The 459,540-nt window shown below is 72.9% G+C and carries 432 protein-coding genes, 9 tRNA genes and 2 other RNA genes (2 of these 443 running past the window's edge); 322 read left to right on the top strand and 121 right to left on the bottom strand.

Translation table 11 applies throughout. The features are described from left to right. The 9 genes from rpsB to EDF38_RS05255 all read left to right on the top strand — a co-directional run. A protein-coding gene (gene rpsB, locus EDF38_RS05215; protein ID WP_123354284.1) for a 30S ribosomal protein S2 crosses the window boundary here: on the top strand, positions 1-299 show its final stretch. It extends 652 nt beyond the left edge of the window; only the last 299 of its 951 coding nucleotides appear in the window; its start codon lies off the left edge, out of view; it ends in the stop codon at positions 297-299. A gap of 42 nt (positions 300-341) precedes the next feature. Then, complete coding sequence (gene tsf, locus EDF38_RS05220) at positions 342-1,169, top strand: translation elongation factor Ts (protein WP_123354285.1); 828 nt, start codon at positions 342-344, stop codon at positions 1,167-1,169. Positions 1,170-1,325: 156 nt separating this feature from the next. Beyond that, entirely contained in the window at positions 1,326-2,045 is a 720-nt protein-coding gene (gene pyrH / locus EDF38_RS05225) for a UMP kinase (protein ID WP_123354286.1), read from the top strand. A gap of 72 nt (positions 2,046-2,117) precedes the next feature. Beyond that, positions 2,118-2,636 (top strand): ribosome recycling factor, encoded by a 519-nt coding sequence (gene frr / locus EDF38_RS05230; RefSeq protein WP_233572349.1) that lies wholly within the window; start codon positions 2,118-2,120, stop codon positions 2,634-2,636. Further along, positions 2,637-3,635, top strand: coding sequence for a phosphatidate cytidylyltransferase (locus EDF38_RS05235; RefSeq protein ID WP_123354288.1), 999 nt, complete (start codon positions 2,637-2,639; stop codon positions 3,633-3,635). A 16-nt stretch (positions 3,636-3,651) separates the two neighbouring features. Beyond that, a complete protein-coding gene (locus tag EDF38_RS05240) occupies positions 3,652-4,209 on the top strand; it encodes a DivIVA domain-containing protein (protein WP_123355037.1) in 558 nt (185 codons plus the stop codon). Between the two features lie 96 nt (positions 4,210-4,305). After that, positions 4,306-5,082, top strand: coding sequence for a lytic transglycosylase domain-containing protein (locus EDF38_RS05245; protein WP_123354289.1), 777 nt, complete (start codon positions 4,306-4,308; stop codon positions 5,080-5,082). 74 nt (positions 5,083-5,156) lie between these two features. Further along, positions 5,157-5,462 (top strand): hypothetical protein, encoded by a 306-nt coding sequence (locus EDF38_RS05250; RefSeq protein WP_123354290.1) that lies wholly within the window; start codon positions 5,157-5,159, stop codon positions 5,460-5,462. Next, entirely contained in the window at positions 5,459-6,202 is a 744-nt protein-coding gene (locus tag EDF38_RS05255; protein ID WP_233572231.1) for an alpha/beta hydrolase, read from the top strand. The genes EDF38_RS05250 and EDF38_RS05255 overlap by 4 nt, the downstream gene beginning before the upstream one ends. 10 nt (positions 6,203-6,212) lie before the next feature. On the opposite strand, the gene EDF38_RS05260 is transcribed toward EDF38_RS05255, so the two are convergent. Then, a complete protein-coding gene (locus EDF38_RS05260; protein ID WP_123354292.1) occupies positions 6,213-7,271 on the bottom strand; it encodes an AI-2E family transporter in 1,059 nt (352 codons plus the stop codon). A gap of 53 nt (positions 7,272-7,324) precedes the next feature. After that, the gene (locus tag EDF38_RS05265; protein WP_123354293.1) at positions 7,325-9,208 is read right to left on the bottom strand and encodes a hypothetical protein; all 1,884 of its coding nucleotides are present in this window, start codon (positions 9,206-9,208) and stop codon (positions 7,325-7,327) included. A gap of 289 nt (positions 9,209-9,497) precedes the next feature. Here EDF38_RS05265 and EDF38_RS05270 point away from each other — a divergent pair, with 289 nt between their 5' ends. Beyond that, positions 9,498-11,276: a hypothetical protein gene (locus tag EDF38_RS05270; RefSeq protein ID WP_123354294.1), complete on the top strand. Its 1,779-nt coding sequence runs from the start codon at positions 9,498-9,500 to the stop codon at positions 11,274-11,276. Next, entirely contained in the window at positions 11,273-12,259 is a 987-nt protein-coding gene (locus tag EDF38_RS05275; RefSeq protein ID WP_123354295.1) for a tetratricopeptide repeat protein, read from the top strand. Before EDF38_RS05270 ends, EDF38_RS05275 begins: the two co-directional genes overlap by 4 nt. A gap of 93 nt (positions 12,260-12,352) precedes the next feature. Here EDF38_RS05275 and glgB read toward each other — a convergent pair whose 3' ends face one another. From glgB to glgX, 5 genes are all read right to left on the bottom strand, one after another. After that, positions 12,353-14,995 (bottom strand): 1,4-alpha-glucan branching protein GlgB, encoded by a 2,643-nt coding sequence (gene glgB, locus EDF38_RS05280; RefSeq protein WP_233572234.1) that lies wholly within the window; start codon positions 14,993-14,995, stop codon positions 12,353-12,355. Positions 14,996-15,006: 11 nt separating this feature from the next. After that, positions 15,007-17,103, bottom strand: a complete 2,097-nt coding sequence (locus tag EDF38_RS05285) for an alpha-1,4-glucan--maltose-1-phosphate maltosyltransferase (RefSeq protein ID WP_123354296.1) — start codon at positions 17,101-17,103, stop codon at positions 15,007-15,009. 307 nt (positions 17,104-17,410) lie between these two features. After that, positions 17,411-17,722, bottom strand: coding sequence for a DUF1294 domain-containing protein (locus tag EDF38_RS05290; protein ID WP_233572236.1), 312 nt, complete (start codon positions 17,720-17,722; stop codon positions 17,411-17,413). 59 nt (positions 17,723-17,781) lie between these two features. Beyond that, positions 17,782-18,288, bottom strand: coding sequence for a Cys-tRNA(Pro) deacylase (ybaK, locus tag EDF38_RS05295; protein ID WP_123355039.1), 507 nt, complete (start codon positions 18,286-18,288; stop codon positions 17,782-17,784). After that, positions 18,285-20,327: a glycogen debranching protein GlgX gene (glgX, locus tag EDF38_RS05300; RefSeq protein ID WP_123354298.1), complete on the bottom strand. Its 2,043-nt coding sequence runs from the start codon at positions 20,325-20,327 to the stop codon at positions 18,285-18,287. The genes ybaK and glgX overlap by 4 nt, the downstream gene beginning before the upstream one ends. An 86-nt stretch (positions 20,328-20,413) precedes the next feature. Here glgX and EDF38_RS05305 point away from each other — a divergent pair, with 86 nt between their 5' ends. From EDF38_RS05305 to EDF38_RS05350, 10 genes are all read left to right on the top strand, one after another. Beyond that, entirely contained in the window at positions 20,414-21,580 is a 1,167-nt protein-coding gene (locus tag EDF38_RS05305; RefSeq protein ID WP_123354299.1) for a cysteine desulfurase family protein, read from the top strand. A 102-nt stretch (positions 21,581-21,682) separates the two neighbouring features. After that, positions 21,683-22,291, top strand: coding sequence for a hypothetical protein (locus EDF38_RS05310; RefSeq protein ID WP_123354300.1), 609 nt, complete (start codon positions 21,683-21,685; stop codon positions 22,289-22,291). Between the two features lie 204 nt (positions 22,292-22,495). Next, a complete protein-coding gene (locus EDF38_RS05315; RefSeq protein WP_123354301.1) occupies positions 22,496-23,086 on the top strand; it encodes an RNA polymerase sigma factor in 591 nt (196 codons plus the stop codon). Then, a complete protein-coding gene (locus EDF38_RS05320) occupies positions 23,083-23,952 on the top strand; it encodes a hypothetical protein (RefSeq protein WP_123354302.1) in 870 nt (289 codons plus the stop codon). Before EDF38_RS05315 ends, EDF38_RS05320 begins: the two co-directional genes overlap by 4 nt. Before the next feature lie 72 nt (positions 23,953-24,024). Continuing rightward, positions 24,025-25,131 (top strand): peptide chain release factor 2, encoded by a 1,107-nt coding sequence (prfB, locus tag EDF38_RS05325; protein ID WP_123354303.1) that lies wholly within the window; start codon positions 24,025-24,027, stop codon positions 25,129-25,131. Positions 25,132-25,216: 85 nt separating this feature from the next. After that, a complete protein-coding gene (gene ftsE / locus EDF38_RS05330; RefSeq protein WP_123355040.1) occupies positions 25,217-25,960 on the top strand; it encodes a cell division ATP-binding protein FtsE in 744 nt (247 codons plus the stop codon). Continuing rightward, positions 25,957-26,871 (top strand): permease-like cell division protein FtsX, encoded by a 915-nt coding sequence (ftsX, locus tag EDF38_RS05335; protein WP_123354304.1) that lies wholly within the window; start codon positions 25,957-25,959, stop codon positions 26,869-26,871. The genes ftsE and ftsX overlap by 4 nt, the downstream gene beginning before the upstream one ends. A gap of 152 nt (positions 26,872-27,023) precedes the next feature. After that, the gene (smpB, locus tag EDF38_RS05340) at positions 27,024-27,500 is read left to right on the top strand and encodes an SsrA-binding protein SmpB (protein WP_123354305.1); all 477 of its coding nucleotides are present in this window, start codon (positions 27,024-27,026) and stop codon (positions 27,498-27,500) included. 124 nt (positions 27,501-27,624) lie between these two features. Further along, positions 27,625-28,002, top strand: a transfer-messenger RNA (tmRNA) gene (ssrA, locus tag EDF38_RS05345). Positions 28,003-28,115: 113 nt separating this feature from the next. Next, positions 28,116-29,621: an MFS transporter gene (locus tag EDF38_RS05350; RefSeq protein WP_123354306.1), complete on the top strand. Its 1,506-nt coding sequence runs from the start codon at positions 28,116-28,118 to the stop codon at positions 29,619-29,621. Between the two features lie 53 nt (positions 29,622-29,674). Here the strand turns inward: EDF38_RS05350 and EDF38_RS15840 are convergent, their stop codons facing one another. From EDF38_RS15840 to aroA, 4 genes are all read right to left on the bottom strand, one after another. Next, a complete protein-coding gene (locus EDF38_RS15840; RefSeq protein WP_158613317.1) occupies positions 29,675-29,827 on the bottom strand; it encodes a hypothetical protein in 153 nt (50 codons plus the stop codon). A 212-nt stretch (positions 29,828-30,039) separates the two neighbouring features. Beyond that, positions 30,040-30,825 (bottom strand): inositol monophosphatase family protein, encoded by a 786-nt coding sequence (locus EDF38_RS05355; RefSeq protein ID WP_233572350.1) that lies wholly within the window; start codon positions 30,823-30,825, stop codon positions 30,040-30,042. Between the two features lie 144 nt (positions 30,826-30,969). Then, positions 30,970-32,097 carry a ribosome small subunit-dependent GTPase A gene (gene rsgA, locus EDF38_RS05360; protein WP_123354308.1) on the bottom strand — a complete coding sequence of 376 codons (1,128 nt, stop codon included), beginning with the start codon at positions 32,095-32,097 and terminating at the stop codon, positions 30,970-30,972. A 7-nt stretch (positions 32,098-32,104) separates the two neighbouring features. Then, complete coding sequence (gene aroA, locus EDF38_RS05365) at positions 32,105-33,520, bottom strand: 3-phosphoshikimate 1-carboxyvinyltransferase (RefSeq protein ID WP_123354309.1); 1,416 nt, start codon at positions 33,518-33,520, stop codon at positions 32,105-32,107. Between the two features lie 108 nt (positions 33,521-33,628). On the opposite strand from aroA, the gene EDF38_RS05370 reads away from it, so the two are divergent. From EDF38_RS05370 to EDF38_RS05380, 3 genes are all read left to right on the top strand, one after another. Continuing rightward, positions 33,629-34,348: a sigma-70 family RNA polymerase sigma factor gene (locus tag EDF38_RS05370; RefSeq protein ID WP_123354310.1), complete on the top strand. Its 720-nt coding sequence runs from the start codon at positions 33,629-33,631 to the stop codon at positions 34,346-34,348. Beyond that, a complete protein-coding gene (locus EDF38_RS05375) occupies positions 34,345-34,590 on the top strand; it encodes a zf-HC2 domain-containing protein (protein WP_123354311.1) in 246 nt (81 codons plus the stop codon). Before EDF38_RS05370 ends, EDF38_RS05375 begins: the two co-directional genes overlap by 4 nt. 67 nt (positions 34,591-34,657) lie before the next feature. Then, entirely contained in the window at positions 34,658-35,098 is a 441-nt protein-coding gene (locus EDF38_RS05380; RefSeq protein ID WP_123354312.1) for a GNAT family N-acetyltransferase, read from the top strand. A 92-nt stretch (positions 35,099-35,190) separates the two neighbouring features. On the opposite strand, the gene EDF38_RS05385 is transcribed toward EDF38_RS05380, so the two are convergent. Continuing rightward, the gene (locus EDF38_RS05385) at positions 35,191-39,027 is read right to left on the bottom strand and encodes a multifunctional oxoglutarate decarboxylase/oxoglutarate dehydrogenase thiamine pyrophosphate-binding subunit/dihydrolipoyllysine-residue succinyltransferase subunit (RefSeq protein ID WP_123354313.1); all 3,837 of its coding nucleotides are present in this window, start codon (positions 39,025-39,027) and stop codon (positions 35,191-35,193) included. 123 nt (positions 39,028-39,150) lie between these two features. Here EDF38_RS05385 and EDF38_RS05390 point away from each other — a divergent pair, with 123 nt between their 5' ends. The 3 genes from EDF38_RS05390 to EDF38_RS05400 all read left to right on the top strand — a co-directional run bounded on the left by EDF38_RS05390 (position 39,151) and on the right by EDF38_RS05400 (position 43,264). Next, positions 39,151-40,590 carry a GuaB1 family IMP dehydrogenase-related protein gene (locus EDF38_RS05390; protein ID WP_123354314.1) on the top strand — a complete coding sequence of 480 codons (1,440 nt, stop codon included), beginning with the start codon at positions 39,151-39,153 and terminating at the stop codon, positions 40,588-40,590. 152 nt (positions 40,591-40,742) lie between these two features. Further along, complete coding sequence (locus EDF38_RS05395; RefSeq protein WP_123354315.1) at positions 40,743-42,230, top strand: hemolysin family protein; 1,488 nt, start codon at positions 40,743-40,745, stop codon at positions 42,228-42,230. Continuing rightward, positions 42,227-43,264 carry a hemolysin family protein gene (locus EDF38_RS05400; RefSeq protein ID WP_123354316.1) on the top strand — a complete coding sequence of 346 codons (1,038 nt, stop codon included), beginning with the start codon at positions 42,227-42,229 and terminating at the stop codon, positions 43,262-43,264. Before EDF38_RS05395 ends, EDF38_RS05400 begins: the two co-directional genes overlap by 4 nt. An 84-nt stretch (positions 43,265-43,348) precedes the next feature. Here EDF38_RS05400 and EDF38_RS05405 read toward each other — a convergent pair whose 3' ends face one another. Beyond that, a complete protein-coding gene (locus tag EDF38_RS05405) occupies positions 43,349-44,410 on the bottom strand; it encodes an NADH:flavin oxidoreductase/NADH oxidase (RefSeq protein WP_233572351.1) in 1,062 nt (353 codons plus the stop codon). 230 nt (positions 44,411-44,640) lie between these two features. Between EDF38_RS05405 and EDF38_RS05410 the strand changes: the two genes are divergently transcribed. Further along, positions 44,641-45,495, top strand: coding sequence for an ADP/ATP-dependent (S)-NAD(P)H-hydrate dehydratase (locus EDF38_RS05410; protein ID WP_123354318.1), 855 nt, complete (start codon positions 44,641-44,643; stop codon positions 45,493-45,495). Here the strand turns inward: EDF38_RS05410 and EDF38_RS05415 are convergent. Then, a complete protein-coding gene (locus EDF38_RS05415; protein WP_123354319.1) occupies positions 45,492-46,184 on the bottom strand; it encodes a YceI family protein in 693 nt (230 codons plus the stop codon). The two genes, EDF38_RS05410 and EDF38_RS05415, sit on opposite strands and share 4 nt — an antisense overlap. A gap of 414 nt (positions 46,185-46,598) precedes the next feature. On the opposite strand from EDF38_RS05415, the gene chvE reads away from it, so the two are divergent. The 3 genes from chvE to mmsB all read left to right on the top strand — a co-directional run bounded on the left by chvE (position 46,599) and on the right by mmsB (position 50,549). After that, positions 46,599-47,726 (top strand): multiple monosaccharide ABC transporter substrate-binding protein, encoded by a 1,128-nt coding sequence (gene chvE, locus EDF38_RS05420; protein WP_123354320.1) that lies wholly within the window; start codon positions 46,599-46,601, stop codon positions 47,724-47,726. 70 nt (positions 47,727-47,796) lie between these two features. After that, positions 47,797-49,344 carry a multiple monosaccharide ABC transporter ATP-binding protein gene (gene mmsA, locus EDF38_RS05425; RefSeq protein WP_123354321.1) on the top strand — a complete coding sequence of 516 codons (1,548 nt, stop codon included), beginning with the start codon at positions 47,797-47,799 and terminating at the stop codon, positions 49,342-49,344. A gap of 50 nt (positions 49,345-49,394) precedes the next feature. Further along, entirely contained in the window at positions 49,395-50,549 is a 1,155-nt protein-coding gene (gene mmsB / locus EDF38_RS05430; RefSeq protein ID WP_123354322.1) for a multiple monosaccharide ABC transporter permease, read from the top strand. Between the two features lie 89 nt (positions 50,550-50,638). Here the strand turns inward: mmsB and EDF38_RS05435 are convergent, their stop codons facing one another. The 3 genes from EDF38_RS05435 to EDF38_RS05445 form a co-directional block, all read right to left on the bottom strand. Further along, positions 50,639-51,319 carry an amino acid ABC transporter ATP-binding protein gene (locus EDF38_RS05435; RefSeq protein WP_233572352.1) on the bottom strand — a complete coding sequence of 227 codons (681 nt, stop codon included), beginning with the start codon at positions 51,317-51,319 and terminating at the stop codon, positions 50,639-50,641. A gap of 119 nt (positions 51,320-51,438) precedes the next feature. After that, positions 51,439-52,275, bottom strand: coding sequence for an amino acid ABC transporter permease (locus EDF38_RS05440; protein WP_123354324.1), 837 nt, complete (start codon positions 52,273-52,275; stop codon positions 51,439-51,441). Positions 52,276-52,334: 59 nt separating this feature from the next. Beyond that, positions 52,335-53,171, bottom strand: a complete 837-nt coding sequence (locus EDF38_RS05445) for an ABC transporter substrate-binding protein (protein WP_123354325.1) — start codon at positions 53,169-53,171, stop codon at positions 52,335-52,337. 101 nt (positions 53,172-53,272) lie between these two features. Between EDF38_RS05445 and EDF38_RS05450 the strand changes: the two genes are divergently transcribed. The 3 genes from EDF38_RS05450 to EDF38_RS05460 all read left to right on the top strand — a co-directional run bounded on the left by EDF38_RS05450 (position 53,273) and on the right by EDF38_RS05460 (position 56,445). Further along, on the top strand, positions 53,273-54,637 hold the full coding sequence (locus tag EDF38_RS05450; protein WP_199734585.1) for a glycosyltransferase 87 family protein: 1,365 nt from the start codon (positions 53,273-53,275) through the stop codon (positions 54,635-54,637). After that, positions 54,634-54,966, top strand: coding sequence for a thiamine-binding protein (locus EDF38_RS05455; RefSeq protein WP_123354326.1), 333 nt, complete (start codon positions 54,634-54,636; stop codon positions 54,964-54,966). The genes EDF38_RS05450 and EDF38_RS05455 overlap by 4 nt, the downstream gene beginning before the upstream one ends. A gap of 189 nt (positions 54,967-55,155) precedes the next feature. Continuing rightward, complete coding sequence (locus EDF38_RS05460; protein ID WP_199734587.1) at positions 55,156-56,445, top strand: MFS transporter; 1,290 nt, start codon at positions 55,156-55,158, stop codon at positions 56,443-56,445. 136 nt (positions 56,446-56,581) lie between these two features. Here the strand turns inward: EDF38_RS05460 and EDF38_RS05465 are convergent, their stop codons facing one another. The 5 genes from EDF38_RS05465 to EDF38_RS05485 form a co-directional block, all read right to left on the bottom strand. After that, positions 56,582-57,253, bottom strand: a complete 672-nt coding sequence (locus EDF38_RS05465; RefSeq protein WP_123354327.1) for a response regulator transcription factor — start codon at positions 57,251-57,253, stop codon at positions 56,582-56,584. A gap of 60 nt (positions 57,254-57,313) precedes the next feature. Further along, on the bottom strand, positions 57,314-58,573 hold the full coding sequence (locus EDF38_RS05470) for a hypothetical protein (RefSeq protein WP_123354328.1): 1,260 nt from the start codon (positions 58,571-58,573) through the stop codon (positions 57,314-57,316). Further along, on the bottom strand, positions 58,570-59,727 hold the full coding sequence (locus EDF38_RS05475) for a sensor histidine kinase (RefSeq protein WP_123354329.1): 1,158 nt from the start codon (positions 59,725-59,727) through the stop codon (positions 58,570-58,572). The genes EDF38_RS05470 and EDF38_RS05475 overlap by 4 nt, the downstream gene beginning before the upstream one ends. A 115-nt stretch (positions 59,728-59,842) precedes the next feature. Continuing rightward, positions 59,843-61,051, bottom strand: coding sequence for a homoserine O-acetyltransferase (locus tag EDF38_RS05480; RefSeq protein WP_123354330.1), 1,209 nt, complete (start codon positions 61,049-61,051; stop codon positions 59,843-59,845). A 101-nt stretch (positions 61,052-61,152) separates the two neighbouring features. After that, a complete protein-coding gene (locus EDF38_RS05485) occupies positions 61,153-62,481 on the bottom strand; it encodes a bifunctional o-acetylhomoserine/o-acetylserine sulfhydrylase (RefSeq protein WP_123354331.1) in 1,329 nt (442 codons plus the stop codon). A 249-nt stretch (positions 62,482-62,730) separates the two neighbouring features. On the opposite strand from EDF38_RS05485, the gene EDF38_RS05490 reads away from it, so the two are divergent. The 5 genes from EDF38_RS05490 (at position 62,731) to EDF38_RS05510 (ending at position 68,986) form a co-directional block, all read left to right on the top strand. After that, positions 62,731-63,507 (top strand): SDR family oxidoreductase, encoded by a 777-nt coding sequence (locus EDF38_RS05490; RefSeq protein WP_123354332.1) that lies wholly within the window; start codon positions 62,731-62,733, stop codon positions 63,505-63,507. Positions 63,508-64,384: 877 nt separating this feature from the next. After that, positions 64,385-65,293 carry a glycosyltransferase family 2 protein gene (locus EDF38_RS05495; protein WP_123354333.1) on the top strand — a complete coding sequence of 303 codons (909 nt, stop codon included), beginning with the start codon at positions 64,385-64,387 and terminating at the stop codon, positions 65,291-65,293. Further along, entirely contained in the window at positions 65,290-66,318 is a 1,029-nt protein-coding gene (locus EDF38_RS05500; protein ID WP_199734589.1) for a glycosyltransferase family 2 protein, read from the top strand. Before EDF38_RS05495 ends, EDF38_RS05500 begins: the two co-directional genes overlap by 4 nt. After that, positions 66,315-67,682 (top strand): glycosyltransferase family 2 protein, encoded by a 1,368-nt coding sequence (locus tag EDF38_RS05505; protein WP_233572238.1) that lies wholly within the window; start codon positions 66,315-66,317, stop codon positions 67,680-67,682. Before EDF38_RS05500 ends, EDF38_RS05505 begins: the two co-directional genes overlap by 4 nt. After that, positions 67,679-68,986 (top strand): hypothetical protein, encoded by a 1,308-nt coding sequence (locus EDF38_RS05510; RefSeq protein WP_123354334.1) that lies wholly within the window; start codon positions 67,679-67,681, stop codon positions 68,984-68,986. Before EDF38_RS05505 ends, EDF38_RS05510 begins: the two co-directional genes overlap by 4 nt. A gap of 13 nt (positions 68,987-68,999) precedes the next feature. On the opposite strand, the gene EDF38_RS05515 is transcribed toward EDF38_RS05510, so the two are convergent. Continuing rightward, entirely contained in the window at positions 69,000-69,641 is a 642-nt protein-coding gene (locus EDF38_RS05515; protein ID WP_123354335.1) for a hypothetical protein, read from the bottom strand. 106 nt (positions 69,642-69,747) lie between these two features. Between EDF38_RS05515 and EDF38_RS05520 the strand changes: the two genes are divergently transcribed. From EDF38_RS05520 to EDF38_RS05540, 5 genes are read left to right on the top strand one after another with little or no spacing between them, the layout of a single operon-like run. Continuing rightward, complete coding sequence (locus EDF38_RS05520; RefSeq protein WP_123354336.1) at positions 69,748-70,500, top strand: YqjF family protein; 753 nt, start codon at positions 69,748-69,750, stop codon at positions 70,498-70,500. Positions 70,501-70,546: 46 nt separating this feature from the next. Further along, positions 70,547-71,143, top strand: coding sequence for a phosphoribosyltransferase (locus EDF38_RS05525; RefSeq protein ID WP_123354337.1), 597 nt, complete (start codon positions 70,547-70,549; stop codon positions 71,141-71,143). Beyond that, on the top strand, positions 71,140-71,886 hold the full coding sequence (locus tag EDF38_RS05530; RefSeq protein WP_233572246.1) for a Type 1 glutamine amidotransferase-like domain-containing protein: 747 nt from the start codon (positions 71,140-71,142) through the stop codon (positions 71,884-71,886). Before EDF38_RS05525 ends, EDF38_RS05530 begins: the two co-directional genes overlap by 4 nt. Continuing rightward, positions 71,883-72,581, top strand: coding sequence for a uracil-DNA glycosylase (locus tag EDF38_RS05535; protein ID WP_123354338.1), 699 nt, complete (start codon positions 71,883-71,885; stop codon positions 72,579-72,581). Before EDF38_RS05530 ends, EDF38_RS05535 begins: the two co-directional genes overlap by 4 nt. Before the next feature lie 48 nt (positions 72,582-72,629). Beyond that, positions 72,630-73,232 carry a GNAT family N-acetyltransferase gene (locus EDF38_RS05540; protein ID WP_123354339.1) on the top strand — a complete coding sequence of 201 codons (603 nt, stop codon included), beginning with the start codon at positions 72,630-72,632 and terminating at the stop codon, positions 73,230-73,232. Between the two features lie 37 nt (positions 73,233-73,269). On the opposite strand, the gene EDF38_RS15845 is transcribed toward EDF38_RS05540, so the two are convergent. Continuing rightward, positions 73,270-73,812: a TetR/AcrR family transcriptional regulator gene (locus EDF38_RS15845; RefSeq protein WP_158613318.1), complete on the bottom strand. Its 543-nt coding sequence runs from the start codon at positions 73,810-73,812 to the stop codon at positions 73,270-73,272. Between the two features lie 10 nt (positions 73,813-73,822). Further along, positions 73,823-74,161: a multidrug efflux SMR transporter gene (locus tag EDF38_RS05550; protein WP_123354340.1), complete on the bottom strand. Its 339-nt coding sequence runs from the start codon at positions 74,159-74,161 to the stop codon at positions 73,823-73,825. 119 nt (positions 74,162-74,280) lie between these two features. Here EDF38_RS05550 and EDF38_RS05555 point away from each other — a divergent pair, with 119 nt between their 5' ends. Beyond that, positions 74,281-75,714: an amidase gene (locus EDF38_RS05555; protein WP_123354341.1), complete on the top strand. Its 1,434-nt coding sequence runs from the start codon at positions 74,281-74,283 to the stop codon at positions 75,712-75,714. Positions 75,715-75,772: 58 nt separating this feature from the next. On the opposite strand, the gene EDF38_RS05560 is transcribed toward EDF38_RS05555, so the two are convergent. The 5 genes from EDF38_RS05560 to EDF38_RS05580 are packed head-to-tail and all read right to left on the bottom strand — an operon-like array spanning position 75,773 to position 80,712. Beyond that, a complete protein-coding gene (locus EDF38_RS05560; protein WP_370275547.1) occupies positions 75,773-76,600 on the bottom strand; it encodes an ABC transporter ATP-binding protein in 828 nt (275 codons plus the stop codon). Next, the gene (locus EDF38_RS05565; protein WP_123354342.1) at positions 76,597-77,376 is read right to left on the bottom strand and encodes an ABC transporter ATP-binding protein; all 780 of its coding nucleotides are present in this window, start codon (positions 77,374-77,376) and stop codon (positions 76,597-76,599) included. Before EDF38_RS05565 ends, EDF38_RS05560 begins: the two co-directional genes overlap by 4 nt. After that, positions 77,373-78,245, bottom strand: a complete 873-nt coding sequence (locus EDF38_RS05570; RefSeq protein ID WP_370275548.1) for an ABC transporter permease — start codon at positions 78,243-78,245, stop codon at positions 77,373-77,375. The genes EDF38_RS05565 and EDF38_RS05570 overlap by 4 nt, the downstream gene beginning before the upstream one ends. Continuing rightward, entirely contained in the window at positions 78,242-79,195 is a 954-nt protein-coding gene (locus EDF38_RS05575; protein WP_123354343.1) for an ABC transporter permease, read from the bottom strand. Before EDF38_RS05575 ends, EDF38_RS05570 begins: the two co-directional genes overlap by 4 nt. After that, positions 79,192-80,712 carry an ABC transporter substrate-binding protein gene (locus EDF38_RS05580; protein WP_123354344.1) on the bottom strand — a complete coding sequence of 507 codons (1,521 nt, stop codon included), beginning with the start codon at positions 80,710-80,712 and terminating at the stop codon, positions 79,192-79,194. Before EDF38_RS05580 ends, EDF38_RS05575 begins: the two co-directional genes overlap by 4 nt. 286 nt (positions 80,713-80,998) lie before the next feature. Here EDF38_RS05580 and EDF38_RS05585 point away from each other — a divergent pair, with 286 nt between their 5' ends. Together EDF38_RS05585 and EDF38_RS05590 are read left to right on the top strand one after the other, a co-directional pair. Beyond that, the gene (locus EDF38_RS05585) at positions 80,999-81,430 is read left to right on the top strand and encodes an SIP domain-containing protein (protein ID WP_123354345.1); all 432 of its coding nucleotides are present in this window, start codon (positions 80,999-81,001) and stop codon (positions 81,428-81,430) included. Positions 81,431-81,444: 14 nt separating this feature from the next. Then, a complete protein-coding gene (locus tag EDF38_RS05590) occupies positions 81,445-82,401 on the top strand; it encodes a siderophore-interacting protein (protein ID WP_233572248.1) in 957 nt (318 codons plus the stop codon). A gap of 64 nt (positions 82,402-82,465) precedes the next feature. Here EDF38_RS05590 and EDF38_RS05595 read toward each other — a convergent pair whose 3' ends face one another. Genes EDF38_RS05595 through EDF38_RS05605 form a run of 3 tightly spaced genes read right to left on the bottom strand, consistent with a single transcriptional unit; the run spans position 82,466 to position 85,043 of the window. Continuing rightward, complete coding sequence (locus tag EDF38_RS05595; RefSeq protein WP_123354346.1) at positions 82,466-83,287, bottom strand: SDR family NAD(P)-dependent oxidoreductase; 822 nt, start codon at positions 83,285-83,287, stop codon at positions 82,466-82,468. After that, positions 83,284-83,640 (bottom strand): Fe-S oxidoreductase, encoded by a 357-nt coding sequence (locus EDF38_RS05600; protein WP_199734591.1) that lies wholly within the window; start codon positions 83,638-83,640, stop codon positions 83,284-83,286. Before EDF38_RS05600 ends, EDF38_RS05595 begins: the two co-directional genes overlap by 4 nt. Beyond that, positions 83,637-85,043, bottom strand: coding sequence for an NAD(P)/FAD-dependent oxidoreductase (locus EDF38_RS05605; RefSeq protein ID WP_123354347.1), 1,407 nt, complete (start codon positions 85,041-85,043; stop codon positions 83,637-83,639). Before EDF38_RS05605 ends, EDF38_RS05600 begins: the two co-directional genes overlap by 4 nt. 172 nt (positions 85,044-85,215) lie before the next feature. Between EDF38_RS05605 and EDF38_RS05610 the strand changes: the two genes are divergently transcribed. Continuing rightward, on the top strand, positions 85,216-85,386 hold the full coding sequence (locus EDF38_RS05610; protein WP_123354348.1) for a CsbD family protein: 171 nt from the start codon (positions 85,216-85,218) through the stop codon (positions 85,384-85,386). 113 nt (positions 85,387-85,499) lie between these two features. Here EDF38_RS05610 and EDF38_RS05615 read toward each other — a convergent pair whose 3' ends face one another. The 6 genes from EDF38_RS05615 to EDF38_RS05640 all read right to left on the bottom strand — a co-directional run bounded on the left by EDF38_RS05615 (position 85,500) and on the right by EDF38_RS05640 (position 91,489). Next, positions 85,500-86,297 (bottom strand): crotonase/enoyl-CoA hydratase family protein, encoded by a 798-nt coding sequence (locus EDF38_RS05615; RefSeq protein WP_123354349.1) that lies wholly within the window; start codon positions 86,295-86,297, stop codon positions 85,500-85,502. Further along, on the bottom strand, positions 86,294-87,121 hold the full coding sequence (locus EDF38_RS05620; RefSeq protein WP_370275550.1) for an arginase family protein: 828 nt from the start codon (positions 87,119-87,121) through the stop codon (positions 86,294-86,296). Before EDF38_RS05620 ends, EDF38_RS05615 begins: the two co-directional genes overlap by 4 nt. Before the next feature lie 13 nt (positions 87,122-87,134). After that, a complete protein-coding gene (locus EDF38_RS05625) occupies positions 87,135-88,229 on the bottom strand; it encodes a hypothetical protein (RefSeq protein WP_123354351.1) in 1,095 nt (364 codons plus the stop codon). Beyond that, complete coding sequence (locus tag EDF38_RS05630) at positions 88,226-88,948, bottom strand: PspA/IM30 family protein (RefSeq protein ID WP_123354352.1); 723 nt, start codon at positions 88,946-88,948, stop codon at positions 88,226-88,228. Before EDF38_RS05630 ends, EDF38_RS05625 begins: the two co-directional genes overlap by 4 nt. Positions 88,949-89,026: 78 nt before the next feature. Further along, positions 89,027-91,018: a TPM domain-containing protein gene (locus EDF38_RS16040; RefSeq protein ID WP_123354353.1), complete on the bottom strand. Its 1,992-nt coding sequence runs from the start codon at positions 91,016-91,018 to the stop codon at positions 89,027-89,029. 63 nt (positions 91,019-91,081) lie between these two features. Further along, entirely contained in the window at positions 91,082-91,489 is a 408-nt protein-coding gene (locus EDF38_RS05640; protein ID WP_123354354.1) for a hypothetical protein, read from the bottom strand. 105 nt (positions 91,490-91,594) lie between these two features. Here EDF38_RS05640 and EDF38_RS05645 point away from each other — a divergent pair, with 105 nt between their 5' ends. From EDF38_RS05645 to EDF38_RS05655, 3 genes are all read left to right on the top strand, one after another. Next, positions 91,595-92,485 carry a DMT family transporter gene (locus EDF38_RS05645; RefSeq protein ID WP_199734593.1) on the top strand — a complete coding sequence of 297 codons (891 nt, stop codon included), beginning with the start codon at positions 91,595-91,597 and terminating at the stop codon, positions 92,483-92,485. Positions 92,486-92,616: 131 nt separating this feature from the next. Then, positions 92,617-92,832: a hypothetical protein gene (locus EDF38_RS05650; protein ID WP_123354355.1), complete on the top strand. Its 216-nt coding sequence runs from the start codon at positions 92,617-92,619 to the stop codon at positions 92,830-92,832. A gap of 34 nt (positions 92,833-92,866) precedes the next feature. After that, on the top strand, positions 92,867-93,472 hold the full coding sequence (locus EDF38_RS05655; RefSeq protein ID WP_123354356.1) for a recombinase family protein: 606 nt from the start codon (positions 92,867-92,869) through the stop codon (positions 93,470-93,472). 5 nt (positions 93,473-93,477) lie between these two features. Here EDF38_RS05655 and EDF38_RS05660 read toward each other — a convergent pair. Continuing rightward, positions 93,478-93,552, bottom strand: a tRNA-Arg gene (locus EDF38_RS05660). 91 nt (positions 93,553-93,643) lie between these two features. On the opposite strand from EDF38_RS05660, the gene EDF38_RS05665 reads away from it, so the two are divergent. Together EDF38_RS05665 and EDF38_RS05670 are read left to right on the top strand one after the other, a co-directional pair. Continuing rightward, a complete protein-coding gene (locus tag EDF38_RS05665) occupies positions 93,644-94,327 on the top strand; it encodes a pyridoxal 5'-phosphate synthase (RefSeq protein ID WP_158613319.1) in 684 nt (227 codons plus the stop codon). 111 nt (positions 94,328-94,438) lie between these two features. Continuing rightward, positions 94,439-95,224, top strand: coding sequence for a gamma-glutamyl-gamma-aminobutyrate hydrolase family protein (locus EDF38_RS05670; protein WP_123354358.1), 786 nt, complete (start codon positions 94,439-94,441; stop codon positions 95,222-95,224). Between the two features lie 27 nt (positions 95,225-95,251). Here EDF38_RS05670 and EDF38_RS05675 read toward each other — a convergent pair whose 3' ends face one another. Then, positions 95,252-95,878, bottom strand: coding sequence for a hypothetical protein (locus tag EDF38_RS05675; protein WP_123354359.1), 627 nt, complete (start codon positions 95,876-95,878; stop codon positions 95,252-95,254). Positions 95,879-95,963: 85 nt separating this feature from the next. On the opposite strand from EDF38_RS05675, the gene argS reads away from it, so the two are divergent. The 21 genes from argS to EDF38_RS05780 all read left to right on the top strand — a co-directional run bounded on the left by argS (position 95,964) and on the right by EDF38_RS05780 (position 118,222). Beyond that, a complete protein-coding gene (gene argS / locus EDF38_RS05680) occupies positions 95,964-97,625 on the top strand; it encodes an arginine--tRNA ligase (protein WP_123355051.1) in 1,662 nt (553 codons plus the stop codon). Between the two features lie 17 nt (positions 97,626-97,642). Beyond that, positions 97,643-98,440, top strand: a complete 798-nt coding sequence (locus EDF38_RS05685) for a DUF2993 domain-containing protein (protein WP_123354360.1) — start codon at positions 97,643-97,645, stop codon at positions 98,438-98,440. A gap of 95 nt (positions 98,441-98,535) precedes the next feature. Next, entirely contained in the window at positions 98,536-99,957 is a 1,422-nt protein-coding gene (gene lysA, locus EDF38_RS05690; protein WP_123354361.1) for a diaminopimelate decarboxylase, read from the top strand. A gap of 73 nt (positions 99,958-100,030) precedes the next feature. Then, positions 100,031-101,365: a homoserine dehydrogenase gene (locus EDF38_RS05695; protein WP_123354362.1), complete on the top strand. Its 1,335-nt coding sequence runs from the start codon at positions 100,031-100,033 to the stop codon at positions 101,363-101,365. Further along, complete coding sequence (gene thrC, locus EDF38_RS05700) at positions 101,365-102,447, top strand: threonine synthase (RefSeq protein ID WP_123354363.1); 1,083 nt, start codon at positions 101,365-101,367, stop codon at positions 102,445-102,447. Before EDF38_RS05695 ends, thrC begins: the two co-directional genes overlap by 1 nt. Continuing rightward, complete coding sequence (thrB, locus tag EDF38_RS05705; RefSeq protein WP_123354364.1) at positions 102,444-103,397, top strand: homoserine kinase; 954 nt, start codon at positions 102,444-102,446, stop codon at positions 103,395-103,397. The genes thrC and thrB overlap by 4 nt, the downstream gene beginning before the upstream one ends. Before the next feature lie 256 nt (positions 103,398-103,653). Next, positions 103,654-105,918 carry a transcription termination factor Rho gene (gene rho, locus EDF38_RS05710; protein ID WP_123354365.1) on the top strand — a complete coding sequence of 755 codons (2,265 nt, stop codon included), beginning with the start codon at positions 103,654-103,656 and terminating at the stop codon, positions 105,916-105,918. A 2-nt stretch (positions 105,919-105,920) separates the two neighbouring features. Next, a complete protein-coding gene (gene prfA, locus EDF38_RS05715; protein WP_123354366.1) occupies positions 105,921-107,003 on the top strand; it encodes a peptide chain release factor 1 in 1,083 nt (360 codons plus the stop codon). After that, positions 107,000-107,899 (top strand): peptide chain release factor N(5)-glutamine methyltransferase, encoded by a 900-nt coding sequence (prmC, locus tag EDF38_RS05720; protein WP_123354367.1) that lies wholly within the window; start codon positions 107,000-107,002, stop codon positions 107,897-107,899. The genes prfA and prmC overlap by 4 nt, the downstream gene beginning before the upstream one ends. A gap of 38 nt (positions 107,900-107,937) precedes the next feature. Next, positions 107,938-108,615 carry an L-threonylcarbamoyladenylate synthase gene (locus EDF38_RS05725; RefSeq protein ID WP_123354368.1) on the top strand — a complete coding sequence of 226 codons (678 nt, stop codon included), beginning with the start codon at positions 107,938-107,940 and terminating at the stop codon, positions 108,613-108,615. Then, entirely contained in the window at positions 108,612-109,889 is a 1,278-nt protein-coding gene (locus tag EDF38_RS05730) for an MraY family glycosyltransferase (protein ID WP_123354369.1), read from the top strand. The genes EDF38_RS05725 and EDF38_RS05730 overlap by 4 nt, the downstream gene beginning before the upstream one ends. A gap of 5 nt (positions 109,890-109,894) precedes the next feature. Then, on the top strand, positions 109,895-110,320 hold the full coding sequence (locus EDF38_RS05735) for a hypothetical protein (protein WP_123354370.1): 426 nt from the start codon (positions 109,895-109,897) through the stop codon (positions 110,318-110,320). A gap of 240 nt (positions 110,321-110,560) precedes the next feature. Next, entirely contained in the window at positions 110,561-111,367 is an 807-nt protein-coding gene (gene atpB, locus EDF38_RS05740) for a F0F1 ATP synthase subunit A (protein WP_123354371.1), read from the top strand. Positions 111,368-111,423: 56 nt separating this feature from the next. Continuing rightward, on the top strand, positions 111,424-111,657 hold the full coding sequence (atpE, locus tag EDF38_RS05745) for an ATP synthase F0 subunit C (protein ID WP_043594505.1): 234 nt from the start codon (positions 111,424-111,426) through the stop codon (positions 111,655-111,657). Between the two features lie 20 nt (positions 111,658-111,677). Then, complete coding sequence (locus EDF38_RS05750) at positions 111,678-112,238, top strand: F0F1 ATP synthase subunit B (protein ID WP_123354372.1); 561 nt, start codon at positions 111,678-111,680, stop codon at positions 112,236-112,238. Between the two features lie 2 nt (positions 112,239-112,240). Beyond that, positions 112,241-113,035 carry a F0F1 ATP synthase subunit delta gene (locus tag EDF38_RS05755; RefSeq protein ID WP_123354373.1) on the top strand — a complete coding sequence of 265 codons (795 nt, stop codon included), beginning with the start codon at positions 112,241-112,243 and terminating at the stop codon, positions 113,033-113,035. 59 nt (positions 113,036-113,094) lie between these two features. After that, entirely contained in the window at positions 113,095-114,732 is a 1,638-nt protein-coding gene (atpA, locus tag EDF38_RS05760; protein ID WP_123354374.1) for a F0F1 ATP synthase subunit alpha, read from the top strand. Positions 114,733-114,776: 44 nt separating this feature from the next. Beyond that, on the top strand, positions 114,777-115,676 hold the full coding sequence (locus EDF38_RS05765) for a F0F1 ATP synthase subunit gamma (protein WP_123354375.1): 900 nt from the start codon (positions 114,777-114,779) through the stop codon (positions 115,674-115,676). Between the two features lie 39 nt (positions 115,677-115,715). After that, on the top strand, positions 115,716-117,176 hold the full coding sequence (gene atpD, locus EDF38_RS05770) for a F0F1 ATP synthase subunit beta (protein WP_123354376.1): 1,461 nt from the start codon (positions 115,716-115,718) through the stop codon (positions 117,174-117,176). Positions 117,177-117,178: 2 nt separating this feature from the next. Beyond that, positions 117,179-117,439 (top strand): F0F1 ATP synthase subunit epsilon, encoded by a 261-nt coding sequence (locus EDF38_RS05775; RefSeq protein WP_123354377.1) that lies wholly within the window; start codon positions 117,179-117,181, stop codon positions 117,437-117,439. A 24-nt stretch (positions 117,440-117,463) separates the two neighbouring features. Beyond that, positions 117,464-118,222 carry a YaaA family protein gene (locus EDF38_RS05780; protein WP_123354378.1) on the top strand — a complete coding sequence of 253 codons (759 nt, stop codon included), beginning with the start codon at positions 117,464-117,466 and terminating at the stop codon, positions 118,220-118,222. On the opposite strand, the gene EDF38_RS05785 is transcribed toward EDF38_RS05780, so the two are convergent. Beyond that, the gene (locus EDF38_RS05785) at positions 118,223-118,780 is read right to left on the bottom strand and encodes a methylated-DNA--[protein]-cysteine S-methyltransferase (protein ID WP_123354379.1); all 558 of its coding nucleotides are present in this window, start codon (positions 118,778-118,780) and stop codon (positions 118,223-118,225) included. A 215-nt stretch (positions 118,781-118,995) separates the two neighbouring features. On the opposite strand from EDF38_RS05785, the gene EDF38_RS05790 reads away from it, so the two are divergent. From EDF38_RS05790 to EDF38_RS05830, 9 genes are all read left to right on the top strand, one after another. Then, positions 118,996-119,535 carry an FHA domain-containing protein gene (locus EDF38_RS05790; protein ID WP_123354380.1) on the top strand — a complete coding sequence of 180 codons (540 nt, stop codon included), beginning with the start codon at positions 118,996-118,998 and terminating at the stop codon, positions 119,533-119,535. Beyond that, entirely contained in the window at positions 119,532-120,350 is an 819-nt protein-coding gene (locus EDF38_RS05795) for a PP2C family serine/threonine-protein phosphatase (RefSeq protein ID WP_233572251.1), read from the top strand. Before EDF38_RS05790 ends, EDF38_RS05795 begins: the two co-directional genes overlap by 4 nt. 168 nt (positions 120,351-120,518) lie before the next feature. Then, complete coding sequence (locus EDF38_RS05800; protein ID WP_123354381.1) at positions 120,519-121,952, top strand: serine/threonine-protein kinase; 1,434 nt, start codon at positions 120,519-120,521, stop codon at positions 121,950-121,952. Next, the gene (locus tag EDF38_RS05805; RefSeq protein ID WP_123354382.1) at positions 121,949-127,777 is read left to right on the top strand and encodes a fibronectin type III domain-containing protein; all 5,829 of its coding nucleotides are present in this window, start codon (positions 121,949-121,951) and stop codon (positions 127,775-127,777) included. The genes EDF38_RS05800 and EDF38_RS05805 overlap by 4 nt, the downstream gene beginning before the upstream one ends. 19 nt (positions 127,778-127,796) lie before the next feature. Continuing rightward, on the top strand, positions 127,797-128,768 hold the full coding sequence (locus EDF38_RS05810) for a MoxR family ATPase (RefSeq protein ID WP_123354383.1): 972 nt from the start codon (positions 127,797-127,799) through the stop codon (positions 128,766-128,768). A gap of 161 nt (positions 128,769-128,929) precedes the next feature. After that, on the top strand, positions 128,930-130,216 hold the full coding sequence (locus tag EDF38_RS05815; protein ID WP_233572256.1) for a DUF58 domain-containing protein: 1,287 nt from the start codon (positions 128,930-128,932) through the stop codon (positions 130,214-130,216). Then, complete coding sequence (locus EDF38_RS05820) at positions 130,213-132,585, top strand: transglutaminase domain-containing protein (RefSeq protein ID WP_123354384.1); 2,373 nt, start codon at positions 130,213-130,215, stop codon at positions 132,583-132,585. Before EDF38_RS05815 ends, EDF38_RS05820 begins: the two co-directional genes overlap by 4 nt. Before the next feature lie 902 nt (positions 132,586-133,487). Next, complete coding sequence (locus EDF38_RS16185; RefSeq protein WP_233572265.1) at positions 133,488-134,606, top strand: FHA domain-containing protein; 1,119 nt, start codon at positions 133,488-133,490, stop codon at positions 134,604-134,606. Positions 134,607-134,716: 110 nt separating this feature from the next. Beyond that, positions 134,717-135,580 (top strand): hypothetical protein, encoded by an 864-nt coding sequence (locus EDF38_RS05830; RefSeq protein WP_123354385.1) that lies wholly within the window; start codon positions 134,717-134,719, stop codon positions 135,578-135,580. 42 nt (positions 135,581-135,622) lie between these two features. Here the strand turns inward: EDF38_RS05830 and EDF38_RS05835 are convergent, their stop codons facing one another. Then, positions 135,623-136,645, bottom strand: a complete 1,023-nt coding sequence (locus EDF38_RS05835) for an asparaginase (RefSeq protein ID WP_123354386.1) — start codon at positions 136,643-136,645, stop codon at positions 135,623-135,625. A gap of 76 nt (positions 136,646-136,721) precedes the next feature. On the opposite strand from EDF38_RS05835, the gene EDF38_RS05840 reads away from it, so the two are divergent. The 20 genes from EDF38_RS05840 to rbfA all read left to right on the top strand — a co-directional run bounded on the left by EDF38_RS05840 (position 136,722) and on the right by rbfA (position 157,894). Then, positions 136,722-137,198 carry an OsmC family protein gene (locus EDF38_RS05840; RefSeq protein ID WP_233572266.1) on the top strand — a complete coding sequence of 159 codons (477 nt, stop codon included), beginning with the start codon at positions 136,722-136,724 and terminating at the stop codon, positions 137,196-137,198. A gap of 94 nt (positions 137,199-137,292) precedes the next feature. Next, positions 137,293-137,859 carry an FKBP-type peptidyl-prolyl cis-trans isomerase gene (locus EDF38_RS05845; protein WP_123354388.1) on the top strand — a complete coding sequence of 189 codons (567 nt, stop codon included), beginning with the start codon at positions 137,293-137,295 and terminating at the stop codon, positions 137,857-137,859. A gap of 1 nt (position 137,860) precedes the next feature. After that, entirely contained in the window at positions 137,861-138,850 is a 990-nt protein-coding gene (locus EDF38_RS05850; RefSeq protein ID WP_123354389.1) for an FKBP-type peptidyl-prolyl cis-trans isomerase, read from the top strand. A 92-nt stretch (positions 138,851-138,942) separates the two neighbouring features. Continuing rightward, positions 138,943-140,022 (top strand): 1-deoxy-D-xylulose-5-phosphate reductoisomerase, encoded by a 1,080-nt coding sequence (locus EDF38_RS05855; protein ID WP_123354390.1) that lies wholly within the window; start codon positions 138,943-138,945, stop codon positions 140,020-140,022. Between the two features lie 126 nt (positions 140,023-140,148). Continuing rightward, complete coding sequence (locus tag EDF38_RS05860) at positions 140,149-141,480, top strand: RIP metalloprotease (RefSeq protein WP_233572268.1); 1,332 nt, start codon at positions 140,149-140,151, stop codon at positions 141,478-141,480. A gap of 80 nt (positions 141,481-141,560) precedes the next feature. Then, entirely contained in the window at positions 141,561-142,709 is a 1,149-nt protein-coding gene (gene ispG / locus EDF38_RS05865) for a flavodoxin-dependent (E)-4-hydroxy-3-methylbut-2-enyl-diphosphate synthase (RefSeq protein ID WP_199734595.1), read from the top strand. A gap of 223 nt (positions 142,710-142,932) precedes the next feature. After that, positions 142,933-143,865 (top strand): MetQ/NlpA family ABC transporter substrate-binding protein, encoded by a 933-nt coding sequence (locus tag EDF38_RS05870; protein ID WP_123354392.1) that lies wholly within the window; start codon positions 142,933-142,935, stop codon positions 143,863-143,865. A gap of 83 nt (positions 143,866-143,948) precedes the next feature. Continuing rightward, the gene (locus EDF38_RS05875; protein ID WP_123354393.1) at positions 143,949-144,977 is read left to right on the top strand and encodes a methionine ABC transporter ATP-binding protein; all 1,029 of its coding nucleotides are present in this window, start codon (positions 143,949-143,951) and stop codon (positions 144,975-144,977) included. A 1-nt stretch (position 144,978) separates the two neighbouring features. After that, positions 144,979-145,638, top strand: coding sequence for a methionine ABC transporter permease (locus EDF38_RS05880; protein ID WP_123354394.1), 660 nt, complete (start codon positions 144,979-144,981; stop codon positions 145,636-145,638). Between the two features lie 103 nt (positions 145,639-145,741). Then, a complete protein-coding gene (locus EDF38_RS05885) occupies positions 145,742-146,725 on the top strand; it encodes a MoxR family ATPase (protein ID WP_123355056.1) in 984 nt (327 codons plus the stop codon). A gap of 5 nt (positions 146,726-146,730) precedes the next feature. Next, positions 146,731-147,618 (top strand): DUF58 domain-containing protein, encoded by an 888-nt coding sequence (locus EDF38_RS05890; RefSeq protein ID WP_123354395.1) that lies wholly within the window; start codon positions 146,731-146,733, stop codon positions 147,616-147,618. Beyond that, the gene (locus tag EDF38_RS05895; protein WP_123354396.1) at positions 147,605-148,087 is read left to right on the top strand and encodes a hypothetical protein; all 483 of its coding nucleotides are present in this window, start codon (positions 147,605-147,607) and stop codon (positions 148,085-148,087) included. The genes EDF38_RS05890 and EDF38_RS05895 overlap by 14 nt, the downstream gene beginning before the upstream one ends. Next, a complete protein-coding gene (locus EDF38_RS05900; RefSeq protein ID WP_123354397.1) occupies positions 148,078-149,079 on the top strand; it encodes a VWA domain-containing protein in 1,002 nt (333 codons plus the stop codon). The genes EDF38_RS05895 and EDF38_RS05900 overlap by 10 nt, the downstream gene beginning before the upstream one ends. A gap of 14 nt (positions 149,080-149,093) precedes the next feature. Then, the gene (locus EDF38_RS05905) at positions 149,094-150,200 is read left to right on the top strand and encodes a vWA domain-containing protein (protein WP_233572270.1); all 1,107 of its coding nucleotides are present in this window, start codon (positions 149,094-149,096) and stop codon (positions 150,198-150,200) included. After that, the gene (locus EDF38_RS05910; RefSeq protein ID WP_123354398.1) at positions 150,197-151,021 is read left to right on the top strand and encodes a hypothetical protein; all 825 of its coding nucleotides are present in this window, start codon (positions 150,197-150,199) and stop codon (positions 151,019-151,021) included. Before EDF38_RS05905 ends, EDF38_RS05910 begins: the two co-directional genes overlap by 4 nt. 23 nt (positions 151,022-151,044) lie before the next feature. Then, a complete protein-coding gene (locus EDF38_RS05915; protein ID WP_123355058.1) occupies positions 151,045-152,808 on the top strand; it encodes a proline--tRNA ligase in 1,764 nt (587 codons plus the stop codon). A 163-nt stretch (positions 152,809-152,971) separates the two neighbouring features. Next, the gene (nusA, locus tag EDF38_RS05920; protein WP_123354399.1) at positions 152,972-153,958 is read left to right on the top strand and encodes a transcription termination factor NusA; all 987 of its coding nucleotides are present in this window, start codon (positions 152,972-152,974) and stop codon (positions 153,956-153,958) included. A 103-nt stretch (positions 153,959-154,061) separates the two neighbouring features. After that, a complete protein-coding gene (locus tag EDF38_RS05925; protein ID WP_123354400.1) occupies positions 154,062-154,373 on the top strand; it encodes a YlxR family protein in 312 nt (103 codons plus the stop codon). Positions 154,374-154,468: 95 nt separating this feature from the next. Further along, positions 154,469-157,282: a translation initiation factor IF-2 gene (gene infB / locus EDF38_RS05930; protein WP_123354401.1), complete on the top strand. Its 2,814-nt coding sequence runs from the start codon at positions 154,469-154,471 to the stop codon at positions 157,280-157,282. A 102-nt stretch (positions 157,283-157,384) separates the two neighbouring features. Continuing rightward, positions 157,385-157,894, top strand: a complete 510-nt coding sequence (gene rbfA / locus EDF38_RS05935) for a 30S ribosome-binding factor RbfA (RefSeq protein ID WP_123354402.1) — start codon at positions 157,385-157,387, stop codon at positions 157,892-157,894. Positions 157,895-157,937: 43 nt separating this feature from the next. Here the strand turns inward: rbfA and EDF38_RS05940 are convergent, their stop codons facing one another. After that, positions 157,938-158,807 carry an A/G-specific adenine glycosylase gene (locus EDF38_RS05940; protein WP_123354403.1) on the bottom strand — a complete coding sequence of 290 codons (870 nt, stop codon included), beginning with the start codon at positions 158,805-158,807 and terminating at the stop codon, positions 157,938-157,940. An 87-nt stretch (positions 158,808-158,894) separates the two neighbouring features. Here EDF38_RS05940 and EDF38_RS05945 point away from each other — a divergent pair, with 87 nt between their 5' ends. The 10 genes from EDF38_RS05945 to EDF38_RS05995 all read left to right on the top strand — a co-directional run bounded on the left by EDF38_RS05945 (position 158,895) and on the right by EDF38_RS05995 (position 166,930). Then, a complete protein-coding gene (locus EDF38_RS05945; RefSeq protein WP_123354404.1) occupies positions 158,895-159,455 on the top strand; it encodes a hypothetical protein in 561 nt (186 codons plus the stop codon). A 26-nt stretch (positions 159,456-159,481) separates the two neighbouring features. Continuing rightward, the gene (gene truB, locus EDF38_RS05950) at positions 159,482-160,396 is read left to right on the top strand and encodes a tRNA pseudouridine(55) synthase TruB (protein ID WP_123354405.1); all 915 of its coding nucleotides are present in this window, start codon (positions 159,482-159,484) and stop codon (positions 160,394-160,396) included. Beyond that, positions 160,393-160,761: a hypothetical protein gene (locus tag EDF38_RS05955; RefSeq protein ID WP_123354406.1), complete on the top strand. Its 369-nt coding sequence runs from the start codon at positions 160,393-160,395 to the stop codon at positions 160,759-160,761. Before truB ends, EDF38_RS05955 begins: the two co-directional genes overlap by 4 nt. Before the next feature lie 48 nt (positions 160,762-160,809). Next, complete coding sequence (locus tag EDF38_RS05960) at positions 160,810-161,307, top strand: hypothetical protein (RefSeq protein WP_233572274.1); 498 nt, start codon at positions 160,810-160,812, stop codon at positions 161,305-161,307. A gap of 5 nt (positions 161,308-161,312) precedes the next feature. After that, the gene (locus EDF38_RS05965; RefSeq protein ID WP_123354407.1) at positions 161,313-162,257 is read left to right on the top strand and encodes a bifunctional riboflavin kinase/FAD synthetase; all 945 of its coding nucleotides are present in this window, start codon (positions 161,313-161,315) and stop codon (positions 162,255-162,257) included. Between the two features lie 119 nt (positions 162,258-162,376). Further along, positions 162,377-163,930, top strand: coding sequence for an SDR family oxidoreductase (locus EDF38_RS05975; protein ID WP_123354409.1), 1,554 nt, complete (start codon positions 162,377-162,379; stop codon positions 163,928-163,930). Next, complete coding sequence (locus tag EDF38_RS05980; protein WP_123354410.1) at positions 163,927-164,133, top strand: hypothetical protein; 207 nt, start codon at positions 163,927-163,929, stop codon at positions 164,131-164,133. The genes EDF38_RS05975 and EDF38_RS05980 overlap by 4 nt, the downstream gene beginning before the upstream one ends. Before the next feature lie 68 nt (positions 164,134-164,201). Then, on the top strand, positions 164,202-164,786 hold the full coding sequence (locus EDF38_RS05985; RefSeq protein ID WP_123354411.1) for a GDSL-type esterase/lipase family protein: 585 nt from the start codon (positions 164,202-164,204) through the stop codon (positions 164,784-164,786). Positions 164,787-164,824: 38 nt separating this feature from the next. Further along, the gene (locus tag EDF38_RS05990) at positions 164,825-165,166 is read left to right on the top strand and encodes a DUF6804 family protein (RefSeq protein ID WP_123354412.1); all 342 of its coding nucleotides are present in this window, start codon (positions 164,825-164,827) and stop codon (positions 165,164-165,166) included. Between the two features lie 132 nt (positions 165,167-165,298). Then, a complete protein-coding gene (locus EDF38_RS05995; protein WP_123354413.1) occupies positions 165,299-166,930 on the top strand; it encodes a stealth conserved region 3 domain-containing protein in 1,632 nt (543 codons plus the stop codon). Positions 166,931-167,030: 100 nt separating this feature from the next. On the opposite strand, the gene EDF38_RS06000 is transcribed toward EDF38_RS05995, so the two are convergent. Then, positions 167,031-167,528 (bottom strand): NUDIX domain-containing protein, encoded by a 498-nt coding sequence (locus EDF38_RS06000; RefSeq protein WP_123354414.1) that lies wholly within the window; start codon positions 167,526-167,528, stop codon positions 167,031-167,033. Between the two features lie 67 nt (positions 167,529-167,595). On the opposite strand from EDF38_RS06000, the gene EDF38_RS06005 reads away from it, so the two are divergent. Further along, a complete protein-coding gene (locus tag EDF38_RS06005) occupies positions 167,596-168,423 on the top strand; it encodes an oxygenase MpaB family protein (protein WP_123354415.1) in 828 nt (275 codons plus the stop codon). A 155-nt stretch (positions 168,424-168,578) separates the two neighbouring features. Here the strand turns inward: EDF38_RS06005 and EDF38_RS06010 are convergent, their stop codons facing one another. From EDF38_RS06010 to rplU, 4 genes are all read right to left on the bottom strand, one after another. Next, positions 168,579-169,541: a phosphodiesterase gene (locus EDF38_RS06010; protein ID WP_123354416.1), complete on the bottom strand. Its 963-nt coding sequence runs from the start codon at positions 169,539-169,541 to the stop codon at positions 168,579-168,581. Positions 169,542-169,857: 316 nt separating this feature from the next. Further along, positions 169,858-171,033: an alcohol dehydrogenase catalytic domain-containing protein gene (locus tag EDF38_RS06015; protein WP_123354417.1), complete on the bottom strand. Its 1,176-nt coding sequence runs from the start codon at positions 171,031-171,033 to the stop codon at positions 169,858-169,860. Between the two features lie 233 nt (positions 171,034-171,266). Next, positions 171,267-171,536, bottom strand: coding sequence for a 50S ribosomal protein L27 (gene rpmA, locus EDF38_RS06025; RefSeq protein ID WP_123354419.1), 270 nt, complete (start codon positions 171,534-171,536; stop codon positions 171,267-171,269). Positions 171,537-171,551: 15 nt separating this feature from the next. Beyond that, positions 171,552-171,863, bottom strand: coding sequence for a 50S ribosomal protein L21 (gene rplU / locus EDF38_RS06030; protein WP_123354420.1), 312 nt, complete (start codon positions 171,861-171,863; stop codon positions 171,552-171,554). An 86-nt stretch (positions 171,864-171,949) separates the two neighbouring features. Here rplU and EDF38_RS06035 point away from each other — a divergent pair, with 86 nt between their 5' ends. Further along, complete coding sequence (locus EDF38_RS06035) at positions 171,950-172,633, top strand: hypothetical protein (protein ID WP_123354421.1); 684 nt, start codon at positions 171,950-171,952, stop codon at positions 172,631-172,633. Positions 172,634-172,646: 13 nt separating this feature from the next. On the opposite strand, the gene EDF38_RS06040 is transcribed toward EDF38_RS06035, so the two are convergent. The 6 genes from EDF38_RS06040 to EDF38_RS06065 all read right to left on the bottom strand — a co-directional run bounded on the left by EDF38_RS06040 (position 172,647) and on the right by EDF38_RS06065 (position 181,276). Then, entirely contained in the window at positions 172,647-173,111 is a 465-nt protein-coding gene (locus tag EDF38_RS06040) for a DUF779 domain-containing protein (RefSeq protein WP_123354422.1), read from the bottom strand. After that, the gene (locus EDF38_RS06045) at positions 173,111-174,652 is read right to left on the bottom strand and encodes an aldehyde dehydrogenase family protein (protein WP_123354423.1); all 1,542 of its coding nucleotides are present in this window, start codon (positions 174,650-174,652) and stop codon (positions 173,111-173,113) included. Before EDF38_RS06045 ends, EDF38_RS06040 begins: the two co-directional genes overlap by 1 nt. Before the next feature lie 134 nt (positions 174,653-174,786). After that, positions 174,787-176,091, bottom strand: coding sequence for a GAF domain-containing protein (locus tag EDF38_RS06050; protein WP_123354424.1), 1,305 nt, complete (start codon positions 176,089-176,091; stop codon positions 174,787-174,789). 249 nt (positions 176,092-176,340) lie between these two features. Further along, complete coding sequence (locus tag EDF38_RS06055; RefSeq protein WP_233572276.1) at positions 176,341-176,676, bottom strand: TraR/DksA family transcriptional regulator; 336 nt, start codon at positions 176,674-176,676, stop codon at positions 176,341-176,343. After that, the gene (locus tag EDF38_RS06060; RefSeq protein ID WP_123355060.1) at positions 176,673-177,695 is read right to left on the bottom strand and encodes a glutathione S-transferase family protein; all 1,023 of its coding nucleotides are present in this window, start codon (positions 177,693-177,695) and stop codon (positions 176,673-176,675) included. The genes EDF38_RS06055 and EDF38_RS06060 overlap by 4 nt, the downstream gene beginning before the upstream one ends. A gap of 50 nt (positions 177,696-177,745) precedes the next feature. Continuing rightward, positions 177,746-181,276: a DNA polymerase III subunit alpha gene (locus EDF38_RS06065; RefSeq protein ID WP_123354425.1), complete on the bottom strand. Its 3,531-nt coding sequence runs from the start codon at positions 181,274-181,276 to the stop codon at positions 177,746-177,748. Positions 181,277-181,551: 275 nt separating this feature from the next. Here EDF38_RS06065 and EDF38_RS06070 point away from each other — a divergent pair, with 275 nt between their 5' ends. Continuing rightward, the gene (locus tag EDF38_RS06070; protein ID WP_123355061.1) at positions 181,552-182,916 is read left to right on the top strand and encodes a glucose-6-phosphate dehydrogenase; all 1,365 of its coding nucleotides are present in this window, start codon (positions 181,552-181,554) and stop codon (positions 182,914-182,916) included. A 70-nt stretch (positions 182,917-182,986) separates the two neighbouring features. Here EDF38_RS06070 and EDF38_RS06075 read toward each other — a convergent pair whose 3' ends face one another. The 7 genes from EDF38_RS06075 to EDF38_RS06105 all read right to left on the bottom strand — a co-directional run bounded on the left by EDF38_RS06075 (position 182,987) and on the right by EDF38_RS06105 (position 189,670). Next, positions 182,987-184,849, bottom strand: a complete 1,863-nt coding sequence (locus tag EDF38_RS06075) for a glycoside hydrolase family 15 protein (protein WP_370275616.1) — start codon at positions 184,847-184,849, stop codon at positions 182,987-182,989. Then, on the bottom strand, positions 184,846-185,535 hold the full coding sequence (gene pnuC / locus EDF38_RS06080) for a nicotinamide riboside transporter PnuC (RefSeq protein WP_123354427.1): 690 nt from the start codon (positions 185,533-185,535) through the stop codon (positions 184,846-184,848). The genes EDF38_RS06075 and pnuC overlap by 4 nt, the downstream gene beginning before the upstream one ends. A 114-nt stretch (positions 185,536-185,649) precedes the next feature. Next, positions 185,650-185,976, bottom strand: a complete 327-nt coding sequence (locus EDF38_RS06085; RefSeq protein WP_123354428.1) for a DUF6504 family protein — start codon at positions 185,974-185,976, stop codon at positions 185,650-185,652. Between the two features lie 95 nt (positions 185,977-186,071). Then, entirely contained in the window at positions 186,072-187,358 is a 1,287-nt protein-coding gene (locus EDF38_RS06090) for a type II toxin-antitoxin system HipA family toxin (RefSeq protein ID WP_123354429.1), read from the bottom strand. After that, the gene (locus EDF38_RS06095) at positions 187,355-187,807 is read right to left on the bottom strand and encodes a helix-turn-helix domain-containing protein (RefSeq protein WP_123354430.1); all 453 of its coding nucleotides are present in this window, start codon (positions 187,805-187,807) and stop codon (positions 187,355-187,357) included. The genes EDF38_RS06090 and EDF38_RS06095 overlap by 4 nt, the downstream gene beginning before the upstream one ends. Positions 187,808-187,875: 68 nt before the next feature. Further along, the gene (locus tag EDF38_RS06100; protein ID WP_123354431.1) at positions 187,876-188,937 is read right to left on the bottom strand and encodes an App1 family protein; all 1,062 of its coding nucleotides are present in this window, start codon (positions 188,935-188,937) and stop codon (positions 187,876-187,878) included. Between the two features lie 4 nt (positions 188,938-188,941). Beyond that, positions 188,942-189,670: an SOS response-associated peptidase gene (locus EDF38_RS06105; protein ID WP_158613320.1), complete on the bottom strand. Its 729-nt coding sequence runs from the start codon at positions 189,668-189,670 to the stop codon at positions 188,942-188,944. 172 nt (positions 189,671-189,842) lie between these two features. On the opposite strand from EDF38_RS06105, the gene EDF38_RS06110 reads away from it, so the two are divergent. The 9 genes from EDF38_RS06110 to cydC all read left to right on the top strand — a co-directional run bounded on the left by EDF38_RS06110 (position 189,843) and on the right by cydC (position 200,084). After that, a complete protein-coding gene (locus EDF38_RS06110; protein ID WP_233572278.1) occupies positions 189,843-190,490 on the top strand; it encodes a TetR/AcrR family transcriptional regulator in 648 nt (215 codons plus the stop codon). 110 nt (positions 190,491-190,600) lie between these two features. Continuing rightward, entirely contained in the window at positions 190,601-191,488 is an 888-nt protein-coding gene (locus tag EDF38_RS06115) for an ABC transporter ATP-binding protein (protein ID WP_123354433.1), read from the top strand. Continuing rightward, positions 191,485-192,171: an ABC transporter permease gene (locus EDF38_RS06120; RefSeq protein WP_123354434.1), complete on the top strand. Its 687-nt coding sequence runs from the start codon at positions 191,485-191,487 to the stop codon at positions 192,169-192,171. The genes EDF38_RS06115 and EDF38_RS06120 overlap by 4 nt, the downstream gene beginning before the upstream one ends. Continuing rightward, positions 192,168-192,908 carry an ABC transporter permease gene (locus EDF38_RS06125; RefSeq protein WP_123354435.1) on the top strand — a complete coding sequence of 247 codons (741 nt, stop codon included), beginning with the start codon at positions 192,168-192,170 and terminating at the stop codon, positions 192,906-192,908. The genes EDF38_RS06120 and EDF38_RS06125 overlap by 4 nt, the downstream gene beginning before the upstream one ends. Then, a complete protein-coding gene (locus EDF38_RS06130) occupies positions 192,905-193,840 on the top strand; it encodes a glycine betaine ABC transporter substrate-binding protein (protein ID WP_370275564.1) in 936 nt (311 codons plus the stop codon). The genes EDF38_RS06125 and EDF38_RS06130 overlap by 4 nt, the downstream gene beginning before the upstream one ends. Before the next feature lie 289 nt (positions 193,841-194,129). Next, positions 194,130-195,542 (top strand): cytochrome ubiquinol oxidase subunit I, encoded by a 1,413-nt coding sequence (locus EDF38_RS06135; protein WP_123354437.1) that lies wholly within the window; start codon positions 194,130-194,132, stop codon positions 195,540-195,542. Positions 195,543-195,560: 18 nt separating this feature from the next. After that, positions 195,561-196,562: a cytochrome d ubiquinol oxidase subunit II gene (cydB, locus tag EDF38_RS06140; RefSeq protein ID WP_123354438.1), complete on the top strand. Its 1,002-nt coding sequence runs from the start codon at positions 195,561-195,563 to the stop codon at positions 196,560-196,562. 13 nt (positions 196,563-196,575) lie between these two features. Continuing rightward, complete coding sequence (gene cydD / locus EDF38_RS06145) at positions 196,576-198,339, top strand: thiol reductant ABC exporter subunit CydD (protein ID WP_123354439.1); 1,764 nt, start codon at positions 196,576-196,578, stop codon at positions 198,337-198,339. After that, positions 198,336-200,084 carry a thiol reductant ABC exporter subunit CydC gene (gene cydC, locus EDF38_RS06150; RefSeq protein ID WP_123354440.1) on the top strand — a complete coding sequence of 583 codons (1,749 nt, stop codon included), beginning with the start codon at positions 198,336-198,338 and terminating at the stop codon, positions 200,082-200,084. Before cydD ends, cydC begins: the two co-directional genes overlap by 4 nt. On the opposite strand, the gene EDF38_RS06155 is transcribed toward cydC, so the two are convergent. Then, positions 200,081-200,896 (bottom strand): aminotransferase class IV, encoded by an 816-nt coding sequence (locus tag EDF38_RS06155; protein ID WP_123354441.1) that lies wholly within the window; start codon positions 200,894-200,896, stop codon positions 200,081-200,083. The genes cydC and EDF38_RS06155 overlap by 4 nt on opposite strands. Before the next feature lie 11 nt (positions 200,897-200,907). Between EDF38_RS06155 and EDF38_RS06160 the strand changes: the two genes are divergently transcribed. The 5 genes from EDF38_RS06160 to holA all read left to right on the top strand — a co-directional run bounded on the left by EDF38_RS06160 (position 200,908) and on the right by holA (position 209,335). Beyond that, the gene (locus tag EDF38_RS06160; protein WP_123354442.1) at positions 200,908-202,308 is read left to right on the top strand and encodes an anthranilate synthase component I family protein; all 1,401 of its coding nucleotides are present in this window, start codon (positions 200,908-200,910) and stop codon (positions 202,306-202,308) included. A gap of 102 nt (positions 202,309-202,410) precedes the next feature. Then, complete coding sequence (leuS, locus tag EDF38_RS06165; protein WP_123354443.1) at positions 202,411-205,041, top strand: leucine--tRNA ligase; 2,631 nt, start codon at positions 202,411-202,413, stop codon at positions 205,039-205,041. Positions 205,042-205,134: 93 nt separating this feature from the next. Further along, positions 205,135-205,863 (top strand): ComEA family DNA-binding protein, encoded by a 729-nt coding sequence (locus tag EDF38_RS06170; RefSeq protein ID WP_123354444.1) that lies wholly within the window; start codon positions 205,135-205,137, stop codon positions 205,861-205,863. Next, entirely contained in the window at positions 205,860-208,400 is a 2,541-nt protein-coding gene (locus tag EDF38_RS06175; protein ID WP_123354445.1) for a ComEC/Rec2 family competence protein, read from the top strand. The genes EDF38_RS06170 and EDF38_RS06175 overlap by 4 nt, the downstream gene beginning before the upstream one ends. After that, positions 208,301-209,335: a DNA polymerase III subunit delta gene (holA, locus tag EDF38_RS06180; protein WP_123354446.1), complete on the top strand. Its 1,035-nt coding sequence runs from the start codon at positions 208,301-208,303 to the stop codon at positions 209,333-209,335. The genes EDF38_RS06175 and holA overlap by 100 nt, the downstream gene beginning before the upstream one ends. Positions 209,336-209,417: 82 nt before the next feature. On the opposite strand, the gene rpsT is transcribed toward holA, so the two are convergent. Further along, a complete protein-coding gene (rpsT, locus tag EDF38_RS06185; protein ID WP_123354447.1) occupies positions 209,418-209,678 on the bottom strand; it encodes a 30S ribosomal protein S20 in 261 nt (86 codons plus the stop codon). Between the two features lie 282 nt (positions 209,679-209,960). On the opposite strand from rpsT, the gene EDF38_RS06190 reads away from it, so the two are divergent. The 5 genes from EDF38_RS06190 (at position 209,961) to hemW (ending at position 215,552) form a co-directional block, all read left to right on the top strand. Continuing rightward, the gene (locus EDF38_RS06190) at positions 209,961-211,148 is read left to right on the top strand and encodes a pyridoxal phosphate-dependent aminotransferase (RefSeq protein WP_123354448.1); all 1,188 of its coding nucleotides are present in this window, start codon (positions 209,961-209,963) and stop codon (positions 211,146-211,148) included. Between the two features lie 65 nt (positions 211,149-211,213). Then, on the top strand, positions 211,214-211,567 hold the full coding sequence (locus EDF38_RS06195; RefSeq protein ID WP_123354449.1) for a DUF4190 domain-containing protein: 354 nt from the start codon (positions 211,214-211,216) through the stop codon (positions 211,565-211,567). Between the two features lie 112 nt (positions 211,568-211,679). Next, the gene (gene lepA / locus EDF38_RS06200) at positions 211,680-213,530 is read left to right on the top strand and encodes a translation elongation factor 4 (RefSeq protein WP_123354450.1); all 1,851 of its coding nucleotides are present in this window, start codon (positions 211,680-211,682) and stop codon (positions 213,528-213,530) included. Positions 213,531-213,534: 4 nt separating this feature from the next. Further along, positions 213,535-214,323, top strand: coding sequence for a DUF1990 family protein (locus EDF38_RS06205; RefSeq protein ID WP_123354451.1), 789 nt, complete (start codon positions 213,535-213,537; stop codon positions 214,321-214,323). Between the two features lie 2 nt (positions 214,324-214,325). After that, a complete protein-coding gene (hemW, locus tag EDF38_RS06210) occupies positions 214,326-215,552 on the top strand; it encodes a radical SAM family heme chaperone HemW (protein WP_123354452.1) in 1,227 nt (408 codons plus the stop codon). 54 nt (positions 215,553-215,606) lie between these two features. Here the strand turns inward: hemW and EDF38_RS16370 are convergent, their stop codons facing one another. Beyond that, positions 215,607-216,149: a DUF4870 domain-containing protein gene (locus tag EDF38_RS16370; RefSeq protein ID WP_370275567.1), complete on the bottom strand. Its 543-nt coding sequence runs from the start codon at positions 216,147-216,149 to the stop codon at positions 215,607-215,609. Between the two features lie 258 nt (positions 216,150-216,407). Here EDF38_RS16370 and hrcA point away from each other — a divergent pair, with 258 nt between their 5' ends. The 11 genes from hrcA to leuA all read left to right on the top strand — a co-directional run bounded on the left by hrcA (position 216,408) and on the right by leuA (position 227,682). Beyond that, entirely contained in the window at positions 216,408-217,430 is a 1,023-nt protein-coding gene (gene hrcA / locus EDF38_RS06220; RefSeq protein WP_123354453.1) for a heat-inducible transcriptional repressor HrcA, read from the top strand. Between the two features lie 138 nt (positions 217,431-217,568). Further along, complete coding sequence (gene dnaJ, locus EDF38_RS06225; protein ID WP_123354454.1) at positions 217,569-218,684, top strand: molecular chaperone DnaJ; 1,116 nt, start codon at positions 217,569-217,571, stop codon at positions 218,682-218,684. A 2-nt stretch (positions 218,685-218,686) separates the two neighbouring features. Then, complete coding sequence (locus EDF38_RS06230) at positions 218,687-219,448, top strand: 16S rRNA (uracil(1498)-N(3))-methyltransferase (RefSeq protein WP_123354455.1); 762 nt, start codon at positions 218,687-218,689, stop codon at positions 219,446-219,448. A gap of 47 nt (positions 219,449-219,495) precedes the next feature. Next, a complete protein-coding gene (locus tag EDF38_RS06235; protein ID WP_123355065.1) occupies positions 219,496-219,903 on the top strand; it encodes a histidine triad nucleotide-binding protein in 408 nt (135 codons plus the stop codon). Continuing rightward, positions 219,893-220,927 carry a PhoH family protein gene (locus tag EDF38_RS06240; RefSeq protein WP_370275568.1) on the top strand — a complete coding sequence of 345 codons (1,035 nt, stop codon included), beginning with the start codon at positions 219,893-219,895 and terminating at the stop codon, positions 220,925-220,927. The genes EDF38_RS06235 and EDF38_RS06240 overlap by 11 nt, the downstream gene beginning before the upstream one ends. Next, a complete protein-coding gene (ybeY, locus tag EDF38_RS06245) occupies positions 220,924-221,385 on the top strand; it encodes an rRNA maturation RNase YbeY (RefSeq protein ID WP_123354456.1) in 462 nt (153 codons plus the stop codon). Before EDF38_RS06240 ends, ybeY begins: the two co-directional genes overlap by 4 nt. Before the next feature lie 7 nt (positions 221,386-221,392). Continuing rightward, the gene (locus tag EDF38_RS06250) at positions 221,393-222,691 is read left to right on the top strand and encodes a hemolysin family protein (protein WP_199734657.1); all 1,299 of its coding nucleotides are present in this window, start codon (positions 221,393-221,395) and stop codon (positions 222,689-222,691) included. 43 nt (positions 222,692-222,734) lie between these two features. Then, positions 222,735-223,673: a GTPase Era gene (era, locus tag EDF38_RS06255; protein ID WP_123354458.1), complete on the top strand. Its 939-nt coding sequence runs from the start codon at positions 222,735-222,737 to the stop codon at positions 223,671-223,673. Positions 223,674-223,765: 92 nt separating this feature from the next. Next, entirely contained in the window at positions 223,766-225,049 is a 1,284-nt protein-coding gene (locus EDF38_RS06260; RefSeq protein WP_123354459.1) for a sensor histidine kinase, read from the top strand. Beyond that, positions 225,046-225,756 carry a response regulator transcription factor gene (locus EDF38_RS06265; protein ID WP_123354460.1) on the top strand — a complete coding sequence of 237 codons (711 nt, stop codon included), beginning with the start codon at positions 225,046-225,048 and terminating at the stop codon, positions 225,754-225,756. Before EDF38_RS06260 ends, EDF38_RS06265 begins: the two co-directional genes overlap by 4 nt. A 165-nt stretch (positions 225,757-225,921) precedes the next feature. Beyond that, the gene (gene leuA, locus EDF38_RS06270; protein WP_123354461.1) at positions 225,922-227,682 is read left to right on the top strand and encodes a 2-isopropylmalate synthase; all 1,761 of its coding nucleotides are present in this window, start codon (positions 225,922-225,924) and stop codon (positions 227,680-227,682) included. 316 nt (positions 227,683-227,998) lie between these two features. Here the strand turns inward: leuA and EDF38_RS06275 are convergent, their stop codons facing one another. After that, positions 227,999-228,661 carry a trimeric intracellular cation channel family protein gene (locus EDF38_RS06275; RefSeq protein WP_123354462.1) on the bottom strand — a complete coding sequence of 221 codons (663 nt, stop codon included), beginning with the start codon at positions 228,659-228,661 and terminating at the stop codon, positions 227,999-228,001. Between the two features lie 34 nt (positions 228,662-228,695). Between EDF38_RS06275 and recO the strand changes: the two genes are divergently transcribed. Together recO and EDF38_RS06285 are read left to right on the top strand one after the other, a co-directional pair. Then, the gene (gene recO, locus EDF38_RS06280; RefSeq protein ID WP_123354463.1) at positions 228,696-229,538 is read left to right on the top strand and encodes a DNA repair protein RecO; all 843 of its coding nucleotides are present in this window, start codon (positions 228,696-228,698) and stop codon (positions 229,536-229,538) included. Continuing rightward, on the top strand, positions 229,535-230,332 hold the full coding sequence (locus tag EDF38_RS06285) for an isoprenyl transferase (protein ID WP_123354464.1): 798 nt from the start codon (positions 229,535-229,537) through the stop codon (positions 230,330-230,332). Before recO ends, EDF38_RS06285 begins: the two co-directional genes overlap by 4 nt. Before the next feature lie 105 nt (positions 230,333-230,437). Here EDF38_RS06285 and EDF38_RS06290 read toward each other — a convergent pair whose 3' ends face one another. Both EDF38_RS06290 and EDF38_RS06295 read right to left on the bottom strand, forming a co-directional pair. Next, positions 230,438-231,106 (bottom strand): hypothetical protein, encoded by a 669-nt coding sequence (locus EDF38_RS06290; protein ID WP_123354465.1) that lies wholly within the window; start codon positions 231,104-231,106, stop codon positions 230,438-230,440. A 35-nt stretch (positions 231,107-231,141) separates the two neighbouring features. After that, positions 231,142-232,095 (bottom strand): LysR family transcriptional regulator, encoded by a 954-nt coding sequence (locus tag EDF38_RS06295; protein WP_123354466.1) that lies wholly within the window; start codon positions 232,093-232,095, stop codon positions 231,142-231,144. An 81-nt stretch (positions 232,096-232,176) separates the two neighbouring features. On the opposite strand from EDF38_RS06295, the gene EDF38_RS06300 reads away from it, so the two are divergent. The 4 genes from EDF38_RS06300 to EDF38_RS15855 all read left to right on the top strand — a co-directional run bounded on the left by EDF38_RS06300 (position 232,177) and on the right by EDF38_RS15855 (position 236,984). Next, positions 232,177-233,265, top strand: coding sequence for an aminotransferase class V-fold PLP-dependent enzyme (locus EDF38_RS06300; RefSeq protein ID WP_123354467.1), 1,089 nt, complete (start codon positions 232,177-232,179; stop codon positions 233,263-233,265). Between the two features lie 115 nt (positions 233,266-233,380). After that, the gene (locus EDF38_RS06305) at positions 233,381-234,766 is read left to right on the top strand and encodes a glycine--tRNA ligase (RefSeq protein WP_123354468.1); all 1,386 of its coding nucleotides are present in this window, start codon (positions 233,381-233,383) and stop codon (positions 234,764-234,766) included. A gap of 1,346 nt (positions 234,767-236,112) precedes the next feature. Continuing rightward, positions 236,113-236,814 (top strand): DsbA family protein, encoded by a 702-nt coding sequence (locus EDF38_RS06310; protein WP_233572356.1) that lies wholly within the window; start codon positions 236,113-236,115, stop codon positions 236,812-236,814. Beyond that, positions 236,811-236,984, top strand: a complete 174-nt coding sequence (locus EDF38_RS15855) for a hypothetical protein (RefSeq protein ID WP_158613321.1) — start codon at positions 236,811-236,813, stop codon at positions 236,982-236,984. The genes EDF38_RS06310 and EDF38_RS15855 overlap by 4 nt, the downstream gene beginning before the upstream one ends. Positions 236,985-237,051: 67 nt before the next feature. Here EDF38_RS15855 and EDF38_RS06315 read toward each other — a convergent pair whose 3' ends face one another. Beyond that, entirely contained in the window at positions 237,052-237,582 is a 531-nt protein-coding gene (locus tag EDF38_RS06315) for an aminoacyl-tRNA deacylase (RefSeq protein WP_123354469.1), read from the bottom strand. Positions 237,583-237,597: 15 nt separating this feature from the next. Between EDF38_RS06315 and dusB the strand changes: the two genes are divergently transcribed. From dusB to EDF38_RS06410, 19 genes are all read left to right on the top strand, one after another. Then, a complete protein-coding gene (dusB, locus tag EDF38_RS06320; RefSeq protein WP_123354470.1) occupies positions 237,598-238,755 on the top strand; it encodes a tRNA dihydrouridine synthase DusB in 1,158 nt (385 codons plus the stop codon). Positions 238,756-238,915: 160 nt separating this feature from the next. Then, positions 238,916-240,187, top strand: a complete 1,272-nt coding sequence (locus EDF38_RS06325) for a deoxyguanosinetriphosphate triphosphohydrolase (RefSeq protein WP_123354471.1) — start codon at positions 238,916-238,918, stop codon at positions 240,185-240,187. Positions 240,188-240,248: 61 nt separating this feature from the next. Continuing rightward, on the top strand, positions 240,249-242,156 hold the full coding sequence (dnaG, locus tag EDF38_RS06330) for a DNA primase (protein WP_123354472.1): 1,908 nt from the start codon (positions 240,249-240,251) through the stop codon (positions 242,154-242,156). A gap of 225 nt (positions 242,157-242,381) precedes the next feature. Then, complete coding sequence (locus EDF38_RS06335; RefSeq protein WP_123354473.1) at positions 242,382-244,010, top strand: ABC transporter substrate-binding protein; 1,629 nt, start codon at positions 242,382-242,384, stop codon at positions 244,008-244,010. A 251-nt stretch (positions 244,011-244,261) separates the two neighbouring features. Continuing rightward, positions 244,262-245,353: an ABC transporter permease gene (locus EDF38_RS06340; protein ID WP_123354474.1), complete on the top strand. Its 1,092-nt coding sequence runs from the start codon at positions 244,262-244,264 to the stop codon at positions 245,351-245,353. Between the two features lie 2 nt (positions 245,354-245,355). Beyond that, positions 245,356-246,363: an ABC transporter permease gene (locus tag EDF38_RS06345; RefSeq protein ID WP_123354475.1), complete on the top strand. Its 1,008-nt coding sequence runs from the start codon at positions 245,356-245,358 to the stop codon at positions 246,361-246,363. After that, positions 246,360-248,087 carry an ABC transporter ATP-binding protein gene (locus EDF38_RS06350; RefSeq protein WP_123354476.1) on the top strand — a complete coding sequence of 576 codons (1,728 nt, stop codon included), beginning with the start codon at positions 246,360-246,362 and terminating at the stop codon, positions 248,085-248,087. Before EDF38_RS06345 ends, EDF38_RS06350 begins: the two co-directional genes overlap by 4 nt. 2 nt (positions 248,088-248,089) lie before the next feature. Further along, positions 248,090-248,944, top strand: a complete 855-nt coding sequence (locus EDF38_RS06355; RefSeq protein WP_233572279.1) for an ATP-binding cassette domain-containing protein — start codon at positions 248,090-248,092, stop codon at positions 248,942-248,944. Continuing rightward, positions 248,941-249,966, top strand: a complete 1,026-nt coding sequence (locus EDF38_RS06360; RefSeq protein WP_123354477.1) for a D-isomer specific 2-hydroxyacid dehydrogenase family protein — start codon at positions 248,941-248,943, stop codon at positions 249,964-249,966. Before EDF38_RS06355 ends, EDF38_RS06360 begins: the two co-directional genes overlap by 4 nt. Before the next feature lie 136 nt (positions 249,967-250,102). Continuing rightward, a tRNA-Asn gene (locus EDF38_RS06365) sits at positions 250,103-250,175 on the top strand. 466 nt (positions 250,176-250,641) lie between these two features. Further along, positions 250,642-250,848, top strand: coding sequence for a helix-turn-helix transcriptional regulator (locus EDF38_RS06370; protein WP_158613322.1), 207 nt, complete (start codon positions 250,642-250,644; stop codon positions 250,846-250,848). Positions 250,849-250,910: 62 nt separating this feature from the next. Then, complete coding sequence (locus EDF38_RS06375; RefSeq protein ID WP_123354479.1) at positions 250,911-251,360, top strand: hypothetical protein; 450 nt, start codon at positions 250,911-250,913, stop codon at positions 251,358-251,360. Next, a complete protein-coding gene (locus EDF38_RS06380) occupies positions 251,357-251,653 on the top strand; it encodes a hypothetical protein (RefSeq protein WP_123354480.1) in 297 nt (98 codons plus the stop codon). The genes EDF38_RS06375 and EDF38_RS06380 overlap by 4 nt, the downstream gene beginning before the upstream one ends. After that, the gene (locus EDF38_RS06385; protein WP_123354481.1) at positions 251,650-252,198 is read left to right on the top strand and encodes a hypothetical protein; all 549 of its coding nucleotides are present in this window, start codon (positions 251,650-251,652) and stop codon (positions 252,196-252,198) included. The genes EDF38_RS06380 and EDF38_RS06385 overlap by 4 nt, the downstream gene beginning before the upstream one ends. Next, positions 252,195-252,509 carry a hypothetical protein gene (locus EDF38_RS06390; protein ID WP_123354482.1) on the top strand — a complete coding sequence of 105 codons (315 nt, stop codon included), beginning with the start codon at positions 252,195-252,197 and terminating at the stop codon, positions 252,507-252,509. Before EDF38_RS06385 ends, EDF38_RS06390 begins: the two co-directional genes overlap by 4 nt. After that, positions 252,506-253,609 carry a YqaJ viral recombinase family protein gene (locus EDF38_RS06395; RefSeq protein ID WP_123354483.1) on the top strand — a complete coding sequence of 368 codons (1,104 nt, stop codon included), beginning with the start codon at positions 252,506-252,508 and terminating at the stop codon, positions 253,607-253,609. The genes EDF38_RS06390 and EDF38_RS06395 overlap by 4 nt, the downstream gene beginning before the upstream one ends. Next, a complete protein-coding gene (bet, locus tag EDF38_RS06400; protein WP_123354484.1) occupies positions 253,606-254,559 on the top strand; it encodes a phage recombination protein Bet in 954 nt (317 codons plus the stop codon). The genes EDF38_RS06395 and bet overlap by 4 nt, the downstream gene beginning before the upstream one ends. A 120-nt stretch (positions 254,560-254,679) precedes the next feature. Continuing rightward, entirely contained in the window at positions 254,680-255,192 is a 513-nt protein-coding gene (locus EDF38_RS06405) for a hypothetical protein (protein ID WP_123354485.1), read from the top strand. Between the two features lie 9 nt (positions 255,193-255,201). After that, the gene (locus EDF38_RS06410) at positions 255,202-255,876 is read left to right on the top strand and encodes a molecular chaperone DnaJ (RefSeq protein ID WP_123354486.1); all 675 of its coding nucleotides are present in this window, start codon (positions 255,202-255,204) and stop codon (positions 255,874-255,876) included. 5 nt (positions 255,877-255,881) lie between these two features. Here the strand turns inward: EDF38_RS06410 and EDF38_RS15860 are convergent, their stop codons facing one another. Further along, a complete protein-coding gene (locus tag EDF38_RS15860; RefSeq protein ID WP_158613323.1) occupies positions 255,882-256,046 on the bottom strand; it encodes a hypothetical protein in 165 nt (54 codons plus the stop codon). Positions 256,047-256,093: 47 nt separating this feature from the next. Between EDF38_RS15860 and EDF38_RS06415 the strand changes: the two genes are divergently transcribed. Beyond that, positions 256,094-256,528, top strand: coding sequence for a hypothetical protein (locus tag EDF38_RS06415; RefSeq protein ID WP_123354487.1), 435 nt, complete (start codon positions 256,094-256,096; stop codon positions 256,526-256,528). Beyond that, positions 256,521-257,897, top strand: coding sequence for a ParB/RepB/Spo0J family partition protein (locus EDF38_RS06420; protein WP_123354488.1), 1,377 nt, complete (start codon positions 256,521-256,523; stop codon positions 257,895-257,897). The genes EDF38_RS06415 and EDF38_RS06420 overlap by 8 nt, the downstream gene beginning before the upstream one ends. A gap of 5 nt (positions 257,898-257,902) precedes the next feature. On the opposite strand, the gene EDF38_RS06425 is transcribed toward EDF38_RS06420, so the two are convergent. After that, positions 257,903-258,100, bottom strand: coding sequence for a hypothetical protein (locus tag EDF38_RS06425; protein WP_123354489.1), 198 nt, complete (start codon positions 258,098-258,100; stop codon positions 257,903-257,905). Positions 258,101-258,461: 361 nt separating this feature from the next. Here EDF38_RS06425 and EDF38_RS06430 point away from each other — a divergent pair, with 361 nt between their 5' ends. The 10 genes from EDF38_RS06430 to EDF38_RS06475 all read left to right on the top strand — a co-directional run bounded on the left by EDF38_RS06430 (position 258,462) and on the right by EDF38_RS06475 (position 264,090). Then, the gene (locus tag EDF38_RS06430) at positions 258,462-259,304 is read left to right on the top strand and encodes a helix-turn-helix domain-containing protein (RefSeq protein WP_123354490.1); all 843 of its coding nucleotides are present in this window, start codon (positions 258,462-258,464) and stop codon (positions 259,302-259,304) included. Beyond that, positions 259,255-259,605, top strand: a complete 351-nt coding sequence (locus EDF38_RS06435) for a hypothetical protein (RefSeq protein WP_148061454.1) — start codon at positions 259,255-259,257, stop codon at positions 259,603-259,605. The genes EDF38_RS06430 and EDF38_RS06435 overlap by 50 nt, the downstream gene beginning before the upstream one ends. After that, positions 259,598-260,908 carry a replicative DNA helicase gene (locus EDF38_RS06440; RefSeq protein ID WP_123354492.1) on the top strand — a complete coding sequence of 437 codons (1,311 nt, stop codon included), beginning with the start codon at positions 259,598-259,600 and terminating at the stop codon, positions 260,906-260,908. The genes EDF38_RS06435 and EDF38_RS06440 overlap by 8 nt, the downstream gene beginning before the upstream one ends. A 10-nt stretch (positions 260,909-260,918) precedes the next feature. Further along, entirely contained in the window at positions 260,919-261,131 is a 213-nt protein-coding gene (locus tag EDF38_RS06445) for a hypothetical protein (protein WP_123354493.1), read from the top strand. Positions 261,132-261,149: 18 nt separating this feature from the next. Continuing rightward, a complete protein-coding gene (locus EDF38_RS06450) occupies positions 261,150-261,620 on the top strand; it encodes a single-stranded DNA-binding protein (protein ID WP_123354494.1) in 471 nt (156 codons plus the stop codon). Continuing rightward, positions 261,620-261,841, top strand: coding sequence for a hypothetical protein (locus EDF38_RS06455; protein WP_123354495.1), 222 nt, complete (start codon positions 261,620-261,622; stop codon positions 261,839-261,841). The genes EDF38_RS06450 and EDF38_RS06455 overlap by 1 nt, the downstream gene beginning before the upstream one ends. After that, entirely contained in the window at positions 261,838-262,737 is a 900-nt protein-coding gene (locus EDF38_RS06460; protein ID WP_123354496.1) for a helix-turn-helix domain-containing protein, read from the top strand. Before EDF38_RS06455 ends, EDF38_RS06460 begins: the two co-directional genes overlap by 4 nt. A gap of 378 nt (positions 262,738-263,115) precedes the next feature. Continuing rightward, positions 263,116-263,517, top strand: coding sequence for a hypothetical protein (locus EDF38_RS06465; RefSeq protein WP_123354497.1), 402 nt, complete (start codon positions 263,116-263,118; stop codon positions 263,515-263,517). Between the two features lie 17 nt (positions 263,518-263,534). Next, positions 263,535-263,783 carry a hypothetical protein gene (locus EDF38_RS06470; protein WP_123354498.1) on the top strand — a complete coding sequence of 83 codons (249 nt, stop codon included), beginning with the start codon at positions 263,535-263,537 and terminating at the stop codon, positions 263,781-263,783. A gap of 13 nt (positions 263,784-263,796) precedes the next feature. Then, complete coding sequence (locus tag EDF38_RS06475) at positions 263,797-264,090, top strand: hypothetical protein (RefSeq protein WP_123354499.1); 294 nt, start codon at positions 263,797-263,799, stop codon at positions 264,088-264,090. A 544-nt stretch (positions 264,091-264,634) separates the two neighbouring features. Here the strand turns inward: EDF38_RS06475 and EDF38_RS15715 are convergent. Beyond that, positions 264,635-264,988 (bottom strand): hypothetical protein, encoded by a 354-nt coding sequence (locus EDF38_RS15715; protein WP_148061455.1) that lies wholly within the window; start codon positions 264,986-264,988, stop codon positions 264,635-264,637. A gap of 130 nt (positions 264,989-265,118) precedes the next feature. Between EDF38_RS15715 and EDF38_RS16295 the strand changes: the two genes are divergently transcribed. The 24 genes from EDF38_RS16295 (at position 265,119) to EDF38_RS06605 (ending at position 285,578) form a co-directional block, all read left to right on the top strand. Continuing rightward, positions 265,119-265,637, top strand: a complete 519-nt coding sequence (locus EDF38_RS16295) for a DUF4145 domain-containing protein (RefSeq protein ID WP_255409853.1) — start codon at positions 265,119-265,121, stop codon at positions 265,635-265,637. Between the two features lie 117 nt (positions 265,638-265,754). Next, positions 265,755-266,216, top strand: a complete 462-nt coding sequence (locus EDF38_RS06495) for a hypothetical protein (RefSeq protein ID WP_148061456.1) — start codon at positions 265,755-265,757, stop codon at positions 266,214-266,216. Continuing rightward, entirely contained in the window at positions 266,140-267,807 is a 1,668-nt protein-coding gene (locus EDF38_RS06500; protein ID WP_148061457.1) for a terminase, read from the top strand. The genes EDF38_RS06495 and EDF38_RS06500 overlap by 77 nt, the downstream gene beginning before the upstream one ends. Positions 267,808-267,823: 16 nt before the next feature. Next, entirely contained in the window at positions 267,824-269,776 is a 1,953-nt protein-coding gene (locus EDF38_RS16045) for a phage portal protein (protein ID WP_199734597.1), read from the top strand. Between the two features lie 9 nt (positions 269,777-269,785). Then, a complete protein-coding gene (locus tag EDF38_RS06510; protein ID WP_123354505.1) occupies positions 269,786-270,532 on the top strand; it encodes an HK97 family phage prohead protease in 747 nt (248 codons plus the stop codon). A 12-nt stretch (positions 270,533-270,544) separates the two neighbouring features. Continuing rightward, positions 270,545-271,753: a phage major capsid protein gene (locus EDF38_RS06515; RefSeq protein WP_123354506.1), complete on the top strand. Its 1,209-nt coding sequence runs from the start codon at positions 270,545-270,547 to the stop codon at positions 271,751-271,753. A gap of 62 nt (positions 271,754-271,815) precedes the next feature. Continuing rightward, on the top strand, positions 271,816-272,004 hold the full coding sequence (locus EDF38_RS06520; RefSeq protein ID WP_123354507.1) for a hypothetical protein: 189 nt from the start codon (positions 271,816-271,818) through the stop codon (positions 272,002-272,004). 9 nt (positions 272,005-272,013) lie between these two features. Then, positions 272,014-272,568: a hypothetical protein gene (locus EDF38_RS06525; protein ID WP_123354508.1), complete on the top strand. Its 555-nt coding sequence runs from the start codon at positions 272,014-272,016 to the stop codon at positions 272,566-272,568. A 32-nt stretch (positions 272,569-272,600) separates the two neighbouring features. Further along, entirely contained in the window at positions 272,601-272,903 is a 303-nt protein-coding gene (locus EDF38_RS06530; protein WP_148061458.1) for a hypothetical protein, read from the top strand. After that, a complete protein-coding gene (locus tag EDF38_RS06535; protein ID WP_123354510.1) occupies positions 272,903-273,157 on the top strand; it encodes a hypothetical protein in 255 nt (84 codons plus the stop codon). Before EDF38_RS06530 ends, EDF38_RS06535 begins: the two co-directional genes overlap by 1 nt. After that, entirely contained in the window at positions 273,154-273,570 is a 417-nt protein-coding gene (locus tag EDF38_RS06540) for a hypothetical protein (RefSeq protein ID WP_123354511.1), read from the top strand. Before EDF38_RS06535 ends, EDF38_RS06540 begins: the two co-directional genes overlap by 4 nt. 62 nt (positions 273,571-273,632) lie before the next feature. Beyond that, positions 273,633-274,244, top strand: coding sequence for a hypothetical protein (locus EDF38_RS06545; RefSeq protein ID WP_123354512.1), 612 nt, complete (start codon positions 273,633-273,635; stop codon positions 274,242-274,244). Between the two features lie 89 nt (positions 274,245-274,333). Next, positions 274,334-274,633 carry a hypothetical protein gene (locus tag EDF38_RS06550; RefSeq protein ID WP_123354513.1) on the top strand — a complete coding sequence of 100 codons (300 nt, stop codon included), beginning with the start codon at positions 274,334-274,336 and terminating at the stop codon, positions 274,631-274,633. Between the two features lie 35 nt (positions 274,634-274,668). Then, a complete protein-coding gene (locus EDF38_RS06555) occupies positions 274,669-274,995 on the top strand; it encodes a hypothetical protein (protein ID WP_123354514.1) in 327 nt (108 codons plus the stop codon). 15 nt (positions 274,996-275,010) lie between these two features. Further along, the gene (locus EDF38_RS06560; RefSeq protein WP_123354515.1) at positions 275,011-277,638 is read left to right on the top strand and encodes a phage tail tape measure protein; all 2,628 of its coding nucleotides are present in this window, start codon (positions 275,011-275,013) and stop codon (positions 277,636-277,638) included. Between the two features lie 55 nt (positions 277,639-277,693). Next, positions 277,694-279,217 (top strand): hypothetical protein, encoded by a 1,524-nt coding sequence (locus EDF38_RS06565; protein WP_123354516.1) that lies wholly within the window; start codon positions 277,694-277,696, stop codon positions 279,215-279,217. Next, positions 279,217-280,329, top strand: coding sequence for a hypothetical protein (locus EDF38_RS06570; protein ID WP_123354517.1), 1,113 nt, complete (start codon positions 279,217-279,219; stop codon positions 280,327-280,329). The genes EDF38_RS06565 and EDF38_RS06570 overlap by 1 nt, the downstream gene beginning before the upstream one ends. Then, positions 280,326-281,204 (top strand): hypothetical protein, encoded by an 879-nt coding sequence (locus tag EDF38_RS06575; RefSeq protein WP_123354518.1) that lies wholly within the window; start codon positions 280,326-280,328, stop codon positions 281,202-281,204. Before EDF38_RS06570 ends, EDF38_RS06575 begins: the two co-directional genes overlap by 4 nt. A gap of 9 nt (positions 281,205-281,213) precedes the next feature. Continuing rightward, a complete protein-coding gene (locus EDF38_RS06580; protein ID WP_123354519.1) occupies positions 281,214-281,705 on the top strand; it encodes a hypothetical protein in 492 nt (163 codons plus the stop codon). After that, positions 281,702-282,568 carry a hypothetical protein gene (locus EDF38_RS06585; RefSeq protein WP_123354520.1) on the top strand — a complete coding sequence of 289 codons (867 nt, stop codon included), beginning with the start codon at positions 281,702-281,704 and terminating at the stop codon, positions 282,566-282,568. Before EDF38_RS06580 ends, EDF38_RS06585 begins: the two co-directional genes overlap by 4 nt. Next, entirely contained in the window at positions 282,565-283,053 is a 489-nt protein-coding gene (locus tag EDF38_RS06590) for a hypothetical protein (RefSeq protein ID WP_123354521.1), read from the top strand. Before EDF38_RS06585 ends, EDF38_RS06590 begins: the two co-directional genes overlap by 4 nt. 8 nt (positions 283,054-283,061) lie before the next feature. Continuing rightward, a complete protein-coding gene (locus EDF38_RS06595) occupies positions 283,062-283,364 on the top strand; it encodes a hypothetical protein (RefSeq protein WP_148061459.1) in 303 nt (100 codons plus the stop codon). Next, the gene (locus EDF38_RS06600; protein WP_123354523.1) at positions 283,361-283,702 is read left to right on the top strand and encodes a hypothetical protein; all 342 of its coding nucleotides are present in this window, start codon (positions 283,361-283,363) and stop codon (positions 283,700-283,702) included. Before EDF38_RS06595 ends, EDF38_RS06600 begins: the two co-directional genes overlap by 4 nt. Before the next feature lie 112 nt (positions 283,703-283,814). Next, on the top strand, positions 283,815-285,578 hold the full coding sequence (locus EDF38_RS06605) for a hypothetical protein (RefSeq protein WP_123354524.1): 1,764 nt from the start codon (positions 283,815-283,817) through the stop codon (positions 285,576-285,578). A 65-nt stretch (positions 285,579-285,643) separates the two neighbouring features. Here EDF38_RS06605 and EDF38_RS15720 read toward each other — a convergent pair whose 3' ends face one another. Beyond that, on the bottom strand, positions 285,644-286,219 hold the full coding sequence (locus tag EDF38_RS15720; RefSeq protein WP_148061460.1) for a hypothetical protein: 576 nt from the start codon (positions 286,217-286,219) through the stop codon (positions 285,644-285,646). Positions 286,220-286,312: 93 nt separating this feature from the next. Here EDF38_RS15720 and EDF38_RS15870 point away from each other — a divergent pair, with 93 nt between their 5' ends. After that, on the top strand, positions 286,313-286,465 hold the full coding sequence (locus EDF38_RS15870) for a hypothetical protein (protein WP_158613325.1): 153 nt from the start codon (positions 286,313-286,315) through the stop codon (positions 286,463-286,465). Here the strand turns inward: EDF38_RS15870 and EDF38_RS06615 are convergent. From EDF38_RS06615 to def, 4 genes are all read right to left on the bottom strand, one after another. After that, the gene (locus EDF38_RS06615; protein ID WP_148061461.1) at positions 286,462-286,758 is read right to left on the bottom strand and encodes a hypothetical protein; all 297 of its coding nucleotides are present in this window, start codon (positions 286,756-286,758) and stop codon (positions 286,462-286,464) included. The genes EDF38_RS15870 and EDF38_RS06615 overlap by 4 nt on opposite strands. A 98-nt stretch (positions 286,759-286,856) precedes the next feature. Further along, positions 286,857-287,387: an SHOCT domain-containing protein gene (locus tag EDF38_RS06620; protein ID WP_233572280.1), complete on the bottom strand. Its 531-nt coding sequence runs from the start codon at positions 287,385-287,387 to the stop codon at positions 286,857-286,859. Positions 287,388-287,490: 103 nt separating this feature from the next. Then, positions 287,491-288,342, bottom strand: coding sequence for a tyrosine-type recombinase/integrase (locus EDF38_RS06625; RefSeq protein WP_123354528.1), 852 nt, complete (start codon positions 288,340-288,342; stop codon positions 287,491-287,493). Positions 288,343-288,868: 526 nt separating this feature from the next. Continuing rightward, on the bottom strand, positions 288,869-289,435 hold the full coding sequence (gene def, locus EDF38_RS06630) for a peptide deformylase (RefSeq protein WP_123354529.1): 567 nt from the start codon (positions 289,433-289,435) through the stop codon (positions 288,869-288,871). A 40-nt stretch (positions 289,436-289,475) separates the two neighbouring features. Between def and EDF38_RS06635 the strand changes: the two genes are divergently transcribed. The 9 genes from EDF38_RS06635 to EDF38_RS06675 all read left to right on the top strand — a co-directional run bounded on the left by EDF38_RS06635 (position 289,476) and on the right by EDF38_RS06675 (position 297,722). Continuing rightward, entirely contained in the window at positions 289,476-290,390 is a 915-nt protein-coding gene (locus EDF38_RS06635; protein ID WP_123354530.1) for a DMT family transporter, read from the top strand. Between the two features lie 92 nt (positions 290,391-290,482). Beyond that, complete coding sequence (locus EDF38_RS06640) at positions 290,483-291,724, top strand: glycosyltransferase (protein WP_233572281.1); 1,242 nt, start codon at positions 290,483-290,485, stop codon at positions 291,722-291,724. A 38-nt stretch (positions 291,725-291,762) separates the two neighbouring features. After that, positions 291,763-291,836, top strand: a tRNA-Ile gene (locus tag EDF38_RS06645). Positions 291,837-291,905: 69 nt separating this feature from the next. Beyond that, positions 291,906-292,229: a hypothetical protein gene (locus EDF38_RS06650; protein WP_123354531.1), complete on the top strand. Its 324-nt coding sequence runs from the start codon at positions 291,906-291,908 to the stop codon at positions 292,227-292,229. A 288-nt stretch (positions 292,230-292,517) separates the two neighbouring features. Continuing rightward, positions 292,518-293,630: an LLM class flavin-dependent oxidoreductase gene (locus EDF38_RS06655; protein WP_123355069.1), complete on the top strand. Its 1,113-nt coding sequence runs from the start codon at positions 292,518-292,520 to the stop codon at positions 293,628-293,630. Between the two features lie 48 nt (positions 293,631-293,678). Continuing rightward, the gene (locus EDF38_RS06660) at positions 293,679-294,311 is read left to right on the top strand and encodes an FMN reductase (RefSeq protein WP_123354532.1); all 633 of its coding nucleotides are present in this window, start codon (positions 293,679-293,681) and stop codon (positions 294,309-294,311) included. A 112-nt stretch (positions 294,312-294,423) separates the two neighbouring features. Next, positions 294,424-295,254, top strand: a complete 831-nt coding sequence (locus EDF38_RS06665) for a DUF1684 domain-containing protein (RefSeq protein ID WP_123354533.1) — start codon at positions 294,424-294,426, stop codon at positions 295,252-295,254. Positions 295,255-295,371: 117 nt separating this feature from the next. Next, positions 295,372-297,024 carry a bifunctional 3'-5' exonuclease/DNA polymerase gene (locus EDF38_RS06670; protein WP_370275577.1) on the top strand — a complete coding sequence of 551 codons (1,653 nt, stop codon included), beginning with the start codon at positions 295,372-295,374 and terminating at the stop codon, positions 297,022-297,024. A 194-nt stretch (positions 297,025-297,218) separates the two neighbouring features. After that, a complete protein-coding gene (locus EDF38_RS06675; protein ID WP_233572282.1) occupies positions 297,219-297,722 on the top strand; it encodes a DUF3145 domain-containing protein in 504 nt (167 codons plus the stop codon). A 116-nt stretch (positions 297,723-297,838) separates the two neighbouring features. Here EDF38_RS06675 and fabF read toward each other — a convergent pair whose 3' ends face one another. The 6 genes from fabF to aceE form a co-directional block, all read right to left on the bottom strand. Then, on the bottom strand, positions 297,839-299,077 hold the full coding sequence (gene fabF / locus EDF38_RS06680) for a beta-ketoacyl-ACP synthase II (RefSeq protein WP_123354535.1): 1,239 nt from the start codon (positions 299,075-299,077) through the stop codon (positions 297,839-297,841). A gap of 138 nt (positions 299,078-299,215) precedes the next feature. Continuing rightward, complete coding sequence (locus tag EDF38_RS06685; protein WP_056054313.1) at positions 299,216-299,464, bottom strand: acyl carrier protein; 249 nt, start codon at positions 299,462-299,464, stop codon at positions 299,216-299,218. Between the two features lie 107 nt (positions 299,465-299,571). Further along, positions 299,572-300,582 (bottom strand): beta-ketoacyl-ACP synthase III, encoded by a 1,011-nt coding sequence (locus EDF38_RS06690; RefSeq protein ID WP_123354536.1) that lies wholly within the window; start codon positions 300,580-300,582, stop codon positions 299,572-299,574. After that, positions 300,579-301,499, bottom strand: a complete 921-nt coding sequence (locus tag EDF38_RS06695) for an ACP S-malonyltransferase (protein WP_123354537.1) — start codon at positions 301,497-301,499, stop codon at positions 300,579-300,581. The genes EDF38_RS06690 and EDF38_RS06695 overlap by 4 nt, the downstream gene beginning before the upstream one ends. A gap of 194 nt (positions 301,500-301,693) precedes the next feature. Continuing rightward, positions 301,694-302,938 (bottom strand): CdaR family transcriptional regulator, encoded by a 1,245-nt coding sequence (locus tag EDF38_RS06700; protein WP_123354538.1) that lies wholly within the window; start codon positions 302,936-302,938, stop codon positions 301,694-301,696. Between the two features lie 8 nt (positions 302,939-302,946). Beyond that, a complete protein-coding gene (gene aceE / locus EDF38_RS06705; RefSeq protein ID WP_123354539.1) occupies positions 302,947-305,691 on the bottom strand; it encodes a pyruvate dehydrogenase (acetyl-transferring), homodimeric type in 2,745 nt (914 codons plus the stop codon). A gap of 241 nt (positions 305,692-305,932) precedes the next feature. On the opposite strand from aceE, the gene EDF38_RS06710 reads away from it, so the two are divergent. Both EDF38_RS06710 and EDF38_RS06715 read left to right on the top strand, forming a co-directional pair. Continuing rightward, positions 305,933-306,406, top strand: coding sequence for a peroxiredoxin (locus EDF38_RS06710; RefSeq protein WP_123354540.1), 474 nt, complete (start codon positions 305,933-305,935; stop codon positions 306,404-306,406). 77 nt (positions 306,407-306,483) lie between these two features. Beyond that, positions 306,484-306,556: transfer RNA gene (locus EDF38_RS06715), tRNA-Val, on the top strand. A 40-nt stretch (positions 306,557-306,596) separates the two neighbouring features. On the opposite strand, the gene EDF38_RS06720 is transcribed toward EDF38_RS06715, so the two are convergent. Continuing rightward, entirely contained in the window at positions 306,597-307,484 is an 888-nt protein-coding gene (locus tag EDF38_RS06720; protein WP_123354541.1) for a helix-turn-helix transcriptional regulator, read from the bottom strand. A gap of 149 nt (positions 307,485-307,633) precedes the next feature. Here EDF38_RS06720 and EDF38_RS06725 point away from each other — a divergent pair, with 149 nt between their 5' ends. The 4 genes from EDF38_RS06725 (at position 307,634) to EDF38_RS06740 (ending at position 311,926) form a co-directional block, all read left to right on the top strand. Next, positions 307,634-309,220 carry a Na+/H+ antiporter gene (locus EDF38_RS06725; protein ID WP_123354542.1) on the top strand — a complete coding sequence of 529 codons (1,587 nt, stop codon included), beginning with the start codon at positions 307,634-307,636 and terminating at the stop codon, positions 309,218-309,220. 138 nt (positions 309,221-309,358) lie between these two features. Then, the gene (locus EDF38_RS06730) at positions 309,359-310,375 is read left to right on the top strand and encodes an aldo/keto reductase (RefSeq protein WP_123354543.1); all 1,017 of its coding nucleotides are present in this window, start codon (positions 309,359-309,361) and stop codon (positions 310,373-310,375) included. Positions 310,376-310,477: 102 nt separating this feature from the next. Continuing rightward, positions 310,478-310,963, top strand: a complete 486-nt coding sequence (locus EDF38_RS06735) for a DUF4126 family protein (protein WP_123354544.1) — start codon at positions 310,478-310,480, stop codon at positions 310,961-310,963. Between the two features lie 147 nt (positions 310,964-311,110). Next, positions 311,111-311,926 carry an SDR family oxidoreductase gene (locus tag EDF38_RS06740; protein WP_123354545.1) on the top strand — a complete coding sequence of 272 codons (816 nt, stop codon included), beginning with the start codon at positions 311,111-311,113 and terminating at the stop codon, positions 311,924-311,926. Between the two features lie 6 nt (positions 311,927-311,932). Here the strand turns inward: EDF38_RS06740 and EDF38_RS06745 are convergent, their stop codons facing one another. Genes EDF38_RS06745 through EDF38_RS06760 form a run of 4 tightly spaced genes read right to left on the bottom strand, consistent with a single transcriptional unit; the run spans position 311,933 to position 316,258 of the window. After that, the gene (locus EDF38_RS06745; RefSeq protein WP_233572283.1) at positions 311,933-312,820 is read right to left on the bottom strand and encodes a glycosyltransferase family 2 protein; all 888 of its coding nucleotides are present in this window, start codon (positions 312,818-312,820) and stop codon (positions 311,933-311,935) included. Continuing rightward, positions 312,808-313,866 carry a glycosyltransferase gene (locus EDF38_RS06750; RefSeq protein WP_233572284.1) on the bottom strand — a complete coding sequence of 353 codons (1,059 nt, stop codon included), beginning with the start codon at positions 313,864-313,866 and terminating at the stop codon, positions 312,808-312,810. Before EDF38_RS06750 ends, EDF38_RS06745 begins: the two co-directional genes overlap by 13 nt. Beyond that, a complete protein-coding gene (locus EDF38_RS06755) occupies positions 313,863-314,999 on the bottom strand; it encodes a glycosyltransferase (RefSeq protein ID WP_123354547.1) in 1,137 nt (378 codons plus the stop codon). The genes EDF38_RS06750 and EDF38_RS06755 overlap by 4 nt, the downstream gene beginning before the upstream one ends. Next, positions 314,996-316,258, bottom strand: a complete 1,263-nt coding sequence (locus EDF38_RS06760; RefSeq protein WP_123354548.1) for a hypothetical protein — start codon at positions 316,256-316,258, stop codon at positions 314,996-314,998. Before EDF38_RS06760 ends, EDF38_RS06755 begins: the two co-directional genes overlap by 4 nt. A gap of 179 nt (positions 316,259-316,437) precedes the next feature. Between EDF38_RS06760 and EDF38_RS06765 the strand changes: the two genes are divergently transcribed. From EDF38_RS06765 to rnpB, 7 genes are all read left to right on the top strand, one after another. Continuing rightward, the gene (locus EDF38_RS06765) at positions 316,438-317,370 is read left to right on the top strand and encodes a WcbI family polysaccharide biosynthesis putative acetyltransferase (RefSeq protein WP_158613326.1); all 933 of its coding nucleotides are present in this window, start codon (positions 316,438-316,440) and stop codon (positions 317,368-317,370) included. Continuing rightward, positions 317,367-318,374, top strand: coding sequence for a hypothetical protein (locus EDF38_RS06770; protein ID WP_123354549.1), 1,008 nt, complete (start codon positions 317,367-317,369; stop codon positions 318,372-318,374). The genes EDF38_RS06765 and EDF38_RS06770 overlap by 4 nt, the downstream gene beginning before the upstream one ends. Next, a complete protein-coding gene (locus EDF38_RS06775; RefSeq protein WP_123355073.1) occupies positions 318,371-319,717 on the top strand; it encodes a glycosyltransferase family 2 protein in 1,347 nt (448 codons plus the stop codon). Before EDF38_RS06770 ends, EDF38_RS06775 begins: the two co-directional genes overlap by 4 nt. A gap of 80 nt (positions 319,718-319,797) precedes the next feature. Next, the gene (locus EDF38_RS06780) at positions 319,798-321,168 is read left to right on the top strand and encodes a hypothetical protein (protein WP_123354550.1); all 1,371 of its coding nucleotides are present in this window, start codon (positions 319,798-319,800) and stop codon (positions 321,166-321,168) included. 9 nt (positions 321,169-321,177) lie between these two features. Continuing rightward, complete coding sequence (locus EDF38_RS06785) at positions 321,178-321,993, top strand: Nif3-like dinuclear metal center hexameric protein (RefSeq protein WP_123354551.1); 816 nt, start codon at positions 321,178-321,180, stop codon at positions 321,991-321,993. An 85-nt stretch (positions 321,994-322,078) separates the two neighbouring features. Further along, positions 322,079-322,819 (top strand): zinc ribbon domain-containing protein, encoded by a 741-nt coding sequence (locus EDF38_RS06790; protein WP_233572285.1) that lies wholly within the window; start codon positions 322,079-322,081, stop codon positions 322,817-322,819. A gap of 56 nt (positions 322,820-322,875) precedes the next feature. Continuing rightward, positions 322,876-323,259: RNase P RNA component class A (rnpB, locus tag EDF38_RS06795), an RNA gene on the top strand. Positions 323,260-323,367: 108 nt separating this feature from the next. Here the strand turns inward: rnpB and ppgK are convergent. Beyond that, the gene (gene ppgK / locus EDF38_RS06800) at positions 323,368-324,129 is read right to left on the bottom strand and encodes a polyphosphate--glucose phosphotransferase (RefSeq protein WP_123354552.1); all 762 of its coding nucleotides are present in this window, start codon (positions 324,127-324,129) and stop codon (positions 323,368-323,370) included. Positions 324,130-324,199: 70 nt separating this feature from the next. Beyond that, on the bottom strand, positions 324,200-325,063 hold the full coding sequence (gene map, locus EDF38_RS06805) for a type I methionyl aminopeptidase (protein ID WP_123354553.1): 864 nt from the start codon (positions 325,061-325,063) through the stop codon (positions 324,200-324,202). Positions 325,064-325,101: 38 nt separating this feature from the next. Here map and EDF38_RS06810 point away from each other — a divergent pair, with 38 nt between their 5' ends. The 3 genes from EDF38_RS06810 to EDF38_RS06820 all read left to right on the top strand — a co-directional run bounded on the left by EDF38_RS06810 (position 325,102) and on the right by EDF38_RS06820 (position 329,735). After that, positions 325,102-325,275 (top strand): SPOR domain-containing protein, encoded by a 174-nt coding sequence (locus EDF38_RS06810; RefSeq protein ID WP_158613327.1) that lies wholly within the window; start codon positions 325,102-325,104, stop codon positions 325,273-325,275. A gap of 165 nt (positions 325,276-325,440) precedes the next feature. Further along, positions 325,441-326,778, top strand: coding sequence for a glutamine synthetase family protein (locus EDF38_RS06815; RefSeq protein WP_123354555.1), 1,338 nt, complete (start codon positions 325,441-325,443; stop codon positions 326,776-326,778). 11 nt (positions 326,779-326,789) lie between these two features. After that, on the top strand, positions 326,790-329,735 hold the full coding sequence (locus EDF38_RS06820; protein WP_123354556.1) for a bifunctional [glutamine synthetase] adenylyltransferase/[glutamine synthetase]-adenylyl-L-tyrosine phosphorylase: 2,946 nt from the start codon (positions 326,790-326,792) through the stop codon (positions 329,733-329,735). A 75-nt stretch (positions 329,736-329,810) separates the two neighbouring features. On the opposite strand, the gene glnA is transcribed toward EDF38_RS06820, so the two are convergent. After that, positions 329,811-331,235, bottom strand: coding sequence for a type I glutamate--ammonia ligase (gene glnA, locus EDF38_RS06825; protein ID WP_123354557.1), 1,425 nt, complete (start codon positions 331,233-331,235; stop codon positions 329,811-329,813). Between the two features lie 142 nt (positions 331,236-331,377). Between glnA and EDF38_RS06830 the strand changes: the two genes are divergently transcribed. After that, positions 331,378-331,821, top strand: coding sequence for an RDD family protein (locus EDF38_RS06830; protein WP_123354558.1), 444 nt, complete (start codon positions 331,378-331,380; stop codon positions 331,819-331,821). 73 nt (positions 331,822-331,894) lie between these two features. Here the strand turns inward: EDF38_RS06830 and EDF38_RS06835 are convergent, their stop codons facing one another. Further along, entirely contained in the window at positions 331,895-332,611 is a 717-nt protein-coding gene (locus EDF38_RS06835; protein WP_123354559.1) for a DUF4191 domain-containing protein, read from the bottom strand. 123 nt (positions 332,612-332,734) lie between these two features. Between EDF38_RS06835 and EDF38_RS06840 the strand changes: the two genes are divergently transcribed. Then, complete coding sequence (locus EDF38_RS06840; protein WP_123354560.1) at positions 332,735-334,177, top strand: hypothetical protein; 1,443 nt, start codon at positions 332,735-332,737, stop codon at positions 334,175-334,177. A gap of 13 nt (positions 334,178-334,190) precedes the next feature. Here the strand turns inward: EDF38_RS06840 and sucB are convergent, their stop codons facing one another. From sucB to EDF38_RS06855, 3 genes are all read right to left on the bottom strand, one after another. Continuing rightward, a complete protein-coding gene (gene sucB / locus EDF38_RS06845) occupies positions 334,191-335,726 on the bottom strand; it encodes a 2-oxoglutarate dehydrogenase, E2 component, dihydrolipoamide succinyltransferase (RefSeq protein WP_123354561.1) in 1,536 nt (511 codons plus the stop codon). Positions 335,727-335,789: 63 nt separating this feature from the next. Further along, positions 335,790-337,163 carry a dihydrolipoyl dehydrogenase gene (gene lpdA, locus EDF38_RS06850; protein WP_123354562.1) on the bottom strand — a complete coding sequence of 458 codons (1,374 nt, stop codon included), beginning with the start codon at positions 337,161-337,163 and terminating at the stop codon, positions 335,790-335,792. Between the two features lie 165 nt (positions 337,164-337,328). Beyond that, positions 337,329-338,807, bottom strand: coding sequence for a leucyl aminopeptidase (locus EDF38_RS06855; RefSeq protein ID WP_123354563.1), 1,479 nt, complete (start codon positions 338,805-338,807; stop codon positions 337,329-337,331). Positions 338,808-338,892: 85 nt separating this feature from the next. Here EDF38_RS06855 and EDF38_RS06860 point away from each other — a divergent pair, with 85 nt between their 5' ends. The 5 genes from EDF38_RS06860 to EDF38_RS06880 all read left to right on the top strand — a co-directional run bounded on the left by EDF38_RS06860 (position 338,893) and on the right by EDF38_RS06880 (position 344,765). Further along, the gene (locus EDF38_RS06860; protein WP_123354564.1) at positions 338,893-339,807 is read left to right on the top strand and encodes a proteasome assembly chaperone family protein; all 915 of its coding nucleotides are present in this window, start codon (positions 338,893-338,895) and stop codon (positions 339,805-339,807) included. A gap of 64 nt (positions 339,808-339,871) precedes the next feature. Beyond that, positions 339,872-341,209 carry a nitrate/nitrite transporter gene (locus EDF38_RS06865; RefSeq protein WP_123354565.1) on the top strand — a complete coding sequence of 446 codons (1,338 nt, stop codon included), beginning with the start codon at positions 339,872-339,874 and terminating at the stop codon, positions 341,207-341,209. Positions 341,210-341,483: 274 nt separating this feature from the next. Further along, positions 341,484-342,749, top strand: coding sequence for an RNA polymerase sigma factor (locus tag EDF38_RS06870; RefSeq protein ID WP_123354566.1), 1,266 nt, complete (start codon positions 341,484-341,486; stop codon positions 342,747-342,749). Positions 342,750-342,753: 4 nt separating this feature from the next. After that, a complete protein-coding gene (locus EDF38_RS06875; RefSeq protein WP_123354567.1) occupies positions 342,754-344,013 on the top strand; it encodes a MurT ligase domain-containing protein in 1,260 nt (419 codons plus the stop codon). Then, a complete protein-coding gene (locus tag EDF38_RS06880; protein ID WP_123354568.1) occupies positions 344,010-344,765 on the top strand; it encodes a type 1 glutamine amidotransferase in 756 nt (251 codons plus the stop codon). The genes EDF38_RS06875 and EDF38_RS06880 overlap by 4 nt, the downstream gene beginning before the upstream one ends. Positions 344,766-344,846: 81 nt before the next feature. Here the strand turns inward: EDF38_RS06880 and EDF38_RS06885 are convergent, their stop codons facing one another. Next, complete coding sequence (locus EDF38_RS06885) at positions 344,847-345,074, bottom strand: hypothetical protein (protein WP_123354569.1); 228 nt, start codon at positions 345,072-345,074, stop codon at positions 344,847-344,849. A 225-nt stretch (positions 345,075-345,299) separates the two neighbouring features. Between EDF38_RS06885 and EDF38_RS06890 the strand changes: the two genes are divergently transcribed. After that, entirely contained in the window at positions 345,300-347,396 is a 2,097-nt protein-coding gene (locus EDF38_RS06890) for a type IIA DNA topoisomerase subunit B (RefSeq protein ID WP_123355075.1), read from the top strand. A 126-nt stretch (positions 347,397-347,522) separates the two neighbouring features. Here EDF38_RS06890 and EDF38_RS06895 read toward each other — a convergent pair whose 3' ends face one another. Then, the gene (locus tag EDF38_RS06895) at positions 347,523-350,030 is read right to left on the bottom strand and encodes a DNA topoisomerase (ATP-hydrolyzing) subunit A (protein WP_123354570.1); all 2,508 of its coding nucleotides are present in this window, start codon (positions 350,028-350,030) and stop codon (positions 347,523-347,525) included. A gap of 93 nt (positions 350,031-350,123) precedes the next feature. On the opposite strand from EDF38_RS06895, the gene EDF38_RS06900 reads away from it, so the two are divergent. After that, positions 350,124-351,260: an alkaline phosphatase family protein gene (locus tag EDF38_RS06900; protein ID WP_123354571.1), complete on the top strand. Its 1,137-nt coding sequence runs from the start codon at positions 350,124-350,126 to the stop codon at positions 351,258-351,260. 21 nt (positions 351,261-351,281) lie between these two features. Here the strand turns inward: EDF38_RS06900 and sepH are convergent, their stop codons facing one another. Then, on the bottom strand, positions 351,282-352,457 hold the full coding sequence (gene sepH / locus EDF38_RS06905; RefSeq protein WP_158613328.1) for a septation protein SepH: 1,176 nt from the start codon (positions 352,455-352,457) through the stop codon (positions 351,282-351,284). Between the two features lie 199 nt (positions 352,458-352,656). On the opposite strand from sepH, the gene EDF38_RS06910 reads away from it, so the two are divergent. Further along, complete coding sequence (locus EDF38_RS06910) at positions 352,657-352,947, top strand: DUF4193 domain-containing protein (protein ID WP_123355076.1); 291 nt, start codon at positions 352,657-352,659, stop codon at positions 352,945-352,947. Here the strand turns inward: EDF38_RS06910 and EDF38_RS06915 are convergent. Further along, on the bottom strand, positions 352,922-353,377 hold the full coding sequence (locus tag EDF38_RS06915) for a DUF3093 domain-containing protein (protein ID WP_123354573.1): 456 nt from the start codon (positions 353,375-353,377) through the stop codon (positions 352,922-352,924). The genes EDF38_RS06910 and EDF38_RS06915 overlap by 26 nt on opposite strands. A 38-nt stretch (positions 353,378-353,415) precedes the next feature. Here EDF38_RS06915 and dut point away from each other — a divergent pair, with 38 nt between their 5' ends. The 5 genes from dut (at position 353,416) to dxs (ending at position 360,504) form a co-directional block, all read left to right on the top strand. Beyond that, positions 353,416-353,907 carry a dUTP diphosphatase gene (dut, locus tag EDF38_RS06920; RefSeq protein ID WP_370275583.1) on the top strand — a complete coding sequence of 164 codons (492 nt, stop codon included), beginning with the start codon at positions 353,416-353,418 and terminating at the stop codon, positions 353,905-353,907. Beyond that, a complete protein-coding gene (locus EDF38_RS06925; RefSeq protein WP_123354574.1) occupies positions 353,904-354,626 on the top strand; it encodes a DUF3710 domain-containing protein in 723 nt (240 codons plus the stop codon). Before dut ends, EDF38_RS06925 begins: the two co-directional genes overlap by 4 nt. Positions 354,627-354,651: 25 nt before the next feature. Continuing rightward, the gene (locus EDF38_RS06930) at positions 354,652-355,434 is read left to right on the top strand and encodes a DUF3159 domain-containing protein (protein ID WP_123354575.1); all 783 of its coding nucleotides are present in this window, start codon (positions 354,652-354,654) and stop codon (positions 355,432-355,434) included. A 165-nt stretch (positions 355,435-355,599) separates the two neighbouring features. Beyond that, positions 355,600-358,416 (top strand): aconitate hydratase AcnA, encoded by a 2,817-nt coding sequence (gene acnA / locus EDF38_RS06935; protein WP_123354576.1) that lies wholly within the window; start codon positions 355,600-355,602, stop codon positions 358,414-358,416. Positions 358,417-358,563: 147 nt separating this feature from the next. Continuing rightward, positions 358,564-360,504, top strand: coding sequence for a 1-deoxy-D-xylulose-5-phosphate synthase (gene dxs / locus EDF38_RS06940; protein WP_123354577.1), 1,941 nt, complete (start codon positions 358,564-358,566; stop codon positions 360,502-360,504). Positions 360,505-360,617: 113 nt separating this feature from the next. On the opposite strand, the gene EDF38_RS06945 is transcribed toward dxs, so the two are convergent. The 7 genes from EDF38_RS06945 to EDF38_RS06975 all read right to left on the bottom strand — a co-directional run bounded on the left by EDF38_RS06945 (position 360,618) and on the right by EDF38_RS06975 (position 368,138). After that, positions 360,618-362,744, bottom strand: a complete 2,127-nt coding sequence (locus EDF38_RS06945) for a 3-hydroxyacyl-CoA dehydrogenase NAD-binding domain-containing protein (RefSeq protein WP_123354578.1) — start codon at positions 362,742-362,744, stop codon at positions 360,618-360,620. Then, on the bottom strand, positions 362,741-363,946 hold the full coding sequence (locus EDF38_RS06950; RefSeq protein WP_123354579.1) for a thiolase family protein: 1,206 nt from the start codon (positions 363,944-363,946) through the stop codon (positions 362,741-362,743). The genes EDF38_RS06945 and EDF38_RS06950 overlap by 4 nt, the downstream gene beginning before the upstream one ends. Before the next feature lie 72 nt (positions 363,947-364,018). Next, on the bottom strand, positions 364,019-365,290 hold the full coding sequence (locus EDF38_RS06955; RefSeq protein WP_123354580.1) for an HRDC domain-containing protein: 1,272 nt from the start codon (positions 365,288-365,290) through the stop codon (positions 364,019-364,021). A 35-nt stretch (positions 365,291-365,325) separates the two neighbouring features. Continuing rightward, complete coding sequence (locus tag EDF38_RS06960) at positions 365,326-365,934, bottom strand: DUF3000 domain-containing protein (RefSeq protein ID WP_233572286.1); 609 nt, start codon at positions 365,932-365,934, stop codon at positions 365,326-365,328. Positions 365,935-366,008: 74 nt separating this feature from the next. After that, positions 366,009-366,785 carry a dihydrofolate reductase family protein gene (locus EDF38_RS06965; RefSeq protein ID WP_123354581.1) on the bottom strand — a complete coding sequence of 259 codons (777 nt, stop codon included), beginning with the start codon at positions 366,783-366,785 and terminating at the stop codon, positions 366,009-366,011. Beyond that, positions 366,782-367,234 carry a SufE family protein gene (locus tag EDF38_RS06970; protein WP_123354582.1) on the bottom strand — a complete coding sequence of 151 codons (453 nt, stop codon included), beginning with the start codon at positions 367,232-367,234 and terminating at the stop codon, positions 366,782-366,784. Before EDF38_RS06970 ends, EDF38_RS06965 begins: the two co-directional genes overlap by 4 nt. A 4-nt stretch (positions 367,235-367,238) precedes the next feature. Then, positions 367,239-368,138: a sulfurtransferase gene (locus EDF38_RS06975; protein ID WP_123354583.1), complete on the bottom strand. Its 900-nt coding sequence runs from the start codon at positions 368,136-368,138 to the stop codon at positions 367,239-367,241. Positions 368,139-368,355: 217 nt separating this feature from the next. Between EDF38_RS06975 and zapE the strand changes: the two genes are divergently transcribed. The 3 genes from zapE (at position 368,356) to EDF38_RS06990 (ending at position 371,637) form a co-directional block, all read left to right on the top strand. Beyond that, entirely contained in the window at positions 368,356-369,372 is a 1,017-nt protein-coding gene (gene zapE / locus EDF38_RS06980) for a cell division protein ZapE (RefSeq protein ID WP_123354584.1), read from the top strand. Between the two features lie 247 nt (positions 369,373-369,619). Continuing rightward, positions 369,620-370,909 (top strand): ammonium transporter, encoded by a 1,290-nt coding sequence (locus EDF38_RS06985; protein WP_123355079.1) that lies wholly within the window; start codon positions 369,620-369,622, stop codon positions 370,907-370,909. Between the two features lie 143 nt (positions 370,910-371,052). Then, positions 371,053-371,637 (top strand): hypothetical protein, encoded by a 585-nt coding sequence (locus EDF38_RS06990; RefSeq protein ID WP_123354585.1) that lies wholly within the window; start codon positions 371,053-371,055, stop codon positions 371,635-371,637. Between the two features lie 96 nt (positions 371,638-371,733). On the opposite strand, the gene EDF38_RS06995 is transcribed toward EDF38_RS06990, so the two are convergent. From EDF38_RS06995 to EDF38_RS07005, 3 genes are all read right to left on the bottom strand, one after another. Further along, positions 371,734-371,805 (bottom strand) — tRNA-Val (locus EDF38_RS06995). A gap of 65 nt (positions 371,806-371,870) precedes the next feature. After that, a tRNA-Cys gene (locus EDF38_RS07000) sits at positions 371,871-371,944 on the bottom strand. 66 nt (positions 371,945-372,010) lie between these two features. Beyond that, positions 372,011-372,082: transfer RNA gene (locus EDF38_RS07005), tRNA-Gly, on the bottom strand. Positions 372,083-372,267: 185 nt separating this feature from the next. Here EDF38_RS07005 and EDF38_RS07010 point away from each other — a divergent pair. Together EDF38_RS07010 and EDF38_RS07015 are read left to right on the top strand one after the other, a co-directional pair. Further along, a tRNA-Val gene (locus EDF38_RS07010) sits at positions 372,268-372,340 on the top strand. 111 nt (positions 372,341-372,451) lie between these two features. Further along, positions 372,452-373,093: a TetR/AcrR family transcriptional regulator gene (locus tag EDF38_RS07015; protein ID WP_123354586.1), complete on the top strand. Its 642-nt coding sequence runs from the start codon at positions 372,452-372,454 to the stop codon at positions 373,091-373,093. Here the strand turns inward: EDF38_RS07015 and EDF38_RS07020 are convergent. Next, on the bottom strand, positions 373,090-373,851 hold the full coding sequence (locus EDF38_RS07020; RefSeq protein WP_123354587.1) for an SDR family NAD(P)-dependent oxidoreductase: 762 nt from the start codon (positions 373,849-373,851) through the stop codon (positions 373,090-373,092). The genes EDF38_RS07015 and EDF38_RS07020 overlap by 4 nt on opposite strands. 41 nt (positions 373,852-373,892) lie before the next feature. Then, complete coding sequence (locus tag EDF38_RS07025) at positions 373,893-374,933, bottom strand: LacI family DNA-binding transcriptional regulator (RefSeq protein ID WP_123354588.1); 1,041 nt, start codon at positions 374,931-374,933, stop codon at positions 373,893-373,895. Between the two features lie 140 nt (positions 374,934-375,073). Between EDF38_RS07025 and EDF38_RS07030 the strand changes: the two genes are divergently transcribed. From EDF38_RS07030 to EDF38_RS07065, 8 genes are all read left to right on the top strand, one after another. Further along, complete coding sequence (locus tag EDF38_RS07030; RefSeq protein ID WP_123354589.1) at positions 375,074-376,357, top strand: extracellular solute-binding protein; 1,284 nt, start codon at positions 375,074-375,076, stop codon at positions 376,355-376,357. A gap of 10 nt (positions 376,358-376,367) precedes the next feature. Next, entirely contained in the window at positions 376,368-377,390 is a 1,023-nt protein-coding gene (locus EDF38_RS07035) for a carbohydrate ABC transporter permease (RefSeq protein ID WP_123354590.1), read from the top strand. Then, complete coding sequence (locus EDF38_RS07040) at positions 377,387-378,304, top strand: carbohydrate ABC transporter permease (protein ID WP_370275586.1); 918 nt, start codon at positions 377,387-377,389, stop codon at positions 378,302-378,304. The genes EDF38_RS07035 and EDF38_RS07040 overlap by 4 nt, the downstream gene beginning before the upstream one ends. A 116-nt stretch (positions 378,305-378,420) precedes the next feature. After that, the gene (locus EDF38_RS07045) at positions 378,421-380,688 is read left to right on the top strand and encodes a glycoside hydrolase family 3 N-terminal domain-containing protein (protein ID WP_233572362.1); all 2,268 of its coding nucleotides are present in this window, start codon (positions 378,421-378,423) and stop codon (positions 380,686-380,688) included. A gap of 250 nt (positions 380,689-380,938) precedes the next feature. Next, positions 380,939-382,066, top strand: coding sequence for an ABC transporter substrate-binding protein (locus EDF38_RS07050; protein WP_123354592.1), 1,128 nt, complete (start codon positions 380,939-380,941; stop codon positions 382,064-382,066). Between the two features lie 2 nt (positions 382,067-382,068). Next, positions 382,069-382,986, top strand: a complete 918-nt coding sequence (locus EDF38_RS07055; RefSeq protein ID WP_233572287.1) for an ABC transporter permease subunit — start codon at positions 382,069-382,071, stop codon at positions 382,984-382,986. After that, a complete protein-coding gene (locus EDF38_RS07060) occupies positions 382,983-383,831 on the top strand; it encodes an ABC transporter permease subunit (RefSeq protein WP_233572288.1) in 849 nt (282 codons plus the stop codon). The genes EDF38_RS07055 and EDF38_RS07060 overlap by 4 nt, the downstream gene beginning before the upstream one ends. After that, on the top strand, positions 383,828-384,955 hold the full coding sequence (locus EDF38_RS07065) for an ABC transporter ATP-binding protein (protein ID WP_123354593.1): 1,128 nt from the start codon (positions 383,828-383,830) through the stop codon (positions 384,953-384,955). Before EDF38_RS07060 ends, EDF38_RS07065 begins: the two co-directional genes overlap by 4 nt. Positions 384,956-385,034: 79 nt before the next feature. On the opposite strand, the gene EDF38_RS07070 is transcribed toward EDF38_RS07065, so the two are convergent. Together EDF38_RS07070 and coaBC are read right to left on the bottom strand one after the other, a co-directional pair. Next, a complete protein-coding gene (locus tag EDF38_RS07070) occupies positions 385,035-385,325 on the bottom strand; it encodes a hypothetical protein (protein WP_123354594.1) in 291 nt (96 codons plus the stop codon). Between the two features lie 23 nt (positions 385,326-385,348). Further along, positions 385,349-386,638: a bifunctional phosphopantothenoylcysteine decarboxylase/phosphopantothenate--cysteine ligase CoaBC gene (coaBC, locus tag EDF38_RS07075; RefSeq protein WP_123355083.1), complete on the bottom strand. Its 1,290-nt coding sequence runs from the start codon at positions 386,636-386,638 to the stop codon at positions 385,349-385,351. A gap of 153 nt (positions 386,639-386,791) precedes the next feature. On the opposite strand from coaBC, the gene EDF38_RS07080 reads away from it, so the two are divergent. The 4 genes from EDF38_RS07080 (at position 386,792) to EDF38_RS07095 (ending at position 389,987) form a co-directional block, all read left to right on the top strand. Continuing rightward, positions 386,792-387,556: an NRDE family protein gene (locus tag EDF38_RS07080; RefSeq protein ID WP_158613329.1), complete on the top strand. Its 765-nt coding sequence runs from the start codon at positions 386,792-386,794 to the stop codon at positions 387,554-387,556. A gap of 87 nt (positions 387,557-387,643) precedes the next feature. Next, positions 387,644-388,519 carry an amino acid ABC transporter substrate-binding protein gene (locus EDF38_RS07085; protein ID WP_123354595.1) on the top strand — a complete coding sequence of 292 codons (876 nt, stop codon included), beginning with the start codon at positions 387,644-387,646 and terminating at the stop codon, positions 388,517-388,519. Positions 388,520-388,522: 3 nt separating this feature from the next. Beyond that, positions 388,523-389,188, top strand: coding sequence for an amino acid ABC transporter permease (locus EDF38_RS07090; RefSeq protein ID WP_199734600.1), 666 nt, complete (start codon positions 388,523-388,525; stop codon positions 389,186-389,188). Continuing rightward, on the top strand, positions 389,175-389,987 hold the full coding sequence (locus tag EDF38_RS07095) for an amino acid ABC transporter ATP-binding protein (protein ID WP_123354596.1): 813 nt from the start codon (positions 389,175-389,177) through the stop codon (positions 389,985-389,987). The genes EDF38_RS07090 and EDF38_RS07095 overlap by 14 nt, the downstream gene beginning before the upstream one ends. A gap of 78 nt (positions 389,988-390,065) precedes the next feature. Here EDF38_RS07095 and EDF38_RS16190 read toward each other — a convergent pair whose 3' ends face one another. After that, positions 390,066-390,668, bottom strand: coding sequence for a PLP-dependent transferase (locus EDF38_RS16190; RefSeq protein WP_233572289.1), 603 nt, complete (start codon positions 390,666-390,668; stop codon positions 390,066-390,068). A 26-nt stretch (positions 390,669-390,694) separates the two neighbouring features. Continuing rightward, positions 390,695-391,921: a cobalamin-independent methionine synthase II family protein gene (locus EDF38_RS07110; RefSeq protein WP_123354597.1), complete on the bottom strand. Its 1,227-nt coding sequence runs from the start codon at positions 391,919-391,921 to the stop codon at positions 390,695-390,697. A 160-nt stretch (positions 391,922-392,081) separates the two neighbouring features. Between EDF38_RS07110 and EDF38_RS07115 the strand changes: the two genes are divergently transcribed. The 15 genes from EDF38_RS07115 (at position 392,082) to EDF38_RS07185 (ending at position 407,281) form a co-directional block, all read left to right on the top strand. Further along, a complete protein-coding gene (locus tag EDF38_RS07115; RefSeq protein WP_233572290.1) occupies positions 392,082-393,395 on the top strand; it encodes an aminotransferase class V-fold PLP-dependent enzyme in 1,314 nt (437 codons plus the stop codon). Then, on the top strand, positions 393,392-393,841 hold the full coding sequence (gene sufU, locus EDF38_RS07120) for a Fe-S cluster assembly sulfur transfer protein SufU (RefSeq protein WP_123354598.1): 450 nt from the start codon (positions 393,392-393,394) through the stop codon (positions 393,839-393,841). The genes EDF38_RS07115 and sufU overlap by 4 nt, the downstream gene beginning before the upstream one ends. Positions 393,842-393,990: 149 nt before the next feature. Continuing rightward, the gene (gene thrS, locus EDF38_RS07125; RefSeq protein WP_233572363.1) at positions 393,991-395,901 is read left to right on the top strand and encodes a threonine--tRNA ligase; all 1,911 of its coding nucleotides are present in this window, start codon (positions 393,991-393,993) and stop codon (positions 395,899-395,901) included. 2 nt (positions 395,902-395,903) lie between these two features. Beyond that, positions 395,904-396,539, top strand: coding sequence for an HIT domain-containing protein (locus tag EDF38_RS07130; protein WP_233572291.1), 636 nt, complete (start codon positions 395,904-395,906; stop codon positions 396,537-396,539). 27 nt (positions 396,540-396,566) lie between these two features. Next, positions 396,567-397,487, top strand: a complete 921-nt coding sequence (gene pdxS / locus EDF38_RS07135) for a pyridoxal 5'-phosphate synthase lyase subunit PdxS (protein WP_123354600.1) — start codon at positions 396,567-396,569, stop codon at positions 397,485-397,487. Continuing rightward, positions 397,477-398,100, top strand: a complete 624-nt coding sequence (gene pdxT / locus EDF38_RS07140; protein WP_123354601.1) for a pyridoxal 5'-phosphate synthase glutaminase subunit PdxT — start codon at positions 397,477-397,479, stop codon at positions 398,098-398,100. The genes pdxS and pdxT overlap by 11 nt, the downstream gene beginning before the upstream one ends. Before the next feature lie 62 nt (positions 398,101-398,162). Next, a complete protein-coding gene (locus tag EDF38_RS07145; RefSeq protein ID WP_123354602.1) occupies positions 398,163-398,927 on the top strand; it encodes a YebC/PmpR family DNA-binding transcriptional regulator in 765 nt (254 codons plus the stop codon). 10 nt (positions 398,928-398,937) lie between these two features. Continuing rightward, positions 398,938-399,516: a crossover junction endodeoxyribonuclease RuvC gene (ruvC, locus tag EDF38_RS07150; RefSeq protein WP_123354603.1), complete on the top strand. Its 579-nt coding sequence runs from the start codon at positions 398,938-398,940 to the stop codon at positions 399,514-399,516. Beyond that, positions 399,513-400,127: a Holliday junction branch migration protein RuvA gene (gene ruvA, locus EDF38_RS07155; RefSeq protein ID WP_123354604.1), complete on the top strand. Its 615-nt coding sequence runs from the start codon at positions 399,513-399,515 to the stop codon at positions 400,125-400,127. The genes ruvC and ruvA overlap by 4 nt, the downstream gene beginning before the upstream one ends. Continuing rightward, entirely contained in the window at positions 400,124-401,149 is a 1,026-nt protein-coding gene (gene ruvB, locus EDF38_RS07160) for a Holliday junction branch migration DNA helicase RuvB (protein WP_123354605.1), read from the top strand. Before ruvA ends, ruvB begins: the two co-directional genes overlap by 4 nt. A gap of 79 nt (positions 401,150-401,228) precedes the next feature. Further along, positions 401,229-401,672, top strand: a complete 444-nt coding sequence (yajC, locus tag EDF38_RS07165) for a preprotein translocase subunit YajC (protein WP_123354606.1) — start codon at positions 401,229-401,231, stop codon at positions 401,670-401,672. Positions 401,673-401,769: 97 nt separating this feature from the next. Further along, entirely contained in the window at positions 401,770-403,524 is a 1,755-nt protein-coding gene (gene secD, locus EDF38_RS07170; protein WP_123354607.1) for a protein translocase subunit SecD, read from the top strand. Beyond that, on the top strand, positions 403,524-404,537 hold the full coding sequence (secF, locus tag EDF38_RS07175) for a protein translocase subunit SecF (protein ID WP_123354608.1): 1,014 nt from the start codon (positions 403,524-403,526) through the stop codon (positions 404,535-404,537). Before secD ends, secF begins: the two co-directional genes overlap by 1 nt. Then, positions 404,534-404,893, top strand: coding sequence for a rhodanese-like domain-containing protein (locus EDF38_RS07180; protein WP_123354609.1), 360 nt, complete (start codon positions 404,534-404,536; stop codon positions 404,891-404,893). Before secF ends, EDF38_RS07180 begins: the two co-directional genes overlap by 4 nt. 96 nt (positions 404,894-404,989) lie before the next feature. Further along, positions 404,990-407,281 (top strand): bifunctional (p)ppGpp synthetase/guanosine-3',5'-bis(diphosphate) 3'-pyrophosphohydrolase, encoded by a 2,292-nt coding sequence (locus tag EDF38_RS07185; protein WP_370275591.1) that lies wholly within the window; start codon positions 404,990-404,992, stop codon positions 407,279-407,281. On the opposite strand, the gene EDF38_RS07190 is transcribed toward EDF38_RS07185, so the two are convergent. The 3 genes from EDF38_RS07190 to EDF38_RS07200 all read right to left on the bottom strand — a co-directional run bounded on the left by EDF38_RS07190 (position 407,268) and on the right by EDF38_RS07200 (position 410,096). Next, complete coding sequence (locus EDF38_RS07190) at positions 407,268-407,870, bottom strand: hypothetical protein (RefSeq protein WP_123354610.1); 603 nt, start codon at positions 407,868-407,870, stop codon at positions 407,268-407,270. The two genes, EDF38_RS07185 and EDF38_RS07190, sit on opposite strands and share 14 nt — an antisense overlap. A gap of 92 nt (positions 407,871-407,962) precedes the next feature. Further along, on the bottom strand, positions 407,963-409,201 hold the full coding sequence (locus tag EDF38_RS07195) for a DUF349 domain-containing protein (RefSeq protein WP_199734602.1): 1,239 nt from the start codon (positions 409,199-409,201) through the stop codon (positions 407,963-407,965). A gap of 115 nt (positions 409,202-409,316) precedes the next feature. Further along, positions 409,317-410,096 carry a peptidylprolyl isomerase gene (locus EDF38_RS07200; protein ID WP_199734604.1) on the bottom strand — a complete coding sequence of 260 codons (780 nt, stop codon included), beginning with the start codon at positions 410,094-410,096 and terminating at the stop codon, positions 409,317-409,319. 91 nt (positions 410,097-410,187) lie between these two features. Here EDF38_RS07200 and EDF38_RS07205 point away from each other — a divergent pair, with 91 nt between their 5' ends. The 40 genes from EDF38_RS07205 to EDF38_RS07400 all read left to right on the top strand — a co-directional run bounded on the left by EDF38_RS07205 (position 410,188) and on the right by EDF38_RS07400 (position 455,297). Next, a complete protein-coding gene (locus tag EDF38_RS07205) occupies positions 410,188-411,588 on the top strand; it encodes a replication-associated recombination protein A (RefSeq protein ID WP_123354613.1) in 1,401 nt (466 codons plus the stop codon). A 227-nt stretch (positions 411,589-411,815) separates the two neighbouring features. Beyond that, on the top strand, positions 411,816-412,445 hold the full coding sequence (gene rpsD, locus EDF38_RS07210; protein WP_123354614.1) for a 30S ribosomal protein S4: 630 nt from the start codon (positions 411,816-411,818) through the stop codon (positions 412,443-412,445). 148 nt (positions 412,446-412,593) lie between these two features. After that, the gene (locus EDF38_RS07215; protein WP_123354615.1) at positions 412,594-412,794 is read left to right on the top strand and encodes a hypothetical protein; all 201 of its coding nucleotides are present in this window, start codon (positions 412,594-412,596) and stop codon (positions 412,792-412,794) included. Between the two features lie 65 nt (positions 412,795-412,859). Next, complete coding sequence (gene alaS / locus EDF38_RS07220) at positions 412,860-415,532, top strand: alanine--tRNA ligase (RefSeq protein ID WP_123354616.1); 2,673 nt, start codon at positions 412,860-412,862, stop codon at positions 415,530-415,532. Positions 415,533-415,540: 8 nt separating this feature from the next. Next, positions 415,541-416,050 carry a Holliday junction resolvase RuvX gene (ruvX, locus tag EDF38_RS07225; protein ID WP_123354617.1) on the top strand — a complete coding sequence of 170 codons (510 nt, stop codon included), beginning with the start codon at positions 415,541-415,543 and terminating at the stop codon, positions 416,048-416,050. A gap of 3 nt (positions 416,051-416,053) precedes the next feature. Then, positions 416,054-417,331 (top strand): endolytic transglycosylase MltG, encoded by a 1,278-nt coding sequence (gene mltG / locus EDF38_RS07230; protein WP_123354618.1) that lies wholly within the window; start codon positions 416,054-416,056, stop codon positions 417,329-417,331. A gap of 46 nt (positions 417,332-417,377) precedes the next feature. Continuing rightward, positions 417,378-418,583, top strand: a complete 1,206-nt coding sequence (gene aroC, locus EDF38_RS07235) for a chorismate synthase (protein ID WP_123354619.1) — start codon at positions 417,378-417,380, stop codon at positions 418,581-418,583. After that, a complete protein-coding gene (locus EDF38_RS07240; RefSeq protein ID WP_370275595.1) occupies positions 418,580-419,176 on the top strand; it encodes a shikimate kinase in 597 nt (198 codons plus the stop codon). Before aroC ends, EDF38_RS07240 begins: the two co-directional genes overlap by 4 nt. A gap of 51 nt (positions 419,177-419,227) precedes the next feature. Then, a complete protein-coding gene (gene aroB, locus EDF38_RS07245; RefSeq protein WP_123354620.1) occupies positions 419,228-420,316 on the top strand; it encodes a 3-dehydroquinate synthase in 1,089 nt (362 codons plus the stop codon). An 83-nt stretch (positions 420,317-420,399) separates the two neighbouring features. Beyond that, entirely contained in the window at positions 420,400-420,963 is a 564-nt protein-coding gene (efp, locus tag EDF38_RS07250) for an elongation factor P (protein WP_123354621.1), read from the top strand. Between the two features lie 21 nt (positions 420,964-420,984). Further along, positions 420,985-421,395, top strand: a complete 411-nt coding sequence (gene nusB / locus EDF38_RS07255; RefSeq protein WP_123354622.1) for a transcription antitermination factor NusB — start codon at positions 420,985-420,987, stop codon at positions 421,393-421,395. 95 nt (positions 421,396-421,490) lie between these two features. After that, positions 421,491-422,078, top strand: a complete 588-nt coding sequence (gene pyrR, locus EDF38_RS07260; protein ID WP_123354623.1) for a bifunctional pyr operon transcriptional regulator/uracil phosphoribosyltransferase PyrR — start codon at positions 421,491-421,493, stop codon at positions 422,076-422,078. Then, entirely contained in the window at positions 422,075-423,031 is a 957-nt protein-coding gene (locus tag EDF38_RS07265) for an aspartate carbamoyltransferase catalytic subunit (RefSeq protein ID WP_123354624.1), read from the top strand. The genes pyrR and EDF38_RS07265 overlap by 4 nt, the downstream gene beginning before the upstream one ends. After that, a complete protein-coding gene (locus EDF38_RS07270) occupies positions 423,028-424,419 on the top strand; it encodes a dihydroorotase (RefSeq protein WP_123354625.1) in 1,392 nt (463 codons plus the stop codon). Before EDF38_RS07265 ends, EDF38_RS07270 begins: the two co-directional genes overlap by 4 nt. Beyond that, positions 424,416-424,943: a hypothetical protein gene (locus EDF38_RS07275; RefSeq protein ID WP_123354626.1), complete on the top strand. Its 528-nt coding sequence runs from the start codon at positions 424,416-424,418 to the stop codon at positions 424,941-424,943. The genes EDF38_RS07270 and EDF38_RS07275 overlap by 4 nt, the downstream gene beginning before the upstream one ends. Next, positions 424,936-426,120, top strand: a complete 1,185-nt coding sequence (gene carA, locus EDF38_RS07280) for a glutamine-hydrolyzing carbamoyl-phosphate synthase small subunit (protein ID WP_123354627.1) — start codon at positions 424,936-424,938, stop codon at positions 426,118-426,120. The genes EDF38_RS07275 and carA overlap by 8 nt, the downstream gene beginning before the upstream one ends. Beyond that, a complete protein-coding gene (gene carB / locus EDF38_RS07285) occupies positions 426,120-429,395 on the top strand; it encodes a carbamoyl-phosphate synthase large subunit (protein WP_123354628.1) in 3,276 nt (1,091 codons plus the stop codon). The genes carA and carB overlap by 1 nt, the downstream gene beginning before the upstream one ends. Further along, the gene (pyrF, locus tag EDF38_RS07290; RefSeq protein WP_123354629.1) at positions 429,392-430,258 is read left to right on the top strand and encodes an orotidine-5'-phosphate decarboxylase; all 867 of its coding nucleotides are present in this window, start codon (positions 429,392-429,394) and stop codon (positions 430,256-430,258) included. The genes carB and pyrF overlap by 4 nt, the downstream gene beginning before the upstream one ends. After that, a complete protein-coding gene (gene gmk, locus EDF38_RS07295) occupies positions 430,255-431,139 on the top strand; it encodes a guanylate kinase (RefSeq protein ID WP_123354630.1) in 885 nt (294 codons plus the stop codon). The genes pyrF and gmk overlap by 4 nt, the downstream gene beginning before the upstream one ends. Positions 431,140-431,233: 94 nt before the next feature. After that, positions 431,234-431,500 carry a DNA-directed RNA polymerase subunit omega gene (gene rpoZ, locus EDF38_RS07300; RefSeq protein WP_123354631.1) on the top strand — a complete coding sequence of 89 codons (267 nt, stop codon included), beginning with the start codon at positions 431,234-431,236 and terminating at the stop codon, positions 431,498-431,500. Between the two features lie 112 nt (positions 431,501-431,612). After that, positions 431,613-432,842, top strand: coding sequence for a methionine adenosyltransferase (gene metK / locus EDF38_RS07305; RefSeq protein ID WP_123355089.1), 1,230 nt, complete (start codon positions 431,613-431,615; stop codon positions 432,840-432,842). Between the two features lie 26 nt (positions 432,843-432,868). Then, complete coding sequence (locus EDF38_RS07310) at positions 432,869-434,938, top strand: primosomal protein N' (protein ID WP_233572292.1); 2,070 nt, start codon at positions 432,869-432,871, stop codon at positions 434,936-434,938. A 16-nt stretch (positions 434,939-434,954) separates the two neighbouring features. Next, complete coding sequence (fmt, locus tag EDF38_RS07315; protein ID WP_123354632.1) at positions 434,955-435,953, top strand: methionyl-tRNA formyltransferase; 999 nt, start codon at positions 434,955-434,957, stop codon at positions 435,951-435,953. Further along, the gene (locus tag EDF38_RS07320; RefSeq protein WP_123354633.1) at positions 435,950-437,308 is read left to right on the top strand and encodes an RsmB/NOP family class I SAM-dependent RNA methyltransferase; all 1,359 of its coding nucleotides are present in this window, start codon (positions 435,950-435,952) and stop codon (positions 437,306-437,308) included. Before fmt ends, EDF38_RS07320 begins: the two co-directional genes overlap by 4 nt. A gap of 9 nt (positions 437,309-437,317) precedes the next feature. Continuing rightward, complete coding sequence (rpe, locus tag EDF38_RS07325) at positions 437,318-437,983, top strand: ribulose-phosphate 3-epimerase (RefSeq protein WP_123354634.1); 666 nt, start codon at positions 437,318-437,320, stop codon at positions 437,981-437,983. Continuing rightward, positions 437,980-438,243 carry a phosphoribosyl-ATP diphosphatase gene (locus tag EDF38_RS07330; RefSeq protein WP_123354635.1) on the top strand — a complete coding sequence of 88 codons (264 nt, stop codon included), beginning with the start codon at positions 437,980-437,982 and terminating at the stop codon, positions 438,241-438,243. Before rpe ends, EDF38_RS07330 begins: the two co-directional genes overlap by 4 nt. Positions 438,244-438,334: 91 nt before the next feature. After that, a complete protein-coding gene (hisG, locus tag EDF38_RS07335; protein ID WP_123354636.1) occupies positions 438,335-439,174 on the top strand; it encodes an ATP phosphoribosyltransferase in 840 nt (279 codons plus the stop codon). 1 nt (position 439,175) lies between these two features. Further along, on the top strand, positions 439,176-439,973 hold the full coding sequence (hisF, locus tag EDF38_RS07340) for an imidazole glycerol phosphate synthase subunit HisF (protein ID WP_123354637.1): 798 nt from the start codon (positions 439,176-439,178) through the stop codon (positions 439,971-439,973). Then, entirely contained in the window at positions 439,970-440,419 is a 450-nt protein-coding gene (gene hisI / locus EDF38_RS07345; RefSeq protein ID WP_123354638.1) for a phosphoribosyl-AMP cyclohydrolase, read from the top strand. Before hisF ends, hisI begins: the two co-directional genes overlap by 4 nt. Beyond that, positions 440,412-441,935: an anthranilate synthase component I gene (locus EDF38_RS07350; RefSeq protein ID WP_123355091.1), complete on the top strand. Its 1,524-nt coding sequence runs from the start codon at positions 440,412-440,414 to the stop codon at positions 441,933-441,935. The genes hisI and EDF38_RS07350 overlap by 8 nt, the downstream gene beginning before the upstream one ends. Beyond that, positions 441,935-442,552: a Trp biosynthesis-associated membrane protein gene (locus tag EDF38_RS07355; RefSeq protein ID WP_123354639.1), complete on the top strand. Its 618-nt coding sequence runs from the start codon at positions 441,935-441,937 to the stop codon at positions 442,550-442,552. Before EDF38_RS07350 ends, EDF38_RS07355 begins: the two co-directional genes overlap by 1 nt. Positions 442,553-442,586: 34 nt before the next feature. After that, complete coding sequence (locus tag EDF38_RS07360) at positions 442,587-442,841, top strand: DUF6704 family protein (RefSeq protein WP_123354640.1); 255 nt, start codon at positions 442,587-442,589, stop codon at positions 442,839-442,841. After that, a complete protein-coding gene (gene trpC, locus EDF38_RS07365) occupies positions 442,842-443,615 on the top strand; it encodes an indole-3-glycerol phosphate synthase TrpC (RefSeq protein ID WP_123354641.1) in 774 nt (257 codons plus the stop codon). Continuing rightward, a complete protein-coding gene (gene trpB / locus EDF38_RS07370) occupies positions 443,615-444,823 on the top strand; it encodes a tryptophan synthase subunit beta (protein WP_123354642.1) in 1,209 nt (402 codons plus the stop codon). Before trpC ends, trpB begins: the two co-directional genes overlap by 1 nt. After that, a complete protein-coding gene (trpA, locus tag EDF38_RS07375) occupies positions 444,820-445,638 on the top strand; it encodes a tryptophan synthase subunit alpha (RefSeq protein ID WP_123354643.1) in 819 nt (272 codons plus the stop codon). Before trpB ends, trpA begins: the two co-directional genes overlap by 4 nt. Before the next feature lie 87 nt (positions 445,639-445,725). Then, the gene (gene lgt / locus EDF38_RS07380; RefSeq protein ID WP_370275599.1) at positions 445,726-446,724 is read left to right on the top strand and encodes a prolipoprotein diacylglyceryl transferase; all 999 of its coding nucleotides are present in this window, start codon (positions 445,726-445,728) and stop codon (positions 446,722-446,724) included. Positions 446,725-446,990: 266 nt separating this feature from the next. Beyond that, a complete protein-coding gene (gene gltB / locus EDF38_RS07385) occupies positions 446,991-451,571 on the top strand; it encodes a glutamate synthase large subunit (protein ID WP_123354644.1) in 4,581 nt (1,526 codons plus the stop codon). Then, complete coding sequence (locus EDF38_RS07390; RefSeq protein WP_123354645.1) at positions 451,564-453,021, top strand: glutamate synthase subunit beta; 1,458 nt, start codon at positions 451,564-451,566, stop codon at positions 453,019-453,021. Before gltB ends, EDF38_RS07390 begins: the two co-directional genes overlap by 8 nt. A 73-nt stretch (positions 453,022-453,094) precedes the next feature. Continuing rightward, positions 453,095-454,543, top strand: a complete 1,449-nt coding sequence (gene pyk / locus EDF38_RS07395; RefSeq protein WP_123354646.1) for a pyruvate kinase — start codon at positions 453,095-453,097, stop codon at positions 454,541-454,543. A 112-nt stretch (positions 454,544-454,655) separates the two neighbouring features. Then, positions 454,656-455,297, top strand: a complete 642-nt coding sequence (locus EDF38_RS07400; protein WP_123354647.1) for a hypothetical protein — start codon at positions 454,656-454,658, stop codon at positions 455,295-455,297. 203 nt (positions 455,298-455,500) lie between these two features. On the opposite strand, the gene EDF38_RS07405 is transcribed toward EDF38_RS07400, so the two are convergent. Together EDF38_RS07405 and EDF38_RS07410 are read right to left on the bottom strand one after the other, a co-directional pair. Next, complete coding sequence (locus EDF38_RS07405) at positions 455,501-455,704, bottom strand: cold-shock protein (protein ID WP_056054766.1); 204 nt, start codon at positions 455,702-455,704, stop codon at positions 455,501-455,503. 369 nt (positions 455,705-456,073) lie between these two features. Next, positions 456,074-456,156: transfer RNA gene (locus EDF38_RS07410), tRNA-Leu, on the bottom strand. A gap of 39 nt (positions 456,157-456,195) precedes the next feature. On the opposite strand from EDF38_RS07410, the gene EDF38_RS07415 reads away from it, so the two are divergent. Beyond that, positions 456,196-456,801, top strand: a complete 606-nt coding sequence (locus tag EDF38_RS07415; RefSeq protein ID WP_148061463.1) for an ANTAR domain-containing response regulator — start codon at positions 456,196-456,198, stop codon at positions 456,799-456,801. Positions 456,802-456,905: 104 nt separating this feature from the next. Here the strand turns inward: EDF38_RS07415 and EDF38_RS07420 are convergent, their stop codons facing one another. Next, entirely contained in the window at positions 456,906-457,259 is a 354-nt protein-coding gene (locus EDF38_RS07420) for a PaaI family thioesterase (RefSeq protein WP_233572366.1), read from the bottom strand. A gap of 196 nt (positions 457,260-457,455) precedes the next feature. Between EDF38_RS07420 and polA the strand changes: the two genes are divergently transcribed. Continuing rightward, positions 457,456-459,540, top strand: partial view of a DNA polymerase I gene (gene polA / locus EDF38_RS07425; protein WP_123354650.1) — the 5' portion only. The gene runs 588 nt beyond the window's last position; only the first 2,085 of its 2,673 coding nucleotides appear in the window; the start codon lies at positions 457,456-457,458; its stop codon lies beyond the right edge, outside the window.

The raw sequence follows: 459,540 nt of genomic DNA on the forward strand, positions 1-459,540 counted from the left end.
CCGACGCCGCGGCCGAGGGCCTCGTCCAGCGTCACCAGAAGCCCGAGGACGCCGACCAGCCCGTCGAGCCCCTCGCCGAGTGGGAGGCCGAGCTCCTCGCGCAGAGCGAGGCCGCCGCCGCCGAGGCCCCCGCGACCGAGACCCCCGCGGCCGAGGCCGCCGCCGAGCCGCTCCCCGTCGAGGAGAACGACGCCGACGCGCAGGTCGCCGAGAAGCCCCTGGGCGAGCCGGTCGCCGAGCCCGTCGCCGAGGCCACCGAGGCCACGGCCGCCGAGCCGGCCGACGCCGACGCCAAGTAGTCACTCCTCTCCTCCCTCCGACTCCACGAAAGGAAGTCAGACATGGCAAACTTCACCGCCGCTGACGTGAAGACCCTCCGTGACCGCCTCGGCGCGGGCATGATGGACAGCAAGAACGCGCTCGTCGAGGCCGACGGCGACATCGAGAAGGCCGTGGAGATCCTCCGCGTCAAGGGCCTGAAGGGCGTCGCCAAGCGCGAGGGTCGTCAGACCACCGCCGGGCTCGTGGCCGCGAAGGCCTCCTCGGGCTACGCCACCCTCATCGAGCTCGCCAGCGAGACCGACTTCGTCGCGAAGAACGAGAAGTTCATCGCGCTGGCCGACTCGGTCCTCGAGGCCGTCGCCGCCTCCGGCGCCACCGACGCGGCGTCGGGCAACGCCGCCGCGATCGGCGGCCAGACGGTCGAGGCCTTCGTCAACGACGAGGCCGCGCTCATGGGCGAGAAGGTCGAGCTCCGCTCGGTCAGCCACGTCGAGGGCGACGAGTTCGCGATCTACCTGCACAAGACCTCGAAGGACCTGCCCCCGCAGGTCGGCGTGGTCGTGGGCTACACGGGCTCGGACGCCGAGACGGCACGCTCCATCGCCCAGCACATCGCCTTCGCCGCGCCGACGTACCTGTCGCGCGACGAGGTCCCCGCCGAGGACGTCGCCAAGGAGCGCGCCATCGTCGAGGAGACCGCGAAGAACGAGGGCAAGCCCGAGGCCGCCCTGCCGAAGATCATCGAGGGTCGCCTCACGGGCTTCTTCAAGGAGATCGCCCTGCTCGACCAGGCCTACGCGAAGGACAGCAAGCTGTCGGTCGCCAAGGTCGTCGAGGAGGCCGGCATCACGATCCAGGGCTTCGCCCGGGTCAAGGTCGGCGCCTAGCCAGCCGTCGGACGGGGTCCGGGACGCACGCGTCCCGGACCCCGTTCGTGTGCCCGCCGCCGGTCGGCTCGACCGCCGCGGGCACCACCTCCGGGCGACGGCGCACCGCCGGAACTCGCTAACCTGGCTGCGGCCACGACTCGAGGGAGCACTCGCATGACGACAGAAACGACCGGACGACGACGAGTCCTCCTCAAGCTCTCAGGAGAAGCCTTCGGCGGCGGCCAGCTCGGCGTCGCGCCCGACGTCGTCGGCGCGATCGCGGCCGAGATCGCCGACGCCTCGAAGGACGTCGAGATCGCCGTGGTGGTCGGCGGCGGCAACTTCTTCCGCGGGGCCGAGCTCAGCCAGCTGGGCATGGACCGCGGCCGGGCCGACTACATGGGCATGCTCGGCACCGTGATGAACGCCCTCGCCCTGCAGGACTTCATCGAGAAGGCCGGCGCCGCGACCCGCGTCCAGTCCGCCATCTCGATGACGCAGGTCGCCGAGCCCTACATCCCCCGCCGGGCCGAGCGCCACCTCGAGAAGGGCCGCGTCGTCATCTTCGGCGCGGGCGCCGGCCTGCCCTACTTCTCGACCGACACCGTCTCGGCGCAGCGGGCGCTCGAGATCGGCGCCGACGAGGTCCTCGTGGCCAAGAACGGGGTCGACGGCGTGTACTCGGCCGACCCGCGCCACGACCCCGACGCCGTCAAGCTCGACCGCCTGACCTACCAGGAGGCGCTCGTGAAGGGGCTCAAGGTCGTCGACTCGACGGCCTTCAGCCTCTGCATGGACAACGGCATGCCGATGCACGTCTTCGGCATGGAGGGCGCGGGCAACATCGCGCGCGCCATCCGGGGCGAGCGCATCGGGACCCTCGTCAGCAACTGACGACTAAGCTCGACGACGAACCAAGGGAGCATCGTGACCATCACTGACGTACTGACCGAGACGCGCGACAAGATGGAGAGGGCCCTCGAGTCGGCGAAGACCGACTTCAGCCAGGTCCGGACGGGCCGCATCAACCCGGCCCTGTTCCAGAAGATCCCGGTCGACTACTACGGCACGCCGACGCCGCTGGCGCAGCTGGCGTCGCTGCAGGTGCCGGAGGCGCGCACCATGATCGTGACGCCCTACGACAAGTCCGCCCTGAAGGAGATCGAGAAGGCCATCGCGACCTTCCCGAACCTCGGCGCGAGCCCCACGAACGACGGCACCCTCGTGCGCGTGACGATCCCCGAGCTGACGCAGGAGCGTCGCAAGGAGTTCGTCAAGATCGTGCGCGGCAAGGGCGAGGACGCCAAGGTGCAGATCCGCAACATCCGCCGGTCGTCGAAGACCGACCTCGACGCGCTCAAGACCGAGGTCGGGGACGACGAGGTGGCCCGTGCCGAGAAGGAGCTCGAGGCCGTGACGAAGAGCTACACCGACTCGATCGACGACGCGCTCAAGAAGAAGGAAGCCGAGCTGCTCGAGGTCTAGATGAGCGACGCTCCTGACGGCCCCCGCACCGACGACCCGGCGCCGAACACCAAGTCCACCCTCGGCAGCCGTCGCGCCGACTTCGGCGCGCGGGCCCAGGCGGCGCGGCACGACCTCGAGAGCCAGATCCGTACCCGCCGGGCCCAGCTCGGTGCCCGCAACGAGAAGCTGACAGCCCGGACGGGACGCAACCTCCCCGCGGCGATCGCGGTCGGCGTCGGCCTGGGCGGCGCCGTCCTGCTCAGCCTCATCTTCGAGCCGGCGTTCTTCATGCTCGTCGCGGGGGCCCTGATCGGCTCGCTCTGCTTCGAGCTGACGAGCGCCCTCCGCTTCGCCGGACGCGACGTGCCTCGGCTCCCCAGCGTGCTCGCGGGCCTGGCCATCGTGCCTGCCGCCTTCTACGGCGGTGCCACGGGTCAGTGGATCGCGCTGCTCGTCGGCATCGCGGCGGTCTCGGCCTGGCGGCTCGTCGAGCTGGCCCGCCCGTCGCATCGCAAGCCCGCCTCGGTGGTCCTCCGCGACATCGGCGCGGGAGCGTTCGTCCAGATCTACTGCGCCTTCCTCGGCAGCTTCATGGTGCTGCTCGCGGCCCAGCCGAACGGGGCGGCGTGGACGCTCTCCGCGCTCATCATCGTCATCGCCGTGGACACAGGGGCCTACGCCACGGGCCTCAACTTCGGCAAGCACCCGATGGCGCCCCGCATCAGCCCCAAGAAGACCTGGGAGGGCTTCGCCGGGTCGGTCGCCGCGAGCCTGATCGCGGCCGTGCTGACCTCGTGGCTCATGCTCGACGAACCGTGGTACTTCGGCTTCCTGCTCGGTGGAGTGATCATCGCGACCGCCACGATCGGCGACCTGTCGGAGTCGCTGATCAAGCGAGACCTCGGCATCAAGGACATCAGCACGTGGCTCCCCGGCCACGGCGGCTTCCTCGACCGGCTCGACAGCACGTTGCCGTCGGCCGCGGTCGCCTACGGCCTGTACCTGATCTTCGCCTGACGGGCGATGCGGCATGATGGTCGCCGTGAGCACTCCATTCCCCCTCTCGCCCCAGGGACAGCTCGGCTACGACAGCACCGAGGTCGACGCCTTCCTCGCGCGGGCCCGGTCGGCCTACGCGGCCGCCCCGGGGGAGGGCGGTCTCACCTCCGCCGACATCCGGCGGACGGCCTTCGCCATGACGAAGTCCGGCTACTCGACCGGCCACGTCGACGCGGCCCTCGAGCGCCTGGAGGACGCCTTCGCCGAGCGTGAACGGGAGCGGGCGCGGCGACAGGCAGGCGACGACGAGTGGTACGGCGGCGCGCGTCAGACGGCGGAGGAGATCGTCGCGCGGCTCGACCGACCCGAGGGCCACCGCTTCGACCGCGTCGGCTTCCTCACCGCGGGGTACCACCCGCGCGACGTCGACCGCCTCGTCCGACGACTGCAGGGCTACTTCAGCGACGGGCGGGCGCTCAGCATCGACGACGTTCGGGGCTCGGTCTTCCGCGCCAAGCGGGGCGGGTACCGCGAGGCGCAGGTCGACGTCGTCCTGGACGCCGTCGTCGACGTCATGCTCGCCGTCCGCTGACACCCGGTCCGCCGACCCGGGGCCCAGGACGGGTCGGGCTACACGCCCACGAGACCCTGGCCGTCCCGTGACATGTCCGTTACTCTGGACGGACTCATGGGCAGGCACGCAGCGATCACTCATCCCGTCTCCACTCCTCGAGAGCACCCGGCGGTCGTCGCGCGACCCCGCGCGGTGCACCGGCGCGTCCCGGCGTCGCTCGTCTCGGTGTCCGAGGCCGCGGCTCCCCCGAAGCGGGCGCGACGTCGCCCGGTCGTGCTCCCGATGCTCGGGTTCTGCGCCTCCTTCGCCTTCGTCGGTGCGTCCCTGGTCAACCCGCTCGCGGGTGCCGAGGCCGCCACCACGGGGTCCGTGGCCGCTGCCGTCGTCGCCCCCGGCCAGTCCTTCACCGTCGCCGGCGGCGTCGCGACCACGGCCGACCGCGACTCCTACGGCGTGACCGTCCCGCCGCCGCCCCCGCCGCCCGAGCCCGTCGTCGAAGAGGCGCCCGCCGCCTCCACGGGTACGAGCACGAGCACGGGCACGACCAAGAAGTCGCGCGGCTCCGCGCCCGTGGCCGGCAAGCCCGACCCCGGCAGCGCGAAGGCCGCCGCGGCTGACCTCGTCGCCGCCCGCGGGTGGGGCAGCGAGCAGTACGACTGCCTCGTCTCGCTCTGGAACAAAGAGTCGGGCTGGAACGTCTACGCCGCCAACAGGTCGAGCGGTGCCTACGGCATCCCGCAGGCGCTGCCCGGCAGCAAGATGGCCTCGGCCGGCGCCGACTGGCAGACCAACCCCGCGACGCAGATCACCTGGGGCCTCAACTACATCCAGGGCCGCTACACGACGCCCTGCGGCGCCTGGGCCCACTCGCAGTCCGTCAACTGGTACTGATCGCCCGCTCGCGGCACCAGCGACGCCCCGGCTCCCTCGACGACGGCGACCGGGGCGTTGCTACGCTGGTCGGCATGCCCCGCAGCAACCGACCGCGTCGTCCTCGTGACCGCCCCGGTGCCGCACCCGACGAGCCCGTCGACCTCGGCAGGGCCCTCTTGGGCGGGCTCCGCGTCGAGACCAAGCACGGCCGCGACTACAACGTCCAGTCCGTCGGCGCGACGTCCGCCGTCAAGGAGTACGTCTGCCCCGGCTGCAGCCTCGCCGTGACCCCGTCGACGCCGCACATCGTGGCGTGGCGGGCGGACGGGCTCTTCGGCGAGGCCGACGACCTGGCCGCCCGCCGACACTGGCACACCCACTGCTGGAGGATCTCGTGAGCCTGCCCGTCCCCGATCCTGTGCCGGTCGGCGTCCGCGGGGGAGTCGAGCTGCCCGCCCGACGCACCGACGTCGAGCTCCGCACCGACGACGGCCTCGTCCTCGTCGGCGAGCTGGCGCTGCCGCTCGAGCACGAGCCGGTGGCCACGATCGTGGCGCTGCACCCGCTGCCGACGGCGGGCGGGTTCATGGACTCGCACGTCCTGCGCAAGGCCGCCGCGCGCCTCCCCGCGCTGGCCGACGTCGCCGTGCTGCGCTTCAACTTCCGCGGGGTCTCGTCCCCGCGCGGCCGGTCCGAGGGCACCTTCGGCGAGGGCGTGGCCGAGGCTGCCGACCTGCGCGCGGCCCTCGCCCTCGTCGCCGAGCGCGGACTGCCGCGGCCCTGGCTCGTCGGCTGGTCGTTCGGCACCGAGGTGGCGCTCAAGCACGCCCGTGGGCTCGACGTCGCCGGGCTCGTCCTGCTGTCGCCGCCGCTGCACCGCACCACCGACGCCGAGCTCGCCGCGTGGGGCGACGCCGACGTGCCGGTCGTCGCCGTCGTGCCCGAGCTCGACGACTACCTGAGACCTGAGGAGGCGCGTCGCCGGTTCGCGATCGCCCCTCGCGTCGAGGTCGTGGCCGTCGAGGGCGGCAAGCACCTCTGGGTCGGGGAGAAGCAGACGAGCCAGGTGCTGACCGAGATCGTGCGCCGCGTCGCCCCCGGGGCGCTCCCGCTGTCGACCCGGTGGCCGGTCGCCTGACGGCTCGGGCTCAGCGGGCGTTCTGCCGCGGGACGACGACCTCGCGGATGATGAGCAGCACCGAGGCCGCGACCGGGATGGCGATGAGGGCCCCGAGCACGCCCAGCAGGGTTCCCCCGACGAGGGCGGCGATCACGACGATGACCCCGGGCACCCGGACCGCCCGACGCATGATGCGGGGACTCAGCAGGTAGGCCTCGACCTGCATGTAGACGAGGTACCAGATCGCGGCCGTGATCCAGGTGGAGGGGGAGCCCGGCAGCAGGATCACCTGGGCGAGGACGATGACGGCCGAGCCGCTGATCGTGCCGACCAGGGGGATGATCGACCCGAGGAACGCGATGAAGGCGAACACCGCGGGCTGCTGGGCCCCGATGACGCTGAGGAAGACGAAGCTGAGGATGCCGTTGATCGCGGCCAGCGTGAACTGCCCGATGACGTAGCGGCCGACCGACGTGCTGATCTGCTCCGCGATGTCGGCGAAGCGCACCCGTTGCGAGGCGGGCACGAGCTGGTAGAGGCCCCGCTTGAAGACGGTGAGGGACGACGTGAAGTAGAGCGTGAGGATGAGGACGACGATCGTCGCGAAGACGCCGTTGCCGATCGCCACGCCCACCGCGAGCACCCCGCCGCCGATGGTGAGCACGTTGTCGGGGTTCGCGAGGAAGTCGAGCACCGAGTCGAGGCCCTGCTGCACGTCGAAGACGTTCTGCGGCACGAGCGCCTGCAGGTTGTCCACGAACTCCTGCGTGGTGACGCTCTGCAAGTAGGTCACGAGGTTCGTGATGAGCACGGTCGCCTGGCTGATGATGACCGGCACGATCGCGAACACGACGCCCACCACCGCCCCGAGAACGGCCGCGAAGACGATCACGATGGCCGCGGGACGCGGAACGCGGCGGTTCTCGAGCCACGACACCACCGGGTCGAGCCCCAGGGCGATGAAGATCGCGGCACCGACGTAGGTGAGGATCGTCGACAGCTGGTCGACCGCTCCGCCGATGAGGAGGGCGACCAGCACGCCGAGACCGGCGAGCAGCCCCAGGCGGAAGGGGTTGTGGATCTTCACGGGGGGCGAGCTCCTGTCGACGGACGACGCCGGCTCCGCGCGACGTCGAGTGCCTACTCTGACGTACCGGCGCCCGTTCCGCCCAGCACGCCGCGGAGGTTCTCGAGGTAGTCGGCGACCTCGTCGCGCTCGGCACGGATCGCGGCGAGCCGCTCCTCCGCGTCGCCGACGATGTCGCCGGCCCTCGCCTCGGCCTCGGAGACCAGGTCGCGCGACCGGGTCTCGGCGTCGGTCAGCATCTCGTGCGCCGTCGAGTCGGCCTCGGACCGCACGGTACGGGCGTGGTCGCTCGACGACTTCTCGAGCTCGTCGGCCTCGCGACGGGCCTCGGCGGCCCGCTGACGCGCCTCCTCCAGCTGCTGGCCCGCGTCGTCGAGGTAGCCCTGCGTCTCGGCGACGGCGCCGTGGTGCCGCTGCACGAGCTCGCGCTCAGCGGCGTCGCGCCGGGTGCGCAGCTCGACCTCGAGCGCGCTGCGGGCCGCCTCGAGCTCGCGGGCGAGCTCGGTCACGGCTCGGTCGCGCTCCGCGGCGAGCTGGGCGCGCATCGTCTGGGCCTCGTGGGCGAGACGGACCCGCTGCGACTCCTCGTCGTCGACGAGCTGGGCCTGGCTCTCGGCCACCTCGGCGTCGAGGTCGGCCCGGGCGCTGGTCGTCTCCGCCTCGACCACGGCCCGGGCCTCGGCCGCCTCCCGCTCGAGGCGGTCGCGCTGCTGGTCGACGTCCCGGGCGAGGCGGTCGCGGGTCTCGGTCGTCGTCCGCTCGATCTCTTCCCGCGCGACGGCGGTCGCGAGGTCGACCTCCTCCCGGCGGGCGGCGATCTCCTCGGCCAGGTCGGCCCGCGCCTCCTCGACCTCGCGCTCGAGCCGCGCCCGGTCGGCGGCGATCTCGGCGGCGGCCCGGTCGCGGGCGGTCGACACCTCGACCTCGACCTCGGCCCGGGCGGTGTCGACCTCGCGGCGCAGCTCGACGCGGGTCGTCTCGACCTCGCGGGCGAGCTCGGCCCGGGTGCGGACCACGTCGGCGTCGAGGGCGGCGCGGGTCTCGGCCACGTGGCGCTCGAGGTCGGCGCGGCCGTTGGCGACGTCGGCGTCGAGCTCGGCGCGGCCGGCCTCCACCTCGCGCGCGAGGTCGTCCCGGCGCGCCGCGACCTCGACGTCGAGGTCGGCGCGCGTGGTCTCGTCGAGACGGGCGAGCTCGGAGCGGACGGCCGCGCCCTCGCGGTCGAGGTCGGCCTGCTGCCGCTCGCTGTCGCCGACGAACTGGGCCCGCGCCAGCTCGGTCTCGCGGGCCAGCGCCGCGGCGCCGTCCCTCGCGTCGGCGACCTCGCGCTCGACCTCGGCGCGCAGCTCGGCGGCGGCGCGCTCGGCGTCGCTGCGGACGGCCGCGGCCTCGTGACGGGCGGTCGACACGTTCTCGGCCGACTCGGTCGCGGCGGCGCCCCGCATGGCGGAGGAGTCGCGCTGGGCCTCCTGCAGCAGCGACCGGGCTTCGCCGCGGGCCCGCGCGACCAGGCGGTCGGCCTCGGCGGTCGACTCGGCGACCTGGGCGGAGGCGCGGCCCCGGGCGTCGTCGAGGATCGCGGTCGAGCGCTCCCGGGCGTCGTCGAGGAGCCGACGTGACTCGTCGGTGGACGAGCGGCGGAGCTCCTCCGCGTCGATGTCGGCCTGGCTGACGAGGCGGGTGGCCTGCTCCTCCGCGAGCCGGAGGGTCTTCTCGAGCTTGCTGCCGAGGCCGGCGTAGGTGGGCGTGCCCGCCTCCTCCAGCTCGCGCTGCATCTCCTCGAGGCGCGCGTGCGAGTGCTTCAGCTGGTCGGCGACCTGGGCCCGGTCGGCGTTGGCCTTGATCAGCTCGCGGCGGAGGTCGCTGACGGCCCGGTCGACGTCGTCCTTGCGGTAGCCCCGCAGCTCGGTCCCGAAATCAGCCTCGTCAGCGGCCACTGTGTCTCCTCACGTCGGCGGTGGGCGCTGCGCGACAGCGGCCCGGCGGGACGATGTTAGCGGCACCGGCGGGGGCCCGGCCCGACGACGGCGCGGGCGCCGGGCGAGACCCCCGCGCCGCCCGGCGGCGGGGGAGGAGCGGGGACGAGCGGCTCACAGGCCCGGTCGGTTAGGCTGGGTCGTCTTGAAATCTGCTGCCGTGCCCGGCCTCCCGGCCAGGCCCGCGCGGGCGCGTCCCGATCCGGTCCGTGCCCCCACCCGACCGGGATGGCGGCACGGAGGGAGAAACGTGCGGTTCATCGTCGCAGTGGTCGTCGTGGTGCTCGCGGCCCTCATGGTCGGGCTCGGCTTCGCGCAGCGCACCGTGTTCGCGCCGCCGTCGAGCGTGACGTCGACCGTGTCGACGGAGTCGTCCGACGCGACGGTCACCGTCGTGCCGGCCAGCGCCCTGCACGGCCACGACGGCCGCCAGACCCTGTCGATCTCCGGCGGCGACGAGGCCTTCGCGGCCTACGGCCGGACGTCGGACGTCCTCGGGTGGGTGGGCGACGCCTCCTACAACCAGGTCGGCTTCGACGACGAGACCGACGAGCTGACGTCGCGGGTCGTCGCCGGCGACACGACCGAGGTGCCCTCGCCGGCCGACTCCGACCTCTGGTACGAGCAGTACTCGGGCTCGTCGCTGACCTTCTCGCTCGACGCTCCCGACGACATCTCGCTCGTCGTCGTCTCCGACGGCACGCAGCCCGCGCCGTCCGACATCGCCGTCACCTGGCCGCTCTCGACCTCGACCCCGACGGCCGGCCCCCTCATCGTGGGCGGGCTCGTCGTGCTCGTGATCGGCGTCCTCCTGTACGCATGGGCGATCGCGCACCACCGCCGCACCCGGGGCCCGCGCCGCAGCTCGAGCGACGGCAAGCGGCCGAAGCTGCCCCGACCGCCGCGACGCCGTGCGCTGTCGGCCGGTGCGCCCCCGATGATCGAGTCGCGCCGCCGGGGCGGTCGTCGTCGCCTGGTGGCCGTGGTGCCCGTCGTGCTCGTCGGCTCCCTCGCCCTCGGCGGCTGCACGGCCGACTACTGGCCGAGCTCCGTCGGCGGCACGGGCGCCGGCACCACCGCGACCCCGACGCCGACCGCCACCGACGGCGCCGACGAGACGACCGACCTGCAGCCGCCCGTCGTGACGCAGGCCCAGGCCGAGCGCATCGTCGCGCGCGTCGCCGAGACGGCCTCGGCCGCCGACGCCGCGCTCGACGCCACGGCCGCCGCCACGCGCTTCTCCGGCCCCGCGCTCGAGCAGCGCGACGCCAACTACCAGCTGCGCGCGAAGGACGGCGCGGCCGCCGGCCCCGTGGCGGTCCCCGCCGGGTCGGTCACGCTCACGCTGCCCCAGCAGGCCGACACCTGGCCGCGCACCCTCTTCACCGTCGTGCAGGACGCCGACGCCACCAAGGCGCCGGTCGCCCTCACCCTCGTCCAGCAGACGGCCCGCGACCCCTACCGGGTCGAGTACCTCCAGTCGCTCGAGGCGCAGGCGACCCTGCCGACCGTGGCACCCGCCTCCCTGGGGGCCGCCCGCCTCGCCCCCGACGTGAAGCTGCTCACGCTGCGACCGGACCAGCTGGCGGAGGCGTACGGCGACATCCTGCGGAACGGCGACGAGAGCACGTACGCCGCCCAGTTCCAGGCCGACGGCGACACCCTGCGCGAGAAGATCGGCAAGGCGTACAAGGACGCCAAGCGGGCGGCGCTGCCGACGACCGCCTCCATCGACTACGCGTCGACGCCCGACGGTGCCGAGGCGGTCGCGTTCGCGACGAACGACGCCGGGGCGATCGTGTCGGTCGGCCTCGACGAGGTCGAGACCGTCAAGCCCACCGCGAGCGGTGCCGAGGTGAACCCCGCCGGCGCCGTGAAGACGCTGCTCGGCATCGACAAGTCGACGAAGGGCATCGAGGCCACGTACGGCGTGCAGCTGCTCTTCTCCGTCCCCCCGGTCGGCAGCGACGACGAGATCGTCCTGCTCGGCTTCAGCCAGGCCCTCATCAGCGCGAAGGAGCTGCCATGACCAACCTGCCCCCGGTGCCCGCCGGCCTCCGCGGAGCCGTCGACCTCTCGTCGCTCGTGAACCGCCCCCCGGCGGCCCCCGCGACCGCCCCGGCCGACGGCGCCCCGACCGACTCGGCCGGCGCCCCCGCGACCCCCGGGTCGGTCGCCGTCCCGGCGCTCGTCCTCGACGCGACCGACGCGACGTTCTCGCAGTTCCTCGAGCTGAGCAACACCGTGCCCGTCATCGTCGACCTCTGGGCCGAGTGGTGCGGCCCGTGCAAGCAGCTCTCGCCCGTGCTCGAGAAGCTGGTCGCCGAGCACGCCGGCCGGTTCGTGCTGGCGAAGGTCGACGTCGACGCCAACCCGCAGCTGACCGAGGCCTTCCAGGCGCAGTCGATCCCGGCCGTCGCCGCCGTCATCGGCGGGCGCCCGGTGCAGCTCTTCGTCGGGGCGCTGCCCGAGGCGCAGGTGCGAGACGTCCTCGAGCAGGTGCTCGAGCTCGCCGCGCAGAACGGCGTCACGGGCACGGCCGTCGTCGAGGGCGTCGCCGCCGCGGACGGCGAGGCGGTCGAGCCCGAGCCCGAGCCGCTGCCGCCGCACCACCAGGACGCGTACGACGCGATCGACCGCGGCGACTACGAGGCCGCGATCGCCGCCTACACGACCGCCATCGCACAAGACCCCCGCGACCAGCTCGCCGTGGCGGGCCTGGCGCAGGTGTCGCTGATCGCGCGCCTGCAGGGGGCGAGCCTCGCCGACGTCCGGGCTGCCGCCGCCGCCGCCCCGACCGACCTCGCGGCCCAGCTCGCGGTCGCCGACCTCGACGTCAGCGGCGGTCACGTGGACGACGCCTTCGACCGCGTGCTGACCGTCTTCCCGACCCAGGGCCAGGCCGGGAAGGACCAGGCCCGCGCGCGCCTCCTCGAGTACTTCGAGATCGTGGGGGTGGACGACCCGCGCGTGGCCGCCGCTCGTCGTCGCCTGACGATGCTGCTCTACTAGCGACCACGCACGAAGGCCCCCGCCGATCCGATCGGCGGGGGCCTTCGTGCGCGAGGGCGGGCAGGAGGCGCGCCGCCGGTCACCGGGGAGGCGTCAGCGGCGGAGCTTCAGCCAGAGGACCCCGAGCGGCGGCAGCACGACCTCGGCCGAGGCCGAGCGACCGGCCCAGGGGGAGTCCGTCGCCGTGACGCCGCCCATGTTGCCGACCCCCGACCCGCCGAACTCGGCGGCGTCGCTGTTGAGGATCTCCTCCCAGCGGCCCGCCTCGGGCAGGCCGAGGCGCATGGTCTGCGGCTGGCCCGAGAAGTTGGCGAGCACGGCGACCGAGTCTCCCGAGCCCGACTTGCGGAGGAAGGCCACGACGCTCTGCTCGGCCGCCCCGCCGTCGATCCACTCGAAGCCGTCGGTGTCGAAGTCGTGGGCCCACAGCGCGGGCTCGTCCTTGTAGACGGCGTTGAGGCGGCTGACGAGGTCGAACACCTGCTGGTGCTGCGGACGGTCGAGCACCGACCAGTCGAGCCCGAGCTCCTGGCTCCACTCGGTGGGCTGGCCGAACTCGGAGCCCATGAAGAGCAGCTGCTTGCCGGGGTGGCCCCACATGTACGCGAGGTACGCCCGCAGGTTGGCCCGCTTCTGCCACTCGTCGCCGGGCATCTTCTCGTAGAGGGAGCCCTTGCCGTACACGACCTCGTCGTGGCTGATCGGCAGCATGAAGTTCTCGCTCCAGGCGTAGTGGAACGAGAAGGTGATCTCGCCGTGGTGGTACTGGCGGTAGACGGGGTCCTTCTCGACGTAGTCGAGGGTGTCGTGCATCCAGCCCATGTTCCACTTCAGGCCGAAGCCGAGCCCGCCCTCGCTCGTCGGCCGCGAGACGCCGGGCCAGCTCGTCGACTCCTCGGCGATCATGACGATGCCGGGGTGGCGCTTGTAGGCCGTGGCGTTCGCCTCCTGGAGGAACGAGATCGCCTCGAGGTTCTCGCGGCCGCCGTGCTCGTTGGGCAGCCACTCGCCGTCGTCGCGGCTGTAGTCGAGGTACAGCATCGACGCCACGGCGTCGACGCGGAGGCCGTCGATGTGGAACTCCTCCAGCCAGTACAGCGCGTTCGCCACGAGGAAGTTGCGCACCTGCGAGTCGCCGAAGTTGAAGACGAGCGTGCCCCAGTCGGGCTGCTCGCCGCGGCGGGGGTCGGAGTGCTCGTAGACGCTGCGGCCGTCGAAGTTGCCGAGGGCCCACTCGTCCTTCGGGAAGTGGCCGGGCACCCAGTCCATGATGACGCCGACGCCCGCGCGGTGCAGGCGGTCGATCAGGTAGCGGAGGTCGTCGGGCGACCCGTACGTGCTCTGCGGCGCGTAGTAGCCGGTGACCTGGTAGCCCCAGGAGCCGCCGAAGGGGTGCTGCGAGAGCGGCATGAACTCGACGTGGGTGAAGCCGAGCGCTGTCACGTAGTCGACGAGCTGGTCGGCCATGTCGCGGTAGCCGAGGCCGGGCTTCCACGAGCCGACGTGCAGCTCGTAGACGCTCATCGGCCCGCCGTGCTGGTCGGTCGCCGCGCGGGCGGTCATCCACTCGTCGTCCGACCACCGGTGCTCGGCCTTCGTGATGACGGAGGCGGTGGCCGGCGGCACCTCGGAGCGGCGCGCCATGGGGTCGGCGCGCTCGACCCATGCACCGTCGGGCGTGAGGATCTCGTACTTGTACGTGCCCTCGGTGACGCCGGGCACGAAGAGCTCCCAGATGCCGTTGCCGTCCAGCTTGCGGAGCGCGTGGCGGGGGCCGTACCAGCCGTTCAGCTCGCCGATCAGCCGCACGGCGTGGGCGTGCGGCGCCCAGACGGCGAACGACGTGCCGGTGACGCCCTCGTGCTCGCGGACGTGCGAGCCGAGCATCTTCCAGAGCTGCTCGTGACGGCCCTCGCCGAAGAGGTACAGGTCGAACTCGATGACGGTGGGGGAGAAGCGGTAGGGGTCGTCCTCGACCCAGGGCGCGCCTCCGTCGTACGTCGCCGTGATCTCGTAGGCGCCGAGCGGCTCCGCGGCGACGCCCTGCCAGAGGCCGTGTGCGACGTGCTCGAGCTCGACGACTGCTCCCGACCCGGCGGTCACCGTGACACTCTCCGCGAGTTGGCGCACGACCCGCACGACGGTCACGCCGTCGCGGGTGTGCTCGCCCAGCAGGGCGTGCGGGTGGCCGTGGCGACCCTCGGCGGCCGCGGCCACCTCGGCGTCGTCGAGCGCGGGAGGCGCGGTGCCGGCCTCGAGGTCGCCCACCCGGACGTCGGGCGGGGTCGGGTCCTCGGCGAGGGGTGCGTCGTCCGAGGCGGCGGCCGAGGGCTCGGCGGCCGAGGGCTCGGCGGTCGCGGGCTCGGCGACGGTGGGCTCGGCGACGGTGGGCTCGGCGACGGTGGGCTCGCGGTCCTCGGGCGCCAGGGCGGGCTCGCGGATCGCGGGCGACGGCGGCTGGTCGTCGTCCGAGGCGTCTACGGCCTCAGGCTGCACGACGGGCTCGGGCTCGACGGGAGCAGCGGGCTCCGCGGCCGCCGGCGCGATGAGCTCGTCGAAGGACGGCTCCGCGAGGGCGGGCACCGGCTCCTCGGGGGTGGGGGTCGGGGTCGGTGGGCTCGTCGGCGCGCTCGGGGCGGCGGGTGCGGGTTCGGCGGGTGCGGGCTCGGCGGGCGTCGCCTCGGCGCCGCGACGGGGCTCCTCGGGCGTCGGCGGGTGGCGGTGGAAGATGCTCATCGGGATGCTCCTCAGGGGGCGCGGTTGAGGTCGACGGACAGGACGTGGACGGGCTCCACGAAGGCGTCGAGCCTGACGTAGGCGTCGTCGGACCAGGTCCACGACTGACCGGTGATCAGGTCGCGGACGGTGAACGTGCCCCCGGGGCGGAGGCCGAACTTGGTGACGTCGAGGTGGACGGTCGTCTCGCGCGCCGAGTGGGGGTCGACGTTGGCGACGACGATCAGGGCGTCGGGCCGGCCGCTGCGCGTGTGAAGGCCCGAGATGTACTTCGAGTAGACGAGCACCGCGTCGTCGTCGCTCGAGTGCAGCTCGAGGTTGCGCAGCTGGCGGAGGGCCGGGTGCTGGGCCCGGATGCGGTTGAGCTGCGTGAGGTACGGGGCCAGGGAGGCGTCCGCCTCCTCGGCGGCCGCCCAGTCGCGCGGCTTGAACTCGTACTTCTCGTTGTCGATGTTCTCTTCCGAGCCCGGGCGGGCGACGTCCTCGAAGAGCTCGTAGCCCGAGTACACGCCCCAGGTGGGCGATGCGGTGGCCGCGATCGCCGCGCGCACCTTGTAAGCGGGTCGACCGCCGTACTGGAGGTACGGCGTGAGGATGTCGTGGGTGTTGACGAACAGGTTCGGTCGCAGCCAGCCGCTCGTCTCCTTCGACAGCTCGGTGAGGTACTCCTCGAGCTCCCACTTCTCGTTGCGCCAGGTGAAGTACGTGTACGACTGGTGGAACCCGACCTGGGCGAGCGCCTGCATCATGGCGGGCTTGGTGAACGCCTCCGAGAGGAAGACCACCTCGGGGTTCGTCTGCCGGATCTCGTGCAGCAGCCACTCCCAGAAGCGCACGGGCTTGGTGTGCGGGTTGTCGACGCGGAAGATCGTGACGCCCATCTCGATCCAGTGCCGCACGATGCGCAGCACCTCGCGGCTGACGCCCTCGTAGTCGTCGTCGAAGTTCAGGGGGTAGATGTCCTGGTACTTCTTCGGCGGGTTCTCGGCGTAGGCGATGGTGCCGTCCGGCAGCTGCGTGAACCACTCGGGGTGCTCGGTGACCCAGGGGTGGTCGGGCGAGCACTGCAGGGCGAGGTCGAGCGCCAGCTCGAGGCCGGCGTTGCGGGCCGCGTCGACGAACCACCGGAAGTCGGCGAGGGTGCCGAGGTCGGGGTGGACGGCGTCGTGGCCGCCGTCGGCCGAGCCGATGGCGTAGGGCGACCCCGGGTCGCCGGGGCCCGCGGTCAGCGTGTTGTTGGGCCCCTTGCGGAAGGTCGTGCCGATCGGGTGCACCGGCGGGATGTAGACGACGTCGAAGCCCATGCGCGAGATGGCGGGCAGGCGACGGGCCGCGGTGCGGAACGTGCCGCTCTTCCACGAGCCGTCGGGCTGCTTGCGGGCGCCCTCGCTGCGGGGGAAGAACTCGTACCAGCTGCCCGACCCGGCGCGGCTGCGCTCGACCCGGAGGGTCTCGGCCGGGCTCGGGCTCCGCAGGCTCGCGAGCGGCGACGCCGAGAAGACCGCCGCGAGGCGCGGGTCGGTGGCCACGCGGAGGCGCGCCCCGGGCGTCAGGGAGGCGTTGCCGAGCGCCTTGGCCGCGTCCCGCACGAGCGGGGTGTCGGGGTAGTCGCCGGCGGCGGCCGTGAGCAGGCGGCTGCCGAGCTCGAAGGTCACGTCGACGTCGATCTCGGCGGGGATCTTGATCTCGGCCGTGTGGAGCCAGGTGGCCCAGTCGTCGTTGTAGCCCTCGACGAGCCACGACCAGTCGCCCTCGGCCTCGAGCTGGACCTCCGTGCTCCACCGGTCGGTGCCGGGGACGCCGGGTACCATGCGGTGGCGGGTCACCTCGCCGTCGGGGTCGGTGAGCACGAGGTCGACGCCGATGATGTCGTGCCCCTCGCGGAAGACGGTGGCCGCGAACGGCACCACCTCCCCGGAGTACGCCTTGGTCGGGAAGACCCGGTCGGGGGTGGTCGGGGAGAGCGCCGTGACGGGGATCCGCCCGACTCTGGGTTCGTATGCTGTCGCCACGGAGCCGACGCTACCCGGTATCGGGGGCGGGCGTCCCGGCCTGTCCGGCCCGCGCCTCCCCGGGTCCGTCGCCCCGGCCCCCCGAACTGGGTGCATGCGTCTGCATCGAAAAGTCTTGTCCGCATTGTGGGGGACAGCTACTGTCGTCCTTGTCGAGAAGGCCTGCCCGCCGACCGGATCCTGAACCCCGGTCGAGCCCGGCGCCCTCGACGGCCCCGCACCCCGGGGCAGCACCACGCCGCACGTCCGCGGCGGTCCGTCGACCACCCGACGGCGGCCCCGTGGACGAGCCTGCGGCAGAGCAGCGCGACGCCGCGCGCCCGGTCTCGGCCCGAGCCTGACCGGTCGCCTGCGCGTCCGCCGCCGGAGGGGGCACCCGACCCCCCTCCGGCGGCGTGCTCGGTCAGCGCCCGGGCATGACGACGAGCCAGGCGACGACCGCCGCCACCGCCGTGTTCAGCACGACCGTCAGCACGAACGCGTGACGGAACGACGCCTTCGCCGTCTTGTGCCGGAAGGTGCGCTGCGCCAGCACGGCCCCGGGCCACCCGCCGAGGAGCCCGAGCGTCAGCAGGGCGCGCTCGCTCACGCGCCGCGTCCGACGCCGGGCCGCGCGCTTGTCGAGCGCGTAGACGAGCACGGTCGCGGCGTTGAGCAGCACGAGCGCCGCGACGCCGGCGACGACGACCCAGGCGCTCGTGGAGAGGTCGGGCACGGGGGCGCCTCCGAGGGTCGTGGGCAGGGGAGCGGACGCGGGCAGCGCCCTCGGCACGGTCAGTCGCGCGCGATCGGCAGCAGCCGACCGCCCGTCGCGCGGACGAGGTCGTCGGGGGCGAGCTCGACGTCGAAGCCGCGCCGCCCGCCGCTGACGAACACCGTGGCGAAGGAGGCGGCGCTCGCGTCCACGACGGTCGGCAGCGTCGTCCGCTGCCCCAGCGGGCTGATCCCGCCGACGACGTATCCCGTCCGTCGCTCGGCCACGTCCGGGTCGGCGAGCTGCGCCTTCTTCGCGCCGACGGCCGCGGCGAGGGCCTTGAGGTCGAGGCGGCGGGAGACCGGCACCACGGCGACGACGAGGACGCCGTCGGCCTCCGCGACGAGGGTCTTGAAGACCCGGTCGTCGCTCAGCCCGAGCTCGGCCGCCGCCTCGGCCCCGAAGTTCGTCGCCGTGTCGTGGTGCACGTACGGGTGGGCCGTGAACGGGACGCCTGCGGCGGCGAGCGCGACGGTGGCGGGCGTGCCCGGCCCGGCCGCGCCTCCGGCACCCGTCGACCTCGTCATCGGTCCGGCCACTCCGAGGCCCGGTAGATGATGACGGTCGGCCGCGACAGGAGCACCTCGTCGCCCGGCGCGAGCGTCGTGAGCTGCGCGGAGTCGTCGCTCGTCCAGAGCGGCTCCCAGCGGTCGACGCCGTCCTGGCCGGCGAGGACGACGGGCATCGTCGTCTCGGCGCCGTGGACGACGACGAGCACCGTGTTCTGCTCCTCGTGCTCCGGCGTGGACCGGGCCAGGTACTGCAGGGTGCGCTCGCCGGGGTCGTTCCACTCGTCGGGCGTCATCTCGGCGCCGGAGCCCGAGCACCACGTGATGTCGTTGGCGCTCAGCGTGCAGGCGCCCTCGACCCCGAACCGCGTGGGCCGCAGCGCGGGGTTCTCGGCGCGGATGCGGGTGAGCGCCGTCACGTCGTCGACGAGCGCCTGCTGCCACGGCTGCGTGGTCCAGTCGACCCAGGTGAGCTCGCTGTCGGTGCAGTAGCCGTTGTTGTTGCCGCGCTGCGTGCGGCCGCGCTCGTCGCCCGCCGTCAGCATCGGGACGCCCGACGACGCGAAGAGCGTGCCGAGCAGGTTGCGCATCGACCGTCGCCGGGCGTCGCTGATCCACGGGTTGTCGCTGTGCCCCTCGACGCCGTGGTTGAACGAGCGGTTGTCGTCGGTGCCGTCGCGGTTGCCCTCGCCGTTGCTGAGGTTGTGCTTGCCGTCGTGGGAGACGAGGTCGAGCAGCGTGAAGCCGTCGTGCGCCGTGACGAAGTTGAGGCCGGCCAGCGGTCCGCGCTCGGGGGCGAAGACGTTGCTCGAGCCGCTCAGCTTCGACGCGAAGCTGCCGAGGCCCGAGGGCGGACGGCCTTGCGAGCGGGCGGCGGCGACGTCGGTCAGCCAGAAGTCTCGGGCGCGGTTGCGGAAGCGGTCGTTCCACTCGATCCACCCGTCGGGGAAGGCGCCCGTCTGCCAGCCGCCGAGGCCGACGTCCCACGGCTCGGCGATCATCTTCACGCCCTCGAGCGCGGGGTCCGACACGATGTCGTGCAGCAGCGGGTGGGCGGGGTCGAAGGCGTGGTCGGCACCGCGTCCTAGCGTCGCCGCCAGGTCGAATCGGAAGCCGTCGATCTGCATCTCGCCGGCCCAGTAGCGGAGGCTGTCCATGACCAGGCGGTGCGCCGCGGGGTGGCTCGTGTCGAGCGAGTTGCCGCAGCCCGTGACGTCGACCGGGCGGCCCTCGGCGTCGTGGCGGTAATAGGCCGCCCCGTCGAGGCCTCGGAGGCTCGTGACCGGGCCGTCGGCCTCGCCCTCCTCCGCCGTGTGGTTGTAGACGACGTCGAGGTAGACCTCGATGCCCGCCTCGTGCAGCAGCCGCACCATGCCCTTGAACTCGCGCACCACGGCCGAGGCCCCGGCCAGCTGCGCGTCGCGGCTGGCGTAGGCCGCGTGCGGCGCGAAGAACGAGAGCGTGTTGTAGCCCCAGTAGTTCTCGATGCCCTGCGCCACGAGGCGCTGCTCGTCGACGTGCGCGTGCACCGGCAGCAGCTGCACGGCCGTGACGCCGAGGCCCTTCAGGTAGGCGATCGTCGTGTCGGCGGCGAGACCGGCGTAGGTCCCGCGCAGCTCGTCGGGCACGAAGGGGGCGAGCCGGGTCAGCCCGCGGACGTGCGCCTCGTAGACGACGACCCGGTCGAGCGGGGTGCGCGGCTTCTCGACGCCGCCCCAGTCGAACGACTCGTCGATCACCGTGGCGCGGTGCTCGCCCCGGCCCGTTCGCCCGAGTCCGCGGGCCCACGGGTCGAGCAGCGGCCGGGCGGGGTCGAACGCGGTGCCGGGGGCCGCCTCGCCGTCGGCCCGGATCCAGTAGCGCCGGCCCGGCACGAGCGCGGCGTCCGTGACGCTCCACACGTCGCCCGGTCCGCGGTGCATCGGCAGCACCCGGTCGAAGGGCGCGTCGTCGATGACGAGCTCGAGGCGCGACGCCGACGCAGACCAGACCCGCAGCGTCGGACCCTCGGGGGTCGGGCGGACGCCCAGGTCGGCGAGGGGGTCGGTGTCGGACACGGGACTTACAGTAGATCAGCGGCTCGACGGGCCGCGAACGGGCCGAGGGGCCCGTCGGCGGACCGAGAGGGCAGGAGGCGCGCAGCATGACCGTCTACCTCGACCACGCCGCGACCACGCCGATGCACCCCGCGGCCGTCGCCGCGTACGCCGCCGCCCTCAGCACGGTCGGCAACCCCTCGTCGATCCACTCGGCCGGGCAGGCCGCGCGTCGTTCCCTCGAGGAGGCCCGCGAGCGCGTCGCCGCGAGCCTCGGCTGCGACCCGATCGAGGTCGTCTTCACCTCGGGCGGCACCGAAGCCGTCAACCTCGGGGTCAAGGGCCTCTGGTGGGCGCGGCAGTCCGACCGGCCGCGCCCGCGCCTCCTCGTCCCCGGCGGCGAGCACCACGCGACGGTCGACACCGTCGAGTGGCTCGAGCAGCACGACGGGGCCGTCGTCACGACCGTCCCGCTCGACGCCCTCGGGCGCCTGCGGCTCGACGCCCTGGCCGAGGCGCTCGACGAGCACGACGACGTCGCCCTCGTCAGCCTGCTCTGGGCCAACAACGAGGTCGGCACGCTCCAGCCCGTCGACGAGGTGGTCGCGCTCGCCGCGGCGCACGGGGTCCCGGTGCACTGCGACGCGGTCGCCGCCTACGGCCAGGTGCCGATCGACTTCCGGGCGAGCGGCCTCGCCGCGCTGAGCGTCAGCGCCCACAAGATCGGCGGGCCGATCGGCATCGGCGCGCTCGTCCTGTCGCGCTCGGCCACGGTGGTGCCGCTCATCCACGGCGGCGGGCAGCAGCGCCAGGTGCGGTCGGGTACCCAGGACGCCCCGGCGGCCGTCGCCTTCGCCGTCGCGGCCGAGCAGCCGCACCAGGCGTACGAGCCGCTCCGCGACCGGCTGGTCGAGGGCGTGCTGCGCTCCGTGCCGGGCGCCGTCCTCCGCGGCGACCCCGTCGACCGGCTGCCGGGCAACGCCCACTTCACCTTCCCGGGGTGCGAGGGCGACTCGCTGCTCTTCCTCCTCGACGCCGCCGGGGTGAGCGTGTCGACCGGGTCGGCCTGCCAGGCGGGCATCCCCGAACCCTCGCACGTGCTGCTGGCCATGGGGCTCACCGAGGACGAGGCGAGGGGAGCGCTCCGCATGACGGTCGGCCACACGACGACCGAGGCCGACGTCGACGCCCTCCTCGCCGTCCTGCCCGACGCCGTGCGCCGCGCCGCCCGCGCCGGCTACGCCGACCGGGCGCCCCTGCTCGGCGCACGCTGACCCTCCTCTCGCTGGCCCGGTGACGCCGGTCCCCTCGGCGGCCGGTGACCCGAGGCCGTCGGTCGGCCTCGCCGGGGCGGGGTCCGCGGGCAGACTGGGGCCATGCAGCTCTACTCGGCGTCCGCGCCCGTCCGTGCCCGGCAGATCGCCGGCGACGTCGTCGCCCTCGGGCTCGTCGTCGCCTTCGTCGCCCTCGGCCTCGCCGTCACCGCCTTCGTCGGCGGATTGGCCGAGCTCGGACGACAGATCGAGGAGGCGGGGGCCGGCTTCCAGGGGACGATGGACGACGCCTCCCGGGTGCTCGGGGGCATCCCGCTGCTCGGCGGTGCCGCGTCCGCGCCGTTCGACGGGGCCTCCGGCGCCGGGCAGGCCCTCGTCGACGCGGGTCGGCAGCAGCAGGACGACGTCGCCCGGGCCGCCCTCGTCTCGGGCCTCCTCGTCGGGGGGCTGCCGAGCGTGGTCGTGGCGTGGGCCTGGCTGCGGGGACGGGTCGCGTTCGTGCGCCGCGCCTCCTCGGTCCGGTCGCTCCTGGCGACGCCCGGGGGAGAGGAGCTGCTCGCGCTCCGCGCCCTCACGGGCCGCGACGCGGCCGCCGCGCTCGCCGTGGCACCCGACGCGGTCGCGGCGTGGCGGTCGGGCGAGCCCGCCGTCGTGCGCCGCCTGGCCGACGTCGCGCTCCGGGAGGCCGGCGTGGCGCGGCCCCGCGGCTGAGCCGCACCGCGCGGGCCCGACGCGGGCCGGGCCGCGCGCGCCTCGCGGCCGACGCTCGCGACACGCCCGGGATCCGCGAGAGGGAACCCGGACGGCGCTGCGGACATGTCCGGGTGGGAGATCATCTCCTCGAGGGGGAGGGACGCACGTGGCGGACGACGACACGGCGGGGCCGGACGGGCCCGCCGCACGACGGGGGAGACGATGAACGACGACGACGCCACGCTGTGGGCACGCGCGGGGCAGGGAGACGGCGAGGCGTTCGGCGTCGTCTTCGACCGGCACCGTGACCGGGTGCTCGGCCACGCCCTGAGGCTGACGCGTCATCGGCACGACGCCGAGGACGTCGCCGCGCTCGTCTTCCTCGAGGCGTGGCGCCGACGCGCGGCGGTGCGCGTGGTCGACGGCTCGGTGCTGCCGTGGCTGCTGGTCACGACGGGGCACGTGGCGCAGAACGCGGCGCGCGCCCGGCGTCGTCACGGGCTCGCGCTCGCGAAGCTCCCGGCCCGGCCCGACGTCGACGACCACGCCGACGACGTCGCCGCGAGGCTCGACGCGGTCGACCGCGGCCGTGCCCTGCGCGACGCGGTCGCCGGTCTCGGCCGGCTCGACCGTGAGGTGCTGCTGCTCTGCCTCGTGGAGGAGCTCCCGCTCGCCGAGGCGGCCGTCGCGCTCGGGGTGCCCGTGGGCACCGTCAAGTCGCGGCTCTCCCGGGCCCGTCAGCGGCTGGCCCGCACCACCGGCGACCTCGTCGCCGCCGACACGTCCGTCCCCTCGACCGGAGAGACCCGATGACCGACGACCAGCACGGCCCCGACGCCCGGGCCTCGTTCGACCCCGACCGCGCCGCGGCCCTCCGGCGCGTCCTCTCCGAGACGGCGGCGGAGGAGCCAGCCCGCACGGCGAGGCGTCGTCGTCGCCGCGTCGTCGCCGCCTCGGTCGTCACGGCCGTCGTGGCGGTCGTCACCGTGGGCGGCCTCGCGATCGGACTCGGCGCGACGCCCCCGGGAGGCGACGGACAGGCCGGGCCGGAGCTCCGCCCCACGGGCCGGCCCAGCGCCTCCTCGTCCTCCACGCCGGGCTCGCTCGAGCCCGTCGGGACGCCCACGGCGACCGCCGAGCCGGCGCCGTCGCCCACGGCGAGCCCGACCCCGACGCGACCCGCCTACGACCCCGCCGACCCGTCGACCTGGACCATCGCGAGCGACAGCATCGGCCCCGCGTACCTCGACGCGGTCGAGTCCGAGCAGGTCGGCACCATCTCGGCCTTCGACCGGCGACCCGACGACGTCGACGTCGAGTGCCCGGCGACCTTCTTCTCCCGGCCGGACGGCCTCGGCCTCGTGACCGGGTCGGACGGCGTGACCGACGCGACCACCTACGTCGTGCTGAGCGGCGACCAGCAGCTCGGCGCCGCGGCGCTGGCCGCCCTCTCGCCGACGACGGTGGAGGGCATCGGCCTCGGGTCCGACACCGCGTCCGTCCTCGCGGCCTACCCGCAGGCCCGCAAGACGATGGACGACCCGGCGGTGTACGGCGTGCAGTACGCGGTCGAGGACGGCCAGGGGCGCTACGTCGTCTTCGAGCTCCACGAGGGCGGCTTCGTCGACACGGTGACCGTCAGCCGCTCCGATCGCACGCCCTACGAGTTCTGCGGCTGAGCGGCGCGACCGGGCTGCCGGGCCGTGGGCCACGGCGGCCCGGCACGGCCCGGGCCGGTAAGCTCGGGCACCATGATCGCACTGGACTTCTCTGAGCAGATTGCCGCCCTCCGGGCCACGTTCGAGGACATCCGTGCGGTGATCGGCCAAGAGCGCCTCGTCGCCGAGATCGCCCAGCTCAGCGAGCAGGCCTCGGCCCCCGACCTCTGGGACGACACCGAGAACGCGCAGAAGGTCACGAGCGCGCTCAGCCACCGGCAGTCCGAGCTCGAGAAGCTCGAGACGACGGAGCAGCGCCTCGACGACCTCGAGGTGCTCGTCGAGATGGCCAACGACGGCGACGACCAAGAGAGCGCCGACGAGGCCCAGGTCGAGCTGAAGAGCCTCCAGAAGATGATGGACACGCTCGAGGTGCAGACCCTCCTCGACGGCGAGTACGACCCGCGTCCCGCCGTCATCACCATCCGCGCCGGCGCGGGCGGGGTCGACGCCGCCGACTTCGCCGAGATGCTGCTGCGCATGTACCTCCGCTACGCCGAGAAGCACGGCATGGCCGCCACGGTCATGGACACGAGCTACGCCGAGGAGGCGGGCATCAAGAGCGCCACCTTCGAGATCGACGCGCCCTACGCGTTCGGCACCCTCAGCGTCGAGGCCGGCACGCACCGCCTCGTCCGCATGAGCCCGTTCGGCGCCGCGGGCAAGCGCCAGACGAGCTTCGCCGCCGTCGAGGTCATCCCGCTGATGGAGGAGACCGAGGCGGTCGAGATCCCGGAGAACGACATCCGCGTCGACGTCTTCCGCTCGTCGGGCCCCGGCGGTCAGAGCGTCAACACGACCGACTCGGCCGTCCGCCTCACCCACATCCCCACCGGCACCGTCGTCTCGATGCAGAACGAGAAGAGCCAGATCCAGAACCGGGCCGCGGCGATGCGCGTGCTGCAGTCGCGCCTCCTGCTCCTGCAGAAGGAGGCCGAGAACGCGAAGAAGAAAGAGCTGGCCGGCAACATCACGGCCAGCTGGGGCGACCAGATCCGCAGCTACGTCCTCGCGCCGTACCAGATGGTGAAGGACCTCCGCAGCGAGCACGAGGTGAACAACCCCTCGAACGTCTTCGACGGCGACCTCGACGGGTTCATCTCGGCGGGCATCCGCTGGCGCAAGCGCGACGACGACTGAGCTGCTGTCAGCCGATCCATAGGCACGCCGCCGGGGCGCGTCGCGACCCGGATCGTCCGCGGCCGCGCTTAGGGTGATCCCCGTCATGATCCGATTCGATGAAGTCACCAAGGTGTACGCCGGCAACCCACGACCGGCCCTGAACTCGGTCACCCTCGAGATCCTCAAGGGCGAGTTCGTGTTCCTGGTCGGGGCAAGCGGCTCCGGCAAGTCCAGCTTCCTGCGCCTCGTGCTCAAGGAGGAGAAGCCCTCGACCGGGCAGATCCACGTGCTCGGGCAGAAGCTCGGCACCCTCTCCAGCCGCAAGGTCCCCTACTTCCGTCGCAACCTCGGCGTCGTCTTCCAGGACTTCCGGCTCCTGCCCCAGAAGAGCGTGTTCGACAACGTCGCGTTCAGCCTGCAGGTGATCGGCAAGAGCAAGGGCTTCATCCAGGAGGCCGTGCCCGACGTGCTGAAGATGGTCGGCCTGGTCGGCAAGCAACAGCGCCTGCCGCACGAGCTGTCCGGCGGCGAGCAGCAGCGCGTGGCGATCGCCCGCGCGATCGTCAACAAGCCGTCGATCCTCCTGGCCGACGAGCCCACGGGCAACCTCGACCCGTCGACGAGCGCCGGCATCATGACGCTGCTCGAGCGCATCAACGCGGGCGGCACGACGGTCATCATGGCCACGCACGACGCCGGCATCGTCGACCAGATGCAGCGCCGGGTCATCGAGCTCTCCGGCGGCAACATCCTCCGCGACGAGCGCCACGGCGGCTACCAGACGCAGGCGGTGCCCATCCAGGCGATCGGGGTCGAGGACCTCAGCACGAGGGGAGCGGACGCATGAGGCTCGGACTCGTCCTCAGCGAGGTCGGCAGCGGCCTCCGCCGCAACGCCTCGATGGTCATCTCGGTCGTGCTCGTCACGTTCATCTCCCTGACCTTCGTCGGCACGGCCGCCCTGCTGCAGCTCCAGATCAACCAGATGAAGGGGTACTGGTACGACAAGGCGCAGGTCGCCGTCTACCTCTGCACCGACACCGACACGACGGGCAACTGCACCGGCGCCAAGGCGACGCAGGACCAGATCGACGGCGTGGCCGACCAGCTGAGCAGCGACGTCCTCGCGCCCTTCGTCGACCGCTCGTACTTCGAGACCCAGCAGCAGGCCTACGACCGCTTCACGACGCAGTTCGCCGACAGCCCGGCCACCGAGTTCGTGCAGCCCTCGTACCTGAACGAGACGTTCTGGGTGAACCTCAAGGACCCGACCCAGTCGGACGTCCTCACCGAGAGCCTGTCGAGCCTCGCGGGCGTGCAGAGCGTCGTCGACCAGCGCGGCTACCTCGACCCGATCTTCAACCTGCTTAACGCGGCGAGCTACACGGCGATCGGCATCGCGGTGCTCATGCTGATCGCGGCCGTCCTGCTCATCGCGACGACCATCCGCCTCAGCGCCTTCAGCCGACGGAGGGAGCTCGGCATCATGCGGCTCGTCGGAGCGTCGAACCGCTTCATCCAGACGCCGTTCATCCTCGAGGGGGTGATCGCCGCCCTGCTCGGGTCGGTGCTGGCCGGCGGGGCCCTGTTCGCCATCGTCAACTTCTTCGTCAAGGGCTACCTCGTGACGAACTTCGCCTCCACGCCGTTCATCGGCCTGGGCGAGACGGTGATCGTCGTGCCGTTGGTCGTCGTCATCGGCATCGTCCTGGCGGCGCTCTCCGCGAACGTGGCCATCCGCCGCTACCTCAAGGTGTGAGCACCGGGCGACACCGTCGAGGAGGCGCGGGCAGCGCGCGTCGCGCACCGCGCCTCCCCGGCAGGGTCGCCTCGCCGCGCGGCGGCGCTGTATGCTGAGAGGCTGCCCGCTCGGGCAGCGCATCCACACACCAGGACGACCGGGAGGCACGCGTGGCCAAGGAACGCGGTGAGAAGGTCGTGGCCACCAATCGTCGGGCGCGCCACGACTACACGATCGAGGACACCTACGAGGCGGGCCTCGTGCTGAGCGGCACCGAGGTGAAGTCGCTGCGGCAGGGCCGGGCGTCGCTCGTCGACGGCTACGCCTTCGTCGAGGCGGGGGAGGCATGGCTCGACGCCGTGCACATCCCCGAGTACACCGAGGGCACGTGGAACAACCACGCGCCCCGCCGCAAGCGCAAGCTGCTGCTGCACAAGCAGGAGATCACGAAGATCGGCCAGAAGACGTCCCAGGGCGGCTTCACGATCGTGCCGCTCAAGATCTACTTCACCGACGGCCGGGCCAAGGTCGAGATCGCGGTCGCCAAGGGCAAGCGCGAGTACGACAAGCGCCAGACGCTGCGCGAGCGCACCGCCACGCGCGAGGCCGAGGCCGCCATGTCGGCCCGCAAGCACCTCGGCGAGTGACCGCCGCCGGGGCTGGCCCCGGAGGCCGCCCGCGGTGGACGCCCGTCGCCGTCGGCGCTAGACTGGGAGACCGTGCTGCGAGGCACGGTTGGCAACTCAACAGAGTGTGACATCGGCCCCTCACGGGGATGATCGGTTTCGACATCGCCTGTGTGCGAACGAGAAGCGGGCCGAGGATCCAGGGTTATCTCGTAAACGATCTCTGGAAAACAATAAGTGCCAATAACAAGCGCACTGACTTCGCTCTCGCTGCGTAAGCAGTAGAGCCACATGGAGTCCGTCAGTCTGGTGACCGCCTTCTAACCAGAGCCTGACGTCATCTAGAGGGCTCGCTGCGTGACTACGCCTGAGGGTCACGTGGGACTTGCACTCGGGCTGGGCCCGTCGACCTAGGAGCCAGTAGCGAAGGTCGGGGCCGAGCAGAACGTCTGATCTGGCTACGCCCGTAGAATGCGTGCAATCTCAGCGATGGACGGGGGTTCAATTCCCCCCATCTCCACCACCGGTCGATGTCACACTCCGCGCCACGACGAACGCCCCCGGTCACCGACCGGGGGCGTTCGTCGTCCCGCCCTCGCTGCACGTCGCGCAACGGGTGTATGACGGAAGCATCCCATGACGACGACATCAGACGACTCCGCCGCCCCCGCCACCGGTCCCACCCCGTCGACCGCCGAGACCGACCGCCAGAAGTGGCGGGCCTTCGGCGTCTGCGTCGCGGTCGCCGCCCTCACCATCCTCGACCTGTCGAAGGTCAACGTCGGCCTGCCGAGCATCGAGGCGTCCCTCGGGGCGGGCCCGACGGCCCTGCAGCTCATCGTCGCGGGCTACGCGCTCGCGTTCGGCCTGTCGCTCGTGCCCTCCGGCCGTCTCGGCGACCTCAAGTCGCGCCGCCTCATGTTCGTCGTCGGCCTCAGCGCCTTCACCGTCGCCAGCGTGCTCTGCGCTCTCGCGCCGACCATCGAGCTGCTCGTCGCCGCGCGCATCCTGCAGGGGGTGGCGGCGGGCATCCAGATGCCGCAGGTGCTGGGGCTCGTCCAGCAGCTCTTCCAGGGCAAGGAGCGCGGACGGGCGTTCGGGCTCTTCGGCGCCGTCATCGGCGTCTCGACGGCGTTCGGGCCGACCCTGGGCGGCCTGCTCATCGCCGCCGGCGGCCCGACCGACGGCTGGCGGCTGCTGTTCTGGATGAACGTCCCGCTCGGCGTCCTCGCCATCGTGTTCGCGCTCCGACTGCTGCCGAGGGCGACGACCGCGCCCAGCGGTCACAACGAGCTCGACCTCGTGGGCATCCTGCTGCTCGGGCTGACCATCCTCACGCTGATGCTGCCCTTCGTGCTGACGACGGGGCAGGGCGACGACCCGCTGCGCTGGCTGTTCCTGCTCGGCTTCGTCGGCTTCGGGGCCGCCTTCATCTGGTGGGAGCAGCGCTACAAGGCCCGCGGCAAGTCGCCGGTCGTGCACTTCTCGCTCTTCTCCCTGGCGTCGTACCGGAACGGCACCCTCATCGCGACGGTGTACTTCTGCGCCCTGCCCGCGACCTTCCTGCTGACGACCCTCTACCTGCAGCAGGGGCTCGGCCTCGAGCCCGTGTTCGCCGGCATGGTGACGATCCCGTTCGCCCTCACGTCGGCCGTCGCGGCCTTCTCCGGCGGACGCCTGGTCGAGCGCTACGGCCGCAGCCTGGTCGTGCTCGGGCTCGCCCTCGTCGCGGGCGGCTTCGTGCTGCTGCTGCTCGCCGCGACCCTCACGCCGCAGGAGGTGACGCCCTACGCGATGGGCGTCGGCATGCTCGTGGCGGGGGCCGGAGGCGGCTTCGTCATCTCGCCGAACCAGACCCTGACCCTGGCGGAGGTGCCGGTCGAGATGGGCGGCGTGGCCGGCTCGATGGGACAGGTCGGCCAGCGGGCCGGGACGGCGATCGGCACGGCAGCGGCGGTGTCGACCTTCTACTCGGTCATCGCCGGGGCGGGCTCCGACGCCTCGATCGACGTCTACCACGCGGCCTACCGCAGCGGGTTCCTCGTGACCATCGCCCTGGTGGCGGCGGCGCTCGTGCTGGCCCTGCTCGACCTGCGGGCGCGCAGGCAGGGGCGGGTGGGGGAGGCGGCCAGCGCCTCCTGAGATCCGCGGCACCTCCGCGCGCGAGGGCCGCGGCCGGAGCCTGGCCCGCCGCGTCAGGCGGCGGCGGGGGACTGCGCCGCCGCGGCGACGAGCCACGCGGTGATGTCGACGTGGAGCGTGGGCGGCAGGTCGACGGCGGCCGGGTCGACCCGGCTCGAGGCGACGGTGGCGGCGGCGACGACGGTGGCGGCGGTGACGACGGGCATGGGGGCTCCTTCTCGGTGCTGACGTTGACGGAGCCGCGGCCCGCCGGGCGGCGGGCCGCGAGGCTCCTGGTCAGCCGACCCGCCCTGCGGCGGTGCCCCGTGCGGGGCTCGGCGACGACCTGGGGCCAGTCAAGCCGACGCGGTGTTTCGTCGACATCACCCGCACGGCTCGGTCTGGCGACGCCTCCCTCGGTCGCAGGGATGACATCTGCTCAGCTGCGGGTGCCGTCGCCCGGGGTGGACGAGGGCGCCGCGACGACCCCGAGCACCGCGTCGTGGAGCAGCCCGTTCGTGGCGAGGGCGCTGCCGTGCCACGGGCCGTCGTCGCCGTCGGCGCTCGTGAATCGCCCGCCGGCCTCCTGCACGACCGGGATCACCGCGGCCATGTCGTACGGCTGCAGGTCGAACTCGCCCGCCATGTCGACGGCGCCCTCGGCCACGAGCATGTACGACCAGAAGTCGCCGTAGGCCCGGGTCCGCCAGACCTGCCGCGTGAGGTCGAGCAGCTGGTCGAGCCGCCCGGCCGACATCCAGTAGTCGAGGCCGTTGTAGCTGATCGAGGCGTCGGCGAGGTCGCGGACGCCGCTCACGCGCAGGGGGCCGTCGTGCTCGCTCGAGAAGGCCCCGCCGCCGGTCGTCGCCCACCACCGGCGGCCGAGGGCCGGGGCGCTGACGACGCCCAGCACGGGCACGCCGTCGACGACGAGCGAGATGAGCGTCGCCCAGACCGGCACGCCGCGGAGGAAGTTCGCCGTGCCGTCGATCGGGTCGACGATCCACTGGCGGTGCGAGGCGCCGTCGTCGCCGTACTCCTCGCCGTAGAAGCTGTCGCCCGGCCGGTGCTGCTCGATCCCCGACCGGATCGCCCGCTCGACCGCTCGGTCGGCGTCGGTGACGTGGGTGCGGTCGGGCTTCAGCGACACGTGCAGGTCGGCCGAGCGGTACCGCTCCGTGCTGATCGCGTCGGCCGCGTCGGCGAGCTCGAGCGCCAGCCGCAGGTCGTCGGCCCAGGCCGCTCCGTCGGGCTCCGCGGCGACGGCCGGGGCGGGGGCGGACGAGGAGGCGCGGGTCGGGTCGGTCACCTCGCCAGCGTACCGAGGGCGACCGGCCGGCACCGCGCCTCCCCGGCGGTCCGCCCTCTGCTAGGGCTGCTCGTCGCCCCGGCCGTCGTCGTCGAGCGCGGCCTGGTCGCGACCGCTGACGCCGCCCTTGGAGGCGAGCAGCGTCTGCAGCGACCGCAGGCGCTCGCGTCCGACGTCGCCGAGCTCGCCGGCCTCGACGCGGTCGACGATCTCCCAGTCGTGGGCCTCGGCGAGCGGGATCTCACCGGGCACCGGGTCGACCGCGGGCAGGGCGTGCCGCGCGAACGACCGCAGGATGTTCTCGGGGTCGACGTGGCCGAGCCCGAACGAGCGGACCCCGGGGGTGTCGACGATCCAGCCGCCGCTCGGCACGGCGAACGAGACCGTCGACGACGACGTGTGGCGACCGCGCCCGGTGACCGCGTTGACGACGCCGACCTCGCGGGTCGCGCCGGTGAGCGCGTTGACGAGCGTCGACTTGCCCACGCCGGAGTGCCCGACCGTCACGGTCACGTGGCCGTCGAGCAGCCCGCGCAGCTCGTCGAGCACGGGGGAGGGGGCGCCGTCGGCGTCGGGGTCGAACGACGTCGAGGTCGTCGTCACGATGCGGAGGTCGAGGGGGGCGAAGTGCGCCGCGAAGGGCGCGGGGTCGGCGAGGTCGGTCTTCGTGATGCAGAGGATCGGCTCGACGCCGGCGTCGAAGGCCGCGACCATGTAGCGGTCGACGAGCCGGGGGCGCGGCTCCGGGTCGGCCGCGGCGACGACGATGAGCATCTGGTCGGCGTTCGCGACGATCACGCGCTCGACGGCGTCGCTGTCGTCGGCGCTGCGCCGGAGCAGGGTGGTGCGCTCCTGCACGCGGACGATCCGCGCGAGCGAGCCCTCGGCGCCGCTCGTGTCGCCCACGACGTCGACTCGGTCGCCCGTCACGACGCTCTTCTTGCCGAGCTCACGGGCGCGCGCCGTCGTGATCTCGCGCTCGTCGGCGGTGCCGACGTCCATCAGCACGCCGTAGCGGCCGCGGTCGACGGTCCAGACGACGCCCGTCTCGGCGTTCTCGTACGCCGGGCGCTGCTTCGTGCGGGGCCGGTTGGCCTTGGGGTTCGGGCGCACCCGCACCGAGCTCTCGTCGTACTGCGACCACTCGCCGTCGTCGTCGGGCTCGTCGCCGTCGCTCCACCAGCTCATCGCGGGCCTACAGGAAGCCGAGCAGGTCGATGTCGGCGGGGCGCTGCGACACCCGTCGGCCGAGCAGGTCGTCCCACAGCTCGACGAACTGGGGCAGGGTCTTCGCGGTGACGCCCACGTCGTCGACCTCGACGCCGTCGACCGCGAGGCCGATGATCGCCGCGGCCGTCGCCATGCGGTGGTCCTCGAAGGAGCGCCACTGGCCGGCGTGCAGGGGCGACGGCTCGAGGTGGAGGCCGTCGGGCAGCTCGGTCACCCGTCCGCCCAGGGCGTTGATCTCGGAGGCGAGAGCGGCGAGGCGGTCGGTCTCGTGGCCGCGCAGGTGGCCGATGCCCGAGATCGTGCTGGGCCCCGACGCCAGCGCCGCCAGGGCCACGAGGGCCGGTGCCAGCTCGCCGCCGCGCGAGAGGTCGACGTCGACGCCGGGCAGCGCGCCCCCGCCGACGAGGCCCACGCCGCCGTCGACCGTCAGCACGTCGCCGTCGAGGGAGACCGTGGCGCCCCAGAGCGGCAGCAGCTCGATCAGGTCGGCGCCCACCTGCGTGGTCTCGGCGGGCCAGTGCGCGATCGAGACGGTGCCGCCCGCGACCAGCGCCGCGACGAGGAAGGGCGCGGCGTTCGACAGGTCGGGCTCGATGACGACGTCGCGCCCGGCGATCGGCGTCGGCGGGACCTCCCAGACGCCGGGACGAGGCGACGTGACGGCGACGCCGCGCTGCGCGAGCGCGTCGATCGTCATCTCGACGTGCGGCATGCTCGGCAGCGACTCGCCCGTGTGGGTGAGCGTCAGGCCTCGCGAGAAGCGGGGCGCGGACAGCAGCAGGCCCGACACGAACTGGGACGAGGCGGAGGCGTCGATCTCGACCGCGCCTCCCTCGACCTCGCCCGTGCCGTGCAGGCTGAACGGCAGCGCGCGACGGCCGTCGTCGGAGACGTCGACGCCGAGGGCGCGGAGCGAGTCGACGGTCGTCGCCATCGGGCGGCGGCGGGCCGACTCGTCGCCGTCGAAGGTGACCGGGCCGAGGGCGAGCGCCGCGACCGGCGGCAGGAAGCGCATGACCGTGCCGGCGAGGCCGCAGTCGACGGACGCGCCGCCCTGCAGCTCGCCCGGCGTGATCTCGAGGTCGGGGCCGAACGGCTCGCCCGACTCGACCTCGTCGATCGTCGTGCCGAGCGCGCGCAGCGCCTGCGTCATGAGCGCGGTGTCGCGCGAGTGCAGGGGCGCCCGGAGCCGCGAGGGCCCGGAGGCGAGCGCCGAGAGGACGAGCTCGCGGTTCGTCAGCGACTTCGAGCCGGGCAGCGACAGGGAGGCGCGGAGCGGCCCGGAGGCCCGGGGCGCGACCCAGCCCCCCGCGTCGCCCTCGGGCACGTGGCCGTCGTCGTAGGGGGAGAACTCGGGCCCGGAATACCTGTACACCTGCATCGGTTCACCAGGGTAATGCAGCGACCACCTGGAGGACGCGTGCCCACAGCACTTGCACCGAGACCCGACCTGGGGCACATCACGGTCGCCGAACTAGAATCGGCCGTGATGAGCACCCCCGAGGGCGACGAGCCCACCCCCGCGACGCCCGACGCCGCCAGCGCGAGCGACGCCGTCGGCGACACCGACGCCGTCGACACGACCGACGTCGTCGACGCGACCGACCCCGTCGACGAGCCCGACCTGCGCGACCTCTTCGAGGAGCAGGCGATGCCGTTCATGGACCAGCTCTATGCCGCCGCCATGCGCATGACCCGCAACCCGGCCGACGCGTCCGACCTCGTGCAGGAGACGTTCGTCAAGGCGTTCGCCGCCTTCCGGCAGTTCCAGCAGGGCACGAACCTCAAGGCCTGGCTCTACCGGATCCAGACGAACACCTTCATCAACACGTACCGCAAGAAGCAGCGCGACCCCTACCAGGGCACGCTCGACGAGCTGGAGGACTGGCAGCTGGGCGGCGCCGAGTCGGCGACCCGCGCCTCCGGCTCGACGCGCTCGGCCGAGGCCGAGGCGATCGACCACCTGCCCGACAGCGCCGTGAAGGACGCCCTGCAGAAGGTCCCCGAAGACTTCCGCATGGCCGTCTACTTCGCCGACGTCGAGGGCTTCTCCTACCAGGAGATCGCCGACATCATGAAGACCCCCGTGGGCACGGTCATGAGCCGCCTGCACCGGGGTCGCCGCCTCCTCCGCGAACTCCTCGCCGACTACGCCCGAGACCGCGGCATCGCGGTGCCGGTCGGCACGACCCCGAAGGGCAAGAGATGACCACCGACAGCGCATGCGAGAAGGCCAAGGCCGAGCTCGAGGAGTTCCTGCACGACGAGCTCTGCCGCGAGGACGCGGCCGACATCCGCGCCCACATGGCGACCTGCGCCGACTGCTCCGGCGAGCACGCCGTCGGCCGCGTGCTGACCGACGCCGTCAAGCGCGCCTGCAACGAGACCGCGCCAGAAGACCTGCGCTCGACCGTGCTCGCGCGGCTGCGCGACCTCCAGGCCTCGCACTAGCCCCCACGCGGAGGCGCGGGTCGTCACGAGCGGGCCTCGCGCCTCCCTCCTGCGCTAGCGTCGTCGCATGACCGCCACGGTGGAGGTGCTCGGCACCCCGACGCCCGACGACCTCGACGACCTCGTCCGACTCATCAGCCTCCTCGGGCACACGCTCGACGCCGAGGTGCTCTCCGCCCGGCTCTCCCGGCTCACCGCCGAGGCCGGCCACCAGACCTGGGTCGTCCGCGACGAGGCCGGCCGTGTCGGTGCCGTCGCCGGAGCCCACGTCGTGTGGGCGTACAACGACGACGCGCCGACGGCGCAGCTGCTGCTGCTCGTCGTCGGCGAGGAGCTGCGCCGCGACGGCGTCGGCTCGTACCTGCTCGGCCACTTCGAGCAGTGGGGCCGGGCGCAGGGTGCCCGCGTGCTCAACGCCGTCTCGGCGGCGGCGACCGACTCGGCGCACCGCTTCTACCGCAAGCGCGGGTACCACGAGGCGGGCGTCCGCTACTCCAAGCTCGTCTGACTCCTGACTCCTGACTCCTGACGCCGGACGACGAGGGCCCGGGACCGCCGCAGCGGTCCCGGGCCCTCGTCGTCGCGGGCGGGCGGCGCCGACTAGAGGTCGAGGGCCCCCGAGATCAGCTCGGCCTGCTGCGCCGCGCTCGCCTTCGTCGAGCCGGCTGCGGGGGAGGCCGACGCCGGACGCGACGAGACCGTGATCGGCCGGTCGAGGTGCTTCTGCAGCTCGAGGACGACGAACGGCCAGGCGCCCTGGTTCTCCGGCTCCTCCTGGGCCCAGACCAGCTCGGCGTGCGGGTAGCGCGACAGCACCTCGCGGATGCGCTCGAGCGGCAGCGGGTAGAGCTGCTCGAGCCGCACCAAGGCGATCTCGTCGCCCACGCCGCGCTTCTCGAGCTCGGCCTGCAGGTCGTAGTGGATCTTGCCCGAGTGCAGCACGATGCGCTTCGTCGCCGACGGGTCGGTGACCCGCGTGCAGTCGAGCACCGGCTCGAAGCGGCCCGAGGTGAAGGCGTCGACGCCGCTCGTCGCGCCGCGGAGGCGCAGCATCGCCTTCGGCGTGAAGACGACCAGCGGCCGGCGCGGCCGGGCGTAGGCCTGGCGACGCAGCAGGTGGAAGTACGACGCCGGGGTCGACGGGCGCGCGATCGTCATGTTGTCCTCCGCGCACAGCTGGAGGAAGCGCTCCATGCGAGCCGACGAGTGGTCGGGGCCCTGGCCCTCGTAGCCGTGCGGCAGGAGGAGGACGACGCTCGAGCGCTGGCCCCACTTCTGCTCGGCGCTCGAGATGAACTCGTCGATGACCGTCTGGGCGCCGTTCGCGAAGTCGCCGAACTGCGCCTCCCAGAGGACGAGGGCGTCGGCGCGCTCGACCGAGTAGCCGTACTCGAACGCCATCGCCGCGTACTCGCTGAGGAGCGAGTCGTAGATCCAGAGCATCGCCTGGTCGTCGGTGATGTTCTGGAGCGGCAGCCACTCCTGCCCGTTCTCGCGGTCGTGCAGCACCGAGTGCCGCTGCACGAATGTGCCGCGGCGGCTGTCCTGGCCCGCGAGGCGGACCGGCGTGCCCTCGGTCAGGACCGAGCCCATCGCGAGCAGCTCGCCGAAGGCCCAGTCGATGCCGCCGTTCCGGCTCATGTCGACGCGCTTCTTCAGCAGCTGCGAGAGCTTCGGGTGCACCGAGAAGCCCTCGGGCGGGTTGTCGTGGGCGTCGCCGATGGCATGGATCAGCTCGAGCGGCACCCCGGTCGAGTCGGGCTCGCCCGAGGCGTCGTCGCGCTGCGAGACGGGTCGCTCGAGGTCGTCGACGTCGCCGGCGTCGCCGGTCACGATCGGCATCGAGCCGGTCTGCGCGGCGTGCGTCTCCGCGAACGCCCGCTCGAGGCGGTCCTGGAAGTCGCGGTGCGCCCCGTCGTACTCCTCCTGCGTGATGTCGCCACGGCCGACGAGCGCCTCGGTGTAGAGGGTGCGGACGCTGCGCTTGGCCTCGATGAGGTTGTACATCAGCGGCTGCGTCATCGACGGGTCGTCGCCCTCGTTGTGCCCGCGCCGGCGGTAGCAGACGAGGTCGACGACGACGTCGCGGTGGAACTCCTGGCGGTACGAGAACGCGAGCTCGGCGACGCGGGCGACGGCCTCGGGGTCGTCGCCGTTGACGTGGAAGACCGGGGCCTGGATCGTCTTCGCGACGTCGGTCGAGTAGACCGACGAGCGCGACTCGGTCGGCGGCGTCGTGAAGCCGACCTGGTTGTTGATGACGACGTGGATCGTGCCCCCGACCCGGTAGCCGCGCAGCTGCGACATCTGGAGCGTCTCGACGACGACCCCCTGGCCGGCCATGGCCGCGTCGCCGTGGACGAGGATCGGCAGCGTGCCGAAGACGCCCCTCGGGCCGCGGTCTTGCTTGGCGCGGACGATGCCCTCGAGCACGCCGTCGCCGGCCTCGAGGTGGGACGGGTTCGCCGCGATGTAGACCGGGATGGTCTCGCCGGAGGCGCTCGTGAACTCGCCCTCGGTGCCGAGGTGGTACTTGACGTCGCCCGAGCCCTGCACCGTCCGTGGGTCTTGGGTGCCCTCGAACTCGCGGAAGATCTGCCCGTAGGTCTTGCCGGCGATGTTCGTCAGCACGTTGAGGCGGCCCCGGTGGGCCATGCCGATCGCGACCTCCTCCAGGTCGGCGCGCGCCGCCTCCTGGATGACGGTGTCGAGGAGGGCGATGGCCGACTCGCCGCCCTCGAGGCTGAAGCGCTTCTGGCCGACGTACTTCGTCTGGAGGAAGGTCTCGAAGGCCTCGGCCTCGTTGAGCTTGCCGAGGATGCGCATCTGCTCGTCGTGCGACGGCTTCACGTAGGGCACCTCGACGTGCTGCTGCACCCAGGTGCGCTGCGCAGGATCTTGGATGTGCATGTACTCGACGCCGATCGTGCGGCAGTACGAGTCGCGGAGGATGCCGAGCACGTCGCGGAGGAGTGCCGACGTGCGACCGCCGAGGCCGCCCGTGACGAACTCGCGGTCGAGGTCCCAGAAAGTCAGCCCGTGGCTCTCGATCGCGAGGTCGGGGTGCGTGCGCTGGCGGTACTCGAGCGGGTCGATGTCGGCCATGAGGTGGCCGCGCACCCGGTAGCTGTTGATGAGCTCCTGCACGCGGGCGGTCTTGCCGACGCGCTCGGCGAGGTTGACGTTGATGTCGGGGTGCCAGTGGATCGGCTCGTACGGGATGCGGAGGGCCGCGAAGATGTCCTCGTAGAAGCCGCGCTGCCCCATCAGCAGCTCGGAGACCTTCTTGAGGAACTCGCCCGAGCCGGCGCCCTGGATGACGCGGTGGTCGTAGGTGCTCGTGAGGGTGATCGTCTTGCCGATGCCGAGCTCGACGAGCGTCTTCGCCGACGTGCCCTGGAACTCGGCGGGGTAGTCGAGGGCGCCGGCGCCGATGATCGAGCCGGCCCCGCGCATGAGGCGCGGCACGCTGTGCACGGTGCCGATGCCGCCCGGGTTCGTCAGCGAGATCGTGTTGCCCTGGAAGTCGGCGGCGCCGAGCTTGTTGTCGCGGGCGCGCTTCACCACGTCCTCGTAGGCCGACAGGAAGTCGGCGAAGGTCATCTCGTCGGCCTTCTTGATGCCGGGCACGAGGAGGGCGCGGGTGCCGTCGGGCTTCGGGATGTCGATCGCGAGCCCGAGGTTGACGTGCGCCGGCGTCACGACCGACGGCTTGCCGTCGACCTCGTCGTAGAAGACGTTCTGGCTGGGGAACTCCTTCAGCGCCTGGACCAGGGCCCAGCCGATGAGGTGCGTGAACGAGACCTTGCCGCCGCGGGCACGCTTCAGGTGGTTGTTGATGACGATGCGGTTGTCGATCATCAGCTTGGCCGGGACGCTGCGGACGCTCGTCGCGGTCGGGACGGTGAGGCTCGCGTCCATGTTCGTCGCGAGCGACTTCGCCATGCCGCGGAGGGGGGCGACAGTGGCCTCGGCCTCCGGGACGGGCTGCTCGCCGGCCGAGGGCTTCGCGGCCGGCTTCGCGGGCGACTCGGCGGGGATCGGCTTCGCCGAGGGCTCGACGGAGGTGGTGCGGGCGGCCTTCTTGCCGGCCGGGGCGGCGGGCGCGGGGGCCGGGGCGGCGGGCTCGTTCTCGCCGGGGGCGCCGACGACCTCGTCGGGGACCTGCGCCTGACCGCCCTCGGTCGACGCGCCTCCGGTGCTCGGGGCGGGCTCGGCGGCGTCGGACGTCGGCGCCGACGCGGAGGCCGGAGCGGGGGAGGAGCCAGCCTCGGCGCGGTCGGCGGGCACGTAGGCCTCGAGCACGGGCCACCACGACTCGTCGACGGAGTTCTTGTCGACCACCCACTGCTCGTAGAGCTCGTCGACCAGCCACTCGTTGGCGCCGAACCCCGCCGTCGCGCCCTCGTCCGTCGTACCCGTCACGTGGCTCGTCACAGCCGATCGCCCACTCTCCGTTGATTGTTGATCAGTCCGTGGGCGGCGACGCCCACGAGGCCCCAGCTTAATCGCACCCGGACGACCTCGGCTGGTCGACTCTCAGGGATTACCGTAGGTCGCATGAGGTTCTACGAGACGACGCCGACCCACGACCTGACGTACTCCGACGTGTTCCTCGTCCCGAGCCGGTCGTCGGTGGCGAGCCGCCTCGACGTCTCGCTGGTCCCGGGCGACGGCACGGGCGCGACGATCCCCATCGTCTCGGCGAACATGAACTCGGTCACCGGCCCGCGCCTCGCGGCGACGCTCGCCCGCCGCGGCGGCCTCGGGGTGCTGCCGCAGGACATGCCGCTGCAGCAGCTCGACGCGGCGATCCGCTGGGTGAAGGCGCAGCCGGTCGACTACGACACCCCGTACGCCCTCGACCCGGGCGAGACCGTCGCCGCGGCGCTCACCCGCGTGCCCGCCGTCGAGGGGCACGGCATCGTCCTGCACGACGCCGACGGTGGCTACCTCGGCTGCATCGCCGCGTCGCGGCTGGCCACCGCCCCGCGCGACGCCGTCCTCGGCGACCTGCTCCACGGGGCGCTCACCTCGCTCGACGCCGACGACGTCGAGAGCCCGCGGGCCGCGTTCGACCGGATGGTCGCGGCCGAGATCGACTTCGCGCCGGTGCTCCGCCACGGCCGGGTGATCGGCACCGTCAGCCGCAAGAGCGCGCTGCGCTCGACCCTGTACCAGCCCGCGGTCGACGGCGACGGACGCCTGCGCGTCGCGGCCGCGGTCGGCATCAACGGCGACGTGGCCGAGAAGGCCTCGGCCCTCGCGGCGGCGGGCGTCGACGTGCTCGTGCTCGACACCGCGCACGGCGACCAGGACGCCATGGTCCGGGCCGTCCGCACCGTGTCGGGCCTCGGCCTCGGCCTGCCCCTCGTCGCCGGCAACGTCGTGACCGAGGACGCCGTGCACCACCTCGTCGGCGCGGGCGCCACCATCGTCAAGGTCGGCGTCGGGCCGGGCGCCATGTGCACCACCCGCATGATGACGGCGGTCGGGCGCCCGCAGTTCTCCGCCGTGCTCGAGACGGCGGCCACCGCGCGGGCGCTCGGCGCGCACGTCTGGGCCGACGGCGGGGTGCGGTACCCCCGCGACGTCGCCCTCGCCCTCGCCGCCGGCGCGTCGTCGGTGATGATCGGCTCGTGGTTCGCCGGCACGATCGAGGCGCCCGGCGAGCTCGCGACCGACGAGGCGGGCGCCCTCTACAAGGAGAGCTGGGGCATGGCCTCGACGAAGGCCGTCGAGGGCCGCTTCGGCCGGCTCGACCCGTACGAGCTGGCCCGCAAGACCCTCTTCGCCGAGGGCATCTCGTCGTCGCGCATCTACCTCGACCCGTTGCGGCCGAGCGTCGAGGACCTGCTCGACATGATCACCTCGGGCGTCCGCAGCTCGTTCACCTACGCGGGGGCCCGCAGCCTCCCCGAGTTCGCCGAGCGCGCGCTCGTCGGCGTGCAGTCGGCCGCCGGGTACGAGGAGGGCAAGGCGCTGCCGGTCAGCTGGTAGCGCCGGAGGTGCGGGGAGCGCACCCGGGGCGGGCCGGCCGGTGTGGTGGGGCGCGCCTCCTGACGCTAAGATCGCTCGTCTATGGATGACCCTCCGTCTCAGACGTCCGCGCCCTCCGCCCCCCGCCTCCTCGAGCGGGGTGACCGCCCGCTGTGAACGAGTGGATCCTGCTCGGCATCGGCCTCGTGCTGACGATCGGCACCGGCCTCTTCGTCGCCAGCGAGTTCTCGTTGGTCAACCTCGACCGCAGCGACCTCGAGGCCCGTCAGTCGAAGGGCGAGAAGGGGCTCGCGCCGACGATCGGCGCGCTGCGCATCACGTCGACGCACCTCTCGAGCGCCCAGCTCGGCATCACGCTGACGACGCTGCTCACCGGCTACACCATGGAGCCCGCGATCTCGCGGCTGCTCGAGCCGCCGCTCACCGCGGTCGGCGTCCCCGAGCCGGTCGTGACCGTGGGCGCCCCGATCGTCTCGATCGTCGTCGCGACCCTGCTGTCGATGATCGTCGGCGAGCTCGTCCCGAAGAACTTCGCGCTCGCGCTGCCGCTCCGCACCGCCAAGCTCGTCATCCCGTTCCAGGTCGGCTTCACGACGGTGTTCAAGCCCGCCGTCGCGCTGCTCAACAACACGGCCAACGCGATCCTCCGTGGGATCGGCATCGAGCCGAAGGAGGAGCTCTCGGGCGCCCGCACGGCCGAGGAGCTCTCGTCGCTCGTCCGCCGGTCGGCCTTCGAGGGCAGCCTCGAGGGCGACACGGCCCTGTTGCTCGCCCGCACCCTGGCGTTCAGCGACCACACCGCCTCCGACGTCATGACGCCGCGCCCGCGGCTCTCGACCGTGGCCCGCACCGACTCGGCCGAGACCGTGCTGCAGCTCGCGCGCCGCACCGGGCTGTCGCGCTTCCCCGTGACCGACGACGGCATCGACGACGTCGTGGGCCTCGTGCACGTCAAGCAGGCCGTCTCGGTGCCGCGCGAGAAGCGGGCCGACGTGCCCGTCTCGGCGCTCCAGACCGACGCGGTGCGCGTGCCCGAGACGATGACCCTCGACAACCTGCTCGGCGAGGTGCGCGGCCGTGGGTACCAGATGGCCGTCGTCGTCGACGAGTACGGCGGCACCGCCGGCGTCGTCACCCTGGAGGACCTCATCGAGGAGCTCGTCGGGGAGGTCTCCGACGAGCACGACCGCAGTCGGGTCGACGTCGTGCGCTCGCGCAACTGGCTGACCTTCCCGGGCCTGCTCCGGCCCGACGAGCTGCTCGAGCGCGCGTCGGTCAAGGTGCCCGAGGAGGGCCCCTACGAGACCGTCGGCGGCTGGCTCATGAGCGAGCTCGGCCGCCTGCCGGTCGCGGGCGACGTCGTCGAGACCGAGGACGGCACGTTCCGCGTGGAGCGCCTCGACGGGCGCCGCATCGACCGCATCCGGTTCACCCCGACGCCCGACCCCGTGCCCGGCGAGGGCGACGGGGGAGCCGACGCCGAGGGTGCCCGGGGCGGGACGAGCGACGACGCGACGGACGCGACGGGGTCGACCCGCGCCTCCGGCGGGGCCTCGTCGCAGATCGCCGGGGCCCGCGCGGCCCGGGCACCGCGAGCCCCGCGCGGCGACCGCGCCCGCACGAAGGAGACGAGCCGATGAGCGACTGGCTGGGGATCGTCTGGCTCGTGCTGCTGCTCATGGGCAACGCGTTCTTCGTCGCGGCCGAGTTCGCCGTCATCTCGGCGCGCCGATCGCAGATCGAGCCGCGGGCCGAGGCCGGCAGCCGCGCCGCGAAGACGACCCTGTGGGCCATGGAGCACGCGACGATGATGCTCGCGACGACGCAGCTCGGCATCACCATCTGCTCGCTGCTGATCCTCAACGTGTCGGAGCCCTCGATCCACCACCTGCTCGAGGGGCCGCTCGGCCTCACCGGGCTGAGCGAGGAGCTCGTCAGCGTCGTCGGCTTCGTCATCACGCTCGTGCTCGTGTCGTTCCTGCACGTCGTGTTCGGCGAGATGGTGCCGAAGAACATCTCGTTCTCGCTGCCCGACCGCGCGGCGCTGCTGCTCGCCCCGCCGCTCGTGGCCGTGGCCCGCGTCTTCCACGTCGTGGTCGTCGCGCTGAACTGGTCGGCCAACGCCGTGCTGCGGGCGTTCGGCGTCGAGCCGAAGGACGAGGCGGCCAGCGCCTACACCGTCGACGAGGTCGCGACGATCGTGGCCCAGTCGCGGCGGGAGGGCACCCTCACCGACGCCAGCGGCACGGTGCAGGCGGCGTTCGAGTTCACCGAGAAGACGGTCGACGACGTCGCCGTGCCGATGAGCGGGCTCGTGACGCTGCCCGAGGACGCGACCCCGCACGACGTCGAGCGGGCCGTCGCCCAGCACGGCTTCTCGCGCTACGTGCTCGTCGACGACGGGGGCGACCCCACGGGGTACCTGCACCTCAAGGACGTCATCGACCTCGACGAGGACGAGTTCGGCGACCCGGTGCCGCCGAAGCGCATCCGCCAGCTGATCTCGATCTACCAGGGCACCGAGCTCGAGGACGCCCTCGCGACGATGCGCCGGAGCGGCGTGCACGTCGCCCGCTCGTTCGACGAGCGGGGCGCCACGCGGGGCGTGCTCTTCCTCGAGGACATCCTCGAGGAGCTGATCGGCGAGGTGCAGGACGCCACGAGGCGCGCGTAGGGCGAGCGTCGGGACGGTGCGACGGGGGACATCGGAGGCGCGGGCGGTCCTGCGGGACCGGGCCCGCGCCTCCGGCGCTCTCTCCTAGGCGGTGCGGAAGGGCGCGCGCTGGTACTGCGCCGGCACGTAGTCGAGCTCGACCCCGAGCTCGGCGGCCGCCCGCAGCGGGAAGTGCGGGTCGCGGAGGAACTCGCGCGCCATGAGCACGACGTCGGCGCGGCCCTCGGCCACGACCTCCTCGGCCTGGCGTGCCGAGACGATGAGGCCCACGGCGCCGGTGTCGACCTCGGCGGTCTCGCGGACGTGCTGGGCGAACGGCACCTGGTAGCCGAGGCCGACGGGGATGGTCACCCCGGCGACGAGCCCGCCGGTCGAGATGTCGAACAGGTCGGCGCCGGCGTCGCGAGACCACCCGGCGACGGTCGCGGTCTCGTGCTCGTCCCAGCCGCCCTCGGCCCAGTCGGTCGCCGAGAAGCGGACGAGCAGCGGCAGCTCGTCGCCGACCTCGGCCCGCACGGCGCGGACCACGTCGACGAGGAGGCGCGCGCGGTTCTCGAGGGAGCCGCCGTACTCGTCGGTGCGCTCGTTGCTGAGCGGCGAGAGGAACTGGTGCAGCAGGTAGCCGTGGGCGGCGTGCAGCTCGATCAGCCCGAAGCCGGCCTCGACCGAGCGGCGCGCGGCGGCGCGGAACGCCTCGACGACGCCGACGACGTCGTCGCGGCTCATCTCGCGGGGGACGGCGTAGCCCTCGAAGGCGACGGCGGACGGGGCGACGGTGGGCCAGCCTCCGTCGGCCTCGGGGACGGAGCCCTGCTCGTCGCTCCACGGGCGGAAGGTCGAGGCCTTGCGGCCGGCGTGGGCCAGCTGGACGCCGGGCACGGAGCCCTGGCTGCGGACGAACGCCGTCACGGGACGGAGGGCCTCGACCTGGGCGTCGTCCCAGAGCCCGAGGTCCTGCGGCGAGATGCGGCCCTCGGGCACGACGGCCGTGGCCTCGGCGATGACGGCGCCGGCGCCGCCCCGCGCGAGCGCGCCGAGGTGCACGAGGTGCCAGTCGGTGGCCACGCCGTCCTGCGCCTCGACCGAGTACTGGCACATCGGCGCGACCCAGAGGCGGTTGCGGAAGTCGGTGCCGCGGAGGGTGATCGGGTCGAAGAGGTGCGCGGTGGCGACGGCGCCGCCCTCGGGGGCGTCGTCGGGGGTGGCGGTGCTGGTGCTGGTGCTGAGGGTCACGGGTGGTGCGCCTTCCGGTCGGTCTCGGGGGACGGTGTGGTCTCCCTCGGGGCGAACGCGGAGGGCGGCCGGGATGTTCCGCCCTGCGTGGTCCTCGGCGTCGGCTGCGGCGAGGGCCGCGGCGCCGGTCTAGCGTCGGAGGGGTGACCGACAGCAGCCGCCCCCGCCCCGCCTCCGACGACTTCACGGACTGGACCGCGTCCGACGCCGCGGCGTGGATCGCCGTGCCCGCCGAGGACGACGACAAGTACAGCCGCGGCGTGCTCGGCGTCGTGACCGGCTCGTCGTCGTACCCGGGCGCCGCCGTGCTGGGCGTCGAGGCGGCCCTCCACACGGGCGTCGGCATGCTGCGCTACCTCGGGCCCACGCGCGCCGCCGACTTCGTGCTGCACCGGCGGCCGGAGGCCGTCACGAGCGCCGGGCGCGTGCAGGCCTGGCTGCTCGGCTCGGGCGTCGACCCCGATCACCTCGACGACGAGACCCGCGACGGCTTCGAGACGGCCGTGGCCTCGGGCCTCCCGCTCGTGCTGGACGCCGGTGCCCTCGGCCTCCGCGAGCGGGCGACGGGTCCGGTCGTGCTGACCCCGCACCTCCGCGAGCTGGCCCGGGCGACGGGCCGCTCGCTCGAGGAGGTCACGGCCGACCCGGCCGGCGCCGCCGTCCGCACCGCGGAGCGCTGGGGCTGCACCGTGCTCGTCAAGGGCCACCGGACGCTCGTCGCCGGGCCGGACGGCACGCGGCTCGCCGCCTCGTCGGCTCCGTCGTGGCTCGCCACCGCCGGGGCCGGCGACGCGCTCGGCGGCGTGCTCGGTGCCCTGGTCGCGACGCACTCGGAGGCGGCCCTGCACGAGGCCGGCACGCTGGCCCGCCTCGCGGCGACCGCCGCCGTCGTGCACGGCCTCGCCGCCGAGCGGGCGAGCGGCGGCGGGCCGCTCACCGTGCTCGGGCTGGTCGACGCGGTCCCGGCGACGATCGCCGGGCTGCTGCGCGGAGCCTAGGAGGCGGGGGTCGCGGCGACGAGGAACTCGACGCTGCCCTGGTCCTCGACCTGGACGAAGCCGAAGCTCGGGGCGTCGACGCCGTAGTCGGAGAACGTGATCGGGATCGAGCCGCTGACCTGCACGCCGTCGCCGGAGAGCGCCGCCTGGAGCTCGACGGTCACGCTCTGCGTGACGCCGTGCATCGTGAGGTCTCCCGTCGCCTCGACGGTCTCGACCTCGCCGTCCGCGGGGACGGCGGCGTCGATCGGGGAGGTGAGCTCGAAGGTCGCGGTCGGGTAGGTCGACGCCTCCATGGCGTCGTCCCTGAAGTACCCGTCGCGGTTCGCGCTGTCGGTGGCGATGCTGGCGACGTCGACGTCGATCGTGGCGGCCGAGATGGTCGACCCGTCGACCGTGATGGTGCCGGTGACCTGCTCGGTCGTGCCGACGACCGTGACGTCGGTGCCGTTCAGCACCTCGTCGACGCGGTACCCGGCGCTGCTGCCGTCGCCGATCGTCCAGTCGCCCGAGGCCTGGCTCGCGTCGACCGTGGTGGCGCCGGGCGTCACGGCGACGGTGGGGGCCGCCGCGGGCTCGCCCACCACGACGTCCCGGTAGAACGCCGGCCCGGCGACGGCGGCGGTCACGCCGAGCCCCACGACGACGGCGGCGCTCACGCCGAGGACGATGCCGGTCTTCTTCTTCATGCGGGTCTGTCTCCTGGGGTCGGCTCGGGTGGTGCTCGGGCTGGGTCGGCACGGGAGGCGGCGCCTCCCAGGATGATGACGCGTCACCCTAGGCGCGTCCTGGGAAGGTGCAGGCCCGGCACGGGAGCGTCGTCGTCGTGGCCCCGCCTCGGCCCCGTCACGGCGACACGAAGACGAGGTTCATTCATCTCGATTCGGTAACGACCGCCCCGGCTCCTGGTGCGGCCGGGGACGCGGCTATATGTTCCGAGAGCCAACAAATAGCCGACGCAGTCTCGTCGGCCTCGAGCACTACAGCGAAGTACAGCTCGATCTGGACCGGTTCGACGACGAACCAGGGCCACGTCCCTCCCCGCACCCGAGGGGAGGCGCGACCCCGTCGCCCGGGCAGATCCCATCGGAAGGATCCGCACCATGACCACAGCACGAAAGATCTCCGTCGCGGCCCTGACGCTCGGCCTCGTCGCCGGCCTCGCGGCCTGCGCCCCGGCCGGCTCGTCCGGGGGCGGCTCCGACGGCGACGCCGCCGGCGCCGACTGCAACGTCGGCATCAGCATGCCCACGCGCAGCCTCGAACGCTGGATCAACGACGGCGAGGGGCTCAAGGAGAAGCTCGAGGGCGACGACTGCACCGTCGACCTCCAGTACGCCGACAACAAGACCGACCAGCAGATCAGCCAGATCCAGAACCAGGTGGCCGGAGGCGCGAAGATCCTCGTCGTCGCCGCCATCGACGGGCAGACCCTCGGCCCGGTGCTCGAGGACGCGGCGTCGCAGGACGTCACCGTCATCGCGTACGACCGTCTCATCAACGGCACGGAGGCGGTGGACTACTACGCGACGTTCGACAACTACAAGGTCGGCCAGCTGCAGGGCGAGTACATCGAGGAGCAGCTCGGCCTCGCCGACGGCGAGAAGGGCCCCTTCACCCTGGAGCCCTTCGCCGGCAGCCCCGACGACAACAACGCCGGCTTCTTCTTCGCCGGTGCGTGGGACGTCCTGCAGCCCTACGTCGAGAGCGGCGTGCTGACCGTGCCGAGCGGCAAGGCGCCGGCCGACGACGACGGCTGGAAGGCCATCGGCATCCTCGGCTGGGGCTCGGACGACGCCCAGGCCGAGATGGACAACCGGCTGCAGTCGTTCTACACGGGCGGCGACACGGTCGACGTCGTGCTCTCGCCGAACGACAGCCTCGCGCTCGGCATCGAGGCGAGCCTCGACGCGGCGGGCTACCAGGCGGGCACCGACTGGCCGATCATCACCGGCCAGGACGCCGACGTCGCGAACGTCAAGGCGATCCTCGCCGACCAGCAGTCGATGACGGTCTGGAAGGACACCCGCGAGCTCGGCACCCAGGTCGAGGCCATGATCACGGCCATCGTGGCGGGCGACGAGCCCGAGACCAACGACACCGACACGTACGACAACGGCGTCAAGGTCGTCCCGGCGTACCTGCTCGACCCGGTGGTCGTGACGAAGGACGACGTGCAGGGGACCCTCGTGGACTCCGGCTTCGTCGACGCCTCCGACGTCGGTCTCTGAGCCCACGACCCCGCGGCCGGCGGCGACCCTCGGGTCGCCGCCGGCTCCCCGACCCGGAACGGAGGACCACATGGACGACGTCATCCTGCAGATGACCGACATCGTCAAGGAGTTCAGCGGCGTCCGCGCCCTCGACGGCGTCTCGGTGAGCGTGCGCCGCGGCGAGGTGCACGCGATCTGCGGCGAGAACGGGGCCGGCAAGTCGACCCTGATGAAGGTGCTCTCGGGCGTCTACCCGCACGGCAGCTTCGGCGGCGTCATCGAGCTCGACGGCGAGCCCGTGCGCTACGCGTCGATCAACGACAGCGAGCGGGACGGCGTGGTGATCATCCACCAGGAGCTCGCGCTCAGCCCGTTCCTCTCGATCGCCGAGAACATCTTCCTCGGCAACGAGGTGCAGCGCGGCGGCGTCATCGACTGGAACCGCACCAACCTCGAGGCCGCGGCCCTGCTGCGGCGCGTGGGGCTGGCGGAGAGCCCGGTCACCAAGGTGCTCGAGCTCGGCGTCGGCAAGCAGCAGCTCGTCGAGATCGCCAAGGCGCTCTCGAAGGAGGTGACGCTGCTCATCCTCGACGAGCCCACCGCCGCGCTCAACGACGACGACTCGGCGCACCTGCTCGGGCTCATCGACCAGCTGCGCGAGCAAGGCATCACGTCGATCATCATCAGCCACAAGCTCGGCGAGATCCGCGCCATCGCCGACACGGTGACCGTCATCCGCGACGGCAAGACCATCGAGGCGTTCCCCGTCGACGACACCCCCGAGATCGAGACGCGCATCATCCGCGCCATGGTCGGGCGACCGCTCGACAGCCAGTTCCCGCCGCGGGTGCCCGACATCGGCGCCGAGAAGCTGCGCGTCGAGGACTGGACCGTGCACCACCCGGTCGACGCCGACCGCGTCGTCGTCGACCACGCCTCGTTCACGGTGCGGGCCGGCGAGATCGTCGGCTTCGCGGGCCTCATGGGCGCCGGGCGCACCGAGCTGGCCATGAGCATCTTCGGCCGGTCGTACGGCAGCGACATCTCGGGCCGGGTCTACAAGGACGGCGTCGAGATCCAGACCCGCACGGTCGGGGAGGCGATCCGCAACGGCATCGCCTACGTCACCGAGGACCGCAAGCGCTACGGACTCAACCTCATCGGCAGCATCACCGTCAACGTCACGGCCGCGGCGCTCGGCAAGCTCGCGCGGCTCGGCGTGATCGACCGCGCCCGCGAGTACGCCGTGGCGGAGGACTACCGCAAGCAGATGAACATCAAGACGTCGTCGGTCTCGTCCATCGTCGGCACCCTCTCGGGCGGCAACCAGCAGAAGGTCGTCCTCAGCAAGTGGATCTACTCGGGGCCCGACGTGCTCATCCTCGACGAGCCCACCCGGGGCATCGACGTCGGGGCGAAGTACGAGATCTACGGGATCATCGCCGAGATGGCGGCCCAGGGGAAGGCCGTCATCGTCATCTCGAGCGAGCTGCCCGAGCTGATCGGCCTGTCCGACCGCATCTACACCATCGCCGAGGGCCGCCTCACGGCCGAGCTCTCCCGCGCCGACGCCAGCCAGGAAGAGCTGATGCGCCACATGACCGCGACCAGGAACCTAGGAGCAGAAGCCTCGTGACCACCACCGCACCTCCTCGTCCGTCCGCCCCGCCGCCGGCTCCCCAGCCGATGCCGGGCGCCAAGCGGCGGCTCCGCATCGACATGCGGCAGTACGGCATCCTCGCCGCGCTGCTCGTCATCGTGCTGCTGTTCCAGGTGCTGACCGAGGGGCGCCTGCTGTACCCGGGCAACGTCAGCAACCTCATCCAGCAGAACGCCTACGTGCTGATCCTCGCCATCGGCATGGTGATCGTCATCATCGCCGGCCACATCGACCTCTCGGTCGGCTCGGTCGTCGCGACCGTCGGTGCCGTGGCGGCGCTCGCGATGAACGACTGGGGCCTGCCGTGGGGCGCTGCCGTCGCGGTCTCGCTGCTCGTCGGCGCGCTGATCGGCGCGTGGCAGGGCTTCTGGGTGGCGTTCGTCGGCATCCCGGCCTTCATCGTCACCCTGGCCGGCATGCTCGTGTTCCGCGGGGTGGCCCTGGTGCTCCTCACGGGCGGCACGATCAGCGGGCTGCCGAGGGCCTTCAACGCCATCGGCTCGGGCACGCTGCCCACGACCGGTCAGCCCGACCTCTTCACCCTGGGCATCGGCGCCCTCGCCAGCGCGGGCCTCATCGCCCAGCAGCTGCGGGCGCGAGGCAACCTGCGGCGCCTCGAGCTGCCCCGGGAGCGCGCGGTGTCGTTCGTGGTCAAGATCGCGATCGCCGTCGCCGCGATCATGTACCTCTGCTACCTGCTGGCGTACAACCGCGGCACGCCGATCATCCTCGTCATCCTCGCGACGCTCGTGCTGCTCTATTCGTTCCTCCTCACCCGCACCGTCTTCGGTCGCCACGTCTACGCGATGGGCGGCAACCTCTTCGCAGCGATGATGTCGGGCGTCAAGACGAAGTGGGTCAACTTCGCCATCTTCGTCAACATGGGGCTGCTCGCCGGTCTCGCCGGCGTCGTCAGCACGGCCCGCGCCGGCAGCGCCGTCGCGTCGGCCGGCCAGAGCTTCGAGCTCGACGCCATCGCGGCCGTCTTCATCGGCGGCGCGGCGGTGCAGGGCGGCATCGGCACGGTCGTCGGCGCCGTCATCGGCGGCCTCGTCATGGGCGTGCTGAACCAGGGCCTGTCGATCCTCTCGGTCGACGCCGCCTGGCAGCAGGTCATCAAGGGCCTCGTGCTGCTGCTCGCCGTCGCGTTCGACGTCTACAGCAAGCGGCGCCGCCGCTGACGCGGGGGAGGGGGAACGGAGGGGCGTCGTCGGGGGACGGCGCCCCTCCGTCCGTCAGGTGACCCGAGGAGGGCGCGATGCTCGGGAGGTCAGCTCGAGAAGCGCGCCAGGAACTCGCGCGCGCGGTCGGTGCGCGGAGCGGTGAAGAGCTGGGCCGGCGGCCCCTGCTCGGCGACGCGCCCCGCGTCGAGGAAGACGACGCGGTCGGCCACGTCGCGGGCGAAGGCCATCTCGTGCGTCGCCATGAGGATGGTCGTGCCGACCTCCTTGAGGGTGCGCACGAGGTCGAGCACCTCGCCGACGAGCTCGGGGTCGAGCGCGCTCGTGATCTCGTCGAGCAGCAGCACCGCGGGACGGGGCGCGAGGGCGCGGGCGATGGCCACGCGCTGCTGCTGTCCGCCGGAGAGCCGGTCGGGGTAGGCGCCGGCCTTGTCGCCGAGGCCGACCCGGTCGAGCAGCTCGAGCGCCCGCGCCTCGGCCTCGGCCCGCGGTCGGCGGAGCACGTGCCGGCTGGCGAGTGCCACGTTGTCGAGCACCGTCAGGTGCGGGAAGAGGTTGAAGTGCTGGAAGACGACGCCGATGCGGGCCCGCACGGCGTCGACCCGCACGCGCGGGTCGGTGACGTCGAGGCCGTCGAGCACGATGCGGCCGTCGTCGACGGTCTCGAGCAGGTTCACCGTGCGCAGCAGCGTCGACTTCCCCGAGCCGCTCGCCCCGATGAGCGCGACGACCTCGTCGCGGGCCACGTCGAGGTCGACGCCGTCGAGCACCGTCGTGCTGCCGAACGCCTTGCGGACGCCCTCGAGGCGGAGGACGGGGGCGGTCTCGTCGACGGGCCCCGCGCCTCCGGCGGGGACGTCGCGTCGCGGGGTGCGGGGGGCGCGGGCGCTCACACGACGCTCCCCGCCTGCTCGCGACGACGGAGGCGCGCCGACAGCCAGTCGGTCAGCCACAGCGTCGGCAGGGCCAGCAGCACGAACAGCAGCCCGGCGAGCACGTAGGGCGTGAAGTTCGCGGCGCTGGCCGTCTCGATCTGAGCTGCCCGCACGGCGTCGACGGCGCCGAGCACCGAGATCAGCCCGACGTCCTTCTGCATCGAGACGAAGTCGTTCATGAGGGCGGGCGTCACCTTGCGGATCGCCTGCGGGAAGACGACGAGGCGGAGGGTCTTCGCGTGGCTGAGGCCGAGGGAGCGCGCCGCGAGCCGCTGCGACGGATGGACGGCGTCGATGCCGGCCCGCACCACCTCGGACACGTAGGCCGAGTAGGTGAGGACCAGGGCGATGGTGCCCCAGAACTCGGCCGGCAGCCGCGGGATGCCGAGGCCGAGCCCGGGCACGCCGAAGCCGACGAGGTAGAGGACGATGATGAGCGGCAGGCCGCGGAAGAGGTCGGTGTAGCCGCGCACGAGCGCCCGCACCGGGAAGAAGACCGGCCCGCGCAGGGTGCGCAGCGCCGAGAGCGCCGTGCTGACGACGGCGACCCCGAGGGCCGCGACGACGAGCACGCGCACGTTGAGCCAGAGGCCCTCGACGACGCGGGGCCAGGCGGTGACGAGGGACGGGCCGTCGAAGAAGCTGAACCGCACGCGCTGCCAGCCGGGGGTGCTCGTCACGGCCCACCAGGCGAGGGCCGCGAAGACGACCGTGCTGACGACGGCGATCGCCACCGAGCGTGCCGACTGCCGCCGGCGGAAGGCACGGCGGCCGAGCTCGAGGTCGCTCACCGGGGCGCCCGTCGGGTGGCCGCCGGCGGGGCCCGGGCCGGCGACGACGGGGGAGGCGGCTACGAGAGCTCCGGCAGGTCGTAGTCGGCGAGCCACTGCTGCTGCAGGTCGGCGAGGGTGCCGTCGGCCTGCAGGGCGTCGACCGCGGCCGTCACGTCGGCGGTGAGGTCGCTGCCGAGCGGCAGGACGATGCCGAGCTCGTCGCTGGCCCCGTCGCCGGCGGGCAGCTGCCCGAGCACGACGCCGCCGTCGACGAAGTAGGTGGCCGTGGGCACGTCGAGCACGATCGCGTCGACCTGGCCCGACTCGAGGGCGGCCTTGGCGTCGTCGTTCGAGTTGTAGGCCTGCACGCCGCCGTCGGGGTCGATGGCGGTCTCGGCGGCGGTGAAGCTCGTCGTCGCGCTCTGCGCGCCGATCGCGAGGCCCTTCAGGTCGGCGAGGTCGGCGGCGTCGGCCGCGGCGGTGCCGGGAAGGGTGACGACGGCCTGGCGGGTCTCGTAGTACGGCGACGAGAAGTCGACCGCCTTCGCCCGCTGCTCGGTGATCGAGAACTGCTGCAGGTCGAGGTCGTAGGTCTTCGGGCCCGGCGCGATGGCCTCGTCGAAGGTCGTGCGCACCCAGACGACGTCGTCGGCGTCGACGCCGAGCTGGTCGGCCACGGCGTAGGCGAGCGCCGCCTCGTAGCCCTCGCCCGAGGCGGGGTCGTCGCCCTCGACCCAGGGCGCGTAGGCCGGTTCGCCGGTGGCGACGGTGAGCTTGCCCTCGGTGACGCGGCCGACGCCGGCGGCGTCGCCCCCGTCGCCCGAGCCGCTGCCGGCGGAGCAGGCGGAGAGGAGGCCGACCGCGACGACGGCGGTCGCGACCAGGGTGGCACGGCGGAGGCGGGAGGAGCGCATGGGACGACAGTAGCGGCGGCGGCCGACGCCGGGCGCCCCGGCGACGCCGCGTGACGCGGAGGGGCCAGGCCGGCCGCGTGCGGGACGGCTACCCTGTGCGGATGACCCGCGCCGCGCCTCCCTCGCCCGGGGTCGCCCCGACCCTCGTCGGCGTCGCCTCGCGGGCGGCGGCGCACCCGGCGGTGATGTGGTCGGCGTTCGTCCTCGTGCACCTCTGGCTGGGCCGGGCGAACTTCGTGGGGCCGAGCCAGCCGATGGGCGACGTCGTCAGCGTCTACCGCACCTGGATGCAGCAGGGCGTCGGCGGCGGCGACTGGGTGGGCGTCGACCGGCCGTGGGTGTACCCCCTGCTCGCGGCGGTGCCGATGCTCCTCGCGCGCGTCGGCGGCGCCGACCACTACGGCACGGCCTGGCTCACGATCGTGCTCCTGCTGAACGCCGGGGCGCTGGCCGTGCTGACCGGCTGGGGCCGCCGGAACGTCGCGGCCGGGTGGTGGTGGATCGCCTTCCTCGCCGTGCTCGGGCCCATCGCCCTCGGCCGCATCGACGCGGTCACGGTGCCCTTCGCACTCGTCGGGCTGCTGCTGCTCGGGGCGCGGCCCCTGCTCGCCTCCGCCCTGCTCACGATCGGCGCCTGGATCAAGGTGTGGCCGGCGGCCCTCGTCGTCGCGGCCGTCGTCGCCCTCCGTGGGCGGTCGCGCCGCACGGTCGTCTCCGCCGCCGCCGTGACGACCGCCGCCGTCGTCGCGATCTCGCTCGTGCTCGGCAGCGGGCTGAACGTCGTCGGCTTCGTCGGCCAGCAGGCGGGGCGCGGCCTGCAGGTCGAGTCGCCCGCGGCGACGCCGTGGCTCTGGCGCGCCGCGTCGGGCGTCGTCGGCACCTACGTCTACTACGACCGGCAGATCCTCACCTACCAGGTCGAGGGCGACGGCGTCGGCTTCGCCGCCCGGGCGACGACCGTCGTCATGGCCCTCGTCGTCGCGCTCGTGCTGCTGCTGGGGCTGCGGGCGGTGCGTCTCGGGGCGTCGGCCACGCGCCTCCTCGCGCCCCTGTCGCTCGCCTTCGTCATCGCGCTCGTCGTCACCAACAAGGTGGGGTCGCCCCAGTTCGTCTCGTGGCTCGCCGCCCCGGTGGTACTCGGCCTCGTGCTGTCCCGACGCGGCGGCCCGTCGTTCGTCGTACCGGCCCTGGTCGCCCTCGTCGTCGCGGGGCTGACCCAGGTGGTCTACCCGTGGCGGTACGACGACCTGCTCGCGGCCGACCCGGGCATGGTCGCGCTCATCACCGTGCGGAACGGCGCGGAGGTCGTGCTGCTCGGCGTCGCACTCGTGCAGCTCTGGCGGGTCGGGAGCTCCGCGGGGCGCGGGGCCGACCGGGCCCCGCAGCGGCGAGACGGTCGCGACCGCGGTCGACGTCGCGGAGACCAGGTGCGCGGCGACCGGTCCGCTGCGATCATGGACGCATGATCGTCGCCTTCTCCGTCGCGCCCAGCGGCGACGCCCCCGCCGGCAGCCTCGACCCCGACGCCCGGGGCGACTCGGTCCACGACGCGGTGGCCGCGGCCGTCGCCGTCGTGCGCGCGTCGGGCCTGCCGAACCGCACGTCGTCGATGTTCACCGAGGTCGAGGGCGAGTGGGACGAGGTCATGGACGTCGTCAAGCGCGCGACGGAGGCGGTGGGCGCGTTCGGCAGCCGCGTCTCGCTCGTGCTCAAGGCCGACATCCGCCCCGGACGCACCGGCGAGCTGACCGGAAAGGTCGAGCGGCTCGAGCGGGCCCTCGACGCGCGCGACTGACCGCTCGTCGTGCCCGGGTCGGGGCTGTCGCCCCGGCCGCACGCCCCGTACACTCGACGTCAGGTGTCGTCACGCCGCGGTCTCGAATCGATTCGAGCCGCGCCGGTCAGACGCCCTGATCCCTGCACCGCCCCGCTCGACGGAGAGCCCGGCACCGCCCCTCTCCTCGACCCGCGAAGGCAGCCGCCCGTGATCACCCTCTCTCCCCGCCGCCGCACCGCGGCGCTCATCGCCCTCGCGCTCGGCGGCTTCGGCATCGGCTCGACCGAGTTCGTCGCGATGGGCCTGCTGCCGAACATCGCGAGCGACCTGCTGCCGGGCCTGTACTCGGCGTCGACCGAGGAGGGGATCGCGCGCGCCGGCTGGCTCGTCAGCGCGTACGCCCTCGGCGTCGTCGTCGGCGCCCCGACCATCGCCGCCATGTCGTCGCACCTGCCGAAGAAGAAGCTGTTGATGGGCCTGCTCGCGCTCTTCGTCGTCGGCACCGTGCTCTCGGCCGTGCTGCCCTCGTTCGGCTGGGTGCTCGCCGCCCGCTTCTTCGCGGGCCTGCCGCACGGGGCCTACTTCGGCATCGCGTCGATCGTCGCGGCCACGATCATGGGCCCGGGCAACCGCGGCAAGGGCGTCGCGCTCGTGCTCAGCGGGCTCACCATCGCCAACGTCGTCGGCGTGCCGACCATCACCTGGCTCGGCCAGACGCAGGGCTGGCGCGTCGCCTACCTCGCGGTCGCCGCGATCTTCGCCCTGACCTTCGTCGCGGTCGGCCTCGCCGTCCCGAGGCTCGAGGGCGACTCGTCGGCCTCGATGCGCCGCGAGCTGCGGGCCTTCCGCCAGCCGCAGGTCTGGCTCGTCATGGGCATCGGCGCGATCGGCTTCGGCGGCTTCTTCGCCGTCTACAGCTACATCGCCAACGCCGTCACCGAGGGCGCGGGCCAGTCCGAGGGCGTCGTGCCCTGGGTGCTCGTCACGGTCGGCGTCGGCATGACGATCGGCAACGTGCTCGGCGGTTGGCTGGCCGACCGCGACCTCAAGCTCGCCTTGTTCTTCGGCTTCGGCGGCCTCATCGTCGCCCTGAGCGCCTACGCCCTCACCGTCGACAGCATCGTCGGCATCTTCGCCTGCACCTTCCTCGTCGGGCTGGTCGGCTCGGCGATCGGCCCGTCGGTGCAGTCGCGCCTCATGGAGGTCGCCGGTGAGAGCCAGGTCATCGGCGCCGCCCTCAACCACTCGGCGATGAACCTCGGCAACAGCGCCGGCGCCTACCTCGGCGGCGCCGTCATCGCGGCGGGCTTCGGCTTCGCGGCGCCCGGGTGGGTCGGCGTCGTGCTGGCCGTCGCCGGCGTCGTCCTCACGATCGTGAGCTTCGCCCTCCAGCGCAGCGGCGACCGGCGCCAGGCCGAGGCCTGCGCCGCCGCCGAGGACGCCGACCGCAAGGAGGACACCGACACGGGGTCGCTCTTCGTCGTCGCCGGGCGCTGACGCCGCGCGGCGACGCGGGGGAGCGCGGGAGGCGCGGGGTGCGCCCGGCGCCCACCGCGCCTCCCGCGGTCCGCTCCCGTCACGCACGACGGCCCGGCCCCCTCGCGGGTGCCGGGCCGTCGTGCGTCGCTCGGGGCTAGAAGCTCGTCTGCGTCGGGGTGTCGATGAGGATGCCGTCCTGCAGGGCGCGCTTGCGGAGGGCGACCTTGGTGCCGACGTCGAAGCCCGCGACGCGGTATTTCTCGCGGATGCGCTTGAGGTAGCTCTTCGCGGTCTCTTCGCTGATGCCGAGCTGGTAGGCGACGGCCTTGACGGGCTCGCCGCCGCCGTACAGCGCCATGACGCGACGTTCTTGCGCGGACAGCTTCGGGACGCCGCCGATCTCGGCCGCGTTGAGCGCGAGGTCGAGCTCGGCCGAGATGTACGACTCGCCGCCGGCGGCCGCGCGGATCGCCTCGACGATCATCTCGGCGTCCTCGCTCTTGACGAGGTAGCCGAGGGCGCCCGCGGCCAGGGCCTCGCGGACGACGTTGGGCTCGGAGTAGGTGCTCATGAGCACGGTCTTGACGCCCGTGGTCTTCAGGGTGTTGATCTTCAGCGAGATCGGGATGTTGTCCTTCAGGTCGAGGTCGAGCAGCACGACGTCGACCGGGAACTCCGGGTGGGTGAGCAGCTCGGGCCAGGAGGCGACCGCCGCGACCATCGAGATGTCGCTCGCCGCGCCTCGGATCCACTCGCTCAGCGCTCCGAGGAGCATCTTGTGGTCGTCTACCAGGGCCAGGCGGATGCGATCGTCGGGGTTCGTCACGGGATCCTTCTTTCAGTGGACGTGATGTTCATGCTAGACGCCGACCGACGGCCGTGATGCTCACGACTCGGCCGGGTTGTCGACGATGCAGTGCAGGTGCACCTTGACGCTCTGCTCGTGCGTCGACGCCGTGTACTCGCCGACGCGCTCGAGGGCGTTCCAGGTGGCCGGGGTGACCCGGTTGCGGCGGATGCCGGTGGTCGAGACGACCACCGGCACGTCGACGCTGCGGCCCGCGAGCGAGGTGATCGAGCCCGTGACCGCCGTGACCGGGCCGAGGGTGAGGGTGATCGAGGTGCCCGGCGTGCGGCTCTTGGAGTCGCCGAGCAGCAGCCAGACCGCCTGCAGCAGGCCGTCGCGCTGCGGGGGCGAGAGCAGGCCGGCCAGTGACGACGGGTCGACCAGGGTCACCGAGCGGCCGAGGTACTCCGACTCGGTCACGGCGTGGTGCAGCCAGGTCTCGCGGCGGCCCTCGATGAGGTGGAGGCGCAGCTCGGTCGCGAGGGACGCCGCCTGCGACGCGACCTTGGGCGCGAGGGGCAGCGGCACGTCGCCGCCCGCGACGCCGTCGAGCAGCTTCTCGGCCGCGAGGTCGAGGCGGGCCAGCTCATCGCTCGCGAGCATGCCGACGGCGAACCGGGGCTGCGTCACGTTGCTCTGGACGAGCACGCGGTCGAGCTCGACCTGCACCATGCGGCGGAAGCGTTGCAGCACCGAGGTCGCGACGACGCCCGGCAGGACGGCCAGCGCGACGACGCTCGCCTGCTGGGGGACCGTCGCGGAGGTCAGCGGCGTCGACGCGACGACCATCGCCACGAAGGCCACCAGGAGCAGCGAGGAGGCGACGACCAGCTCACGGGCCGGGCGCAGGGTCACGATCGGCAGCAGGCCGAACCCCGCGGCGACGCTGGCGGTCGCGTAGGCGCCCACGTCGTGGAGCGGCCAGATCGCGATGAAGTCGAGCGCCACGACCAGGGCGAGCACGACGCCGATGGCCGCGAAGACGCGCCCGGTGAGGCGCTCGCCCCGGATCGTCACGAGGGCGGCCGTGCCGACGAAGGCCGCGACGTAGAGCAGCCAGGCGAGCAGGGCCGGCACCACCGACGGGTAGTCGGAGATGTGGCTGAGGAAGAAGATGAGCCCGTACGCGGCCTGCAGCCCGGCGATGACCGCCGCGCCGAAGCCGAGGTAGCCCGTGCCGAGCGTGGCGCCGGCGGCGCGCGCCTGGCGGAGCGACCGTGCCCCGGTGGAGCCGATCGGCAGGCCCCGGGCCGCCCGGCGGCCGCGGACGACGCCGAGGGTGTTCTCGTCGATGCTCACCGGGGCGCCTCCAGGACGACGGTCGTGCCCGCGCCGGGCGAGGAGAAGAGGCGGGCGCTGCCGCCCACCTCGCGGAGGCGGCCGACGACCGACTCCTTGAAGCCGAGCCGCTCCTCCGACACCCCCGTGAGGTCGAAGCCGACGCCGGCGTCGGTCACCATCGCGCGGACCATGTCGTCGTCGTGGATGATCGTCACGTGCGCCTCGGTCACGCCGGCGTGCCGCCGGACGTTCTCGAGGCACTCGGCGAGGGCGAGCAGGAAGGCGTCGAGGACGTGCGTCGGCAGCAGGACCTGCCCCGTGCCGTGCCAGCTCACCTCGAGGCCCATGCGGCCGAAGCGCTGCTTGACGGACTCGAGGGTCTGCCCGAGCGGGGACTCCTCGACCGTCTCGAGCGAGTAGTCGCCGGAGGCCTGCGGCTGCGGGGTGCCGCCGAGGCGGAGGTGCCGCAGCAGTCGCGCGTCCTCGGCGGCCTGCGCCTGCAGGGCCTGGGGCGTCACGCCGAAGCCCGAGTGGGCGAGGAGCGTGAGCGTCGCGAGCACGGTGTCGTGCAGGAGCCGGGCGCCCTGGCGTCGCTGGGCCTCGGTCTCGCTCGCCTGGCGCTCGGCGCGGTGGGCGTTGCCGATGCTGTAGATGCGGCGGGCGGCGAGGGGCACGCTGCGCCCCAGCCACACGCCGGTGAGGAACACGAGCACCCAGCCGAGCGCGGTCGCGGCGACGGGGAAGGTGAAGAACGAGCCGCTCGCGATCGAGACGAGCACGACGGCCACGACGAACGCCACCGCGGCCGTGACGATCCGCAGCCGGCTCGAGGTGAGGACGATGGTGAAGGCGGCGGTGGCCCCGCCGGCGAGGGGGATGACGGCGGTGGCGAGCGAGGGGCTCGTCGGGCCGTCGGCCGGCAGCAGCGCCACGACCGTGGCGGTCATGCCCGTCGCGAGGCCGACCAGCACCCAGACGCGCGAGCCGGTGCGGCCGACGAGCACGAGCGCGACGATCTGGAGCAGCACGAGGGGGACGACCCCGAGCAGGTGCGTCGGCTGCGTGACGCCCGGGTACACGAGCGCGAGCAGGGAGACCGACGCGCACGCGATGCCGAGGGTGCGCGCCGTGCTGCTCAGCAGGCGGTCGCGCTCCTGGGCGAAGATGTCCATGGTGATCCAAGGTGGGCGACGGGTGTCGAACCGTCGTGCCGGGTGGCAGCGACTTCACCATGATTTCACACCGCGCCCCGATGTGGGGGTACTAGGGGGGACGACGCGCCGGACGTCAGGTGTCGAGCAGGCGCCTGAGGTGACCGCCGACCGCGTCGTCCTCGATGAGGAAGCCGTCGTGGCCGTACTCGCTCGCGATCACCGCCGCCTCGCCGTCGTCGATGCCGTTCGGCACGAGGCGCGCGATGGCCCGCTGGTCGGGCACCGGGAAGAGCCGGTCGCTGTCGATGCCGAGCACGAGGGTGCGGGCGGTGACCCTCGCCAGGGCGCTCTCGACGCCGCCCCGGTCGCGGCCGACGTCGTGCGAGTTCATCGCCCCGAGCAGGGTCACGTAGCTGCCGGCGTCGAAGCGTCGCGTGAACTTGTTGCCGTGGAAGTCGAGGTAGCTCTCGACCTGGAAGCGGCCCGGGCCGCCGAGCGGCGAGATGTCGCTCTGCCACCGTCGGCCGAAGCGGGCGTTCAGCTCGTCGGGCGAGCGGTAGTTGAGCAGCGCCATGCGCCGGGCGAGGGCCAGCCCCCGGTACGGGCCGTCGCCGTCGGGCGCGTCGTAGAAGTCGCCGTCGTGCCAGGCCGAGTCCATGCGGATCGCCTCGGTCTGCACCGTGTTGAGGGCGATCTGGTCGGCGCTCGCGAGCGGGGGTGCCGCGATGACGGCCAGCCGCTCGACGCGTTCGGGGTGGGTGACGCCCCACTCGAGCGCGTGCATGCCGCCCATCGACCCGCCGACGACCGCCGCCCAGCGGTCGACGCCGAGGTGGTCGGAGAACGCCGCCTGGGCCGCGACCTGGTCCCGGACGGTCAGGTGCGGGAAGCGCGAGCCCCACTCGACGGCGCCCGGCCCGAACGACGAGGGCCCGGTGCTGCCCTGGCAGCCGCCGAGCATGTTCGGCGCGACGACGAACCAGCGGTCGGTGTCGATCGCGAGGCCGGGGCCGACGACGCCGTTCCACCAGCCGGCCGTCGGGTGCCCGGGCGTCGCCCGGCCCACGACGTGGCTGTCGCCGGTCAGGGCGTGCAGCAGCAGGACGGCGTTGCCGCCGTCGGCGTCGAGCTCGCCCCAGGTCTCGTAGGCGACCCGCACGCGGGGGAGCACCGCCCCGCTCTCGAGCCCGAGCTCGTCGAGCGTCGCGAAGAGGCGGTCGCCGGGGTCGTCGCCGTCGCGCCAGGCGCCCGTGACCGGCGGCCGCCCGAGCATCGCGAGCCGGTTGCGCTCCGAGACGACGCTCGACGGGACGGTGTCCTCGGGTGTGCTCTGCCAGTCCATGTGCTCCCATCCTGGCGCGGACGAGGAGGCGCGGCTCCTCTGTTACGCGGCCCGAGCCTCCCCGTGTGGTCCTGTCCCGCGCCCCGGGGCGCGGGCCTGCCTCACGAGCTGCGGAGCGCCTCCTGCGAGACCGCCCGCGCGGCCGCGAAGCCGGCGTCGAGGTCGGCCTTCAGGTCGTCGACGTTCTCGAGCCCGACCGAGAGCCGGACGAGGCCGGGGGTGACGCCCGTGGTCAGCTGCTGCTCGGGGGTGAGCTGCGAGTGCGTCGTCGACGCCGGGTGGATGACGAGGCTCCGCACGTCGCCGATGTTCGCGAGGTGGCTGAACAGCTGCAGCGAGTCGACGAGGGCCCGACCGGCGTCGACGCCGCCCTTGAGCTCGAACGAGAGCACGGCGCCGACGCCGCGGGGCGCGTACTTGTTCGCGGCGGCGTACCACGGGCTCGTCGGCAGGCCGGCGTACCAGACGGCGGCGACGTCGTCGCGGGCGTCGAGCCACTCCGCGATCTCCTGCGCGTTCTGCACGTGGCGCTCGATGCGGAGGCTCAGCGTCTCGATGCCCTGGATGAGCGAGAAGGCGGTGTCGGCGCCGTTCGACGCCCCGAGGTCGCGCAGCAGCTGCACGCGCGCCTTGATGATGTACGCCAGGGGGTCGCCGACCGCCTGCGTGTAGACGGCCCCGTGGTACGAGGGGTCGGGCTGCGTGAGGCCGGGGAAGCGGTCGGCGTTCTCGCTCCACGCGAAGCGGCCGCCGTCGACGATGAAGCCGCCGATGACCGTGCCGTGCCCGCCGAGGAACTTCGTCGCCGAGTGCACGACGATGTCGGCGCCGTGCTCGAGGGGGCGGATCAGGTAGGGGGTGGCGATGGTGTTGTCGACGATGAGCGGCACGCCGGCCGCGTGGGCCTGCTCGGCGACGAGCTCGATGTCGAGGATGTTGATCTTCGGGTTGCCGACGGTCTCGGCGAAGAACAGCTTCGTGTTCGGCCGCACCGCGCGGCGCCACTCGTCGGCGTCGTCCTGGTTCTCGACGAAGGTGGTCTCGATGCCGAGCTTCGCCAGCGTGTACTTGAAGAGGTTGTAGGTGCCGCCGTAGATCGACGACGACGAGACGATGTGGTCGCCCGCCTCGGCGACGTTGAGCACGGCGAAGGTCGACGCCGCCTGGCCCGAGGCCACGAGCAGGGCGCCGGTGCCCCCCTCGAGCGCGGCGATGCGCTGCTCCACGACGTCGTGGGTGGGGTTCATGATGCGCGAGTAGATGTTGCCGTTCTCGGCGAGGGCGAAGAGGTCCTGGGCGTGCTGCGAGTCGCGGAAGACGTACGAGGTCGTCTTGTAGATGGGTGTGGCCCGGGCGTGCGTGGTCGGGTCGGGTCGTGCCCCGGCGTGGATCTGCTGGGTCTCGAACTTCCAGTCGGGCTGTTCGCTCACGGTCGTCTCCTGCGTCGCTCGGTCGTGCTCGGGTCGGGGCGGCGGCGCCCGGTGCGGGCCCTGCCGGGGGCCACGCTACGGAGCGGGTCGTCCGGCGGCAACGGAGGCGGACTCGCGGCGTAACGCTCCGCGCCCGCCCGGGCCGCGCGACGCCCGCGTCCGGGCCCGGCACCGGGCCCCGCACCGTCGCGGTAGCGTCGACGGGTCGCCGGCGCCGCCGCGACGAGGACGACATCGAGGGAGTGCAGCATGGTGGGACGCGTCGTGGTGACGGGGGCGAGCTCGGGCATCGGGGCCGCGACGGTGCGGCTGTTCCGCGACCGGGGCTGGGACGTCGTCGCGGTCGCGCGGCGCGAGGACCGCCTCCGCGAGCTCGCCGCCCGGACCGGGGCGACCTGGTTCCGCGCCGACGTGACGAGCGACGGCGACGTGGCCGCCTTGCGTGCCCACGTCGAGTCGACGGGCGGCCTGCACGCGCTGGTGAACAACGCGGGCGGCGCGTTCGGGCTCGACACGGTCGAGGCCGGGTCGGTCGACGACTGGCAGCGCATGTTCGACGTCAACGTGCTGGGCACGAAGCGCGTCACGGCGGCGCTCCTGCCGTCGCTGCGCGAGGGAGCCGAGGAGGCGGGCATCGCCGACGTCGTGACGGTCACCTCCATCGCGGGCCACGTCGCGTACGAGAACGGCGGCGGCTACGTCGCGGCGAAGTCCGCCGAGCACGCCCTCGTGGCCGTGCTGCGGCTGGAGCTGGCCGGCGAGCCGATCCGGGTCGTGGAGATCGCGCCCGGGATGGTGCGGACGGACGAGTTCTCGCTGGTCCGCTTCGGCGGCGACCAGGAGCGGGCCGACGCGGTCTACGCGGACGTCGACGGCCCCCTCGTCGCCGAGGACGTCGCGGAGTCGATCGTCCACGCCGTCGGGCTGCCGCGCCACGTCAACCTCGACCTCGTGACGGTCAAGCCCGTGGCGCAGGCCGCGACCTACAAGGTGGCGCGCGGGCCGCTCACCGTGCGGCGCGGCTGAGGGCCGCTCGCGGCCACGGTCGCCCCGACCCACCCGACGACCCCCGAGGCCCCCGCCCGGGGGTCGTCCGGGTTAAGCGGCGGGTGATTCCCGGTCGCCCGTCCTCCTCGTCCGACGGCCCCAGTCCGGGGGGCACGCGACCCCCACGCGGGGGTCGGTGTAACGCAGATGAGGAATTTTCGACCCCCCGACGGGGGTCAGGGTGCGAGGTCGTGTCCCCCCTTCTGCCGACTGACGGGCGTCATCAGATGACAGCCACTCAGCTTCGATCGGGGGACAGGCTCCCGGCCTGCACTCAGCGACGGCCGCGGTCGGTAACGGGTCGATAACGCTTGCACTCGCGCGGCGGACAGAGGGCGCAGTCCGTGCCACGGCGGTAGTGCTCGTGGGCCTCCGGCCCGTGTCCGCACACGCATCGGGGCTGGTCGTCGTGCTCGTCCCGCGCCATGTCGCCCTCCCGGCAGGCCGCCGCTCGGGGCTTCTCGGGCCCCTCGTCGGTGTGCTCGCGATCCTAGCCGGGAGGCCCCCCGGAGCGCTGGCGGAGGGGTTCATGCACGGACGACGGATCTCGGTGAGCCCCGGTTCGGGGGACACGCGATCGGGGGGCAGGGAGGCCTGGAACCGATTGCAGCGCGGGGGGCGGGGGTGACCCGGGGGACCCCCGACCGGGGGTGGGTGAGAGGGCGCCCGCCGCGCCGTCCGGTCCTTGCGCTCAGCCCGGAGAGGCGTACATTCGGTGACACCCGACGGCGACGACAGCGAACCCGAAATCCGCTGCCCCTCGCCCAGCCCGACTCGACGGACCCGAAACCCCCGTGTCGCTGGCTCTCACCCTCACCACGCCCCAGCCAGCTCGCTGACCCCTAGCAAGGACACCATGAACCAGAGCTTCTCCACGCCCGAAAACGTGAAGCCCCGCATCACGATCGTCGTCCCCGCCCGCAACGAGGCGCGGAACCTCGAGATCGTGCTCCCGATGCTGCCGCCCGTGCACGAGGTCATCCTCGTCGACGGACACTCGGTGGACGACACGGTCGAGACGGCCGTCCGCGTCATGCCCGACATCAAGGTCGTCCACCAGACCCGCAAGGGCAAGGGCAACGCCCTGGCCTGCGGCTTCGAGGCCGCCACGGGCGACATCATCGTCATGTTCGACGCCGACGGCTCGGCCGACCCCGCCGAGATCCCCCGCTTCGTCGAGGCGCTGACCGACGGCGCCGACGTCGCCAAGGGCAGCCGCTTCGTCCGCGGCGGCGGCAGCGAGGACATCACGCGCTTCCGCGCCCTCGGCAACTGGGGCCTGAACGCCCTCACGAACCTGCTGCTCGGCACGAAGTACACCGACCTCTGCTACGGCTACAACGCCTTCTGGACCCGCATCGTGCCGAGCCTCGACCTGCTGCCCAGCGACCTGCCGGCCCGTGCCGACGGCCAGATGCACAACGGCGACGGCTTCGAGATCGAGACCATCCTCAACACCCGCATCGCCGCCCTCGGCTACGACATCGTCGAGGTGCCGAGCGTCGAGAAGCTGCGCATCCACGGCGTGAGCAACCTCAACGCCATCTCCGACGGGTTCCGCGTCCTGCGCGTGATCCTGGCCGAGCGCCGCCGCCGCCCCTCGGCGGCCGAGCGCCTCCGTGCCTCGATCCGCCGGTCGGCGGAGCTCTCCGAGGCCGGTCTGACGACGACCACGGCGACGGCCACGCCCGTCCTCGCGTCCGTCTCGAGCACGGGTCCCGAGCTGTCCGACGACGCACGCGGAGCTCGCCAGGACGTCGCGTGAGCCCGAGCTCGCCCTCGGTGAGCGTCGTCGTCTGCGCGTACACCGAGGACCGGTGGGCCGACCTGGAGCAGTCCGTCGAGTCGGTGCGCCGACCTGACGGCTCGACCGAGGTCGTCCTGGTCATCGACTACAACGACGCGCTCCTCGCGCGCTCCCGGGATCGCTGGGACGACGTGCTCGTCATCCCGAACGAGTTCCGCCAGGGTCTCTCCGGCGCCCGCAACACCGGCGTCGCCCGGTCGCGCGGCGACGTCGTCGCCTTCCTCGACGACGACGCCACGGCGGCCGCCGACTGGCTCGACCTGCTGACCATCCAGTTCGCCGACCCGTCCGTGGTCGGCGTCGGCGGCCACGCCACCCCGGTGTGGCCGGAGGGCGGGGGAGAGCTGTACCCGCCCGAGCTGCTCTGGGTGGTGGGCTGCAGCCACCGCGGCCTCCCCACGACGACGAGCGACGTGCGGAACGTCATCGGCTGCTCGATGGCCTTCCGTCGCGAGGCGATCCTGTCGGTCGGCGGCTTCAACCCCGACACCGGCCGGGTCGGCAAGATCCCGCTCGGCTGCGAGGAGACGGAGCTCTGCATCCGCGTCCGCCAGGCCGACCCCACGGCCCGCATCGTGCTCGAGCCCCGGGCCGACGTCCGGCACCACGTGACGCCGGACCGCGTGACGTGGGCGTACCTGCGCCGCCGCGGCTTCTACGAGGGCGTCTCGAAGGCCGCGCTCAGCCGCCAGCTGGGCTCGGGCGACGCCCTGTCGAGCGAGTCGGACTACCTCCGTCGGGTCATCCCCGCGGCGGTCGTCCGCGAACTGCGCGCCACCGGACGAGGAGGCGCCACCCGCGCCGCCGCACTCGTCACGGTGGTCTCCGCCACCGTCCTCGGCTACGCCGTGGGCAGCCTCCGCCGCGCCGCCCTCGCCCCCGTCGACCCGTCGGTCGGACGTGCCCTGCTGAGCCGGGAGCACGAGGCCTCGGCCGACGCCCCCCTCACCGCCACGACCACCAGGACGGAGCACGCCCCGTGAGCGACCTGCACCTGACCCGGCCGATGACGAGCGCGTCCGTCCCCACCTGGGACGGGGCGCTCTGGATCGGCGCCGTCGACCTCGCCGAGCTCTCCGCGCCCGACGTCGACGACGTCGTGCTGCTCGCGGCCGACGGCTACGCCGCGGCCCGCCTGCTCGTGCGCCTCGGACGCCGCGTCCTCGGCTTCGTCGAGGTGCCCGTCGTCGACGGCCGGGTCTCGGTCGACCTGCTCCGGTCGGAGGCCGCGCTGCTCGAGGTGCCGCCGGCCGAGCCGGAGCCGATCGTGCTGCCGTCGGTGTCGGTCGTCCTCTGCACCCGCGACCGTGCCGAGCACCTCCGCGGCGCGCTCCGCTCGGTCCTCGAGCTCGACTACCCGTCGTTCGAGGTCGTCGTGGTGGACAACGCCGCCGCGACCTCCGAGACGCGCGACCTCGTCGCCACCGCGTTCGACGACCCGCGCATCCGCTACGTCGAGCAGCCCGTGCCCGGGCTCTCCAGCGCCCGGAACGCGGGCCTCGCCGCCGCCTCGGGCGACGTCGTCGCCTTCACGGACGACGACGTGGTCGTCGACCCGGGCTGGCTGCACGGGCTCGTCGCCGGCTTCGCCCACGGCGAGGACGTCGCGTGCGTCTCGGGCCTCGTCCCGAGCGGCGAGCTCCGCACCCCGGTGCAGCGCTACTTCGACGACCGGGTCACCTGGTCGCGGAACGTCCGCGCGCGCGTCTTCCGCCTCACGGAGCAGCCCGCCGACCTGCCGATGTTCCCGTTCTCGGTGGGCGCCTTCGGCACGGGCGCGAACTTCGCGCTGCGTCGCCGCGAGGCCCTGCTGCTCGGCGGGTTCGACACCGCCTTCGGCGTCGGCACCCGCACGGGCGGCGGCGAGGACCTCGACGTGTTCACGCGGGTGCTCTTCGCCGGGCACGCGCTCGTCGTCGAGCCGTCCGCCGTCGTCTGGCACCGCCACCGCTCCGACGTCGCGGCCCTGCACGTCCAGGCCACCGGCTACGGGACGGGCCTCGGCGCCTGGCTGACCAAGATCGCGCTCGACCGCCGGACGCGGGGGCTCGCCCTGCGTCGGGCGCCCCGCGCCGTCGCGCACCTCGTGGCGAAGCGCCGCGTGGCGGCGCCGACCGGTCCGGCGACGACCTCGACCGCTCCGCTCGACGAGTCGATCGCGGCCGCCGTGGCCCGGGAGGCGCGGCACGAGCTCGCCAGCGTCGTCCGTGGTCCCCTCCTCTACCTCCGGCAGCGCTGGGACGGGGCGGGCCTCATCGGCCACCGCTCCCGCCCGGCCGCCTCGACGAGCACCGACGTGGTCGTGACGGTCGACGGGCCCGCTCCCGTGGTCGGACGGGCCCGGTGACCGCCGTGGCCCTCGACGTCCGTCGCCCCCTCGTCACGACCGGGACCGGCGAGATCGACCTGCCCGTCGCCTCCCTCGACCGGATGGCCTCCGGCGGGCACATCCTCGGCGTGCTCGGCCCGCTCGAGCTGCCCTCGCGCGATGCCCTGGTCGACGCCATGCACCGCATCGTGGCGAGTCGTCCCGAGTCGCGCGTCGGCCTCGTCGGGGCCGGCGAGGGTCGCTGGCGCTGGTCGCCGGACGAGCTCCGGGGCCTGTGCGAGCGCATGGTGACCGAGATCGGGCCGACCGACGACCTGTCGCCGGCGCGCGTGCTCGAGCACCTCGTCGACCTGATCGACCCCGAGCTGCCGATGCGCGTGATCGTGTCGGGCGACCGCCTGCTGACCATCGCCGACCACGGCGTCGTCGACGGGTTCGTCAACACGCGCCTGCCGCTCGCCCTCGTCGAGGTGGCGCGCGGGGGCGACGTCCCCGACTGGTCGACCGAGACCCCGTCGCGCCGTCCGCTGGCGGCCGCGCTGCTGCAGACGTTCGTCCGACGACCCCGCACCGTGGTCGCCCTGCTGCGGGCGCGCCGTGCCGAGGCCGCCGTCTCGACCTCCCACGTCGCCCCCTCGCTGGAGCAGGTCGCCTGGACCCCGGCGACGACCGCCGCGTGGGGCACCGTCGACAAGGCGGCCACGAAGGCTCTGCAGACCTGGCTCCGCGCCCAGCCGCAGCCGCTCTCGTTCAGCAGCGCGCTGCTGGTGGGCCTGCGCACCGCGCTCGCCCGCGAGGGCGTCCGGCTCTCGCCGGAGAGCGAGATGATCTACGACGTGCGTCGGTGGCTGCCGAGCGACGGCAGGACGACGGGCAACTTCGTCACGGGCCTGCCCGTGACGGGCATCGACGACCTCGTCGCCGTCGACCACAGCATCCGCGAGACGGTGGCCTCGGCCCGGCCGCTGGCCGCGTTGGCGGTCGGTGCCCTCAAGGAGGCGCTCCGCCCGGCCGACCACGCCGCCGTGGCGCGGACGGCCCCGGCGCACGCCCGCGGCCGGGTCGTGCTGAGCAACGTGGGCATCGTCCGCCAGATCGAGAAGCTGCCCTGGGTGCGCGGCGGCCGGCCGACCGAGGTGGCGTACACCGTCCACCCCATCGCCCCGCAGACCCTCGCCGTGCAGGCCGTGGTCCGCGGGGGTCGCCTGCAGGTGACGCTGGGCTTCAACGACAACGCGTTCGACCGGGACGTCGTCGAGCGGGCCGTCGCCCGCTTCGCCGCCGACCCCCTCTCGCTGCTGGACGGCGCCCCCGGCGCCTGAGCCCCCGGGGGAGTCAGCCGGCGGCCGCGGGGCCCTCGACGCCGTCGGCGTCGGGGGCCTCGCGCGTGCGGCCGTCCGGCTCCGCGGGCGCGCCGCCGACGGCCGCGCGGTCCTCCGCGAGTCGTCCGAGGTCGGCCACGAGCCCGCCGATCCGCTCGTCGCGGCCCTCGTCGTAGCCCGGCGCCGCGGCCGCGGCCCAGCCGATCCGGTCGACCACGGTGCTCCCGACGTCGTCCCACGCCCGGGCCCGGGCCGCCGCGACGACCTCGGCGACGAAGTCGTCGTCGCGCGCCGCTCGTGCGAGCAGCCGCGCGAGCTGCTTGTGGGTCGCCTCGCGCATCCGCAGGGCGTCGACGTCCTCGACCCGGTAGTCGAACTGGTGCTGCGACTGCCCGTACGACCGGTGGGTGCGACGGCGCACGGTGCGGAGGCGCCGCATGCCCTCCAGCTGCTCGTCGACCAGGCGGGCGGCCTCCTCCCGGACCGCGCGCGTGGCCGCCTCCTCGTCGAAGGGCAGGTGCTCCTGCAGGGCGCGGCGGATGACCTGGTTCGCGGCCGAGACGACGAGCGAGGCCCGCACGATGAGGAACCCCTCGTCCACCGCCCGCTCGAGCGGGCTCGGGTCCGCGCGGCGCGGCGCGGGGTCGTCGGTCATGCCACTCCTCTCACGCGGCACGCCACGGCGCGCCGCCTCCGAGACTAGCGAGCACGCGCCGTCCCGGCCGGGGCGGACGTGCGGGGGCCGTCCGTACAGTGGCGGCATGTCGCCCCGCCCGCCCGACGTCGTCTCCGCCGACGCGCCCGCCCTGCTCCGCACCCCGTTCATCCGGCAGCGGTGGGGCGGCCTCGCGTTCGCCCACTGGCGCGTCGAACCCGAGCGCGTGGCGCCCCTCCTCCCGCCCGGCACGCGACCCGACGTGCACGACGGCTCGACCTGGGTCGGCCTCATCCCGTTCGAGCTCTCGGGCAGCGCGTTCGGGCCGCTGCCCGCGGTGCCGTGGGCCGGCACCTTCCTCGAGACGAACGTCCGTCTCTACTCCGTCGACGACCTCGGCCGCCGGGGCGTCGTCTTCCGCACCCTCGAGGCGCAGAAGCTGCTGCCCGTGACGGCCGCCCGCGCGGGCCTCGGCCTCCCGTACCGCTGGGCCTCGATGAGCCGCAGACGGTCCGGAGGCGCGGTCGAGTACGCCTCCCGGCGCCACGGCCCCGGAGACCGCCCGTCGTCGCGCCTCGCCGTCCGCCCGCTCGCCGACGAGGTCGTCGCCGACCCGCTCGCCGACTTCCTGACCGGACGATGGGGCATGCACGTGGCCCGCGGCGGCCGGACGCGGTTCTGGCCCAACCACCACCCGCGCTGGCCCCTCCGCCGCGCCTCCCTCGAGCACCTCGACGACGAGCTCGTCGCCTGGTGCGGCCTGCCCGGCGTCACCGACCGCGCACCCGACTCGCTGCTCTGGTCGGACGGCGTCGAGACCGTCTTCGCCCCGCCCGGCGGCCGGTGGGAGAGGCCCTGACGCACCGGCGTCGCGCGCGCACCGGCGGGCCGGTACGGTTGCTGGCATGGTTCCCGCACCCGACGCCCCGACCGACGACGACCGACCGGGCGGGAGCGGGTCGTCCGGCGACGCGTCGACCGGGTCCCCGACGGGTGTCGCCGACGGGCCGTCCGACCGCGAGGTGCTCGGCTGGCTCGAGTTCGGCGAGGCCGCGCGCCACCTCGCGAGCGACGTCGTCGCCGCCGACTTCACCCCCGACGTCGTCGTGGCGGTGGCCCGGGGCGGGCTCGTGCTGGCCGGCACGATCGCCTACGCGCTCGACACGAAGATGTGCGGGTCGATCAACGTCGAGTTCTACACCGGCGTCGACGCCCGGCTGCCCGAGCCCGTGCTGCTGCCGCCGACCCTCGACGCCCCGTCGCTGGCCGGCAAGCGGGTGCTCGTGGTCGACGACGTCTCCGACTCCGGCCGCACCCTCGCGCTCGTGCGCGACCTCCTGGCGGAGGTGGCGGGCGAGGTGCGCACCGTCTGCCTCTACAGCAAGCCGCAGACGATCCTCGAGCCCGACTTCGTCTGGAAGCGCACGGCGCAGTGGATCACCTTCCCGTGGAGCGCCCTGCCGCCCGTGACCCGTGACGCCCGCGTCGGGGCCGCCTCGTGAGCATCCACCTCGTCGGCGGCGGCTGGGCGCCGGGCGACGACGCGGGGCTCTACGACCTCTTCGTCGCCGAGGCCGCCGTCCGCGGCGCCGCCGTCGGCCGCACGGTCCCGCGGGTGGCCGTGCTCGTCGTCGTGGCCGGCGACGTGCCGTCGGAGCAGTTCCGCACCGGCTGGCCGGCGACGATCGCCGCGGGCGGCCGCTGCGACCCGCAGGTGACCGTCGTCGCCGCGGGCGACGCCTTCGACACGCGCGTGCTCAGCGACGTCGACGGCCTCGTCGTCGCGGGCGGCCTCACGCCGGCCTACCTCGACGCGGTCGCGCCGATCGTCGACCAGGTGCGCCTGCTCGTCGGCGACGGCCTGCCCTACCTCGGCTTCTCGGCCGGCGCGATGATCGCGGCCGACACGGCGCTCGTGGGCGGCTGGCTCATCGGCGACGTGCCCGTCTGCCCCGAGGCGGCGGCGGAGGACCTCGACGAGGTGACCCTGGCCGAGGGCCTCGGGCTCGTCGACCTCGCCGTCGACGTGCACGCCGCCCAGTGGGGCACCCTCTCGCGGCTCGTCGCGGCGACCGAGGCCGGCCTGGTGCGCGGCGGCGTGGCCATCGACGAGGGCACGGCGCTCGTCGTCGGCGAGGGCGCGCTGGTCGTGCTCGGCACCGGCAGCGTCTGGCGCGTCGAGGCCCAGCTCGACGACGACGACCTCGTCGTCGGCGTCTCGGTCGGCACGCTCGGCGCCGAGTGACGCCGCACCCGCTGGCCGACCTCGTCCACCCGAGCTGGGCGGAGGCGCTCGAGCCCGTCGCCGCCGACGTCGCGGGCATGGGCGAGTACCTCCGTGCCGAGGTGCGGGCCGGCCGCGGCTACCTGCCCGAGGGCGACCTCGTCCTGCGCGCGTTCACCTACCCGCTCGACGAGGTGCGCGTGCTCATCGTCGGGCAGGACCCGTACCCGACGCCCGGCCACGCGGTGGGGCTCTCGTTCTCGGTCGACCCGCACGTGCGGCCCCTGCCGCGCAGCCTCGCGAACGTGTACCGCGAGCTCTCCGACGACCTCGGCGTCGCGCCCGTCGCCCACGGCGACCTCACCTCGTGGTCGGAGCACGGCGTCATGCTGCTCAACCGCGTGCTCACGGTGAGGCCGGGCGAGGCCGCCTCCCACCGCGGCAAGGGCTGGGAGGCCGTGACGCAGCGCGCGATCGAGGTGCTCGCGGCGCGCGGCGGGCCCCTCGTGGCGATCCTCTGGGGCCGCGACGCCGCCTCCCTGACGAGCGTCCTCGGCGACGTCCCGGCGATCACCTCGGCCCACCCGAGCCCGCTCTCGGCCTCGCGGGGATTCTTCGGCTCCCGGCCGTTCAGCCGGGCCGACGCGCTGCTCGTCGAGCAGGGCGGGCAGCCGGTCGACTGGGCCCTGCCCGCGGAGGCGACCCGCGCCTCCTGACGGGCGGTGCTCCCGCCCCGGCGCGGCCGCGCATGGCAGAGTGGAGCGATGCTCGAGGAGGAATACCAGCCGCGGCGCCGCCTGCCGCGCCGGCTGCTGCCCGCGCCCGTGCCCGAGGCGCCCTTCTCGTTCGCCGTCCGCGACGCGGTCGCCGCCGACCTGCCGTACGTCCGCGAGATCTACGGCCACTACGTCGCGAACTCGACCGTCACGTTCGACGAGGAGCTCGCGCCGATCTCCGAGTGGCGTCGCCGCTTCGGCGTGACGACCAAGCTCGGCATGCCCTTCCTCGTCGCGGTGAACCCGGCCGGCGAGGTGCTCGGCTACGCGACCGCAGGCCCGTGGGGCGGCAAGGCCGCGTACCGCCACACGGTCGAGATCTCCATCTACCTGCGCCCGGCGTCGACGGGCAAGGGGCTCGGACGGGCCCTGCTGGAGGCGCTGGTCGAGTCGTGCCGGGAGGCCGGCATCCGCGAGATGGTCGCCGTGATCGCCGACCGCGCGGCCGACGCGTCGATCCGGCTGCACGCGTCCCTCGGGTTCGTTGAGGTCGGGCGCATGGGCCGCGTGGGGTTCAAGTTCGGCCGCTACCTCGGCACGGTCACGATGCAGAAGTCGCTGCGGAAGCGCCGGGGCCGCGCCTCGTCGTGACCGGCGGCGAGTCCGGAGGCCGGCGGCCGGGGCGGCGTCAGCCGACGATGCGGGCGAGCAGCTTCTCCGTCGCCGCGGCGTCGGCCGGGTCGCCGCGCCAGAGCATGCGGACGATGAGCCCGTCGACGGCGAGCGACGCGACGGGCAGCCGCTCGGCGGGCACTCCGACCCGCACGAGGACGTGGTCGAGCGAGGCGTACCAGGCGTCGGCGTCGGCCCGCAGCGAGGCGTCGCGGGTCGCGGCGAAGAGCAGCTCGTACTGCGCGACGGCCGAGGCGCGCTCCTCGACGGCGTAGCGCACGAGCGTGCGGGCGAGGTCGGCGAGCGTCGGCCGCTCCAGCTCGTCGAGCGAGCGGGCCCACTCGGCGGTCGCGTGGCGCAGGGCGCTCCGCAGCATGTCGTCGCGGCCGGCGAAGTAGTAGGTCGCGCTGGCGAGGGGCACCCCGGCGGCCCGGGCGACGGCACGGTGGCTGACGGCGGCGGGGCCGCCCTCCTCGAGGACGGCCAGGACGCCGGCGAGGAGGGCGCGCCTCCGGTGCTCGCCCTTCGGGGTGCGGGCGGGGCCCGTCGCGGCGGTCACGCGGCGTCCGTCAGGCCGTGGCGTCGTGGCGGCCGCCCAGCTCGAGCATCGTCACGCCGCCGATGACGAGCACGATGCCGCCGAGCTGCAGCAGCGTGAGCGGCTCCTTGAAGACGAGCCAGCTGATCAGCGCGACGAGCACGACGCCGACGCCCGCCCAGACGGCGTAGGCGATGCCGAGCGGCACCCCCCGGCCGAGCGACTGGGCGAGCATGGTGAACGCGAAGACGTAGCCGCCGACGACGACGGCGTAGTGGTACCAGCGGGCGTCGGGCCCGCTCGTGACCTTGAGGAAGCTCGTGGCGACGACCTCGCCGACGATGGCGAGCGCGAGGAACAGGTAACCCATGGGAGGACTCCGAGGCATGCGACGGTCCCGCCGCGCCGGGCGCGTCGGCGGGGGAGCACGAATGGTACGAACGTACCAGAAACGGGGAGGCGCGGCGAGGGCGGCCTAGGCTCGGCCCGGTGTTCGAACTCCACCACCTCACGGCCCACGAGCAGTACGAGTGGCTGCGCCGGGGCGACGTCTCGCCGCGCGAGCTGACCGACCACTACCTCGACCGCGTCGAGCGGCTCGACGGCGGGCCCGAGGGCCTCGGCGCCTTCACCACCGTCACGGCCGACGCCGCCCGGGCCCGCGCCGACGAGCTCGCGGCGCGCGGTCGGAGCGCCGCGCCGCTCTGGGGCCTGCCGCTGGCCGACAAGGACCTGTACGACCGGGCCGGCGTGCCGACCACGTCGGGCTCGCGGCTGACCCGCGGCCGCGTCGCCGAGGCCGACTCCGAGATCGCCGCGGCCCTCACCGAGGCGGGCGCGGTCAGCCTCGGCAAGACGACCACTCCCGAGTACGGGCTGACCGGCTACACCGAGCCGCTCGCCGGGCCCGTGACCCGCAACCCCTGGTCGACCGGGCTCGGGGCCGGCGGCTCGAGCGGGGGAGCGGCGGCGGCGGTCGCGGCGGGCCTGCTGCCCGTCGCGCCGGGCAGCGACGGCGGCGGGTCGATCCGCATCCCCGCGGCCGCCACGGGCCTCGTCGGCCTCAAGCCGTCCCGGGGCCGGGTGCCCTCGCAGTCGGGCCTGGCGAGCCTCGGCGGGCTCTCGGTCGGCGGGCCGATCGCCCGCACGGTCGCCGACGCGGCGATGCTGCTCGACGCGATGGTGTCGCCCGACGGCCGCCCGCCGCGCGACCACCACGCGCTCCGCGCGCCGACGTCGCCCGACGGGGCGTACCTCGGCACGGCCGTCCGGGGCGAGGGGCGGTTCCAGCTCGGGGTGGCGACGACCACCCCATGGGACGACGCGTACGACGTCCGGGTCGACCCGCGCCTCCTCACGGTGCTCGACGACGTCGTGGAGCTGCTCGCGACGAGCGGCCACGGCGTCGAGGAGACGACCGTGCCGCGCGCCGGGTACCCCGCGCTGTTCCGCACGATCTGGCAGGCCGGGGCGGCCGGCGTCCCGGCCGAGACCGACGACGACTTCGCGCTGCTCGAGCCGGGCACGGCGTGGCTCGTGCGGCGCGGGCGCGAGCTCACCGCGCGCGACCTGGGCGCCGCCCTGGCCGGGCTCACGGCCTACGAACGCACCGTGGTCGCGGCGTTCGACCGCTTCGACGCCGTGCTCACGCCCGCCCTCGCGATGCTGCCGCGGCCGCTCGGCTGGCACGACGCCGACGACCCCGAGCGGGCCTTCGAGCAGCAGTGCCTGTACTCGCCGTTCACCTCGTTCGTCAACGTGGCCGGGCTGCCGGCGATCGCCCTGCCGGTGGCCGAGGTCGACGGGCTGCCGGCGGGGGTCCAGCTGGTCGGGCGACCGGGCCGCGAGGACGTGCTGCTGGCGATCGGCGCGCAGCTCGAGCGACGGCTGCGCTGGCAGCGCCGGCACCCGCCGACGTGGTGAGGCCGTGGCCGGGACGCGGACGGCGCCGCGTCCCGGCGCTCGTGCCGCGGCCGTCGGCTCAGTCGATCGTCGGCACCGCGGCGACGAGCGACCGCGTGTAGGGGTGCCGCGGCCGGCGGAGCACGTCGTCGGTCGCCCCCTGCTCGACGATCGAGCCGTCGCGGAGGACGGCCACCCGGTCGGCCAGGTGCTGCACGAGGCCGATGTCGTGCGAGACGAGCAGCAGGCTCAGGCCGAGGTCGTCGCGGAGCTCCTGCAGCAGCCCGAGGATCTGCGCGCGCACCGTGACGTCGAGCGCGCTCATCGGCTCGTCGCCGACGAGCAGCCGCGGCCCGTGCACGACGGCCCGGGCGAGGGCGACCCGCTGTCGCTGGCCGCCGCTGAGCTCATGGGGCCAGCGCTCGGCGTCGCCCCGGGCGAGGCCCACGCGCTCGAGCACGTCGCCGACCATCGCCGGGTGGTCGCCGGGCACGCCGAGGTGCCGGAGCGGCTCGGCCACCGTGTCGCCGACGAGCATGCGGGGGTCGAGCGAGCTGTACGGGTCCTGGAGCACGACGCCGGTCTGCCGACGGAACCAGCGGAGCCCAGCGGCGCGCCCCGGCGCCACGGGCCGCCCGTCGAACGTCACCGAGCCGGCGCTGGGGGAGTCGAGGGCCAGCAGCAGCCGCACGAGCGTCGACTTGCCCGAGCCCGACTCGCCGATCAGCGCCACGCTCTCGCCCGCGCCGACGTCGAGGTCGGCGTCGACGAGGGCGTGCCGCACCGGGCCGGGCTGGAACGGCGACCGCCTCGGCAGGGTGAAGGTGCGCGTGAGGCCGCGACCCCGCAGCAGGGGCTCGGCGCCCCGCTCGCCCGGCTCGTCCGACAGGCCGCCCGGCCCGCTCACGACGCCCGCCACGTGGTCGCCCGGGTCGCCTCGACGAGGCCGCGGGTCACCGGGTGCTCGGGGGCCTGCAGGAGGCGCGCCACCGGCCCCCGCTCGACCACCCGCCCGTGCGAGAGCACGAGCGCGTCGTCGGCGACGCGCGACAGCACCGCCAGGTCGTGGGTCACGAAGAGCAGCGCGGCGCCCCGCTCGTCGACGAGGCGACCGAAGAGGGCGAGCACCTCGGCCTGCGTCGTCACGTCGAGGGCCGTGGTGGGCTCGTCGGCGAGCAGCAGGGCCGGGCGGGTGATGAGCGCCGTCGCGATGACGACGCGCTGCCGCTGGCCGCCGGACAACTGATGCGGCCACCGGTCGACGATCTGCTCGGGCTCGGGCAGCCCGACCTCGGCGGCGGCCTCCACGGCGCGGGCGCGCGCCTCGCGCCGGGAGAGGCCCTCGTGGAGGCGCAGGGGCTCGCTGATCTGCCGGCCGACGGTCATGACCGGGTCGAGCGAGGTGCGCGGGTCCTGGAAGACGGTGCCGACGACGCGGCCGCGCAGGCGGGCCAGCTCGCGGTCGGGCAGGCCCACGAGCTCGCGGCCGTCGAGGCGGATGCTGCCCGTCGCCTCGGCGCCCGCGGGGAGCAGGCCCAGCACGGCGAGCGTGGTCAGCGACTTGCCGCTGCCCGACTCGCCGATGAGGCCGAGCCGCCGCCCCGCGGGCAGCTCGAGGGAGAGGTCGTCGACGACGCGGCGGCCGCCGATCGTGATCGTGAGCCGGTCGATCTCGAGCGTCACGAGGTCACCTCCGGGGTCGGGACGGGCGTGCGGGTGCGCAGCCGCGGGTCGGCGGCGTCGCGGATCACGTCGCCGAGCAGGTTGAGGGCGAGCACCGTGAGGGTGATGGCGAGCCCGGGCCAGACCACGGTCCACGGGTGCACGCCGAGGTAGCGCTGCAGGTCGCTGAGCAGGCGTCCCCACGAGGCCGTCTCGGCGGAGGCCCCGTAGCCGAGGAACGACAGCCCCGCCTCGGCGAGGATCGACGTCGCCATCGCGAGCGACAGCTGCACGACGAGCACCGGCGCGATGTTCGGCAGCAGGTGGCGGCGGAGCACGGCGAGCTGGCCGAGGCCTGCGGCCCGCGCGGCGGTGACGTAGTCCTCGCGGAGCACGCGGCGGATCTCCGCGCGGGAGACGCGCGCGATGGTCACGCCGTAGCCGACGCCGGCCGCGACGACGACGACGGCGAGCGAGCCGCCGAACGCCGCGGCGAGGGCCATCGCGACGAGCAGGGTCGGGAAGGCGACGAGCACGTCGATGAGCACGGCGACCGAGTCGCGCACCCACCGAGCGGTGAGCGAGCCCAGGGCCGCGAGGCCGAGGCCGACGACGAGGGCGACGAGCCCGGCCGACACGGCGACGACGACGGTCGTGCCGGTGGCCGCCATGAGGTAGCTCGCGATGTCGCGGCCGACGGCGTCGGTGCCGGCCCAGTGCGCGGCCGACGGGGGTGCCCACGCCGAGTACGGGTCGGTCGTGAAGGGGTCGAGCGGCGTCCAGACCCGGCTCACGAGGGCGCAGGCGGCGACCAGGCCGAGCCAGGCGACGGCCGCCGCGCCCGCGGGCCGGCGCAGCACGCCGGCCAGGGTGCCCCGTCCGCCGCTCACGAGCCGACCTCGCGGAGGCGCGGGTCGAGCCGTCGGTGGAGGACGTCGACCAGCAGCCCCACGAGCAGCACGATCGCGGTCAACGTCATGAGCTCGCCCTGCACCTTCGTGAGGTCTCGGCGGCCGACGTCGGCGACGAGCATGCGGCCGAGGCCCGGCAGGGAGAAGAGCTGCTCGACGACGACGGCGCCGACGACGAGGCCCGCGACCTGGAGCCCGAGCACGCTGACGATGCTGAGCGCGACGTTCGGCAGCCCGTGGCGGACGAGCGCACGGCTCGTCGTCATGCCCTTGGCGGCCGCGGCGCGGACGTAGTCCTCGTCGAGGGCGCCGACGGCGGCCGAGCGGGTGAAGCGGAAGAGCACGGCGCCCTCGACCAGGCCGATGGTCAGCGCGGGCAGCACGAGCGAGCGGAGCGCCCGGCCGGGGTCGTCCCAGCCGTCGATCGGGAAGCCTTGGGTCGGCAGCCAGCCGAGCGTCACGCCGAAGAGCGCGATGAGCAGCATGCCCGCCCAGACGACCGGCACGGCGGCGAGCACCTGGGCGACGACGCCGAGCGCGACGCCCGAGGCCCGTCGGTGCCGCACCGCGGCGAGCACGCCGAGGGGCACGCCGACGAGCAGCCCGACGACGAGCGACAGCCCGGCGAGGGGCAGCGTCACCCCGAGCTTCTCGGCGACCTCGCCGGCGACGGGGGTGCCGGTCACGAGCGAGTCGCCGAGGTCGAGGCGCAGCAGCCCGCCCGCCCAGTCGAGGTACTGCACGACCAGCGGCCGGTCGAGCCCGAGGGAGGCGCGGATCGCCGCGACCTGCGCCGGGGTGCCGTTCGTGCCCGCGATCGACTGCGCCACGTCCCCCGGCAGGAGGCGCAGGACGCCGAACACGAGGACGCTCGCCACCGCCAGCCCCACCGCGAGGAGGAGCAGGCGGCCGAGCACGAACCGGGTCACTCGGTGGTGGCCAGCTCGGAGAGGTCGAGGCGGGTGCTCGTCGACGAGGTCGGGAAGCCCGTCACGCCGTCGCGGACGGCGGTGAGCGTCGTGGCCGTGTAGAGCCACTCGGCGGGGGCGTCGGCCGAGACGAGGGCCGCCGCCTGCTGCAGCTTCGCGTCCGCGACGGCGGGGTCGGTGGCCGTCAGCGACTCCTGGTAGAGCTGCTGCACCGGCGCGCTGTCGTAGCCCCAGTAGTACGTCGGGTCGGCCCAGTTCGAGAAGTCGTGCGTCTCGGCGTGGTTCACCATGCTGAGCTGGAAGTCGCGGGTGCCGCCGTCGGCCGGCGCCGTGAAGACGTCGTTGAGCCAGGTCGTGAAGTCGACCTGCTCGACGGTGAGGGTGACGCCCACCGCGGCGAGCTGGGTCGTGAGGACGTCCCCGATCGCGGCCGGGTAGAAGTTCGCGTACTCGAGGGTGAGGTCGAGGTCGTCGGCGTGGCCGGCCTCGGCGAGGAGGGCCTTCGCCTCGTCCGGGTCGTAGGCGTCGACCGAGGTGAGGTCGGCGTAGCCGGGGTCGAGGGCGGGGATCGGGCCGCCCTGGTCGACGGCCGAGCCGCCGACGGCCGCGATCAGCGCGTCGTTGTCGATCGCCAGCCTGATCGCGTGGCGGACGCGCTCGTCGGTGAAGGGCGCGACCGCGTTGTTGAAGGCGAGCGTGTACTTGTCGGTGGTCTTGCCCTCCTCGAGCGTGATCCCGTCGACGCCCTCGAGCTGCGACGACAGCGTGGCGTCGACGGCGGTCTGCACGTCGAGGTCGCCCGAGATCGTGGCGTTGACCGCGGCGGAGGGGTCGGTCACGTACCGGAAGACGACGCGCGCGACGCCGGCCGGGTCGCCCCAGTAGTCGTCGGCGCGGGCCAGCTGCAGGTTGTCGCCCTGCGTCCAGCTCGCGAGCGTGTAGGGGCCCGTGCCGTTGGCGGTCGTCGAGAGGTCGTTGGTGGCGGCCTGCTCGAGCACGAGGCCGGCGCGGCCCGTCAGGGCGAAGAGCAGGGCGGAGTCGGGCTGCGAGAGGGTCAGCACGACGGTCTGGTCGTCGGTGGCCTCGATCGTGCGGACGGCCGCGAGGTCGGCGTGCCCCTGGATCGTCTCGTCGTCCTTCGCCTGCTGGAGCGACCACACGACGTCGGCGGCCGTCATGGCGGCCCCGTCGTGGAAGGTCACGCCGTCGGCGAGGGCGAAGGTGTACGTGAGCCCGTCGTCGCTGACCTCGTGCGACGCGGCGAGCACGTCGACGACCTCGTTGTCCTGCGTGCGGCCGACGAGTCCCTGGTAGACGTTGTCGATCAGCACCTGGTCGAGCGCGATGCCGTCGGTGTGGCGGATGTCGAGGTCGCTCGGCTCGAGCACGAGGCCGACGGTGACGGTCGCGTCGGCGGGGTCGACCGGGCCGTCGGACGAGCCGGAGGTGCAGCCGGCCACGAGGGCGACGACGGCCGCGGTGGCGGCGAGGGTGGCGAGCAGGCGGGCAGGGCGCATGTGAGCGGGGCCTTTCGGGGCGGGAGCGGTGACGGGTCGGCGGCGCACGTCGCTCGTCGCGACCGCTGCGCCCCCGGTGCAGGATGTCCTCCGTCGCTGCCGGACGTGGAACGCGGCTGACGCGTCGTCGCTGCCGGACGGTCGCGTCGCCCCTCTGCTCGCAGGTCGCTGCCGGACCTGCGCGCGGGTGCGAATCTACCACCAGGCCGACGGGAGGCTGTGGATCCGTCCCGGGGGCGCCTCCGGGCTGGCGAGATAGGTAAGGCATGCCTATATTGGGGAGGCCATGTTCTTCGACCACCCGAACCCTCCCGTGCCGCACGACGCGATCCGCGTCCTGTTCGCCGGCGACGCCACGTCCGTCCCCGCGATCCGCGAGATGCTCGCCGTGCTGCCCATCTGCGCGCGCGGCCAGGTCTTCGTCGAGGTCGGCTCGTCCGACGAGGTCGTCGAGCTCGCGTCGCCCGGGCGGGTCACCGTCAGCTGGCTCGCGCGCGACCGTCGCAGCGGTGCCCCCGGCAGCGGTCTCTCCTGCGCCCCCGGCGAGGCCCTCGGCCGTGCCGTCCGCGCCTGGCTCGGCGAGATGTACGTCGACCCCGAGGCACTGGCGACGGCCGAGCACCTGATCTGGCTCGGCGGGCCCGAGTCGTTCGCCTACGACCTGCGCCACGACCTGCGGGCCGCCGCCGCGGTCGAGCACGGCGCGTCCGCCGTCTAGGGACGCGCCTCCTCGTGTCGTCCCTCGTCGCGCCGCCGACCGCCGGCGTGCCCGCCCGGCCCGTCGCCGCGAAGCCGGCGCACCGTCCGTATCGTGTGCGCGTCGCGGCCGTCACGCCGCTCAGCCCGTCGTTCGTCCGCCTCACCTTCGCGGGCGACGACCTCGCCGACTTCGGGGCCGACGGCCTCGACCAGCGCATCAAGGTCGTCCTGCCCCTCCCGGGCACGGGCTTCGACACCTTCCCCGGCGGCGACTGGTGGTCGGCCTGGCGGGCGTTGCCCGACCACCAGCGGAACCCGTTCCGCACCTACACGGCCCGTGCGGTGCGCCCCGCCGAGCGCGAGGTCGACGTCGACTTCGTCGTCCACGCCGACGGCGGGCCGGCGGCGGCCTGGCTCGCGACCGTGGCGGCGGGCGACGAGGCGATGCTCGTCGGCCCCGACGCCACGAGCGGCGTCCGGGGCAGCGGCGTCGAGTGGGCGCCCGGCTCGGCCCGCACCGTGATGATCGCCGGCGACGAGACGGCCGCGCCCGCCATCTGCTCGATCGTCGAGCAGCTGCCCGCCGACGCGCGGGGCTGCGTCTTCGTCGAGGTGCCGGGGGAGGCCGACGTGCTGCCCCTCGCCGCCCCGGCCGGCGTCTCCGTGCACTGGCTGCCGCGCGTCGACGCCCACGCCGGGCACGGCGAGCGGCTGCAGCGAGCGGTGCGCGACTGGACGGCCCGCTACGTGACGGCCTGGCACCGCGGCGTCGACGTCACGGACGTCGACGTCGACCACGACCTGCTCTGGGACGTGCCGCAGGGCGAGCCGGGCCGCGGCGCGGCGCTCGAGGGCGACCTCTACGCGTGGCTCGCCGGCGAGGCGGCCGCGATCAAGTCGCTCCGCCGCTTCCTCGTGAGCGAGGTCGGCGTCGACCGCCGTCAGGTCGCCTTCATGGGCTACTGGAGGCTGGGCAGGTCCGAGATGTGACCGACGCCCTCCGCCGACCGACCGGGAGGTCGATCGGCGGAGGGCGTCCGCGTCGGGCCGAGGGTCAGACGGCCGAGGGCAGGCCGACGATCTCGGACGTGCGGTCCCAGAGGGCCTCGGCCAGGTGGTCGTCCTTCGCCTGGGGGATCCGCAGGCCGTCGGGCTTGAGCTGGTCGAAGTACGTCCCGCTCGGCACGCCTACCGTCGTGGGGCCGGCGAGCTGGACGAGGGGCAGCGCCCCGGCCGACGCGCTGATGCCGAAGCTGCCGTTCGAGACGACGTTCGCGAGCCGCCACATCGGCGACGACTGGCCGAAGCCGGTGCGGACGATGCCGGGGTGGAACGAGAACGCCTCGAGGCCGGTGCGCTTCGCCAGCTCCCGGACGAACAGGATCGTCTCGATCTTGCTCGTGCCGTACTGCCGCCAGCCGCCCAGCCACGGCCGCTTCGCCCAGTCGAGGTCGTCGAGCCGCACGTGCCCGAACAGGTTCGCCACGCTGGCCGTCGAGACGACGCGCCCGCCGCTCTCCAGCAGCCGGGGCAGCAGGAGGCGCGTGAGCAGGAACGGGGCCAGGTGGTTCGACTGCAGGATGCGCTCGTGCCCGTCGGCGCTGAGGCTGCGCTCGCTGACGAGCCCGCCCGCGTTGTTGGCCAGGGCGTCGATGCACGGGTAGCGCTCGAGGAGGTCGGCGGCGAGCGTCCGGACGTCGTCGAGCCGGTCGAAGTCGGCGACGAACGACGTGCCCCCGACCTGGTCGGCCACGGCCCGCGTGCGCTCGGCGTTGCGCCCGACGACGGCGATCTCCGCCCCCCGGGCGGCGAGGGCGATCGCCGCCTCCCGGCCGATGCCGGAGCTCGCTCCGGTGATGATCACGGTGCGGGTCATCGATAGCCGCCTTTCTCGAGGCCGGCCTCGATCTCGAACCGGTTGGTCAGCGCGTCGCTGCCGGCCAGGAAGTACAGGGACGGCATCAGCATGCCGTACTTCTGCCACTGACGGACGTGCACCGCCTCGTGCTCGAGCACGCGGGGGCCGTCGTTGTCCCGCGTGAGGTAGACCCGGCCGACGCACGTGCCGCCGCGCTTGAACGCCCAGCGGGGCAGGCCCGAGCAGACGACGAGGTCGCCGACCACCCGGACCCGGCCGACGCTCAGCGGCAGCCCGACGGCGAGGCCGACGGCCGTCGCGAAGGCGCAGCCCAGGCGCGACACGGGGGAGTCGAGGAGGGGGTTCCTCACGGACGGCCGTAGGCGTCGAGCAGGCGCAGCCAGACCTCGCTGACCGTCGGGTACGACGGGACGGCGTGCCAGAGGCGGTCGATCGGCACCTCGCCGACGACCGCGATCGTCGCGGCGTGCAGCAGGTCGCTGACGTCGGGGCCGACGAAGGTCGCGCCCACGATCACGCCCCGTGACTCGTCGACGACGATGCGGGCCTGGCCGGCGTAGTCGTCGGAGTGCAGGGCCGAGCCGGCCACGGCGGCGAGGTCGTAGTCGACCACGCGCACGTCGAGGCCGCGCTTCGCGGCCGCGTCGGCGGTGAGGCCGACGCTCGCGACCTCGGGGTCGGTGAAGGTCACCTGGGGGACGGCGGCGTCGTCCGCGGTCGCGACGTGCGCGCCCCACGGCTCGGTCTTGAGCTCGGTGCCCTTCGCGCGGGCGGCGATGACCTCGCCGGCGGCGCGGGCCTGGTACTTGCCCTGGTGGGTGAGCAGGGCGCGGTGGTTGACGTCGCCGACGCCGTACAGCCAGTCGGTGCCGTGCACGAGCATGGTGTCGTCGACCTGAAGCCAGTCGCCGGGCTCGATGCCGACGTTCTCGAGGCCGAGGTCGGAGGTGCGGGGCACGCGGCCGGTCGCGACGAGGATCTCGTCGGCGATGACGACGGTGCCGTCGTCGAGCGTGACCTCGACCGTGTCGTGCTCGGTGCGGGACACCTGCACCGGGGACGTGCCCTCGCGGACGTCGACGCCCATCTCGCGGAGCGACGCGCCGACGAGCTCGCCCGCGAAGGGCTCCTGGCCGCCCAGCAGCCCGCTGCGGGCCACGAGGGTCACGGCGGCGCCGAGCCGCTGGTAGGCCGTGGCCATCTCCGCCGCGACGACGCCGCCGCCGACGACGACGAGGCTCTGGGGGATCTGCTTCACGCTCGTGGCCTCGCGGCTCGTCCAGGGGCGGGCCTCGGCGAGTCCCGGCACGTCGGGCAGCAGGGCCGCTGAGCCGGTGACGGCGGCGACGGCGTGTCGGGCGGTGTAGACCGTGTCGCCGACCGTGACCTCCTTGACGCCGGTGATCGTGGCGTGGCCGCGGATGAGGTCGATGCCCGTGCCCTCGACCCACTCGACCTGGCTCGAGTCGTCCCAGCCGCTCGTGAACGAGTCGCGACGGCGGAGCACCGCGGCCACGTCGAGCTCGCCCGTGACGGCCTGCGCCGCCCCGTCGACGGACTTCGCCGCCCGGACGACCGCGGGCGAGCGGAGGAGCGCCTTGGAGGGCATGCACGCCCAGTACGAGCACTCCCCGCCGACGAGCTCGGCCTCGATCAGGGCCACCTGGAGGCCGCTGCGGGTCGCGTAGTCGGCGACGTTCTCGCCGACCGCTCCGGCGCCGATCACGATGAGGTCATAGGTCTGTGTCGTCATGGGGGCGACGGTAGACCCGCTGGCTCGACGTGGGCGGGGACTGTCCCCCTCCCGATGCCGTCGAGGACCCTGCGAGCATCCTGTGCGTCCTCTGGAGGCCGCGGGCATCGACCGGGACCGAGGCGTAGCTTCTGGGGCACGGCGCAGGGAGCGCCACGAACTGGAGGTCACCATGGGACTCGACGACAAGATCAAGAACGCCGCTCAGGACATCGCGGGCAAGGCCAAGGAGGCCGTCGGAGACCACAAGGGTGACGACAGCCTCAAGGCCGAGGGTCAGAAGGACCAGTCCGCCGCTTCCGCCAAGAAGGTCGGCGAGGACGTCAAGGACGTCTTCAAGTAGGCCGATCCGCCTCGTTCTTCCGAGCCCGTCTCCCCTCCGGGGGAGGCGGGCTCGTCCGTTCGTCCGGCACGACGGAGCGCCGGGCCCGGCATTCGGGGGCACACGGCCCGGGCTCAGCGCCCGGTGAACTCCGCGGTCGTCCTCGACGCGAACGCCTCGTAGCCCCGACGGGCGTCGTCCGTGGCGAGGAGGCGCACGAGCTCCGGCTGCAGGCGGGACTCCGCGGCGGCGGCGCCCTCGCGCACGGCGAGCCGGGCGTTCGCGAGGGTCGCCTGCACCGCCAGGGGGGCCTGCGCGGCGATGCGGTGCGCGAGCTCGCGGCCGCGGTCGAGGGCGGCCGCCTCGGGGACGACCTCCTGGACGAGCCCGATGCGCCGCGCCTCCTCGGCGTCGAAGAGGTCGCCGGTCAGCATCCAGCGCATGGCGTCGCCCCAGCCGACGCGGCGGGGCAGCCTCGTCGTCGCGCCCCCGAACGGCAGGATCGCCCGACCGACCTCGAGCTGGCCGAAACGGGTGCCCTCGGCGGCGACGACGACGTCGCTCGCGAGGGCGAGCTCCACCCCGAGCGTGAGGCAGGTGCCCTGAACGACGGCGACGACCGGCTTCGACACGCTCGTGCCGTCGACCTGCCAGGGGTGCAGGCCGCCCTCCGGCACGATGTCGAGCCCGTGCTCGCCCACCGCGGGGGCGACGTCGGCGAGGTCGAGCCCGGCGGTGAAGTGGTCGCCGTGCGCGTGCAGCAGGCCCGCCCTCAGCTCGGGGTCGCGGTCGAGCAGCCCGTAGGCGAGCGACAGCTCGCGGAGCATCCGCAGGTCGGCCGCGTTGCGCTTCTCCGGACGGTCGAGGCCGATGAGCAGCACGTGCCCGTCACGCTCGACGCTGACCCGCGGCCGCTCGTCGGACGGGGTCATCGCGACAGGGCCCCGACGAGGCGGAGCACCGTGCCCATGTCGTCGGCGGCGGCTGCGGCGTCGACCGGCGCGAACGAGCAGAGCCCGGCGCCGACGAGCGTGAAGCGCTGCTTGAGGGCGACGATCGTCTCGATCAGCACGGTCGGCTCGAGCCCGAACGGCTGCGGGTCGAGCAGGCCCTCGAGGGTGCCGGGGTCGAGCACGTCGAGGTCGACGTGCAGGTAGACCTCGGTGGCGCCCGTCGCGGCGACGGCGTCGACGACGTCCTGGGGCGAGAGGTCGAGCGACGAGACGGCGGCGACGCCGTGGCTCTCGGCCCACGCGTCCTCGGCCTCGTCGAAGGTGCGCGCGCCGGCGAGTACGACGCGGCCCGCGTCGAGCACGGGAGGCGCGGGGTCGTCCCCCCGGGAGGGGAGGTCGTCGGACGCGCCGCCGAGCAGGGCCCGCAGCACCATGCCGCTGAAGGCGCCGCTCTCGCTGCTGCGCGGGCTGTGCAGGTCGGGGTGCGCGTCGAACCAGACGACCGCGGTCTCCGGGGTGAGGGCGTGCCGCACGGCGGCGAGCTCGACGCCGCAGTCGCCTCCGACGACGAGGGCGGGCGAGTCGTCGGCCGCCAGCTCGAGGGCGACCGCCTCCGCGGTCGCGAGCACGGACGAGAGGCGGTGGATGCGCGTGCCGAGCGAGTCGCCGGCGCCCACCGGCACCTCGACGAGCGTCGTCGCGCTCTGCGGCAGGTCGCCGAGGATCGAGTACGCGCCCTCGGCCAGGCGCATGGCCCTCGGCGACGGAGAGCCCTGCCACTGCGGAACGACGACGAACCTCACGGGCGTCAGTCTGTCACAGCGCCGGGCGGGCGGGGCGGACTCGGCTCACGCGTCCCACGAGCCGTTCGAGGGGGCCGCGGCCGACGAAGCGCTGCCACACGAGGGCGTAGGCGAGCGTCAGCAGCACGGCGGCGACGAGCCAGCCGAGCGGCAGCCCGTACGAGCCGCCCTGGAGGCGGTAGGCCGTGAACAGCGGAGCCGTCAGCAGCAGGTGGGCCGAGTACACGGTCAGCGGCTGCGCACCGGTCGCCGAGAGCGGCCTCAGCACGACGCGGGCGGCCCGCCCGGCGGCGCCGTCCGGGCTCGTCACCAGGAGCAGCAGGCCGATCACCGCCGCCGCGACGCCGCCGCTGCCGACGATCTCCGCGGGCATGCCCTCGTGGTCGGCGGGGTCGAGGGCCGCGAGGTCGCCCCCGCCGGGGAGGAAGCGGGCGCCGTAGCCGACGACCGCGGCGACGACGCCGGCGACGAGCAGCACGAGCTGGGTGCGGCGCCGCCGCAGGTCGCTCCGGGCCGCCACCAGCCCGACGAGCAGGAAGGGCAGCCACACGAGCGCCGGGTACGAGCCCACGAGCAGCGCGTCGGCGGCGAGGCCGGCGGGGCCGGTCAGGGTCGTGCCGCCGAGGTTCGTCACCGGCACGAGGGAGGCGAGCCAGGGCGCGACGACGGTGACCACGGCGGCCGTCGCGAGCAGCACGGGGCGCGTGGCGAACAGCACGAGCAGCACCAGGAGGAACATCACGCCGTAGTAGGGCAGGATCACGAGCACGTAGCCGTTCCAGGCCTGCAGCAGCGTGCCCAGCACGACGAGCAGCACGGCCCGGATGGCGATCGAGCCCACGACGGCGCCCCGTCCGCCCCGCGCGACGGGCCGGGCCCCGCCCGACATGAGGCCGAGCGACACCCCGGCCAGCGTCGCGAAGAGGATGGCCGACCGGCCGTCGAAGAACCGCTCGTCGAGCCCCTCGCGCGGCCACATGTGGGCCGCGAACATCCCCAGCACCGCCAGCCCCCGGGCCACGTCGACGCCGACGAGCCGCGGGGTGCCGTCCCGTCCGGGCGCGCGAGGCGCCGGGGCGAGCCGGGAGGTGCCGGGGACGCTCGTCACGACCCGAGGGCGCCGAGCTTCAGCGCGGCCAGCCGGGCCTCGACCTCGGTCTGCTCGTCGAGGTCGTCGAGGCTCTCGAACTGGGCGTCGAGGCTCGACGCCGCGAGCTCCTGCTGGCCCAGCACGCGCGCCTCCTCGCGACGGATCTTCTCCTCGAAGCGCCCGATCTCGCTCGTCGGGTCCATGACGTCGATGCTGCGGATCGCGTCCGACACCTTCGACTGCGCCTCGGCCGTCTTCGAGCGGGCGATGAGCTCGTTGCGCTTCGCGTTCAGCTGGTCGAGCTTGCCGCGCATCGAGGTCAGGCCCGCCTTGAGCTTGTCGACCACCTCGGTCTGGGAGGCGATCGTCGGCTCGGCGTCCTTCGCCTCCTTCTCGGCCCCGATCTGCTTGCCGAGGGCGACCTTGGCGAGGGCGTCGAACTTGTCGGCGTCGACGGTGTTGCCGCCCGACCGCAGCTGGTCGGCCTTCGCGCTGGCGGCGACCGCCTTGCGCTCCCAGTCGGCGGCGGCGGCGACGTCCTCGGCGTGGTCCTGCTCGAGCAGGCGCAGGTTGCCGATCGTCTGGGCCACGGCGCTCTCGGCCTCGGCGATGCTGTTGGTGTAGTCGCGCACCATCTGGTCGAGCATGAGCGCCGGGTCCTCGGCCTGGTCGAGCAGCGCGTTGACGTTGGCCCGGGTCAGCTGGGCGATGCGACCGAAGATCGACTGCTTGGTCATGAGGTGGTCCTTCCGAGTGGGTGAGATGGTGCGGGTGGGTCGTGCCGGGGGAGCGAGGTCGAGGAGGCGCGGGCCGGGTCAGAAGCGTCCCCCGCCGGAGCTGCGACCGCCGCCGCCGCCCCCGCCGCCGAAGCCGCCTCCTCCGCCGCCGAAGCCTCCTCCTCCGCCGAAGCCGCCTCCTCCGCCGAAGCCGCCGCCGCCGCGGAGGACGCCGCCGAGCAGCATGCCGGTGACGATGCCGCCGAGGTCGGCCCCGGCGGAGCCGCGGCCGCCCCCGCTGAAGGGGCTCTGCTGCTGGTACTGCGAGACCTGGGCGGACGCCTCGCTGGCGGCGACGGCCGCGAGCTGGTTCGCCTGGTGCGCCTCGACGATGGCGGTGTCGGGGTCGGTCGTCGCGACGGCGACCGACCGGGCGAGGTGCCGCTCGGCCTCCGAGAGCCGGGTGCGCGGCTGCGAGCCGACGGCGCCCCGGCGGGTCTCGATGAAGTCGCGCGCCGCGCTGATCTGGCTCCGGGCGGCGGTGAGGGCCTGGTCGAGCGCCGCCTGGGCCCGGCGGCGCTTCTCGGCGCCGTCGCGGACGGCTGCCAGGGCGGCGTCGATGCGCGCGTTCGCCTCGCCCAGCTGGGCCAGCACCCCGAGCGGGTCGTCCGTCGTCGTCTCGGCGAGCGCCACGGCGGCCCGGGCCGAGGCCACCGAGCCGGCCACGTCGACGCCGTCGGGGGCCTGCTCCGACCCGAGCCGCTCGGCGGCGGCGAGGTCGCGACGCAGGTCGTCGGCCTGGGCGGCGATGGTCGTGGTCGCGGTGCGCAGGGCCTCGGCGGACGCGTCGACCGACGAGAGCAGCTGGTCGACCTGGCCGAGCGCCTGGCGTGCCCCCCGCACCGACCGGGCGGCGGTCCCCGCGTCGCCGGCCGCCACCGCGGAGGAGGCCTCGCCGGCCGACCGGTCGGCGTACTCGAGGAGGCGGTCCGCCTGGTCGGCGTTGTCGGTCACCGTGGCGACGGCGTGGGCGGAGTAGGTCGCGGCGAGGCGGGCCAGGGACTCACGCGCGGACGCGACGCGGGTCCGGCGGGCCTCGACCTCGCCGGGCAGCGCCGCCGCGTCGGCGGGCGCCCGCGTCTCGGCCTCGCGGAGGGCCTCGAAGGCGGCGGACTGCTCGTCGAGCGCCGCGTCGGCGCTCTCGCACAGCTCGATGATGCGGGTCGTCCACTCGTGACGCTGCTCGGGCGAGTCGGGCACGGCGTCGTCGAGGCGCTGCTGGAACTCGAAGGCGGCGCGGGCCTGCTCGCGGGCCCGGGCCAGCGCGTCGGCGAACGGCCTCGCCGCATCGTCGCCGAACTGGGCGGCCGCGAAGCCGACCTCCTGCGCGCCCGCGGTGATCTCGTCGTCGAGGGCGACCAGCGCCGCGGCGGCACGCGCCTCGAGCTCGGCACGCCGTGCCTCCTCGGCCATGGTCTGCCGCTGGCGGCGCCGCGACCGGCGGATCATGACGACGACCACCACGACGGCGCCGACGACGACGAGGGCGACGACGACCCAGAGCAGCCACGAGAGGTCGGGGCCCTCCTGATCGGCGGCGATGCCCGACGCGAGGGCGACGGCGGCGCCGGCCCAGTCCGAGTCGCGGAGGGCGGGCTCGACGACGTCGCTCTGCAGCGCCGTCCGCTCGCTCGTCGAGACGGGGCCCGACTCGTCGGTCGACAGGTCGTACAGCCGGTCGTCGACGGCGACCGACAACAGCACGTCGTCGGGCCCGAGCTGGTTGAGGTCGGCGGTGGCCGCGCCCCAGGCACCGTGGTCGGAGGGCATCGAGAACGAGTCGACGTAGACGACGAAGAGGTCGACGCCGTGGTCGGCCGCGAGCCCGTCGAGGCTCTCGACGACCCGTCGCTCGTCGGCCGCCGACAGCACCCCGGCCTGGTCGAGCACGTAGCTGCCCGCGAGGTCGACCGGCGCCTCCGCCCGGGCCGGGGACGCCCCGGCGACCACCGCCGTCAGCGCGCTGGCGGCGACGAGCACCGTGGTCAGGAGGGCTCTCGCCCCTCGGCGGCGGTGGTTCGCGACGTGCACAGCGGATCCCCTCGGTCGGTGGCCCGGAGTCTATCGACGGGGCCCGACGACGGGCCGGGCCGCTCAGCCGACGAAGAGCAGGCCGACCGACGCGACGGCGCACACGGCGCCGACCGAGATGAGCACGACGCCCACGGTTCGCGGCGCGCGGCCGTCGTCGTGCGGAGGGTCGACCCGGGGACGGGTCGGGCGCGCGGGGTCGTAGTGGACGGTCAGCTCCGTCTCGACCGGGGTCTCGATCGCGTAGGCGTCGAACTGCGTCTCGTGCAGCTCGCCGTCGGAGTCCATCCAGCGGGCCACGGCGGCCCGCGCGTAGATCGGCGGCGGGATGACGACGGCCACGGTCTCGCGGAAGCGGGAGGCACGGCGTCGCAGGGCCCACCCGACGAGCAGGAACGGCGTGCCCACGACGAACCCGAACCAGCCGAAGAACTCGACGACGGGCGAGATCAGGGCGAGCGCGTCGGACACCCCCCGATGCTATCGCCCGGACGGCGCGGACCCGCCCGTCGCCGTCGTCGTCCCGCGGCACCGCCGCCCTAGACTCGGAGGCCTCGACCCCGGAGGCCCCGTCCCGTGACCCGATCGCCGCTGGACCGCGTGCCGGCCCCGCTCCTCGCCGTGGCCGCCGTGGTCTCCGTCCAGTTCGGCGCGGCCCTCGCCCGCACGCACTTCGAGGCGGTCGGCCCGCTCGGGGCGGCCGCCCTCCGCCTCGGCCTCGCCGCGCTCGTGCTCCTCGTCGCGTTCCGTCCGCGGGTGCGTCGGTGGAGCCGCCGCACCTGGCTCGGCGTCGTGCTGCTCGGCCTCGCCCTGGCGGGCATGAACTCGTTCATCTACCTCGCCATCGACGTCCTGCCCCTCGGCGTCGCCGTCACGCTCGAGTTCCTCGGGCCGCTCGTGGTCGCCCTCGTCCAGACGCGTCGGTGGACGGACGCCGCCTGGGCCCTGCTCGCCCTCGGGGGCGTCGTCCTCCTCGGGCTCGACTCCAGCGGCGCGACGCCGGTCGTCGGCGTGCTCCTCGCGCTCGCGGCCGGGGCGTTCTGGGCCGGGTACATCGTCGCCAACGCCGACCTCGGCAAGGGCGACGACCCGATGGCCCGGCTCAGCGTCTCGATGGTGGTGGCCGCCGCCGTGGTGGTGCCGCTGGGGGCGGGGGACGCGACGCGGGCCGTCGTGGCCGAGCCGCGCCTCCTGCTGGTCTTCCTGGTGGTGGCGGTGCTCACGTCGGCCCTGCCGTACTCGCTCGAGATGCTCGCGCTCCGCCGCCTGCCGACCCGGGTCTTCGGCGTCCTGTCGAGCCTCGGCCCGGCCGTCGCGGCCCTCGCCGGCCTCGTCGTGCTCAGCCAGGCGCTGGGGGCGCGGGAGCTCGTCGCGCTGGCGCTCGTCACGGCCGCCAGCGTCGGCGTCACGGCCACGTCGGGGCGCCGACGCGGCGGTCGCGCCGCGGTCGAGACGCCGCCCGCCTGAGGCCTCGAGCACCGCCCGCGCCCCGCGCGGACGACCCTGGGGGTCGTGTACCCCGAACACGGGGCCGACCGGGGTACTGTCTCCTCCATCGAGCCCCGGGTCGCGGGGCTCCCTGAGACCGGAGGAACATCATGGGCGCTGTTCTCGAACGCACGTCACGAGCCGAGGTCGTCCCGCTGGGCGACGGCTTCCACCGGGTCTCGACGCCGACCGCCGGCGTGATCGGCTTCGTCCACGAGGTCGGCGGCAGCTTCGAGGTCCTCCGCGGACGGGTCCGCACGGCCACGCGTGCCGAGGGGTCGTACCGCACCCTCGACGTCGCCGTCATCGCGTTGACCTACTCCTGATCCGCACCGTCCCCTGATCGGCGGGTCGACGAGCGTGGCCGTCGTCGGCTACATGCGCATCTCCGAGGACGAGGTCGTCCCCGGGCGCCAGGAGGACGACCTCAACGTCGCCGCCTGCGAGCGGATCTACGTCGACCACGTCACGGGCAGCCGCGGCCGCCGAGAGCAGCTCTCGGCGGCCGTCGACTCGTTGCGGGAGGGCGACGTGTTCGTCGTCACGCGGCTCGACCGGCTCGGCGGCACCGTGGCCGAGGTCGTCGAGCTGATGGCCGAGCTCGACCGCCGCGGCGTGGCGTTCCGGTCGCTCGAGGACGGCATCGACGAGCTCGGTGCCTACGGGCGCTTCTTCTTCCGGGCCGCGGTCTCGCTGGCCGACCACGAACGCACGGTGCAGGCCGAGCCCGCCCGGGCCCTCGAGAAGAGGCGTCAGGAGGCGCGGGCCCGCCGCCGAGGACGCGCCGCCCTCAGCCGCCACCGCCTGCAGATCGCTCGTGACATGCTCGCCGACGACGCACCGCTCGCCGACGTCGCGCGGCACCTCGGCGTGCCGGTGCGGCAGCTGCGGGAGGGGCTCGACGCGGACACGGCGCAGCTCGACGACGACGGGGGCGGTCGATCGGGCCGGGGCCCGAGAGCCTGAGCGAGTGGTGCCCCCAGAAGGATTCGAACCTTCGCCCCTGCCTCCGGAGGGCAGTGCTCTATCCCCTGAGCTATGGGGGCCCGGGACGTCGTCAAGGCTAGCAGCGTTTCGGAGCCGGTCCCGACGCCCCGGCTGCGAGCCGCGAGGCGGCCCGGGGAGCAGGCTGAGGCCATGAGCCCCGACGCCCCCGAGACCGCCGCCGACGCCGTCGCCTCCCTCCGCGACCGCCTGCGCGAGGCCGCTCGCCCCGAGCCCGACGTGTCGCCCCTCGACCCCGAGCGCGTGCCCGACGAGCCGCTCGCGTTGTTCCGGTCGTGGCTCGACGAGGCGATCGACGGCGACGTCGTCCAGCCGCACGCGTTCGTCCTCGCGACCACGTCGACGGCGTCGGGCCCCACCGCCCGCACCGTCCTCCTCAAGGACCTCGACGAGGCGTTCTGGTTCGCCTCGTCGGTCGAGAGCCCGAAGGGCGTCCAGATGACCGAGGACGACCGCGTCGCCCTCACCTTCACCTGGGAGGCGCAGGGCCGCCAGGTGCGCGTGCTCGGCACGGCGTCGGCCGGCCCCCGCGACGTGGCGGAGGCCGACTTCCTCCACCGGCACCCCGACACACGAGCCGCCGCGATCGCCGTGCCGCAGAGCGCGGAGTTCGACCCCGACGAGGCCGACGCCGCGCTCCGTGCCGCGCGCACGCGCCTCGACGCCGATCCCGACCTCGTCCCGGCCGACTGGACGGCGTGGCGGGTCGACCCCGTGTCGGTCGAGTTCTGGCAGGCGTCGACCGGCCGCGACCAGGTGCGCGTCCGGTACGAGCGCGTCGGCGACGACTGGCGGCGCGCCTCCCTCTGGCCCTGACGGCACGTGGCCCCGACGGCTGGGGTCCTGACGGCTCGGCTCGCGGCGGCGCCCGCGTCACACTCCGCAACACGGCTCGCGTCCGTCGACCGTGGTCGGCAGGGTGGAGCCATGTCGTCCGCAGCCCGTCCCGCCCGGTCCGGCGTCGCCCGCGCCGACGGCCTGCGGCTCGCCGTCGTCGAGGTCGTCCGGCACCGCCCCTGGGCCCCGGACTACGACGCGTACGCCCAGACCCTCGTCGGCCGCGTGCTCGAGGTCGCGGCCGAGGCCGGTTGGCAGGCCGGCCGGCACGCGGCCGGCGACCTCGGCACCGAGGCCCTGCTGCGCGCGACCGACCTCGTCGACGCGGTCGTCGTCGTCGGCGGCGAGGACATCGCCCCGCACCGCTACGGGGGAGGCGCGGGGTACCCCGGCGAGGGACGTCACGACGACGTCGCCGACGCCGCGCAGATCGCCCTCGTGCGGCGCGCCGTCGCCCGACGGACCCCGCTGCTCGGCATCTGCCGCGGCCTGCAGGTGGTCAACGTCGCGCTCGGGGGCACCCTCGTGCAGCACCTCCACGACGACGGCGGGCTCCACCGCGGCGCCGGCGCGGTCGACCGCCTCATGGTCGACCACGACGTCGAGCTCGTGGGCGGCACGCGCCTGGCGGCGCTGCTCGGCCCCGGCGTGGCGACGGTGCGGAGCGCGCACCACCAGGCGGTGGGCCGGGTCGGCGACGGCCTGCGGGTGTCGGCCCGCGCCTCCGACGGGTCGGTCGAGGCCCTGGAGCACGCGACGGCGCCGGTGGTCGGCGTGCAGTGGCACCCGGAGGACCGCGGCGCCGAGCGCCGGCAGCTGCCGCTCCTGGTCGGCGGCCTCGCCGCGTCGGCCCGCTCGCTCGTCGTCGCCGCCTGACGCCCGGCGGGCGCCGCCGGGCCGGGGTCAGCCCTCGGGCGTGAGGCCGTCGACGACGGCGGCCACGAGGGGCTCGGCCGCGCCGGGCTCGGGGAACGCCTCCGACTCGGCGACGACCAGGTAGGGGGAAGGCAGCGCCCGGGCGACCCCGACGTCGTCGTGCAGCTCGAAGTAGCCCTCGACGACGTAGGTGGGGACCGAGTTGCTCGACGCCACGAGTCCGTTCGCGATCGAGGTGAGGCTGGCGTCGTCGTACCGCGCGACGCCGACGGTCATGGTCTCGCCGGCGTCGTCGGTCCACGAGCAGAGGGTGCCGTCCGCCTCGGCCACCGGGGCCAGGGCGTCGTCGAGCCCGGACGTCGCCGGCGGGGTCGCGGCGACGAGGCCCGGCCAGATCGACGAGAGCGCGTCGGCGTCGACGAGGTCGCCGCAGTCGAGGTCGACCGGAGTGCTGACCAGGGGAGGCGCGGTGTACCCGGCCCCCGGGGCCGGCGTCCCGCTCGCGGCCGCGCTCGGCGTGCCCGAGGCGGCGTCGCTCGCCGGGGGAGCGTCCTCCGTCGTGCAGCCCGCCAGGAGGCCGAGCGCCAGCCCGGCGGCCGCGGCGGCCGCGGCGGCTCGGCGGACGACGGGCACGCGACGGGGATCGGACGACATGCCCCCATCCTCCCCGGAGCGGGGCGGGAGGTCGACCGGGGCGGAGCGCGTCGGCGTGTCGCGAGGGCCGGTACGATCGATGCTCGTGACTCCCGCCGAACTCTCCGCCTCCCTGCTCGCCGTCGTCGAGGGCGTCCTCGAGCGACGCGGCGCCGCCGACGTGGCCGTGTCGGCCGCCGACGTCGTGCTCGACCGCCCCAAGAACCGCGACCACGGCGACTGGGCCTCGAACGTCGCCATGAAGCTCGCCAAGCGCGCGGGCGTCGCCCCGCGCGAGCTCGCGACCGAGATCGCCGGCGAGCTGGCCGAGGTCGACGGGGTCGCCGACGTCGACGTCGCCGGGCCCGGGTTCATCAACGTGCGCCTCGACGCCGCCGCGGCCGGCCTCCTGGCCCGCACGATCGTCGAGCAGGGCGAGGCGTTCGGCCGCGGCGACTGGTACGAGGGCGTGACGATCGACCTCGAGTTCGTCTCGGCGAACCCCACCGGCCCGATCCACATGGGCGGCGTCCGCTGGGCCGCCGTCGGCGACAGCCTCGCCCGCGTCTTCCAGGCCCAGGGCGCCCTGGTCACCCGCGAGTACTACTTCAACGACCACGGCGGGCAGATCGACCGCTTCTCGCGCAGCCTGCTCGCCCGTGCCCTGGGCGAGGCCACGCCCGAGGACGGCTACGGCGGGCAGTACATCACCGACATCGCCGACCGGGTGATCGCCGCCTCCGACGTCGACCTGCTCGCCCTGCCGCGCGACGAGGCGCAGGAGGCCTTCCGCGCCGCCGGCGTCGACTTCATGTTCGACGACATCAAGACGTCGCTGCACGAGTTCGGGGTCGACTTCGACGTCTACTTCCACGAGAACGCGCTGCACGAGTCACAGGCCGTCGAGCGCGCGGTCGCCCGCCTCCGCGAGCTCGGCCACGTCTACGAGTCCGAGGGCGCGACCTGGCTGCGCACCACGGAGTTCGGCGACGACCGCGACCGCGTCGTCGTCAAGAGCGACGGCGAGGCCGCCTACATCGCCGGCGACCTGGCCTACTACCTCGACAAGCGCGAGCGCGGCTTCGAGCGCAACCTGATCATGCTCGGCGCCGACCACCACGGCTACGTCGGCCGCATGATGGCGATGTGCGCCGCCTTCGGCGACGAGCCGGGCGTCAACCTCGAGATCCTCATCGGCCAGATGGTCAACCTGCTGCGCGACGGCGAGCCCGTGCGCATGTCCAAGCGCAACGGCACGGTCGTCACCATGGAGGACCTCGTCGACGCCGTGGGCATCGACGCCGGGCGCTACGCGCTGGTGCGGAGCCCCGTCAACAGCTCGATCGACATCGACCTCGACCTGTGGACGCGACGCACGAACGACAACCCCGTCTTCTACGTCCAGTACGCGCACGCCCGCACCCGCTCGGTCGCCCGCAACGCCGAGGCCGCCGGCGTGACGCGCGACGCCTTCGACGCGTCGCTGCTGTCGCACCCGACGGAGAGCGCGCTGCTCGGGGCCCTCGCCGAGCTGCCGCGCGTCGTCCGCCAGGCCGCGGAGCTCCGCGAGCCGCACCGGGTCGCGCGCTACGTGGAGGAGCTCGCGGGCACCTACCACCGCTGGTACGACAGCTGCCGCGTCACGCCCCTCGGCGACGAGGAGGTCACCGACCTCCACCGCACGCGCCTGTGGCTGAACGACGCCGCGGGCCAGGTCGTCCGCAACGGCCTCGGCCTGCTCGGCGTAGGCGCCCCCGACCGCATGTGACCTGACAGGATGGCGCGATGACCCGCCCCTCCTCGGCCGAAGAGCCCCACGAGCTCGACGAGCACTTCTTCGACGAGCGCCCGGTCGAGCGCTCCCGGCGCCGAAGCGCCGCCGCGGGCCTCTTCGTGCTCGTCGGCGTGCTGCTCGGCCTCGCCGTCCTCGCGGTGATCGCCGACGTCGTGGTGCGGTCGGTCGTCGAGCAGCGGGCCGCCGCCGAGATCGCGTCGGCGACGGGGGCCGACGACGTCGCCGTCGACGTCCACGGCACCTCCGTGCTCTGGCAGCTGGTCCACGGCTCGATCGACGACGCGACCGTCTCGTCGGGCACGGACGGCGACCCCGTCAGCTTCCGCTTCGACGTCTCGGACGTGCCGACCGACCTCGCGGGCTCCACGGGCGCCGTGACCGGCCAGCTGACCGTCGACGCCGCCACCGTCGACGCCCTGCCCGCGCTCGCCGACCAGGCCGGCTCGCTGGCCTTCGGCGACGACGAGGTGACCTACACGCGCACGTTCGCCGTCCCCCTGGTCGGGGACGTGCCCGTCGACGTGACGGCGACCCCGTCGGTCGCCGACGGCGGGGAGGCGATCGCCTTCGCCCCGACGTCGGCCGCGCTCCCCGACACGAGCCTGAGCCTCGATCTCCGCCCGTTCCTCGGCGACTTCGCGACCTCGGTGTGCGTCGCGGGGTCGATCCCCGAGGGCGTGACGATGACCTCGCTGTCGGTCGCGCCGGAGGGGGCGACCATCGGGCTCGAGTCGGCGGGCCTCCCGCTGTCGTCGTCGGCGCTGGCCGCCACGGGGTCGTGCTCCTGAGGGGACGCCCGGTCGCCGTCCGTGAGCGTCACGACGTCGGCGGCTGTCGGTAGGCTCTGTGTCGTTCCCGCTGCCCCCCACGTTCTGAGGTCCCCGTGTCGCCGAACCCCCTCGCCCCCGACTGGCTGCGTGAGCCCGACGACCTGAACGAGCTCGACGCGTCCGTCTGGTCGCGCACCTCCCGCCGGTCGCCGTCCGGCGAGCTCGTCGTCGGCGGCGTGACGGCCGGGCAGCTCGTGGCCGAGCACGGCAGCCCCCTCTACGTGGTCGACGAGGCCGACGTCCGCGCCCGCGCGGCCGGGGCCGTCGCCGCCTTCACGCGCGAGTTCGGCCGCGTCGGCACGACGGCCAAGGTCTACTACGCCGCCAAGGCCTTCCTCTCGACCGAGGTGGCGCGGTGGGTGACCGAGGCCGGCATGGCCGTCGACGTCTGCACCGGCGGCGAGTTCGCGGTGGCCCGGGCCGCGGGCGTCGACCCGGTCGACATGGGCCTCCACGGCAACAACAAGTCGCTCGCCGAGATCGACCGCACGGTCGCCGCGGGCATCGGGGTGGTCGTCCTCGACAACGCCGCCGAGGTGGGGCGCGTCGCCGACGCCGCCGAGCACCACGGCCGCGTCCAGGCGGTCCGGGTCCGCGTGAACTCGGGTGTCCACGCCTCGACCCACGAGTACCTCGCCACGGCGCGCGAAGACCAGAAGTTCGGCGTGCCGCTGGCCGACACCGCCGACGTCGTCGCGGCGATCCGGGCCCGACCGTCGCTCCGCTTCCTCGGGCTGCACTCGCACATCGGCTCGCAGATCTTCGGCTCCGACGGCTTCGCCGAGGCGGCGCGGCGGCTGCTCGCCGTGCACGCCGAGCTGCTCCGCGACGGCGACGTGCCCGAGCTCAACCTCGGCGGCGGCTTCGGCATCGCCTACACGAGCGCCGACGACGCCCGGCCCCTCGACGAGCTGGCGGCCGCCATGGCCGACATCGTCGCCGCCGAGTGCGAGCGGCTCGGGGTGCCCCTCCCGGTCGTCGCGGTCGAGCCCGGGCGCACGGTCGTCGGGCCCGGCGGCACGACGCTGTACACGGTCGGCACCGTCAAGGACGTCAAGGTCGCGGTCGACGGCGACGCCCCGTCCGGCGCCGACGACCCGTCCGTCGCGGTCCGCCGCTACGTGAGCGTCGACGGGGGCATGAGCGACAACGCCCGCACGGCCCTCTACGCGGCCGACTACTCCGTCGCGCTGGCGAACCGCGCCTCCACGGCGGGCCCCGCGCTCGTGCGGGTCGCGGGCAAGCACTGCGAGAGCGGCGACGTCGTCGTCCTCGCCGACTACCTGCCGTCCGACGTCGTGCCGGGCGACCTCCTCGCCGTGCCCGCCACCGGTGCCTACTGCCACAGCCTGTCGAGCAACTACAACCACGTCGGGCGCCCGCCGGTCGTGGCGGTGCGCGACGGCGCCTCCCGCGTCATCGTCCGCGGCGAGACCGAGGCCGACCTGCTGTCTCGCGACGCCGGCCTCGACTGACCGACCCGCGCCTCCCACGCTCTCCGACGACCTCGGTGCCCGACGACGGCGCACCTCCACAGAACGGAAACCCATGATCGAATACCGCAACGTGAGGGTGGCCCTGCTCGGCGCCGGGTCCGTGGGCTCGCAGGTCGCCCGGCTGCTGCTCGAGCACGGCGACGAGCTGGCCGGCCGCGCGGGCGCCGGGCTCGAGCTGGTGGGCATCGGCGTGCGCGACGTCGACGCGCCGCGTGACGTCGACCTGCCCCGCGAGCTGTTCACGACCGACCTCGAGTCGCTGATCCTCGGCGCCGACATCGTCGTCGAGCTCATGGGCGGCCTCGAGCCCGCGCGCCGGTACGTCCTCCTGGCGCTGCAGTCGGGTGCCGACGTCGTGACGGGCAACAAGGCGCTGCTCGCCAGCCACGGGCCCGAGCTCTTCGAGGCGGCCGAGCAGGTCGGCGCCCAGCTCTACTACGAGGCGGCCGTGGCCGGGGCGATCCCGATCATCCGGCCCCTCCGCGACAGCCTGGCCGGCGACCGCATCGTCCGCATCATGGGCATCGTCAACGGCACGACGAACTTCATCCTCGACCGGATGGACACCGACGGCGAGTCCCTCGAGGCGGCGCTCGCCACGGCGACCGAGCTCGGCTACGCCGAGGCCGACCCGACCGCCGACATCGGCGGCTACGACGCGGCGCAGAAGGCGGCCATCCTCGCGAGCCTCGCCTTCCACACGACCGTGCCCCTCGCCGCCGTCCACCGGGAGGGCATCACCGAGGTGACGCACGAGCAGGTCGTCGCGGCGCGGAAGGCCGGCTACGTCGTCAAGATCCTCGCCATCTGCGAGCGTCTCGTCGACGCCGACGGCGTGGAGGGCGTCTCGGCCCGCGTGTACCCGGCGCTGGTGCCCCTGTCGCACCCGCTCGCCGCGGTGCACGGCGCCAAGAACGCCGTCTTCGTCGAGGCCGAGGCCGCTGGCGACCTCATGTTCTACGGCGCCGGCGCCGGGGGCGTGGAGACCGCGTCCGCGGTCCTCGGCGACCTCGTGTCCGCGGCCCGTCGGCACGTCATCGGCGGCCCCGGCGTCGCCGAGTCGACTCACGCCGACCTGCGCGTGCTGCCCATCGGCGACGTCACGACGCGCTACCAGGTCACGCTCGACGTCGCCGACCAGCCGGGCGTGCTCGCGGAGGTGGCGGGCGTGCTCAGCCAGCACGGCGTCAGCGTCCACAGCGTCGAGCAGAACGCCGACGTCGACCCCGCCGCGTCACACGGCACGGAGGCGGCCGTGCCGACCGCTACCCTGATCATCGGCACCCACCGTGCGCGCGAGTCCGCTCTCGCCGCGACGGTCGTCGCCCTCGGCAACACCCCGGTCGTGAACTCCGTCACGAGCGTCCTGAGAGTCGAAGGAGCCTGATGGCCCACCAGTGGCAGGGTGTCCTGCGCGAGTACGCCGACCGTCTCGACGTCACGGAGGCGACCCCGGTCGTCACCCTCGGCGAGGGCGGCACGCCCCTCATCCCGGCGCCGGCGCTGTCCGCGCGCACGGGCGCGAAGGTCTTCGTCAAGTACGAGGGCATGAACCCGACCGGCTCCTTCAAGGACCGCGGCATGACGATGGCCATCTCCAAGGCGGTCGAGCACGGCGCGAAGGCCGTCATCTGCGCCTCCACGGGCAACACGTCGGCCTCGGCGGCCGCCTACGCGGCCCACGCCGGCATCACCGCCGCGGTGCTCGTCCCCGAGGGCAAGATCGCCATGGGCAAGCTGAGCCAGGCCGTCGCGCACGACGGCCAGCTGCTGCAGATCCAGGGCAACTTCGACGACTGCCTCGACATCGCCCGCGACCTGGCGGCGCACTACCCCGTGCACCTCGTGAACTCGGTCAACAACGACCGCATCGAGGGCCAGAAGACGGCGGCCTTCGAGGTGGTGGACGTCCTCGGCGACGCCCCCGACTTCCACATCGTGCCCGTCGGCAACGCGGGCAACTACACGGCGTACACCCGCGGCTACCGCGAAGACCTCGAGGCCGGTCGCGCGACCCGCCTGCCACGCATGTTCGGGTTCCAGGCCGCCGGCTCGGCGCCCATCGTCGGCGGCGAGGTCGTCAAGCACCCCGAGACCATCGCCAGCGCCATCCGCATCGGCAACCCGGCCTCGTGGCAGCTCGCCCTCGAGGCCCGCGAGCTCACCGACGGCTGGTTCGGCGCCATCACCGACGAGGCCATCCTCGCCGCGCAGAAGATCCTCTCGGCCGAGGTCGGCGTCTTCGTCGAGCCGGCCTCCGCGATCAGCGTCGCCGGCCTGCTCGAGCGCGCCGACGCCGGCGTGATCCCCGCGGGCGCCACGGTCGTGCTGACCGTCACGGGCCACGGCCTGAAGGACCCGCAGTGGGCCCTCCGCAAGGCCGACGGCTCCGAGGTCGAGCCGACCGTGGTCGCGAGCGACACCTCGCGCGTCGCCGAGGTGCTCGGGCTCGTCCCGACGCCTGCATGAGCCTCGGCCCGGCCGTGCGGTCGGTCCTCGTGAAGGTGCCGGCCACCTCGGCCAACCTCGGCCCCGGGTTCGACACCCTCGGCCTCGCCCTGTCCCACTACGACGAGCTCGTCGTCACGGCGACGCAGGGCGAGGGCGTCGAGGTGCACGTCGACGGGGTGGGTGCCGGCGAGGTCCCCACCGACGCGACGAACCTCGTGGTCCGCTCGATCACGGCGGCCTACGAGTCGGTCGGGCAGCCCGTGCCGGGGCTCCGCCTCCGGGCCCGCAACGTCGTCCCGCACGGCCGCGGCCTCGGGTCGTCCGCGGCGGCCATCGTGTCGGGCCTCATGGCGGCGAAGGGCCTCCTCGAGGGCGTCGTCGACTTCTCCGCGAGCGACCTGCTCGCCCTCGCCACGCGCCTCGAGGGCCACCCCGACAACGTCGCGCCCGCCCTCTTCGGCGGCCTGACGATCGCGTGGTCGACCTCCGCCGGCCCGTCGCACAAGCGCCTCCTGGTCCACCGCGGCGTGTCGCCCGTGGTGTTCGTGCCCGAGTCGACCCTCTCGACCAAGCTGGCGCGCAGCCTCCAGCCGGCGTCCGTGCCCCATGAGGACGCCACGTTCAACGTCTCCCGGTCGGCCCTGCTCGTCGCCGCCCTCATCCAGAGCCCCGAGCTGCTGCTCGCGGCGACGGAGGACCGCCTGCACCAGAGCTACCGGGCGAGCGCGATGCCCGAGACCGACATGCTCATCCGGGTGCTCCGCGAGGCCGGCCTCGCGGCCGTCGTCTCCGGTGCCGGGCCCTCGTTGCTCGTGCTCGGCAGCGACCCCGCGCAGCGCCTCCTGGCCGCCGACCTGGTCGCCGAGAACGCCGTCTCGACGTGGCGCCCGTTGATGCTGGCCGTCGACCTGCGGGGTGCTACAGTGGGGCCGCACTCGGTAGACGACCCTGACCACCGGGGCTTCTAGCAGGTCCTCCGCATCGTGGACGACCCGCACGACGCTCTTCGTCGCCGGATCACCCCGAGTCGCACATCCCGTAGTGCACATCTAGCAGCACCCGCTCGCTCTCTGGCGAACGTGTGCCACACCTCCGCGAAGCATCCTGCGCATCCGCGCAGTGCGCCCCGGCGCAGGGCCACGCCGTACGGCAGGCCAGAGGCAGCGAAGTGTGACCAGCTCATCCCCGCGGCTCTCGCGGGGGAGCGGAAGGAACCCCACAACAGTGTCAGACGTCGACATCCGCGCCACCGCGGACACCACCGCCGAACTCAGCGCCATGCGCCTCCCGCAGCTCCAGGCCCTCGCCTCGTCGCTCGGCATCAGCGGACTCTCCAAGCTCCGCAAGGGCGACCTCGTCGCCGCCATCGCCGCCGTGCAGGCCCAGGCCGCCGGGGGCACCGCCGCTCCTGCGGCCGAGGTCGCCCCGATCGCCGAGGAGGCGCCCGCCACCGCCCAGCCGACGCTCGACGTCGAGCCGGCGGAGGCTCCCGAGGCCACCGCCGACGCGCCGGTCGAGGCCACGGCCCCCGCCGAGACCGAGGCGCCCGCCGCGGCTCCGGCCGAGCAGGCTCCCGCGACCCGCGCCCGTCGCGGCTCGCGCCGTGCCTCGTCGGCCGCCGGCGCGCCCGCCCAGCGCGGCGCCGACGCCCACGTCAACGCCGGCGAGACCGGCACCGCGCCGATCGTCGACGGCACCCCCGCGGCCGCCGCCGAGCCCGCCGTCGCCGAGCAGGTCCCCGCGGCCGCCGAGCAGACCCCGGTCGAGCAGGCGCCCGCAGCCGAGCAGGCCCCCGCCGCCGACGAGGCTCCCGCCGCGACCGGCCGCCAGTCGCGCAGCCGCCGCGGATCGCGCCGCGCCTCCGACGCGACGGTCGCCGACGACCGAGCGCAGGACGACGCGCCCGCCGAGACCGCGCCTCCCGCGGTCGTCGAGGCCCCCGGGCAGGGCGACGCGTCCGGGCAGGGCGACGACGAGCAGGGTGCCGACCAGAACGGCGACCAGAACGGCCAGGGCGGCGGACGCCGCAGCCGGAGCCGCAACCGCAAGGGCGGCCAGAACGGCCAGCAGAACCAGAACGGCCAGAACGGCCAGCAGGCGCAGAACGGTCAGCAGGCGCAGAACGGCCAGCAGGGGCAGAACGGCCAGCAGGGCCAGCAGAGCCAGGCCGACCAGCAGCGTGACGAGGTCGCTCGCGACCAGTCCGCCGGCACCGGCCCCCAGCAGGGCGACGACGCCGGCCGTCAGGGCCGCGGCCGTCAGCGCGACCGCAAGCGCGGCCGCAGCGCGCAGGGCGACGACCTCGAGCCCGAGATCACCGAGGACGACGTCCTCATCCCCGTCGCGGGCATCCTCGACGTGCTCGAGAACTACGCCTTCGTCCGCACGACGGGCTACCTGCCCGGCGCCAGCGACGTCTACGTCTCGCTCGGCCAGGTGAAGAAGTACCACCTCCGCAAGGGCGACGCCGTCGTCGGCGCCATCCGCCAGCCCCGCGAGGGCGACCAGGGCCAGGGCCGCCAGAAGTACAACGCGATCGTCCGCATCGACTCCATCAACGGCCAGCCCGTCGAGGAGGCCGCGAAGCGCGTCGAGTTCGCCGCGCTGACGCCCCTCTACCCGCAGGAGCGCCTGCGCCTCGAGACCGAGCCGCAGAAGCTGTCGACCCGCATCATCGACCTCGTGTCGCCGATCGGCAAGGGCCAGCGCGGCCTCATCGTCTCGCCGCCGAAGGCGGGCAAGACGCTCGTCCTCCAGGCGATCGCCAACTCGATCGCGAAGAACAACCCCGAGGTCCACCTCATGGTCGTGCTCGTCGACGAGCGCCCCGAAGAGGTGACCGACATGCAGCGCACCGTCAAGGGCGAGGTCATCGCCTCGACCTTCGACCGCCCCGCGGAAGACCACACCACGGTCGCCGAGCTCGCGATCGAGCGCGCCAAGCGCCTCGTCGAGCTGGGCCACGACGTCGTCGTGCTGCTCGACTCGATCACGCGCCTCGGCCGGGCGTACAACCTCGCGGCGCCCGCCTCGGGCCGCGTGCTCTCGGGTGGCGTCGACTCGTCCGCCCTCTACCCGCCGAAGCGCTTCTTCGGCGCGGCGCGCAACATCGAGAACGGCGGCTCGCTCACCATCCTCGCGACGGCGCTCGTCGAGACCGGCTCGAAGATGGACGAGGTGATCTTCGAGGAGTTCAAGGGCACCGGCAACATGGAGCTCCGCCTCTCGCGTCACCTCGCCGACAAGCGGATCTTCCCGGCCGTCGACGTCAACGCGTCCGGCACCCGCCGGGAGGAGATGCTCCTCAGCCCTGAGGAGGTCAAGATCACCTGGCGCCTCCGCCGGGCCCTCGCCGGCCTCGAGCAGCAGAAGGCGCTCGAGATCGTCCTCGGCAACCTGAAGGAGACGCAGTCGAACGTCGAGTTCCTCGTGCAGATCCAGAAGTCGATGCCGTCGAACGGCCACGACGCTGGCCACGAGAAGCACTGACCGTGTTCGAGTCGGTGGCCGTGCTGCTGGCCGAGCACGACGAGCTGCAGACCCAGCTCAGCGACCCCGCGGTCCACGCGGACGCGGCCCGGGCCAAGAAGATCAACCGTCGCTACGCCGAGCTCAGCCGCATCGTGGCTGCCCACTCGGCGTGGCAGCAGACGGTCGACGACCTCGGTGCCGCGCGTGAGCTCGCCGCCGAGGACCCGGCGTTCGCCGAGGAGGTGCCCGCTCTCGAGCAGGGCCTCGACGAGGCGCAGGAGAAGCTCCGTCGCCTGCTGATCCCGCGCGACCCCGACGACGGACGCGACGTGATCATGGAGATCAAGGGCGGGGAGGGCGGTGCCGAGAGCGCGCTCTTCGCGGCCGACCTCCTGCGCATGTACCTGCACTACGCCGAGTCCAAGGGCTGGAAGAGCGAGATGATCGCCAGCGACGACTCCGACCTCGGCGGCTACAAGAACGTCCAGGTCGCCCTCAAGTCGAACGCGACCGACCCGGCGCAGGGCGTGTGGGCCCACCTCAAGTACGAGGGCGGGGTGCACCGCGTCCAGCGTGTGCCCGCCACCGAGTCGCAGGGCCGCATCCACACGTCGACCACCGGGGTGCTCGTCTTCCCCGAGGTCGACGAGCCGGAGGAGGTCGACATCAACCAGAACGACCTCAAGATCGACGTGTACCGGTCGAGCGGTCCCGGCGGCCAGTCGGTGAACACGACCGACTCCGCGGTGCGCATCACGCACCTCCCGACCGGCATCGTCGTGGCGATGCAGAACGAGAAGAGCCAGCTGCAGAACCGCGAGGCCGGCATGCGCGTCCTGCGCGCCCGCATCCTCGCGCGCCAGCAGGAGGAGCAGGCGGCGATCGCCTCCGACGCGCGGAAGAGCCAGATCCGGGGCATGGATCGGTCGGAGCGCATCCGCACGTACAACTTCCCCGAGAACCGCATCGCCGACCACCGCACGGGCTACAAGGCGTACAACCTCGACGCCGTGATGGACGGGGCCCTCGAGCCGGTCATCGAGTCGTGCATCCAGGCCGACGAAGAGGCGCGCCTCGCCGAGATCGGCGACGCCGCGTCGTGAGCGACGACGTCGAGGCGGCCTTCTCGGAGGTCGGCACGGTCGACGCCGCCCTGCGGGTCGCCTCGGCGGTGCTGGCCTCGGCCGGCGTGCCGACCCCGGGAGTCGACGCCGAGCTGCTCCTGGCCCACGTGACCGGCACGGGCCGCGGCGTGGTCCGGGCGCGTGCCGTCACCGGCTCCGCCCTGCTGCCCGGCCACAAGGAGGCGTTGGTCGCCTCCGTCGTCCGCCGCGCCTCCCGCGAGCCCCTGCAGCACATCACGGGCACGGCCGGGTTCCGGTCGCTCGAGCTGCACGTGGGCCCCGGGGTGTTCGTTCCCCGTCCGGAGACCGAGGGCGTGGCCCAGCTCGCCATCGACGCCCTGCGTGCCGCGCCCGAGGCCGAGCCGATCGCCGTCGACCTCGGCACCGGCAGCGGCGCCCTCGCCCTCGCCCTGGCGACCGAGGTGCCGCGCTCGCGCGTCGTCGCGGTCGAGGTCTCGCCGGATGCCGCCGCCTGGACCCGGCGCAACATCGACGCGGTCGCCGCCACGAACGTGCGGCTCGTCCAGGGCGACATGGCGACCGTGGCGGAGCAGCTGCCGGAGCTCGCGGGCGTCGTCGCGGTCGTCGTCAGCAACCCGCCGTACATCCCGGTGGGCATGGTCCCGCGCGACCCGGAGGTGCGTCTGCACGATCCCGCTACCGCGCTCTACGGGGGAGAGGACGGCCTCGACCTCGTGCGGGCGCTGTCGCTCACGGCCCAAGCCCTGCTGCGCCCCGGGGGCGCGCTCGTCATCGAGCACGGCGAGCTCCAGGGGGCGGCGATCCGCGACCTCCTGCGGGCGGACGGCTGGCGGGCGCCGGCCACGCAGGCCGACCTGACGGGTCGCGACCGGTCGACGACCGCGGTGCGCTGACCCGGTCACCAGGTCGACCGCACTATCATCGTCTCGTCATGGCCTCATTCTTCGACCTCTCCGTCGCCTCCGAGCTGCTCACCGGCATGCGCACCGCGCGCATGGCGATCGGGCGCGGCGAGCTGGTCGTCATGCCGACCGACACCGTGTACGGCGTCGCCGCCGACGCCTTCGACGCGACGGCCGTCCAGCGCCTGCTCGACGCCAAGGGGCGCGGGCGCCAGTCCCCGCCGCCGGTGCTCATCAAGGGGCTCGACACGCTCGCAGCCCTCACCGAGACGGTGCCCGACCTCGTCCGGCCGCTGCTCGACGAGTTCTGGCCCGGGCCCCTCACCGTGATCTTCCGCGCGCAGCCGGGCCTCAGCTGGGACCTCGGCGAGACCCGCGGCACGGTCGCCCTCCGCGTGCCGAGCCACCCGATGGCCCTCGAGCTCCTCGAAGAGACGGGGCCGCTGGCGGTGTCCAGCGCCAACCTCACCGGACGGCCCGCCGCCGAGAGGGCCGACGACGCCCGCGACATGCTCGGCGACGACGTCGCCGTCTACCTCGACGCCGGCGACGTGGGCAGCGGCTACGAGCGCCGCCCCGGGGCCAACACCGGGTCGACGATCGTCGACGCGACGGGGGCGGACGAGGGCGTGCTCCGCATCGTCCGGCACGGCGTCCTCGCCGACTCCGAGATCGTGCGCGTCGTCGGCGGCGACGCCGTCGCGTGAGGTACTACCTGCTGGCGCTGGCCATCTCGGCCGTCGTCAGCTTCGCGTTCTCCCTCGTCGTGTGGCGGGTCGGACTGCGCTTCCGGCTGTACCCGACGATCCGCGAGCGCGACGTCCACGTGCGTCCGACTCCACGGCTCGGGGGAGTGGCGATGTGGGCGGGGGTCGTCGTCGCCCTGCTCTCGGCGTGGTTCGTCTTCCCGCTCATCTCGGGCGTCGACTACTTCCGGCTCGTGTTCGCCGACGCCGGGCCCCCGCTGGCCATCCTGGGCGCGGCGACCATCATCGTCGTCATCGGCGTCGTCGACGACCTGTACGACCTCGACTGGATGACCAAGCTGGCGGGTCAGATCATCGCAGCCGGCGTGCTGGCGTGGCAGGGCGTCCAGCTGGTGTCGCTCCCGATCGGCAGCAGCCTGGCGATCGGCTCGCCGTTCATGTCGCTCATCCTCACCATCCTGGCGGTCGTGCTCGTCATGAACGCGGTCAACTTCATCGACGGCCTCGACGGCCTGGTGGCGGGCGTGACGATCATCGCCAACGGCGTCTTCTTCGTCTACAGCTTCGTCATCTCGCTGACCATCGGTCAGACCGAGTACTTCAACCTCGCCGCCCTGCTCACCGCGGTGCTGATCGGGGCGTGCCTCGGCTTCCTGCCGCTGAACTGGCACCCGGCCCGCCTGTTCATGGGCGACGCCGGGGCCCTGCTGACCGGCCTCCTCATGGCCACCAGCGCGATCTCCGTGACGGGGCAGATCGACCCGGCGACCATCTCCCGCACGGCGCTCCTGCCGGCCTTCATCCCGATCCTGCTGCCGTTCGCGGTGCTGATCGTGCCCCTCCTCGACTTCGGGCTCGCGGTCGTCCGCCGGGTGAGCGCCGGCAAGTCGCCCTTCACGGCCGACCGCAAGCACCTCCACCACCGCCTGCTCGACATGGGGCACTCGCACTTCCAGGCCGTGCTGATCTTCTACGCCTGGACCCTCGTCGTGTCGGTCGGCTGCCTCATGTTCCTGTTCGTCAAGCCCTCCTACCTCGTGGTCGTCTTCCTCGGGGTCGGCCTCGTGGCCTGCGCCGCCCTCACCCTCGCGCCGCTCAGCCGCCGCAAGAAGGTGGAGATCGCCGTCCAGGCCACCCGCCCCGACGACCTGGCCGAGTCCGCGAGCGACCGCTTCGACCCCCTCGACCACGCCGCCGACGCCCTCGACCCCCGCGACACCGACACGGCCAGCACGGCCGTGGTGCCCGAGCTCGCCCCACCGAAAGAAGCCTGACACCGATGAACGCCCGCTCGATCTTCCTCAAGATCCTGACGTACACCGGCCTCCTGGCCCTCGCCATCGCCGTCGTCGGGGGAGGCCTCGGCTACCTCGCCGCCGGCACCGACGGCCTGTGGAGCGCCCTCGTCGGCGTCGGCCTCGCCGTCCTCTTCGCGGGCATCACCGCCGCGAGCATGCTCGTCGCCATCCGCTTCCGGCTGGCGGGATTCTTCGGCATCGTGATGGGGGCGTGGCTGCTCAAGCTCGTCATCTTCATCGTGCTGCTCGTCCTCGTTCGCGACCAGCCGTTCGTCGACGACGTCGTGCTCTTCCTCGCCCTGGTCGTGTCGATCGTCGGCACGCTGGTGATCGACGCGCTGGTCGTCGTGCGGGGCCGTCTCGCGCACGTCAGCGACGCCGTGCTGCCCCCCGCTCCGGTCGACTGAGGCCCCCGTCAGGAGGCGCGGGACGACTCGCCCCTCCCCATCCGGTCCCCGAGGTCGCCGGCATTGCGTGCAGGCCGTGAAATGTGTCCTGCCGATTCGTCGTGACGCTCATTCACTTGATAGAGTCATCCCCGTTCCCCGGCCGCGATTCTCTGCGTTCACGGATGACAACCCCACCAATCGTCGCGACACTTCAGGGTGTTCGCCCCGACACAGGAGATAGCGCTGATAGCGAACGCTGTGAACCTGCTCTCCGCTGCCGATGCCGGCCACGGAGACGGGGGATTCCACGCCCCGACTCTTGACGAGTTCTTCCCTTCCGCCATCTTCTTCGAAGGCACGCCCTTCGAGCTGAACCGCATCATGCTGGTCCGACTCTTCGCGATCGCCGTCATGCTGCTGCTGTTCTGGCTGGCTCTCCGCAAGGGGCGCCTCGTGCCCTCCCGCGGCCAGAGCATCGCCGAGCTGGGCCTCGATTTCGTCCGCATCCAGATCGTCGAGGAGATCCTCGGCGAGAAGCTCGGTCGCAAGTACCTGCCGCTCTTGGCGGCGATGTTCTTCGGCATCTTCGCCATGAACATCACCGGCATCGTGCCGGGCCTCAACATCGCCGGCACCTCGGTCGTGGCGATGCCCCTGCTGCTCGGCGTCGTCGCCTACGTGATGTTCATCTACGCGGGCTTCCGCGAGGTGGGCGGTGCGACGTTCTTCAAGAACGCGCTGTTCCCCGCCGGTGTGCCTTGGTACATGTACATCCTGCTGACGCCGATCGAGTTCATCAACATCTTCATCGTGCGGCCGATCTCGTTGGCTCTCCGACTGCTGCTGAACATGATGGTCGGGCACCTGCTCCTGGTGCTCTGCTTCGCGGCGACGCACTTCTTCTTCTTCAGCATGAGCGGCGGATTCGTCGCGTTCGGTGCGCTCACGCTCATCGGCGGCTTCGTGATGACCATCGTCGAGATGGCCGTCGCCGTGCTGCAGGCCTACGTCTTCACACTCCTCGCCTCGGTCTACATCCAACAGGCTGCGTCGAACGAACACTAAGAACACGACGACGACCGTCGACCGACGGTCATCGCCCAACCGGAAGGAAACACACAGTGGACACCACCACGATCCTCGCTGAGATCAACGGCAACATCGCGACCGTCGGCTACGGCCTCGCTGCGATCGGCCCCGGCATCGGCATCGGCATCGTCGCGGGCAAGACCGTCGAGGCCATGGCCCGCCAGCCCGAGCTCGCCGGCCGTCTCCAGGTCACGATGTTCCTCGGCATCGCCTTCACCGAGCTGCTGGGCTTCATCGGCCTCGCCGCCGGCTTCATCTTCTCCTGATCAGTTAGGACGACACACCGATGATCGAGACGATCCTCGCGGCAGAGGGAGGGGCGCCCGAAGGGGCTGCCGTCTTCTTCCCCGCCGGTTACGACATCCTCTGGTCACTCGTCGTCTTCGTGGTCATCGCTGCGTTCTTCGGGATCTTCGCGATCCCGAGGTTCCGCAAGATCCTCGACGAGCGCGCCGAGCGCATCGAGGGCGGCATCAAGCACGCCGAGGCCGCCCAGGCCGAGGCTGCCCAGGCCCTCGACGAGTACAAGAAGCAGCTGGCCGACGCCCGCGCCGAGGCAGCACGCATCCGTGAGGCCGCGCGCGCCGAGGGTGCCGAGATCCTGGCCGACCTCAAGCAGCAGGCCCAGGCCGAGGCCGACCGCGTCACCGCGAACGCCCACGTGCAGATCGAGGCCGAGCGGGCGGCTGCCGTCGCCTCGCTCCGCGCCGAGGTCGGCTCGCTGGCGATCGACCTCGCCTCCGGCGTCATCGGCGAGTCGCTGAACGACGACGCTCGCGCGTCGGCCGTCGTCGATCGCTTCCTGGCCGACCTCGAGGCCGACCAGAACTCGAAGGCGGGCAACTGACGATGGGTTCCATGACCAGAGAGGCCCTCAGCTCGGCGCGGACGGTGCTCGCCGACCTCGGCGACTCGGCCGACCTGGCCACGGGTGAGCAGCTGCTCGACGCCGGTCGCGTGATCGGCGGGTCCGTCCAGCTGCAGGCCTACTTCGCCGACCCGTCGGTCGAGGTCAGCGTGAAGAAGCAGCTGCTCGACCGCCTGTTCGGCTCGTTCTCCGAGTCGGCCCGAGCCCTGCTCGTGTCGGTCGTGGGCAGCCGCTGGTCGTCTGACCGCGACCTGCTCGCCGGGGTGGAGGAGCTCGGCATCCGCGTCGTCGCCTCCAGCGCCCCGGGCGACAGCAGCATCGAGAACGAGCTCTTCGCGTTCGACGCGGCGGTCCGCTCCGACGCCCAGCTCGAGCTCGCCATCGGCACCAAGCTGAGCGACCCCGAGGCGAAGTCCGGACTCGTCCGTCGACTCCTCGAGGGCAAGGCCAGCGAGCAGACGCTGGCGATCGCGACCCACCTCGTGCGTCAGCCCCGGGGACGACGCATCGGCGAGCTGCTCCGCAGCGCCGCCGAGATCGTCGCCGACCAGTCGCACCAGCTCGTCGCGACGGTCACCGTCGCGAAGCCGCTCGACGAGTCGCACGCGGCCCGCCTCGAGCAGGGTCTCGCCGCGCAGTTCGGGCGTAGCCTCCGCATCAACCAGGTCATCGACCCCGCCGTCATCGGCGGGCTGCGCGTGCAGATCGGTGACGAGGTCATCGACGGGACCGTGGCCACCAAGCTCAGCCTGCTCCGCCTCCAGCTCGCCGGCTAGGCACGCTCCCACACACAGACTCGAGGCCTCCCGAAGCCTCGCTACGAATAGGAATCACAATGGCAGACATCAAGATCAGCCCCGATGAGATTCGCGACGCGCTGAAGGACTTCGTCTCGTCGTACGACCCCTCGAAGGCCTCGACCACCGAGGTCGGCTACGTCACCGACGCCGCCGACGGCATCGCCCACGTCCAGGGCCTCCCCGGCGTCATGGCCAACGAGCTCATCCGCTTCGCGGACGGCACGCAGGGCCTGGCCCAGAACCTCGACGAGGACGAGATCGGCGCCATCGTGCTCGGCGAGTTCTCCGGCATCGAGGAGGGCATGGAGGTCACCCGCACCGGCGAGGTCCTCTCCGTCCCCGTCGGCGACGGCTACCTCGGCCGAGTGGTCGACCCGCTCGGCGCCCCCATCGACGGCCTCGGCGAGATCGCGACGGAGGGTCGTCGTGCCCTCGAGCTCCAGGCTCCCGGCGTCATGCAGCGCAAGTCGGTGCACGAGCCCATGCAGACGGGCATCAAGGCGATCGACGCCATGATCCCGGTCGGCCGTGGTCAGCGACAGCTCATCATCGGCGACCGCCAGACCGGCAAGACCGCGATCGCGATCGACACGATCATCAACCAGAAGGCCAACTGGGAGTCCGGCGACGAGACCAAACAGGTCCGCTGCATCTACGTCGCCATCGGCCAGAAGGGCTCGACGATCGCGTCCGTCAAGGGTGCCCTGGAAGACGCCGGTGCGCTCGAGTACACGACGATCGTCGCCGCCCCGGCCTCCGACCCCGCCGGCTTCAAGTACCTCGCGCCCTACACCGGCTCGGCCATCGGTCAGCACTGGATGTACAGCGGCAAGCACGTCCTCATCATCTTCGACGACCTGTCGAAGCAGGCCGAGGCCTACCGCGCCGTCTCGCTCCTCCTGCGCCGCCCGCCGGGCCGCGAGGCGTACCCCGGCGACGTGTTCTACCTGCACTCGCGCCTGCTCGAGCGTTGCGCCAAGCTGTCCGACGAGCTGGGCGCCGGCTCGATGACGGGCCTGCCCATCATCGAGACCAAGGCCAACGACGTGTCGGCCTACATCCCCACGAACGTGATCTCGATCACCGACGGCCAGATCTTCCTCCAGTCCGACCTCTTCAACGCCAACCAGCGTCCGGCGGTCGACGTCGGCATCTCGGTGTCGCGCGTCGGCGGCGACGCCCAGGTGAAGTCGATCAAGAAGGTCTCCGGCACGCTCAAGCTCGAGCTGGCGCAGTACCGCTCGCTCGAGGCCTTCGCGATGTTCGCGTCCGACCTCGACGCGGCCAGCCGTCGTCAGCTCGCCCGTGGCGCCCGCCTCACCGAGCTCCTGAAGCAGCCGCAGTACTCGCCCTACCCGGTCGAGGACCAGGTCGTCTCGATCTGGGCCGGCACCAACGGCAAGCTCGACGAGGTCCCGGTCTCGGACATCCTCCGCTTCGAGCGCGAGCTGCTCGACTACCTGGCCCGCAACACCTCCGTGCTGTCCGACCTGCGGGAGAAGAACGTGCTCTCCGACGAGATCGTCTCGGCGCTCGACGCCGCGGTCGACTCGTTCAAGCAGGAGTTCCAGACGGGCGAGGGCAAGCCGCTGGCCTCCGTCGGCCGCGAGGAGTTCCGGGCCACCGACGCCGACGACGTCAACCAGGAGAAGATCGTCAAGGCCAAGCGCTGACGCGCCTGCCCGACGATCACGACTGACGAGACAACAGGAGAGTCATGGGAGCCCAACTACGGGTCTACCGACAGAGGATCCGCTCCGCGCAGACGACCAAGAAGGTCACCCGCGCCATGGAGCTCATCTCTGCCTCGCGCATCCAGAAGGCGCAGGCGCGGATGAAGGCCTCGGGGCCGTACTCGCGTGCCATCACGCGGGCGGTGTCGGCCGTGGCGACGTTCTCGGACGTCGACCACATCCTCACCACCGAGCCGGCGACCATCGAGCGGGCGGCGGTCGTGGTCTTCACGTCCGACCGCGGCCTCAACGGCGCCTTCAGCTCGAACACGCTGAAGGAGGCGGAGCAGCTGTCGCAGCTGCTCCGTGACCAGGGCAAGGACGTCGTCTACTACCTCGTGGGACGCAAGGCGCAGAACTACTTCGCCTTCCGCAAACGCGACTCGGAGCAGATCTGGACGGGCAACACCGACCAGCCCGAGTTCGGCACCGCGAAGGAGATCGGCGACGCCGTCGTCGGCAAGTTCCTCACGACCGCGGCCGAGGGCGGCGTGGACGAGATCCACATCGTCTACAACCGATTCGTCAACATGGTCAGCCAGGTGCCCGAGGTGGTGCGCCTGCTGCCCCTCGAGGTGGTCGAGGGCATCGAGGAGCCCGCGGACGACGAGGTGCTCCCGCTGTACGACTTCGAGCCCGACCCGACCGAGGTGCTGGACGCGCTGCTGCCCGTCTACATCGAGAGCCGCATCTTCAACGCGATGCTGCAGTCGGCCGCGTCCGAGCACGCGGCTCGCCAGAAGGCGATGAAGGCGGCGAGCGACAACGCCGACACCCTCATCCGCGACTTCACCCGCCTGGCGAACAACGCCCGGCAGGCCGAGATCACTCAGCAGATCTCCGAGATCGTGGGCGGCGCCGACGCCCTGAGCTCGGCCAAGTAGATCTGCTCATCAGCATCACCATCCGAAGAGAGAGAAGCCATGACTGACACCGCAACCGCGCCGGTCGCGACCGAGTCGGCTCCCGGCGTCGGGCGAGTCGCCCGGGTCACGGGCCCCGTCGTCGACATCGAGTTCCCGCACGACGCCATCCCCGGCGTGTACAACGCCCTGCACACGACGATCACGATCGGCGAGACGACCAGCGAGCTGACGCTCGAGGTCGCGCAGCACCTGGGCGACGACCTCGTCCGGGCCATCGCGCTCAAGCCGACCGACGGCCTGGTCCGCGGCCAGGAGGTCACCGACACCGGTGCGCCCATCTCGGTCCCGGTCGGTGACGTCACCAAGGGCAAGGTCTTCTCCGTCACGGGCGAGATCCTCAACCTCGAGGGCGGCGAGACGGTGGAGATCACCGAGCGCTGGCCGATCCACCGCAAGCCCCCGGCCTTCGACCAGCTGGAGTCGAAGACGCAGCTCTTCGAGACCGGCATCAAGTCGATCGACCTCCTCACCCCCTACGTGCAGGGCGGCAAGATCGGCCTCTTCGGCGGTGCGGGCGTCGGCAAGACGGTCCTCATCCAGGAGATGATCCAGCGCGTCGCGCAGGACCACGGTGGTGTGTCGGTGTTCGCCGGTGTCGGCGAGCGCACCCGCGAGGGCAACGACCTCATCGCCGAGATGGACGAGGCGGGCGTGTTCGACAAGACCGCCCTCGTCTTCGGCCAGATGGACGAGCCGCCGGGGACGCGCCTCCGCGTGGCCCTGTCGGCGCTGACGATGGCGGAGTACTTCCGTGACGTGCAGAAGCAGGACGTCCTGCTCTTCATCGACAACATCTTCCGCTTCACGCAGGCCGGTTCCGAGGTCTCCACGCTGCTCGGCCGCATGCCGTCGGCCGTGGGTTACCAGCCGAACCTCGCCGACGAGATGGGCGTCCTCCAGGAGCGCATCACGTCCACGCGCGGACACTCGATCACCTCGCTGCAGGCGATCTACGTCCCCGCCGACGACTACACCGACCCGGCGCCGGCCACGACCTTCGCCCACCTCGACGCGACGACGGAGCTGTCCCGCGAGATCGCGTCGCAGGGCCTCTACCCCGCGATCGACCCGCTGACCTCGACGAGCCGCATCCTCGATCCCCGTTACCTGGGCGAGGCGCACTACAACACGGCGATCCGCGTCAAGGCGATCCTGCAGAAGAACAAAGAACTGCAGGAGATCATCGCCATCCTCGGCGTCGACGAGCTGTCGGAGGAGGACAAGATCACGGTCTCCCGTGCTCGCCGCATCCAGCAGTTCCTCTCGCAGAACACCTACATGGCGAAGAAGTTCACCGGTGTCGAGGGCTCGACCGTCCCGCTGAAGGACACCATCGAGTCGTTCACGGCGATCGCCGACGGCGAGTTCGACCACGTCGCGACGCAGGCCTTCTTCAACGTCGGGTCCATCTCCGACGTCGAGGAGAAGTGGGCTCAGATCCAGAAGGAGAACGGCTGATCGTGGCTGCTCTCACCGTGAGCGTCGTCTCGGCCGACCAGGAAGTCTGGTCGGGCGAGGCGTCGTCGATCGTCGCCCGCACCGCCGAGGGTGAGATCGGGATCCTCCCCGGTCACGAGCCCATCCTCGCGATCCTGGCCTCGGGCCAGGTCCGCGTCCGCCTCAGCGACGGTTCGACCGTCGAGGCGACGGCGGACGACGGGTTCCTCTCCGTCGAGAACGACACGGTCACCGTCGTGGCCCGCAACGCCCAGCTCGCCTGACCCGTCGTCCTCACCAGATCCACCGTGCTGTTCCTGCTGCCCCCGTCCGAGACCAAGCTCGACGGGGGCAGCGGTGCGTCCGGGCTCGACCTGCCCTCGTGGGCGTTCCCGGAGCTGGCGGCGGTGCGCGGCGACGTGATCTCGCGCCTCCTCACGATGTCGGCGGACGCCGAGGGCTCGATGCGAGCGCTGAAGATCGGGCCGCGGCTCGCGTCGGAGGTCGAGCGCAACCGCGCACTGGCGACCTCGCCGAGCATGCGGGCGCTCGAGCGCTACACCGGGGTGCTCTACGACCCGATCCGCGCGGGCGAACTCGACGAGGCCTCGTGGCGGTGGGCCTCGCGGCACGTCCTGATCCACTCGGCGCTCTTCGGCCCGCTGCGCGCGACCGACCTCATCCCGGCGTACCGGCTCTCGCACGACTCGAGGCTGCCGGGGGCGAGCCTCCGGTCGACCTGGAGCGGCCCCGTGGCGGAGAGCCTCGCGTCCGTGGACGCCTTCGTGGTGGACCTGAGGTCCGAGGGCTACGTCGGGCTCGGTCCGGTCGTCGGGGCTCGGTCGACCTACCTTCGCGTCGTCGCTGACGACGGGGGCCGCCGACGTGCCCTCAACCACTTCAACAAGAAGTCGAAGGGACTGCTGATCGCGGCGTTGCTCCGCGACCAGCCCGAACTCCGCGGGCTCGACGACCTCGTCGCGTGGGGTGCCGACCGGGGCGTCCGGCTGGAGCCCGGCCGGGAGACCCAGCTCGTCTCGGAGAGCCTCTTGTCGACGTCGGCCTGATCACAGCGGCCGCGGTCCCTCCCGGTGGACGATGCCCTCGTGTCGCAGCAGCCACTTCTTGGTCTCGAGGCCAGCCCCGACGCTGTAGCCCGTGACGCCGCCGGTTCGGCCGAGGACCCGGTGGCAGGGCACCAGCAGGGGCAGCGGATTCGCCCTCACCGCGCCTCCCACCGCCCGACCGGCGTGCGGGTTGCCGATGGTGCCGCCCAGCCGCCCGTACGTCGTGGTCTCTCCCCAGGAGACGGCGGCCAGCGCCGACCAGACGGAGCGCTGGAACGGCGTGCCCGTGAGGCGCAGCGGCAGGTCGAACCACCGTCGCTGCCCGAGGAAGTAGTCGGCGATCTGCACCCGCGCCGCCTCCAACAGGGCGTCGGCGCGCTCGGGCTCGCCGTCGTGGGGCAGCGAGCCGTCCCGCTCGACCGTCACGCGCTCGACGGCGAAGGCGCGGCTGACGACCTCGATGCGGCCGACGGGGGAGCGGAGGCGGACGAACCCGACAGGGTCGTCGGGTTCGTCGTGCCCCGGCGGAGGGGGCGGGACCAGGGCCAGTCTCGTCATGGGGCGACGGTAGGAGGCGCCGGGGCGGGCCCGTCAGGAGGCTCGGTGCGCCTGGGGACGACGAAGGCCGAGGCTGAGCTGTGGAGGGACGGGCGCCACGTGACCGGCACCTGCGGCGGGGTCCGACGGCCGATAGCCTCGGACGGGCAGATGGGGGAGCTCGGCTCGTCGACCTGCTCGCCGCACGACCACGTTCCTCGACGGAAGGCCCGCCCATGCACACGGATGCCGAGCAGGGCCGACAGGACGGCCCGCCCCGCCCCGACGACACCGTGCTGGTGGCCGGGCTCCGCGGCGGGCTCGACGACACGGTGCTGCGTCCGCGGCCCGGTGCCGGCATCGGTCGGGCGACCGTCGACGCTGGTCGCACCGCGAGCCGGACGCGGCCCGCGTGGGCCGTGCGCGTCGCGGGAGCGGAGCACGTGCTCGCGGCTCCGCTCGTCGTCGGCCGCCGCCCGTCGGCGCCGCGCGTCGTGGCGGGCGTGCAGCCCGTGCTCGTGGCGGTGGAGTCCCCGGGCGGGCTCGTGTCGTCGTCGCACGTCCGGGTGGAGCAGGTCGGCGACGTCGTCGTCGTGACCGACCTCCGGTCGACGAACGGCACGTCCGTCCGCGCTCCGGGCCGCGTTCCCGTCTCGCTCCGGCAGGGCGAGTCCGTCACGGCCTCGGCAGGCACCATAGTGGACGTCGGCGACGGCGTCCTCCTCGAGATCCTGTCCCACCATCGCGTCCCCTCCCAGGAAGATCACCACTCGTGACAGAGCTCGGCCAGCCGACCACCGACCACCCGATCACGTCCGGCGAGGGCGCCGTCTCGCTCGACTGGGCGGCGGTCACCGACGTCGGGCTCCGGCGGGCGCACAACGAGGACAGCTACCTCGCCTCCGCGCCGCTCTTCGTCGTGGCCGACGGCATGGGCGGGCACACGGCCGGCGACGTGGCGAGCGACGCGGTCGTCCGTCGCATGGGCGAGATCCCGGCGGGGGAGTGGCTCCGACCCCAGGACGTCGAGGAGGCGCTCCGTCGCGCGACGGAGGACATCGCCGTCGCGGCCGAGGGCACCGAGCTCGGCGTCGGCACGACCGTCACGGGCGCCTTCCTGTCGCTCCGGGACGGCGTCCCGGAGTTCACGGTCTTCAACGTCGGCGACTCTCGCGTCTACCTCCACGAGGGAGGCGAGCTGCAGCAGGTCACCGTCGACCACTCCGTCGTCCAGGAGATGGTCGACGCCGGACTCCTCCGGGCCGAGGACGCCGAGGACCACCCCGACAGCAACGTCATCACGCGGGCCGTGGGCTTCGACGTCGACGCGCGGCCCGACTACTGGCGCGTGCCCCTCCGGGCCGGCCAGCGCCTCCTCGTCTGCTCCGACGGGCTCACGAAGGAGCTGCGGCCGGCGCGCATCGCGGAGCTGCTCGAGAGCGTGCCGGGTGCGGCCCGCACCGCCTCCGCCCTCGTCCGCGCGGCCGTCGAAGCGGGTGGCCGGGACAACGTGACGGTCGTCGTCGTCGACGTCCGGGGTACAAGCGCCGAGCCGACCGAGACGACCGGCTCGGGCCCGATCCCCGACTGACAAGGGCTCGGCCGCTCGGTCCTCCCCCGAAGTGGGGTCGTCCGTCGCTCCACAGCGAGGGGAGGACGGGGCACGACGTCGGAGGGGCCCACTTACAATGACTCCGGTCGGCGAGGCGCCGACGCCGGGCCGCGCGAGGGCCGGCCGCGAGGACGTCGGGAGGGCGCCGTGGCACGACGACTGCCGTCAGCGCCTCCCGTGCTGCCCGGGTTCAGCCACGTGCACGTGCTCGGGTCCGGCGGCTTCGCCGACGTGTTCCTGTACGAGCAGAACATGCCGCGACGCCAGGTTGCCGTGAAGGTCATGCTCTCCGAGGTCGTCAACGACCAGGTGCGGCAGATGTTCCAGGCCGAGGCGAACCTCATGGCCCAGCTGAGTGCCCACCCGTCCATCCTCACCGTCTACCAGGCGAGCGTCTCGGCCGACGGTCGCCCGTACCTGGTCATGGAGCTCTGCTCGTCGTCGCTCAGCGAGCGCTATCGTCGCGACCGCATCCCGGTGGCCGACGTCCTCCGCATCGGCGTCAAGATCGGCAGCGCCGTCGAGACCGCCCACCGGCAAGGCGTCCTGCACCGCGACGTCAAGCCCTCGAACATCCTGATGACCGCCTACGGTCACCCGGTCCTGTCCGACTTCGGCATCGCCGCGTCGCTCAGCGAGAGCGAGCCGCAGGAGGTCGTCGGCATGTCGATCCCGTGGTCGGCCCCGGAGGTGCTGCTCGACGAGACCCCGGGCACGGTCGAGTCCGAGGTCTGGTCGCTCGCCGCGACCGTCTACTCGCTGTTGGCGGGCCGCTCGCCGTTCGAGATCCTCGGAAGCGAGAAGAACGGCGCGGCCGACCTCATCGGCCGCATCGACAAGGCCAAGCTCGTCCCGACCGGACGCACCGACGTGCCGCCGACCCTCGAGCGCATCCTCGCGAAGGCGATGTCGCGGAGACCCGAGCAGCGGCAGTCGAGCGTGCTCGAGCTCCTCCGCGAACTGCAGCAGGTCGAGGCCGAGCTGGGCCTCGGCCAGACGCCCATCGAGGTGGCCGTCGACGACTGGGCCCTCGCCACCGTCGCCGACCTGGAGGACCGGACGCGCCTCCGCGGCACGGCCGTCGTCCCGGCCGCACGGCGACGCCGCCGCCGCCGGAGCGAGGTCACGGCGGCGCAGGCCGCGGCCGTCCACGGATCGCAGGTCGGGGCCAGCCGTGGCCTCGTCCGCAGCACCGGCACGCGGCCCGCGGCGCGTCGGCGCGGCATGCTCGCCCTCGTGTGGGGGCTCGTGGCCGCCGGCGTGGTCGTCATCGGCCTCGGCGCGACGGCCACGCTCGTCCTCGTGCGGGCGACGTCGTCGGAGATCCCTCGGGTGGCCGACATCGCCTCGTCGAGCGACGGACGCTCGGTCGTCTTCACCTGGAACGACCCGGGCCTCCGGGCCGGCGACGCCTACGTGATCTCGACCGGCGACGACACGAGCCAGCAGGCCACGAACCGCTTCGTCGTGAGTCGTCCCGACGCCGACGAGCGGTTCTGCATCACGGTGAGCGTCACGCGCGACGGCCGCACCGGCGACCCGAGCGCCCAGAGCTGCGCCGCGCCGGAGGGCGCCGGATGAGCGGGCTGCTCGCCTGGGCGTCCCGACGCCGGTCGGCGGTCGCGACGGGGGTGAGCACGGTCGTCGTCGTGGCCCTCGTGACGACCGTCGCCGTCGTCAGCAGCGGCTACGAGGCGCAGCGCCTCGACCTCGACGACGGCACCGCGTGGGTGGCGAACGGCTCGCGCTCCGCCGTCGGCCGGGTGAACCCCGACGTCGGCGAGCTCAACGCGGCGGTCCGCAGCACGGGCACCGACCTCGCGGTCGTGCAGTCGGGGCAGGAGGTGCTGCTCGTCGACCGCACCGACGCCACGGTCGGGCTCGTCGACCCGGCCACGGCCACCGTCGACGAGACCGTGCCGCTGCCGCCCGAGCAGCCCGAGGTCCTCCTCGCCGGCGACCGCACGGTCGTCGTGTCGGGCGGCACCGGCGAGCTCTGGACCTGGCCCACGACCGACCTCGCGGCCTTCAGCGCGGAGGCCGACGCCGACCTGAGCCTCGGCGCCGACCTGGTCGCCAGCGCCTCGCCCTCCGGCGCGGTCACGACCTTCTCCGCCGAGACGGGCGAGGTCTCGCTCATCGCCGACGCCGCCGACGCGTCGGTCGACTCGACCGTCGACGCCGGCCTCGCCGGGGGCGACGAGCACCAGGTGACGAGCGTGGGGTCGCACTGGGCGGTCCTCGACGTCACGTCCGGCGAGCTCGTCCTGGACGGCGACCCGGTGACCCTGCCGGTCGACGCCTCGGGCGGTGCCCTCCAGCAGGCCACGGACGACGGCGACGCCGTGCTCCTGGCCACCACCGACGGGCTCCTGAGCGTCCCCTTCGACGGGGGTGAGGCCCGGGCCCTCGCGTCGGGCCGGTCGGGAGCCCCGGCCCGCCCGGTCGTCGTCGGCTCGTGCACCTGGGCGGCCTGGTCGGGCGGTTCGGCCTGGAGCGACTGCTCCGGCGCGCGCGGGGGCGTCGTCGAACTGGACGGGGTCCCGGGCAGCGCCGCGCTGGTGCTCGCCGTCAACGGTCGTCAGGTCGTCCTGAACGACCCGGTGGGCGGTCGCAGCTGGGCCCTCCAGGCCGGCGGGCGGCTCGTCGACAACTGGGCCGACCTCCTCGACTCCGAGCGCGAGCGAGAAGAGCAAGAGGACGACTCGACCGACCAGCCCCCCGAGCTCGACCCCGACCAGAAGGCCCCCGTGGCCGTCGACGACGCCGTCGGTGCCCGGCCGGGCCGGGCGAGCACGCTGTCGGTGCTGCTGAACGACTTCGACCCCAACGGGGACCCGCTCGTCGTCGAGCAGGTCTCGCAGCCCGACCCCGCGACGGCACGCGTCGACCTCGTCAACGACCGCCAGCAGCTGTTGCTCACGCTGACGGCGGAGGCGACGGGCACGTTCACCGTCGACTACTCGATCAGCGACGGGCGCGGAGGGTCGGACACGGCGACCGTGACCGTCACGGTGCGGACGGACGCCGAGAACTCGGCCCCGGAGCAGGTGCGGCGGACGAGTGCGTCCGTGACCTCGGCCGGCCGGGTGACCGCCTCCGTGCTCGGGGACTGGGTCGACCCCGACGGCGACGCGTTCTACCTGACGAGCGCGTCCGGGCCTCCCGGGACGTCGTCCAAGCCCTCGGGCGACGTGGTCTACCAGGACGCCGGCGCCGGCGAGACCGACGTCGAGGTGGCCCTCGTCGTGTCCGACGGCCAGGCCGAGGGGCGAGGCTCCCTGTCCGTCACCGTGACGGGCGAGGCGCCCCTGCGAGCGGAGTCGTTCACGGTCGAGGCCTACGCCGGACGGCAGGTCACCGTCCGCCCCCTCGCGTACGCGACCGGCGGCTCCGGGCCGATCCGGCTGAACAGCGTCCCCGCCAAGAACGGGTCGACCGTGACGCCGAGCTACGACGTGGGGACGTTCCGCTTCGTCAGCGACGAGGTCCGGACGCACAACCTCGAGTACACCGTGACCGACGGCGACCAGACCGCCACCGGCGTCGTCCGCGTCGACGTGCTGTCGCCTCCCGACGCGGCGACGCCGCCGGTGACGACGCCCAAGACCATGTTCGTCGAGACGCTGAGCTCGCAGACGCTCGACGTGGTGGCCACCGACGCCGACCCCGCGGGCAACGTGCTCATGATCAGCTCCACCGCGGAGGTGCCCCTCTCGAGCGGCGTCCGGGTCGAGACCCTCGACCAGCGCTACCTGCGGGTCACGCTCACCGCACCGCTCGAGGGGCGGCCCGTGACGGTGCCCTACACCGTCACGAACGGGCTCGCCTCGGCGCAGGGCACGGTCACGGTGGTCGAGATCCCGCGGCGTTCGCAGACCCAGCCGCCGGTGGCGACGGACGACCAGGTCACCGTGCGGGTCGGCGACGCCGTCGACATCGACGTGCTCGCGAACGACGAGCAGCCCGACGGGGACGAGGTCACCCTCGTGCCCGACCTCGTCCAGGACGTCCCCGACGACGGCGGGCTCCTGTTCACCTCGGGCACGCGCCTGCGCTACCTGGCCCCCACGACCCCGGGCAACGTGACGGCGGTCTACGAGGTGGCGGGCCGCGACGGCCAGACGGACTCCGCCCAGGTGAGCATCGCGGTCCGCGAGGCCGACGCGGCGACCAACGCCGCGCCCGTGCCGGAGACGGTCACGGCGCGGGTGGTCGCCGGCGAGACCGTGCAGGTGCGCGTGCCGCTCGACGGCATCGACCCCGACGGCGACAGCGTGACGCTGCTCGGCGTCGGGACGAACCCCGCGAAGGGCAACGTCACGAGCGTCTCGGCCGACGGGTTCGCCTACCAGGCGGCGGCCTACGCCGCCGGGACGGACGAGTTCACCTACACCGTCGTCGACGGGCTCGGGGCCCGGGCGAGCGGCAAGGTCAGGGTGGGCGTCGCAGCCCGGGCCGACGGCACGCGCGGACCGGTGGCCGTGGCCGACGACGTGACGATGCGACCCGGGGGCACCGTCACGGTCCGTGTCCTCGACAACGACAGCGACCCCGACGGCGGCGCCCTGCGGGTGACGTCCGTCCAGGCGGCCGAGGACGGCACCACGGCCGAGGTCGTCGACGACGAGCTCCTCGCCGTCACCCCCCCGAGCGCCGAGGGCACGTACGGGCTCGTCTACACGATCGAGAACCCGCGGGGCGGGACGAGCTCGAGCTTCGTGTCGGTGACGGTCGACGCCGACGCCCCGCCGAACCGGCCCGTCGCCGACGACTCCGTGCTCGACCTCGGCGACATCGCCGGTCGTGAGTCGGTCGACGTCGACGTCCTCGCGAACGTCTTCTTCGCCGACGGGCCCGCGTCGAGCCTGGGCCTGGCCGTCGAGCCGGGCTGGGAGGCCGTGGCGTCCGTGACCGACGGCCGTCGCATCCGCGTGGCCATCGCCGACGCGAGCCAGATCATCCCGTTCGTCGTGACGCATCCCGACGACCCCTCGGTGCAGGCACGGGCGTTCGTCCGCGTCCCGGGCTACGACGACGCCCTGCCGCAGCTCGACCGGCAGGCCCGGCCGGTGAGCGTCGTCAGCGGGGACACCGTCCGAATCGCCCTCGCCGACCACGTCCTCGCCGCGGGGGGCAAGTCGGTCCGCCTCACCGGCTCCGCGTCGGTGCAGGCGACCCACGCGAACGGCGACGACCTCGTGGTCGACCCGACCACGCTGGCCTTCACCTCGGAGGAGCTCTACTTCGGGACGGCGTCGATCTCGTTCGAGGTCACGGACGGCACGTCGGCCGACGACCCCGCCGGCAGGACGGCCACCCTCGTGCTGCCGATCACGGTGACCCCCCGCGAGAACCAGCCGCCGACGTTCAACGGCACCTCCCTCGAGCTCGAGCCGGGAGAGTCGCGCACCCTCGACCTCGTCCGCCTCACCACCTACCCCTACCCCGACGCCGTCGACGAGCTGCGCTACGCGGTCGACGGCGCGTCGGCGCCCGGCTTCACGGCCGAGGTCACCGGCCAGCGGCTGACCGTGTCGGCGGCCACGAGCGCCTCGGCCGGCAGCTCCGCCACGGTGCCCGTGTCGGTGCGGGACTCCGTCAGCCCGGGCCGCGGCGGCGCGGTCCAGCTGACCGTCGCGGCGTCGACCCGGCCCCTGGCGCAGCCCGTGCCCGACACGGCGACCGTCCGGCGTGGCTCGTCCACGACCGTCGACGTGCTGGCGAACGACCAGTCGACCAACCCCTTCCCGGGCCAGCCGCTCCGCGTGGTCGACATCCGCGGGCTCGGCGGTGCCGGCCTGCCCGCCGGGGTGAGCGTCTCGCCGAGCGCCGACAGCCGCACCCTGAGCGTCTCGGTCGCCGCGGGCGCCGCGCCCGGCGACGCGAACCTGCAGTACCGGGTCGCCGACGTCACGGGGGACCCGGGCCGGTACGTCTGGGGCAACGTCACCGTCTCGGTCCAGGACGTCCCGGCGCAGCCGGCCGCACCCGTCCGGACCGGCTCGTCCCTGGGCGGCCAGCTCACCCTGAGCTACGCCGCGCCCCAGGCCAACAACTCCGCCATCACGCGCTTCCGCCTGGTGGGCGTCGGCAGTGCGGGCGCGAGCTACGGTCACGACTGCGGCCGGTCGACCGTGTGCACCCTGACGGACCTCGACCCCGAGCAGACCTACCGCTTCTCCGTGGTCGCGACGAACGGCGTCGGCGACTCGGCGGCCAGCGCCGCGAGCCAGCCCTACAGCGCCGACTTCGTCCCCGCGGCGCCGACGGGCGTCACGGTCACGCCCTCCAGGACCGTCCCCGGCAGCCTCGACGTGACGTGGACGGCGGTGCCGCGCCCGGTGCGCGGGACCGCCGTGACGGGCTACACGGTGGAGGTGAGCGGCGGCGCGTCGCAGGCGACCGGCTCCACGTCGACGACCATCGCCGGCCTGACCCCGGGCAGCTCGTACGACGTGAGCGTGTACGCCCGCAACCGGGCGCAGGTGACGAGCGAGCGCGACTGGAGCCGCAGCGGGGCCGTGCGGGCGACGGCGTTCGGCCAGCCGGGGGCCGTGACGGTCGCGGCCGGCTCTCGACCCGACGGTTCCGTCGAGCTGTCGTGGAGCGACGCCGCGGCGGCCGGCGACGGCACGATGACTTACCGGGTGCGGCGTCTCGACAGCGCACCGGCGGCCGGCTGCACGACGGACGGGAAGGCGATCCCGGCGAACGGACGCACCGCCGTCGACCCCAGCACCGACCGCGGCAGCCGCTACTACTACGCGGTGGACGCCGACAACGGGGTGTTCTGCACGACGAGCAGCACGTCACAGGTCGACGGGCTCCCGGGCCGGGCGACCGGCGCGGTGACGGTGGAGGCCCGGGGCAACGGCCGCTTCGACCTCCGGGTCTCCGCCCTCGGCGTCGCCGGCGACGTCCCCGCCGACTCGTGGCAGGCCCGACTCGGCAGCGGGGCGTGGACGCCCGTCGCCCTCGGCTCCTGGCTCACCTCGCTGGGCGACGCCACGGTGTACGGCACCGACGTCTCGGTGGAGTTCCGGGCCTGCCGCGCCGGCAACTGCTCCGACCTCGTGTCGCCGTCCGTGTCCGCGCGTCCCCTGCAGGCCGTGCCCAGTAGCCTGAGCTGCGTCGCGGCCGGTTCCCTCACGATCGGCACGCCGGCGAACGCGAACCCGGACGACCTCCGGTACTCGTACGCCGTCGAGTACCTGGTCGGGTCGACGTGGCAGGCCGGAGAGGCGGGGTCCGTGCCCGCCGACGCCACGCGGGCCCGGGTCACGACCACCGTCACCTTCTCGGGAACGACCTCCGTCGGGGTCGCAGAGGCGACCTGTACGCGTCCCGCGTCCACACCCGTCCCGACCCCGACCCCGACCCCCACTCCCACGCCGACCCCCTGACGAGAGAGACGACCGACACATGAGCATGAGCCCCGAGCAGGCGACCTGGTTCTCCGACGTCTTCGGGCGCCTCGTGGCGAACGTCGACCAGGTGCTGCTCGGCAAGACCTTCGTCGTGCGGCTGTCGTTCACCGCCCTGCTGAGCGAGGGGCACCTCCTCCTCGAGGACTTCCCGGGCACCGGCAAGACGTCGCTCGCCCGGGCGATCGCGCAGAGCGTCCAGGGCACGAGCAACCGCGTGCAGTTCACCCCCGACCTCCTGCCCGGCGACATCACCGGGGTCAGCATCTACGACCAGAAGAAGGGCGAGTTCGAGTTCCACCGCGGGCCGATCTTCTCGAACATCGTGCTGGCCGACGAGATCAACCGGGCGAGCCCGAAGACGCAGTCGGCGCTGCTCGAGGTCATGGAGGAGGGGCGCGTGACGGTCGACGGCGTGAGCCACGACGTCGGCTCGCCCTTCATGGTGATCGCGACGCAGAACCCGATCGAGCAGGCCGGCACCTATCGGCTCCCCGAGGCACAGCTCGACCGGTTCGTCCTGAAGACGTCGATCGGCTACCCCGACCACGCCGCCACCGTCCGGATCCTCGAAGGATCGGCCACCCGCGTCCACGAGGGCACGCTCGACCCCGTGGTCCAGGCCGCCGTCGTCACCGAGATGGCCCAGCTCGCCCGCACCGTCCACGTCGAGACGTCCATCGTCGACTACGTCGCGCGCCTCGTCGAGGCCTCCCGCACGGCGCAGGAGGTCCGCCTCGGCGTGAGCGTCCGCGGGGCGCTGTCGCTCGTCCGCACCGCCAAGACCTACGCGGCGTCCCTCGGTCGCCACTACGTCACCCCCGACGACGTCAAGGTGCTCGCCGAGCCGGTGCTCGCGCACCGACTCGTGCTCGACCCGGAGGCCGAGTTCGACGGCGTGACGCCGTCGAGCGTCGTGAGCCAGCTGCTCATCGAGACCCCGCCGCCGGCGGAGCGAGCCGCGGGGTGAGCGTCGACCCGGGGGACGGCCCCACCGGGCGGCGCGGCGCCGGCGGACCCGTCGGACCCGGCGGCGTCCGGGGCGGCACCCGGACCCGAGCGGCGGGGCGGACGCGCACGGACCTCGCCGCGACCGGCACCCAGGGCCTGACCAACGCCCGAACCAGGATCGTGGGGGAGCGGACCGGCCCGGTCGCGGACGGCCTCGTGACGCTCGTGCGGGCCGCCCGGGTCGTCCGGTCCGTCGGCCGCCGTGGGGCCTCGGCGATCTCCGGGGTCGTGACGCCCGTCGGCTGGGCATTCCTGGTGCTCGTGCCGGTCGCGCTGGTCGTAGGCCGCCTCCTGGGCTGGACCGAGCTCGCCGTCGTCGGGTACGCGGCGGTCGTCGTCCTCCTCGTGGCTGCCCTCTCGCTCGTGGGCCGGAACGCCTTCGTCGTGACGCTGTCGATCCCGCACGAGCGGGTCACCGTCGGAGAGCCGGCCGTGGGCGAGGTCGTGGTCGTGAACCCGTCCCGTCGGCGCGTGCTCGGCGTCACCGTCGAGATCCCCGTCGGCCGGGGACTCGCGGAGCTCAGCCTGCCGGGGCTCCGGCCGGGCGACCGCGTCTCGGAGCCGTTCACGGTGCCCACGACCCGCCGCGGCGTCGTCCGGGTAGGGCCCGTGCGCACCGTCCGGGGCGACGCCGTCGGACTCGTCCGGCGAGAGCTCGAGTGGACCGGCGTGACGGAGCTGTTCGTCCACCCCCGCACCGTCGGCATCCCCAGCACGAGCGCGGGCCTCCTCCGCGACCTCGAGGGCTCGCCCACCCGCGACCTCGCGCCGAGCGACATCTCCTTCCACGCCCTGCGCGAGTACCTGCCGGGCGACGAACGGCGTGCCATCCACTGGCGGTCGACGGCCAAGACCGGCACGTTCATGGTCCGGCAGTTCGAGGAGAGCCGCCGCAGCCACATCGTCATCGCGCTCAGCCTGTCGAGCGCCGACTTCGGCACCGAGGACGAGTTCGAGCTGGCGGTCGGCGTGACCGGGTCCCTCGGCATCCGGGCCATCCGCGACGCGCGCGAGCTCAGCGTCGTCGTCAGCGGCCTCACGCCCGAGTTCGCCAAGCGCAAGAAGCTCGAGGTCCGGGGCCTCGGCACCCTCTCGCGGAACCGCCTCCTCGACGACCTGGCGCAGGTCGAGCACGACGAGACGGCCCTCCGCGTCACCGACCTCGCGCGGGTGGCCGGCGAGGACGCCTCCGGCGTGTCGGTGGCCTTCCTCGTCGTCGGCTCGGCCGCGACGCTCGGCGAGCTCCGGTCCGCCGCGCTCGGCTTCCCCCTCGGCGTCGAGGCGGTCGCGATCGTCTGCGACCCCGACACCGTCCCGGGCCTGACGCGCTTGTCCGACCTCACGGTGCTCACGGTCGGCAGCCTCGACGACCTGCAGAGATCGCTCGCCCGGGCGGCCGCGTCGTGACCGCCCCCGACGTCGACGCTCGCCGACGGGGCACCGGGCGCCGCGCCTCCGACCGCTCGGGCCGCCTCCGGCCCGCCACCGCCCTCCCGGCCACGGGCCTCTTCGTGCTCTGCCTGGCCGCCGCGCTCCTGCCGGCCTGGCCGATCTACCGCAGCGCCGACGTCGTGGTCATGGCCGGCGTCACGGTGCTCGCGGGCTGCGTCATCGCGCTGGCGGGGGCCGCCCTCCGGCTCTCCAGCCTCGCGGTCCTGGTCCTGACGGTCGTGGCGTACCTCGTGCTCGGGGTCCCGCTGGCGGTGCCGTCCCAGACGACCGCCGGCGTCCTCCCGACCCTCGACGGCCTCGTCGACCTCCTGGCCGGCACGGCCCTCGGCTGGAAGCAGCTCGTGACGATCTCGCTCCCCGTCGGCAGCTACGAGGCCCTGCTCGTGCCGATGTTCGTGCTGCTGCTCGTCGCCTCGGTCGTCGGGCTGTCCGTCGCGCTCCGCTCCCGTCGCGGCGAGCTCGCCCTGCTGGCGCCCGCCGTCGTCCTCCTCGCCGGCATCCTCCTCGGCCCGGCCGAGGCGGTCCGCCCCGTGCTGACGGGGTCGGCGGTGCTGGGGACGACGGTCGCCTGGTTCGTCTGGTGGCGCCTCCGTCGTCGTCGCGTCGCCGTCGACGCCCTCGTCGGTCGGGCCGGGGGCTCCCGGTCCCACGGGCACGGGTCCGTGGCGGTCCGGGCCGTCGTGGGGTCGGCCGCGACGGTCGCCGTCGCGCTGGCCGCGGCGGCCGGGGCGGAGGCGGTGCTCCCGTCGTCGGGGGAGCGCACGGTCGGGCGGACGCTCGTCGAGCAGCCCTTCGACCCCCGCGACGAGGTCAGCCCCCTCACGCGCCTCCGGGTGTACGAGCAGGAGCCCGCCGTCGACGAGACCCTCTTCACGGTGGAGGGCCTCGCGGCCGGGCAGCTCCTCCGGCTGGCGACCCTCGACACCTACGACGGCGTCTCGTTCACGGTCGGCAGCTCCGCGGTCACGAGCGCCTCGGGGTCGTTCGACCGGGTGCCCGCGGTGGTCGACCAGTCCGCGGTCGTCGGGAGCCCGGCGTCGCTGGCCGTGACGGTCGACGGGTACCGGGGCGTCTGGCTGCCGACGGTCGGCCAGCTCGAGGACGTGGCCTTCTCCGGGCCCACCGCCGACGACCGCCGGGCGGCGTTCTTCTACAACGACGTGACCGGGACGGCGGCGGTCGTGGGCGGGCTCTCGGCCGGGGACGCCTACCGCCTCGACGCGGTCCTCCCCGACGCCCCCGCCGACGACGAGCTCGCGAGCCTCACCCCGGGCTCGGCCACCGTGCCCGCGCCGACCGACGTCCCCGACGAGCTCACCGCGGCCCTGGACGCCTGGACGGCCGACGTGCAGGGCCCGGGCGCGCAGCTCGTCGCGGCCCTCGACGCCCTCCGGGCCGAGGGGTACGTCAGCCACGGGGTGTCCGCGGACGAGCCGCGCAGCCGGTCCGGCCACGGCTCCGACCGCCTGGCGCAGCTCTTCACCGACCCGGTCATGGTCGGCGACGCGGAACAGTACGCCGCCGCCGCCGCACTCATGGCCGACCGTCTCGGCTTCCCCTCCCGGGTCGTGATGGGCTTCGTGCCCGAGGCCGCACAGGAGGGGGCGTCCGGCCCCGTCGACGTCACCGGTGCCGACGTCACGGCCCGGATCGAGGTCGACACGGCCGAGCACGGCTGGGTCTCCCTCGACCCGGTGCCCGAGGAGCGCCCCGTCCCCGACGACGTCCCGCAGGACCCGAACCAGGTCTCCCGTCCGCAGTCCGTCGTCCAGCCGCCCCTCGTCGAGCCGCCCGTCCGCGACGAGCAGTCGCCGCCGCGGACGGCCCAGGACGAGTCGGAGGCGCCCCCTGCGTGGATCGGGATCGCCCTCCTCGTCGCGAGGGTCGCCGGGTGGACAGCTCTCGTCGCCGGGCTCGTCAGCGCTCCGCTGCTGACGATCGTCGTCCTCAAGGCCCGTCGTCGTCGACGCCGGCGGCGGGCGCCCGATCCTGTGCAGCGCATCACGGGGGGCTGGCAGGAGTTCGAGGACGCCGTGGTCGACCACGGGGTCGAGACGCCGCCCGCCGCGACGAGGAGCGAGGTCGCGGCGGTCGTCGGCGGGGCGCGCACGGCGGTCCTCGCACGGGTCGCCGACCGCGCCGTCTTCGCCCCCGCCGTCCCCGCGGCGGAGGACGCGGATCGCGTCTGGACGGCCGTGAGCGACATGCGTCGTCAACTCGGGGTGGGCCTGACACGGTGGCAGCGCTTCCGGGCGGCCGTCTCGCTGCGGTCGCTCCGCGGATACCATGGCCGGACGCCGACCGAGCGTGAGAGGACCCCGTGATGCACTGCCCCACCTGCGCGAGCCCGCTGCCCGTCGGCGCCATGTTCTGCGGCGAGTGCGGCCGCGCCGTCACGAGCGCGGACGTCGCCGCGGCGGAGCGCGAGGCGGTGGAGGCGGCCCGGGCGGCCGCGGCCCGTCCCGCCCCGAGCCTCGCGGAGCCCCCCGCCCCGGCTCCCGTCCAGTCCTCGGTCGAGCCCCGCTCCGCCGACCCCGAGCCGGACCCCGAGCCAGACCCCGTCCGTGGACCCGCGTCTGCGGCCGCGGGCGAGGCACCCGCCGCGACGCCTGCGCCTGCGCCGTCCCCGGCGCCCGCATCGGAGCCGGTCGCTCTGCCGACGCCGGAGGGCCGCATCGTCGCGGACGAATCCGGCGAGGCTCCTCGGACGGCGCGCCCCGATGCGCCCGCGTCCCCCGTCGACCCGGACGCGGGCGAGCCGCCTGCCCGCCGCCCGTGGTGGTTCCGCGCCGCCGCCGGGCGGCAGCGCCCGGACGACGACGGTCCGCCGCCCTGGGGCGACGAGGTCGAGCCGCCTCGTCCGCTCGCACCGCTCCGGGTCCCGGCCTCCTCCGGCGAGGCGGCCCCGCGTCCGACGTCCGCGCCCCTCTGGACGGCGTCCTTGGCTCCCGTGCCCGCGCCCGCTGACGCCTCAGGACCCGACGAGTCGTCCGACGCTTCGGGCCAGCCCGAGGGCCAGCCCGAGGGCCAGGGCGTCCCTGTCGCCACGGCGCCCCCGTCGGGCCGTCCGGCCGGGACGCCGCCGCTCGACCGCCCGGCCTCGTCGGCGGGGACGGACGACCCCGCCGTTCCCCGCTCGTCCGCCATCCCGGCGCTCCGCGAGCCGGCGCCCCAGCACGCACCCACGGCCGGAGACACGGCCCCGGTCACGCCCATCAGGCGAGGCGTGGTGGAGTCCCTGGCCGCCGCCGACAGCGACGCGTCCGCCTCGTCGTCGCCCGCCGCTCCCGTCCCCCTCGTCGAGCCCGGTCCGCCGACCGAGCCCGGCGCCCACGAGGGGGAGCGCTGCACCCACTGCGGCTTCCCCCTGCACGAGGACGACATCTTCTGCGGCGAGTGCGGTGCGGTCATCGCGTCCGTCGCGCTCTCCTTCACCGGCCCCATCACCCCCCTGTCGCCCGGGTGGCGACCCGCCGACGTCGTCTCGAGGGGCGGCTCGCCGGTCGTCCGGCCCGAGCCCGTCGGCGACGCTGACCGACCCGCGGCCGACGCTGCCGACAGCCAGGCCGCGGCCGACAGCCAGGCCGACGCCGACAGCCAGGCCGACGCCCGCGGCCACGCGCCGTCCGACGGCCCCGGCCAGCAGCCCGAGGTCCTCCCACCGGCCTCCCTCCGGCCGGCTCCGCTCCCCGCGCCGGCGCCGCCGTCCCCGCGTCCCGGGCGACACCGCGACGTGGCACCCGACGAGCAGGCGGGCGGCCACCTGCCCGAGCCGATCCGCTCCTTCACGCCCCCGGGGTCGGCGCCCCTGTCGCCGGTGACGACGTCGCGCTCACCCGTGGCGCCCCTGGCTCCCACGGGCGCCGCTCAGCCGCCGGTCACGGCCGCCCCGGTCCCGCCCCTGCCCCCCGTCCCGCCGTCGTCGTCCGGCACGCCGTGGCGCCCCGCCCAGCCCGTCACGGGTCCGCCGACCGACGACGACGTCGACGAGACGCGCCTCGTGCGCCGCGCCCCGCTCGCGGCCTCGTTCCTGCTGCAGTTCGGCACCGGCGAGAGCACGACGGTCGACGGGTCCGGGCTGCTCGGGAGGGCGCCGACGCCCCAGCCGGGGGAGCGGTTCGACCAGCTCGTGCGCATCGTCGACCCGGGCAAGTCGGTGTCGAAGACGCACCTCGAGTTCGGCCAGGACGCCGGCGCCTTGTGGATCAGCGACCGCTGGTCGGGCAACGGCACGGTCGTCCGACCTCCCGAGCAGCCCGCCCGTCGGGCCGAGCCCGGCACCCGGGTCCGGGTGGCTCGGGGCACGCGCGTCGAGATCGGCGAGCAGTTCTTCGTCGTGATCTGACCCGGTGACCGGGGCGGGCGAGTCCTCCCCGACCGGACGGGGGCAGGCCCCCTCCACCGCTCGGGCACGGTCGGCCTCGGTCGCCCCACCGGACCTGCTGGGCTGTGGACATGACCGTCCACCTCGCTCCTCCGTCCGCCCGGCGTCCCCCGCGGCGCACCGTCCTCGTCCCGCCGCCTCCGCCGGACGCCTCTCCCCGACGCGTCGACCTCCCGGCGCTCGTCGTGGGTGCCCTCGTCGCCGTGGTCGTCGCCGACCACGGCGGGACGGCGTCGGGGCTGGCGGCCGGGGCGGTGCTGGCCCTGGCCGCGCGCCTCCTCGGCGACCGGGTCGTCGCACCGGTGCGACGCCGGCGGTCCGAGCAGCGACGCGCCGCCGACCTCGCCGCGGTCGAGGACGCCGTGGCCGAGGCGAAGCGCTCAGCCCAGGAGGCGCTCCTCGCGACGTACCCGCCGACCTGCGTCGTCGCCGACCGCGTCCTCCGCCCCGGGGCGCGGGCCGCCGCGCCCCCGACCGGGTGGCTCGTGCTCGGCACCGGGCGCGTCGGCTCCGGCGTCGAGGTCGTGCGGCAGGACGCCCCGGGCAGGGAGCCGGACCGGCGGGGCGTGGCGGACGCGACGACCGAGGCGTGGGGGACGGACGCCGCCCACGTCGTCGACGCCGGGCCGCTCTGCGTCGACCCGGCCGGGGGCGTGGTCGTCGCGGGCCCACGCCGGCCGGCCGAGGCGGTGGTCGCGGGCTACCGCCTGCAGATCGTCGAGGCCGGAGGCGACCCGGGCTGGGCGCGGGCCGAGGCCGCGGACCCCTCGAGGCGTCCCGACCCCGACGACGGGCGCGGGACGGCGACCGCCGCGTGCGTCGTGGAGGTCGACGTCACGGGCCGAGCAGTGGTGACCCGTCGCGACGGCCGGGCCTGCCGGGTGCCGGTGACCGTCACGGCGGCGTCGCGGTTCGTGGCGCCGGACTCCCCGTGACAAGGCGTGCAGGTCGGGCCCCGCGACCGGGCGTGCCGCCGCTCAGCGGGCGCCGAGCAGCGCCGGGCTGAGCTCGATGCCGCCCACGGGCTCGCCGGCGCCGAGGACGCGCTCGAGCGTGGCGTCGACCACGCGCCGCGCCGCGTCGCCGTCGACGGCGCCCTGCTCGACCAGCAGCTGCAGGGCCACGAGGGTGCCGGCGCGGACGTTGCCGTCGAGCACCTTGACGGCCACGCCGACGCCGTCCGTCGTGCCCATGACCATGACGCCCTCGGCGCCGAGCTTGGCGACGACGCCGAGCTCGTCGATCGTCACCGTGTTGGCCCGGCCGGGCCCGTCGATCGCCCAGGCGTCCGCGAGCACCGAGCGCACGAGGTGGCGGGCGGCCGGGTCGGCGTCGGTGGAGTCGCCCCCCGCCGCCGCGACGCGCGAGACCGCGCGGGCGAGGCCGGCCACCGTGGTCGCGAAGACCGGGGCGCCGCAGCCGTCGACGCCGGCGTGGTCGATCACCTCGCCGGTGAACTCGGCGACGGTGTCGCGCACGGCGCGCTGCAGCGGGTGGTCGAGGGTCGTGTAGGTCGTCGGGTCCCAGCCGTTCTCGGCGCAGGCGAGCAGGAACGAGGCGTGCTTGCCCGAGCAGTTCATCGCGAGGCGGCGGCTCGACGCGGCCTCGCGAGCGCTGGCGCGGTCGCCGGGCCAGTCGGGCGGGCAGAGCAGGTCGTCCTCGACCGAGCCCGAGCGCGCGAGCACCTCGCCCGCCAGCGCCACGTGGCGCTCCGTGCCGGCGTGGCTCGCCGTCGCGATGACGGCCTGGGCGCCCGGCAGCTCGACGCCCGAGCGCAGCACCGCGACCGCCTGGAGGGGCTTGAGGCACGACCGCGGGTAGATCGTCGCGGCGGCGTCGCCGACCGACCGGAGCACCGCCCCGTCGCGGTCGACCACGACCGCCGCGCCGAGGTGGCGGCTCTCCGCGAGCCCCGACCGCACGAGCACGGCGAGCTCGACGCTGCCGTCGGCCGTCAGGGGGTGTCGGGGGGAGTGCGGGACGGCGGTGAGGTCGGTCATGATGGGGAGTGTATCGACGCCCCGCGACCCGGCAGCCTCCGCCGGCACCGTCGGCGGCGCGACCCGAGGAGGACCCGTGCTCGACCATCACTACGCCGTCGACCTGACGTGGACGGGCTCCCGCGGCGTCGGGACGACGTCCTACCGCAGCTACGGCCGCGACGTGGTCCTGACCTCCGAGGGCAAGCAGCACGAGATCGCCGGCTCGGCCGACCGCACCTTCCACGGCGACGCCGACCGGTGGAACCCGGAGGAGCTGCTGCTCGCCGCCCTGGCCGAGTGCCACCTGCTCAGCTACCTCCACGTCGCCGCCTCGGCGGGCGTCGTCGTCGTGGCGTACGAGGACGCCGCGGTCGGCAGCATGACGCAGACGAACGACGGCGGCGGCCGGTTCACCTCGGCGACGTTGCGCCCGCGCGTCACCGTGGCCGACGCCGACACGGTCGAGCTGGCGCAGTCGCTGCACGCCGAGGCGAGCCGCAAGTGCTTCATCGCCGCGTCCGTCGCCTTCCCCGTCGGGCACGAGCCGGTCACCGTCGCCGCCGCCGACTGAACCCCGGGCACGACACCGAGGGCACGACCCCCAGGGGCCGCCCGGCGACCGTGCGGCATGATGGTCGTCGACCGTCCCCGACCGAGAGATCCCCATGCGCCGCTCGCTGTCCCTGCTCGCCGTCCCCGCCCTCGTGCTCGCCCTCGCGTCCTGCGCCTCCGACGACACGGCCGGCGCCCCGGCCGAGTCGTCCGCCCCCTCGGCGAGCAGCTCCGCCACGAGCGACGTCCCCCAGCGCGCCACCGGCGCCGACCAGGAGCCCGTCGCGGGCTTCCCGGCCGTCGAGCTCGACGCCGACGGCCGTCCCACCGTCACCATCCCCGACGCCGAGCCGCCGACCGAGACCCAGGTCGAGGTCCTCAAGAAGGGCGACGGCGCCGTGGTCGCCGACGGCGACACCGTCACCGTCCAGTACCAGGGCGTCAACTGGACCACCGGCGAGGTCTTCGACGAGAGCTGGTCGCGAGGAGCCCCGGCCACCTTCGCCACGACCCAGGTCATCACCGGGTTCTCGCAGGGCATGGTCGGCCAGACGGTCGGCTCGCAGACCGTCGTCGTCATCCCCCCGGCCGACGGCTACGGCGAGGCCGGCGCGCCCCAGGCGGGCATCGGCGGCACCGACACCCTCGTCTTCGTCATCGACATCCTCGCCGTCTCCTGACGTGACCTCCTCGGCTCGCGCCCCGCGCCTCCTGACGTCCGTCGGGGCGGTGCTGCTCACGCTCGCGCTCGCCGCCTGCACCGGCGGCGGGTCGACCGAGCCGACCACGACCCCGACGGCCGACGCCTCGACGGCCGCCACGACCTGCCTCGAGCCGGGGGCGGAGTCCGACTCGGTCGACGTCCAGGGCGACGTCGGCACCGCGCCGACGATCACGCTCCCGTCCCCGCTCGGCGCCGAGACGAGCCAGCAGACCGTCGTCACCGAGGGCTCGGGCCCGGCCACCCGCATCGGCGACGTCGTCAAGGTCGCCATCACGGTCTTCGACGCCGCGACGGGAGCGCAGCTGAACTCGGCCGGCTACGAGAGCGGCACGGGCGAGCAGCTGACCATCAGCGCCGACTACTACGTGCCCGGCCTCGAGGACGCCCTGGTCTGCGCGAAGGCCGGGGGGCGCACCGTGACGGTGGCCTCGGCCGCCGACATGCAGCCGAGCACCCAGGGCACCGACGCGCCGAACGCGGCGGCGATCATCGTCGTCGACACCTTCTCGATCGTGCCGACCCGGGCGACGGGCGCCGACCGCGAACCGCAGCCCGGGCTGCCGACGGTCGAGCTCGCCGACGACGGACGACCCACCGTCACGATCCCCGACGCCGACCCGCCCGCCGAGCTCCAGGTCGCGGTGCTGAAGGAGGGAGACGGCGAGGTCGTGCCCGACCCGGCGAACGTCACGGTGCAGTACCAGGGCACGAACTGGCGCACCGGCGAGGTCTTCGACGAAAGCTGGGGCCGCGGCACGCCGACGCCGTTCTCGACCGACCAGGTCGTCAGCGGGTTCGCGACGGCGATGATCGGGCAGAAGGTCGGGTCGCAGGTGCTCGTCGTCATCCCGCCCGCCGAGGGCTACGGCACCGCCGGCCAGCCGAGCGCGGGCATCGAGCCCACCGACACCCTCGTGTTCGTCATCGACATCCTCGCGGTCGCCTGAGCCGAGCCCGGTCCGGCCCGGCCCGGCCCGGCCCGGCCCGGCCTGAGCCCGGCCCGACCCGGTCCCGCCCCGCACGGCCTAGGCTCGAATCCATGCGTCGCGTCACGATCCTCGGCTCCACCGGCTCCATCGGCGTCCAGGCGCTCGACGTCGTGCGGGCGAACCCCGATCTCTTCACGGTGGTCGGCCTCTCGGCCGGCACGAACCGCGAGCTCGTCGAGGCCCAGGCCGCCGAGTTCGGGGTGGAGCACGTCGCCCTCGGCACCGACGAGTCGGTCGCCCTCGTGCGCGACGTCGAGGCCGACGTGGTGCTGAACGGCATCACAGGCAGCGTCGGCCTCGCGCCGACCCTGGCCGTCCTCGACTCGGGCGCCACGCTCGCGCTCGCGAACAAGGAGAGCCTCATCGTCGGGCAGGACCTCGTCACGCAGCGGGCGCGGCCGGGACAGATCGTGCCCGTCGACTCCGAGCACTCCGCCATCGCGCAGGCCCTCCGCGCGGGGACGGAGCGCGAGGTCAGGCGCCTGGTGCTCACCGCCTCCGGCGGGCCGTTCCGCGGTCGCACGCGCGCCGACCTCGTCGACGTGACGCCGCGCGAGGCCCTCGCGCACCCCACCTGGGACATGGGCCTCGTCGTCACGACGAACTCGTCGACGCTCGTCAACAAGGGGCTCGAGGTCATCGAGGCCCACCTCCTCTTCGACGTCGACTACGACCGCATCGACGTGACGGTCCATCCGCAGTCGATCGTCCACTCGATGGTCGAGTTCGTCGACGGGTCGACGATCGCCCAGGCGTCGCCGCCCGACATGCGCCTGCCGATCTCGCTCGGCCTCGCCTGGCCCGACCGCGTCGCGGGCGTGGGCGTCCCGCTCGACTGGACCCGCGCCTCCACCTGGACCTTCGAGCCCCTCGACGCCGAGGCGTTCCCGTCCGTCGACATCGCCAAGCAGGTCGGCCGTGCCGGCGGCACCGTCCCCGCCGTCTTCAACGCCGCGAACGAGCAGGCCGTGCTCGCCTTCCACGAGGGCCGGGTGGGCTACCTCGGCATCCTCGACACCGTGCGCGAGGTGGTCGAGCGGCACGACGCCGCCGAGGCGACGCTCGAGGGCGTGCTCGAGGCCGAGCGCTGGGCGCGGGCCGAGGCCGACGCGCTGCTCTCCGCCGTCTAGCCGCCGCCGCACCCCGACCCGACCGACACCGCACCCCGACGAGGAGGCGCGCCCCCGCCGGCGCTCCCAGCGTCGCCTGGGCTGCGGCGCGGCTCCCGCACGGTCTCGGGCGGCTACCCTTGCCCGGTGGAAACGATCCTGCTGTACGTGCTCGGCATCCTGATCATGGTGATCGGGCTCGGCCTCTCCATCGCGCTGCACGAGATCGGCCACCTCGTGCCGGCCAAGGCGTTCGGCGTGAAGGTCGGTCAGTACATGATCGGCTTCGGCCCGACGGTCTTCTCGCGGCGACGCGGCGAGACCGAGTACGGGCTCAAGGCCCTGCCGCTCGGCGGCTACATTTCGATGTCGGGCATGTACCCGCCCGGCAAGGACGGCACGGCGTCGCGCACGGCGAGCACCGGCTTCTTCCAGACCCTCGTGCAGGACGCCCGGACGGCCAGCGCGGAGACGATCGACGAGGGCGCCGAGGCGCGCACCTTCTACCGCCTGCCCGTGCTCAAGCGCATCGTCATCATGCTCGGCGGGCCGTTCATGAACCTCGTCATCGCCGTCACCCTCTTCGCCGTGCTGCTCTGCGGCTTCGGCACGGCCCAGAACAGCTCGACCGTCGGCTTCGTCAACCAGTGCGTGCTGCCCGCCGGCTCGACGGAGACGAGCTGCCCGGCCGACGCGACCGACTCGCCCGCCTACGCGGCCGGGATGCGCAACGGCGACCGCATCGTGTCGATCGACGGCGTCGCGATGACCGACGGCGACCAGGTGACGAGCGTCCTCCGCGCCTCGCCGGGCGAGGAGCTCGACGTCGTCGTCGAGCGCGCCGGCGCCGAGCTGACCCTCGAGCTGACCCCGACGCTGTCGGAGCGCTACGTCACCGACGACCTCGGCGCGACCGTGACGGGGGCCGACGGCCAGCCCGAGACGCAGCAGGTCGGATTCGTCGGCATCGGCTTCGCGACGGAGAAGGTCCGGCAGCCGGTGACCGCGGTGCTGCCGGCGGTGGGCGACAACATCGTGCACGTCGCGGGCGTCATCGTCACCCTGCCGCAGCGCATGGTGACCGTGGCCCAGGCCGCCTTCAGCGGCGCCGAGCGCGACCCGAACGGGCCCGTCGGCGTCATCGGCGTCGGTCGCCTGGCCGGCGAGTTCGCGAGCCTCGACAGCGTGCCGGTCGTCGACCGTGCCGCGTACCTGCTGAGCCTGCTGGGCAGCCTCAACATCGCCCTGTTCGTCTTCAACCTCGTGCCGCTCATGCCGCTCGACGGCGGGCACGTGGCGGGGGCGCTCATCGAGGCCGTCCGCCGCGGCGTCGCGAAGCTCTTCCGCCGACCCGACCCGGGCCCGGTCGACACCGCCAAGGTCATCCCGCTGACCTTCGTCGTCGTCATCGGCCTCGGCGCGATGAGCCTGCTGCTGGCCTACGCCGACATCGTCAACCCGATCCGGCTGTTCGGCTGAGCTCGTCGGTCGGGCCCTCCGGCCGAGCTGTTCTCCTGAGCGTCACTCGCCGCCCAGCCCCGAGGTTTAGCATGTGACTCGTGCCAGCAGTCAATCTCGGAATGCCGAAGGTCCCCGAAACCCTTGCCCCGCGACGCAAGTCGCGGCAGATCAAGGTCGGCAAGGTCCTCGTCGGAGGAGACGCTCCCGTCAGCGTCCAGTCGATGACCACCACGCCCACGCCGAACATCAACGCCACGCTCCAGCAGATCGCCGAGCTGACCGCGAGCGGGTGCGACATCGTGCGCGTCGCCGTGCCGAGCCGCGACGACGCCGAGGCCCTGCCGATCATCGCCAAGAAGAGCCAGATCCCGGTGATCGCCGACATCCACTTCCAGCCGAACTACGTGTTCCAGGCCATCGACGCCGGCTGCGCGGCCGTCCGGGTGAACCCGGGCAACATCCGCAAGTTCGACGACCAGGTCGGCAAGATCGCCGCGGCGGCGAAGGCCGCCGGGGTCTCGATCCGCATCGGCGTCAACGCCGGGTCGCTCGAGCCGAGCCTGCTCCAGAAGTACGGCAAGGCCACCCCCGAGGCGCTCGTCGAGTCGGCCGTGTGGGAGGCCTCGCTCTTCGAGGAGCACGACTTCCACGACTTCAAGATCTCGGTCAAGCACAACGACCCGATCATCATGGTCAAGGCCTACCGCCAGCTCGCCGAGCGCGGCGACTGGCCGCTGCACCTCGGCGTGACCGAGGCCGGGCCCGAGTTCCAGGGCACGATCAAGTCGGCGACGGCGTTCGGCATCCTGCTCGGCGAGGGCATCGGCGACACGATCCGCGTCAGCCTCTCCGCGCCTCCCGCACAGGAGGTGAAGGTGGGACTGCAGATCCTCCAGTCGCTGAACCTGCGTGAGCGCAAGCTCGAGATCGTCAGCTGCCCGAGCTGCGGCCGCGCCCAGGTCGACGTGTACAAGCTCGCCAACGACGTGACCGACGGGCTGGAGGGCATGACCGTGCCCCTCCGCGTGGCCGTCATGGGCTGCGTCGTGAACGGCCCGGGCGAGGCCCGCGAGGCCGACCTCGGCGTCGCGTCCGGCAACGGCAAAGGCCAGATCTTCGTCAAGGGCGAGGTCATCAAGACCGTCCCCGAGTCCGAGATCGTGCAGACGCTCATCGACGAGGCCAACCGCCTCGCCGCCGAGATGCCCCCGGGCGAGGTCGGCTCGCCCCAGGTGCTCACCGTCTGATCGACGGGGCGACACACCGCGGGAGGCGCGGTGCACGACCGACGTGCACCGCGCCTCCCGCGCGTGTTGCGTCGTGTGACGGCTCCGCGTCGCACGTCGTCGTCGAGTCCGTCACCATGGGGGGACGAGCCGAGCACGCACCCGTCGAGGTGCCGGGCACAGCAGCCGGGCCGGTCTCGTCCCCACCGCCTGCGCCGCCCGCGGCACCACGAGAGGAACAGCCATGTCCGACGCCACCCCCCTGATCGAGGCCCCGAAGCGGCGCCCCGGTCGTCTCGTCGCGATCATCGTCGTGATCGTCGTCGTCCTCGCGGCGATCGGCATCGGCGTCGCCCTCTCGAACCGCGGGGAAGCCGGCGCCGGCACCACGACGGTCAAGATCGGCGTCGTCGGGGCGAGCGACCCGTACTGGAAGACCTTCGTCGACGCGGCCGCCGAGGAGGACATCACGGTCGACCTCGTCGACTACAGCAACTACGAGCAGCCGAACCCCGCCCTCACCGACGGTGAGCTCGACCTCAACCAGTTCCAGCACATCGTGTACCTGGCGCAGTACGACGTCGCGTCGGGCGCCGACCTCGTGCCGATCGGCTCGACCGCCATCTACCCGCTGCCGCTGTACTCGCAGGAGTACACGGAGCCGAGCGACTTCCAGAAGGGCGACACGGTCGCGGTCCCCGACGACGCGAGCAACCTGGCGCGCTCGCTGCTCGTGCTGCAGTCGAACGGCCTCATCGTGCTCAAGGACGGCGGCAGCATCTTCTCCGGCGTCAACGACATCGACGAGGCGAAGTCGACCGTCGAGGTCACGACGATCGCCGCCGACCTGGCCGCCACCTCGCTGCCTGACTTCGCCGGCGCGATCATCAACAACGACTACGCGACGAAGGCCGGTCTCTCGCCCGACGACGTCGTCGCCCAGGACGACCCCAGCGACCCCGCCGCGCTGCCCTACGTCAACGTCTTCGCGGCCCGCGCGGACGACGCCGACAACCCGACGTACCAGAAGCTGGTGGAGATCTACCAGGACACCAAGGCCGTGACCGACGGCGTCGTCGAGAACTCGGGCGACACGGCCGTGACGCTCAAGGTGCCCGTCGCCGACCTCGAGTCGTCGCTCGAGGAGACGAAGGAGCTCGTCGAGCAGAACGGCTGACCCGCCGCTCGACCCCGGCCCGGTCGGTCGCCCCCCCGGGGCGCCGACCGGGCCGTGCCCCGCCCGCACCACCTGGAGGACCAGTGCCCGTCATCACGCTCACCGACGTCGTCAAGACGTACCCGCCCCGCGAGAAGGGCGCCCCGCCCCTGACCGCGGTCGACGGCGTCAGCCTCACGATCGCCGACGGCGAGATCTTCGGCATCATCGGTTACTCGGGTGCCGGCAAGAGCACCCTGGTGCGGCTCATCAACGCGCTCGAGCTCACGACGAGCGGCCGCATCGAGATCGACGGCGAGCCCGTCACGGGCCTGCCCGAGCGGGAGCTCCGCCGCGTGCGGGCCGGCATCGGCATGGTGTTCCAGCAGTTCAACCTGTTCGCCTCGAAGACGGTGTGGGGCAACGTCGAGTTCCCGCTCCGCGCCGCGGGGGTGCCGAAGTCCGAGCACCAGGCGCGCATCAGCGAGCTGCTGCACTTCGTCGGCCTCGCCGACAAGGCGCACGTGCGGCCCGACCAGCTCTCCGGCGGCCAGAAGCAGCGCGTCGGCATCGCCCGCGCCCTGGCGACCTCGCCGCGCATCCTGCTCGCCGACGAGGCGACCAGCGCGCTCGACCCCGAGACCACGCAGGAGGTGCTCGGGCTCCTCCGCCGCGTGAACGCCGAGCTCGGCATCACCATCGTCGTCATCACGCACGAGATGGACGTCATCAAGTCGATCGCCGACCGGGTGGCCGTGATGGACGCCGGCCGCGTCGTCGAGACCGGTCCGACCTTCGAGGTCTTCTCCGCGCCGCGCGAGGCCTCGACCCGCCGCTTCGTGTCGACCGTCGTCAGCGGGGCCCCGGTCGGCGACGACCTCGCCGCGCTCCGTCGTCGGCACGACGGGACCCTCGTCACGGTGCGGGTCTCCGAGGGCGGCGTCGACCAGCGCGACGTGTTCGCCCTGCTCGGCCGGCACGGCCTCTCGTTCGAGATCGTCTACGGCGGCATCGACGAGATCCAGGGCCGCACCTTCGGCACCCTCACCCTGGCCGTCACCGGACCCGACGGGTCGGTGAGGGCGGCGATCGCCGAGCTCGGAGACTCGGCCACCGAGCTGGAGGTGGTCTGACGTGGACTCCCTGATCGAGCTGCAGCCCCTCCTCTGGGAGGCGGCCTACCAGACCGTCTACATCGTCGCGCTGACCCTGCTCTTCGGCGGCGTCGGCGGTCTCCTCCTCGGGCTCGCCCTCTACCTCACCCGAGGCGGGGCGCTCTTCCAGAACCGCGCGGTCTACAGCGTGCTGAACGTGGTCGTGAACGTCTTCCGGCCGATCCCGTTCATCATCTTCCTCGCGGCGGCCCAGCCCCTCGCCCGGCTGCTCATCGGCAGCGGCAGCGGCAACCCGGCCATCATCTTCACGCTGTCGCTCGCCGCGTCGTTCGCGATCTCGCGCATCGTCGAGCAGAACCTGCTGACCGTCCAGCCGGGCGTGATCGAGGCCGCCCGGGCCGCCGGCGCGGGGCCGCTGCGCATCATCGGCAGCGTGATCCTGCCCGAGGCGCTCGGCCCGCTGATCCTCGGCTACACGTTCATCTTCGTGGCCCTCGTCGACATGTCGGCCGTGGCCGGCTACATCGGCGGCGGCGGCCTCGGCAGCTTCGCGCTGCTCTACGGCTACCGGCAGTTCGACCCCGTCGTGACGTGGGCGGCCGTGCTGCTGATCATCGTGCTCGTGCAGCTCGTCCAGTTCCTGGGGAACGCCCTGGCGAGGCGGGCGCTCCGGCGCTGACCCGGGGGGCTGCTCTACAGTGGGCCGGGTGACGGACACCTCGACGACCCCCCAGCCGCCGGCCCAGCCCGCCACGAGCGGCGCCCGAGGCCCGGCCGGCCCGATCGGGGCCGACGAGCTCGAGCGGGCCCAGCAGATCGTGGGCGTGGTCTCGCAGGCCTTCTCGCGCAAGGTGGTGGGGCAGACGGCCCTCCGCGACACCTTGCTCATCGCCCTGATCACCGGCGGTCACGTGCTGCTCGAGAGCGTCCCGGGCCTCGCGAAGACGACCGCGGCCCAGACGTTGTCGCAGGCCGTCCGGGCGAGCTTCACGCGCATCCAGTGCACGCCCGACCTCCTGCCGAGCGACATCACGGGCACCCAGATCTACGACGCGCAGCAGTCGACCTTCGTCACCCAGCTCGGCCCGGTGCACTCGAACTTCGTCCTCCTCGACGAGATCAACCGCTCGAGCGCGAAGACGCAGAGCGCCATGCTCGAGGCCATGCAGGAGCGGCAGACGAGCATCGGCGGCACCGTCTACCCGCTGCCTCGTCCCTTCCTCGTGCTCGCGACGCAGAACCCGATCGAGCAGGAGGGCACGTACCAGCTGCCCGAGGCCCAGCTCGACCGCTTCCTCCTGAAGGAGGTGCTCGACTACCCGAGCCCGGCGGAGGAGGCCGAGATCATCCGCCGCATCGAGGCGGGCGTCTACGACGACGACCGGGCCGACGCGCCGACCGGTGTCTCGCTCGACGACGTCGTCTGGCTGCAAGAGCTCGCGAAGCGCGTCTACATCGACCCCTCGATCGTCACCTACATCGTGCAGCTGGTCTACGTGACCCGCCACCCGCAGCAGTACATCCCCGGCAGCCTCGCCGACTACGTCGAGTTCGGCGCGAGCCCGCGGGCGAGCATCGCCTTCACGCAGGCCGCGCGGGCGCTGGCGCTCCTCCACGGGCGCGACTACGTCATCCCGGAGGACGTCAAGCACCTCCGCCACGGCGTGCTCCGCCACCGCGTCATCCTCGGCTACGAGGCGGTCGCCGACGACATCGCCCCCGAGACGATCATCGACGCCGTGTTCGGTGCCGTGCAGACCCCCTGACGACCGTGCCGAGCCTGCTGCTGCGGGTGCGGACGAAGACGAGCCTCTTCTCGCACCGACGTTCCCTCGACCTCCTCGAGGGCGGGTACGCCTCCGTGCACCACGGCCGCAGCCACGACTTCGACGACCTGCGCGCGTACGTGCCGGGCGACGAGGTCAAGGACATCGACTGGAAGGCCACCGCGCGCCACGGCGAGCCGCTCGTGAAGCGGTACGTGGCCAGCAGGAGGCGCCACCTCGTCCTCGTCGTCGACACCGGTCGCAACATGGCCGCCACCGCGGTCAGCGGCGAGACGAAGGCCGACATCGCCGTCGCCGCGGCCGGGGCCCTCGGCTGGATCGCCACCCAGCACGGCGACGTCGTGTCGTTGGTCACGGGCGACGAGTCGGGCGCCCGCGCCTTCCCGGCCGGGTCGAGCGACGCCCACCTCGAGTCGCTCCTGCGGCGCGTCGACGAACGCGTCTCGCTCGACGCGGCCCGCAGCGACCTGCGCGGGCTGCTCTCCTGGGTGGCGCGCGGCGTCCGGGGCCGGACGATGATGCTCGTCGTCACCGACGACGTCGTCGTCGACGCCGAGACCGAGCGGCTGCTCCGCCGCCTCCGAGCCCAGCACGAGATCGTCTGGCTCACCGTCGGCGACGCCGACCTCATGACCCGCACCGGGCGGGCCGGCGACGTGTACGACGTGCAAGAGCTCTCCGGGCTGCCCGCCGCGCTCCGCGAGGACCCGCGCCTCCGGGCGGAGTTCGACGACGCCTCCGACCGCCGCCGCGGCGACACCGAGCGCCAGCTGCGGTCGCTCGGCATCGCGGCCCACCGCCTCGGCGCGCAGGCCGAGGTCGTCCCCGGGCTGCTCGCCCTGATGGAGAAGCACCGCCGTGCTGGACGATAACGGGTTCTTCGGGCCCTACCAGTACCCGCTCTGGGGGCTGTGGCTCGCGCTCGGCCTCCTCGGCGTCGCGCTCGTCGTCGGCTGGTGCGTCTTCGTCGTGCGGTTCTCGGCCCGGCGCCTCCCGCCGGCCGAGCGCGCCGCGCGTCGCGCCGCCCGCGTCGACCTGCCGTCGCTCCGCGAGAAGTACCTCGACCTGATCGACGAGGTCGACCGCGCATCGGCCGACGGGCGGCTCGACGACCGGGCCGTGCACGCCCGCCTGAGCCTGCTGCTGCGCTTCTTCGTGCACGAGACCGAGGGCGTCGAGACGCACGTGATGACGCTGTCGGACCTCCGCGAGGCCGACCTGCCCTCCCCGCTCACGGGCGCCGTCGAGCAGAACTACCCGCCCGCGTTCCGCCGCGCGCACCCCGGCGACCCCGCCGGCGCCGTCTCGACCGCGCGGGAGGTGGTGCGCTCGTGGGCCTGATCTTCTGGTGGGTGCCGCTGGTCGCCCTCGTCGTCGTGGGCGTCGCAGCGTGGCTGTACCTGCGGTGGCGCCGCCGGGAGCGGGCGCGCCTCCGACGTCTCGGCACCCCGGTCGCGCACAGCGAGCGGCTGACCGGGCTGCCCGTCTACCGTCGGCTGGTCCGGCGCTACCGCGCCCTGCTCGCCGTCGCGCTCGTGGGGGTCGTCGCCCTCTCGGGCATCGGCGTGCTGCTCGCCTCGCGGGTCTCGTCGACCGAGGTCGTCGAGCCGCAGTCGTACAAGCGCGACGTGATCCTGTGCCTCGACGTCTCCGGCTCGATGACCGAGGTCGACGCGCAGATCGTCGACACGTTCGCGCAGCTGGCCCAGGGCCTCGACGGCGAGCGGATCGGCCTGTCGCTCTTCGACAGCTCGTCGGTCACCGCCTTCCCGCTCACCGACGACTACGACTTCGTGACGGAGCAGCTCGAGCAGTACCGTGCCTCCTTCGACTCCGCGGGGGAGGACGGCACCCGCTACTGGTCGGGCACCGACCTCGGGCAGGGCGCGTCGTTGATCGGCGACGGGCTCGCGTCGTGCGTGCTCGGCTTCGACGGCGGCAGCGAGAGCACGCGGCCGAAGTCGGTCGTCCTCGCCACCGACAACTACGTCAACGGCCAGGCGCTGCTGACCCTCCAGGAGGCCGGCGACCTCGCCGCCGAGCGGGACGTGCGCGTGTACGCCCTCAACCCGGCCGACTACTCGACCGACGCCGTCGCCGACGAGGTCGCCGGCGAACTGCGCGACGTGGCCGAGGCGACCGGCGGCGAGTACTACCCGCTCGAGGCCAGCACGACCGTGGCCGACGTCATCGAGCGCATCGACGAGCGCGAGGCCGGCCTGTTCACCGGTGCGCGCCGCCTCGTCGTGACCGACCACCCGCAGGGCCTCGCCGTGGCGGCCCTCCTCGTCGCGCTGGGCAGCTTCGCGCTCCTCTGGCGGGTGCGGCTGTGACCGGGGGTGCGGCTGTGACCGGGGGAGCGGCCGTGGCGACGGCCCTGCCCGACGCGCTCGTGCTGCAGCCGGTGCTGCCGACGTGGCTGCTCGTCGTCGCGGGCATCCTGCTGCTCGGGTTCACGGGCTGGCGGCTCGTCGCCGAGCGCCGGTCGCGTCGCCTCGCCGCGGCGTGGGGTCGGCGGCTCGCGATGGCGGTGCTGCTGCTCGTGATCGCGGTGCGGCCGAGCGTCACCGGGGGCAGCGCCGAGGCGTCGGTCGCGCAGCTCAACGTCTTCTTCGTCGTCGACACGACCTCGAGCATCGCCGCGGAGGACTGGGGCGACGGCCGACCGCGCCTCGAGGGGGTGCGGGCCGACATCGCCGCGGTGACCGAGCAGCTCGCCGGGGCGCGGTTCTCGCTCATCTCGTTCGACAGCACGGCGGTGCTCCGCACGCCCCTGACCGACGACGCCGCCGCGGTGGTGACGGCCGCCGAGGTGATGAACCAGGAGATCACCTACTACTCGAGCGGCAGCTCGATCACCGAGGCGGACGACCTCCTCGTCGAGCGCCTCGCCGCGGCGCGCGAGACCGACCCCGACCGCGCCAACGTCGTCTACTACCTGGGCGACGGCGAGCAGACGGCCGACGAGGCGCCGGGGTCGTTCGCCGACGCCGCGCCCGACGTCGACGGCGGCGGCGTGCTCGGCTACGGCACCGCGGAGGGCGGGCGCATGAAGGTCTTCGACGGCTACGGCGACGACTACAGCGCCGACGAGTACATCCAGGACCGCTCGCAGCCCGGCGAGCCCGACGCGGTCTCGGTGATCGACGAGGAGGCGCTCCGCACGATCGCGACGCAGCTGGGGGTCCCGTACACCCACCGCAGCGCCGACCAGCCGGTCGCCCCGGCCGTCGCCGACGCCCGGGACGGAGCCGTGGCATCGGACGCGACCCGCGCCGAGTCGCTCACCGACCTGTACTGGATCGCCGCGCTGCCCCTCTTCCTGCTGGCGCTGATCGACGTGGCGCTCGTGGCACGCGCGCTCGGCGAGGTGCGTCCGCCGCGGCGAGGCCGTCCCGGCACGCCGGGCGGTCTCCCGCCGGCGCCCACGACCCCGAGGAGGGCGCGACCGTGACCGACACCCTCGCCCCCACGCCCGTCGACCGCCTCGCGGACGCGGCATCGTCCCCGACCGTGGCCGAGTACCGGCGCCGCCTGCGTCGGCGCCTCCTCCTCTGGTCGGCCCCGGTCGTGCTCGTCGTGCTGCTCGTCGCCCTCAAGCTGCTGAGCCTGCCGGTGTTCGCGGGCCTCGCCCAGCAGGCCTACGACGACCGGGCCTACGAGCGAGCCGGCTCCCTGTCGGAGCCCCTCGGCGTCGCGAACCTCGTCGAGCCGTGGGTGCACCACTTCGACCGCGGCACCGCGTACGCGCAGGTCGGGGTGCTCGACGTCGCCCGGCAGGAGTTCGTCACGGCCCTCGACCTCGCGCCCGACGACGCGACGATCTCGTGCGTCATCCGCACCGACCTCGTGCTCACCATCGAGGCGCAGGGCGACGCCGCCCTGCTCGAGCTGCGGTACGCGGACGCGGAGGAGCTGTACCAGCTCGGCCAGCGGACGATCGACGAGGCGCCGGAGGGCTGCTTCGTGCCGTCGGAGGACCCGCAGCAGCCCGACACGTCGCGGCCGCTGGAGGACGCCGACGGCCGTCTCGGCGAGAAGGAGCAGCAGGCGCAGGGCGACCCCGGCGACGGCGACCCGCAGGGCGGCGACGGCCAGGACCCCGGCCAGGGCGGCGGCGACACGGGGGAGGACGACCCCGGGACCGGCTCGGGCGACCCCCTCGACCAGCTGCGCGACCAGGGCGAGCAGAGCCAGCAAGAGCAGCAGCAGGACCAGGACCGCGAGCGGTACTACGACCAGAACCCGGGGGAGTACGACGGCAAGCCCTGGTGACGGTCGGCCCTAAGCTGGGGATCGTGTCCACGCGCCTCTCCCAGCTCTTCGTCCGCACCCTCCGTGAAGACCCCTCCGACGCGGAGGTGACCAGCCACCGGCTGCTCGTCCGTGCCGGCTACATCCGTCGGCAGGCCCCGGGCGTCTTCGCCTGGCTGCCGCTCGGCCTCCGGGTCAAGGCCCGCATCGAGGCGATCGTCCGCGACGAGATGACGGCCGCCGGCGCCCAGGAGGTGCACTTCCCCGCGCTCCTGCCCCGCGAGCCCTACGAGGCGACCGGCCGCTGGACCGAGTACGGCGACGGCATGTTCCGCCTGAAGGACAGGAAGGACGGCGACTACCTCCTCGCTCCCACCCACGAGGAGGCCTTCACGCTCCTCGTCAAGGACCTCTACTCGTCCTACAAGGACCTGCCGCTCACCCTGTTCCAGATCCAGGACAAGTACCGCGACGAGGCGCGTCCCCGGGCCGGCCTCCTGCGCGGCCGCGAGTTCACGATGAAGGACGCCTACTCGTTCGACCACACCGACGCCGGCCTCGACGCGAGCTACCAGCGGCAGCGCGACGCATATGAGCGCATCTTCACGCGCCTCGGCCTCGAGTACGTCATCGTGAAGGCCGACGCGGGCGCCATGGGCGGCTCGCGCAGCGAGGAGTTCCTGCACCCGACGGAGGTCGGCGAAGACACCTTCGTCCGCACCGCCGGCGGCTACGCGGCCAACGTCGAGGCCTTCACGACGATCGTGCCCGAGACCCGTCCGATCGAGGGCCAGCCCGACGCGGTCGCCCTCGAGCCCGCCGACACCCCCACGATCGCGACCCTCGTCGACCAGCTCAACGCCTCGCACCCCCGGGACGACGGCCGCGCCTGGACGGCCGGCGACACGCTGAAGAACGTCGTCGTCGCCCTCACGCACCTCGACGGCACCCGCGAGGTCGTCGTCGTCGGCCTGCCCGGCGACCGCGACGTCGACATGAAGCGCCTCGAGGTCGCCTTCGCCCCGGCCGAGGTCGAGGCCGCCGGCGACGCCGACTTCGCCCGCCACCCCCTCCTCGTCAAGGGCTACCTGGGTCCGCAGGTGCTCGGCTCGGAGTCCGAGTCGGGCCTGCGCTACGTCGTCGACCCGCGCGTCGTCGACGGCTCGGCCTGGGTGACCGGCGCCAACGCCGCCCGCCAGCACGTCTCCGGCCTGGTCGCCGGGCGCGACTTCGTGCCCGACGCCGTCATCGAGGCCGCCCAGGTGCGCGAGGGCGACCCCGCCCCCGACGGCTCGGGCCCCATCGAGACGGCTCGCGGCATGGAGATCGGCCACGTCTTCCAGCTCGGCCGCAAGTACGCCGAGGCGCTCGGCCTCAAGGTGCTCGACGAGAACGGCAAGCAGGTCACCGTCACGATGGGCTCGTACGGCATCGGCGTGACGCGCATCCTCGCCGTGATCGCCGAGGCCAACAACGACGAGAAGGGCCTCGTCTGGCCCGCGATCGTCGCACCCTTCGACGTGCACGTCGTCGCCACCGGCAAGGACCCCGTCGTCTTCGAGGTCGCCGAGGCGCTCACCGCCGAGCTCGAGGCCCACCGCCTCGACGTGCTCTACGACGACCGTCCCAAGGTGTCGCCCGGCGTCAAGTTCGGCGACGCCGAGCTCCTCGGCGTGCCGCAGATCGTCGTCGTCGGCCGCTCGGCCGGCGAGGGCGTCGTCGAGCTCTGGGACCGCCGCACGGGCGAGCGCACGCCCGTGCCCGTCGCCGACGCCGTCGCCGCGCTCACGGGGCCGCGAGCGTCCTGACCGACGGCACCGCGCCTCCTCGTCGCCCCGGACGTCGGGAGGCGCGGTGCCGGTCGTCCGCGCCGCCCGCGTGCGTCGCCGCCCGTGCACTCGGGTACCGTAGGGGGATGCTGTGTGCGCCACCGCGCGCGCAGCCTGCAGATCTGAACAGTGGAGGCCCTCAGTGGACATCGACCTGAGTGTGCTGCGACTCATGGAGCGCGAGCGGGAGATCCCCTTCGACGAGCTCGTGGGCATCATCGAGCAGGCCATCCTCACGGCCTACCTCAAGCACACCAACCAGCCCGAGAGCCGCGTGCCCGCCGCCCGCGTCGAGCTCGACCGCAAGACGGGCCACGTGTCCGTGTACGCCATCGAGCGCGACGACGAAGGCGAGGTCGTCGGCGAGAGCGTCGACAGCCCCAGCGACTTCGGCCGCATCGCCGCCTTCGCGGCGAAGCAGGTGATCAACCAGCGCCTGCGCGACATCGGCGACGACAAGGTGCTCGGCCAGTTCAAGGGGCGCGAGGGCGACATCGTCGCCGGCGTCATCCAGCAGGGGCCGAACCCGCGCATGGTGCACGTCGACCTCGGCACCATCGAGGCCATCCTGCCCCCGGAGGAGCAGGTGCCCGGCGAGTCGTACGCGCACGGCACCCGCATCCGCGTCTACGTCACCGGCGTGAGCAAGGGCACGAAGGGCCCGCAGATCACCGTCTCGCGGACGCACCCCTCGCTCGTCCGCAAGCTCTTCGCGCTCGAGGTGCCCGAGATCGCCAGCGGCGTCGTCGAGATCGTGTCACTCGCCCGCGAGGCCGGCCACCGCACGAAGATCGCCGTCCGCGCGACCGAGCCGGGCGTCAACGCCAAGGGCGCCTGCATCGGCGAGATGGGCGCGCGGGTGCGGGCGGTCCAGACCGAGCTGAACGACGAGAAGATCGACATCGTCGACTACTCGAGCGACCTGCCGGTCTTCGTCGCCAGCGCCCTGTCGCCGGCCAAGGTGTCGTCGTCGTTCGTCATCGACCAGGCGACGAAGGCCGTCCGGGCCCTCGTGCCCGACTACCAGCTGTCGCTGGCCATCGGCAAGGAGGGCCAGAACGCCCGCCTCGCCGCGAAGCTCACGGGCGCGCGGATCGACATCCAGCCCGACTCGATCCTCGAGGACTGAGCCTCGTCGTCGGCCGCGGGCCGACCGCTCATCGTCGCCGGGGGCGTTCGGCACCACGCCGTTCGCCCCCGGCGTCTCCCGTCCCGAGACCCGAGGGGGTAAGGTGGAACCCGTCAGAACGTGCATCGGCAGCCGAGCGCGCGCTCCGCGATCCTCACTCGTGAGGATCGTCGTCCGAGACGGACGCCTGGTGGTCGACGAGACCGCCTCGCTCCCCGGTCGAGGGGCCTGGCTCACGCCTTCACTGGAGGCGTTCGAGTCGGCCGTGAAGCGCAGGGCTTTCCGACGTGCGTTCCGCCTGGGCTCCGACCCCGATCCACAGGAGCTGCGCGACCACCTCGTGGCGCGCGCCGCAGGCACAGCACCACCCACCCCGAGTTCCACCACGACCACTGGCCACGACAGAACAGGCTGACAGGCACATGGACAACTAATGAGCGGCTCGAAATGAGACCCGTCCAGAACTGACGGCTCCTCCCGGATCGGGAAGGGGCCCGAGACAGGAGAACTGTGGCTAAACCACGCGTACACGAGATCGCCAGCGAGCTGGGGATCGACAGCAAGACCGCACTCGAGAAGCTGAAGGAGATGGGCGAGTTCGTCAAGGGACCGTCCTCCAGCATCGAGCCCCCCGTCGTCCGGAAGCTCCGCCAGGCGTTCGCCGGCGCTGCCGCTCCCGCGTCGACGACGGCACCCGCCGCGCCCGCGGCGGCCACCCCCGCCCGTTCGACCTCCGGCAGCAGCGCGCCGAAGCCCGGCGGACCGCGTCCCGCGGCCCCCGCGCCCGCGCCGAAGCCCCCGGTCGCCGAGCAGCCCGTCGTCGAGACGGCTCCGGCCCCCGCGGTCGACGCCGACGGTGAGGCCGTGCCGGCCCCCGTCGCGCCGCTCACCGTCGCCGAGCGCCAGGCCCAGGCCGAGGCGCAGCGTGCGGCCGCGGCCGCGGAGGCCGCCTCGGCCCCCTCGACCGACGACGCCAAGCCCGGCGCCGCCGGCCCGAAGCCCGGCGGCCCGCGCCCCGGTGCTCCGCGCCCCGGCAACAACCCCTTCGCCAGCAACCAGGGCATGGGTCGCCCGAGCGCGCCCCGTCCCGGCGGCTCCGGCGCGGCCAGCAGCATGCCCCGCCCCGGCGGCGCAGCTGGTCCCCGTCCCATGGCTCCTCGTCCCGGCGCCCCGCGTCCGGGCGCACCGCGCCCCGGCGTCGGTGCCGGTCCCCGCCCCAACGGCTTCGGTCAGCGCCCCGCGGGCGCCGGCGGTCGTCCCGGCGGCGCGGGCGGCGGCTTCCAGCGTCCCGGCGGCGGTGCCCCCGGTGCCGCCGGCGGCTTCCAGCGCCCCGGCTTCGGCGGACCCCGTCCTGCGGGCGGCGGCGGTCGCGGTCGCGGCCCCGGCGGCGGCACGGCCGGCGCGTTCGGTCGCGGTGGCGGCAAGAGCAAGGCACGCAAGTCGAAGCGGACGAAGAGGGCCGAGTTCGAGATGCGGTCGGCCCCGTCGCTGGGCGGCGTCAGCGTCCCCCGCGGCGACGGCACCACGATCGTCCGCCTGCGTCGCGGCGCGTCCATCAGCGACTTCGCCGACAAGATCGACGCCAGCCCCGGCAACCTGGTGACCGTCCTCTTCCACCTGGGAGAGATGGCCACCGCCACCGAGTCGCTCGACGAGGCGACCTTCGAGGTCCTCGGCGAGGAGCTGGGCTACCGCATCCTCGTCGTCTCGCCCGAGGACGAGGACAAGGAGCTCCTCGAGGGCTTCGACATCGACCTCGAGCAGGAGCTCGAGGACGAGGACGAGGACGTGCTGCAGATCCGTCCGCCGGTCGTCACGGTCATGGGCCACGTCGACCACGGAAAGACGCGACTGCTCGACTCGATCCGCAACGCGAACGTCGTGGCGGGCGAGGCCGGCGGCATCACGCAGCACATCGGTGCCTACCAGGTCTGGGCGCCCCACGAGGGCGTCGAGCGCGCCATCACCTTCATCGACACCCCGGGCCACGAGGCGTTCACCGCCATGCGTGCTCGTGGTGCCCAGGTGACCGACGTCGCGATCCTCGTGGTCGCGGCCGACGACGGCATCATGCCGCAGACGGTCGAGGCGCTGAACCACGCCCAGGCGGCCAACGTGCCGATCGTGGTAGCGGTCAACAAGATCGACAAGGAAGGCGCGAACCCGGCCAAGGTGCGCCAGCAGCTGACCGAGTACGGCCTCGTCGCCGAGGAGTACGGCGGAGACGTCATGTTCGTCGACGTGTCGGCGCGCGACGGCCTGAACATCGACGCCCTCCTCGAGGCCGTCCTGCTCACCGCCGACGCCGGCCTCGACCTGCGGGCCAACCCCGACAAGGACGCCCGAGGCGTCGCCATCGAGGCGCGCCTCGACAAGGGCCGCGGCGCCGTCGCGACCGTGCTCATCCAGTCGGGCACCCTGCGGGTGGGCGACGCGATCGTCGCGGGAACGGCCTACGGCCGGGTCCGGGCGATGATGGACGAGAACGGCGACACGGTCGATGAGGCCTACCCGAGCCGTCCCGTGCTCGTGCAGGGACTCTCGAGCGTGCCCCGCGCCGGCGACACCTTCCTCGTCACCGAGGAGGACCGCACCGCTCGTCAGATCGCCGAGAAGCGCGAGGCCGTCGAGCGCAACGCGTCGCTGGCCAAGGCCCGCAAGCGCATCTCGCTGGAGGACTTCACCCGTGCCCTCGAGGAGGGCAAGGTCGAGGCGCTCAACATCATCATCAAGGGCGACGTGTCCGGTGCCGTCGAGGCGCTGGAGGAGTCGTTGCTCAAGATCGAGGTGGACGACAGCGTCCAGCTGCGCATCATCCACCGCGGCGTGGGCGCCGTCACCGAGAGCGACGTCAACCTGGCGACCGTCGACAACGCGGTCATCATCGGGTTCAACGTCCGTCCCGACACGAAGGCGCGCGAGCGCGCCGCTCGCGAGGGCGTGGACGTGCGCTTCTACTCGGTCATCTACGCGGCCCTCGAGGACATCGAGAACTCGCTCAAGGGCATGCTCAAGCCCGAGTTCGAGGAGAAGCAGTCCGGTGTCGCCGAGATCCGCGAGATCTTCCGCTCGTCGAAGGTCGGCAACATCGCGGGTGTCATCGTGCGGTCGGGAACGATCACGCGCAACGCCCGGGCCCGTGTCATCCGCGAAGGCGTGGTGGTCGGCGACAACCTCGCCATCGACTCGCTGCGTCGCTTCAAGGACGACGTCACCGAGGTCCGGACGGACTTCGAGGCCGGCATCGGCCTCGGCAAGTTCAACGACATCCAGATCGGCGACGAGATCGAGACCATCGAGATGGTCGAGAAGCCCCGCGTCTGACCTCGTGTCACCCCGCTAGACGAGGCCCCGCCCCGACCCCGGTCGGAGCGGGGCCTCACCCCTCCCGCTCCCACCGGAGCGACCAGCAGAAGGAGCCACGACATGGCTGACCCGCAGCGCGCCCGCAAACTGGCGGACCGCATCCAGGAGATCGTCGCCCGCCGCCTCGACAAGGGCATCAAGAACCCGCGTCTCGGCTTCGTCACCATCACCGACGTCAAGGTGACCGGCGACCTGCAGCACGCCTCGATCTTCTACACCGTCTACGGCACCGACGACGAGCGTCGCGACACCGGCGCCGCCCTGAAGTCGGCGACGGGCATGCTCCGCAGCGAGGTGGGCAAGAACATCACCGCGCGGCTGACGCCGAGCATCGAGTTCATCCTCGACGCCCTGCCCGAGAACGCGGCGTCCATCGACCGCCTCCTGCAGGAGGCGCGTCAGCGCGACCAGGAGAGCCAGACCATGGCCGCCTCGGCCGAGTACGCCGGCGACGAGGACCCGTACGTCAAGCCGCGCGACGAGGACGACGACGACGAGGGCGTCCTCGACGCCGCCGCGCCCGAGGACGAGGGCGACGGCCTCGTCGAGCCCGACGGCTCGACCCGCTGACCCACCGCCCCGACGACGGCGCCGCTCCCGGGCGTCGCCGTCGTCAGCTCGGCAGCTCCCAGCCCTCGTCGGCCGTGCCCGTGACCAACCCGTCGCGGACCAGGCCGGCGAGGGCTCGCTCGCGCTGGGCGGCGTCCGGCCACACCGCCTCGACCTCGTGGGCGCGCACGGGCACGTCGCTGGCGCGCAGCTCGGCCATGATCAGCCCGCGCACCTGACGATCCGACCCCTCGAACCGGGCCTGGGTCCGGAGGCGCGGGCCGACGTGCTCGGGACGCCCCGCCCCGACCCACGCGCACCGGTCGAGCAGGGGGCACACGTCGCAGCGGGGCGAGCGGGCCACGCACACGAGCGCTCCCAGCTCCATCACCCCGGCGCTGACGACCCGCGCCTCCGCCTCGTCCGCCGGCAGCTGCGACTCCATGAGCGGCAGGTCGCGTCGGGCGTTCGGCGCCCACGGCTCGGCGAGGCCCTCGACGGCGCGGGCGAGGACCCGGCGCACGTTCGTGTCGACGACCGGGTGGCGGTGCCCGTGGGCGAAGACGGCGACGGCGCGGGCCGTGTAGTCGCCGACGCCCGGGAGGGCCAGGAGCGACGGGACGTCCTCGGGCACGACGCCGCCGTGGCGTTCCGTGATGGCGACGGCCGCGGCGTGCAGAGCGAGGGCGCGGCGCGGGTAGCCCAGGCGGTCCCAGGCGCGGACGGCCTCGGAGGCGGGGGAGGCCGCGAGGTCCGCGGGCGTCGGCCAGCGCTCGAGCCACTGCTCGAGGCGGGGGACCACCCGCACGACCGGGGTCTGCTGGAGCATGACCTCGCTGACGAGGGTGCCCCAGGCCGTGAAGCCCGGGCGGCGCCACGGCAGGTCGCGGCCGTTCTCGCGGAACCAGGCGGCGACGGCGGGGGCGATGGTCACCGGTCGATCCTACGGTCGGCCCGGGCCGCGCCGGGGCGTCGCCCGCGCTCCCGACCCGCCGTCAGGGGTCCGGCCTATCGTGGCGGCATGACGACACGGTGGGCCCCGGCCAAGAAAGACGTCCTGCGCGAGCTCGCGACGGAGATCCTGCACAACTACTCGCGCGGTCGCGCCTTCGTGGCGGTCGACGGACCCGAGGGCGCCGGGCAGGGCGCGCTGGCCGACGACCTGGCCGACGCCCTGCGCGAGGTCGGGCACCCGGCGTTCCGCGCCTCCCTCGACTCCTTCGCGGTGCCGCGCGAGGGCGGCGCCCTCGACGCGCCGGCCGAGCCCGAGCTCGACGGCGCCCTGTTCCGTCGGGTGCTCATCGAGCCGTTCCGCCTCGGCGGCAGCACCGGGTGGGTGCCCGCCGCGTACGACCGTGCCGCCCGGCGCGCCGTCGAGCCGACCTGGGTGACCGGCCCGGCCGACGCGCTGCTGCTCGTCGACGGCAGCGGCCTCAACGACCCGTCGCTCGCCGGCCTGTGGAACTACAGCGTCTGGGTCACCCGCGACGCGGAGAAGGGCGACCTGCGGGGCCGCGCCACCGCCGTCGTCGACAACGCCGACGCCGAGCACCCGCGCCGCGTGTTCGACGACGCGTGCTGATCCGTGTGGTGCGGTAGCGTCGTCGGGTGAACAGCGGCATCCTCCTCGTCGACAAGCCGCAGGGCATCACCAGCCACGACGTCGTCGCCCGCGTGCGACGGGCGGCCGGCACGCGCAAGGTCGGCCACGCCGGCACGCTCGACCCGCTCGCCACAGGGCTCCTCGTGCTCGGCGTCGACTCGTCGACGCGCCTCCTCACCTTCCTCGTCGGGCTCGACAAGACCTACGAGGCGACGATCCGCCTCGGCGTCGGCACGACGAGCGACGACTCCGACGGCGACGTCGTGCGGGTCGACGACGCCTCCGCCCTCGAGGCCGCCGCGGTCGACGCGGGCATCGCGGACCTGACCGGCGAGATCAGCCAGGTGCCGACCACCGTCAGCGCGATCAAGGTGCGCGGCCGACGCGCCTACGACCTGGCCCGCGAGGGCGTCGAGGTCGAGCTCGCCGCCCGCGCGGTCACGATCTCCGAGTTCGCCGTCACCGACCGCCGGGCCGCCGTGCACGTCGGCGACGACGGCGCCGAGACGCCGGTGCTCGACCTCGACGTCCGCGTCCGCTGCTCGTCGGGCACCTACGTCCGTGCCCTCGCCCGCGACCTCGGCGCCGGGCTCGGCGTCGGCGGGCACCTGACGGCCCTGCGCCGGACGTCGGTGGGTCCCTTCGACGTGTCGCGCGCCTCCGTGCTGGAGGGCATCGACGTCGCCCCGGCCCTGCTGCGGCCGACGGAGGTCGCCGAGATGCTCTTCCCCGTGTGGCGCATGAGCGCCGAGCAGTCCGTCGACCTCGGCCACGGCAAGAAGGTGGCCGTCGACCTCGACGACACGGCCGGGCCGCTGGCGGCCGTGACGCCCGCCGGCGACCTCGCGGGGCTCGTCTCCGTGACCGGGGGCCGGGCCCGGCCCATCGTCAACTTCCCGAGCGACGAGGTGCGCGCATGATCGAGTGGTTCACCTGGGTGCAGGTCGTCGTGGCCTGCGTCGCCGGGCTCGTCTGCCTCGTCGCGGGGTTCTCGGGCAAGCTGCCGAACGACGTCACCGTCGGTGCGGCGGCGCTCGTGCTGCTGCTGCTCGTCGTGCAGCTGGTCGTCGCGATCGTCGCCCCGTTCGCGGGCAACCCGCCGACGGGCAACGTCGTCGAGTTCTACATCTACCTCGTGTCGGCGATCCTCCTGCCGCCGCTCGCCGTCGTCTGGGCGCTCGTCGACCGCACCCGGTGGAGCAACCTCGTGCTGTCGGCGGCCGTCTTCGCCGTCGCGGTGATGGTCTACCGCATGCTGCAGATCTGGACCGTCCAGGTCGCCTGACCGAGCCGCGTCGGCACGAGCGTCGCGGGCGACCTATCCTGGTGGGCGATGGTCACTCAGAAGTCAACGCGCGCGGTCGGCATCGGCCGGGTCCTCATCGCGGTCTACGCCCTCCTCGCCCTCGCCGCCACCGGCCGGTCGGTCTTCCAGATCGCCGAGCAGTTCGACGAGGCGCCGCTCGCGTACTCGCTGAGCGCGCTCTCGGCCGTCGTCTACATCGTGGCGACGATCGCCCTGGTCAAGCGGGGCACCACGTCGTACGCCCTCGCCTGGGCGACCATCTCGTTCGAGCTGATCGGCGTCGTCGTCGTCGGCCTCATGACGGCCCTCGACCCCGAGCTCTTCCCCGACGACACCGTGTGGTCGTTCTTCGGTCGCGGCTACGGCTTCGTGCCCCTCGTGCTGCCCGTGCTCGGCCTGCTGTGGCTGGTGCGCACCCGTCCTGCGGGCGTCGGCCCGGCCCGAGTCGGCCGGGCGGGCGTCGACCCGGCGGGCGTCGACCCGGCGGGCGTCGACTCCTCGTCGCGCGGCGACGCCGACCGGTAGCCGGCGTGCAGTTCTGGCAGGGCCTCGACGAGGTCCCGGGCGACGTGGGGCCGAGCGCGGTCACCATCGGCAAGTTCGACGGCGTGCACGTCGGCCACCGCGCGGTGATCGGGCTGCTCGAGGACGTCGCGGCCGCCGAGTCGCTCGTGCCGACGGTCGTCACCTTCGACCGGCACCCCCTGACGCTCGTCCGCCCGGGCTCGGTGCCGACCTCCCTCGTCTCGAACGCCCAGAAGCGCGAGCTGCTGGAGGAGGCGGGGGTCGCCGCCACCCTCATGCTCCCGTTCGACGACGCCCTCCGCTCGCTCGACCCGGTCGAGTTCGTCGACCGGGTGCTCGTCGACGCCCTCCACGCCCGCGTCGTGTTCGTCGGCGACGACTTCCGGTTCGGCGTGCGGGGCAGCGGCACCGTCGACACCCTGCGCGAGCTCTCGGGGCCGAGGGGGTTCCGCGTGGTCTCGATCGACGACGTGCGTCCCTCGGGCGACCGCCGCGCCTCCTCGACCTGGATCCGCGAGCTGCTCGACGCCGGGCGCGTCCGCGAGGCCGGGGCGCTGCTCGGCCGCGAGCCCGCCGTCCGCGGAGTCGTCGTGCACGGCCAGCAGCGGGGCCGCGAGCTCGGGTTCCCGACGGCCAACCTCGCGCCGCGCAGCGAGGGCTTCGTCCCGGCCGACGGCGTGTACGCCGCGCACGTGCTGGTCGGCGAGACGCTGTACCCGGCCGCCGTCTCGGTGGGCAACAACCCGACCTTCGAGGGCGTGCCCGAGAAGCAGGTCGAGGCCCACCTGCTCGACGTCTCGCTCGACCTCTACGGCCAGGTCGTGACCGTGCACTTCATCGACTGGGTGCGCGGCAACGTCAAGTTCGAGGGGCTCGACGCGTTGATCGAGCACATCCGCGCCGACGTCGTCCGCTGCCGCGAGATCCTCGGCGTGCCCGCGCCCTCCTAGCTCCGCGGCGCGGACGGCCCGGCCCTCGCCGGGCGGGGCCGAAGGGGCCACCCGGAGGCGCGGACCGGCTTCCCCCGCCGGCCCGGCACGGTCCGGGCGCCCGGGCGTAGCGTGGCGTGATGCCCACCGACGCACCTCCCAGCCCCACGCCCGAGAGCCACGCGAACGACGCCGCGGTCGCCGGCAAGCGCGTGCTCGTGACCGGGGCGACCGGCTACATCGGCGGCCGGCTGACGCCCCGCCTCGTCGCGGCCGGGGCCGACGTCCGCGTGCTGGTCCGCACGCCCGACAAGCTCGTCGACGTGCCCTGGGCGCCCGACGTCGACGTCGTGCAGGGCGACCTCACCGACCCCGACAGCGTCCGCCCCGCCATGGAGGGAGTGGACGTCGTCTACTACCTCGCCCACGCGATGGGCGGCCGCGGCGACTTCGAGGCGGCCGAGGCCACGGCGGCCCACACGGTGGCCGACGCCGCACGCGAGGCCGGGGTGGGCCGCATCGTGTACCTCGGCGGGCTGCACCCCGAGGGCGAGCTGTCGAAGCACCTCCGGTCGCGGAAGGACGTCGGCGACATCCTGCTCGCCAGCGGCGTGCCCACCACGGCGCTGCAGGCCGGCGTCGTCATCGGCTCCGGGTCGGCCTCGTTCGAGATGATCCGGCACCTCACCGACGTGCTGCCCTACATGCCGGCGCCGAAGTGGGTGCGCAACCGCATCCAGCCGATCGCCGTCCGCGACGTGCTGCACTACCTCCTCGGCTCGGCGGGGATGCCGGACGACGTCTCCCGCACCTTCGACATCGGCGGCCCCGACGTGCTGCGCTACGGCCAGATGATGAACGGCTACGCCCTCGAGGCGGGCCTCAAGCAGCGGCCGATCGCGTCGCTGCCGGTGTTCACGCCGTGGCTCGCCTCCCAGTGGGTCAACCTCGTCACGCCCGTGCCGCGCGCGCTGGCCGTGCCCATCATCGCCTCGCTGCAGTACGACTGCGTCGTGCACGAGAGCGACATCGACCGGTACGTGCCCGCTCCGCCCGAGGGGCTGCTCCGCTACCGGCAGGCGGTCCGCCTCGCCCTCCAGCGCGAGCAGGACGGCGAGGTCGAGACGAGCTGGCAGGACAGCTCGGTGTCGGGGGCGCCCAGCGACCTGCTGCCGAGCGACCCCGACTGGTCCGGCCACACCGTGTACACCGACGACCGGGAGACGGACTCGTCCGCGCCTCCGGCCGCACTCTGGACCGTCGTCGAGGGCATCGGCGGCGAGAACGGCTGGTACTCGTTCCCCCTCGCCTGGGCCGCCCGCGGCTGGATGGACCGGCTCGTCGGCGGGGTCGGCCTGCAGCGCGGCCGACGCAGCCGCAGCAGCCTCCGGGCCGGCGACGCCCTCGACTGGTGGCGCGTCGAGAAGATCGAGCGCGGCCACCTGCTGCGGCTGCGCGCCGAGATGAAGGTGCCGGGCGGCGCGTGGCTCGAGATGACGGTCACGCCGCGCGACGACGGCGGGTCGCACTACCGGCAGCGGGCCGTGTTCTTCCCGACCGGTCTCGGCGGGCGGCTGTACTGGATCGCGATCCTCCCCTTCCACGGGGTGATCTTCTCGGGCATGCTGCGGCGCATCACGGCGACCGCGGAGCGCGCGGCGGCGGGGGAGCGCACGGCGGGCGGTCCTGCGTGACGGCGACGCGCCTCCTCGTGGCCGTCTCGACGCCGTCCCCGCTCTACCCTGCCGAGGCCGGGGCCTCGTCGCCGGTGCCGCTCTGGCTGGGCGTCGTGCTCGTGGCGCTGGTCGTCTTCTCGTCCGTGGTGGTGCTGCTGCCTCCCGTGCGGCACGCCCTCGACCGGGTCTCGAGCCGCCGGCCCAGGCGCTTCCGCGACTGAGGCGGTAACGTCGCAGGCCAGGGCGCTCCCTCGGGAGGCGTCGATCACCACGCGACAAGGAGGCCACCATGGCGCACGGAGAGAAACTCGTCTTCGTCGGCGACAGCATCACGGAGGGCGGCGACTGGGCCGCCTGGTTCCCCGACGACGAGGTCGTGAACCTCGGGGTCGGCGGCGACACGACCGCCTCGCTCGCCGAGCGCCTCGACCAGGTCGTCGCGGCGCAGCCCGACTCGGTCGTGCTGTTGATCGGCGCGAACGACTTCGGCTCGCGGCGGTCGGTCGAGCAGGTCGTCCGCGGCGTCGAGTCGATCCTGGTGACGATGCGCCGCGAGCTGCCCGGCACCCGGCTGCTGCTGCAGTCGATCCTGCCCCGGGGCGCCGACTACGCGGCCCGCATCCAGGACGCCAACCGGCACCTGCGCCAGTTCTCGGCGACCGTGCGGGCCCAGTGGCTCGACCTCTGGCCGGCCCTCTCCGACGAGTCGGGCGACGCGATCCGGCCCGAGTTCAGCGACGACCAGCTGCACCTCACGCCCGCCGGCTACGACGCCTGGGTGGCCGAGCTGCGACCCGGGCTCGAGCGCCTGCGCGGCGAGCCGCCGATGAGCCGTCCGCTGACGGTCATCACCACCGCCTACGACATCGAGTAGCGACGCTCGGCCTCGTCCCGGGCCGGTAGGCTCGCCGGGTGCCGACGCCCACCGCCCCCGACTTCCTCCGCCCCGCGCTCGCGCCCGGCCTGCTCGGGGCCGTCGTGCTGACGGTGGGAGCGTTCCTGCTCGACTCGTCGCTGTTCACGATCGTGCGGTTCGCCGTCGCCATCCTCGCGCTCATCGTGCTCGTCTTCGCCTGGCGTGGACGCACCTGGTGGGCGCTGCCCCTCCTCGCGGCGATCGCCGTCTGCTGGAACCCCGTGTGGGTGCTTCCGCTCTCGGGGCAGCCCTGGGCCGCGATGCAGTTCGCGGCGGCCGTCGTCTTCGTGGCGGCGGGGGTGCTGATCAAGGTGCCCGCTCCGCGGGACGGCCGCTGACGGTTCTCTGCCGGCGGCCGTCGGTCCGGCGGCCGTCACGGCCCTGGCGGCGTCCGCGTCCGCGGACCGCTAAAATCGAAGCGCATGTGTGCGCAGGGCCTGCCCGAGGTCCGCACGGAAGGTAGAGCCTGAATGGTCACGGAGATCACCGGTACGACAGAGAGTCCTCTGCTGACCCCTCGTCCCCGACCCGGTGGTCTCGACCGTGACGACGTGGTCGTCCGCAAGGGGCAGTTCACGCTGCTCAACGGGCACCTGACGCCCCAGCAGTCGATGATCGAAGACCTGCTCTTCATCCGCCGTGTGCTCGACGAGGCCCAGATCCCCTTCCTGCTCGTGCGGGGCAACGACGTCCGGCCGGTCATCGCCGTCGACGTCGTGCACCGCGACGCCTTCATCGCCGCGATGATCGCCGCCTCTGGCACCGAGCCGTTCTACGCCAAGGCCGGCAAGGGCGACGCCGTCCTCGTCGCCGAGGGCGGGCTCGAGTCGGTCGACGACATGGCCTTCAAGGTCTACCGGCCGCGCGTCGAGCCGATCGGCCGCCTCCGCTACGGCGCCGGCACGGCCGTCCAGGTCGAGTTCTGGGTGCTCACCGACGACGAGGTGCTCGTGCCGGTCGAGAACGCGCTCATGCGCACCGAGCTGCCCCGCGAGGAGGCCGTCGAGACGACGGTCGAGCGCTACGGGCTCGAGTGGCCGACCCTCGAGCACATGTTCGACGACCACGCCACCGACATCACCTTCGAGATCGACATCGTCTTCTCGTGGGTCGACGGCAACTCCGTCGAGTACCAGCGCGCGCGTGCGGCCCAGGCGAAGCGCCACGTGGTGGGCGAGGGCGACGACAGCGTCGCGCGCTTCCGACAGATCGACGAGCTGAAGTACGCGCTCCGCAGCGTGTACATGTTCGCGCCCTGGGTGCGGACGATCTACATCGCCACCGACTCGCCGGTGCCCGAGTGGCTCGGCGAGCACCCGCGCGTGCGGGTCGTGCGCAGCGAGGAGTTCTTCTCCGACCAGTCGTTCCTGCCGACCCACAACTCGCAGGCCGTCGAGTCGCAGCTGCACCACATCGAGGGGCTCAGCGAGCACTTCCTCTACTCGAACGACGACATGTTCTTCGGCCGGCCGGTGGCGCCGTCGATGTTCTTCTCGCCCGGCTCGGTGACGAAGTTCATCGAGGCCGACACCCGCATCGGGCTCGGGCTCAACAACCCCGAGCGCAGCGGGTTCGAGAACGCCGCGCGCGTCAACCGCCGACTGCTGCAGCAGCGCTTCGGCCGGGTCACCACGCGCCACCTCGAGCACACCGCCGCCCCGCTCCGCCGCAGCGTGCTGTTCGAGCTGGAGCACGAGTTCGCCGACGAGTTCACCGCGACCGCCGCCAGCCCCTTCCGCGCGAAGGAGAACATCTCGGTCACGAACTCGCTGTACCACTACTACTCGCTGATGACCGGTCGCGCGATCGTCCAGGAGAACGCCAAGGTGAGCTACGTCGACACGACGATGGCGTCGGGCCTCGCCTCGCTCTCCGACCTGCTCAAGAAGCGCTCGTTCGACTTCTTCTGCCTCAACGACGGCAGCTTCCCCGAGGTCTCCGACGAGGAGCGCACGACGACCGTCACCGAGTTCCTCGAGCGCTACTACCCGTTCGCCGCCCCGTGGGAGAAGGACGAGATCGACCGTCTGGCCCGCGAGTCGGCCGAGCAAGACCGACGGGCGCTCCGCGCCGGGGGCACGCAGGGGTCGCTCGAGAGCTGACGTCGGGGCACGAGGCGGAGGACTCGGGGAGGCGCGGTGTGCGCCTTCCCGTCCCCGCGCCTCCCCGTCGGGGTGCGTCGTCTCTCGGGGCGGACGCTCGTCAGGCGCGCGGCGCACGCCGCGCGACGCCGGCGGCCGTGAACTCGGCCGAGGGGTCGTCGCCGAGGGCGGCGGCGACCCGCGACAGCATGTCGGCGGACATCGGCGGCAGCGCGTCGCGGGCGAACCAGCGGGCCTCGGTGTTCTCGCCGTCGGCCGGGGAGGGGTCGCCCGAGACCCAGTGCATCGCGAAGGTGTGGTCGACGTAGCTCGCCCGGTCGCCGTTGGCGTACTCGATCTCGGGGGTGACGCCGAGGCACGCGAAGCGGACGGGCTCGACGACGACGTCGGCCTCCTCGAGGCACTCCCGCACGGCGGCGTCGGCGGGGTGCTCGCCGGGGTCGACAATGCCGGTGACCGGGGTCCAGGCGCCCGTGTCGGCGCGGCGCACCAGCAACAGCTCGTCGCCGCGGACGACGACCGCCGTCACGCCGGTCAGCCAGAGCGGCGCGTGGCCGATCTTCTCTCGGAGGGACAGGACGAAGTCGGGGACGGCCATGGGGTCGAGCCTAGTCAGGCGGGCTGGCGGCGCGGGGGAGCGGGGTGGTGCGCCGTAGGCTGCTCTCATGCATGGTGACGGGGTCCGGTGGGGGCGGGACGTCCGCACGATCTCGGACATGGCGGGGGAGTCGCTGCTGCTCGGCGGCGGCGGCCGGGCGATCCTGCTGCAGCTCGCCGATCCCGGCGTGGGCCACGGAGTGGCCGAGCACAGCGACTTCGTCGAGCGCCCGCTGGCGCGGCTGCACGGCACCATGACCTATCTCTACGCGATCGTCTTCGGATCGGCGGACGAGGTCGCCTTCGTGCGCGACCTCGTCGACCGGGCGCACGGGCCGGTGCGGAGCGCGGCGGGGGCGCCCGTCTCGTACGACGCCGTCGACCCCGAGCTGCAGCTGTGGGTCGCCGCGACGCTCTACGACTCGGCCATCGACCTCTACGAGCGGGTCCACGGCGCGCTGTCGCCCGCGGCGGCCGAGCGGGTCTACCGCGAGTACGCGCTCGTCGGCACGGCCCTGCAGATGCCGGAGTCGCTCTGGCCGGTCGACCGCGCCGCGTTCAGTGCTTATTGGCGGGCACGGGTCGACGGGCTCGTCGTCGACGACGTGACGCGAGACGTGGCACACCAGCTGCTCCACCCGACGAACGTGCCGTGGGCGCTGCGGGCGGCGATGCCGCTCGCGCGGCTCGTCACGGCGGGGCTGCTGCCCGCGTCGGTGCGCGACGCCTTCCGGCTGCCCTGGTCGCCCACGCGTCGGCGGGTGTTCGACGGCGTGATCGCCGTGTGCCGGGCCGTCGTTCCCCGGTTGCCGGGTCGCGTGCGGCACGTGCTGCGCGACGCCTACCTGCGGCGCCTGCGCGCCTACATGGCGCGCTCCGCCGCGTCCCGCGCCTGACGCCGCCCGCGGCCTGCCTGGCCCCGCCCGGCATCGTCTGCCCGTGTCACGGTCGACAACTCCTGCGGAGGTCCGAGAACGGACTCGGAACGGCGCGGACGTCGCACGTCGGCAGGAGTCGCCGACCGGCGGCGGGGCCGCCGGGCAGCACCGGGTCAGAGCGTGTCGATCGGCCCCGTCAGGGCGAGGTCGCGCTCGATGACCGGCACCGGCGCGGTGTCGGTGCGGCGGTGACGCGGAGCCGCGGGGGCGATGCGGACGCCGGCCAGCGCGAGGCGCTCGGCGGTCCGCTCGGGCGACACGTACTCGCCGACGGGAGCGTACGAGCCGATCGGCACGACCGAGTGCACGACGGTGTCGTCGTAGACGTGCACGAGGTTGTACGACTGCGCGCCGTCGCGACCACGGGTGCCGGGCACGTTGAGGTCCTGCGTGTAGCAGGTGGCCGACGCGACCGAGACGGGCACGCCCGCGAACATCGCCATGGTCGAGTAATGGAGGTGGCCCGCGATGATGCCGCGCACGTCGCTGCCCTCGACGACCTCGGCCAGCGAGGCCTGGTCGCGCAGCTCGACGAGCGTGCTGAGGTCTTGCACGCTCGGCACGGGCGGGTGGTGCAGGGCGAGGATCGTGCCGTCGGGCGCGTCCGTCGCGAGCTCCTCGGCGAGCCAGTCGAGCTGGTCGCTCGTCAGCTCGCCGTGGTGGCTGCCCGGCACCGTCGTGTCGAGCGTGATGACCCGCAGCCCGTTCACGTCGTAGACGAGGTCGACCGGCCGGTCGGAGGGCAGCTGCCCGAAGAGCTCCGAGCGGAAGGCCCCGCGCTCGTCGTGGTTGCCCATCGCCCAGATGACCTGCGCGCCGAGGCGGGCGGCGGCCGGCTCGAGCAGCGCTCGGAGCTTGCGGTACGCCTCCGGCTCGCCCTTGTCGGCCAGGTCGCCCGTGAGGACGATCGCCTCCGGCCGGGCACCCGACGCCTCGATGTCGGCGATGATCTCGGCCAGGCGGGCCGCGCTGTCGACGGCGCCGTAGAGGTCTCGGTCACCTCCGACGAGGTGGGTGTCGCTGAGGTGGAGCAGGAAGTGGTTCGGCCTGGGGTGTTCGGCCGTCCGGAGTTCCATCGTCTTCTCGATCCGTGTCGACGACGCGGGCCTCGGGGGTGGGGCCCACGCTGGTTGTTCGTCACCAGTCCATCATTCGTTGGGTATGAGGACGGTGAACGCCCGTGCGTGTCCCGGTGAACATCGGGTGACCGCAGCCACGTCGCCGCCGCCGGGCCTCGACGATCCTGCCAGCCGCCACGCGGGCACGCCAGGGGCTCGGGCCCGATGACCCGCGAAGACGGGGTCGGGAGCGCACCGGGTGCGCACGTGGGTGCGCACGCGACGAGGACCCGACCGCGGGAGGCGCGGACCGGGTCCTCGAGGACGCCTGCGGCTACGGCTTCAGCACCACCTTGATGCAGCCGTCCTCCTTGTTCTTGAAGAGCTCGTACATCTCCGGCGCGCGGTCGAGGGGCACCGGGTGGGTGGTGAGGTCCTCGGTGCCGAGCGGGTCGGACGGGTCCTCGACGAGGGGGAGCAGGGTCTCGATCCACTCGTGGACGTTGCACTGGCCCATCGTGATGGTGATCTGCTTGTCGAAGAGCGTGAGGAAGGGCGTGGGGTCGGCCGTGCCGCCGTAGACGCCGCTCAGCGAGACGGTGCCGCCGCGGCGGACGATCTCGAACGCGAGGTGCATGGCGCTCAACGAGTCGACGGCCGCCTTCTGCATGAGGGCCTGGCCGACCTTGTCGGGCAGCGCCGCGGCGAACTTCTGCACGAGGCTGACGCCGCCGTGGTCGTGGGCCTCCATGCCGACGGCGTCGACGACGGAGTCGGGGCCGCGGTCGTCGGTCATGCCCTTGACGACGTCGGCGACGTCCTTCGTGAGGTCGAGCACCTCGACGCCGTGGCGCTCGGCCATGGCGCGGCGCTCGGGGACGGGGTCGACGCCGATGACGCGGTAGCCCTTGTGCACGCCGATGCGGGCGGCGAACTGGCCGACGGGGCCGAGCCCGAGCACGACGAGGGTGCCGCCGTCGGGCACGTGGGCGTACTCGACGCCCTGCCACGCGGTGGGGAGGATGTCGCTGAGGAAGAGGTAGCGCTCGTCGGGCAGCGACTTGCCGACCACGATGAGGTTGGCGTCGGCGCGCTGGATGTGCAGCTGCTCGGCCTGGCCGCCGGGCACCTGGCCGTAGAGCTTCGTGTAGCCGTAGAGGGTCGCGCCCGAGCCGTACTCGGTGACCTGGGTGGTCTCGCACTGCGAGAAGAGGCCGCGGTCGCACATGAAGCAGGCCCGGCAGGCGATGACGAAGGGGACGACGACGCGGTCGCCGACGCTGACGCGGCTGACCGCGTCGCCGACGGCGGTGACGACGCCCATGGTCTCGTGCCCGAGCACGTCGCCCTTGTCGAGGTAGGGGTCGAAGACGTCGTACAGGTGCAGGTCGCTGCCGCAGATCGCGGCGGACGTGACCTTGATGACGGCGTCGGTGGGCTCGATGATCCGTGGGTCGGGCACCTCGGTGACGGCGACGTCGGCGATGGACTGGTAAGTGAGTGCCTTCATCCGTCCCTCGTACGCGCCGGCCCTGGCAGCGACGGGCGAGGACGGGGTACAGCGGACGGGGATCGGGTACGCAGTCGGTGGAGGGGCGGGACCGGGTGCGGGCCGACGACCCCGACGACGCCGACCCCGTCCCCGACGCCGCCGACACCGTCCCCGACGACGCCGGGGACGACGAAGGCGGCCGCCCCGAGGGGCGACCGCCTGGGTCTGCTGCCGCGACGCGGCGGCCGGTGCTACGCGTCGACCGCGACCGCGGTGGCGACGATGTTGACGACCTTGCGGCCGCCCTTGGTGCCGAACTCGACGGCGCCGGGGGCGAGGGCGAACAGCGTGTCGTCGCCGCCTCGGCCGACGTTTGCGCCGGGGTGGAAGTGGGTGCCGCGCTGGCGGACGAGGATCTCGCCGGCGAGGACGACCTGGCCGCCGAAGCGCTTCACGCCGAGGCGCTGAGCGTTCGAGTCACGACCGTTGCGGGTGGACGATGCGCCCTTCTTGTGTGCCATGTCTGCTCAGCTCCCTTACTTGGTGGTGATCGAGGTGATCTTGACGCGGGTGAGGTCGGCGCGGAAGCCCATGCGACGCTTGTACCCGGTCTTGTTCTTGTAGTTCTGGATGACGATCTTCGGGCCGCGGAGGTCGCCGAGGACCTCGCCCTCGACGGTGACCTTCGCGAGGTCGTCGCCGGAGAGGATCGTGTCGCCGTCGACGTGCAGGACGGGGACGAACGAGACGGTGTCGGTCGCCGAGGCCTTGAGGCGGTCGACGGTCAGGATCGTCCCGACCTCGACCTTCTCCTGACGGCCGCCGGCACGCACGATTGCGAAAGCCATGGGTACTCCAAAGTGTGGGGGTGTGACGTCCGGACTGCCGGACGACGTCGTGGTGCCCGGTGGGCAACTTGGATAGTCTTTCACAAATGTCACGCCCGATCAAACTTCGTCGCCCTCCGCAGTTCACCGCCGAGATCGTCGCCGACGCACGCGAGCGGCTCCGCGACCTGCTCGACGACCTCGAGTCGATCACCGGCGAGCACGCCGACGACGCGGAGGTGTGGGGCTCCGCCGTCACCACCGCCGGGTGGGAGATCGCGAGCCTCGGCCAGTGGCTGGGGCTCGAGGGCGAGGCGGTGCTGCTGCTGGGGGGCGCCTCCTACCCGGAGATCGCCGAGCACCAGGGCACCAGCGCGTCCGCCGTCTACGGACGGGTGGGTCGCTCGTTGACGCTCGCGCCCTACGCGCACGCCTCCGGGGCCGACGGTGCCGTGACGCGCGTGTCGGCCGAGGGCCTCGACCAGGCCAGGGCCGAGTACGCCGAGGAGGCGCGGAGCGGCCCCGAGGGAGCACCCGCCCCCGAGGGCGGCGGCGACCAGGTCGGCGAGTCCCTCGTCGAGCGGCTGCCCGAGGTGCTGCGCGGCGGGCGGCTCCGGACGACGGAGATCGTCGCGGCGCTGCCCGGCTACCGCCGCAGCAGCGTGCTGTCGACGCTGAGCGTGCTCGCCCGGCAGGGCCGCGTCGTGCGGGTCGGGCACGGCGTGTACGCCCTGCCCGACCCTGACCCCGTCGCCGACCCCGACCGCGACGCCGGCCCCGGCGCGCGGTAGGGGTCGGCGGCCTCTACGCCCCCGTCGGCGCGGCGAGTCCGAAGGCCTCCAGCTCGTCGTCGACGAGCAGCCGCGACCGGATGAGGAAGCGCTTGCCCTCCGGCGACTCCACCGAGAAGCCCGCGCCGCGGCCGGGCACGACGTCGATCGTGAGGTGCGTCCACTTCCAGTACTCGAACTGGCTGCGCGACATGTAGACCTCGATCGGGTCGATCCCGTCGACGTGCAGGTCGCCGAGGTGGACGTCGACGGCGCCCACCCGGAAGAACCCGACGGGGTAGCACATCGGCGACGACCCGTCGCAGCAGCCGCCCGACTGGTGGAACATCAGCGGTCCGTGCTGGGCCGTGAGGACCACGAGGAAGGCGGCGGCCTCCGGGGTGACGTCGACCCGGGACGGCGCGGCGACCGCCTCGGGGGCGCGGGCGGGCGGGGCTCCGCCGACCCGCGCCTCCTCGGCTGCTGTCTCGTGCGGCATCAGAAGAAGCCCATCGGGCCGTCCGCGTAGCTGACGAGGAGGTTCTTCGTCTGCTGGTAGTGGTCGAGCATCATCTTGTGGTTCTCGCGTCCGATGCCGGACTGCTTGTAGCCGCCGAACGCCGCTCCCGCGGGGTACTGGTGGTAGGTGTTCGACCACACTCGGCCCGCCTGGATGTCACGGCCGGCGCGGTAGAGCTGGGTGCCGTTGCGGCTCCAGACCCCGGCGCCGAGGCCGTAGAGGGTGTCGTTGGCGATCTTGATGGCGTCGTCGTAGTCGGAGAAGCTCGTGAGGCTGAGCACCGGGCCGAAGATCTCCTCCTGGAAGATGCGCATCGAGTTCTTGCCCTCGAACACGGTGGGCTGGACGTAGTAGCCGCCGCTGAGGTCGCCCCCGAGGTCGGCCCGCTCGCCGCCGAGGAGGAGCGTCGCGCCCTCCTGCTTGCCGATGTCCATGTAGCTGAGGATCTTCTCGAGCTGGTCGTTCGACGCCTGGGCGCCGATCATCGTGTCCATCGAGAGCGGGTCGCCCTGCTTCACGGCCCGCACGCGGTCGAGGCCGTCGGCGGTGAACTGGTCGTAGATCGACTGCTGCACGAGCGCGCGGGACGGGCACGTGCAGACCTCGCCCGAGTTGAGGTTGAAGAAGGAGAAGCCCTCGAGCGCCTTGTCGTAGAACGCGTCGCGCTCGTCGGCGACGTCGGCGAAGAACACGTTCGGGCTCTTGCCGCCGAGCTCGAGCGTGACGGGGATCAGGTTCTCGCTCGCCATCTGCATGATGAGGCGGCCCGTGGTCGTCTCGCCGGTGAACGCGATCTTGCGGATGTTCGGGTGGCTCGCCAGGGGAGCGCCGGCCTCGACGCCGAAGCCGTTGACGATGTTGAGCACGCCCGCCGGCAGCAGGTGCTTGATCAGGCCCATGAAGACGTGGATCGACGCCGGGGTCTGCTCCGCCGGCTTCAGCACGACGCAGTTGCCGGCGGCGAGGGCGGGTGCGAGCTTCCAGACCGCCATGAGCAGCGGGAAGTTCCAGGGGATGATCTGGCCGACCACGCCCAGCGGCTCGTGGAAGTGGTACGCGACGGTGTCGCCGTCGATCTCGCCGGTCGAGCCCTCCTGGGCGCGGATGGCGCCCGCGAAGTACCGGAAGTGGTCGATGGCCAGCGGCACGTCGGCCGCCATCGACTCGCGGATCGGCTTGCCGTTGTCCCAGGTCTCGGCGACGGCGAGCATCTCGAGATTCGCCTCCATCACGTCGGCGATCTTGTTGAGGATGATCGCGCGCTCGGTGATGGTCGTCCGCTTCCAGGAGTCGAAGGCGCGCCACGCGGCCTCGACGGCCCGGTCGACGTCCTTCGCATCGCCCCGGGCGACCTCGGTGAACGGCTTGCCGTTCACGGGGCTCGGGTTCTCGAAGTACCGCCCGCTCGCGGGGGCGACGTACTCGCCGCCGATGAAGTGGTCGTAGCGGGCCTCGAACTGCACGGCGGCCCCGGGCTGGCCGGGCTGCGCGTAGGTGCTCGGGGGAGTGGTGACGGTCATCGTTCGTCCCTTTCGACGTCGTTGTCGGCGGGGCCCTGCGGGTGGCGGGGACCCGGGCGGCCCGGGGGACCGGGTCGTGCCCGTCACGGTACGGGGCGGGAGGTTGCGGCGTGTTGCGCGGGCGCCGGCGACGGTCAGGCCGGTCGTGCGCCGGCGACGAGTCCGGCCCGCCGGGGCGAGTGCGGCGGCAGCAGGCGCAGCAGGTCGTGGCGGGCGAGGTCGTCGTCGGCGCCCTGCTCCGACGCCACCCACTCGAGCAGCGCGTCGACCGATCCGGAGGCGCGGACGGACTCCCCGAGCCGCTCGCGGAGGTCGTCGCGCAGGTCCACCACGCCCGGGGCCCGGGACGAGGGCAGCACCGGCCCGCGCGCCCGCCTCAGGGCCGACCGGTGCGCACCCCGGTCGAGCTGCTCCACCACGGCGCCGACGTCCGTCGTCGGCGCCTCGGCGAAGCGGTACGGCCGCGACAGCGGCGCGAGGGCGGGGTCGACGGCCTCGAGCACGTGTCGCAGCCGCACCATCTCGGCGCGGAGGGTCGTCGACGACGCCTCCGGCCAGACGGCGGCGCCGAGCTCCGCGGCGGTCCAGCCGGCGGCACGCGACGCCAGGAGCAGCGCGATCTCGGAGTGCCGGGCGCTCAGCACCGTCGTGCCCCGGCTCGTGTGCAGCAGGGCCTCGTCCCGGCCGAGCACGTCGAGGCGGGGGCGGGTCACGACGACCGGCCGCCGGACGGACGCGGCGTCGGCCGGCGCCGCGGGGCCCCGGGCCGACGACGACGGACGGCGGGAGGCGCGGGCCGGACCGGAGCGGGAGGCGAGGCTCCTCGAGAGGGCGAGCTGCGCCTCCATGGCGGCCACCGTCGCGCGCAGCAGCGGCAGGGTCTGGTCGCCCGCGGCCCGGTCGTCGCCCGTGATGTCGACGACTCCGATGACCCGGCCGTCGGCGGGGTCGTGCACGGGGACGGCGGTGCAGCTCCACTCCTGCACGAGGTGGTTGAAGTGCTCCGCCCCGCGGATCTGCACGCCGCGGTCGAGCGCCAGGGCGGTGCCGGGCGCCGAGGTGCCGACCCGGGCCTCGGACCAGCCGGCGCCCGCGACGAAGAGCATCGACTCGGCGCGGCGCCGGGCCTCGTGGTCGCCCTCGACCCAGAGGAGGCGGCCGAGCTCGTCGCCGACCGCGACGAGGAGGCCGCTGCCCTCGGCGTCGTCGACGAGGAGCTTCCGCACGACGGGCAGCAGGAGGGCGAGGGGATGCTCGCGGCGCCACGACTCGAGGTCGTCCTCGGGCAGCTCGAGCCGCGGGAGGCCGTCGGGGTCGAGTCGGCGGCTCAGCGAGCGCTGCCAGGACTCGGCGACGAGGCGGCGGCGGGCGGCCTGCACGTCGGCGGCGCCGCGGGGGGCGCGAGCGGTGCGGGAGGGGACGACGGGTCGTGGGTCCATCGAGCGCCTTCCGTCGTCGGGTGGTCGACGACGAGCGGCGCGCCGGCGTCGTCGCCGTGGTGCGTGCTCAGCGTACGACGTGAGGCAGCCTCGGGGAAGCGCCGTGGCCTGCCCCGTCGTCATCGTCGTCGGTGTCGGCAACTCCGGCGGAGGTGCGACGGGAGGCCGCGTCGGCGCCCCCTGTCGCACGAGAGCAGGAGTTGCCGACCGGGCCGGGCCGGGAGGCGAGGCTCGGGCGTCGTGCGCCGGTCAGGTCGCGCAGTCGATGCAGAGCCGGGCGGTGGGTCGGGCCTCGAGCCGGGCGTCGCCGATGCGGGCGGCGCAGCGCTCGCAGCGGCCGAACGTGCCGTCGGCGAGGCGGCCGAGCGCGGAGGTGGCGTCGGCGGCCCGCTCGAGGGCCGACCGGCGGACGGCGTCGAGCTGCGACCGCTCGTAGGCGATCGTCGACCCCTCGGGGTCGTGCTCGTCGTCGACGTTGGCGCCCTCGCGCGCGGCGGCGACGGCCTCCATGTCGCCGAGGAGGCGCTCGGCGAGGACCAGGGCCTCGTCGCGGGTGCGGCGGAGGCGGTCGCCGGGGTCGATCACGCGACGAGCGGCGGCACCCGCTCGCCCTCGGGCGGCGCCGCCGGGGGAGTGCCGTCGCCGAACGGGCGGCCGCCGAGGCGCTCGCGGCCGTGCTCGGTCAGCCAGCCCGACGGGTCGGGCCCGGCCGGCACGATGCCCGTCGGGTTGATGTCGCTGTGCACGACGTAGTAGTGCGCCTTGATCTGGTCGAAGTCGATCGTGTCGCCGAACCCGGGCGTCTGGAACAGGTCGCGGGCGTAGGCCCAGAGCACCGGCATCTCGCTGAGTTTCGAGCGGTTGCACTTGAAGTGCCCGTGGTAGACGGCGTCGAAGCGGGCGAGCGTCGTGAAGAGGCGGATGTCGGCCTCGGTGATCGTGTCGCCGACGAGGAAGCGCTGGTCGGCGAGGCGCTCCGACAGCTGGTCGAGCCGGTCGAAGAGCGTGCGGTAGGCCCGCTCGTAGCTCTTCTGCGACCCCGCGAACCCGGCACGGTAGACGCCGTTGTTGACGTCGCGGAAGACGACGGCGTTCACCTCGTCGATCTCGGCGCGCAGGTGCTCGGGGTAGAGGTCGGGCGCGCCGTCGCGGTGGTGCTCGGTCCACTCGGTGGCGAAGTCGAGGGTGATCTGCGGGAAGTCGTTCGTGACGACCTTGCCGGTCGGCACGTCGACGATCGCCGGCACGGTGATGCCGCGGGCGTAGTCGGGCGTGCGGGCGAAGAACGCCTCCTGCAGCCGCTCGATGCCGAGCACCGGGTCGCGGCCGTCGGGGTCGAGGTCGAAGGTCCAGCTGCGAGCGTCGTGGGTGGGGCCGGGGAGGCCGAGCGAGATGGCGTCCTCGAGGCCGAGCAGGCGGCGCGAGATGACGGTGCGGTTCGCCCACGGGCAGGCCCGGGCGGCGACGAGGCGGTACCGTCCGGCCTCGACCGGCCAGCCGTCGACGGCGTCGCGCGTGATGCGGTCCTCGATGTAGTTCGTGTCGCGGGTGTACTCCTGGCCGGGCTCGACGTACGTGCCCTTCGCCTGCTGCTCGTCGCTCATGCCCGCCACCCTACGCAGACGCGTCCGTGAGCCGGTCGCCGCGGGCCGGCTCACGCCGACGCGTCCGAGAGGTCGGGCAGCTCGCGCCCCGCCTCGCCGGACCCCGCCGCGGCGCGGTTCGCCTGCCAGTCGCGCCACATCGCCTTGAGGTCCCACGCGGCCTCCGCCTCGAGCGAGATGCCGCGCTCGCCGGTGCGCCGCGTGCGCCCCTGGATCAGCAGCAGCTTCGTGCCGAACAGCAACGGCCCCGACCGCGCCTGCGCCTCCTCGAAGAAGGTCGCGTCGGCGCAGCCGGTGCCGTCGTCGACGCTGATGAAGACGACCCGCTTCCCGCTGCGCATCGGCGGGGTCTGCGTGGCGATGCGGATGCCGGCGACGAGCACGGTCGTGCCGTTCCAGTGGTCGCGGAGGTCGGCCGCCCGCGTCACGCCGAGGTCGTCGAGCATCGGCCGGTAGCTCTCGACGACGTGCTCGCTGACCTCCATCGACAGGATGTCGAGCTCGTCGCTGACCCGGTCGCGCAGGCTCACGTCGGGCGTGCCGACGGGCACCTCGGACGAGTCGTCGACCGTGAAGTCGAGCTGGTTCTGGACGTCGGAGGCGCGGGGCCGGGAGGTGCGCTGCGTCAGCGACCGCACCCGGGCCAGCACGTCGCCGCGGGTGCGGCCCGGCCCCGCGAGCGAGTCGAGCGCCCCCACCTGCGCGAGCCGCTCGACGAGTCGCCGCGACGGCGTCGCCCGCTGCCAGAAGTCGGTGATCGAGTCGTAGGGACGGTTGACGACGATGCGCGCGAGCTCGGAGTCGGTGATCCCGTGGACGTCGGTGAGCGAGAGGCGGATGCCGAGGTCGCCCGGCCGGGTCGGCGCGACGGGGGTCGCCGGCGCGCGCACCCGCTCGACGCGGTAGACGTCGGTGGACGCGTTGACGTCGAGCGGCAGCACGGGCACCCCCATGCGCCGCGCCTCCGTCAGCAGCAGCCGCTTCGGGTACATGCCCGGGTCGTGGGTGAGCACCCCGGCGAGGAACTCCGCCGGGTAGTGCGTCTTCAGCCAGGCAGTCTGGTAGGTGGGCAGGGCGAACGCCGCACCGTGCGCCTTGCAGAAGCCGAACGAGCCGAACCCCTTGAGGACCGCCCAGATCTTGTCGACCTGCGCGTCGGTGAAGCGCCTCCGGCCCTGGGGGTCGACGTTGCCGCGGGTGCGCCGCCGGAACTCGAGCTCGAGCGCGTCGTCGTCGCCCTTGCCCATGTGGCGGCGGATCTCGTCGGCCTCGGCGAGCGTCACCTCCATCGTGGCGGCGAGGATGCGCAGCACGTGCTCGTGGTAGATGACGACGCCGTAGCTGTCGTCGAGGAACGACGCGAAGCTCGGGTGCAGGTAGTCGGGCCGCTGGAAGCCGTGCTTCGTGTCGAGGAAGGGGGCGACCATGTTGCCCTTCATGGGCCCGGGGCGGAAGAGCGAGATGTCGGCGATGAGGTCGCTGTAGCGGTCGGGCTGCATCTTGCCGATCAGCTCGCGCTGCCCCGGGCTCTCGATCTGGAACATGCCGAGGGTGTGCGTGGTGCGGATCGCGGCGAACGTCGGCTCGTCGTCGTGGGGGATCTCGTCGAGCTCGAGACGACCCTCGCGGTTCACGTAGGGCACGTCGACCGGCAGGCCCCCCGCGACCGCGGCGCGCGAGCCGTTGACCCGCTCGATCTCGTCGAGGGCGTAGGCCATCGAGCTCTGCATGCGGACCCCCAGCACGTCGAGCTTCAGCAGGCCGGCGTCGTTCATGTCGTGCTTGTCGAACTGGCTCATCGGCAGGCCCATGCCGCTCGGCTGCACGGGGGTGGTGCTGAGCAGGTCGGAGTCGCCGAGGATCACCCCGCACGGGTGCATCGAGATGTGCCGCGGCAGCCGGTCGAGCCGCTCGGTGAGGTCGACGAGGAGGTCGATCTGCCCGTTCTGGCGCGCGAGGTCGGCGATGGCGCGGAGCTCGGGCTTCTCGGCCATGGCGGTGCGGAGGTCGCGGGCGTTGGAGCGCCACACGTTGTTCGCCACGAGGTCGATCTGCTCGTCGTCGAGGCCGAGCGCCTGCCCGGCGTCGCGGACGGCGCCCCGGCCCCGGTAGGTCGACTGCATCGACATGAGGGTGACGCGGTTGCTGCCGTAGCGGTCGAAGATCGCCCGGTAGATCTCGTGCCGCCGGGCGGACTCGACGTCGATGTCGATGTCGGGCAGCGTCTCGCGCTTGTTGCCGAGGAACCGCTCGAAGAGCAGGTCGTGCTCGACGGGGTCGACGTTCGAGATGCGCAGCAGGTAGGTGACGAGGCTGCCCGCGCCCGAGCCGCGCGCGGCGTTCCGCACCCGCATGTCGCGCATGAGCGCCGACACGTCGGCCACGGTGAGGAAGTAGCTCGCGAAGCCGAAGCCCGTGATGATGCCGAGCTCGTAGCGCATGCGGTCCTCCACGGTGCGGCGGAGGGCCTGGTCGGCGTGGCCGAACCGCTCGGTGACCCCGGCCTCCGCCCGGCGGAAGAGCACCTGGTCGGGGTCGCCGTCGACCCCGATCGCGCTGAGCTCGGGCACCTTGGCCCGTCGCCAGCGCAGGTCGGCGTCGGGGTCGAGGCGGCACCGGTCGGCGAGCCGCTCGGTCGCCGCGAGCATCTCCTCCGCGGCGCGGCGCGACAGCGACGAGGCGTCGGCGACCAGGTGCGCGAGGGCGCGCATCTCGTCTCCGTCTTTCAGGTAGGCCTGCGCGTTCGGCTGCGGGGTGAAGGCCCCGAGCGGCGCGAGGTGCCCGGCCGAGTCGAGCACGTCGGCCGTGACGGCGCCGTCGGGGTCGAGGTAGCGCACCGCGTTCGTCAGCACCGCCGGCACCCCGGCGTGCTCGGCCAGCTCGAGCATGCGTGCCGCGTGCCGCACGCTGCGGCTCTCGCCCGGCTCGGTCAGCTGGCAGACGACCTCGACGACGACCCCGCCCGGCAGCTCGCGGGCCCAGTCGGCCAACGACGCGGCGGCGGCCGCGTGGCGGCCCTCGCGCACCAGGCGGCCCACGTCGGAGTCGGGGCCGAGCAGCACGGTGGCCGACGCCCCCTCGTCGCCCCGGAGGAACGCCCGGAGGCGCGACCGACCGATCGTGGCGGTGCTGTTCGCGCTCCCGCTCACCCGTCTCGTCGCCCGGCCGTGCGCGGCGCTGATGAGCCGGCAGAGCGCCGCCCACCCCGCCCCGGCCTGCCCGTCGCCGGCGCCGTGGGCGAGCACGACGACGCGGTCGACGGGGGGAACGGAGGCGCGGGCTCCGGCGCCTGCCGCACCCGCGCCTCCCGCACGGCCCTCGTCAGCGCCCCCGGCACGGACCCCGCCCTCGCCGCCGTCGGCCCGGTCGTCGGCGCAGCCCAGCTCGACCCCGACGATCGGGTCGATGCCGGCCGCCCGGCAGGCGCCGACGTGGCGGATCGCGCCGTACAGCCCGTCGCGGTCGGTGATCGCGAGGGCGTCGGCCCCCTCGCCCGCGGCTCGATTCACCAGGTCGACGGGCTGCGTCGTGCCGTAGTGGGCGCTGAACGCCGAGGCCACGTGCAGGTGGGTGAAACGCATGGTCGTGCTCCGTGTCGGACCCCCCGGCCGGGTCGGTTCGAACGTGTGTTCGACCAGTGTACGTGCTCGTCGGCGCGCTGCGTCGTCCGCGGGCGGCGAACCTGACGCCGCGGACGGCCCCGGCGCAGTACCGTGGACGAGGCACCGTGGCCGAGACGCTCGCCCGTGCCCCCGTGACGTCGGCCCCCACCGGCCGGAGCGCGCCCGACGTCGACTCCGCAGCCTCCCCCCACCGACCCGGTGACGGTCCCCGCCGCCCTCACGAAAGCCGCACAGTGACAGAAACGACCACCCTCATCATCCTCGGAGCCTCGGGCGACCTCACCGAGCGCCTCCTGCTGCCCGGCCTCGCCAGCCTGCTGAAGAGCGACCGCGGCGTCGACGTCCAGCTCATCGGCACCGGCCGCAGCGAGCGCACCCCCGACGAGTGGGCCGACGTCGTGGCCACGGCGTTCAACGGCGACGCCGGCAGCGACCTCGCCAAGAAGACCATCGCCTCCAGCCGGTACCTGCAGGGCGACCCCACCACGGTCGAGCACCTGAAGGCCCTCTTCGAGGCCTCCGAGGGCACCCCGGTCATGTACTTCGCCCTGCCCCCGGCGATCAGCACCAAGGTGATCCAGGCGCTCGCCGAGATCGACCTGCCCGACGGCCTCCGCCTCGCCCTCGAGAAGCCCTTCGGCTCCGACGAGGAGAGCGCCCGCGAGCTCAACGCCGAGCTGCTGAAGATCGTCCCGGAGGAGCGCATCCACCGCACCGACCACTTCCTCGGCCGCGCCACCGTGCTCAACATGATCGGCCTGCGCTTCGCCAACCGCCTCTTCGAGCCGGTGTGGAACAGCGAGAACATCGAGAAGGTCGAGATCTTCTACGACGAGGTGCTCGGCCTCGAGGGCCGCGCGCAGTACTACGACAAGGCCGGCGCCCTCATCGACATGATCCAGAGCCACCTGCTGCAGGTGCTCGCCGTCATCGCGATGGACGCCCCCTCGAGCATCGACTCGGTCGAGCTCCGCAGCGAGATCGCCCGCGTCCTCCGCGCCACCTGGGTCAAGGGCGGCGACCCCGTCGCCTCCAGCCGCCGCGCGCAGTACACGGCCGGCACCATCGAGGGCAAGGAGATCCCCTCGTACTCCGACGAGGAGGGCGTCGACGCCGAGCGCCAGACAGAGACCCTCGCCGAGGTCGAGTTCGAGGTCAAGACCCGTCGCTGGGCCGGCGTGCCGTTCATCCTGCGCTCCGGCAAGGGCATGACGAAGATCCGCAAGGAGGTGCTCATCACCTTCAAGCCCGTCCCCGCGCTGCCCGAGGGCCTCAACGGCTCGTCGAGCCCCGACACGCTCCGCATCGAGATCAGCCCCGAGACGATGGAGCTCGGCGTGACGACGAACGGCCAGGGCAACCCCTTCGACCTCGAGAAGTCGACCTTCCAGGTCACCCTGGGCAAGCCCGAGCTGACCCCCTACGGCGAGGTGCTCAGCGGCATCTTCCACGACGACCCCACGCTGTCGATCCGCGGCGACGTGGCCGAGCGCTGCTGGGCGATCGTCGCGCCGGTGCTCGAGGCCTGGCACGACGACCGCGTGCCGCTCGACACCTACGCCGCCGGCTCGACCGGCCCGTCGGACTGGCCCGCCTGATCCCGCGTCGCCCGTGACCGACGGAGGCCGTCCCGCTCGTGCGGGGCGGCCTCCGTCGCGTCCGCGACGGTCAGGACGCGGAGGCGCGGGCCGGCTCCGCCTCGCGGCTCGCCTCCCGGGCCCCCGAGATCGCGTCCGCGGCGCGCACCAGCGCGAGGTGCGACAGCGCCTGGGGGGTGTTGCCGACGTGACGGCCGGTGGCGACCTCGACCTCCTCGGAGAGCATGCCGACGTCGTTCGCGTACCCGACGAGGCGGTCCATGAGGGCTGTCGCGTCGTCGAGGCGGCCGGACCGCGCGTACTGCTCCACGAGCCAGAACGAGCAGGTGAGGAAGGGGTTCTCGCCGCCGGCGAGCCCGTCGACGCCCGACTCGGTGCGGTAGCGCAGCAGCAGGCCGTCGTGCAGCAGGTCGTGCTCGATGGCCGCGACGGTGCCGGTCATCCGCGGGTCGTCCGGGGCGACGAAGCCGACCTGCGCCATCTGGAGCAGCGACGCGTCGACCTCGGTCGAGCCGTAGTGCTGGGTGTACGTGCCCCGCGTCGGGTCCCAGCCCTCGCGCTCGATCTCGGCCCGCACCTCGTCGCGCAGCCGGCGCCAGCGCTCGACGGGACCCTCGAGGCCGAACTGCTCGACGCCGGCGACGGCGCGGTCGAGCGCGGCCCACACCATGACGCGGGAGTGCGTGAAGTGCTGCAGCTCGCCGCGGATCTCCCAGATGCCGTTGTCGGGGCGGTCCCAGTTGTCTTCGACGTACTGCATCAGCGCCCGCTGGAGGGGCCACGAGTACTCGCTCTCGGCGACTCCGAGCAGCCGGGCCTCGTGCAGCGCGACCATCACCTCGCCGAAGACGTCGCCCTGGTACTGCGTGAAGGCCGCGTTGCCCACCCGCACGGGCGAGGCGCCCTCGTAGCCGGGCAGCTCGGCGACCTCTCTCTCGAGCAGGAGGCGCTCGCCGGCCAGGCCGTACATGATCTGCACGTCGGCGGGGTCGCCCGCGATGGCGCGCAGCAGCCAGCCGCGCCACTGCTCGGCCTCCTCGGCGAAGCCGTGCAGGATCAGCGCCTGCAGCGTCATCGACGCGTCGCGGAGCCACACGTAGCGGTAGTCCCAGTTGCGCGACCCGCCGAGCTGCTCGGGCAGGCTCGTCGTGGCCGCGGCCACGATGCCGCCCGTGTCCTCGTTGGTCAGGGCCCGCAGGATCAGCAGCGAGCGTCGCACCTCGGCCGACCAGGCGCCCGTGACCTCGCACCGGCTGGCCCAGTCCTGCCACCACGCCGTCGTCTGGGCGAGGCGCTCGTCGACGTCGATCGGGGTCGGGGGCTCGCGGTGCGACGGGTACCACGTGAGGGTCATGTCGACGGTCTCGCCGGCGGCGACGTCGAACCGGGCGGCGTGGGTGTGGTCGGCCGCGGTGAGGTGCGGTCCGCGGACGACGACGGCGTCGGGCCCGGCCGTCGCGACCAGGGCGACGTCGTCGCCGTCGGGCAGTTGGCGCACCCAGGGCAGGGCGGTGGAGTAGCCGAAGCGGATGCGGAGGTCCTCGTGCAGGGTCACGGTGCCCTCGACGCCCGTGACGCGGCGGACCAGGTCGGCCCGGCGGTCGCCGATCGGCATGAGGTCGGTGACCTCGACGACTCCCGTCGACGTCGTCCATCGGGTGACGAGCACGAACGTGTCGTCGAGGTAGCGGCGCGTCGAGGTCGCCTCGGCGTCGACGGGGGCGACCAGCCAGCGGCCGTGGTCGCGGTCGCCGAGCAGGGCGCCGAACATCGAGGCGGAGTCGAAGCGCGGGAAGCAGAGCCAGTCGACGCTGCCGTCCGTGCCGACGAGGCACCCCGTGTGCAGGTCGCCGACCAGGGCGTAGTTCTCGAGGGGGAGGGGCATGCGGTCATCCTGCCAGCGCCGCCCGTGCGCGTGCCCCGCGAGGCTCAGGGGCGCTGGAGCGTCGGGTCCGGCCACCGGGTCTCGACGAGCGGCTTCCGACGACGGGCGCGGGCCCAGACGAAGAAGCCGACCAGGGTGAAGGCGCCGTAGAAGACGTACATGAGGCCGGAGGCGTAGTAGCCGGCGCTGAACAGCAACGGCGTGCCCACGAGGTCGACGGCGACCCAGATCAGCCAGAACTCGACCCAGCCCTTGGCCATGCCGTAGGTGGCGAGCAGCGAGCCCGTGAAGATCCAGGCGTCGGCCCACACGGGCTCGTACGAACCGAGTGCGCGGAAGACCGGCGTGAGGACCGCGGTGCCCCCGACGAGGGCGACGACGAGGAAGACGCGGGCCCTCGCGCCGGCCCAGCGCGGCTCGACGGCCGATCCGGCGTCGCCCCCGCGGGCCTGCCGCCAGCGGTGCCAGCCGTAGACCGAGACGACGATGAACATGACCTGGCGGCCCGCCTGGCCGAGCAGGTTGACCGGGTTCGGGGTCTGGAAGACCGCCCCGAGGAAGACCGTGAAGAGGAGCGCGTTGCCGACGATGCCCACCGGCCACGCCCAGACCTTGCGGCGCATCCCGCCGAGGGCGCTGAGCAGGCCGAAGACGTTGCCGACGATCTCGCGCCAGAGGACGGTCTGGTCGCCGATGACCAGCTGGGCGTCGAAGAGCCATCGGATGGCGGTCATGCGGGCGTTCCTCCTGGGTCGGGCGGACGCCACGCGGCGTCGCGGATCGGCGGGAGGCATCCACCGGTCGTCCGAACGAGTGTGGCACCTCGGGCATTCCCGATCGGTCGCGGCTCAGGCGAAGAGCTGCTGCTCGACCCGGTCGTCGAACACCCCGAGCAGCAGCCAGGTGTCGCCCGCGGGGTCGAGCGCGAGGTCGAAGGTGCCGTCGACCCGGTGCGCGCCGTCGGTGAGCGGCAAGGCGTCGACCCGCCAGACGGGCATCTCGACGAGCCCCTCGCCGGCGCCCCGCGGCGCGCGCTGCGCCGACCGCCACCACTCGCGCCGGGTCATCCACCGCTCGGGCGAGCTCACCACGCCGTAGACGACGCCGCGCCAGACGAAGCGCAGGGGCGCCCCGCCTTCGGTCGTCTCGACCGGCACTTGTTCGTCGACCCTCATCGTGCCTCCTCCACTCGTTCGAAAGTGTGTTCGAACAGAGTGTAGGCAGAGCCCCCGACATCGCGCCGTCCGGGCGCCGGCCGACCCGCGCCGGGTCACCAGCGGGGCAGGTCGTCCTCGACGTGGCGGGCGACGTCGTCCGGCACCCCGGCCTCGTCGGCGTGCCCGCGCCAGCCCTCGACGGCCTCGCGCACCTCGTCGACGACGGCGGCCGCCCCCGGCACGAGGAAGCGGTCGGCGAGGCGCATGACGTCGTCGCGCCGCACGTCGTGGAAGACCCCGTCGACCCCCATCAGGTGCTGGTAGGTCCACCGTCCCTCGGGGTTGTGGGCGTAGGTCAGGTCGTACGCCGGGGCGAGCTCCCACGACGCCCCCGGGGAGCGCAGCAGGAACGAGGCGTTCTTCGTGTGGTCGTCGTTGTTGGCGGCCAGCACGTTGAACACCATGCGGCGGAAGGCCTCCGCGCGGGCCTCCGGCCCGAGCCCGAGACGGTCGACCGTCTCGAGCAGCTGGCCGTAGTCGTGCGCCTGGCGCTGCCGGTAGTCGAGGTGGGCCGTGCCGCAGAGCGTCGTCGTGTGCACCTTGCCGCCCCCGGCGGGCCGGTCGAAGCGGCGCGTCATGAAGTGGGCCCGGCCGCCCTCCTCGAGGAGGCGGCACTCGCTGATCTCGACGCCCGCCGCCCGGGCCATCAGCGAGTAGGCGTACTCCACGCGGCCCGTCGCCGACCCCGAGCCGAGCTCGCGGTCGCCGCCCAGCCCGTCGAGCTTCAGCAGCCAGTGCTCGAACCCCTCGGGCGCGTCGAGCTGGCCCGAGCGCACCTCGCCCGTGCCGGGGTGCCACGCGACGACCGCCTTGGCGCGGGCGCCGCCGGCCGACGTGCCCACCTGGATGAGCGAGCGGATGGCCGACTCGGTCTCGCGGTCGTCCGAGAAGCTCGCGTCGAGCACGCTGCGGGCGCCCTCGACGAGCGCGCTCAGCTCGACGGCGCTCGTGGTCCGCTGCCGGGGGCCGCGCGAGGGGCGGAACTCGAGCGCCCCCATCGCGCGGTCGGCCATGTACGCGAGCCGGTCGAGCGGGGTCGCCGACGCGCGCCGGACGCCCTGGCGCGCCAGCCACGCGTCGATGACGGCGTTGCCGAAGTCGTCGGGCAGCGAGTCGGCGAGGACGGCGGGCAGGCCGTGGAAGGTCTCGCGCGGCAGCTGCGGGAAGACGTGCCGCCGGGTGCGGATCGGCATCGTCAGGGGGGCCAGCTCGACGCCGCGCTCGACCCAGTCGGGGTGGTACTCGAAGACGTGGGCGCCGACGCCCGGGTCGTACGCGACGGCTCCGACGCGCAGGCCCCACGCGCTGACCTCGACCGCCCGGACCGGCACCCAGCTCATCGCGGCCCGGCGCCCTGGCCGTCGTCGGTGACCGGCCCGGGGCCTGGACCGTCGCCGTCGCCCGCGCCCGGACGTCGGGGCCCGCCGCGCTGCGAGGCGTCCCGCACGCCCCGGGCCGTGCGCGAGCCGCGGGCGCGGTAGACGCGCCGCCGCGGCGACGTCGCCGTCGCCCGGAAGAGGTCGAGGGGGCTGACGGTGCTGGTCGGCGTGATCGTGTCGAGCGCGGCCTCGGCGCCCAGCGCCCTGAGGACGCGCACGAGGGTGCGGAGGGTGCTGCCGCGCCCGTTCTCGAGCGACTGCAGCGTGCTGGTCGAGACGTCGGCCAGCCGGGCCAGCGAGATCTGGTCGAGCCCCTCGTCGAGGCGGCGCGCGCGGACCTGCTCGCCGATGCGAGCCTCCCACTCGACGGTGGAGCGTCGGGCCGCGTCGCCGTTCTGCGGATCAGTCATGATCCTCCGATACCTGATCTTCCCGTCATCATAGCGTCGTCAGGCCCCTGTACGGGGAAATCCCTGCATCAGAGGTCGCGCTCCGCGTCGACCGGCACCGCTCCCGACCAGCGCAGCTGGTCCCACAGGCCCGCTCCGTCGGGGGCGGAGACCCACGCCACGTCGCTGCCCTCGGCGTGCTCGGCCCGCGAGCGCCCGCCCGCCAGCACGGCCTCGCTGGGGGACAGCTGCCGGATCGCGACCGCCGCCACGTTCTCGCGGTGGTCACGGAGGAACCGACCGTACAGCTCCTCGTCGTGCTGGCCGTCGTCGCCCACCAGCAGCCAGCGCATCCGCGGGAACTCCTCCGCCAGGCGGTCGAGCGAGGTCTGCTTGTGCAGCCGCCCGCTGCGGAACCAGCGGTCGTGCGTCGGGCCCCAGTCGGTGAGCAGCAGCGGGCCGCTCGGGTACAGGTTGCGCGAGAGGAAGCGCGACAGCGTCGGCGCCACGTTCCAGGCGCCGGTCGACAGGTACACGACCGGGCACGCGCTCGCCGCGGAGTGCAGGCGCTCGTACATGACGGCCATGCCGGGCACGGGCCGGCGGGCGTGCTCGTTCAGGACGAACGTGTTCCACGCGGCGAGGAACGGGCGGGGCAGGGAGGTGACCATGACGGTGTCGTCGATGTCCGACACGATGCCGAACCGCGCCTCCGGGTCGATGACGAGGAGGGGGGCGTCGACGGGCGGCGAGCCCTCGGTGCTCAGCGTGGCGACGTGCCACCCCGGCGACAGGTCGACGTCGATGCGCACGTCGAGCACGCCGCCCCGATCGGTGCTGACGCGGTGGGTGCGCCCGCCGATGGCGACCTCGACGACGGCGCCCTCGACCGGCACGCTGGTGAAGCTGCGCCAGCCGCGGACGTTGAGCCGGTCGGTGCCCTCCAGGCTGCCGGTGCGGGTGAGCAGCACGCGCGAGAGCACGCGCACCCAGCGCGTCGACCCGTAGCCGGTGTAGGGCACGATCGTCGGCAGGAGGCCCCGCTTGCGGGCGCGCTTCTCGCGGAAGCGGTGGATCTGGTTCTCGACGCGGGCGGCCCGGTGCAGCAGCGGCTCGACGGCGGCCGGGGGTGCCTTGCGGGTCTCGGGCATTCCGTCATCCTCCCACGGGGTCGACCAGGCCGGGGTGGTCCACCGACGCGTCGGCGACCTCGGGCGACACCTCGTGCACGAGCAGGCGCCCGGCGGGCTCGTCGACGAGCGACGCGACGCCCTCGAGGAGGTCGGCGTCGCCCTCGGTCTCGGGGTCGAGCCAGTCGTCCATCACGTCGGTGCCGACGAGCATCGGCATGCGCCCGGCGACCTCCGCCGCCGGACCCGAGGAGGCGCGGGTCAGCAGCGTCGTCGACAGCAGCCACCGCGACGGCGAGCCCACGGCCGCCCGAGGGTCGCGCCACCACTCGTAGAGCGCGCCGAGCAGCATGACCTCGTCGTCGGGCAGCCGCACGAGGACGGGGCGACGGCGGCCGTCGGGCAGCAGCTGCTGCTCGTACCAGCCCGTCGCCGGCACGAGTCCCCGCCGCGTCGCGACGGCCTCGGCGAAGGCCGGCTCGTCGGCCGCCGACTCGACCCGGGCCGTGGTCAGGGGCGGGCCGGCCGGGCCCTCCGAGGCGGCGGGCACGAGGCCCCACCGCGCCGACGCCAGACGGCGCACCGGGGGGCCGCCCGCGTCGTCGCCGCGGGGCGCCGCGTCGACGAGGAGCGACACGGCGTTCGTCGGGGCGATATTCCAGGAAGGGTCTGGGAGAGTGTCTCCTGATACATCAACGTCGAACAGGGCCACCAGGTCGCTGGAGGCGCGCGCCATCACGAATCGTCCGCACATGCGTCCATTCTCCCGGCAGCGACCGACAGCGGCCCACATCGGTCGACGGCGCCCCCAGCGGAGCGCCCGGCGCGGACGCGCCTCGACCGCGTCCGCGCCCGTCGCGCCGCGGCGGCCCCGACGTCCAGCACCGCGCCCGGCACCCGCCGCGGCACCGCACTTAGGAGGAACGTTGCTCGTCACCGACGTCAATGAAGCACTGCCCGGGGGATCGTCACTGCTCAGGAACGAGCCGGTCCAGGCTCGGAGCTCTGCGCGCCTCACGGGGCTGCTCGACGCCGCGGCGTCGATCATCGACGAGATCGGCTACGAGCGGCTCACCACCGCCATGGTCGCCGAGCGGGCCGGCGCCTCGATCGGCACCGTCTACCGCTACTTCCCCGACCGCATCGCCGTGGTCGACGCCCTGGCCCTCCGCTGCATGCAGCGGCTGACGGCCCGGGTCGTCGAAGCGGTCTCGCACGACGACGTCACCGACTGGCGCCAGGCGGTCGATCTCGTGGTGGACGCCAAGGTCGAGATGTACCGCACCGAGCCCGGCTTCCGGGCGATCCGCTTCGGCGACGTCCCCGACCTGGGCGCGCCTCAGCAGGCCCCGGTGTCGAGCCCGCTCGCCGACAGCGTCCTCCGGCTGCTCGTCGAGCGCTTCGACGTCGTGGCCGACGAGCGCACCGAGCTCGCCGTGCAGGTCGTCGTCGAGATCGGCAACGGGCTGCTCGCGCGCGCCTTCGTCGCCGGCGGCCGGGGCGACGAGCGCTTCGTGGAAGAGTGCCGCCGCGTCGTCACGAGCTACCTCGAACCGGTGCTCACGGTCGGCTAGCCGCCAGGCGACTCGACGCGTCACGCGACGTGACCCGTCGAGGGGAACTGTGGTTGGGTGAACCTCCTGGCAAGTGTCGATTCGTGCTGCCCACGAGGAATGAGCCACCCATGATCGAGTTCCGCTCGGTGTCCAAGCAGTACCCGGACGGCACTCGCGCCGTCGACGACTTCAGCCTGATCATCCCCTCCCGCAAGACCACGGTGTTCGTCGGGTCCAGCGGCTGCGGCAAGACCACCATCCTCCGCATGATCAACCGCATGGTCGACCCGAGCTCGGGGGTCATCGAGATCGACGGCAAGCCCATCGGCGACCTCGAGCCCGTCGCGCTCCGTCGCAGCATCGGCTACGTCATGCAGAACTCCGGCCTGCTGCCGCACCGCAAGGTCGTCGACAACATCGCGACCGTGCCGGTGCTGAAGGGCGTCGGCAAGAAGGAGGCGCGCGACCGGGCCCTCGAGCTCATGGACACCGTCGGACTCGACCGCTCCCTCGGCCAGCGCTACCCGAGCCAGCTCTCGGGCGGCCAGCAGCAGCGGGTCGGCGTAGCCCGCGGACTCGCCGTCGACCCGAACATCCTCCTCATGGACGAGCCCTTCGGCGCCGTCGACCCGCTCGTCCGCTCCGACCTGCAGCAGGAGCTGATCCGCCTCCAGCGCGAGCTCGACAAGACCGTCGTCTTCGTGACCCACGACATCGACGAGGCCTTCTACCTCGGCGACCAGGTCGTGATCCTCGAGAAGGGCGGCCGGATCGCCCAGCAGGGCAGCCCGGCCGAGATCCTCTCCGACCCCGCGAGCGACTTCGTCGCCGACTTCGTCGGCTCGAAGCGCGGCAAGCGTGCCCTCCACATCCAGCAGACCGCCACCGGCCAGGTCGTCGTCGACGACGACGGCCGGACCACGGGCGTGCTCACCGGGCCGGTCAGGGTCCCCGACGCAGAGGCCGGTGCCGTCGCGGCGCCGGGTGCCCCGGCGCAGGGTGGGCGAGCGTCGTGAACTGGGTCTGGTCGAACGCCGACTACATCTGGGACAAGACGCTGGTGCACCTCGGCCTCAGCGTGCCTCCGATCGTCCTCGCCTTCGTCATCTCGCTGCCCATCGGCTGGCTGGCCTACCGGTACGCCCCGATCCGCGGCGTCGTGCTCACCGTGGCCGGCCTGTTCTACGCCGTTCCGTCGTTCGCCCTGCTGGTCATCCTGCCGGGCATCATCGGCTACCCGATCCGCAGCGACACCAACATCATCGTCGGCCTGACGCTCTACGGCGTCGCGCTCATGGTGCGGTCGGTCGCCGACGGCCTCCAGTCGGTCGAGGCCGACGTGCGGCAGTCCGCGACGGCGATCGGCTACTCGCCGTGGCAGCGGTTCTGGCGGGTCGAGATCCCGCTCGCCGGCCCGGTGCTGCTGGCCGGCCTGCGCGTGGTCGTCGTCAGCACGGTCAGCCTCGTCACGGTAGGCGGCATCCTCGGCATCAACGGCCTCGGCCTGCTGTTCAACGACGGCTTCCAACGCGACATCCTCGCCGAGATCGTCGCCGGCATCGTCATCACCATCGCGATGGCCCTCGTGCTCGACGGCCTGCTCGTGCTGCTCGGGAGGGCCCTCATGCCGTGGACGACCACCCGTTCCGGACGACGCGCCGCCAAGGCGAGCACCCGAGAGGTGGTGGCCGCGCCGTGAACCTCTTCCTCGACGCCTTCGCCTGGATCGGCGACCCGGTCCACCTGACCGGCCCGGACGGCATCCCGACCCGCATCGGAGAGCACCTCGCCTACACGCTGGTCGCCGTCGTCATCGCCTCGGTCATCGCGATCCCGATCGGCTGGCTGATCGGCCACACGGGCAGAGGGCGCAGCTTCGCCGTCGCCGTCACCGGCGGCGCCCGCGCCCTGCCGACCGTGGGCCTCGTGTTCCTCCTCGCGCTGCTCCTCGGCATCGGCATCACCGCGCCGATGATCACCTTCGTCATCCTCGCCGTCCCCTCGGTGCTCGCCGGGGCCTACTCGGGCTTCGAGGCCGTCGACCGGGCGACGGTCGACGCCGCCCGCGCCGTCGGCATGACCGAGTGGCAGATCGTCACGCGCGTCGAGGCGCCCCTCGGCCTGCCGCTGCTCATCGGCGGCATCCGCTCGGCGACGCTCCAGGTCGTGGCCACCGCGACCATCGCCTCCGTCGTGGGGTCGGGCGGCCTCGGCATCTACCTCTTCCGCGGCCTGCGATCGAACGACTACACGCAGATGCTCGCCGGCTCGATCCTCGTGATCCTGCTCGCGGTGCTGCTCGAGATCGTCTTCTCGATCGCCCAGCGACTCGTCGTCCCCGCCGGCGTCACGGCCGGACGACCCACCGACACCCGCGTCACGACCAGACGGTCGTCCGCGGCGAAGGCAACATCCCTCCAGGAAGGAACACAGTGATCAACACAGCGAAGAAAGGCCGGCTCACCGTTCTCGGTGCAGTCGCGATCGGGGCCATGGTGGCCCTGGCAGGGTGCGCGTCGAGCGACCCGCTGAGCGACGGGGGAGACGACTCCTCGGCCGCCTCGTCCGACACGCTCGTCATCGGCTCGCAGCAGTACTACTCGAACGAGATCATCGCCGAGCTGTACGCCCAGGCCCTCGAGGACGGCGGCTACGACGTCCAGCGCGAGTACCAGATCGGCCAGCGGGAGGTCTACCTGCCCGAGCTCGAGTCGGGCGCGATCGACGTCTTCCCCGAGTACACCGGCAACCTCCTGCAGTTCTACGACAAGGAGTCCACGGCCAAGTCGCCGGAGGAGGTGCAGACCGCCCTCGAGGCAGCCCTGCCCGACGGCCTGACCGCCCTCGCCGCCTCCGAGGCGTCCGACCAGGACAGCTACAACGTGACCAAGGAGTTCTCGGAGTCGAACGGCATCACGAGCCTCGCCGACCTCAAGGACTACTCCGGCACGCTCGCCCTCGGCGCCCCGCCCGAGAACGCCGAGCGTCCCTACGGCCCTCCCGGGCTGAAGAGCGTCTACGGCGTCGACGTCACGTCGACCCCGATCGACGACGGCGGCGGACCGCTCACGGTCAAGGCCCTCGTCTCGGGCGACGTCCAGCTCGCCGACATCTACACGGCCAGCCCGCTCATCACCGAGAACGACCTCGTCACCCTCGACGACCCGGAGAACCTGATCCTGCCGCAGAACGTGGTGCCGATCGTCTCCGACAAGGTCGACGACGACGCCCAGGCGATCATCGACGCGGTCGACCAGGCCCTCACGCCGAGCGACCTGCAGGAGCTCAACTCGCGGAGCCAGACGGACAAGGAGTCGTCGGCGACCATCGCCAAGGACTACCTCACGTCGAAGGGGCTCATCGGCTGACCACCGGCCCGCCGCGTCCTCGCGGCAGCTCACGAGGGGTCCGACGCCACGGCATCGGGCCCCTCGTCCGTGTCCGGGGCCGGGCTCCCCGGTGGCGGCGGAGCAGGCGGTCGCGCAACGGGCCGCCGTCTTCCCAGGCAGTCGGCAGCCAGAGGGCAACAAAGCAACACGTGTCGTGAAAATGCCGACCTAGGCTGAGGGGCGTCACGACGGGGTGACGACGATCCGTCCCCCTCCTGGAAGAAGCCATCGTGCCGTCGACCACACCCCGCACACCGCGGAGCGCCGCGTGACCGAGCTGCTCGACCCGCTGCTGCTCTCACGCTGGCAGTTCGGTCTCACGACCATCTACCACTTCCTCTTCGTGCCGCTGACGATCGGCATGGCGTTCACGGTCGCGGTCTTCCAGACCGCCTGGGTGCGCACCGGTCGGGTCCACTACCTGCAGCTCACCCAGTTCTTCGGCAAGATCTTCCTCATCAACTTCGCGATGGGCGTCGTCACCGGCATCGTCCAGGAGTTCCAGTTCGGCATGAACTGGTCCGACTACTCCCGCTTCGTCGGCGACGTGTTCGGGGCGCCCCTCGCGCTCGAGGGCCTGCTGGCGTTCTTCCTCGAGGCGACCTTCATCGGCGTCTGGATCTTCGGCTGGGACAAGGTGCCCGCCAAGCTCCACCTCGCGAGCATCTGGGGCGCGACGGTCGGCAGCGTGCTCTCGGCCTACTTCATCATCGCGGCCAACGCCTTCATGCAGAACCCCGTCGGCTTCGAGATCGACGAGGAGAAGGGCCGTGCGCAGCTGACGGACATCATGGCCGTGCTGACGAACAAGGTCGCCCTCGCGGCCTTCCCGCACACCATCTTCGCCTGCCTCATGGTCTCGGCCGCCGTGATCGTCGCGGTCGCCTGCTGGCACCTCAGCCGCACCCAGCACCTCGAGACCATGCGGCCGGCCCTGCGCTTCGGGCTCGTGCTCATGGTCGTCTCCGGCGGCCTCACCTTCCTCACCGGCGACCAGCTCGGCCTCGCGATGGTCGAGACGCAGCCGACGAAGATGGCCGCGGCCGAGGCGCTCTACACGACGAGCACCGGCGCCGACGCCTCCTTCTCGGTCTTCACGCTGGGCACGCCCGACGGCGTCCACGAGCTCTTCAGCATCCGCGTGCCGTACCTCCTCTCGTTCCTGTCGACGCACACCCTCGACGGCACCGTCGAGGGGATCAACGACCTGCAGGCGCAGTACGTGCAGCTCTACGGCCCGGGCGACTACACCCCGATCATCTGGGTCACGTACTGGTCGTTCCGCTGGATGATGGGCCTCGGCATGGTGGCCGTGCTCGTCTCGACCGTCGGCCTCTGGCTGACCCGCGGCGGCCGCCTGCCCACGAGCCGCTGGGTCTGGCGGGCCGCGATCTGGACCTACCCGCTGCCCCTGCTCGCGATGATCGTCGGCTGGGTCTTCACCGAGATGGGCCGCCAGCCCTGGCTCGTCTTCGGCCTGCTGAAGACCGAGGACGGCGTCTCGCCGAGCGTCACCGGCCTCGAGGTGCTCATCTCGCTCGTGGCCTTCACCGTGATCTACGGATCCCTCGCCGTGGTCGAGTTCCGGCTCATCGTCGCGGCGGCCAAGAAGGGCCCCGCGGGCCCGCCCGAGACCGACGCCGAGACGGGCCTCGTCCGGCACGAGGCCACGGTCTACTGACGGAAGGCGTGCCCTGACATGGATCTGCCCACCCTCTGGTTCGCGGTCGTCGCGTTCTTCTTCGTCGGCTACTTCGTCCTCGACGGCTTCGACTTCGGCGTCGGCATGTCGCTGCCGTTCCTCGGCCGCGACGACACCGACCGCCGCGTGCTCATCAACACGATCGGGCCCGTCTGGGACCTCAACGAGACCTGGGTCATCGTCGCGGGCGCCGTGCTCTTCGCCGCCTTCCCCGAGTGGTACGCGACGATGTTCAGCGGCTTCTACCTCGTCCTGCTCGCGATCCTCCTCGCGCTCATCGCGCGCGGCGTCTCGTTCGAGTACCGCCACCAGCGTCCGGAGGCGCGGTGGAAGCGCCGCTTCGACCTCATGATCACCGTGGGCTCGGCCGTCCCCGCATTCCTCTGGGGCGTCGCCTTCGCCAACGTCGTGCACGGCGTGCCGCTCGACGCGAACCACGACTACGTGGGGACGACGGCCGACCTCTTCGGCCCCTACGCGCTGCTCGGCGGGCTGACGACGCTTCTGCTCTTCTTCACCCACGGCGTCGTGTTCGTCTCGCTCAAGACCGAGGGCGACATCCGCGAGCGGGCCCGGCGCCTCGCGGTCCGCTCGGGCGCGCTCACGATCGTCGTGGCGGCGAGCTTCCTGGCGGCGACCACGCTGGCGTCCGGCACGCCGGCCTCGGCGGCGCTGTCCGTCGGCGCCGCCGCGGCCCTCGTGGCCTCGTTCGTCGCGAACCTCCGAGGTCGCGAGGGCTTCGCCTTCGCCGCGATGGCGGCCACGATCGCCCTGGCCGTGGCGAGCCTCTTCGCCGCGCTGTTCCCGGGCGTCATGCCGGCCAGCAACGACCCCGCGAACAGCCTGACGATCGTGAACGCGTCGAGCTCGACCTACACGCTGACCGTGATGAGCTGGGTCGCCCTGGTCTTCGTGCCCCTGATCGTCGGCTACCAGGCGTTCACGTACTGGGTCTTCCGCAAGCGCGTGAGCCGGGCGTCCATCCCGGCCGCGCACTAAGGGAGGCGACCTCGTGGGACCGGTCGACCCGCGCCTCCTGCGGTACGCCTCCGCCGCGCGCGGGTTCCTCGTGCTGGGGGCGCTGCTCGGGCTCGTGCAGACGGCGGCCGTCGTCGGCGTCGCGTGGTCGGCGACGCAGGCCGTCGTCGCCGTCGTCGACGGGCGCGCGGCGGACGACCTCGGAGCCGCGCTCGTCGGGCTCGCCGTCGCGGTCGTCGTCCGCTCGGCGGCGTCGTGGGCGCTCGAGGCCGTCGCCGTCCGCACCTCGGCGGTCGTCAAGAGCCAGCTCCGCCGCCGGGTGCTGCGCGCCGTCGCCGGTCGGGGCGCCGACCGGGTGGCCCGCCACGGCTCGGCCCGGCTCGCCACGCTCGTCGGCCCCGGGCTCGACGCCCTCGACGCGTGGTTCGCGCGCTACCTGCCGCAGCTGCTGCTGACCGCCCTCGCCACGCCGCTCGTGGTCGTCGTGATGTGGCGGTCGGACTGGCTCTCGGCCGTGATCGTCGTCGTCACGCTGCCGCTGATCCCCGTGTTCATGGTGCTGATCGGCCTGTCGACGCGCGCCGCTCAGGACCGTCAGTGGGACCGCCTCCAGTCGCTCGCGTCGTCGTTCCTCGACGCCGTGGGCGGCCTGTCGACCCTCAAGGCGTTCGGGCGGGAGGGCCGGCAGGTCGCCCGCATCGGCCGCCTCACCGACGAGCACCGCGTCGAGACGATGCGGGTGCTGCGCGTCTCGTTCCTCAGCGGGTTCGCGCTCGAGCTGGCCGCCTCCCTGTCGGTCGCGCTCGTGGCGGTGTCGATCGGCGTCCGGCTGATCGACGGGTCGCTGCTGCTGCCGGTCGGGCTCTTCGTGCTGCTGCTCGCCCCCGAGGCGTACCTGCCGCTGCGCCAGGTCGGGGCCGCCTTCCACGCCGCCTCCGACGGGGTGGCCGCGGCCGACGGCGTGTTCGCGGTGCTCGACGACGACGCGGCGTCCGACGACGGGCGTCCCGGCGCGGGGGGCCCCCGACGAGGCGCGGTGCCGTCCGCCCCGACCGCCTCCGTCGCCGGGGCGCCCGCGTCCGTCGCCGCGGGGCCTGCGTCCGTCGCGGCCGACGACGTTCTCGTCGTCGACCGGGTCGCGGTCTCGCGGGACGGCGTGCCGGTCCTCGCGCCGATCTCGTTCCGGGCCCCGGTCGGGGAGGTGACGGCCCTCGTCGGGCCGAGCGGCGCCGGCAAGACGACCGTGCTCGCCGCGGTCCGCGGCGCGGTGGCCTCCTCGGGCCGTGTCGCCTGGCGCGACGCGGGCCGGGCCCCGGTGCTCGGCGACGTCGCGTGGTCGGGGCAGGCACCCGGCCTCGTCGCGGGCACGGTGGCCGAGAACGTCGCGCTCGGCGACGTCGTCGACGCGGGCGCGGTCGGCGCGGCCCTCGGGCTCGCGGGAGCGCCCGAGCTCGACCCGGGCACGTCGCTCGGGGCGTCGGGCAGCGGGCTCTCGGGCGGCCAGGCGCAGCGGGTCGCGCTGGCCCGGGCGCTGTACCGGGCCGAGCGGCGCGGGGCTCGCCTCCTGCTCGTCGACGAGCCGTCGTCGGCCCTCGACCCGGTGACCGAGGCGGCGCTCGTCGCCGGGCTGCGCGAGGTCGCCGCGCGCGGCGTCGCGGTCGTCGTCGTGACGCACCGGGCGGCCGTGCGCGACGCCGCCGACCGGGTCGTCGTCGTCGAGCCCGCGTCGTCGGGCGTCACCGACGTCACCGGTGCCGCCTCCGTCGCAGCGGCCTCCGCCCCGGGAGGCGTCCGATGAGCCGCACCCTGCTCCGGACGGCGCAGCCCTCGGCCCGTCGGTCGGCGCCCGGCCTCGCCGCGGGGACCCTCGGCGCCCTGAGCGCCGTCCTGCTGCTCGGCGCGTCGGCGTACCTCGTCGCCCGTGCGGCCGAGCAGCCGCCCATCCTGTACCTCACCATGGTCATGGTCGGCGTGCGCGCCGCGGCCCTCGCCCGCGCGGCCTCCCGCTACCTCGAGCGGACGTGGAGCCACGACGCGTCGTTCCGACAGCTCGCGGTCGTCCGCACGGAGCTCTACCGCCGCCTCACGCGCGTCGCGCCGGCCGGGCTCGGCCGCACCGACCGCGGAGACCTCCTCTCCCGCCTCGTCAGCGACGTCGACGCCCTGCAGGACCTCCCGCTGCGGGTCACCCAGCCGCTCGTGGCCGCGGGCGTGGCGGCCGTCGCGTCGGTCGCGGGCGTGGCGCTCGTGTCGCCGGCGGCCGCGGGGGTGCTCGCGGCGGGCCTGCTGGTCGCGATGGTCGGCGGGGGAGCGCTGGCCGACCTCCTCGCCCGGCGCGGCGAACGCGCCCTCGCCGACCGGCGCGGCCGGCTCTCGGGCGCGGTGCTCGACACCGTGGCCTCGCTCGACGTGCTCGTCGCGTTCGAGGCGCTCGACGGGCAGCTCGAACGGGTCTCGCGGCTCGACGACGACGTCCGCCGCACCGAGCGCCGGACCGCGACGACGGCCGGCCTCGTCGCCGCCGCGGTGTCGCTCGTCTCCGGCGCGACCGTGCTCGTGACGGTGCTCGTCGCGGCGCCGGGGGTCGAGCTCGGCTCGCTGAGCGGCCCGCAGTTCGCCCTCGTCGCCCTCCTGCCGATCGCCGTGCTCGAGGTCGTCGGCGCCGTGCCGACGGCGGTCGTCGCGGGGAGGCGCGTGCGGGCCAGCGGGGACCGCGTCGAGCAGGTCGTCCCGGCCGTCGCGCCGGAGGGCGTCGTCGTCGACGAGCTCGAGGAGGAGGGGGAGGGCGGGGGCCGCGACGACCGTGCCGAGGGCTGCGAGACCGAGGCCGCGCCTCCGGCCGTCGTCGCCCCGGGCGAGGTCGTCCTCCGCCTGGAGGGAGTCTCCGCCCGCTGGCCGGGCGCCGTCGTGGACGCCCTCCGCGACGTCGACCTCGAGGTGCGGTCGGGCGACCGGGTCGTCGTGGAGGGGCCGAGCGGGGCCGGCAAGAGCACGCTCGCGTCGGTGCTGGTGCGGTTCCTGGACCACCGTGCTGGTCGCTACGAGGTCGGGGGAGTCGACGACTCGCGCCTCACGTCGGCCGCCGTACGACGCGCCGTGGGGCTCATCGAGCAGGCGCCGTACCTGTTCGACGAGTCGATCCGGCAGAACCTGCTCTTCGCCCGCGACACCGCGTCCGACGCCGATCTCGAGGCCGTGCTCGAGCGCGTCGGGCTCGGCGCGTGGGTCGCCGGGCGTGGCGGCCTCGACGCGCGCGTCGGCGAGCGCGGCGCCCTCGTCTCGGGCGGTCAGGCACAGCGCCTCTCGCTCGCGCGGGCGCTGCTGCGGGGCTTCCCCGTGCTCGTGCTCGACGAGCCCACGGCGGGGCTCGACGCCGACCTGGCCGAGCGGCTCGTCGCCGACGTCCTGACCGCGGCCCGCGAGGACGGCACGACCGTCGTGCTCGTCTCGCACGTGGCCGTGCCGGCCGACCTCGTCACCCGGCGGCTGCGCGTCGAGGACGGCCGCGTGGTCGAGGCGACCGGGGGGCTCGGAACGGCCTAGGCGGGCGGGGCGGGCAGGGGCCGGCGGAGGGCGTCGAGCCGTCGCTGCCAGGTCGCCCGCCGCCCGGGCTGCTCGGCCGTGGTGGGCCCGTCGACCCACGACGTCGCGATGCGGACGCCGTGCAGGGCGCTGAGCGACCAGATCTCGAAGCCGTCGAGCGAGGCCGGCGTGGCCCGCTCGTGCAGGACGTCGACGCCGAGCACGGCGGCGAGCGTGAGCACGGTCCGGGCGGTGACGCCGGGGAGGCGGGGGAGGTCCTCCGCGGGCATGCAGAGGGCGTCGCCTCGCCACCAGAGCACCGAGCTCCAGGCCCCCTCGACCACGAGGCCGTCGGCGTCGACGATGACGGCCTCGTCCGCGCCGAGGGGGGCGACCGAGCGGCGCAGCCCGCCCAGCGCCTCCAGGTCGGGGCCCTTGACGAGCGGGCGCGTGCGCGGGTCGTGGTCGGCGGTCGCGAGCACGACCGAGCGGTGCTGCTCGGGGGCGGGCCGGAGCGCCAGGCGGAGCTCGGGCCCGCCCGCGGTCCCGGCCCGGAGCTCGACGCGCGGGAACCACTCGCCCTCCCGAGGCAGGGCCTCCACCGCGGCGTCCCAGAACGCGGCGACGTCGAGCCCGGGGTCGTCGTCGTCGGCGTCGCCGACCGAGCCGACGAACCGGTCGCGGTGCACGTCGAGCGCGCGCACCGTGCCGTCGACGACGAGCCACGAGTCGGCCACGAGCAGGGCACCGGCCCCGGCCTCCCCGGCCGGCTCGAGCACGCCGCCGCGCCAGGCGAGCTCGACGGGGCGCGGGGGGCTGCTCTCGGGGCTCATACACTCAGGCTATGCGCCCCGAGGTCGTCCGCCGTGCCCTCCCGTGGCGCGACCCCGAGGCCGTCGTGGCCGCCCTCGCCGCGTCGGGCGACGTCGTCTGGACCGACGCGGGCGTCGACGCCGCGGCGGGCCGCTCGCTCGTGCTCTGGGGCCCCGCCGCCACGGCGTCGGCCCACGACGGCGACCTGGGCGGGCTCTGGGCGCTCGTCCGCGACGACCTCGACGAGCCGCGCCCCGGCACCGACCCGCTCGGCTGGGCCGGCTGGCTCGGCTACGAGTTCGGCACGTGGCTGCTCGACCGCGACGGGACCGTGGGGCCGGGGCGGGGGAGCCCGCCGCCCCTGGGCGCGACCGGCGCGCCCGACGCGTCCGCGCCTCCCGACCTCGCCCTCCTCCGCGCCGACCGCGCCCTCGCGTTCGACCACGGCCGCGGCACCGTCGAGGCGGTCGCGCTCGGGCACGACGACTGGCCGGCCGAGGTCGCCGCGACCTGGGACTCGATCGAGCCCCTCGACCCGCCCGGACCGCCGGAGGCGCCCCCCGGCCCCGACGCCGTGCACCGACGGCACTCCGACGCCGAGTACCTCGCGCTCGTCGAGCGGTGTCGCGCGGCCATCGCGGCGGGCGACGCCTACGTGCTGTGCCTGACGACGTCGGTGCGGGTCGACGCCCCCGTGGACGCGTTCGCCGCGTACCGACGCCTGCGTCGGGCGTCGCCCGCGCCGCACGCGTCGTTCGTCCGGATCGGCGGGACGGCGGTCGTCGGGGCGTCGCCCGAGTCCTTCCTCGAGGTCGGGGCCGACGGGCGCGTCTCCTCCTCGCCGATCAAGGGCACGCGGCCCCGCGCGGCCGAACCCGCCGTCGACGCCCGCCTCGCCCGCGAGCTCGGCGAGAGCGAGAAGGAGCGCGCCGAGAACGTCATGATCGTCGACCTCGTCCGCAACGACCTGGCGCGCGTCGCCGAGGTGGGCAGCGTCGTCGTCACCGAGCTGCTCGAGGTGCACGGCTACCGGCAGGTGCACCAGCTCGTCAGCACGGTCGAGGCCCGCCTGGCGCCGGGGCTGCGGGCCGTCGACGCCGTCGAGGCGGCCTTCCCGGCCGGGTCGATGACGGGGGCGCCGAAGCGCGCGGCGGTCGGCCTGCTCGCGAGGTGGGAGGGGGCGCGGCGGGGCGTCTACTCGGGGGCCGTCGGCCGGCTCGGGCTCGACGGCGGCGCGTCGCTCGCCATGGCGATCCGGTCGGTCGTCGTGCACAACGTGGGCCTCGACGGGGTCGGGTCGTCCGCCACCGTCGGGGTGGGCGGGGGCGTCACCTCGTCGTCGGTGCCCCGCGACGAGCTCGCGGAGGCCGGGTGGAAGGCGGCCGCCCTGCTGCGGGTGCTCGGAGCGTCGCCGGGCCGCGCCTCCTGGTGACCTCGGGGCGGTGCCGGGCAGGGCCGGTCGTTCGCTACCCTGGACGACGGGTCGCCCTGCGCCGCACCTCGTCGTGCCCTCGGCCGGTCCCGTCCCCCTGTGATGAATGAGAGTCCCGTGGCACACGAGCACGACACTTCCCCGGCCGCCGAGCAGGCGCCGAACCCCGAGCACGCCGGGCGCGACGCCGCCGAGCGCGAGTACGACGTCGCGCGCCTGCAGCGCAAGTGGCAGCAGGTGTGGGAGGAGAAGAAGCCCTTCGCCGTCGACCCCGACGACAAGCGGCCGCGGAAGTACGTCCTCGACATGTTCCCGTACCCGTCGGGGGACCTGCACATGGGCCACGCCGAGGGCTACGCGCTCGGCGACGTCATCGCGCGCTACTGGCGCCAGCAGGGCTTCAACGTGCTGCACCCGATCGGCTGGGACAGCTTCGGCCTGCCCGCCGAGAACGCCGCGATCAAGCGCGGCGTCGACCCCCGCGAGTGGACCTACGCGAACATCGAGCAGCAGAAGCAGAGCATGAAGCTCTACGCGCCCTCGTTCGACTGGGACCGCGTGCTGCACACGAGCGACCCCGAGTACTACAAGTGGAACCAGTGGCTGTTCCTCAAGATGTACGAGAAGGGCCTCGCCTACCGCAAGGACAGCTGGGTCAACTGGGACCCGGTCGACCAGACCGTCCTCGCGAACGAGCAGGTGCTCGCCGACGGCACGTCCGAGCGCTCGGGCGCCGTCGTCGTCAAGAAGAAGCTGACGCAGTGGTACTTCGCGATCACCGAGTACGCCGACCGCCTGCTCGACGACCTCAACCAGCTCGAGGGTCGCTGGCCGACCAAGGTGCTGAACATGCAGCGCAACTGGATCGGCCGGTCGGTCGGCGCCGACGTGCACTTCGAGATCGAGGGCCGCGACGAGCGCGTCACGGTCTTCACGACGCGCCCCGACACCCTCTACGGCGCGACCTTCATGGTCGTCGCCCCCGACAGCGACCTCGCCGCCGAGCTGGTGGCCGAGGCGACCGACGACGTGCGCGAGGCCTTCGCCGACTACCTCGTGCAGGTGCAGAAGTCGACCGAGATCGAGCGCCAGACGGCCGACCGGCCGAAGACCGGCGTGCCGCTCGGCCGCGTCGCGGTCAACCCGCTGACCGGGGCGCCGATGCCCGTCTGGGCCGCCGACTACGTGCTGGCCGACTACGGCCACGGCGCCGTCATGGCCGTGCCGGCCCACGACCAGCGCGACCTCGACTTCGCCCGGAAGTTCGACCTGCCGGTGCGCGTCGTGGTCGACACCAACGCGCCCGTGACGGGCGTCATCCCCAAGCTCGAGCTCGACGAGGGCGGCCAGGCGATCCTGCCGGAGGACCTGCCCGAGCTCGACCCTGCGAAGACCGGCGTCGCGCTGACCGGCGAGGGCCGCCTGATGAACAGCGGCCCGTTGACCGGGCTGAGCAAGTCGAACGCCATCAAGCGCGTCGTCGAGCTGCTCGAGGAGAAGGGCGCCGGCAAGGCGGCGAAGACGTACCGCCTGCGCGACTGGCTCATCTCCCGCCAGCGGTTCTGGGGCACGCCGATCCCGATCGTGCACGCCGCCGACGGCACCGAGGTGCCCGTGCCCGAGAGCGAGCTGCCGGTGCTCCTGCCGCCGACCGAGGGCCTCGACCTCAAGCCCAAGGGCAGCTCGCCGCTCGGTGCGGCCACCGACTGGGTCACCGTGCCGAACCCGCTCGACGGCACGCCCGCGAAGCGCGACGCCGACACGATGGACACGTTCGTCGACAGCTCGTGGTACTTCCTGCGCTTCCTCAGCCCGGGCGACTCCGAGAAGGCCTTCGACCCGGCCGTCGTCAACCGCTGGGCGCCGGTCGACCAGTACGTCGGAGGCGTCGAGCACGCGATCCTCCACCTGCTCTACGCGCGCTTCATCACGAAGGTGCTCTTCGACCTCGGCTACCTCGACTTCACCGAGCCCTTCAGCGCCCTGCTCAACCAGGGCATGGTGCTGCAGGACGGCGCCAAGATGAGCAAGAGCAAGGGCAACCTCGTCACCCTGTCGGAGGAGGTCGACCGCCACGGCGTCGACGCGATCCGGCTGACGATGGCCTTCGCGGGCCCGCCCGAGGACGACATCGACTGGGCCGACGTCTCGCCGGCCGGCTCGGCGAAGTTCCTGGCGCGCGCGTTCCGGCTGGCGACCGACGTCGACAGCGCGACCGACGTCGTCTGGGCCGAGGGCGACCAGGCCCTCCGCCGCCAGACGCACCGGTTCCTCGCCGAGGCGCCCGGCCTGACCGAGGCGTTCAAGTTCAACGTCGTCGTCGCCCGGCTCATGGAGCTCGTCAACGCCGTCCGCAAGACGATCGACAGCGGGGCCGGCGCCGCCGACCCGGCCGTCCGCGAGGCGACGGAGACCGTGGCCCTGGCCCTGTCGCTCTTCGCGCCCTACACGGCGTCGGAGATGTGGGAGAAGCTCGGCTACGACGGCGTCGGCGTCGCCACGCACGGCTGGCGGAAGGCCGACTCGACGCTGCTCGTCGAGACGAGCGTCACGGCCGTCGTCCAGGTCAACGGCAAGGTGCGCGACCGGCTCGAGGTCTCGCCCAAGATCAGCCCGGACGAGCTCGAGGCCCTCGCGCGCGCCTCGGCGGCCGTGCAGCGCGCCGTCGGCGAGAAGGAGGTCGTGAACGTCATCGTCCGCGCCCCTCGCCTCGTCAACATCGCGGTGAAGTAGCCGGTCCTCCCCGGCAGACGACGGCCGCCCTGGTCTCCCCAGGGCGGCCGTCGTCGTCCGTGGCCGTCCGCCCGACGCGCCTACCGTCTCGGCATGGTCGTCTCCTTCCGTGCCGCGCCCGACCCCGCGGCGCCTCGCGGGCCCCGCTGGCGCGTCGGCCTCGGCGCGGTCGTGGTGCTCGTGCTGGCCCTGCTCGCCGTCACGGTGGCCGTCTCGGCGGTCGCCGGCGGTGGAGGCGCGGGCGAGACCGCGATCACCTCGCCGCCCGGCCCGGTCGCGTCCGGCACCGCGGGGCCCGGGGCTTCGGCCGCCCCCGGCGCGGCCGGCGGCGCGGCAGGCGCCGCGTCCGCCGGGCCGGTGTTCGTGCACGTCTACGGACAGGTCGCACGGCCGGGTCTCTACGAGCTGCCCGCCGGCTCGCGGGTCGTCGACGTGGTCGCGGCCGCCGGAGGGTTCACGCCCGAAGCGGAGCAGGCGGCGGTCAACCTCGCCCGTCCGGTCGTCGACGGCGAACAGCTCGGGGTGCCGGCGGTGGGAGAGATCGGGCCGGGTGCGTCGGGGGCCGGGGGCGCTCTCGGCGCCGCGGGCAGCGGGGGCGTACCCGGCACGTCGGGCGGTGCCGGGGCCGGCGGTCTCGTCGACCTGAACCGCGCCGACGACGCGACCCTGCAGACCTTGCCGGGCGTCGGGCCCGCGACCGCCGCGGCGATCCTCGAGTGGCGCGCGGCGAACGGGTCGTTCCGCTCGGTCGACGACCTCCTCGGGGTGCCCGGCATCGGCGAGAAGACGCTCGAGAAGCTCCGGGCCCTGGTGACGGTGTGAGGCCGCCCGCCGCGATCGACGTCCGTCTCGCCGTGCCCGTCGCGGTGGGCTGGCTGGCCCTCGTGCTCGCCCTGCCCGAGCCGGCCGCCCTCGGCCGGACGGCCCTCGTCGCCGGTGTCGTCGCCGTCGCCGCGCTGGGCGGCGGTGCCGTCCTCGCCCGCCGACGAGGCACGACGCGGCCGTCGAGCGCGTCGGCGCCCGTGGCCGCCGCCGCCGTGGTCGGGCTCACCGCGGCCGTCGTGGCCCTGCTCACGGCCGGTGCCGCGGCCCGGCACGACGCCCGGTGGCCGCCCGAGCTCGCTGCGCTCGAGGGCCGCGTCGCCGTCGTCACGGGCACGGCGTCCGAGCGCATGACGGGCGGCACGACCGCGGCAGAGCTGGTCCTCGAGGAGGCGCGGGTCGGCGACGACCTGGTCTGGCAGGGCTCCTCCACGATGCTGCTGCTCGGGCCCCGGCCGGCCGACGGCCGCGTGGTCGAGATCGACCAGCACCTCACGGCCCGGGTCTCGGTGCTGCCGGTCGACCACGGGGCGGACGTCGCCTTCGTCGGGGCGGTGAGGGGCGAGGTCGAGCCGGGCGCGCCTCCGGAGGGCCTCGCGGAGGCGGCGAACGCCGTGCGCGGCTCGTTCCGCGAGGTGACCGCGACGCTGCCGGGCGACGGGGGAGCCCTGCTGCCCGGGCTCACGCTGGGCGACACGACCGCGGTGCCCGACGACCTGCGCGAGGCCATGGCCACGGCCAGCCTGACGCACCTGACGGCCGTGTCGGGCTCGAACTGCGCCGTGCTCGTGGCGCTCACCATGATCGTCGGCGGCCTGCTGCGGGTGCCGCGGCTCGCACGGCTCGGCGCGGCCGTCGGCGTGCTGCTCGCCTTCCTCGTGCTGGTGACGCCCGACGCGAGCATCCTCCGGGCGACCGTGATGGCCCTCGTCGTCCTGGCGCACCTCGGCGCCGCCCGACCGGTGTCCGGGCTGCCGGTGGTGGCGGTCGCCGTGCTCGGGCTGCTCGTGGCCGACCCGTGGCTCGCGCGCGACGTCGGCTTCGCGTTGTCGGTGCTCGCGACGACCGGGCTCGTCGTGCTCGCCGGGCCCCTGGCGACGCTCCTCGGGCGCGTGCTGCCCGCGCCCCTCGCGCTGGTGCTCGCCGTGCCCGTCGCGGCGCAGCTCGCCTGCCAGCCCGTCCTGCTCCTGCTCGAGCCCAGCATCCCCGTGCACGGCGTCACGGCCAACGTCCTCGCCGAGCCGGCCGCGCCGCTCGCCACCGTCGGCGGGCTCGTCGTCTGCGCGACGGCCGGGTGGGCGCCGGGGGTCGCCCTGGCGGTCGCCCGGGTCGCCTGGGTCCCGGCGACCTGGGTCGGGGCAGTCGCCCGGTCCGTCGAGACCTGGCCGCTCGCACGTCTGCCCTGGCCCGACGCCCCGGCCGCCGCGGCGGCTCTCGTGCTCGTCACGGCCGTGGCGGCGGGCGCGGTCCTCGGCACGCGCGGCGGGCGTGCCCGGGCGGTGCTCGGCGCGACCTCGGGCCTTCTGGTGCTGACGCTCCTCGCGGTCGTCGCCGGGGCGCGGACGGGCGAGCGCGCCGCGGTGCCCGACGGGTGGACCGTCGCTCAGTGCGACGTCGGCCAGGGCGACGCCGTGCTCGTGCGGAGCGCCGGGGCGACGGCGCTCGTCGACGTCGGGGACGACGCCGAGGCCCTCGCCGGGTGCCTCCGGCGCTTCGCCGTCCCGCACGTCGACCTCCTGGTGCTGACGCACTTCGACGCCGATCACGTCGGGGCCGTCGACGTGGTGGCCGCCGACGTCGACCGCGTGGTCGTCGGGCCGGTGGGGCGCCCCGCCGACGCCGACGTCGTGGAGCGCCTCCGCCGGGCGGGAGCGAAGGTGCTGGAGGCCTCCGCGGGCGTCGGCGGCGTGCTGGGCGACCTCTCGTGGACGGCGCTCTGGCCGCCCCCCGCCTCGGACCGCGGCGCGGCGGTCGAGCCCGGCAACGACGCGAGCGTGGTGACGGCCTGGCAGCCGCGGGTCGGGTGCGCGACGGGCTGCGTGTCGCTCCTCGACCTCGGCGACCTCGGCGAGGCCGCCCAACGGCGACTGCTGGCCGCGGGCGGCGTCCCGACCGGCGTGGACGTCGTCAAGGTGTCCCACCACGGCTCGGCCGACCAGCTCGACGCTCTCTACGAGGCCGCCCGCCCCCGCGTCGGCCTCGTCGGCGTCGGCGCCGACAACACGTACGGCCACCCGACCGAGGACGCCCTGGGGCTGCTCGACGGGCTCGGCACGGAGGTGGTGCGCACCGACCACGACGGCGACGCGGCCGTGCGGCTCGACGACGAGGGGATGCACGTCTGGCGCGAGCGCCTGCCCGCGGCCGCCGGAGCGTCGGCGGCCTCGGCTACCCTGGTCCCGGCCGCTCTCCGGGCGGCCGCACCCGGAGGAGGACCATGGCGGCGCGCGCGACCGGCAAGACGGCCAAGAAGGCGACCGTCAGCATCGACCAGGTCGCCTGGCACCAGATCCGCCCCGCCCCCGTCGTGCTCGTGAGCGGCCCCGAGCAGTTCCTCGCCGACCGGGCCGTCCGTCAGCTCCGCGACCAGCTCGCGGCGGAAGACCCGAGCATCGAGGTGAACGACCTCGACGCGGGCCAGTACCAGCCCGGCGAACTCGTCAGCCTCGCGAGCCCCTCGCTCTTCGCCGAGCCGCGGCTCATCCGCGTCGCGTCGGTGGAGAAGTGCACCGACGCGTTCCTCTCCGAGACCCTGCGCTACCTCGAGTCGCCGGCCGACGACACCTACGTCGTCCTCCGGCACGGCGGGGGAGTGCGCGGCAAGAAGCTCCTCGACGCCCTGCGTTCCGGCACGGGCGGCGGCATCGAGGTCGTCTGTGCCGAGCTCAAGAAAGACACCGAGAAGTACGACTTCGCCGCCGCCGAGTTCTCGGCCGAGCGGCGCCGCGTCACGAGCGGTGCCCTGCGCGCCCTCGTCACGGCCTTCAACGACGACCTCGCCGAGCTGGCCAGCGCCTGCCAGCAGCTCATCTCCGACGCCGCGGAGGAGGTGACCGAGGTCACCGTCGAGAAGTACTACTCGGGCCGCGTCGAGACGAACGCCTTCAAGGTCGCCGACATGGCCATCGCCGGCCGCCAGGGCGAGGCCCTCGTGCTGCTGCGGCACGCCCTCTCGACCGGGGCCGACCCGGTGCCCGTGGTCGCCGCCTTCGCCGTGAAGGTGCGCACGATGGCGAAGGTGCAGGGGGCGTACGGCCCCGCGGCGCAGCTCGCCTCGCGCTTCGGCATGGCGCCGTGGCAGGTCGAGCGTGCGCAGCGCGACGTGCGCGGCTGGAGCGAGGAGGGACTCGGGCGGTGCATCGAGCTGCTCGCCGAGACCGACGCGGCCGTCAAGGGCGCCGAGCGCGACGCGGTCTACGCCCTCGAGCGCATGGTCACCGCCGTCGCGACCCGCGGCCAGCTCGCCCGCTGACCGCACGACGAAGGCCCCGTCTCCGAGGAGACGGGGCCTTCGTCGACGGCCGGGCCGAGGCCCGAGCCGAGGGGGTCGGTGCCTAGAGGGCGCCGACCTGCTTCGCGATGGCCGACTTGCGGTTCGCGGCCTGGTTCTTGTGGATGACGCCCTTGCTGGCGGCCTTGTCGAGCTTCTTCGAGGCGAGGGCCAGCGACGTGGTCGCCTTGTCCTTGTCGCCGGAGACGACGGCCTCGCGGGCGGCGCGGATCGCGGTCTTGAGCTCGCTCTTGACGGCCTTGTTGCGGTCCTGGGCCTTCTTGTTGGTGCCGATGCGCTTGATCTGCGACTTGATGTTTGCCACGTTCGCTACTTTCTGGGTTCTCTGTCTGGACGATTGTGTGCCCGACCGCTCGGCACCCGGGGGTGCGTCAGGTCGTCTCGGCACTGCGCCAGCCGACAGGACGACTCTCGTCGACCCGGACTGCCGCCGGTGCTGCCACCGGAGCGGCTCTTCGGCTGGGTTCGCGATCCGCCACTGCAGACGTCCCGCGCAAGCCAACAGGCAACGTTACCAGGCGAGGCTCCCATCCTCAACGATCCGAGCCTCCCCGGGGCGGCGTGTCGTGCGTAGTACCGTGCCGTCATGCCCTCGCTCGCCCCGCACATCGCCTCCGTGCCCGCCTCCGGCATCCGCCGCGTCTTCGAGATCGCGGCCCGGCTCGAGGACGTCGCCATGCTCGTGATCGGCGAGCCCGACGTGCCGGTGCCCCACCACGTCGCCGAGGCCGCGCGCCAGGCCTGGTCGGACGACCTCACGAACTACACGCCCAACGGGGGCATCCCGGCCCTCCGCCAGGCGATCGTCGAGAAGCTGGCACGGGAGAACGACGTCCACGTCGACGTCGAGCGCGTCTGGGTGACGGTGGGCGCGACGCAGGCCCTGCACCAGACGATGGGGCTCCTCCTCGGCGCCGGCGACGAGGTGCTCGTGCCCGACCCCGGCTACACGACCTTCTCCATGAACGCGCGCATGCTCGACGCGGTGCCCGTCACCTACACGCTGTCGCCGCGGCGGGCGTTCCGTCCCGACCTCGCCGAGCTCGAGCGCCTCGTCGGGCCGCGCACCCGGGCGATCATCGTCAACTCGCCGTCGAACCCCCTCGGCACGGTCTGGCCGCGGGAGGTGCTGCAGGAGGTGCTCGACTTCGCCGCCCGCCACGACCTCTGGGTCATCAGCGACGAGGTCTACGAGTACTTCACCTACGGCACCCCGCACGTGAGCATCGCCTCCCTCGACGTCGACGACCGCGTCTTCAGCGTCTTCTCGCTGAGCAAGACCTACGCCATGACGGGCGTCCGCGTCGGCTACCTCGTCACGCCCCCGGGCCTGTCCGACACGATGCGCACGGTGCAGGAGGCCGCGATCAGCTGCGTCGCCGAGCCCGACCAGCACGCCGCCCTCGCCGCGATCACGGGCGACCACGGGCCGGTGTCGGAGGCCCGCGAGCACTACCGCACGAACCTGCGGCTGGCCACGCGCCTCCTCGACGAGCGGGGCATCGGGTACCTCGACCCCGAGGGCGCCTTCTACCTCTGGATCGACGTCTCTCACGCCTCCCAGGGCGACGTCGCGGGCTGGGCCGAGGCGCTCCTCCTCGAGCACCGCGTCGCGGTCGCGCCGGGCAGCGCCTTCGGCCGCGCCGGCGAGGGCTGGATCCGCATCTGCCTCGCGGCGGCGCCCGAGGTGCTGACGCGGGGGCTGGGCGCGCTGCCCGCGCCGGGCGACGTGACCGCGCCGCCGCCCCGCGCCTCCGTCGTGTCGTCCGACTGACCCCCCGGCAGATGCGGGGGGCAGCCCCCTTCAGGAGGCGCGGTGCCGGTTCCTAGGCTCGGTCCATGACCACTCACCAGACCTCCGCCACCGCTCCCGCCGACCCGTACGCCGCCTCCGCGCCGTACGGAAGCCCGACCCCGTCGGCCGTCCCGGCCCGCGAGTCGAGCCCCCTCAGCCTGGCCAGCCTCGTCGTCGGGCTCGTCTCCGTCGCCGCCGGGTTCACCCTCGTCGTCCCGATCGTCGGGCTCGTCCTCGGCGTCATGGGGCGTCGACGCGAACCGGCCGGGCGCACCCTGTCGACGGTCGGCATCGTCGCGAACGCCGTCATGCTCGTCGGCTCGGCCCTCGTGCTGCTCGCCGGGCTGGCGTTCGCGGTGCCGTTCGGCGTCGCGGGGCTGCTCGGGCACTGGAGCTGAGGTCGGGGCGGGGGGCCGACGTCGGGCCGGGCGGCAGCGCCGACCCGGCCCTGCCTCGGCCCCGGGCGTGGGAGAATGGCCGCACCCCCGCCCGTCACCCCCAGAGGACCGTGTGAGCCCCCTAGCCTCCCGAGCACTCGAGCCCGCCGCCACCGCGCCCGAGCAGCTCCGCAATTTCTGCATCATCGCGCACATCGACCACGGCAAGTCGACGCTCGCCGACCGCATGCTCGGCATCACGGGCGTCGTCGAGAGCCGGGCCATGCGGGCGCAGTACCTCGACCGCATGGACATCGAGCGCGAGCGCGGCATCACGATCAAGAGCCAGGCGGTCCGCATGCCGTGGGAGCGCGACGGCAAGACCTTCGCGCTCAACATGATCGACACCCCCGGGCACGTCGACTTCAGCTACGAGGTCTCCCGCTCGCTCGCCGCCTGCGAGGGCGCGATCCTGCTCGTCGACGCCGCGCAGGGCATCGAGGCGCAGACCCTCGCGAACCTCTACCTCGCCCTCGAGAACGACCTCGAGATCATCCCGGTGCTCAACAAGATCGACCTGCCGGCCGCCGACCCCGACAAGTACGCGGCCGAGCTCGCGGGCCTGATCGGCGGCGACCCGGCCGACGTCCTCCGCGTCAGCGGCAAGACCGGCATGGGCGTCGAAGAGCTGCTCGACCGCGTCGTCGACCGCATCCCGTCGCCGGTGGGCGACGTCGGGGCGGCCCCGCGCGCGATGATCTTCGACTCGGTCTACGACAGCTACCGCGGCGTCGTCACGTACATCCGCATGATCGACGGCACGCTGCACCCCCGCGAGAAGGTCCAGATGATGTCGACGAAGTCGACGCACGAGATCCTCGAGATCGGCGTCTCCTCGCCCGAGCCGGTGCCGAGCAAGGGCCTGTCGGTCGGCGAGGTGGGCTACCTCATCACCGGCGTGAAGGACGTCCGCCAGTCGAAGGTCGGCGACACCGTCACCACCGCGGCGAAGCCCGCGACCGAGGCCCTGCCGGGCTACACCGAGCCGCTGCCGATGGTCTACTCGGGCCTCTACCCGATCGACGGCAGCGACTACCCCGACCTCCGCGAGGCGCTCGACAAGCTCAAGCTCTCCGACGCGGCGCTCGTCTACGAGCCCGAGACGTCGGTCGCCCTGGGCTTCGGCTTCCGCTGCGGCTTCCTGGGGCTGCTGCACCTCGAGATCATCACCGAGCGCCTCGAGCGCGAGTTCGGCCTCGACCTCATCACGACGGCGCCGAGCGTCGTCTACGAGGTCACGACCGACGACAAGAAGACCGTCACGGTCACCAACCCGAGCGAGTTCCCCGGCGGCAAGATCGCCAGCGTGAGCGAGCCCATGGTCAAGGCGGCGATCCTCGCCCCGAAGGACTACGTCGGCGTCATCATGGAGCTCTGCCAGCAGCGCCGCGGCAACCTCCTCGGCATGGACTACCTCGGCGAGGACCGCGTCGAGATCCGCTACGCGATGCCGCTCGGAGAGATCGTCTTCGACTTCTTCGACAGCCTCAAGTCGAAGACCGCCGGCTACGCGAGCCTCGACTACGAGCCCGTCGGCGACCAGGAGGCCGACCTGGTCAAGGTCGACATCCTGCTCCAGGGCGAGCAGGTCGACGCGTTCAGCGCCATCGTGCACCGCGACAAGGCGTACGCGTACGGCGTGCTCATGACCGGGCGCCTCCGCGAGCTCATCCCGCGTCAGCAGTTCGAGGTGCCCATCCAGGCCGCCATCGGCGCCCGCATCATCGCCCGCGAGAGCATCCGCGCCATGCGCAAGGACGTCCTCGCCAAGTGCTACGGCGGCGACATCAGCCGCAAGCGCAAGCTGCTCGAGAAGCAGAAGGAGGGCAAGAAGCGCATGAAGACCATCGGTCGCGTCGAGGTCCCCCAGGAGGCGTTCATCGCCGCGCTGTCGGGCGACGTCGAGAAGAAGGACAAGAAGTAGCCCCATGCGCCGCTCCACGCACCGAGAGACCCGCACCAGCTACGGCGAGGTCGGCGCCACCCAGGCCCCCGACCTGATGCAGTACCCGCCGGCCGGCTTCACGCCGGCCGAGTACCGCACCCGGGTGGGGCACGGCGACGCGCGGTTCGAGGCGGCCTGGATCGCCACCATGACCTGGCAGATCCAGGAGCGCAGCGGCATCTCCGTCCGTGTCGACGACGTGCCGCCCGCCGGCGAGAGCGACTACCGGCCGGTGACGTTCGACGAGTCGGGCGAGCCCGTCGACGCGGCGCACTGGGACGCCCGGCCCGACGAGTCGCGCTACGCGCCCGACGGGACGGCCTTCCTCACGGCCGGCACCACGGCGACCCTCACGATGGAGGCGTACGGCCGTCGCGTCGAGGCGCCGGTCCGCGTCGTCTACGTCATCGACGAGCCGAAGCGGAAGGGCTTCGCCTACGGCACGCTCGACGGCCACCCCGTCAGCGGCGAGGAGAGCTGGGTCGTCGACCAGACCGAGGACGGCTCGGTGTGGCTCACGATCCGCGTCTTCTCGAAGCCCAGCAGCGCCAAGTGGCGCCTGGTCGCGCCGATGATGAAGCGGATGCAGACCCAGTACACGAAGCGCTACCTCCGGGCGCTGAGCCTCAACGAGACGCCCGGCGCCGACACGGCCGAGGAGGCCGGGGCGGACGAGGTCGACCTCGACGCCGCCGCGTCGGCGGCGGCCGACGACGAGGAGTCGCGGCGGCACGGACCGGACGAGGTCCGCGACGTGCGACCGGAGCACTGACGGTGCCGGGAGCCCTCCCGATCGCCGACCCGGCGCCCGCCGACGGCGCCCTGCCGACGTCCGTCGTCGAGGGCGTCGCCGGTCGCGACCTCGGCGTCTACCTGCACGTGCCGTTCTGCCGGGTGCGCTGCGGCTACTGCGACTTCAACACCTACACGGGCGACGAGCTCCGGGGTGCCCGCCGTGACGACTACGCGTCGCAGGCCGTGGCCGAGGTGGCCCTGGCCCAGGGCGTCCTCCGCGACGCGGGCCTGCCCGAGCGAGCCGTGTCGACCGTCTTCTTCGGCGGCGGCACCCCGACGATGCTGCCCGTCGGCGACCTGACGTCGATGCTGCACGCCGTCGTCGACGCCTGGGGCCTCGAGCCGGGCGCCGAGGTCACGACCGAGGCCAACCCCGACAGCGTCGACGCCGAGTACCTCCGGTCGCTCGCCGCCGCGGGCTTCACCCGCGTGAGCTTCGGCATGCAGTCGGCCGTGCCGAGCGTGCTCGCGACCCTCGAGCGGACGCACGACCCCGAGAGGATCCCGCTCGTCGTCGCCTGGGCGCGCGACGCGGGCCTCGACGTCAGCCTCGACCTCATCTACGGCACCCCGGGCGAGACCCTGGACGACTGGCGGCGCTCCCTCGACGTCGCGCTCGAGCAGGAGCCCGACCACCTCTCCGCCTACTCGCTGATCGTCGAGGACGGCACGAAGCTGGCCCGCCAGATCCGCCGCGGCGAGGTGGCACAGCCCGACGACGACACCGCGGCCGACATGTACGAGCTGGCCGACGAGCGCCTGGCCGACGCCGGCTACGACTGGTACGAGGTCAGCAACTGGTCGCGCGGCGTCGAGCACCGCTCCCGCCACAACCTCTCGTACTGGCGCGGCCACGACTGGTGGGGCGTCGGGCCGGGCGCCCACAGCCACGTCGGAGGCGTGCGGTGGTGGAACGTCAAGCACCCGGCCGCCTACGGCCAGCGGATCGTCGCGGGGGAGTCGCCCGGTGCCGGCCGCGAGACCCTCGACGCCGAGACCCGCCGCGTCGAGCGCGTGCTGCTCGCCGTCCGCACGCGGGAGGGCCTGCCGGTCGCCGACCTCGACCCCGAGGGCGCCCGCGAGGTGGCCGGGCTGATCGCGGACGGCTGGATCGAGGGCCGCGACGCGATCGCCGGGTCGATCGTCCTGACGCGGACGGGCCGGCTGATGGCCGACGCCGTCGTCCGCCGACTGCTGCCTGCATGACGCGAGGCGCGCCTCCTGGTCGGAGACGCGCCTCGCGCGGTGGTGGACCGTCGGCTACTGCTTGATGAACTCGATCGTCAGCGGGTACTTGTAGTACTCGCCCTTGTTGGCTGCGACCGCGGCGAGGATCGAGAAGACGACGACCACGATGCCGACGGCGGCGCTGACGAGGTAGCCGACCAGGACGACCCAGAGGATCGCCCCGATGACGCCGGCGATGCCCATCGTGATCTGGAAGTTCAGGGCCACGCGGGTGTGCTCGCGGATGAACGGGCCGCGGTCCTTGAGCACGAGGTAGCCGATCAGCGGCGCGAGGAAGCCGAACAGGATGCCGCCGAGGTGGATGAGGGTCGACCAGAGCTTCTCGTCCTCGGGGCGCATCGGCTGCACGGGCTGCTGGTAGCCGTAGCCCGGCTGGGGCTGCTGCGGCTGGCCGTGCTGGCCCTGCTGGGGCTGGCCGTACGCGGGCTGGCCCTGCTGGGGCTGGCCGTACGCGGGCTGGCCCTGCTGGGGCTGGCCGTAGGGGGGCTGCCCGGGCTGGCCCTGGCCGTCCTTGGCGTACGGGTCGTGCGGCTGCGAGGGAGGGGTGTCGGTCATGTCGTGCTCACCATTCGTCGTCGGTCGGTCTCGGGGACGCCTGCCGCGCCTCCTCGTCGCCGGTCGCGTCCGGGGAGCGACCGGACCGCCTGGTCCGGCGAGCGTCGTGCCGAGCCTAGGGCAGCGGGGTGCGTCGCGAGTAGGCCGCGCGGCGGAGGTGACGTAGCATTGGCAGTCTGGCACGGCGAGTGCCAGCAGGCCCGGGGAGACGCAGGCGGCGTCCGCCCCGCGGTGGTCCGTGCGAGGAGGAGGTGCGCCGTGGTCTCGGAACGAGGTCTCGAGGTGCTCCGCGTCATCGTGCACGACTACGTGGCGTCGCGGGAGCCCGTGGGCTCCCGGTCGATCGTCGAGCGGCACCAGTTCGGCGTCTCGGCGGCGACGATCCGCAACGACATGGCCCTCCTCGAGGAGGAGGAGCTGATCACGGCGCCGCACACGTCGAGCGGCCGCGTGCCGACCGACAAGGGCTACCGGCTCTTCGTCAACCAGCTCGCCGACCTGCGACCGCTCACCGCCGCGCAGCGGCAGGCCATCGAGACCTTCCTCGGCGACTCGGCCGACCTCGACGAGGTGCTCACGCGCACCGTGCGACTGCTCAGCCAGCTGACGAACCAGGTGGCGCTCGTCCAGTACCCCTCCTTCTCGCGGGCCCGGGTGCGGCACGTCGAGCTCGTCAGCCTCGGCGACCGTCGCGTGATGACGGTCCTCATCACCGATACCGGGCAGGTCGAGCAGCGCGTCGTCGACCTGCCGACGCCGGTCGACGAGGCGTTCCTCGGCGAGCTCCGCAGCTCGGTCAACGGGCTCGTCGGCGGGGCCGCCCTGAGCGACGCCGCGGCGGCCCTCGCCGAGCTGCCCGCGCGCTTCCGGCCCGACCTCGCGCCGGTGGTCGGCCCCGTGGCGGCCAGCCTCGTCGAGCAGGTGGCGAGCGGGCGGCAGGAGCGTCTCGTCATGGCCGGCGCCGCGAACCTCGTCCGCACCGAGGACGACTTCAGCGGCAGCCTGTTCCCCGTCCTCGAGGCCATCGAGGAACAGGTCACGCTGCTCCGCCTCTTCGGCGAGATGCAGCTCGACGCCGTCGACGTCGCGGCGAGCATCGGACGCGAGAACGCCTCCTTCGGCCTCTCGCAGACCTCCGTGCTCGCGAGCGGCTACACCTCGTCGGGCAGCGAGGTCGCCCGGCTCGGCGTGCTCGGCCCGATGCGCATGGACTACTCGACGAACATGGCGGCCGTGCGGGCCGTGGCGAGGTACCTCTCGACCCTGCTCGCCGAGCGGTGAGCCCCGACCGGCTGCGCCCGCCCCCGGGCGCGCCCCGGCCCGGCGACGTCGCCGCGCCGCCCCCCTGACCAGACCGACACACGACAGCCCTGCGACCGACGCGGGGCACGGACACCACCAAGAGGCAGACGAGAACCAGTGGCTGATCATTACGACGTGCTCGGGGTCGACCGTCAGGCGACCCCCGACGAGATCAAGAAGGCGTACCGCAGGCTCGCGCGCGAGCTGCACCCCGACGTGAACCCCAGCCCGGAGGCGTCCGAGCGGTTCAAGGACGTCACGCACGCCTACGACGTGCTGAGCGACCCGCAGCAACGCGAGCGCTACGACCTCGGCCCGCAGGCCGGGTTCGGCGGCGGCGGGGGAGGCGCCGCGGGCTTCGGCGACATCTTCGACGCGTTCTTCGGCGGCGGGGGAGGCGGAGGGCAGCGCCAGGGCCCCCGGTCGCGTCGCGAGCGCGGCCAGGACGCGCTGCTGCGCCTCGAGATCGACCTCGACGACGTCGTGTTCGGCACGCAGCGCGACATCGAGGTCGACACGGCCGTCCTCTGCGAGACCTGCAACGGCTCGTGCTGCGCGCCCGGCACGTCGCCCCAGACCTGCGACATCTGCCACGGGTCGGGCCAGATCCAGCGCACCGTCCGCTCGCTGCTCGGCAACGTCATGACGTCGAGCCCGTGCGGCACCTGCCGCGGCTACGGCACGGTCATCCCGAACCCGTGCCCCACCTGCCAGGGCCAGGGCCGGGTCCGCGCCCGCCGCACCATCCCGATCGACATCCCCGCGGGCGTCGACACGGGCCTCCGCCTCCAGCTGCCCGGCCAGGGCGAGGTCGGCCAGGCCGGCGGCCCCAACGGCGACCTCTACCTCGAGGTGAAGGTGCGCCACCACGACGTCTACAGCCGCAACGGCGACGACCTCCTCGCGACGCTCGAGGTGCAGATGGCCGACGCCGTGCTCGGCACCGAGACGACCCTCGAGGGGCTCGACGGGTCGGTCGAGCTCGAGATCAAGCCCGGCACCCAGAGCGCCGACGTCATCACGATCCGCGACCGCGGCGTCACGAAGCTCCGCGGCACGGGCCGGGGCGACCTCAAGATCGGCGTCCAGGTCGTCACGCCGACGAAGCTGAGCCACAAGGAGCGCGAGCTGATGGAGAAGTTCGCGGCCGGCCGCAAGGGCCAGGCGCCCGAGCTGTCGCAGTTCCAGCAGGGCCTCTTCGGCAAGCTGCGCGACCGGTTCCTCAACTTCTGATCGTGGCGCACTTCTACCTGGTCGAGCAGCTCGCCGACACCGCCGTCGGGGCGTCGGTGGTCGTCAGCGGGCCCGAGGCACGGCACGCCGTGACCGTCAGCCGGGTGCGGGTCGGAGACGACCTCACCGTGGGAGACGGGCGCGGGCTCGTCGTGCGCGGCGAGGTCGCCGAGGCCTCCGGCGACCGCCTGGTGCTGGTCGTCGGACAGGTGACCACGCACGAGCGCCCCGCGACCCGGCTCGTGCTCGCGCAGGCGCTCGCCAAGGGCGACCGCGACGAGCTCGCGGTCCAGGCCGCGACGGAGCTCGGCGTCGACGAGGTCGTGCCCTGGGCGGCGGCCCGCAGCATCTCGCGCTGGGAGGGGCCGAAGGTCGCCAAGGGCCTCGCCCGCTGGCGCGCCGTCACGCGGGAGGCCACGAAGCAGTCGGTGCGGCCGTTCGCCCCCGAGGTGGTCGAGCTGTCGACGACGAAGCAGCTCGCGGCGCGGGCCGCCGCGGGCGACCGCGTGCTGGTGCTCGAGCCGACCGCCGCGGCGGCGCTGTCGGACGTCGACCTGTCGCCGGCCGGGGCGACGACCGCGGGAGGCGCCCCCTCCGTCGTCACGGTCGTGGTCGGCCCCGAGGGCGGCGTCTCGCCCGCCGAGCTCGCGCTCCTCTCGGAGGCGGGCGCGACGCCGGTGCGCCTCGGCGACTCGGTGCTGCGGACGTCGACGGCCGGTCCTGCGGCCCTGGCGGTCCTCAGCGTCCGGCTCGGACGCTGGTAGCGGACGGGGCGGGGCCGATGTCGGTGCCCGCCGGTAGCATGGTCGGCATGTCCGCCCCCGACACCACGGCCGCCGAGCCGTCCGTCTTCAGCCGCATCGTGGCGCGCGAGATCCCCGCCGACATCGTCTTCGAGAGCGACGCGGTCATCGCGTTCCGCGACGTCGAGCCCCAGGCGCCCGTGCACCTCCTCGTCGTCCCCAAGACCGAGCGGTGGCGCGACGTCGCCGAGCTCGCGGCAGGCGATCCCGCCCTCCTGGCGGAGGTCGTCGCGACGGCCCGCCGCCTCGCCGGCGACCCCTCCGTCTTCCGCACCGCCGACGGCACGCCCGTCGTCACGGGCGACGGCGAGTTCCGCCTCGTCTTCAACACCGGCCCCTCCGTGGGCCAGACCGTGTTCCACGTCCACGCGCACGTCATGGGCGGACTCCTCCAGGAAGGCTCCCTTGCCCACTAGCGACACCCGGCCCACCGGCCCCCGGCCCGCCGACGGCGAGACCGTCCGCGTCGACCTCACCGTCGACGGCGTGGCCATGGTCCAGCTGCTCGGCCCGCAAGACCGCCTGCTCCGAGCCGTCGAGAAGCAGTACCCCGACGTCCGCGTGCTCGTGCGCGGCAACGAGGTCGCCCTCGAGGGCCCTGTCGCCTCGGTGCAGCGTGCCCGCGGTCTCGTCGACGAGCTCGTCACCATGGTGCGCGGCGGCCACGACCTCGCACCGTCCGAGGTCGAGACGTCGGCGCGGCTGATCGACTCCGGCCAGGCCGCTCCCTCCGACGTCTTCGGGCAGCCGATCGTCGGCAGCCGCGGCAAGTCCGTCCGCGCGAAGACCCTCGGCCAGCGCGAGTACGTCGAGGCGATCGACGCCCACACGATCACGTTCGGCATCGGCCCCGCCGGCACGGGCAAGACCTACCTGGCCATGGCCAAGGCCGTCCAGGCGCTCCAGCGTCGCGAGGTGCAGCGCATCATCCTCACGAGGCCCGCCGTCGAGGCCGGCGAGCGGCTCGGCTTCCTGCCCGGCACGCTCACCGACAAGATCGACCCTTACCTGCGGCCCCTCTACGACGCCCTCAACGAGATGATGGACCCAGAACTCGTCCCGAAGCTCCTGGCCGCCGGCACCGTCGAGGTGGCCCCCCTCGCGTACATGCGCGGTCGCACCCTCAACGACGCCTTCGTGGTCCTCGACGAGGCGCAGAACACGACGCCGGAGCAGATGAAGATGTTCCTCACCCGCCTCGGCTTCGGCTCGAAGATGGTCGTCACGGGAGACGTGACGCAGATCGACCTTCCGACGGGCGCCAGCGGCCTGCAGCTCGTGACGCGCGTGCTCGACGGCATCGACGACATCCACTTCGCCCGGCTCACGAGCGACGACGTCGTCCGCCACACCCTCGTCGGCCGCATCGTCGACGCCTACACGACCTACGACGCCGAACGGCAGGCCCAGCGCTTCGCCCGTCAGGAGGAGGCGCGATGAGCATCGAGGTCGCCAACGAGTCCGGCGTCGAGGTCGACGAGATCGCCCTCCAGCGGCTCGCGACGTTCGCCCTCGACCAGATGCACGTGCACCCCGAGGCCGAGCTCGCCATCGTGCTCGTCGACGAGGCCGCGATGGAGCAGCTGCACGTGCAGTGGATGGACGAGCCCGGCCCGACCGACGTGCTGAGCTTCCCCATGGACGAGCTCCGACCCGGCACCGAGGACGACCCGACGCCCGCCGGGCTGCTCGGCGACATCGTCGTCTGCCCCCAGGTCGCCGTGAGCCAGGCCGCCACGGCGGGGCACACGCCGCTCGACGAGATGCTCCTGCTCACGTGCCACGGCATCCTGCACCTCCTGGGCTTCGACCACGCCGAGCCCGACGACGAGCGCGAGATGTTCGGCCTGCAGCGCGAGATCCTGGCCGCGTTCGCGGCCGCCGACGAGACCCGGTGACCTCGTGATGGTCACCGTGTTCGTCATCGTGGCCGTCGTGCTCGTGGTCCTCGGCGGCCTGCTCGCCGCGGTCGACGCCGCGCTCGGCGTCCTCAGCCGCGGCGACCTCCACGAAGAGGCCGACGCGTCGCCCCGTGCCCGCCGGGCGTTGCTCGCGATCGCCGACGACGTCGGCGCGCACGTCAACGCCGTCAACTTCATGCGCATCGTCGCCGAGACCTCGGCCGCCGTGCTCGTCTCGCTGGCGTTCGCGACCGCCGTCGAGCGCTGGTGGGTGGCCCTCCTCCTCTCGGCCCTGATCATGACGGTCGTGTCCTTCGTGCTCGTGGGCTCGAGCCCTCGCAGCGTCGGCCGCGAGCACGCCCGACAGCTCGTGGTCGTGACCGCGGGGCTCGTGCGCGCCGTCCGGGTCGTCCTCGGCCCCCTGGCCGACGCCCTCGTCGCGCTCGGCAACCGCGTCACGCCGGGCCGGCCGCGCAGCGCGTCGTTCTCGTCGGAGGAGCAGCTGCTCAGCATGGTCGACGAGGCCACCGAGCTCGACGTGCTCGAAGAGGACGACCGCGAGCTGATCCACTCGATCTTCGAGTTCAGCGACACCGTCATCCGCGAGGTGATGATCCCGCGCACCGACATGGTCACCATCGAGTCCACCGCGACGGTCGGGGCGGCGATGAGCCTCTTCCTCGGTCGTGGCGTCTCGCGCGTGCCGGTCGTCGGCCGCGACAACGACGACGTCCTCGGCGTCATCTACCTGCGCGACCTCGCCCGGCGGCTCCACGAGCACGCCGGCGACGACAGCGCGCCCGTCACCCAGCTCGCCCGGCCCGCGGTCTTCGTGCCCGAGTCGAAGAAGGCCGACGACGCGCTGCGCCAGATGCAGCTCGACAAGAACCACCTCGCCATGGTCGTCGACGAGTACGGCGGCATCGCCGGCCTGGTCACCCTCGAAGACCTCATCGAGGAGCTCGTCGGCGACATCAGCGACGAGTACGACCGCACGGTCGCCGCCCACCGCGAGATCTCGGACGGCGTGTTCCGCGTGAGCGCGCGCCTGCCCGTCGACGAGCTCGGCGACCTCTTCGGGCTCGAGCTCGACGACGACGACGTCGACTCGGTCGGCGGCCTCCTGACCAAGCACCTGGGCCGGCTGCCGGAGAAGGGCTCGACCGTCACCGTGTCGGGCCTCGTGCTGACGGCCGACCGCACCGAGGGGCGCCGCCACGACCTGCAGACGGTCCTCGTGCAGCGCGACCCCGAGCTCGCGTCGGCCCAGGCGGCCTTCGCCGAGACCGACCGCGACCACTGACCACCGCCGCCCCCGGGGCGACGACCACGACGAGAGAAGCACCATGACGACCACCGGCGACGACGACCGCACCTCCTCCGCGCCTCCCGCGGGCTCCAGCTACCGGGCGGGCTTCGTCTCGTTCGTGGGGCGGCCGAACGTCGGCAAGTCGACGCTGACGAACGCGCTCGTCGGCGAGAAGGTGGCCATCACGTCGTCGAAGCCGCAGACGACGCGTCGCGCGATCCGCGGCATCGTGCACTCGGCGGCCGGCCAGCTCGTGCTCGTCGACACGCCCGGCATGCATCGTCCGCGCACGCTGCTCGGCGAACGGCTGAACGACGTCGTGCAGACGACCCTCGGCGACGTCGACGTCATCGGGTTCTGCGTGCCGGCCGACGAGAAGATCGGACCGGGCGACAAGTTCATCAACGAGCAGCTCGACGCGTTCCCCCGCGCGAAGAAGGTCGCGATCGTCACGAAGACCGACACGACCTCGCGGCCCGCGGTCGCCGAGCAGCTGCTCGCGGTGAGCCGGCTGCGCGACTGGGAGGCGATCATCCCGCTCTCGGCCGTCGGCGACGTGCAGCTCGACGTGCTCGCCACCGAGCTGCTCAAGCTCATGCCGCTGTCGCAGCCCCTCTACCCGGCCGACGCCGTGACGGAGGAGCTGCTGCAGGACCGGGTCTCGGAGTTCGTCCGCGAGGCCGCCCTCGAGGGCGTGCAGGACGAGCTGCCCCACTCGTTGGCCGTCACCATCGACGACATGATCGAGCGCGACGACAAAGACCTGCTCGAGATCTACGCGAACCTCTTCGTCGAGCGCGACAGCCAGAAGGCCATCGTCATCGGCAAGGGCGGCTCGCGGCTGCGCGAGGTCGGCGAGCGGGCCCGGGCCCAGATCGAGCCGCTCGTCGGCAAGCAGGTCTTCCTGTCGATCCGGGTCAAGGTGGCGAAGGACTGGCAGCGCGACCCGAAGCTGCTGGGCCGACTCGGCTTCTGACGGTCCCTCCCCAGGATGATCCCCGTCCGCCGGAGGTCGTCGGGTCGGCGTCCGGGAGGCGCCCGCGTCGCGCAGGGCCCTACGGTGGTGCGATGAGCTTCCGCCGACTCGCGCCGTACCAGGTCGTCGTCGACCTCGCGGCCGCGGGGCTCCTGGGCCTCGTGGCGGTCGCTTTCGGCGACGGCGGCGGGGCTGCGTCCCTCGTCGTGCTCGGCATGATGGCGGCCCTCGCCCTCCGGCGTGCGGCGCCGGGCCTCGCGCTCACGGTCGCGTGGGTCGTCGCCGTCGGCGAGATGCTGGCCCTCGTGTCGCCGGGCGTCAGCAACCTCGCGGTCTGCGTGGTCCTCTACACGGTCGCCGCCTACGGCTCCGACGTCGCGAAGTGGTGCGGCCTGGCGTCCGTCGTGGTGGGCGCCGCCGTCGGCACGTTCTACGTCTCGACGGTGCAGACGACCCTCTTCGGCATCGACTACAACATCTACAGCCTCCAAGACCTCGTGCGGATCGCCCTCCAGCTGGGAATCACGTTCCTCGGGTTCCTCGCGCTCCTCGGCCTGCCGTGGGCCGCGGGGCTCCTGGCCCGGACGCGGTCGTCGGCGCGGCTGAGCCGCGAGGCCCAGCTCGTCGCCGAGCGAGAGACGGCCCGTGCCGAGAACGAGGTCGCGCGGGTCGAGCGCGAGGCCGCGCGCGCCGAGCGCGACATCGCCGTCGAGCAAGAGCGCAACCGCATCGCGCGCGACATGCACGACGTCGTCGCCCACTCGCTCGCGGTCGTCATCGCCCAGGCCGACGGCGCCCGCTACGCCGCCCGTGCCGACCCGGCCACGGTCGACAGCGCGCTCGTGACGATCGCGTCCACGGCGCGGGAGGCCCTCGGCGACGTGCGGGTGCTCCTCGGCCAGCTCCGCCACAGCCAGGGGGAGGCGCCCCAGCCGGCCCTGGGCGATCTCGACCGCCTGCTCGACCAGATGCGCGCCTCCGGCCTGGACGTCGTCCGCCGAGAGCAGGGCGTCGTCCAGCAGCTCGGCACCAACCGGCAGCTCGCCGTCTTCCGCATCGTGCAGGAGTCGCTGACGAACGTGCTCCGCCACGGGGCGGCGGGCCAGCCCGTCGACCTCCTCTTCGACTGGCAGTACGACGCCCTCCACGTCGTGGTGACGAACATCGTCCGACCGCCGACCGAGCCGCTCGACGTGCGGGTCGCCGCGGAGCTCGGCGGCTCCGACCGGCGCGGCGGCCACGGGCTCGACGGCATGCGCGAACGCGCCACGCTCGCCGGCGGCTCGCTCACCACCCAGAACGCCGACGGCCGCTTCGTGGTCCACGCGATCGTCCCCACCCTCGCCCTCACCCAAGAAGTAGGCATACGCCGATGACCGACGCACCCTCGTACACCCCGCCGACCCGGCCGGCCCCCGCAGCCGTCCGCGTCGCCCTCGTCGACGACCAGGCCCTCTTCCGGGCCGGCATCAAGATGCTCGTCGGGTCCCAGCCCGACCTCGAGTTCGTCGGCGAGGCCAGCAACGGCGAGGAGGGCGTCGCCATGGTCGCCGAGACGCGCCCCGACGTGGTCCTGATGGACATCCGCATGCCGGTCATGGACGGCATCGCCGCGACGACCGCCGTGCTGCAGCAAGCCGAGGCCGCGGCCCGGAAGCCGCCGCGCATCATCGTCCTCACGACCTTCGACCTCGACGAGGCCGCGACGCGCGCGATCCGCGGCGGGGCCAGCGGCTTCGTGCTCAAGGACGCCGACCCCGAGTTCCTCCTCGCGGCCATCCGCACGGTGCACGCGGGCAACGCCGTCATCGCGGCCTCGGCGACGCGCGAGCTGTTCGAGCACTTCGACGCCCGCCGGTCGAGGGCCGCCGCCGTCCCCGAGGCGTTCGGCACCCTCACCTCGCGCGAGCGCGACATCTTCGACCTCGCGGCCCGCGGTCTCAGCAACGCCGAGATCGCCGGCCGGGAGTACCTCAGCGAAGCGACCGTCAAGACGCACATCAGCCGCGTGCTGTCGAAGCTGTCCCTCCGCGACCGTGTCCAGCTCGTGGTCTACGCCTACGAGCACGGGCTCGCCGACTGACGCACCCGGCTCGGGCGGGGTGCTAGCCTCGACGCGTGCTGTGCGGTCTGCTCCTCCTTAGCTGCCGCGACGAGTCCTGACCCAGGCCCCCCCTCGTCGCGGAGTCCGTCGTCGGCCGACACCCCCACCGCGAGCTGCCCCGCCGGGCAGAGGAGACCTGAGACCATGAAGAACGCACAGAAGCCGTCGGCGATGCCGATCCACAAGTACCGCCCGTTCCACGAGCAGATCGTCGTCGACCTGCCCGACCGCACGTGGCCGTCGAAGCGCATCACGGAGGCGCCCCGCTGGTGTGCCGTCGACCTCCGCGACGGCAACCAGGCGCTCATCGACCCGATGAGCCCCGAGCGCAAGCGCATCATGTTCGACCTGCTCGTCGGCATGGGCTACAAAGAGATCGAGGTCGGGTTCCCGAGCGCCTCGCAGACCGACTTCGACTTCGTCCGCAGCCTCATCGACGAGGGCGCCATCCCCGACGACGTCACCATCCAGGTGCTGACCCAGGCCCGCGAGCACCTCATCGCCCGCACCTACGAGTCGATCGCGGGGGCGAAGCAGGCCATCGTCCACCTCTACAACTCGACGAGCGTCCTGCAGCGCGAGGTGGTCTTCCGCACCGACCGGCAGGGCATCGTCGACATCGCCCTCGAGGGGGTGCGCCTCTGCCGCCGGTACGAGGCCACCATCCCCGAGACGCAGGTCTTCTACGAGTACTCGCCCGAGAGCTACACGGGGACCGAGCTCGACTTCGCCCTCGAGATCTGCGACCGGGTCGTCGAGGCCTTCTACGCGACGCCGGAACGCCCGGTGATCCTGAACCTGCCCGCCACCGTCGAGATGGCGACCCCGAACGTCTACGCCGACTCGATCGAGTGGATGCACCGTCACCTCGCCCGCCGCGACAGCGTCGTGCTGTCGCTGCACCCGCACAACGACCGCGGCACCGGCATCGCCGCCGCCGAGCTGGGCTACCTCGCCGGGGCCGACCGCATCGAGGGGTGCCTGTTCGGCAACGGCGAGCGCACCGGCAACGTCGACCTCGTCGCGCTGGGCATCAACCTCTTCACGCAGGGCATCGACCCGCAGATCGACTTCAGCGACCTCGACATGGTCAAGCGCACCGCCGAGCACTGCAACCAGCTGCCCGTCCACGAGCGCAGCCCCTGGGCCGGCGACCTCGTCTACACGGCGTTCTCCGGCTCGCACCAGGACGCCATCAAGAAGGGCTTCGAGGCCATGGCGGCCACGGCCGCGTCGCGCGGCGTCGCCGTCGACGACCTCGAGTGGGCGGTGCCGTACCTGCCCGTCGACCCGAAAGACCTGGGTCGCAGCTACGAGGCCGTCATCCGCGTCAACTCGCAGTCGGGCAAGGGCGGCGTCGCGTACCTGCTGAAGGCCGACCACGCCATCGACCTGCCGCGCAAGCTCCAGATCGAGTTCAGCGGGGTCGTGCAGTCGCGCACCGACGTCGAGGGCGGCGAGATGACGAGCGCGCACATCTGGTCGATCTTCCGCGACGAGTACCTGCCGGCCGACGACGCCGCCGAGAAGTGGGGCCGCTTCGAGCTGACCCGCACGAGCACGTCGAGCGACATGAGCGGCGAGACGCACCTCGACGTCGAGCTGCGCGTCGGGGACGACCGTGAGACCACGACCGGCACGGGCACGGGCCCGATCGCCGCGTTCCTCGCCGTCCTGGCGGCGCACGGCGTCGAGGTCAAGCTCTACGACTTCGTCGAGCACACCCTCAGCGCGAGCGGGGACGCGCAGGCCGCCGCGTACGTCGACCTCGACGTCGACGGCACGCGCCTGTGGGGCGTCGGCATCGACGCCGACAGCTCGACGGCGTCCCTCCGCGCGATCGTGTCGGCCGTCAACCGCGCCATCCGGCAGCAGGCTCCCGACCGGGAGCTCGCCGCCGTCTGACGCCCCGGCCGGGGCCGCTCGGTCTCCGGTCGGCGGGCCCCGGTCACTGACCACCCCCGGCCGGGCCGCCCGGCCATCGGCCGATCGGCGCCGCCCGTCGACCACACCCGGCCGGTCGGCAACTCCTGCTCGAGTGCGACCTCCGCGCCGGGACGCGTCTGCGGTCGCACGAACGCAGGAGTTGCCGACGTCGCAGTGCCGTGGTCGGGGCAGGGGCCGGGCGGCAGCGGGGCAGGGGCCGGGCGCCAGCGGGGCCGGGCGGCAGCGGGGCCGGGCGGCAGCGGGCCGCGACCGAGGCTGGGCCGCGGGCGCAGCGTCAGCGGGGCCGCCGCCAGCGCGGCAGCCGACTGAGGGCGCGCTGCTCCGGCAGCGTCCACCCGAAGCGCACCGCCAGCAGCCGCACGACGAGGGTGACCGACGTGCCGACGACCGCCGCGACGGCGACCGGCGTGCCGAACGAGGCGAGCACGACGAGCACGACGGTGCCCGAGGCCGCCGCGATGGCATAGAGCGACCCGACGTGCATCATCGCGATCGTGAGGTTCATGAGCAGGTCGCGGAGCACCGACCCGCCGACGGCCGAGATCACCCCGACGAACACGGCCGGGATCTCGGGGATGCCGAGCGACAGCGCCTTCGTCGACCCGATGGCCCCGAAGAGCCCGATGGTGAGGGCGTCGAGCACGGTGATGAGCCCGGCCAGACGATGGAAGACCCGCTGCAGCGCCATGCCCGCCAGGGCCGCGCCGACGGCGACGACGAGGTACCAGTTGTCGCTCATCATCCGCGGCACCTGTCCGAGCAGCACGTCGCGGAGGATGCCCCCGCCGAGCCCGGTCGCGATGCCGATGATGGCGACGCCGAGCAGGTCGAGCCGGCGGTCCTTGAACTCCGACGCGAACATCGCCCCCTGCAGGCTGCCGACGCCGACGGCCAGGAGATCGGCCCAGAGGGGGATGGCGAGGGCCGTGGCGTGCATCCGACGTTTGTACCACGCGTGGGATGCTGGGGGAGTGCCTGTCTACCGCGACGAATGCGTCGTCCTCCGCACCCACAAGCTGGGCGAGGCCGACCGCATCCTCACGATGCTCAGCCGCGAGCACGGCAAGATCCGGGCCGTCGCGAAGGGCGTCCGCCGCACCGGCTCGAAGTTCGGCGCGCGGCTCGAGCCGATGATGGTCGCCGACCTCCAGCTCTACGAGGGCCGGTCCCTCGACATCGTGCAGCAGGCCGAGTCCCTCGGCTCCTACGGGGCCATGATCGCCTCCGACTACGCCAGCTACACGGCGGGCAGCGTCATGGTCGAGACCGCCGACAAGCTCACCGACGCGGAGGCCGGCCTGCAGCAGTACCTCCTCCTCGTCGGGGCGCTCCGGTCCCTGTCCCGCCGCGAGCACGACCCGCAGCTGACGCTCGACTCGTACCTGCTCCGTGCCCTGAGCGTCGCCGGCTGGTCGCCCAGCTTCGGGGACTGCGCGGTGACGGGTGCACCCGGGCCGCACTCGGCCTTCGTCGTCCAGCTGGGCGGGGTGGTGGCCGACTCGCACGCGCCTCCGGGAGCCCCGCGCCTGGCCCCGCAGACGCTCGGCCTGCTCGCGGCCCTGCTGACCGGAGACTGGCCGACCGCCGAGGCCGCCGACGAGAGCACCCGCAACCAGGCCAGCGGCGTGGTCGCCGCCTACACGCAGTGGCACCTCGAGCGCGGGCTGCGCTCCATGCAGCACCTCGACCGCGAGCCGGGCCGCCCGTTCCGCGTGCCGGGGACCCCGTCGCCCGAGGCGCTCGCCCAGGCCGGGGAGGCGCGCCCCGCCACCCGAGGCGCGCACCCCGCCGCCCCCACCGGAGGAACCCCGTGAAGAAGACCCACCGCGACGCGGTCGACTACCGCCCCCTCGACTGGACGGGCCTCTACCCGCCCGAGCTGCCCGCCGCCGCCGTGCCCGAGCACGTCGCCATCGTCATGGACGGCAACGGCCGCTGGGCCAACGGCCGCGGCCTCACCCGCGTCGAGGGCCACAAGGCGGGCGAGGCGAGCCTCCTCGACGTGGTCGCGGGGGCCGTGCAGCTCGGCGTGAAGCACCTCAGCGTCTACGCGTTCTCGACCGAGAACTGGAAGCGCTCGCCCGACGAGGTGCGCTTCCTCATGGGCTTCAACCGCGACGTGCTGCACCGCCGTCGAGACCAGCTGAACGCCTGGGGCGTGCGCGTCCGCTGGGCCGGCCGCAAGCCGCGCCTCTGGGGCTCCGTCATCAAGGAGCTGCAGTTCGCCGAGGAGCTGACCCGCGACAACGACGTCCTCACCCTCACCATGTGCGTCAACTACGGCGGCCGCACCGAGATCGCCGACGCGGTGCGCGCCATCGCCGACGACGTCGCCGCGGGCCGCCTCAAGCCCTCGGGCGTCAGCGAGAAGCTCATCCAGAAGCACCTCTACGCGCCCGACCTGCCCGACGTCGACCTCTTCGTCCGAAGCTCGGGAGAGCAGCGCACGAGCAACTTCATGCTCTGGCAGTCGGCCTACGCCGAGATGGTCTTCCTCGACCGGCTCTGGCCCGACTTCACCCGTGAGGACCTCTGGCAGGCCGTCACGACCTACGCCCGCCGCACCCGGCGCTTCGGCGGCGCCGTCGACGCGCCCACCCCGGGCTGACCCGGCGACGACCGACCCCACGCCCCGAGGAGGCGCGGGCCGCCACGACCCCGGCGGTCCCGTCGCCGAGGCTCCGCCCCCTCCCGCGCCGCGGGGCCCGCCGCGTCAGAACTGGACGTTCGCCCCGAGGAAGATCCTCTCGGCCGGCCAGAGGAACTGCAGCGTCAACGGTCCGTCGGAGGCCCGGTGGAACCACGCGTTGCCGAACACGGCCTGCTCGCCGGGCAGCAGGTACCAGGTGGCCTCGTCGGCCGGGAAGCTCGACTCGAGCGACGTCGAGTACCCGAGCCCGGTCAGCAGGTCGCGGCCGGCGAAGACGTCCTGCGTCGCGAGGGCGTTGCCGTACGACGAGTAGTCGGCGCTGAGGTCGGTGAGGTCCAGTCGTCGCTGCGACGCGTTCGAGAGCACGTAGGCGGTGGCCTCCACGCTCGTGCCGGCGGGGTACGGGTCGGTGCCGTCGGGACGGGCGTAGATCGAGGGCGCCGTCGTCGTGATCTGCCCCACGCTGTAGACGTAGATGGTCAGGTCTTTGTAGTTGACCTGGTTGAGCAACGTGCCGCCCGGCACGAGCGCATCCGGAGACGTGCCGAGGCCGCCGGCGTCGGGACCGCCCGTCACCTGCGGCTGCGGGACGGCCGTCGAGCCTCCGCTCGCCGACGACCCGGGGTCGGACCCGTCGGCCGGCTGCAGGGTGCTCAGGTCGGGGAAGCACGCGGTCAACGCGAACAGGCCGGCCGCCGCGAGGGCGACGGACGCGAGGAGTCTTCTGCGCACGGGGCGGGGCACCTTCCGGGAGTGGTCCGGTCAGCCTAGCCCGCGCCTCCGACGCTCACGGGGGAGAGGCCGTGCCGGTCGGCGTCGACGGCGGCGACCGCGTCGGTCAGCACGCGCACGCTCGGCACCCGCGCCGCGCCGCGCCGGTGCACCACGCCGATGACCCGCGACAGCGCGGCCGGCAGCGGCACGAGCCGCACCCCCGGCGGCACCGCCGCGGCCTGCAGCGACAGCTGCGGCAGCAGGGCCACGCCGAGCCCGGCCGCGACGAGGCCGACGACGGCCAGGGCGTTGTCGGTCTCGAGCACGACGTCGGGCCGGAAGCCCGCACCGGTGCACGTCGCGAGCAGGTGGCCTCGGCACCGGGGACAGCCGCCGATCCAACGCTCGTCGGCCAGCGTCGCGAAGTCGTCGCCCGGCCCGAACGCGTGGTCGTCGGGCACGACGAGCAGCGTCGGGTCGACGAAGAGCGCCCGCTCGCGGAGCGCCGGGCCGGGCGCCTCGGCGTCGGCCGAGAGCTCCTGTCCCGCGTGGCGGAAGGTGAGCGCCGCGTCGGCCGAGCCGTCGCGCACGAGCCGCAGCGCCTCCGGGGGCTCGACCTCGACGTAGTCGACGCGCAGCCCGGGATGGCCGGCCCGGACGGCCGACAGCACCGCCGGCACGATCGTCGAGGAGGCGCTCGGGAAGCCGGCCAGGCGCACCCGCCCCGACGTCGCCCCGCCCAGGTGGTCGAGCTCCTGCCGCGCGGCGTCGAGGGCGGCCTGCACGTGCACGGCGTGCTCGGCGAGGCGTCGACCGGCCTCCGTGAGGGCGACCCCGCGGCCCGACCGCAGCACGAGCGGATGGCCGACCCGCGCCTCCGCCCGGCGGAGGTGCTGGCTGACCGCGGGCTGGCTGTAGCCGAGCAGGGCGGCCGCGGCCGTGATCGTGCCCGTGTCGGCGACGGCGCGCACGACGCGGAGGGTCAGCAGGTCGACGTCGTCGGTCATGCCGCGACCATAACGCAGCGTTATGGGTCCGAGGCGACATCGGTGGTTGTCCGTCGGTCGCGGCGGCAGCACGCTGGGGTGATGACGTCGACCACGAGCCCCCTCGTCGCCCCTCCCGCCGGACGGCTGAGGGTCGCCGACCTCGCCGACGAGTTCCCGCGCGGCACGGGCTACCTCGCCGCCTGCACCATGGGCCTGCCGATGCGCCGCACGCTCGAGGCGCAGGTCGACGACCTCGAGCGGTGGCGCACCGGATCGCGCTCTCCCGTCGACTACGGAGCCCTCGTCGAGGAGGCGCGGGCCGCCTACGCGCGCCTGGTCGCCGTCCCGACGTCCCACGTCGCGATCGCGGCGCAGACGTCGGCGATGGTCGCGGTGGTCGCGGCCGCCGTGCCGGACGGGGCCGAGGTGCTCTGCGTCGACGGCGACTTCAGCTCGATGGTGTTCCCGTTCGTCGTCCAGGCCCACCGCGGCGTGACCGTGCGGAGCGTGCCCCTGGCCCGGCTCGCCGAGAGCGTCGGGCCGAGCACGTGGGTCGTGGCCTGGTCGGCGGTGCAGTCGGCGACGGGCGCGGTCGCCGACGAGGCCGCCGTGCTGGCCGCCGCGGCCCGGCACGGCGCCCTCACCCTCTGCGACACGACCCAGGCGGCGGGCGTGCTGCCGGTCGACGCGTCTCGCTCGGACGTCACGGTCTGCCACGCCTACAAGTGGCTCTGCTCGCCGCGCGGCGCTGCCTTCATGACCCTGTCCGACCGTGCCCGCGCCCTGCTCCGCCCCGTGCAGGCCGGCTGGTACGCGGGCGACTCGGTCTGGGCCTCCTGCTACGGGCCCGCCATGGAGCTCGCCCCCGACGCGCGGGCCTTCGACGTCAGCCCCGCCTGGCAGGCCTGGGCCGGCGCCCTGCCCGCGCTCGAGGCGTTCGCCGCGCTCGACATGGGGGAGGCGTGGAGCCACGCCACGACGCTCGGCGACGACCTCTGTCGCCGACTCGGCCTCCCCGAGCAGCACCAGGCCGTGGTCACCTGGCCCGACGCCTCGGGCGCCGACGCGGCGGCGCTGACCGCCGCGGGGCTCACGGTCTCGGGCCGCGCGGGCCGGGTGCGGGTGGCCTTCCACCTCTGGAACGACGAGGCCGACGTGGCCGCGGCGGGGGACGCGCTGGGACGCTGACCGACGGCGGCGCCGGGGACGGGCCGCGCCTCCCGCGGTGGCTCGGCGGCTAGAGTCGTCGGGTACCTCGACCGACCGGGCACCCAGCTCGGCCCGACCCTCTGGAGCATCACACGTGGCAGCACCCAACCGTCTCGATTCCGTCATCGCCCTGGCCAAGCGCCGAGGCTTCGTCTTCCAGTCGGGAGAGATCTACGGCGGATCGCGGTCGGCGTGGGACTACGGGCCCCTCGGCGTCGCGCTGAAGGAGAACATCAAGCGCCAGTGGTGGCAGACCATGGTGCAGGGCCGCGACGACGTCGTCGGGCTCGACTCGGCCGTCATCCTCCCGCGCCAGGTGTGGGAGGCCTCCGGGCACGTCGAGGTCTTCAGCGACCCGCTCGTCGAGTCGCTGCACACGCACAAGCGCTACCGCGCCGACCACCTGCTCGAGGCGTACGAGGCCAAGCACGGCCACCCGCCCGAGAACGGCCTGGCCGACGTGCGCGACCCCGACACCGGCCAGCCCGGCTCGTGGACCGAGCCGCAGAACTTCTCGGGCCTGCTGAAGACCTTCCTCGGGCCGGTCGACAACGAGCAGGGCATGGCGTATCTCCGCCCCGAGACGGCGCAGGGCATCTTCACGAACTTCGACAACGTCCTGCAGTCGTCGCGCATCAAGCCGCCGTTCGGCATCGGCCAGATCGGCAAGAGCTTCCGCAACGAGATCACGCCCGGCAACTTCATCTTCCGCACGCGGGAGTTCGAGCAGATGGAGATGGAGTTCTTCGTCGAGCCCGGCAGCGACGAAGAGTGGCACCAGTACTGGATCGACGCGCGCTACCAGTGGTACGTCGACCTCGGCATCGACCCCGAGAACCTGCGCCTCTACGAGCACGCGGCCGAGAAGCTCTCGCACTACTCGAAGCGCACCGTCGACATCGAGTACCGGTTCCGCTTCGCGGGCGGCGAGTTCGGCGAGCTCGAGGGCATCGCCAACCGCACCGACTACGACCTCAAGACCCACGCCGCCGCCTCCGGCAAGGACCTGTCGTACTTCGACCAGGCCAAGAACGAGCGGTGGACCCCGTACGTCATCGAGCCCGCGGCCGGCCTCACCCGCTCGCTGATGGCCTTCCTCGTCGACGCGTACACCGAGGACGAGGCGCCGAACGCGAAGGGCGGCGTCGACAAGCGCACGGTGCTGAAGCTCGACCGTCGCCTCGCGCCCATCAAGGTCGCGGTGCTGCCGCTGAGCCGCAACGAGCAGCTGTCGCCGATGGCGCGCGGGCTCGCGGCGGACCTCCGCAAGTACTGGAACATCGACTTCGACGACGCCGGCGCCATCGGTCGCCGGTACCGACGCCAGGACGAGATCGGCACGCCGTTCTGCGTCACCGTCGACTTCGACTCGCTCGAGGACGACGCCGTGACCGTTCGCGAGCGCGACACGATGGCGCAGGAGCGCATGCCGCTCGCGGCGCTGCGCGGGTACCTGGCCGAGCAGCTGCTCGGCGCGTAGCGGCACCGGAGGCGCGGAGGCGCGGAGGGCGCGGGCGGAGGCTCGCGCCTTCCGCCGTGCCCGGCGCCGCCCCTCGCCGGCTCGAGGCCGCCGGCCCGCCGCCGCCGGCCCGGCCGCCGGCCCCGCCGCGGGGACCCCGGCCGGTGTCGGCAGGGGGGCTGGCCGCCGGCGTCGGCAACTCCTGCGGACGTGCGACGCGGCGGCCCTGCGGGCCCTGGCGTCGCCGCCCCGCAGGAGTTGCCGACGCCGGCAGTCCCGGGCGCGCGCGTCCTCCCCAGGGCGACGGCCGCGGCGACTCTCCCCGTCCGCCCGCCGAGGGCCCGCGGCGCGGGTCCCGGCTCCGGCACGGTGTGGGGATGACGAGCATCGACGACCTGGTGGCCGCGGCCGGCGGCCTGCTCCACAAACGTGCCCTGGTGGCCCACGGCGCCACCGACCGGCACCTGACGGCCGCCGTCCGCGGCGGCGGGGTGTCCCGCCCGCGACGGGGGTGGTACTCCACCTGGCCGCCGACCGATCCGCGACACGTCGCCGTGGCGGTCGGCGGTCGCCTCACGGGCGCGTCGGCGCTGGCGCAGCGCGGGGCGTGGTCGTGGCGCGAGCCGGGCCTCGTCGTGTCCGTCCCTAGGACGGCGTCCCGTCTGCGGCGACGCCGTGGGGTGCGCGTCGTGTGGGACGGTCCCGAGGTGAGCGAGCGCGGCGGCGTCTGGTCCGTCGACGTGCGCGACGCGCTGGCGCGCGCCGTGGTCGAGGCGGCCTCGTTCGAGGACGCGGTGGTCCTCGCCGACTGGGCCCGCGCCTCCGGCGTGGTCCACGACGACGACGACGCCCGGGCGGTGCTCGGGCGTCACCGCCGCGACGCCGCGACGCTCGCCGAGTGGGCCGACGGCGGGTGCGACAGCATCATCGAGAGCGCGGCGGGCACCCGCCTGCGCCTCGCCGGCCGCAGGATCCGGCGACAGGTCGTCGTCGGTCCGCGCGGCGAGCGCGTCGACATGGTGGTGGACGGCGTCGTCGGCCTCGAGACGGACGGCCGGCAGTTCCACGCCGACCGGTTCGAGCGCGACCGGCGGAAGGACGCCCTCGTCGCGATCCACGGGCTCGCTCCCTTCCGGGCCAGCTACCTCGCCGTCCGCGACCGATGGGAGGAGACGGAGTCGGCCGTGGACGCGCTCGTGCGGACCCGTCGACGAGGCGTCCGGACCGCTCGCGGCACCGACCCCACGCCCCGGCGACCCCGGGGGAGGAGGGGCGCCCGCTCGTGGCACTTCGGGCCGCGACGCCGGCCCCGATCCCGGCTCGGGGTCGGCGGGAATGCGGGGGCGTCCCGCCGACTTCTCCCCACCGTGACCGCCTCGACTCCCGTCCCCGTCCCCTCCGCGACCCCCGATGCCGTGAAGATCGACGTCTGGAGCGACATCGCCTGTCCGTGGTGCTTCATCGGCAAGCGCAAGTTCGAGGCGGCTGCCGCGCAGTTCGACGGTGCCGTCGAGGTCGAGTACCACTCGTTCGAGCTCGCGCCCGAGACCCCCGTCGACTTCGACGGCGACGAGGTCGACTTCCTCTCCGGGCACAAGGGCCTGCAGGCCGACCAGGTCGCGGGCATGCTCGCCTCCGTGGCCGAGATCGCCGCCCGGGTCGGCCTCGACTACGACTTCGGCGCCCTGCGCCACACGAACACCGTCAAGGCCCACGAGCTCCTGCACCACGCGAAGTCGCTCGGCCGCCAGCTCGAGATGACGGAGCGGCTCTTCGCCGCCTACTTCGAGGAGGGGCGCCACGTCGGGCGCGTCGACGACCTCGCCGACCTGGCCGCGGAGATCGGACTCGACCGCGACGACGCCCTCGGCGCCCTGGAGAGCGGACGGCACCTCGCCGCCGTGCGGGACGATCAGGCGCGGGCGCAGTCGCTCGGCATCACGGGCGTGCCGTTCTTCGTCCTCGACGGCAAGTACGGCATATCGGGTGCGCAGGCGCCGGAGGCGTTCCTCCAGGCCCTGGAGCAGGTGGCCGCCGAGCGCGCGACCGCCACCGAGAGCGCCCGATGACGACCCCGTTCGTCATGCTGGGCGCCGCCGACGCGGTGGCCTGCGAGGGTGACGCCTGCCTCCTGCCGTCGAGGTCGGAGGACGTCGGCCAACAGGGCGCGCCGCCGCTGCCGACGCGTCCCGCCGCCTCGGCCCTCGTCGTCGCCGCCCTCGACGGCGGCGACCTCTGATCGTCGGCCCCTCGGTCAGCGGCACGACGGTCGACGACGAGTCGGGGCGACCCGGGGGATGCGCGACTCAGTCCGTGATGTCCGCCACCGTCGCCGAGTACGCGGCCACCAGGGCGTCCGCGTCGACGAACAGGCTGCGGCCGTGGGCCCCCGCGCCGAGCGCGACCCGACGACCGACGATGCGCTCGTCGGCCACGACCGGCCACGCGGTGCTGCTGCCGACCGGGGTGATCGTGCCCCGCTCGAAGCCCGTCGCGGCCAGGGCGACGTCGGGGGAGGGCATCGACAGCTTGTTGACCCCGACGACCGAGCGGAGCTTCGACCACGAGATCGACCTGCCGCCCGGAACGAGGGCGAACAGGAACGTGCCGTCGTGTCGCTTCACGACCAGGCTCTTCACCAGCGACCCTGGGTCGACGCCCAGCAACGCCGCGGCCTCCTCGAGAGAGCCCGCCTCGGGACGTTCCACCACCTCCACGTCGAGGCCCCGGGAGGCGGCGTCCCGCAGGACGCGGGCGGTCCCGTCCTCCCCAGGCGTGTCCTGTCCCTCGGCCGTCCCCAGGCCCACGGCCTCGTCTGTCGTCTCGTCGTCACCCATGGGAGAATCGTAGGGATGTCTACCACCACCATGCCCACCCGTGGCCTCTCGATCGGACCGATCGACGTGGCCTCTCCCGTCGTGCTCGCCCCGATGGCGGGCATCACGAACACGGCCTACCGGCGCCTCTGCCGCGAGTACGGCGCCGGGCTCTACGTCAGCGAGATGATCACGAGCCGTGCCCTCGTCGAGCGCACGCCCGAGTCGATGCGCCTCATCACGCACCATGCGAGCGAGACGCCGCGCAGCATCCAGCTCTACGGGGTCGAGCCCAACACCGTCGCCGAGGCGGTCACCATGCTCGTCGCGGAGGACCGCGCCGACCACATCGACCTCAACTTCGGCTGCCCCGTCCCCAAGGTCACCCGTCGGGGCGGCGGTTCGGCCCTGCCGTGGAAGATCGGGCTCTTCCGCGACATCGTCGAGCGTGCCGTCCGGGCGGCCGGCGACGTCCCGGTGACGGTGAAGATGCGCAAGGGCATCGACGGCGACCACTTGACCTACCTCGAGGCGGGTCGCGCCGCCGAGGGCGCAGGCGTCGCCAGTGTCGCCCTGCACGCCCGCACGGCGTCGGAGTTCTATTCCGGGCACGCCGACTGGTCCGCCATCGAGACGCTGAAGCAGACCGTCACGAGCGTGCCGGTGCTCGGCAACGGCGACATCTGGTCGGCGGCCGACGCGCTCCGCATGGTCGACGAGACCGGCTGCGACGGCGTCGTCGTGGGCCGGGGCTGCCTGGGGCGCCCCTGGCTCTTCGGCGACCTCGCGGCCGCCTTCCGGGGCGAGGAGCTCAAGGCCGAGCCCACCCTCGGCGAGGTGGCCACGGCGTTCCGTCGCCACGCCGAGCTGCTCGTCGAGTTCTACGACGGCGACGAGCCGCACGCCTGCCGCGACATCCGCAAGCACGTCGCGTGGTACTTCAAGGGCTACCCCGTCGGAGGCGACGTCCGGGCCAGCCTCGCGGCGGTCGAGTCCCTCCAGATGATGGACGACCTGCTGGCCACGCTCGACTGGGCCCAGCCCTACCCGGGTGAGGCGGCCGAGGGGCCCCGCGGGCGGGCCGGCAGCCCGAAGAAGCCCTCGCTGCCCGACCGCTGGCTCGAGAGCCGTGACCTCGACGAGGCCTTCAAGGCCGAGCTGGCCGCCGCCGAGCTGCACCACAGCGGCGGATGACGGCCCGGCGCGACCTGACGGCACCTCGCCCCGATGGGGCCGGCCGCCCTCGCGAGCACGGACGCCACGACGGCGCCCGTCGCCACGACGGCCTGCCCCGCCCGGACCGCGCCCACCGCGCCCGGACCGTCCCAGCCCTGCCCCGACCGAGAGGTGACCGGTGACCACTGCGTCCGTCCACGGCGCGAGCGTCGAGTACGCTCCCGCCGACTCCGAGCGCTGGCTGCCCGAGCAGCACTCGAACCGGCGCAGCGACTTCGCCCGTGACCGGGCGCGCCTGCTGCACTCGAGCGCACTCCGGCGCCTCGCGGCCAAGACGCAGGTGCTGAGCCCCACGGCCGGGCTCGACTTCGCCCGCAACCGGCTCACCCACTCGCTCGAAGTGGCCCAGGTGGGCCGCGAGCTGGCGACGAGCCTCGGTCTCGACCCGGACGTCGTCGACACGGCCTGCCTCGCCCACGACCTCGGCCACCCGCCCTTCGGCCACAACGGCGAGAAGGCGCTGAACGAGTGGTCCGCCGACATCGGCGGCTTCGAGGGCAACGCGCAGACCCTGCGGCTGCTCACCCGCATCGAGCCCAAGGTCATCGACGCCACCGGGCGCAGCTTCGGGCTGAACCTGACCCGGGCGAGCCTCGACGCGAGCTGCAAGTACCCGTGGCCCGCGGCACAGGGCGTGCCCGACCCCGGCGGGCGCATGAAGTTCGGCTTCTACGACGACGACACGGCGGCGTTCGAGTGGCTCCGGGCGGGGGCGCCGCGCCGACGTCGGTGCATCGAGGCCCAGGTCATGGACCTCAGCGACGACATCGCGTACTCCGTGCACGACTTCGAGGACGCGGTCGTCAGCGGCTACGTCGACGTGTCGAGCCTCGGCTCGGCCGACGGCCGCGACGACCTCGTCTCCGCCATGCACGCGTGGGTGGGCGGCGAGCTGAGTCGCGACGAGCTCGTCGAGGCGTTCGACCGACTCCGTCGGCAGCCCTTCTGGGTCCGGTCGTACGACGGCGGCCGTCTCGACCAGGCCCGGCTCAAGAACCTGACGAGCCAGCTGATCGGTCGGTTCGCCGGCTCGGCGACGCAGTCGACGCGTGAGTCGTACGCCGAGCAGTCCCTCATCCGCTTCAGCGCGAGCATGGTCGTCGACCCCGACGTCATCGGCGAGATCGCGGTGCTCAAGGGCATCACGGCGGCGTTCGTGATGACGCAGGGCGCCCGCCAGCCGATCTACGAGCGGCAGCGCGACGTCCTCACCACCCTGGCGGAGGCGCTCTGGTCGCACGGCGACTCCGAGCTCGACGCCGGCTTCGCGGCCGACTGGGCCTCCGCCCCCGACGACGCCGCCCGCCGACGCGTCGTCGTCGACCAGGTCGCCTCGCTCACCGACCAGAGCGCCGTCGCCTGGCACGACCGCCTCGTCGGGCGACCGTGAGCCCGACGTCCCCGACCCCGGCGCCCCGCCCCGTGTCGGCGGCCCGACCTAGGATCGTCCCGTGCCCGGCCTGATCAAGAGGAACGACATCGACGAGGTGCGCTCGCGCACCAACATCGTCGACATCGTCTCGGACCACGTGACGCTCAAGGGCGCGGGCGTCGGCTCGATGAAGGGGCTCTGCCCGTTCCACGACGAGCGCAGCCCGAGCTTCCACGTCCGGCCGCAGGTGGGGCGCTACCACTGCTTCGGCTGCGGAGAGGACGGCGACGTCTTCAGCTTCGTGCAGAAGGTCGACCACACGACTTTCCAGGAGGCCGTCGAGCGGCTCGCCGCGCGCATCGGGTTCGACCTCCACTACGAGGACGGCGGTCAGGCCAGCGACCACGGCAACCGGGCCCGCCTCATCGCCGCGAACGAGGCCGCGCGCGAGTTCTTCACGGAGCACCTGACGGCGGCCGACGCCGAGCCCGCGCGCCGGTTCCTCGGCGAGCGTGGCTTCGACCCCGCGGCCGCCGGCCGCTTCGGCGTCGGCTTCGCGCCGAAGTCGTTCGACGCGTTGCGCTCGCACCTCAAGGGCCTCCGCTTCACCGACGAGGAGCTCGTGACGGCGGGCCTCCTGAGCCAGGGCGACCGCAGCCCCTACGACCGGTTCCGGGGCCGGCTCGTCTGGCCGATCCGCGACGTGACCGGCTCGACCATCGGCTTCGGCGCCCGACGCCTCCTCGACGACGACAAGGGCCCCAAGTACCTGAACACCCCCGAGACCCCGATCTACCACAAGTCGCAGGTGCTCTACGGGCTCGACCTCGCCCGGCGCGAGATCTCCAAGGGCAAGCAGGTCGTCATCGTCGAGGGCTACACCGACGTCATGGCCTGCCACCTGGCGGGCGTCACGACGGCCGTCGCCACGTGCGGCACGTCGTTCGGCGTCGACCACATCAAGCTGCTGCGGCCGATGCTGGGCGACGTCGGGGGAGCCGACACCTCGGCCGGCGGCCAGGTCGTCTTCACCTTCGACCCGGACGAGGCAGGCCAGCGGGCGGCGTCGCGCGCCTTCGCCGAGGAGGGCCGCTTCTCGGCACAGACCTTCGTCGCGGTCGCGCCCGACGGCCTCGATCCGTGCGACCTCCGCCTCAACCGGGGCGACGACGCGGTGCGGCGCCTCCTCGACACGAAGCGTCCGATGTTCGAGTTCATGATCCGACGCGTCCTCGACGCCCACGACCTCGAGACGGTCGAGGGGCGGGTCGCGGCCCTGCGCTCGTCGGCGCCGGTCGTCGCGGGCATCCGCGACCGGTCGACGACCCAGGGCTACGTGCGGCAGCTCGCCGGCTGGCTGGGACTCGACCCCTCCGAGGTGGCGACGAGCGTCGACGAGGCACGCCGCGCCTCCGGCGCTGCCGCTGCCCTCGAGCGTGCCCAGCCGAAGAGCGTCACCGACGGCCGGCAGTCCATCACGAGCCTGCCGCCGCTCCCGGAGGAGCCCGCGGGGCCGAGCCTGCTGACCATGGCCGCCGACCTCACGACGCGCACCGAGCGCGACGCGCTGATGGCGATGATCCAGCAGCCCGCGGCGGTCGGCTTCGAGCTGATCCAGCGCGCGGTCCGGGCTCGCCTCGAGAACCCGTCGTTCGCCGTCGTCCGCGACGCGGTGGGCGCGAGCCTCGACCACTTCGGCCAGGCCGACTGGCTCGACGTCGTGCTCGACCAGACGCCGCCCCCGTTCGACGGGCTCGCCAAGGAGCTCGCCGTGGCGCCCATGCCCGAGCGGCCGGGTCGCGAGATCACCACCTACTGCCGCGGCATCGTCGTGTCGATCGTCGAGCGCGACCTCATCCGCGAGAAGTCGGAGCTCATGGGCCAGTCGTTCCGCACCGACATGAAGGCCGAGCCAGAGAAGTGGCGCGAGATCCAGGTGCGCCTCGCCGCCCTGGAGGCCGAGCGACGGACCGTCACCGCCGAGTGAGCGAGCCCATGGCAGGCCGTCGCCTGCACCCCGTGCAGAGGCGACCACGTGGCAAGGGTTCATTGCGGGCCTGTAAACATTCGCGCCTCGGCACCGCCCGGAGCCCGGCCATGTGTTACCAATGATCACTCCCTCAGTCAGCGGCGCCCCGGAGCCACGTCCACAGCAGCGTCCGGTGCCATGCCGACGGGGAGCTCCCGCACACAGAGAAAGAGGCAACCGGACATGACATCCGACTCCAAGCTCGTCTCGCGGCGCGTCCTCGCCGTGATGGGCGGCGCCGCCGCCACCGCACTGGTCCTGGCCGGCTGCGCCTCGGGCGGCGACGCCGCCGACGACGCGCTCAACGGCATCTCGGTCGGCACGACCGACGTGATCACGTCGCTCGACCCCGCCGGCTCGTACGACAACGGCTCGTTCGCCGTCCAGAACCAGGTCTTCGGCTTCCTGATGAACTCGCCCTACGGCAGCCCCGACGTCGAGCCCGACCTCGCCGAGTCGGCCGAGTTCACCGACCCGACGACCTACACGGTCACGCTCAAGGACGGCCTCACCTTCGCGAACGGCAACGAGCTCACCTCGAGCGACGTCAAGTTCACGTTCGACCGCCAGCTGGCGATCGCCGACGACAACGGCCCCTCGTCGCTGCTCGCGAACCTCGCCAGCACCGAGGCGCCCGACGACAAGACCGTCGTCTTCACGCTGAAGGGCGCCGACCAGACCTGGCCGCAGATCCTCTCGAGCCCCGCGGGCCCGATCGTCGACGAGGACGTCTTCTCGGCCGACAGCCTCACCGCCCCCGACGACATCGTCTCGGGCAACGCCTTCTCCGGCCAGTACTCGATCACCGACTACAAAGAGAACGAGGCGATCCAGTACGAGGCGAACGACGCCTACGACGGCGTGCTCGGCGCCCCCGTCACCTCGTCGGTCACGGCCACGTACTACACGGAGGAGACCGACCTCAAGCTCGCCGTGCAGGAGGGCGACGTCGACGTCGCGAACCGCAGCCTGAGCCCGACCGACCTCGCCGACCTCGCGACCGACGACTCGCTCACGGTGCACGACGGCCCCGGCGGCGAGATCCGCTACATGGTCTTCAACCTCAACACGCAGCCCTACGGCGCGACGCAGTCCGACGCCGACCCGGCCAAGGCCCTCGCGGTCCGCCAGGCGATCGCCGACACGGTCGACCGCGCGGCCCTCGCGAAGGAGGTCTACAACGACACCTACACGCCCCTCTACTCGGTCGTCCCCGACGGCCTGACCGGCGCCACCGAGCCCCTCAAGGGCCTCTACGGCGACGGCGACGGCGGGCCCGACGTCGACAAGGCCACGCAGACCCTCTCCGGCGCCGGCGTCTCGACGCCCGTCGCGATCGACCTGCAGTACAGCCCCGACCACTACGGCGCCTCGAGCGACGAGGAGTACGCGCTGATCAAGACCCAGCTCGAGGCCACGGGCCTCTTCACGGTCAACCTGCAGTCGACCCTGTGGGACACCTACTCGAGCGAGCGCCGCGAGGACGCCTACCCCGTGTACCAGCTGGGCTGGTTCCCCGACTTCTCGGACGCCGACAACTACCTGTCGCCGTTCTTCGTGAAGGACAACTTCGTGGGCAACCACTACGACGACGCCGAGGTGCAGGGCCTGCTCACGCAGGAGATCGCCGAGTCCGACGAGGCCGCGCGCACCGACCTCATCGGCCAGATCCAGGACGCCGTCGCGGCCGACCTGCCGACGCTGCCGCTGCTGCAGGGCACGCAGGTCGTCGTCTCGGCGGCCGACGTGACGGGCGTCGACGACACGCTCGACGCGTCGTTCAAGTTCCGCTACGGCGCGCTCGGCCGCTGACCTGACCGGGTCGGCGACGAGCCGACCCGAGCAGCGACGCACGGCGCGACACGCGAGGGGGTGTCCGGCCCACGGGCCGGGCACCCCCTCCGCGCGGCGGAGACACGAGGAGGCGCGACCCGCCCACCCGGGGCCGGGCACCGCCCAGCCCGCCCGCCCCGCCGCACGCCGGCACCACCCCGCACGACGCACCACCCCGCACCACGCACCACCTGAACAGCACCACACCGCACCAGGAAAGGCACACCGACGTGACAGTGCTCATCGGGGACCCGACGGCCCCCGCGACGCCCCCACCCACCACGGCCAAGCGACGATCCGGCGGCGGCCTCGGCCGCTACCTCGTGGTGCGGGCGCTGCTCATCATCCCGACCGTGTTCATCCTGGTCACCCTCGTCTTCTTCCTCATGCGGGTCGTCGGCAACCCGATCACCGCCAGCGTCGGCGGCCGGCTCACCGAGGCCCAGCTGCAGGAGCGCCTCCACGCCGCCGGCTACGACCGGCCGATCATCGTGCAGTACCTCGAGTACCTCGGGCAGGTGGTGCGCCTGGACTTCGGCACCACCGCGACCGACAACCGCCAGATCAGCGACATCATCGTCACGTACGGCGCGGCGACGGTCGAGCTCGTCTTCTACGCGCTGATCGTCGCCCTCGTGATCGGCATCCCGCTCGGCATGCTCGCCGCCTACGTGCGCGACCGCTGGCCCGACGCGGTGCTGCGCATCCTCGCGATCTTCGCCTACGCCACGCCCGTCTTCTTCGCGGGCCTGCTGCTCAAGCTGACCTTCTCGGTCTGGCTCGGCTGGCTGCCCCTGAGCGGCCGCGCCGACACGCGGGTCGGCATCGCGCTCGGGCGCATCGACAGCCCGACCGGCATCTACATCATCGACGCGCTCCGCATCGGCAACGCGACGATCATCACGAACGTCCTCAGCCACGCGGTGCTGCCGGCCCTGACTCTCGGGCTCCTCACCGCGGGCATCTTCCTGCGGCTGGTGCGCACGAACGTGATCGGCACGCTCGGCTCCGAGTACGTCGACGCCGCCCGCTCGCGCGGCGTGTCCGAGTTCCGCCTCGTCCGGGCGCACGCCCTCAAGCCGGCGCTCATCCCGATCATCACGGTGATGGGTCTCCAGATCGCCATGCTGCTCGGCGGCTCGGTCCTCACCGAGACGACCTTCGGCTGGCGCGGCCTCGGCTTCCAGCTGCAGCAGTACCTCTCCGCGCGCGACTTCGTCGCCGTGCAGGGCATCGTGGCCGTCCTGGCCGTGATCGTCGCCGTCACGAACTTCCTGGTGGACGTCATCGCCGCCCTGATCGACCCGCGAGTGAGGTACTGACCATGAGCACGACCACCACCGGGGTCCTCGCCGACCGCCGGGAGCCGCTCTGGAAGCGCCTCCCCGTCGTCGCCCACGTCCGCCGCGCCGTCGGCCTCCAGCGCGGCATGCTCGTCGCCGGGCTCGTCATCTGCGGCGTCTTCCTCCTCCTCGCGGCCCTCGCGCCGCTCATCGCCCCCTACGGCTTCGGCCAGCTGAGCGACGCCGACGGCACCTTCCCGCGCCAGGCCGCGCCGAGCGCCGAGCACCTCTGGGGCACGACGGTCGGCGGCTACGACGTCTTCAGCCGGGTCGTCTGGGGCACCCGCACGGCGATCGCCGTGGTCGTCGTCGCCGTGGTGCTGTCGATCACGATCGGCGTCGTGCTCGGCCTCGTCTCCGGCTACCTCGGCGGCTGGCTCGACCGGGTGCTCGTCGTGATCGCCGACGCGGTCTACGCCTTCCCGTCGCTGCTGCTCGCCATCGTCATCTCGATCGTGATCAGCGGCGGCCAGTCGAGCCTCACCGGCGGCATCCTGTCGGCGGGCATCTCGATCACGGTCGTCTACGTGCCGCAGTACTTCCGGGTCGTCCGCGCCGAGGCCGTCCGGCTCAAGGCCGAGGCCTTCGTCGAGTCGGCCAAGGTGGTCGGCAGCAGCACCCCGCGCATCATGTTCAAGCACGTGCTCCGCAACGCCACGCGCAGCCTCCCGCTCGTGCTGACGCTGAACGCCTCCGAGGCGATCCTGACGCTCGCCGCCCTGGGCTTCCTCGGCTTCGGCATCGGGCCGACCGCCGCGGCCGAGTGGGGCTACGACCTCAACCGGGCGCTCAGCGACACGGCGAGCGGCATCTGGTGGACGGGCGTCTTCCCCGGCACGGCCATCGTGCTCATGGTGCTCGGCATCACCCTCGTGGGCGAGAGCCTCAACGACCTGGCCGACCCGCGCCTCCGGACCCGCCGTCGGGCCAGGCGCACGCAGAAGGGCGCGGCCGCGACGCCCGCCGAGACCACGGAGGTCCGCGCATGAGCGACCCGCAGCAGCCCGCCCGCCACGCCACGCACGACCTGCCCCGCGACCGTCGCGACGTCGCGGTCGGCATCGAGGACCTCGAGGTGACGTTCGCCACCGACGGCGGCGACGTCCGTGCCGTGCAGGGCGTCACGCTCGACGTCCGCGCAGGGGAGGTGCTCGCCATCGTGGGCGAGTCCGGCAGCGGCAAGTCGGTGACCGCCAAGACCATCCTGGGCCTCCTGCCCGAGACGGCCGTCGCCTCCGGCGCCGTGCTCCTCAGCGGGCAGAACGTGCTCGAGATCGGCCCGGCGGCCGTCCGCCGCCTCCGCGGCACCGACGTCGCGATGGTCTTCCAGGAGCCCTCGACGGCCCTCAACCCCGTCTACACGGTCGGCTGGCAGATCGCCGAGGGCCTCCGGGCCCACGGCAAGGTCGGACGCAAGGAGGCGCGGGCCCGGTCGATCGACATCCTCCGTCGCGTGGGCATCCCCGATCCCGAGAGCCGCGTCGACTACTACCCGCACCAGTTCTCGGGCGGGCAGAAGCAGCGCGTGGTCATCGCGATGGCGCTCGTGCTGAACCCGTCGGTGATCGTCGCCGACGAGCCGACGACCGCCCTCGACGTCACGGTGCAGGCCGAGATCCTCGACCTGCTGCGCGACCTCCGCGACGAGTTCGGCACCGCCATCGTGCTCATCACGCACAACATGGGCGTCGTGGCCGACCTCGCCGACCGCGTGGCCGTCATGTACCTCGGCAAGGTCGTCGAGCAGGCCACCTCGGCCGAGCTCTTCGCGAGCCCGCAGGACGACTACACCAAGCGCCTCCTCGCGTCGGTGCCGAAGCTCGAGCCGCGCGGCGCCCAGGTGCAGGCGGCCGAGGCCGACCGCGACGTCGTGGTGCGCGCGACGGGCCTCGAGATCGAGTACCCGGGCCGGCTCGGCCGGGGCGGCTTCCGGGCCGTCAAGGGCGTCGACTTCTCGATCGCCCGCGGCGAGGTGCTCGGCCTCGTCGGCGAGAGCGGGTCGGGCAAGACCACGATCGGCCGCGCGATCGCCGGCCTCACCAAGGTCACGGGCGGCTCGCTCGAGGTGCTCGGCGTCGAGATGAACGGCGTCCACGAGCGCGACTTCAAGGCCAAGCGGGCCGAGGTCGGCTTCGTCTTCCAGGACCCCGCCTCGAGCTTCAACCCGCTGCTGACGATCGCCGAGTGCGTCGCCGAGCCGCTCATCGTGCACGGCCGGGCGCAGAACGCCCGCGGTGCCCGGCGCCGCGTCGACGAGCTGCTCGAGGCCGTGCAGCTGCCGAAGGCCTTCGGCGACCGCTACCCGCACGAGCTGAGCGGCGGCCAGCGCCAGCGGGCGAGCCTCGCCCGGTCGCTCGCCCTCGAGCCGGCCCTCCTCATCGCCGACGAGCCCACGAGCGCGCTCGACGTGTCGGTGCAGGCCAAGGTGCTCGAGCTGTTCCGCGAGCTGCAGTCCGACCTCGGCTTCGCCGCGTTGTTCATCAGCCACGACCTCGCCGTCGTCAACATGCTGGCCGACCGCATCGGCGTGCTCTACCACGGCGACATGGTCGAGATGGGCCCGAACGACCAGGTGCTCGGCGCCCCCGAGCACGTCTACACGCAGCGCCTGCTGGCCTCGCTGCCCGTGCCCGACCCCGCCGAGCAGGCCGCGAGGCGCACCCGGCTGGCCGAGCTCGACCGGGCCGCCGCGCGCGCCGACGGGGCCGCCTGACCGTGGCGGCCCTCGACCTCGACATGGCGTCGCCGGTGACGACCAGCGACCTGTCGCTCGAGTACCCGGCGCACTCCGGCCACGCCGCGCTCCGGGCCGTCGACGGGGTGACCCTGTCGGTCGCCCCCGGCGAGATCGTCGCCGTGCTCGGCGAGAGCGGCTCGGGCAAGTCCACGCTCGCGCAGGCCCTCGCCGGCCTCGTCGGCCGCGGCCGGACGCCCGAGGGGCGACCGCGGATCGTCGGGGGCACCGTCAGCGTGTTCGGCCAGGACATGGCCCGCTCGTCGATCCGCCGACGCGACCGTCTCTCGTCGATCGTCGGCTACCTCGCCCAGGACGACGGCGAGGCCCTCAGCCCCGACCTCACCGTGGGCGAGGCCATCGCCGAGCCGATCTACCTCCGCGACCGCCGCTTCGACCGGCGTGAGGCCGGGCGCGTGACGGCGGCCCTCGTCGACGCGGTGCACCTGCCGCTCAGCACGATGCTCAAGCAGACCTGGGAGCTGAGCTCCGGGCAGCGGCAGCGCGTGGCCCTGGCGCGGTCCCTGGTGCTCGAGCCGCGCCTCCTCGTGGCCGACGAGCCGGCGCGCGGCGTCGACGTCCTCGTGCGGCAGGCCGTGCTCGACGTCATCCGCAACCTGCACGCCGACCGGCAGTTCTCGGCGGTCGTCGTGACGTCGTCGGTGGCCGAGGCCCGGGCCATCACCGACCGCGTCGCCGTGATGCGCGGCGGGCGCCTGGTGGGCCACGGCAACGTCGACGAGGTGCTCCGCGACGGCCTCGACCCGTACGTCAAGGTGCTCTCGTCGACCTCGCCGATCGACATCATCACCCCCGAGGAACGCGGCGACGCATGACCGCCCCCGGCGAGCAGCGAGCCGCAGGAGGCGCGCGCGGGCACCGCGCGGTCGTCCCCGACGCACCCGGTCGCGTCCCGCACGCCGCGCCCGAGGCGGGGCCGGTCAGCGTCGCGCCCCGGCCCTCGCCGGTCTTCGTGGCGGCCGTCGAGCAGGCGGGCGGCACCGTCGTGCCCCTCGGCGACGAGACCCGCGGGCTCGTCTGGCTGTCGTACTCCGACCCGGCCGGGCTCGAGGCGGCCCTGGCGGCGCACCCGCGCATCTCGTGGGTGCAGCTGCCCTACGCGGGGGTCGACGCCTTCGCGGACGTGCTCGCCCGGCACGCCGGCTCCGTCACGCCCCTCTGGACGAGCGCCAAGGGCGCCTTCGCCGAGCCCGTCGCCGAGCACGCGCTCATGCTGACGCTGTCGCTGCTGCGGGTCGTGCCCTCCCGGGTGCAGGCCACGTCGTGGCAGCGCGAGCAACGCGGCATCTCGCTCTACGGGCGGGACGTCGTGATCGTCGGCGCCGGGGGCATCGCCCTCGAGCTGATGCGCCTGCTCGAGCCCTTCGAGGTGAGCGTCACCATCGTGCGGCGCGGCGACGCGCCGGTCGTCGGCGCCGCCCGCACCGTGACCGCCGACCGGCTCGACGAGGTGCTGCCCACGGCCGACGTCGTCGTCCTCGCCGCGGCGTCGACGCCCGAGACGGCGCGGCTGCTCGACGCGCGTCGCCTGGCCCTGCTGCGCCCGAGCGCCGTGCTCGTCAACGTCGCCCGGGGCGACCTCGTCGACACGGAGGCGCTGGTCGAGGCCCTGCGCCACGAGCGCCTCTGGGGCGCCGGCCTCGACGTCACGGCGCCCGAGCCGCTGCCGGACGGCCACCCGCTGTGGGGCGACCCCCGGGTGCTGATCACGCCGCACCAGGCCGACACGCCGGAGATGACGGCGCCGCTGCTGGCGGAGCGCATCCGCCACAACGTGCGGGCGTTCCTCGGCGACGGTGCCTTCGTCGGGGTCGTCGACCCCGCCCGCGGGTACTGACCACCCACTGTCCTGGCGAGCCCGCGAGACCGTGGCGGGCCCGCCACGCCGCGGCGGTGACGTGGTTCATCCCGGGCGCGATTGTTTGCTACAGTTGTGTCCGCTGTCGAAGACCCCGGTCGGAGGCAGTTGCCATTCCTCGATAGCTCAATTGGCAGAGCAGCCGGCTGTTAACCGGCAGGTTGTTGGTTCGAGTCCAACTCGGGGAGCGAAGGCCCAGCGGCTCCACCCGCTGGGCCTTTTTGCGTCTCCGGGTCGAAGGGCGCGATGACCGACGGGATGAAGTGCGACATGGGGACGCGCAGCAGGTAGGAGAGCACGGCGAGGTCGTCGGTGCTGAACGCCAGGCGCGCGTTGAGGCGCTCGTACCAGTAGCGCTGCGAGCGGCCGACTCGCTGGGGGAGTGAGTTGCTCGTCAGGCCCTGACGGGCGAGCTCGGCTCGGACCTCAGCGGCAATCATCTCGCGGCCGCTCTCTGCGCGGACCGGCATGGGGATCACGTTCATGCGCTGACCGTATCACCTATGCCGAATGAAATGCCCGCTCATCCGCATAGATTCACGCGTTTGGGGGGTAAATCATCCGACAAGCGGATGATCCATGCTTGCAGTTATCCGCTGAGCGTCTAACACTGTCCCCATGACGGATAACGCAGCACGGCGAGTAGGCCGAAACGTGAAGGCAGAGCTCGCCCGCAACGGGCTGACCCAGGGGGAGCTGGCCGATCGCCTGCGTCTCACGCAGCCCGCGGTGTCGCGGCGTCTCAGCGGCGATGTGCCGTTCAACGTCAACGAGCTCGCGGTGGTTTCGCGAGTCGTCGGCGTCCCCCTCTCCCGGCTCGTCGCGGGGTCCGAGCGTCCGCTCGTCCCCGTCCCCGCCTAGCCACTTCGCACGCCTTCCGCGGATCCGACCCGCGGCCGGCCATCACTTCTAAGGGCATCCCCATGGCACGCATCAAGAGCACAACGCGCCCGAAAACTGGGCGTCTGCACCGGTTCGTCGAGCGCTTCATCATCGCTGACGGCCCCGACGACACCTCCTACCTGGACCGCGCCGACGGTCTTCAGGTGGGACCGCCGTACCCGCGCCGGGCGCTGTCGAAGCGCAGCGCCGAGCAGTGGGTCGACACCCACAACCCGTACATCGACGGGATCCTCGAGGCCGAGCTCTGGGAGCGCGCCTTCTGGTTCTCCCAGGAGGCGGCACGGGAGCGTCGCTCGTCGTCGTCGGCGCTGGTCGCCGTGTGGGTGGCTGCAGCCCTTATCGCGGGTATCGCTCGACTGTTCGTCGGGATCACGAGCGGGGACGGGCTGCTGATGCTCGTCTACCTGTTCGGCGGCCTCGCGGTCTGGCAGCTGTGGTGGGACTCGCTCGCCGATCGGCGCACGAAGTGAGCAGCGAAGCGCCCCTGGCCCCCTTCTCTGACGTGGACGCGTCGAGCCTCGAGCACCTCGAGTTCCGCCCGTCGTGCACGGCCAGCGTCGACAAGGTCGAGTGCGGCAAGGACGCGTCGTTCTCGATGCGGTGTCGTCACTGCGCCACGACAACGCTGCTCTGCGCGGAGCACGTCGCGGAGGTATACCGGCGGGCCCGGAACAGCCCCCGGGTCGGGTGCACGACCTGTCGGGTGTACGCCGCCGAGCTCCGTGACGTCGTCGACATCGTGCCGCTCGGGTTCCGACTGTGATCGTCGTCGGCATCGACCCGTCGCTCTCGTGCACGGGCATCGTCACCGCCGACGACTGGGGCGGCATCGTCACCGGGCGGGCTAAGACGCAGACCCCGCCGACACAGACACTCCGGGCCCGCCGGCGCCGGACCCGGACGGCCCTCGCGCGGATCCTCGACCAGCTCCCGCAGCGCGTCGACCTGTTCGTCGTCGAGGCTCCCTCGCCGCGATCGCAGTTCGGCAGCCACAACGACCGCGTCGGCCTCTACTGGCTGCTCGTCGACCAGCTTCTCGCCCGGGCCGACGTCGCCGAGGTCCTCCCGAAGACCCGCGCGAAGTACGCGACCGGCAACGGCAACGCCGACAAGGCAGCCGTGAAGACCGCGATGCGCGCCGCCTTCCCCCACGTGCCCGTCCCCGACGACAACGTCGCGGACGCCCTGGCCCTCGCCCTCATGGGCCTGCGCCACCTCGGCTCGCCGCTCGACGGCGAGCTCACGCCGAAGCACCTCGACGCCATGGACGCCCCGTCCTGGCCCACCCCTGAAGGAGCAACAGCATGACCGTCCAGATGAACAGCGGGAAGATCCCCGACACCGCGAACGGCCTCGTCGACCTCGAGCGCGAGCTGCTCGACTTCACCGACGCCGATCGGGTGACGGCGATCGTCACGATCAAGGTCACGAAGAAGACGCACGACATGGAGTCGGGCGAGGACTACCCGGTCGTGAAGATGACGCACATCGAGCCGATCCGGTCGCCGGACGCGCTGGCGCAGGTGCTCGAGCTGCAGCAGTCGGCGTACCAGGTGCGCACCGGCGAGACGGCTCTCGACCTCCCCACGGTCGATGACGACGAGGCGGCCGACGCGTGAACGACCTCATCGACGTCTACAACGACCTGATGGCCCGTGCCGGGGCCTCCGACAAGGACCGCGACCTGTGGCTCGCCGAGCGCCGCACCGGCCTGACCGCGACCGAGATCCGCGACCTCTACCTCCGCAAGACGACCGTGCAGCAGCTCGTCGACCTGAAGCTCGGCCGCCGCGTCGACTCGTTCGGCGGCAACCAGTACACGGCGTGGGGCAACACCCGCGAGCCCGTCCTCGCCGACGTCGTGCAGTCCATCTACCCGCTCGTGCAGCCCGAGTCGCGGGTCTTCCACGCGGCCGACGACTCGCGCCGCCTGGCGTCGCCCGACGGTGCCGGCATCGTCCGCGGTGAGCTCGTCGTCGTCGAGATCAAGACGGGGAAGGACGACATCCGTGTCGGCACCCCGGCGTACATCGCGAAGGGCTATGGCATCCAGCAGCAGTGGTCGATGCGCGTCACCGGCGCCCGCCGCTCGCTGTACGTGTCGGAGCAGCACGACAGCGACTGGCAGGACCGCGGCGGCGCCTACCCCGAGCCGACGCCCATGGGCCTCGTGCCCGTCATGGAGTGGGTCGAGTTCGACGAGGCCCTCGTGCGTGAGCTCGACGTCATCGCGACGGGCTTCCTCGTCGCGCTCGACGCGGCCGTGCACGGCGAGGGCGTGGCGTACGACGACGACCTCGACACGCTCGCGGTCAACCTCCTGCGGTTCCGCGAGGAGGAGGCGTCGGCGAAGAAGGCGAAGGAGTCGACGTGGAAGCAGCTGCAGACGTCACTCCGAGAGCAGCACGACGAGCTGTCGCAGGAGTCGCCGCTCGCACGGATCACGTGGCGTGCGGCCGGCACGGCTGACGTCGTCGGCGAGCCGATCGTGACGGTCGACGAGGCGTCGCTGCGAGCCGACCACCCTGACGTCGCTCGCGAGTTCGACGAGGCGAACGCTGCAGTCGAGGCCGCCCTGAACCGTGCGCACAGCGCCGAGGGGGCCTTCCGCGAGCTGGCAGAGAAGTACAGCACCACCACGCCGGGCGAGACGCACCAGGTGTCCACGAAGGAGTCGCTCACGGTCACGGCCGTGAAGCAGAAGGAGATGAAGGCATGACCGGCACCGTGGTGGCGCTCCCGGCGACGGGCGACAGCTCGCAGTGGACCGAGACGGAGAAGGCGCTCGTCGAGGCGGCCGGCCTCGTGTCCGGCCCGGCGAACAACAGGCAGCTGGCCCCGCGACCCGTCGTCGAGGCGTTCCTCCTCCACGCGCGCCGCACCGGGCTCGACCCGATCGCTCGGCAGATCTACTGCATCGAGCGGAAGGGGCGCTGGGGCACGCAGGTGTCGATCGACGGCGCCCGCCTCGTCGCGGAGCGCACGAAGGAGTACCGCGGGCAGACCCCGACGCAGTGGACGAACGACGGCGTGACGTGGGTCGACGTCTGGCTCGACTCGAAGCCGCCGAAGGCAGCCCGGGTCGGCGTCTACCGCGAGGGGTTCGTCGAGCCGCTGGTCGCCGTGGCGACGATGGACGCCTACAACGCGGGCGGCCCGATGTGGACGAAGATGCCGGCGCTCATGCTCGGCAAGTGCGCGGAGATGTTGGCGCTGCGGAAGGCGTTCCCGCAGGACCTCTCGGGCCTGTACTCGACCGAGGAGATGGACCAGGCGGGGCAGCCGAAGCAGGCCGCGCAGGTGCCCGCGCAGCCCCAGCTCGTCGAGGTGGAGCCGTCCGGTCGCGACTGGGTGGCGGAGGCGCGCACGAAGGCCACGACGGCCGAGATCAACGCCCTCTGGGGCGAGGTCCCCGGCCACGAGCGCTCGGCCGAGCTGCTCGCGTCGCTGCGTGCCGTTGGCATGGCGCTCGCGCAGCAGGCCGCGGCCGAGCCGCCGTCGCCCGAACCCGAGAAGCCGTGGGCCGCTCAGGGCGCGCCGGCGGGTGCGGAGTGGGTGGCCGCGACGATCCCGCAGGACGAGGAGGTGCGCCCGGGCGAGGAGGAGACTCCGCCGCTCGAGGGCATGGAGCCCGAGGCGCCGGTGACGGGTGGCGACGACCGTGGCTGAGTTCCGGTGCCGATACTGCGGCGTCAAGTTCGTCACCCGACGCGACCGCTGCGAACACATCGAGCTCTTCTGTGATGACGCACCAATCGAAGAGACCGCCTTCGGCGAGGACGACTTCTGATGGGCGTCGACGGGGCCACCGGCGAGGTCATCGAGGGAGGCGGCCTCGACCCCCGGGTCGCTGACGTGCTCCGCTCGGTCGGCATCCACCACCCCTCGAAAGACGACGTCCTGCACGTGGCCCTCGTCGACGCCGTCTGGCGGACCCTCGGCAGCTCGTACGGCGCGCAGCTCGTCGCGATGCGGTTCGAGGTCGCGCAGGCCCTCCGGCTCGCCGGTGAGGACTACGCGAGGGCGAAGCACCAGACCGAGCGGATCCTCGCTCGCGAGACGGTGCGGCTCGTCGGTGGCGACGCGAAGGTCAGCCGGGCCCTGGCTCAGCAGATGGCCGAGGCGTCCGACGAGTACGACACGGCCCGGCTCAACGAGCTGGTGCAGGAGAAGCGGGAGCAGTGGCTGCGGAAGCTGCTCGACACCTTCGCCGCGGCGATGGACAACCACCGCACGGACCGCGCGGACGACCGCGCGGCTTCCCGATTCGGAGCCTCGGGCCATGTGTCCGAGGAGAGGTAGGAGACGCTCATGGCCGAGTGGCCGAGCAACATGAAGACGGGCCCGATCCGGGAGTGGCCCGGGGCGCTGACCCCGTCGGCCGCACGCAAATTTGCCCCGTTCAAGACGAACGAGATCGACTCATACCGGCGCCGGTCGACGCCGCTGAGCTCGACTCTCGAGCTGCTCGACCGCGAGCTGCGGATGATCGACGGCCGCGATGTCGAGCTGCTCGTCGCGATCGCCCCCGAGCAGTTCCGGCTCGACGGGCAGCCGCGGGCGCAGGCGAAGGCCGAGCACCCCGGAGTGATCCTGTCGCTGCGGTCGCGGCACGGGCAGCTGTCGTACCCGTGCGACACGTTCACGACCTGGCAGGACAACCTGCGGGCGATCGCCCTCGCGCTCGAGGCGCTGCGGAAGGTCGACCGCTACGGCGTCACGTCCCACGGCGAGCAGTACCGCGGCTTCCTCGCGATAGAGAGCGCCCGGGAGGCCGGCCCCGCGATGTCGACGGCGGCGCAGGCTCAAGCATGGATTGAGGCGCTCGTCGCCCCGCACTCCGATGTCCCCATGGCCGAGCACACCCTCACCTGGACGGTCCGGCGCGCCAAGAGTCTGACGCACCCCGACCGGGGCGGCTCGGCGGCGGACTTCAACCTCGTCACGCGCGCCGAGCTGATCCTGCGCCAAGCAGGTGCCCTGTGAGCGTCTCAGTCCGAGGTGGCCTTCAAGGTGCCGTTCTCCTCGAGGTCTTTCAGAGCACCAGCCAGGTCCGCGATAGCTGCGGCGAGGTACTGGATGTCCTGGCTTCTGGAGACGTTGCGGGCGTTGCCGGCGTTGTTGATGGCGCTGTTCAGCTTGCTGCGTGCGGACATGGTGTTCCCCTTCGTGTCGAAGCGCTCAACGTACTGGGGGCGCCCGCGTGAGCGCCATTGACCGTCTCACCGATGACTTCCCCCACGGGACCCCGGACGGCTATGACCGCGGGTGCCGCGGCCGCATCTGCCCATCCACCCCGTCGTGTCTGGCAGCGCGCGTCCGCTTCCAGGGCGACTACGCCTACCGCCGCGAGGTGCTCGCAGCGCGTGCCGAGGCCGCGAAGCCGAAGCCGCGTCGGGGGATGCCTCCGCGCCGGATCTTCACCGCCGAGCACGTCGCGGCGCTACGGGACCTGAACGAGCAGGGGTGGTCCGACAACCGGATCGCGAAACACCTCGGCTTTAGCAACAGCAACGTGTCGCGACGTCGTGACGAGATGGGCCTGCCGGCGAACTTCACCGGCCGCCCGAGGAAGAACAGCCACACCCCTGACCGCGAAGGCCGCGAGCAGGCACACGAAGGAGAGAGTCATGTCTGAGTCCATCGAGCGAGTCGACCCGTCGACGCTCATCATCGCCGCGAACGTCCGCACCGAGACCAAGATCTCGAAGGAGTTCGTCGCGAGCATCAAGCAACACGGCGTGAAGGTACCGATCACCGTGCAGCGCATCGACGAGGGCCTGGCCGTCATCGACGGGCAGCGGCGCACCCTGGCAGCCGTCGACGCCGGCCTGGCCGACGTCCCCGTGTTCGTCGTCGAGCCGCTGTCGGACGAGAAGGACCGCATCGTCGACCAGCTGATCGTCAACGACCAGCGGGAGAGCCTCGGCGCTGTGGAGACGGCGGCCGCGGTGAAGCAGCTCGAGCTGTTCGGCATGACGGCCACGGCGATCGCCCGGAAGACCGGTTACAAGCGCGAGCACGTGAACACGGCGCTGGCAGTCGGGTCGAGCGAGGCCGCGTCGACGGCCTTGCGTGAGCACCAGGTGTCCTTCGATGACGCGGCGATCATCGCAGAGTTCGAGGGCGACGCGGAAGCGCAGAGCGAGCTCGTCCAGTACGCCGCGAGCGGGTACAACCTGCGGCACTCCGCGCAGCAGTGGCGCGACAAGCGGGCGCAGGAGGCGCTCGAGGCGACCATCGAGGCGATGGAGGGCGTCACCCTGATCGGGACGCCGTCGTACGACCAGGCCGACCCGAAATCCGTGCACAGCCTCTACCTCGACGAGGCCAGGCGCGACTCCCTCAACGAGGTCGAGCACGAGCGCCTCGTGGAGCTCGCCGGCGACGGGCTGTGCGCCTACGTCCAGTCGATGGGCTGGTCGTCGGAGGGGCAGAAGTTCGAGGTGCGCTACGCCATCAAGGGCTGGAAGGAGCGCGGGCTGTTCGGCTACGAGTACGGCTCGACGAAGCCGACCACCCCGGAGGAGGTCGAGGCCTTGAAGCAGCAGCGGCGCCTCGACCGCCAGACGACGAAGGACTGGGCGTCGGCCACGACCGTCCGCATCGCCTGGCTGGCGGAGCTCGCGCAGCGCAAGACCATGCCGAAGGGCTGGGAGCTCGAGGTCGCACGTCACGTCGTCAGCACGGCCTCGACGAACTTTTCTCCGAATCAGTGGGCCGCGGTCGCCGCGATCCTGCAGGTCCCCGAGGGCACGAGCGCCTACTCGCGACGGGATGACGTGTCGGCCTGGCTCGAGCAGCACCCGGCACGGGCACCGCACGCCGCCGTAGCGATCGCCTTCGGCGCCATCGAGGGCCGCCAGGACTTCGACCGCAAGGGCTGGCAGGCGCACGACGCTGCCGACCGCATCCGCCGCTACCTGCTGACGCTGCACGGCTGGGGTTACCTGCTCAGCGAGGTCGAGGCGCGCGTTGCCGGCGCCGAGCATGCCGCGGCCGCGTGACAGCGTCAGCGAATGGCGACGCCCTTCTCAGAGGGAACATCCTCGTCGTGCACCAGGGCATCAACAACGTTCGCCAACGACCCGACCAGCGCCGCGAGGGTAGCTATGTCGTCGGACGTGTACTTGTGGCCGGAATCGTTCAAGGTCCGAAGCGTGTCTTGAATACCGCTCATGGCCTCGGGCAAGTTCTTCGCTGCAGTCATGTCCGCACCTTACTGAGGCGTGCGGAGTGACCGCCATCCCGGCCGTAGTCATCGACGCGGTCAGGCGGAGATCGCACGGAACTTGCGAGGGCTGCGGCGTTCGTGAGGCCACAGAGATGCATCACCGCCAGTTCCGTAGCCGCGGGGGGCAGCACTCGGTGGCCAACCTGCTGCACCTCTGCGGGTGGGGCAACCACACCGGGTGTCACGGGATCGCCCACAGCCAGGCCGGTCACGACAAGGGGTGGTCGGTCCAGTCCTGGGCCGTACCCACTGCAATACCGATCCAGCACGCCGCGCACGGCCTCGTCCTCCTGGACGACGTCGGCCGGTGGGCACCAGCACAGAAGGAGGCAGGACCATGGGCGTTCGCAGAGTAGAGCTGCCGTTCGAGGGCCACTTCACCCAGATCCCGAACGCATGGCTAAGGGACCAGCGCCTCTCGCGCCGGGCCCGCGGACTTCTCGGCGAGATCATGACGCACCGCGTCGGATGGCACGTCACGATCAGCAGCCTGCAGAAGGCCGGCAACGAGGGGCGCGACGCGATCCGGACGGCGCTGCTTGAGCTGCGGGAGGCGGGCTACCTGAAGCTCGCGCAGACCCGCGGCGACGGCGGCCGGTTCAACGAGGTCGAGTACGAGCTCTGCGCTCCCGCCATCACCGCTGACGGATTTTCCGACACCGGTGGATTCACCGCTGTCGGCTCAGCCGACGTCGGTTCACCCGACGTCGGTGAATCCGACACTAAGAAGACCATCTACTCAGAAGACCATCTGAAAGAACACGACACCCCCCTACCCCCTGCGGGGGTGAGCCGGGGCGAGGTGGTCGTGAGCGGGGCTGGGTCGTTCGAGTCCTTCTACGAGGCGTACCCGCGGCACACGGGCCGGGCGGCGGCCGAGAGGGCGTTCGCGAAGGCGCTACGGGTCGCGCCGGCCGAGCGGATCGTCGCCGGTGCCCGCCGGTTCGCGGCCGACCCGAACCTGCCGCCCCGCGAGGAGGCGCGGTTCATTCCGCACCCGGCGACCTGGCTCAACGCAGGCCGGTGGGATGACGACGCGCTGCCGGCGCGCGGCGGGGGGCGTGGTCAGGAGAAGCAACAGCAGTCGATCGAGCTCGTCAGGAGCTACCAGCAGCGAGAGGAGCAGGAGCATGAAGAAGTCAGAGCTGGCGATCGTCCTCGCCTGGGTCTCGTCCGTTGACGGGCGACTCATCAACGAGATGACCGTCGAGGCGTGGCACGAGATCATCGGGAGCTACCCGGCGGCCGAGGTGCGGCAGGCGGTCGTGGACCACTACCGCGAGGTGTCGCGGAACGTGTTCCCGGCCGACGTCGTGAAGCGTCTGCAGGTCGACCCGGATCTGGGGCAGTTGCCGAACGCGACCGCCGAGCTGCTCGACGCGCAGAAGGCCGCCTGGTGCAGGGATCACGGCGTGACGGTGGCCGAGTTCGACGAACACCAGCACGACCTCGAATGGGTCACGGCGGTGTCTCGTGGCTGACGCCGTCCAGGAGCGGGGCCCGCAGCACGACGTCGGCGCCGAGCAGTACGTCGTCGGGTCGCTGATGCTGTCCCCGAAGGCGATCTGGGAGGTCCTCGACAGCCTCGTGCCGGCCGACTTCTACCTCCCGAAGCACGAGGTCATCGTGACCGCGGCCGCGCGCCTCGCGCACCAGAACCAGCCGATCGACGTCATCACCCTGATGGACGAGCTCGGCCGGGCTGGCGAGCTCGAGAAGGCGGGCGGCGCCGAGTACCTCCACGTGCTCCACAGCGCACCGAGCACCGCGGCGAACGTCGGCTACTACGTCGACATTGTGAAGGACCGGGCGCTCCGCCGCCGCCTGCAGGACGCCGGCATGCGCGTCGCGCAGATGGGGCAGTCCACCGAGGGAGACGCGTTCGAGCTCGCCGACATCGCCCGGGCCGAGATCGAGGGAGTCGCCGCCGGCGCCCGCGTCGACGTGCACGCCGTCGGGTCGACGATCGACGCGCTGATCGACCGACTCGATAAGAGCCCCGAGTACGTGCCGACGCCGTGGCCGTCGCTCGACAAGCTGATCGGCGGGCTCGCGGCCGGGAACCTCATCATCGTCGGCGCCCGCCCCGGTGAGGGGAAGACGATCGTCGGCTTGCAGTGCGCGACGCGCCTCGCTCACGAGGGCTTAGTCGCGTTCATCAGCCTCGAGATGGGCGAGGACGAGCTGCAGATCCGCCTCATCGCGCAGTACGGCGAGGTGCACATGAAGAGCCTGCGGAACCGGAACCTGAACAAGGAGCAGTGGGGCCGCGTCGCGGTCGCTCGGCAGCGGTTCCAGGAGGCGCCGATCTACATCGGCGACGACATCTCGACCCTGACGCAGATCCGGTCGTTCGTGCGATCGGTCGCGCGGAAGGGGAAGCTCGCGGGCGTCGTCATCGACTACCTGCAGCTCATCGAGGGCGGCGGCAAGGAGAACCGGCAGCAGGACGTCGCGGAGTTCAGCCGCGGCCTCAAGAAGATGGCGAAGCAGCTGCAGGTGCCCGTCATCGCCCTGTCGCAGCTCTCCCGGCCGCCGGCGCAGCGTGCGTCGCGGACGCCGCTGCTGACGGACCTGCGGGAGTCGGGCGCGATCGAGCAGGACGCCGATGTCGTGCTGCTTCTGTCGTACGACCGCGCGAAGAAGCCGGGCGACCTCGAGGTCGTCGTGGCGAAGAACCGGCACGGCGAGATGGGGACGGTCGTCCTCGACTGGCAGGGCCAGTTCGCACGGCTGCGAGACAAGAGCTGGGACCCGTTCGGGTCGACCCAGCTGGACATCTGAGGAGGACGAGATGGCGATCACCAGGACGCGCGAGGTCACCGTGGCCGACGCGTGGGCAGACGACGAGGACGGCGTGACGCTCGAGGCCGGCGACGGCCGGGCGACCCTCACGGTCGACGAGGCGCACGCCTTCGGGCAGCAGATCATCCAGGCCGCGTTCGAGGCGGCACAGACCATCCGGGAGCGCAACGCGCGCACCGGCGACGACACCACGGCTCTCTGAGCCAGGAAGCAGGACACCATGAGCAACCCGAACATCACCATCAATGGCCGGCTGTCGAAGGACCCCGAGGGTCGCACGGCGAACGGCAAGAGCGTGGCCGAGATCACGGTCCCGCAGCAGCGGTCCCGCAAGGTGGACGGCGGCGGGTACGAGAACGTGGGCGGCACGTCGTGGATCACGGCCACCTTCTGGGAAGGCGACGCGGACGCGGTCATGGCGTCGCTCGCGAAGGGCAGCGAGGTCATCGTGACCGGCCAGCTCGCGACGCAGGAGTACCGGACCCGGGAGGGAGAGCAGCGGACGAAGCTCGTGATCGAGTTCCCGAAGGTGGCCCTTGTGCTGAAGTCCGGGCAGGCGCCCTCGGGCGGCGGGCAGCGTCAAGGCGTGGCGGCGCCGCAGGAGCCTTGGGCGAGCGCACCGCCCGCCGCGGACGCGTGGGCGGCGCCGAGCACCGGCGGCGCGACCTACAACGACGAGACGCCGTTCTGATGGACGGCGACAAGGTGCAGGCCACCTACCACGACGGCACGTACGACCCGCTGCCGGGCTCGACCCCGGTGCCTGAGAAGACCCTCGACCGGGCGAAGCTGCTCGCCCACCTCGCCACGAAGGCAGGACACAAGAACCTGCTGATCCACTCCGTCGTCTCGGGCCTCATCACGGCCGTGAAGCGCGGCGATTTCGACACCACCGAGGAGGCCCGGCGATGACCGAGCTCGATACCATGACCACCCCCACCGACGAGGACCTGCTGCAGCTCGCCGCCGCCCGGGCCCGCCGGCGCCTGCTCGAGGCGCCCGCCCTCGTCGGCTACGTCCGCGCCCTCATGGTCCCCGGCCTCGGGGGCGCCCAGGACGGCATGCCCCGCGCTGCGTCGAAGACAGCACCGCTGCCCATGCGGGCCGACGCCGTCGACGACACCGACGACATCTTCGCCCGCCTCACGTACTGGGTGAACTACTGGTCGACGGCCTACAAGGTCGCCCCGCCGTCCGCGGTGCTCGTGCACTGGGCCCGCGACGGCGAGGCCGCCGGCTTCCGAGCCGAGACGACCCCGGCCGGCGCCCAGGCGCTCCTGACGCAGGTCACGACGTGGCTGCTCATCCGGCACGACCTCATCGCCCTGCACGCCGATGGCCCGGTGTTCTTCGACGACGTCAACGAGATGCTGCGCTCCCTGTGGGCGAAGTACCCGACCGCCCCGCGTGCCGCCCGCGGTGTCCTCGACCGTGCCTGCCCGGTCTGTGACAGGTTCGCCTTCGGCGCGCACTGGCCCGACGACGCCGACGTGGACGGGTTCGAGCTGTCGTGCTCGTTCTGCGGGCACAGCCAGCCCGCGGCCGACTTCATCCGCGCCGGCCGCGTCCGCGAGCTCATGCACGAGCTGCGCGAGGAGCACGCCGATCCGCGATCTGAGTGGTGGACCAAGCGGCAGGCGATGCTCGAGCTTGACCTGGGCAAGAGCACGCTGAACCGGTACATCGCCGACGGCGACCTGCAGACGTACACGGTGCAGGGCACGGTCTACGTCAACACCGAGGACCTGCTCACCCTGTGGCGCGCGAAGCGCACCTCGACGAAGGAAACCCGGGCGGTCGGGGCATGAACGGCCGCATCCTGCGGGGCGACGGCTGGGCACTCACGAGTCCAGAGGGCCCGCACGGGCGCGGGTGCGACGCCTTGCTGTCCCACGAGTTCGCGCCAATCTGCGACTGCGGGCTCGTCGAACTCGTCTGGACCGACACGCCGCCAGGCGCGTAGTTGCAGGCCTGGGCCGATCTGAGTTAGCCTGGCGCCAGCGAACCCGACCGCCCGAGCCCTTACCGGCCGGGCGGTTTGGCGTTAACGCAGCTCTCCCCGGGCCCCTCGGGTCGAGAGCCGGGTGCTGATCCTCCTGGGTGTCGGACCATCACGGATCATCTGCGCGGCCGGGCGCCCTTCGGGTGGACGCCCGGCCGCGTCACGTCACCTCGGGGGAGGACGCATGCGCCGCGAAATCGTCAGCACCGTGAGCACCGCCATGAAGGCCGCGGTCGCTCGCGCACAGTCCACGGCAGACAACGCCCGCCAGATGGTCCTGAACCGCGACAAGGTCCTCGCTGACCTCGACGCGGACACGGCGACCCTGGGCGACGCGATCGCCGCGGCGGGTACCGAGCACGCCTCGATGCGCGAGGAGTGGGAGACCGCCGACCAGGCCTTTACGGATCGCCTCGACGGCATCCAGCTCACGCCGGGGCCTCGGGGGAACGACGGCAGCCCGGGCCGCGACGGATCACCTGGCCGCGATGGTGCCGCAGGCAGGACGGTGTGCCGGGCAAGGATGGCGCGCCCGGGAAGGACGGCGCCCCTGGCGCGGCCGCCACCGCAGCGAGCGTCGGGATAAGCAGCGGCACCGCAGCGATGACCGGGACGCTCCTCGCCGGCGCCACCACCGACGTCATCGTGACCCTCAGCACACCGTTCGGGACGGCCGCGTACGCCGCGACCGCGACGATCATCGGCGGCACCGGCCTCCTCGGGAAGCTCGTCGTGCAGGGCATCGTCGGCCAGACCTCCACCACCGTCACCGTGCGGGTGCAGAACACGGGCCTCGCCGGCCTCGCCAGCACCGGCGCCACCATCTCCGTCGTCGCAGTCCGCCTCACCTGACAGGAGCAGCAGCATGGCCGACCACGTCCTCGCCGCACCCAACAAGGGCCTCTACGAGATCGACCTCCCCGCCGAAACGATCGTCACCGTCGAGGTCGAGCCCGCCGGCTCCGAACCCGTCACCGACGTCGAGGTCCTCGTGCACGACGCCGACACCCCGGTGTACGTCCGCAACGGCACCGCCGTCGACGTGCAGGACCCGCAGGCGTACCTCGTCCCACCCGGCACCTCAGCCGCGTACGTCCCCGCCACGACGATCGCGCTCATCTGCGCGTCGGACTCGCGGGTGTCACTGATCCGCCGCTGACCAGACTTCGGTGCGCACCACCCACACACACGCCCACCGGCGATGCGCTCCCGCTCCACCGTCTGACACCCGGTCCTGCGGACGCGCGCACCGCACACCCTGCCTGCCGGGGTGAGTGCGCACCGAATCCACTTCGAGCGGGACCGTCAACGGTCCTCGTGTGTATTCCGCCGAAGGACGCCCACGACGCCGAGTTCACCGGCCAGGCGCACCTGCGGTCCCGCTCGTCGCACCACCAGGGAGGCACGATGCCCCGTGTAGCCGGCCGCCGTCACCGCGAGATGCGAGACGAAGAGAAGGCCCGCTGGTCCCAGGAGAACCGCCCCTGCTGCATCTGCGGCATGGCGACCATCGACTGGGACGCTCCCGCTAACGAACCCGACGCGTTCGAGCTCGAGCACCCTCTGCCGGTGAAGACGCACCCGCACCTCGAGTTCGAGCCGTCGAACAGAAAGCCCTCTCACCACCGGTGCAACCGCGCCAAGGGGGCGGGGCCCAGCATGCCGACCATCGGGACCACGTCCGAGACGTGGTGACTAAAGAGCTAGATGCCGCTCGCGTCCACGGGAATGACAATGCGCTTCGTCAACACGAACGACAGCAGCACCTCGTCCCCGAAAGGCTGCAGCGAGTGCGAGACGATCTCGAACCCACTGTTCAAGACCAGGATCAAGTCCGGGTTGCTCGCATAGTTCACGTCTGCCACGTGGACTCCACCGAGCGTGTCGGGCATCACCGCCTCGGCAGGTATACGCCACGCGACAACTCGAACCTCAGCACCAATGTCAGTCATGAACTCAACGTAACCTTCACCACCGACAACCGCGCGACAACGACCGCGCTCTGACGACTTGACCCGGCAGAACGATACGGTCTCGCCTGGCATGATTCCTGACATGCCGACTCGCCTCTGCCCATACTGCAACGCCATTGCCGACCTAGCCCCCGGCTGGTCGACATCAGAGTTCGCTGGCTACGCCTCGGGTGGAGGCGGCAGGCGCTACCTCGTCCGCATGGCTTGCATATGCATGAACTGCCGCCATCTGAGCATTGCAGTGCTCGAGCACTCCAGCGTCGACGCCCCGGCGGGAACAGCAGCACACACCCTCCGTCGAATCCTGGAGCAAGAGCGGGTGACCAGCTGGACACCACTGGCCGCGTCAGCCCCAGACTTCGACAGAGTCCCCGAACACGTGGCACGCTGCGCTCAGCAGGCCCACGTGAGTCACCAAGTCGGTGCCGAAATCGCCAGCATCTTGATGACCCGCACCACCATCGAGGCCACAGCCAAGAGCAAGGGACTTACCAGCGGCAACTTGTACTCCAAGATCGAAGCTATGGCAGAGCAAGGCATCATCCGGCGCGACGCACTTAACGTCGCACACGCCATCCGGCACCTCGGCAACGACATGGCACACGGCGACGTAGAAGACCCACCCACACCCGAAGACGCCAGCGACGCCCTCAAGCTCATGGACCTCATCCTCAGCGAGGTCTACCAAGCCACCAGCCTCGCCGACGAGATCCTCAAACGCCGCAACGGGTAGGGGCGGTCACATCGCCAGCCACCACCACCCAGGACCATTCGCCGGGAGTGATCTTCCCCACCCACGGGTGCGCACACGCGAACGTCGTGTTCGCGTTCGCAGCACGAGGAGGTCGTGATGGCTCAGACGCCGGAACAGCGACGGGCCGCTGCGCGTGAGCGGATGCGGAAGAAGCGGGAGCAGGAGCGGGGGCAGCGTGCTGCTGCCACCCCAGCGCCCGCGAACGCGGCGAACGTGCCCGAGGCGCGTCCGATGCGCGAGGCCGTCGACAACGCGAACGCTGCCGCTCGGTGGCTGACGCTGTCGGACGAGGCGTCGAAGGAGCAGGCGCGGCAGCTCGCGGATGACGTGGACGCGTCGAACGCTGTCGGCGATCGGGCGGCTGCCCGTGCTGCGCACCGTGCCCTGTCGCGCGTGCTGAACGACCTCGGCGCGACACCTTCCGTGCGGCTGCAGCGCGAGCTGCGGTCCCGGCGACTGATCGAGGAGAAGGGCGGCGGCGATGACGGACACGCTGCGGCCACCGGCACGACAGGCGTCGTCACGCAGTTCGAGCGGCCAGCGCGCCGCGCGAGATAAGCGCTACGGGTCGGTCACGCCTCGGCTGTTCACGCCGCCGCTGCGGGAGCTGACGCCGGAGACGTCGCTGGGCTTCGAGGTGATCGAGTTCGCGGACTGGGCACGGAACCGGCTCGAGGAGCTGGACGCAACCCGCGCGGTCGGCGACGACATCGACTACTTGGGGATGATGCCGCGGCTGCTCGAGTGGCAGCGGTGGCTCCTGATCCACGCGCTCGAGCTGCTGCCGGGCGAGCAGTCGGTGCCGCGGTTCCGCACGGTGCTGCTGCTCGTGGCCCGGCAGAACGGCAAGAGCACGGTGCTGACGGTACTGATCCTGTGGCGCCTGTTCCAGGACCGGGCGCGCATGGTCCTCGAGACTCATGCCTCGCTCGAGCACGCGCGCATGGCGTGGCAGGAAGCCGTCGACATCGCGGAGGCGATCCCCGAGCTGGCCGACGAGATCGCGCAGAACCTCGCGGGCGGCAAGGGGTCGCAGCTGCTGAAGCTTGACGGCGGCGAGCAGTTCAAGATCGCGTCCGCGAACCGTCGCGGCGGCCGCGGGTTCCGCGGTGACCTCGTCATCTTCGACGAGCTCCGCGAGCACCAGGACACCCGAGCGTGGTCGGCGACGTCGAAGACGACTCTGGCCCGGCGCCGCGCGCAGGTCTGGGGCGTCTCGAACGCCGGCGACACGCTCTCGGTCGTGCTGCGCCACCTGCGGAAGGTGGCCCTCGCGGCCATCACGGGCGAGGCTGTCGAAGGCATCCCCGAGGGAGAGGTCGACTCGAGCGCTACCGGTCTGTTCGAGTGGTCGGCCGGCGAAGTCGACGGTGCCCCTCGTGGCATCTGGGACCGCGACGGCTGGGTCGAGGCGAACCCGTCCATGGGGCACACCGAGCTCGACGAGCGCGCGATCGCCGCAGCGGCTGCCGAGGACACAGAGCAGGACTTCCGCACCGAGGTGCTGTGCCAGTTCGTGACCAGTACCGCCACGGGCCCGTTCCCAACGGGCGGCTGGGAGGCCACCCGGGCGGAGCGCGTCGTGCGCGACACCGACCGGCTGGCAACGTACTGCGTCGACACGTCGTGGAACCGGCAGATGACGCACATCGCGCTGGCGTTCTACGACGTCGAGGGGCGTGCTCGCGTGGAGATCGCGGCGTCCCGCGCCGGCACCGAGTGGGTCATCCCGTGGCTGATGTCCCCGCAGCGCAAGATCGAGCCGGAGTTCGTGACACTGCAGGCGAAAGGCGCACCAGTCGGTTCGCTCGTGGCCGAGTTCGAGCGTGCCGGCATCGCGTTCACCGACTGGGGCGGCCCTGACCTCGGGCGCGCCTCCGGCGTGATGTTCGACATGATCCGCCAGGCCGTGGACCCGGAACTGCCCCAGGTGGTCTTCACACACGGCAACCAGCCAGTGCTGGACGTCGCTGCCACGTCGGCCGTCGTCAAGACGTTCGGCGACGGCTGGGGCATCGACCGGCAGAAGTCACCCGAGGACGCCGCACCGCTGGTCGCTGCGCTCGGTGCGCTGTGGCTGCTCAACACCAACCCGGAGCCACGCGGCTCCGCGTACGACGACGAGGACGCGAGCGTGCTCGTGTTCTAGAACGCTGGGAGGCGCCGTGGGACTGCTGGACTTCATCCGCGGCGTGAGCAACGAGATCCGCCCGAACGTGCCGGTCGAGTACATCAACCACCTGACGAGCTCGGTCCTGAACCGGACGCCGGAGGACATGTGGCGGACGCAGCCCGCGCTGCGGTCGGTCGTGTCCTTCCGGGCGCGGAACGTCGCGCAGCTCGGCCTGCACACGTTCCAGCGCGACGGTGAGAGCCGCGAGCGGGTCCGGGACAACCCGGTGGCGCAGCTGCTCCGCCGTCCGAACGCGCACCAGACGACATACGAACTCGTGTACGACCTCGTCGCGATGCTCGACCTCTACGACCGTGCGTACTGGGCGCTCGGCCCCGACGACGACGCGCCCTCGGGCTGGTCGATCCGCTCGGTGCCGGCACCGTGGGTGGTCGGCAAGGCGGGCGGGGACTTCTGGGGACCGGCCGAGTGGATCATCGCGCCCCCCGGCGAGGCTCAGTTCCGAGTCCCGGCGTCGGCGCTCATCTCGTTCATCGGCTGGTCGCCCCTCTCGAGCACCAAGGGCACCCCGCCGATTGACGCGCTGAAGCAGACGCTCGCCGAGCAGATCAGCGCGCAGGAGTTCCGGCTGCAGATGTGGAAGCGCGGCGGCCGCGTCGGCACGTACCTGACCCGCCCGGCTACGGCGCCGGCGTGGGACAAGACCGCTCGCGAGCGATTCCGTGACTCGTTCGCGCAGTACACGGCCAGCGGCGCCAAGGCCGGCGGGACGCCTCTACTCGAGGACGGCATCGAGATGAAGCGCGTGGGCTTCACGGCCCGCGAGGAGGAGTACATCGAGTCGGCGAAGCTCGCCATCTCGACGGTCGCTTCGGTCTACCACGTGAACCCGACCATGATCGGGCAGCTCGACAACGCCAACTTCGCGAACGTCCGCGAGTTCCGTCGCATGCTCTACACAGAGACGCTCGGCCCCCTCATCGCGCAGATCGAGGACCGGCTGAACGCGTTCTTGGTGCCGCAGCTGACGGACGACGATGGGGTCTACGTCGAGTTCAACATCGGCGAGAAGCTGCAGGGCTCGTTCGAGGAGCAGGCCGCGGTGCTGTCGACCTCGACGGGGTCCCCGTGGATGACGCGGAACGAGGCCCGGTCGCGGAACAACCTCCCGGCGATCGAGGGTGGCGACGAGCTCGTGACGCCTCTGAACGTCCTCATCGGCGGGCAGGCGTCGCCGCAGGATGGCGGCACACCGATCGGCACCCTCGCGGCCCTGGCCGAGCTGGTGCAGCGGCGCGCACCGCACACCGTGCGTGTGAATGCCGACGAGCAGCCCCCGGACGAGGACGACGTCGCCGACCTGGGCGAGACGTTCTCGGCGTTCTTCAAGCGGCAGCGACGGGTCGTCCTCTCGGCTCTCGGCGCTAAGGCCCCCGAGTGGTGGGACGAGGACCGATGGAACGAGGAGCTGGCCGACGACTTGCTCGGCAACTCCACGGCCCTCACCAGGACCGTGGGGCGGCGCACGCTGCGCAGCGCGGGGTTGGACCCCGACGCCTACGACACGGAGCGCACGCGCGCGTACCTCGCCGCAGTGGCGGCGTCGACGGCGCGCGGGGTGAACCGGGCGACGAAGGCGCAGCTCGACGCAGCACTCGACGCTGACGAACCGCAGGACGCCCTGCGGAACGTCTTCGACGTGTCGGAGGACGCGCGCTCGGCCGAGGCGGGCCAGACCCTGGCGACGGGGCTGGCCGCGTTCGCTGCGGTCGAGTCCGTGAAGCAGGTGGCGCCCGAGAAGGCGACGAAGACGTGGATCGTCACGTCGGCGGATCCGCGGGCGTCGCACGCGTCACTGAACGGCGAGACGGTCGGCATCGACGACACGTTCTCGAACGGGGCCAAGTGGCCGGGCGACGCGACGGCCCTCGACGTCGACGACATCGCGGGCTGCCAGTGCGCGGTCGAGATCAACCTGCCGTAGGAGGCGACCATGACCACGAAGATCAAGACGACCACGCCGGCCCTGCGCATGAAGGCAGGGCCGGAGGACGGGCTCGAGGAGGGCCAGTTCATGGTCTACCCCTCGACGTTCACCCGGACGCCGGACTCGTACGGCGACGTCGTCGCACCGGGCGCGTTCCTGCAGACCATCGAGGAGTGGAAGGCCTCGGGCCACACCCTGCCGGGACTCTTCGGGCACCGGCTCGACGACCCCGACTTCTACGTCGCGGGCGCGCTCGACATGGGTGAGGACGAGCACGGCTGGTGGGTGAAGGGCGAGTTCGACCTCGAGTCGCCGAAGGGCCCGCAGGTGTACCGCCTCGTGAAGGGCGGCCGGCTGAACCAGCTGTCCTTCGCGTTCGACGTCCTCGAGGAGGGCGTCGTCGACCTCGGTGACGGGGAGACGGCCAACGAGCTGCGCCGCCTGAAGGTCTACGAGTTCTCGTTCGTGCCGATCGGCGCGAACCAGGACACCAGCATCGTCGCGGTCAAGGCGGTCACCGACCAGCTGACCGCCGACGTGAAGGAAGGACGCGTGCTCGCGTCCAAGCACATCGACTCCCTGCGCGCCGCGCAGGAGGCAATCGGGGCCGTCATCACGGCGGCCCTCGGAACCGATGACGACAGCAAGGCCAGCGACGCCAAGGCCAAGGACGAGGAGCTCGCGAGAGCCAAGTCCGAGGAGCTGCAGCGCTCGACCGCGGAGCTGCGATCCATCGAACTGTCCCTCATCTAGGAAGGAGCCCACATGGGTCTCAAGGAACAGCTCGCCGCGGCCCGCAAGGACGCGAGCGAGTTCATCGCCCGGCTCAAGGCCGACGGCCACGAGGTCACCGACGCCGAGCTCGCCGAGGCGCGCACGAAGTCGGACCTCGTCAACGAGCTCGCCGCGAAGGTCGAGCGTCAGGACGCCCTGAAGGGCTTCAGCACCGTGACGGCCGTCGACGAGACGCCCGAGTCGAAGGCGCCCGCCCGCACCCTGGGCGAGCACTTCGCCAAGGCCGTCGGCGACACGCTCCGCGTCGCGCGCGGCCAGAAGGGCTTCTCGGTGTCCGCACCGGAGTTCAAGGCCGCCACCGACGCGCAGTCGATCCCCGCCGTCGTCGCCCCGGCGCTGACGACGATCGACACGAACATCGTCATCGGCACGCGCCGCCGCCTCACGGTCGCGGATCTCCTCGGCTCGGAGACGATCAGCGGCAACGCGCTGACGTACTTCGTCGAGGGTGCGCTCGAGGGCGACTTCGCCACGGTCGCCGAGCTCGGCAAGAAGCCGCAGTTGCACTTCGGTGACCCGACCCCCGTCACGGAGGCGCTCGCGAAGATCGCCGGGTTCCTCAAGGAGTCCGACGAGATCCTCGAGGACGTCCCGTGGCTCATCTCGGCCATCAACAACCGGCTGCTGTACCAGCTCGGCCTCGTCGAGGAGAACCAGCTCCTCTCGGGCACGGGCACGGGCGGCAACATCCGCGGCCTGCTCAACCGGTCGGGCGTGCAGGTCGTCGCCTCGGCGAACCGCACGGACAACGCGGACGCGCTGTTCCGGGCGATCACCGCGGTCGGCCTGAACGGCGGCATCGAGGCGGACGGCCTGGTCATCAACCCGGCCGACTACCAGACGCTCCGTCTGGCGAAGGACGCCAACAACCAGTACTACGGCGGCGGCTTCTTCGCCGGCGAGTACGGGCAGGGCGGCATCGTCCAGCAGCCGCCCGTCTGGGGCCTCCGCACTGTCGTGACCCCGGCGATCGCCGCCGGCACCGCGCTGGTCGGTGCCTACGGCCAGGCCGCGTCCGTCATCCGCAAGGGCGGCGTCCGCGTCGAGACGACCAACTCGGACGTCGACGACTTCGAGTACAACCGCGTGACGGTCCGTGCGGAGGAGCGCCTCGCTCTCGCCGTGCGCCGCCCCGCCGGCTTCGCGAAGGTCACGTTCTCGTCGGTCGCCCCGGCGTGATCCCCGGGCGGGGCTGGCCTTCGGGCTGGCCCCGCCTCCACCTCTGACCGAAGGGAGTCCTGATGGGGCTCAAGGAGTACCGCCACAACGGCGGCACGTACCAGTTCGACACCGACCAGGTGCCGAAGGGGGCCGTCCTCGTCGACGACGCTCTCGCCGCCGAACTCGCGCAGCTCGAGGCCGAGCACAACGCGCAGACGAAGCAGCAGCCGGCGCCGCGAAACAAGGCCCGCGCGGCCGACACGAAGTAGGAGGCCACCGTGGCAGAGCTCGACTCGTTCGCGAAGCCCGAGGACATGGAGGAACGCACCGAGGGGGCCATCCCCGCGACGCGCCCGTTCCTCGACACAGCTCTCGCCGCGGCCTCCCGCGCTATCCGCGACTACTGCGGCTGGCACATCGCCCCTGTCGCCGAGCAGGTGCAGTACGTCGGCGGACGCGACGCCGTGTTCCTCCCCACCCGGAGGATCGCGGCGCTCGTGTCCGTCGTCAACGACGGCACCACGCTCGACACGGGGGCGCTCGACTTCGACGAGGACACCGGTCAGGTGTTCGGCCACCGCTGGTCGACGCGACGCCGCGGCCTCGTCATCACCTATCGGCACGGCCTCGACGAGGTCCCGTCCTTCATCCAGGACCTGACTCTGCAGATCGCCGCCCGCGCCCTCGGGTCGCCGCTCGGCGTCATCCGCGAGCAGTCCCTCGCGTCGTCGATCACGTGGACGGCCACCGCGGCCGGCGTCGCAGGCGGCACTGTGCTGATGCAGCACGAGCAGGAAGCCCTCGCGGCGTACCGGGTCGGGTGGCACTTGTGAGGGCGTCCTTCGCCCGGCTCACCATCGTCCGGTTGCGCTACCCGAAGCGTGTCGACCGGGGGACCGAGGTCACCGACTACACCGCGGTGCCCGACGAGCTCGACATCAAGCGGTGCTGGTACGAACCGACGTCGTCCGTGGAGGACACGGACGCTCGCAGCGCGGTCCTCACGGGCTACACGGTTGACGCCCCGTCGGGCGCGGACATCGTCGCGTCGGATCACGTCCGCATCGCCGGTGTGGAGCACGAGGTCGACGGTCAGCCGCTCGACATCCCGTCCCCGACCGGCGTCCTCGACTCCGTCCGCCTGACGACCAAACGCTGGGAGGGCTGATGCCGAGCAAGGTCCGCATCGAGATCACCCCGGGCGCCATCCAGGAGATCCTGAAGTCGGCCGAGGTGCAGGCTGACCTCCGGGACCGTGCTGAGCGCATCGCGTCCGCGGCAGGCAGCAGCGAGGACTACGAGGTCGACACCCGCGTCGGTCGCACTCGCGCCCGAGCATCCGTCCGCACAGCCTCGTTCGAGGCCATGCGCGACGAGGCTGAGAACCGCACGCTGACCCGAGCGCTGGATGCCGGCCGGTGAGCGCGGAGCTGATCCTCGCCCCCGACCCAGTAGAGGTCGTCGTGGCCGAACTGGCCCGCGTGCTGCCGACCGTCGACGGCTACACCAAGGCAGTAGCAGGTGGCTACGTTCCCTCACCCCGGCCCGCGCTATTCGTGCGCGTGCGCTCGGTGGGCGGCGCGCAGGACGACGTCGCCCACCTGACGCCCACTGTCACCGTCGAGGCGTACGCGTCGAGCGACGGTGCCGCCGCCAGGCTCGGGTGGGTCTGCCACGCGATCATGCTCGCCGCGGGCCGCAACCTCAGCGTGGGCGGCCACCCCTGCAGCAGCGTCGGAGTCTTCTCCCTGCCGCAGGACCTCCCTGATCCGACAACGGACCAGTCACGATCCACCGCGACGTACGCGGTGTCGCTCCGCGGCGTCGTCGCGTAGCACCCACCACACCCATGGCCGCCCCGGGCGGTCTTCCTGCTGCCCGGAAAGGGGCTCACACCATGGTCAACAACGCCTCACGCGTCATCAACGGCAAGCCGGTCGCGGCCGGCGGAGTCGCCGTCGGCCCCCTCGGCACGCCGCTGCCCGAGACCGCCATCGCCGTCCTCGACGAGGCGCTCATCCGCGCCGGCTACATCAGCGAGGGCGGCGTCACGAAGTCCGAGTCCCGCGACGTCAACGAGCTGAAGGACTGGGGCGGCATCACCGTCAAGAAGTCGACCACCGGCTTCGCGGTGACCCTCGCCTTCCAGTTCCTCGAGTACCTCAACCCCGTCGGCGCCCGCGCCGTCTACGGCGACAGCGCGGTCACGGTCACCGCCGCCACCGCCGAGCACGGCGAGCAGATGAAGGTCGCCGTCTCCGGGCAGGAGGCACCGCACCTGTCCTGGTGCTTCGACATGGCCGACGGCGACGCGCACCTCAAGGTCAACGTCCCCGACGGGCAGATCACGGAGACGGGCGACACCCCGTACTCGAACAGCGACGGGGCCGTGCGCGACGTCACCCTCTCCGCCTACCCGGACGAGTTCGGGGTGCTCATTTACGAGCTCACCGACGACGGCCGCAAGACCCCCGTCGTCACCACGGCGGACATCACGCCCGGCGCGTAGCCGGACCAGATCAGTGGGCCGGGAAGACGGGACTCCTCCCGGCCCACTGTCACCCCCACCGGAGTCCCGACACCAGAAGGAGTCCCACCATGGTCTACGAAGTCCCCGCGTCGAAGGCGTCGGTCGATCAGAACGTGTTCACGTTCAAGATCCCCGGCGACCGCCGCACCCACAAGGTCCCCAAGCTGCGGTTCATCAAGCCCTCGCTGATGCGAGAGATGGACGCGCAGGCCAACCGCATCGACCGCGTCTACGCCCTCCTCGAGCACTACGTGCCCGGCGTCGTCGACAAGTTCGAGTCCCTCGACCAGCTCGAGGCCCTGTACGAGAACTGGGCCAAGGAGTCGGGCGTCAGCGTGGGGGAATCCTCGGCCTCCTCCGAGTCCTAGACGCTCACGAGGAGGCCATCCGCTACGACCTCTTCTTGGCCGGGCGATCCCTCGACGATCTGGGATCGCCCGGGTTCTCGTGGCTCGACCTCCGGGCACTGCTCGTCTGGGCTCCCGCGAGCTCCGCCTACGCCCGATCCAACCTCGGCGCCGAGATCGCCTCCTGGGCCGACGTGCAGACGCATCTCCTCGCGTCCGTCGTCGACCTGCTCGCTGGCGCCAATTGGCAGCGCGCGGGCAAGAAGGGCGGCTCGAAGCCCAAGCCGTTGAAGCGCCCGGGCGGCGAGGTCAAGGTCGGCGGCGGCACCGTGATGGAGCTCGACGAGCTCGACAAGTTCCTGGGGTGGTCGCCCCGTCGATGAGGAAGGCGGTGGCGCGTGCCTACCGAACTCGCCACCGCCTACATCTCCCTGGTGCCCTCCATGAAGGGGGCCCAGGGGGAGATCGCCAAGGCACTCGTCCCGGACGCACAGTCCGCCGGCGACGCCGCGGGACGCGAGTCCGGTGGACGCTTCAGCAGCGCCTTCAAGGGCGCGCTCGGTGGCGCGGCGATTGGTGCCGCCCTCGTCGGCAGCTTCGCGGGCCTGTACGCCGTCGGCAGCATCTTCGACGACGTCACCGACACCATCCGTGTCGGCACCGGCGCCCAGGGCGAAGCGCTCGAGGGGCTCTCCGACGTCGCGAAGGACGTCGCGACCTCCGTCCCCGCGAGCTTCGAGGACGCAGGCTCCGCGGTCGCCGACCTCAACACCCGCCTCGGCCTCTCCGGCGACACCCTCAAGACCGTCGCCTCTCAGTACCTCGAAGCCGGCCGCATCCTCGGCACCGAGGTCGACATCAACGCGACCACGGCCGCGTTCTCCGCCTTCGGTATCGAGGGCGAAGCGGTCTCCGGCGCCATGGACGAACTGTTCCAGGTGTCGCAGGCGACCGGCGTCGGCATCAACGAGCTCGCCTCGTCGGTGCAGAAGAACGCACCCGCCGTCCAGAACCTCGGCTTCTCGTTCTCCGAGACAGCAGCACTCGCGGGCTCCCTCGACAAGGCCGGTCTGAACACCGGCCAGGTCATGGGGTCCCTGTCGAAGTCCCTCGTTACCCTCGCGAAGGACGGCCAGGAGCCGCAGGCCGCCTTCGAGGGCGTCATCACCCAGCTCGAAGGGTTCATCGACGCAGGCGACACGGCCGGCGCGATCGACCTCGCCGGGAAGGTCTTCGGCACGAAGGGCGCCAGCCAGCTCGTCGGCGCCATCCAGTCCGGAACCCTCGCTCTCGATGACCTCGTGGGCGCTGCTGGACTCTCGGGCGACACCATCCTCGGTGTCGCGGCCGAGACAGCCGACTTCGCCGAGTCCTGGACCCTCGTCAAGAACAACGCCCTGTCAGCCATCGAGCCGCTCTCCACCGCGGTGTTCAACCTCGCCGGCAACGCCATGGGCGCGGTCGCCACGAAGGCGCAGGAACTCGCCCCGGTCATCTCCGCCGGCCTCACGACCGGTCTCGCCGCGGTGGGGCCGCTCCTGTCCGGTCTTGGCTCGACGCTCGGGCCGCTCATCGGGACCGCGGTGTCGCTGTGGCAGGCGTTCTCCCCACTGTCGCTCATCTTCCAGGTCATCCAGCCGTTGCTACCGACTCTCCTCGGGGCGTTCGCGCAGCTGGCAACGACCCTCGGCGGTGCCCTCACGACCGTCCTGCAGTCGCTGCTGTCCGCTCTCGCACCCGTGGTCACAGTTCTGTCGGCGAACCTCACCACTGTCCTCGCGACGCTGCTACCCGTCATCCTGCAGCTCGCCGGCACCCTGGCTGGTGTCTTCGCTGGGGCCCTGACAACGCTGGCCCCACAGATCGGGCTGCTCGCGGCCACGGTAGGCAGCGTCCTCACGACGGTCCTCGCCGCGCTCGGGCCGGTCCTCGGCCTGGTCGCAGGCCTGCTCGTCTCGGTGCTCGGTGCCGTCATGCCACTGATCCCCGTCATCATCAGCCTCGTCGCGGCGATCCTGCCGCTCGTCGCTCAGCTCATCGGGGCACTCGCCCCGGTGCTGGTGTCCTTGGTGCCGCTGTTCGCCGCGATCATCCAGGCGATCGCGCCGCTCATCACGACGATCATCGGCGTGCTGGTCCCGGTCATCCAGGCCCTGCTCCCGGTCATCACGACGGTCTTCGGCGTGATCGTCAGCATCATCACCGCAGCGATGCAGGTCGTGCAGGGGATCATCCAGGTCGTCACCGGGATCATCACCGGCAACTGGTCGCAGGTGTGGACCGGGCTCGGCAACATCGTCGCCGGCGCGTGGAACCTCATCAAGTCGATCGTGTCGGGCGCCCTCAGCATCCTCGGTGCCGTCATCGGCGCCGCGCTGAACGGCATCCGGTCGATCTTCTCCGGCGTGTGGAACGGGCTCGTCGGCTTGGTCCGCGGGGCCTGGTCCGGCATCACCGGGGCGATCAGCGCCGGCGTCAGCTCCGCGGTCGGGTTCGTGTCCGGACTGCCCCGACAGATCCTCGGGGCACTCGGTGGTCTCGCGGGACTGCTGCTCGGTGTGGGCCGCGACATGATGAACGGCTTCATCGAGGGGGTGAAGGCCACCGCGGGACGCATCCGCGACGCCGTGCTGGGGCCCATCAAGGATTCGGTCGACGCCGTGAAGAACTTCCTCGGCATCCACTCCCCGTCGCGCCTCATGCGCGGCCTCGGTCGCAATACCGGTGAGGGCTACGAGGGCGGCGTCCTCGACTCCGTTCCTGGTGTCAGGTCGGCGTTCGACTCCATGGTCGAGGTCCCCGACGCCGCGGCGTTCGCACCCCGAGTCGGTGCGGGCGCCTATCTCGCCGGCCTCCGCGGCCCGTCAGCGGCGGAAGGGGCTGGCGTGCTGCCCTCGGAGATCGCCCTGTACGACGCCGACGGCAGCATCCTCACGAAGGCGCGCGTCATCTCGAAGACCGAGGTCAAGGCCGCGGCCCGTGACACGGGGACGCGCCTCTCCGCGGGTCGTCAGCGCATCCAGTGATGCAGAGGGGCCGGGCTCAGCCTGGCTCCTCTGCTCGTCTTGAAAGGACCGGCAGATGCTGACCAACTACGTGCCCGACCCTCTCGCCATCGGGCCGCAGTTGCTGCTGCAGGGGAGCGGCGCCACCGTCGAGCGGGTCAAGGACTCCCAGCTCGCGGCCCGCGGCCGCTCCTACAGCGTCCACAGCACGACCGGCGAGGACGGTGCGGCGCGGCTCCCCGCCGCGTGGCGCGCCCCCGCCGCCGCAGGGCAGCCTTGGGCTGCGGCCGGCATGTTCCGCTTCGACCCCACCGTGGTCGCCTCGCAGACGATCCGGCTCATCATCGAGTTCCTCAACGCGCAGGGCACGGTCATCGGTACTGAGTCCGCGGGCATGGTCTACGACCTCTCCGCGGGGTTCTACGAGACGGCACCCGGGTCAGGGTTGTTCGTCGTCGGGCACGCCGAGATGGGCCCCGACCGGTCGTACCCGGCGGACCTGTTCCAACAGACCAGCGACACCATCTACGAGCTGACAACCTCTGACGCTGACCCGGTGCCCCCGCCCGGCCCCATCCAGGTGTTCGGGACCGCGCCGGAAGGCACAGCCTCCGTCAACGTCGCGGTCACCGGGACCGCGTTCTTCGTCACTCAGCTGATCCTCGTCGCGGCGACGCCAGCGACCATGCCGAACTTCTTCACCGGCGCGTCCGGGCCCTACAACGCCTGGACCGGCCCGGCCAACGCATCGACGTCGCTGTACTACCAGACGTCACCGCAGCTCGTCCCGAAGGTCGACAGGTCTCCCGTGGAACGAGTGGAGATGACCTTCCGGGAGGTGCTGCCCGGCGCTACCTACGTCAACGTGTGGCGGGTGGCAGACGGCCGCACCATGGAGGTGCGAGGTGGCCTCCGCCGGTACGCCGTCGGCGGGTTCCCGCTCATCGACTACGAGGCTCCGTTCGGGGTGCCCATCACGTACCGGGCGGAGATGTTCACCGACGACACCATGACGGTGTCGATGGGCTTCACGGAGACCGCTGTGACGGTCCTCGACGCGAAGCAGCCTTGCGTGCACCAGCCCCTCAATCCGGCGGTGGCTGTGTGGCCCCGCGCTATGGCTGGCACGGCCGCGGACGTCGTCCGCCGGACACCGGGCGAGCTCGTCTACGTCGAGGGTGCCGAGGTCGGGACCTGGCTCGGGCAGCAACGCCGAGGAGCGGAGGGCGTCGACTTCAACCTGCTGACGGAGAGCATCGCCGACGCCGACCTCTTCCAGTCCGTCCTCGGCCGGTACGGGGAGTCCTCCGGCGCAGTGGTGTGCATCCGCATCCCGCCGCCCATGCGCATCCCACGGACCTTCTTCGGGACGATCGACGAGCTCCACGAGGTCGCCTTCGATGTCGCCCGCGACGGCGGCGCGGTCATGTTCACCTTCACGGCGAACGAGGCCCGCCCGCCGGCTCCGGGTCTGGTCCCTGCTCTCCTCCGCCGCGACGACGTCGATGCCGCCTACCCGACCCGGGCTGAGCGCGCTTCGGCGTACCTCACGCGCCTCGACCGCGATCGCGACTTCACCCTCGCGGGATTGGCTGGCTGATGCGCGTCCACTCCGACCAGCTCCTCGAGGTGCTCGAGTACTCCTTCGAGCGACGATGGCTGGCGGATCTGTACTACGACGGGGAGAGGAAGGTCGCCGACCTCCCCATCATCGATCCGAAGTTCGACGATGACGGTGGCGCCCTAGTCCAGTCGACCGGGTCCGTCACCGTCATCTACCAGGGCGACTTCGCGGACTCGCTCTCCCCGACGACGGTCAGCGATCTGCTCGCACCGGCCGGCGCCGAGCTCGCCGTCTACTGCATCGTGTCAGCGGGCGACTTCACCGAGCGCGTCGAGATGGGCTGGTACCGCATCGTCGAGACGCCGTCCGCGAAGGACTTCACCGCGAAGTACGGCAGCCGGCGCATCACCCTCGGCTCTCGGGTCGAGCTCACCCTGCAGGATCGGTTCCACCGGGTGCAGCGGGACCGGTTCGATGTTCCTGGGTCGCCGGCGAAGCTGACGTCGGTGTTCGCGGAGGTCGCGAAGCAGACGCAGTTGCAGCTGACGAAGATGGTCCCCGACAAGCCGATCCCGCGCTCGATCGCCTTCGAGGAGGACCGGCTCGAGTACGTCTACGACCTCGTCGCAGTGCTCGGTGCCGTCCCCTACATGCGGCCGGACGGATCGCTCGGTCAGCGGACCATCACGTGGCCCGCCCCTGGCCCAGTGCTCCGCGGCGGGAACGGGGGGAGCCTCATCAGTCTCGCCCGGTCGCTGTCGTCGGAAGCGGTCTACAACAGGGTCGCGTTCCGCAGCACAGCGGGTGACCAGACCTCGATCGTCGCCACGGCCGAGATCACCCAGGGCCCTCTTCGGGTGCGGAACGCGGACGGGTCGCCCTCGCCGGCGGGCCGCGTCACCTACTACGCCTCGAGCGAGTTCGTCACCTCTCGCACGCAGGCGCAGGCGTACGTCAACGACCTGTTGCCACGGGTGTCCACCATGCAGGCACTCGAGGTGCCCGTCGTCGAGAAGTTCAACCCCCTGCGCGAGGTCGGTGACGTCGTGCCCATCGAGCACCCCACCGGGGACCTGCTGGGCCGCGTGCGCACGATCAGCCGAGACTCCGGCGCTACCCAGGCCCTGACGTTGGAGGTGAACCCGTGACGACCGACGTCGAGCAGCTCGAGTCGCTCCTCGGGGACAAGTCCCGGGTCGGGATGTACGCAGGCGCATTCGTTTCCTACGAGGACAAGGCCGCCACCGTGGACCTCGAGGGGAGCCGGCTCCTTGGGATCAAGTCCGCGACACCGTACCTGCCCGCGGTCGGCGAGCAGGTGTGGGTCCAGTTCATCGACGGAGTTCCATGGCTGCTCGGCCCGACCGTCATCCCGCCGGGCGACGGCACGATCGTCACCGTCAGCAGTGAGTCCGCAGTCGTCGAGACCGACATCGGTCGGATCACGGCGACCTACACGGCAGGGCAGGCGCTGTCCTCCGGACAGAACGTGAAGCTGTACTGGCAGGGCGGCCCACACGTGATCGGCCCGCTCGCTACAACCCCGCCGCCCAAGCCGACTCCGGACCCGCCGGCCCCGTCACCCTCGAGCCGCCACGTCGACGTCTTCACGGCCGTCGACGCTGGCTCCTGGTCAGGGGCTTACGGCTGGCGTCAGGCGCAGGTGTGGGCGTCCGACAGCCTCCTCGGCGCCTGGTTCTACGGCTCGAAGATCCGCGACACACTCGCCGACGCCGCGGTCGAGAAGATCGAGATCTGGTCGACCCTGACGCAGATCCGCGGCAACCCGCCCGTCTTCGCCACCCACCCCCACGCCGGCAAGCCCACGGGCGCTCCCGCCCTGTCCTCGTCAACGGCCACCCCCGTCGCATCCGGTAGGTGGGTGCAGCTCCCACTGTCCTTCGGCCAGTTCCTCGCCAGCAACGTCGGCGGCATCGGGCTGAACCACGGCGGCTACAACAAGTTCCGCTCGCTCGCTGAGGACCCGCAGTCGGGTGCTCTGCGCATCACCTCGATCTACTAAGGAGTCCCGATGGCTGCAGACAGCTACGGCCCCAAGGGCGAGCCCCAGTTCGCCGGTTCTGGCGCCTCGGCCGACGCCGAAGACCTCACTCTCCTCGGCGAGTTCGCCGCCGACGTCGGCAACAACCGTGTCGGCACGACCGCCGAGCGCGACGCCGCCACAGCGGCCGGTGAGGCGTACGACGGTCTCACCTGGTGGGACACCACCCTCCGACGCCGCTTCCAGCGCGTTGGCACGTCGTGGCGTCCCGCCGGAGCGCTGATGGACGGAGACCTTCGCGAGGGCACCACCGCCGCGAACGGCGTCGTCGGTGTCGGGCACAGCCTCGGCGCGGTCCCTCGTGCCGTCCTCATCACCGGGACCGGCCGCGGTGCCGTGCCTGGCGAGCTGACCTACATCGTGACCGCGAAGACCGAGCTGATCTTCAACGTGAACGTCTACCGGAACGGCAGCCCGTTCGCCAACAACCCCGTCGGGTTCCACTGGCTGGCCCTCGCATGAGCACCGTGCTCGACCTGATCGTCATCCCCAACACGGCCGACGTCATCACGAACGGTCGGCAGCTCATCTCACGGGCCCTGCTGCCCGGGTTCCTCGCCGCGTCCGCCGCGTTCCGAGCTGAGACCGGCCGGCCCGTGTACGTCGCTGAGGGGTACCGGTCAGACGAGGAGCAGCGGCGCATCTTCGTCGAGCGCTACTACGTCGTCGACCGGCGCACGAGCGTCCTCTACGAGGGCAAGTACTGGGCGAAGCACCCCGGAGTGCCGGTAGCCGCCATCCCCGGCAGCACCGCGGCGAAGCACAGGCTCGGCGAGGCGCTCGACCTCTGGTCCGGCATCGACTCGTCCTTCACTTCACGCGAGCACCTCATCTGGGTGCGCGTCGCGAAGCCGCACGGCTGGGACAACACCGGGCGCAGCTTCGGCGAGCCCTGGCACCAGCAGGGCACCCCCGGTCTCTCACCCGCGTCCTCGGGCGCCGTCGTCATCGACATCCCCATCGAGTCCGAGGAGGACGACATGTTCAAACCGCAGCTGTCCCGCAACACCAAGACGAAGCGAGTCGCCTTCTTCTTCCCCGACCGCGTCGTCGAGACCGAGAGCGAGGAGCAGATCTACCGGCTCGGTCGCGGCTGGAACGTCCTCAAGGCTGGACAGGCATGGACTGACGTCGTGAACGACATCGACGACGCCGAGTACAACGCCACCGTGACCGAGATCAACGCGAGCCGCACGAAGACCCGCGGCGAGTACGTGAAGGCCATCGCTCAGGGCGTGTGGGACCACGTCGTCGCCGGGTGGAACGGCAAGCAGAGCGCCCGCAACCGCCTCGCCGGCATCGACGAGAAGGCCGGCAAGCGATGATCGCGACCGACCCGAAGCTGAACGACCGGAGGCTGCGGTGGGAGCGCACGATCTGGGTCATCGACATGGTCGCCTACGCCGTCATGGCCGTGAACGGCGCCTCCGCGCTCTGGTTCACCTCGCCATTCGTGCAGGAGGAGATCCGGCTCCCCGCCGTCATCGTCGTGTGGGGCGTGCTCATGCTCGCGGGCGGCGCCGGCGGCTTCTTCGGCCGCCTCTTCGGGCTCTGGGCGGTCGAGGTCATCCTCAACGTCTCCGCCTGGTCCGGGGCCGTCTGCTACGCGATCATCATCTTCTCCGCGGTCACCTCGGGATCCTCGCTCGTAATCCTCGGCATGGTCGTGCTCGCGTTCCTGTTCATGTTCCGCCGCTACTGCGAGCTGCAGATCTTCACCAGCGAGCCCGGGCTCACCACGTTCACCGAGAAGGTGCGGTCCCTGCTCCGCCGCCGCACGGGGTACGTCGTCCGCCGCAACCACTACTAGGGGGCTCCGTGGTGGACACCACCCTGCTCGTCGCCCTCGGAGGCGGCGCCGGTATCTCCCTCATGCTCCGCGAGATCATCTCGGTCCTCGCGACCGTCCGCTCCGGTGTCAGCGCCCGGGAGGGAAAGCGGCGGACCGACATCGTGCAGCAGCGCGACGAGGCAATTCTCCGTGCCGACGCCGAGGCGGCGAAGCGCCGCAACATCCAGGAGTACGCCGCGCGACTGCGTGTGCAGCTCATCGAGAACGGCCTCGAGCCGGGCGACCCGCCCGTCATCGAGCGCACCACACCCACCCAGGAGGAAGCATGACCACCGCCCCGCAGCACCTCGCCGCCGTCGACGAGCGACCGTCCCTTGCCCAGCTCGGTACCCAGATCGCCAACCCGGTCCGCGCGACCGTCCGCACCGTCGTGCAGTTCCTGATCGGCGCCGTGCCCGTCCTGAACATCGCGGCCGGCATCGTCCTCAGCACACTGCAGCAGCAGAGCGACTTCGTCGTCCCCTCCTGGGCCTTCGTGGCGCTGAACGGCATCCTCGTCGCGACCGCGCTGCTCATCGCTTTCGTCACGCGGCTCATGGCAGCCCCGGCAGTCAACGCCTGGATCACGCTCTACGTCCCCTGGCTGGCGCCCCTGAAGCGGTCGTGAGCCCGTGTTCTGGCTCCTCGTCATCGCCGTCCTGATCCTCGCGTACAGCCCCACGCTCGACTCCCTCGACTGACCCAGCCGCCTGCGGGCGGCTCTCGTGAAAGGCCCCCGCATGGCGAACTTCCCTGTGCCCACTTTCGACCCGACCACGGGCCGACTCCCCGACGTCGTGCACGACGCGCTCGGCCGCGACTTCTCGAAGCACATGGTCGTCAACGTGTACGACTACGGCGCCATCGACGTCAGCGCATACGACGTCAGCACCCGCGAGAAGCTCGACGCGGTGCCGTCCTCGCAGTTCGCTCTCGACCTCGCGATCGCGGCGGCCGAGAAGCTGGCCTCGACGAGTGCTGAGACGCGCGTGTGGATCCAGATCCCGTACGGCGCCGTTCGGGGCTCCATCTGGATCAAGACGCCGTACGTCTGCGTCATGGGTCCGGGAGCCCTCGTCGCGGGCTCCGGCACCGAGGGCGAGGTGTTGGTCTCGTCGAGCCTCGACAAGGCGCTCGTCCGATTCCACACCTTCATCCGCGACCTGACGTGCAAGCCGCTGAACGCGGCGCTGTTCCGTGGCACGTGCGCCGTGCGCGTCCGTGGTGCTGCCTTCGTCCACGTCCAGGGCATCCGCGTCCGCGACCTCCCCGTCGGCGTCCTGTTCGAGACGTGGGAGAACCTCGCCGGCCAACAGAACAAGAACATCACGATCGGCGGCATCCCGAACGAGTTCGTCAACGTCGACTACGCGGTCAAGACGAACCACCGAACGGGCACCACGTGGGACGCCACGGCGGACTCGTGGTTCTTCGGCAACATCGTCCGGAACGCCTACATCAGCCACGGCTACATCGAGGGAGCTGACGGGTTCCACGCGTTCAAGAACGCGTTCTTCTCCGTCGGACGGGACTCGCCCGACACGTTCCACAAGGCCATGAAGTCGCACGGCTGGTACTACGGCCCCCGGACAGCCTTCGGGTTCTTCGACGACAACGAAGTGTTCGAGACCGGATACTCCGGCGTCTACCTCGACCGGTGCGCCAGCGTCCAGGTCCGCGGCAACAACTTCGGCTGGTGTGGCCAGATCAAGCAAACGCCGACGGTTCTGATCAACACCACAGCGGCGTTCCTCACCGGAGCGCACCTCGTCGACGGCAACACGATGGACCTCTGCACCGGGCCCGGGATCGGGATCATCGGGGACGGCAACGCGGGGAACATCCTCATCCCCGGGTCGAACAACATTCGTCTGATGGGCGACGAGCAGCGCAACGTCTACCGCGGCGACCAGTTCGGCAACGGGCCGCTGAAGACGAACGACCTCGCCCAGATCTACGTCGCGCCCACCGTGGTCGGGCTGCCCCAGGTGACGCACACGTGGAAGCCGCGAGGCAGCCGCAAGAGCGTCATCGACATGAAGGGCATGTACTCGAGCGCCCGTCGGACCCCGTGGCCGGACCACACCGAGACGATCACGAACCATACGCGCGACTTCACGGTCGGGCAGGGGCAGACGCTGTGCAACCTGGCGTCGACGACCGACCCGGTGTCGGCGACGACCTACGTGGGCATCGTGGAGGTGATCGCGAAGAACACGGACGGCTCCTACGTCGGACGGTACGAGTTCACGGTGGCGTCGAACGGCACGAACAAGACCGTCGCGAACCTCCGGACCGCTGGCTCCGTCTCGTCGATCGCGGACGGCCGGACGCCTGCGTTCGTCTTCTCGATCCCGCAGGCGGGCCTGCTGACGGCCACGGCTCAAGGCAACACCGCCGGCAAGTTCGAGTTCACCGTCAAGGCAATGGGTCTTGTCCAGGCCAGCTACACGGCTGCGGAGTTTGCCCTCCTCCCGCTCGTAGAGACCCCATCCGGCACCTGACAGACCGCAGCACCAACAAGGCCCCCTGCCCCTCTTGCGAGGCGGCAGGGGGCCTTATCGTGCGTTCAGATCTCCGTCTCCTCCGCGAACCGGAAAACGTAGTCGGGTGTCGAGTCCAGAGAGAAATATTCGTAGACATACGTTCTGCGCCACCGGACATCGCCCTGATCGCTCGAATACTCGAGAACGACGTGATGTGGTCGCGAAGGCAGCGGGTCCACCCTCCGCCCCATCAGAATCGGGTCAGTCCACACGGCGCCTCCGGAGCCTCTCGGTGCGCCTGTGAGGTTTGCTGCCTCCTTCTTCGAGGGCCGGCCGTCCCCGCGGTCGTATGTAAGGGACACTCGCCGAGCCGTGTTTTCGGACAGGTTTCGGATCACAAATTTTTGCTGGTCGGCGTCGGCGACGTAGTCCACTTCCAGGTCTGGCTTGGTGATGAGCCCGAGAGCTCGGCTGCTCTCTCGCGCTGTTGATGCGCTGTCACGCGCGGCGAGACCGGCGTAGAGCGCTGCCACTGCACTTGCTGCGGCGGCAACACCGTTTGCGTCTAACCCGGCGACTGCCAACACCGCGTAGAGCGCAGCGATGACAGCCACGATGACGGCAGCCGGGATGATGTTTTTCAGGCGAAAGCGAGGCATTGTTCGACCGTACCTTTAGCTGACGGTGACTCAGATCGGAGAGGCTGGTCGGGTAATCTGCCCGATGGGGAAAGGTTGACGATTAACTAGCGGGTGGAACATTCATCGACGTCCGCAGGTGTTCCGTACCCGGCCAGGGTCTCGCCCCTGGCCATCGGCGACATCATCCTCCGCTTCGACGGGGCGCACCTGGCCAACGCCGCCTCCGCATCGTTCGGCCCGCTGCGCGCCGGGCGGCTGCTCTAGCTCGAACGGCGGTCGACCCACCAGCGCAAGCATTCGACCGGGTCGCCGCGAGTGCAGAACCGGTCGTCGCTGTTGCGCGGGTCGTAGGCGACCCAGCCGTCGTGCGGGTACCACGAGACGCTGTACCAGCCGGGCAACCCCGGCCTGTCTGACCTGATGTGGAACGAGTGCGGCCGCTCCACGCGCGCCTCCGCCTGCAGCGTGTAGATGCCGACCCGGCGCCGCTCGGTGAGGTTCGCCCCGCGCTCTTCCATCTGACGATCCCAGGACCGCTTATCGGGTTGCACTGCCATGGCGGCACCGTAGGTCCCGCCCCCGACATCGGCCCGCGGCACGAAAAAGCCCCACCTGGCCTTCCCGGTCGGGTGGGGCTTTCTCATCGTCTAAGGGTTTACATGCGGGCGAGGATCTCGGCCTTCTTCGTGTCGAACTCATCCTGCGTGAGGATGCCTCCCTGGCGCAGCCCTTCGAGCTGCTGCAGCTGCGCCCCGAGGTCGACGGGCGCCGGGGCAGGTGCGGGAGCGGCGGCCGGTGCGGCAGGCGTGGACACGGGAGTCGTTGCGGCGACGGGGCCGCCCAGCATGAGCTGCTGCAGGAGCGCCTTCACGTTCGCAGCCTCGGCGTGCGAGACGCGGAAGTCGATCGTGTTGCCCGTCGTGATGACCGACACCACCGTGTTCCGGAAGCCGTCGCGGGCGGTCGTGACGCTGCTGATGCTGCGGATCGGGATCATTTCCGTCCCCGCTCGTCCGTTCTGAACCCCTGTGGCGAAGAGGCTCATACCTCCGGTGGCTAGGCCAGCCATGATCTTTCCTCCGGAGACGCCGCGGGGGAGTTCCCACTCGATGCGGTCGTTCCAGATCTCGACCTTGGCGTTCTTGCCGCTGATGTGGGAGGTGAACGTGAGAAGTGCTGCCGTCATGGCTCGATCGTAGGTGAGGGCATGTCGGGTCGTCATCCCCTGAGACGGGGGAGGCAGTGCCGGAGGGCTTCGGGACCCTCCGGCACCGCCGGTCAGGTTAGCTTCACGCAGCGAGCGGTTGGCTCCGGGAGGGAGGTCTTTCGTCGTCGACGAGTCGGAGGTGGCCGCGGCGGGGGAGTGACGTTGCGGCAGCCGCGGCACGAACGGCGTCGAGGCCGACGTGCAGGTACCGCTCGGTCGTCGCGAGCGAGGAGTGGCCGAGGAAGTCCTGGACTGCCCGGAGGTCGCGGGTGCCGTTGTAGGCGCTCGTGGCGGCCGCGTGGCGGAGGCTGTGCGGGTTCGCGCCGAGCCGTCGCGTAATGATCTTGTTCACGCTCGCCGGGTGCATGTGACCGCCGTACCGGCCCGGGAAATAGTAGCCACCTTGGCGCTCGTCCTCGAGCTCGAGGAGCACCTGCATCAGGTCGTCGTTGATCGGGACGCGGCGCTGCTTCTCGCCCTTGCCCGTGATGCGGAGCACGTCGTACTCGCGGTGCTTCGTGTGGAGCGTGGCGATCTCGCTGAGGCGAAGGCCAGCCAGCCGACCGAGGAGGATCATCGCCGACTCCTCGAGGGTGGAGCCTACGAGTGCGAGCTGCACCTCGCCGTCGGCTGCCAGGCGCGGCACCTTCCGGGGAACTCGGATGGGAGCCAAGCCGAGGGAGGGGTCTTCCGCTATTCGGCCGGTGCGATGGGCCCACCCGTAGAACGTGCGGAAGGAGGACCTCATCGACTTGCGGGTCTCGGCGGAGTGGCTGGTGCGCCGCTCGGCGAGGAACCGCTCGAGGTCGGGCAGGGTGACGGACATCAGGTCCGGGTGGAGGGCGTGCAGGTGTTCGATGTGGCCGAGTCGCTGCTTGACGGTGCCGAGGCTACGGCCGGCGGCGAGTAGTGAGTTGCGGTACTCCTTCATCATGCTGTTCTGATCCTTCGGGTCGGGTGCCTTGGTTCGGGGCCAGGGGTGAGCGATCCTAGAAAAAGGTGCCGTGAACAGCGACAGGTGTTGCGTCTAGGGTCGAACTTCCTGTGCGTCGGACTAGGCAGCGCGGACCTTCGAGGTCAGCTCGGTGACCACCGCGTCGATCGGCCGAATGGGCTGCATCTCGGCGAGGACGCGGCGCTGTGCGAGACGCGAGTCCAGGGCAAGCGTGATACCGGCAGGTTGTTGGTTCGAGTCCAACTCGGGGAGCGAAGGCCCAGCGGCTCCACCCGCTGGGCCTTTTCTCATTCCCCGTCGAGCGTGGCGTCGTGTCGCGTGACGTGACGTGACGTGACGTGACGTGGCGTCGGATCGGATCGGTTCGGCTCGGGCCCTGGGCCCTGGGCCACGGGCGGCCTCGTGGCCCGGGCGTGCGGGCGTGCGGCGAGGCGACCGCCCAGGTGAGGCGGGCGACCGTCGTGACCCGCAGCGCGCCTCCCCGGGTCGTGGCGGGCGGCAGCCCTCAGGCGTCGAGGTCGTCGACGCCCGGCAGCCAGGTCTTGCCCGGGACTCCCCAGCTCGACCGCTTGACCTGCTTCGCCGCCGCCTTGTGGAAGGGGTGCTCGAGACGGTCGGCATAGAGCACGCCGTCGAGGTGGTCGTACTCGTGCTGGAAGATGCGGGCCAGCCAGCCGTGCGCCTCGACCTCGAACTGCTCGCCCTCGAGGTCGGTCGCGCGCAGCAGGACCCGGTCGGCGCGGCGCAGCGGGAAGCGCTCGCCCGGGATCGACAGGCAGCCCTCCGACTCGCCATCGTCGTCGAGGGGCTCGATGCCCAGCGGCGTCTGCCACAGCGTCGGGTTCACGGCGACGCCGCGCGAGCCCTGGCCGTCGTCGTCGACCCACGACCACACGAACAGCCGCAGGCCGACGCCGACCTGCGGGGCGGCGAGGCCGACCCCGGGAGCCGCGTCCATCGTCTCGAACATGTCGCGGACGAGCGTGCGCAGCCCCTCGTCGACGAGGGACACCTGGGAGGCGGGGGAGTGGAGCACGGGATCGCCCGTGATCGAGATGGGTCGTACGGCCATTCGTCCAGACTATCCAGCGCCGTGGCGCTACCGTGGACGCGTGTCCGCAGACCTCGGCGACCTGACCGCGCAGGTCTCGCTCACCCCGTACCAGGCGCTGGGGATCCCCATCGCGCTCGTCGGCGCGGTCTTCCTCTCCATCGGCGCCCAGCTGCAGAGCCGGGGCGTCGCCAAGGTCGAGCACCGCCTCGGGGCGGCGCACAGCGGCATGAGCGTCCGCCAGGTGCTGGCCCTGCTCGGGCGGCCGTCATGGGTGACGGGCACCCTCCTGCTCGGCCTGGCGATCGTCTTCCAGCTCACGAGCCTCAAGATCGCGCCGCTGCTCGTCGTCCAGCCGCTCGGCGCGATCGCGCTGGTCGTGACGGCGATCCTCAACGCCCGGGTCACGGGCACGAAGCTGAGCGGGCGGGTCAAGCGCTCGATCGCCATCTGCGTGGGCGGGGTTGGCCTGTTCGCGACGGTGGCCGCGTTCTCCGCGACCGAGAGCCCGATCACCACCCGACAGCTCGTGACCGTGCTCGTGCTCCTGCTGATCGTCGGCGCTCTGCTCGGCATCGCGTTCGTGCTGCTGCGGCGACGCCGGAGCGCCCTGTTCTACATCATCGGCGCCGGCGTCCTGTACGGGTTCGTCGCGACGCTCGCGAAGGTCGTGCTCAACCGCTTCGGCGCGGGCGAGTTCGACGGGCTGAGCGCCCTGTGCGTGGTCATGCTGCTGGCCGCGGGGGCCCTCGGCGGCTACTTCGTGCAGAACGCCTACTCGTCGGGGTCGCCCGACCTGGTCATCGCCGGTCTCACGGTCGTCGACCCGATCATCGGCGTCACCATCGGCATCGTCGTGCTCGGCGAGGCCGCCCAGGCCTCCGCCTTCGCCGGAGTGCTGTTCGTGCTCGCGGGGGCCGTGGCGATCTACGGCGTGTTCCAGCTGGCCAAATACCAGCCCGCGAAGGCTCACTGAGCTAGCGTGGTGCCGCCGCCGTCGGGCGGCGTCGCCCACCGGGCGGCGGAACCCGCGCACACCGAGCACGACGACGAAGGAACCCCCGAGACGTGACCGACGCCCCGCACCCCACGGATCCGACCGGCGCCGACCAGCACGCCGACGCTCCACGCCTCACCGTGCTGATCGCGGCCGACACGTTCCCGCCCGACGTCAACGGCGCGGCGAACTTCGCCGAGCGCCTGGCGGTGGGCCTGGCGGGTCGTGGGCACGACGTGCACGTCCTCGCACCGGCCCCGGGGCGTCGGCACGGCACGTTCCACGAGGAGCACGCGGGCACGACCCTGACGGTGCACCGCCTGTACTCGACCCGGTGGCCCCTGCACGACTGGCTGAGGTTCGCGACCCCGTGGCGGGCCCAGGCGAACGCCGAGCGCGTCATCGCCCGGATCGAGCCCGACGTGGTCCACATCCAGTCGCACATCGTCATCGGCCGGGCCGTGGTGCGCGTGGCCAACCGGCTCGGCATCCGTGCCGTCGCCACCAACCACTTCATGCCCGAGAACCTGCTCGAGCACACGGGCCTGCCGCACGCGCTCCGCGCCACCGCCGTGCGCTGGGCCTGGGCCGACGCGAGCCGGACGTACCACCGCGTCCAGGCGATGACGTCGCCGACGCAGAAGGCCGCGACCTTCCTCGAGAAGGCGATCGGCGTCCGAGGGGTGCTGGCCGTCTCGTGCGGCATCGACGCCTCGCACTACACGGCGCGGGCGGACAGGCCGCGGGACGCCAAGATCGTCTTCGTCGGTCGCGTGACCGCGGAGAAGCAGATCGACGTGCTGCTGCGGGCGATGACGAAGATCGACCCCGCGGTCGGCGCCACCCTGACGATCGTCGGAGGCGGCGACCTGCTCAAGCAGCTGCAGCAGGCCACCATCGACCTCGGGCTCGCGAACCGCGTGACCTTCGTCGGGTACCTCTCCGACGCGGAGCTCCGGCAGACGCTGACCGACTCGTCGGTCTTCGCGATGCCCTCGATCGCCGAGCTGCAGAGCATCGCCAGCCTCGAGGCGATGGCGTCCGGGCTGCCGATCGTCGTCGCCGACGCGATGGCCCTGCCGCATCTCGTGGACGAAGGCGAGAACGGCTGGCTGTTCCGACCGGGCGACGCCGACGACCTCGCCGAGAAGCTGACGCGCGTGCTGACAGCCGACGACGAGACCTACCTCGCCATGCGCCGCGCGAGCCTCCGCATGATCGAGGGGCACGACATCGAGCGCACCTTGAACGTCTTCGAGGCGCTGTATCGTGGTGAGCCGGTGGTCCCGACCACCGACGTCGCCCCGTCCTGACGGCCACCCTCGCGGTGGTGGTCCGGCCGCGGCGGCGAGGGGCGGTAGCTCAGCCGGTTAGAGCAGTCGACTCATAATCGATCGGTCACGGGTTCAAGTCCCGTCCGCCCTACCGACGGTCGCCCTCGCGCCGCAGCCGCGCCTCCCGCTCCGCCCAGGCGCGGCGTGGCACGATGTGCGCATGTTCACGAGGCGCGCACGCGAGGCCGACCAGGGCGACGACTCCGACGACCGCTCGACGGGCCCGGCCCGCATGGGCGTCGGGGCGCAGGTGTACGTGCTCGACTCGGACGAGGACGCGCACACGCCGTTCCCGTACGGGCCCACCGGCGTCGTGCTGCGCGCCGGAGGCTCGGCCTGGCAGGGCGTGTCGGCCATCGGCGGCTCGGCGCGCACCTGGTGGGTCGAGTTCGACTCGCCGCAGATCGACCGCGACGGCGACGGGCCCGTCGAGCGTGCCCAGGTGGCCGAGCGCTGGCTGCGCCTCGCGCCGCCGCTCGGCTAGCTGCGCCCGGCGCCGCCCTCGTCCCTCGTCCTGCCGCCCGGCGCTGCTGCCGTCACCGCGCCGGCGTCGCGTCGGCAACTCCTGCGGAGATGCGACGTCCGGGCATCGACGGCCCGCCCGTCGCACGAGGGCAGGAGTTGCCGACGCCCGATCCGTGCGACGAGGGCGGTGCGGCGCGTCCGGACGCGGCCCCGCCGCGCCCGGCCGGCGCCCCGGGAATGCCACGCCGCCCCCGCCGGTTCACCCGACTGCATGCAAACGCATGTAGTTGAGCAAGGGATGGACATCATGCAGTTCGGCATCTTCTCGGTCGGTGACCTGACGACCGACCCCACCACCGGCCGGACGCCGTCCGAGCACGAGCGCATCCAGGCGATGGTGACCATCGCGAAGAAGGCCGAGGAGATCGGCCTCGACGTCTACGCCGCCGGCGAGCACCACAACCCGCCCTTCGTCAACTCGAGCCCGACGACCCTCCTGGCGTACATCGCGGCACAGACCGAGCGCATCGTGCTGAGCACCGCGACGACCCTCATCACGACGAACGACCCGGTCAAGATCGCCGAGGACTTCGCGATGCTGCAGCACCTCAGCGGCGGCCGCGTCGACCTCACGCTCGGCCGCGGCAACACGGGCCCGGTCTACCCGTGGTTCGGCAAGGACATCCGCCAGGGCATCAACCTGGCCGTCGAGAACTACGCGCTCCTCCGCCGACTCTGGGACGAGGAGGTCGTCGACTGGAAGGGCCACTTCCGCACGCCGCTCCAGGGCTTCACCGCGACCCCTCGTCCGCTCGACGGCGTGGCGCCCTTCGTGTGGCACGGCTCCATCCGCAGCCCCGAGATCGCCGAGCAGGCCGCGTACTACGGCGACGGGTTCTTCGCCAACCACATCTTCTGGCCCGCCTCGCACACGAAGCAGATGGTCGAGCTCTACCGCAGCCGCTTCGAGCACCACGGCCACGGGCGCGCCGACCAGGCGATCGTCGGCCTCGGCGGCCAGGTCTTCCTGGCGAAGAACTCGCAGGACGCCAAGACCGCCTTCCGCCCCTACTTCGACGAGGCCCCGGTCTACGGCCACGGCCCGTCGATGGAGGACTTCACGAGCCAGACCCCGCTCACCGTCGGCAGCCCGCAGGAGGTCATCGACCGCACGCTCGGCTTCCGCGACTACGTCGGCGACTACCAGCGGCAGCTCTTCCTCATGGACCACGCCGGCCTGCCCCTCAAGACCGTCCTCGAGCAGCTCGACCTGCTCGGCGAAGAGGTCGTGCCTGTGCTCCGTCGCGAGTTCGCCGCCGGTCGCCCGGCCGACGTGCCCGACGCCCCCACCCACGCTGCGCGCGTCGCCTCGGCGGTCGCCGCGAGCGACCAGGCTCCCGTCGCGGCCCCCGCGGCGTAGCCCGGGCCCCCGTCCGCAGACACCGTCACAGACTCCAGGAGGCGCACCATGAGCACCAAGAAGATCGTCGTCATCTCCGCAGGGCTGGGACAGCCCTCGTCCACCCGCCTGCTCGCCGACCGGCTGGCCGAGGCCACCGCGCGGGCGTTGCTCGAGCAGGGCACGCCGGCCGAGTTCGAGGTCGTCGAGCTCCGTGACCACGCGCACGAGATCACCGACGCGATGCTGACCGGCTTCGCGCCGGGCTCCCTCGCCGGCGTCGTGGAGTCGGTCACCCGCGCCGACGGCCTCATCGCCGTCACCCCCGTGTTCACCGCGTCCTACAGCGGACTGTTCAAGTCCTTCTTCGACGTCGTCGACAACGCCGCGCTGACCGGCACCCCCGTGCTGCTCGGCGCCACGGCCGGCACGGCCCGGCACTCGCTCGTGCTCGACCACGCGCTCCGCCCGCTGTTCTCGTACCTGCGGGCCGTGGTCGCCCCGACGGCGGTCTTCGCCGCCTCGGAGGACTGGGGGAGCGGCGACGAGACGACGACCGGGCTGCCCGAGCGCGTCGCCCGGGCGGCCGGCGAGCTGGCCGAGCTCGTGGGCCGACACCGCACGGAGCGGGCCGACCCGTTCGCCGACGTGGTCCCCTTCGCCGAGCAGCTCGCCCGGCTCCAGGGCGGCTCGGGCGACTGACGCCCGGCCCGCCCCCGGGCCCCGTCGGCCGTCCGCGCGGAGCGGCCGACACCCCGGCGCGGGCATGATCGAGCCGCGCCCCGCGTTGACCGCACCGACCCCCGGAGGACCCATGACCGACACCCGCACCGCCGCCGCCGAGCTCGACCGCTTCCACGCCCTGCGACGAGACCGCGTCACCGGCCCGGACGGCCCGCTCGCGCTCGTGGGCACCCAGTGGATCGACTCCGAGCAGCCCGTCTGGGGCGTTCCCGGCAGCTGGGCCCCCACGCCCCCGGGCGTCTCGGGCCTGCGGCTCACCGCGGCGGCCGCCGACGGGATCGTCGTCGACGGCGACGTCGTCGACGGGTCCGTCCTCGTGGCGGGCGACGACGCGGTCGTGCCGAGCTCGATCCGCTTCTCGGCCACCAGCACGGGCACCGTCATCGCGAACGACGACCGCACCAGCTACGCCCTCCGGGTCTGGGACTCCGCGTCCGAGGGCGTGGCCCGCTTCGGCTCCATCGACGCCTTCCCCTACGACCCCTCGTGGATCGTCCGGGCCGAGTTCGTGCCCGTGCCCGAGGGCACCCAGGTCGACATCCGGCACCAGGCGGACGTCGATCTCAGCCGCCCGAAGCCCCTGCCGGGCCTGATCCGGTTCACGCGCGACGGCGTGCAGCACGAGCTCGCGGCGTTCCCGTCCGGGTCCGGCGACCGGTTGCAGCTCGTGTTCGCGGACGCCACGAACGGCGACAGCACCTACTCGGTCGGCCGGTTCCTCTTCCCGACGCCGTCCGACGACGGCACGATCGAGCTCGACTTCAACCGCGCGGTCCTCCCGCCCTGTGCGTTCTCGTACGCCTTCAACTGCCCGATCCCGCCGCCCCAGAACCGCTTCTCGACCCCGATCACGGCCGGGGAGAAGAACGTGCTCGACGCGGAGGGCGCGCTCCTGCACTGACCCCGCCGCGGCTCGGCCCGACGAGCGCCGCCGCGGCCCGCCCGTGACGGCTCGACGCGAGCGCCGGGGCCGGCCCCGTGGTCCGTCGGTGTCGGCGGCCGGTGGCAGGATCGACGGGTGTTCCTCCTCCTCGAGCGTCGGTCGGACGGCGACGTCGACCTGACGACCTACCGTCGACCCGACCCGCGGGCTGCCCTCACGGCCGAGGGCACCCGCCTCGTGCGCGACGGCGAGCTCGCTGAGGTCGTGCGGGCGACGGAGAGCGACCCCGCGGCGGCCGACGGCCCGCGCTGGGTCTGGGACGACACCCCGCGGTGGTACCCGCGCCTCCTCGACGCCGGTGTCCGGGTCGCCCGGTGCGTCGACCTGCGGCTCTGCCACGCCGTCCTGCGAGCGGCCGCCGCGACGGCCGGCCACGAGCTCAACGGGGCGCCCCGCGGCCCGTGGGACGTCCCGGCGGCGGCCGAGCGGCCGAGCGACGGCCTGTTCGACGTCCCTCCCGACTCGCTCCCGGGCCCCGCCGCCGAGTTCGCGCGGCAGCGGTCGGCGATCGAGGCGAGCCCCGGTCGCCGCGGGCTCGAGCTGCTCACCGCGGCCGAGTCGACGGGCGCGCTCGTCGCCGTCGAGATGCGCCGTCGGGGCATCCCGTGGTCGGCCGACGTCCACGACCGGCTGCTGACCCGTGCGCTCGGTCCCCGGCCCTCGCCGGGCGAGCGACCGGCGGGCATGCGGGCCGACCTCGACGAGGTGCGGGCCGCCCTCGGCGCCCCCGACCTCAATCCCGACTCCACGGCCGAGCTGCTGCGGTCGCTGAACGCCGCCGGGATCCACGTCGCGTCGACGAGCAAGCACGAGCTGCAGCGGCACGAGCACCCCGTCATCGAGCCCCTGCTGCGGTACAAGCTGAAGCAGCGCCTCCTGGTCGCGAACGGCTGGACCTGGCTCGACGCGTGGGTGCACGACGGCCGGTTCCGGCCCGACTACGTGCCGGGCGGCGTCGTCACCGGGCGGTGGGCCACGAGCGGGGGAGGCGCGCTGCAGCTCCCGAGGGCCGTGCGCGCCGCCGTCGTGGCCGACCCGGGCCACCGGCTCGTGGTCGCCGACGCCTCGCAGCTCGAGCCGCGCATCCTGACCGGCCTCTCGGGCGACGGCGCGATGGCGGCGGCGGGCGAGGGCGATCTCTACGAGGGCATCGTGAGGAGCGGTGCCGTGGCGACGCGGGCCGAGGCGAAGCTGGCCATGCTGGGCGCCATGTACGGGGCGACCAGCGGCGAGAGCGGGCGGCTGGTGCCCCGCCTGGCACGGCAGTTCCCCGCCGCGATGGCCCTCGTCGAGGCCGCGGCGCGCACGGGGGAGCAGGGCGGCGTGGTCAGCACGCTGCTCGGGCGCACGTCTCCCTCGCCCGCCGCGGGGGCGGACGAGCTGCCGCCCGAGATGCCCCGCGAGACCGCCGGTCGCGACACCCGCGCGTGGGGGCGGTTCACGCGCAACTTCGTCGTGCAGGGCACGGCCGCGGAATGGGCGCTGTGCTGGATGGGTGCCCTGCGTTCACGCCTGCACGCGAGGTGGGGCGACGAGGGCGACGTGCCGCACCTCGTGTTCTTCCTCCACGACGAGCTCGTGCTGCACGTGCCGTCCGCCGCCGCGGACGAGGTCGCGGCCGTCGTCGTCGAGGCCGCGGCGGAGGCGGGGCGGCTGCTGTTCGGGGAGGCGCCGGTGCGCTTCCCGCTCACGGTCGCCGTCGTCGACGACTACTCGCAGGCCAAGTGAGGCGCGGCGGAGCCCGACGCCGCGGCAGCTCGCAGGTGTTACACGGTTGTGATCCGCAGCCGGTGTCTGCGATGATCTGTCGAGCGGACGAGTCCGCCCACAACTGAAGACGCACGAGAACGCCACGAGACAGCCCGATGAGGCGTCCGTCCACAGGTCGATGGGGAAGTCGCACCTGACCGGATGGAGGAATCGTGGCTGACGCAACGGCTAGGGGAGTGCTCTATGTGCACTCGTCCCCTCGTGCACTGTGCCCACACGTCGAGTGGGCGGTCGGTCGTGCCCTCGGGCACGCCGTCAACTTCGCCTGGGTCGAGCAGCCCGTGCTGAAGGGCGCCCAGCGCACCGAGTTCTCCTGGCAGGGAGAAGAGGGTGCGGGTGCCCGGATCGCCTCGGCCCTGCGTGGCTGGGAGCACCTGCGGTACGAGGTGACCGAGGACCCTGGCGAGACCCATGACGGCGGTCGCTGGATGCACGCGCCCGACCTCGGCGTGTTCTTCGCGCAGACCGACACGGCCGGCAACACCGTCGTGCCGGAGGACCGCATCCGCTACGCCATGGAGATCGCGGGCTCGAACGCCCTCGAGCTGCACCGCGAGCTGCGGCTGGCGCTCGGGCAGGCCTGGGACGACGAGCTCGAGCCCTTCCGCTACAGCGGCGAGGGCAATCCCGTCGTGTGGCTGCACAAGGTGGGCTGACCCGCCGGACGGCCGTGCGCCTCCGGGATGGTCCCTGGCGGCGCGACCGTGCCGCGGCACCCGACGACGAAGGCCGACACCCCCTGCGGGTGTCGGCCTTCGTCGTGCCTCGAGCGTCAGACCGAGCGGAACGCGACGACGGCGTTGTGCCCGCCGAAGCCGAACGAGTTGCTGATGGCGACGATCTCGCCGGACGGCAGCGCGCGCGGCTCGCCGACGACGACGTCGAGGTCGATCTCGTCGTCCATCTGCGTGACGTTGATGGTCGGGGGCGCGAGGCGCTCCTGCAGGGCCTTGACCGTGAAGACGGCCTCGATGGCGCCGGCTCCGCCGAGCAGGTGGCCGGTGGACGACTTCGTCGCCGAGACGATCAGCGTCGAGGTGTGGTCGCCGAACACGCGCTTCAGGGCTCGGTACTCGGCGATGTCGCCGACGGGGGTGCTCGTCGCGTGCGCGTTGACGTGCACGACCTGGTCGCGGTCGACCCCGGCGTTCTCGAGGGTCGAGACGACCGCGCGAGCGGCGCCGGACCCTTCGGGGTCGGGGGCCGTGATGTGGTACGAGTCGCTCGTCACGTCGCCGCCGAGCAGCTCGGCGTAGATCTTCGCACCGCGGGCGAGCGCGTGCTCCTCGGTCTCGAGGACGAGCGCCGCGCCTCCTTCTCCGAGCACGAAGCCGTCGCGCGTCACGTCGTAGGGGCGCGAGGCCGTCGCCGGGTCGTCGTTGCGCTTCGACAGGGCCTGCATGGCCGCGAACGAGGCGAGGGGCATCGGGTGGATGGCGGCCTCCGAGCCGCCCGCGACGATGATGTCGGCGAGGCCCTGCTGCAGGTGGTCGTAGGCGTTGGCGATCGACTCGGTGCTGGAGGCGCAGGCCGAGACGACCGTGCGGGCGCCGGCCCGTGCGCCGAGGCTCATCGACACGGCCGCGGCGGGCCCGTTCGCCATGAGCATCGGGACGGTCATGGGCAGGACGCGCCGGGCGCCCTTCTCCCGGAGGGTGTCCCAGCCGTCGAGGAGGGTCCAGACGCCGCCGATCCCGGTGGCCCAGTCGACGCCGAAGCGCTCGGGGACGACCTCGGGGGAGCCCGCGTCGGCCCAGGCCTCGCGCGCGGCCGTGATGGCGAACTGGCTGGAGGGGTCGAGGCGCTTGATCTCGCGACGCTCGAGGACGTCGGCGGACGGGACGCGGGCCTGCCCGGCGAAGGTCACGGGCAGCTCGTACTTGGCGACCCAGTCCTGCTCGAGGGTGGTGACGCCGGACTCGCCGGCGAGGAGGGCGGTCCAGCTCTCGGGGGCCGTGCCTCCGAGGGGGGTGGTGGCACCGATTCCGGTGACGACGATCTTCTTGGTCATGACGATTCTCCTGGAGTGGCGCTTGCCCGGAGCCCGACGACGGAGGTCGACGGCGCGTGCACGGCGACCTCGGTCGACGCGCGGTGGGCGACGTGGGCGCCCGGCCGGCCCTCGCGGGCGCGACCGGGCGGCGGACGTCTAGTCCTGTGCCTTGGTGATGAACGTGACGGCGTCACCGACGGTCTTGAGGTTCTTGACCTCTTCGTCGGGGATCTTCACGTCGAACTTCTCCTCGGCGTTGACCACGATGGTCATCATCGAGATGGAGTCGATGTCCAGGTCGTCGGTGAACGACTTGTCCATCTCGACGGTGTCGGTCGCGATGCCCGTCTCGTCGTTGACGAGCTCGGCCAGGCCGGCGAGGACTTCTTCGGTGGACAGTGCCATGGTGTTGTTCTCCTTGAGGGGGTGTCGTGGTGACCGGGATAGAGCCTATACAGCGGAGTGGAGGCGGGAGGGCGCGGCGCGCGACGCGGGCCGGACCGGGAGGCGCGCTACGGGAGCACGACCACCTGGGCACCGAAGACGAGGCCGGCCCCGAAGCCGATCTGCAGCGACAGGCCGCCGCTCAGCTCGGGGTGCTCCTCGAGCAGGCGGTGCGTCGCGAGCGGGATGCTGGCCGCCGACGTGTTGCCGGTGGTCGCGATGTCGCGGCCGATGACGACGGTCTCGGGCAGGCCCAGCTGCTTCGCGAACTCGTCGATGATGCGCATGTTGGCCTGGTGCGGCACGAACGCCGCGAGCTGGTCGGCCGTGACGCCGGCGCGCTCGAGGGCCTGCTTGGCGACCTTGACCATCTCCCAGACGGCCCAGCGGAAGACCGTGGGGCCCTCCTGGCGGAGGGTCGGCCAGGCGATCTCGCCGGCGCCGGCGCGGTACTCCTGCATGGTGTTCGTCATGCGGATGGCGTCCCACTTCGAGCCGTCCGAGCCCCACACCGTGGGGGCGATGCCGGGGGTGTCGCTCGCGCCGACCACGGCGGCGCCGGCGCCGTCGCCGAGGAGGAACGAGATGGTGCGGTCGGTCGGGTCGACGAAGTCGCTGAGCTTCTCCGCCCCGACGACGAGCACGTACTCGGCGAGGCCCGACTTGACGAAGGAGTCGGCCTGGGCGATGCCGTAGGCGTAGCCGGCGCACGCGGCGGAGATGTCGTAGGCGGCGGCCGGGTTGGCGCCGATCTTCTCGGCGAGGAGGGAGGCGACCGAGGGGGTGGCGACGCCGCCGCTGATCGTCGAGACGAGCACGACGCCGACCTGGTCGGGCCGGATGCCGGCCTTCTCGATGGCCTCGCGCGCCGCGGTCTCGGCGAGGTCGACGACGTGGACGTCGCTCGACGCGCGGACGCGTGTCACGACGCCCGTGCGCTGCTGGATCCACTCGTCGGACGAGTCGATCGGCTCGACGATGTCGGCGTTCGGCACGACGACGTCGCCGCGGGCGGCGCCGATGCCGAGGATGCGGGTGAACTCCGCGCCGGCGTTCTGGTTGAGCGTGGGGGTGGTCATGCTGCTCCCTCGATGAGGTCGACGGCGGCCTGGAGGTCGTCGGGTGTCTTGACGGCGACGGAGGGGACGCCCCTCAGCGCGCGCTTGGCGAGTCCGGTGAGCGCGCCGGCGGGGGCGAGCTCGACGATGCCCGTCACGCCCGCGGCGGCGAACGACTCCATGGTCGCGTCCCAGCGCACGGGGGAGGAGACCTGGCCGACCAGCAGCTCGACGAAGCGGCTGCCGGAGCCGACCTCGGTGCCGTCGTGGTTCGTCCAGAGGCGCAGGGAGGGGTCGTGGGTGGTGACGCCCGCGGCGGCGGAGCGGAGGCGCTCGACGGCGGGGGCCATGAAGCGGGTGTGGAAAGCCCCGGCGACCTGCAGCGGGACGACGCGGGCCTTGGCAGGCGGCTCGGCGGCCAGGGCTGCGAGGGAGGCGAGCTCGCCCGCGACGACGACCTGGCCGCCGCCGTTGTGGTTGGCGGCCGTCAGGCCGTGCCGCTCGAGGGCGGCGGCCAGCTCGTCGGCGTCGCCGCCGAGGACGGCGCTCATGCCGGTCTCGACGAGCGCGGCGGCGTCGGCCATGGCGCGGCCCCGCTCGGCCACGAGGCGGACGGCGTCCTCGTCGTCGAGCACGCCGGCGACGGCGGCCGCGGTGAACTCGCCCACCGAGTGGCCGGCGACGCCGGCGACGAGCGACCGGTCGACGCGGGAGAACAGGGCGCGGGCCGTGAGGAGGCCCGCCGCGACGATGAGCGGCTGGGCGACGGCCGTGTCGCGGATCGTGTCGGCGTCGGACGTGGTGCCGTGGGCGACGAGGTCGATGCCGGAGGCGGCCGACAGCGTCTCGAGGTAGGCCCGCTGCTCGGGGTCCGCCGTCCACGGTTCGAGGAACGCGGGGGACTGGGAACCCTGGCCGGGCGCTACGACGACGATCACTGCTCCATCATGCCCACTCCGAGCGCCCCCGTGGTGGAGCAACTCGACCAAAGATCAGCCAGACGCTTGTGGCTTCGCACAGCGCGGACCCTCGGGAGGCTCGACCCGGGCGGCGGGACGCACTCGCCGCGCCCGCCCCTCGCGCCTCCCGCCGTCGAGCGGGCCTGACCGGACGCGGCCGGTCACCGTCGCCGTCACCGTCGACGCGGTGCGTGCCCGTCGGTGTCGGCGATCGAGCCGAGGATGAGCGCCGACTGGAGGATCAGCGCTTCCCTCGCCCCCGTGGCGTCCCACCCGATGACGTCCGAGACGCGCTTGAGGCGATACCGGACCGTGTTGGGGTGCACGAAGAGCTCGCGGGCGGTCGCCTCGAGCGAACGGCCGTTGTCGAGGTAGCACCACAGGGTGGTGAGCAGCTCGGTCGAGTGGTTCTTGAGCGGCTTGTACACGCGGTTGACGAGGGTCGACCGGGCGACCGGGTCGCCGGCCAACGCCCGCTCGGGCAGCAGGTCGTCGGCGAGCACGGGGCGCGGCGCGTTCCGCCACGAGCGGGCGACGGCGAAGCCGGCGAGGGCGCCCTTGGCGCTCTTCGACGCGTCGACGAGGCTCGCGACCTCGTGGCCGAGCACGAGGTGGCCGTCGCCGAACCCGGGCTCGAGGGCCTTGGCGATCTCGCCGAACGAGAGGCGCGGGCTGCCGCTGCCCCCGGTCCCCTCGGCGTCGTCCTCCGACTGCTGCTCGGCACGCCCGATGACGAGCACGAGGCGGCTGCCCTGCACGCCGATCAGCACGTCGGCCTCGAGGTGCCGGGCCGTTCGGCGCAGCATGTCGACGTCGAGCATCCGCGGGGCGGTCCCGACGAGCACCGAGACCTCGCCGTGACCGTGCCAGCCGAGCGCGGCGATCCGGCTCGGCAGCTCGTCGTCGTACTCGCCGCTGAGGATGGAGTCGACGACGAGCGCCTCGAGGCGGGCGTCCCACAGGCCCCGTGCCTCGGCGGCACGGGCGTACACGTCGGCCGACGCGAAGGCGATCTCCCGCGAGTACAGGAGGATCGCCTCGCGGAGCGAGTCGTCGCCGTCCTTCATCCGCTCCTCGACGACCTCCACCGTGACGCGGATGAGCTGCAGTGTCTGCTGCAGGCTCACCGAGCGGAGGAGCTCCCGCGGAGCAGCGCCGAAGACGTCGGCGGCGATCCACGGGGTCGACTGGGGGTTGTCGAACCAGCTGATGAACGACGTGATGCCGGCCTGTGCGACGAGCCCGACGGCCGAGCGCCGCCCCGGCGGCATGTCGCCGTACCAGGGCAGCGTCTCCTCCAGGCGCTTGATCGTCGCCGTCGAGAGCTCGCCGGAGACCGTCCGCAACCACGCGAGCGTGCGCTCCTTGGTGGCGGCGGACGGTCCCGACGGCGAGGCGGGGACCCGCTCTGCGCTCACGGGGTGGGTCAGCTCTCCCCGCCGGCGGAGCCGCTGGTGCCGGCCGTGACGTCGAGCAGCTGGTAGCGGTCGATCGCCTGCTGCACGACGCTCGGGTCGACCTCGCCGCGGCGGGCGAGTGCCTGCAGCGTGCGGACCACCATCGAGGGACCGTCGATCTTGAAGAACCGGCGAGCGGCGGCGCGGGTGTCCGAGAAGCCGAAGCCGTCGGCCCCGAGCGTCAGGTAGTCGCCGGGCACGAACTCACGGATCTGGTCGGGCACCGCGGCCATGAAGTCGCTCGTCGCGATGAACGGGCCCTCCGAGCCGGAGAGCGCCTGCGTGACGTAGGGCGTCCGCTGGTCGGCGTTCGGGTTGAGGAAGTTGTGCTCCTCCGCCGCGAGGCCGTCGCGGCGCAGCTCGTTCCACGAGGTGACGCTCCAGACGTCGACAGCGACGTTCCAGTCGTCGGCGAGCAGCTGCTGGGCCTCGAGCGCCCACGGCACGCCGACGCCCGAGGCGAGCAGCTGGGCACGGGGGCCCAGGTTCTCGGCCGACTTCAGCTTGTAGATGCCGCGGAGCAGACCCTCGACGTCGAGCCCCTCGGGCTCGGCCGGCTGGGCCATCGGCTCGTTGTAGACGGTGATGTAGTACATGACGTTCGGGTCGTCGTGCGACGGCGCGCCCTGCTCGTCGGTGCCGTACATGCGGTCCATGCCCGCCTTGACGATGTGCCCGAGCTCGTACCCGAACGCGGGGTCGTACGAGACGACCGCCGGGTTCGTCGACGCGAGCAGCAGCGAGTGGCCGTCGGCGTGCTGGAGCCCCTCGCCGGTCAGCGTGGTGCGGCCGGCCGTGGCGCCGATGATGAAGCCGCGGGCCATCTGGTCGCCCGCCGCCCACATGGCGTCGCCGGTGCGCTGGAACCCGAACATCGAGTAGAAGACGTAGACCGGGATGAGCGGCTCGCCCTGCGTCGAGTACGACGTGCCCACCGCGGTGAAGGCCGCGAAGGCCCCCGCCTCGTTGATGCCGACGTGCAGGAGCTGGCCCTGGGGGCTCTCCTTGTAGGCCAGCAGCAGCTCGCGGTCGACGGACGTGTAGTGCTGGCCGTTCGGGTTGTAGATCTTCGACGTCGGGAAGTACGCGTCCATGCCGAAGGTCCGCGCCTCGTCCGGGATGATCGGCACGATGCGGTGTCCGAAGTCGGGCGAGCGGAGCAGGTCTTTGAGGAGGCGCGCGAAGGCCATCGTCGTGGCGACCTCCTGCTTGCCGGAGCCCTTCTTGACGACGTCGTACGACTTCTGCTCGGGGACCGCCACCTGCGTGTACTTGGTGCGCCGCTCCGGCACGTAGCCGCCGAGGGCTCGACGACGCTCGTGCAGGTACTGGATCGCCTCGTCGTCGTCGCCGGGGTGGTAGTACGGCGGCTGGTAGGGGTTCTCGTCGAGCTGCGCGTCGGAGATGGGGATGCGCATCTCGTCGCGGAACTGCTTGAGGTTGTCGAGCGTCAGCTTCTTCATCTGGTGGGTCGCGTTGCGCCCCTCGAACGACGGGCCGAGGCCGTAGCCCTTGACCGTCTTCGCCAGGATGACCGTCGGCTGGCCCTTGTGCTCGGTCGCCGCCTTGAACGCCGCGTAGACCTTGCGGTAGTCGTGGCCGCCTCGCTTGAGGTTCCAGACCTGGTCGTCGGTGAAGTCCTTGATGAGCTCCAGCGCCCGCGGGTCGCGGCCGAAGAAGTTCTCACGGACGTAGGCGCCGCTCTCGGCCTTGTACGTCTGGAAGTCGCCGTCGGGCGTCGTGTTCATGAGGTTGAGCAGCGCGCCCTCGGTGTCGCGGGCGAGGAGGTCGTCCCACTCGCGGCCCCAGACGACCTTGATGACGTTCCAGCCGGCACCGCGGAAGAAGCTCTCGAGCTCCTGGATGATCTTGCCGTTGCCGCGCACCGGTCCGTCGAGGCGCTGGAGGTTGCAGTTGATGACGAAGTTGAGGTTGTCGAGGCCCTCGTTGGCGGCCACCTGCAGCTGGCCGCGGCTCTCGACCTCGTCCATCTCGCCGTCGCCGAGGAAGGCCCAGACCTGCTGGTCGGAGGCGTCCTTCATGCCGCGGTTCGTGAGGTACTTGGCGACCTGCGCCTGGTAGATCGCGTTGATCGGACCGAGGCCCATCGAGACGGTCGGGAACTGCCAGAAGGCCGGCATCAGACGGGGGTGCGGGTACGAGCTGAGCCCGCCGGAGGCGTGCGACTTCTCCTGGCGGAAGCCGTCGAGCTGGTCGGTGCCGAGACGGCCCTCGAGGAAGGCGCGCGCGTACATGCCGGGGGAGGCGTGGCCCTGGAAGAAGACCTGGTCGCCACCGCCTGCGTGGTCTTGCCCGCGGAAGAAGTGGTTGTAGCCGACCTCGTACATGGCGGCCGACGACGCGTAGGTCGAGATGTGGCCGCCGACGGAGATGCCGGGGCGCTGCGCGCGGTGCACGGTGATCGCGGCGTTCCAGCGGATCCAGCGGCGGTAGCGTCGCTCGAGCTCTTCGTCGCCGGGGAACTCGGGCTCGTCCTCGGGGGCGATGGTGTTGACGTAGTCCGTCTTCGGCACCATCGGCACGCCGAGGTGCAGCTCGCTCGACCGCGAGAGGAGGCTCTTCATGATCTCGCGCGCGCGCTCGTGGCCCTGCGCCGCGACGAGGGAGTCGAGCGACTCTCGCCACTCAGCGGTCTCTTCGGGATCCACGTCGGCCTTGTCGACCGTGTAAGGATCCTGATCGTTTACCGTCACCCTTGACCTCTATCACTCGTGTGTGGTGGACAGCTGCCGCCTGTCGGGGGCAGGGAGATGTCAGGGCGACGGTGACCGGGTATCGGCACTCGAGCGCGCCTGACCCGATGAGTCTAGTTGCCTCCCCCGACAGAGGCTCGGCACGCCCTGGGAGAACGACCTCGCGGGCCCGGCCGTGCGGCGTAGTATCACTCCTCGTGTTGTCGCCGGCCGCCCGGGCCGACGCGGAAGGAACGACCCCATGGCTCTGGAGAACGACATCCAGGCACCCGACTTCGACCTGCCCAACCAGTTCGGCGAGCGCGTCCGCCTCTCCGAGTTCCGAGGCGTCAAGCCGGTCGTGCTCGTCTTCTTCCCGCTGGCCTTCTCCAGCACCTGCACGAAAGAGCTGTGCACGCTCCGCGACAACCTCAGCATGTTCCAGGACCACCGGGTCGAGCTGATCGGCATCTCGGTCGACTCGAAGGCGACCCTCCGGGCCTTCGCGGAGGGCGAGGGCTACGAGTTCACGATGCTCGCCGACTTCTGGCCCCACGGCGAGGTCTCGAAGGAGTACGGCGTCTTCCTCGAGCACAAGGGCTTCGCCACGCGTGCCACGTTCCTCATCGACGCCGCCGGCGTGATCCGCGAGCACTTCGTCACCGAGCCCGGCCAGGCCCGCTCGCTCGCCGACTACCGCGCGGCCCTCGACGCGCTCGTGCCCGTCCCCGCCTGACCCCTGACACGTGGAGGCGCGTGTCGGCCCCGCCGCCCGCTAGCCTGTCACCATCCCGCCCGGGCATCCCGGCGCGAGGGCCTTTAGCTCAGTTGGTAGAGCGCCACGTTTACACCGTGGATGTCATCGGTTCGAGCCCGGTAGGGCCCACTCCGCTCGGCGTCGGCCTGGTCGCGGTCCGGGGGTTCCCTCAGGCGTCCGTGACCACCTCGGCGGCGGTGCGGCGCGCCTCCTCGTCCTCCGAGAGCGCCCAGCTGGCCAGCAGCGCGAGGCGCTCGGCCGAGATCGACGCCGGCTCGACGCTGTAGACGAAGAGGGTGAGCCCGACGTCGGCGGTGAGCTCCATGCCCTCGTAGGAGAGCTCGAGCTCGCCGACGACGGGGTGGTCGAGCTTCTTGGAGCCGGTGCGGTGGTAGCTGACGTCGTGCGCCGCCCAGCGGACCCGGAACTCGTCGCTGCGGGTCGCGAGCTCGCCGACGAGGTCCGTGAGCGCCTTGTCGTGCGGGTTCCGCCCCGCCTCGGCACGGAGGATCGAGACGGCGGCGTCGGCGGTGCCCTCCCAGTCGACGAAGAACTCGCGCGAGCGCGGGCTGAGGAACGTGAACCGGACCGTGTTCGCCGGTCGCGCCGGGTCGCGGAAGACCTCGGAGTAGAGGGCCCTGCCCAGCACGTTGGCGGCGAGGAAGTCCCCTCGACCGTTGCGCACCCACGCGGGCGCGTCGACCGAGTCGAGCACGCGCTGCACGACGGGACGCACCCGCTGCGACGGCGTGCGACGACGCGTCACGGGCGACGCGTTCGCGGTCCGGGCGAGATCGAACAGATGCCCTCGTTCGGCCTCGTCGAGCTGGAGCGCCCGGGACAGGGCCTCGAGGACGCTCTCGGAGACGCCGGAGAGGTTGCCGCGCTCGAGCCGGACGTAGTAGTCGACGCTGACACCGGCGAGCATCGCGACCTCCTCGCGGCGGAGGCCGGTCACGCGGCGAGTGGTGCCGAAGGCGGGGAGCCCGGCCTGCTCGGGGGTGAGCCGGCCGCGCCGGCTGACGAGGAAGTCGCGCACCTGGGTCTTGTCGTCCATGCTCCCGAGGCTAGGCGGGAGCGGGCCCGGGAGGGAGGCCCCCGCAGTACCCGTCAGACAGGCACCGTCAGGGCCTGGCAGGCGGCCCGGGAACCGAGTTGTGTCGGGTGCGCGGGTCGCCCTGGCCCGCTCGTCCGTGGGGAAGAATCGTGCTCGGTCTCGAGATCGTCGTCGTGCTCGGCGCCGCCGTGCTCATCTGCAGCGGCCTGGCGAGTCGCCTGCACGTCGCCCCGCCGATCCTGCTGCTGGCGAGCGGGATCCTGCTCGGCTTCGTGCCCGCACTGCGCGAGGTGCAGCTGCCGCCCGAGGTGGTGCTGTTCCTCTTCCTCCCGGCGCTGCTGTTCTGGGAGAGCCTCACGACGTCGCTGCGCGAGATCAGGGCGAACCTCCGGGGCATCGTGCTGACCAGCACGGTGCTCGTCGTGGCGACGGCGGCCGCCGTGGCGACCGTCGCGCACCTCCTCGGCATGCCCTGGGGGCCCGCCTGGGTGCTCGGCGCGGCCGTCGCCCCGACCGACGCGACCGCCGTCGGCGCCTTCACGAAGTCGCTGCCGCGGCGCACGGTGACGACGCTGCGCGCCGAGAGCCTGGTGAACGACGGCACGGCGCTCGTCATCTACGGGCTGGCGGTGGCGGTCGTCGTGGGCGAGGACGAGGCGACGCCGCTGCGGATCAGCTGGCTCGTCGTGCTCGCCTACGGGGGAGGCGCGCTCATCGGGCTGGCACTGGCCTGGGCGGTGAAGCGCGTCCGGGCACGCCTGGACGACCCGCTGCAGGAGACGGTGATCACGATCCTGACCCCGTTCGTCGCCTACCTCGTCGCCGAGTCGGTGGAGTCGTCCGGCGTCCTGGCGGTCGTCATGGCGGGCCTGGCGCTGAGCCAGGCGGCACCGCGGCGGGACCGCGCCGCGACACGGCGCCAGTCCGACGCGTTCTGGAGCCTGTCGACCTTCTTGCTCAACGCTTCCTTGTTCGTGCTCGTGGGGCTCGAGCTGCAGACGGCGGTCCGTGGGCTGGACGGGCGGCTGGTCGCCACCGGCATCCTGTCGGTGGTGGTCATCAGCGTCACGCTGATCGCGGTCAGGATCGCGTTCCTGTTCGTTGCGGCGTACACGATCCGGGCCGTCGACCGGCGGCCCGCGCAGCGCCTGAGGCGGGTGAGCGACCGGGCACGGATCCTCAGCGGGCTGTCCGGGTTCCGCGGCGCGGTCTCGCTCGCGGCAGCGCTCGGCGTGCCCCTCGTGCTCACGACCGGGAACGACTTCCCCGACCGCGACATGATCGTCTTCGTCACCTCCGGCGTCATCGTCGTCACCCTGGTCGTGCAGGGGCTGCTGCTGCCCGCGGTCGTCCGCTGGGCGTCGCTGCCGGAGGACACCGGCGTCGACGAGGAGCGTCGCCTCGCCGAGACCACCGCAGCCGAGGAGGCGCTGGACGCCCTCGCCGAGGTCGCGCGCGACCTCGAGGTGGACCAGGAGGTCGAGGACCGCGCCCGCGAGGAGCAGGAGGCGCACCTGCGCGTCGTCGAGGCCGGCGACGTCTCCGCCGAGGACGACGACGACGTGCGCCGCGACCAGCAGTACCGCGAGCTGCGGCTCGAGCTGCTGCACCGCAAGCGCGGCACCGTCGTCCGCCTGCGCGACGAGGGGCGGATCGACGACACGGTGCTGCGCCAGGTGCAGGCGAGGCTCGACGCCGAGGAGGTGCGGCTCGCCCCGGGCGAGCTGTCCGACTAGCGCAGCAGAGCCTCGTCGGCCCGAGCGTGGCCCTCGAGGTCGACGCGGGGCGCGTGCCGGTCTGACAGGGTCCGTCAGTACCCGTGAGGACAGGAGGCGCGGGCATAGCGTCGGGGGACCGACACGAAGGAGAACCACATGGAACACCGTCTGCTCGGCCGCACGGGAGTGCAGGTCAGCCCGCTCGCCCTCGGCACCATGATGTTCGGCCCCTGGGGCAACGACGACGAGGACGACTCGGTCCGCATCATCAACCGGGCGCTCGACGCCGGGATCAACGTCATCGACACGGCCGACGTCTACTCGTCGGGCCGCTCGGAGGAGATCGTCGGCAAGGCGATCCAGGGCCGACGCGACGACGTCGTGCTCGCGACGAAGTTCTTCATGCCCATGGGCGAGGGCGCCAACCGCTCCGGCGGGTCGCGCCGCTGGATCGTCCGCGAGGTCGAGGAGTCGCTCCGCCGACTCGGCACCGACCACATCGACCTGTACCAGGTGCACCGCCCCAGCCCCACGACCGACGTCGAGGAGACCCTCGGCGCCCTGACCGACCTGGTCCGTCAGGGCAAGGTCCTCTACGTCGGGTCGTCGTCGTACGCGGCCAGCGAGGTCGTGGAGGCGCAGGTCGTCTCCCGAGACCGCCACCTGGAGCGCTTCGTCACCGAGCAGCCGCCGTACTCGATGCTCGTCCGCGGCATCGAGTCCGACGTGCTCCCCACGACCCAGCGGTACGGCATGGGCACGCTGACCTACAGTCCCCTTGCGGGCGGCTGGCTCTCGGGGAAGTGGCGCGACGGCAAGGTGCCGACCCCCGCCTCCTCGGCTCGGCCCGGCGCGCGCTTCGACATGACGACGGCGGCGAACGGTCAGAAGCTGGAGGCCCTCGCCGCCCTGACCGACCTCGCCGACGAGGCGGGGCTGACGATGATCGAGCTGGCGATCGGGTTCGTGATCCGCCACCCGGGCGTCACGTCGGCGATCATCGGGCCGCGCACGATGGAGCAGCTCGAGTCGCAGCTCCCCGCCGCCGACGTCGTCCTGAGCGACGACGTGCTCGACCGCATCGACGAGATCGTCGCTCCGGGCGTCACGCTGAACCCCGACGACGACAGCTACGGCACGACCGAGCTCGCCGTCGCGGCACGGAGGCGCTGAGCCGCGGTCGCCGAGGCCACGTTCGGGACGGTGTCCCGGGCCGCCCCGGCGGCTTTCCCGTAGCGTCGACGACATCGTCGTCACCGTCCCGAGGAGCTCGCCATGTCGATCCGCCCCCTGTCGTCCCTGCCCGTCCGCGCGCTGCTCCTCGGCGCCCTCGGGGGTGCTCGCTCGATGACGCCGCTGGCCGTGCTCGGGGCGCAGCACGACCGCCCCGAGCTGGCCGGCTCGTGGCGCGGGTGGCCGGTCTTCCGCGCCCCGCTGGGCAGGCGCCTCCTCGTCCTGGCGGCCGCCGGCGAGCTCGTCGGCGACAAGCTGCCGCAGACCCCGAGCCGGCTCGGCGCGTTCCCGCTCGCGGGACGCGTCGGCACCGGCGTCGTCGTCGGCCTCGCGCTGGCCTCGAGCGAGGGCGGCGACCGACGCGTGCTGCTGGCGGTGCTCGGCGGCGTGGGGGCGCTCCTCGGGAGCTGGGCGGGGGCCTCCGGACGGTCCGCCCTCGGCCGGGCCACCGGGCTGCCCGACCCGGTCGTGGCCCTCGCTGAGGACGCGATCGCGGTCGGCGGCAGCATCGCCCTGCTGCGTCGTTGACGAGGCCGCCGCAGGCGCTCGGCTTCGACATCACTTGGCGTGCAGCGCGACAGGCGTAGCCTAGGTGTCGACGACGCCGCCGGGCGTCGCCAGGACTCGCCGCACCACCGAGCTCCGAGCCCTTCATCGTCGAAGTCTGGAGACCCCATGACCACCGTCCCCCCCACGCCCGCCCCCGTCGCCGACCGGTTCGCCGGCAAGGTCGTCCTCATCACCGGCGGCGGCTCCGGCCTCGGCCGGGCGACCGCCGTCCGCCTCGCCGCCGAGGGCGCGGCGCTCGCCCTCGTCGACGTCAGCGAGAAGGGCCTCGCCGACAGCGTCGAGGCCGTGACCTCGTCGACGCCCGGCGCCGAGGTGCTCACCGTCGTCGCCGACGTCTCGAAGGAGGCCGACGTCGACGCGTACGTCGCCGCCACGACCGAGCGCTTCGGCCGCATCGACGGCTTCTTCAACAACGCCGGCATCGAGGGCCGACAGAACCTCACGGAGGACTTCACCGCCGACGAGTTCGACAAGGTCGTGTCGATCAACCTGCGCGGCGTCTTCCTCGGCCTCGAGAAGGTGCTCGCCGTCATGCGGTCGCAGGGCAGCGGCATGGTCGTCAACACGGCCAGCGTCGGCGGGATCCGCGGCGTCGGCAACCAGTCGGGCTACGCGGCGGCCAAGCACGGCGTCGTCGGCCTGACCCGCAACTCGGCCGTCGAGTACGGGCAGTTCGGCATCCGGATCAACGCCATCGCGCCCGGCGCCATCTGGACCCCCATGGTCGAGGCGTCGATGAAGCAGATCAGCGCCGACGACCCGCGCGGCGCCGCCGAGCAGTTCATCCAGGGCAACCCGACGAAGCGGTACGGCGAGGCGCCCGAGATCGCGTCCGTCGTCGCGTTCCTCCTGTCGGACGACGCGGCATACGTCAACGCGGCGGTCGTGCCGATCGACGGCGGGCAGTCCGCGAAGTACTGAGCCCGCTCAGGGCCCGGAGACCCCTGCGGTCTCCGCGGCTGCGGCCCCGGTCGGGACGCCGGCCGCCGCACCGTCGGCGGCGACCCGTCGCCAGCCCCCGTCGTGCCGCTCGACCGCCCCGGCCCGCTCGAACGCCTCGAGCCAGCCCTCCATGGGCCAGGTGCCCCACCGCCCGGCGAAGACCGCCCCGTTGGTCAGCACGTCGTCGAGGTGCTGCCACGGCGGGGACGACGTCGGGTGCCACTGGTGGTACGCGTCGGCCCCGCCCACCCACACGAGCGGCACGTCGGCCCGCTCGGCGGCGAACGCGAAGTCGGTGTCCTCGCCGCCGTACCCCTCGTACAGCGGCGAGAATCCGCCGACGCGGTCCCAGGTCTCCGGCGTCACGGCGAACGAGAGCGACCAGAACAGCCGGTGGTCGCCCGGCGCCGCGACGACGGTCGTGCCGGGCTCGGGCGCGGGCCGTGCGGCGTGGGGCCTCGTCGACGCGGCGAGCGTCGCCCCGGTGGCCTCCCACCCCTCGGGCAGGTACGTCACCGGTCCGCAGAGGACCGCGCCGGGGTGGTGCTCCGCCGCCTCCTCGTAGCGCCGCACGAGGTCGTCGCCCGGCAGGCAGTCGGCGTCGAGGAACACGAGGAGGCGCGCCCCGAGCGAGCGCGCCGCCGCGGCCCCGCGGTTCCGCCCCTCCGCCAGCCGCAGGCCGCCCGGTCCCGGCGGCACGTGCACGACGGTCGCGTCGCGGAGCGCGGGCAGGTCGGGGGCAGGAGCCTCGTCCAGCCAGACGACCACCCGGGGCACGGGAGGCTCGAGCCGGGCGACGCGCTCGAGCTGCGGCAGCAGGTGGGAGAGGCGCGCGGTCGAGCAGAGCGTCACCGCGACGGTCAGCGGCGCCACGAGGCGACCTCCTCGACGACGGCGGCGGCTCGGGCGGCGGCGCCGGCGACCTGCCAGCGGTCCCAGTCGGGACGCAGGGCGGCGGCCCGGCGGAGGACGTCCGGCCAGGCGTCAGGGGAGGGCCAGGCGTCGGCGACCACGGCGAGGCCCGCCTCCGCGAGCGCCCGGCCGGTGGCGCGCTGCTCGTCGAAGGGGCGGTCCTGGGGCACGACCACGGCGCGGGCGCCGACGGCGGCGAGGTCGGCGACGCTGTTCTGGCCGGCGGCGGTCACGACGACGTCGGCGTCGACGAGCAGCGACCACGGGTCGTCGACCCAGTCGTGGCCGCCGGCGCCGACGAGGGTCCACCGGGCGTCGGGGGTGGCGGCGGAGGCGGCGGCGACGTCCTCGGCCGCGCTGCCCGCGCCTCCGGTGCCCCCGCTCGCGAGCACGACGACGGAGAGCCCGCCCTGTGGCCCAGAGCGCGCGGCGTCCCGGACGGCCCGGCCGTCGAAGCGGGAGATGCCGCCGACGTGCCGCACGCGGTCGGCGACGCGGTCGAGCGCCGCAGACCGGTGGACGCCCGCGGGCCAGGGCGCGACGACGCGGGCTGCCGCGTCGAAGGCGAGGCGGTGCGGGCCGTCGACGCGCTCGCCCGGCTGCGTGAAGGTCACCGGCGGCACGCCGAGCAGCCGGACGAGGAGCGTCACCTCGGCCGAGACGTCGACGACGAACGCGGCGGGCCGGTGCTCGCCGATCCACGACGCGATGGTGGCGAGCCGGCTCGTGTGGCCGGGGTGGCCGAGGGGCGCCCAGTGCAGGAGGCCCCCGGCGGTGGGGTCGGCGTCGCCCGGCGAGGCCAGGCCGTCGGGGCCCGGGGTGGCGTCGTCGTCGCGCGGCAGCACGACCCACTCGGTGCGGGCCGGCAGGTCGGCCGGCCTCGGCATGCTGCTGAAGACGACGACGTCGCCGCCGAGGTGCGGCCGGACGGCGCGGAACCGCGTGACGTGGCCGGCACCGTGGTGGTGCACGTACCAGCCGACCGGCGGTCGACGACCCACCGTCACGCCGGGACGCCGTCGCGGACCGGGGACGCCGGCAGCGCCGCGTAGAGCTGCTCGAGCACCGACGAGCGGTGGTCGAGCGACAGGCGCTCGACGGCGTCGCGACGGATGCGCGCCCGCAGGCCCGGCGTCTCGGCGGCCCGCACGGCGAGGGCCTCGGCCACCCGGCCGAGCGAGGCGGCGTCGCCCATCGGCACGAGGCCGGCGCCCACCGACGACCCGACGACCTCGGCGACGCCGCCGGTGTCGAAGGCGGCGACGGGCGTCCCGACCGACAGGGCCTCCGCGACGACGAGCCCGAAGGGCTCCTCCCAGACGGGCGTGACGAGGGCGCAGGCGCTCCGGCCGACGAGGGCCGCGAGCTCCTGCTGGGGCAGCTCGCCGACCCAGCGCACCTGCGAGTCGAGCAAGGGCTCGACTTCGCGACGGAACCAGCCGACGTCGCCGACGCGCCCGGCGAGCACGAGCTTGCGGCCCGTCCGCCGTGCGGCCTGGACGGCGAGGTGGGCGCCCTTCTCGGGCACGAGCCGCCCGGTCCAGACGAGGTCGTCCCCGCCCGGGCCGAGGGGCCACCGGTCGGTGTCGACGCCGTTCGGCAGCACGAGCGACTCGATGCCGGCGGCGGACCACTCGCGCGCGGTGTGCTCGCTCACGGCCAGGAAGCGGCTGCGCGGCTCGGGGCCGCGGGCGTGGTGCTCGAGCAGGTCGGGCAGGGCGGGCGTGTGGAGGGTGGAGACCACCGGCACGCCGAGGTCGCCGGCGCGCGACAGCGGGAGGCCGTGCAGGCAGTGGTTCTCGACGACGTCGAGCTCGTCGGCGTGCTCGGCGATCCAGGTGAGGGCACGGTCGAGGGCCGGCAGGGCCCGGTCGAGGTAGCCCGCCGGGTAGGTCGTGTCGGTCGCCTCGGCCTCGTCGTCCCAGACGACGGGCGGCAGGGTGAACTCGGCCGGCCCGCCCTCGAGGAAGTCGGAGCCCGCGACGGCGCAGAGCAGCACGTGGTGGCCCCGGGCCCGCAGCGTGCGCACCTGGTTCCAGACCGACGACTCGAGCCCGCCCGCGTGGGGCTGGCTGATCGGGTAGCGGAGCGGCGCGATGACGGCCACGCGCAGGCGACGCGGCGGCGTGGTCGCCCTCATCGGACGGCCCCGGCGAGCTGGGCGCCCGTCGACGAGCCGCCGGGCGGCGTGGTGGTCGACGGCGCGGCGGCCGCCGGGGAGGCGCGGTGCGCGACCCCCTGGAGGGCCCGGTCGTAGACGGTGCGGTGCACCCCGTCCACGGCGTCGCGCTCCTCGCGACGCCGGGCGCGGCGAGCGGCGACGACGTCGCCCCGGGCCGACGAGCCCGGACGGGCGGCGTCTGCTCCCGTCACCGAGCGGAGCGCCCCGGTCAGCGCGGCCGTGTCGGCGAGGTCGACCGAGGCGGTCGACCCGGGGTGCTGCTCGGCCGAGAAGCCGACGAGCGGGGCGACGACGGGGACGCCGAGGTCCCAGCAGAGCTCGGCCCAGCCGGAGTGCGTGCCGTGGCGGTAGGGGAGCACGACGGCGTCGAGGTCGGCCAGGGCGGCGGCCAGCTCGGCGTCGTCGAGGCGCGGGTGGACGACGAGCTCGGCGCCCGGGCACGCGGCGACGAGCGCGGCCACGCGGACACGCGCCTCCTCGTCGCGCACGGCCTCGTTGAGGTCGACGCGGACGGAGACCTCGACGCCCTCGGCGCGGAGCCGGTCGGCGGCGGCGAGCAGGGCCGCCACGGTGCCGGGGCCGTCGACGTTGGGGCGGAGGTCGCGGAGGCTCGTGCCGACGACGACCGCGCCCGACGGTCGACCGACGGGCGCCTCGGCGTCGAGGGGCAGCACGTTCGGGTGGGCGACGACCGTGGCCGCCCGGCCCCAGCGGCGCTCGATCTCGGCGGCGGCGCCCGCGGTGAGGGTGATCAGCTCGTCGGCCGCGGGGACGAGGAGGTCGAGCTGTGCCGCGTGGGGGGCCTGGTCGACGAGCTGCGGGTTCTCGAGGTCGTGGACCGTGTAGACGAGCGGACGACCCGTCTCGCGGAGGGCGTCGACGACGTCGCTCAGGTGGCCGAGGCCGAACGACTCGGTGCCGAAGTGGAGGTGGAGGAGGTCGAACTCGTCGGCGTGGCGGCGGATCCAGCCGCCGTCGACGGCGACCGGGGGCCACCATCGGCCGTCGGTGGCGCCCGCGGGCACGGGGTCGGGCAGGCGCACGATCCCGGTCGTCGAGCCGGGCGCGGCCAGGGCGGCGACGTAGGGGTGGCCGGAGGGGACGCTGACGACGCGGAGCTGTCGGGTCGCGGGACGGTTCTGGTCGATGGTCGTGCCTCCTCGGATCAGGGTGCGGTGCGGGGGGCCGGGTCCGGCCGGGAGGAGCGCCCCGGCCACGGTCGGGGACCGGGCGGCGTACGAGAGGGGGCGGGCCCGCAGGTGGGGCCTGACCCGAAGCTAGTCCGTCCGAGGCCCTGCCGTGCTGGGGGGTCTGTACCCCTCTGCACCCGTCCGCATCCCGGCGCGGGATGATCGAGGCGCCGCGGTGGTCACGACCCGCCCGGCGGGAGGATCGGATGAGCACCACGAGCGACGCCGTCGACGGACGCACGCGGCACTACGGCGAGTTCTACGGGCTGCGCGAGCCGGAGGGGGAGGGCGACGTCGCGCTCGTCGTCGGCAACTGCCAGGCCGAGTCGCTGCGCATCGCGCTCGAGGGCGGCGGGCTGCGCACCGTCCGCACGCCCGCGGTCCACGAGCTGGTCGCCGCCGACCTGCCGCACCTGGGGCGATGGCTCGCGCGGGCGCGCCTGCTCGTCTCGCAGCCGGTGCGCGACGACTACCACGGCCTGCCGCTCGGCACGGCGCAGCTGGCCGCCGGCCTCGGCGACGGCGCGCGCGTCGAGCGCGTGCCGGTCATCCGCTTCGCGGGCCTCTACCCCACGCACGCGATCGTCCGTCCGCCCTCCGACGCCTCGCTCGTGCCGCCGCTCGTCGAGTACCACGACCTGCGCCTGCTGACGACGGCGGCGGACCGCCTGGCGGGCTCGACGCCCCGCCGCTGGACCCTCGGGCCGGACGCCGTGCGCGCCGTCGGCGAGCTCTCGCGGGGCGAGCTCCGCCGTCGCGAGGCGGCGCACGACGCCGTGGTCGTCAGCGACCTCTTCGACGACCCGCACTTCGGCCAGATGCGCACCCTGAACCACCCGGGCAACCCGGTCTGGACCGAGCTCGCGGCCCGCGTCCGCCGCCGCCTCGGGCTCGACCCGCACGTCGTCGACCCGGGGCGCGAGCTCCTGTCGAGCGTGCACGCGCCCCGGGCCGCCGCCGTGATCGAGGCGTTCGGCCTCGACGGCGACCCCGTCGACGAGTGGGTGGTCGAGGGCCGCGTCGTCCCGGCCGCGGAGGTCGAGGAGGCGCACCTCGCCTGGTACGCGGAGCGCCCCGAGGTCGTCTCCGCCGGCACCGCCCGCCACGCCGACGCGCTCGCCCTGCTGGGGCTGTCGTGACGCGCCCGCCCGCGCTCGTCGTCACCGACGACGCACAGCACGGGGTGACCGTCTACGCGCGCCAGCTGGCGGACGCCGTCGCCCGTCGGCACGGCGACGTCGAGGTCGTCGGGCCCGGCGCCCTGACCGGCGACGCGCCTCCGGCACGGGCCCACCTCCACTTCACCGACCGGCTCTGGGCCGGGTCGCCCGAGGACGCCGCTGCCCGGCTGGAGGAGCTCGCCCGCCGCGTCGAGCTCACCGTGACGCTGCACGACCTCCCGCAGCCCTCCGACGGCGTCGTCAACCTGCCCCGGCGGGCCGAGTGCTACCGGCGGGTGGCGGCCGCGTCGACCGGCGTCGTCGTCAACAGCCGGCACGAGGCCGCCCTGCTCACCGAGCACGTGCGCGTCGACCCCGCCCGCCCCGTCGGCGTCGTGCCCCTGCCCGTCGACCCCGTCGACCCCGACCCGACGCGGCCCGCCGACGACGGATCGGCCGCCGTGATCGGCTTCTTCTACCCGGGCAAGGGACACGCCGAGCTCGTGGACGCCGTCGCGGGGCTCCGGCCCCGGGGCGTCGACCTGGGCGTGGCGGTCCTGGGCCGGGCCTCCGCCGGGCACGAGGGCGAGCTCGCCGACCTCGTCGCCGAGGCGGCGCGGCGCGGCGTCGACCTCGAGGTGACCGGCTACCTCGACGACGCCGCTCTCCTCGACCGCAGCCGCCGGGCCGCCGTGCCCGTGGCCGCCCACCGCCACGTGTCGGCGTCGGGCTCGATCGCGACCTGGGTCGCCGCGGGGAGGCGCCCCCTCGTCCCCGACACCCGGTACTCCCGAGAGATGGCCGAGCTCCGCCCCGGCACGCTCACGCTGTTCGCCGAGGGCGGGCTGGCCGACGCCGTCGCGCGGGCGCAGCGCGACCCCGGGTCGACGTGGTGGGCGGCCGGCACCGACGTCGGGCCCGGCCTCGTCGACACCGCCGCGGCCTACCTCGCCTGGTGGGCCGCCGTGGAGGCGTCGTCGTGAGCGGCCCCGCCGAGGGCGCCTCGGCCCCGCCGTGGGGCGTGCCCGTGCGCGGCAACCGCTGGGACGAGCTGGGCGACGGCCGCCCGGAGGCGCGACGTCGCGTCTCCGTCGTCGTCCCCTACTACCGGCAGCAGGCCGAGCTCGACCGCACCCTCGCCGCGCTCGCCCGCCAGACCTGGCCCGCCCACCTGCTCGAGGTCGTCGTGGTCGACGACGGCTCGCCCGAGCCGCCCCGGGTGCCGCCGGGGGTCGTCGTCGTGCGGCAGGAGGACCGCGGCTTCCGCCTGGCCGCCGCCCGGAACCTCGGCGCCCGGACCGCGACGGGCGACCTGCTCTGCTTCCTCGACGCCGACACGGCGCCCGAGCCCGGGTACGTCGAGGCCCTCGTGCGCCTGCCGTCCCTGTCGCCCGAGGTCGTCACGGTCGGTCGTCGCCGCCACGCCGACTTCGCCGGGGTCGACGCGACGGCCCCCGTCGAGGTCGTCGGCCCCGCGGCCGAGCTCGACGAGCCGGCCTGGCTCAGCCGGGCCTACCGCGACAGCGACGACCTGCTGCGGGCCGACGACCGGTCGTACCGGCACGTCATCGGGGCCGTCACGGCCTGCACCCGGTGGCTCCTCGACGAGGTGGGCGGCTGGGACGAGACGTTCCGCGCCTACGGGGGAGAGGACTGGGAGTGGGCGCACCGGGCGTGGGCGGCCGGAGCCGTCCTCGCCCACGTGCCCGACGCGGTCGCCTGGCACGACGGACCCGACTGGGCCGGCCGCGACGGCGACGACGAGGCCCGTCAGCGACGGCAGAACGACGAGACGCTGACCCTCGCTCGCCTCGTGCCCGTCGAGGGCTCTCGACCGAGGGCGCTCCGCACGGGCGCCGTCGACGTCGTCGTCGAGCTGGGGGAGGAGCCGGCGGGGGCCGCGGCCGTCCTCGCCGTCGACGGAGTCCTCGAGGCCCTCCCCGGCGCCCTCGTGGTCGTCCGCGACGAGGTCGCCCGCCTGCTCGCGGGCGACGACCGCGTCGTGGCGGCGGCGCCGGACCCGGCCGGGCCGGCCGCGCGCGTCCGGGTCGTCCTGCCGCGGGCCGTCCGCGTGCGCGACGGCGCGGCGCTCGTCGACGCCGTGGCCCAGGTCGGCGTGGACGACCTCGGCACGGTGGTGCTCGTCGACGCCGGCGGCGCCGAGGTCGCCCGCGTGACGGCACGGCGCGCCGCGCTCCGGAGCCGGAGGTGGGGTCGGGACGACCTCTTCCGCACCGAGCGTCGTACCGCCCCGGGGCTCGAGGCCGTCGAGGGGGAGCCGTCCCTGGCCGCCTGGTTCGGCGGCTGGGACCGACCCTCACCCTGAACCTGAGCCTCACGCCGAATGTGCCGGTCGGACCGGCGAGTCTCGACGGCGGACGCCCCCCGTCGACCTACCATCCAGGCATGACCGACAGCGTGCGGGCGAGCGAGGGCACCACGATCGTGCTGCCCGACGGCGACGCCGACGCGCCGACGCGTCACCGGACGACCTTCGTCGAGCCGCACCCCATCCCGTCCGTGGAGGCCGCCCCCGCCCCGCCGACGGACGAGCAGGAGCACCGCCCCGTGACCACCACCCTCAGCCCCGAGGCCCCGACCGACCTCCTCGAGCCCCGCGCGCCGCGGCCCGTGTCGGTCCCCTCGCACCGCGCCGACGTCGACCTCGACGTCGTGCCCACCGACCCTGCCGAGCCGCGGCCCGCGAGCGTCGCCCGCCACTCCGTCGACACGTCGGCGATCACCCTGCCCGTCTTCGCCCAGCCGGTCGACCCGTCGCTGCCCCAGCCGCCCGAGCGGGTCACCCTCGACGACGACGTGCTCGTCCGCATGGTCGAGCGCCGCCTCGACGACACCGCCACCGTCGACCTGATGGCCGTCGTCCAGGCCCAGCTCCAGGCCCGCCGCGCCGAGGCCGCGCAGTTCGCGACCTGGGCCGACGCCATCTCCCGCGTCGGCACCGACGAGGCCGCCGAGGTGCTCGAGCGCACGCGACTGCGCTTCACCGGCGTCATCGACGTCGTCCTCCCGCCGCCGCTCGAGGCGGGGGAGGCGCCCGTCGCGTCCCTCGCGGAGCCCCAGCTCGCGCTCGGAGCCGGGCCCTCGGCCGGCCAGGGGACGGATCCCGGCTCGGAGTCCGCCTCCGCCGTGGTGACGACCGCCGACGTCCCGGTGCAGCGCGCCGCCGCCGACGACGCAGCTGACGACGTCGACGCGGACGCCGAGGCCGACCGCGACGAGCTGACGGCTCCGTCGCTCCTCCCGCAGGCGGCCCTCGGGAGCCCCCGCGACGTCGGGGCCTCCCCGACCGCCGTCGGCGTCCCGGCCCCCGAGGCCGCCGTCCGTCGGCCGGTCGTCCTCCTGGTCGGCGCCGCCGTGGCGTCGCTCGTCGTCCTCGTCGCCCTCGTGCTCGCGGCGGTCGTCCCCGGCTCCGGCGTCGCGGGCGTCCTCGCGACCGTGGCGGTCCCGCTCACGGCCGGCCTCGTCGGCACCGGCACCCTGCTGGCCGTCCGCGCCCGCGGGGCCGACGCCGAGCTGCTCGCCCGTCGCGGGCCCGTCGCCGTGGTCGCGGCGGTCGTGGTGGCCTCCGTCGTCGGCCTCAGCGTCCTGACCTCCTCGCTGGCCGCCCTCGCGTGGCAGGGCTGGCTCCTCCGTGCCGTGGGCGCCACGGGCGTCACCGAGCCCCTCTCCGCCCTCCTCGCCGTCGTCCTCACGGCTGTCGTCGCGGTCGTCGTGACCGTCGTCGTGACGAGCGTGCGGGCGACCTCCCGCGACTAAGCTCGTCGGGTGTCCACACTCGCCGAAGTCTCCGCCGTCGTCGACCGCCTCTGGCCCGTCTCGGGCGCCGAGTCGTGGGACGCCCCCGGCCTCGTGGTCGGCGACCCCGACCAGGTCGTCCGCCACGTCCACCTCGCCGTCGACGCCGTCCTCGACACCGTCGACGAAGCGCTCGGCATGGACGCCGACCTGCTCCTCGTGCACCACCCGCTCCTGCTCCGCGGCGTCACCCGCGTCTCGGAGGACACGACGAAGGGCGCGGTCGTCGCCCGTCTCGTGCGCGGCGGCTGCGCGCTCCTCGCGGCGCACACGAACGCCGACGTCGTCGAGACCGGCACCTCGCGGGTGCTCGCGCACCAGCTCGGCCTCGTCGACCAGCGCGCCCTCACCCAGGGCGCGGCGCCCGGCACCGGCCTCGGCGTCGTGGGCCGCCTCCCGCAGCCGACGAGCCTGGTCGCGCTCGCGCGCCAGCTCGGCGACCTCCTGCCGCCGACCGCGTCCGGCGTCCGCGTGGCGGGCGAGGCCGACCGGGTGGTCGAGACCGTCGCGCTCTGCGCCGGCGCAGGCGACTCGCTGCTGGGTCACCCCGACGTCCTGACGGCCGACGCCTACGTCACGAGCGACCTCCGCCACCACCCCGCCTCCGACGCGCGCGAGCTCATGCTCCTCGGCCGCGGCCCGGCCCTCCTCGACGTCTCCCACTGGGCCAGCGAGTGGCTCTGGCTCGACACCGCCGCCGCCCAGCTCCGTCGTGAGCTGCACGACGTCGAGGTCACGCTGAGCGACCTGCGCACCGACCCCTGGGACTTCGCGGTCGTGCAGTAGCCGACCCGCGCCTCCTCGCCCCGCCCCGATCCGCCCGGCACCACGCCCCCGGCACCGCACCACCACGACACGAAGAAGGCCCCGCATGCCCCTGCAAGCCAGCCCCGCCGACCAGGCCCTGCTGCTCGACCTCCAGCAGCTCGACACGACGCTCCGGCAACTGGCCCACCGCGCCGCGAACCTGCCCGAGATCGCCGTCCTCGCCACCGTCGACGGCGACGCCTCGCGCCTCCGCAGCCGCATGGCGTCCGAGCAGGGCGCCCTCGAGGACGCCCAGGCCGAGCTGCGCCGCATCGAGTCCGACGTGCAGGTCGTCGACGCCCGCGTCGCCCGCGACCAGCAGCGACTGGCGGGCACCTCGTCGGTCAAGGACGTGCAGGCGCTCGAGTCCGAGCTGGCCGCCCTCGCGAAGCGCGGCTCCGACCTCGAGGACATGCAGCTCGAGGTCATGGAGCGCGTCGAGGGCCTCGCCGCCGTCGCCGAGGTCACGCAGGGCGAGCTCGACCTCATCGAGCACCGACGCGCCGACGCCCGGGCGACCCGCGACGGCAAGCTCGGCGAGCTCGAGGTCGAGCGCCGCCAGGTCGAGGCCGACCGGGGCACCCTCGCCGCGAAGGTGCCCGCCGACCTGCTCGCCCTCTACGAGCGCCAGCGCGAGCGGTACGGCACGGGTGCCTCGCTCCTCCGGGCCGGCGTCTCCAGCGCGAGCGGCGTGACCCTGACGGGCAGCGACCTCGCCGCCGTCCGGTCGGCCTCCGCCTACGACGTCGTCCTCTGCCCCGACAGCAACGCGATCCTCGTCCGCACGAACGAGTCCGGCATCTGACGGTCGGCCCTCGGCGCGGCCCGCGGTCGCGACGACCGCTACCATGGTCGAGCGGACGGGTCGGCAAGACGGTCGCGTCGGTCGGGGGCTCGCTCCCGGCCGCCGAGGAACGTCCGGGCTCCACAGAGCAGGGCGGTGGGCAACACCCACCCGGGGCGACCCGCGAGACAGTGCAACAGAGAGCAGACCGCCACGGTCGTCGCCGCGAGGCGCGGCCGGGGTAAGGGTGAAACGGCGGTGTAAGAGACCACCAGCGGTTCGGGTGACCGACCGGCTATGCAAACCTCGCCTGGAGCAAGGTCAGACAGAAGGCGTCGAGGCGGCTCGCTGAGCCTTCGGGTAGACCGCTAGAGGGCTGTGGCGACGCAGTCCCGAGATAGATGGCCGTCCATGGTGCTCCGGCACCGGGACAGAACCCGGCGTATCAGCCGGCCCGTCCGCCCCACGCACGAGACCCCGAGACCAGGAGGCGCGCCTCCTGGTCCCGGGGTCTCGTCGCGTCCGCCCCGTGGCCGCGTCGCCGCGCGGGGCCCTGTCCGCCCGAGGGCTCAGGCCGTCGGGGCCGACCCGGCCGCCAGTGCCGCGGCGCCCATGATGCCCGCGTTGTTGCGCAGCTTCGCCGGGACGATCTCCGCGCGGAGGTCGAGCAGCGGCAGGAACTCGTCGTAGTGCTTCGACACGCCGCCGCCGACGATGATGAGGCGCGGGTAGAGCAGGGCCTCGAGGTGCGAGTAGTACTTCTGCAGGCGCTTGGCCCAGTGCTTCCAGCTGAGGTCGTCGCGCTCCTTGGCGGCGAACGAGGCCTTCGTCTCGTAGTCGCGGCCGCCGATCTCGAGGTGGCCGAGCTCGGCGTTGACGATGAGCACGCCGTCGTTGATGAGCGCGGTGCCGATGCCGGTGCCGAGGGTCGTCATGACGACCAGGCCGGGGACGTCCTTGGCGGCGCCGAAGCGCGTCTCGGCGTAGCCCGCCGCGTCGGCGTCGTTGACGAAGTGGATGGAGCGCCCGAGCGTCTGCTCGAAGAGCGCCTCGGCCTCGAAGTCGATCCACTTCTTCGACACGTTGGCGGCCGAGAGGGTCTTGCCGTCCATGATCGCGGCCGGGAAGCAGACGCCGACCGGCAGCGCGTCGTCGTCGACGCCGAGCTCGTCGACGATCTGCTTCACGACGGCGACGATGGCGTCGGGCTCGCCCCCCTCGGGGGTGGCCTTCTTGATGCGGTCCGAGAGCAGCTCGCCCGACTCGAGGTCGACGATCGCCCCCTTGATGCCGGTGCCGCCGATGTCGATGCCGACTGCTCTCTGTGCCACGGTGAGTCCTTCGTTGGGGTCGTCGCTCCCGGTCGGTGGGCCGGGGCGCTGGTCGGTGGGGGGCGGGGCCCTAGCTGAGGGTGAGCACGTCGGCGCCGCGCTCGGTCACGACGAGGGTGTGCTCGAACTGGGCCGTGAGCGACTTGTCGCGCGTCGTGACCGTCCAGTCGTCGGCCCAGACGTCGGCCGCGGTGCCGCCGAGGGTGAGCATCGGCTCGATCGTGAAGACCATGCCCGGCACCATGACGTCGTCGTACCGGGGGGCGTCGTAGTGGGGGATGACCAGGCCGGAGTGGAACGAGCGGCCGACGCCGTGCCCGGTGTAGTCGCGGACCACGCCGTAGCCGAAGCGGGCCGCGTACGACTCGATCGCCCGGCCGATGACGTTCACCTCGCGGCCCGGGGCGACGGCCTTGATGCCCCGGCGGAGCGCCTCCCGGGTGCGGTCGACCAGGTCGACGGCCTGCTGCGACGCCTCGCCGACGAGGACCGTGCGGTTGAGGTCGCCGTGCACGCCGTTCGCGAACGCCGTCACGTCGATGTTGACGAGGTCGCCCTCGACGAGCACGGTGTCGTCGGGGATGCCGTGGCAGATGACCTCGTTGACGGAGGTGCACGACGACTTGGGGAAGCCGCGGTAGCCGAGGGTGGACGGGTACGCGTCGTGCGAGACCACGAAGTCGTGCACGAGCGCGTCGAGCTCGTCGGTCGTGACGCCCGGTCGGACGGCCGCCTCGGCGGCGTCGATCGCCTGGGCCGCGATGCGGCCGCTCGCGCGGATCAGCTCGACCGTCTCGGCGTCGTAGACGTCGCCGCCGACGTGGGGCGCGGGGCCGGCCTTGCCCACGTACTCGGGTCGGGCGATCGACGCGGGGACCGGACGCTGCGGCGAGATCCGGCCCGGGGTCATGGATCCGTGGGAGTCCCGGGGCATGCCGACCAGCTTAGGGGAGGCAGCGGTAGCGTTCAGGCATGGCACCCGAGTACTGGTACAACATCACCACCCACGAGGTCGAGGAGGGCAAGGTCTCCCCGGCGGTCGACCGGGCCGGCCCCTACGCGACGCGGCAGGAGGCCGAGAAGGCCATCCAGACGATCCAGGAGCGCAACGCGCGCCTGGACGCCGAGGACGCCGCCGACGACTGAGCGCCGACGACTGAGCGCTGACGACTGACCGCCGATGAGCGACCGCTGACGACTCACCGGCCGACGGCTGCGCCTCCGGCGCCCGGCGGGCCGCGCCGAGGCCGCCCGGTGCGTCGGGCCGGCGGTCTTCTCGACTAGCCTTGACCGAGAGCAGAAGGGCCGTTCATGGACAAGCAGAGGGACTTCGTCCTCCGGACGATCGAAGAGCGCGGCATCAAGTTCATCCGCCTCTGGTTCACCGACGTCATCGGCACCCTGAAGTCGGTCGCCATCGCGCCGGCCGAGGTCGAGGGGGCGTTCGCGGAGGGCATCGGGTTCGACGGGTCGGCGATCGAGGGCCTCACGCGCTCGTTCGAGGCCGACGTGCTGGCCCAGCCCGACCCGACGACGTTCCAGATCCTGCCGTGGCGGGGCGAGATCGACCCGACCGCTCGCATGTTCTGCGACATCACGACGCCCGACGGCCAGCCTGCCGTGGCCGACCCCCGCAACGTGCTCAAGCGCACCCTGGCCCGCGCCGGCGACCGGGGCTTCACGTTCTACACGCACCCCGAGGTCGAGTTCTACCTCCTGAAGAGCGCCCAGCACGGGCCCGATGGCCCCGTGCCGGTCGACTCCGCCGGGTACTTCGACAACGTCCCGGGCGGCACGGCACACGACTTCCGCCGCCGGTCCGTCCGCATGCTCGAAGACCTCGGCATCTCGGTCGAGTTCAGCCACCACGAGGCGGGCCCCGGCCAGAACGAGATCGACCTCCGCTACGCCGACGCGCTGACGACGGCCGACAACATCATGACCTTCCGCACGGTCATCAAAGAGGTGGCCATCGAGCAGGGCGTCTACGCGACGTTCATGCCGAAGCCCTTCAGCCAGCACCCCGGGTCGGGCATGCACACCCACATGTCGCTCTTCGAGGGCGACGCCAACGCCTTCTACGAGGCCGGCGCCCAGTACCAGCTGTCGAAGATCGGCCGCCAGTTCATCGCGGGCCTGCTGCGCCACGCCCCCGAGATCACGGCCGTGACGAACCAGTTCGTGAACAGCTACAAGCGCCTCTGGGGCGGCGACGAGGCCCCGAGCTTCGCGACCTGGGGCCACAACAACCGGTCCGCTCTCGTGCGCGTCCCGCTGTACAAGCCCAACAAGGGCAACTCGAGCCGCGTCGAGTACCGGGCCATCGACTCGGCCGCGAACCCCTACCTCGCGTTCTCGCTGATGCTCGCCGCCGGTCTCAAGGGCATCGAGGAGGGCTACGAGCTCCCCGCCGAGGCGGAGGACAACGTCTGGGGGCTCAGCGACGCCGAGCGCCGGGCGCTCGGCTACCGACAGCTGCCCGCGAGCCTCGACCACGCCCTCTCGATCATGGAGGACAGCGAGCTCGTCGCCGAGACGCTCGGCGAGCAGGTCTTCAACTACGTCCTGCTCAACAAGCGTCAAGAGTGGCGTGCCTACCGGGCGCAGGTGACGCCGTTCGAGCTCCGCTCGAACCTCGAGATCCTCTAGCCCGCACCTCCATGCCGCGCTCCGCCACCGCACTCTCCGACCTGGCGCGCCTCGGCTTCGCGGGGCTGGGCGAGGCACGCGACCGCCTCGGGCGCCTGTCGACGACCCTGCCGACGCTCGAGGGCCTCGTGCCGAGCTTCGCGCGGGCGGCCGACCCCGACCAGGCGCTCGCGTGGCTCGAGCGCCTCGTCGACCGCGACGCCGACGTCGTCGCCCGGCTCGTCGCCGCGGGCGCCGGCGAGAGGCTGGTCCGCGTGCTGGGCGCCTCCACGGGCCTGGGGGAGTTCCTCGAGAGGCGACCGGCCGAGTCGGCGACCCTCCTCGATCCCCTCGTCGCGCCTCCCGGGGCCGCCGAGTACCGCGACGACCTCGTCGCCTCCGTCGTCGGGCTCACGGGCGATGAGGCGCGCGTCGCCGTCCGGGTCGCCTACCGGCGGCACCTCCTGCGGCTCGCCTCGTGGGACCTCGAGCACGACGACCCGGTCGCGGCGCTCCCCACGGTGGCGGCGGCACTGGCCGACCTCGCCGCCGCCGCGCTCGAGGCCGCCGTCGACGTGGCCCGCCGTGAGGTGCCGTTCCCGGCCGAGGACGTGGCCCGCACCCGCTTCGCCGTCATCGGCATGGGCAAGACCGGGGCCCGCGAGCTCAACTACCTCAGCGACGTCGACGTCGTCTACGTCGCCGAGGGCGGTGACGGCCTCGAGTCGCATCGGGCGGTCGAGATCGCGACGCGCCTCGCCGTCCACACGGTGCGCGTCGTGTCCGACCTCGCCCTCGAGCCCGAGCTGTGGGAGGTCGACGCCGCCCTCCGTCCCGAGGGAGCCGCGGGGGCGCTCGTCCGCACCCTCGACTCGCACGTGGCCTACTACGAGCGGTGGGCGAAGGGGTGGGAGTTCCAGGCGCTGCTCAAGGCCCGTCCGCTCGCGGGCGACGCCGAGCTCGGCGCCCGCTACGTCGAGCGCGTGGCGCCGTTCGTCTGGTCGGCCGCCTCGGGCGAGTCGTTCGTCGAGTCGGTCCAGCGCATGCGCGAGCGGGTCACCGACCTGATCCCCGCCGACGAGGTCGACCACCAGCTGAAGCTCGGACCGGGCGGCCTCCGCGACGTCGAGTTCACGATCCAGCTGCTCCAGCTGGTGCACGGACAGGCCGACGACGGCGTCCGGGCCCGGTCCACGCTGGAGGCGCTGGCCGCCCTCGCCAGGCTCGGTTACGTCGGCCGGGCCGAGGCCGCCGAGTTCGACCGCGACTACCGCGTTCTGCGGCTGCTCGAGCACCGCATCCAGCTCACGCGGCTGCGGCGCACGCACCTCATGCCGACGGACGAGAACGCCCTCCGCGTGCTCGCCCGCGGCACGGGACTCGCGAGCTCCGGACCGGCCCTCGTGGAGGCGTGGCGCCAGGTCAAGCGTCGGGTCCGCACCCTGCACGAGCGGCTGTTCTACCGCCCGCTCCTGTCCGCGGTCGCGGCCCGGCCCGAGGAGGAGCTCGCGCTCAGCGGCGACCAGGCCGCGGCGCGGCTCGCGGCCATCGGGTTCGCCGATCCCCGCGGCGCGCTCGGCCACATCGCCGCGTTGACGGCCGGCGTGTCGCGCCGGGCCAGCATCCAGCGCCACCTCGTCCCGGCCATGCTGCAGTGGTTCGCCGACGGCACCGATCCCGACCTCGGTCTGCTGGCATTCCGGCGGCTGAGCGACGGACTGGGCGAGTCGTACTGGTTCCTCCGAATGCTGCGCGACTCCTCGGGCGCGGCCCACCGTCTGACGACCGTCCTCTCGTCGTCGCGGTTCGTGGCCGACCTGCTCGACCGCACGCCGGAGGCGGCTGTCTGGCTCGAGAACGACGACGACCTCCGCCCGCGGTCGCTCGGGGCGCTGCTCGACGAGACGCGGGCGACGCTCGCCCGGCACGACGCCCCCGACGCCGCGGCCGCCGTCCTGCGCGCGGCCCGTCGTCGCGAGGTGCTCCGGCTCGCCATCGGCGGCATCCTCGGCCTGACGAGCATCGACGAGCTCGCCCAGGGGCTCTCCGACGTCACGACCGCCGCCGTCACGGGCGCGCTGCAGCTCGCTCGCCGCGACGCCGGCGAGCTGGAGTTCGCCGTCGTCGCGATGGGCCGCTACGGCGGCGGCGAGCTCGGCTTCGGCTCCGACGCCGACGTGCTCTACGTGTACCGGGCGACGGAGGGCGACGAGACGGCCCACCGACGCGCCGTCACCGTCGTGGGAGAGCTGTCTCGGCTGACGAGCGACGCGCTCGTGCCGCTCGACCTCGACGCCGGCCTGCGTCCCGAGGGGGCGAACGGGCCGGTGGTGCGGTCGCTGACCTCGTACCGGGCCTACTACGACCGATGGTCGTTGACCTGGGAGGCCCAGTCGCTGCTGAGGGCCCGGGCGGTGGCGGGCGACGAGGCGCTGCAGCGCGACTTCACGGCGCTGGCGGACACGGTCCGGTACCCCGAGAGCCTCTCCGAGCAGGAGGTGCGCGAGGTGAAGCGCATCAAGGCCCGCGTCGAGTCCGAGCGCCTGCCGAAGGGGGCCGAGCCGTCGCGCCACCTCAAGCTGGGGCGCGGCTCCCTCAGCGACGTCGAGTGGTTCGTGCAGCTGCTCCAGCTCCAGCACGCGCACGCCGTGCCCGACCTGCGCACGACGTCCACGCTCGACGCCCTCGCGGCGGCCGTCGCGCACGGCCTCGTCGTGCCCGACGAGGGCGAGAAGCTGCACGACGCCTGGCGCATGGCCTCCCGGGCGCGGTCGGCCGGCGTCCTCTGGACCGCCCGCACCTCCGACGTCCTCCCCACCGACCGTCGCCAGCTCGAGGGCATGGCACGGCTCATGGAGTACCCGCCCGGGTCGGCGAGCCGGCTCGAGGAGGACTACCTCGCGGTCACGCGGCGGTGCCGCGCGGTGTTCGACCGGCGCTTCTACGGCATCGACGACGTGCCGTCCCCGACGACCTGACGCGCGCCTCCCGACATGACGTCAGGCCCGCCCCTCCGAGGAGGGACGGGCCTGAGCGCCGTGTCGCCGACGAGGTCAGACGCCGAAGTACATCTCGAACTCGAACGGGTGGGGACGCTGCGCCATGGGCAGGATCTCCTTGTCGCGCTTGTAGGCGATCCAGGTCTCGATGAGGTCCTCGGTGAAGACGTTGCCCTTCGTGAGGAACTCGTGGTCGGCCTCGAGGGCGGCCAGGGCCGCCTCGAGCGACGCGGGGACCTGGGGGATGTTCTTGGCTTCCTCGGGGGGCAGCTCGTAGAGGTCCTTGTCGACCGGCTCGTGCGGCTCGATGCGGTTCTGGATGCCGTCGAGGCCCGCCATCAGCTGCGCCGCGAAGGCGAGGTACGGGTTCGATGCGGCGTCGGGGACGCGGAACTCGATGCGCTTGGCCCTCGGGTTCGTGCCGGTGATCGGGATGCGGATGGCCGCCGAGCGGTTGCCGGCCGAGTAGACCAGGTTGACGGGGGCCTCGAAGCCGGGGATCAGGCGGTGGTACGAGTTGATCGACGGGTTCGTGAAGGCGAGCACGGCCGGGGCGTGCTTCAGCAGCCCCCCGATGTACCAGCGCGCGAGGTCGGAGAGGCCGCCGTAGCCGTTCTCGTCGTAGAAGAGCGGCTTGCCGTCGCTCCACAGCGACTGGTGGGTGTGCATGCCCGAGCCGTTGTCGCCGAAGAGCGGCTTGGGCATGAAGGTCGCGACCTTGCCCCACTGCTCGGCGGTGTTCTTGACGATGTACTTGAACTTCAGGATGTCGTCCGCGGCGTGGACCATCGTGTCGAACTTGTAGTTGATCTCCTGCTGGCCGCCGGTGCCCACCTCGTGGTGCGCACGCTCGAGCTCGAGGCCCGAGTCGATCAGCTTCAGGCTGATGTCGTCGCGGAGGTCGGCCGTCTTGTCGACGGGGCTGACGGGGAAGTAGCCGCCCTTGTACGCCGTCTTGTTGGCGAGGTTGCCGCCCTCCTCGGCGCGGCCGGTGTTCCACGCGCCCTCCTCGGAGTCGACGCTGTAGAAGCTCGCGTTCTGCTTCACCTCGTAGCGGACGTCGTCGAAGATGTAGAACTCGGCCTCGGGGGCGAAGAACGCGGTGTCGGCGATGCCGGTCGACGCGAGGTACTTCTCGGCCTTCTTGGCCACCTGGCGCGGGTCACGGCTGTAGAGCTCGCCGTTGCGCGGGTTGAAGATGTCGAAGACGAGGATGAGCGTGCGCTCGGCGCGGAACGGGTCGACGTAGCCGGTGGTGACGTCGGGGATCAGCTGCATGTCCGACTCGTGGATCGAGGCGAAGCCGCGGATGGAGGACCCGTCGAAGAGCTGCCCGACGGAGAAGAACTCCTCGTCGACCGTGGAGGCGGGGATGTTGAAGTGCTGCTGGACGCCGGGGAGGTCGGTGAACCGGATGTCGAGGAACTTGACGTCGGTGTCCTTGATGAACTTCAGCACCTCGGAAGAATCAGTGAACATCTAGATGTCTCTCCAATGGGGCTCGGAACGGATCGGATGCGGGGGAGCAGCCGTCCTCGACGCTAGGGGGAAGGAGTTTCGCAGCGGTGTCCCTGATGTTTCCGGCATGTTACGGCTCGGCTCGGTCGGTAGGCTCGACCCCATGCCCGACCAGCGCCGTACCCCTCCCGCCGACGACGGACAGGGAGGCGCGGGCGACGGCAGGCAGGACTGGCCCGGTCAGCGCCTCGGCCTGCCCCAGGCCGGTCCCCGGTCCGTCGCCCGCCTCGGGCGCCGCGTCGGCGCCCTCCTCATCGACTGGGCGGTCGCCTACGCGGTCGGCTACGCCTTCTTCGACGGGTCGGGCCTCGCGATGACGGTCACGTTCGTCCTCGTGCAGATCGGCTTCCTCGTGACGACCGGGGGCTCGCTCGGCCACCTGGCCCTCGGCATGCGCGTCGTCCCGATGCGCGGTGGCCAGCTGGGCGCCTGGCGCCCGGCCGTCCGCACCCTCCTCGTCGCGCTCGTCATCCCTGCCGTCGTCTGGGACCTCGACCAGCGGGGCCTCCACGACCGGGTCGCCGGGACGGTCCTCGTCCGCGTCTGACCGCCGGGGCGGGACGGACGACGACGGCGCCGCCTCCGGTCGGAGACGACGCCGTCGGCACGCGGGGCGAGGGTCAGCGCGGTCGGCCGGCCCGCACCTTGAACGGGTCGACGCCCTTGGGGATCGGCAGGCCGTTCTTGCCGAGCGACTGCAGCCGGTTGCTCACGGCGAGCACCTCGTTGCGGTTGATCGTCGACTTGATCTTGTTCATGCGGCCCGCGAGCTTGTGCAGGGGCACGGCGTCGGGGTCGGGGCCGACGTGGAGGACGGTGATGGCGACGTTGGGCAGGATGCGGGCGACCTTGCGGCGCTCCTCGTCGACGAGTTTCTTGGTCTGCGCGGCCGAGCCCTCGGCGACGAGCACGACGCCGCCCTTGCCGACGGCGCGGTACACCGCGGCCTGGGTACGCCCCTGGACGGCGACCGGCATCTCGGCGGCGCGCCACGAGCGACGGAGGCCGCTCTTCATGACGGCGCCCACCGCGCCGGGCTGACCCGCGATCTGGCTGTAGGCGGCGCGCTCGGCGCGGCGTCCGAGCACGATGAGCAGCAGCAGGAAGCCCAGCATGACGCCGACCACGATGTAGAGCACCAGCGCGAGGACGTTGCCGCCGGTGAGCAGCAGCGCCGCGGCCACGCCGAGGACGACCGGCACGAAAAACGCCACGAGCATGAGCGGCAGCGCCCGCGAGTCGTTGCGGCGGGTCATCTGGAAGACCTGCCACATCTGCTTGAACCGACCCGGTTCCTTGGGCGGCTTGGGGGTCGGGTTCTCGGTGCGTCGTGCCATGCGACCTAGGATACGGGGTCGCGGCGACCCCCGGGTCCTCCCCGGATCCGCCGTGGGCGGACGCCTCCCCAGCGACGGTCGAGGAGGCTCGGTGCCGTCCCCGGCACCCGCCACGCTGACCCGATGGAGACCTCCCGCCTCGGCCCCTACGAGATCACGTCGACCCGGGTCGTCGGCGACCTCGTCCGATCGCGGGCGACGGCCCCGGACGGGCAGGTCGTCGAGCTCGTCTATGCCTTCCCCGGAGCCGACCCGCGGGCCGTGGCGGCCGAGGAGGCGGCCGGGTGGGCGACGGCGGCGGTCGAGCACCGTCACGTCTCGCCGGTGGTCGACCTGTTCCACACGGCCGAGGGCCGCCTGGTCGTCGTCCAGCCGCCGGCGGAGGTGGGACTCGACGCGTGGCTCGCCGACCGAGGCGCGCTCGAGGCGGGGGAGGCCGTCACGATCCTCCTCCCGATCCTCGACGCCGTCGCGGCGGCGACGCGGGCGGGGGTCGTCCTCGACCGCCTCGACCCGGCGGACGTCGTGATCGACGCCGAGGGAGCGCCGGTCCTCGCCCGCGTCCGCCCACGGGCCGACGCCCTGCCGACGACGTCCGAGCACGTCGTGGCCGAGCGGCCGGGGCAGGAGGCCTCGGCGTCCGTCGCCCGGGTCTTCGCGGACGACGTGGCGTCGAGGCTGGAGCCGTCGTCGCCCCCGCTCGCACCGGCACTGGACCTGCTGCCGTCGACGGCCGGGATCGACGACCTCGTCGAGGTCGTGCACGACCTCGCGCCGGCACGACCGCTGCCGACGACGACCGGGCTCCGAGCCAGGCCGGTCGGGCCTGTCCGAGCGGACGGGGCCGAGTCCGTCGATCGGCCTGCGTGGCTGGCCCTCCTGCCCGAGAGCGCCGTCCTCGACGGTCTGCTCGGCTGGTGGTCGGACCGCTCCCGCACGTCGACGAGGGCACGGCTCGCGACGGTCCGTCCGCGCTACCGCGTCCTCGCCGCGATCGTGCTGGCCTCCGTCGGCGTCGCCGTCGTGGCTCTCCCGGGAGGGGCCCCGAGCGGAGGCGCCGCCGATCCCGGCACGGCGGCCGACCCACCGACCGCCGGGGAACCCGCGCCTGCCCCTGCTGCCCAGGTCCCGTCACCGGAGCCCGGGTCGAGGGCCGACGAGGTGGCGGTGGACGAGCTCGGCGCTCCCGGGGGCGGGGCCGACGCCGCAGCGGCAGAGGGGGCCCGTCGCGAGCCCGTCGAGGGCGTGCTGCGGGGCGACGACGTGCTCGCCGCCGCGCGGGTGCTCGTGGAGGCGCGCAACGCCTGCCTGAGAGAGCCCACGCCTGGCTGTCTCGCGGCGACGACGCAGCCGGGGTCGCCGCTGGCCGGCAGGGACGCCCAGCTGCTGGCCGACCCGTCGGTCGTGACGGGCGAGCCCACGCCGCTCGACGTCGTCGCCGAGCTGCAACGGCTGGGCGACACCGTGCTGCTCGACGCCACCGGCCCCGACGACCGACCGGCCTCGGTCCTGATGGTCAGGACCGAGGCCGGTTGGAGGGTGCGCGACGTCGTGGCCCGTCGGTGACGGGCCACGACGGCTAGATGCCGAGCTTGGCCGAGAAGTCGCCGCCCTCGAGGCGGGTCTTGACCGCCACGAGGAACCGAGCGGCGTCGGCACCGTCGACGATGCGGTGGTCGTACGACAGCGCCAGGTACACCATCGAGCGGACGGCGATGGCCTCGCCGCCGTCGACCGAGACGACCACGGGGCGCTTGACCACGACACCGGTGCCGAGGATGGCCACCTGGGGGAGGAACACGACCGGGGTGTCGAAGAGCGCGCCGCGCGATCCGGTGTTCGTCACCGTGAAGGTGCCGCCCGCGAGCTCGTCCGGCTTCAGCTTGTTGTCCCGCGTCCGCTGGGCGAGGTCGGCGATCTGCCCGGCGATGCCCGCCAGGTCGAGCGACGCCGCGTCCTTGATGACCGGGGTCAGGAGGCCCCGCTCGGTGTCCACGGCCATGCTGATGTTCTCGTGGTCGGGGTAGACGATCGAGTCGCCGTCGACGGTCGCGTTCAGCTTGGGGTGCGCCTGCAGCGCCTCCGCGGCCGCCAGCGTGAAGAACGGCAGGAACGACAGCTTGTTGCCGGTCTTCTCGAGGAAGGCGGCCTTGTGCGCGTCGCGGAAGGTCGCGACCGCGGTCACGTCCACCTCGACGACGCTCGTGAGCTGCGCCATGGCCTGCATCGACTGCACGGCACGCTCGGCGACGACCTTGCGGAGGCGCGTCATGGGCACGGTCGTGCCGCGGAGCGGCGAGATCTCGACCGGTGCCGGCGCGGACTGCTCGGGGGACTGCTGAGCCGAGGAGGCCGCCTCGGCGGCCGCCAGGACGTCCTCCTTGCGGATCCGACCGCCGACGCCGCTGCCCGAGAGGGTGCTGATGTCGACGCCCTTCTCGTTGGCGAGCTTCCGCACGAGCGGGGTGACGTAGCCGGCCGTGGCCGAGGCATCAGCGGCCGCGGGAGCCGCGGCGGCGGGTGCAGGAGCGGCCGCAGCCGGCGCTGCTGCCGGAGCCGGCGCTGCTGCCGGAGCCGGTGCTGCGGCGGAAGCCGGAGCGGCCGCCGCCGCCGGGGGAGCGGCGGCAGGAGCCGGTGCCGCGGCCGGGACGGCCGAGGGAGCCGGGGCGACGGGCTGCGCCGCCGGGTCGGACTCCGCGGCCGGGGCCGGGTCGACGTCCTGGGCGGGCGCGGGCGCGCTCGACCCGGACTCCTCGCCGGGGGCCGGGGCGGCGGACGACGCGACGACGGCGTCCTCGGCCTCCTCCTGGGGCGCGGCTTCGGGCTCGGCGGCCGGCGTCTCCTCGGCGGGTGCCGAGTCGTCGCCGTCGGAGGCGCTGCCGTCGCCGATGCGGACGAGGGCCGTGCCGACCTCGACGGTCTCGTCCTCCTGGACGAGGATCTCCTCGACGACGCCGGCGACCGGCGACGGGATCTCGGTGTCGACCTTGTCGGTCGAGACCTCGAGCAGCGGCTCGTCGACCTCGACGCGATCACCGACGTTCTTGAGCCAGCGGGTGACCGTGCCCTCGGTGACACTCTCTCCGAGTGCCGGGAGGTTGACGGATTCGCTCATGCGTGGGACTCCTTTGACGACATCATCTGTCTGTGTGTGCTGTGCGTACGGGGACTGGTGGGGCTACATCGCGTGGAGCGGCTTGCCGGCCAGGGCCAGCATCGCCTCGCCGAGCGCTTCGTTCTGCGTGGGGTGCGCGTGCACCAGGGGAGCGACGTCCTCCGGGTAGGCCTCCCAGTTGACGGCGAGCTGCGCCTCGCCGATGAGCTCGCCGACGCGGGCGCCGATCATGTGCACGCCGACGACGGGGCCGTCGACGATGCGGACGACCTTGACCGAGCCGCTCGTGCCGATGATGTGGCTCTTCCCGTTGCCGGCGAGGTTGTAGTCGTAGCTCGTGACCGCGTCGGCCCCGTGCTTCTCGACGGCCTTGGCTTCAGTGAGGCCGACGGACGCCACCTCGGGGTCGGAGTAGGTCACCTTGGGGATGTTGACGTCCTCGATGACCTGCGGCGCGAGGCCCGCGATCTCCTCGGCCACGAAGATGCCGTGCTGGAAGCTGCGGTGCGCGAGCTGCAGGCCGGGGACGATGTCGCCGAGCGCGTAGACGCCGGGCACGTTCGTCGCGAGGCGCTCGTTCGTGATGACGAAGCCGCGGTCCATCGTGATGCCGACCTCCTCGTAGCCGAGGCCCGAGGTCGCCGGCCCCCGGCCGACGGCCACGAGCAGCAGGTCGGCCTCGAAGGTCTTGCCGTCCTCCAGGGTGACGACGACGCCGTTCTCGTCCTGCGTGACGCCCTGGAAGCGCACGCCGAGGTTGAATCCGATGCCTCGCTTGCGGAAGGCGCGCTCGAACTGCTTCGAGATCGACTCCTCCTCGTTCGGGACCAGGTGGGGCAGCGCCTCGATGATGTCGACCTCGGCGCCGAAGGACTTCCAGACGCTCGCGAACTCCACGCCGATGACGCCGCCGCCGAGGATGGCGACCCGTCCCGGCACATGGTCGAGGGCGAGGGCCTGCTCGCTCGTGATGACCTTCCCGCCGAGCTCGAGGCCCGGCAGGCTCCGCGAGTAGGAACCCGTGGCGAGCACGACGTTCTTGGCCCGGAGGGTGGTGTCGCCCACCTGGACCGTGCTCGGCGACGTGAGACGGCCCTCGCCCTCGACTGTCGTGATCTTCCGCGCCTTGAGCAGTCCCTGCAGTCCCTTGTACTTGCTCGAGACCACGCCCTCGCGGTAGCTGGTGACGGCGCCGATGTCGATGCCGTGGAAGTCGGCGTGGACGCCGTACTTCGCCGACTCGCGGGACACGTCGGCGACCTCGGCCGAGTGCAGGAGGGCCTTCGTCGGGATGCACCCGCGGTGGAGGCACGTGCCGCCGACCTTGTCCTTCTCGACGAGCGCGACGCTCAGCCCCAGCTCGCTGGCCCGCAGCGCCGCGGCGTATCCGCCGCTGCCGCCACCGAGCACGACCAGGTCAAAATTCTGTTCCGACACCCAGCAACTCCCTCGTGCGTTCGGAGGTTCCCCCGGGGCGGCGGAGGCGGCGCGTCGACGTGGTGACGTCGACGTCGCGCCCGGCTCGCGCATCCGACCTGCGGTGCGGCGATCCGCTGCCCGAGGGACCGTTCTCGGCGGGTTTCTCCCGCCGCCACGACCCTACTACGAGGCCGAAAATTCAGACGCCAGCCCGAGCAGGGTCCTCACAGCCACGCCGGTCGAGCCCTTGCCGGTGAAGCCGTAGCCGCCGCCCTTGTTGTTCGACGGCCCGGCGATGTCGAGGTGCACCCACGGGATCGGCTCGCCGCCCTCGGCGCGGCGACCGACGAACTCGTTCAGGAACACGCCGGCGAGCAGCATGCCCGCTGCGGTGTTGCCGGGCGTCGCGTTGACGAGGTCGGCGACCTCGGACGCGAGGCGCGGGCGGAGCTCGGCGGGCAGCGGCATGCGCCAGAACGTCTCGCCCGCCTCGCCCGCGAGCTCGACGACCCGGGAGGCGAGGTCGTCGTTTCCCATGACGCCGACGTACCGCATGCCGAGCGCCACGACCTGGGCACCGGTGAGGGTGGCGACGTCGACGACCGCGTCGGGCTGCTCCTCGCTCGCCGCGACGAGCCCGTCGGCCATGACCAGCCGGCCCTCGGCGTCGGTGTTCGTCACCTCCACCGTCGTGCCGCCCTTGATCGTGAGGACGTCGTCGGGGCGGATGGCCGTGCCGCTCGGCATGTTCTCGGCGACGCAGAGCCAGGCCGTCAGCCGCACCGGCAGCTCGAGGCGTGCCGCGGCGACCGTGACGGCGAGGACCGTCGCGGCGCCCGTCATGTCGTCCTTCATGCCGAGCATGCTGGCCGCGGGCTTCAGCGAGAGCCCGCCGGTGTCGTAGGTGATGCCCTTGCCGACGAGGGCCAGGTGCTTGCCGGCGCCCTCCGGCGCGTACTCGACCTTGACGAGGCGGGGCCCGCGGCTCGATCCCTGCCCGACGCCGAGGATGCCGCCGAAGCCGCCGGCGCGGAGCCCGTCCTCGTCGAGCACGGTGACGCTGAGGGGCAGCCCCTCGGCGCGGCGGACGGCCTCGTCGGCGAGCGCCTGGGGGAACATCTGCTGGGGAGGCGTGTTCGAGAGGTCGCGGACCGCGTGGACCGCCTCGGCGACCACTCCGGCGCGGGCGACCAGCGCCTCCTCGACGTCGAGGTCGGCCGCGAGGACGATGTCGCGGGCGTGGCGTCGCGACTCCGCCGCCGAGACGGCGCGGAACGCGTCGAACTCGTAGGAGGCGAGGGCGGCGCCCTCGAGGACGGCCAGCGCCTGCTGCGGGGTCGCCACGGGCAGCGCGAGCACGACCCGGTCGACGCCGGTCAGCTGACGGACGGCTGCGCCCGCGCCGTAGCGGAGCGACTCCTCGTCGACGCGGTCGCCGAGGCCCGCGAGCGCCACGACGCCGGCCGCGACGCCGACGGCCGGCACGCGGACGAGCTCGTCGCGGGCACCCGTCACGCCGAGCAGGCCGAGATCGGCCGGCAGGCCGTCGACGGGCACGGTGAGCGTCGGGCCCTCCGGGGTCTTCAGCACCCCGACGACGAGGACGTCGGCGGCGAGGTCGGTCGGGGCGGTGCGGACGGCGGAGAGGGAGAGCTCGGTCATCCCTCGATCGTAGCGAGCCGGGTGTTCGCTCTCGGCACGTCGCCGCCGACCTCGGGCGCCGCCTCCGGTGCCTAGGCTTGACCGCATGCACGACCCTGCCGGACTCTACGACCTCGCCCCCGACTCCGACGCCGTGCCCGAGGGGCTGCCGCTCGTGGCGGGCCTGACCGGCTTCGCCGACGCCGGCTCCGCCGTGAGCCAGCTCGCCGAGTTCCTCCTCACGACGCTCGAGAGCACCCTCGTCGCCACCTTCGACGCCGACGAGCTGCTCGACTACCGGGCCAGGCGGCCGGTCTTCACCTTCGACCAGGACCACATCTCGCAGGTCGAGGCCTCCACGCTCTCGCTCCACCTCGTCCGCGACGACGTCGGCCAGTCGTTCCTCCTCCTCTCCGGATTCGAGCCCGACTTCCAGTGGCAGCGGTTCACGACGGCCGTCGTGCAGCTGGTCGAGCGGTACCGCGTGTCGACGACCACGTGGGTGCACTCCATCCCGATGCCCGTGCCGCACACGCGCCCGATCGGCGTGACGGTCAGCGGCAACCGGGCCGACCTCATCGAGACGATGTCGGTGTGGCGTCCGGTGACGCAGGCCCCGGCCAACGCGCTGCACCTCGTCGAGAAGCGCCTCGGCGACAGCGGGCACCCGACCGCGGGCTTCGTCCTGCTCGTGCCGCACTACCTCGCCGACACCGAGTTCCCCGACGCCGCCGTGACCGCCCTGTCGAGCATCAGCGCGGCCACCGGCCTCATCTTCCCCACCGACCGGCTCCGTGCCGAGGGCCGGGACTTCGTGGCGAAGGTCGACGAGCAGGTGCACGGCAACCACGAGCTGTCGCGCCTGGTGTCGACCCTGGAGGAGCGGCACGACACCTACATGGAGGGGAACCCCCTCCCGTCGCCCCTCACCGACCAGGACGGCCAGGTGCCCTCGGCCGACGCCCTCGCGGCCGAGCTCGAGCGCTTCCTCGCCACCCGGCGGGCCGACGACGAGTCCTGACGCCCGTCGCGGCGGCCGGGCGCCCGTGCCCGGGGGCGGCGTGCTGCTCCGGTAGGTTCGTCGGGTGAACTCCCGTCGCGCCTGGCTCGTCTGGGGCGTCGCCGTCTGCGCGTACGTCGTCGCCGTCCTGCAGCGCTCGTCGCTCGGGGTCTCCGGCGTCGAGGCCCAGCAGCTCTTCGGCATCTCTGCGGCGACGCTGTCGACCCTGGCCGTGGTGCAGCTCGCCGTCTACGCCGGCCTGCAGATCCCGGTCGGCGTGCTCCTCGACCGCGTCGGCCCCAAGGCCCTCATCATGACGGGCGGGTGCCTCCTCGCGGTCGGGCAGGCCGTCGTCGCCTTCGCGCCGCCGACCATCGGGGTGGCCGTCGTGGGGCGGGTGCTGGTGGGCGCCGGCGACGCCATGACCTTCATCTCGGTGCTGCGCCTCCTGCCCTCCTGGTTCCGGGGGCCCGTGCTGCCCCAGGTGTCGCAGTGGACCGGCAACCTCGGCCAGATCGGCCAGGTGCTGTCGGCCGTGCCCCTCTCGCTCGTCCTGCACAGCGCGGGCTGGACGCCCGCCTTCCTCGGTGCGGCCTCCCTCTCGGTCCTGGCGGTCGTCGCCGTCCTGCTCCTGGTGCGCGAGTCGCCGCTCGGCCGCGTCGAGCGCGACGCCCCGGCCACGTGGGGCGAGGCCGCGAGGCAGCTCGGCGAGAGCGTCCGGCGGCCGGGCACTCGGCTCGGCTTCTGGTCGCACTTCGTCACGCAGTCGTCGGGCACGGTCTTCAGCCTCCTCTGGGGCGTGCCGTTCCTCGTCGGGGGCTTCGGCTTCTCCCCGGCCCAGGCGGCCGGCACCCTCACGGTCCTCGTCGTGTCGGGGGTCGTGGTCGGCCCCGTCCTCGGCGTGCTCATGGCGCGCTGGCCGCTGCGACGGTCGAACCTCGTGCTCGCCATCGTCACGGCGATGGGCGCGACGTGGGCGGTCGTCCTCGGCTGGCCGGGGACGCCTCCCCACTGGCTCGCCTACGTCCTCGTCGTCGTGATCGGCATCGGCGGGCCCGGCTCGGTCATCGGGTTCGACTTCGCCCGCACGTTCAACCCCGTGCGGAGCCTGGGCGTGGCCACCGGGGTCGTCAACGTCGGCGGCTTCCTGGCGAGCTTCGTCATGATGTTCCTGATCGGCGTGGTGCTCGATCAGGTCGACGCGGCCCGGGTCGCCTCCGGCGCCGCGAGCGACCTGTTCTCGTTCGACTCCTTCCGCCTGGCCTTCCTGGTGCAGTACGTCGTGGTCGGCGGGGGCGTCGTGGGCCTGCTCGTCGACCGGCGCCGCACGCGTCGCCGCCTGCACCTCGAGGAGGGCATCCAGGTGGCGCCCCTCTGGGTCGCCCTCGACCGAAGGCTCCGGAGGCGCCCGCCGACCTCCTAGGGCCCGTCACGCCCTCGACGCGGCGGCCCCCGGGCCCGTGGCGGGTGTCGTCCGCCCCCTCGAGAGCGTGCAATACTGGGACAAGGACCCGTTCACGTCCTCCCCGCGGCACACGGTCCCCGACCGAGCCCCGCGACGGAGACTTGACATGGGTCCTAGTACTGCCCGAAAGGCCGGTGCGACCCGAGATCGGCACCTCCCTGCCGGTCCCGGCCCGGGGGAGCCGCGCGACAGCGACCCGCTCCGGCACGACTGAGAAGTGAAAGGTGTCCGCATGGCTACTCGCAGCAAGGCGACCCCGGTCCCCGACGAGACCGTGACCGACGACGCGGCGCTCGCGACCGAGTCCGCGACGACCGAGACCCCCGAGAAGGCGCCGGCGAAGGCCCCGGCCAAGCGCGCGGCGGCCAAGGCCCCGGCCAAGAAGGCGGCGCCCAAGAAGGTCCCCGCCGCCAAGGCCACGAAGGCGGTCGAGGAGGAGCCCGAGGCCGAGGCTCCGGAGGGCGACGTCGACGGCGACGGCGACTCCGAGACCCCCGCCGCGACGCCCGAGGCGCTGCCCACGGGCGCCCTGGTCATCTCGCAGGACGACGACGACGAGATGCCCGTCTACTCGACGACCATCACCGGAGCCACGGCCGATCCCGTCAAGGACTACCTCAAGCAGATCGGCAAGGTCGCCCTGCTCAACGCCGCGGAGGAGGTCGAGCTCGCCATGCGCATCGAGGCGGGCCTCTTCGCCGAGGACAAGCTCTCGAACAGCACGGGCCTGAGCAAGGAGCTCGAGCGTGAGCTGCGCTGGGTCGCCCGCGACGGCCAGCGCGCCAAGAGCCACCTGCTCGGGGCCAACCTCCGGCTCGTGGTCAGCCTCGCGAAGCGCTACACGGGTCGCGGCATGCAGTTCCTCGACCTGATCCAGGAGGGCAACCTGGGCCTCATCCGTGCGGTCGAGAAGTTCGACTACACCAAGGGCTTCAAGTTCTCCACCTACGCCACGTGGTGGATCCGTCAGGCCATCACCCGTGCCATGGCCGACCAGGCCCGCACGATCCGCATCCCGGTGCACATGGTCGAGGTCATCAACAAGCTGGCCCGCGTCCAGCGCCAGATGCTGCAAGACCTGGGCCGCGAGCCGACGCCCGAGGAGCTGTCGCGCGAGCTCGACATGACGCCCGAGAAGGTCGTCGAGGTGCAGAAGTACGGCCGCGAGCCCATCTCGCTCCACACGCCCCTCGGCGAGGACGGCGACAGCGAGTTCGGCGACCTCATCGAGGACACCGAGGCGGTCGTCCCGGCCGACGCCGTCGGCTTCACGATGCTGCAGAAGCAGCTGGAGTCGCTCCTCGACAGCCTCTCCGAGCGCGAGGCGGGCGTCATCCGCATGCGCTTCGGCCTCGGCGACGGCATGCCGAAGACGCTCGACCAGATCGGCGACACGTTCGGGGTCACCCGTGAGCGCATCCGCCAGATCGAGTCCAAGACGATGGCCAAGCTCCGCCACCCGTCCCGGTCGCAGTCGCTCCGCGACTACCTCGAGTAGGCCCGTGAAGTACCTGGTGCCCGTCCTGGCGGGCCGACTCGTCCGTGCCGTGGCGCGCCTCCGTGGGGGCGGGTCGGCCTACCCGGGCCGCACCGTCCTCGCGCTCGCGCCCGACTTCCTGACCCACGTCGCCTCGCAGTTCGAGCAGGGCGTCGTGTTCGTCCTGGGCTCCAACGGCAAATCCACGACGACGATGATGCTCACCGAGACGCTGCGGGCCCACGGCCTGCGCGTCTTCACGAACCCGACGGGCGCCAACCTCCCGCAGGGGATCGCCTCGGCGTTCCTCCGCGAGGTGACGCCGCTCGGGCGCGTCAAGCACGACATCGGCGTCATCGAGGTCGACGAGGCGTTCGCGGTCGAGCTGACCCGGTCGCTCCACCCGTCGACGGTCCTGATGCTGAACGTCCAGGTCGATCAGCTCTACCGGTTCTTCGAGACCGAGCGCGTCGGCGCGATGATGACGGACACGGCGGCCCTCGCGACCGCCGCCGTCGTCACGAACCGCGACGACCAGCACCTGGCACCGTACGAAGCGCGTCCCGGGCAGACGGTCACGCGGTTCGGCGCAGCCCCCGACGTCGTGGCCGCGGCGCCGAACGGCCTGCAGAACGCGAACGACTTCACCCGGCAGGCGGACGCGACGCGCCAGGCCGACGCCGAGGTCGTCTCGCTGAGCGGCGACCGCGCGACGATCCGCGTCGGCGACGGCACGGTCGAGGTGCGCCTGCCCGCCCGGGGCCTGCACTACGCCGTCGACGCCGCCGCCGCGCTCCAGACCGCCTCGGTGGTCCTCGGGCGCCCGGTCGACCCCACGTCGGTCGCGCGCGCCTTCGACACGATGAAGCCGGCGTACGGCCGCGGCGAGCGGATGTCGCTCGGAGCCGACGAGGCCGAGTTCATCATGTTCAAGAACGCGGCGAGCCTGCAGCTCAACCTCGACGCCCTGCCGCAGGGCGTCGAGCAGGTCATGCTGGCGATCGACGAGGGCACCCCCGACATCTCGTGGATCTACGACATCGACTTCTCGCACCTCGACCACGTCGACGTGCTCGCGGGGGCCAAGGCCTGGCAGCTCGCCCTCCGCCTCGAGCACGAGGGCATCCCCGTGCACGTCATCGAGGAGGACATCGCGAAGGCGATCAGGCTCATGCGTGCCCTCCCGTCGCCGACCGACCACACCAAGCACTTCGTCACGAACTACGAGCAGATGATGCTCGCGCGCCGCATCCTCGGCCACCCCGACCTGGAGAAGACCGCGTGAGCGCCGACACCCTCCGACTCGTCCACCTCTACCCGGAGGAGCTCGGCGTCAGCGGCGACCGCGGAAACGTGACGACCCTGGTCGAGCGGGCGCGCCGCGCGGGCCTCGAGACCGAGGTCGTCGAGTACCGGGTCGGCGACGACGTGCCCACCGTGGCCGACGTCGTGCTGCTCGGCCACGGTCCCCTCTCGGGCGTCCGTGCCGTCAGCACCGACGCCCGGCGCCTCCTGCCGGCCCTCGAGGGCTTCGCCGCCTCCGGCGTGCCGGTCGTCGGAGTCGGGGGCGGCATGGAGCTGCTCACCCGCGGCGTGGTGACCCCCGAGGGCGAGACCGTCGACGGCATCGGGTTCTTCGACGCGCTCGTGCGTCGCGGCGCCCCCCGCCGCACGAACTACTTCCAGGTCACGACCCGCTACGGCGGCGACGAGCTGACGCTCCTCGGCTTCGAGGACCACGCCGCGCACCTCGAGCTCGGACAGGGCGTCGAGGCGTTCGCCCGGGTCGTGCACGGCGGGGGCAACGGTACCGACGGCGCCGAGGGCGTCGTGCGGGGCGCCTCCTTCGGCACCCAGCTCAAGGGCCCGCTGCTGCCGCTCAACCCGGCCCTCAGCGACCGCGTGCTGCGCGCCGCGCTCACGCGCCGCAGCATCTCGTACCACCCGGGGGAGGCGCACGCCAAGCTCGACGAGTACGCCGCCGCCTCGCGCCGCGTCATCCGCGAGAACCTCGAGCGCTCGTTCAAGGCCATGTGACGAGACGTCGCCCATGACGAAGGGCCCGCATCCGGTCGGATGCGGGCCCTTCGTGGTCACGGGCTGCTGTCGCCCGCACGGTCAGTCCTGGTGCAGGCGCGAGCTCTCGTCGAGCCACTCGACGGCGGCGGGCTGGAGCTTGTCCTTGACGGCGGCACCGTGGTGCGCGCAGAACAGGAGCTCGCCGCTCGTCATGGTGACGCGGACGTAGGCCTGGGCCCCGCAGCTGTCGCAACGGTCGGCGGCGCTGAGCTGGTAGCGGGAGCCGAGCTCGTCGACGGCGGTGTGGTCGGTGGCCATCTGAGTCATGTGATGCTCCTCCAAGCGGTGGTGCAGTGGGTGGGTGACACTCATCAAAACACGTCGACCTCGGTATCCGTTCCGATCAGGGCCGCATCCGGGCCGATTTCGCTGATCGCGTACGGGACGGCGCCCGGGGCGCGTCGTCGTCGCCGTCGGCGGCCGCTCGTAGAATCGACGGGCACCGCCTCCCGTCCCCGGTCGGAGGCGACACCACCGCGTCAGGAGCACACCATCGCCACGTCCGACTACTCGGCCCGCCACCTGTCCGTGCTCGAGGGGCTCGAGGCCGTCCGCAAGCGCCCGGGCATGTACATCGGGTCGACCGACTCGCGCGGCCTCATGCACTGCCTGTGGGAGATCATCGACAACTCGGTCGACGAGGCCCTGGGCGGCCACGGCGACGCCATCGACGTCGTGCTGCACGCCGACGACAGCGTCGAGGTCCGCGACACGGCCCGCGGCATCCCCGTCGACATCGAGCCCAAGACCGGCCTGACCGGCGTCGAGGTCGTCTTCACGAAGCTTCACGCCGGCGGCAAGTTCGGCGGCGGCTCGTACGCCTCGTCGGGCGGCCTCCACGGCGTCGGCGCCTCCGTCGTCAACGCCCTCTCCGAACGGCTCGACGTCGAGGTCGACCGGAACGGCAAGACCTACGCCATGTCCTTCCGTCGCGGCGAGCCCGGCACGTTCGCCGACGAGGGCGAGCCGACGCCCGACGCCCCGTTCACGCCGTTCGTCTCGGGCAGCGTGCTGCGCGAGGTCGGCAAGGTCAAGAAGGCGGTCACGGGCACCCGCATCCGGTACTGGGCCGATCGCCAGATCTTCACGCGCGGTGCGAGCTTCCAGCCCGACGAGCTCTTCGGCCGCGCGCGCCAGACGGCGTTCCTCATCCCGGGCCTGTCGCTGCGCATCCGCGACGAGCGTCCGGGCTCGCTCACGGACGGCGGCTTCCCGCTCGAGAGCACGTTCCGCTTCGAGGGCGGCATCAGCGAGTTCGTCGAGTTCCTCGCGCCCGACACCGCGTTGACCGAGACCTGGCGCATGACCGGCACGGGCACCTACACCGAGACCGTCCCCGTGCTGACGTCCACCGGGGCCATGGTGGCCACCGAGCTCGACCGCGAGTGCGAGGTGGACATCGCCCTGCGGTGGGGGAGCGGCTACGAGACGGTCTTCCGCAGCTACGTCAACATCATCGCGACCCCGAAGGGCGGCTCCCACCAGGCGGGGTTCGAGGCCGGGCTCCTCAAGTTCCTCCGACAGCAGGTCGAGCAGAACGCCCGGCGGCTCAAGGTCGGCACCGACAAGATCGAGAAGGACGACGTCCTGGCCGGCCTGACGGCGGTGCTGACCGTGCGCCTCCCCGAGCCGCAGTTCGAGGGCCAGACGAAGGAGATCCTCGGCACGCCGGCCGTCCGCGCGATCGTCGCCAACGTCGTGGCCGCTCGGTTCGCCGAGCTCTTCGCTTCCCCGAAGCGGGACGACAAGGCCCAGACCGCCGTCGTGCTCGACAAGGTGGTGGCCGAGATGAAGTCGCGGATCGCGGCGCGGGCCCACAAGGAGACGCAGCGGCGCAAGAACGCCCTCGAGAACTCGTCGCTGCCCGCGAAGCTCGTCGACTGCCGGTCGAACGACGTCGCGAACAGCGAGCTCTTCATCGTCGAGGGGGACTCGGCGCTCGGCACGGCCAAGCTGGCGCGCAACAGCGAGTTCCAGGCCTTGCTGCCGATCCGCGGCAAGATCCTCAACGTCCAGAAGGCCTCGGTCAGCGACATGCTCTCGAACGTCGAGTGCGCGTCGATCATCCAGGTGCTCGGGGCCGGCTCCGGTCGCTCCTTCGACCTCGACACGGCCCGCTACGGCAAGGTCATCATCATGAGCGACGCCGACGTCGACGGCGCCCACATCCGCACCCTCCTGCTGACGCTCTTCTTCCGCTACATGCGCCCGATGATCGAGGAGGGGCGCGTCTTCGCCGCCGTCCCGCCGCTGCATCGCGTGGTCGTGGTGCACGCCGGCAGCAAGCCGAACGAGACCATCTACACGTACTCCGAGGACGAGCTGAAGAAGGTGCTCGCGGGTCTCAAGCGCAGCGGCAAGAAGTACCAGGACCCGATCCAGCGCTACAAGGGCCTCGGCGAGATGGACGCCGAACAGCTCGCGACGACGACGATGGACCGCCACGGGCGGATGCTCCGCCGTGTGAAGGTCGACGACGCCGAGGCGGCGGCCCGGGTGTTCGAGCTGCTCATGGGCAACGACGTGGCTCCACGCAAGGAGTTCATCATCGACGGCGCCGGCCTCAGCCGGGACCGCATCGACGTCTGACGGAGGGGCCCCCCGAGGGCGCGCGACGTCCGGGGGGGTCGCGCGACGTCCGCCCTCCGGTCGCCGAACGGACCGAGGGCCGGTGCACCCCGAAGGTGCAACGGCCCTCGCGGCTGCGCGGTCGTCCTAGGCGGGCTCGGTGCCCGCGGACGCCCCCGTGGCCGAGTCGGTGACGTTCGCGAGCGACGCACCGATCGTGCCGACGGCCGCGTCGAGCGGGGAGCCGGAGGCGTCGCGCCGGGCCAGGGCCTCGGGGAGGTGCCGCACCGCGCCGTCCGTGCCGACCGCTCGGGCCGGCCCCGTGCCGACCCAGGCCAGGGACAGGGCGTCCTCGCCCTTGAGCAGCGCGTGGGCGCGGACGCCGCCGGTCGCACGGCCCTTCGCGGGGAACTCGTCGAACGCGCTCACCTTGGCGCGGCCCGCGTCCGTCCCCTCGAGGGTGGAGGCGCTCGACGAGACGGTCGCGACGACGGCCTCGGCCCCGGCGGGCACCGACCCGAAGAAGATGACGCGGGCCGAGTCGGCCACGGTGATGCCGGCCACGCCGCCGCCCGCCGGGCCCTGCGGCCGCACCGTCGACGCCGGGAAGCGGAGCAGCTGCGTCGACGACGTGACGAAGACCAGTTCGTCGTCGTCGGACCCCTGGGACACGCCGACGACGGAGTCGCCCCCCTTGAGGGTGATGACCGGGAAGTCGGGCTTCGACGGGTACTGCCCCGGGGCGACGCGCTTGACGACGCCGCGCGCCGTTCCGAGGGCGATCGGGCGGTCGGCGTCGAGCGACACGAGGGCGAGCACCTTCTCCTTCCGGTCGGTGAGCCCGACGTAGTCGGCGACGGGCACGCCCGCGCCGAGCTGAACGGACGTCGGGGGCACCGACGGCAGGTCGACCGGGGTGAAGCGGATGAGGCGACCGGTCGTCGTCACGGCCCCCACCTCGGTGCGGGTGGTCGTGTCGATCGACGACAGGATCGCGTCGTGCTTCGTCCGGCGCGGCGGCGGCGCGGGGACGTCGCTGCCCGGGTCGGCGTGGTCGACCCGCAGGAGGCGCCCCGTCGTCGACAGGAACACCCGCGTCGGGGTGTCCGCGATCTCGAGCACGGGGGCGTTCCGCCCGCGTCCGGTCGTCGCGACGCTCGGTCGGGCCTCGGTGAGGAGGGTCCGTCGGGGCGTGCCGAACTGCTCGGCGATGTCGGCGAGCTCGCTCGAGACGAGGGCGCGGAGGCGCGCGGGGTCGGCGAGCAGGGCGCGCAGCTCCTCGATGGCCGCGGTGAGCTCGTCGCGCTCGGTCTCCAGCTCGATGCGGCTGAACTTCGTGAGGCGGCCCAGGCGGAGGTCGAGGATGTACTCGGCCTGGATCTCGCTGAGGTCGAAGACCTCGCGGAGCCGGGCGCGGGCGGCGGCCGTGTCGTCGCTCGACCGGATCACCTGGATGACCTCGTCGATGTCGAGGATGGCGATCAGCAGCCCCTCGACCAGGTGGAGGCGGTCCTCCTTCTTGCCGAGTCGGTAGCGACTCCGGCGGGTCACCACCTCCAGCCGGTGGCCGACGTAGACCTCGAGCATCTCCTTCAGGCCCAGCGTGCGCGGCTGCCCCTCGACGAGGGCGACGTTGTTGATGCTGAACCCGTCCTCGAGCGGGGTGTAGCGGTAGAGCTGCTCGAGCACCGCCTCCGGGCTGAAGCCGGTCTTGACGCCGATGACGAGGCGCAGGCCGTGGGTGCGGTCGGTCAGGTCGGTGACGTCCGTGATGCCGGTCAGCTTCTTGGCCTGCACCCCGTCCTTGATCTTCTCGATGACCTTCTCCGGGCCGACGAGATAGGGCAGCTCGGTCACGACGAGCCCTGCCTTGCGGGCGGTGATGCTCTCGACCTGGACCCGCGCCCGGGTCTTGAACGAGCCGCGTCCGGTGGCGTAGGCGTCCCGGACGCCCGCGAGGCCCGAGATCGTGCCGCCGGTCGGCAGGTCGGGACCGGGCACGTAGGCCATGAGGTCGTCGAGCGTGGCGCCGGGGTGGTCGATGAGGTGACGGGCGGCGCCCACGACCTCGACGAGGTTGTGCGGTGCCATGTTCGTCGCCATGCCGACCGCGATGCCGCTGGCGCCGTTGACGAGGAGGTTCGGGAAGGCGGCCGGCAGCACCTCCGGCTGCATCAGCTGGTTGTCGTAGTTGGGGACGAAGTCGACCACGTCCTCGTCGAGGCTGCGCGTCATCGCGAGGGAGGCCTCCGCGAGCCGGGCCTCGGTGTAGCGGGGCGCGGCCGGGCCGTCGTCGAGCGAGCCGAAGTTGCCGTGCCCGTCGATGAGCGGCACCCGCATCGTGAACGACTGGGCCTGGCGCACCATCGCGTCGTAGATGGCGGTGTCGCCGTGGGGGTGGAGCTTGCCCATGACCTCGCCCACCACGCGGGCGCTCTTCACGTGGCCCCGGTCGGGACGCAGGCCCATCTCGGACATCTGGTACAGGATGCGGCGCTGGACGGGCTTGAGGCCGTCGCGCGCGTCGGGCAGGGCCCGGGAGTAGATGACCGAGTACGCGTACTCGAGGAACGAGCCCTGCATCTCGAGCGAGACGTCGATGTCCTCGATCCGCTCGCCGTCGTCGGCCGTGCTCTGGGTGTCGGTCGTCGTCATCTACTTCTCGGGGCAGGAGGTGCGGGGCACCTGGGCGGGAGGGGCGGGTCGGACCTCGGGGCGGCGCGGTGGGCCTGTGCCAGACTGGGGCCGATGACCACCATGGTACCGGCGCGTCCGACCGGGGCCGCGAGCCTGGCCGACGTGATGTCCTCGTGCCTCGCCTCCCTCTCGGGGTCGTCGGGCACCATCCCCCTCCCGCCTGCCCGGTCGGCCGTCGTCGCCCTCGTCGACGGGCTCGGCTCGTCGTCGCTCGGCGCCCGGCGAGGCCACGCCCGCACCCTGTCCGCCGTGCGCGGCAGCATCTGGTCGGGCTGGCCCACCACGACGGCGGCGGCCCTCGCCACCCTCACCACCGGCGCCCTCCCCGGCGAGCACGGCCTCGTCGGCTGGTCCGTGCTCGACCGCGAGCGCGACCGGGTGGTCAAGCAGCTCTCGGGCTGGGACTCGGGGATGCGCCCCGACACCTGGCAGCGGAGCGCGACGGCCTTCGAGCGCGCGGGGGAGGCGGCGGTCCGGTCCTACGCGGTCGGTCCCGCCCGCTATGCCTCGTCCGGCCTCACGGAGGCGATCCTCTCGGGCGCGACCTACGTCGTCGCCGAGTCCGTGGCCGAGCGCTTCGAGACGGCACGGGCCCTCGTGGCCGCGCCGGGCGCCTCCCTCGTGTACCTCTACGTGCCCGAGCTCGACATGATCGCCCACCGGGCCGGGTGGGAGTCCGACGAGTGGACCGCCGGGCTGGAGGAGGTCGACGCGGCCGTCCGCGGCCTCGCGGCGGGGCTGCCCGCCGACGCGGGCCTGCTCGTCACGGCCGACCACGGCGTGATCGACGTGCCCGAGCACCAGCGGATCGTCTTCGGCGATCGCGACGCGCTCGTCGAGGGCGTGCGACACGTCGCCGGCGAGCCGAGGTGCCTCCAGCTGCACTTCGAGCCCGAGGCACCCGACGACCTCCGCAGGGCGACGGTCGAGGCATGGCGCGCCTCGGAGGGCGCGCGGGCCTGGGTGCTCACGCGCGACGAGGCCGTGGCGGCCGGCTGGTTCGGCGAGGTGCACCCCGAGGTGCTGCCGCGCATCGGCGACCTGATCGTCGCCGCCCGCAAGGCCGTCGTCTGGTACGACGGCCGCTCGACGGGCGGCCGCGCCGGATCGATGGTCGGCCAGCACGGCTCGTGGTCGCCCGAGGAGACGCAGGTCCCGCTCCGACGCTTCGGGGCCTTCGCCCGCTGAGGCCGCCGGGCGTCCGGTGCGTCAGGCGGGGTCGTCGTCCGACCGGGCCCCGAAGACGATCTCGTCCCAGCTCGGCATGGCCGTCCGCCCGCGGTTCTTCTTCGGCGTCGCGGTCGTCGGCGCCGGCATGACGCCGCGTGCGGGCCGTCCGCGTCCGCCGCGTGCCGCGTCGAGGGAACGGGGCGCCTCGTCGCGCGGGGCGGAGGGAAGCGGGTCGTCGTCCTGCACCGGGACGGCGGGCGTGCCCGTCGGGGTGCCCTCGGGCAGGTCGAAGTCGTCGAGGGGGACGTCGATGATGCGCACCGGTGCGACCGTCGGGGTGCCGTGGTCGTCGTCGGAGAAGCGCGCCGACTCCCGTTCGCCCCGGCGGCGACGGAGCGCCTCGAGGAGGTCGGCCGTCTGCGCCTGTGACGACGAGGCGGACTCGGGCGCCCGGTTGGTGGCGGCGAGGGAGGCGGCGGAGCGCGAGTCGGACCGCGCCTCCGTCCGCTGGCGCTCGACCGCCGGCTCGACGAGCGTGTCGTCGACCGGGTCTCCGAGCAGCGCGAACGCGCCGCTGTCGAAGCGGCTCGGCTCGTCGCGCTCGGCTCCGCGGTCGTGGTCCACGGCGCGGAGGCGCGGCACGAGGGGGCCGACGTCCTCCGAGTGCTGCGAGAGCACGTGGGCATCGCCCCCGCGGGGCGCGAGGACGTGCTTCTTGGGGTCGAACAGCCACTCGGCCTCGCGCTCGACCTCGCCGACGACGTAGGAGACGCGGACGGTCCACCCGTGCTCGAGGTGCTTGTAGCTCGACCACTCGCGGCTGGTCGCCTCGGCGGTGTCGAGGCGGGCCTCGATGACCGCCCCGAACGTCGAGGCCCCGGGTGCCGGGGGACCGTCGGTCGCGACCGAGACCGTGACGGCGAAGGCCGACTCGAGGACGAACGCACGCTCGGCGAGGACGGGGCCCTCGAACCGTCGCACGAAGTCGAGGTCGGCGCCGGTCGCCTCGGCGACCTGGGCCGACGAGCGCCCGGCGCGGATCTGTGCCTGGATCTCGCGCGGGGGAGCCTTGCGCTCGGCGGGACCCGTGCCGGGCGACGCCGACCGGATCTGGGAGTGCAGCGCGTGCGTCACCGGGAGGCGGTACTCGCCCCCGGCGTCGGTCGCGAGGAGGAGCGCTCCGCTCTGGACTCCGACGACCCTCAGATCCTGCATGTGCCACGCCTTTCCACCGTCGTGATCAAGTGGCAAGAATCGCACGTCAGGGGGCCTGCGCATGGGAATAGGACGGGCGTGCCGCAAGTTGCACAGGGGCGTCCGGGAGCCCTCTCGGACTGGTTTGCTATTCGACAACGAGTGATGCAAACTGTGCGCGCCCGATCGGGCACGACGAACGAAACAGAACTGGATGGGCATGGCCACCGACTACGACGCACCTCGCAAGAACGACGACGACTCGGAGTCGATCGAGGGCCTCAAGGAGAGGGTCCCCGACAAGACGACCGGCGTCATCGACGACGACGCCGACAACCCGGGCTCGTTCGAGCTCGCCGGACAGGACCTCTCCGACCTCGACCTCGACGTCGTGGTCCTCCCCCCTCAGGTCGACGAGTTCACCTGCGTCGAGTGCTTCCTGGTGAAGCACCGCTCGCAGCTCGACCACGAGACCAAGCTCGGCGCTATCTGCCGGGAGTGCGCAGCCTGAGCTGCTCCAGCCGACGCACGACCTCGTCGGGTCGTCGCGTCGACACCAACCAGTAAGGAGCGGGGTCGGACTCGTCCGTGAGGGCGATCTTGACCACCGGCTTCACCCAGCCCCGGAAGAGGGTCCAGGCTCGCGCGTCGAGCCGGGGCCCTCTTTCTGCCGTCGCGGCGGAGCCTCGGTGCGCGGACACCTCGCCGATCTCGTCCGGGTGCAGGTGCGCCCGACCGGCGTGGAAGCCGTCCTCCTCGACCCGCACGACCGGCGAGCTCACGACCAGCAGCACGACGGCCGCGACGTAGAAGGCCGCGGCCACGACGACGCCCGCGGTCTCGTCGATGGGGAGGAAGACGAGCAGGGAGGCGGGGATCAGGAGGGCGCACGCGACGAAGACGGTGACCGGCGGCAGGAGTCGCTCGCGGTAGGGGTTCATGGGTCCATTCGACCAGACTTCTGCACTACCCTCGACACGTGATCCAGACCCTCGACGTGCCGTTCGCGCCCGTCCGGCCCGTGGCGGGCGGCGACGCCGGCCGTCCGGCGGCCGTGCCGACCTACTCCCACCCCGGCGACGCGGGGGCCGACCTGGTCTCGACCGAGGCGGTCCTGCTCCGTGCCGGGCACCGCGCCCTCGTCGGGACGGGCGTGTCGATCGCGCTCCCCGAGGGGCACGCCGCCTTCGTCGTCCCGCGCAGCGGGCTCGCCGCCAAGCACGGCATCACGGTCGTGAACAGCCCCGGCACCGTCGACGCGGGCTACCGGGGCGAGATCAAGGTCACCCTGTTGAACACCGACCTCGAGGCCGACCACCAGGTCGAGGTCGGCGACGCGATCGCCCAGCTCGTCATCGTCCCCGTCGTCCAGGCCGTCTTCGTGCCCGTCGAGACGCTCCCCGAGAGCGTCCGCGGCACCGGCGGCTTCGGCTCGACGGGCTACTCACGCACCACCGGAGGCACCGAATGATCCTGAGGAAGTCCAAGCGCGAGGCCCGCGCCCAGGAGGTCGTCGAGGTCGAGACCGAGACCGCCGACCTCGACGACGTCACCGTCGACATCGAGTCCCTGCCCGACGCCGAGGTCGAGGTCTTCGACGACTCGAAGTCGGCCCCCGCCGAGCGCGCCGACACCGGTCCCCTCGACGAGACCGAGGCCAGTCCCGTCCGGCCCTACGTCGACCTCGGCGGGGTCAAGATCCTCCCGCGCGACGGCCTCCACCTCCGCCTCGAGGTGGAGGAGGGCAGCAAGCGCGTGGTCGCCGTCGGCCTCGACTTCGCCAAGTCGACCCTGCAGGTGCAGCCGTTCGCGGCCCCGCGCAGCACGGGGCTCTGGAACGAGATCCGCGAGCAGATCACCGAGCAGATCCAGAAGCAGGGCGGCACGACCTCCGAGGTCGACGGCCCCTTCGGCCCCGAGGTCCGGGCCGAGATCCCCGTGATGGGCGGCGACGCCCAGAGCTCGCGACTGGCCCGGTTCATCGGCGTCGACGGTCCGCGCTGGTTCCTGCGCGGCGTCATCGCCGGCGAGGCCACGGTCGACCCCGACGCGGCCGAGAAGATCGAGGAGCTCTTCCGCAGCGTGGTCGTCGTCCGCGGCACGACGCCGATGGCTCCGCGCGACCTCATCCCGCTCACCATGCCGAAGGCCAGCCCCACCGACGCCGGTCCGGCGCCGACGGCGGTCTGACCGTGGGGCGTCGGCGGTCCGGACGATGACCGGCACCGACCCGCTCCGGGGCCAGCCGCACGACGAGGGCCACGTCCCGGCCGACGGGGACGTCGACGCCCGCGCCTCCCTCGCGGCCCAGCTCCGAACGGCCGCCCAGCGCGCCGGCATCGGACAGGTCGCACCGGGCCAGGTCCCCACCGCCTCCGCCCTCCTGTCGGCCATCGGCGGGGTGCGCGGCCTGGCCGAGTCGATCCTCCCGGGTCTCGGGTTCGTCGTCGTCTACACGATCACCCGCCAGCTCGTCCCCTCCGTGCTCATCCCCGTCGCGGTCGCGCTCGCCTTCGTGGCCGTCCGCGCGGTGCAGCGCGGCCCGGTCGCCCAGGCGCTGGCGGGGGTGCTCGGCATCGCGGTCTCCGCGGCGATCGCCCTCCTCAGCGGGCGGGCGGAGGGCAACTTCGTGCCGGGCCTCTTCGTCAACGCCGTGTCGCTCGTCGCCCTCCTCGTGAGCATCGCCGTGCGCTGGCCGCTCATCGGCGTCGTGGTCGGGCTGCTGACCAACGAGGGAGGCGCGTGGCGCCTCGACCGCGCCAAGCGCCGAGTGCTCGTGCTCGCGACCTGGCTCTGGGTCGGGCTGTTCGCGGCCCGGCTGGCGGTGCAGCTCCCGCTCTTCCTGTCGGGGGAGATCACGGCCCTGGCCACCCTCAAGCTCATCATGGGGGTGCCGCTCTACGCCGGCCTGCTCTGGGTGACCTGGCTGCTGGTGCGCACGGTGTACCAGGCACGGGCCGCCTCGGACGACGAGCTCGCCGGCGGCGACCGAGCCTGAGCGCGCAGCGCCGGCCACCGTGCTTCCGGGTGTAGGATTTGTCTCGACATCAAGATAGATGGACTGCCCGACCGTGTCGCGAAGCGACGACTTAGGCTGTCCTCGCTGGTACGGCGTCCGGCCGTACGGCGAGGATGAGGGCAGAGTCAGCAAGGGAGACGGCACATGTCCGAGATCAACAGCTTCAGCTCGAAGGACGTCCTGACGGTCGGCGGCACCGACTACGAGGTCTACCGCATCGACGCGGTGGACGGCTCGCAGAAGCTGCCGTTCAGCCTCAAGGTCCTGCTCGAGAACCTGCTCCGCACCGAGGACGGCGCTAACGTCACGGGCGAGCAGATCCGCGCCCTCGGATCGTGGCAGCCCACGGCCGAGCCCGACACCGAGATCCAGTTCTCGCCGGCGCGCGTCGTCATGCAGGACTTCACCGGCGTGCCCTGCATCGTCGACCTCGCCACGATGAGAGAGGCCGTCTCGGCGCTGGGCGGCGACCCCACCAAGATCAACCCCCTCGCGCCCGCCGAGCTCGTCATCGACCACTCGGTCATCGCCGACCTCTTCGGCACGGCCGACGCGCTCGAGCGCAACGTCGACATCGAGTACGAGCGCAACGGCGAGCGGTACCAGTTCCTCCGCTGGGGCCAGACGGCGTTCGACGACTTCAAGGTCGTCCCGCCCGGCACCGGGATCGTCCACCAGGTGAACATCGAGTACCTGGCCCGCGTGACCTACAGCCGCGAGGTGCGCGGCACCCTGCAGGCCTACCCCGACACCCTCGTCGGCACCGACTCGCACACGACGATGGTCAACGGCCTCGGCGTGCTCGGCTGGGGCGTCGGGGGCATCGAGGCCGAGGCGGCCATGCTCGGCCAGCCCGTGTCGATGCTGATCCCGAAGGTCGTGGGCTTCAAGCTGACCGGCTCGATCCCAACCGGGGTCACCGCGACCGACGTCGTCCTCACGATCACGCAGCAGCTGCGTCGCCACGGCGTCGTCGGCAAGTTCGTCGAGTTCTACGGCGAGGGCGTCGCCGAGGTGCCGCTCGCGAACCGGGCCACCATCGGCAACATGAGCCCGGAGTTCGGCTCGACCGCGGCGATCTTCCCGATCGACGACGTCACCCTCGACTACCTCCGGCTCACCGGACGCAGCGACGACCAGATCGAGCTCGTCGAGAAGTACTCCAAGCTGCAGGGGCTCTGGCACGACCCGTCGGTCGAGCCCGTCTTCAGCGAGTACCTCGAGCTCGACCTCGCCACCGTGGTGCCGTCGATCGCGGGGCCCAAGCGCCCCCAGGACAGGATCGAGCTGACGGCGGCGAAGTCGCAGTTCGAGATCGATCTCGACAACTACGCCTCGACCGACCACTCGGTCGTCGACGTGGCCGTCGAGGGCACGTTCCCGGCCTCCGACCCGGTCGGCTTCACGGCCGAGGACGACGGCGACGGGCACGACCACGAGCACTCGCACACCTCGCACGCCCCGGCCAAGGTGTCGAACCCGACCCGGGTGGCCCTCGACGACGGCTCGTCGTTCACGCTCGACCACGGCGCCGTCGCCATCGCGGCGATCACGTCCTGCACCAACACGTCGAACCCGTCGGTCATGCTGGCGGCGGGCCTCCTCGCCCGCAACGCGAGCCAGAAGGGCCTCAAGGCCAAGCCGTGGGTCAAGACGACCCTCGCCCCGGGCTCCAAGGTCGTGACCGACTACTACGAGAAGGCCGGCCTGACGACCTACCTCGAAGACCTCGGCTTCTACACGGTCGGCTACGGCTGCACCACCTGCATCGGCAACTCGGGCCCCCTGCTCGACGAGATCTCGACGGCCGTGCAGGAGTCCGACCTCGCCGTGACCGCGGTGCTCTCGGGCAACCGCAACTTCGAGGGGCGCATCAACCCCGACGTCAAGATGAACTACCTCGCCAGCCCGCCGCTGGTCATCGCCTACGCCCTGGCCGGGTCGATGAACTTCGACTTCGAGAACGACGCCCTCGGCACGTCGAGCGACGGCACCGACGTCTTCCTCCGCGACATCTGGCCCGACGCGGCCGAGGTCCAGTCGACCATCGACTCGTCGATCGACACGGGCATGTTCACCCACGAGTACGCCGGCGTCTTCGACGGCGACGAGCGCTGGCGCTCGCTCCCGACGCCCACCGGCGCCACCTTCGAGTGGGACGACGAGTCGACCTACGTGCGGAAGCCCCCGTACTTCGAGGGCATGACTCTCGAGACGACGCCCGTCACGGACATCGTCGGCGCCCGGGTGCTGGCCAAGCTCGGCGACTCGGTCACGACCGACCACATCAGCCCCGCCGGGTCGATCAAGGCCGACAGCCCCGCCGGCCACTACCTCGACGAGCACGGCGTCGACCGCAAGGACTTCAACTCCTACGGCTCGCGTCGCGGCAACCACGAGGTCATGATCCGCGGCACGTTCGCGAACATCCGCCTGCGGAACCAGCTGCTCGACGGGGTGGAGGGCGGCTACACGCGCGACTTCACGCAGGCCGACGCGCCGCAGTCGTTCATCTACGACGCGAGCGCCCGCTACCAGGAGCAGGGCACGCCCCTCGTCATCCTCGGCGGCAAGGAGTACGGCTCGGGCTCGTCGCGCGACTGGGCGGCGAAGGGCACCAGCCTCCTCGGCGTCAAGGCCGTCATCACCGAGAGCTTCGAGCGCATCCACCGGTCGAACCTCATCGGCATGGGCGTCGTGCCTCTGCAGTTCCCCGCGGGCGAGTCGTGGGAGTCGCTCGGGCTCGACGGCACCGAGTCGATCAGCATCGCCGGCATCGAGGAGCTGAACCAGGGCACGACGCCGAAGACGGTCCACGTGACGGCCGAGCCGACCGAGCACTCGGCGGCGGGCAAGCAGACCGTCGAGTTCGACGCGGTCGTCCGCATCGACACCCCGGGCGAGGCCGACTACTACCGCAACGGGGGCATCCTGCAGTACGTCCTCCGCAGCTTGGTCTGACGCCCGCCCGGTCGACACGCACCACCACGACGCCGGGAGGCCGGCCCGTCGAGCATCGACTCGACGGGCCTCGGCCTCCCGGCGTTCTCTGAGCCCGACGCCTAAACTGAGGCAGGCTGCCTCCGGGTAGGCGGAAAGGAAGCCGGCATGAGCATTCTCGAGACGATCACGGGTCCGCGTGACCTCGACGCCCTCACCGACGAGCAGATGGTCGACCTCGCGGGGGAGATCAGGCGGTTCCTCGTCGCGGAGGTGTCGAAGACGGGCGGCCACCTCGGCCCGAACCTCGGCGTCGTCGAGATGACCCTCGCCATGCACCGCGTCTTCCGGTCGCCGCACGACGCCTTCGTGTTCGACACGGGCCACCAGTCGTACGTCCACAAGATCGTGACCGGCCGCAAGGACTTCAGCATGCTCCGCCTCCGGGGCGGGCTGGCGGGCTACCCGCAGCGATCCGAGTCGGAGCACGACATCGTCGAGAGCTCGCACGCGTCGAGCAGCCTGTCGTGGGCCGACGGCATCTCCCGGGCCTTCCAGCTCACCGGCCAGTCCGACCGTCACGTCGTCGCGGTCGTCGGCGACGGCGCGCTCACCGGCGGCATGACGTGGGAGGCGCTGAACAACATCAGCGACGAGAACGACCGCCGCCTGATCATCATCGTCAACGACAACGGCCGCTCGTACGCCCCGACCATCGGCGGCATGGCGCGCTTCCTCAACACGGTGCGCACGCAGAGCACCTATCGCGACATGCACCGCGGCAGCCAGGCGGTCTTCGACCGGCTCGGACACCCGGGCCGAGCCTTCTACCGGGGCGTCCGCGGCGGGCTGCACGGCTTCCTCAGCCGCTTCACGAACAACGAGGCGCTCTACTCGAACCTCGACATCAAGTACGTCGGCCCCGTCGACGGCCACGACCAGTCGGCGATGGAGGAGGCGCTGCGCCAGGCGAAGAACTACGGCACGCCGGTCATCGTCCACGCCATCACCGAGAAGGGCCGAGGCTACGACCCGGCCCGCGCCGACGTGGCGGACCAGTTCCACGCCGTCGGGCAGATCGACCCCGAGACGGGCGAGCCCCTCGAGACGTCGAACGCGCCGTCGTGGACCAGCGTCTTCGCCGACGAGATCGTCTCGATCGCCGAGCGCGACGAGACCGTCGTCGGCATCACCGCGGCGATGCTCCGCCCGGTGGGGCTGCACAAGATGGCCGAGCGGTTCCCGAGGCGCGTGCTCGACGTCGGCATCGCGGAGCAGCACGCGGTCACCTCGGCCGCGGGCCTGGCGTTCGGCGGGCTCCACCCCGTCGTCGCCCTCTACGCGACCTTCATCAACCGCGCCTTCGACCAGGTGCTCATGGACGTCGGCCTGCACCGGGCCGGGGTCACGTTCGTGCTCGACCGCGCCGGCGTGACCGGCCCGGACGGCCCCAGCCACCACGGCATGTGGGACCTGGCGCTGCTGCAGATCGTGCCGCACATCCGCCTGGCCGCGCCCCGCGACGCCACCCGGCTGCGCGAGGAGCTCCGCGAGGCCGTCGCCGTCACCGACGCCCCGACCGTGGTGCGTTTCTCCAAGGGCAGCGTCGGCGCCGAGCACGAGGCCGAGACGCGCCTCGACGACGGCGTCGACGTCCTGCTCAGCGACGAGCGTCGCGACGTCCTCCTCGTGTGCGTGGGCCCGATGGCGACCGTCGGCCTCGACGTCGCGGAGCGCCTGGCGGCCCAGGGCATCGGGGCGACGGTGGTCGACCCGCGCTGGGTGGTGCCGGTGGCGCGCTCGGTCATCGACCTCGCCGCCGAGCACCGCCTCGTCGTCACCATCGAGGACGGCGTCCGCGTGGGCGGCATCGGCACGCGCATCCGGCAGGACCTCCGCCAGGCCGGCGTCGACACGGCGGTGACGGAGCTGGGCCTGCCCGACGAGTTCCTCGAGCACGGCTCACGGGCCGAGATCCTCGAGGAGGCAGGACTCACCCCCCAGCACATCGCCCGCGACGTCGTCGCGCAGGTCCTCGGAAGCAAGATCCCCGTGGCGCGCCCCGTGGGCGACCACCAGTCACGACGCGTCGACGCCCAGCAGGACTGACGTGCCCGGCCGGCCTGTGCGGACACCGGCGAGACGACGGAGCCCCTCGGCGAGTGCCGAGGGGCTCCGTCGTGCCTCGCCGAGGAGGAGAGGCGCGGGTGGCGCGCCGGGTTCTAGGACCCCGGCCCGGCGACGACGGGGTCGTGGAAGGTCCGACCGCGCACCCTCTCGCTGGCGCCCACGCGGTCGAGGTACGGCGTGACCCCGCCCATCTGGAACGGGTAGCCCGCGCCGAGGATGAGGCAGAGGTCGATGTCCTCCGCCGCCGTGACGACGTGGTCGTCGAGCATGCGCCCGACCTCGTCGGCGAGGCCGTCCTCGATCCTCACCCGCAGCTCGTCCTCGGTCAGCGCGGTGCCGGGACCGGCCGCGAGGGCGACGGCCTTCTTGTCGAACCCGGTGCGTCGGCCCTTCTTGTCGCGGTCGAAGACGCGCCCGTGCTCGGCGAGCCGGTGCAGCCCGTCGCTCGCGTAGAACCGGTCGGGGAAGGCCGCGTGGTGCGTGTCGAGCACGTGCGCACCCACGGTCAGTCCGACCAGCTCGAGCAGCTCGAACGGCGTCATCGGCAGCCCGAACGGCGCCGTGGCGCGGTCGACGACCTCGAAGGGCGTGCCGGTCTCGACGGCGTGCATGGCCTCGCCGAGCAGCTTGGCGAGGACGCGGTTCACCACGAACCCGGGGGTGTCGGCCGTGATGACGGCGTTCTTCTTGAGGGCGGCGGCGGTCACCATCGCCGTGCTCAGCGTCTCGTCGTCGGTGCGGGCCGTCCGGACGACCTCGATGAGCGGCATGACCGCCACGGGGTTGAAGAAGTGGAAGCCGACGAGCCGCTCCGGGTGCGCGAGCCGGGCCCCGATCTCCTCGACGCTGAGCGACGAGGTGTTCGTCGCGAGCACGGTCGTCTCGGAGACGACCGCCTCGACGCGCGCGAAGACGTCCTGCTTCACGCCGAGCTCCTCGAAGACGGCCTCGATGACCCAGTCGGCGTCGGCGAAGTCGGCGATGTCGGTCGTGCCCGTGACGAGCGCCGTGAGGCGCTTCGACTCGTCGGGCGAGATGCGGCCCTTCGACTCGAGCGTGGCGATCTCGCCGCGGATCCGCTCGACGCCGGCGTCGACGCGCTCCTGGTCGAGATCGGTGATGACGACCGGCACCTGGAGGCGTCGGACGAAGAGCAGCGCGAACTGGCTGGCCATGAGACCCGCGCCCACGACGCCCACCTTGCCGACCTTCCGCGCCAGGTCGCGGGACGGCGCCCCGGCCGGGCGCTTGGCACGCTTCTGGACGAGGTCGAAGGCGTACATGCTCGCGTGGAACTGGTCGCCGGAGACGAGGTCGCCGAGCGCCTCGTCCTCGGAGGCGAAGCCCTCCTCCCGGGTCGCCGACCTCGCGGCCTTCAGGAGGGCCAGCGCGGAGTAGGGCGACTTCGCGACGGTGCCGATCCGGGACTCGAGCGACTTGCGGGCGATGCTGACGGCCGCGTCCCACTTCACGGCACGCTCGAGGCGACCCGGCACGTTCGGCCGCGACACCGTCACGGCGCCGGTGAGGACGCCGTCCGCCCAGCGGATCGACTCCTCGAGGAAGGCCGCGTGGCCGAACTCCGCGTCGACGATGCCGAGCTCGAGGGCCTCGGCGGCCTTCAGCGTGCGGTTGTTCTTCAGCGGGTTCTCGATGACCACCCGCAGCGCGTTCTCGATGCCCACGAGGTTCGGGAGCAGCCACGCGCCTCCCCACGCCGGGACGATGCCGAGGAAGACCTCGGGCAGCGCGACGGCCGCGACCGACGAGTCGACCGTGCGGTAGTCGGCGTGCAGGGCGATCTCGAGGCCGCCGCCGAGCGCGAGGCCGTTGACGAACACGAAGGTCGGCACGCCGGCCTCGTGCAGCTTGCCGAGCGTCGCGTGCCCGAGGCGGGCGAGCTCGACCGCGACCTCGCGGCTGGGGATCTGGCTGACCTTGCTGAGGTCGGCCCCCGCGGCGAGGAAGTACGGCTTGCCGGTGACGGCGATCGCCTGGACCTCACCCGAGGAGGCGCGCTGCCGCAGGCCGTCGAGGGTCGCCCCCAGCTCGCGCAGCGTCGCCGGCCCGAGGGTGCTCGGCCGGGTGTGGTCGCGCCCGTTGTCGAGCGTGACGAGCGCGAGGACGCCGCCCGACGGCAGCGGGACGTCACGGACGTAGGAGTGGGTGACGACCTCGTCGGCGCTCAGCGCCTCGAGCTGTTCGACCGCGGTGCTCACGAGCGGGCCGCCTTCCTCGAGAAGTGGGGGTTCTCCCAGACGACGCTGCCGCCCTGGCCGAGGCCGACGCACATGGCCGTCAGGCCGTACCTCACCTCGGGGTGCTGCTCGAACTGCCGGGCGAGCTGGATCATCAGCCGCACCCCCGACGAGGCGAGAGGGTGGCCGACGGCGATGGCGCCGCCCCAGGGGTTGACGCGCGGGTCGTCGTCGTCGACGCCGAAGTGGTCGAGCAGCGACAGCACCTGCACGGCGAACGCCTCGTTGAGCTCGAACAGGCCGATGTCGTCGATGGTGAGCCCGGCCTTGCGGAGTGCCTTCTCGGTGGAGGGGACGGGGCCGATGCCCATGATCTCCGGCTCGACGCCGGCGTAGGCGAAGCTGACGAGTCGCATCTTCGGCGTCAGGCCGAGCTCGCGGGCCGCGTCGGCGGAGGCCATCAGGCTGACGGTCGCGCCGTCGTTCAGGCCGGACGAGTTGCCGGCCGTCACGCGCCCGTGCGGGCGGAACGGGGTGCGGAGCGACGCGAGGCCTTCCATGGTCGTCTCGGGGCGCGGCGCCTCGTCGCGGGTGGCCAGGCCCCAGCCCTCGTCCGTCTGGATCGCGACCGGCACGAGGTCGGGCTGGATCTGGCCCGCCTCGTACGCCGCCGCGAGCTTCTGCTGCGACCGCATGGCGAAGCGGTCGGAGCGCTCCTTCGTGAGGGAGGGGAAGCGGTCGTGGATGCGCTCGGCGGTCGAGCCCATGTTGAGGGCGTCGCCGCTGACGAGCTTCTCGGTGAGGAAGCGGGGGTTCGGGTCGGCGTCGAAGCCCATCGGGTGTCGGCCCATGTGCTCGACCCCGCCGGCGATCGCGACGTCGTACGCGCCGAAGGCGATGCCGCCCGACACGGTCGTGACGCTCGTCATGGCGCCGGCGCACATGCGGTCGATCGCGTAGCCCGGCACGGAACGGGGGAGGCCGGCCAGGAGCGCCGTCGTGCGGCCGAGGGTCAGGCCCTGGTCGCCCTGCTGGGTGGTCGCCGCGACGGCGACCTCGTCGACGCGGTCGAGCGGCAGCGAGGGGTTGCGGTCGAGCAGCCCCTTCATCGCCTTCACGACCAGGTCGTCGGCGCGCGTGCGCCAGTACATTCCCTTGTCTCCGGCTCGTCCGAACGGGGTGCGTACCCCGTCGACGAACACGACTTCGGTTCTCTCGGCCACAGTGCCTCCAGTGCTCGGATCGCCCTCGATCCTAGGGAGGGCCGCCGACCGGCGAGAATCCTTCGCGGAAGTCTACGAAGCCTCGGCGGGCGGGCTCTCGGGCTCTTGGTGGGCGTCGACAAAGGCGTCGGCCAGGGGGCCGGCCACGGCCTCGACCTGCCAGCGCCGCGCGCCGAGGTCGCGGAGGGCCGCCGCGAGCGTGTCGGTGTCGAACGGGATCGGCGGCTCCCAGCAGAGACGCCGCAGGAGCTCGGGCGTGAGGAGGTTCTCGACGGGCAGGTCGAGCTCCTCCGCGATCGCGGCCACGACCGGGCGCGCGTGGCGGTACCGCGCGTCGGCCATCGGGCTCTTGTCGGCCCAGCTGCGGGGCGGGGGCAGCGTGTCGCCGGCCGGTCCGCGGTGGCTCGGCAGGTCGTCCGTGGACATGCCGCGCTCGATGGCCGCCCACCAGCGGTCGAGCTCGCTGCGGCTCGCGCGGCCCACGAACTCGCGGACGCCCGCGAGCGCCCGCTTGTCGGCGGGCTGCGCCTTCGTCGCCGCCACGAGGGAGGCGTCGGGCACGAGGCGCCCGGCGGCGGTGTCGACCTGGCGGGCGTACTCGTCACGGGCGAGCCAGAGCTCACGGGCGACGGCCAGCCCCCTGCTGCCGCGGACGGTGTGCAGGCCGGTGAGGCGCCTCCACGGCTCCGCCTTCGGCGGCTTGGCCTCGCGGGCCACGGTCGCGGCGAACTCCTCGCGGGCGATCTCGAGCTTGCCGGCGCCCTCGAGGAGCTCGTGCATCGCGTCGCGGAGGTCGACGAGCAGCTCGACGTCGAGCGCGGCGTAGACGAGCCAGCTCTGCGGCAGCGGCCGGGTCGACCAGTCGGCCGCGGAGTGCTCCTTGGCGAGGTGGACGCCGAGCAGCTGCTCGACGACGGCGCCGAGGCCGACCTTCGGCAGGCCCGCGAGCCGGGCTCCGAGCTCGGTGTCGAAGACGAGCTCGGGGTCGAGGCCGACCTCACGGAGGCAGGCGAGGTCTTGGCTGGCCGCGTGCAGCACCCACTCCTCGTGGCCGATGACCGCCTGGAGCTCGTCGAACGAGCCGATCGCGGGCGGGTCGAAGAGGAAGACGCCGGCCCCCCGGCGGAAGACCTGGATGAGGTAGGCGCGCTGCGAGTAGCGATAGCCGGAGGCGCGCTCCGCGTCGATCGAGATCGGGCCGTGCCCGGCGGCGATGGCCTCGACGGCCGCGAGGTAGCCCTGCCGGTCGGCGATGACGTCGACCCGGCCGTGCACGGAGTCGGCCGTCGCGACGGTCGGCGAGACGCTGACGGTCGGGGTCGGGGCGGTGGTGGCGTCGTCCATGTGTCGGTCGGTCCTGTTCGTCGGTGCGTCGTCGCTCAGTCGCGCCCCACGCGCCGGGAGGCGAGGAGCGTGACGCCCTCCACCGTCGGCGGGAGCCCCGCGAGCGTGCAGATGAGCTCGCTCCACGCGTCGACGTGGGGCGAGAGGTCGGTGCTGGTCGGCGTCCACGAGGCGCGGAGCTCCAGCTGGGCGCCCTCGCCGCGGTCGGCGAGGTCGCCGTAGCCCGTCGAGAGCACCTTGGTGGCCGTGCCGGACGCGGAGTGGTGCGCCGCGCCTCCGGCCTCGAGGGAGTCGACGAGCCACGACCACGCGACGTCGGCGACGAAGGGGTCGAGGGCGAGGTCGGTCTCGAGGGGCGCCTGCGCGAAGCAGACGACGCGGAACGGCCCGCCCCACGCCTCGGGCTCGGACTCGTCGTGCAGCAGCACGAAGCGGCCGGTGCCCAGCTCGGGGTCGGCGCGGCCCGAGGCGCCCACGACGTCGCCCGCCAGGGCGAGCGCTCGGGGGGCGAGCCCCGACGGCGCGGGGATCTCGGTCACGGCGAGGTCGTCGCGCACGACGGCCCGGCGCACGGACTCGGCCGCGGCCAGGAACGCGTCCGGGGTCGCGGCCGGGATCGGCGACGTCGGGGGAGTGCGGGACACCCCAGCAGACTAGGCTCCCAGCAGATCCAGAGGTCTGCGGCACGCCGGGTGCCGGGGCAGGCCGCGACGGCACGTCACCGCCCTGCCTCCGCCGCGGAGCGGCCCGCGGGCCCTCCCGGCAGCAGCCAGCGCGCGTAGAGCCCGCTCGCGTCGTCGAGCAGCAGCTGGCTGAGCTCGAGGTCGGACGGGTCGAAGCGTTCCCGCCCGAAGACCGGCAGCCCGCTGCCGATCACCAGCGGCGACGTCGAGAGGCAGAGCTCGTCGACGAGCCCGTCGCGGAGGAACTGCCCCGCGAGCGACGGCCCTCCCTCGCAGACGAGCGAACGCAGACCGTGCTCGCGGAGCCGCCGCAGCAGCGTCTCCGGCGCGACGACTCCGTCGTCGCCGGCCGGCACGACGAGCGTGGTGGCCGCCGCCGCGACGTCGTCGCCGAGCGTGCGGGCGACCTCCTCCTCGGCCGACGCCGGGCAGACGACCACGACGCGCTCGGCCTGCGCCGGGTCCATGCGGTGGCCCGACAGGTCGCCCGACGACGTCACGACGACGAGGCGTGAGGTCTTCGGCACCCGGTACCCCTCGGCACGCACGCTCGCCGCACCGACGACCACGCCGTCGGCGAGCTCGCGGACGACGCCGAGCACGACCCGGTCGGTCGGGTTGCTCAGCGTCTCCGACGTGCCGTCGGGCCCGGCCGCGTCGCCGCTGACCGCCGCGATCAGGTTGAGCCGCAGCCAGGTGGCCGAGGGAGGCGCGTAGAGGCCGAGCAGGACGTCCCGGTCGGCCTCGGGGTCGATCGTGCCCGCCGTCTCGAGCGGTCCCGCGGCGACGCGGTGGAGGACGCGCAGGCTCACGCGGCCGCGGTCTTCTCGCGGAGCTGGCGCTTCGCCCGGCCGAGCAGGGCGGTCATGCCCCGGAGCCGCAGGGGGCTGACCGCCTGCGCGAGGCCGATCGTCTGCGGGTAGTCGTCGGGCACGTCGCGGAGCACCTCGTCGACGGTCAGGCCGCTGAGCCCCTGCGCGAGGATCGAGGCGAACCCGCGGGTGGTCGGCGCCTCGCGAGGGGCCGTCGCGTGCATCGCCACCCGCCCGTCGACGACCTCGACGAAGATGAACACCGGCGACTGGCACTCCTCGACGCGCTCGAGCAGGTCGGGGTGGCCGACGTAGCGCTCGGGCAGGTCGGGCAGCTCGTTCGAGAACTCGAGGAGCAGCTGGAGGCGGTCCCGCAGCTCGAGGGCGAGGAACTCCTCGCGGATCTCGGCCAGGTGTGCGGGCAGGGCGCCCGCGGTCGCGTCGCTCACCGGCTCAGCGCCCGGGGACCGCGCCGGGCTCGGTGCCCTGCACGATGGGCACGCGGACGGTGCTGCCCCACTCGGTCCACGAGCCGTCGTAGTTGCGCACGTTCTCGAAGCCGAGCAGGTGGTGCAGCACGAACCAGGTGTGGCTCGACCGCTCCCCGATGCGGCAGTACGCGATGACGTCGTCGCCGTCGGCGAGGCCGGCGCCGTCGCGGTAGATCGCGTCGAGCTCGACGACGCCGCGGAAGCGGCCGTCCTCGGCCGCGGCCTTGCCCCACGGCACGTTCTGGGCCGAGGGGATGTGGCCGGCGCGCAGGGCGCCCTCCTCGGGGTAGGCGGGAGCCGTCGTGCGCTCTCCCGAGTACTCCTCGGGCGAGCGCACGTCGATCAGCGGCGAGCCCAGGTGCGCGAGGACGTCGTCCTTGTAGGCGCGCAGCAGGGTGTCGTCGCGCTCGACGACCGGGTAGTCGGTCGGCTCGGGCCGGGGGGCGACCGTCGTGTACTCGCGGCCCTCCGCCTCCCACGCCGCGCGACCGCCGTCGAGCAGTCGCACGTCGGCGTGGCCGAAGAGCGAGAAGACCCACAGGGCGTAGGCCGCCCACCAGTTGTTCTTGTCGCCGTAGACGACGATCGTGCTGTCGCGGTCGACGCCGCTGCGCGACATGAGCGCGGCGAACGCCTCGCCGTCGACGTAGTCGCGCTGCACGGGGTCGTTGAGGTCGAGGTGCCAGTCGATCTTGACGGCGCCGGCGATGTGGCCGGTCTCGTAGAGCAGGACGTCCTCGTCGGACTCGACGACGACGAGGCCGGGCGTCCCGAGGTGCTCCTGCAGCCACTCGGTGCTGACGAGCCTCTCCGGGTGGGCGTACTCGGTGAACCGTTCTGACGTGTCGTGGTCGACGACCATGGTGACTCCTCTTGTCTGTCGCCCCGCAGGGCGGGGTCCGCCGCGGCGGCGGTCGGGGCGATCGGGTGCCGCCGACCGCGTGGGTATCATCGGCAGGCGGCACCTCGACGGTACGCATCGCGCGTCGCCGTCGCCCGGACGCCCCCGAGACTCTGACACAGAACACGGCCGCGGCATTCCCGCCGGCCGTCACGCCACCACCCGCGAGGTCCCGCCGATGTCCCCTGAACCGCTCCGCACCGTCGTGTCGCTGGTCGACCGCGCGCCGACCATCACGAGCGCCGAGATCGTCGCCGAGCTCGTGCCGCCGCGGCAGTTCGACGGGGCCTCGCTCGAGAACTACCGGCCCGACGACGCCTTCCCGTCGCAGGCCGAGGCCGTCGAGGCGGTGGCGGGCTTCGGCTCCGCGGGGGAGCGCCCGGCCCGCCGCGGCCTCTTCCGCCGCCGCTCGGACGTGCCGGAGGCGCTCCCCGGCCTCTACCTCGACGGCGGCTTCGGCGTCGGCAAGACGCACCTGCTCGCGGCCCTGTTCAACCGCTCGACCGGTCGTCGCTACTTCGGCACCTTCATCGAGTACACCGCCCTCGTCGGCGCGGTGGGCTACGCGGGGGCGGCCCAGCAGCTGAAGGGCGCGACCCTGGTCTGCATCGACGAGTTCGAGCTCGACGACCCGGGCGACACGATGATGATGACGCGGCTGCTCGGCGACCTCGCCGACCAGGGCACGCGCATCGCGGCGACGTCGAACACGCCCCCCGCGGCGCTCGGCGAGGGGCGCTTCGCCGCCGCCGACTTCCTCCGGGAGATCCAGGGCCTGTCCGACCGCTTCCGGACGCTGCGCATCGACGGCGACGACTACCGACGCCGGGAGGTCGAGGCGCGGGCCGTTGTCACCGACGACCTCGACGCCGCCGTGGCGGCGGTCGGGGGAACCGTCTCCGTCGACGACTTCGGCGCGCTGGTCGCGCACCTCTCGACGGTCCACCCGAGCCGGTACGTCAAGCTGATCGACGGCGTCGACGCCGTGGGGATGCGCGGGGTCGCGCCCTTCTCCAGCCAGACGGACGCGCTCCGCTTCGTCGCGTTCGTCGATCGCCTCTACGACGCCCAGGTGCGCGTGATCGCGACGGGCACGCCCCTGGACGGCGTCTTCGGCGAGGACATGCTCGCGGGCGGCTACCGCAAGAAGTACCTCCGGGCGGTCTCGCGCCTCGTGGCCCTCACCTCCGCCTGACGGGCGTCCCGACACCTCGCCAGCGGCCTGGGGGCCGTCTCGGAGCCTCGCGAAACACGCTGTTCACGAACGCACAGATCCTGTTACATCGCCGAAACATGCGCGGACACGACCGGAAACCTCGCCCCACGACACTGAGTCTGCGTCACCGCCGCGCCGCCTGCCGTCACAGACCGTGAGACCCACACGGGGCGGGCCGCGGACGACGCCCCTGGCTCCGAACGACGAGAGGTGACCCCACATGGAACTGGACCAAGGCAACACCGCCTTCATGCTCATCTGCGCAGCGCTCGTGCTGCTCATGACCCCCGGCCTCGCCTTCTTCTACGGCGGCCTGGTCAAGGCCAAGAGCGTGATCAGCATGATGATGCTCAGCTTCGGCGCCATGGGCCTGATCGGCGTCCTCTGGGTGCTCTACGGCTACTCCATCGCCTTCTCGAACGGTCCTGAGGGCCCCGCGGGCACCGACACCTACATCGGCTGGGACGGCGTCTTCGGCTTCGACCCGTCGATGTTCAGCCTCGACTCGCTCTTCCAGGAGGTGCAGAGCGGCGAGTACGCCGCCGCCTTCCCGGGCATCGCCTTCGCCGCCTTCCAGGCCACCTTCGCGATCATCACCGTCGCGCTCATCTCGGGCGCGATCGCCGACCGCGCCAAGTTCGGCGCCTGGATGATCTTCGCCGGCGTCTGGGCCACCGTGGTCTACTTCCCGGTCGCCAGCTGGGTCTTCAACTTCACGCTCGGCGAGGACGGCTCGGTCGTCGACGGCGGCTGGATCGCCCAGATGGGCGTCATCGACTTCGCGGGCGGCACGGCCGTCCACATCAACGCCGGTGCCGCGGCCCTCGCCCTGGCCCTCGTGCTCGGCAAGCGCGTCGGCTTCGCCAAGGGCGCCGACAAGCCGCACAACCCGCCCTTCGTGCTCCTCGGCGCCGGCCTCCTGTGGTTCGGCTGGTTCGGCTTCAACGCCGGGTCCGAGCTCGCCGCCGACGGCATCGCCGCGCTCGCCTTCCTCAACACGATCGCCGCTCCCGCGGCCGCCGTCCTCGGCTGGCTCGTCGTCGAGAAGCTCAAGGACGGCAAGGCCACCTCGGTCGGCGCCGCCTCGGGAGCCGTCGCCGGCCTCGTCGCCATCACCCCGGCCTGCGCCGCCCTGTCGCCGTTCTGGGCGATCGTGCTCGGCGTCGTGGCGGGCGCCGTCTGCGCCCTCGCCATCGACCTCAAATTCAAGCTCGGGTTCGACGACTCGCTCGACGTCGTGGGCATCCACCTCGTCGGCGGCCTCATCGGCACGCTCTACCTCGGCTTCTTCGCCACCGGCAGCGGCCTCTTCTTCTCGGGATCGTTCACGCAGCTCGGCGTCCAGGCGCTCTCCGCCCTCGCCGTGCTCGTCTACTCGTTCGTGCTGGCCTTCCTCATCGGCCTGGCGATCGAGAAGACCATCGGCTTCCGCGTCAAGAACGAGGACGAGGTCGCCGGCATCGACCTCGCGCTCCACGGCGAGGAGGGCTACGTGCTCGAGAACTCGCGCGCGTAGCGTCCCGCCCCTCCAGGACGGCCCCGGTCAGCTGACCGGGGCCGTCCTGCGTCCGCGGGGCCGGCGACCGCCCCGACCGACAGCCCAGCCGCCATGCCCTAGATTCCCTGAGGACCGCCCAGGTCCCGCCGAGGAGGAGAACGATGCCGATCGACCAGTGGTACGACGCCGAGACCCGCGACGCCGCCACGGCCCGCGTCGTGCAGCGCCTCGCGACGAACCCGGGGGACCGCCACGTGTTCTCCGTCGTCGCCGAGGAGTTCGCCGTCGACCAGCAGGCCCTCCGCGAGTGGGTGGCCGAGGTCGCGCCCGAGACGGTCGTCCCCGCCAAGAAGGCCAAGCGACCCAAGTTCTCGCCCGTGACGACGACGCGCATCGTCCCGGTCGACCGCGACGCCCCGGTCGATCGCGAGGAGCGCGCCGATCGCGAGGAGCGCGCCGACCGTGACGACTCGCCGACGACCCGGTCGCTCGACGACGAGTCGCCGGCCGACGCCACGGCCGACGGCGGACCGGGGGAGGCGCCCCTCGCCGAGGTCGACGAGGCGGCGGACCCTGCCGCGCCTGCCGTCGAGGCCGGAGCGGAGCCGACGCCGCGGGAGGAGACGGCGAGCGTCGACCGACCCGTCGTCGCCGAGGACGTCCGGAGGCTCGAGGCACAGGTCGCCGAGCTCCGTCGGGGGAACCTCGCCCTCGTCGACGCGATGCGGGTCATCCTCAGCGACTGAGGCGGCGGCCCGGCGTGGCAGGGCTCGTCGCGCGCCTGGTCCCGTCTGCGACCGGAAATGCGAGAAGCCCCCGATCTCTCGGGGGCTTCTCTCGTGTGAGCGATACTGGGATCGAACCAGCGACCTCTTCCGTGTCAGGGAAGCGCGCTACCGCTGCGCCAATCGCTCATGCATGACCTGCGAGCAGGTCTCTTCAGTTGTTCACGCGATCATAGACCGAAGTCGGGATCGAATGGAGGTGGAGACGGGATTTGAACCCGCGTGAACGGCTTTGCAGGCCGGTGCCTCGCCTCTCGGCCACTCCACCATACGAGCGACTCCCAGAGGGGGAGCCACCAGTCGGTGGACCACCCTCTGGTGAGCATTACACTCGAGCGGATGACGAGATTCGAACTCGCGACCCTCACCTTGGCAAGGTGATGCGCTACCACTGCGCCACATCCGCATTTCGCTTTGCATTTCTGCGTGCAAAAGAACAATACCCAGACCCGGGGCAGAAAACAAATCGAGGGATGTTCGTGTCTTCGACCCCTCACCCCGGCTCCGGGGCGGGCGCCCGCAGCACCCTCGGAGGGGCGCCGAATGGCGCTGGAGTCGACGCGTCCACTAGTATCGACGAGTCCCCGACAGGGGCGATTGGCGCAGTTGGTAGCGCGCTTCCTTCACACGGAAGAGGTCATCGGTTCGAGCCCGGTATCGCCCACGGAGAGAAAGCCCCGGTCCGCCGGGGCTTTCGTCGTTCCCGGGGTGCACGCGCGGACGGACGCGTCCGCGGGGCCCGCTCCGGGCGACGGCGGCGAGGTAGCCTCGCACCGTGCCCGCCCCAGGAGAGACGCCCGCCCGCGACGAGGCCCGTCGGCCCGGTCGCCCGGTCGGGACGGACGTCGAGGCCGTGGCCCGGACGGCCCTGGCCCTCTTCGAGGAGCGCGGCTACGACGCGGTCAGCATGGCCGACGTCGCGGAGGCCGCCGGGATCGGTCGGCGCAGCCTCTTCCGGCACGCGCGCAGCAAGGCCGACCTCGTCTGGGGCGGCGTCGGGCCCGCCGCCGACGAGATGCGCCGTCGCCTCGACGACAGCGACCCCGGGTCGCCGCTGCTCGACGCCTACCGCGACGCGTTCGTCGGCGCGATGGAGTCCGACGCGGTCGACCTCGACGCGACGCGGAGCCGTCTCCGCCTGATCGCCGCCCACGCCGAGCTCCGGGCCGCCGTGTCCGCGCAGCTCGCCGAGACGGACCAGGTGCTGTCCGCCTTCGTGGCCCGCCGCCGACCGGACCTCGCGGGCACGCCCGCCGCGGAGGCCGTGACCGAGGCCATCGGCGCGGCGTCGTTCGCGGCGCTGCGGGGATGGGCGACGGCGGACGGGGAGCCCGGGCTCCGCGGCGCGGTGGGCGACGCCCTGGAGGCGCTGGCCGGCCTGGGCGGGCCGGCCCGCGCCTCCGGGGCGGCGGTCTAGATCGCGGACCAGCCCCCGTCCGACGCCAGGACGACGCCGTTGACGTTCGACGCGTCGTCGCTGGCCAGCCAGGTGATCGAGGCGGCCATGACGTCGGCCTCGACCGGCGTCGGGACCGTCGCCTGCATGATCGGGCCCAGCGCGGCCGCCGCGACCGCCGACGACATCGGCGCCTCGATGTTCGTGATGGTGGCGCCGGGCGCGACCGCGTTGGTGCGGATCCCGTCGCGGCCGTAGATCACCGCGGTGTTCTTCGTCATGCCCGCGACGGCGTGCTTCGAGGCGGTGTAGGCGAGCCCGGCGGCCGAGCCGCGCAGGGCCGCCTCGGACGCGACGTTCACGATCGCGCCGCGACCGGCCTCGAGCATGAGCGGGAGCACGGCGCGGGTCAGCCGCATGACGGCGGTCACGTTGACGGCGAAGACGAACTCCCACGCGGCGTCGTCGATCTCGGCGGCGGGGACGAAGGCGTCCATCACCCCGGCGACGTTGGCGAGCACGTCGACGCGGCCGTCCGCGGCGTCGACGACGGCCTGCACGCCCGCCTCGGCGGTGATGTCGCCGGCGACGGGGACGAGGTCGAGGTCGGGGTGCTCGGCGACGAGCGCGTCGAGGCGCGCCGCCACGACGTCGGCCGCGACCACGCGGGCGCCCTCCCGTGCGAACCGGAGGGCGGAGGCGCGGCCGATGCCGCTGCCCGCCCCGGTGACGATGACGGTGCGGCCGGCGAAGCGGCCGGGGATCGTGGACTCGGGCATGGTGGCTCCTCTCGTGGCGGGCCGGGTGCCCGCCGGAGGCATCATGGCACCCGGTGCCGTAATGCAGCCGGGAGTCCTGCGGCCGGGGGAGCCGTCGTGCCGCGCACCACGAGCTTCGTCGGCAGCACGACCTCGGCCTCGGCCGGGTCGACGCCCCCGAGCAGCGAGAAGAGCATCGTCGTCGCGACCGTCCCCAGCCGGTGCATCGGCTGCCGGACCGTCGTCAGGGCGGGCTGCTCGCGGGCGGCCTCGGGGATGTCGTCGAAGCCGACCACGCTGAGGTCGTCCGGCACCCGGAGGCCGAGCTCGTGCGCGGTGCGGAGCACCGAGACCGCCATCAGGTCGTTCGCCGCGAAGACCGCCGACGGCCGGTCGGGCAGGGTCAGCAGCTCGCGGGCCGCCGTCCGCCCGGCGCCGAGCTCGAACTCGCCGTCGCGCGTGAGCCCGGGGTCGCGGGCGATCCCCGCCGCCGCCAGCGCCTGGACGTAGCCGGCCTCGCGGAGGGACGCCGACCGGAGGTCGCCGCGCCCCGCGAGGAAGCCGATCCGACGGTGCCCGAGCCCCACGAGGTGCTCGACCGCCTGGATGGCGCCCCCGCGGCTGTCCGCCTCGACGCTCGGCAGGTCGGCCCGGCCCCGGTGCGGGTCGACGGCGACGACCGGCACCGTCGTCGACATGGTGAGCACGGAGGGGGTGACGAGGATCGCCCCGTCGATGAGGGTGCCGCTGAGGCGGGAGAGCGAGCGGCGTTCCCAGCCCTCCGCGCCTCCGTGGTGGGCCCCGCTGTAGGCGAGGAGGTCGTACTCGGCGCCGAGCGTCCGCATCGCCGTGCCGACGCCCTTCAGCACCTCGGAGCTGAACGGCTCGAAGTCGGCGACGAGCACGCCGACGACGCCCGTGCGCCGCGAGCGCATGCTGCTCGCGACGAGGCTCGACTCGTAGCCGAGGGCGTCGACGGCCGCCATCACCTTCGCCGTGGTGGCGGGCGACACGCCGTAGCGGCCGTTGACCGCCTTGGACACCGTGGCGACCGAGACGCCGGCGGCGGCGGCCACGTCGTGGATGGTCGAGCGAACGTTCACGGCGCGAGCCTAGCCATCTCGAAATGGTTTTCGAAAACGTTTGACACCCTCCGGGGCGTTTCTGACACTGGACCCACCTCCCGCACCGACGCAGGACGGACGGCCGACCCGGCCACTCAACGACGAGGAACAGGTGGAACATGACGACACGACGTCTCCTGGCAGGATCGGCGGTGCTGCTCCTCGGGGCGGGCCTGCTCACCGGCTGCAGCGCCGGAGGGTCCGGCGGATCCGACGACGGCACGCTGACGCTCTGGCAGAACTCGACGACCGGCCCCGGCCAGGACTTCTGGACCGCGACCGCGGCCGACTTCGAGAAGGCCAACCCGGACGTGACTGTCGACGTCCAGACCGTCCAGAACGAGGACTTCGACAGCAAGCTCCAGACGGCGCTCAACTCGGGCGACGCCCCGGACGTCTTCCTCCAGCGCGGCGGCGGCAAGCTGCAGGCGATGGTGCAGGCCGGACAGGTCAAGGACCTCACCGACAGCATCTCCGACGACGCCCGCTCGCAGATCAGCGAGGGCACCTTCGGCGCCGGCTCGATCGACGGCGAGGTCTACTCGATGCCCGTCGCGGTGCTGCCCGGCGGCTTCTGGTACAGCCAGGACGTCTTCGACGCCGCCGGCATCACCGACGCCCCGACGACCATGGACGAGCTCGACGACGCCGTCACGGCCCTCAAGGACTCGGGCGTCCAGCCCGTCGCCCTCGGCGGCAAGGACGCGTGGCCCGCCGCGCACTGGTACTTCTTCTTCGCCCTCCGCGCCTGCAGCAGCGACACGCTCGAGCAGGCCGCGACCGACCGCGACTTCAGCGACCCCTGCTGGGTCGACGCCGCGCAGGACCTCGCCGACTTCCGCGACACCGATCCCTTCAACGAGGGCTTCCTCACCACCGCCGCCCAGCAGGGCGCCGGCAGCTCGGCCGGTCTCATCGCCAACAAGCAGGCCGGCATGGAGCTCATGGGCGCGTGGGACCCGGGCGTCATCGCCTCCCTCACGCCCGACGCGAAGCCCCTGCCCGACCTCGGCTGGTTCCCCTTCCCCGCGGTGGACGGCGGCGACGGCCAGCCCGGCGCGATCATGGGCGGCGTCGACGGGTACTCCTGCGCGACCGACGCCCCCGACTCGTGCGTCGACTTCCTGAACTACCTCGCGACCCCGGACGTGCAGGAGGCGTACTACAAGGCCTTCAACGCGCCTCCGGTGAACACCGTGGCCCAGGAGGCCGTCACCGAGCCCTACCTGCAGGAGGTGCTGGCCGCCTACAACGACGCACCCTTCGTCTCGCAGTGGCTCGACACCGTCTACGGCCTGAACGTCGGCAACGCGATGAACGTGGCCGTGGTCGACCTCCTCTCGGGCGACGGCACGCCGGAGCAGTTCGTCGAGGCCGTCGACGCCGCCGCCAAGAAGGCCTAGGGGACCGGTCGTGAGCCTCCGCGAACCCGACGTGCGGCCCCCCGCACCGTCGCGGCCTCACGCCACCGCCGGGGGCGACGCGCTCGCGTCGCCCCCGGCGGCCTCCCGGGCCGTGTCCCGGGCGGGGCGTGGCGCCCGCCGCCTCGAGATCGCCCTGCTGGTCGGGCCGGCCCTCGTGGTCTTCCTGGCCTTCGTGGTCTTCCCGATCGTCATGGCCGCCTACTACGGCTTCTTCAGCTGGCAGGGCTTCGGGGCGCCGACGGACTTCGTCGGCTTCCGCAACTACGTCACGATCTTCCAGGACGCCTCCTTCCTCGACGCGCTCCGCCACAACGCGACCATCGTCGTGCTGTCGCTCGTGCTGCAGGGCCCGGTCGCGATCGGCCTCGCGCTGCTGCTCAACCGGAAGCTCCGCGGGCAGTCGCTCATCCGCGTGCTGATCTTCGTGCCCTACGTCATCAGCGAGGTCGTCGTCGGCACCGGCTGGAGCCTCATGCTGCAGGGCAGCGGCGCGGTGAACGACCTCCTCACCGACATCGGCCTCGGCGGCCTCGCGCAGGACTGGCTCGCCGACCCGAGCATCGCCATCTGGACCCTGCTCGTCATCATCACGTGGAAGTACGTCGGCTTCGCCGTGATCCTCTTCCTCGCCGGCCTCCAGGGCGTGCCCGAGGAGCTCAGCGAGGCCGCGGCCATCGACGGCGCGAGCTGGTGGCAGATCCAGCGCCGCATCACGCTTCCGCTGCTCGGGCCGACCCTCCGCATCTGGGCGTTCCTGTCGATCATCGGCTCGCTGCAGCTGTTCGACCTCGTCTACATCATCTGGGGCCAGTACATCGCCGCGACCGCCGGCACCTCGACCATGGCGACCTACATGGTGGCCAACGGCCGCACCTCGGGCAGCTACGGGTACGGCAACGCCGTCGCCGTCGTGCTCTTCCTCATCTCGCTCGTCGTCGCCCTCGTCTACCAGCGCTTCGTGCTGCGACGAGACACGGCCGGCGCCCTCACCACGTCAGGAGACGAGAAGTGACCGCGAGCACCCTGCCCGCCCGCCCGCGGGGAGGCGCCGCCACGCCGACCCCGACCGGCTCGGCCGGCACCCCGAGGACCCGCCGGAGGCGCGGGATCGCCGACCCCGGACGCGGCGTCGCGTACGTGGTCGCGATCGTCGTCATCGTGCTGATGCTCGCGCCCGTCGCGTTCATCGTCATCGGCGGCTTCCGCACCAACGCCCAGATCACGACCGACCCGTCGGGCTTCCCGAGCCCGTGGCAGGTCGGCAACTACCTCGACGTGCTCACCGGCGGCACGTTCTGGCGGCAGGTCGGCAACTCGCTGATCAGCGCCGGCGCGACGACCCTCGGCACGGTCGCCCTCGGCCTCGCCGCGAGCTACGTGCTCGCCCGCTACCGGTTCGCCGGACGGGGCGTGCTCTACGCGCTCTTCGCCGCGGGCCTCATGTTCCCGATGACGGTCGCGATCACGCCGCTGTACCTGGTGATCCGCGACCTGGGCCTGACGAACTCGCTGGCCGGCGTCATCCTGCCGCAGATCGCGTTCGCGCTGCCGACGACGATCATCATCCTCGTGCCGTTCCTCCGCGCGATCCCCGACGAGATCGAGGAGGCGGCCTTCATCGACGGCTGCAGCCGCCTCGGCTTCTTCTTCCGCATGGTCGTGCGGCTGTCGCTGCCCGGCATCATCACCGTGGGCATCCTCGCCTTCATCGGCGCCTGGAACTCCTACCTGCTGCCGCTGTTCATCCTCAACGACCCGTCGACGTTCACGCTGCCGCTCGGCGTGCAGGCCTTCTCGTCGCAGTACTCGGTCGACACGGCCCGCGTCCTCGCCTTCACCGCGCTCTCGATGCTGCCGGCGCTGATCTTCTTCAGCCTGTTCGAGCGCCGCATCGTCGGCGGCCTCACCGGGGCGGTCAAGGGATGACCGCCCCGCTCGACCCCCAGACCGCACCAGCCGAGGAGGCGCGACGCACCGTGACCGACACCACCCGCCGACCCCGCGCCGTCGCGTCCGCCCGCGTGGCCGACCTCGTCGCCGACATGACCCTCGACGAGAAGCTCGCCCAGCTCGTCGGCTGGTGGGTCGACCAGGGCGGGGAGGGAGGCGCCGCCGCGCCGATGCAGGGCGAGATGGCCTCCTCCGGCGGCTACGACGAGGCGACGGCGCACGGCCTGGGCCAGCTGACGCGGGTCTACGGGACGCGACCGGTCGACCCGGTCTCCCGCGCCTCCTGGCTGTGGGGGGAGCAGCGGCGCCTGCGCCGCGAGACCCGCCTCGGCATCCCGGCCCTCGTGCACGAGGAGTGCCTCACGGGCCTCGCCGCCTGGCAGGCCGCGACCTTCCCGACGCCGCTGGCCTGGGGCGCCTCGTTCGACCCGGGGCTCGTCGAGGAGATGGCCGCCCTCATCGGCGGCTCGATGCGCGAGCTCGGCGTGCACCAGGGCCTCGCCCCCGTGCTCGACGTCGTCCGCGACCCCCGCTGGGGCCGCGTCGACGAGTGCATCTCCGAGGACCCGTACGTCGTCGGCACGATCGGCACCGCCTACGTGCGGGGCCTGCAGTCGAGCGGCGTGCACGCGACCCTCAAGCACTTCATCGGCTACTCGGCGTCCGACGCGGGGCGGAACCACGCCCCCGTGCACGCCGGCCCGCGGTTCGTCGCCGACGTGCTGCTGCCGCCCTTCGAGATGGCGATCCGCGACGGCGGGGTGCGCTCGGTGATGAACTCGTACGCCGAGATCGACGGGGTGCCCGTGGCGAGCTCGCCCGAGCTGCTCACCGACCTGCTGCGCGGCGAGCTGGGCTTCGACGGGGTCGTCGTCTCCGACTACTTCTCGGTCGCCTTCCTGCAGGTGATGCACGCCGTCGCCGCCGACCGCGGCGAGGCCGCCGCCCTGGCGCTCGAGGCCGGCGTCGACGTCGAGCTGCCGACCGGCGACGCCTACCTGGCGCCGCTCGCCGCGCGGGTGCTCGACGGCTCCACCGACGTGCGGCTCGTCGACCTCGCCGTGACGCGCGTGCTCGCGCAGAAGGAGGAGCTCGGGCTGCTCGACGAGACCTTCGACGCACCCCCGACCGAGGTCGACCTCGACAGCCCGCGCCACCGGGAGGTCGCCCTGCGGCTCGCCGAGGAGTCGGTCGTGCTGCTCACCAACGACGGGGTGCTGCCCGTCGGCGAGCGCGACGGCGCCCCCGGCCGCGTCGCGCTGATCGGCCCGAACGCCGACAGCAGCGAGGCCCTCATGGGCTGCTACTCATTCGTCAACCACGTGCTGGCCCACCACCCGGGCGTGCCGACGGGCATCCGCGTCCCGACCGTGGCCGAGGCGCTCCGCGCCGAGCTGGCCGCCGCCGACGTGGTCACCGTGGCCGGCTGCGACGTCGAGGGCGACGACCGGTCGCGGATCGCCGAGGCCGTCGAGGCGGCCCGGGGCGCCGACCTCGCGGTGGTCGTCGTCGGCGACCGTGCGGGCCTGTTCGGCCGCGGCACGGTCGGCGAGGGCAACGACGTCGAGAGCCTCGAGCTGCCCGGAGTCCAGCGCGAGCTGGTGGAGGCGGTGGTCGCCTCGGGCACGCCGGTCGTGCTGGTCGTCCTCTCCGGCCGCCCGTACGCGATCGCCTGGGCGGTCGAGGGCCCGCGGGCGCCCGCCGCCGTGCTCCAGGCGTTCTTCCCGGGGGAGGAGGGCGCGCCCGCCCTCGCCGGGGTGCTGTCCGGCCGGGTGGCGCCCTCCGGCCGCCTGCCCGTGTCGCTGCCGCGGTCGGCGGGGGCGCAGCCGTTCTCGTACCTGCACCCGCCGCTCGGCGGCCCGAGCGAGGTCACGAGCGCCGACAGCACCCCCGTGCTGCCGTTCGGCCACGGCCTGACGTACACGACCTGGGAGCGGTCTGACCTCGAGGCCGACGACGAGGTCACGGCGGGGGAGGCGTTCGTCGTCGGGGTGACGGTGCGGAACACCGGCACCCGTGCGGCGACGGACGTCGTCCAGCTCTACTCGCACGACGTCGTCGCGTCGGTCACCCGGCCCGTGGCGCAGCTGCTCGGCTACGCCCGCGTCGCCCTGGCCGCCGGCGAGGAGGCGCGGGTGCGCTTCCGGGTGCCCACGTCCCGCCTCGCGTTCACCGGCCGAGGCGGGGTCCGCGTGGTCGAGCCCGGGCAGGTCGACCTCTGGGTCGGTGCCTCGTGCGACCGGCGGGAGGCGACGACGAGCCTCAGGGTCGTCGGCGACGCGTACCCGGTGACCGGCGCCGACGAGCGCCTCGTCGGGGTCGAGGTCGAGTCGGCGCGGGCGGGCGCGACGGCGTCCTGACGCGTGCCTGCCGCTTGGGGAGCGGGCGCGCCGTGATGAGGCGCGGGGAGGCGGGGCGGTCGTCGGGGGGGACGGCCGTCGCGTCGTCGTGCCCGACGCGGCCCGGCCACGACCCGTTCGCCCGCCGTCCACCGGCGGGCCCCCGGGCCGTCGTCGCGCCTCCCTACGGTGCAGGCGGGCCGACCGGCACACCCTTCGCACGCTGATCCACGGCGAGCGACCGCGGCCCCGCCCCAGGAGGACCCCACCCGTGATCCAGAAGCGCTACCTCGCCACCGCGGCGACGCTCACCGCCCTCGCCCTCGCCCTGACCGGCTGCTCCGCGGAGGCCGACGCCGACACGTCGGCCGGCGGCGTCGACGCCGCCACGGCCACGAGCGCCGAGGAGCTCGGCGGCATGGACGCCCTCGTCGAGGCCGCGCAGGCCGAGGGCGAGCTGAACGTCATCGCCCTGCCCGACACCTGGGCGAACTACGGCGAGATCATCGACGCCTTCGAGGCCGAGTACGACATCACGGTCAACTCCGACAGCCCCGACGTGTCGAGCGCGGAGGAGATCACCGCCGCGAAGAACCTGGCGGGCCAGGACACCGCGCCCGACGTCTTCGACCTCGGCTCGGCCGTCGCGCTCGCGAACGTCGACCAGTTCGCCCCCTACAAGGTGACGACCTGGGACGACATCCCCGACGACTACAAGGACGCCGACGGCGCCTGGGTCTACGACTACACGGGCCTCATGTCGATCGGCTACGACGCCGACGCCGTGCCCGAGCCCACCAGCCTCGACGACCTCCTGGGGGCGGACTACTCGGGCAAGGTCGCCATCAACGGCGACCCGACCCAGGCCGGGGCCGCCGCGGCCGCCGTCCAGTGGGCCGCCCTGCAGGACGGCGGCAGCGCCGACGACGTCCAGGCCGGCATCGACTTCTTCGGCGAGCTAGCCGACGCGGGCAACTTCCTGCCGACCGACCCGACGCCGGCGACCATCGCGTCGGGCGAGACCCCGGTCGTCTTCGACTGGAGCTACAACAACCTGGCGGCCGCCGCCGACGCCGGCGGACGCGACTGGAAGACGGCCGTGCTGCCCGGCACCGCGCTCGCCAGCTACTACAACCAGGCGATCAACGTCGACGCACCGCACCCCGCGGCCGCCCGCCTGTGGCAGGAGTTCATCATGAGCGACGAGGCGCAGAACCTCTACCTCGCCGCCGGCGCCTACCCGGTGCGGATGGCCGCGATGACCGAGGCCGGCACCGTCGACCAGGACGCCCTCGCCGCCGTCGGCGAGCAGCCCGCCGACACCATCCAGCTTACCTCGGAGCAGACCGAGGCGGCCTCCGCGCTCCTCGCGAGCACCTGGGCCTCGACGATCGGCTGACGATGACCACCCTGACGGAGGGCGCCCGCCGCGCCTCCTCCGTCCGCGACGGCGCCGTGCCCACCCGGGTGCGGCGCCGTCCGGCGGCCTGGTGGGGGCTCACGCCCTTCGCCCTCTACGTCGTGCTGTTCCTCGTCGTGCCCTGCGTGCTCGCGCTCGGCACGGGGTTCGTCTCGAGCGACGGCGCACCGACCCTCTCGGGCCTCGCCGCGCTCGGCGACCCGGTCGTCCTCCGCGCGTTCGGCAGCTCGGCCCTGGTGTCGGGCGTCACGGCCGTGGTCGGCGCGCTCGTCGGCGCCGTCGTCTGCTGGGGCCTCACGGCGCTCCGGCCCGACGGCGTCGTGCGCAGCCTGATCGACTCCGCCGCGAGCGTGCTCGCCCAGTTCGGCGGCGTCATGCTCGCCTTCGCGTTCACCGCGACGATCGGCATCCAGGGCGTGGTGACGCAGCTGCTGCTCACCCGGGTCGGCGTCGACATCTTCGCCGGCGGGGTCTGGTTCTACCAGGTGCCCGGCCTGCTGCTGCCCTACGCCTACTTCCAGGTGCCCCTCATGGTGATCGTCTTCATGCCCGCCGTGACGGGCCTCAAGCCCCAGTGGCAGGAGGCGGTGGCCACCCTGGGCGGGACCGCCCGCCAGCACCTCCTCCGCATCGTCGTGCCGGTGCTCGCCCCCGCCTTCGTCGGCAGCCTCCTCCTGCTCTTCGCCAACGCCTTCTCGTCGTACGCGACCGCGGCGGCCCTCATCAGCCAGGGATCACAGATCGTGCCGCTGCAGATCCGCGCGGCGCTCGTCAGCGAGACAGCGCTCGGCCGCGAGGGCGTCGCGGGCGTGCTGGCCCTCGGCATGGTCGTCGTCATGGTCGTGCTCATGACGCTCTACTCGCTGCTGCAGCGCCGCACCGAGCGTTGGCAGCGGTGACGGGCCGCAGCACCGTCGCGCGGAGGGCCGCGCTCGTCGTCGTGGGCGCCGTCTTCGCCGTGCCGATCCTCGCGATGGTCGCCTTCTCGCTCCGGAGCGCCGACGGCACCGGCCACGACCTCGGCCACTGGCGCGCGATCGTCGACCCGGAGAACGAGCGCGCGTACCGCAACCTCGTCGAGGGCGTGACCAACAGCCTCGTGCTGGCCGGCGCCTCCGCCGCGCTCGTCCTCGTGCTGCTGGTGCCGGCCGTGGTGCTCGTGCACCTCCGGTACCCACGGCTCGTGCGTCCGCTCGAGTTCGTCTGCCTCGTCCCGATCACCGTGCCCGCGATCGTCCTCGTCGTCGGGCTGGCGCCGGTGTACTCGGTCGTCGCCCGGGTGGCGGGCTCCGGTGCCTGGACGCTCGCCCTCGCGTACGGGGTCACCGTGCTGCCGTACGCCTACCGAGCGATCCAGGCCGACCTCGCCTCGACCGACCTCCGCACCCTCACCGAGGCCTCCCGCACCCTCGGGTCGGGGTGGCTCCGCACGATGGCCCTCGTGGTCGTGCCGAGCCTCCGCCGAGGACTCCTGGCCGCCGCATTCATCACCGTGGCCGTGGTCCTCGGCGAGTACACGATCGCGTCGCTGCTCAACCGGGTGAACCTGCAGACCGCGCTCGTGCAGGTCTCCCGCAGCGACCCGTTCGCCGCCGTGATCTTCGCGCTGCTCGCCCTGCTCTTCGCCTTCGTCCTGCTCGTCGTCGTCGGACGCGTCGGGTCGATCGGCACCGCACGCCCCGTGCTGCCCGGACGCGACCGCGCCCGCCGCTCCCGCACCGCCCCCAGGAAGGCCCTCTCGTGACCACCACCGCACCCGGCGACCCGACCACCGACTCCCCGGACGGCGCCTCCCCGGACGGCGACGACCGGAGCGCACCGGCCGGGTCCGCGCGTCCCGTCGGGGGAGCGGCGGTCGCGTTCCGCTCGGTCGTCAAGCGCTATGCCGGCCACACGGCGCTGCAGGGCGTCGACCTCGACCTCGCGCCGGGGGAGCTCGTCGCCCTGCTCGGCCCCTCCGGCTGCGGCAAGACGACCGCCCTGCGGAGCCTCGCCGGCCTCGAGACCGTGACGAGCGGCCGCGTCACGATCGACGGACGCGACGTCGTCGACGTGCCCACGCACCGACGGGACGTCGGGATGGTGTTCCAGGCCTACTCTCTCTTCCCGCACCTGACGGTGCAGCAGAACGTCGAGTTCGGGCTGCGCATGCGTCGGGTCGGGCGCGCGGAGAGGTCGACCCGGGCCGGCGACATGCTCGACCTCGTCGGCCTCGGCGACCTCGGCGGACGATTCGCGCACCAGCTCTCCGGCGGCCAGCAGCAGCGCGTCGCGCTCGCCCGGGCGCTCGTCACCCGACCGCGCGTGCTGCTCCTCGACGAGCCTCTGAGCGCCCTCGACGCGAAGGTGCGCGTGCAGCTGCGGGACGAGATCCGCCGACTGCAGCAGGAGCTGGCCATCACGACGCTGTTCGTCACGCACGACCAGGAGGAGGCGCTGGCCGTCGCCGACCGCGTCGCCGTCATGCGCGCCGGGACGATCGAGCAGATCGGCAGCCCGGAGGAGCTCTACGCGGCCCCCGCCACCCGGTTCGTCGCGGAGTTCGTGGGCACCAGCAACCGGCTGCGCGCGGAGGTCGTCGACGGTCGCGTGCGGCTGCCCGGCCACGAGGTGGCGGCGGTGGGCTCGCCGCCCGACGGCGCCGCGTGGGCCTACGTCCGGCCCGAGGACGTCGCCTTCGCCGACCGGGGGCTGGCCGGCGTGGTCGAGGGCGTGTCGTTCCTCGGGGCGGTCTGCCGCAGCTCGGTGCGCACCGGGCCCGAGACGCTCGTCGTCCTCGACCACCGCGCCGACGACCGGCGCCCGGTCGGCGCCCGGGTCGCCCTCGCCTTCACCCCCGCGTCGGTGGCGGTGGCGCCGCTCGACTGAGCCGCGGAGGCCGCTCGCACGACCGAGGCCGGTCGCCCGTCGGGGCGACCGGCCTCGTGCGGTCGGGGAGGGAGGGCGGCTACGCCTTGGCGGCGTCCTTGCCGTCCTTCTTCGTGGACTCCTTCGCCGCGATGGCGTCGCGCTCGCCCTTCAGCGACCGCACCGTCGCGGGGTCGAGGAAGTCGACGAACGGGTTGGGCTGGCCGGTCTTCTCCGCGACGACGGTCGTGTAGGCCGCGGCGGCCTGACGGACCTTCTCCGTGGCGCGGCCGGCTCGCTTCGCCGACACCGGACGGTCGCCCATCACCTCGCCGTGGTGCTCGAGGGCCTTGACGAGGGTCTTGAGGGCTGCATCGATCTTCTTGCTCACGGGGGCATTGTGTCGCATCGAGGTTAACGCGCAAGAGCTCCCGCGGCCCGGACCGCGAGGGCGGCGTCGAGCACGACCTCGGCCGCCTGCTGCTTGGTGCCCGCGACCTCGCCGACGACGGCGCCGTCGGCCCCGAGCACGAGCACCACGGTGTCGGGGGAGCCGAACCCGGTGGCCCAGCCCACCGGGTTCACGACGAGCAGGTCGCAGCCCTTGCGCGCGAGCTTCCGGCGCCCGAGCTCCAGCAGCTCGTCGCGGTCGGTCACGGTCTCGCTCGCGAAGCCGACGACGACCTGCCCGGGCCGCCGCGTCGCCGACAGCTCCGCGAGGACGTCGGGGGTGCGGACGAGCCGCAGGACGAGCTCGTCGCCCGTGTCGTCCTTCTTGATCTTCGCCTCGCTCACCTCGACGGGCCGGTAGTCGGCGACCGCCGCGGCCATGACGACGACGTCGGCGCCGGCCGCCGCGGCCACGACCGCCTCGCGCAGCTCGAGGGCCGAGCCGACCTCGACGAGCGAGACGCCGTCGTCGCCCACGGCGTCGCGCCGCACGTCGTCGTCGAGGTGGGCCGCCACGAGCGTGACCGTCGCGCCCCGGCGCGCGGCGGCGCGGGCGAGCGCGACTCCCTGCCGCCCGCTCGACCGGTTGCCGAGGAAGCGCACCGGGTCGAGCGGCTCGCGGGTGCCACCGGCGGTGACGACGACGACGCGACCGGCGAGGTCGCGGACCCGCGCCTCCTCGCGGGCGGCCGGAACCACCGCGGCGAGCGTCGCGGCCAGGATCTCGTCGGGGTCGGCCAGGCGGCCCGGGCCGCTGTCGCCGCCGGTGAGCGGGCCGTCGTCGGGGCCGACGACGACGACGCCGCGGCCCCGCAGCAGGTCCATGTTCGCCACGGTGGCGGCGGCCGCCCACATCTCGCTGTGCATGGCGGGCGCCACGACGAGCGGCGCCGCGCTCGACAGGATCGTCGTGCCGAGCAGGTCGTCGGAGAGGCCGTGGGCGATCTTCGCGAGGGTGTGGGCGGTCGCCGGGACGACGACGATCACGTCGGCCGCCCGGCCGAGCGCGACGTGCCGGACCTGTGCGACGTCGTCCCACACCGACGGGTGCACCGGGTTGCGGCTGATCGCCTCGAAGGTCGGCAGGCCCACGAAACGGAGGGCCGCCTCGGTCGGCACGACGTGCACGTCGTGGCCGAGGACGACGAGGCCGCGCACGACCTGCACGGCCTTGTAGGCCGCGATGCCGCCCGAGACGCCCACGACGACGGTGAGGCGTCGGCCGCCGGCGGCGCTTCGCCCGGGGTCGCCCACGTCGGTCGCGGCGTCGGCTCGGTCTGCTGCGGTCACGGGGCCCCCGGTCGGTCGGCGGCCGTCGGGAAGCGTCGACGGCCGGGTAGCGTTGAGGTCCACGATGCCCCATCCGGCGCCGCCCCGGCGCGTGCCGCCCACCCGAGGAGCCCGCCCGTGTGCACCGTCGTCGTCTCCGTCGCCCCCGGGTCGGCCTGGCCGGTCGTCTTCCTGGGGCTCCGCGACGAGGTCGCCGACCGACCCTGGGACGCCCCCGCGGCGTGGTGGCCCGAGCTCGGCGACCGCGTCGAGGGGGTGCGCGACCGCGAGGCCGGAGGCGCGTGGCTGGCGACGGCCACCGCGCCCGCCCGCGCCTCGGTCGTCCTCAACCGCCGGGAGGAGCCCGCGCCGCCGGCCGGGGGCTGGACCACCCGCGGCGCCCTGCCCCTGTCCGCCGCCGCGAGCGGTGCCCTGCCCGGCGGGAGGCCGACCACCCGCGCCTTCAACCTCCTCGCCGCCGACGCCGACGGGGCCCGGGTCGCCTCGTGGGACGGCGCGGGGCTGACGACGGAGACGCTCGCCCCCGGCGTCCACGTCCTCACGCACGGGAGCACCGACGACCTCGACGTGCCCCGCGTGGCGCGGTGGCTGCCGCGGTTCCGCGGCGTCGAGGCGCCCACGGGCCCGCCGACCGGCCCCGCCGGCGCGTCGACCGGCCCCGATGACGGCGACCGCGGTCGATGGGAGCCCTGGCTCGCGCTGCTCCGCGAGAGCACCGAGCTGCCGGCCGACCACGACGAGGCGCTGGTGCGCGCCGACCTCCTCGACGGACGGTGGTTCGGCTCGCTGTCGCTCAGCCTCGTCGCGGTCTCGGCCGACCAGGTGCGTCACGAGCACCACCGGCTCGACCGGGCCTCGCCGCTCGTCGGTCACTTCGCGTAACCGGGAATCACGCGCCGGGGCCCGGCGTTAGTGTCGGGTGGCCCGCCGCTCCCCGGCGCTGCCGTCCCCGATCCAGGAAGCCCCGCCGTGAAGACCACCACGCCCCGCAGCCCCCGCCGTCTCGTCCGCACCGCCCTCCTCTCGGGCGTCGTCGCGGCCACCGCGCTCGGCCTCGCCGCCTGCGCGCCCGCCTCGACCGACGGCGTCGTGAGCGCCGCGAGCGGCGACGCGTCCGCCGCCCCCGTCGACGGCCTCAGCCTCGCCGACGTCCAGGACGCGGGGAAGCTCGTCGTCGGCACCGAGGGCACCTACCAGCCCTTCACGTTCCACGAGGGCGGCTCCGGCTCGCTGACCGGCTACGACGTCGAGGTGATCACCGCGGTGGCCGAGAAGCTCGGCGTCACGCCCGAGTTCGAGGAGACCCAGTGGGACGCGATCTTCGCGGGCCTCGACGCGGGCCGCTTCGACCTCATCGCGAACCAGGTGTCGATCAACCCCGAGCGCCAGGCCCGCTACTCCTTCTCCGAGCCGTACACGGTCAGCCGCGGCGTCGTCATCGTGCCCGAGGCGAACACCGACATCACGTCGCTCGCCGACCTCGACGGCAAGACGACCGCCCAGTCGCAGTCGAGCAACTGGTACACGACCGCCACCGACGCGGGCGCCAAGGTCGAGGTCGTCGAGGGCTGGGCCGAGTCGATCGCCCTCCTCGAGCAGGGCCGCATCGACGCGACGGTGAACGACGAGCTGACGTTCCTCGACTACGAGAAGAACGACCCGACCGCCGCGGCCGCCGTCAAGGTCGGCGCCACGACGGACGACGTCAGCGAGAGCGCCTTCGTCGTCCGCCAGGGCAGCGACGACCTCGTCGCCGCGATCGACACCGCGCTCGACGACCTGCGCGCCGACGGCACCCTGGCCTCGATCAGCGAGAAGTACTTCGGCCAGGACGTGAGCCAGTAGCCCGTGCAGTCCACCCTCGACCTCTTCCTGAGGTCGCTCTGGCCCATCGTCTCGGGCGCGCTCGTGGCGACGATCCCGCTGGCCCTCGCCTCCTTCGCCATCGGGATCGTCGTCGCGCTCGTCGTGGCCCTGATGCGCTTGTCGCCGACTCGGTGGCTGCGGTGGCCGGCCCGCTTCTTCGTGTCGGTCATCAGGGGCACGCCGCTGCTCGTGCAGCTCTTCGTCGTCTTCTACGGCCTGCCCTCGATCGGGATCAAGCTCGACCCGTGGCCGAGCGCCATCATCGCGTTCTCGCTCAACGTGGGCGGCTACGGCGCCGAGATCATCCGCGCGGGGATCCAGTCCGTGCCCCGCGGCCAGTGGGAGGCGGCGCACACGATCGGCATGTCGCGCGGCCAGGCGCTGCGGCGCATCATCCTGCCGCAGGCGGCCCGCGTCTCCGTGCCGCCGCTGTCGAACACCTTCATCAGCCTCGTCAAGGACACCTCGCTGGCGTCGCTCATCCTCGTCACCGAGCTCTTCCGGCAGGCGCGGCAGATCGCGACCGTGTCGAACGAGTTCATGCTCCTGTACCTCGAGGCCGCGCTCGTCTACTGGGTGGTGTGCCTGGTGCTCTCGTCCGGTCAGGGCGTGCTCGAGAAGAGATTGGACCGTCATGTCGCCCACTGACGCCCCCGCCGGGGGACCGGCGCGCGCCTCCTCGACGTCACCCGTCGTGCTGACCGTGCGCGGCCTCACGAAGTCGTTCGGCGACACCGCCGTGCTGAAGGGCATCGACCTCGAGGTGCGCCGCGGCCAGGTCGTGGCGATCATCGGGCCGTCGGGCTCCGGCAAGACGACCGTGCTGCGCTCGCTCAACTCGCTGGAGGTGCCCGACGGCGGCACGGTGACGCTCTCGACCGGGCAGGAGCTCGACTTCGGGTCGCGGCCGTCGAAGCGCGACCTCCTCGCGCTCCGCGACCGGTCGTCCATGGTGTTCCAGCACTTCAACCTGTTCCCGCACCTGACCGTGCTGCAGAACGTGGTCGAGGGGCCGATCCGCGTCCAGGGCCGGGACCCCGAGGAGGCGCGGCGCGAGGCCCGGGACCTGCTCGCCCGGGTGGGCCTCGCCTCCCGCGTCGACGCCTGGCCGGTCGAGCTCTCGGGCGGGCAGCAGCAGCGCGTGGGCATCGTCCGCGCCCTCGCGCTCCGCCCCGAGCTGCTGCTCTTCGACGAGCCGACCAGCGCCCTCGACCCCGAGCTCGTCGGCGACGTGCTCGGCGTCGTGAAGGAGCTCGCCGACGAGGGCTGGACGATGATCGTCGTCACGCACGAGCTCGAGTTCGCCCGTCGGGTCGCCGACGAGGTCGTCTTCATGGACGACGGCGTCGTGGTCGAGCGCGGGGCGCCGGCCGAGGTGCTCAACCGGCCGCGCGAGCCGCGCACGCAGCAGTTCCTCCGCCGGGTGCTGCGGCCCCTCGACGACTGAGGTCGCCCGGCGAGAGCTCGACGACGGACGTCGCCCGGCGGGAGCCCAGCGGTCCCGCGTCGTCGGGGCCCGTCGACGTCAGAAATTGAACAGGTCGCCGCGGAGGCCCCCGTCGCCGAGCTCCTCGACGACGTCGGCGAACTCCTCGGCGGTGCCGACGAACCAGGTCCGGTCGGTGACGAGTCCCTTGCGGGCCTTCGCCGTCAGCAGCTGCCGCAGGGTCGCGTCCGCGAACGACCCGGCCCGGCCGAGCAGGCCCCTGATCGACCCGTGCGACACGTGCTCGCCGAAGATCGCCGGGTCGACCGGCCGGTCGAGGTCGAGCGCCGTGAGGTCGGTCTCGAGGTCGCTCGACTGGCCGAGGGCGATCGCCCGCAGCTCGTCGTCGCCCGGGTGCCGGGACGCCTCGACGACCGCCGTGCCTCCTCGCGGCTCCGGGCGCACGAGGCGGCGCTCCACCGCCGCGGTCGTCGAGCTGCCGCTCCGCGTGCAGACGTAGCCGGGGTCGTCGCCGGCGAACCGGTCGCGGGCCTGGGCGAAGTCGTCGAAGACGAAGCCCGCGCTGAGGTGGATCGTCGACACGCGGGCGCCGAAGTCGGTGTCGGCCGAGGCGCCGCCGCGCACCTGCTCGGTGGTGGAGCCGCGGGGGCTGTCGGCGGATCGCTGGTCTGCGGGGCTCACGGCGTGCCTCCTCGTGTCGGTGACGCTCAGCCGAAGAGGCGAGCGCTGGCGATGCGGGCGCCCTCGCCGAGGGCGGCGAGCTTGGCGACCGCGATCTGCGGGTGGATGCGGCCGCCGAGGCCGCAGTCGGTCGAGGCGACGACGCGCTCGGGCCCGACGACCGAGGCGAAGGCCTCGATGCGGTCGGCGACGAGCTCGGGGTGCTCGACGACGTTCGTCGCGTGGCTGACGACGCCGGGGACGATCTTCTTGTGGGCCGGCAGCTCGAGGTCGCGCCAGATCTTCCACTCGTGCTCGTGCCGCACGTTGGCGGCCTCGAACGAGTACGCGCCCGCGCGGATCTCGAGCATGAGGTCGGCGATGTGGCGGAACTCGACGTCGGTGGTGTGCGGTCCGTGCCAGCTGCCCCAACAGAGGTGGAACCGCACCTGGTCCTCGGGCAGGCCGCGCAGGGCGTGGTTCAGGGCCTCGACGCGGATGCGCGTGAAGGCGCGGTAGTCGTCGACGCTCGGCTCGGGCACGATCTGGTCCCAGTTCTCGGCGATCGACGGGTCGTCGATCTGCACGGTGAGGCCCGCCTCGACGATCGCCGTGTACTCCTCGCGCAGCACCTCGGCCCAGGCCCAGATGTGCTCCTCCTCCGTCGCGTAGAAGTCGTTCGCGATGCGGGCACCGCTGCCCGGCGAGAGCGCGGTGAGGAAGCCCGTCGACGGGTCGGCCCCCGTGGCGGCGAGGCCGGCCTTCAGGTTCGCGATGTCGGAGGCGATGGCCTCCTGCCCGACGTAGGCGAGGGGTCCCGTCGTGCTGGGGAACGCGGTGGCGGTCTTGCCCGTGCTGATCCCCGAGGTCGGGTCCTGGTAGGCGTCCCGGAAGATCGTCCAGTCGCGGCGGTCGGGGAACGACGTGAGGCGCACGTTCCCGGGCGACGAGCGCACCGGCTCCTGCGAGAAGATGTCCGCCCCCGTGACCGTCAGCCCCGAGACGCGCTGGAACGAGTACGACCACCAGGCCCCGTAGTCGACCGCGCTCGTCATGGCCTTGCCGTACTCGCCGTCGCCGACGACCGTGATGCCGAGGTCGCGTTGACGCTCGACGAGGTCGACGACGGCCGCGGTCAGCAGCTCGTCGAACTCGGGGGTGCGCTGGAGGGTCAGGCCGTCGTCCGCGAGCGTCCTCGCGTCGTTGGCGGCGATGAGCTCGGGCGTGCGGGGCAGGCTTCCGGCGTGGCTGGTCTCGATGCGGGGCGTCGTCATGGGCCGATGCTGGCCCTCCGCGCCGTCGCTGTCACCTGCCCGCGTCACGCACCGTCACAGAGCACCGGAGGCGCGCGGCGCGGGAACAGGACGGGCACGCCGGCCGTTGGCACCCGTGGCCGTCGACCGCCGCTGGCTACGATCGACGGGGAAGGACACCGTGACACACACTCCGAACGACACCCGAGACCGGCCGCTCGACGACGCCGAGGTCGCGCTCCTCCGCGCCGACTTCCCGATCCTCGAGCAGGAGGTCTCGGGCGAGCCGCTCGCCTACCTCGACTCCGGCGCGACCGCCCAGCGGCCGCGCTCCGTGCTCGACGTCGAGCGCCGCTTCCTCGAGACCGACAACTCCGCCGTGCATCGCGGTGCCCACACGCTCGCCGCGCTCGCGACCGAGGCCTTCGAGGAGGCGCGCGAGACGGTCGCCCGCTTCGTCGGCGCCCAGCCCGCCCAGGTGGTGTGGACGGCGAACGCCACCGACGCGATCAACCTCGTCGCCCACGGCCTCACGGCCGCCACGCTCGGCCGCGGCGGCGAGGCCGCGCGGCGGTTCGCCCTCCGGCCCGGCGACGAGATCGTCGTCACGGAGGCCGAGCACCACGCCAACCTCGTCCCCTGGCAGGAGGTCGCCGCGAGCACCGGGACCGTGCTCCGCGTCGTGCCCGTCGACGTCGACGGCGTGTGGACCCTCGCCGACGCCGCGGCCGTGGTCGGCGAGCGCACCCGCGTGCTGGCCTTCGCCCACGTCTCGAACGTCACGGGCCTCGTCGCGCCCGTCGAGGAGCTCGTCGCGCTCGCCCACGGCGTGGGCGCCCTCGTCGTGCTCGACGCGTGCCAGTCGGTGCCGCACCGCCCCGTCGACGTCACGGCCCTGGGCGTCGACTTCGCCGCGTTCTCCGGGCACAAGATGCTCGGACCCACCGGCATCGGCGTGCTGGTCGGGCGCTCGGAGCTCCTCGACGCGCTGCCGGCCTTCCGCACCGGCGGCTCGATGATCACCACCGTCACCCTCCAGACGGCCGAGTACCTGCCCGCGCCGCAGCGCTTCGAGGCCGGCACGCAGCCCGTGTCGCAGGCCGTCGCCCTCGCCGAGGCCGTCCGCTACCTCGAGGCCGTCGGCATGGACCGCGTCCGCGAGCACGAGGAGGCCCTGGCCGAGCGGCTCGTCACGGGCCTCGCGGCCCTCCCCGGGGTCCGCGTCGTCGGGCCGCCCGCCGGCGTCGCCCGGTCGGGCCTCGCCAGCTTCGTCGTCGAGGGCGTGCACGCGCACGACGTCGGGCAGTACCTCGACGCCCAGGGCCTCGCCGTCCGCGTCGGGCACCACTGCGCGCAGCCCCTGCACCGTCGGCTCGGCGTCGCCGCGACCACGCGGGCCAGCACGTACCTGTACACGACGACGAACGAGGTCGACCGGCTGCTCGCCGGCGTGGCCGGGGTGCGCGCCTACTTCGGGGCGGAGGCCGTCGCGTGAGCGCGTCCCTCGACTCCCTGTACCAGCAGGTCATCCTCGACCACGCGAAGGCGCGGCACGGCGACGGCGACCTGCCCCACGCCGACGCCGAGCACCACGAGCGCAACCCGACCTGCGGCGACGAGATCACGGTGCGCGTCGCCCTCGAGCCCGGCACCGACCGCGTCGCCGAGCTGCGCTGGCAGGGCGCCGGCTGCAGCATCTCGATGGCGTCGGCGTCGGTGCTCGCCGACCTCGCGCCCGGGCGCACCCTGGGCGAGATCACCGCCCTCGTGGGGGAGTTCCGCGAGATGATGCGCTCGCGCGGAGCGGGCGAGCCCGACGACGAGCGGCTCGGCGACGCCGTGGCCTTCCACGGGGTCTCGAAGTTCGTCATGCGCGTCAAGTGCGGCATGCTCTCGTGGGTCGCGCTCGAGGCCTGCGCGACCGGGCTCGCCGCCGCCTGAGCGCCGGTAGGCTGGCGTCCGCCCACGATCGTCAGGAGCCCCCCACCGTGTCAGACCAGCCAGTCCCCGCCGCCGACAGCCCCCAGACCGTCGAGGCGACCGAGACGACGACGGGGATCGAGGTCTTCACCGGTCGCGACGTCGTCGCGATGCGCGTGGCGGGCGAGCTGCGCGACCTGGCGTCCGAGCTGCGGCCGGGCGAGGTCGCCGAGGCGGTCCTGATCGGGTCGCCCGACGGCCTCGCGGTGCTCCGGCACTCGGCCGCGCACGTCATGGCCCAGGCGGTGCAGACGATCAACCCGGAGGCGAAGCTCGGCATCGGGCCCCCGGTCACCGACGGCTTCTACTACGACTTCGACGTCGCCGAGCCCTTCACCCCCGACGACCTCAAGGCCATCGAGAAGGGCATGGAGCGCATCATCCGGCAGGGCCAGCGCTTCCGCCGTCGCGTCGTCACCGACGCCGAGGCCCGCGAACAGCTGGCCGGCGAGCCCTACAAGCTCGAGCTGATCGGCCTCAAGGGCGGCTCGTCCGACGAGATCGGCGACGACGGCGAGTCGGTCGAGGTCGGCGGGGCCGAGCTCACGGTCTACGACAACGTCGACCCGAAGACCGGCGACGTCGTGTGGTCCGACCTCTGCCGCGGTCCGCACGTCCCGACCACGCGCCTCCTCGGCAACGCCACGAAGCTGATGCGCGTCGCGGCCGCCTACTGGCGCGGCTCGGAGAAGAACCCGCAGCTGCAGCGCATCTACGGGACGGCCTGGCCCACCAAGGACGAGCTGCGCGAGTACCAGGCGCGCCTCGAGGAGGCCGCGAAGCGCGACCACCGCAAGCTCGGGGTCGAGCTCGACCTGTTCTCGTTCCCCGACGAGATCGGCTCGGGCCTCGCGATCTTCCACCCCAAGGGCGGCATCATCCGCCGCGAGATGGAGGACTACTCGCGGCGGCGCCACGAGGCCGCGGGCTACGACTTCGTCTACACGCCGCACATCACCAAGGCGAGCCTGTTCGAGACCTCGGGCCACCTCGGCTGGTACAAGGACGGCATGTTCCCGGCGATGAAGCTCGACGAGGCGCGCAACGACGAGGGCGAGGTGACGCGCCAGGGCGCCGACTACTACCTCAAGCCCATGAACTGCCCGATGCACATCCTCGCCTACCGGTCGCAGCCCCGGTCGTACCGCGACCTGCCCATGCGCCTGTTCGAGTTCGGCACCGTGTACCGCAACGAGAAGTCCGGCGTCATCCACGGCCTGACGCGCGTCCGGGGCATGACCCAGGACGACGCCCACATCTTCACCACCCGCGAGAAGATGAAGGAGGAGCTCACCGGCACGCTGAACTTCGTGCTGTCGCTGCTCCGCGACTACGGCCTCACCGACTTCTACCTCGAGCTCTCGACCAAGGACCCGGTCAAGTACGTCGGCGACGACGAGATCTGGGAGACCGCCACGCAGACCCTGCGCGAGGTGGCGGAAGAGTCAGGCCTCGAGCTCGTCCCCGACCCGGGCGGGGCCGCGTTCTACGGCCCGAAGATCTCCGTGCAGGCCCGCGACGCCATCGGCCGCACCTGGCAGATGTCGACCGTGCAGCTCGACTTCAACCTGCCCGAGCGCTTCGAGCTCGAGTACGCGGCCGCGGACGGCACCCGTCAGCGCCCCGTCATGATCCACCGTGCGCTGTTCGGCACGATCGAGCGCTTCTTCGGCGTCCTCACCGAGCACTACGCGGGGGCCTTCCCCGTCTGGCTGTCGCCGGTGCAGGTCGTCGCGATCCCCGTGGCGGACGAGTACGGCGACTACCTCGACGGGGTGGTGGGCCAGCTCCGCGAGGCCGGCGTCCGCGCCCAGGTCGATCACGGCGACGACCGGTTCCCGAAGAAGATCCGCACGCACACGAAGTCGAAGGTGCCCTTCCAGCTCATCGCCGGCGAAGAAGACCGAGCGGCCGGGGCCGTGAGCTTCCGGTACCGCGACGGCTCGCAGGAGAACGGCGTGCCCGTGGCCGACGCGATCGCGAAGATCCTCGAGGCCATCGAGACGAAGGCCCAGGTCTGACCGTGGGGGAGGGCGGCCCGCTGTCGGACGGTGCCGGGTCGTCGGGCGGGTCCGAGTCGTCGGGCGGGTTCGAGTCGTCAGACGGGTTCGCGGCGGCGCCCGACGCGTTCCAGCGGCTCTGGACCCCGCACCGGGCCGTCTACGTCGAGAAGGGCCAGGGCGCGCACGACGACGACTGCCCGTTCTGCGCGGCACCGGGCAAGGGCGACGAGGAGGCCCTCATCGTCGCGCGGGGCGAGCACGCCTACGTGCTGCTCAACCTGTTCCCGTACAACCCCGGGCACCTGCTCGTCTGCCCCTACCGCCACATCTCGACCTACGACCTGGCGACCCCCGCCGAGGTCGCCGAGATCGGCGCCCTGTCGCAGACGGCCATGCGGGTGGTCCGCGAGGTCTCGCACGCGCAGGGCTTCAACCTCGGCATGAACCAGGGCTCGGTCGGCGGCGCCGGCATCGCCGACCACCTGCACCAGCACGTCGTGCCGCGCTGGGGCGGCGACTCGAACTTCTTCCCGATCATCGCCCAGACGAAGGCGGTGACCCAGCTGCTCGGCGACGTCCGTGAGGCCCTCTCGTCCGCGTGGCCCGCGCCGTCCGGCCCGCCCGACGCGACGGCCGCCTCCGCGCCCCGCACCTGACCCGCTGCGCGTAAAGTAGGGATCATCATGACCGACAGCACCCCTGCCCCCGCCCCGTCCACCACCAGCACGACCGGCTCCGACCGCGTCAAGCGCGGCCTCGCCGAGATGCTCAAGGGCGGCGTCATCATGGACGTCGTGAACGTCGAGCAGGCGAAGATCGCGGAGGAGGCCGGTGCCGTCGCCGTCATGGCCCTCGAGCGGGTCCCCGCCGACATCCGCTCGCAGGGCGGCGTCGCCCGCATGAGCGACCCCGACATGATCGACGAGATCATCGCGGCGGTGTCGATCCCGGTCATGGCCAAGGCCCGCATCGGCCACTTCGTCGAGGCGCAGATCCTGCAGACCCTGGGCGTCGACTACATCGACGAGTCCGAGGTGCTGAGCCCGGCCGACTACGTCAACCACATCGACAAGTGGAAGTTCACCACCCCCTTCGTCTGCGGCGCGACGAACCTCGGCGAGGCACTGCGCCGCATCACCGAGGGCGCGGCCATGATCCGCTCCAAGGGCGAGGCGGGCACGGGCGACGTGTCCGAGGCCACCAAGCACATCCGCACCATCTCGAAGGAGATCGCCCAGCTGCAGGGCCTCAAGCGCGACGAGCTCTACGTCGCCGCGAAGGAGCTCCAGGCGCCCTACGACCTCGTCGCCGAGGTCGCCGAGACCGGCACGCTCCCCGTCGTGCTCTTCACGGCGGGCGGGGTCGCCACCCCGGCCGACGCCGCGCTCATGATGCAGCTCGGCGCCGACGGCGTGTTCGTCGGCTCGGGCATCTTCAAGTCCGGCAACCCCGCCGAGCGCGCCGCCGCCATCGTCAAGGCGACGACCTTCTTCGACGACCCGCAGGTCGTCGCCGACGCGTCCCGCGGGCTCGGCGAGGCCATGGTCGGCATCAACGTGCCCGACCTGCCGGCGCCGCACCGTCTCGCCGAGCGTGGCTGGTAACCAGCAGACGGAGGCGCGGCGCACCCGGGTCGGGGTCCTCGCGCTCCAGGGCGACGTCCGCGAGCACCTCGCGGTCCTGACGTCGCTCGGAGCCGAGGCCGTCCCCGTGCGCCGCCCCGACGAGCTCGCGGCGGTCTCCGGCCTCGTCATCCCCGGCGGCGAGTCCACGGTCATGGACAAGCTCTCGCGCACCTTCGGCATGGCCGGGCCGCTCCGCGACGCGATCGACCACGGGCTGCCCGTCTACGGCACGTGTGCCGGGTTGATCATGCTCGCCGACCGGCTGGTCGACGCCCCGACCACCCAGCGCACCATCGGCGGTCTCGACGTCTCCGTCCGGCGGAACGCCTTCGGCGCCCAGAACGAGAGCTTCGAGACCGACCTCGAGGTGCCGACCCTCGGGCAGCCCCCCGTGCACGCGGTCTTCATCCGCGCCCCCGTCGTCGTCGACGTCGGGCCGCGCGCGACCGCGATCGGCGTGCTCGACGACGGCCGCGTGGTCGCGGTCGAGCAGGGCGCGCTCCTCGGCACGTCGTTCCACCCCGAGGTCACGGCCGACCTCCGCTTCCACGCGCTCCTGCTGCAGAAGGCGACGGCGCACGCCGCTCGCTGACGGGGCCGCGCTCCTCCTGCCGGTACACTGATCCGGATCTGTCACCGGAAGTGAGGAGCACCGTGTCCGGGCATTCCAAGTGGGCCACGACCAAGCACAAGAAGGCCGTCATCGACAGCCGTCGCGCCAAGTCGTTCGCCAAGCTCATCAAGAACATCGAGGTCGCCGCCAAGCAGGGCGGCGCCGACATGTCGGGCAACCCGACCCTCGTCGACGCGGTCCAGAAGGCCAAGAAGACGTCGGTCCCCAACGACAACATCGATCGCGCGGTCAAGCGCGGTGCCGGCCTCAGCGGCGAGGTCGTCGACTACCAGACGATCATGTACGAGGGCTACGGCCCCAACGGCGTCGCCCTGCTGATCGAGTGCCTCACCGACAACAAGAACCGCGCCGCCGCCAACGTGCGCACGGTCATGTCGCGCAACGGCGGCACCATGGCCGACCCCGGCAGCGTCGCCTACAACTTCAGCCGCAAGGGCGTCATCGCCGTCATGAAGACCGACGAGCTGACCGAGGACGACGTGCTCGCCGCCGTCCTCGACGCCGGCGCCGAGGAGGTGACCGATCGCGGCGAGGGCTTCGAGATCGTCACCGAGCCGTCCGACCTGGTCCCCACGCGCACCGCGCTGCAGGAGGCCGGCATCGACTACGACTCGGCCGACGTCGAGTTCGTGCCCGGCCTCAAGATCGAGGTCGACGTCGACACGGCCCGCAAGGTGTTCCGCCTCATCGACGCGCTCGACGACGACGACGACGTGCAGAACGTCTACGCCAACGTCGACGTGCCGGCCGACGTGCAGGCGCAGCTCGACGACGACGACGACTGAGCCGGCTCGCGTGTCGCTCCGGGTGCTCGGCATCGACCCCGGCCTCACCCGCTGCGGCGTCGGCGTGGTCGAGGTCGACGCCGGGCGACGGGCGACCCTCGTCGCCGTCACGGTCGTCCGGTCCGCGCCCGACGCCCCGCTCGAGCAGCGGCTGATGACCATCGGCCGCGGCGTCGAGGAGCTCATGGACGAGCACCGGCCCGACGCGGTCGCCATCGAGCAGGTGTTCGCCCAGGCGAACCTGCGGTCCGTGATGGGCGTCGCCCAGGTCAGCGGCATCGCCCTGCGGGCCGCCGCCGAGCGGTCCGTGCCCGTCGCCATGCACACGCCCTCCGAGGTCAAGGCCGCCGTCACCGGCTACGGCTCCGCCGACAAGAAGCAGGTCGGCGCGATGGTGGCCCGGCTGCTCGGCCTCGCCGAGGCGCCGAGGCCGGCCGACGCCGCCGACGCCCTCGCGCTCGCCATCTGCCACGCGTGGCGCCGCGGCGGGGTGCCGACCCCCGCCTCCCCGTCCGGTGGCCTGACCCCGGCCCAGCGAGCGTGGCGCGAGGCGGAGAAGTCCCTCCGCACTCCTAGGCTGGGTGCATGATCTCGAGCGTCCGCGGCACCGTGCTGTCCGCCTCCGGCACCACGGTCGTCGTCGAGGTCGGGGGAGTGGGCCTGCGGGTCGGGGTGACGGCCCAGCTGGCGCTGACCCTCCGCGTCGGCGACGCCACGCGCCTCCACACGGCCCTCGTCGTCCGCGAGGACGACCTCTCGCTCTTCGGGTTCGCCGAGGCGGAGGAGCTCGCGGTGTTCGACCTGCTCCGCGGCGTCACCGGGGTCGGCCCGAAGTCGGCCCAGGGCGTGCTCGGGCACCTCAGCCCCGCCCAGGTCGCGCAGGCCGTCGCCGACGAGGACGACGCGGCCTTCCGCCGCGTCTCCGGCATCGGCCCGAAGACCGCGAAGCTCATCGTCCTCTCGCTGACCGGCAAGCTCGACGTCGCGCCCTCGGCCCCGAGCGTCACCGCGACGAACTCCACGACGGCCGACGTGCTCGTGGCCCTCGTGGGCCTCGGCTGGTCCGAGCGCGAGGCCCAGTCGGCCGTCGACTCCGTGGTCGCCGACCGCGGCCCCGACGTCGCCCTCGCCGTGCCGACCCTCCTCCGCGCGGCCCTCGGCCACCTCGGGCCGCAGAAGCCCGCCGGCGGGCGCTCGTGACCGACGCCGACGTCACGCGCCCGACGGTCGAGTCCGACGCCGAGCTCGCGTTCGAGGGCGCCCTCCGGCCCACCTCGCTGGGCGAGTTCGTCGGGCAGAAGAAGGTGCGGGGCCAGCTCGAGCTCCTGCTCAAGGCCGCGGCGATGCAGGGGCGGGCCCCCGACCACATCCTGCTGGCCGGGCCTCCCGGTCTCGGCAAGACGACGCTCGCGATGATCGTCGCCCACGAGAGCGCACGGCCGCTCCGCATGTCGTCGGGGCCCGCGATCCAGCACGCCGGCGACCTCGCGGCCGTCCTGTCGGCCCTCGTGCCCGGCGAGGTGCTCTTCATCGACGAGATCCACCGCATGGCCCGCTCGGCGGAGGAGATGCTCTACCTCGCGATGGAGGACTTCCGCATCGACATCATGGTCGGCAAGGGCGCGGGGGCCACGAGCATCCCGCTCGAGCTCTCGCCGTTCACGCTCGTCGGCGCGACCACGCGCAGCGGCATGCTGCCGAACCCGCTCCGCGACCGGTTCGGCTTCACCGCCCACCTCGAGTTCTACGACGACGCCGAGCTCACCGAGGTGCTCCGGCGGGCGGCGGCCCTCCTCGACGTCCCGATCGACGGGGAGGCGCTGGCCGAGATCGCCGGGCGCTGCCGCGGCACCCCCCGCATCGCCAACCGCCTGCTGCGGCGGGTCCGCGACTTCGCGCTCGTGCACGACCGCCGGGCCGACCTCGAGACGGTCCGCGCCGCCCTCGACCTCTACGACGTCGACGGCCTCGGCCTCGACCGGCTCGACCGCGAGGTGATGACGACCGTCCTCACCCGCTTCGACGGCGGCCCCGTCGGCCTCGGCACCCTCTCGGTGTCGGTCGGCGAGGAGGCCGACACCGTCGAGTCCGTCGTCGAGCCCTTCCTCGTCCGGGCGGGCCTCCTGACCCGCACCCCGCGCGGACGCGTGGCGACCCCCGCGGCCTGGCGCCACTTCGGCCTGCAGCGCGGTTCAGGGGCGCTGTTCGGCGATGAACTATGATCTCCGGAGGCCGGACGTCAGGCAGCCCTGACCGGGCCGCCGCCGGCCTCACCCTCCGAGCTTCGAAAGGCAGTTCCCCATGGACGCCACAACGATCGTCATGGTCCTCCTCCTGGTGGTCCTCGTCTTCTTCATGTTCCGCAACAAGCGCAAGCGCGACCGCACGCAGGCCGAGCTGGCGACCAAGATGGTCCCCGGCGTCGAGGTCATGCTGACCTTCGGCCTCTACGGCACCGTCGTCTCGATCGACGACGAGACCAACGTCGCCGAGGTCGAGGTCTCGCCCGGCACGATCGTCAAGGTGCACCGCCAGACCCTCGGCCGCGTCGTCGAGCCGGTCGTCGTCGACGACGCCACCGACGACGTCGTCCCCCTCGACGCGCGCACCGCCGACGAGGCCCCCCTCGACCTGACGAAGCCGACGTACGGCGAGCGTGCCGAGTCCGTCGTCGACGACGACCGCCTCGACTCCTCGTCGACGACCCGGCCCGCCGGCGACTCCGACAAGCCGCACACCGCCTGACCCGCCGACCGTCCCGGTCGCGACAGGCCGACCGGGTCCGATCACCGCGCGCGCTCGCTCCCGAGCGCGCGCACCCATGAGAAAGCAGAGTTCCTCCGTGGCACGCTCGACGCCGGTGAAGAAGGCCCTACGTTCCCTGACCTGGTTGCTGGTCATCATCGCCGGCCTCACGGCCCTCAACGGCACCGCGACGCTGCTCAACGGCAAGGCCGACTGGGCCGCCGGGGCCAGCTGGGTGCCCGAGCTGGCCCTCGACCTGCAGGGCGGCACGCAGATCACCCTCGCGGCGCAGCTGGCGAGCGGCGAGACGGTCTCGAGCCAGCAGCTCGACCAGGCCGTGACGATCATCCGCCAGCGCATCGACTCCTCCGGCGTCTCCGAGGCCGAGATCACGCGCCAGGGCTCGCAGAACATCGTCGTCTCGATCCCCGGCCGCCCCGACAACGCGACGCTCGAGCGCATCGAGGCCTCGGCCAAGCTCGCCTTCCGGCCCGTCCTCTACACCGAGGCCGTCAGCGCGGCCGCGGTCGGCGGCGAGGACGGCGCGACCGCCAGCCCGTCGCCCACCCCGTACACGCCGAACCCCGACCTGAACTCGACCCCGACGGCGTCGCCGACCAACGCCTCCGACCTGAACTGGATCACCGAGCAGCTCGCCGACGAGTACACGAACTACGACTGCGCGGCCGACAACGACCTCGCCACGGCGAGCGACGACGAGCCCCTGGTCACCTGCTCGACCGACGGCACGGCGAAGTTCATCCTCGGCCCGGTCGAGGTGCAGGGCAGCGAGATCAGCGACGCCACGAACGGCCTCGCCACCGACTCGCAGGGCAACTCGACCAACACCTGGGCCGTCAACCTCGAGTTCGACCGCCAGGGCACCGAGCAGTTCAGCGACGTCACCTCGCGCCTCGTCTCGCTCACGGCGCCCCAGAACCAGTTCGCCGTCACGCTCGACAACCAGGTCATCACCGCGCCGTCGGCCAACGCCGCCATCACCGACGGCAACGCGCAGATCACCGGCTCGTTCACGCAGGAGTCGTCGAAGACCCTCGCCGACCAGCTCAAGTTCGGCGCCCTGCCGATCAGCTTCTCGGTCCAGAGCAACGAGAACATCACCGCCACCCTCGGTCAGACGCAGCTCGTGAGCGGTCTCATCGCGGGGCTCATCGGCCTGATCCTCGTGGTCATCTACTCGCTCATCCAATACCGGGCCCTGGCCTTCGTGACGGTCCTGTCGCTCGTCATCGCCGCCGTCCTCACCTACCTGGTCATCGCGATCCTGTCCTGGCGCGAGGGCTACCGGCTCTCGCTCGCCGGCGTGACGGGCCTCATCGTCGCGATCGGCATCACGGCCGACTCCTTCATCGTGTACTTCGAGCGCATCCGCGACGAGCTCCGCGACGGGCGCATCCTCGAGTCCGCGGTCGAGTCCGGCTGGCGGCGCGCGATCCGCACCATCATCGCCTCCGACACGGTCAACTTCCTCGCCGCGATCACGCTCTTCATCCTCGCGGTCGGCAACGTCAAGGGCTTCGCGCTGACGCTCGGCATCACGACGGTGATCGACCTGATCGTCGTGTCGCTGTTCACGCACCCCATGCTCCAGCTCATCGCCCGCACGCGCTTCTTCGGCGAGGGGCACGCGTTCAGCGGCCTCGACCCGCGCGCGCTCGGCGCCGTCTACCGGGGCCGGGCCCAGTTCCGCACGCCGGCCACGGTCGGTGCCCGCAAGGGCGCGGGCGGCCGCGAGGCCGTCAAGCGCCAGACCATCGCGGAGCGACGAGCCGCCGAGAAGAACGGCGACCGTGTCGACGACACGACGCGCACCGAAGGGAAGGACTCCTGATGGCCAGTTTCTCGAAGTTCGGGAACGACCTCTACACGGGGGCCCGCTCCTACGACATCGTCGGTCGACGCCGCACCTGGTACGTCGTCGCCGCCATCGTCATCATCATCTCGGCGACGGTGCCCTTCCTCCGGGGCGGCTTCCACTTCGGCATCGAGTTCACCGGCGGCTCCGAGTTCCAGGTCGCGCAGCCCGCGTCGCTCGACCAGGACATCGCGACCGACACGGTCGAGGACACCGTGCCCGGGTCGAACCCCCGCGTGACCCAGGTCGGCAGCGACACGATCCGCATCCAGACCTCGCAGCTCGAGGCCTCGCAGACCAACGACCTCGCCGACGCCCTCGCCACGGCCTACGACGTCCCGACCGACCGCGTCACCTCGTCGTTCATCGGCGCATCGTGGGGCGCCGACATCACGGGCCAGGCCATCAAGGGCCTCGTCATCTTCCTCATCCTGGCCGCGATCGGCATGACGCTGTACTTCCGCACCTGGAAGATGTCCCTGGCCGCCATGACCGCCCTGCTGCACGACCTGGTGCTGACGGCGGGCATCTACGGCATCGTCGGCTTCGAGGTCACCCCGGCCGCCGTGATCGGCTTCCTCACCATCCTCGGCTACTCGCTCTACGACACGGTCGTCGTCTTCGACAAGATCCGCGAGAACACCTCGGAGGACGGCGAGGGCTCGCGGCGCACCTTCGGGCAGTCGATCAACCTCGCGGTCAACCAGACCCTCGTGCGGTCGATCAACACGTCGGTCGTCGCCCTGCTGCCGGTCGCGGCGATCCTCTTCATCGGCGCGTTCGTCCTGGGCGCGGGCACCCTGCGCGACATCTCGCTGGCGCTCTTCATCGGCATCCTCGTCGGCACGTACTCGACGATCTTCATCGCGTCCCCGCTCTACGCGACCCTCCGCCTCCGGGAGCCCGAGATCAAGAAGCGCGACGACCGCAAACGCGAGGCGTCCGCCACGGCCGCGGCGGCGACCGAGTCGGCGTCGGTGACGTCGTGACCGACGCGAGCCGCGCCTCCGGCGACTTCCCCGACGTCTCGGCAGCCGAGGCCGTCGAGCTCGTCCGGTCGGGCGCGTACCTGCTCGACGTCCGTGAGCAGTCCGAATGGGATGCCGGGCACGCGCCCCAGGCGGTGCTGGTGCCGCTGTCCGAGTTGGCCGAGCGCCTCGACGAGGTGCCCACCGACCGCGACGTGCTCGTCGTCTGCCACGCCGGGATGAGGTCGATGCGGGCCTCGGCGGCGCTTCGCCGGGCCGGCCACCGGGCCGTCAACGTCGAGGGCGGCATGCTCGCGTGGCGCGACGCCCAGGGCGAACTCACCAGCGACAGCGGCGCCGAGCCGTCGGTGGACTGATCCCGAGGTCGTAGTGTTGTCCGCACGGTCCTGCGCCGGGGCCCCTGGCCTCCCGACGACGCGGCGCAGGCCATCTCCTGAGAGCGAGGCCCGGCCGTGACCGAGATCACCACGAGGAACGACGCGGCCTCGGCCGACGCCGCCCAGGCGGGCAACACCGCCTCCCTCCGGACCCTGCTGCCCCGGCTGTTCTCGCGCAGCCAGCCCGCCGGGGCGGTCGACCGCCTCGTCAAGACCGTGCGGCTGCACCACCCGAAGGCCGACCTCGTCGTCATCGAGCGGGCGTACTCGGTCGCCGAGCGTGCCCACACGGGCCAGCTGCGCAAGAGCGGCGAGCCCTACATCACGCACCCCGTCGCCGTCGCGCAGATCCTCGCCGACCTCGGCATCGGGTCGAAGACCATCGCCGCCGCGCTGCTCCACGACACCGTCGAGGACACCGACTACACGCTCGACATGCTGCAGCGCGACTTCGGCGACGAGATCGCCATGCTCGTCGACGGCGTGACCAAGCTCGACAAGCTGAAGTACGGCGACTCGGCCCAGGCCGAGACCGTCCGCAAGATGGTCGTCGCGATGTCGAAGGACATCCGCGTGCTCGTCATCAAGCTCGCCGACCGCCTCCACAACGCCCGCACCTGGGGCTTCGTCGAGTCGGCCTCCGCGACGCGCAAGGCGACCGAGACGCTGGAGATCTACGCGCCGCTCGCACACCGCCTCGGCATCCAGGCGATCAAGTGGGAGCTGGAGGACCTCTCGTTCGCCGTGCTCCACCCGAAGCTCTACGTCGAGATCGACAACCTCGTGAAGCAGCGGACGCCGCAGCGAGAGCAGTTCGTGCAGAACGTCATCGACGCGGTGAAGTCCGACCTGAAGTCGACGAAGATCCGCGGCGACGTCGTCGGCAGGCCGAAGCAGTACTACTCGATCTACCAGAAGATGATCGTGCGCGGGCGCGAGTTCGACGAGATCTACGACCTCGTGGGCATCCGCGTGCTCGTCAGCTCCCTGCGGGACTGCTACGCCGTGCTCGGCTCGATCCACGCCCGGTGGAACCCGCTGCCGGGACGCTTCAAGGACTACATCGCGACGCCGAAGTTCAACCTCTACCAGTCGCTGCACACCACGGTCATCGGTCCGAAGGGCCGGCCGATCGAGATCCAGATCCGCACGCACGAGATGCACCAGCGAGCGGAGTTCGGCGTCGCCGCGCACTGGAAGTACAAGCAGCGCATGAACGGCGGACGCGACGACGCCGGCACGGGCGTGCGCACCGAGACCGACATGGCGTGGCTCGCCCACATCTCCGACTGGCAGGCCGAGACGGCCGACCCGGGGGAGTTCCTCGACAGCCTCCGCTTCGAGATCGGCGCGAAGGAGGTCTACGTCTTCACGCCCCAGGGCAAGGTCATCGGCCTGCCCTCCGGAGCGACCCCGGTCGACTTCGCCTACGCGGTGCACACCGAGGTGGGCCACCGCACGATGGGCGCCAAGGTCAACGGTCGGCTCATCCCGCTCGAGAGCGTGCTCTCGAGCGGCGACGTCGTGGAGGTCTTCACGTCGAAGAACCCCGACTCCGGGCCGAGCCAGGACTGGCTGACCTTCGTCAAGAGCCCCCGGGCGCGCAACAAGATCCGGCAGTGGTTCACCAAGGAGCGCCGCGACGAGGCGATCGAGCAGGGCAAGGACGCCATCGCGCGGGCCATGCGCAAGCAGAACCTGCCGCTGCAGAAGCTGATGAACCAGGACAGCATCGCCGAGGTCGCCTCGCAGCTGCGCTACGACGACGTGTCGAGCCTCTACGCGGCGGTCGGCGAGGGGCACATCTCGACGCAGTCCGTCATCGAGAAGATCCTCGGCGCGGTCCAGCAGGACGAGGTCGACGAGGGCGAGTTCGAGTTCCCGCGCAAGGGCGTCGCGCGTCCGCTCCGCAACAGCGACTCGGGAGTGCTCGTCCGCGGCGCCCCCGACATCCTCGTGAAGCTCGCCAAGTGCTGCACGCCGGTGCCGGGCGACCAGATCGTCGGCTTCGTGACGCGAGGCCAGGGCGTCAGCGTCCACCAGTCGAGCTGCCACAACGTGCAGGGCCTCATGAAGGAGCCCGAGCGCATGATCGAGGTCGAGTGGGCCCCCTCGTCCAAGAGCGTCTTCCTCGTCCAGATCCAGATCGAGGCGCTCGACCGCGGCGGCCTGCTCTCCGACGTCACGCGCGTCCTGTCCGAGCACCACGTCAACATCCTGTCGGCGAACGTCTCGACCTCGGACGAGCGCCTGGCCATCAGCCGGTTCGTCTTCGAGATGGGCGACACGACCCACCTCGACCGCGTGCTGAACGCCGTCCGCCGCATCGACGCCGTGTACGACGTCTACCGGGTCAGCGCCGGCTGACCGGCGTCGCCGGCAGGGCCCGCCGCCCGGCCGGGGACGCGGGCGCGGGGTCGACGATGGAGCGGAGCCGCTCCGCCCCGCGCAGGCTGTTGACGGCACCGGGACGGCGGCGGGCCAGGGCGAGGACGCGACGCACGTCGACCTGCTGCTCGGCGACGAGCCGTCGGACCGTCTCGGCCCCGGCCGGTCCCCACTCGTCGTCACGGACGAGGTCGAGCACGGTGCGCTCGGGCGACGTGACCGACACCTCCCCGAGCACGACGATCTCGTCGTCGTCGATCAGCACCTCGCCGACCCGCACCCGGGGACCGGCGAGGTGGTGGCGCGCCGTCGACCGCACCACCGCGTCGAGGGCACGAGGAGGCGCGGCCTGCGTCCCCCAGACCCACGCCGCCGTGCCTCGCGCGGCCACCGTCCGCGTGCCCAGGTCGTCGACCAGCGACGACGCCCGCGCCCACGCGTCGTCGACGTCGGCGACCGACGACCAGCGCCCGCCGACCGCGTAGACCTCGCCGTCGAGCGCGGCCGCGCGCAGCTCGACCTCGGGGAGGTCGTCGGGGGAGAGCAGCCGGGGCAGGCGGGGGTTCACCGACCCAGCTTGGCGCACCGTGCCCGGGACGACGAACCGCCCGGCGCCTCCTGTGGAGAGCGCCGGGCGGTCGTCGTGCCGAGCAGGAGCGATCAGGACCCGAGGGCGTCGAGCCAGACCTTGCGGGCGTCGAGGGCCTCGCGGGCCTCCTTCATCTTGCGGGCGTCGCCGCCGGCCTCGGCCGCCGCCAGCTCGTCCTCGAGCTTGGTGATGGCGTCCTGCAGCTGGCTGGCGAGCCCCTCGGACCGCGCCTTGCGCTCCGGGTTGTTCTTCTCCCAGAACTGCTCGTCGAGCTCCCGGACGTGCGACTCGACCTTGCGGAGGCGGTCCTCCACGGGGCGGAGCTGGGCGCGCGGCACGCGACCGATCTCGTCCCAGCGGAGCTGGACGCTCGTGAGCTGCTCGCGAGCCGTGACCCGGTCGGTGACGGCGAGGATCTTCTCGGCCTCGTCGAGCAGCTCGAGCTTCTGCGCGAGGTTGCCCTCGAACTCGGCGTCGTCCTGCGCGGCGACCTCGCCCTTGGCGGCGTACAGCACGTCGCCCGCCCGCTTGAACCGGGCCCAGAGGGCGTCGTCGTACTTCTTGCCGGCGCGACCGGCACGCTTCCAGTCGTCGAGCAGGTGACGGTACTCGGGGATGCCGTCGGAGCCCCGCGTCGCGAGCGCGTCGGCCGCCTCGACGAGGGCCTGCTTGCGCTGGCGGGCCTCGCGGTGCGTGCTGTCGAGCTCGGCGTAGAACGCCTTGCGGTGCTGGTCGATGGTCGACCGGGCCGCGCGGAAGCGCTTCCACAGGTCGTTGCCCTCGCCCTTGGGGATGCGCGGGCCGTCCTGCTGGTGCTTCTGCCAGCGGGCGAAGATGTCGTCGACCGACGCCGTGACCTGCTTCCACTGCACGCGAGCCGGATCTTGCGCGGCGAGGGTCTCGGCCTCGACGACGAGCGACGTGCGGTAGGCGACGGCCTCGGCCAGCGCGGCCTGGTTCTCGGCGCTCTGCTTCTCGTTCAGCTCGTCGACGGTGGAGTCGAGGGCGCCCAGGCGGGTGCGGAGGGCCTCCACGTCGCCGACGGCGCTCGGCTCGCTCAGCAGCTGCCGAAGGTGCTTCACCGTCTTGGTGACGTCGGCGGCCGACGCCCCGCGCTTGACGCGCTGCTCGAGCAGGGTCACCTGCCCGGCGAGCTCGGTGAACTTGCGCTCGTAGTAGGCGAGGGCCTCGGCGGGCGTGGCGTCGGGGTACTGCCCCACGGCACGTTCGCCGTCGCCCTCGCGCACGTACACGGTGCCGTCGTCGTCGACTCGGCCCCAGGGTGCCTGATCGTCAGTAGCCACTGTCATCCCTTGCTGGAGGTGCTCGTCGCGGCGCCCAGGACGAGCCCCCGCGATGGGTGCCCAGCCTATTGCACCGGCGGCCCCGAGGGCCTACTCCCGCCGGGAGGGACCGCCCGGGCGACTACTCGACGCTCGCGCCCGTGATGGTGGTCGGGACGACGGGTGCGCCGTCCGTGTCGCTGGTGCCGGGCGTGAGCCCGGCGTCGGTCACGTTCGCGGTGAGCTGGTCGAGCCCGCTCGTGACCTGGCCCACGACGGTGTAGCCGCCGGTCGAGGCGTCGAGCTGCGTGTCCCCGTAGGTGACGAAGAACTGCGTCGACTGCGAGTCGGGGTCGGTGCCCCGTGCCATCGCGATGGTGCCCGCGGGGTAGGTGCCGTCGGCCGGCACGTTCTCCAAGGGGCCGAAGGTGAAGCCGGCGTCGCCGGTGCCGTCGCCGTTCGCCGAGCCGCACTGGATGAACTCGGCCGTCGGGGCGTCGCTCATGCGGTGGCACGCGGTCCCCGTGTAGAAGCCGTCCCGGATCAGGTCGATGACCACCGAGGCCGCCTGCGGCGCGGCGGCGCCGTCGAGGGAGATGCCGAGGACCACGTCGTCGTTGAGGTCGAGCTCGCCCGTCCAGGTGCGCCCCTCCGCGATGTCGGAGCTCGGCACGTCGCCGGTCGAGGCCGGGGCCGTGGAGGCGCTGGCCGACGCGGACGCGGAGGCCTCCGACCCGTCGTCCGCCTGGTACCAGACCACCTGGGCGACGACCGCGAGCGAGACGACGACCACGACGCCCACGACCGCCAGCACGTCGTCGCGGCGACGCCGGCGCTGCTGGGTCGCGTGGACCTGCTGCCGTGCCGTGTACCCGCGGAGCCGGGCCCGCGCCTCCCGGTCGTGCCTGTCGCTCCGTGCCACGCGTTCCTCCATGTCTCGGCCGTCGGTCCGTCGACCCTAGCGGGGCCGGGCCGTCGTCCCGTGTCGGCGGCCCGGTCTACCATGGGGCCCCATGAGCCCGCTCCCGCAGAGCTCGACCCCCCTCGCGGTCCGCATGCGCCCCACCAGCCTCGACGAGGTGGCCGGCCAGCGGCACCTGCTCCGGCCCGGCTCGCCGCTCGTCACGCTCGCCTCCGACACGTCGGGCGAGCAGGGCGCCGTCTCGGTCATCCTCTGGGGCCCGCCCGGCACGGGCAAGACGACCCTGGCGCAGGCCATCGCCCACACCTCCGGGCGGCAGTTCATCGAGCTGTCCGCCGTGACCGCCGGGGTCAAGGACGTCCGCCAGGTCATGGAGAAGGCGCTGTCGAACCGAGACCTGTACGGCACGACGACCGTGCTCTTCCTCGACGAGATCCACCGGTTCACGAAGGCGCAGCAGGACGCCCTCCTGCCCGGCGTCGAGAACGGCTGGGTGATCCTCATCGCGGCGACGACCGAGAACCCGTCGTTCTCCGTCATCACGCCCCTCCTCTCGCGGTCGCTGCTGCTGACCCTCGAGCAGCTGAGCGACGACGACCTCGCCGACCTCGTCCGCCGGGCCGTGCACGACCCGCGCGGGCTCGACGACCGCGTCGTGCTCGACGACGAGGCCCTCGCGACCATCGTCCGGCTCGCCTCCGGCGACGCGCGCCGAGCGCTCACCGCCCTCGAGGCGTCCGCGCAGTCGGCGGCCGCGACCGCGGCCGAGCAGGGGACCGGAGGCGCGGCGTCGGCCGACCCCGGCGCCGACTACGATCCCGACGCCGAGTACGACGACGACCCGGGCGACAGTCGTCCCGTGATCACGGCCGAGACCGTCGCGCAGTCCGTCGACCGGGCCCTGCTCCGGTACGACCGCAACGGCGACGAGCACTACGACGTCATCAGCGCGTTCATCAAGTCGGTCCGCGGCTCGGACGTCGACGCGGCGCTCCACTACCTGGCGCGCATGATCGAGGCGGGGGAGGACCCGCGCTTCATCTGCCGCCGCATCATCGTCTCGGCGTCGGAGGACATCGGCATGGCCGACCCGAACGCCCTCACCGTCGCCGTCTCCGCCGCCACCGCCGTGCAGATGATCGGCATGCCCGAGGGACGCATCCCGATGGCCGAGGCGGTCGTCTACCTCGCCACGGCACCCAAGTCGAACCGGTCGTACAGCGCCCTCGACGCCGCGATCGCCGACGTGCGGGCCGGCCGGGCCGGGGTCGTGCCGAAGCACCTCCGCGACGCCCACTACCCGGGCGCGAAGCGCCTCGGCCACGGCAAGGGCTACAAGTACTCGCACGACTCCGAGTTCGGCGTCGTCGAGCAGCAGTACCTCCCCGACGAGCTCGTCGGCCAGACCTACTACGACCCCACGGCGAACGGCAACGAACGCGACGTCGCGGCCCGGCTCGAGAAGCTGCGGCGGATCACGCGCGGCGGCTGACCCGCCGGGGCCGCGTCGCTCTCGCCCCGGGGCGGGCTCTCCTGTATGCTCGGGGGGTTGCCTGGAACTCGGGGCGTCGACGTGCGGCTGCTCACGACGACCCGATCGAGGCGGAACGACCTGTAGCCGGTCGTCGCCGAGGCGCTCACCCCTCTTGTTATGCCCGTCGGCGCTCGCGCGCCGGGCGGGCGGAACACCACCACCGACAAGATCATGAAGGAACCTGCATGTCCACCAAGTCCCGCACCCGGAGCAAGACGCGTCTCTCGCGTGCTCTCGGCATCGCCCTCACCCCGAAGGCCGCCCGCTACCTCGAGAAGCGTCCCTACGCTCCCGGCGAGCACGGCCGCACCAAGCGCAAGACCGACAGCGACTACGCCGTCCGCCTGCGCGAGAAGCAGCGCCTGCGTGCCCAGTACGGCATCCGCGAGGCCCAGCTCAAGATCGTCTTCAACGAGGCCCGCAAGGCGTCGGGCCTGACCGGTGAGAACCTGGTCGAGCTGCTCGAGACCCGTCTCGACGCCCTCGTCCTGCGCGCCGGCTTCGCCCGCACCACGGCGCAGGCCCGCCAGATGGTCGTGCACCGCCACATCCTCGTCGACGGCAAGCTCGTCGACCGTCCCTCGTTCCGCGTCAAGCCGGGTCAGATGATCCACGTCAAGGCGAAGTCCGAGAAGACGGAGCCCTTCCAGGTCGCGGCCGCCGGCGGTCACGTCGACGTCCTGCCCAAGGTCCCGGGCTACCTCGAGGTCGAGATCGACAAGCTCCAGGCGCGCCTCGTGCGCCGCCCGAAGCGCGTCGAGGTCCCCGTGACCTGCGAGGTCCAGCTGGTCGTCGAGTACTACGCCGCCCGCTAGCCAGCACCTGCACCGACCGAGGGAGCGAGCCACGCACGTGGCTCGCTCCCTCCGTCGTCCCCGGGGCGTCGGCGGGCGCCCGCGGCGACTGGGTAAGCTGGACCGTCGTGCCGCGACCCGCCCCGCGACCACCCGTGAGGAGTCCACCGTGAAGAGCCTGATCCTGCTGTCCGTCGGAGTCGTCCTGGGCTTCGCGGCCGCACACCAGTTCAACAAGACCACCGCCGGACGCCGCCTCTTCGGCGAGCTCGACGGGGGAGTGCGGTCCTTCCGGGCCGCGGTCGTCGACGGGTACAAGACCCGCGAGGCCGAGCTGCGCGGCGCGACCGACCCCACGACCGCCGGCTGAGCAGGGGCGCGCACCGCGCCTCCCGCAGTCCGGCCCCACCCTCCGTCCCCACCACCGGGAGAACCATGAAGACCGCTGAGATCCGCCGCCGCTGGCTCGACTACTTCGGCGACCGAGGCCACACCGTGGTCCCGTCCGCCTCGCTGGTGAGCGACGACCCGTCGCTGCTCTTCACCGTGGCCGGCATGGTCCCGTTCATCCCGTACCTCACCGGTCTCGTGCCGACGCCGTACCACCGGGCGACGAGCGTGCAGAAGTGCATCCGCACGAACGACATCGAAGAAGTGGGCAAGACCCCGCGCCACGGCACGTTCTTCCAGATGAACGGCAACTTCTCGTTCGGCGACTACTTCAAGGAGGGGGCGATCGGCTACGCCTGGGAGCTCCTGACCTCGAGCGAGGAGTCCGGCGGCCTCGGCTTCTCTCCCGACGACCTCTGGGTCACCGTCTACGAGGAGGACGACGAGGCGATCGAGCTCTGGAAGAAGGTCGCGGGCCTGCCCGACGAGCGCATCCAGCGCCTCGGCAAGGAGTCCAACTACTGGCACACGGGTCAGCCCGGCCCGGCAGGGCCCTGCTCGGAGATCTTCTTCGACCGCGGTCCGGCCTACGGCGTCGACGGCGGCCCCGCCACGGACGACGACCGCTACGTCGAGATCTGGAACCTCGTGTTCATGCAGTACCAGATCGAGAACGTGCGGTCGAAGGTCGACTTCGACATCGTCCGCGAGCTGCCGAACAAGAACATCGACACCGGCATGGGCCTCGAGCGCGTGGCGTTCCTCAAGCAGGGCGTCGACAACATGTACGAGATCGACCAGGTCAGGCCCGTGCTCGACGCCGCGGCGGAGCTGTCGGGTCGCCGCTACGGCGCCGTGCACGACGACGACGTCCGCATGCGCGTCATCGCCGACCACGTCCGCAGCGCGCTCATGCTCATGTCGGACGGGGTCCGACCGTCGAACGAGGGCCGCGGGTACATCCTGCGCCGCCTGCTCCGCCGGTCGATCCGTTCCATGCGGCTGCTCGGCGTCGAGGGCCCCACCTTCGCCACGCTGTTCGCGGCGTCCCGTGACGCCATGAAGGCCGCCTACCCCGAGGTCCAGGCCGACTACGACCGCATCTCGCGCCTGGCCCTCGCCGAGGAGGAGACCTTCCTCCGCACCCTCGCGGCGGGCACCGACATCCTCGACGTCGCCGTGGGCGACACGAAGCGCCGGGCCGGCGAGGGCGTCGCGCCCCGGCTGGCCGGCGACACCGCCTTCCTGCTGCACGACACCTTCGGATTCCCGATCGACCTCACCCTCGAGATCGCGGAGGAGAGCGGCCTCAGCGTCGACCGCGAGGCGTTCGACCGCCTGATGGGCGAACAGCGGGCCCGCGCCAAGGCCGACGCCAAGTCGCGCAAGGTCGCCCTGGCCGACCTCAGCGTCTACAGCGCGTTCCGCGCCCACGGCGAGACGGTCTTCACGGGCTACGACATGCTCGACACCGACTCCACCGTGCTCGGGCTGATCGTCGACGGCGAGTCCGTCGACCGGGCCGTGGCGGGCGACATCGCCGAGGTGATCCTCGCCGAGACCTCGCTGTACGCCGAGTCCGGCGGGCAGGAGGCCGACGCCGGCAGCATCGTCGGCACCGGGTTCGACCTCGAGGTGCTCGACGTCCAGAAGCCCGTCAAGGGCCTCGTGAGCCACCGCGTGCAGGTGCGGTCGGGCGAGGTGGGCGTCGGCGACGCCGCCACGAGCGTCGTCGACCCGGCCTGGCGCCGCGGCGCGACCCAGGCCCACTCGGCCACCCACCTGATCCACGCGGCGCTGCGCGAGGTGCTCGGGCAGGAGGCCCACCAGGCCGGCTCGTACAACAAGGCCGGCTACATGCGCCTGGACTTCAGCTGGAGCCAGCCCCTCAGCGCCGCCACGCGCACCGAGATCGAGGAGGTCGCCAACGGCGCGATCCGCGACGACCTCGAGGTCGTGACGCGCGAGCTCCCCCTCGACGAGGCCCGGTCGATGGGCGCCATGGCCCTCTTCGGCGAGAAGTACGGCGAGACCGTCCGCATGGTCGACATCGGCGGCCCGTGGTCGCGCGAGCTCTGCGCCGGCACCCACGTCGCGACGAGCGCGCAGGTCGGCATCATCAACCTCGTCAGCGAGGCCTCGGTCGGCTCGACCAACCGTCGCGTCGAGTCCCTGGTCGGGCTGGACGCCTTCCGCGACTTCGCGGCCGAGCGGGCGATCGTCTCGCAGCTGACCTCGTCGCTGAAGACCCCGCGCGAGCAGCTGCCCGAGCGCATCGGCGACCTCGTCTCGAGCCTCAAGGCGGCGGAGAAGCGAATCGCCGAGTTCGAGTCGGCGCAGCTCGCCACCCGGGTGCCGGCCCTGGTCGAGAAGGCGGCCTCGGTGGGCGACCTGACCGTGGTGGCCGAGTCCGTCGGCTCCGTGAAGTCGACGGACGACCTCCGCTCCCTCGTGACGAGCGTCCGGGAGCGCCTCGGCGCGAGCTCGGCCTCGGTCGTGGCCCTCGCCGCCGACGTCGCGGGCAAGCCCGCCGTCATCGTCGCGACCACCGACGCTGCCCGCCGACACGGCGTCAAGGCCGGCCAGCTGGCGCGAGGCGCCGCGGGCGTGCTCGGCGGCGGCGGCGGCGGCAAGGACGACCTGGCCCAGGGCGGCGGGTCCGACGTGTCGGCCGTCCCGGCCGCTCTCGCCGGCATCGTCGCCGCCCTGCGCGGCTAGGGCCGACGGTGCGTCGTGGCGTCCGTCTCGGCGTCGACGTGGGCAAGGCCCGCGTCGGCGTCGCCCGCACCGACCCCGACGGCCTGATCGCCACCCCGGTCGAGACCGTGGCCCGCACGGCCGACGGCGTCGCCGACGTGGCGGCGATCATCGGGCACGTCGTCGACCTGGCGGTGACCGAGGTGATCGTGGGCCTGCCCCTCTCGTTGTCGGGCGGCGACACGCCCTCGACGGAGGACGCCCGACGGTTCGCGGCCCTGCTCGCCTCCCGCTCGCCCGTGCCCGTGCGCCTGGTCGACGAGCGCCTCTCGACGGTGAGCGCGCAGACTGCACTCCGCGCCTCCGGCCGCAAGGGGCGATCACAACGATCCGTCATCGATCAAGTGGCCGCTGTTATCATCGTCCAGCACGCGCTCGACCTCGAGCGGTCGAGCGGTCGCCCGCCCGGTCAGCTCGTGGGCGCACCCGGAACCGACGACGGTGACGGAGCCGAACCCGACACCGACGAAAGACGATGACTCGTGGCCGACGACCCCAACTGGGACGACATCTTCGCGTCCCAGCCCCGCGCTGACGACGACCGACCCCGACGATCGGCCTCCGAGCCCGCCCCGCCCGCGGCGCCCGAGCCCGCCCCGACCTCTCGGCGGGAGTCCCGCGAGCGAGAGCAGCGCGACCTCCTCGAGCGCGAACGACCCGCCGCCGCCGCGTCCCGCGAGCCCCGACGCGGTCGTCGCCCGCGACGCGGCACGGTGGTCCTCCTCGCGATCGTGCTCGTCGTGGTCGTGGGCGGCACCGCCGGCGTGGTCGCCGCGTGGGGGACGGTCCAGCCCCTCGTCGCGAAGCTGCAGGGCGAGCCCGAGCCGGAGGACTTCACGGGCACCGGCAACGGCACCGAGGTCGACTTCGCCATCGCGAGCGGCGAGAACGGCTCCGACATCGCGACGAACCTGAACGACGCCGGCGTCACGAAGAGCTACCAGGCCGCGTACGCCCTCATGCTCGCCGACGCCACGATCACGTTCCAGCCCGGCACCTACAAGCTGCAGCAGGAGATGAGCGCCTCCTCCGCGCTGAGCGCCCTGCAGGACGGCAGCAACCGCATCACCGACCGCCTCGTCGTCCCCGAGGGCACCGCCGCGGTCGACGTGTACCAGTCGCTCGCCGACGCCACCGGCATCCCCCTCGCCGACGTCCAGGCCGCCGCGGCCGACCACGCCTCCTACGGGCTGCCCGCCGAGGCCACGAGCCTCGAGGGGTGGCTCTTCCCCGCCACCTACGAGCTCGACCCCGGCAAGGACGCGCGTGGCTACCTGCAGCAGATGGTCGACACGATGAAGGAGCGCCTCACGACGGCCGGCGTCCAGCCCGCCGACTACCAGCGCGTCATCGTGTTCGCCTCGCTGATCCAGCGCGAGGCGGGCCTCGCCGACGACTACCCGAAGGTCGCCCGGGTCTTCCAGAACCGGCTCGACGACGGCATGCTCCTGCAGTCGGACGCGACCGTGGCCTACGGCACCGGCAACACCCACCGGGTCACCACGACCGACGAGGAGCGCGGCGACGCCTCCAACCCCTACAACACGTACCAGCACCTCGGCCTCCCGGTCGGACCGATCTCGAACCCCGGCGACCTGGCGATCAACGCCGCCGTCGCCCCGGCCGACGGCACGTGGCTCTACTTCGTCACGACGAACCTCGACACGGGCGAGACCACGTTCTCGACGACGCTCGCCGAGCACGAGGCCGCCGTGCGCGTCTGGCAGGCCTGGATGCGCGAGCACCCCGAGTACCAGTAGGCGGGGCCGCGCGGCGGCCGACGCGGCCTGTGGGAGGATTGTCCCCATGCTTCGTTGGTTGACCGCAGGGGAATCTCACGGCCCCGAGCTCATCGCCGTCCTCGAGGGGCTGCCCGCGGGCGTGCCCGTGTCGCTCGACGGCGTCCGCGCCGACCTGGCCCGTCGCAAGCTCGGCTACGGCCGCGGCTCGCGGATGAAGTTCGAGGAGGACGAGCTGGCCTTCTCCGGCGGCGTCCGGCACGGCCTGACCATGGGCGGCCCGATCGCCCTCCGGGTCGGCAACACCGAGTGGCCGAAGTGGGCCGAGGTGATGAGCGCCGAGCCGGTCGAGGTGAGCGACGCCTCCCGCGGTCGCAGCGCCCCGCTGACCCGGCCCCGTCCCGGCCACGCCGACCTCGTGGGCATGCAGAAGTACGGCTTCGACGAGGCACGGCCCGTCCTCGAGCGGGCCAGCGCCCGCGAGACCGCGGCGCGCGTCGCCCTCGGCGCCGTGGCCCGCGCCTTCTTGTCCGGGCTCGGCGTCGAGCTCGTCAGCCACACCCTCGCGATCGGCCCGGTCCGCGTCCCCGAGGGCAGCCCCGTCCCCGAGCCGACCGACGTCGACCGGCTCGACGCCGACCCGCTCCGCTGCCTCGACGAGGTCACCTCGGCCCTGATGGTCGCCGAGGTCGACTCCGCCAAGAAGGAGGGCGACACGCTCGGCGGCGTCGTCGAGGTGCTCGCGTACGGCGTGCCGCCCGGCCTCGGCTCCCACGTGCACTGGGACCGCCGCCTCGACTCCAAGCTCGCCGCCGCCCTCATGGGCATCCAGGCGATCAAGGGGGTCGAGGTGGGCGACGGCTTCGAGACGACGCGCCGCCGCGGCTCCGTCGCCCACGACGAGCTGCGCCGCACCGGCGGCCTCATCTCCCGCGACACCGACCGGGCCGGGGGCACGGAGGGCGGCATGAGCACCGGGACGGTCCTCCGGGTCCGGGCCGGCATGAAGCCCATCGCCACCGTGCCGCACGCCCTCGCGACCGTCGACGTCGTGACCGGCGACGAGAGCAAGGCCCACCACCAGCGTTCCGACGTCTGCGCCGTCCCGGCCGCCGGCGTCGTCGCCGAGGCCATGGTGGCCCTCGTCCTCGCCGACGCGATGCTCGAGAAGTTCGGCGGCGACTCCCTGCCCGAGACGGCCCGCAACCTCCGCTCGTACCTCGACGCCATCCCCGAGGGCCTCCGCACGCAGTCGGCCACCGCCGGGTCGTGACCAGGCCCACGCCCCCCGCGGGCGGCGGCCACGCCCGCGACGGCGGCCGGACCGACGTCGTCGGCTCCGAGCTGCCCCTCCCGGTGGCGCTCATCGGTCCGATGGGTGCCGGCAAGTCGAGCATCGGAGGCAAGCTGGCCCGGCGCCTCCGCGTGGCGTTCGTCGACAGCGACCGCGCGCTCGTGCGGGAGCACGGTCCCATCGCGGGCCTCTTCGAGCAGCACGGCGAGCCGCACTTCCGCCGCCTCGAGCGCGAGGTGGTCGCCGAGTCCCTCCGGTCGCCCGGCGTCGTCTCGCTCGGCGGCGGCGCCGTGCTCGACCCCGCGACGCGCGACCTGTTGCGCGGCGTCCGCGTCGTGCTGCTGACCGTGACCCCCGAGGCCGTGGAGGCGCGGCTCGACGGCACGACCCGCCCGCTCCTGCAGACCGGCGGCCTGGCCGCCTGGCGGCGCATCGCCGCCGAGCGCGACCCCGTGTACCGCGACCTCGCGCACCTCGTGCTCGACACGTCGTCACGCCCCGTCTCGACCGTGGTCGACGACGTGGTGGCGTGGCTGGCCGAGGGAGCGCCGGGCGCCCCGCCCGTGCCCTGACCGACCGACCCCGACCCCGACCGTCCCCGATCCCGCCCGAGAGGCAGACCCATGAGCGACCCGATCGAGACCACCACCATCCGCGTCGAGGGCGCGGCGCCCTACGACGTGGTCGTCGGCCGCGGGCTCTCCGACCGCGTCGCGGCCGCCCTCGACCCCCGCACGGCGAAGGTCCTGATCGTCCACGCGCCGACCCTCGGCCGCAAGGCGAACGCCCTGCGGGAGTCGTTGCTCGACGCCGGCTACCAGGCCCTCATCGCCGAGGTGCCGGACGCGGAGGACGCCAAGCGGGTCGAGGTCGCCGCGTTCTGCTGGCAGATCCTCGGGCAGGCCGACTTCAGCCGCACCGACGCCGTCGTCGGCCTCGGCGGGGGAGCGGTGACCGACCTCGCGGGCTTCGTCGCCGCCACCTGGCTCCGCGGCGTCCAGCTCGTCCAGGTGCCGACGACCGTGCTCGGCATGGTCGACGCCAGCGTCGGCGGCAAGACGGGCATCAACACGGCCGAGGGCAAGAACCTGGTCGGCGCCTTCCACGCGCCCGTCGCGGTGGTCGCCGACCTCGACATGCTCGACACGCTGAGCCGCAACGAGATCCTCGCCGGGTTCGCCGAGGTCGTGAAGGCGGGGTTCATCGCCGAGCCCGAGATCCTCGACATCGTCGAGGCCGACGTCGACCGGGCGGTCGACCCGACGACGCCCGAGTTCCGCCGCGTGGTCGAGCTGGCCGTCGCGCTCAAGGCGCGCGTGGTGGGGGAGGACTTCACCGAGCAGGGCCTCCGCGAGATCCTGAACTACGGACACACGCTGGGCCACGCCGTCGAGCACGCCGAGCGCTACCAGTGGCGCCACGGCGCCGCCGTCTCGGTCGGCATGGTCTTCGCCGCCGAGCTGGCGCGGCTGAGCGGGCGCCTCGGCGACGAGGCCGTCGACCGCCACCGGCGCATCCTCGAGTCGCTGACCCTGCCCACGTCGTACCCGCTCGGCCGGTGGAGCACCCTGCTGGCCACCATGCAGCGCGACAAGAAGGCGCGCGCGGGCATGCTGCGCTTCATCGTGCTCGACGACATCGGCAAGCCGACCGTGCTGACGGGGCCCGACCAGAGCCTCCTCTTCGCGGCGTACCAGGAGATCGGCTCCTAGAGGCGCTCGCACCGTCCGGTAGACTCTGTCGGCGGTCGACCACGGCCCACCTCCCCCCAGAACCCGGAACGGATCCCGCACGCATGGCGACCACCAACGACATCAAGAACGGCGCTGTCCTCAACCTCGACGGCCAGCTCTGGAACGTGATCGAGTTCCAGCACGTGAAGCCGGGCAAGGGTGGCGCGTTCGTCCGCACGAAGATGAAGAACGTCATGTCGGGCAAGGTCGTCGACAAGACGTTCAACGCCGGCACGAAGATCGACTTCGCGAACGTCGACCGCCGCGAGTACACCTACCTCTACGCCGAGGCCGACGGGTACGTCTTCATGGACACCTCCGACTACGACCAGATCAACGTGCCCGCCACGATCGTCGGCGACGCCAAGAACTTCATGCTCGAGAACCAGAACGTGCAGATGGCGCTCCACGACGGCACGCCGCTCTACATCGAGCTGCCCGCCTCCGTCGTGCTCGAGGTCACCTACACCGAGCCCGGTCTCCAGGGAGACCGATCGACCGGCGGCACGAAGGCCGCGACCGTCGAGACCGGCTACGAGATCCAGGTGCCGCTCTTCCTCGAGACCGGCACGAAGGTCAAGGTCGACACGCGCGACGGCGGCTACCTCGGCCGCGTCAACGACTAGCCGACAGGCCGTACAGCCCCTGTGAGCGCACGCACCAAGGCGCGCAAGCGCGCCCTCGACATCCTCTACGTGGCGGACGTCCGCCAGATCAGCATCGTCGACGCCCTCGTGGCCGAGACGACCCGGGCCATGGCCGAGCCCGAGCGCGCCTCGAGCTGGGGCTACGCCCGAGAGCTCGTCCAGGGCGTCGTCGACCACCGTCCCGAGATCGACGAGCTCATCGAGACGTACTCGCAGGGCTGGTCGCTCGCGCGGATGCCGATCCTCGACCGCGGCCTGCTCCGCATCGCGATCTTCGAGCTGCTGCACGCCGACGACATCCCCGACCACGTCGCCATCAGCGAGGCCGTCGAGCTGGCGGAGTCGCTCAGCACCGACGACTCGGCGACGTTCGTGAACGGCCTGCTGGGCCGCATCGCGGCCAGCCGCTAGGCTGGCCCGAGCGCGCGGCCGGCCCCGTCGACCCGCGCCCGACACACTCCGACATCCTTTAAGTTCCGTCCCGAGAGGCGGGGAAGGAGGTCCGATTGAGCACCCGTACCGTGCTGAGTCAGGCTGACATCACGCGCGCCCTGACGCGCATCGCCCACGAGATCCTCGAGTCGAACCGGGGCCCCGACGGGCTCGTGGTCCTCGGCGTCCCGACCCGCGGCGTCGTCCTCGCCGACCGTCTCGGCGCCTCCCTGTCGTCCTTCTCCGGCGTGCCGGTGCCCGTGGGGGCGGTCGACGTGACGATGTACCGCGACGACCTGCGGCGCAACCCGACGAGGGCGAGCCAGCCGACGAGCCTGCCGGCCGCCGGCATCGACGGGGCGACCGTCGTGCTCGTCGACGACGTCCTCTACTCCGGCCGCACCGTCCGGGCCGCGCTCGACGCCCTGAGCTCGCTCGGGCGGCCGCGCGCCGTCCGCCTCGCGGTGCTCGTCGACCGGGGCCACCGCGAGCTGCCGATCCGGGCCGACTTCGTCGGCAAGAACCTCCCGACCTCGACCGCCGAGCGCATCTTCGTGCGCCTCGCCGAGGTCGACGGCGACGAGCTGGTGGCCATCGAAGGAGGCGCGGGCGACGACGAGCGCCCCGCCGCCGCCGCCGAGACGGGTGGTGCGCCCTCGTGAGGCACCTGCTCAGCACGGCCGACCTCAGCCGCGACGACGCCCTCCGGGTGCTCGACGTCTCGGAGGACATGGCCGACGTCGCCACCCGCCAGGTGAAGAAGCTGCCCACCCTGCGCGGCACGACCGTCGTCAACCTCTTCTACGAGGACAGCACCCGCACGCGCATCTCGTTCGAGGCCGCCGCCAAGCGCCTCAGCGCCGACGTCATCAACTTCGCGGCGAAGGGCTCGAGCGTCTCCAAGGGCGAGTCCCTGAAGGACACGGCCCAGACGCTGGCCGCGATGGGCGCCGACGGCATCGTCATCCGTCATCCGTCCTCCGGCGCGCCGCGCGTCCTCGCCGACAGCGGCTGGGTCGAGGCGGGCATCGTCAACGCGGGCGACGGCACGCACGAGCACCCGACGCAGGCCCTCCTCGACGCCTTCACCATGCGGCGCCGCGTCCACGGCGCCGCCAGCCGCGGCCGTGACCTCGACGGGCTCGAGGTCATGATCGTCGGCGACATCCTGCACTCCCGCGTCGCGCGGTCGAACGCGTGGCTGCTGCGGACGCTGGGGGCGCGCGTGACGGTGGTCGCGCCTCCCACGCTCCTGCCGGTCGACCTGAGCCGCCTCGGCGTCGCCGTGCGCTACGACCTCGACGACGCCATCCGCGAGGTGCGGCCCGACGTCGTGATGATGCTCCGCATCCAGCAGGAGCGCATGAACGAGGCCTTCTTCCCGAACGCCCGCGAGTACGCCGGGTCGTGGGGCCTCGGCGCCGCCCGATTCGCGTCGCTGCCGCCCGAGACGATCGTCATGCACCCGGGGCCGATGAACCGCGGCCTCGAGATCAGCGACGAGGCGGCCGACTCGCCCCGCTCGACCGTCCGCGACCAGGTGTCCAACGGCGTCGCCGTGCGGATGGCCGTCCTCTACCTCACACTCGCCGGCGACCGGGAGGACTCCCTGTGACCACCACCCACCTGATCCGCGCCGCCGAGACCGTCGACGGCACCCGCACCGACGTGCTGGTCCGCGACGGGGTCGTCGTCGAGCTGGGCCCGGGCCTGAGCAGCGCCGGAGCCTCCGTCGTCGACGCCGACGGCCTCCTGCTGCTGCCGGGCCTCGTCGACCTGCACACCCACCTCCGCGAGCCCGGCGGCGAGGGCAGCGAGACGGTGCTGTCCGGCTCGCGCGCCGCGGCCGCCGGCGGCTACACCGCCGTCAACGCGATGGCGAACTCGTCGCCGGTGGCCGACACCGCCGGCGTCGTCGAGCAGGTGCAGGCGCTGGGCGACCGCGCCGGGTACGTCACGGTGCGACCGATCGGCGCCGTGTCGCAGGGACTCGCCGGCACGCACCTGTCCGAGATCGGCGCCATGGCACGGTCGCGGGCCGCCGTGCGCGTGTTCTCCGACGACGGCCACTGCGTCTCCGACCCGCTGCTCATGCGCCGGGCGCTCGAGTACGTGAAGGGCTTCGGGGGCGTGCTCGCCCAGCACGCCCAGGAGCCGCGCCTCACGGTGGGCGCCCAGATGAACGAGGGCGCCCTCTCGGCCGAGCTCGGCCTCGGCGGCTGGCCCGCCGTCGCGGAGGAGTCGATCATCGCGCGCGACGTGCTGCTCGCCGACCACGTCGGCGCCCGCCTGCACGTCTGCCACGTGTCGACCGCCGGCAGCGTCGAGGTGATCCGCTGGGCCAAGTCGCGTGGCATCGACGTGACCGCCGAGGTGACGCCGCACCACCTCCTCCTCACCGAGGAGCTCGTCGCGAGCTACGACTCGCGCTACAAGGTGAACCCGCCGCTGCGCCGCCAGGAGGACGTCGACGCCCTGCGGGCCGCCCTCGCCGACGGCACGGTCGACATCGTCGCCACCGACCACGCCCCGCACACGTCCGAGGCGAAGTGCTGCGAGTGGGACGCCGCCGCGAACGGCATGGTCGGGCTCGAGTCGGCCCTGTCCGTCGTGCACCGCACGATGGTCGACACCGGCCTGCTCGGCTGGGCCGACGTCGCCCGGGTGATGTCGGTCGCCCCGGCCGCCATCGGGCAGGTGGCCGGCCACGGGCGCCCGCTGGCCGTCGGCGAGCCCGCCGAGCTCACCCTCTACGATCGAGACGTGACCCGCACCTTCGCCACCGAGCACCTCGCGGGCAAGAGCCAGAACTCGCCGTACCTCGGCCTCGAGCTCCCCGGTCGCGTGCAGGCCACCTTCCACCACGGCTACGCGACCGTGCTCGACGGCGAGGTGGTCGACGCCCCGACGGTCGCGCGGGCGGCCGAGACCGTCGCGGCGCGCGCCGTCCTCGCCGCGGGCGACCCGGCCACGGCCGACGCCGAGGGGGCGACCGCCCGGTGACCTACTGGCTCATCGGCGCCGCCGTCCTCGTCCTGCTCGGGCTGCTCATGGCGCAGCTCGTCCGCTCCTGGCGCGGCCGCGGCCGACGACAGTCGGCCGTCGCCGCGCCCGAGGCCGCCCCCGACGACCTCGGCGCCGCGACGGCCGAGACCGACGGGTTCTACGTCGCGACCACGCGGGCCGGCGAGCCCCTCGAGCGCATCGTCGTGCACGGCCTCGGCTTCCGCGGCCGCGCCGTCGTCTCCGTCCACCCGGAGGGCATGCGCCTCGAGATCGCAGGCGAACGGGCCGTCCTGGTCCGCGCCTCCGCGATCCGGGTCGTCGACCGCGCCACGTGGACCATCGACCGCGTCGTCGAGACCGACGGGCTCGTGCTCGTCGGCTGGGCCCTCGGCGACCTCGACGTCGACACCTACCTGCGCCTCGGCGACGACGCCCGCCCCGTCGTCGACGCGCTCCGCTCCCTCACGACCCCGGCCGCCCCCGCGGCCGACCCCAGCACGAAGGACCAGCACGATGACTGATGCGACGCCCACCACCCGAGCCGTCCTGGTGCTCGAAGACGGGTCCCGCCACGTCGGACGCGCGTACGGCGCCGTCGGGCGCACGTTCGGCGAGACCGTCTTCGCGACCGGCATGACGGGCTACCAAGAGACCCTGACCGACCCCTCCTACGCCGGGCAGATCGTCGTCATGACGGCCCCGCACATCGGCAACACCGGCGTCAACGACACCGACCCGGAGTCGCGCCGCATCTGGGTCTCGGGCTACGCCGTCCGCGACGCCAGCCGCGTGGTCTCGAACCACCGGGCCCAAGGCAGCCTCGACGACCAGCTCGTCGCCGACGGCATCGTCGGCATCCGGGGGATCGACACCCGGGCCGTCACGCGACGGCTGCGCGACGTCGGGTCGATGCGCGGCGGCGTCTTCAGCGGCGACGACTTCGACCTCGGCGACGACGAGCAGCTCGCCCTCGTGCGCGAGTCGGCCGACATGCGCGGCCTCAGCCTGTCGAGCCAGGTCTCGACCGCCGAGGCGTACGTGCTGGAGGCGGAGGGCGAGCCGGTGGGCTCGGTCGCCGTCCTCGACCTCGGCGTCAAGACCTCGACCCTCCGCTACCTCGCGCAGCGCGGCTTCCGCGTGCACGTCCTCCCGCAGGACACGACCCCCGAGCAGCTGCGGGAGCTCGCCCCCGACGCCCTCTTCTTCTCGAACGGCCCGGGCGACCCGGCCGCGAGCGACGACCAGGTCGAGCTGCTGCGCTCGGCCCTCCGTGACGGGCTGCCCTACTTCGGCATCTGCTTCGGCAACCAGCTCTTCGGCCGAGCGCTCGGCTTCGACACCTACAAGCTGCCCTTCGGCCACCGCGGCATTAACCAGCCCGTGCTCGACAAGACCACGGGCCGGGTCGAGATCACGAGCCAGAACCACGGCTTCGCGGTCGACGCCCCGATCGACGGCGTGCTCGACTCCCCGGCCGGGTTCGGCCGCGTCGAGGTCAGCCACTTCAGCCTCAACGACCAGGTCGTGGAGGGGCTCCGCGCCCTCGACGTCCCCGCGTTCTCGGTGCAGTACCACCCCGAGGCCGCCGCGGGCCCGCACGACAGCAACCACCTCTTCGACCGCTTCCGCGAGGCGGTCGTCGCCCGCAAGTCCGGCCAGCCCGTCGACTTCGGCTCCGACCTCGAAAGCAGCATCTGATGCCCAAGCGCCCCGACATCAACTCCGTCCTCGTCATCGGCTCCGGGCCGATCGTCATCGGCCAGGCGGCCGAGTTCGACTACTCCGGCACACAGGCCTGCCGCGTGCTCCGCGAGGAGGGCGTTCGCGTGATCCTCGTCAACCCGAACCCGGCGACGATCATGACCGACCCCGACTTCGCCGACGCGACCTACGTCGAGCCGATCACCTCGGAGGTTCTCGAGGCGATCATCGTCAAGGAGCGCCCCGACGCCATCCTCCCGACCCTCGGCGGCCAGACCGCGCTCAACGCCGCGATCGCGCTCGACACCGAGGGAATCCTCGCGAAGCACGGCGTCGAGCTGATCGGCGCCAAGGTGGAGGCGATCCAGAAGGGCGAGGACCGCCAGCTCTTCAAGGAGCTCGTGCTCGAGTCGGGCGCCGACGTGGCGAAGTCGTACATCGCCCACACGGTCGACGAGGCCGTCGAGTTCGCGGAGGACCTGGGCTACCCCCTCGTCATCCGTCCGTCGTTCACCATGGGCGGCCTCGGCTCCGGCTTCGCGTACACCCGCGAGGAGCTCGTCCGCATGGTCACCGACGGCCTGCACCAGAGCCCGACGACCGAGGTGCTGCTGGAGGAGAGCATCCTCGGCTGGAAGGAGTACGAGCTCGAGATGATGCGCGACACGGCCGACAACACGGTCGTCGTCTGCTCCATCGAGAACGTCGACCCGGTCGGCGTGCACACCGGCGACTCCATCACGGTCGCCCCCGCCCTGACGCTGACCGACCGCGAGTACCAGAACCTCCGCGACATCTCGATCGACATCATCCGCCGCGTCGGCGTCGACACGGGCGGGTGCAACATCCAGTTCGCCGTCGACCCGTCGAACGGCCGGGTCATCGTCATCGAGATGAACCCTCGCGTCTCGCGCTCCAGCGCGCTCGCCTCCAAGGCGACGGGCTTCCCGATCGCCAAGATCGCCGCGAAGCTGGCCCTCGGGTACCGCCTCGACGAGATCCCGAACGACATCACGAAGGTGACCCCCGCCTCCTTCGAGCCGACCCTGGACTACGTCGTGGTCAAGGTGCCGCGCTTCGCGTTCGAGAAGTTCCCCGCGGCCGACACCACGCTGAGCACGACGATGAAGAGCGTCGGCGAGGCGATGGCCATCGGCCGCAACTACGCACAGGCGCTGCAGAAGGCCCTCCGATCGCTCGAGAAGCGCGGGTCGAGCTTCCACTGGCAGGGCGAGCCGGGCGACGCGGAGGCGCTGCTCACCCTCGCGCACACGCCCACCGACGGTCGCATCGTCACCGTGCAGCAGGCCCTCCGCGCCGGTGCCACGGCCGAGCAGGTCTTCGAGTCGACGGGCATCGACCCGTGGTTCGTCGACCAGATCGTGCTGATCAACGAGGTCGCCGACGAGATCGCCGCGGCCGCCGACCTCGACGCCGACCTGCTGGCCCACGCGAAGGACCATGGTTTCAGCGACGCCCAGATCGCGGAGCTGCGCGGTCTCGGCGAGCAGGAGGTGCGCGAGCACCGCTGGTCGCTCGGCGTCCGCCCCGTCTACAAGACCGTCGACACCTGCGCGGGTGAGTTCCCCGCCCTCACGCCGTACCACTACTCGAGCTACGACGTCGAGACCGAGGTCGCGCCCAGCGACCGGAGGAAGGTCGTCATCCTCGGCTCGGGCCCGAACCGCATCGGCCAGGGCGTCGAGTTCGACTACTCGTGCGTGCACGCGAGCTTCGCGCTGAGCGACGCGGGGTACGAGACGATCATGATCAACTGCAACCCCGAGACCGTGTCGACCGACTACGACACGAGCGACCGGCTCTACTTCGAGCCGCTGACCCTCGAGGACGTCCTCGAGGTGGTGCACGCCGAGGCGGCGAGCGGCGAGCTCGTCGGCGTCGTCGTGCAGCTCGGCGGACAGACCGCCCTCGGCCTGTCGAAGGGCCTCGAGGCGGCCGGGGTGCCCGTGCTCGGCACGAGCCCCGACGCCATCGACTCGGCCGAGGAGCGCGGCCTCTTCTCCGCGATCCTCGACGAGGCGGGGCTCCTCGCCCCGCGCAACGGCACGGCCACCGACTACGCCACCGCCGTCTCGGTCGCGGAGGAGATCGGCTACCCCGTCCTCGTCCGGCCCTCGTACGTGCTCGGCGGCCGCGGCATGGAGATCGTCTACGACAGCCCGTCGCTCTCCGACTACTTCGACCGCGTGGGCGACCAGGCGATCATCGGCCCGGACGCGCCCCTGCTCGTCGACCGCTTCCTCGACGACGCGGTGGAGATCGACGTCGACGCGCTCTACGACGGCACCGAGCTCTACGTCGGCGGCATCATGGAGCACATCGAGGAGGCCGGCATCCACTCCGGCGACTCGAGCTGCACCCTCCCGCCCGTCACGCTCGGCCGCGGCGAGATCGACCGCGTCCGCGAGGCGACCCTCGCCATCGCCGAGGGCATCGGCGTCCGTGGGCTGCTCAACGTCCAGTTCGCCATCGCCGCGGGCGTCCTCTACGTCATCGAGGCGAACCCCCGCGCCAGCCGCACCGTGCCGTTCGTCTCGAAGGCGCTCGGCATCCCGCTCGCGAAGGCGGCCTCGCTCGTCATGGTCGGGCAGAGCATCGCCGAGCTCGTCGAGTCGGGACTCCTGCCCGCGCAGGACGGCTCCGACGTGCCGCTCGACTCGCCGATCTCCGTCAAGGAGGCCGTGCTGCCCTTCAAGCGCTTCCGCACCAAGGAGGGCCAGATCGTCGACAGCGTGCTGAGCCCCGAGATGCGCTCCACCGGCGAGGTCATGGGCATCGACCGCGACTTCCCGCGCGCCTTCGCCAAGAGCCAGACGGCGGCGTACGGCGGCCTGCCGACGACCGGCACCGTGTTCGTGTCGGTGGCCGACCGCGACAAGCGGGCGATCGTGCTCCCGGTGCTGCGCCTCCGGCAGCTGGGCTTCCGGGTGCTCGCGACCGAGGGCACGGCGACCGTGCTCACGCGCAACGGCATCGAGGCGGAGATCGTGGCGAAGCACAGCGCCGGCGGCGAGAGCGTCGTCGACCTGATCGCCCGCGACGAGGTCGACATCGTGATCAACACGCCGAGCGGCTCGAGCGCCCGCGCCGACGGCTACGAGATCCGCGCCGCGACGGTCGCGGCCGACAAGGCCCTCTTCACGACGATGGCGCAGCTCGCGGCGGCCGTCGCGTCGATCGAGGCGATCCACACCCCGTTCGAGGTCACGAGCCTCCAAGACTACGGTCTGGCCCGGGCGGCGCGTCGATGACCGAGGGCGCCGCCGCGCCGTTCGGGGAGCGGCTCCTGGCCGTCTTCGACCGCCTCGGGCCGCTCTGCGTCGGCATCGACCCGCACCCGTGGCTGCTCGACGAGTGGTCGCTGACCGCCGACGCGGCCGGGGTGCGCGAGTTCGGCCTCCGCGTCGTCGAGGCGGCCGCGGGAGGCGCGGGCGTCGTCAAGCCGCAGGTCGCCTTCTACGAGCGGTGGGGCTCGGCCGGCTTCGCCGCGCTGGAGGACGTCCTCGCCGCGGCCCGCGACGCCGGCCTGCTCGTGATCGGCGACGCCAAGCGCGGCGACATAGGGTCGACCTCGGACGCCTACGCCGAGGCCTGGCTGCACCCCGACTCGCCCCTGCGCGTCGACGCCCTCACCGTCTCGCCCTACCTCGGCTACGGGGCCTCGGCCGGCGTCGTGCGCCGCGCGCGAGAGACCGGCGCCGGCGTGTTCGTGCTCGCCGCGACCTCCAACCCGGAGGCGCGGGGCCTGCAGGGCGCCCGCCTCACCACGGCAGGCGGCAGCGCGGGCACCGTGGCGGGCGGTATCGTCGACGACGTGCTCGACGACAACGCCTCCGCGGGGGAGACCCGCCTCGGATCGGTCGGCCTGGTGCTCGGTGCCACCGTCGACCTGGCCGCCACCGGCATCGACGTGGCGCGCCTAGCGACGACGCCGGTCCTCGCCCCGGGCTTCGGCCACCAGGGAGCCCGCTACGCCGACCTCCGCTCGATCTACGGCCCGGCCGCGCGCGCGGTCGTCGTCTCGGCCTCGCGCGGCATCCTCGCCGCCGGCCCGGGGGGCGTCCGCGACGCGGTGCTCCGCGACGCGGAGGAGGTGCGCTCGTGCCTCGCATGACGCCGCCCCCGGTCGACCGGGCCGCCGCCGCGCGCGCCGCGGTCGCCGCCCGACGCGCCCGCGCCGCTGTGAAGTCGGCCGTGGCGACGCGCCGCCGCACGGCCCTCGACGTCGCGGAGGCCGCCTGGGCCGGCGAGGCCGCGCAGCCCGAGGCCACCCTCCGGGTCCGCGAGCTGCTCACGAGCATCCCGGGCATCGGGCCGACCCGCGTCGCCCGCATCATGGCGGAGCTCGGCATCGCCGACTCGAAGCGCGTCGGCGGGCTCGGCGTCCGTCAGCGCCGCATCCTCGGCGACTGGCTCGCCCACCGCGAGGCGAAGGGCCGGGCCAAGACCCGCCTCGTCGTGCTGGCCGGCCCGACGGCCGTGGGCAAGGGCACGGTCTCGGCCTACATCCGCGACCACTACCCCGACGTGCACCTCTCGATCTCCGCGACGACGCGGGCTCCGCGCCCCGGCGAGGTCGACGGCGTGCACTACTACTTCGTCGACGACGCGGAGTTCGACCGCATGATCCGCGAGCGCGAGCTCCTCGAGCACGCGACGGTGCACAACTCCTACCGCTACGGCACGCCGCGGCCGCCGCTCGACGCCGCCCTCGCCGAAGGGCGGAGCGTCCTGCTCGAGATCGACCTGCAGGGCGCACGCCTCGTCCGGGCCGGCATGCCCGAGGCCGTGCTGGTGTTCCTCCTGCCGCCGACCTGGGACGAGCTGGTGCGCCGGCTCATCGGCCGGGGCACCGAGGACGCGGCCGAGCAGCAGCGCCGGCTCGAGACCGCGAAGGTCGAACTGGCCGCCCAGGACGAGTTCGACGTCAGGGTCGTCAACCACGACGTGGCCGAAGCGGCCCGCGAGGTCGTAGAATTGATGACTGCGTCCTGAACGGACGCCCCGTCGCGCACCGCGCGCCACCGATCTCCACGCCCGAGCTCCCCGTGAGCTGCGGCGTCGCCCCCCACCTACACGAGGAGTAACCATGGCCGACAAGAACAAGGGCATCATCGATCCCCCCATCGACGAGCTGCTCTCGAAGGTCGAGTCGAAGTACGCGCTCGTCATCTTCGCGTCCAAGCGCGCCCGCCAGATCAACGACTACTACGCCGACCTGCACGAGGGCAGCCTGTTCGACAACGTCGGCCCGCTCGTCGACAGCACCATCGACGACAAGCCGCTCTCCGTCGCGATGCACGAGATCAACGAGGACAAGCTCGAGGTCAAGCCCCTCCCCGCGACCGCCGAGTAGTCGGCCGCGCGCCGCCGTCGGTGGTCGCGCCTAGCATCATGTGAGGCCCCCGGGAGTCCCTCCCGCGGGGCCTCACCCCGTCCCGCCCCCGACCCCGGAGCACCACGTGAGCCTGACCGACGAGACCGCCCCCCGCACGACCCCCGACGCGCCGAGGCTCCGCCTCTTCACGTCGGAGTCGGTCACCGAGGGCCACCCCGACAAGATCTGCGACCAGATCTCCGACGGCATCCTCGACGCCCTCCTCGCGGTCGACCCGGCCAGCCGGGTCGCGGTCGAGACGATGGTCACGACCGGGCTGGTGCACGTGGCGGGCGAGGTCACGACAAAGGGCTACGTCGACATCCCGACGATCGTCCGCGACCTCATCGTCGGCATCGGCTACGACTCGTCGGCGGTCAGCTTCGACGGCCGCACCTGCGGCGTCGAGGTCTCGATCGGGGCCCAGTCGCCCGACATCGCCCAGGGCGTCGACACCGCGCTCGAGGCGCGCGACGGGTCGAGCGTCGACGAGCTCGACCGCCTCGGCGCCGGCGACCAGGGCATCATGTTCGGCTACGCGACGAACGAGACCCCCCAGTACATGCCCATGCCCGTGTGGCTGGCGCACCGTCTCGCCGAGCGGCTCGCGCACGTGCGCAAGTCGGGCGTGCTCGACTACCTCCGGCCCGACGGCAAGACCCAGGTCACGGTGGGGTACGACGGCGTCGTGCCGAAGACGGTCGACACCGTCGTCGTGTCGACGCAGCACTCGCCGGCCGTGTCGAGCGCGCAGCTCGAGGCCGACGTCGTCGAGCACGTCGTCCGCCCGGTCCTCGACCAGGCCGGACTCGACTCGACGGCGACGCGGTTCATCATCAACCCGACCGGCCGCTTCGAGATCGGCGGCCCCCAGGGCGACGCCGGCCTGACCGGCCGCAAGATCATCGTCGACACCTACGGCGGGGCGAGCCGCCACGGCGGCGGCGCCTTCTCCGGCAAGGACCCGTCGAAGGTCGACCGCTCGGCCGCCTATGCGATGCGCTGGGTCGCCAAGAACGCGGTGGCGGCCGGGCTCGCCGACCGCATCGAGCTGCAGGTCGCGTACGCGATCGGCCGCGCGGCCCCGGTCGGCCTCTACGTCGAGACCTTCGGCACGGCGCACGTGCCCGAGCAGACGATCATCGACGCCGTCGGGCAGGTCTTCGACCTCCGCCCGGCCGCGATCATCCGCGACCTCGACCTGCTGCGACCGATCTACGCGGCGACGGCGACGTACGGCCACTTCGGTCGCGACCTGCCCGACTTCACGTGGGAGGCCCTCGACCGGGTCGACGCGCTCCGGGCCGCCGCGGGCCTCTGACCGACGCCCCGCTCGTGGTCCCGGTCGTGCCCGTCGACGCGACGAGTCCGCGCCTCGTGGCGCGCGTGCTCGTCGAGTCGCCGCTGCCGCAGCTCGACCGGCTCTTCGACTACGCCGTCCCCGACCGGCTCCGCGACGACGTCGCACCGGGGATCCGCGTCAAGGTCCCGCTGCGGTCGGCCGGGCGCATCGCCGACGGGTTCGTGGTCGAGCTCGTCGACAGCAGCGAGCACACGGGCCAGCTGAGCGAGGTCGACGACGTCGTCTCGACCGTCTCCGTCCTCGCGCCCGAGGTCTACACGCTGGCCCGGGCGGTGGCGGACCGGGCCGGCGGGTCGGTCAGCGACGTCGTCCGGCTCGCCGTCCCGCCGCGTCAGGCCCGGGTCGAGAAGGCCCACCTGGCCGCGCAGGCCGCCGCCGCGGCGCAGGAGGCGACCGCGTCGGGGGGCGGGGGCGACCTCGCGACCGACGCCGCGCCTCCTGATCGGGCGGAGGGCGCGTCCCTCGAGCCCGCGCCCGTCGAGGCCGTGCCGGTCGAGGGCTACCGGGCCGACGGCCTCGCCGACCTCGTCCCCGCCCGGGGCCGGGCCGCCGTCGACGCGATCCCGCTGCTCGTCGAGCTGCCGGGCGGCGCGTGGGTGGGCCGCTGGGCGGTCACGGCCGCCGAGCTCGCGACCGTCGCGCTGGCCGCGGGCGACGACGCCGTCGTGGCCGTCCCCGACTACCGCGACGAAGAGCAGGTGCTGCTCGCCCTCGCGGCGCTGCTGCCGGCCGACCGCATCGTGCGGCTCGACTCGCGCCAGTCCAACGCCGACCGGTACCGCGCGCTGCTCCGGGCCCGGGGCGACGACGCCGTGGTGCTCGTCGGCAACCGGTCGGTGCTGCTCGCGCCCTCGGCGAGGCTCGGCCTCGTCGTCGTCTTCGACGACGGCGACCCGCTCTTCTCCGAGCCGCTGAGCCCCTACGTGCACGCCCGCGACACGGCTCTCCTGCGGCAGTCCCTGCAGTCGACGGCGCTGGTCTTCCTCGGCCACACCCGCAGCACCGACGTGCAGCGGCTGGTCGAGATCGGCTTCCTCGCCGAGGTGCGACCCGACCCCCGGTACCAGCCGAAGGTCATCCCCACCTCGCAGCAGGCGGCCCGTGACGGCTTCGCGGCCCAGGCCCGCATCCCGTCGACCGCCTGGGGCGAGGCCCGGGCGGCGGTCGAGCACGGCCCCGTGCTCATCCAGGTCGCCCACCCGGGCTACGCGCCGCGCCTGGCCTGCACCGAGTGCGGCGACACCGCCCGGTGCACCCGGTGCGGCGGGCCGCTGGTGCAGCGCGCCCAGGGCGCCCAGCCCGCGTGTTCCTGGTGCGGCGCCCTCGCCGTCGGCTGGCGCTGCTCGACCTGCGAGGGCACCGCGATGAAGAGCGTCGGCACCGGGGCGTCCCGCACGGCCGACGAGCTGGGCAAGGCGTTCCCCGGGGTGCGCGTGATCGTCTCCGACGGGTCGAGGCAGGTGACCCACGTCGACGGCGAGCCCGCCATCGTGGTCGCGACCCGCGGCGCGGAGCCGATCGCGCCCGGCGGGTACCGTGCGGTGCTGCTCCTCGACGGCGAGCGGATGCTCGCGCGCGAGAGCCTGCGCGTGGCGGAGGACTGCCTCCGCTGGTGGGCCAACGCGGCGGCCCTCGCGGCCCGCCGCGCGCCCGTGGTCCTCGTCGGGGTCGGAGGAGCCATCGCCTCGGCCCTCGCCACGTGGGAGCTCGCCCGCTACGCGTCCGGCGAGCTCGCCGACCGCCGCGAGCTGCGCTTCCCGCCCGCGGTGCGGGTGGCGACGGTCACCGGCACCGTCGACACGGTCGCCTCCGCCCTCGACGCCCTGCCCGCCGAGGTCCGGCGCGAGACGCTCGGGCCGGTCGACGTGCCCGACGCCGGGGTGCGGGCGATCGTTCGCTTCGACTTCGCCCGCGGCCACGACGTGGCCCAGGTGCTCCGGTCGCAGGTCATCCGGGCGGCGACCGACCGCCGCAAGGCCGTCGGGGGTCGACGCCCCCGCGTCCTCCCTACACTCAGGGTGCGGTTCGACGACGTCGAGCCGTTCACCGACTGACCCTCCAGGAACCCCCGTGCGCCTCGTCTTCGCCGGCAGCCCCGCCGCCGCCCTCCCGTCACTCCTCGCCCTCGCCGCCGGCGAGCACGAGGTGGTCGCCGTCCTCACCCGCGACGACACGCCCCAGGGCCGACGTCGCGTGCTGACCCCGACGCCGGTCGCGGCGGAGGCCGAGCGCCTCGGCATCCCGGTGATCAAGACGCGACGCGTCACCGACGAGGTGGTCGCCCAGCTGACGGCGCTCGAGGCCGACCTCGGCGTCATCGTCGCGTTCGGCGCCCTCCTCCGCGAGCCGCTGCTCTCGGCGCCCCGCCTCGGCTGGGTCAACCTGCACTTCTCGCTCCTGCCGCGGTGGCGCGGGGCCGCCCCCGTGCAGCGCGCCCTCATGGCGGGCGACGCCGTGACCGGAGCCGCCGTCTTCCAGCTCGTGCCCTCCCTCGACGCGGGCGACGTGTTCGCCGCCCTCGAGCGCCCGCTCGACGGGACCGAGACCGCGGGCGAGCTCCTCGCCGAGCTGGCGTCGAGCGGAGCCGGGCTGCTCGCCGGGGTCGTCGACGACCTGGCCGCCGGCACCGCCGTGGCCGTCCCCCAGGTCGGCGAGGGCACCACGGCCCCCAAGCTCTCCCTCGACGACGGCGCCCTCGACCTCGCGCATCCGCTCGCCGAGGTGCTCGACCGCTGGCGGGGCACCACCCCCGAACCCGGCGCCCACGTCCCGTACGAGGGCGGCCGGCTCAAGGTGCTGGAGGCGCGGGCCGGCACCCCCGACGAGCCCGCCCTGGTGCCCGGCCGCGTCGAGCTCCGGGGCCGACGACTCGTCGTCGGCACCGGCACGTCGCCCCTCGAGCTCGTGCGGGTCCAGCCGCCGGGCAAGAAGCCCATGGCGGCGGGGGACTGGTGGCGGGGGCTCCCCGCGGGAGCCGCGCCGCGCCTCCTCGGGCCCTCGTCCGAGCCCGGGTCGCCGGACACCGCCGCGACCGCCACCGCACCGACCGAACCAGGAGCCCCCGCGTGAGCCGCGTCCAGCCCGCCCGCCAGATCGCCCTCGACGTCATCCGGGCGGTCGAGCACGACGACGCCTACGCGAACCTCCTCCTGCCGCCGCGCATCGTCCGCGCCCGGCTCGACCCGCAGGACGCGGGGCTCGCCACCGAGCTCACCTACGGCACCCTGCGCATGCGGGGCTACTACGACCGTGTGATCGCCCTCGCCGCGCGCCGGCCGACGACCGAGATCGACCCGGCGCTGCTCGACGTCCTGCGCCTGGGCGTGCACCAGCTGCTCTCGACCCGCGTCGCGGTCCACGCGGCCGTCGACGAGTCGGTCGAGCTGGCGCGCAGCGTCGGAGGCCGGGCCGGCACGGGCTTCGTCAACGGGGTGCTCCGCACCGTCTCGCGGTCGACGCGCGACGAGTGGCGCGAGCGCGTCCTGGCCGGGGCGACGAGCGACGACGACCGGCTCGCCGCCGAGTGGTCGCACCCCGAGTGGGTCGTCCGGGCCCTGCGGCAGTCCCTCGCGGCCGAGGGCCGGGCCGACGAGCTCGTCGACCTGCTGGCCGCCGACAACGAGGCGCCGCGGGTGAGCCTCGTGGCGCTGCCGGGCCTCGCCGAGGTCGGCGAGCTCGGCGCGCCGAGCGGTCGCGTGTCCCCGCTCGCGGCGACGAGCGGCGGGGGAGACCCGTCGCAGCAGCGAGCGGTCCGCGAGGGCCGCGCCCGCGTGCAGGACGAGGGTTCTCAGCTGGCCGCCCTGCTGCTGAGCCGCCACCACGAGGCCCGTCCGGGCGAGCGCTGGCTCGACATGTGCGCGGGCCCCGGCGGCAAGGCCGCCCTGCTCGGGGCCGAGGCGGCCCGGGTGGGCGCGACGCTCGTCGCCAACGAGCTGGTGCCCGCGCGCGCCGGTCTCGTCCGGCAGGCCCTCGAGGCGCTGCCCGGCGAGATCGAGGTGCGCGAGGGCGACGCCACGCGCTTCGGCACCGACGAGCCGGGCGCCTACGACCGCGTCCTCCTCGACGCGCCGTGCACCGGGCTCGGCGCTCTCCGTCGCCGACCGGAGGCCCGCTGGCGCAAGCAGCCCCGCGACGTGGGCGAGCTCACGCGCCTCCAGGCCGCGCTCTTCGCCAGCGCCCTCGACGCCCTCGCGCCCGGCGGCCTCCTGGCCTACGTCACCTGCTCGCCGCACGTCGCCGAGACGCGGGCGATCGTCGAGACCGGCACGGCCCGCCGCGACGACGTCGAGGTGCTCGACGCGGTCGCGACCGCCGACGAGGTGGCCCGGTCCGCCGTCGACCTCGCCTCGGGCCCGTACGTGCAGCTCTGGCCGCACCGCCACGGCACCGACGCCATGTTCGTGGCGCTCGTGCGGAAGTCCTAGGCTCGACGGGTGCCCGTTCGCATCAGCCCCAGCATCCTCTCGGCCGACTTCGCCAACCTCGAGCGCGACCTGCAGCGCATCGCCGACGCCGACCTCGTCCACGTCGACGTGATGGACGGGCACTTCGTGCCGAACCTCACGCTCGGCCTGCCCGTCGTCGAGCGCATCCAGCAGGTGAGCCCCGTGCCCCTCGACGTGCACCTGATGATCGACGACGCCGACCGGTGGGCGCCCCGCTACGCCGAGCTCGGCGCCTTCTCGGTGACGTTCTCGGCGGAGGCCGCGGCCGACCCCGTGGCCACGGCGAGGGCGATCCGCAGCAACGGGGCCCGCGCCTCCGTCGCGGTCAAGCCGGGCACCGACCTCGAGCCGTACCTCCAGACCCTCGACGCGTACGACATGATCCTCGTCATGACGGTCGAGCCGGGCTTCGGCGGGCAGTCGTTCATGCCCGAGACGATGCCCAAGCTGGCGCGGGCGCGCGACGCGGTCCGTGCCTCCGGCCTCGACGTCTGGCTCGAGGTCGACGGCGGCATCGGCCCCGACACGATCACGACGGCCGTCGAGAACGGGGCCGACACGATCGTCGCGGGCTCCGCCGTCTACGGCGGCGACCCGGCCGAGCGCATCGCGGCGCTGAGGGCCGCCGCGGCGACGGTACCCTTGTCGTCGTGAAGTCCTTCGACCAGCTGTTCTCCGAGCTCAGCGACAAGGCCCGTGACCGCCCCGAGGGCTCCGGCACCGTCGCCGAGCTCGACGCCGGGGTCCACCAGATCGGCAAGAAGATCGTGGAGGAGGCCGCCGAGGTGTGGATGGCCGCCGAGTACGAGGGCGACGTCGCCACGGCCGAAGAGATCTCGCAGCTGATCTACCACGTGCAGGTGCTGATGATCGCGAAGGGCCTGACGCCCGACGACGTGTGGCGACATCTCTGAGCCCGTCCCCGCCCTCCCCGTCGCGCGGGCCCCGCGCGACGAACGACAGCTCACCGCCCCCGGGCGGACCCAGATCGGACTGACCCAGACCATGCTCCGCGTCGCAGTGCCCAACAAGGGCTCCCTCAGCGAGACCGCCTCCGCCATGCTCGGCGAGGCCGGCTACACCGGCCGTCGCGACACCCGCACGCTCCACGTCGAGGACCCCCGCAACGGCGTCGAGTTCTTCTACCTCCGCCCGCGCGACATCGCGACCTACGTCGGCTCCGGCGCCCTCGACGTCGGCATCACGGGGCGCGACCTGCTGCTCGACTCGCACTCGCCGGCCCGCGAGGTGGCGGCGCTCGACTTCGGCGGCTCGACCTTCCGCTTTGCCGGCCCCGCGGGCCGCTTCGCCGACGTGCGCGACCTCGAGGGCGCCCGCGTCGCCACGAGCTACGCCGGCCTCGTCGGCTCCTTCCTCGACGAGCACGGCGTGAGCGCCACGCTCGTCGGCCTCGACGGGGCCGTCGAGAGCGCGGTCCGGCTCGGCGTCGCCGACGCGGTGGCCGACGTCGTCTCCACCGGTGCCACCCTCCGCGCCGCCGGCCTCGAGATCTTCGGCCCGGTCATCCTCGAGTCGACCGCCGTGCTCATCTCCTCCGAGACCGAGCCGGAGGGGCTCTCGGTGCTGCACCGGCGCCTCCAGGGCGTCCTCGTGGCCCGGCAGTACGTGCTCATGGACTACGACCTGCCGCTGTCGAAGCTCGACGCCGCGACCGCCGTCGCGCCGGGCATGGAGTCGCCGACGGTCTCGCCCCTGCACGACCCCGAGTGGGCCGCCGTCCGGGTCATGGTGCCGCGCAGCGACACCAACCAGGTGATGGACGCCCTCTACGACCTCGGCGCCCGCGCCATCCTCGTCAGCCCGATCCACGCCGCGAGGCTCTGACGTGACGGCCGCCGACAGCACGCTCGCCGTCCGCGTCGTCCCGTGCCTCGACGTCGCCGCCGGACGCGTGGTCAAGGGGGTCAACTTCCTCGACCTGCGCGACGCGGGCGACCCGGTCGAGCTCGCCCGCGCCTACTACGAGCAGGGCGCCGACGAGATCACCTTCCTCGACGTGACCGCCACGGTCGACGGGCGGGCGACGACCTACGACGTCGTCCGGGCGACGGCCGAGCAGGTCTTCATCCCGCTGACCGTCGGCGGGGGAGTCCGCAGCACCGACGACGTCGCCCGGCTGCAGGCCGCCGGTGCCGACAAGATCGGCGTCAACAGCGCCGCGATCGCCCGCCCCGACCTCGTCGGCGAGATCGCCGACCGATTCGGCGCCCAGGCGGTCGTCCTCTCCCTCGACGTCAAGCGGTCCCCGCGCACGCCGTCGGGCTTCGTCGTCACGACGCACGGCGGCCGCACCGAGACCGACCTCGACGCCGTCGCCTGGGCTCGCGAGGCCATCGAGCGCGGGGCGGGCGAGCTGCTCGTCAACTCGATCGACGCCGACGGCACGAAGCAGGGCTTCGACCTCGAGCTGGTCGCGCTCATGCGCGAGAACAGCCGGGTGCCCGTCATCGCCTCGGGAGGCGCGGGTGCGGTCGAGCACTTCGCCCCCGCCGTGCAGGCGGGCGCCGATGCCGTCCTCGCCGCGTCGGTCTTCCACAACGGCGAGCTCACCGTCGCCGACGTCAAGCGCGAGCTCGCCGCGTCCGGCGCCGTCGTCCGCCAGCCCCGGGAGCGCACCGCATGACCGAACCGCACCTGACCCGCGAGACGGCCGAGCCGGTCGTCGCCCGCGCCCGCTTCGACGCCGCCGGCCTCCTTCCCGCGATCGTCCAGGAGGAGGGCACGAAGGACGTCCTCATGATGGGCTGGATGGACGCGGAGGCGCTCCGTCGCACCCTGACGGAGGGCCGCGTCACCTTCTGGTCGCGCTCCCGGCAGGAGTACTGGCGGAAGGGCGACACGTCCGGCCACGCCCAGTTCGTGCGCGCCGCCGCGCTCGACTGCGACGACGACGTGCTGCTCGTCACGGTGGAGCAGATCGGCGCCGCCTGCCACACGGGCCTCCACAGCTGCTTCGAGGTGGGGCCGCTCCGCCCGGCCACCGCCTCCTCGTCCGACCCGGCGGGGGAGCCCGCCACGACCGCGACCTCGCCCGGTGCGGCGGCCACGGACGGAGGCGCCCGTGGCTGACCGCTCGTCCACCACGCGCGCCGCGTTCGACGGCCTCCTCGACGGCCACCGCGTCGTCCCCGTCGTCCGCGACCTCTTCGCCGACGGCGAGACCCCCGTCGGCATCTACCGCAAGCTCGCGGCGGGTCGGCCCGGCACGTTCCTGCTCGAGTCGGCGGGGCAGGGCGGCATCTGGTCGCGGTGGTCGTTCGTCGGGGTCTCGTCGTTCGGCGTCCTCACGACCGAGGGCGGCGACGTCCGGTGGATCGACCACGGCCTGTCGGCCGAGCGTGCCCTCGGCGGGGCCACCGGCCGTCCGCTCGAGGTGCTCTCCGCGCTCCACTCCCGCTGGGCGACGCCGCGCATCGAGGGTCTCCCGCCCCTCACGGGCGGGCTCGTCGGCTTCATCGGCTGGGAGGCCGTCCGCGAGCTCGAAGACCTGCCCGACGCGCCGCCGGCCGAGTTCACCGTGCCGTCGCAGGCCCTGAGCTTCGTCTCCGAGCTGGTGGCCCTCGACCACCGCACCGGCGCCGTCATGCTGATCGCGACCGTGCTGACGGACGGCGACGCCGACGCCGACGAACTCTGGGACGACGCGCAGCAGCGCCTCGACCGCCTGCAGTCGGCCCTGGCCGCGCCGAGCGAGACGTTCCTCTCCGACGTCGACCTCGCCGTCCCCCCGACGCCCGTGCGGCGCACGTCCGACGCCGAGTACGGGGCCGCGATCGAGCGCTCGAAGCAGTTCATCCGCGACGGCGACGTCTTCCAGGTCGTCGTCTCGCAGCGCTTCGACCACGAGGTCACCGCCGACGCGCTCGACGTCTACCGAGTCCTGCGGACGCTGAACCCCAGCCCGTACATGTACCTCGTGAGCCTCGCCGACGTCGACGGAGAGCCGTACCAGATCGTCGGCTCGTCGCCCGAGGCCCTCGTGAAGGTCGACGGCCGACGTGCCTTCACCCATCCCATCGCCGGCTCGAAGCCCCGCGGGGCGACCCCGGAGGAGGACGCCATCCTCGCCGACCAGCTGTCGAGCGACGAGAAGGAACGCGCCGAGCACCTCATGCTCGTCGACCTCGCCCGCAACGACCTGCTCAAGGTCTGCACGCCCGGCACCGTGGCGGTGACCGAGTTCATGCAGGTCGAGCGCTTCAGCCACATCATGCACCTCGTCTCGAGCGTCGAGGGCGACCTGGCCCCCGGCCGCGACGCCATCGACGCCTTCCGCGCGACCTTCCCGGCCGGCACGCTCTCGGGTGCGCCGAAGCCGCGGGCGCTCGAGATCATCGACGAGCTCGAGCCGGCCCAGCGCGGCGTCTACGGCGGGGTCGTCGGCTACTTCGACTTCGCCGGCTCGGCCGACGTCGCGATCGCCATCCGCACGGTGCTGCTCCAGGGCGGCGTCGCGCGGGTCCAGGCCGGGGCCGGCCTGGTCGCCGACAGCGACCCCGCCGCCGAGAACGAGGAGGCGCGCAACAAGGCCGCGGCCCCCCTCCGCGCCGTCGCCGTGGCGAACGCCATGACGAGGCTGCAGTGATGTCGGCCCGGCGGCTCAAGCTGGTCTCGATCCTCGCCGGGATCGTGCTGGCCGGCGCCGTCCTCCTCGCCTGGACCCAGCCCTGGTTCCGGCTGGTCGTCGAGTCGCCCCAGGGCGGCACCCTGCCGATCACGGCGGCCGGGGACGTCGCCGCGGCCCCGCTCTCCGCGCTCTCGCTCGCGAGCCTCGCGGCGATGGGCGCCCTGACGATCGCCGGCCGCGTCTTCCGCGTCGTGCTCGGGGCCCTGCAGGCCCTGCTCGGCGCGAGCGTCGCCCTCACGGCCGGCACCGCGCTCGGCGATCCCGTGCGCGCCGCGGGCAGCGCGGTGACCGACGCCACGGGCGTCGACGGCGCCGAGTCGCTGCAGGCCCTCGTCGACTCGTCGGCCGCCACCCCGTGGCCCTGGGTCGCCCTCGTGGTCGGCGTCCTGGCCGCCCTGCTGGGCGTCGCCGTCGTCGCCCTCGCCGGTGCCTGGCCGTCCTCGGGCCGCAAGTACTCGGCGGTCCGGCTCGAGCCGGCCGACCCGCGCTCCGACCCCGCCGCCGCCTGGGACAGCCTCTCCGGGGGCGACGACCCCACCGACGAGGGTCCGGTCGACCGCGGGCCGACCCGGTAGACTCCACGGGTCCCGTCTTGATCCAAGGAGCACCGTGAGCACGCAGACGAACGCCAGCACCGAGACCGCCGACGACCTCGGTCACGGCAACTCTCCCGCCGCCTGGGCGGCCGTGGTCATCATGCTGGTCGCCTTCGCCGTCGGCACCGTGGCCTTCTTCTTCGCGATCGCGTGGATCGTCTACGCCGCCGCGGGCCTCGTGCTCGTCGGCCTCGTCGTGGGCCTCGTCCTCAAGCGCGCCGGCTACGGCGTGGGCGGCCACCGCTACGTGCCGAAGGCGCACAACTAGGTGCTCGGCGACCTGTACGCGGGCGCCGTCGCCGATGCCGAGGCGCGCCGCGAGCTGCTCCCGTTCGCCGCGGTCGAGGCCGCGGCCCTCGACCGGGCCCCCGCCCTCGACGCCCGTGCGGCCCTCGCTCCTGCCGACCGGGTGAAGGTCATCGCCGAGGTGAAGCGGGCGAGCCCCTCACGAGGCGACCTGTCCGCCATCGCCGACCCCGCCTCCCTCGCCGCGTCCTACGCCGCGGGCGGCGCCAGCGCGATCAGCGTCCTGACGGAGGGCCGCCGGTTCAAGGGCTCGCTCGCCGACCTCGAGGCCGTGCGCGCGGCCGTCGACGTGCCGGTCCTCCGCAAGGACTTCATCAGCGACCCCTACCAGGTCTTCGAGGCCCGCGCCGCCGGCGCCGACCTCGTGCTGCTCATCGTCGCGGGGCTCGAGCAGGCCCGCCTCGTCGAGCTCCACGATCTCGTCCGCGCCCTCGGCATGACGGCCCTCGTCGAGACCCACTCGGCCGACGAGGTCGTCCGCGGCCTCGACGCGGGTGCCGAGGTGCTCGGCGTCAACGCACGCGACCTCAGCACCTTCGAGCTCGACCGCGACCTCTTCTCCCGCCTCGCCGACGGCATCCCGGCGGGCGTCACCCGCGTGGCCGAGAGCGCCGTGGCGTCCCCGGCCGACGTGGCCCACTACCGCCGGTCCGGTGCCGACGTCGTGCTCGTGGGCGAGGCCCTCGTCACGCACGGCGACCCCGTGTCCGCACTCACGAGCTTCCTGGAGGTCTGATGGCACTGCGCGACGAGACGGGGCCCTACTTCGGGTCCTTCGGCGGCCGCTTCGTCCCCGAGTCGCTGGTGGCGGCCCTCGACGAGCTCGACGCCGCCTACACGGCGGCGGCGACCGACCCCGAGTTCCAGGCCGAGCTGGCGGCGCTGCACGCGACCTACACGGGTCGTCCCTCGATCATCACCGAGGTCCCGCGTTTCGCCCAGCACGCGGGCGGCGCGCGCATCATCCTCAAGCGCGAAGACCTGAACCACACGGGCTCGCACAAGATCAACAACGTGCTCGGCCAGGCTCTCCTCGCCCGCAAGCTCGGCAAGACGCGCCTCATCGCCGAGACCGGTGCCGGGCAGCACGGCGTCGCGACCGCCACCGCCGCCGCGCTCTTCGGCATGGAGTGCGTCGTCTACATGGGCCAGGTCGACACCGAGCGCCAGGCGCTCAACGTCGCGCGGATGCGCCTCCTCGGCGCCGACGTCGTCTCGGTCACGACCGGGTCGCGCACGCTGAAGGACGCCATCAACGACGCCATGCGCGACTGGGTCGCCAGCGTCGACACGACGCACTACGTGCTCGGCACGGTCGCCGGCCCCCACCCGTTCCCGGCGATGGTGCGCGACTTCCACAAGATCATCGGCGAGGAGGCCCGCCGGCAGGTCCTCGAACTCACCGGCGCCCTGCCCGACGCCGTCGCGGCCTGCGTGGGCGGCGGCTCGAACGCCATGGGCATCTTCCACGCGTTCCTCGACGACCCGTCCGTCGAGCTGTACGGCTTCGAGGCCGGCGGCGACGGCGTCGAGACCGGGCGGCACGCCGCGTCGATCACCCTCGGCCGCATCGGCAACCTGCAGGGCACCAAGTCGTACCTGATGCAAGACGAGGACGGCCAGACCCTCGAGAGCCACTCCATCTCGGCGGGCCTCGACTACCCCAGCGTCGGACCCGAGCACGCCTGGCTCGCCGAGTCGGGCCGGGCGAAGTACGAACCCATCACCGACGCCGAGGCGATGGCCGCCTTCAAGCTGCTGACCCAGACCGAGGGCATCCTCCCCGCGATCGAGTCGGCGCACGCGCTGGCCGGGGCGATCAAGCTGGGCCAGCGTCGCCCCGACTCGACCATCCTCGTGTCCCTCAGCGGGCGCGGCGACAAGGACGTGGCGACGGCGAGCCGGTACTTCGGCGTCCTCGACGAGGAGGCGCAGCAGCTGTGACCGACACCGCCCCCGCCGCCGAGACCGGCAGCAAGGTCGCCGCGGCGATCCGCGCCCGCCGCGACGCCGGCAGCGGCGCCGTCATCGGCTACCTGCCCGTCGGCTTCCCCGACCTGCAGACCAGCATCGACGCCGCCGTGACCCTCGCCGAGAACGGCGTCGACGTCATCGAGCTCGGCGTGCCCTACTCCGACCCCGTCATGGACGGTCCGGTGATCCAGGCCGCCACGCAGCGCGCGCTGGCCGAGGGCTTCCGCGTGCGCGACGTCTTCACCGCCGTCCGCGAGATCACCTCGCGCACGACGGTGCCGGTCGTCGTGATGACGTACTGGAACCCGGTCGAGCAGTACGGGGTCCAGCGCTTCGCCGACGACCTCGCGGCCGCCGGGGGAGCCGGGCTGATCACGCCCGACCTCATCCCCGACGAGGCCGGCGCCTGGCTCGCCGCCTCCGAGGCCGCCGACCTCGACCGCGTCTTCCTGGCGGCTCCCTCGTCCAGCGACGCGCGCCTCCGGCAGTCCGTCGAGCGCAGCCGCGGCTTCGTGTACACCGTCTCGACGATGGGCATCACCGGTGCCCGTACCGACGTCGACTCGGCGGCGCACACGCTCGTCGACCGGCTGCGGGCGGCGGGCGTCGAGAACGCCTGCGTCGGTCTGGGCATCTCCACCGCGCAGCAGGTGCGCGAGGTGCTCGAGTACGCCGACGGCGCCATCATCGGCTCGGCCTTCGTCCGCGCGCTCGGCGAAGGCGGGCTCGTGAGGCTCGCCGAGGTCGCCGCCGACCTGTCGTCCGGCGCCGACGTCCGCGCGTGACGTCCGGCCCCCTCGCCGCCTCGCGCTAGAGTCGTCCCGCGCCGGTCCGCCGGTGCCTCCCGTTCCCCCTGAAAGGCGTCCCCGCCCGTGTCCGTTCTCCTGAGCATCCCGAGCCCGTCGGTCGACTGGCAGTTCTTCGACCTGACGAACTGGATCAACTCGACCTTCGGCGCCTCGCTGCCCGGTTCGCTCCGCATCCACGCGTACGCCATCTGCATCCTCGTCGGCATCGTCGCGGCGGCCGTCATCACGAACAGGCGACTCACGGCCCGCGGCGCCGAGAGCGGCGTCGTCATCGACGTCATGCTCTTCTGCGTGCCGCTCGGCATCGTCGGCGGGCGCTTCTTCCACGTCGTCACGCACCCCGGCGACTACTTCGCGGGTCAAGAGCTGTGGCACGTCGTCGCTATCTGGGAGGGCGGCCTCGCCATCTACGGCGCCCTGCTCTTCGGCGCGGTCGGCGTGTGGCTCGGCTGCCGCTACACCGGCCTGCGGTTCTCGGTCTTCGCCGACGCCCTGGCACCGGGCCTCCTCGTCGCACAGGCGTTCGGCCGTCTCGGCAACTGGTTCAACCACGAGCTGTTCGGACTGCCGACCGACCTGCCCTGGGGCCTCGAGATCGAGACCTCGAACCCGGCCTACCCGACGGGGCTCCCCGAGGGCACGCTGTTCCACCCCACCTTCCTCTACGAGATCGTCTGGATGCTCGCCGGCGTCGGCGTCCTCATGCTCGCCGAGCGCTCGGCCCGGCTCCAGTGGGGCAAGGCCCTCGCCTTCTACCTCGTCTGGTACGGCATCGGCCGCAGCGTCTTCGAGTCCATCCGCACCGACCCCAGCCTGCTGTTCCTCGGCATCCGCACCAACGTCTGGGCGTCGTTCGCGGCGATCGTCCTCGGCCTCGTCATCTGGTACCTCGCCTCGCGCCGCCACCCGGGCACCGTCCCCGGCGCGTACCTCCCGGGGCGGTCGCCGGCCGAGCGATCCGCTGAGGTACACTCGCACGACACGTACACGGACCACGACGAACCCGAGTCGGTCAGCGTCGGGGCATCGGACGACGAGACCGAGCCCGCGACGCGTCCCTGAACGTGACGGGCACCGTCGACGACGATGCCCCCGGCGACCACACCGCACGAGCCTCCGCCCCGGCGGCGGGCGACGGCGTCCTGCACGACCGCACCACCTCACGACCGCCACAAGCGGTCACGGGAACCTCCGCTGAGCAGCGGCCCCGGACGACACACCGTCCCGGGCGCCGAGGCCAGACGCTCGCCGCACCCGCGGCGGCCACCCCCGACCCGGGCCGACGACGTCCCGACTCGCCTTCGGACTTCTTCGTGAGGACGGATCCCATGGCTCTCACGCCAGCACACCAGCAGTTCAGCACCACCCCCGTGGCGCAGGGCCTCTACGACCCGCGCAACGAGAAGGACGCCTGTGGCCTCGCCATGGTGGCGACCCTCCGCGGCACGCCCGGGCACGACATCGTCGACGCCGCCCTGGGCGCGCTGCGCAACCTCGAGCACCGCGGCGCCATCGGCTCCGACGCCGGCACCGGCGACGGCGCGGGCATCCTCTGCCAGGTGCCGGACGCCTTCCTCCGCGCCGAGGTCGACTTCGAGCTGCCGGCGGCCGGCCAGTACGCCGTCGGCATCGCGTACCTCCCCACCGACGAGCAAGAACGCGCCGAGCAGAAGACCGGCATCGAGCGCATCGCCGACCTCGAGCAGCTCGACGTGCTGGGCTGGCGCGAGGTGCCCGTCCGCGCCGACGAGCTCGGCACCCTGGCCCGCGCCGCGATGCCGGCCTTCGAGCAGCTCTTCGTGCGCAGCCGTCACCGCGACGCCGCGGGCGAGCTCCTGTCGGGCGTCGCCCTAGACCGGCAGGCGTACCGCCTCCGAAAGCGCGCCGAGTCCAAGCTCTCCGCCTACTTCACGTCGCTCGGCAGCCGGACCATGGTCTACAAGGGCATGGTCACGACCCTGCAGCTCGAGCCGTTCTACCCCGACCTCAGCGACGAGCGCTTCGCCTCGAAGCTCGCGATCGTCCACTCCCGCTACTCCACGAACACGTTCCCGTCGTGGCCCCTCGCCCAGCCGTTCCGCATGATCGCGCACAACGGCGAGATCAACACCGTCCGCGGCAACCGCAACTGGATGCGCGCGCGCCAGTCGCAGCTCGAGTCCGAGCTCATCGGCGACCTCAAGCCCCTGCTCCCGATCGTGAGCCCGGGCGCCAGCGACTCGGCGTCGTTCGACGAGGTCGTCGAGCTGCTGAGCCTCACGGGCCGCTCGCTGCCGCACGCCATCATGATGATGGTGCCGGAGGCGTGGGAGAACCAGGTGGGCATCGACCAGGCCCAGCGCGACTTCTACGAGTACCACTCGATGCTCATGGAGGCGTGGGACGGCCCCGCCGCCATCACCTTCACCGACGGCTCCCTCGTCGGCGCGACGCTCGACCGCAACGGCCTGCGCCCCGGCCGCTACCTCGTCACCGACGACGGCCTCGTCGTGCTCGCCAGCGAGATCGGCGTGCTGCCCGACCTTGACCCCGCGAAGGTGGTCCGCAAGGGCCGCCTGCGTCCCGGCAAGATGTTCCTCGTCGACACCGACGCGGGCCGCATCATCGAGGACGACGAGATCAAGAGCGACCTCGCCGCCTCCGCGCCGTACGGCGAGTGGCTGGCCGAAGGACGCATCCACCTCTCCGACCTCCCCGAGCGCGAGCACATCGTGCACACGCCGGCGTCCGTGACCCGCCGCCAGCGGACCTTCGGCTACACGGAAGAAGAGGTGCGCATCCTCCTCGCCCCGATGGCGAAGACCGGGGCCGAGCCCCTCGGCGCCATGGGCAGCGACACGCCGATCGCGGTCCTGTCGGAGCGCCCGCGCCTCCTGTTCGACTACTTCACCCAACAGTTCGCGCAGGTGACGAACCCGCCGCTCGACTCCATCCGCGAGCAGGTCGTCACCTCGCTCGCCCTGGGCCTCGGCCCGGAGCGCAACCTCCTCGCGGCGACGCCGGAGCACGCACGGCAGGTAATCCTCGACTTCCCGGTCATCGACAACGACGAGCTGGCCAAGATCCAGCACATCGACCCGAGCCCGGGATCGCGCCTGACGAGCACGATCCGCGGCCTGTACCGCGCCGACAAGGGCCCCCGAGCCCTCGAGAAGCGCATCGCGGCGATGTGCAACGAGGTCGACGACGCCATCGAGGCGGGCGCCGAGTTCATCGTGCTCTCCGACCGCGACTCGAATCGCGACTTCGCCCCCGTGCCGTCGCTGCTCATGGTCGCGGCCGTCCACCACCACCTGATCCGCACCGAGAAGCGGATGAAGGTCGGGCTCATCATCGAGGCGGGCGACGTCCGCGAGGTGCACCACGTGGCCACGCTGATCGGCTACGGCGCCTCGGCGATCAACCCGTACCTCGCCATGGAGACCTGCGAGAACCTCGTGCGCTCCGGCATGATCACGGGCATCTCTCCCGAAGACGCCGTCCACAACCTGATCAAGGCGCTCGGCAAGGGCGTCCTCAAGATCATGTCGAAGATGGGCATCTCGACGGTGTCGAGCTACGCGGCCGCCCAGGCCTTCGAGGCCGTCGGGCTCAGCCACGAGTTCGTCGACACGTACTTCACGGGCACCTCGACGATGCTCGGAGGCGTCGGCATCGACGTGGTGGCGGCCGAGAACCTCGACCGGCACACGAGCGCGTACCCGACCGACGGCTCGGTCGTCGCGCACGAGCGCCTCGCGACCGGCGGCGAGTACCAGTGGCGCCGCGAGGGTCCCCGCCACCTGTTCAACCCCGAGACGGTCTTCCGCCTGCAGCACGCGACGCGCACGCGCCGGTACGACATCTTCCGCGAGTACACGAAGCTCGTCGACGACCAGGCCGAGGACCTCATGACCCTCCGCGGGCTCTTCACCTTCAAGCACGGGGTCCGTCCGCCGGTGCCCCTCGACGAGGTCGAGCCGATCGAGGCGATCGTCAAGCGCTTCTCCACCGGGGCCATGAGCTACGGCTCGATCTCGAAGGAGGCGCACGAGACCCTCGCGATCGCCATGAACCGACTGGGCGGCAAGTCCAACACGGGCGAGGGCGGCGAGGACGTCGACCGGCTGCTCGACCCCGAGCGTCGCAGCGCCGTCAAGCAGGTCGCGAGCGGCCGGTTCGGCGTCACGAGCATGTACCTGACCCACGCCACCGACATCCAGCTCAAGATGGCGCAGGGCGCCAAGCCCGGCGAGGGCGGCCAGCTACCGCCCACGAAGGTCTACCCCTGGGTCGCCCGCACGCGGCACGCCACCCCCGGCGTCGGCCTCATCTCGCCCCCGCCGCACCACGACATCTACTCGATCGAGGACCTCAAGCAGCTGATCTTCGACGTCAAGCGGGCCAACCCGTCCGCGCGCGTGCACGTCAAGCTCGTGAGCCAGTCGGGCATCGGCGCGGTCGCGGCCGGCGTGACCAAGGCACTCGCCGACGTCGTGCTCGTCTCCGGCCACGACGGCGGGACGGGCGCCAGCCCGCTCAATTCGCTCAAGCACGCGGGCACCCCGTGGGAGATCGGCCTCGCCGAGACCCAGCAGACGCTCATGCTCAACGGCATGCGCGACCGGGTCGTCGTCCAGGTCGACGGCCAGATGAAGACGGGACGAGACGTGGTCATCGCCGCGCTCCTCGGCGGGGAGGAGTTCGGCTTCGCCACCGCGCCCCTGATCGTCGAGGGCTGCATCATGATGCGGGTCTGCCACCTCGACACCTGCCCCGTGGGCGTCGCGACGCAGAACCCGGAGCTGCGCGCGCGCTTCTCGGGCAAGCCCGAGTTCGTCGTCAACTTCTTCGAGTTCCTCGCCCAGGAGGTGCGCGAGATACTCGCCTCCCTTGGCTTCCGCAGCCTCGACGAGGCGATCGGTCGCAACGACGTCCTCGACGTCGACCGGGCGGTCGACCACTGGAAGGCCTCCGGGCTCGACCTGGCTCCCGTGCTGGTCGGACCGGCGTTCGGCGACGACGAGCCGCGCCGCAACCTGCGCCCGCAGGAGCACGACCTCGAGTCGCACTTCGACGTGCGCCTCATCCGCGAGAGCGCCGACGTGCTCGAGAACGGCGGTCGCGTCGAGCTGGCGCACACCGTCCGCAACACGGAACGCGCCGTCGGCACGATGCTCGGCCACGAGGTGACGGTCCGTCACGGCGAGCACGGCCTGCCGGCGGGCAGCATCGACGTGACCCTCACGGGGTCGGCCGGGCAGTCGTTCGGGGCGTTCCTGCCGGCGGGCATCACGCTCCGCCTCGTGGGCGACAGCAACGACTACGTCGGCAAGGGCCTCTCGGGCGGCGCCATCGTCGTGCGGCCGCACCCGTCGAGCACGTTCCCCGCCGAGGAGAACGTCATCGCGGGCAACGTGATCGGCTACGGCGCGACCCAGGGCAGCATGTTCATCCGCGGCATCGTGGGGGAGCGCTTCCTGGTCCGCAACTCGGGCGCCAGCGCCGTCGTGGAGGGCGTGGGCGACCACGCGCTCGAGTACATGACGGGCGGCCTGGCCGTCATCATCGGCAACACGGGACGCAACCTCGGCGCCGGCATGTCGGGCGGCACCGCCTACGTGCACCGCCTGCGCCCCGAGCGGGTCAACGCCGAGGCACTGGCCTCGGGCGAGCTCGAGCTCCACGAGCTCGGCAGCGCCGACGTCGAGATCGTGTCCGACCTGCTCACGCGGCACCACGCCGAGACGGGCTCGCCCGTGGCGGAGCGCCTGCTCGCGGACCTCGAGACGACCGTCTCCGAGTTCGTCAAGGTGCTGCCCCGCGACTACGCCGCCGTCCTCGCCACCCGGCAGACGGCCGTCGACGAGGGTCTCGACCCCGATGGCGACGAAGCATGGAAGAGGATCCTGGAGGTGACCGGTGGCTGATCCCAAGGGATTCCTGAAGACGCAGGAGCGCGAGCTCCCGAAGCGTCGACCCGTGTCGGTGCGGCTGATGGACTGGAAGGAGGTCTACGAGCAGCAGCAGAGCGGCGAGCTCAAGCGACAGGCGGGCCGCTGCATGGACTGCGGCGTGCCCTTCTGCCACCAGGGCTGCCCCCTCGGCAACCTCATCCCCGAGTGGAACGACCTCACCTGGCGCGACGAGGGACGCCAGGCCAGCGAGCGCCTGCACGCGACGAACAACTTCCCCGAGTTCACCGGACGCCTCTGCCCGGCGCCCTGCGAGTCGTCGTGCGTGCTCGGCATCAACCAGCCGCCGGTGACCATCAAGCAGGTCGAGGTCTCGATCATCGACGCGGCGTTCCAGAACGGCTGGGTCACGCCGCACCCGCCGGAGCGCCTCACCGGCAAGACGGTCGCCGTCGTGGGCTCCGGCCCCGCCGGCCTCGCCGCCGCTCAGCAGCTCACCCGGGCCGGCCACACGGTGGCCGTCTACGAGCGGGAGGACCGCATCGGCGGCCTGCTCCGGTACGGCATCCCCGACTTCAAGATGGAGAAGAAGCAGATCGAGCAGCGCCTCGCGCAGATGACGGCCGAGGGCACCCGCTTCCGTGCCGGCGTCGAGATCGGCCGCGACATCGCCTGGGACGACCTCCGCGCACGCTACGACGCCGTCGTGGTCGCCACGGGCGCCACCGTGCCGCGCGACCTGCCCGTGCCCGGGCGCGACCTGTCGGGCGTGCACTTCGCGATGGACTACCTCGTGCAGCAGAACAAGGCCGGCGCCGGCGACAGGGTCGACGACCAGATCTCGGCCGAGGGCAAGCACGTCGTCGTCCTCGGCGGCGGCGACACCGGCGCCGACTGCATCGGCACGGCCCACCGCCAGGGCGCGCTCTCCGTCATCAACCTGGCGATCGGGCAGCAGCCCCCGACCGAGCGTCCGGAGTCGCAGCCCTGGCCCATGGCACCGACGGTCTTCGAGGTCGCCAGCGCCCACGAGGAGGGCGGGGAGCGCGTCTTCCTGGCCTCCACCGTCGAGTTCCTCCGCAACGAGGTCGGCGAGGTCCGCGCCGTCCGGGTCGCCGAGACCGAGTACCTCGACGGGCGCCGCGTCCCGAAGAGCGGCACCGAGCGCGAGGTGCCCGCCGACCTCGTCCTCCTGGCCCTCGGCTTCACGGGTCCCGAGCGCGACGAGCTCGAGGCGCAGCTGCGCCTCCCGTTCGACGCGAAGGGCAACCTCGAGCGCGACGCGAAGTACCAGACGACCGAGCCCGGGGTCTTCGTGACGGGCGACGCCGGCCGCGGCCAGTCGCTCATCGTCTGGGCCATCGCGGAGGGCCGGGCGACCGCCTCGGCCGTCGACGCCTACCTCGAGGGCACCACCGTGCTGCCCTTCCCGGTCAAGCCCACCGATCGGCCGATTTCGGTCTGACCGGCTCCACGGCGGGAATAGGGTGGGGGGACGGGCCGCATCGTCCCCTCACCTCCCCACGAGTAAGGAACACATGAGACGCGCAAAGATCGTCGCCACCCTCGGGCCGGCGACGTCGAGCTACGAGAACATCCGAGCCATCATCGACGCCGGCGTCGACGTGGCCCGCATGAACCTCAGCCACGGCAGCTACGACGTGCACGAGGCCGTGTACGCGAACGTCCGTCAGGCCGCCGACGACGCGGGTCGCCCCGTCGCCGTGCTCGTCGACCTCCAGGGCCCCAAGATCCGCCTCGGCAAGTTCGCCGACGGCCCCCACGACCTCGCCGTCGGCGACGTGTTCAAGATCACGGTCGACGACATCCTCGGCACGAAGGAGATCTGCGGCACGACCTTCAAGGGCCTGCCCCACGACGTCGCGCCCGGCGACCCCCTCCTCATCGACGACGGTCGCGTGAAGCTCCGCGTCCTCTCGACCGACGGCACCGTCGTGACGACCGAGGTCGTCGTGGCCGGCACGGTCTCGAACAACAAGGGCATCAACCTCCCCGGCGTGGCCGTCAACGTGCCCGCCCTTTCCGAGAAGGACGAGACAGACCTCCGCTGGGGCCTCGCCCTGGGCGCCGACCTCATCGCGCTGTCGTTCGTCCGCGACGCCGACGACGTCACCCGCGTCCACGAGATCATGGCCGAGGCCGGGCGCCGCGTGCCCGTCATCGCCAAGATCGAGAAGCCCCAGGCCGTCGACAACCTCGAGGCCATCATCGACGCCTTCGACGGCATCATGGTCGCCCGCGGCGACCTCGGCGTCGAGCTGCCCCTCGAGGCGGTCCCGATCGTCCAGAAGCACGCGGTCGAGCTCTCCCGCCGCATGGCGAAGCCCGTCATCGTGGCGACCCAGATGCTCGAGTCGATGATCTCCAGCCCCATCCCGACCCGTGCCGAGACGTCCGACGTCGCCAACGCCGTGCTCGACGGCGCCGACGCGGTCATGCTCTCGGGCGAGACCAGCGTGGGCGAGTACCCGGTCATCACGGTGCAGACCATGGCCCGGATCGTCGCCTCAACCGAAGAGCACGGCCTGGAGCGCATCCCCCCGCTCGGCACCAAGCCCCGGACGCAGGGCGGCGCCATCACCCTCGCCGCCGCCGACGTGGCCGACTTCGTCCAGGCGAAGTTCCTCTGCGTGTTCACCGAGTCGGGCGACTCCGTCCGACGCATGTCGCGCCTCCGGCACTCGATCCCGATCCTCGCGTTCTCGCCGAACGAGGCGACCCGTCGGCGCATGGCGCTGAGCTGGGGCGTCCAGTCGTTCCTCGTCGAGAACGTGACCCACACGGACGCGATGTTCGAGCAGGTCGACGACATCCTCCTGGGCAACGACCTCGCGAAGGCCGGCGAGAAGGTCATCGTCATCGCCGGGTCCCCTCCCGGCATCGCCGGGTCGACGAACGACCTGCGCGTGCACCGCGTCGGCGACGCGCACGGCGAGGCGGCCCCCGCCTACGCCAGCACGTCGTAGCGCACGCCGACCCGCGACTCGCCTCACGACGGCCCGAGCCCGACCACCACGGTCGAGCCCGGGCCGTCGTGCGTCCGGGGCGTTCCGAGCCCGAGGCGCGTAGTGTCCTGCCATGCCCGTCGGCGCCGACCACCCCAGCTGCTTCACCGCGTCCGGGCATCTGTACGTCGTGCCGTCGGACTCGGGGCTGAGCCGCGACGAGGTGCGCGAGCGCTGGCCCGGTGCGGGTCGGCGCCGCCGCGTCCGCCTCGGCGACGTCTGGCTCCTGACGGGGGGCGTGACCGGCGGGCTCTTCCTCGCGTCGGTGGCCGGGGGAGTGTGGCACGCCACGAGCGTGCTGAGCCTCGTCGCCTTCTTCGTGGCGGGCGGGCTCGTCGGCGCCGTCCTCGCCCTCGGCACCCGCAAGCTCTTCGACGACGACGCGTCCGGCACGGGGGAGGCGGACCGCCGGAGGCGCGGGTCGGCCCACCATCCCGTGCCGCTGCACGTCGTCCAGGTGCCGTGGGACGTGGCCTGGGCAGCACCCGCGGACGCGACGGGCGACGAGCTGGCCCTGTGGTCGACCCTGGTCGTCCGGTACCGGGACGCCCGCGCGGCGTTCGCCTCGGGGGAGAGCCCGGCGGGCGACCCCAGCCGGACGGGCGACGACGTGCCCTCGGCGTCCGAGGAGATCGCACGGCTCGAGTCGGAGTACCGTGCGGCGACGGCGGCGTACGAGCCCGTCGCGCAGCTGTTGGGTCTCCAGGACAGGTAGCGGTCGGACCGGCGATGCGGCGCCGGTGATCTCCGAGGTCCGAGCCCAGGGGGACGTGCGCGATGCGCCCCGCCCGTCCCGCCGCCGGCATCGTCGTCGAACGCCCGGGCACGAAGAAGCCCCGGACCACTCACGTGGTCCGGGGCTTCGTGTCAGGTGCGGGTCTCCCCGCTCCTTGTCGGCGTCACGAGGACGCCGCCGAGTCAGATGACGCGGATGTTCTCGGCCTGGAGGCCCTTGTTGCCCTGAGCGGTCTCGAACTCGACCTTCTGGTTCTCCTCCAGGTTGCGGTAGCCGTCGCCGGCGATCGCGGAGAAGTGCGCGAAGACGTCAGTGGATCCGTCGTCGGGGGTGATGAAGCCGAAGCCCTTTTCGGAGTTGAACCACTTAACGGTACCTGTTGCCATTTTTCTTGTTCCTTCAATCAGAGTTGTCGATCCCGATTTCGGGATCGCTCGTCGCGGTGCTTTTTTGTCCGCTCCCTCTGAGAACGCCGCAGCCTCGACCTCAGCCCCCGGTGGGGACGTCGACCGTGGCACGTCGCGAGATACAAATGCGTAACACAACAACCAGTCACCCCAGCCTACTGCACGACCGGGCGGCCGACACAAGCGCCTGGCGAGAATGAGCCCGAGATCGCCGAGGATGCACGCTCTGCAACCGCCGGCCACAGGGAGGGACCCGCCGAGCACGGGGAAGGGACCGCACCGCGAGAGCACGGGAGAGGGGCCGCACCGCGTGAGGCGGGGCGATCGCGCCGCCCAGGTCGAGAACCGTGCCGGATGTGGGACTCGAACCCACACGCCCTCTCGGACAGAGCATTTTGAGTGCCCCGCGTCTGCCATTCCGCCAATCCGGCGCACGACGACCGGCCCCAGAATACCGTAGGCTGATCGGCGTGAGTGACCAGGAAGCAACCTCAGCAGCACCCCGTCGCGTCGTCGTGGCCGAAGATGAGTCCCTCATCCGGCTCGACATCGTCGAGATCCTCCGTGACAACGGCTTCGAGGTCGTGGGCGAGGCCGGTGACGGCGAGACCGCCGTCGCCCTCGCCACCGAGCTTCGGCCCGACCTGGTGATCATGGACGTCAAGATGCCCAAGCTCGACGGCATCTCCGCGGCCGAGACCCTGAGCAAGAACCACATCGCCCCCGTCGTCCTCCTAACGGCCTTCAGCCAGAAGGAGCTCGTCGAGCGGGCGAGCGAGGCGGGCGCCCTGGCGTACGTCGTGAAGCCCTTCACCCCCAACGACCTGCTGCCCGCGATCGAGATCGCCCTCTCGCGCTACACGCAGATCATCACGCTCGAGGCAGAGGTCGCCGACCTCGTCGAGCGCTTCGAGACCCGCAAGCTGGTCGACCGCGCCAAGGGGCTGCTCAACGAGAAGATGGGGCTCACCGAGCCCGAGGCCTTCCGCTGGATCCAGAAGGCCTCGATGGACCGTCGCCTCACCATGCACGACGTCGCCCAGGCGATCATCGAGCAGCTCAGCGTCAAGAAGTAGCCGACCCGCTGCACGAGGGGCCCGTACCGTCCGGTGCGGGCCCCTCGTGCGTCCGGGTCGCGGGGCAGGGTCGGCACCGTCGTGCGGTCGACGACCCGCGCCTCCTACGGCTGACGCGCGTCGGTGAGGTAGTTCGTGATGCGCACGGTCGACAGCAGCCGCCCCTCGTCATCGGTCATGACGACCTGGTGCGTCGTGAGCGTGCGACCGAGGTGGATCGCCGTGCAGGTGCCGGTGACCCAGCCGGTCGCCGCCGAGCGGCTGTGGCTGGCGTTCAGCTCGATGCCCATCGCGAGGCGTCCGGCGCCGGCGTGGACGTTGGCCGCCACGGAGCCGAGCGTCTCGGCGAGCACGACGTGCGCCCCGCCGTGCAGGATGCCCACCGGTTGCGTGTTGCCCTCGACCGGCATGCGGCCGACGGCGCGCTCCGCGCTCATCTCGACGATCTCGATGCCCATCTTCTCGGCCAGCGCGCCGACGCCGCGACGACCGAAGAGCTCGACCGCCTCGTCGCTCAGCCGCGCGTCGGCCGCGACCGTCCGCTCGGCGTCGTTCGACGCGGACGAGGAGGCGCGGGTCGTGTCGGTCATGCTGCTCCCGGATCGAGGTGGCACCGCCCCGATCGGTGTCGGAGGCGCCCGCTAGGCTGACGGGGTGTCGGACGAATCGAAGCCTACCCTCCTGATCATCGACGGCCACTCGCTGGCCTTCCGGGCGTTCTACGCCCTGCCGGTCGACAGCTTCGTGAACCGGGAGGGTCAGCACACCAACGCGATCCACGGCTTCATCTCGATGCTGCTGAGCCTGCTGAAGAACGAGAAGCCGACCCACCTGGCGGTCGCCTTCGACATCTCCCGCTTCTCGTTCCGCACCCGCGAGTACCCCGAGTACAAGGGCACGCGCTCCGAGACGCCGCCCGAGTTCGTCGGGCAGATCCCGCTCCTGCAGGAGGCTCTGCACGCGATGGGCATCACGACCATCACGAAAGAGGACTTCGAGGCCGACGACATCCTCGCCACGCTCGCCGTTCGGGGGCGGGACGACGGCTACCGCGTGCTGGTCGTCTCCGGCGACCGTGACGCGATCCAGATGGTCAACGACGACGTCACCCTGCTCTACCCCTCGGCGCGCGGGGTCAGCGAGCTGACGCGCTACGACCGCGACAAGGTGTTCGAGCGCTACGGCATCGAGCCGCACCAGTACCCCGAGATCGCGGCACTCGTCGGCGAGACGAGCGACAACCTCATCGGCATCGACAAGGTGGGCGAGAAGACCGCCGTCAAGTGGATCACGCTCTACGGCAGCCTCGACGAGGTGCTCGCCCACGCCGACGAGATCAAGGGCGTGGTCGGCGGCAACCTCCGGGACCAGGCAGACCGTGCCGTCCGCAACCGGCGGCTGAACCGGCTGGTCACCGACGTCGAGCTGCCGGTCGCCCCCGGCGACCTCGAGCGCGGCGGCGTCGACGAGGCCGCCGTCCGCGAGCTCTTCGACAAGCTGCAGTTCCGCACGCTGCTCGAGCGCGTCCTCAAGCTGGCCGACGCCGACGAGCCCGGTCGGGAGCAGGCCGGCGAGGGCACCGTCGTGGCCGCGCCCGCCGGGCTCCCGGTCGTCCGCACCTTGATCGACGAAGAGCTCGCCTTCTGGCTCCGCAAGAACGCGAGCGACCCGACCCAGCCGGTCGGCCTCGCGATCGAGCACGGCGCCGACGGGGTCGTCGGCCTCGGCATCTCGTCGCGGACCGAGTCGGCCTACGTGCCGTGGGCCACGGGTCGCGGCGACTACGTCGCGCTCGAGGCCTGGCTCGACGACGCCACCCCCAAGGTGCTGCACGACGCGAAGCGCGCCTACAAGGCCCTCTCGCGGGCAGGCCTCGCCCTCACCGGCATCGTCGGCGACACGCGGGTCGCCGCGTGGCTGCTCCGACCGGGCCGTACCTCCTTCGCCCTCTCCGACCTCGTGTACGAACAGCTCGGCGAGACGCTGCCGGTGTCCGACCCGAACCAGCTCGTGCCCACGGACGAGCAGGTGAGCGTCGCGACCGAGGCCTGGTACACGCTCCGCCTGTCCGAGTCGCTCGTCGAGTCGCTCGACGACGGCTCGCGAGCCGTCCTGGCCGACCTCGAGCTCCCTCTGGTCCCCGTGCTGGGCGACATGGAGCTCACGGGCGTCGCCGCCGACCGGGCGGGGCTCGTCGACCTCTCGGCCCGCCTCGGCGAGACCGCCGGCGGGCTCGCGACGCAGGCCTTCGCCGAGATCGGCCGCGAGGTCAACCTCGGCTCGCCGAAGCAGCTGCAGGAGGTGCTCTTCGAGCAGCTCGAGATGCCCAAGACCCGGGCGACCAAGACCGGGTTCTCGACCGACGCCGCCTCCCTCGCCGACCTGCAGGAGAAGCACCCGCACCCGTTCCTCGGCCTCCTCCTGCAGCACCGGGACGCGACCAAGCTCCGGCAGATCATCGACACGCTCGAGAAGTCGATCGCCGACGACGGCCGCATCCACACGACGTACGACCAGACCGGCACGACGACCGGGCGCATCTCGTCGGTCGACCCGAACCTCCAGAACATCCCGGTCAAGGCCGCGGTCGGCCGCGAGATCCGTGCGGCGTTCGTGCACGGGCCCGACTACGAGACCCTGCTGACCGCCGACTACTCGCAGATCGAGATGCGCATCATGGCGCACCTCTCGGGCGACGCCGGTCTCATCGAGGCGTTCAACGCGGGAGAAGACCTGCAC

It is taken from the genome of Frigoribacterium sp. PhB160 (genome assembly GCF_003751785.1).
Taxonomy (GTDB): domain Bacteria; phylum Actinomycetota; class Actinomycetes; order Actinomycetales; family Microbacteriaceae; genus Frigoribacterium.

Excerpts from the sequence above, each read along its gene's own strand:
- tsf (WP_123354285.1), top strand. The coding sequence starts at position 342 with ATGGCAAACTTCACCGCCGCTGACGTGAAGACCCTCCGTGACCGCCTC.
- pyrH (WP_123354286.1), top strand. The coding sequence starts at position 1,326 with ATGACGACAGAAACGACCGGACGACGACGAGTCCTCCTCAAGCTCTCA.
- frr (WP_233572349.1), top strand. The coding sequence starts at position 2,118 with ATGGAGAGGGCCCTCGAGTCGGCGAAGACCGACTTCAGCCAGGTCCGG.
- EDF38_RS05235 (WP_123354288.1), top strand. The coding sequence starts at position 2,637 with ATGAGCGACGCTCCTGACGGCCCCCGCACCGACGACCCGGCGCCGAAC.
- EDF38_RS05240 (WP_123355037.1), top strand. The coding sequence starts at position 3,652 with ATGGTCGCCGTGAGCACTCCATTCCCCCTCTCGCCCCAGGGACAGCTC.
- EDF38_RS05245 (WP_123354289.1), top strand. The coding sequence starts at position 4,306 with ATGGGCAGGCACGCAGCGATCACTCATCCCGTCTCCACTCCTCGAGAG.
- EDF38_RS05250 (WP_123354290.1), top strand. The coding sequence starts at position 5,157 with ATGCCCCGCAGCAACCGACCGCGTCGTCCTCGTGACCGCCCCGGTGCC.
- EDF38_RS05275 (WP_123354295.1), top strand. The coding sequence starts at position 11,273 with ATGACCAACCTGCCCCCGGTGCCCGCCGGCCTCCGCGGAGCCGTCGAC.
- glgB (WP_233572234.1), bottom strand. The coding sequence starts at position 14,995 with ATGAGCATCTTCCACCGCCACCCGCCGACGCCCGAGGAGCCCCGTCGC.
- EDF38_RS05285 (WP_123354296.1), bottom strand. The coding sequence starts at position 17,103 with ATGCACCCAGTTCGGGGGGCCGGGGCGACGGACCCGGGGAGGCGCGGG.
- ybaK (WP_123355039.1), bottom strand. The coding sequence starts at position 18,288 with ATGACGAGGTCGACGGGTGCCGGAGGCGCGGCCGGGCCGGGCACGCCC.
- EDF38_RS05305 (WP_123354299.1), top strand. The coding sequence starts at position 20,414 with ATGACCGTCTACCTCGACCACGCCGCGACCACGCCGATGCACCCCGCG.
- EDF38_RS05310 (WP_123354300.1), top strand. The coding sequence starts at position 21,683 with ATGCAGCTCTACTCGGCGTCCGCGCCCGTCCGTGCCCGGCAGATCGCC.
- EDF38_RS05315 (WP_123354301.1), top strand. The coding sequence starts at position 22,496 with ATGAACGACGACGACGCCACGCTGTGGGCACGCGCGGGGCAGGGAGAC.
- EDF38_RS05320 (WP_123354302.1), top strand. The coding sequence starts at position 23,083 with ATGACCGACGACCAGCACGGCCCCGACGCCCGGGCCTCGTTCGACCCC.
- prfB (WP_123354303.1), top strand. The coding sequence starts at position 24,025 with ATGATCGCACTGGACTTCTCTGAGCAGATTGCCGCCCTCCGGGCCACG.
- ftsE (WP_123355040.1), top strand. The coding sequence starts at position 25,217 with ATGATCCGATTCGATGAAGTCACCAAGGTGTACGCCGGCAACCCACGA.
- ftsX (WP_123354304.1), top strand. The coding sequence starts at position 25,957 with ATGAGGCTCGGACTCGTCCTCAGCGAGGTCGGCAGCGGCCTCCGCCGC.
- EDF38_RS05350 (WP_123354306.1), top strand. The coding sequence starts at position 28,116 with ATGACGACGACATCAGACGACTCCGCCGCCCCCGCCACCGGTCCCACC.
- EDF38_RS15840 (WP_158613317.1), bottom strand. The coding sequence starts at position 29,827 with ATGCCCGTCGTCACCGCCGCCACCGTCGTCGCCGCCGCCACCGTCGCC.
- rsgA (WP_123354308.1), bottom strand. The coding sequence starts at position 32,097 with ATGAGCTGGTGGAGCGACGGCGACGAGCCCGACGACGACGGCGAGTGG.
- aroA (WP_123354309.1), bottom strand. The coding sequence starts at position 33,520 with ATGCAGGTGTACAGGTATTCCGGGCCCGAGTTCTCCCCCTACGACGAC.
- EDF38_RS05370 (WP_123354310.1), top strand. The coding sequence starts at position 33,629 with ATGAGCACCCCCGAGGGCGACGAGCCCACCCCCGCGACGCCCGACGCC.
- EDF38_RS05375 (WP_123354311.1), top strand. The coding sequence starts at position 34,345 with ATGACCACCGACAGCGCATGCGAGAAGGCCAAGGCCGAGCTCGAGGAG.
- EDF38_RS05380 (WP_123354312.1), top strand. The coding sequence starts at position 34,658 with ATGACCGCCACGGTGGAGGTGCTCGGCACCCCGACGCCCGACGACCTC.
- EDF38_RS05390 (WP_123354314.1), top strand. The coding sequence starts at position 39,151 with ATGAGGTTCTACGAGACGACGCCGACCCACGACCTGACGTACTCCGAC.
- EDF38_RS05400 (WP_123354316.1), top strand. The coding sequence starts at position 42,227 with ATGAGCGACTGGCTGGGGATCGTCTGGCTCGTGCTGCTGCTCATGGGC.
- EDF38_RS05415 (WP_123354319.1), bottom strand. The coding sequence starts at position 46,184 with ATGAAGAAGAAGACCGGCATCGTCCTCGGCGTGAGCGCCGCCGTCGTC.
- chvE (WP_123354320.1), top strand. The coding sequence starts at position 46,599 with ATGACCACAGCACGAAAGATCTCCGTCGCGGCCCTGACGCTCGGCCTC.
- mmsA (WP_123354321.1), top strand. The coding sequence starts at position 47,797 with ATGGACGACGTCATCCTGCAGATGACCGACATCGTCAAGGAGTTCAGC.
- mmsB (WP_123354322.1), top strand. The coding sequence starts at position 49,395 with ATGCCGGGCGCCAAGCGGCGGCTCCGCATCGACATGCGGCAGTACGGC.
- EDF38_RS05445 (WP_123354325.1), bottom strand. The coding sequence starts at position 53,171 with ATGCGCTCCTCCCGCCTCCGCCGTGCCACCCTGGTCGCGACCGCCGTC.
- EDF38_RS05450 (WP_199734585.1), top strand. The coding sequence starts at position 53,273 with ATGACCCGCGCCGCGCCTCCCTCGCCCGGGGTCGCCCCGACCCTCGTC.
- EDF38_RS05455 (WP_123354326.1), top strand. The coding sequence starts at position 54,634 with ATGATCGTCGCCTTCTCCGTCGCGCCCAGCGGCGACGCCCCCGCCGGC.
- EDF38_RS05475 (WP_123354329.1), bottom strand. The coding sequence starts at position 59,727 with ATGGACATCTTCGCCCAGGAGCGCGACCGCCTGCTGAGCAGCACGGCG.
- EDF38_RS05480 (WP_123354330.1), bottom strand. The coding sequence starts at position 61,051 with ATGGACTGGCAGAGCACACCCGAGGACACCGTCCCGTCGAGCGTCGTC.
- EDF38_RS05490 (WP_123354332.1), top strand. The coding sequence starts at position 62,731 with ATGGTGGGACGCGTCGTGGTGACGGGGGCGAGCTCGGGCATCGGGGCC.
- EDF38_RS05495 (WP_123354333.1), top strand. The coding sequence starts at position 64,385 with ATGAACCAGAGCTTCTCCACGCCCGAAAACGTGAAGCCCCGCATCACG.
- EDF38_RS05515 (WP_123354335.1), bottom strand. The coding sequence starts at position 69,641 with ATGACCGACGACCCCGCGCCGCGCCGCGCGGACCCGAGCCCGCTCGAG.
- EDF38_RS05520 (WP_123354336.1), top strand. The coding sequence starts at position 69,748 with ATGTCGCCCCGCCCGCCCGACGTCGTCTCCGCCGACGCGCCCGCCCTG.
- EDF38_RS05525 (WP_123354337.1), top strand. The coding sequence starts at position 70,547 with ATGGTTCCCGCACCCGACGCCCCGACCGACGACGACCGACCGGGCGGG.
- EDF38_RS05540 (WP_123354339.1), top strand. The coding sequence starts at position 72,630 with ATGCTCGAGGAGGAATACCAGCCGCGGCGCCGCCTGCCGCGCCGGCTG.
- EDF38_RS05550 (WP_123354340.1), bottom strand. The coding sequence starts at position 74,161 with ATGGGTTACCTGTTCCTCGCGCTCGCCATCGTCGGCGAGGTCGTCGCC.
- EDF38_RS05580 (WP_123354344.1), bottom strand. The coding sequence starts at position 80,712 with ATGCGCCCTGCCCGCCTGCTCGCCACCCTCGCCGCCACCGCGGCCGTC.
- EDF38_RS05585 (WP_123354345.1), top strand. The coding sequence starts at position 80,999 with ATGTTCTTCGACCACCCGAACCCTCCCGTGCCGCACGACGCGATCCGC.
- EDF38_RS05595 (WP_123354346.1), bottom strand. The coding sequence starts at position 83,287 with ATGACCCGCACCGTGATCATCACCGGAGCGAGCTCCGGCATCGGCCGG.
- EDF38_RS05605 (WP_123354347.1), bottom strand. The coding sequence starts at position 85,043 with ATGACGACACAGACCTATGACCTCATCGTGATCGGCGCCGGAGCGGTC.
- EDF38_RS05610 (WP_123354348.1), top strand. The coding sequence starts at position 85,216 with ATGGGACTCGACGACAAGATCAAGAACGCCGCTCAGGACATCGCGGGC.
- EDF38_RS05615 (WP_123354349.1), bottom strand. The coding sequence starts at position 86,297 with ATGACCCCGTCCGACGAGCGGCCGCGGGTCAGCGTCGAGCGTGACGGG.
- EDF38_RS05630 (WP_123354352.1), bottom strand. The coding sequence starts at position 88,948 with ATGACCAAGCAGTCGATCTTCGGTCGCATCGCCCAGCTGACCCGGGCC.
- EDF38_RS05650 (WP_123354355.1), top strand. The coding sequence starts at position 92,617 with ATGGGCGCTGTTCTCGAACGCACGTCACGAGCCGAGGTCGTCCCGCTG.
- EDF38_RS05665 (WP_158613319.1), top strand. The coding sequence starts at position 93,644 with ATGAGCCCCGACGCCCCCGAGACCGCCGCCGACGCCGTCGCCTCCCTC.
- EDF38_RS05670 (WP_123354358.1), top strand. The coding sequence starts at position 94,439 with ATGTCGTCCGCAGCCCGTCCCGCCCGGTCCGGCGTCGCCCGCGCCGAC.
- EDF38_RS05675 (WP_123354359.1), bottom strand. The coding sequence starts at position 95,878 with ATGTCGTCCGATCCCCGTCGCGTGCCCGTCGTCCGCCGAGCCGCCGCG.
- EDF38_RS05685 (WP_123354360.1), top strand. The coding sequence starts at position 97,643 with ATGACCCGCCCCTCCTCGGCCGAAGAGCCCCACGAGCTCGACGAGCAC.
- EDF38_RS05695 (WP_123354362.1), top strand. The coding sequence starts at position 100,031 with ATGATCGAATACCGCAACGTGAGGGTGGCCCTGCTCGGCGCCGGGTCC.
- thrC (WP_123354363.1), top strand. The coding sequence starts at position 101,365 with ATGGCCCACCAGTGGCAGGGTGTCCTGCGCGAGTACGCCGACCGTCTC.
- thrB (WP_123354364.1), top strand. The coding sequence starts at position 102,444 with ATGAGCCTCGGCCCGGCCGTGCGGTCGGTCCTCGTGAAGGTGCCGGCC.
- EDF38_RS05725 (WP_123354368.1), top strand. The coding sequence starts at position 107,938 with ATGGCCTCATTCTTCGACCTCTCCGTCGCCTCCGAGCTGCTCACCGGC.
- EDF38_RS05735 (WP_123354370.1), top strand. The coding sequence starts at position 109,895 with ATGAACGCCCGCTCGATCTTCCTCAAGATCCTGACGTACACCGGCCTC.
- EDF38_RS05750 (WP_123354372.1), top strand. The coding sequence starts at position 111,678 with ATGATCGAGACGATCCTCGCGGCAGAGGGAGGGGCGCCCGAAGGGGCT.
- EDF38_RS05755 (WP_123354373.1), top strand. The coding sequence starts at position 112,241 with ATGGGTTCCATGACCAGAGAGGCCCTCAGCTCGGCGCGGACGGTGCTC.
- atpA (WP_123354374.1), top strand. The coding sequence starts at position 113,095 with ATGGCAGACATCAAGATCAGCCCCGATGAGATTCGCGACGCGCTGAAG.
- EDF38_RS05765 (WP_123354375.1), top strand. The coding sequence starts at position 114,777 with ATGGGAGCCCAACTACGGGTCTACCGACAGAGGATCCGCTCCGCGCAG.
- atpD (WP_123354376.1), top strand. The coding sequence starts at position 115,716 with ATGACTGACACCGCAACCGCGCCGGTCGCGACCGAGTCGGCTCCCGGC.
- EDF38_RS05785 (WP_123354379.1), bottom strand. The coding sequence starts at position 118,780 with ATGACGAGACTGGCCCTGGTCCCGCCCCCTCCGCCGGGGCACGACGAA.
- EDF38_RS05790 (WP_123354380.1), top strand. The coding sequence starts at position 118,996 with ATGCACACGGATGCCGAGCAGGGCCGACAGGACGGCCCGCCCCGCCCC.
- EDF38_RS05805 (WP_123354382.1), top strand. The coding sequence starts at position 121,949 with ATGAGCGGGCTGCTCGCCTGGGCGTCCCGACGCCGGTCGGCGGTCGCG.
- EDF38_RS05810 (WP_123354383.1), top strand. The coding sequence starts at position 127,797 with ATGAGCATGAGCCCCGAGCAGGCGACCTGGTTCTCCGACGTCTTCGGG.
- EDF38_RS05830 (WP_123354385.1), top strand. The coding sequence starts at position 134,717 with ATGACCGTCCACCTCGCTCCTCCGTCCGCCCGGCGTCCCCCGCGGCGC.
- EDF38_RS05835 (WP_123354386.1), bottom strand. The coding sequence starts at position 136,645 with ATGACCGACCTCACCGCCGTCCCGCACTCCCCCCGACACCCCCTGACG.
- EDF38_RS05845 (WP_123354388.1), top strand. The coding sequence starts at position 137,293 with ATGCGCCGCTCGCTGTCCCTGCTCGCCGTCCCCGCCCTCGTGCTCGCC.
- EDF38_RS05855 (WP_123354390.1), top strand. The coding sequence starts at position 138,943 with ATGCGTCGCGTCACGATCCTCGGCTCCACCGGCTCCATCGGCGTCCAG.
- EDF38_RS05870 (WP_123354392.1), top strand. The coding sequence starts at position 142,933 with ATGTCCGACGCCACCCCCCTGATCGAGGCCCCGAAGCGGCGCCCCGGT.
- rbfA (WP_123354402.1), top strand. The coding sequence starts at position 157,385 with ATGGCTGACCCGCAGCGCGCCCGCAAACTGGCGGACCGCATCCAGGAG.
- EDF38_RS05945 (WP_123354404.1), top strand. The coding sequence starts at position 158,895 with ATGACGACACGGTGGGCCCCGGCCAAGAAAGACGTCCTGCGCGAGCTC.
- EDF38_RS05955 (WP_123354406.1), top strand. The coding sequence starts at position 160,393 with ATGATCGAGTGGTTCACCTGGGTGCAGGTCGTCGTGGCCTGCGTCGCC.
- EDF38_RS05960 (WP_233572274.1), top strand. The coding sequence starts at position 160,810 with ATGGTCACTCAGAAGTCAACGCGCGCGGTCGGCATCGGCCGGGTCCTC.
- EDF38_RS05975 (WP_123354409.1), top strand. The coding sequence starts at position 162,377 with ATGCCCACCGACGCACCTCCCAGCCCCACGCCCGAGAGCCACGCGAAC.
- EDF38_RS05985 (WP_123354411.1), top strand. The coding sequence starts at position 164,202 with ATGGCGCACGGAGAGAAACTCGTCTTCGTCGGCGACAGCATCACGGAG.
- EDF38_RS05995 (WP_123354413.1), top strand. The coding sequence starts at position 165,299 with ATGGTCACGGAGATCACCGGTACGACAGAGAGTCCTCTGCTGACCCCT.
- EDF38_RS06000 (WP_123354414.1), bottom strand. The coding sequence starts at position 167,528 with ATGGCCGTCCCCGACTTCGTCCTGTCCCTCCGAGAGAAGATCGGCCAC.
- EDF38_RS06005 (WP_123354415.1), top strand. The coding sequence starts at position 167,596 with ATGCATGGTGACGGGGTCCGGTGGGGGCGGGACGTCCGCACGATCTCG.
- EDF38_RS06010 (WP_123354416.1), bottom strand. The coding sequence starts at position 169,541 with ATGGAACTCCGGACGGCCGAACACCCCAGGCCGAACCACTTCCTGCTC.
- EDF38_RS06015 (WP_123354417.1), bottom strand. The coding sequence starts at position 171,033 with ATGAAGGCACTCACTTACCAGTCCATCGCCGACGTCGCCGTCACCGAG.
- rpmA (WP_123354419.1), bottom strand. The coding sequence starts at position 171,536 with ATGGCACACAAGAAGGGCGCATCGTCCACCCGCAACGGTCGTGACTCG.
- rplU (WP_123354420.1), bottom strand. The coding sequence starts at position 171,863 with ATGGCTTTCGCAATCGTGCGTGCCGGCGGCCGTCAGGAGAAGGTCGAG.
- EDF38_RS06035 (WP_123354421.1), top strand. The coding sequence starts at position 171,950 with ATGTCACGCCCGATCAAACTTCGTCGCCCTCCGCAGTTCACCGCCGAG.
- EDF38_RS06040 (WP_123354422.1), bottom strand. The coding sequence starts at position 173,111 with ATGCCGCACGAGACAGCAGCCGAGGAGGCGCGGGTCGGCGGAGCCCCG.
- EDF38_RS06045 (WP_123354423.1), bottom strand. The coding sequence starts at position 174,652 with ATGACCGTCACCACTCCCCCGAGCACCTACGCGCAGCCCGGCCAGCCC.
- EDF38_RS06050 (WP_123354424.1), bottom strand. The coding sequence starts at position 176,091 with ATGGACCCACGACCCGTCGTCCCCTCCCGCACCGCTCGCGCCCCCCGC.
- EDF38_RS06060 (WP_123355060.1), bottom strand. The coding sequence starts at position 177,695 with ATGAGCGACGAGCAGCAGGCGAAGGGCACGTACGTCGAGCCCGGCCAG.
- EDF38_RS06065 (WP_123354425.1), bottom strand. The coding sequence starts at position 181,276 with ATGCGTTTCACCCACCTGCACGTGGCCTCGGCGTTCAGCGCCCACTAC.
- pnuC (WP_123354427.1), bottom strand. The coding sequence starts at position 185,535 with ATGACCGCCATCCGATGGCTCTTCGACGCCCAGCTGGTCATCGGCGAC.
- EDF38_RS06085 (WP_123354428.1), bottom strand. The coding sequence starts at position 185,976 with ATGAGGGTCGACGAACAAGTGCCGGTCGAGACGACCGAAGGCGGGGCG.
- EDF38_RS06090 (WP_123354429.1), bottom strand. The coding sequence starts at position 187,358 with ATGAGCTGGGTGCCGGTCCGGGCGGTCGAGGTCAGCGCGTGGGGCCTG.
- EDF38_RS06095 (WP_123354430.1), bottom strand. The coding sequence starts at position 187,807 with ATGACTGATCCGCAGAACGGCGACGCGGCCCGACGCTCCACCGTCGAG.
- EDF38_RS06100 (WP_123354431.1), bottom strand. The coding sequence starts at position 188,937 with ATGCCCGAGACCCGCAAGGCACCCCCGGCCGCCGTCGAGCCGCTGCTG.
- EDF38_RS06105 (WP_158613320.1), bottom strand. The coding sequence starts at position 189,670 with ATGTGCGGACGATTCGTGATGGCGCGCGCCTCCAGCGACCTGGTGGCC.
- EDF38_RS06115 (WP_123354433.1), top strand. The coding sequence starts at position 190,601 with ATGATCGAGTTCCGCTCGGTGTCCAAGCAGTACCCGGACGGCACTCGC.
- cydB (WP_123354438.1), top strand. The coding sequence starts at position 195,561 with ATGGATCTGCCCACCCTCTGGTTCGCGGTCGTCGCGTTCTTCTTCGTC.
- cydC (WP_123354440.1), top strand. The coding sequence starts at position 198,336 with ATGAGCCGCACCCTGCTCCGGACGGCGCAGCCCTCGGCCCGTCGGTCG.
- EDF38_RS06155 (WP_123354441.1), bottom strand. The coding sequence starts at position 200,896 with ATGAGCCCCGAGAGCAGCCCCCCGCGCCCCGTCGAGCTCGCCTGGCGC.
- EDF38_RS06160 (WP_123354442.1), top strand. The coding sequence starts at position 200,908 with ATGCGCCCCGAGGTCGTCCGCCGTGCCCTCCCGTGGCGCGACCCCGAG.
- leuS (WP_123354443.1), top strand. The coding sequence starts at position 202,411 with ATGAATGAGAGTCCCGTGGCACACGAGCACGACACTTCCCCGGCCGCC.
- EDF38_RS06170 (WP_123354444.1), top strand. The coding sequence starts at position 205,135 with ATGGTCGTCTCCTTCCGTGCCGCGCCCGACCCCGCGGCGCCTCGCGGG.
- holA (WP_123354446.1), top strand. The coding sequence starts at position 208,301 with ATGGCGGCGCGCGCGACCGGCAAGACGGCCAAGAAGGCGACCGTCAGC.
- EDF38_RS06190 (WP_123354448.1), top strand. The coding sequence starts at position 209,961 with ATGCCCTCGCTCGCCCCGCACATCGCCTCCGTGCCCGCCTCCGGCATC.
- EDF38_RS06195 (WP_123354449.1), top strand. The coding sequence starts at position 211,214 with ATGACCACTCACCAGACCTCCGCCACCGCTCCCGCCGACCCGTACGCC.
- EDF38_RS06205 (WP_123354451.1), top strand. The coding sequence starts at position 213,535 with ATGCGCCGCTCCACGCACCGAGAGACCCGCACCAGCTACGGCGAGGTC.
- EDF38_RS16370 (WP_370275567.1), bottom strand. The coding sequence starts at position 216,149 with ATGACCGACACCCCTCCCTCGCAGCCGCACGACCCGTACGCCAAGGAC.
- EDF38_RS06235 (WP_123355065.1), top strand. The coding sequence starts at position 219,496 with ATGTCCGCCCCCGACACCACGGCCGCCGAGCCGTCCGTCTTCAGCCGC.
- ybeY (WP_123354456.1), top strand. The coding sequence starts at position 220,924 with ATGAGCATCGAGGTCGCCAACGAGTCCGGCGTCGAGGTCGACGAGATC.
- EDF38_RS06250 (WP_199734657.1), top strand. The coding sequence starts at position 221,393 with ATGGTCACCGTGTTCGTCATCGTGGCCGTCGTGCTCGTGGTCCTCGGC.
- era (WP_123354458.1), top strand. The coding sequence starts at position 222,735 with ATGACGACCACCGGCGACGACGACCGCACCTCCTCCGCGCCTCCCGCG.
- EDF38_RS06260 (WP_123354459.1), top strand. The coding sequence starts at position 223,766 with ATGAGCTTCCGCCGACTCGCGCCGTACCAGGTCGTCGTCGACCTCGCG.
- EDF38_RS06265 (WP_123354460.1), top strand. The coding sequence starts at position 225,046 with ATGACCGACGCACCCTCGTACACCCCGCCGACCCGGCCGGCCCCCGCA.
- leuA (WP_123354461.1), top strand. The coding sequence starts at position 225,922 with ATGAAGAACGCACAGAAGCCGTCGGCGATGCCGATCCACAAGTACCGC.
- EDF38_RS06275 (WP_123354462.1), bottom strand. The coding sequence starts at position 228,661 with ATGCACGCCACGGCCCTCGCCATCCCCCTCTGGGCCGATCTCCTGGCC.
- EDF38_RS06295 (WP_123354466.1), bottom strand. The coding sequence starts at position 232,095 with ATGACCGACGACGTCGACCTGCTGACCCTCCGCGTCGTGCGCGCCGTC.
- EDF38_RS06300 (WP_123354467.1), top strand. The coding sequence starts at position 232,177 with ATGACGTCGACCACGAGCCCCCTCGTCGCCCCTCCCGCCGGACGGCTG.
- EDF38_RS15855 (WP_158613321.1), top strand. The coding sequence starts at position 236,811 with ATGACGACCCCGTTCGTCATGCTGGGCGCCGCCGACGCGGTGGCCTGC.
- EDF38_RS06315 (WP_123354469.1), bottom strand. The coding sequence starts at position 237,582 with ATGGGTGACGACGAGACGACAGACGAGGCCGTGGGCCTGGGGACGGCC.
- dusB (WP_123354470.1), top strand. The coding sequence starts at position 237,598 with ATGTCTACCACCACCATGCCCACCCGTGGCCTCTCGATCGGACCGATC.
- EDF38_RS06335 (WP_123354473.1), top strand. The coding sequence starts at position 242,382 with ATGACATCCGACTCCAAGCTCGTCTCGCGGCGCGTCCTCGCCGTGATG.
- EDF38_RS06345 (WP_123354475.1), top strand. The coding sequence starts at position 245,356 with ATGAGCACGACCACCACCGGGGTCCTCGCCGACCGCCGGGAGCCGCTC.
- EDF38_RS06350 (WP_123354476.1), top strand. The coding sequence starts at position 246,360 with ATGAGCGACCCGCAGCAGCCCGCCCGCCACGCCACGCACGACCTGCCC.
- EDF38_RS06360 (WP_123354477.1), top strand. The coding sequence starts at position 248,941 with ATGACCGCCCCCGGCGAGCAGCGAGCCGCAGGAGGCGCGCGCGGGCAC.
- EDF38_RS06375 (WP_123354479.1), top strand. The coding sequence starts at position 250,911 with ATGGCACGCATCAAGAGCACAACGCGCCCGAAAACTGGGCGTCTGCAC.
- EDF38_RS06390 (WP_123354482.1), top strand. The coding sequence starts at position 252,195 with ATGACCGTCCAGATGAACAGCGGGAAGATCCCCGACACCGCGAACGGC.
- bet (WP_123354484.1), top strand. The coding sequence starts at position 253,606 with ATGACCGGCACCGTGGTGGCGCTCCCGGCGACGGGCGACAGCTCGCAG.
- EDF38_RS06405 (WP_123354485.1), top strand. The coding sequence starts at position 254,680 with ATGGGCGTCGACGGGGCCACCGGCGAGGTCATCGAGGGAGGCGGCCTC.
- EDF38_RS06410 (WP_123354486.1), top strand. The coding sequence starts at position 255,202 with ATGGCCGAGTGGCCGAGCAACATGAAGACGGGCCCGATCCGGGAGTGG.
- EDF38_RS15860 (WP_158613323.1), bottom strand. The coding sequence starts at position 256,046 with ATGTCCGCACGCAGCAAGCTGAACAGCGCCATCAACAACGCCGGCAAC.
- EDF38_RS06420 (WP_123354488.1), top strand. The coding sequence starts at position 256,521 with ATGTCTGAGTCCATCGAGCGAGTCGACCCGTCGACGCTCATCATCGCC.
- EDF38_RS06425 (WP_123354489.1), bottom strand. The coding sequence starts at position 258,100 with ATGACTGCAGCGAAGAACTTGCCCGAGGCCATGAGCGGTATTCAAGAC.
- EDF38_RS06430 (WP_123354490.1), top strand. The coding sequence starts at position 258,462 with ATGGGCGTTCGCAGAGTAGAGCTGCCGTTCGAGGGCCACTTCACCCAG.
- EDF38_RS06435 (WP_148061454.1), top strand. The coding sequence starts at position 259,255 with ATGAAGAAGTCAGAGCTGGCGATCGTCCTCGCCTGGGTCTCGTCCGTT.
- EDF38_RS06445 (WP_123354493.1), top strand. The coding sequence starts at position 260,919 with ATGGCGATCACCAGGACGCGCGAGGTCACCGTGGCCGACGCGTGGGCA.
- EDF38_RS06450 (WP_123354494.1), top strand. The coding sequence starts at position 261,150 with ATGAGCAACCCGAACATCACCATCAATGGCCGGCTGTCGAAGGACCCC.
- EDF38_RS06455 (WP_123354495.1), top strand. The coding sequence starts at position 261,620 with ATGGACGGCGACAAGGTGCAGGCCACCTACCACGACGGCACGTACGAC.
- EDF38_RS06460 (WP_123354496.1), top strand. The coding sequence starts at position 261,838 with ATGACCGAGCTCGATACCATGACCACCCCCACCGACGAGGACCTGCTG.
- EDF38_RS06465 (WP_123354497.1), top strand. The coding sequence starts at position 263,116 with ATGCGCCGCGAAATCGTCAGCACCGTGAGCACCGCCATGAAGGCCGCG.
- EDF38_RS06470 (WP_123354498.1), top strand. The coding sequence starts at position 263,535 with ATGACCGGGACGCTCCTCGCCGGCGCCACCACCGACGTCATCGTGACC.
- EDF38_RS06475 (WP_123354499.1), top strand. The coding sequence starts at position 263,797 with ATGGCCGACCACGTCCTCGCCGCACCCAACAAGGGCCTCTACGAGATC.
- EDF38_RS15715 (WP_148061455.1), bottom strand. The coding sequence starts at position 264,988 with ATGTCAGGAATCATGCCAGGCGAGACCGTATCGTTCTGCCGGGTCAAG.
- EDF38_RS16295 (WP_255409853.1), top strand. The coding sequence starts at position 265,119 with ATGAACTGCCGCCATCTGAGCATTGCAGTGCTCGAGCACTCCAGCGTC.
- EDF38_RS06495 (WP_148061456.1), top strand. The coding sequence starts at position 265,755 with ATGGCTCAGACGCCGGAACAGCGACGGGCCGCTGCGCGTGAGCGGATG.
- EDF38_RS06500 (WP_148061457.1), top strand. The coding sequence starts at position 266,140 with ATGACGGACACGCTGCGGCCACCGGCACGACAGGCGTCGTCACGCAGT.
- EDF38_RS06510 (WP_123354505.1), top strand. The coding sequence starts at position 269,786 with ATGACCACGAAGATCAAGACGACCACGCCGGCCCTGCGCATGAAGGCA.
- EDF38_RS06515 (WP_123354506.1), top strand. The coding sequence starts at position 270,545 with ATGGGTCTCAAGGAACAGCTCGCCGCGGCCCGCAAGGACGCGAGCGAG.
- EDF38_RS06520 (WP_123354507.1), top strand. The coding sequence starts at position 271,816 with ATGGGGCTCAAGGAGTACCGCCACAACGGCGGCACGTACCAGTTCGAC.
- EDF38_RS06535 (WP_123354510.1), top strand. The coding sequence starts at position 272,903 with ATGCCGAGCAAGGTCCGCATCGAGATCACCCCGGGCGCCATCCAGGAG.
- EDF38_RS06545 (WP_123354512.1), top strand. The coding sequence starts at position 273,633 with ATGGTCAACAACGCCTCACGCGTCATCAACGGCAAGCCGGTCGCGGCC.
- EDF38_RS06550 (WP_123354513.1), top strand. The coding sequence starts at position 274,334 with ATGGTCTACGAAGTCCCCGCGTCGAAGGCGTCGGTCGATCAGAACGTG.
- EDF38_RS06565 (WP_123354516.1), top strand. The coding sequence starts at position 277,694 with ATGCTGACCAACTACGTGCCCGACCCTCTCGCCATCGGGCCGCAGTTG.
- EDF38_RS06570 (WP_123354517.1), top strand. The coding sequence starts at position 279,217 with ATGCGCGTCCACTCCGACCAGCTCCTCGAGGTGCTCGAGTACTCCTTC.
- EDF38_RS06580 (WP_123354519.1), top strand. The coding sequence starts at position 281,214 with ATGGCTGCAGACAGCTACGGCCCCAAGGGCGAGCCCCAGTTCGCCGGT.
- EDF38_RS06585 (WP_123354520.1), top strand. The coding sequence starts at position 281,702 with ATGAGCACCGTGCTCGACCTGATCGTCATCCCCAACACGGCCGACGTC.
- EDF38_RS06590 (WP_123354521.1), top strand. The coding sequence starts at position 282,565 with ATGATCGCGACCGACCCGAAGCTGAACGACCGGAGGCTGCGGTGGGAG.
- EDF38_RS06600 (WP_123354523.1), top strand. The coding sequence starts at position 283,361 with ATGACCACCGCCCCGCAGCACCTCGCCGCCGTCGACGAGCGACCGTCC.
- EDF38_RS06605 (WP_123354524.1), top strand. The coding sequence starts at position 283,815 with ATGGCGAACTTCCCTGTGCCCACTTTCGACCCGACCACGGGCCGACTC.
- EDF38_RS15720 (WP_148061460.1), bottom strand. The coding sequence starts at position 286,219 with ATGCCTCGCTTTCGCCTGAAAAACATCATCCCGGCTGCCGTCATCGTG.
- EDF38_RS06615 (WP_148061461.1), bottom strand. The coding sequence starts at position 286,758 with ATGGCAGTGCAACCCGATAAGCGGTCCTGGGATCGTCAGATGGAAGAG.
- EDF38_RS06620 (WP_233572280.1), bottom strand. The coding sequence starts at position 287,387 with ATGACGGCAGCACTTCTCACGTTCACCTCCCACATCAGCGGCAAGAAC.
- EDF38_RS06625 (WP_123354528.1), bottom strand. The coding sequence starts at position 288,342 with ATGATGAAGGAGTACCGCAACTCACTACTCGCCGCCGGCCGTAGCCTC.
- def (WP_123354529.1), bottom strand. The coding sequence starts at position 289,435 with ATGGCCGTACGACCCATCTCGATCACGGGCGATCCCGTGCTCCACTCC.
- EDF38_RS06650 (WP_123354531.1), top strand. The coding sequence starts at position 291,906 with ATGTTCACGAGGCGCGCACGCGAGGCCGACCAGGGCGACGACTCCGAC.
- EDF38_RS06655 (WP_123355069.1), top strand. The coding sequence starts at position 292,518 with ATGCAGTTCGGCATCTTCTCGGTCGGTGACCTGACGACCGACCCCACC.
- EDF38_RS06660 (WP_123354532.1), top strand. The coding sequence starts at position 293,679 with ATGAGCACCAAGAAGATCGTCGTCATCTCCGCAGGGCTGGGACAGCCC.
- EDF38_RS06665 (WP_123354533.1), top strand. The coding sequence starts at position 294,424 with ATGACCGACACCCGCACCGCCGCCGCCGAGCTCGACCGCTTCCACGCC.
- fabF (WP_123354535.1), bottom strand. The coding sequence starts at position 299,077 with ATGACCAAGAAGATCGTCGTCACCGGAATCGGTGCCACCACCCCCCTC.
- EDF38_RS06685 (WP_056054313.1), bottom strand. The coding sequence starts at position 299,464 with ATGGCACTGTCCACCGAAGAAGTCCTCGCCGGCCTGGCCGAGCTCGTC.
- EDF38_RS06690 (WP_123354536.1), bottom strand. The coding sequence starts at position 300,582 with ATGACCACCCCCACGCTCAACCAGAACGCCGGCGCGGAGTTCACCCGC.
- EDF38_RS06710 (WP_123354540.1), top strand. The coding sequence starts at position 305,933 with ATGGCTCTGGAGAACGACATCCAGGCACCCGACTTCGACCTGCCCAAC.
- EDF38_RS06720 (WP_123354541.1), bottom strand. The coding sequence starts at position 307,484 with ATGGACGACAAGACCCAGGTGCGCGACTTCCTCGTCAGCCGGCGCGGC.
- EDF38_RS06730 (WP_123354543.1), top strand. The coding sequence starts at position 309,359 with ATGGAACACCGTCTGCTCGGCCGCACGGGAGTGCAGGTCAGCCCGCTC.
- EDF38_RS06735 (WP_123354544.1), top strand. The coding sequence starts at position 310,478 with ATGTCGATCCGCCCCCTGTCGTCCCTGCCCGTCCGCGCGCTGCTCCTC.
- EDF38_RS06740 (WP_123354545.1), top strand. The coding sequence starts at position 311,111 with ATGACCACCGTCCCCCCCACGCCCGCCCCCGTCGCCGACCGGTTCGCC.
- EDF38_RS06755 (WP_123354547.1), bottom strand. The coding sequence starts at position 314,999 with ATGAGGGCGACCACGCCGCCGCGTCGCCTGCGCGTGGCCGTCATCGCG.
- EDF38_RS06765 (WP_158613326.1), top strand. The coding sequence starts at position 316,438 with ATGAGCACCACGAGCGACGCCGTCGACGGACGCACGCGGCACTACGGC.
- EDF38_RS06780 (WP_123354550.1), top strand. The coding sequence starts at position 319,798 with ATGACCGACAGCGTGCGGGCGAGCGAGGGCACCACGATCGTGCTGCCC.
- EDF38_RS06790 (WP_233572285.1), top strand. The coding sequence starts at position 322,079 with ATGCCCCTGCAAGCCAGCCCCGCCGACCAGGCCCTGCTGCTCGACCTC.
- map (WP_123354553.1), bottom strand. The coding sequence starts at position 325,063 with ATGCCCCGGGACTCCCACGGATCCATGACCCCGGGCCGGATCTCGCCG.
- EDF38_RS06810 (WP_158613327.1), top strand. The coding sequence starts at position 325,102 with ATGGCACCCGAGTACTGGTACAACATCACCACCCACGAGGTCGAGGAG.
- EDF38_RS06815 (WP_123354555.1), top strand. The coding sequence starts at position 325,441 with ATGGACAAGCAGAGGGACTTCGTCCTCCGGACGATCGAAGAGCGCGGC.
- EDF38_RS06820 (WP_123354556.1), top strand. The coding sequence starts at position 326,790 with ATGCCGCGCTCCGCCACCGCACTCTCCGACCTGGCGCGCCTCGGCTTC.
- glnA (WP_123354557.1), bottom strand. The coding sequence starts at position 331,235 with ATGTTCACTGATTCTTCCGAGGTGCTGAAGTTCATCAAGGACACCGAC.
- EDF38_RS06830 (WP_123354558.1), top strand. The coding sequence starts at position 331,378 with ATGCCCGACCAGCGCCGTACCCCTCCCGCCGACGACGGACAGGGAGGC.
- EDF38_RS06835 (WP_123354559.1), bottom strand. The coding sequence starts at position 332,611 with ATGGCACGACGCACCGAGAACCCGACCCCCAAGCCGCCCAAGGAACCG.
- EDF38_RS06840 (WP_123354560.1), top strand. The coding sequence starts at position 332,735 with ATGGAGACCTCCCGCCTCGGCCCCTACGAGATCACGTCGACCCGGGTC.
- sucB (WP_123354561.1), bottom strand. The coding sequence starts at position 335,726 with ATGAGCGAATCCGTCAACCTCCCGGCACTCGGAGAGAGTGTCACCGAG.
- EDF38_RS06855 (WP_123354563.1), bottom strand. The coding sequence starts at position 338,807 with ATGACCGAGCTCTCCCTCTCCGCCGTCCGCACCGCCCCGACCGACCTC.
- EDF38_RS06860 (WP_123354564.1), top strand. The coding sequence starts at position 338,893 with ATGCACGACCCTGCCGGACTCTACGACCTCGCCCCCGACTCCGACGCC.
- EDF38_RS06870 (WP_123354566.1), top strand. The coding sequence starts at position 341,484 with ATGGCTACTCGCAGCAAGGCGACCCCGGTCCCCGACGAGACCGTGACC.
- EDF38_RS06885 (WP_123354569.1), bottom strand. The coding sequence starts at position 345,074 with ATGACTCAGATGGCCACCGACCACACCGCCGTCGACGAGCTCGGCTCC.
- EDF38_RS06895 (WP_123354570.1), bottom strand. The coding sequence starts at position 350,030 with ATGACGACGACCGACACCCAGAGCACGGCCGACGACGGCGAGCGGATC.
- EDF38_RS06900 (WP_123354571.1), top strand. The coding sequence starts at position 350,124 with ATGACCACCATGGTACCGGCGCGTCCGACCGGGGCCGCGAGCCTGGCC.
- sepH (WP_158613328.1), bottom strand. The coding sequence starts at position 352,457 with ATGCAGGATCTGAGGGTCGTCGGAGTCCAGAGCGGAGCGCTCCTCCTC.
- EDF38_RS06910 (WP_123355076.1), top strand. The coding sequence starts at position 352,657 with ATGGCCACCGACTACGACGCACCTCGCAAGAACGACGACGACTCGGAG.
- EDF38_RS06915 (WP_123354573.1), bottom strand. The coding sequence starts at position 353,377 with ATGAACCCCTACCGCGAGCGACTCCTGCCGCCGGTCACCGTCTTCGTC.
- EDF38_RS06925 (WP_123354574.1), top strand. The coding sequence starts at position 353,904 with ATGATCCTGAGGAAGTCCAAGCGCGAGGCCCGCGCCCAGGAGGTCGTC.
- EDF38_RS06930 (WP_123354575.1), top strand. The coding sequence starts at position 354,652 with ATGACCGGCACCGACCCGCTCCGGGGCCAGCCGCACGACGAGGGCCAC.
- acnA (WP_123354576.1), top strand. The coding sequence starts at position 355,600 with ATGTCCGAGATCAACAGCTTCAGCTCGAAGGACGTCCTGACGGTCGGC.
- dxs (WP_123354577.1), top strand. The coding sequence starts at position 358,564 with ATGAGCATTCTCGAGACGATCACGGGTCCGCGTGACCTCGACGCCCTC.
- EDF38_RS06955 (WP_123354580.1), bottom strand. The coding sequence starts at position 365,290 with ATGGACGACGCCACCACCGCCCCGACCCCGACCGTCAGCGTCTCGCCG.
- EDF38_RS06975 (WP_123354583.1), bottom strand. The coding sequence starts at position 368,138 with ATGGTCGTCGACCACGACACGTCAGAACGGTTCACCGAGTACGCCCAC.
- zapE (WP_123354584.1), top strand. The coding sequence starts at position 368,356 with ATGTCCCCTGAACCGCTCCGCACCGTCGTGTCGCTGGTCGACCGCGCG.
- EDF38_RS06990 (WP_123354585.1), top strand. The coding sequence starts at position 371,053 with ATGCCGATCGACCAGTGGTACGACGCCGAGACCCGCGACGCCGCCACG.
- EDF38_RS07020 (WP_123354587.1), bottom strand. The coding sequence starts at position 373,851 with ATGCCCGAGTCCACGATCCCCGGCCGCTTCGCCGGCCGCACCGTCATC.
- EDF38_RS07030 (WP_123354589.1), top strand. The coding sequence starts at position 375,074 with ATGACGACACGACGTCTCCTGGCAGGATCGGCGGTGCTGCTCCTCGGG.
- EDF38_RS07045 (WP_233572362.1), top strand. The coding sequence starts at position 378,421 with ATGACCCTCGACGAGAAGCTCGCCCAGCTCGTCGGCTGGTGGGTCGAC.
- EDF38_RS07055 (WP_233572287.1), top strand. The coding sequence starts at position 382,069 with ATGACCACCCTGACGGAGGGCGCCCGCCGCGCCTCCTCCGTCCGCGAC.
- EDF38_RS07095 (WP_123354596.1), top strand. The coding sequence starts at position 389,175 with ATGTCGCCCACTGACGCCCCCGCCGGGGGACCGGCGCGCGCCTCCTCG.
- EDF38_RS07110 (WP_123354597.1), bottom strand. The coding sequence starts at position 391,921 with ATGACGACGCCCCGCATCGAGACCAGCCACGCCGGAAGCCTGCCCCGC.
- thrS (WP_233572363.1), top strand. The coding sequence starts at position 393,991 with ATGCGCGTGGCGGGCGAGCTGCGCGACCTGGCGTCCGAGCTGCGGCCG.
- pdxS (WP_123354600.1), top strand. The coding sequence starts at position 396,567 with ATGACCGACAGCACCCCTGCCCCCGCCCCGTCCACCACCAGCACGACC.
- ruvA (WP_123354604.1), top strand. The coding sequence starts at position 399,513 with ATGATCTCGAGCGTCCGCGGCACCGTGCTGTCCGCCTCCGGCACCACG.
- yajC (WP_123354606.1), top strand. The coding sequence starts at position 401,229 with ATGGACGCCACAACGATCGTCATGGTCCTCCTCCTGGTGGTCCTCGTC.
- secF (WP_123354608.1), top strand. The coding sequence starts at position 403,524 with ATGGCCAGTTTCTCGAAGTTCGGGAACGACCTCTACACGGGGGCCCGC.
- EDF38_RS07195 (WP_199734602.1), bottom strand. The coding sequence starts at position 409,201 with ATGACAGTGGCTACTGACGATCAGGCACCCTGGGGCCGAGTCGACGAC.
- EDF38_RS07205 (WP_123354613.1), top strand. The coding sequence starts at position 410,188 with ATGAGCCCGCTCCCGCAGAGCTCGACCCCCCTCGCGGTCCGCATGCGC.
- rpsD (WP_123354614.1), top strand. The coding sequence starts at position 411,816 with ATGTCCACCAAGTCCCGCACCCGGAGCAAGACGCGTCTCTCGCGTGCT.
- alaS (WP_123354616.1), top strand. The coding sequence starts at position 412,860 with ATGAAGACCGCTGAGATCCGCCGCCGCTGGCTCGACTACTTCGGCGAC.
- aroC (WP_123354619.1), top strand. The coding sequence starts at position 417,378 with ATGCTTCGTTGGTTGACCGCAGGGGAATCTCACGGCCCCGAGCTCATC.
- aroB (WP_123354620.1), top strand. The coding sequence starts at position 419,228 with ATGAGCGACCCGATCGAGACCACCACCATCCGCGTCGAGGGCGCGGCG.
- efp (WP_123354621.1), top strand. The coding sequence starts at position 420,400 with ATGGCGACCACCAACGACATCAAGAACGGCGCTGTCCTCAACCTCGAC.
- carA (WP_123354627.1), top strand. The coding sequence starts at position 424,936 with ATGACTGATGCGACGCCCACCACCCGAGCCGTCCTGGTGCTCGAAGAC.
- carB (WP_123354628.1), top strand. The coding sequence starts at position 426,120 with ATGCCCAAGCGCCCCGACATCAACTCCGTCCTCGTCATCGGCTCCGGG.
- pyrF (WP_123354629.1), top strand. The coding sequence starts at position 429,392 with ATGACCGAGGGCGCCGCCGCGCCGTTCGGGGAGCGGCTCCTGGCCGTC.
- gmk (WP_123354630.1), top strand. The coding sequence starts at position 430,255 with ATGACGCCGCCCCCGGTCGACCGGGCCGCCGCCGCGCGCGCCGCGGTC.
- rpoZ (WP_123354631.1), top strand. The coding sequence starts at position 431,234 with ATGGCCGACAAGAACAAGGGCATCATCGATCCCCCCATCGACGAGCTG.
- hisG (WP_123354636.1), top strand. The coding sequence starts at position 438,335 with ATGCTCCGCGTCGCAGTGCCCAACAAGGGCTCCCTCAGCGAGACCGCC.
- hisI (WP_123354638.1), top strand. The coding sequence starts at position 439,970 with ATGACCGAACCGCACCTGACCCGCGAGACGGCCGAGCCGGTCGTCGCC.
- EDF38_RS07355 (WP_123354639.1), top strand. The coding sequence starts at position 441,935 with ATGTCGGCCCGGCGGCTCAAGCTGGTCTCGATCCTCGCCGGGATCGTG.
- trpB (WP_123354642.1), top strand. The coding sequence starts at position 443,615 with ATGGCACTGCGCGACGAGACGGGGCCCTACTTCGGGTCCTTCGGCGGC.
- gltB (WP_123354644.1), top strand. The coding sequence starts at position 446,991 with ATGGCTCTCACGCCAGCACACCAGCAGTTCAGCACCACCCCCGTGGCG.
- pyk (WP_123354646.1), top strand. The coding sequence starts at position 453,095 with ATGAGACGCGCAAAGATCGTCGCCACCCTCGGGCCGGCGACGTCGAGC.
- EDF38_RS07400 (WP_123354647.1), top strand. The coding sequence starts at position 454,656 with ATGCCCGTCGGCGCCGACCACCCCAGCTGCTTCACCGCGTCCGGGCAT.
- EDF38_RS07405 (WP_056054766.1), bottom strand. The coding sequence starts at position 455,704 with ATGGCAACAGGTACCGTTAAGTGGTTCAACTCCGAAAAGGGCTTCGGC.
- EDF38_RS07420 (WP_233572366.1), bottom strand. The coding sequence starts at position 457,259 with ATGGGCATCGAGATCGTCGAGATGAGCGCGGAGCGCGCCGTCGGCCGC.